267 protein-coding genes and 2 pseudogenes (1 of these 269 cut by a window edge) are annotated in these 343,994 nt (G+C 71.5%); 135 read left to right on the top strand and 134 right to left on the bottom strand.

Annotated elements, in window-relative coordinates; genetic code table 11:
• The 3 genes in view from ACTMTJ_RS14505 to ACTMTJ_RS14515 are tightly spaced (at most 31 nt apart) and all read left to right on the top strand, a layout consistent with a single transcriptional unit that may run on beyond the window.
• On the top strand, positions 1-851 hold the final stretch of the coding sequence (locus ACTMTJ_RS14505) for an MMPL family transporter (RefSeq protein ID WP_441216905.1). The gene continues 1,351 nt to the left of window position 1, outside the view; only the last 851 of its 2,202 coding nucleotides appear in the window; the start codon falls outside the window, past its left edge; its stop codon occupies positions 849-851.
• A gap of 31 nt (positions 852-882) precedes the next feature.
• Positions 883-2,079 (top strand): sensor histidine kinase, encoded by a 1,197-nt coding sequence (locus ACTMTJ_RS14510; RefSeq protein ID WP_441216906.1) that lies wholly within the window; start codon positions 883-885, stop codon positions 2,077-2,079.
• Complete coding sequence (locus ACTMTJ_RS14515) at positions 2,076-2,762, top strand: response regulator (RefSeq protein ID WP_441216907.1); 687 nt, start codon at positions 2,076-2,078, stop codon at positions 2,760-2,762. The genes ACTMTJ_RS14510 and ACTMTJ_RS14515 overlap by 4 nt, the downstream gene beginning before the upstream one ends.
• Before the next feature lie 481 nt (positions 2,763-3,243).
• Here the strand turns inward: ACTMTJ_RS14515 and ACTMTJ_RS14520 are convergent, their stop codons facing one another.
• The 3 genes from ACTMTJ_RS14520 to ACTMTJ_RS14530 form a co-directional block, all read right to left on the bottom strand.
• On the bottom strand, positions 3,244-4,113 hold the full coding sequence (locus ACTMTJ_RS14520) for a carbohydrate ABC transporter permease (RefSeq protein ID WP_441216908.1): 870 nt from the start codon (positions 4,111-4,113) through the stop codon (positions 3,244-3,246).
• Positions 4,110-5,000 (bottom strand): carbohydrate ABC transporter permease, encoded by an 891-nt coding sequence (locus ACTMTJ_RS14525; protein WP_441217162.1) that lies wholly within the window; start codon positions 4,998-5,000, stop codon positions 4,110-4,112. Before ACTMTJ_RS14525 ends, ACTMTJ_RS14520 begins: the two co-directional genes overlap by 4 nt.
• 133 nt (positions 5,001-5,133) lie before the next feature.
• Positions 5,134-6,405: an ABC transporter substrate-binding protein gene (locus ACTMTJ_RS14530; RefSeq protein ID WP_441216909.1), complete on the bottom strand. Its 1,272-nt coding sequence runs from the start codon at positions 6,403-6,405 to the stop codon at positions 5,134-5,136.
• Between the two features lie 344 nt (positions 6,406-6,749).
• Here ACTMTJ_RS14530 and ACTMTJ_RS14535 point away from each other — a divergent pair, with 344 nt between their 5' ends.
• On the top strand, positions 6,750-7,463 hold the full coding sequence (locus ACTMTJ_RS14535) for a FadR/GntR family transcriptional regulator (RefSeq protein ID WP_441216910.1): 714 nt from the start codon (positions 6,750-6,752) through the stop codon (positions 7,461-7,463).
• On the opposite strand, the gene ACTMTJ_RS14540 is transcribed toward ACTMTJ_RS14535, so the two are convergent.
• From ACTMTJ_RS14540 to ACTMTJ_RS14550, 3 genes are all read right to left on the bottom strand, one after another.
• A complete protein-coding gene (locus ACTMTJ_RS14540) occupies positions 7,460-8,458 on the bottom strand; it encodes a LacI family DNA-binding transcriptional regulator (RefSeq protein WP_441217163.1) in 999 nt (332 codons plus the stop codon). The genes ACTMTJ_RS14535 and ACTMTJ_RS14540 overlap by 4 nt on opposite strands.
• A 102-nt stretch (positions 8,459-8,560) precedes the next feature.
• Entirely contained in the window at positions 8,561-11,380 is a 2,820-nt protein-coding gene (locus ACTMTJ_RS14545; RefSeq protein ID WP_441216911.1) for a glycosyl hydrolase family 95 catalytic domain-containing protein, read from the bottom strand.
• 25 nt (positions 11,381-11,405) lie between these two features.
• The gene (locus ACTMTJ_RS14550; RefSeq protein ID WP_441216912.1) at positions 11,406-13,208 is read right to left on the bottom strand and encodes a family 43 glycosylhydrolase; all 1,803 of its coding nucleotides are present in this window, start codon (positions 13,206-13,208) and stop codon (positions 11,406-11,408) included.
• A 323-nt stretch (positions 13,209-13,531) separates the two neighbouring features.
• Between ACTMTJ_RS14550 and ACTMTJ_RS14555 the strand changes: the two genes are divergently transcribed.
• Together ACTMTJ_RS14555 and ACTMTJ_RS14560 are read left to right on the top strand one after the other, a co-directional pair.
• Positions 13,532-16,414 (top strand): glycosyl hydrolase family 95 catalytic domain-containing protein, encoded by a 2,883-nt coding sequence (locus tag ACTMTJ_RS14555; protein WP_441216913.1) that lies wholly within the window; start codon positions 13,532-13,534, stop codon positions 16,412-16,414.
• 48 nt (positions 16,415-16,462) lie between these two features.
• On the top strand, positions 16,463-19,159 hold the full coding sequence (locus tag ACTMTJ_RS14560) for an RICIN domain-containing protein (protein WP_441216914.1): 2,697 nt from the start codon (positions 16,463-16,465) through the stop codon (positions 19,157-19,159).
• Between the two features lie 52 nt (positions 19,160-19,211).
• Here ACTMTJ_RS14560 and ACTMTJ_RS14565 read toward each other — a convergent pair whose 3' ends face one another.
• Genes ACTMTJ_RS14565 through ACTMTJ_RS14580 form a run of 4 tightly spaced genes read right to left on the bottom strand, consistent with a single transcriptional unit; the run spans position 19,212 to position 24,199 of the window.
• On the bottom strand, positions 19,212-20,255 hold the full coding sequence (locus ACTMTJ_RS14565) for an ABC transporter permease (RefSeq protein WP_441216915.1): 1,044 nt from the start codon (positions 20,253-20,255) through the stop codon (positions 19,212-19,214).
• Positions 20,248-21,780 (bottom strand): sugar ABC transporter ATP-binding protein, encoded by a 1,533-nt coding sequence (locus ACTMTJ_RS14570; protein WP_441216916.1) that lies wholly within the window; start codon positions 21,778-21,780, stop codon positions 20,248-20,250. Before ACTMTJ_RS14570 ends, ACTMTJ_RS14565 begins: the two co-directional genes overlap by 8 nt.
• Positions 21,781-21,803: 23 nt before the next feature.
• A complete protein-coding gene (locus ACTMTJ_RS14575; protein ID WP_441216917.1) occupies positions 21,804-22,871 on the bottom strand; it encodes a sugar ABC transporter substrate-binding protein in 1,068 nt (355 codons plus the stop codon).
• A gap of 8 nt (positions 22,872-22,879) precedes the next feature.
• Entirely contained in the window at positions 22,880-24,199 is a 1,320-nt protein-coding gene (locus ACTMTJ_RS14580) for an enolase C-terminal domain-like protein (RefSeq protein WP_441216918.1), read from the bottom strand.
• Positions 24,200-24,403: 204 nt separating this feature from the next.
• Here ACTMTJ_RS14580 and ACTMTJ_RS14585 point away from each other — a divergent pair, with 204 nt between their 5' ends.
• On the top strand, positions 24,404-25,099 hold the full coding sequence (locus tag ACTMTJ_RS14585; protein WP_441216919.1) for a FadR/GntR family transcriptional regulator: 696 nt from the start codon (positions 24,404-24,406) through the stop codon (positions 25,097-25,099).
• Between the two features lies 1 nt (position 25,100).
• On the opposite strand, the gene ACTMTJ_RS14590 is transcribed toward ACTMTJ_RS14585, so the two are convergent.
• The 12 genes from ACTMTJ_RS14590 to ACTMTJ_RS14645 all read right to left on the bottom strand — a co-directional run bounded on the left by ACTMTJ_RS14590 (position 25,101) and on the right by ACTMTJ_RS14645 (position 41,557).
• The gene (locus tag ACTMTJ_RS14590) at positions 25,101-26,543 is read right to left on the bottom strand and encodes an RICIN domain-containing protein (RefSeq protein WP_441216920.1); all 1,443 of its coding nucleotides are present in this window, start codon (positions 26,541-26,543) and stop codon (positions 25,101-25,103) included.
• 88 nt (positions 26,544-26,631) lie between these two features.
• Entirely contained in the window at positions 26,632-28,137 is a 1,506-nt protein-coding gene (locus tag ACTMTJ_RS14595) for a non-reducing end alpha-L-arabinofuranosidase family hydrolase (protein ID WP_441216921.1), read from the bottom strand.
• A gap of 129 nt (positions 28,138-28,266) precedes the next feature.
• Positions 28,267-29,703, bottom strand: coding sequence for an endo-1,4-beta-xylanase (locus ACTMTJ_RS14600; RefSeq protein WP_441216922.1), 1,437 nt, complete (start codon positions 29,701-29,703; stop codon positions 28,267-28,269).
• 284 nt (positions 29,704-29,987) lie between these two features.
• A complete protein-coding gene (locus ACTMTJ_RS14605) occupies positions 29,988-31,511 on the bottom strand; it encodes a sigma-70 family RNA polymerase sigma factor (RefSeq protein ID WP_441216923.1) in 1,524 nt (507 codons plus the stop codon).
• A 67-nt stretch (positions 31,512-31,578) separates the two neighbouring features.
• The gene (locus ACTMTJ_RS14610; protein ID WP_441216924.1) at positions 31,579-32,454 is read right to left on the bottom strand and encodes an amidohydrolase family protein; all 876 of its coding nucleotides are present in this window, start codon (positions 32,452-32,454) and stop codon (positions 31,579-31,581) included.
• Positions 32,454-33,215: a 2-dehydro-3-deoxy-D-gluconate 5-dehydrogenase KduD gene (gene kduD, locus ACTMTJ_RS14615; RefSeq protein ID WP_441216925.1), complete on the bottom strand. Its 762-nt coding sequence runs from the start codon at positions 33,213-33,215 to the stop codon at positions 32,454-32,456. Before kduD ends, ACTMTJ_RS14610 begins: the two co-directional genes overlap by 1 nt.
• The gene (locus ACTMTJ_RS14620) at positions 33,212-34,240 is read right to left on the bottom strand and encodes a zinc-dependent alcohol dehydrogenase (RefSeq protein ID WP_441216926.1); all 1,029 of its coding nucleotides are present in this window, start codon (positions 34,238-34,240) and stop codon (positions 33,212-33,214) included. Before ACTMTJ_RS14620 ends, kduD begins: the two co-directional genes overlap by 4 nt.
• Positions 34,241-34,317: 77 nt before the next feature.
• Positions 34,318-37,185 carry an NEW3 domain-containing protein gene (locus ACTMTJ_RS14625; protein WP_441216927.1) on the bottom strand — a complete coding sequence of 956 codons (2,868 nt, stop codon included), beginning with the start codon at positions 37,183-37,185 and terminating at the stop codon, positions 34,318-34,320.
• A 111-nt stretch (positions 37,186-37,296) separates the two neighbouring features.
• A complete protein-coding gene (locus ACTMTJ_RS14630; RefSeq protein WP_441216928.1) occupies positions 37,297-38,484 on the bottom strand; it encodes a mandelate racemase/muconate lactonizing enzyme family protein in 1,188 nt (395 codons plus the stop codon).
• Position 38,485: 1 nt separating this feature from the next.
• On the bottom strand, positions 38,486-39,313 hold the full coding sequence (locus ACTMTJ_RS14635) for a carbohydrate ABC transporter permease (protein WP_441216929.1): 828 nt from the start codon (positions 39,311-39,313) through the stop codon (positions 38,486-38,488).
• Positions 39,313-40,284, bottom strand: coding sequence for a carbohydrate ABC transporter permease (locus tag ACTMTJ_RS14640; RefSeq protein WP_441216930.1), 972 nt, complete (start codon positions 40,282-40,284; stop codon positions 39,313-39,315). The genes ACTMTJ_RS14635 and ACTMTJ_RS14640 overlap by 1 nt, the downstream gene beginning before the upstream one ends.
• A 4-nt stretch (positions 40,285-40,288) precedes the next feature.
• Positions 40,289-41,557 carry an ABC transporter substrate-binding protein gene (locus ACTMTJ_RS14645; RefSeq protein WP_441216931.1) on the bottom strand — a complete coding sequence of 423 codons (1,269 nt, stop codon included), beginning with the start codon at positions 41,555-41,557 and terminating at the stop codon, positions 40,289-40,291.
• Between the two features lie 142 nt (positions 41,558-41,699).
• On the opposite strand from ACTMTJ_RS14645, the gene ACTMTJ_RS14650 reads away from it, so the two are divergent.
• Positions 41,700-42,470: a FadR/GntR family transcriptional regulator gene (locus tag ACTMTJ_RS14650; RefSeq protein ID WP_441216932.1), complete on the top strand. Its 771-nt coding sequence runs from the start codon at positions 41,700-41,702 to the stop codon at positions 42,468-42,470.
• 66 nt (positions 42,471-42,536) lie between these two features.
• On the opposite strand, the gene ACTMTJ_RS14655 is transcribed toward ACTMTJ_RS14650, so the two are convergent.
• From ACTMTJ_RS14655 to ACTMTJ_RS14685, 7 genes are all read right to left on the bottom strand, one after another.
• Positions 42,537-44,270, bottom strand: a complete 1,734-nt coding sequence (locus ACTMTJ_RS14655; RefSeq protein WP_441217164.1) for a glycoside hydrolase family 6 protein — start codon at positions 44,268-44,270, stop codon at positions 42,537-42,539.
• 228 nt (positions 44,271-44,498) lie between these two features.
• Positions 44,499-46,880 carry an RICIN domain-containing protein gene (locus ACTMTJ_RS14660; protein WP_441216933.1) on the bottom strand — a complete coding sequence of 794 codons (2,382 nt, stop codon included), beginning with the start codon at positions 46,878-46,880 and terminating at the stop codon, positions 44,499-44,501.
• 435 nt (positions 46,881-47,315) lie between these two features.
• Positions 47,316-48,167 carry a sugar phosphate isomerase/epimerase family protein gene (locus ACTMTJ_RS14665; RefSeq protein WP_441216934.1) on the bottom strand — a complete coding sequence of 284 codons (852 nt, stop codon included), beginning with the start codon at positions 48,165-48,167 and terminating at the stop codon, positions 47,316-47,318.
• A gap of 5 nt (positions 48,168-48,172) precedes the next feature.
• Positions 48,173-49,357 (bottom strand): substrate-binding domain-containing protein, encoded by a 1,185-nt coding sequence (locus ACTMTJ_RS14670; RefSeq protein WP_441216935.1) that lies wholly within the window; start codon positions 49,355-49,357, stop codon positions 48,173-48,175.
• Between the two features lie 11 nt (positions 49,358-49,368).
• Complete coding sequence (locus tag ACTMTJ_RS14675) at positions 49,369-50,337, bottom strand: ABC transporter permease (RefSeq protein ID WP_441216936.1); 969 nt, start codon at positions 50,335-50,337, stop codon at positions 49,369-49,371.
• A gap of 2 nt (positions 50,338-50,339) precedes the next feature.
• Positions 50,340-51,314, bottom strand: a complete 975-nt coding sequence (locus tag ACTMTJ_RS14680; protein WP_441216937.1) for an ABC transporter permease — start codon at positions 51,312-51,314, stop codon at positions 50,340-50,342.
• A complete protein-coding gene (locus ACTMTJ_RS14685; RefSeq protein ID WP_441216938.1) occupies positions 51,311-52,810 on the bottom strand; it encodes a sugar ABC transporter ATP-binding protein in 1,500 nt (499 codons plus the stop codon). The genes ACTMTJ_RS14680 and ACTMTJ_RS14685 overlap by 4 nt, the downstream gene beginning before the upstream one ends.
• A 405-nt stretch (positions 52,811-53,215) precedes the next feature.
• On the opposite strand from ACTMTJ_RS14685, the gene ACTMTJ_RS14690 reads away from it, so the two are divergent.
• The 4 genes from ACTMTJ_RS14690 to ACTMTJ_RS14705 all read left to right on the top strand — a co-directional run bounded on the left by ACTMTJ_RS14690 (position 53,216) and on the right by ACTMTJ_RS14705 (position 61,214).
• Positions 53,216-56,773, top strand: coding sequence for a ThuA domain-containing protein (locus tag ACTMTJ_RS14690; RefSeq protein ID WP_441216939.1), 3,558 nt, complete (start codon positions 53,216-53,218; stop codon positions 56,771-56,773).
• Positions 56,774-56,848: 75 nt separating this feature from the next.
• Positions 56,849-58,369, top strand: a complete 1,521-nt coding sequence (locus ACTMTJ_RS14695) for an arabinofuranosidase catalytic domain-containing protein (protein WP_441216940.1) — start codon at positions 56,849-56,851, stop codon at positions 58,367-58,369.
• Between the two features lie 29 nt (positions 58,370-58,398).
• Complete coding sequence (locus tag ACTMTJ_RS14700) at positions 58,399-59,757, top strand: ricin-type beta-trefoil lectin domain protein (RefSeq protein ID WP_441216941.1); 1,359 nt, start codon at positions 58,399-58,401, stop codon at positions 59,755-59,757.
• 230 nt (positions 59,758-59,987) lie between these two features.
• Positions 59,988-61,214: a cellulose binding domain-containing protein gene (locus tag ACTMTJ_RS14705; RefSeq protein ID WP_441216942.1), complete on the top strand. Its 1,227-nt coding sequence runs from the start codon at positions 59,988-59,990 to the stop codon at positions 61,212-61,214.
• A gap of 75 nt (positions 61,215-61,289) precedes the next feature.
• On the opposite strand, the gene ACTMTJ_RS14710 is transcribed toward ACTMTJ_RS14705, so the two are convergent.
• The 4 genes from ACTMTJ_RS14710 to ACTMTJ_RS14725 all read right to left on the bottom strand — a co-directional run bounded on the left by ACTMTJ_RS14710 (position 61,290) and on the right by ACTMTJ_RS14725 (position 66,873).
• Entirely contained in the window at positions 61,290-62,975 is a 1,686-nt protein-coding gene (locus ACTMTJ_RS14710) for a ThuA domain-containing protein (RefSeq protein ID WP_441216943.1), read from the bottom strand.
• 288 nt (positions 62,976-63,263) lie between these two features.
• Complete coding sequence (locus ACTMTJ_RS14715; RefSeq protein ID WP_441216944.1) at positions 63,264-64,286, bottom strand: ABC transporter ATP-binding protein; 1,023 nt, start codon at positions 64,284-64,286, stop codon at positions 63,264-63,266.
• A complete protein-coding gene (locus ACTMTJ_RS14720; protein ID WP_441216945.1) occupies positions 64,286-65,800 on the bottom strand; it encodes an ABC transporter permease in 1,515 nt (504 codons plus the stop codon). The genes ACTMTJ_RS14715 and ACTMTJ_RS14720 overlap by 1 nt, the downstream gene beginning before the upstream one ends.
• Positions 65,801-65,835: 35 nt before the next feature.
• Positions 65,836-66,873: an iron ABC transporter substrate-binding protein gene (locus ACTMTJ_RS14725; protein ID WP_441216946.1), complete on the bottom strand. Its 1,038-nt coding sequence runs from the start codon at positions 66,871-66,873 to the stop codon at positions 65,836-65,838.
• Positions 66,874-66,983: 110 nt separating this feature from the next.
• Here ACTMTJ_RS14725 and ACTMTJ_RS14730 point away from each other — a divergent pair, with 110 nt between their 5' ends.
• The 5 genes from ACTMTJ_RS14730 (at position 66,984) to ACTMTJ_RS14750 (ending at position 72,531) form a co-directional block, all read left to right on the top strand.
• On the top strand, positions 66,984-69,443 hold the full coding sequence (locus tag ACTMTJ_RS14730) for an AMP-binding protein (RefSeq protein WP_441216947.1): 2,460 nt from the start codon (positions 66,984-66,986) through the stop codon (positions 69,441-69,443).
• A 51-nt stretch (positions 69,444-69,494) separates the two neighbouring features.
• Complete coding sequence (locus tag ACTMTJ_RS14735; RefSeq protein ID WP_441216948.1) at positions 69,495-69,866, top strand: RNA polymerase sigma factor; 372 nt, start codon at positions 69,495-69,497, stop codon at positions 69,864-69,866.
• Between the two features lie 4 nt (positions 69,867-69,870).
• Positions 69,871-71,100 (top strand): lactate racemase domain-containing protein, encoded by a 1,230-nt coding sequence (locus ACTMTJ_RS14740; protein ID WP_441216949.1) that lies wholly within the window; start codon positions 69,871-69,873, stop codon positions 71,098-71,100.
• Between the two features lie 65 nt (positions 71,101-71,165).
• Positions 71,166-71,876 carry an arsenate reductase/protein-tyrosine-phosphatase family protein gene (locus tag ACTMTJ_RS14745; RefSeq protein WP_441216950.1) on the top strand — a complete coding sequence of 237 codons (711 nt, stop codon included), beginning with the start codon at positions 71,166-71,168 and terminating at the stop codon, positions 71,874-71,876.
• On the top strand, positions 71,869-72,531 hold the full coding sequence (locus tag ACTMTJ_RS14750) for an arsenate reductase ArsC (RefSeq protein WP_441216951.1): 663 nt from the start codon (positions 71,869-71,871) through the stop codon (positions 72,529-72,531). The genes ACTMTJ_RS14745 and ACTMTJ_RS14750 overlap by 8 nt, the downstream gene beginning before the upstream one ends.
• Positions 72,532-72,549: 18 nt before the next feature.
• On the opposite strand, the gene ACTMTJ_RS14755 is transcribed toward ACTMTJ_RS14750, so the two are convergent.
• Genes ACTMTJ_RS14755 through ACTMTJ_RS14765 form a run of 3 tightly spaced genes read right to left on the bottom strand, consistent with a single transcriptional unit; the run spans position 72,550 to position 74,720 of the window.
• Positions 72,550-73,881, bottom strand: a complete 1,332-nt coding sequence (locus ACTMTJ_RS14755; RefSeq protein WP_441216952.1) for an NAD(P)-binding domain-containing protein — start codon at positions 73,879-73,881, stop codon at positions 72,550-72,552.
• A 15-nt stretch (positions 73,882-73,896) separates the two neighbouring features.
• Positions 73,897-74,394, bottom strand: coding sequence for an N-acetyltransferase family protein (locus tag ACTMTJ_RS14760; protein WP_441216953.1), 498 nt, complete (start codon positions 74,392-74,394; stop codon positions 73,897-73,899).
• Positions 74,394-74,720, bottom strand: coding sequence for an ArsR/SmtB family transcription factor (locus tag ACTMTJ_RS14765; RefSeq protein WP_441216954.1), 327 nt, complete (start codon positions 74,718-74,720; stop codon positions 74,394-74,396). The genes ACTMTJ_RS14760 and ACTMTJ_RS14765 overlap by 1 nt, the downstream gene beginning before the upstream one ends.
• A 510-nt stretch (positions 74,721-75,230) precedes the next feature.
• Here ACTMTJ_RS14765 and ACTMTJ_RS14770 point away from each other — a divergent pair.
• The gene (locus ACTMTJ_RS14770) at positions 75,231-76,160 is read left to right on the top strand and encodes a DUF6910 family protein (RefSeq protein WP_441216955.1); all 930 of its coding nucleotides are present in this window, start codon (positions 75,231-75,233) and stop codon (positions 76,158-76,160) included.
• Between the two features lie 14 nt (positions 76,161-76,174).
• Here the strand turns inward: ACTMTJ_RS14770 and ACTMTJ_RS14775 are convergent, their stop codons facing one another.
• The 8 genes from ACTMTJ_RS14775 to ACTMTJ_RS14810 all read right to left on the bottom strand — a co-directional run bounded on the left by ACTMTJ_RS14775 (position 76,175) and on the right by ACTMTJ_RS14810 (position 83,742).
• Complete coding sequence (locus ACTMTJ_RS14775; RefSeq protein WP_441216956.1) at positions 76,175-77,008, bottom strand: class I SAM-dependent methyltransferase; 834 nt, start codon at positions 77,006-77,008, stop codon at positions 76,175-76,177.
• Positions 77,005-77,694: an alpha/beta fold hydrolase gene (locus tag ACTMTJ_RS14780; protein ID WP_441216957.1), complete on the bottom strand. Its 690-nt coding sequence runs from the start codon at positions 77,692-77,694 to the stop codon at positions 77,005-77,007. Before ACTMTJ_RS14780 ends, ACTMTJ_RS14775 begins: the two co-directional genes overlap by 4 nt.
• A gap of 116 nt (positions 77,695-77,810) precedes the next feature.
• Positions 77,811-78,503, bottom strand: a complete 693-nt coding sequence (gene urtE, locus ACTMTJ_RS14785) for an urea ABC transporter ATP-binding subunit UrtE (RefSeq protein ID WP_441216958.1) — start codon at positions 78,501-78,503, stop codon at positions 77,811-77,813.
• Positions 78,503-79,228 carry an urea ABC transporter ATP-binding protein UrtD gene (gene urtD, locus ACTMTJ_RS14790; RefSeq protein WP_441216959.1) on the bottom strand — a complete coding sequence of 242 codons (726 nt, stop codon included), beginning with the start codon at positions 79,226-79,228 and terminating at the stop codon, positions 78,503-78,505. Before urtD ends, urtE begins: the two co-directional genes overlap by 1 nt.
• Positions 79,225-80,316, bottom strand: coding sequence for an urea ABC transporter permease subunit UrtC (urtC, locus tag ACTMTJ_RS14795; protein ID WP_441216960.1), 1,092 nt, complete (start codon positions 80,314-80,316; stop codon positions 79,225-79,227). Before urtC ends, urtD begins: the two co-directional genes overlap by 4 nt.
• Positions 80,313-81,200, bottom strand: coding sequence for an urea ABC transporter permease subunit UrtB (urtB, locus tag ACTMTJ_RS14800; RefSeq protein ID WP_441216961.1), 888 nt, complete (start codon positions 81,198-81,200; stop codon positions 80,313-80,315). Before urtB ends, urtC begins: the two co-directional genes overlap by 4 nt.
• Before the next feature lies 1 nt (position 81,201).
• On the bottom strand, positions 81,202-82,443 hold the full coding sequence (urtA, locus tag ACTMTJ_RS14805; protein WP_441216962.1) for an urea ABC transporter substrate-binding protein: 1,242 nt from the start codon (positions 82,441-82,443) through the stop codon (positions 81,202-81,204).
• A gap of 231 nt (positions 82,444-82,674) precedes the next feature.
• Positions 82,675-83,742, bottom strand: a complete 1,068-nt coding sequence (locus ACTMTJ_RS14810) for a substrate-binding domain-containing protein (protein WP_441216963.1) — start codon at positions 83,740-83,742, stop codon at positions 82,675-82,677.
• A 75-nt stretch (positions 83,743-83,817) separates the two neighbouring features.
• Between ACTMTJ_RS14810 and ACTMTJ_RS14815 the strand changes: the two genes are divergently transcribed.
• The 6 genes from ACTMTJ_RS14815 (at position 83,818) to ACTMTJ_RS14840 (ending at position 89,595) form a co-directional block, all read left to right on the top strand.
• Positions 83,818-84,270, top strand: coding sequence for a MarR family winged helix-turn-helix transcriptional regulator (locus tag ACTMTJ_RS14815; RefSeq protein WP_441216964.1), 453 nt, complete (start codon positions 83,818-83,820; stop codon positions 84,268-84,270).
• A 164-nt stretch (positions 84,271-84,434) separates the two neighbouring features.
• A complete protein-coding gene (locus tag ACTMTJ_RS14820; RefSeq protein WP_441216965.1) occupies positions 84,435-85,451 on the top strand; it encodes a DUF2330 domain-containing protein in 1,017 nt (338 codons plus the stop codon).
• 260 nt (positions 85,452-85,711) lie between these two features.
• Positions 85,712-86,275: a LacI family DNA-binding transcriptional regulator gene (locus ACTMTJ_RS14825; RefSeq protein ID WP_441216966.1), complete on the top strand. Its 564-nt coding sequence runs from the start codon at positions 85,712-85,714 to the stop codon at positions 86,273-86,275.
• Positions 86,197-86,904 carry a cellulose binding domain-containing protein gene (locus ACTMTJ_RS14830; RefSeq protein WP_441217165.1) on the top strand — a complete coding sequence of 236 codons (708 nt, stop codon included), beginning with the start codon at positions 86,197-86,199 and terminating at the stop codon, positions 86,902-86,904. Before ACTMTJ_RS14825 ends, ACTMTJ_RS14830 begins: the two co-directional genes overlap by 79 nt.
• Positions 86,905-86,981: 77 nt before the next feature.
• Complete coding sequence (locus ACTMTJ_RS14835) at positions 86,982-89,030, top strand: alpha-galactosidase (protein WP_441216967.1); 2,049 nt, start codon at positions 86,982-86,984, stop codon at positions 89,028-89,030.
• A gap of 67 nt (positions 89,031-89,097) precedes the next feature.
• A complete protein-coding gene (locus ACTMTJ_RS14840; protein ID WP_441216968.1) occupies positions 89,098-89,595 on the top strand; it encodes a beta-galactosidase trimerization domain-containing protein in 498 nt (165 codons plus the stop codon).
• Positions 89,596-89,606: 11 nt separating this feature from the next.
• Here the strand turns inward: ACTMTJ_RS14840 and ACTMTJ_RS14845 are convergent, their stop codons facing one another.
• The 4 genes from ACTMTJ_RS14845 to ACTMTJ_RS14860 form a co-directional block, all read right to left on the bottom strand.
• On the bottom strand, positions 89,607-90,494 hold the full coding sequence (locus ACTMTJ_RS14845; protein WP_441216969.1) for an SRPBCC family protein: 888 nt from the start codon (positions 90,492-90,494) through the stop codon (positions 89,607-89,609).
• Positions 90,481-91,044 carry a helix-turn-helix domain-containing protein gene (locus tag ACTMTJ_RS14850; protein ID WP_441216970.1) on the bottom strand — a complete coding sequence of 188 codons (564 nt, stop codon included), beginning with the start codon at positions 91,042-91,044 and terminating at the stop codon, positions 90,481-90,483. The genes ACTMTJ_RS14845 and ACTMTJ_RS14850 overlap by 14 nt, the downstream gene beginning before the upstream one ends.
• Positions 91,045-91,155: 111 nt before the next feature.
• Complete coding sequence (locus ACTMTJ_RS14855; RefSeq protein ID WP_441216971.1) at positions 91,156-92,577, bottom strand: cellulase family glycosylhydrolase; 1,422 nt, start codon at positions 92,575-92,577, stop codon at positions 91,156-91,158.
• 12 nt (positions 92,578-92,589) lie between these two features.
• Positions 92,590-95,031, bottom strand: coding sequence for a PQQ-dependent sugar dehydrogenase (locus ACTMTJ_RS14860; RefSeq protein ID WP_441216972.1), 2,442 nt, complete (start codon positions 95,029-95,031; stop codon positions 92,590-92,592).
• Between the two features lie 406 nt (positions 95,032-95,437).
• On the opposite strand from ACTMTJ_RS14860, the gene ACTMTJ_RS14865 reads away from it, so the two are divergent.
• The 4 genes from ACTMTJ_RS14865 (at position 95,438) to ACTMTJ_RS14880 (ending at position 100,015) form a co-directional block, all read left to right on the top strand.
• Positions 95,438-96,763 (top strand): sugar ABC transporter substrate-binding protein, encoded by a 1,326-nt coding sequence (locus ACTMTJ_RS14865; protein ID WP_441216973.1) that lies wholly within the window; start codon positions 95,438-95,440, stop codon positions 96,761-96,763.
• A gap of 82 nt (positions 96,764-96,845) precedes the next feature.
• On the top strand, positions 96,846-97,790 hold the full coding sequence (locus ACTMTJ_RS14870) for a carbohydrate ABC transporter permease (RefSeq protein ID WP_441216974.1): 945 nt from the start codon (positions 96,846-96,848) through the stop codon (positions 97,788-97,790).
• Positions 97,787-98,656 (top strand): carbohydrate ABC transporter permease, encoded by an 870-nt coding sequence (locus tag ACTMTJ_RS14875; protein WP_441216975.1) that lies wholly within the window; start codon positions 97,787-97,789, stop codon positions 98,654-98,656. Before ACTMTJ_RS14870 ends, ACTMTJ_RS14875 begins: the two co-directional genes overlap by 4 nt.
• 147 nt (positions 98,657-98,803) lie before the next feature.
• On the top strand, positions 98,804-100,015 hold the full coding sequence (locus ACTMTJ_RS14880) for an MFS transporter (RefSeq protein ID WP_441216976.1): 1,212 nt from the start codon (positions 98,804-98,806) through the stop codon (positions 100,013-100,015).
• A 334-nt stretch (positions 100,016-100,349) separates the two neighbouring features.
• On the opposite strand, the gene ACTMTJ_RS14885 is transcribed toward ACTMTJ_RS14880, so the two are convergent.
• Both ACTMTJ_RS14885 and ACTMTJ_RS14890 read right to left on the bottom strand, forming a co-directional pair.
• Complete coding sequence (locus ACTMTJ_RS14885; RefSeq protein ID WP_441216977.1) at positions 100,350-101,312, bottom strand: glutamate ABC transporter substrate-binding protein; 963 nt, start codon at positions 101,310-101,312, stop codon at positions 100,350-100,352.
• 44 nt (positions 101,313-101,356) lie between these two features.
• Positions 101,357-101,590: a hypothetical protein gene (locus tag ACTMTJ_RS14890; RefSeq protein ID WP_441216978.1), complete on the bottom strand. Its 234-nt coding sequence runs from the start codon at positions 101,588-101,590 to the stop codon at positions 101,357-101,359.
• Between the two features lie 212 nt (positions 101,591-101,802).
• Between ACTMTJ_RS14890 and ACTMTJ_RS14895 the strand changes: the two genes are divergently transcribed.
• The 4 genes from ACTMTJ_RS14895 to ACTMTJ_RS14910 all read left to right on the top strand — a co-directional run bounded on the left by ACTMTJ_RS14895 (position 101,803) and on the right by ACTMTJ_RS14910 (position 109,525).
• Positions 101,803-102,873, top strand: coding sequence for a cellulose binding domain-containing protein (locus tag ACTMTJ_RS14895; protein WP_441216979.1), 1,071 nt, complete (start codon positions 101,803-101,805; stop codon positions 102,871-102,873).
• A gap of 109 nt (positions 102,874-102,982) precedes the next feature.
• Positions 102,983-107,110 (top strand): type II secretion system protein GspG, encoded by a 4,128-nt coding sequence (locus ACTMTJ_RS14900; RefSeq protein WP_441216980.1) that lies wholly within the window; start codon positions 102,983-102,985, stop codon positions 107,108-107,110.
• A gap of 27 nt (positions 107,111-107,137) precedes the next feature.
• Positions 107,138-109,135: a glycoside hydrolase domain-containing protein gene (locus tag ACTMTJ_RS14905; protein ID WP_441216981.1), complete on the top strand. Its 1,998-nt coding sequence runs from the start codon at positions 107,138-107,140 to the stop codon at positions 109,133-109,135.
• 9 nt (positions 109,136-109,144) lie between these two features.
• Positions 109,145-109,525: a VOC family protein gene (locus ACTMTJ_RS14910; RefSeq protein WP_441216982.1), complete on the top strand. Its 381-nt coding sequence runs from the start codon at positions 109,145-109,147 to the stop codon at positions 109,523-109,525.
• A 16-nt stretch (positions 109,526-109,541) separates the two neighbouring features.
• Here ACTMTJ_RS14910 and ACTMTJ_RS14915 read toward each other — a convergent pair whose 3' ends face one another.
• From ACTMTJ_RS14915 to ACTMTJ_RS14940, 6 genes are all read right to left on the bottom strand, one after another.
• A complete protein-coding gene (locus tag ACTMTJ_RS14915) occupies positions 109,542-110,741 on the bottom strand; it encodes a glycoside hydrolase family 1 protein (RefSeq protein WP_441216983.1) in 1,200 nt (399 codons plus the stop codon).
• Positions 110,738-113,878: a family 78 glycoside hydrolase catalytic domain gene (locus tag ACTMTJ_RS14920; protein ID WP_441216984.1), complete on the bottom strand. Its 3,141-nt coding sequence runs from the start codon at positions 113,876-113,878 to the stop codon at positions 110,738-110,740. Before ACTMTJ_RS14920 ends, ACTMTJ_RS14915 begins: the two co-directional genes overlap by 4 nt.
• A 109-nt stretch (positions 113,879-113,987) precedes the next feature.
• Positions 113,988-115,244, bottom strand: coding sequence for an ABC transporter substrate-binding protein (locus tag ACTMTJ_RS14925; RefSeq protein WP_441216985.1), 1,257 nt, complete (start codon positions 115,242-115,244; stop codon positions 113,988-113,990).
• 18 nt (positions 115,245-115,262) lie between these two features.
• Positions 115,263-117,914 (bottom strand): family 78 glycoside hydrolase catalytic domain, encoded by a 2,652-nt coding sequence (locus ACTMTJ_RS14930; RefSeq protein WP_441216986.1) that lies wholly within the window; start codon positions 117,912-117,914, stop codon positions 115,263-115,265.
• The gene (locus tag ACTMTJ_RS14935) at positions 117,911-118,732 is read right to left on the bottom strand and encodes a carbohydrate ABC transporter permease (protein ID WP_441216987.1); all 822 of its coding nucleotides are present in this window, start codon (positions 118,730-118,732) and stop codon (positions 117,911-117,913) included. Before ACTMTJ_RS14935 ends, ACTMTJ_RS14930 begins: the two co-directional genes overlap by 4 nt.
• Entirely contained in the window at positions 118,729-119,643 is a 915-nt protein-coding gene (locus tag ACTMTJ_RS14940; protein ID WP_441216988.1) for a carbohydrate ABC transporter permease, read from the bottom strand. Before ACTMTJ_RS14940 ends, ACTMTJ_RS14935 begins: the two co-directional genes overlap by 4 nt.
• A 231-nt stretch (positions 119,644-119,874) precedes the next feature.
• On the opposite strand from ACTMTJ_RS14940, the gene ACTMTJ_RS14945 reads away from it, so the two are divergent.
• Positions 119,875-120,915, top strand: a complete 1,041-nt coding sequence (locus tag ACTMTJ_RS14945) for a LacI family DNA-binding transcriptional regulator (protein WP_441216989.1) — start codon at positions 119,875-119,877, stop codon at positions 120,913-120,915.
• A gap of 67 nt (positions 120,916-120,982) precedes the next feature.
• Here the strand turns inward: ACTMTJ_RS14945 and ACTMTJ_RS14950 are convergent, their stop codons facing one another.
• Positions 120,983-122,164: a serine hydrolase domain-containing protein gene (locus ACTMTJ_RS14950; protein ID WP_441216990.1), complete on the bottom strand. Its 1,182-nt coding sequence runs from the start codon at positions 122,162-122,164 to the stop codon at positions 120,983-120,985.
• Positions 122,165-122,462: 298 nt separating this feature from the next.
• On the opposite strand from ACTMTJ_RS14950, the pseudogene ACTMTJ_RS14955 reads away from it, so the two are divergent.
• Positions 122,463-125,549: pseudogene (locus ACTMTJ_RS14955) on the top strand (RICIN domain-containing protein).
• 4 nt (positions 125,550-125,553) lie between these two features.
• Here the strand turns inward: ACTMTJ_RS14955 and ACTMTJ_RS14960 are convergent.
• Positions 125,554-125,943 carry a RidA family protein gene (locus ACTMTJ_RS14960; protein ID WP_441216991.1) on the bottom strand — a complete coding sequence of 130 codons (390 nt, stop codon included), beginning with the start codon at positions 125,941-125,943 and terminating at the stop codon, positions 125,554-125,556.
• A gap of 65 nt (positions 125,944-126,008) precedes the next feature.
• On the opposite strand from ACTMTJ_RS14960, the gene ACTMTJ_RS14965 reads away from it, so the two are divergent.
• Together ACTMTJ_RS14965 and ACTMTJ_RS14970 are read left to right on the top strand one after the other, a co-directional pair.
• Positions 126,009-126,605 (top strand): CGNR zinc finger domain-containing protein, encoded by a 597-nt coding sequence (locus ACTMTJ_RS14965; protein ID WP_441216992.1) that lies wholly within the window; start codon positions 126,009-126,011, stop codon positions 126,603-126,605.
• A 37-nt stretch (positions 126,606-126,642) separates the two neighbouring features.
• A complete protein-coding gene (locus tag ACTMTJ_RS14970; protein WP_441216993.1) occupies positions 126,643-127,041 on the top strand; it encodes a hypothetical protein in 399 nt (132 codons plus the stop codon).
• 81 nt (positions 127,042-127,122) lie between these two features.
• Here ACTMTJ_RS14970 and ACTMTJ_RS14975 read toward each other — a convergent pair whose 3' ends face one another.
• Complete coding sequence (locus tag ACTMTJ_RS14975; RefSeq protein ID WP_441216994.1) at positions 127,123-127,896, bottom strand: methyltransferase domain-containing protein; 774 nt, start codon at positions 127,894-127,896, stop codon at positions 127,123-127,125.
• A 211-nt stretch (positions 127,897-128,107) separates the two neighbouring features.
• Here ACTMTJ_RS14975 and rox point away from each other — a divergent pair, with 211 nt between their 5' ends.
• Entirely contained in the window at positions 128,108-129,535 is a 1,428-nt protein-coding gene (gene rox, locus ACTMTJ_RS14980; protein ID WP_441216995.1) for a rifampin monooxygenase, read from the top strand.
• Between the two features lie 9 nt (positions 129,536-129,544).
• Here rox and ACTMTJ_RS14985 read toward each other — a convergent pair whose 3' ends face one another.
• Positions 129,545-130,546 carry an RICIN domain-containing protein gene (locus ACTMTJ_RS14985; protein ID WP_441216996.1) on the bottom strand — a complete coding sequence of 334 codons (1,002 nt, stop codon included), beginning with the start codon at positions 130,544-130,546 and terminating at the stop codon, positions 129,545-129,547.
• A gap of 74 nt (positions 130,547-130,620) precedes the next feature.
• On the bottom strand, positions 130,621-131,304 hold the full coding sequence (locus ACTMTJ_RS14990) for an SDR family NAD(P)-dependent oxidoreductase (protein ID WP_441216997.1): 684 nt from the start codon (positions 131,302-131,304) through the stop codon (positions 130,621-130,623).
• Positions 131,305-131,368: 64 nt separating this feature from the next.
• On the opposite strand from ACTMTJ_RS14990, the gene ACTMTJ_RS14995 reads away from it, so the two are divergent.
• The 3 genes from ACTMTJ_RS14995 to ACTMTJ_RS15005 are packed head-to-tail and all read left to right on the top strand — an operon-like array spanning position 131,369 to position 134,038.
• Positions 131,369-132,133, top strand: coding sequence for an IclR family transcriptional regulator (locus tag ACTMTJ_RS14995; RefSeq protein WP_441216998.1), 765 nt, complete (start codon positions 131,369-131,371; stop codon positions 132,131-132,133).
• 43 nt (positions 132,134-132,176) lie between these two features.
• Entirely contained in the window at positions 132,177-133,028 is an 852-nt protein-coding gene (locus tag ACTMTJ_RS15000; RefSeq protein ID WP_441216999.1) for a fumarylacetoacetate hydrolase family protein, read from the top strand.
• A 2-nt stretch (positions 133,029-133,030) separates the two neighbouring features.
• Positions 133,031-134,038, top strand: coding sequence for a zinc-dependent alcohol dehydrogenase (locus ACTMTJ_RS15005; protein WP_441217000.1), 1,008 nt, complete (start codon positions 133,031-133,033; stop codon positions 134,036-134,038).
• 4 nt (positions 134,039-134,042) lie between these two features.
• On the opposite strand, the gene ACTMTJ_RS15010 is transcribed toward ACTMTJ_RS15005, so the two are convergent.
• Positions 134,043-135,257, bottom strand: a complete 1,215-nt coding sequence (locus ACTMTJ_RS15010) for a cobalamin-independent methionine synthase II family protein (protein ID WP_441217001.1) — start codon at positions 135,255-135,257, stop codon at positions 134,043-134,045.
• Between the two features lie 1,286 nt (positions 135,258-136,543).
• Complete coding sequence (locus tag ACTMTJ_RS15015; protein ID WP_441217002.1) at positions 136,544-137,476, bottom strand: NADP-dependent oxidoreductase; 933 nt, start codon at positions 137,474-137,476, stop codon at positions 136,544-136,546.
• Between the two features lie 88 nt (positions 137,477-137,564).
• Here ACTMTJ_RS15015 and ACTMTJ_RS15020 point away from each other — a divergent pair, with 88 nt between their 5' ends.
• Positions 137,565-138,233: a TetR/AcrR family transcriptional regulator gene (locus tag ACTMTJ_RS15020; protein ID WP_441217003.1), complete on the top strand. Its 669-nt coding sequence runs from the start codon at positions 137,565-137,567 to the stop codon at positions 138,231-138,233.
• A 9-nt stretch (positions 138,234-138,242) separates the two neighbouring features.
• Here the strand turns inward: ACTMTJ_RS15020 and ACTMTJ_RS15025 are convergent, their stop codons facing one another.
• From ACTMTJ_RS15025 to ACTMTJ_RS15035, 3 genes are all read right to left on the bottom strand, one after another.
• Positions 138,243-139,181 (bottom strand): NADP-dependent oxidoreductase, encoded by a 939-nt coding sequence (locus ACTMTJ_RS15025; protein ID WP_441217004.1) that lies wholly within the window; start codon positions 139,179-139,181, stop codon positions 138,243-138,245.
• 566 nt (positions 139,182-139,747) lie between these two features.
• Positions 139,748-140,446, bottom strand: coding sequence for an N-acyl homoserine lactonase family protein (locus ACTMTJ_RS15030; RefSeq protein WP_441217005.1), 699 nt, complete (start codon positions 140,444-140,446; stop codon positions 139,748-139,750).
• Entirely contained in the window at positions 140,446-141,111 is a 666-nt protein-coding gene (locus tag ACTMTJ_RS15035) for an alpha/beta hydrolase (RefSeq protein WP_441217006.1), read from the bottom strand. Before ACTMTJ_RS15035 ends, ACTMTJ_RS15030 begins: the two co-directional genes overlap by 1 nt.
• 80 nt (positions 141,112-141,191) lie before the next feature.
• Between ACTMTJ_RS15035 and ACTMTJ_RS15040 the strand changes: the two genes are divergently transcribed.
• Positions 141,192-142,151 carry a threonine ammonia-lyase gene (locus tag ACTMTJ_RS15040; RefSeq protein WP_441217007.1) on the top strand — a complete coding sequence of 320 codons (960 nt, stop codon included), beginning with the start codon at positions 141,192-141,194 and terminating at the stop codon, positions 142,149-142,151.
• Positions 142,152-142,154: 3 nt separating this feature from the next.
• Here the strand turns inward: ACTMTJ_RS15040 and ACTMTJ_RS15045 are convergent, their stop codons facing one another.
• Positions 142,155-142,655, bottom strand: a complete 501-nt coding sequence (locus ACTMTJ_RS15045) for a DUF456 domain-containing protein (RefSeq protein ID WP_441217008.1) — start codon at positions 142,653-142,655, stop codon at positions 142,155-142,157.
• A gap of 266 nt (positions 142,656-142,921) precedes the next feature.
• Here ACTMTJ_RS15045 and ACTMTJ_RS15050 point away from each other — a divergent pair.
• Positions 142,922-143,323: pseudogene (locus tag ACTMTJ_RS15050) on the top strand (helix-turn-helix transcriptional regulator); the annotation flags it as partial.
• 28 nt (positions 143,324-143,351) lie between these two features.
• Here the strand turns inward: ACTMTJ_RS15050 and ACTMTJ_RS15055 are convergent.
• Positions 143,352-143,816: an NUDIX hydrolase gene (locus tag ACTMTJ_RS15055; protein ID WP_441217009.1), complete on the bottom strand. Its 465-nt coding sequence runs from the start codon at positions 143,814-143,816 to the stop codon at positions 143,352-143,354.
• Positions 143,817-144,017: 201 nt separating this feature from the next.
• Here ACTMTJ_RS15055 and ACTMTJ_RS15060 point away from each other — a divergent pair, with 201 nt between their 5' ends.
• From ACTMTJ_RS15060 to ACTMTJ_RS15115, 12 genes are all read left to right on the top strand, one after another.
• Entirely contained in the window at positions 144,018-144,779 is a 762-nt protein-coding gene (locus tag ACTMTJ_RS15060; RefSeq protein ID WP_441217010.1) for an alpha/beta hydrolase, read from the top strand.
• Positions 144,780-144,835: 56 nt separating this feature from the next.
• The gene (locus ACTMTJ_RS15065; protein ID WP_441217011.1) at positions 144,836-145,162 is read left to right on the top strand and encodes a PadR family transcriptional regulator; all 327 of its coding nucleotides are present in this window, start codon (positions 144,836-144,838) and stop codon (positions 145,160-145,162) included.
• Between the two features lie 72 nt (positions 145,163-145,234).
• Positions 145,235-145,546, top strand: coding sequence for a DUF1048 domain-containing protein (locus ACTMTJ_RS15070; RefSeq protein WP_441217166.1), 312 nt, complete (start codon positions 145,235-145,237; stop codon positions 145,544-145,546).
• Positions 145,547-145,573: 27 nt separating this feature from the next.
• Entirely contained in the window at positions 145,574-146,500 is a 927-nt protein-coding gene (locus tag ACTMTJ_RS15075) for an NADP-dependent oxidoreductase (protein WP_441217012.1), read from the top strand.
• A gap of 36 nt (positions 146,501-146,536) precedes the next feature.
• Complete coding sequence (locus ACTMTJ_RS15080) at positions 146,537-147,823, top strand: hypothetical protein (protein WP_441217013.1); 1,287 nt, start codon at positions 146,537-146,539, stop codon at positions 147,821-147,823.
• Positions 147,824-147,835: 12 nt separating this feature from the next.
• Entirely contained in the window at positions 147,836-148,129 is a 294-nt protein-coding gene (locus tag ACTMTJ_RS15085) for an SCO0607 family lipoprotein (RefSeq protein WP_441217014.1), read from the top strand.
• A 9-nt stretch (positions 148,130-148,138) separates the two neighbouring features.
• Positions 148,139-148,612 (top strand): hypothetical protein, encoded by a 474-nt coding sequence (locus ACTMTJ_RS15090; protein ID WP_441217015.1) that lies wholly within the window; start codon positions 148,139-148,141, stop codon positions 148,610-148,612.
• Between the two features lie 108 nt (positions 148,613-148,720).
• The gene (locus ACTMTJ_RS15095) at positions 148,721-150,415 is read left to right on the top strand and encodes a cellulose-binding domain-containing protein (protein WP_441217016.1); all 1,695 of its coding nucleotides are present in this window, start codon (positions 148,721-148,723) and stop codon (positions 150,413-150,415) included.
• Positions 150,416-150,515: 100 nt separating this feature from the next.
• Positions 150,516-151,574, top strand: a complete 1,059-nt coding sequence (locus ACTMTJ_RS15100; RefSeq protein WP_441217017.1) for an amidohydrolase family protein — start codon at positions 150,516-150,518, stop codon at positions 151,572-151,574.
• A gap of 111 nt (positions 151,575-151,685) precedes the next feature.
• A complete protein-coding gene (locus ACTMTJ_RS15105) occupies positions 151,686-152,708 on the top strand; it encodes a LuxR C-terminal-related transcriptional regulator (protein ID WP_441217018.1) in 1,023 nt (340 codons plus the stop codon).
• Positions 152,708-153,280 (top strand): hypothetical protein, encoded by a 573-nt coding sequence (locus ACTMTJ_RS15110; RefSeq protein WP_441217019.1) that lies wholly within the window; start codon positions 152,708-152,710, stop codon positions 153,278-153,280. The genes ACTMTJ_RS15105 and ACTMTJ_RS15110 overlap by 1 nt, the downstream gene beginning before the upstream one ends.
• A gap of 198 nt (positions 153,281-153,478) precedes the next feature.
• The gene (locus tag ACTMTJ_RS15115) at positions 153,479-154,402 is read left to right on the top strand and encodes an alpha/beta fold hydrolase (protein WP_441217020.1); all 924 of its coding nucleotides are present in this window, start codon (positions 153,479-153,481) and stop codon (positions 154,400-154,402) included.
• Here the strand turns inward: ACTMTJ_RS15115 and ACTMTJ_RS15120 are convergent, their stop codons facing one another.
• Together ACTMTJ_RS15120 and ACTMTJ_RS15125 are read right to left on the bottom strand one after the other, a co-directional pair.
• Positions 154,403-154,903: a hypothetical protein gene (locus tag ACTMTJ_RS15120; RefSeq protein ID WP_441217021.1), complete on the bottom strand. Its 501-nt coding sequence runs from the start codon at positions 154,901-154,903 to the stop codon at positions 154,403-154,405.
• A 60-nt stretch (positions 154,904-154,963) separates the two neighbouring features.
• On the bottom strand, positions 154,964-156,010 hold the full coding sequence (locus ACTMTJ_RS15125) for a DUF5937 family protein (protein ID WP_441217022.1): 1,047 nt from the start codon (positions 156,008-156,010) through the stop codon (positions 154,964-154,966).
• A gap of 142 nt (positions 156,011-156,152) precedes the next feature.
• Here ACTMTJ_RS15125 and ACTMTJ_RS15130 point away from each other — a divergent pair, with 142 nt between their 5' ends.
• The 5 genes from ACTMTJ_RS15130 to ACTMTJ_RS15150 all read left to right on the top strand — a co-directional run bounded on the left by ACTMTJ_RS15130 (position 156,153) and on the right by ACTMTJ_RS15150 (position 159,313).
• Entirely contained in the window at positions 156,153-156,575 is a 423-nt protein-coding gene (locus tag ACTMTJ_RS15130; protein ID WP_441217023.1) for an ATP-binding protein, read from the top strand.
• Between the two features lie 175 nt (positions 156,576-156,750).
• Positions 156,751-157,914, top strand: a complete 1,164-nt coding sequence (locus ACTMTJ_RS15135) for a Gfo/Idh/MocA family protein (protein ID WP_441217024.1) — start codon at positions 156,751-156,753, stop codon at positions 157,912-157,914.
• Between the two features lie 11 nt (positions 157,915-157,925).
• The gene (locus tag ACTMTJ_RS15140) at positions 157,926-158,501 is read left to right on the top strand and encodes a GNAT family N-acetyltransferase (RefSeq protein ID WP_441217025.1); all 576 of its coding nucleotides are present in this window, start codon (positions 157,926-157,928) and stop codon (positions 158,499-158,501) included.
• A 218-nt stretch (positions 158,502-158,719) separates the two neighbouring features.
• Positions 158,720-158,950: an LppU/SCO3897 family protein gene (locus ACTMTJ_RS15145; RefSeq protein WP_441217026.1), complete on the top strand. Its 231-nt coding sequence runs from the start codon at positions 158,720-158,722 to the stop codon at positions 158,948-158,950.
• Positions 158,951-158,959: 9 nt separating this feature from the next.
• On the top strand, positions 158,960-159,313 hold the full coding sequence (locus ACTMTJ_RS15150; RefSeq protein ID WP_441217027.1) for a helix-turn-helix domain-containing protein: 354 nt from the start codon (positions 158,960-158,962) through the stop codon (positions 159,311-159,313).
• Positions 159,314-159,336: 23 nt separating this feature from the next.
• On the opposite strand, the gene ACTMTJ_RS15155 is transcribed toward ACTMTJ_RS15150, so the two are convergent.
• The 3 genes from ACTMTJ_RS15155 to ACTMTJ_RS15165 all read right to left on the bottom strand — a co-directional run bounded on the left by ACTMTJ_RS15155 (position 159,337) and on the right by ACTMTJ_RS15165 (position 163,749).
• The gene (locus ACTMTJ_RS15155; RefSeq protein WP_441217028.1) at positions 159,337-159,567 is read right to left on the bottom strand and encodes a hypothetical protein; all 231 of its coding nucleotides are present in this window, start codon (positions 159,565-159,567) and stop codon (positions 159,337-159,339) included.
• A gap of 502 nt (positions 159,568-160,069) precedes the next feature.
• Complete coding sequence (locus ACTMTJ_RS15160) at positions 160,070-160,390, bottom strand: hypothetical protein (RefSeq protein ID WP_441217029.1); 321 nt, start codon at positions 160,388-160,390, stop codon at positions 160,070-160,072.
• A 92-nt stretch (positions 160,391-160,482) separates the two neighbouring features.
• Positions 160,483-163,749 carry a DNRLRE domain-containing protein gene (locus tag ACTMTJ_RS15165; RefSeq protein ID WP_441217030.1) on the bottom strand — a complete coding sequence of 1,089 codons (3,267 nt, stop codon included), beginning with the start codon at positions 163,747-163,749 and terminating at the stop codon, positions 160,483-160,485.
• Between the two features lie 496 nt (positions 163,750-164,245).
• Here ACTMTJ_RS15165 and ACTMTJ_RS15170 point away from each other — a divergent pair, with 496 nt between their 5' ends.
• The 4 genes from ACTMTJ_RS15170 to ACTMTJ_RS15185 all read left to right on the top strand — a co-directional run bounded on the left by ACTMTJ_RS15170 (position 164,246) and on the right by ACTMTJ_RS15185 (position 167,466).
• The gene (locus ACTMTJ_RS15170) at positions 164,246-165,445 is read left to right on the top strand and encodes a cytochrome P450 (protein WP_441217031.1); all 1,200 of its coding nucleotides are present in this window, start codon (positions 164,246-164,248) and stop codon (positions 165,443-165,445) included.
• 10 nt (positions 165,446-165,455) lie between these two features.
• A complete protein-coding gene (locus ACTMTJ_RS15175; protein WP_441217032.1) occupies positions 165,456-165,656 on the top strand; it encodes a ferredoxin in 201 nt (66 codons plus the stop codon).
• Between the two features lie 80 nt (positions 165,657-165,736).
• Positions 165,737-166,882, top strand: a complete 1,146-nt coding sequence (locus tag ACTMTJ_RS15180) for a serine hydrolase domain-containing protein (RefSeq protein WP_441217033.1) — start codon at positions 165,737-165,739, stop codon at positions 166,880-166,882.
• 11 nt (positions 166,883-166,893) lie between these two features.
• Positions 166,894-167,466 (top strand): hypothetical protein, encoded by a 573-nt coding sequence (locus ACTMTJ_RS15185; RefSeq protein ID WP_441217034.1) that lies wholly within the window; start codon positions 166,894-166,896, stop codon positions 167,464-167,466.
• A gap of 443 nt (positions 167,467-167,909) precedes the next feature.
• Here the strand turns inward: ACTMTJ_RS15185 and ACTMTJ_RS15190 are convergent, their stop codons facing one another.
• A complete protein-coding gene (locus ACTMTJ_RS15190; protein WP_441217035.1) occupies positions 167,910-171,383 on the bottom strand; it encodes a PQQ-dependent sugar dehydrogenase in 3,474 nt (1,157 codons plus the stop codon).
• Positions 171,384-171,674: 291 nt separating this feature from the next.
• On the opposite strand from ACTMTJ_RS15190, the gene ACTMTJ_RS15195 reads away from it, so the two are divergent.
• Entirely contained in the window at positions 171,675-173,789 is a 2,115-nt protein-coding gene (locus ACTMTJ_RS15195; protein WP_441217036.1) for an MMPL family transporter, read from the top strand.
• On the opposite strand, the gene ACTMTJ_RS15200 is transcribed toward ACTMTJ_RS15195, so the two are convergent.
• Together ACTMTJ_RS15200 and ACTMTJ_RS15205 are read right to left on the bottom strand one after the other, a co-directional pair.
• Positions 173,747-174,592, bottom strand: a complete 846-nt coding sequence (locus ACTMTJ_RS15200) for a hypothetical protein (protein WP_441217037.1) — start codon at positions 174,590-174,592, stop codon at positions 173,747-173,749. The genes ACTMTJ_RS15195 and ACTMTJ_RS15200 overlap by 43 nt on opposite strands.
• Positions 174,580-175,011, bottom strand: a complete 432-nt coding sequence (locus ACTMTJ_RS15205) for a hypothetical protein (RefSeq protein ID WP_441217038.1) — start codon at positions 175,009-175,011, stop codon at positions 174,580-174,582. Before ACTMTJ_RS15205 ends, ACTMTJ_RS15200 begins: the two co-directional genes overlap by 13 nt.
• 163 nt (positions 175,012-175,174) lie before the next feature.
• Here ACTMTJ_RS15205 and ACTMTJ_RS15210 point away from each other — a divergent pair, with 163 nt between their 5' ends.
• Together ACTMTJ_RS15210 and ACTMTJ_RS15215 are read left to right on the top strand one after the other, a co-directional pair.
• Positions 175,175-178,174 carry a tetratricopeptide repeat protein gene (locus tag ACTMTJ_RS15210; RefSeq protein ID WP_441217039.1) on the top strand — a complete coding sequence of 1,000 codons (3,000 nt, stop codon included), beginning with the start codon at positions 175,175-175,177 and terminating at the stop codon, positions 178,172-178,174.
• A gap of 86 nt (positions 178,175-178,260) precedes the next feature.
• On the top strand, positions 178,261-179,163 hold the full coding sequence (locus tag ACTMTJ_RS15215; RefSeq protein WP_441217040.1) for a dienelactone hydrolase family protein: 903 nt from the start codon (positions 178,261-178,263) through the stop codon (positions 179,161-179,163).
• Between the two features lie 983 nt (positions 179,164-180,146).
• Here ACTMTJ_RS15215 and ACTMTJ_RS15220 read toward each other — a convergent pair.
• Genes ACTMTJ_RS15220 through ACTMTJ_RS15230 form a run of 3 tightly spaced genes read right to left on the bottom strand, consistent with a single transcriptional unit; the run spans position 180,147 to position 183,234 of the window.
• The gene (locus ACTMTJ_RS15220) at positions 180,147-180,971 is read right to left on the bottom strand and encodes a carbohydrate ABC transporter permease (RefSeq protein WP_441217041.1); all 825 of its coding nucleotides are present in this window, start codon (positions 180,969-180,971) and stop codon (positions 180,147-180,149) included.
• The gene (locus ACTMTJ_RS15225; protein ID WP_441217042.1) at positions 180,968-181,876 is read right to left on the bottom strand and encodes a carbohydrate ABC transporter permease; all 909 of its coding nucleotides are present in this window, start codon (positions 181,874-181,876) and stop codon (positions 180,968-180,970) included. The genes ACTMTJ_RS15220 and ACTMTJ_RS15225 overlap by 4 nt, the downstream gene beginning before the upstream one ends.
• Positions 181,873-183,234: an ABC transporter substrate-binding protein gene (locus ACTMTJ_RS15230; RefSeq protein ID WP_441217043.1), complete on the bottom strand. Its 1,362-nt coding sequence runs from the start codon at positions 183,232-183,234 to the stop codon at positions 181,873-181,875. The genes ACTMTJ_RS15225 and ACTMTJ_RS15230 overlap by 4 nt, the downstream gene beginning before the upstream one ends.
• Before the next feature lie 189 nt (positions 183,235-183,423).
• On the opposite strand from ACTMTJ_RS15230, the gene ACTMTJ_RS15235 reads away from it, so the two are divergent.
• A complete protein-coding gene (locus ACTMTJ_RS15235) occupies positions 183,424-184,449 on the top strand; it encodes a LacI family DNA-binding transcriptional regulator (protein WP_441217044.1) in 1,026 nt (341 codons plus the stop codon).
• A gap of 325 nt (positions 184,450-184,774) precedes the next feature.
• A complete protein-coding gene (locus tag ACTMTJ_RS15240) occupies positions 184,775-185,731 on the top strand; it encodes a glycosyl hydrolase family 32 (protein ID WP_441217045.1) in 957 nt (318 codons plus the stop codon).
• Between the two features lie 4 nt (positions 185,732-185,735).
• On the opposite strand, the gene ACTMTJ_RS15245 is transcribed toward ACTMTJ_RS15240, so the two are convergent.
• From ACTMTJ_RS15245 to ACTMTJ_RS15285, 9 genes are all read right to left on the bottom strand, one after another.
• Entirely contained in the window at positions 185,736-187,055 is a 1,320-nt protein-coding gene (locus ACTMTJ_RS15245) for a hypothetical protein (protein ID WP_441217046.1), read from the bottom strand.
• Between the two features lie 112 nt (positions 187,056-187,167).
• A complete protein-coding gene (locus ACTMTJ_RS15250) occupies positions 187,168-188,901 on the bottom strand; it encodes an ABC transporter ATP-binding protein (protein ID WP_441217047.1) in 1,734 nt (577 codons plus the stop codon).
• Positions 188,898-190,637, bottom strand: a complete 1,740-nt coding sequence (locus ACTMTJ_RS15255; RefSeq protein WP_441217048.1) for an ABC transporter ATP-binding protein — start codon at positions 190,635-190,637, stop codon at positions 188,898-188,900. The genes ACTMTJ_RS15250 and ACTMTJ_RS15255 overlap by 4 nt, the downstream gene beginning before the upstream one ends.
• Positions 190,634-191,419, bottom strand: coding sequence for a class I SAM-dependent methyltransferase (locus ACTMTJ_RS15260; RefSeq protein ID WP_441217049.1), 786 nt, complete (start codon positions 191,417-191,419; stop codon positions 190,634-190,636). The genes ACTMTJ_RS15255 and ACTMTJ_RS15260 overlap by 4 nt, the downstream gene beginning before the upstream one ends.
• Positions 191,416-193,794 carry an ATP-binding cassette domain-containing protein gene (locus tag ACTMTJ_RS15265; protein ID WP_441217050.1) on the bottom strand — a complete coding sequence of 793 codons (2,379 nt, stop codon included), beginning with the start codon at positions 193,792-193,794 and terminating at the stop codon, positions 191,416-191,418. The genes ACTMTJ_RS15260 and ACTMTJ_RS15265 overlap by 4 nt, the downstream gene beginning before the upstream one ends.
• Entirely contained in the window at positions 193,791-194,747 is a 957-nt protein-coding gene (locus tag ACTMTJ_RS15270) for an ABC transporter permease (protein WP_441217051.1), read from the bottom strand. The genes ACTMTJ_RS15265 and ACTMTJ_RS15270 overlap by 4 nt, the downstream gene beginning before the upstream one ends.
• 3 nt (positions 194,748-194,750) lie before the next feature.
• Positions 194,751-196,313, bottom strand: a complete 1,563-nt coding sequence (locus ACTMTJ_RS15275) for an ABC transporter substrate-binding protein (protein WP_441217052.1) — start codon at positions 196,311-196,313, stop codon at positions 194,751-194,753.
• Positions 196,314-196,450: 137 nt separating this feature from the next.
• Complete coding sequence (locus ACTMTJ_RS15280) at positions 196,451-196,687, bottom strand: hypothetical protein (protein WP_441217053.1); 237 nt, start codon at positions 196,685-196,687, stop codon at positions 196,451-196,453.
• On the bottom strand, positions 196,662-197,900 hold the full coding sequence (locus ACTMTJ_RS15285) for a glycosyltransferase (protein WP_441217054.1): 1,239 nt from the start codon (positions 197,898-197,900) through the stop codon (positions 196,662-196,664). Before ACTMTJ_RS15285 ends, ACTMTJ_RS15280 begins: the two co-directional genes overlap by 26 nt.
• An 84-nt stretch (positions 197,901-197,984) precedes the next feature.
• On the opposite strand from ACTMTJ_RS15285, the gene ACTMTJ_RS15290 reads away from it, so the two are divergent.
• Positions 197,985-198,629, top strand: coding sequence for a DUF998 domain-containing protein (locus ACTMTJ_RS15290; protein ID WP_441217055.1), 645 nt, complete (start codon positions 197,985-197,987; stop codon positions 198,627-198,629).
• Positions 198,626-199,351, top strand: coding sequence for a lysophospholipid acyltransferase family protein (locus ACTMTJ_RS15295; protein ID WP_441217056.1), 726 nt, complete (start codon positions 198,626-198,628; stop codon positions 199,349-199,351). Before ACTMTJ_RS15290 ends, ACTMTJ_RS15295 begins: the two co-directional genes overlap by 4 nt.
• 8 nt (positions 199,352-199,359) lie before the next feature.
• Here the strand turns inward: ACTMTJ_RS15295 and ACTMTJ_RS15300 are convergent, their stop codons facing one another.
• A complete protein-coding gene (locus ACTMTJ_RS15300; protein ID WP_441217057.1) occupies positions 199,360-201,156 on the bottom strand; it encodes a glycosyltransferase in 1,797 nt (598 codons plus the stop codon).
• 143 nt (positions 201,157-201,299) lie between these two features.
• Here ACTMTJ_RS15300 and ACTMTJ_RS15305 point away from each other — a divergent pair, with 143 nt between their 5' ends.
• Positions 201,300-202,136: a hypothetical protein gene (locus ACTMTJ_RS15305; RefSeq protein ID WP_441217058.1), complete on the top strand. Its 837-nt coding sequence runs from the start codon at positions 201,300-201,302 to the stop codon at positions 202,134-202,136.
• Between the two features lies 1 nt (position 202,137).
• Here ACTMTJ_RS15305 and ACTMTJ_RS15310 read toward each other — a convergent pair whose 3' ends face one another.
• Positions 202,138-202,473: a DUF3817 domain-containing protein gene (locus ACTMTJ_RS15310; RefSeq protein ID WP_441217059.1), complete on the bottom strand. Its 336-nt coding sequence runs from the start codon at positions 202,471-202,473 to the stop codon at positions 202,138-202,140.
• A gap of 35 nt (positions 202,474-202,508) precedes the next feature.
• On the opposite strand from ACTMTJ_RS15310, the gene ACTMTJ_RS15315 reads away from it, so the two are divergent.
• The 3 genes from ACTMTJ_RS15315 (at position 202,509) to ACTMTJ_RS15325 (ending at position 205,690) form a co-directional block, all read left to right on the top strand.
• The gene (locus tag ACTMTJ_RS15315; protein WP_441217060.1) at positions 202,509-203,366 is read left to right on the top strand and encodes a DUF6597 domain-containing transcriptional factor; all 858 of its coding nucleotides are present in this window, start codon (positions 202,509-202,511) and stop codon (positions 203,364-203,366) included.
• A 10-nt stretch (positions 203,367-203,376) separates the two neighbouring features.
• Entirely contained in the window at positions 203,377-204,675 is a 1,299-nt protein-coding gene (locus ACTMTJ_RS15320) for an FAD-binding oxidoreductase (RefSeq protein ID WP_441217061.1), read from the top strand.
• A 106-nt stretch (positions 204,676-204,781) separates the two neighbouring features.
• On the top strand, positions 204,782-205,690 hold the full coding sequence (locus ACTMTJ_RS15325) for an NAD-dependent epimerase/dehydratase family protein (RefSeq protein WP_441217062.1): 909 nt from the start codon (positions 204,782-204,784) through the stop codon (positions 205,688-205,690).
• A gap of 20 nt (positions 205,691-205,710) precedes the next feature.
• On the opposite strand, the gene crcB (ACTMTJ_RS15330) is transcribed toward ACTMTJ_RS15325, so the two are convergent.
• Both crcB (ACTMTJ_RS15330) and crcB (ACTMTJ_RS15335) read right to left on the bottom strand, forming a co-directional pair.
• The gene (crcB, locus tag ACTMTJ_RS15330; RefSeq protein WP_441217063.1) at positions 205,711-206,088 is read right to left on the bottom strand and encodes a fluoride efflux transporter CrcB; all 378 of its coding nucleotides are present in this window, start codon (positions 206,086-206,088) and stop codon (positions 205,711-205,713) included.
• Positions 206,085-206,522, bottom strand: a complete 438-nt coding sequence (crcB, locus tag ACTMTJ_RS15335; protein ID WP_441217167.1) for a fluoride efflux transporter CrcB — start codon at positions 206,520-206,522, stop codon at positions 206,085-206,087. The genes crcB (ACTMTJ_RS15330) and crcB (ACTMTJ_RS15335) overlap by 4 nt, the downstream gene beginning before the upstream one ends.
• Positions 206,523-206,667: 145 nt before the next feature.
• On the opposite strand from crcB (ACTMTJ_RS15335), the gene ACTMTJ_RS15340 reads away from it, so the two are divergent.
• Together ACTMTJ_RS15340 and ACTMTJ_RS15345 are read left to right on the top strand one after the other, a co-directional pair.
• Positions 206,668-207,051, top strand: a complete 384-nt coding sequence (locus ACTMTJ_RS15340) for a DUF2255 family protein (RefSeq protein WP_441217064.1) — start codon at positions 206,668-206,670, stop codon at positions 207,049-207,051.
• Positions 207,052-207,145: 94 nt separating this feature from the next.
• Positions 207,146-208,228 carry an NAD-dependent epimerase/dehydratase family protein gene (locus ACTMTJ_RS15345; RefSeq protein WP_441217065.1) on the top strand — a complete coding sequence of 361 codons (1,083 nt, stop codon included), beginning with the start codon at positions 207,146-207,148 and terminating at the stop codon, positions 208,226-208,228.
• Here the strand turns inward: ACTMTJ_RS15345 and ACTMTJ_RS15350 are convergent.
• Positions 208,200-209,498, bottom strand: a complete 1,299-nt coding sequence (locus ACTMTJ_RS15350) for a hypothetical protein (protein WP_441217066.1) — start codon at positions 209,496-209,498, stop codon at positions 208,200-208,202. The genes ACTMTJ_RS15345 and ACTMTJ_RS15350 overlap by 29 nt on opposite strands.
• A gap of 145 nt (positions 209,499-209,643) precedes the next feature.
• Between ACTMTJ_RS15350 and ACTMTJ_RS15355 the strand changes: the two genes are divergently transcribed.
• From ACTMTJ_RS15355 to ACTMTJ_RS15380, 6 genes are read left to right on the top strand one after another with little or no spacing between them, the layout of a single operon-like run.
• On the top strand, positions 209,644-210,297 hold the full coding sequence (locus tag ACTMTJ_RS15355; RefSeq protein WP_441217067.1) for a glycosyltransferase family 2 protein: 654 nt from the start codon (positions 209,644-209,646) through the stop codon (positions 210,295-210,297).
• On the top strand, positions 210,294-211,562 hold the full coding sequence (locus tag ACTMTJ_RS15360; RefSeq protein ID WP_441217068.1) for a DUF2064 domain-containing protein: 1,269 nt from the start codon (positions 210,294-210,296) through the stop codon (positions 211,560-211,562). Before ACTMTJ_RS15355 ends, ACTMTJ_RS15360 begins: the two co-directional genes overlap by 4 nt.
• Positions 211,559-212,647: a molybdopterin-dependent oxidoreductase gene (locus tag ACTMTJ_RS15365; protein WP_441217069.1), complete on the top strand. Its 1,089-nt coding sequence runs from the start codon at positions 211,559-211,561 to the stop codon at positions 212,645-212,647. Before ACTMTJ_RS15360 ends, ACTMTJ_RS15365 begins: the two co-directional genes overlap by 4 nt.
• The gene (locus ACTMTJ_RS15370) at positions 212,644-213,051 is read left to right on the top strand and encodes a hypothetical protein (RefSeq protein ID WP_441217070.1); all 408 of its coding nucleotides are present in this window, start codon (positions 212,644-212,646) and stop codon (positions 213,049-213,051) included. Before ACTMTJ_RS15365 ends, ACTMTJ_RS15370 begins: the two co-directional genes overlap by 4 nt.
• A 46-nt stretch (positions 213,052-213,097) precedes the next feature.
• Positions 213,098-214,114, top strand: a complete 1,017-nt coding sequence (locus ACTMTJ_RS15375; RefSeq protein WP_441217071.1) for a sensor histidine kinase — start codon at positions 213,098-213,100, stop codon at positions 214,112-214,114.
• Between the two features lie 59 nt (positions 214,115-214,173).
• Complete coding sequence (locus ACTMTJ_RS15380) at positions 214,174-215,118, top strand: acyltransferase domain-containing protein (protein ID WP_441217072.1); 945 nt, start codon at positions 214,174-214,176, stop codon at positions 215,116-215,118.
• Positions 215,119-215,591: 473 nt separating this feature from the next.
• Here ACTMTJ_RS15380 and ACTMTJ_RS15385 read toward each other — a convergent pair whose 3' ends face one another.
• Positions 215,592-215,966, bottom strand: coding sequence for a hypothetical protein (locus ACTMTJ_RS15385; protein ID WP_441217073.1), 375 nt, complete (start codon positions 215,964-215,966; stop codon positions 215,592-215,594).
• Positions 215,967-216,142: 176 nt separating this feature from the next.
• Here ACTMTJ_RS15385 and ACTMTJ_RS15390 point away from each other — a divergent pair, with 176 nt between their 5' ends.
• Positions 216,143-216,811, top strand: coding sequence for a response regulator (locus ACTMTJ_RS15390; RefSeq protein WP_441217074.1), 669 nt, complete (start codon positions 216,143-216,145; stop codon positions 216,809-216,811).
• Positions 216,808-218,607 carry a sensor histidine kinase gene (locus tag ACTMTJ_RS15395; protein WP_441217075.1) on the top strand — a complete coding sequence of 600 codons (1,800 nt, stop codon included), beginning with the start codon at positions 216,808-216,810 and terminating at the stop codon, positions 218,605-218,607. Before ACTMTJ_RS15390 ends, ACTMTJ_RS15395 begins: the two co-directional genes overlap by 4 nt.
• Before the next feature lie 8 nt (positions 218,608-218,615).
• On the opposite strand, the gene solA is transcribed toward ACTMTJ_RS15395, so the two are convergent.
• From solA to ACTMTJ_RS15425, 6 genes are all read right to left on the bottom strand, one after another.
• Positions 218,616-219,698 carry an N-methyl-L-tryptophan oxidase gene (gene solA / locus ACTMTJ_RS15400; protein WP_441217076.1) on the bottom strand — a complete coding sequence of 361 codons (1,083 nt, stop codon included), beginning with the start codon at positions 219,696-219,698 and terminating at the stop codon, positions 218,616-218,618.
• Between the two features lie 45 nt (positions 219,699-219,743).
• Positions 219,744-224,000: an nSTAND1 domain-containing NTPase gene (locus tag ACTMTJ_RS15405; RefSeq protein WP_441217077.1), complete on the bottom strand. Its 4,257-nt coding sequence runs from the start codon at positions 223,998-224,000 to the stop codon at positions 219,744-219,746.
• A gap of 64 nt (positions 224,001-224,064) precedes the next feature.
• Positions 224,065-225,513 (bottom strand): amidohydrolase family protein, encoded by a 1,449-nt coding sequence (locus ACTMTJ_RS15410; RefSeq protein WP_441217078.1) that lies wholly within the window; start codon positions 225,511-225,513, stop codon positions 224,065-224,067.
• Between the two features lie 21 nt (positions 225,514-225,534).
• Positions 225,535-226,248, bottom strand: a complete 714-nt coding sequence (locus tag ACTMTJ_RS15415; protein WP_441217079.1) for a class I SAM-dependent methyltransferase — start codon at positions 226,246-226,248, stop codon at positions 225,535-225,537.
• Between the two features lie 21 nt (positions 226,249-226,269).
• Positions 226,270-228,597, bottom strand: a complete 2,328-nt coding sequence (locus ACTMTJ_RS15420) for an alpha/beta hydrolase family protein (RefSeq protein ID WP_441217080.1) — start codon at positions 228,595-228,597, stop codon at positions 226,270-226,272.
• 552 nt (positions 228,598-229,149) lie between these two features.
• Positions 229,150-230,172 (bottom strand): LacI family DNA-binding transcriptional regulator, encoded by a 1,023-nt coding sequence (locus ACTMTJ_RS15425; RefSeq protein ID WP_441217081.1) that lies wholly within the window; start codon positions 230,170-230,172, stop codon positions 229,150-229,152.
• 107 nt (positions 230,173-230,279) lie between these two features.
• Here ACTMTJ_RS15425 and ACTMTJ_RS15430 point away from each other — a divergent pair, with 107 nt between their 5' ends.
• The 5 genes from ACTMTJ_RS15430 to ACTMTJ_RS15450 are packed head-to-tail and all read left to right on the top strand — an operon-like array spanning position 230,280 to position 237,447.
• Entirely contained in the window at positions 230,280-232,265 is a 1,986-nt protein-coding gene (locus ACTMTJ_RS15430) for a beta-galactosidase (RefSeq protein ID WP_441217082.1), read from the top strand.
• Complete coding sequence (locus tag ACTMTJ_RS15435; protein WP_441217083.1) at positions 232,262-233,149, top strand: carbohydrate ABC transporter permease; 888 nt, start codon at positions 232,262-232,264, stop codon at positions 233,147-233,149. Before ACTMTJ_RS15430 ends, ACTMTJ_RS15435 begins: the two co-directional genes overlap by 4 nt.
• Entirely contained in the window at positions 233,146-233,991 is an 846-nt protein-coding gene (locus ACTMTJ_RS15440; RefSeq protein ID WP_441217084.1) for a carbohydrate ABC transporter permease, read from the top strand. The genes ACTMTJ_RS15435 and ACTMTJ_RS15440 overlap by 4 nt, the downstream gene beginning before the upstream one ends.
• A gap of 23 nt (positions 233,992-234,014) precedes the next feature.
• Complete coding sequence (locus tag ACTMTJ_RS15445; protein ID WP_441217085.1) at positions 234,015-235,343, top strand: ABC transporter substrate-binding protein; 1,329 nt, start codon at positions 234,015-234,017, stop codon at positions 235,341-235,343.
• A 4-nt stretch (positions 235,344-235,347) separates the two neighbouring features.
• Entirely contained in the window at positions 235,348-237,447 is a 2,100-nt protein-coding gene (locus ACTMTJ_RS15450) for an alpha-galactosidase (protein ID WP_441217086.1), read from the top strand.
• A 283-nt stretch (positions 237,448-237,730) separates the two neighbouring features.
• On the opposite strand, the gene ACTMTJ_RS15455 is transcribed toward ACTMTJ_RS15450, so the two are convergent.
• The gene (locus tag ACTMTJ_RS15455; protein WP_441217087.1) at positions 237,731-241,399 is read right to left on the bottom strand and encodes a S8 family serine peptidase; all 3,669 of its coding nucleotides are present in this window, start codon (positions 241,397-241,399) and stop codon (positions 237,731-237,733) included.
• 168 nt (positions 241,400-241,567) lie between these two features.
• Positions 241,568-242,503 (bottom strand): MerR family transcriptional regulator, encoded by a 936-nt coding sequence (locus ACTMTJ_RS15460; protein WP_441217088.1) that lies wholly within the window; start codon positions 242,501-242,503, stop codon positions 241,568-241,570.
• A 311-nt stretch (positions 242,504-242,814) separates the two neighbouring features.
• On the opposite strand from ACTMTJ_RS15460, the gene ACTMTJ_RS15465 reads away from it, so the two are divergent.
• The gene (locus ACTMTJ_RS15465) at positions 242,815-243,606 is read left to right on the top strand and encodes a sulfite exporter TauE/SafE family protein (RefSeq protein ID WP_441217089.1); all 792 of its coding nucleotides are present in this window, start codon (positions 242,815-242,817) and stop codon (positions 243,604-243,606) included.
• A 48-nt stretch (positions 243,607-243,654) separates the two neighbouring features.
• Positions 243,655-244,497 carry a patatin-like phospholipase family protein gene (locus tag ACTMTJ_RS15470; RefSeq protein WP_441217090.1) on the top strand — a complete coding sequence of 281 codons (843 nt, stop codon included), beginning with the start codon at positions 243,655-243,657 and terminating at the stop codon, positions 244,495-244,497.
• 27 nt (positions 244,498-244,524) lie between these two features.
• Here the strand turns inward: ACTMTJ_RS15470 and ACTMTJ_RS15475 are convergent, their stop codons facing one another.
• Both ACTMTJ_RS15475 and ACTMTJ_RS15480 read right to left on the bottom strand, forming a co-directional pair.
• A complete protein-coding gene (locus tag ACTMTJ_RS15475) occupies positions 244,525-245,208 on the bottom strand; it encodes a class I SAM-dependent methyltransferase (RefSeq protein ID WP_441217091.1) in 684 nt (227 codons plus the stop codon).
• Between the two features lie 81 nt (positions 245,209-245,289).
• Positions 245,290-246,108 (bottom strand): MBL fold metallo-hydrolase, encoded by an 819-nt coding sequence (locus ACTMTJ_RS15480; protein ID WP_441217092.1) that lies wholly within the window; start codon positions 246,106-246,108, stop codon positions 245,290-245,292.
• Between the two features lie 240 nt (positions 246,109-246,348).
• On the opposite strand from ACTMTJ_RS15480, the gene ACTMTJ_RS15485 reads away from it, so the two are divergent.
• Together ACTMTJ_RS15485 and ACTMTJ_RS15490 are read left to right on the top strand one after the other, a co-directional pair.
• Positions 246,349-246,786, top strand: a complete 438-nt coding sequence (locus ACTMTJ_RS15485; protein ID WP_441217093.1) for a VOC family protein — start codon at positions 246,349-246,351, stop codon at positions 246,784-246,786.
• Positions 246,787-246,961: 175 nt separating this feature from the next.
• A complete protein-coding gene (locus ACTMTJ_RS15490) occupies positions 246,962-247,582 on the top strand; it encodes a redoxin domain-containing protein (protein ID WP_441217094.1) in 621 nt (206 codons plus the stop codon).
• Here ACTMTJ_RS15490 and ACTMTJ_RS15495 read toward each other — a convergent pair.
• Positions 247,542-250,316, bottom strand: coding sequence for an ATP-binding protein (locus ACTMTJ_RS15495; RefSeq protein ID WP_441217095.1), 2,775 nt, complete (start codon positions 250,314-250,316; stop codon positions 247,542-247,544). The two genes, ACTMTJ_RS15490 and ACTMTJ_RS15495, sit on opposite strands and share 41 nt — an antisense overlap.
• A 314-nt stretch (positions 250,317-250,630) precedes the next feature.
• Between ACTMTJ_RS15495 and ACTMTJ_RS15500 the strand changes: the two genes are divergently transcribed.
• Positions 250,631-251,614: an alpha/beta fold hydrolase gene (locus tag ACTMTJ_RS15500; protein WP_441217096.1), complete on the top strand. Its 984-nt coding sequence runs from the start codon at positions 250,631-250,633 to the stop codon at positions 251,612-251,614.
• Between the two features lie 217 nt (positions 251,615-251,831).
• Here the strand turns inward: ACTMTJ_RS15500 and ACTMTJ_RS15505 are convergent, their stop codons facing one another.
• Positions 251,832-252,521: a hypothetical protein gene (locus ACTMTJ_RS15505; protein WP_441217097.1), complete on the bottom strand. Its 690-nt coding sequence runs from the start codon at positions 252,519-252,521 to the stop codon at positions 251,832-251,834.
• 264 nt (positions 252,522-252,785) lie between these two features.
• Between ACTMTJ_RS15505 and ACTMTJ_RS15510 the strand changes: the two genes are divergently transcribed.
• Both ACTMTJ_RS15510 and ACTMTJ_RS15515 read left to right on the top strand, forming a co-directional pair.
• A complete protein-coding gene (locus ACTMTJ_RS15510) occupies positions 252,786-253,085 on the top strand; it encodes a hypothetical protein (protein ID WP_441217098.1) in 300 nt (99 codons plus the stop codon).
• 380 nt (positions 253,086-253,465) lie between these two features.
• A complete protein-coding gene (locus ACTMTJ_RS15515) occupies positions 253,466-254,557 on the top strand; it encodes an SDR family NAD(P)-dependent oxidoreductase (protein WP_441217099.1) in 1,092 nt (363 codons plus the stop codon).
• Positions 254,558-255,342: 785 nt separating this feature from the next.
• Here the strand turns inward: ACTMTJ_RS15515 and ACTMTJ_RS15520 are convergent.
• Both ACTMTJ_RS15520 and ACTMTJ_RS15525 read right to left on the bottom strand, forming a co-directional pair.
• Entirely contained in the window at positions 255,343-256,161 is an 819-nt protein-coding gene (locus ACTMTJ_RS15520) for a hypothetical protein (protein ID WP_441217100.1), read from the bottom strand.
• The gene (locus ACTMTJ_RS15525) at positions 256,158-256,961 is read right to left on the bottom strand and encodes a hypothetical protein (protein WP_441217101.1); all 804 of its coding nucleotides are present in this window, start codon (positions 256,959-256,961) and stop codon (positions 256,158-256,160) included. The genes ACTMTJ_RS15520 and ACTMTJ_RS15525 overlap by 4 nt, the downstream gene beginning before the upstream one ends.
• A gap of 225 nt (positions 256,962-257,186) precedes the next feature.
• Here ACTMTJ_RS15525 and ACTMTJ_RS15530 point away from each other — a divergent pair, with 225 nt between their 5' ends.
• Entirely contained in the window at positions 257,187-258,227 is a 1,041-nt protein-coding gene (locus ACTMTJ_RS15530) for a methyltransferase (protein ID WP_441217102.1), read from the top strand.
• 623 nt (positions 258,228-258,850) lie between these two features.
• On the opposite strand, the gene ACTMTJ_RS15535 is transcribed toward ACTMTJ_RS15530, so the two are convergent.
• The 4 genes from ACTMTJ_RS15535 to ACTMTJ_RS15550 all read right to left on the bottom strand — a co-directional run bounded on the left by ACTMTJ_RS15535 (position 258,851) and on the right by ACTMTJ_RS15550 (position 268,545).
• The gene (locus ACTMTJ_RS15535; RefSeq protein WP_441217103.1) at positions 258,851-263,638 is read right to left on the bottom strand and encodes a diguanylate cyclase; all 4,788 of its coding nucleotides are present in this window, start codon (positions 263,636-263,638) and stop codon (positions 258,851-258,853) included.
• A 300-nt stretch (positions 263,639-263,938) separates the two neighbouring features.
• Positions 263,939-265,447, bottom strand: a complete 1,509-nt coding sequence (locus tag ACTMTJ_RS15540; protein WP_441217104.1) for a family 43 glycosylhydrolase — start codon at positions 265,445-265,447, stop codon at positions 263,939-263,941.
• Positions 265,448-265,484: 37 nt separating this feature from the next.
• Positions 265,485-267,014: a family 43 glycosylhydrolase gene (locus ACTMTJ_RS15545; protein ID WP_441217105.1), complete on the bottom strand. Its 1,530-nt coding sequence runs from the start codon at positions 267,012-267,014 to the stop codon at positions 265,485-265,487.
• 187 nt (positions 267,015-267,201) lie between these two features.
• Positions 267,202-268,545, bottom strand: coding sequence for a hypothetical protein (locus tag ACTMTJ_RS15550; protein ID WP_441217106.1), 1,344 nt, complete (start codon positions 268,543-268,545; stop codon positions 267,202-267,204).
• A 102-nt stretch (positions 268,546-268,647) separates the two neighbouring features.
• On the opposite strand from ACTMTJ_RS15550, the gene ACTMTJ_RS15555 reads away from it, so the two are divergent.
• Both ACTMTJ_RS15555 and ACTMTJ_RS15560 read left to right on the top strand, forming a co-directional pair.
• Positions 268,648-270,249, top strand: coding sequence for an FAD-binding oxidoreductase (locus ACTMTJ_RS15555; protein ID WP_441217107.1), 1,602 nt, complete (start codon positions 268,648-268,650; stop codon positions 270,247-270,249).
• Positions 270,250-270,312: 63 nt separating this feature from the next.
• Positions 270,313-270,918, top strand: a complete 606-nt coding sequence (locus tag ACTMTJ_RS15560; RefSeq protein WP_441217108.1) for a response regulator transcription factor — start codon at positions 270,313-270,315, stop codon at positions 270,916-270,918.
• Between the two features lie 395 nt (positions 270,919-271,313).
• Here the strand turns inward: ACTMTJ_RS15560 and ACTMTJ_RS15565 are convergent, their stop codons facing one another.
• Complete coding sequence (locus ACTMTJ_RS15565) at positions 271,314-272,789, bottom strand: MFS transporter (RefSeq protein WP_441217109.1); 1,476 nt, start codon at positions 272,787-272,789, stop codon at positions 271,314-271,316.
• A 122-nt stretch (positions 272,790-272,911) separates the two neighbouring features.
• On the opposite strand from ACTMTJ_RS15565, the gene ACTMTJ_RS15570 reads away from it, so the two are divergent.
• Entirely contained in the window at positions 272,912-273,547 is a 636-nt protein-coding gene (locus tag ACTMTJ_RS15570) for a TetR/AcrR family transcriptional regulator (RefSeq protein ID WP_441217110.1), read from the top strand.
• A 101-nt stretch (positions 273,548-273,648) separates the two neighbouring features.
• On the opposite strand, the gene ACTMTJ_RS15575 is transcribed toward ACTMTJ_RS15570, so the two are convergent.
• On the bottom strand, positions 273,649-275,949 hold the full coding sequence (locus ACTMTJ_RS15575; RefSeq protein ID WP_441217111.1) for a sensor histidine kinase: 2,301 nt from the start codon (positions 275,947-275,949) through the stop codon (positions 273,649-273,651).
• A gap of 169 nt (positions 275,950-276,118) precedes the next feature.
• Here ACTMTJ_RS15575 and ACTMTJ_RS15580 point away from each other — a divergent pair, with 169 nt between their 5' ends.
• The 4 genes from ACTMTJ_RS15580 to ACTMTJ_RS15595 all read left to right on the top strand — a co-directional run bounded on the left by ACTMTJ_RS15580 (position 276,119) and on the right by ACTMTJ_RS15595 (position 282,549).
• The gene (locus ACTMTJ_RS15580) at positions 276,119-277,285 is read left to right on the top strand and encodes an epoxide hydrolase family protein (protein WP_441217112.1); all 1,167 of its coding nucleotides are present in this window, start codon (positions 276,119-276,121) and stop codon (positions 277,283-277,285) included.
• Positions 277,286-277,297: 12 nt separating this feature from the next.
• Positions 277,298-277,888 carry a TIGR03086 family metal-binding protein gene (locus ACTMTJ_RS15585; RefSeq protein ID WP_441217113.1) on the top strand — a complete coding sequence of 197 codons (591 nt, stop codon included), beginning with the start codon at positions 277,298-277,300 and terminating at the stop codon, positions 277,886-277,888.
• Positions 277,889-278,326: 438 nt separating this feature from the next.
• On the top strand, positions 278,327-281,398 hold the full coding sequence (locus ACTMTJ_RS15590; protein WP_441217114.1) for a BTAD domain-containing putative transcriptional regulator: 3,072 nt from the start codon (positions 278,327-278,329) through the stop codon (positions 281,396-281,398).
• Between the two features lie 590 nt (positions 281,399-281,988).
• A complete protein-coding gene (locus ACTMTJ_RS15595; protein WP_441217115.1) occupies positions 281,989-282,549 on the top strand; it encodes a GNAT family N-acetyltransferase in 561 nt (186 codons plus the stop codon).
• A 10-nt stretch (positions 282,550-282,559) separates the two neighbouring features.
• Here the strand turns inward: ACTMTJ_RS15595 and ACTMTJ_RS15600 are convergent, their stop codons facing one another.
• Positions 282,560-282,703 carry a hypothetical protein gene (locus ACTMTJ_RS15600; RefSeq protein ID WP_441217116.1) on the bottom strand — a complete coding sequence of 48 codons (144 nt, stop codon included), beginning with the start codon at positions 282,701-282,703 and terminating at the stop codon, positions 282,560-282,562.
• Positions 282,704-282,866: 163 nt separating this feature from the next.
• On the opposite strand from ACTMTJ_RS15600, the gene ACTMTJ_RS15605 reads away from it, so the two are divergent.
• From ACTMTJ_RS15605 to ACTMTJ_RS15625, 5 genes are all read left to right on the top strand, one after another.
• Complete coding sequence (locus ACTMTJ_RS15605; RefSeq protein WP_441217168.1) at positions 282,867-283,091, top strand: RNA polymerase sigma factor; 225 nt, start codon at positions 282,867-282,869, stop codon at positions 283,089-283,091.
• Positions 283,022-283,168 carry a hypothetical protein gene (locus ACTMTJ_RS15610; RefSeq protein WP_441217169.1) on the top strand — a complete coding sequence of 49 codons (147 nt, stop codon included), beginning with the start codon at positions 283,022-283,024 and terminating at the stop codon, positions 283,166-283,168. The genes ACTMTJ_RS15605 and ACTMTJ_RS15610 overlap by 70 nt, the downstream gene beginning before the upstream one ends.
• Positions 283,169-283,298: 130 nt before the next feature.
• Positions 283,299-283,520, top strand: a complete 222-nt coding sequence (locus tag ACTMTJ_RS15615; RefSeq protein WP_441217117.1) for a hypothetical protein — start codon at positions 283,299-283,301, stop codon at positions 283,518-283,520.
• Positions 283,521-283,629: 109 nt separating this feature from the next.
• Complete coding sequence (locus ACTMTJ_RS15620) at positions 283,630-285,654, top strand: S8 family serine peptidase (RefSeq protein WP_441217118.1); 2,025 nt, start codon at positions 283,630-283,632, stop codon at positions 285,652-285,654.
• The gene (locus tag ACTMTJ_RS15625; protein WP_441217119.1) at positions 285,627-286,115 is read left to right on the top strand and encodes a hypothetical protein; all 489 of its coding nucleotides are present in this window, start codon (positions 285,627-285,629) and stop codon (positions 286,113-286,115) included. The genes ACTMTJ_RS15620 and ACTMTJ_RS15625 overlap by 28 nt, the downstream gene beginning before the upstream one ends.
• Positions 286,116-286,131: 16 nt before the next feature.
• Here ACTMTJ_RS15625 and ACTMTJ_RS15630 read toward each other — a convergent pair whose 3' ends face one another.
• Positions 286,132-286,725 (bottom strand): type VI secretion system tube protein Hcp, encoded by a 594-nt coding sequence (locus ACTMTJ_RS15630; RefSeq protein WP_441217120.1) that lies wholly within the window; start codon positions 286,723-286,725, stop codon positions 286,132-286,134.
• 242 nt (positions 286,726-286,967) lie between these two features.
• Between ACTMTJ_RS15630 and ACTMTJ_RS15635 the strand changes: the two genes are divergently transcribed.
• From ACTMTJ_RS15635 to ACTMTJ_RS15650, 4 genes are all read left to right on the top strand, one after another.
• Positions 286,968-287,900 carry a hypothetical protein gene (locus ACTMTJ_RS15635; protein ID WP_441217121.1) on the top strand — a complete coding sequence of 311 codons (933 nt, stop codon included), beginning with the start codon at positions 286,968-286,970 and terminating at the stop codon, positions 287,898-287,900.
• 156 nt (positions 287,901-288,056) lie between these two features.
• Positions 288,057-289,295, top strand: coding sequence for an MFS transporter (locus ACTMTJ_RS15640; protein WP_441217122.1), 1,239 nt, complete (start codon positions 288,057-288,059; stop codon positions 289,293-289,295).
• The gene (locus ACTMTJ_RS15645; RefSeq protein ID WP_441217123.1) at positions 289,292-291,388 is read left to right on the top strand and encodes a molybdopterin oxidoreductase family protein; all 2,097 of its coding nucleotides are present in this window, start codon (positions 289,292-289,294) and stop codon (positions 291,386-291,388) included. Before ACTMTJ_RS15640 ends, ACTMTJ_RS15645 begins: the two co-directional genes overlap by 4 nt.
• Positions 291,385-292,806: an FAD-dependent oxidoreductase gene (locus tag ACTMTJ_RS15650; RefSeq protein ID WP_441217124.1), complete on the top strand. Its 1,422-nt coding sequence runs from the start codon at positions 291,385-291,387 to the stop codon at positions 292,804-292,806. Before ACTMTJ_RS15645 ends, ACTMTJ_RS15650 begins: the two co-directional genes overlap by 4 nt.
• 67 nt (positions 292,807-292,873) lie before the next feature.
• Here ACTMTJ_RS15650 and ACTMTJ_RS15655 read toward each other — a convergent pair whose 3' ends face one another.
• Positions 292,874-293,356 (bottom strand): quercetin 2,3-dioxygenase, encoded by a 483-nt coding sequence (locus tag ACTMTJ_RS15655; RefSeq protein WP_441217125.1) that lies wholly within the window; start codon positions 293,354-293,356, stop codon positions 292,874-292,876.
• A gap of 173 nt (positions 293,357-293,529) precedes the next feature.
• Here ACTMTJ_RS15655 and ACTMTJ_RS15660 point away from each other — a divergent pair, with 173 nt between their 5' ends.
• The 5 genes from ACTMTJ_RS15660 (at position 293,530) to ACTMTJ_RS15680 (ending at position 300,594) form a co-directional block, all read left to right on the top strand.
• Entirely contained in the window at positions 293,530-295,158 is a 1,629-nt protein-coding gene (locus ACTMTJ_RS15660) for an FAD-binding oxidoreductase (RefSeq protein WP_441217126.1), read from the top strand.
• Between the two features lie 29 nt (positions 295,159-295,187).
• Positions 295,188-295,928, top strand: coding sequence for an SDR family NAD(P)-dependent oxidoreductase (locus ACTMTJ_RS15665; RefSeq protein ID WP_441217127.1), 741 nt, complete (start codon positions 295,188-295,190; stop codon positions 295,926-295,928).
• A gap of 36 nt (positions 295,929-295,964) precedes the next feature.
• Entirely contained in the window at positions 295,965-296,282 is a 318-nt protein-coding gene (locus tag ACTMTJ_RS15670) for a DMT family transporter (protein ID WP_441217128.1), read from the top strand.
• Between the two features lie 67 nt (positions 296,283-296,349).
• Positions 296,350-297,405, top strand: coding sequence for a nitronate monooxygenase (locus tag ACTMTJ_RS15675; protein WP_441217129.1), 1,056 nt, complete (start codon positions 296,350-296,352; stop codon positions 297,403-297,405).
• A 159-nt stretch (positions 297,406-297,564) separates the two neighbouring features.
• Complete coding sequence (locus ACTMTJ_RS15680; protein ID WP_441217170.1) at positions 297,565-300,594, top strand: ATP-binding protein; 3,030 nt, start codon at positions 297,565-297,567, stop codon at positions 300,592-300,594.
• Here the strand turns inward: ACTMTJ_RS15680 and ACTMTJ_RS15685 are convergent.
• The 6 genes from ACTMTJ_RS15685 to ACTMTJ_RS15710 are packed head-to-tail and all read right to left on the bottom strand — an operon-like array spanning position 300,569 to position 306,709.
• Positions 300,569-301,468 carry an NAD-dependent epimerase/dehydratase family protein gene (locus ACTMTJ_RS15685; protein ID WP_441217130.1) on the bottom strand — a complete coding sequence of 300 codons (900 nt, stop codon included), beginning with the start codon at positions 301,466-301,468 and terminating at the stop codon, positions 300,569-300,571. The genes ACTMTJ_RS15680 and ACTMTJ_RS15685 overlap by 26 nt on opposite strands.
• Before the next feature lie 22 nt (positions 301,469-301,490).
• Positions 301,491-302,354: an SDR family oxidoreductase gene (locus ACTMTJ_RS15690; RefSeq protein WP_441217131.1), complete on the bottom strand. Its 864-nt coding sequence runs from the start codon at positions 302,352-302,354 to the stop codon at positions 301,491-301,493.
• Complete coding sequence (locus ACTMTJ_RS15695) at positions 302,351-303,493, bottom strand: NAD(P)/FAD-dependent oxidoreductase (RefSeq protein ID WP_441217132.1); 1,143 nt, start codon at positions 303,491-303,493, stop codon at positions 302,351-302,353. Before ACTMTJ_RS15695 ends, ACTMTJ_RS15690 begins: the two co-directional genes overlap by 4 nt.
• Positions 303,493-304,599 carry a 3-dehydroquinate synthase II family protein gene (locus tag ACTMTJ_RS15700; protein WP_441217133.1) on the bottom strand — a complete coding sequence of 369 codons (1,107 nt, stop codon included), beginning with the start codon at positions 304,597-304,599 and terminating at the stop codon, positions 303,493-303,495. Before ACTMTJ_RS15700 ends, ACTMTJ_RS15695 begins: the two co-directional genes overlap by 1 nt.
• A 26-nt stretch (positions 304,600-304,625) precedes the next feature.
• A complete protein-coding gene (locus tag ACTMTJ_RS15705) occupies positions 304,626-305,447 on the bottom strand; it encodes a 2-amino-3,7-dideoxy-D-threo-hept-6-ulosonate synthase (protein ID WP_441217134.1) in 822 nt (273 codons plus the stop codon).
• A 17-nt stretch (positions 305,448-305,464) separates the two neighbouring features.
• A complete protein-coding gene (locus ACTMTJ_RS15710) occupies positions 305,465-306,709 on the bottom strand; it encodes an aspartate kinase (RefSeq protein ID WP_441217135.1) in 1,245 nt (414 codons plus the stop codon).
• 223 nt (positions 306,710-306,932) lie between these two features.
• Between ACTMTJ_RS15710 and ACTMTJ_RS15715 the strand changes: the two genes are divergently transcribed.
• From ACTMTJ_RS15715 to ACTMTJ_RS15745, 7 genes are all read left to right on the top strand, one after another.
• Complete coding sequence (locus tag ACTMTJ_RS15715) at positions 306,933-307,298, top strand: VOC family protein (protein WP_441217136.1); 366 nt, start codon at positions 306,933-306,935, stop codon at positions 307,296-307,298.
• A gap of 4 nt (positions 307,299-307,302) precedes the next feature.
• Complete coding sequence (locus ACTMTJ_RS15720; RefSeq protein ID WP_441217137.1) at positions 307,303-308,991, top strand: AMP-binding protein; 1,689 nt, start codon at positions 307,303-307,305, stop codon at positions 308,989-308,991.
• Positions 308,988-310,034, top strand: coding sequence for a methyltransferase (locus ACTMTJ_RS15725; RefSeq protein ID WP_441217138.1), 1,047 nt, complete (start codon positions 308,988-308,990; stop codon positions 310,032-310,034). The genes ACTMTJ_RS15720 and ACTMTJ_RS15725 overlap by 4 nt, the downstream gene beginning before the upstream one ends.
• The gene (gene metK / locus ACTMTJ_RS15730) at positions 310,031-311,230 is read left to right on the top strand and encodes a methionine adenosyltransferase (RefSeq protein ID WP_441217139.1); all 1,200 of its coding nucleotides are present in this window, start codon (positions 310,031-310,033) and stop codon (positions 311,228-311,230) included. Before ACTMTJ_RS15725 ends, metK begins: the two co-directional genes overlap by 4 nt.
• 458 nt (positions 311,231-311,688) lie before the next feature.
• Positions 311,689-311,958 carry a PspC domain-containing protein gene (locus tag ACTMTJ_RS15735; RefSeq protein ID WP_441217140.1) on the top strand — a complete coding sequence of 90 codons (270 nt, stop codon included), beginning with the start codon at positions 311,689-311,691 and terminating at the stop codon, positions 311,956-311,958.
• Positions 311,959-312,020: 62 nt separating this feature from the next.
• The gene (locus ACTMTJ_RS15740; protein WP_441217141.1) at positions 312,021-312,764 is read left to right on the top strand and encodes an SDR family NAD(P)-dependent oxidoreductase; all 744 of its coding nucleotides are present in this window, start codon (positions 312,021-312,023) and stop codon (positions 312,762-312,764) included.
• A gap of 171 nt (positions 312,765-312,935) precedes the next feature.
• Positions 312,936-313,622 (top strand): GNAT family N-acetyltransferase, encoded by a 687-nt coding sequence (locus ACTMTJ_RS15745; RefSeq protein ID WP_441217142.1) that lies wholly within the window; start codon positions 312,936-312,938, stop codon positions 313,620-313,622.
• Positions 313,623-313,624: 2 nt separating this feature from the next.
• On the opposite strand, the gene ACTMTJ_RS15750 is transcribed toward ACTMTJ_RS15745, so the two are convergent.
• Positions 313,625-314,929 carry a M20/M25/M40 family metallo-hydrolase gene (locus ACTMTJ_RS15750; protein WP_441217171.1) on the bottom strand — a complete coding sequence of 435 codons (1,305 nt, stop codon included), beginning with the start codon at positions 314,927-314,929 and terminating at the stop codon, positions 313,625-313,627.
• 537 nt (positions 314,930-315,466) lie between these two features.
• Between ACTMTJ_RS15750 and ACTMTJ_RS15755 the strand changes: the two genes are divergently transcribed.
• Positions 315,467-316,795, top strand: coding sequence for a condensation domain-containing protein (locus ACTMTJ_RS15755; protein WP_441217143.1), 1,329 nt, complete (start codon positions 315,467-315,469; stop codon positions 316,793-316,795).
• Here ACTMTJ_RS15755 and ACTMTJ_RS15760 read toward each other — a convergent pair.
• Together ACTMTJ_RS15760 and ACTMTJ_RS15765 are read right to left on the bottom strand one after the other, a co-directional pair.
• Positions 316,785-323,771 carry a SpvB/TcaC N-terminal domain-containing protein gene (locus ACTMTJ_RS15760; protein ID WP_441217144.1) on the bottom strand — a complete coding sequence of 2,329 codons (6,987 nt, stop codon included), beginning with the start codon at positions 323,769-323,771 and terminating at the stop codon, positions 316,785-316,787. The genes ACTMTJ_RS15755 and ACTMTJ_RS15760 overlap by 11 nt on opposite strands.
• Positions 323,753-329,062 carry a hypothetical protein gene (locus tag ACTMTJ_RS15765; RefSeq protein ID WP_441217145.1) on the bottom strand — a complete coding sequence of 1,770 codons (5,310 nt, stop codon included), beginning with the start codon at positions 329,060-329,062 and terminating at the stop codon, positions 323,753-323,755. The genes ACTMTJ_RS15760 and ACTMTJ_RS15765 overlap by 19 nt, the downstream gene beginning before the upstream one ends.
• Before the next feature lie 270 nt (positions 329,063-329,332).
• On the opposite strand from ACTMTJ_RS15765, the gene ACTMTJ_RS15770 reads away from it, so the two are divergent.
• Entirely contained in the window at positions 329,333-329,620 is a 288-nt protein-coding gene (locus ACTMTJ_RS15770; RefSeq protein WP_441217146.1) for a DUF4193 domain-containing protein, read from the top strand.
• A gap of 30 nt (positions 329,621-329,650) precedes the next feature.
• The gene (locus ACTMTJ_RS15775; protein WP_441217147.1) at positions 329,651-330,001 is read left to right on the top strand and encodes a hypothetical protein; all 351 of its coding nucleotides are present in this window, start codon (positions 329,651-329,653) and stop codon (positions 329,999-330,001) included.
• Positions 330,002-330,021: 20 nt separating this feature from the next.
• On the opposite strand, the gene ACTMTJ_RS15780 is transcribed toward ACTMTJ_RS15775, so the two are convergent.
• Entirely contained in the window at positions 330,022-332,583 is a 2,562-nt protein-coding gene (locus tag ACTMTJ_RS15780) for an ATP-binding protein (protein WP_441217148.1), read from the bottom strand.
• Positions 332,584-332,682: 99 nt separating this feature from the next.
• Between ACTMTJ_RS15780 and ACTMTJ_RS15785 the strand changes: the two genes are divergently transcribed.
• Both ACTMTJ_RS15785 and ACTMTJ_RS15790 read left to right on the top strand, forming a co-directional pair.
• Positions 332,683-333,162: a hypothetical protein gene (locus ACTMTJ_RS15785; protein ID WP_441217149.1), complete on the top strand. Its 480-nt coding sequence runs from the start codon at positions 332,683-332,685 to the stop codon at positions 333,160-333,162.
• 66 nt (positions 333,163-333,228) lie between these two features.
• Positions 333,229-333,846, top strand: a complete 618-nt coding sequence (locus ACTMTJ_RS15790) for a Type 1 glutamine amidotransferase-like domain-containing protein (RefSeq protein ID WP_441217150.1) — start codon at positions 333,229-333,231, stop codon at positions 333,844-333,846.
• 2 nt (positions 333,847-333,848) lie between these two features.
• On the opposite strand, the gene ACTMTJ_RS15795 is transcribed toward ACTMTJ_RS15790, so the two are convergent.
• On the bottom strand, positions 333,849-334,208 hold the full coding sequence (locus ACTMTJ_RS15795; RefSeq protein WP_441217151.1) for a YciI family protein: 360 nt from the start codon (positions 334,206-334,208) through the stop codon (positions 333,849-333,851).
• A gap of 112 nt (positions 334,209-334,320) precedes the next feature.
• Between ACTMTJ_RS15795 and ACTMTJ_RS15800 the strand changes: the two genes are divergently transcribed.
• Positions 334,321-335,130 carry a hypothetical protein gene (locus ACTMTJ_RS15800; RefSeq protein ID WP_441217152.1) on the top strand — a complete coding sequence of 270 codons (810 nt, stop codon included), beginning with the start codon at positions 334,321-334,323 and terminating at the stop codon, positions 335,128-335,130.
• 47 nt (positions 335,131-335,177) lie between these two features.
• Here the strand turns inward: ACTMTJ_RS15800 and ACTMTJ_RS15805 are convergent, their stop codons facing one another.
• The 6 genes from ACTMTJ_RS15805 to ACTMTJ_RS15830 all read right to left on the bottom strand — a co-directional run bounded on the left by ACTMTJ_RS15805 (position 335,178) and on the right by ACTMTJ_RS15830 (position 340,605).
• Complete coding sequence (locus tag ACTMTJ_RS15805; protein WP_441217153.1) at positions 335,178-336,956, bottom strand: lysophospholipid acyltransferase; 1,779 nt, start codon at positions 336,954-336,956, stop codon at positions 335,178-335,180.
• 328 nt (positions 336,957-337,284) lie between these two features.
• A complete protein-coding gene (locus ACTMTJ_RS15810; protein WP_441217154.1) occupies positions 337,285-337,512 on the bottom strand; it encodes a 4Fe-4S dicluster domain-containing protein in 228 nt (75 codons plus the stop codon).
• Positions 337,505-338,230, bottom strand: a complete 726-nt coding sequence (locus ACTMTJ_RS15815) for a GntR family transcriptional regulator (protein WP_441217155.1) — start codon at positions 338,228-338,230, stop codon at positions 337,505-337,507. The genes ACTMTJ_RS15810 and ACTMTJ_RS15815 overlap by 8 nt, the downstream gene beginning before the upstream one ends.
• Positions 338,227-338,997, bottom strand: a complete 771-nt coding sequence (locus ACTMTJ_RS15820; RefSeq protein WP_441217156.1) for a thiamine pyrophosphate-dependent enzyme — start codon at positions 338,995-338,997, stop codon at positions 338,227-338,229. The genes ACTMTJ_RS15815 and ACTMTJ_RS15820 overlap by 4 nt, the downstream gene beginning before the upstream one ends.
• Positions 338,994-340,058 carry a hypothetical protein gene (locus tag ACTMTJ_RS15825; RefSeq protein WP_441217157.1) on the bottom strand — a complete coding sequence of 355 codons (1,065 nt, stop codon included), beginning with the start codon at positions 340,056-340,058 and terminating at the stop codon, positions 338,994-338,996. The genes ACTMTJ_RS15820 and ACTMTJ_RS15825 overlap by 4 nt, the downstream gene beginning before the upstream one ends.
• On the bottom strand, positions 340,048-340,605 hold the full coding sequence (locus ACTMTJ_RS15830; RefSeq protein WP_441217158.1) for a 2-oxoacid:acceptor oxidoreductase family protein: 558 nt from the start codon (positions 340,603-340,605) through the stop codon (positions 340,048-340,050). The genes ACTMTJ_RS15825 and ACTMTJ_RS15830 overlap by 11 nt, the downstream gene beginning before the upstream one ends.
• A gap of 72 nt (positions 340,606-340,677) precedes the next feature.
• On the opposite strand from ACTMTJ_RS15830, the gene ACTMTJ_RS15835 reads away from it, so the two are divergent.
• Genes ACTMTJ_RS15835 through ACTMTJ_RS15845 form a run of 3 tightly spaced genes read left to right on the top strand, consistent with a single transcriptional unit; the run spans position 340,678 to position 343,704 of the window.
• The gene (locus ACTMTJ_RS15835; RefSeq protein WP_441217159.1) at positions 340,678-341,763 is read left to right on the top strand and encodes a zinc-dependent alcohol dehydrogenase; all 1,086 of its coding nucleotides are present in this window, start codon (positions 340,678-340,680) and stop codon (positions 341,761-341,763) included.
• Entirely contained in the window at positions 341,751-343,217 is a 1,467-nt protein-coding gene (locus ACTMTJ_RS15840) for a class I adenylate-forming enzyme family protein (protein ID WP_441217160.1), read from the top strand. Before ACTMTJ_RS15835 ends, ACTMTJ_RS15840 begins: the two co-directional genes overlap by 13 nt.
• 55 nt (positions 343,218-343,272) lie before the next feature.
• Positions 343,273-343,704: a cellulose binding domain-containing protein gene (locus ACTMTJ_RS15845; protein ID WP_441217161.1), complete on the top strand. Its 432-nt coding sequence runs from the start codon at positions 343,273-343,275 to the stop codon at positions 343,702-343,704.
• The last annotated feature ends 290 nt before the right edge of the window (positions 343,705-343,994 follow it).

The raw sequence follows: 343,994 nt of genomic DNA on the forward strand, positions 1-343,994 counted from the left end.
TGTCGGTCTCCCCACCGATCTTCAACGACGCCAAGGACACCGCGCTCTTCCAGGTCGTCCCCTCCACCAGCCCCACCGACGAGGCGACCAAGGACCTGGTCCGCGACCTGCGCGACGCGCGAGCCGAGCTCACCGGCGGTACGGGTGCGACGTTCAAGGTCACCGGGACGACGGCGGTCAACATCGACCTGGCCGGCAAGCTCCAGGACGCGCTGCTGCCCTACCTGGCCACGGTGGTCGGGCTCGCCGTGTTGCTGTTGCTGCTGGTGTTCCGCTCGATCCTGATCCCGGTCAAGGCGGCTCTCGGTTTCCTGCTGTCGGCGGTGGCCGCGCTGGGGGCGATGGTGCTGGTGTTCCAGGAGGGGTTCGCCGCCGGCCTGCTGGGGGTCGAGCAGACCGGTCCGATCATGAGCGCGGTGCCGATCTTCATGATCGGGATCGTGTTCGGGCTGGCCATGGACTACCAGGTGTTCCTCGTGTCGCGGATGCGCGAGGACTACGTCCAGGGCGAAAAGCCGCGCGGGGCGATCGAAGCCGGTTTCCGGCACAGCGCGCGTGTCGTCGTCGCGGCCGCTCTGATCATGATGGCCGTCTTCGCCGGGTTCATCGCCGAGCACGACGCCTTCATCAAGATGATCGGCTTCAGCCTCGCCGCCGCGGTGTTCCTGGACGCGTTCGTGGTCCGGATGGCCATCGTCCCGGCGGTCATGGCGCTCCTCGACCGCCGCGCCTGGTGGCTGCCGGGTTGGCTTGACAGGATCCTGCCGAGGGTCGACGTCGAGGGCGCGAGCCTGAGCCGCGATCCGCTGGGCGCGCCGGACCGCGAGCTGGTCCGTTCGGGAAACAATTGACGCCAGCACAGCGGCGCACAGGAGGAGCACCATGGCCAGCCTGGAGGAGTACGTCGAGCGGTACCCGCGGCTGACCGACGTGGTCATCGTGGTCGCCCTGCTCGGTGGCGCGGTGATCGGGGCAAACCTCTTCGGGCCGGGCGAGAGCCGTCCGCAGGGTGTCTGGATCGCCGAGGTGGCGACGGGGATCGCCTGCCTGGCGCTCTTCAAGGCACGCGAGCGCCCGCGGATCACGGTCGTGGTGGCCACCGTCTGCGCCGTCGTCACGGGCGGACTCGGTTTTGTCCTCTCCCCGCTCCTGCTCGCCCCGCTGATGGTCGCGCTGTACTGGCTGGCCGCCGCGACCGACTCCCGGACGACCTGGGCCTACGGCGGCGTCGCGACCACGCTCGTGGTCGCCGCCGCCGTAGGCGTCACCCTCGACAAGATGGTGGCGCTGCGCGCGATCGGGCCCGCGCTGTGGCTGTTGCTGCCGCTGGCGATGGGCAGCCGGAGCCGGCTGCGACACGCCTGGCTCGAGGCCGTACAGGCCCGCGCCGAGCACGCCGAGCGGACCCGCGAGGAGGAGGCGCGGCTGCGGGTCACCGAGGAGCGGATGCGCATCGCGCGCGACCTGCACGACGTCGTGGCACACCACATGGCCGTGGCCAACGCCCAGGCCGGCACGGCCGCCCACCTGCTGGAGTCCAATCCGCAGCTCACCAAGAAGATCCTTACCGACCTCAAAGCCACCACCTCCTCGGTCATGCTCGAGCTGCGCGACACCGTCGGCGTCCTGCGCAAGACCGGCGCCGGCGCGGACACCCTCGAACCCGCGCCGGGGCTCGCCCAACTCCCCACCCTGCTGGAGTCGTGCCGATCCGCGGGCCTGGCGGTCGACGTCGCCGTCGAGGGAGAGCCCCGGGATCTGCCGCCCGGGGTGGATCTGACCGCCTACCGCATCATCCAGGAGGCGCTGACCAACGCCACCAAGTACTCCGCGTCGGCGACCGCCTCGGTGTGCCTTCGGTACAGCGGCACCAAGCTCACCATCACGGTGACCAACGACCGGCGCGCCGACGACCAACCAAGGCGCGGCTCCCCCGGCTACGGCATCATCGGGATGCGCGAACGCGCCCACGCGGTCGGCGGCGACCTGCGGGTCAGCGACAGCGGCGACGCCGCCTTCGAGGTCGTCACCGCCCTGCCGCTGCATCCGCACGCGCCCGCACCCCAGGCCGCGCCGTGACGATCCGCGTCCTGCTCGCCGACGACCAGGCGCTGCTGCGCGGGACGTTCCAGCTGCTGATCGACTCGTGCGACGACCTCGAAGTCGTCGCCGAGGCCGCCGACGGCGCCCAGGCCGTCGACCTCGCCCGCAGACACCACCCCGACGTCATCGTGATGGACGTGCGGATGCCCGGCACGGACGGACTGACCGCCACCGAGACCATCTGCGCCGACCCCGCTCTGGCCGGCACCCGGGTACTCATCCTCACCACCTTCGAAAACGACGAGCACGTCGCCCGCGCCCTCCGCGCCGGCGCCAGCGGCTTCCTCGGCAAGTACGTCACCACCGACGCCCTACTCGAAGCCATCCGCGTCGTCGCCGCCGGTGAAAGCCTGCTCTCCCCCGGCGCCACCAAGGCCCTCATCGCCCAGTTCCTCGCCACCCCACCACCCGGCACCGCCGCCCTGCCGCCCACCACGCCGGGGATCCGCGAACTGACCAACCGCGAGCTGGAGGCCATGAAGCTTGCGGCCGACGGCAAGTCGAACGACGAGATCGCCCGGGAGCTCCACCTCAGCGTGCTCACCGTGCGCACCCACATCCAGCGAGCCATGTCGAAGGTCGGCGCCCGCGACCGCGCCCAACTCGTCGTCCTGGCCTACAAGAACGGCCTCGTCACACCGGACCCAGGCACGATCTAAAGCTTGATCTGCCCACGTCCGCGCCAGTTGCGGACCGCATGCTCCCGCGGGCACCGCTCCGGCCGGCGGCGAGCTGGCGCTCGCCGAAACCCCCGGCCTCCGCTGCCGGGCCCGCGCGGCAAGCCCGACGCACCCGCGTCCTGCGGCACTGCTTGGCCCGGCCGCGCAGCGCATACGACGGCATACGGCACGGCTCCCACCGCAACCACCCACCGACAAAGCAAACAAGCCGGGGACGGCCCCGCCGGAGCCCGAGGCCCGCGCCGGAGGCGCCGAACCAACCGCAACCACGCACGCGGCCGCCACCTGGGCGCACGAACGGGGCAGCTCGACAGCAACTGGTGCGCGACCAACAGCGGACGGGTGAGGCCGCGGGAGCAGCGGTCTGGACCACGACGGACATCGCGGTAGCTCGAATCTTCTTTCGGCCCAAGGTTTTGAGGCCACGGAGGCAGCGCCCCCTGACTCCGGGAGCTCGCCGTCAGCCCTTGAACGCGCCTTCCATGATCCCCTGCACCAGGCGGCGGCCGACGAAGACGAACAGCACCAGCAGCGGCAGCGTGGCCAGGAACGAGCCGGACATGGCCAGGCCCAGGTCGATGTCCCGGCTGCTCTGAAGCGCCTTGATGGCGATCTGGACGGTGTATCTGTCCGGTGACTTCAGCACGATGAACGGCCACAGGAAGTCGTTCCAGGCGGTGACGAACCCGAACAGTCCCAGGACGAACGCCGCCGGGCGGACCAGTGGGAAGGCGATACGCCAGAAGATCTGCCAGGTGGTCGCGCCGTCCACGCGGGCGGCGTGCATCAGCTCGTCGTCGATGGTGCTGGCGATGTGCTGACGCATCCAGAAGATGCCGAACGCGCTCGCCAGCCCGGGGACGATCACCGCCTGCAGGGTGTCCACCCAGTTGAGCTGCGACATGATCAGGTACTGCGGGACGATGGAGAGCTGGGCCGGCACGGTCATGGTCAGCACGACGATGAGGAACAGCGTGTTGCGGCCGGGGAAGTGCAGCTTGGCGAAGGCGAAGCCGGCCAGCGCGCACAGCACCGCCTGGCCCACACCGATCGCGGTGGAGATGAAGAGGCTGTTGAGGAGCGCTTGCACGAACGGCACGATGTCGAAGACCAGGCGCGCCAGGTGCAGGAAGTTGCCGCCGGGCACGATGTGCGGTGGAAGGCTGTGCGCGGTGGCCGAGTCCGTCGTGGCCACCACGAACATCCAGTAGAGCGGAAACACGCTGAGGAACACCATGGCGCAGAGCGCCGCGTACACGGCGACGGGGAGCCGGTTGATCTTGCGCCGACCGCGCTTTGCCCGCCCGGTGGTGGAGGATGCGGTGTTCATGGACGCTCCGAGCGAATGCGGGTGACCAGCAGATAGTTGATCGCGGCGATGATCACGACCACGACGAAGAGCGCGACGCCGATGGCAGCGCCGTAACCGAAGTGGAACCGGGTGAAAGCCTGCTCGTAGAGGAACAGGGTGAGGGTCTGGCACTGCCGTGCCGCTCCACAGGTCTCTTGATTTACCGGGCTGAGCAGCAGCGGCTCGGTGAAGATCTGCAGCCCGCCGATCGTCGACGTGACGACGGTGAACACGATGATCGGCCGCAGCGCGGGGATGGTGATGTGGCGAAACTGCTTCCAGCTGTTGGCGCCGTCCACGGCGGCGGCCTCGTACAGATCGCGGGGCACCGACTGAAGCGAGGCGAGATACAGCAAGGTGTTGTATCCGGTCCACCGCCAGGCAACCATCGTGGCGACCATGATGTGGCTGCCCCACACCGACGCGGTGAAGTCGATGTGCTCGAAACCGAGCAACCCGAGGAACCAGTTGAGCATGCCGTAGTCGCGGTCGAAGAGCTGGGCGAAGATGATGGTCGTCGCCGCCACGGAGGTGACGTAGGGAACCAGCACCGACATCCGAAACAAGGTGGCCGCCCGCAGCCGTACGTGGTTGAGCACGTGCGCCATGCCGAGCGCGAGCAGCAACTGCGGCACCGTCGACAGCACCCAGATGCTGAACGTGTTGCGCAGCGCGCCCCAGAACCGCGGATCGTCGAGGAGCTGGGAGAAGTTGGCCAGCCCCACATAGCGATGCTCGCCGATGGGATCCCAGTCGAACAGGGAGACGTAGAACGTGAACAGCAGCGGGAACAGCCCGAAGATGAAGAAGAGCAGGAAGAACGGCGCGATGTACGCGTACGGCGCCACTCGCTCGCGCACGCCCATCTGGATGTGGCGGTAGCGGGTCGGCCGGGCAGTGCCCTTCGGGGCCGTGGCTGGGCTGAGCGTGGTGGTCAAGCGGTCACCTTCCGGACGTGGCGGCCGGCTGGGCGCCGGCCGCCGTCACGTCGTCGTCCATTCAGCCGCGGATGGCGTTCTTGACGTTGGCCAGCGCGGTGCTCCACGCCTTGTCCGGGGCGAGCTTGCCCTGCTCGACGCTGGTGACGGCGTTGAGCAGCTCGGTGCCGATGGCGGCGTCATCCACACCGATGTAGAACGGCTTGATATTCAAGACGGAGTCGGTGTAGATCTTGCCGATCGGTGCGTTGGAGAAGAACGGCTCGGTCCTCCCGACGAGCTGCGGGTCCGAGTAGACCGACGGCGTCGTCGGCAATGCCCCCTGCACCAGGAAGTGCTCGAGCTGGCCGGCCGGCGACTGCATTTCGGCGATGTAGTTCCAGGCTGCCTGCGGGTTCTTCGCCCGCTTGGGGATGGCGAGATAGCTGCCGCCCCAGTTTCCCGAGCCGCCGGGAATAGCGGCGATATCCCACTTACCGGATGTTTTCGGGGCATTGGTACGGATCGCGTTGAGCATCCACGACGGCGCGGACATGGCCGCGAAGTCACCCTTGGTCATGCCCGCGGTCCAGCCTTCCGTCCACGACTGTTGCTTGGCGGAGATGCCCGCCGCGTGGATCTTCAGGGTCTGGTCGAACGCGGCCTTGACCTGTGGGTTCTTGTCGTAGGACAGATTGCGGTTGGCGTCGTAGTAGCGCTCCGAACCCTGGTTGACCGCCTGGAAGAAGACGCTCGTCGGGATGTTGTCGATGAACGGCTTGCCGGTCGCCTTGACGTACTGCTTGCCGACCTCCGTGAACGCGTCCCAGGTCGGCCACAGCTTGGACACCTGCTCCCGATCCGTGGGCAGACCTGCGGCCTTGAACAGGTCGGTTCGGTACGCGATCGCCATGCCGCCGACATCCGTCGGTATCCCGATGATCTTGCCGTCCTCGGTGACCGACTGTTTGATCACCCAGTCGAGATAGTCCCCCTTCACCTTGTCGGCGCCGAGCGTGGCCAGGTCCACGAAGTTTTCCGGGGACTCCATGAACTTCGGCAGGTTGTCACCCTGGATCAGCACGAGGTCGGGCACCTTGCCACCGGCCAGCCCCGCGGTGAGTGCCTGTGCCGTCTCGGTCGTGCTACCCACCTCGGTGAGCTTGACGTCCACGTCTGGGTGCTTCTTCTTGTACCTATCGACCTGGATCTTCTGGTTGATCTGGGTGAACGACCAGAACTCGAACGCCTTCGAGTCGGACGATCCGGAGTCGCTGTTGGATCCTGGCGTACAGCCGACGACCAGGAGCACGGCTGTGGCGAAGGTAGCTGCGGTGGTGACGACGCGCTTCACGCGGCCCTCCAGACAATGGTCGTGAGCTGCGGCGGCCGGAAGTGACCGCTCAGGAAGAGCCATGCCCCCGTCGGCGGCTCTGTTTCCGGAAGACTTCCGGTATTCATATTCTCGTATGACGTATGACCATACTCAGCACCATGAATCCCGTCAATGATCGCCGCGGCCCCAGGGATCGACGGATCGATAGACCCTTTCGGCTCGGACCCGAAACTTTCGGCGGCTGCGGCTCGACTCGAACTGCCCGTCCCGGAGGCGCTTCGCCGCCGACCCGCCGCCGACCCGCCGCCGGCCGGCCGCCAGGTAGGCTGACCGTCGCCAGACCAAGGCAGAAGTGGACGTCGATGTCTCGCACGGACGAAGTCATCAACAGCATCAAGCGGATGATTCTCGAAGGGGTGTTTCGCCCCGGAGACCGGCTGCCGGTCGAGAAGGACCTCGCCGAGTCGCTCGGCGTCTCGCGCGGCTCCCTCCGGGAAGGGATCTCCGCCCTGTCGATCCTCGGCGTCGTCGACACGCGGCAGGGCGACGGCACGTACATCACCAACCTGGATGTGACGAAGCTGCTCGCCCCGATGGGCTTCGTCGTCGACCTCGAAGGGCGCGGCAACGCCCGCCACCTCCACGCGGTCCGCCGCCTGCTCGAGTGCGAAGCGGCCAGGTTGGCCGCCACAAGGATCACCGACGCGGCCTTGGCCGAGGCCCGGGCATTGCTCGACGAGGCGGTCCGGATCGCCGGCGAGGTGCCACACGACCACGAGCGCGTCATCGAGATAGACATCAAGTTCCACCGCATCATCGCCGCCCACACCGGCAATCCGGTACTGGTCGGCCTCGTCGAGGCGTTCGCCGGCCGCACGGTGCGCGCACGGCTGTGGCGGAGCCTGCACGAGGAGGGTGCCGACCAGCGCACCCACGAGGAACATCTGGCGATCTGGAAGGCGCTGGCCGCGCGCGACCCGGAACGGGCCCGGATCCGGATGGCCAACCACCTGATCGGCGTGGAGGAAGCCCTGTCCGGGCTGTCCGACGACGAAGCGGCGCCGCCCAAAGACTAGGTGCCGGTGCGTCGAAGGCCGGCGGTGCTCGCCCGCACCACCAGGTCGGGTGGCAGCCGCGCGTGTTCCACGGGCAGCTCCCCGCTCCGGTCGATCCAGTCGAGCAGGACCGCGAGGCTGCGCCGGCCGAGCTCGGCGAAGTCCTGGTGGACCGTCGTCAGGGGAGGCAGGAAGTAGCCCGAGTCCGGAGTGTCGTCGAAGCCGACGACGCTGACGTCTCTCGGCACCCGCCGGCCGGCCTCCTGTAATGCGCGGAGTACGCCGAGCGCGATCTGGTCGCTGCCGCAGAAGATGGCGGTTACGGACGGATCGTGGGCGAGCGCCAGGCCTCGCTCGTACCCGGACCTGGCGCTCCACTCGCCGGGCCAGATGGCGGGTATCGGCGCCTCGGCCGTGAGGAGCGTGCTGCGCCATCCCGAGATGCGCTCGCGGGCCTCGGGCCAGTCGGACGGGCCCGCGACATGATGGACGGTGGTGTGACCGAGATCGAGCAGGTGCTGGGTGGCGAGGCGGGCGCCGGCCACGTTGTCGATGCGCACCGTGGGCGTGGTGCCGCTGATGCCGCCGCCCACGCCGACCGTGGGTAGACCTGGTGGCACGAGCAGGAGGGCGTCCGTCAGCGCGGGCTTCGGCGCGATCGCGATGATCCCCTCGACCACGTGCTGGCAGAGGCGGTCGACGGCCTCCAATATGGACCGCCGGTCGATGGCGTGTACGTTCGCGACGGTGACCAGGTAGCCCGCCGCGCGGGCGGCCTCCTCGATCCCGTACAGCATCGAGGACGGGCCGAAGAGGGTGGTCTCGACTCCCAGCACACCCAGGATCCCGGAGCGGCGCGTGACAAGCGCGCGGGCGGCGAGGTTGCGCCGATAGTTGAGTTGTCGCATGGCCGCCAGCACCCGCTGCCGGGTCCCCTCCCCCACGCCGGGACGCTTGTTCAACACCCGGGACACCGTCTGGTTGGAAACGCCGGCAGCCAGCGCCACGTCCCGCATGATCGATCGCGGCCGCCCACCTTTGTCCGGCTCGGATCGCGGCACCGGATCGGCGTACCACCGTTCGTGCTCATCGTCCATCAAGGACCGACCGCACCTCCTTCATGTGGTCGTACAGGTGACGTTGGTCGGAGGGTTGTTCGCCCCGCTCGTGGAGGCGACGAACCCGAACGTGGTGGAGCCACCGGCGGGGAGCGCGCCGTTGTAGGCCACATTGGACACGGTCACGTTCGCGCCGCTCTGCGTGTGCGTACCGCTCCAGATCTGGTTGATGACCTGTCCACTGGGGAACGTCCAGGAGACGGTCCAGCCCTGGATGGGCACCGAGCCGGCGGTCACGGTCACCTCGCCCTGGAAGCCGCCCTGCCAGGAGCCCTTCACGGCGTACACCGCCCGTGCGCCGGAGGGCGGGGGCGAGCTGGGCGGGCTCGTGGTCGGGGATATCGAGGCAGTCGGGCTCACCGACGCGGTGGCGCTCAAGGTCGGTGACGGTGTCACGCCCGGCCGCGCCGCCCGGTAGGTGTGTCCCGCCCGGACGGCGAGCTGGACGACGTCGGTCTCGGGTCGCGTGGTGGCCGGTGTGGTGCCGTCGGTGGCGTCGACGAGGGTGAAGCTGCCGGTGAACAGCCGCGCACGCAGTTTGACGGTGCCGTCGCGGTCGGCCCGGACGACGAGCTCGTCGGCCTGGCCACTGGTCCACGCCATGCCGACGGTGTATCCGCCGCGCCCGCGGAGGCCGCTGACGCTGCCGGTGGGCCAGGCGGAGGGCAGGGCGGGCAGCAGGTGCAGCTCGTTGTTGTGGCTGTGCAGGAGCATCTCGGCGATGCCGGAGGTGGCGCCGAAGTTGCCGTCGATCTGGAAAGGCGGGTGCAGGTCGAACATGTTCGGCGCCAGCCGATCGGTGCGCACCAGGTCACGCAGGAGCTTGTGCGCACGGGCGGCGTCCTCCAGCCGGGCCCAGTAGTTGATTTTCCAGGCCAGCGACCAGCCGGTGCCGTCGTCGCCACGCAGCTCCAGGGTCTGCCGGGCGGCGGTGTGCAGCTGCGGCGTCCCTCGCCTGGTGATCTGGTTACTGGGATGCAACCCGTACAGGTGCGAGACGTGCCGGTGGGTGCGTTCGGTCTCCACCCAGTCGGCCAGCCACTCCTGGATATTGCCCCGCGACCCGACCCGGGTCGGTGGCAACCGATCCCGGGCGGTCAACACCTGAGTGCGGAAAGTCGCGTCCACGCCAAGGATCTCCGCCGCTCGGGCACAGCCGTTGAACAGGTCACGCAGGATCTGGTTGTCCATCGTCGGCCCGGCACACACGCTGGCGTTGCTGTGGTGCGGCAGCTCCGGCGAGTTCGACGGGTTGGTGACCAGGTAGCCGAGCGTGGGGTGGGCGACGAGCGTGTCGAGGAAGAACTGCGCCGCGCCTTTCATCGCCGGGTAGTTCGCGCGCAGGAACTCGACGTCGCCGGTGAACAGGTAGTGGTCCCAGATCATCGTGGCCAGCCAGGCACCGCCGGTCTGCCACATCCCCCACACCGCACCGTCGACGACCGAGGCGCCGCGCCAGGCGTCGGTGTTGTGGTGGGTGACCCAACCACCGGCCCCGTACTGGGCTTGCGCGACCCGGGCACCGGTCACCGTCAAGTCTTTGATCATGTCGAAGACCGGCAGGTAGCACTCGGCCAGGTTGGTGCTGTCGGCCGGCCAGTAGTTCATCGGCAGGTTCGCGTTGATCGTGTACTTCGAGTCCCACGACGGCGCCATCTGGTCGTTCCAGATGCCCTGGAGATTGGCTGGTTGGCTGCCCGGCCGGGACGAGCAGATCAGCAGGTAGCGGCCGTACTGGAACAGCAACGCCGAAAACTGCGGATCGTTGCTGCTGGCGTGCTGGGCGATCCGCACATCCGTGGTCTGGTCCGCCGCGGCGGTCCGCCCCAGGTCGATCGACACCCGGCCGAACAGGGCCTGGTAGTCCGCCACATGCCGGCTACGCAACTGGTCGAAGGCGACCGTGCGGGCCGCGTTCAACCGACCGCGGGCGATGCCCTGGTAGTCACCGTTGACGGTGCGGTAGTTGACATAACTGGAACCGATCGACACCAGCACGGTGACGCTCGTGGCGCCGTTCACCCGCAGGGTGCCACCGGAGCTGGTGACCGTGCCGCCGGTCGCGACGGCATTGGCCAGGGCCAGGAAACGGACCTGCCCGGTGATGCCCTCCATGCTTCCGGAGACCCCGTCCAGGCCGATCGTCGCACCATCAGGGCTCGATACGGTGGTCCGCTGTGGACTGTCGAACGTCGCGGTGAACGTGATCGCGTTGGCCCGATCCGCGGTCAACCGGACCACGATCACCTGATCCGGCGCACTGGCGAACACCTCCCGCTGAAACCGCACCCCGTTCAACACATACGTGGTGATAGCTGTGGCGGTGGTCAGGTCGAGGGTCCGGTTGTACTGCGACGCGCCGCTGGCGCTGCCGAAGGCCAGCCGCAGGTTTCCGACCGGCTGGTAGGCCAACTGCCCCACCGGGCTGCCCAGCATCGTCTGGTTGATCAGATCCTGCGCCTGCGTCCACTGATCGGCGAACACCCGCCGCCGAATCTCCGCCAGATTGGCCGCGCCACGGGTGTTGGCCGAGTCGTACGGGCCACCGGCCCACACGGTGTCCTCGTTGAGCTGAAGGCGTTCGGTGTCGACGTTGCCGAACACCATGGCGCCTAGCCGGCCGTTACCGATCGGCAACGCCCGCAACCAATCCGTTCCCGCCGACTCGTCGTACCAGAGCGCCAGGTCGTTGGCGGCCAACACCTGCGGCGGCGCCACCGAGTCGGCCTTCGCCACCGCCGACCAACCCGCCGGCAACAGCGCGGCACCGGCACCGGCCGCCCCGACCCCGAGAAGCTTCCTTCGAGTCACTTCAGACATGGTGATTTCTCCCGCGGCGCGATCGTCAAGGGCTGGTGCAGGTGAGTGAGGGCATCGATGACGTACCGCCGGCGGTGAAGCCGAACGACGTCGAGGCTCCCTCGCCGAGCGAGCCGTTCCAGGCGACATTTCGAACGGTCGCGGTGGAGCCACTGGTGGTGAGAGTTCCGTTCCAGACCTGGCTGATCGTCTGTCCACTGGCGAGAGTCCAGCGCACCGTCCAGCCGTCGATGGCGGAGGATCCGGCGGTCACCGTGACGTCGCCCTGGAACCCGCCGGACCACGAGCTGGTGGTGCGGTAGGTCGCGGCGCACGCACCGCTCGGCGGCGGGCTGGAGGGAGGCGGCGTCGTCGGGGGCGGGGTGGTCGGGTCGCCCGTGTTGAACTGCCACCAGTTGAGGTTGAACAGGTCGCCACCGCCGCCGGTGAAGCGCAGGTAGAGATCGTGGGTGCCGGTGGCGCCGCCGACCGGGCAGGTGACTGTGGTCCAGGTCTGCCAGCCGCCCGTCCCCGACACGCCGCAGGTGCCCACGACCGGACCGCTTGTGCCGTCCAGGCGCAGCTCGATGCGGCCGCCGCTGGTGGCGGAGGCGACCCGGGCGTTGAACGACGTGGCGCCGCTGCCGAACGCCACGCCCTTGACCTTGATGTAGTCGCCGTTGCTGATGTGGGCGACGTTCATCCCGCCTTCGCTGGCCGGTTCGGTCTCCACACCGGCTTCCCAGGCGATCGTCTCGGCTTCCTGCCGCACGTACGGGTTCAACGTGCCGATCTGCGGCGGACCGGCGGTGGTCATGTTGATGGTGGGGATGGTGCCGTTGGCGTTGTAGGTGAACTTCTCGACGGCCACCGAGCGGGTGTATCCGCCACCGCCGGGCAGGGCGCCGTTGTGGTAGAAGAAGTACGAGCCGCCGTTGAAGTCCACGATCCCGGGGTGGTTGGTAAAGCTGCTGCCCTGGCGCGGCATGATCGTCCCGCGGTAGGTCCACGGACCGGTCGGGCCGGGGGCGGTGGAGTAGGCGATGAACTCACCGCAGCACTCGGCCGCGAAAATCATGTAGTAGAGGCCGCCGCGCTTGTAGACCCACGGCCCCTCCTCGTACAGCGTCGGCCGGCTGGGGTTGCCCGACCTGGCACCGAAGCCGGCCGTGGTCAACGGGATCTGCGTCGGCGCGCCGGAGTACGAGATCATGTCGCTGTTCAGCCGCACGTACCACAGCCGCGGATTGCCCCAGTACAAGTAGGCCTGGCCGTCGTCGTCGATGAACACGTTCGGATCGATCTCGCCGTTGCCCACCAACGGTCGACCGATCGCGTCCCGAAACGGCCCGGTCGGGCTGTCCGAAACGCCGACCCCGATCGCCATGGAGCCGTTGGACCGCTGCTTCACCGGCACGTACCAGTAGAACTTGCCGTTGCGCTGGATCGTGTGTCCCGCCCACGCGTCCGCCGACGCCCACGCGAACGTGGAAAGGCTCATCGGCGAGCCGTGGTCGGTCCAGTTCACCATGTCGGCCGACGACCACACCCGCCACTCCCGCATGGTGAAGTACGTCGACCCGTCCTCGTCGTGACCGGTGTACAGGTAGACGCGGCCGTTGTGCACCAAGGGCGCCGGGTCGGCCGTGTAGATGGTCTGCACGATCGGGTTGTCCGCCCGGGCGGGCAACGCCACGGCGGACAGCACCCCGACACACAGCAAACCGACGGCCGCCGCCAGGGCGCGCTTGAATGTCGCGGCGTGGAGGAACGAAAGTGTCTTTCTCACGGCGCTCCCTCGGGAGTGTGGCCGGCACGCGGTCGGCGTATCCGGCCCGATGTGACGCATACGCAGGTATGGGATCGACGCCACGCGGCACGCTCTCGCCCGACGACCCTGCCCACGATCGCCCGGTGCGCACGGCGCCGGCTCAGCCACCATGCCTTCCATCGAGGGCTGTCAGTGCGGACAGTAGGCCAATGATCTGATGAATGTCAACGTTTCCGTGGCAGTGCGGCCTGGATGGCGAACAGGCCCAACATTGATCTGATGATTGCCTCGCGTTCACCCGGATCAAGACCTACAATGTGAGCGCTAACATCGACGACCACCTACGAGCACGCCTTTCGTCAAACGTCACGACCTCGGCAAGGAGCTCGATGGATCTACCGATGGGCCGTAGGCGATTCGTCACGGCCGCGGCGCTGACCGCCGGCGCCGCCGCCCTGCCCTCGGCGATGGCGGCCCGACCGGCCGCCGCCGCGGTCCCTCCTCAGGTCACGCTCCCCGACCGGGGCATCTACGACACCGCCCCCGCGACGGACTGGACTCACGGTTTCCTGAGCGGCAACGGCGAATACGGCGCGGTGCTCTACGGTGCGCCGGCGCTAGAGAAGGTGATCTTCAGCCACCATCGCTTCGTCCTGCCCAACGGCACCCGAAACGTGTCCCCGCCGGTCATCTCGGGCCGGCTCGCCGGTGTCCGCGACAAGGCGCTGGCCGGTGACTACAACGGCGCGAGGAGCGACTTCACCTCCGGCTGGAGCTTGCGCTGGACCCAGACCTTCCACCCCGGTTACGAAGTGCAAATCAGCACCCCGGGCGTGACCACCGTCAACGACTACGTCCGGATCACCGACTTCCGTACCGGCGAGGTCATCACCGCCTGGACCGACGCCAGCGGCACCTGGACCCGGCGCGCCTTCGTCTCCCGGGCCGACAAGGTGATCGTCCACGAACTCACCCCCGCGCCGGGCCGGACGATCGCCGCCACGCTGAGCGTCAACCCGGCGCTCAGCGGCGTCCCCGGCTCGGTCCGTTTCGCCGCCCTCGCCGCGGTCGACAACGGTTCGGGCTACCTGAACCTGCGCGGCACGTACCCGTCCGGACAGGGTGCGTTTGGCTACGAGGGTGTCACCCGGGTCGTGCCGACCGGAGGCACGGCCACCGCGAACGGAACGACAATCGTCGTCGCCGGCGCGGCCAAGCTCGTGCTGCTGACCAAGCTCGACCGGTACGAGTCCTCCACCGCCTGGGACGCCAAACCACTGCACGCCACGCTGGCCGCGCTGAGTGCCGACTACTCCTGGCTGCGTGGCCGGCACGTCACGGTGCATTCCGCCATGTACGACCGTTCCCGCCTCGACCTGAACGTCTCCGCCGCCGACCGGCAGCTGCCGACCGGCGAACTGATCGCCCGGCAGAACGCCAACCGCAACGTCATCGACGTCGCCCTGTTGGAGCGGCTGTACGACTCCGGCCGCTATCTGTTCATCAGCTCCAGCGGGGTCCTGCCGCCGCGGCTGACGGGAATCTGGACCGGGTCGTGGAACGCCGCCTGGGCCGACGACTTCACCACCGACGCCAACGTCAACCTCCAGGTCGCCGGCGGCAACATCCTCGACCTCACGGACGCCATGCGGGGCTACTTCGACCTGATCCTGGGCCAGCTCGCCCATTGGCGCACCAACGCGCGAAACCTGTACGGCGCCCGCGGTTTCCTCGCCCCGTCCCGCACCGACGGCGAGTACGGCCACATGCTGCACTTCGACGGAGGCTTTCCGGGCCACTGCTGGACCGGTGGCGCCGACTGGCTGGTCTACCCGCTGCTGGAGTACTACCAGGTCACCGGCGACCAGGCCTTCCTCAGGGACAAGCTCGGCCCCGCCCTGATGGAGCTGGCGTTGTTCTACGAGGACTTCCTTACCCGCACCGACTCGAGCGGCGACGTGGTGTTCGTGCCGTCGTTCTCGATGGAGAACTCACCGGCCAGCACCGGCGTCCATCTGGCCGTCAACGCCACCGGCGACATCCAGGCCGGCAAGCACGCCCTGCAGGCCGCCATCGACGCCGCCAACGCCCTCGGCCTCGAACAGGGCAGCGGCCAAGGCGTCCAACGCTGGACCGCGCTTCTGGGCAAGCTGCCGCCCTACACCGTCAACGGTGACGGTGCCCTCGCCGAATGGTCCTGGCCCGGGCTGACCGACCGCTACAACCACCGCCACGTCCACCATTTGTACGGGGTCTGGCCGTTGCACGAGATCAATCCGGAGGACGAGCCCGCTCTCGTCGCCGCCTCGCTGCGGGCGCTGGCGCTGCGCGGCGACGAGAACGTCTCCGCACACGGCAGCCTGCACCGGGCCCTGGCGGCCGCCCGGCTGAAGGACGGCAACCTCGTCTACGGCAACCTTCGCAAGATCCTCGGCAACGACATGGTCTTCAGGTCACTGATGACCTCACACAACCCCAACCTCGACATCTACAACGCCGACGCGGCCAACGCGCTGCCGGGCGTGCTCGGCGAAGCACTCGTCAACACCAGACCCGGCATCATCGAGCTGCTGCCCGCCCTGCCCGACCAACTCGCCAAGGGCGGCATCACCGGCGTACTCGGCCGCAACCGGGTCCGCGTCGACAACCTCACCTGGGACCTGACCGCCCGCACCGCGAGCGTGGCGCTCACCTCGGCGATCACCCAGAACATCACGCTCATCAGCCGCCGCGGGATGACCTCCATCTCCACCACCGCGACGGTCGCCTCCTCCCCGCTGGGCGCGCACGCCCGCGTGGTTTCGCTGACCGCTGGGCAACAGGCGCAGATCACCGTGGAGCTGCCCGACCGGCAACTGCCCGCCGGCTATCACCGCCTGGTAAACCGGCGCAGCGGAAAGGTACTCGACGTCTCCGGCGCCTCCACCGCCAACGGCGCCAAGATAATCCAGTGGTCGTGGACCGGCGCCACCAACCAGCAATGGCGCTTGGAGCCCAACGCCGACCAGTCGTTCAGGCTGGTCAGCCGCGGCAGCGGCAAGGTGCTCGAAAGCCCCGGCGGCTCGACCGCACAGGGCACCCAGCTCGACCAGTGGTCCGACACCGCCGGCACCCACCAGTGGTGGCGGCTTGTCGCTACCGGCGACGGCTACCACCGCCTGGTCAACGTCCGCAGTGGACACGTCGCCGACGTGTCCGGCGGATCGCTCGACGACGGCGCTCAAGTGATCCAGTGGGCCGCCGCCGGCGGCACCAACCAGCAGTGGCAACTCGTCGCTGTCTAACCCCTCGCAAACATCCACCCGGCCGCGCAGAAGTGAAAGGAACCGTACGTGAACGCAGCCGTTTCCACCGCTGCACGGTCGCTGGTGGCGGTCGCGGTGCTCGCCGCCGTCGCCTTGACGGCCACGGCGACCCACCAAACGCCCGCCTCGGCCGCGGTCCAGGCGACCTACTACGTCGCTCCGGACGGCAACGACACCAACGCGGGCACGATGGCGTCGCCGTTCAAGACCCTGCAACGCGCGCGAGACGCCGTCCGCACGATCAACGCGAACATGACCGGCGACATCCAGGTGTATCTTCGCGGCGGGACGTATCCGGTCAGCAGCACGATCGAGCTCGGGCCAAGTGACTCCGGCACCAACGGCTACCGGGTGGTGTACGCCGCCCACGCCAACGAGACGCCGGTCCTCGACGGCGGCGTCCCGGTGACCGGATGGACCCAGCACAGCGGCAACATCTGGAAGGCACCGCTCGACCGCGCCAACAAGCTGCGCACGCTCTACGTCAACGGCAAGCGGGCGTTTATGGCCTCGAAGACGATCAACTCGGCGGGCTGCCACGGGACGTACAACGTCACGGCCGGCCAAGCCGCGTGGGCCTGGGAGTCCGGATCGCAGTGCGAAGGCGCCAGATACAGCCTCTCCGACTTTCCCGCCATCCCCCGCAACCAGGACGACATCGAGATCGAAACGGGTACCACCTGGACCACGGCCATCGTGGGAGTCCGCCAGGTGACGACCACAGCCGACGGCGCCAGCCGGGTAGCGCTGTTCCAGCAACCGGGCGCGGCCATCGCCCAGGGCGCCTTCAACGGCAACGCCCAGGTCGGCGGCAGCCACAAGGTCATGAACGCCTACGAGTTCCTGGACACGCCGGGCGAGTTCTACTTCGACAAGACCAGCCGGACGCTGTACTACTACAAGGCCAGCGCGGAAAACATGGCGACCGCGGCGGTCGTCGCGCCGAACAACGTGTCGACCGTGCTAAAGATCGCCGGCACCTCGACGAGCGGCCACGCCCGCAACATCACGGTGTCGGGCCTGACGGTGCAGCACTCCGACTGGAACCTGTTCAACGTAGCCGGCTCCGCGTTCAAGCAGGCGCAGCAGGGCAACCTCGGCGCTCTCGCGTACGCGAAGGGCAACTTCCACGTCTACTACTACCGGAACGTCGACGTCACCCCCGGCATCATCCAGGTCGAAAACGCCGACGGGCTGGTCTTCCAGCGCAACCGGATCCAGCACACCGGCGCCGACGGCATAAACATGGTCAACGACGTGCAGGGCACCCAGCTGATCGGAAACTTCACCAACGACATCGCCGGATCGGCGATCACCGTGGGTCATCCGCAGCACGTCTACATCGGAGACCACACGGCCACCAACCGCGAGAAGTACCCGGCTCAGGTCGAAGGGCTGCCGAAGAACATCGAGATCAAGAACAACTACCTCTACGACAGCGCCGTGCTGTTCAACGGGCACAGCCCCATCTCGGCGTACTTCGCCGACACACTCACGATCCAGCGCAACCGGATCGAGAAGACGCCGTGGTCGGGCATCACGCTCGGCTGGGGCTGGTGGAACTTCGACGGGTCGTCCGGCTCGATCGCGCCCAACAGGCCGACCACGACGGCGAGAAACAACACCATCAGCCACAACCACATCATCGACACGGTGCAACGCCTCAGCGACACCGCCCCGATCTACACGCTGGGCAGCCAGCCCGGGACCACGGTGCACAGCAACTATCTCCAAGGCGTCCCGGCCGGCCACAAGTACGGACTTCACCCGGACGAGGGCTCGGCGTACATGACCTTCCGCGACAACGTGCTGAGCGTGGACAAGAACGTCACCTGGCTCATCAACTCCGACGACTTCGGGCGCAAGCACGACCTGAGCATCACGCAGATCTACGGGCCCATCAACAAGGTCTCCAACAAGAACCTGCCGAACAGCACCATCCACGACATCCTCGTCTCCTCCGACTACGTCTGGCCGGCGGCGGCATACGCCATCGCGGTGAGCTCGGGGCTGGAGGACGCGTTCCGCGACGTCATCCCGCCGAGCAACCTTTCCGTGCCGGACTACGTGCTGCCGGCCAGCACGTTTGTCAGCGGCGCCAGCGCGTCGATTCCGGTCCGTAGCACCGGCGACGCGAGCAGGACGATCTGGTTGGCTCCCGCCGGCACCACCACCTTCGCCGCCGGCCCGACGATGACGAGGGCGAGCGGCACGGCCACGTCCATCGCCGTACCGACGACGCAGGGCGAGTACCGGCTCTACGTCCTCGACGCCCAGGGCAACCGATCCGCCGAGTCCAAGTCGATCGTCAGGCAGCAGAGCGGCGGCAGCCAGCAGGGCGGCCAACTCGTGGGCGGCCAGTCCGGCCGCTGCGTCGACGTGCCCAACTCCGCCACCGCCAACGGCACTCAGATGCAGCTGTGGGACTGCGCCGCGGGCACGAACCAGCGGTGGACACACACCGCCACCAAGCAGCTGACCGTGTACGGCAACAAGTGCCTGGACGCGTCCGGCTCCGGGACGGCCAACGGCACCGCCGTCATCATCTGGGACTGCCACGGCGGGCTCAACCAGCAGTGGAACCTCAACGCCAACGGCACCGTCACGAACGTCCAATCCGGACTGTGCATGGACGCCAACGGCGCCGCTTCCGCCAACGGTACGAGGATCATCCTTTGGTCCTGCAACGGCGGCGCGAACCAGCAGTGGAGCCTTCGCAACTGACCGACCACACAGGCCGGGGACGGCGGTCACCGCCGTCCCCGGCACGGGGCGCCTATTCCTGGGCTTTGCCGCCGGTGATGCGGGAGACGACCAGGGCGATGAGGATGATGGCTCCGTTGAGCGCGCCGATCCACTGTGCCGGTACGCCGGCCAGGGTCAGCACGTTTTGGATCATGAAGAGCAGCAGGATGCCGGTGAAGGCGCCGAACATGGTGCCCCTGCCGCCGTTGAGGCTGACGCCCCCGATGACGGCGGCGGCGAAGACGGTGAAGATGGCGCCGTTGCCTTGGGAGGCGGCGACGGAGGCGAGCCGGCCGGAGAGCATCAGACCGCCGAGCGCGGCGAGGACGCTGGCGCCGGTCAAGGCGATCCACAGCACGCGGTCGGTGCGGATGCCGGCCGCCTTCGCCGCGTCGACGTTGCCGCCGATCGCGTACAGGGAGCGGCCGAAGCCGGTGTAGCCGAGCAGCACGATGCCGCCGGCGAACAGGACGACGCAGATCCAGATCGACGCGGGGACACCGAGCCATACCGCGGTGCCCAGGTACATCATCGACTCGGGCAGGTTGAAGAACGTCTGGCCGCCGGAGATCCCGGTCAGCAGTCCACGTAGGACGATGAGCATGCCGAGCGTCACGATGAACCCGTGGAGTCCGAACCGGACGATCAGCGCGGCGTTGGCGACGCCGACGAGGGCGCCCACGGCCAGCGTGATCGGGATGGCCCAGGCGCCCGGCAGCAGGCCGGTGCCGTGCCCGGCGCCGACCGCGACGGTCATCCAGGCCGCGACTCCTGGGGCGAGGCCGAACGTGGATTCCAGTGACAGGTCCATCTTGCCGGCGACCAGGACGACGGTCTGCGCCAGCACGAGCAGCGCGATCTCCGACATGGTCTGGGCGATGTTGATGAGGTTGTCGGGCTGGAGGAAGACCGGGTTGACGATCTGACCGACGACGGCGATGAGTGCGATCGCCGGCACCAGGGCCAGGTCCCGGAGTCGCGCGATGGCGAGCTTTCCGACCGGCCGGCGAGGTGGCGGTCCGGCGGCCACCGCGGAGCCGTCGGCGGCGCTCGCCGCGGTCATGGTCTTAGGCATCGACGGTCAGTCCTTCCATCGCGGCCACGAGGTCGTGGTCGCGCCAGCCGCTTGGCATTTCGGCGACGATCCGGCCCTGGAACATCACCAGGACGCGATCGCAGATACGTAGGTCGTCGAGCTCGTCGGAGGCGACGATCGCGCCGGTGCCGGCGGTCGCCACCTCGTCGATCTTGTCGAGGAGGAACTCCTTGGACCGCACGTCCACGCCCGCGGTGGGCGTGATGAGCACGAGCACCTTGGGGTCGTTGGCGAGGGCGCGAGCCATGACGACCTTCTGCTGGTTGCCGCCGGAGAGTCCGGAGACCGGCAGGTCCGGCCCCGGGGTCTTGATGGCCAGGGCGTCGATCAGCGTGCCGGCGATGGCGTCGCGGCGGCGGGTGCTGAGGAATCCGGCCGTCCCGAGCCGTTCCGGGATGGTCATGGTGGTGTTGTCCGCGACCGACATGCCCGCTACCAGGCCTTGATGATGGCGGTCCTGGGGCACGAAGCCGACACCACAGGCGAGCGCGGCGCCGACATGGCCGGCACGTGGCGTGCGGCCGTCGACGATGATCGCGCCGGCGTCCGGGGCACGGAGCCCGACGATGGCCTCGGCCACCTCGGTCTTGCCGCTGCCGCCGGCGCCCGCCAACCCGACGATCTCTCCGGCACCCACCTGGAACGTGATGTCCTCGAACAGGCCGTCCAGCCGCAGTCCGGCCACGTCCAGGACCACGCCCGCCTCGCCCGCCGGCGCGGTGCGCGAGCGGGGAACGTCGAGCGCGGTGGCCTCGCCGGTCATCGCGGCGACCAGCTCGCCGCGCGGGAGGTCGGCGACCGGCGCGGTGACCACGTGCCGGGCGTCGCGGAAGACCGTCACCATGTCGCAGATCTCGTAGACCTCCTGTAGGTGGTGGCTGATGAACAGGAAGGTGACGCCCTGCGTTTGCAGGTCGCGGATGTGGCCGAAGAGCCGGGCGATCGCGGCGGCGTCGAGCTGCGCGGTCGGTTCGTCGAGGATGATGAACCTGGCGCCGAACGACAGCGCCCGAGCGATCTCCACGAACTGGCGCTGCTCGACGCTCAGGTCCTTTGCCTTGGCGTCGACGTCCACATCGACCGACCAGACGGCCAGCAGATCCCGCGCGCGCTGGCGCAGCGAGCGCCAGCTGATCAGCCCGCTACGGCCCCGGTCGTACCGGTTGAGCATCAGGTTTTCGGCCACGGTCAGCTGCGGGATGATGGTGGACTTCTGGTAGACGCAGGCCACGTGTCGCCGCCACGCGTCCCGGTCGGACAGCCGGGGTGCCGCCGCGCCGGCGAAGAGGACCTGCCCGGTGTCGGGCGCCTGGAGTCCGGTCAGGATCGACACGAGAGTGGACTTGCCGGCGCCGTTGCGGCCGACGAGGGCGTGTGTCTCCCCCGGCAGCACACGGATGTGCGCCTGGTCGAGTGCCACGGTCGAGCCGTACCGCTTGGTGATGTCGATGGCCTCCACGGCGGGCGGATCCGCACGGACCCGCCCGCCGTCGCTGTCGTTCATCTCGGTGTCTTCTCCCTCGCCGATCAGCCGATGTTGTTGCCCCACAGGGACTTGTCATCCGGCTTGAGGCTCGTCACGCCGCCGTAGCTGCCGCCGTCCGCGGTGACCAGCGGGGCGGAGAGCTGGTCCTCGAGCACCCCGTCGCGCACCTGGATGATCGTGCTGTCGTGGTCGGTGGGGCCGGGCTGGAAGGTCTTGCCCTCGATGGCCGCCTTGACGTAGAAGAGGGCGTACTTGGCGTAGAGGTCGGCGGGCTGGGAGACGGTGGCGTCGATGTTGCCGGCGGCGATGTCCTGGAGCTCCTTGGGGATGCCGTCGTTGGAGACCACGAAGACGTGCTTCGGGTCGTCCGGCGCGGTGAGCAGACCGCGCTGCTTGAGCAGTTGGAGCGTGCCGGCCAGGGCGAAGCTCGACTGCATGTAGACGCCCTTGATGTCCGGGTGCTCGGTGAGGCGGATCTGGAGCTTCTGCGAGGCGAGCGCGCCGTCCCAGTTGGTCGCCTCCCCGAAGACCGTGATGCCGGGGTAGTTCTTCTTCATGCAGTCGTTGAACGCCTCGGTGCGGTCGCGGCCGTTGATCGAGGCCAGGTCGCCCTGGAGCATCACGACCTTGCCGGCTCCCTTGAGCTTGGTGCCGAGGAACTGGCAGGCCTTCTCGCCGTAGGCGCGGTTGTCGGCGCGCACCACCATGAAGACCTCACCGGAGTCGGGCCGGGTGTCGATGGTCACGACCGGGATCTTCTTGGCGGCGAGCGACTGCAACGCCGGGGCGATCGCGGCGGTGTCCTGCGGTGCCATCGCGATGCCCTTGACGCCCTGGCTGATGAACGACTGCACGTTGGAGGTCAGCTTCGCCACGTCGTTCTGCGAGTTGGTGGTCTTCAGGTCGAGCCCGAGCTCGCCGGCGAACTGGGGCGTGTACTTGATGTACGAGTTCCAGAAGTCGGTGTCCGACCGCGGGTAGTCGACGCCGACGACCACCGGTTTGGTGCCACCGTCCCCGCTCGTCGAATCGTCGCCGCCGCATGCGCTGAGCAACGCGGCGGCGGACGTCAGGACTGCTGCTGTCGCGGCGATGCCTCTCAGGTTCATTGATACTCCTATGTGGAAGGTGCCCGGACATGACTCCACTGCGGACCGTCGGGAAACGTGTACGCGGCGACCGACTCCGGGTGCATCCGCGCTCCGATGCCGGGAGCCTCGGGCGCCACGTAGTGCCCCTCCCGGATGACGACCGGATCGGCGAAGTGCTGGTGCAGGTGGTCGACGTACTCGATGACCCGGCCTTCGGTGCTGCCGCTGACCGCCACGTAGTCGAACATCGCCAGGTGCTGCACCATCTCGCACAGGCCGACACCCCCGGCGTGCGGGCAGACCGGCACGCCGAACTTGGCGGCCAGGAGGAGGATCGCGATGTTCTCGTTCACACCGGCGACACGCGTGGCGTCCAGTTGCAGGACGTCGATCGCGCCGGCTTGGAGCAGTTGCTTGAACATGACCTGGTTGTGGCAGTGCTCGCCGGTGGCCACCTTGATCGGCATCACGGCTCGGCGGATGGCGGCGTGGCCGAGGATGTCGTCGGGTGAGGTCGGCTCCTCGATCCAGTACGGGTCGTACGGTGCCAGTGACCTCAGCCAGGCGATCGCCTGCTCGACGCCCCACGCCTGGTTGGCGTCGATCGCGATCCGGGTGCCGGCACCCACCGCCTCCCGGGCCAGGGCCACCCGCCGGATGTCGACGTCGTTGTCGGCGCCGACCTTGAGCTTTATCAAGCCGAACCCGTCGGCCACCGCCTCCCTGGCCAACCGGACCAGCTTCTCGTCGGTGTAGCCCAGCCAGCCGGGCGTGGTCGTGTACGCCGGGTAGCCGCGCGCGAGCAGCTCCTTCTGCCGCTGCTCCCGCCCGGGTGCCGCCCGGCGAAGGATGTCCAGCGCCTCCTCCGGGGTGAGCGCGTCGCGCAGGTACCGGAAGTCGACGAGGCCGACGAGTTGGGCTGGCGGCATCTCGGCCAGCAACCGCCACAACGGCTTGCCCTCCCGCCGGGCGTACAGGTCCCAGGCCGCGTTCACGATCGCGCCGGCGGCCATGTGGATGGCGCCTTTGTGTGGACCGAGCCAGCGCAGCTGGCTGTCACCGGTCAGCCGCTCGGAGAACCCGCGCAGGTCGCCCAGGACGTCGGCGACCGGCAGCCCCACCACCAGCGGCGCCAGCGCACGGATCGCGGCGACCTGGACGTCGTTGCCGCGCCCGACCGTGAACGCGAGCCCGAACCCCTCCTCGCCGCCGCTCGTCCGGATCGCCACGTACGCGGCGGAGTAGTCCGGCTCCGGGTTCATCGCATCCGACCCGTCCAACTCGCGGGAGGTCGGGAACCGGACGTCGATCGCGTCCACCGCGACGATTAATCCACCGTGCGCCATGGGATGTCTTTATAGCCGCCGGCAAGGCGTACGTCTAGAGACAGGCGATCTAGCTGGGATTTCGTATCAGCAAGCTCATCAATGGGTGATCGCTACGATACGTAAGGTGCCGAGACATGGGATCACCTGCTAGCGTTTGGACCGCGTACCTCACCCCGTCCAGCTGGCTGCTAACGTGCGGGGCCCAGTCCGAAGGACCCACGAATGTCGCTGACCGACAAGGCGATGACACGCCTCCGGGAGATGATCCAGTCCGGTGAGCTCCCGCCGGGCTCGAAGCTGCCCCCGGAGCAGCAGCTCGCCTCGGAGCTGGGCGTCGGACGAAACATCATGCGCGAGGCCGTGCGCGCGTTGGTGGCCGCCAGGGTGCTGGAGGTCCGGCGGGGCAACGGCACCTTCGTCACCAGCCTCGAGCCACGCGTCCTCCTCGAAGGCATCAGCGGCGCGGTCGAGCTGCTGCGCGGCGAGACGATGCTCGAGCTCACCGAGGTGCGCCGCCTGTTCGAGAGCGCCGCCACCGGCCTGGCCGCCACCCGCATCTCACCCCGGCAGCTCGCCGAGGTAAAGGGCCACCTGGAGGCGATGCGCGCCGCGGCCGACGACGTCGAGCTGCTCAACCAGCACGACGCCGCCTTCCACCGCGCGGTGGTCGCCGCCACCGGCAACGAGACCCTGTCGACGGTCCTGGAAGGGATCTCCAGCCGGACCTTGCGGGCACGGGTGTGGCGCGGCCTTGTCGACGCGGACGCCGCCGACCGCACCCTTCGCGAACACGAGGCGATCTACATGGCGCTGGCGGCGGGCGACGCCATCCAGGCGCAGGCGGCCGCCCTGATGCACATCACCACCACCGAGAACTGGCTGCGCGCCCACCATCGCGAAAATCCGGACGGACCCTGAGCTATGCCACCGCGGCGTTCGACACCTGCCATTTCTGGTTGTCACCGCCCCAGCAGGTCCAGAGCTGGACCTTGAAGGTGCTGGTGTTCACGTCCAGGCAAAGGCCTGATTGGACACTCCGGACGGTGCCGTCGGCGCCGATCGTCCATCGCTGGTTGTCGCCGCCGTTGCAGGCGTACGTGCCGACCACCGTGCCGTTCGCGGTCCCCCGGTTGTAGGCGTCCAGGCACTTCTGGCCGCCGAGCGCGGTGAGCTGTCCTCCGGTCGTCGGCGTCCACCGCTGCGCGGCCGTGCTACCGCAGGTGGACACCTGGACCTGGGTGTTGGTGGTGGTGGCACCGGGGATGTCCAGGCAGCGCGCGGTGCCGACGTTGCGCAGCAGTTTGGCCGGGGCCGGATCGCCACCGCCGTCGCCCAGGCCCCAGCCGTACTTGAGCCGTTCGAGACCGCTGGCGTTGGGGGTGCTGAGCGTGAGGTTGGCACCGGTGCCGTGCAGCTTCTGCATGGCGTACCAGTCGTCGGCCTGGCCGGCGGTCACCTTGCCGCCGAGACCCGGCCAGTAGATCGAGCCCATCCGAAGCTCGCGCAGGATCGTGGTGGTCGCGCGGAAGTAGCGCACGAAGTTGTCGCCGCTGGCGGCGTCGTTGTAGTCGAGTCCGGTGTCCATCGGTGCGCCGAACTCGTCGATCACGGTGCGGTCGGCGCAGGAGCCGATCGCGTCCCGCAGGAAGGCCACCCACTGGTCGTAGTTCTTGGCACCGCTGAAGAACGTGTAGTGGTGCAGCGACAGGAAGGTCCCGTCGAGGCGGCGGTCGGCGCACATCGACTTGATGTCGGTGTTCAGGCCGGCGCCGCTGACGAAGATCCGGTTTCGTGGGATCGACGGGCGCGCGCTGATCCAGTTGCTGACCACGTTCGCCCAGTCGCTGGCGCTGTGCCCGCCCGGCTCGTTCATCGGCTCGAAGTAGACAAGGTTGTTGGTGCCGTACCTTGCGACCACGGTGTTCCACATCGTGTCGAACGCGGTCGGGTTGACGATGCGGCCGCCGCTGGCGGCCACCCCGTCGTCCCAATAGGACAGCACGACCTTGAAACCCTTGTCCGTGGCCGCGTCGATCGCACCGGTGTACGCGTTCCACCAGTTCGTACCGACGGTGTACGTGTTGATCGGCAACCGGACGGTGTTGGCGTCGAGGTTGTTCTGAAAGCCGGTGTAGATCGCGTTGGCCTTGGCCACGACCGTCGCGTAGCTGTCGGAGCTACTCAGTCCGTACAGCACCAGTGGACCGCCGTGGAAGTTGTCACCCAGTCGGGCCCAGTTGACACCTCGAAACTGGGAGGTGTCGGCCGGAGCCGGCGACGCACCGCCGAGCACCGCGACGGGCACCGCGGCAACAACAGCCAAGGCGCGGGCGAGGTGGCGCCGGAGGTGGGGGCGGGGCATAGCCGTTCCTTTCCATGGGGCATCACGGTGGAGCCGGACCAGAGCGAGGCGGGCTCGGCGCAAGGCCGAGCCCGCCGTCGGTAAGTGTTTAGCGTTGCAGGGTCAAAAGACCGGGTCGGTAGGGCAGCAGGCCGTATTCGGTGCCGTCGGAGCTGGGCGAACGACCCTGGTAGAGCAGTTGCAGGTTGCACGGGTCGACGGTCATCGTCTGGTCGGCGTTGCTACGGATCAGCTCGCCGTGACTGATGTCGTTGGTCCACGTCGCGCCGCTGTTGGCCTTACCCGCGAACGGGTTGCTCTCACTGGCCGCCTGCGGCGTCCACGTCCCACCCAGACTTGTCGAGGTGAACGAACGGAAGTAACGGCCCTGCGCACCGATCGCCTCGACGATCATCAGATACAGGTTCTGCCCCTGGATCTTGTAAACCTGGACCGCCTCGAACAGGTTGTTGGTACTGTCCGTCATGATCACCGTAGCCTGGTTGCCGAAACTGCCCGGGAAGTTCCCGATCGGCATGCTGGCCCGGTAGATCCGGCCGTTGTCGCCGGCGAAGAACAGGTACATGTTGCTGCTGTCACCGATCAGCGCCTGGTCGATCGGCCCGGTGTTGGAGTTGGAGATGCTCGCCGTGGACAGCACCTGCTGCGACGACCAGCCATTCGGATTGGTCGGATCGCTGGACGTGCGGTAGGAGAACGCGGTCCCACCCCACTGGTAGGCCAGCACCCAGATGTTTCTGGGGGCGAAGTAGAACAGCGACGGCGCGACGGTGCCCGACGACATCGTGTTCTGGCTCGCCGAGGCCATCTGCGACCAGTCGGAGAAGAGACTGAAGTTCATCGAACCCCACGACGTACCGAAATCGTGCGTGGTCGCGTAGACAAGATGCCGCCCGTTGTACGGAGCATAGGTGAAGTCCTTCAACGACACCCACCCCGACTTCGGGTTCGCCAACGGACCCGTCGACGACCAGCTGTACCTCGACGGAAGTGAGCACGTGCCGGTCGGTGGCGGCGACGTCGGCGGGGTGGTCGGCGTCCCGCCGATGCGGACGAGTTGCCACTGCTGGTTGCTGCCACCCACGTCGGTGTACTGCACCACGTTGCCGCCGTCGTTGGTCGCGGCACCCTGCACCTCGACCGCCTTGTTGCTGTTCCGGTTGATCAACCGGACGTAGCCGCCGTCCGAGTCGGCCAGCCGAAACTGCTGGTTCGCCCCGTTGTGGTCGGACCATTGCACGATCGCGGCACCGTCCGCGGTGGAGACGTTGGAGACGTCCAGCACCTTGCCCGAGTGTCGCGACCTGATCCGGTAGTAGCCGCCACCACTGTCCACGAACTGCCACTGCTGGTTGGCTTGGTCATGACGCGACCACTGAATGATCCGCGCACCGTCGGTGGTAGCGGCGCCGTTGACGTCCACGGCCTTACCGCTGTTTCGGTTTACCAGCACGTACCAGGCCGTGGTGTCCACTGTGGCCGCAGACGCCGACGTGGCGACGACCGTGACCAGCGCACCACCCACGACCACCGCGGCGGCCGCGGCGGCCAACACACGACGCCACCTCACGGTGCGCGCCGACACATCCGACATGGCTTCACTCCTTTTCGATCAAACCCAGACCGTTGCGATAGCCGCTGGGCCGGCGCGGAGTTTGCCCTCTCCGCGCCGGCCCTCCGCGTCCCCCGGTGAGCAGGTGGAATTACCGACACTCGTTCGTCTTCAGGCTCTCGCCCAGCGTTGGTTGGCGCCGCCGTGGCAGCTCCACACGATCACCGCTGAGCCATTGGCGGTCGCTGCGCCGTTGACGTCCAGGCACAAGCCGCTCTGGGCGTTGCTGATCGTGCCGTTGCCGTTGAGGACCCACTGCTGGTTCGTGGCGCCGCTACAGTCCCAGATCTGCACCCGGGTGCCGTTGCCGGCGTTGGCGGGGACGTCCAGGCACTTGCCCATCACTTGCAGCGCCCGCCCGTTCTGGGTGAACTGCTGGTTCGCGTTGCTGTGGCAGTCCCAGATGATCATCTGTCCGCCGTTGGCCGAGCTGGCGCCGTTGACGTCCAGGCACCGGCCGGATCCTTCGTTGCGCAGCCGGTTTCCGGTCGGGTTCGGGGTCGTCGGGTTCGGGTTGGTCCCGCCGTTGAGCGTGTCGAGGACGGCGTTGTACGCGGCCTTCTTGTTGCCCGCGCAGTCGAACAGCAGGGCGTTGTCGGAGCCGCGCCAGGAGTCGCAGTCCCGCACACCCCACACCGTGATGCCGGTACACCGGGAGACCGCCAGGCAGGCCCGGGTGACGGTGGCGTAGATGTTCGCCTGGTTGCCGCCCTGGGTCACGTCGAGCTCGGTGATCTGCACGTCGACGCCGAGGTCGGCGAAGCGCTGGAGGTTGGCCTGGTAGTCACCGGGGATCGAGGTGCCCAGGTGCGACTGGAAGCCGACGCAGTCGATCGGCACGCCGCGGGCCTTGAAGTCGCGGACCATGTTGTAGATCCCGGTCGACTTCGCGTTGACGCCGTCGGTGTTGTAGTCGTTGTAGCAGAGCTTCGCGCCCGGGTCGGCGGCGCGGGCGGCACGGAACGCCGCCTCGATCCAGTCGTTGCCGGTGCGCTGGAGGTTGGAGTCTCGCCGGCCGCCGCTGCCGCCGTCGGCGAACGCCTCGTTGACCACGTCCCACGAGTGGATCTGCCCCCGGAAGTGGGTGGCCACCTGGGTGACGTGGTTGATGGCGGCGTTGCGCAGGTCGCCGCCGGACAGGTTCTGAGCCCATCCGGGCTGCTGCGCGTGCCACAGCAGGGTGTGGCCGCGCACGCTCATCCCGTTGGCCCGGGCGTGGCTGACGATGCGGTCGCCGGCGCCGTAGTTGAACCCTCCACGCTGCGGCTCGGTCGCGTCCCACTTCATCTCGTTCTCCGCGACGAGACTGTTGAACTCGCGGTTGAGCACGGACATGTAGGTGCCGTCGTTGAACTTGTACGTCCCGACGGCGGCGCCGTAGTAGCGGCCTTTCTCGGCCGCCGAGGCACCGAGCGTGGTGCCCGCGTTGGCGGTCCCGGTGGACACGAACGCCAATCCGGTGGCCAGCAACGAGGCCAGCGCCAGTGGCAGTATCACTTTGGTCCGCCGTCGCCGTCGCGGACGGCCCGCGTGGAGGAGCTCGCTCATCGTCAGTACCTTTCAAAGTCGGTCGCTTCGCGGCGTTAGCGCTAACATCGCTATTCCCTTTGGACTTCGCCCGGGTCGAGCGGAAGTGGATGAACACGCAACGCATCGATGCGTGTGAGATTGCCAGATTGTTTCAAAGCGTTCAAGAGGGAAACGTCGATGCGCGACCGGACTTTCGACAGTCCCCACCGATAACACATTTTCGATACCGATTAGAACCGGCGAGCGCATAAAAGCGCCGCGCGTTTCTGTTATCGGCACCGGTGCCGGACGGTCGCGGGCGGCTACCCCGCCGACGGCGGCCGGGGCCGGAAGGACGCGTCGGCGCGAAACGCCGCGCTGCCGTCGGAGGGATCCACCCACAGCTCGGTGCCGCGGTGGCGCAGAAAAGCACCGGGGTAGTTGGACGACTCCAGCGACACCGAACCGGGGACGGAGCCCGCGCGCACACAAAACGTCGCGTCGCCGCGAAACAGCTCGGTGCCGTCGTCCGCGCTCAGCCGCAGCCGCCAGGACGAATGGCGCAGGTAACGGCCGTCCGGGACGCGAAGCGAGACGCAGCCGGGATCCGCCAGACCGTGTACCACCTCGAACGTCGCGCGTTGCCGGGAGGCGGCCGCGTCGGCCCGCTCCAGGACCCCGAGGTCGTTGCCGGTCGTGACGAAAAGCCCTACCGCGTTGACCGACTCCAGCGTGGCGCGGCCCGACGTGAACGGCGGCGTGCCCGAAGGGCTTGCCACGGTCGGGTTCGCGCGCGTCGAGGACGGAGCGACCCGCTCGGAAGTCGACGGCGCCGGCGCCACCGCGGGGGCCGACCCCACCGGCCGCGGAGCGGAAGCCGATGTCGGCGCCCCGAACGCCTGCCGGCCCGGTGGCGCGGGTGCCGACCAGGTGGCCGTCGTCACGGCGGCGCCGGCGACCAGCGTGCCGGCCATCACCGCCGTCGCGACGGGGTGCGCCCCCGCCGCCTGGGCGAGCTGGCCGAGAAACCCCGCTTTGACACCGGCGGTGACCGCGCTCTTGAGGAGCACCGCGGCCGACAGCGCCACGGGGACGGAAAGCAGCGCCAGGCCCGCGACGAGCCGCTCCAGGGGCACCAGTTCGCCGGCGGCGCGGGTGCAGACCGGACATGACCGGGTATGCCGCGTGATGCGTTTGCGCCACAGTGGACCCGGCACGCCGTTCCAGTCCTCCACGACAGCGGTCAGCTGCGCGCACCGCGGGTGGGCTTCCAGCGCCGCGACAAGTGACCGGCTCAGCTCGAGCTGCTGGCGCATCCGCTGGACACGCACACCGGCGTGCGCCGCGCTCGTCCCCGACGCCGCCGCGAGCTCGGCCCTGGTGAGCTGGCCGGCGGTTTCCAGCCACCACAGCGACAGCAGGGCCCGGTCGTCGGGGTCGAGCCATCGGCTGGCGCGGACCGCCTGCCTGCGGTGGCTCGACAGCTCCACGTGCGTCAGTGCCAGGCTCTCCGCGTCGGCGTCCGGCAGGTCGATCACCTCGTCCAGGGGGGCCGTCCGCCGCGCGTCGGCCTGCCGCCGGTGGAGGTGGGTGCTGATCTGGCGGGTCGCGATCGTCGCCAGCCAGGGCCGGAAGCTCTCCGGGGTACGCAGCGTGCGCAGCTCCCGCAGGGCGCGCAGCATGGTCTCCTGCACGACGTCGTCGACGTCCGCGAGCCCGCCCAGCGCCCGGCGCACGATGGTGTACACCAGCGGCAGGTAGGCGGTGACGAGCTCGTCGAGTGCCCGCCGGTCCCCCGCCTGCGCGGCGACGACCAGGCTCGTCTCGTCGACCCGGCTGGCCGGCATCACACGCTCCGCGCCGCCGGCGACGTCTCGACGAGGCCCGCCGGCCCGCGCCGCGGCGCCCTGGCGTTCACGAGGACTCCAGCCGGTAGACCCGCCGCGCGGTCCGCCGCCAGATCGCGTCGTGTTGCCGCTCGTCGCACTCGACGAGCAGCTCGGACAGGGTGTCGATCCACCGCTGGTACGTGGTGGCGAGCAGGCACACCGGCCAGTCCGAACCGAACATCAGCCGATCGGGCCCGAACACGTCCAACGCGTGCGCCACCGCGGGTTTCAGGTCCGCCGGTGTCCAGGACGCCCAGCCGGCCTCGGTGGCCAGGCCGGAGAGTTTGGCCGACACGTTCGGCTGCCGCGCCAGCGTCCACATGTCGCGGGCCCACTCGAACATGTCGCCGCCGGCCACTGCCGGTTTGCCGAGATGGTCCAGGACGAACCGCACGTGCGGCAGCGCGGCCGCCAGGCGGATCGCGGCGGGGATCTGGTGCTGGCGGATGACCAGGTCGAACACGAGGCCCGCCGCGCCGACGGCGCCGATTCCCCGGCGGATGTCCGCGCGGTCGAGGAAGGCCGGATCGGGCTCGCCCTGGACGAGGTGGCGGATGCCGACCAGCCGGTCGCCGCCGGTACCCGCCCGCAACCGGTCGATGCGGTCTGCGACGTCCGCTGCGGTGAGGTCCACCCAGCCGACGACGCCCCGGATCAGGTCGCTGCCCGCGGCGACGCTCAGCAGGTCCACCGTCTCCGCTTCGGAGCTGATCGACTGCACGACGACGGTCTGCGAGACGCCCGCGGCCGCGGCGAGCGGGGCCAGGTCGGACGGTTCGAAGTCGGCGTCGATCGCGGCCATCGTGTACGGGTCGATCCAGTGCTGCGGGTGGCGGGCACGGTTCCACAGGTGGTGGTGGGCGTCCACGAGGCCGGCGGGTGCGTACGGGTGACCGTTCATCAGCGTCCCAGCCAGCCGCCGTCGACGGGCAGGACGGCGCCGTTGACGTAGTCCGACGCCGGGGAGGCCAGGAACACGGTGGCTCCGGCGATGTCGTCGGGCCGTCCCCAGCGACCGGCCGGGACGCGGTCGAGGATCGCCTGGTTGCGCCGCGGGTCGGCGCGCAACGCCTGGGTGTTGTCGGTGTCGATGTAGCCCGGCGCGATGGCGTTGACGTTGACACCGTGCGCCGCCCACTCGTTCGCGAGGGCCTTGGTGAGCCCGGCGACGCCGGACTTGGAGGCGGTGTAGCCCGGAACGTTGATGCCGCCCTGGAAGCTCAGTAGCGACGCCGTGAAGATGATCTTGCCGTGCCCTCGGCTGACCATGCCGCGGCCGATCTCCCGGCTGAGCACGAACTGGCTGCTCAGGTTGACCTCCATGACCTGGTCCCACATCTCGTCGGAGTGGTCGGCCGCCGGCTGGCGGGCGATCGTGCCGCCGTTGTTCACGAGGATGTCGATCGGTCCGCGGGTGTTGAGGTTCGCGGCGAGCCGGTGCACGGCCGTCCGGTCGGCCAGGTCGGCGCGCAGGGCGGTGAACCGCCGTCCGGCCGCCAGCACCCGCTGCTCGACCGCGCTGCCGCTGGGTTCGAGGTGGGCCGATACGCCGATGATGTCGGCGCCGGCGTCCGCCAGCGCCGCGGCCATCGCCAGTCCGATCCCGCGGCGGGCACCGGTCACGACGGCGGTGCGTCCGGTCAGGTCGAAGAGCGCGCTCATCGCGCGGTTCCCCGCCAGTCCAGGAGGACCTTCATGACCCCGCCGCCGCGTTCGAGAACGGCGAAGGCGGCCTCGACGGCGTGGACGGGCATGGTCCCCGAGATGAGCTGCGTGGTCGGGATCGCCCCGGCGGCGACCAGCCGGATCGCTTCGGCCACGTCGTCGCGCTGGTAGAGGCGAGCGCCGAACAGTTCCAGCTCGCGCCAGAAGAACCGGTGCAGGTTGACCGGACGGGGCTGGGTGTGGATCCCGACCAGGACGAGCCGGCCCCGGGTGGTCAGGACGTCGACCGCCGTCTCCACGCCGGCGGCGGAGCCGGACACCTCGAACGCGACGTCGGCGCCCGCGCCGCCGGTGCGTTCGTTCACCAGCGCGACCGCGTCGACCATCTGGGGGTCGACGGCTTCGAGGCCGACCTGTCGGGCCACCGAACGCCGGAACGGGTTGGGCTCGACGAGCACCACCTTCGCGCCGGCGTGTTGGGCCACCAGGGCGATGAGCACACCCACCGGTCCGCCACCGACCACGACGGCGTAGTCGTCCGCGCCGAGACCCGAGCGCCGCACGTCGTGCACCGCGACCGCGACCGGCTCGACGAGTGCCGCGTCGTGTAGCGGCAGAGCGTCGGGAAGCGCCAGTACCAGATCCGCCGGGACGTTCCAGATGGACTGCATGGCGCCGGGCGAGTCGATGCCGAGGAAGTTCATGGCGTGGCAGACGTGGGAGTTGCCGCGCTGGCACGCGGCACACCGGCCGCAGGACCGGGTCGGCATGACGGTGACGGGCTCGCCGACGGACCAGCCGGTCACGTCCTGGCCGATGGCGGCGACGCGTCCGGACATCTCGTGGCCGATGATCGCGGACGGGCCGACCCGGGCGTCCATGTCGCCGTGGTAGATGTGCAGGTCGGTGCCGCAGATTCCGGTGTAGGCCACCTCGATCGCCAGCTGGCCGGGCTCCGGCGGTTCGGCGGCCCGGTCCTCGACCTCGAACTTTCGGGCGCCGCGGTAGACGACCGCCTCCATCGCGCCTCCCTCCTATGTAGACAAAATTGGTCGCGGAGGGCACCGGGTGCCGCGATGCCCTCCGCAGTCCGTTGTGTTCAGGGGGTGACGGTGAAGTCGCTGAAGCTGAACTGGCCGGTCACTCCGGCGGCGTGCGAGGTGGCGATCAGGCCGGCGTCCTGGGTCGCGGCGACGCCGGCCAGGTTGACGGTGGGACCGACCTTGGTCCACGTGCTGCCGTCGCTGGAGTAGTAGCCGCTGACCTCGTCGCCGGCGCGGACCAGCCGCACCCACACGGGCGCCCGCACGCCGCCGGCGCCGCTGAACGAGTCGAGGTAGCCGTTGCCGTCGGCGTCCCACTGGAAGGCCACCCCGTTGCCCGGCGTGGCGACGACGACCGCGTACCCGGGCGACGTCCCGGCGCCGGTGAGGTCGTTGCGGATGGCCACGCCGGCTTTGGCCCACGGGTTGGTGCCGTCCATCGCGGTGACCCGGGCCGTCACCGTCGACGAGGCGCCGACCGCGCCGTCGCGGTAGATGGCGCCGTACTCGTCGAACGCACCGCCGCCGTCCTGCCAGATGTCCGTCCCGGCGGTCAGGATCGCGTAGGCGCCGCCGGCCTCACCGAACTGGCTCGGCACCGACCCGTAGCCGGGCAGTGAGGTGAGCGGGTTGATGGCCGCCACGTTCACCGTCCTGGTCAGCTCGTACCCGGTCTGGCCGGCCCGCAGGTCCACCGTGGCGGTGACGGCCGCGCGGGCCACCGGGACGGTGACCGACGCCGGTGCGGTGACCTGCCACGAGACGGTCTGCGAGGCACCCGGGGCGAGGCGTGGCCGCGGGGCGGGTCCGGTGCGGACGGCCCGCCAGCCCTCCGGCACCGCGATGGCGGCGGTCAGCTCGGCCACCGCTTTGTCGCTGATGTTCTCCAGCGTGGCGGTGACGGTGGTGGTGCCACCCGCGCCGAGACTGGCCGGCTCCGCCGACAGCACCGCGCCGACCGGCGGGCGCTCGGGGTCGGCCGGGCCCCGATATCTCCCGGTCGGGCCGGCGTTGTAGATGATCCGGCTGGCCTCGATGGCCGGGTTCGCGGCGCTCATGGTGACGTTGCCGCGGGTGACGTTGCCGCGGCTGCCGTTGACGATGCCGGTGATGGCCGGGTTGGTGGTGTAGTTGTCGACAAGGGTGAGGTCGCCGGTGCGGTTGCCGTTCTGGTTGTTCGCGTGCGCCCACTGTCCGGCGGTGTCGACGAACACGTTGCGGCTGGCGGTCAGGTATCGGGAGCCCTCGTCGAAGTAGAGGCCGAGCTGGCCGCTGTTTTCGCAGAAGTTTTCCTCGATGGTGCTGCGCGGCATCGCCGAGAGGGTGTAGATGCAGCCGGCGTCGAACATGGTCTGCACGACGTTGCGCACGTAGTTCCCGACGATCCGCACGTCGCTCAGCGTCGTCGGCGTCTGGTAGATCGGCTGGAAGTCGTACAGCCCGCGGTTGACGTACTCGGGGCTGCCGCCCGGGTCGTTGGCACCCCATCCGTAGCCGAGCCCGATGCCGGTGTACGGCGCGTCGCTGATGTAGTTGTGCGCGATGGTGAGCCGGGTGACGTAGGTGGCGAAGATCGGGTCCTGGTCGAGGTACTCCAGCAGCGACGCGTAGAGCCGGTTGTCGCTGACGAGGATGTCGCTGTTGACCATGCGGGGATCCGAGGGGTGGTGCGCGTCGGGGCGTACGCCGCCGATCACGACGCCGCCGCCGGCGCTCGCGGTGAACGTGTTGCCGACGACCGAGACGTCGCGGGCGCCCAGCCCGACGCCGGTGGCGTGGGCGTTGGCGTCGTTGCCGATCCCGAGCCCGATCGAGCCGAGGTTGACGAACGCGTTGTCGTGGAAGCTGATGCCGTGTGCGGCGGACACCTGCACGGCGGCGGGCGCCTGCGCCCAGCCGTTGCGCGATCCTTCGAACCCGCGGCAGCCGACCGCGCAGGAGGTGAACGCGTCGGCGGGCCGGTCGGGCTGGACACCGGTGATGAACACGCCGGTCTGCTGGTTGGCGTACCCGTTGGGCGAGCTGGGGTGCAGCCAGGTAGTGCCGGTGAACGTCAGCCCTTCGAACCGGAGGTTGCGCGCCGGCGCGTCGTAGGTGCCGCCCACCTGGACAAGTGACTCCAGCCGCGGCAGCTCGACCCGCGCCTGCCGGATGTCCTGCCCCGGCAGCGGCTTGTAGTACAGCGTCCCGGCCGTCGGGTCCAGGTACCACTCGCCGGGCTCGTCGAGGAAGCGCCTGGCGTTCAGCAGGAAGTAGGTCGGTGTCCGGAACGGGGACTGGAGCGCGTCGTACCCGTAGGTGTTGTTGTCCCACGCGGGCTGCTGCATGACCACGGTCGTGCCGGAGATGCTCTGCACCGGCGCGAACCGGTTGGTGAAGGACTGCATCGCCTGGAAGTCGATGCGCCGCTGGTCCGGCAGCGTGGCCAGGTACGCCAGGTCGGGGTTGTTCAGCGTGAAGCCGGTGGCGTTGAGCGTGATGTCGGTGCGCGCGAGCGGGATCCGGGCGCGCTGCGCCAGGGCGCCGTCCACGTAGAGCTGGCGGGTGTCGAAGCCGGCGCCGACGTGTGCTTTGTAGACGCCCGTCGCGGCGTCGTCGAGCTCCCACCCGGTGACCGGCTGTGCTCCACTGAGGACACTCGTGCCGCGCGCGCCCCGCCAGGTCACGATGCGGCCGCCGCGTCCGGAGTCGGCGGCGTCGAAGCGCAGCGGCTCGGTCAGCCGGTAGGTGCCGCTCTGTAGATGGACGGTGACGTCGCGGTTGCCTTTGGCCGCCTCGAGGCGCGCCCGCCGTTGCGCCTCGCCCAGGGTGGCGAGGGGGCGGGCGAAGGTGCCCGGGCCGCTGTCCCTGGCGTTCGCGGTGCCGGGCGGCGCGACCACGATGACGTGTTCGGGGGGAGCCGCCTGCGCGGCGGGGCTAGACACAATGGACACTCCTACCGCGGCCAAGGCCACGACTGCTCTTCGGGCCGACGAGGGGCGCACAGCGACTTCCTTTCCTGCCGGGCCGCGGCGCGGCGCGGGGTGCGGGCTGGTCTAGTGGACGTCCACCGGATGCGGCTGGTGCGCGGCGCCGGCGCGGCTGGTGACGGCGAGCAGCCGCCGGCCGGCCTGCTCGGGCCGTACGTGCGGTCCGGCGGGTGCGGGTGCGGTCCGCTGGTACACCGAGGCGATCGTGTCCTCGTCGACGCGGATGCCCAGGCCCGCCGAGTCGCCGAGGATGTAGGCGCCGTCCTCCACCTGGAGGTCGATCGTCACGCCGATCGGCGACCGCAGGTCCTGGAGTTCGCTGGCGATGTGGTTGGGCACCGAGGTCGCGGCGTGCAGCAGGGCGACGGGCGTGTTGCCGATCGGGCTGACCGGCAGGTCATGGGCGTGCGCCAGCGCGGATACCCGCAGGAAGTGGGTGACGCCCCAGACCGCGGCCGTCTGGACGATGTCGAGGCCGCCGGCGGCGATCAGCGGCCGAAACTGCTCCAGCCCGGTCAGGTTCTCGCCGCTGGCGACCGAGGTACGCACGCCGCGGCTGACAGCGGCCAGCCCGTCCGCGTCCCAGCGTCGGACCGGCTCCTCGATCCAGGCCAGGTCCAGGGTGCGTTCGAGTTCGCAGACGTGGCGGACCGCCTGCTTGCGGGTCCAGGACTCGTTCGCGTCCAGCATCAGCCCCGGCCGCATGCCGCGCGCGGCCTCGGTCAGCACCTGCCGCACCAGCGTCAGGCGATGCCGGTCCCGCTCGATGTCCAGGCCACCTTTGAGCTTCGCGGCGCGGAGCCCGTGTTCCGCGTACACCTCGTAGGTGGCGACGAGCTCCTCGTCGGTCAGGCCGATGTCGAGGCCGGAGGCGTAGGCGTTGACCCGGCGGTCCCGGCCGCCCAGCAGCCGCCACAGCGGCTCGCCAGCGGCCTGCGCCTTGATGTCCCACAGCGCCGTGTCGAAGGCGCCGATCGTGCCGAACACCACGCCGGCGTGGCCGGCCTTGAAGGTCTGCCGCAGCATCCGGTCGTAGAGCGCCGTCACCGCGCGCGGGTCCTGACCCTCCAGGGCCTGGAAGATGGCTTCGGCCTCCACGTGCGACCCCAGGCCGACTCCGGTGATCCCCTCGTCGGTCTCGACCAGGATGATCGGCACGGTCATGACGCCGTCGGCGTAGACGCCGTTGGCGTCGCCGACCGGCCGGCCCCAATGCTGTGCCGTCGTCAGGGTCCGGTATCCGGTGATCCGCATGTCAGCCCTTCGTCGCACCGGCGGTCACGCCGTCGGCAATCTGGCGCTGGAGGAACAGGTAGGTCACCAACACCGGCACCGCGGCGATCAGGACGCCGGCCGCGAAGGTGGGGATGTCGTCGGAGTACTGGCCGCGCAGCGAGGTGACGCCCACCATGAGCGTGCGGTTTTCGGCCGACGGCATCATCAGCAGCGAGATGAGCACGTCGTTCCAGCAGAACAACGTGTTGAGGATGCCCACCGACAGCAGTGCCGGCACGCCCATCGGCAGCATGATCCGCCGGTAGACGCCGTACACGGTGTTTCCGTCGATCCGGGCCGCGTCGATGATTTCGGCTGGCACCGCCCGGTAGTAGCTCGTCATCAGAAAGACGGTGAACGGCAGCCACTGCGCGACGTAGGCGAGGATCAGTCCCGGATAGGTGTCGATGAGACCGATGTCTGCCATGATCCTGGCCAGCGGCACCATGATGACCTGGAAAGGGATGAACAGCGCCGCGAGGCAGACCAGGAACAGCGCGGACGAGCCGCGAAACCGCAACTGGCTCAGCGCGAACCCGGCCATCGACCCGAGCAGCAGTAGCAGCACCACGGCGCAGGTCACCACGATGAGCGAGTTGAGGAAGTACCGCGCCATGCCGGCGCTGTTCCACGCGGTCGTGATGTTCTGCCAGTGCAGTGTGCTGGTCAGGGAAAAGCGGTCGAGGATGTACTCGCGGCGGGTCTTCATCGCGACGTTGGCGGTGAACAGCAGCGGGTAGATCGTGGCCAGGGCGAGGAGCGCCATCGGCACCGCGACGAACCATCGGCCCAGCCGGATGCGCGACATCAGTTTTCCCTTCCCGCGCGGCGCAGCACGCTGATCTGGAGCAGGCCGACGACCAGCATGATCACGAACAAAGCCGTGGACGCGGCCGAGGCGAGGGCCGGGCGGTTCATCTGTCCCTGCTGGAACCAGATGTAGAACTCGGGCAAGTAGGTCGAGCCTTCCGGGCCACCACCGGTCATGATGTAGAGCAACCCGAACATGGAGGTCAGCATCCCGATCATGGTGGTGACGAAGACGAACTGGATGGTGCGGGACAGCCCAGGGATGATGACGTGCCAGATGGTCTGCGGCAGCGATGCGCCGTCGACCCGCGCGGCGTCCAGGAGCGCGGCGTCCAGGGTCGCGAACCCGGCCAGGAAGACGACCAGTGCCATGCCGAACGTGGCCCAGATGTGCACGCCGGCGACGGCGAAGATGGCCACGTTCGGATTGCCCAGCCAGTCCACCGGGCCGACGCCGATGCCGCCGAGCACGGCGTTGAGCGGGCCGTCGAAGGCCAGCAGCAGGTTGAAGATCGCGCCGACGATCACCGGTGAGAGCACGGCCGGGAAGAAGTAGACGCTGCGGTAGACCCGGTGTCCCGGCACGCGCAGGTAGATGAAGGTGGCGAGCAGTCCCGGTATCGCGACGGCGACCGGGAGCAGCAGCACCAGCAGCCCCACGTTGCGCAGCGCGGTGCGAAACAGCGGGTCGCCGAGCAGGTCGGTGTAGTTGTCGAGCCCGACCGTGGTGCCGTTGCGCTCACCGTCGCCGGTGAAGGAGAAGTTGACACCGAGCAGCAGGGGCCACAGCCGCAGCACGACGATGATCAGGACAGCCGGTGCGACAAGCACGTACGGGGCGAGGCGTTCGGCGCGCCGCCCGTCCCGGGCCCGCCGGCGGCTGGGCGCCGCCGGCTGCTCGACCTTCGTCGCCGCGGCCCGCCCCGCTTCGGCGGCAGGGCGGACCGACGACGAACTACCCAGTGGCACGAGATCAGCCCGTCTTGTCCGACGCGGCGAGCTGAGTCACCGCCTTGTCGACCGTGACCGATCCACTGATCAACTGCTGGGACAGCCGCCCCATCAGCTCGATCGTCTTGGAAGACAGGGCCACGTGGAGAGCCGGCTTACCGGCCTTGGTCTCCGACACGATCGTGGCGACGGCGGGGCCGGCGCTGGACACGTCGATCGTGGTGTCCGCGGCGATGGCGCCCGCGTCGGCGTAGAACGCCTTGAGCGCGTCGGTCGAGGTCAACGACCGCACCAGGTCGGCGGCGACCTTCGGGTCCTTGGTCCATTTCGCGACCGCGTAGCCGATGCCGCCGTCGTAGGGAACGCTCGGCGTGGTGCCGGCGGTCACGACCGGCGACTTCATGACACCGACGTTGTCCGCCTCCAGGAACTCGGCGAAGTCCTTCCAGTGCCCGATGTCCGACATCAACCCGATGACGTGCGAAGCCTTGGCGGATTGGAATACCGCGAACGCGTCGTTGAACATCGCCGTCGAGTTGGCGCCCTCGTTGTTGAGGCCCTTGTCGTTGACCTCTTTCCAGAGCGAGAAGACCCGCTTGACGTTGGGCGAGTTCCAGTTTCGCTTGCCGGCGATCCAGTCGTCGTACTCCTGCGCGGTGAGGATCCCCGAGCCGAGGCCGGACAGGAAGAACTGGATGCCGATGCCTTCCTTGTTGCCCTGCGCGAAGCACTTGGCCTTGGTCGCCTTCGTGATGGCCGCGCAGTTGCTCACGAACTCGTCCCAGGTGGTGGCCGGCCGCTCGGGGTCGAGCCCGGCCTGCTTGTAGAGCGCCTTGTTGTAGTAGATGGGGTGCCCCTGAAGCGTCACCGGGGCGGCGTACGTCTTGCTGTCCTTGGCGAATGCGTCCCAGCCGGCCAGCCGCTGCCTGTCCGCGCCGACGTACTCGTCCAGCGGCAGGAGCGAGTCCGCCCGGTCGCGGATCTGCCCGCCGCCGTTGAACAGCATGACGTCGGGCCCCTTGCCGGCCTGGATGGCCCCACCCAGCAGGGTGTAGTACTGCTCGAACGGCTGCGCGACGAACTCGACCGTCACGCCGGAGTGCTTCTTGGCGAAGTCGGCCTTCGCCTTTTCGATATATGAGGCCGCGGTCGCGTCACCGGACTTCCAGTCCCAGACGACGAGCTTGCCGGTCGATCCACCGGACGGCGAATTGGATTCCGAGGCGCTGCCGCAGCCGGCCAAGGCCAGCCCGGCAACCAGGACCGCCGACCACAGTGCTCGCTGCTTCATTGCTGCTCACTCTCCATAGGTGGCCGGGGGCCGGCCGTTGGCGGAGGATTACACGGGAACGTAACTCGTATGACGTATGACGTCAATACAGTGCCGTATAGTGAATCGGTGCTCGCGGTAGCCGCGGGCCACGGAGGGTGATATGACGGCAGCAGCGCGCTCGGCCGCGGACGTCTCCGCGCCGCCCGGCTGGACCCGGCGACCGGCCAACCTCGCCACCGCGGTCACCGCGGAGCTGGTGGAGCGGATCGTCCGCGGTGTCCACCCATCGGGCTCGCCGCTTCCGCCCGAGCCCGTGCTCTGCGCGACCTTCTCGGTCAGCCGCACCGTAGTCCGCGAGGCGGTGAAGATTCTTCAAGAGAAGGGTCTGGTCCAGGTCCGCCAGGGCACCGGCACCATGGTCACCCCACCCGCGATGTGGAACATGCTCGACGAGCTCGTCCTGGGCGCCACCATCGCGGAAGACGACAGCCTGGCCATCCTCGACGACCTCGTCGTCACCCGCCGCGTGCTGGAGTCCGACATGGCCAACGTCGCCGCCCGCGTGGCCGACGACGAGGCCATCGAGCGGCTGCGCGCGCTGGTCGACCGGATGGACGAGCTCGTCGACGATCCGGACTCCTACCATGACCACGACCGGACGTTCCACGACACCGTCATGCAGGCCTCCGGAAACCGCCTCGCCCGCGCCGTCGTCCGCGCGCTGGAAAGCCAGGTGCTCAACACCGCCCGCTACATGGGTCGCACCGAGCGCGCGCTGTGCGTCGCCTCCAACCGCGGCCACCGGCGCATCTACGAGCTGATCGCCGCCCACGACCCCGAGGGCGCCGCGGAGGCGATGTTCACCCACATCACCGAAGCGTGGGTGGTACGCCGCAGCGGGCCGGACGAGCCGACCCGACTGCGGCGATAGCCCAGATACGGATTGGGGCGGCGGGGCCTGTGCCGCGCGTGGCAGGCCCCGCCGCCGGCTCATCACCTACAGGGGTGGGTAGGCGTTCTGCATCAACTGGGTCACCTGCGCCGGGAAGAAGGCGCCGGAGATCGGAGCGCCGGCCAGCGCACCCGACATGTTGTGGCCGTTGAGGTCGTTGCCCTCATAGGTCGGGTCGCACATGCGGTCGAAGCCCTTGCCCTCGTTGTTCGGGATCTCGGTGCTCGAACCGTCCGACTCACCCGGAGGCTTGACCCACACGTAGGCGTCGATGCCAGCCGGGCCGGGGTTGGCCCGCGGACGCTCGCCGAGGCCGGCGCCGCTCTGGTTGCACCAGTTGCCCTTGTGGATACGGCGGTCGATCCGCGAGCCGTTGATCTGCTCGTCGAGCGTGCCCGTGGTACGCGGGCCGGTCGGGCGGGCCGAGCCGCCCCAGCCGTTGCGCGAGGTGTCGATGATCATGCCGATACCCGAGGGCATGCCCTGGGTGATCAGCTCCTGGCGGAACGCCTGGACGTAGCTCGTCTCGTCGTTGTACCGGTTCCAGTCGATCCACTTCGACGGGCGGGTCTGGTCGTTCACCGTGATGTACGGCTCCACCAGCGCCGAGTAGTTGGACGTGTTGCTGATGAAGCCGGCGACGTTGTTGACGCTGCCCGACCGCCGCACGGTGTCGACGATCAGCTGGGCGGTGGGCCGGAAGTTGTCGTCCCAGCCGACCCAGCCGTGGTGGGCTACGTCGATGTAGTTGTACACGTTCGGGATCGCGCTGAACTTCTGGAGCGCGTACGCGATGCCGTTGACGTAGTTGCCGTTGGTCTTCATCGTGTCGCACATCGGCTTCGCCGACGGACGGCCCGACACATTCGTGATCAGGTTCGGCAGCGAGTCGATCTCGACGATGTTGATGATCCGCAGGCTGCGGAACCGCGCGTCGTTCTGGTACGCGGCGATCGGGTCGATGTACGCCGTCTTGTACCGGTCGATCTCGGTCGGGCCGAGCTCACCGTTGGACGCCAGCGCCGAGCAGTCCCGGCCGGGCAGGTTGTAGATCACGAACTGGATGTACGAGGCGCCCTGGCGGACCGCTTCGAGCAGGTGGTCCTCGACGCCCATGGGGCCGTTGGACTGGCTGTTCGGGCTGCCTTCGATGGCCGCGATGCGGTCGATCCACACCGCGGTCGGGTTGCTGGAGATCCGGCTACCGCCCGAGACACCCTCGACCTTGGCCTTCCACTCCGGGTTGACGTAGCCGCGACCGCCCGCGTACGGGTTGTCCGCCCGCTCTCCGGGCGGACCCGTGGTCGGGTTGGACGTGGGCGGCGTGGTGGGCGGTGTCGTCGGCGGCGTGGTGGGCGGAGTGGTGGGTGGCGTCGTCGGCGGGGTGGTGACCGGGACACCGGTGCACGCCACGCCGTTGACCGAGAACGACGTGGGCGCGCCGTTCGTGCCGCTCCAGTTGGCGATGAAGCCCGGGTTGACCGTGCCGCCGTTGGGCACGCTGCCGTTCCATCCCTCGTTGGCCACCGTCACGGCGGTGCCGCTCTGCGTGAACCGGCCGTTCCAACCCTGCGTCACTCGCTGGCCGTTGGCGAACGAGAACTGGAGCGTCCACGACGTCCACGCATCGCCCACGTTGCGGACGGCGATGCTGCCCTGGAAAGCGTTGTTCCACTGACTGGCGACCGTATACGTCACACTGCAACCGGCGGCGGCGCTGGCTGGCAAGGCCTGCACCACCGATAGGCCGCCCAATCCGAGCGCCGCGACGGCGGCCATCGCCAGGCGCTGTTTCCGGGTACGACTCGACACGAGTCTCACTGCTGTTTCTCCTAGTTCGTCGCGGCGCGCACGCCTGACGGGCAGCTCGCCGGCCCGGATGGCGAGCATGATGGTGTCGTCTCCCCGGCCCGAAGGCCAGGGCCGGTGCCTCGCCAGATGGGCCGGCTCGCACCAGCCCATCTGCCCTTGGCGAGGCACACTCGCGTCGGCTCCCGTTGTGCTATGTCATCGGAGGGTCCATTGCTGGTTCGTCCCGCCGTGGCAGGCCCAAAGGTGGATCCTGGTGCCGTTCGCGGTGCCCGTACCGCTGGCGTCCAGGCACAGTCCTGAGTGGACGCCGGTGATGGTGCCGTTGGCGTTGACGTTCCACTGCTGGTTGGTCTGGCCGTTGCAGTCCCAGATAATGGCGGCGGTGCCGTTGCTGGTGCCCTGCCCGTTGGCGTCCAGGCACTTCGTACCGCCAAAGGCGGTCAGCTGCTTGCCGGACGTGTAGGTCCAGGTCTGGCCGGCCGCGCCGGTGCAGTCCCACAGCTGGGTCTGCGCGCCGTTGGTCGCCGCGCCGCCCGTCACGTCGACACACCGGCCGGACGGCGTCCCGACGATCCGCGATCCCGTCGGGGTGGGGGTGCTGCCGCCCGGTCCGGCGGCGGCCATCACGGCCTGGGCACCCGACGGCCAGTTGCCGTTGGTCACCGTGACGTTGCCGGAGACGACGTTGCCGCGATCGCCGTTGGTCACGTTGGTACTGCCGTTGGTCGACCAGTTGTTGGTGACGGTCCAGTTCCCCATGTTCTCGCCACCCCAGTAGTTGGCGGTGGCCCAGGTGCCGGTGTTGGAGAAGACGTTGTTTCGCACGGTGTAGTAGCGCGAGCCCTCGTCGAAGTAGACCCCGAAGTAGCCGTTGGTCCGCAGGCAGTAGTTGTCGCTGATCAACGCGCTCGGGTTCCAGGAGAGCGTGTAGATGCATCCACCGTCGTTCATCTGTTGCATGACGTCGTGCACGTAGTTGCCGATGAGCCGGTTGTTGGACGCCGTGGTCGGCGTCGTGTACCGCGGCTGGTAGTTGTACAGCCCGCGGTTGGCGTAGTTGTTGTTGCCGCCCGCGTCGTTGGCGCCCCAGCCGTAGCCCAGCGAGATGCCGGAGTACGGCATGTTGTAGACCTCGTTGTGCGAGACGGTGGCGTTGGTGACATAGGTGTTCAGGACCGAGACGATGCCCCGGTAGTCCGCACCGAGGTCGTGGATGCGGTTGTTGCTGACGGTGATGTCCCGGTTGACCATGCGCTGGTCGCTGGGATGGTGCGCGTCCGCGCGCACGCCGCCGACCACGATGCCGCCGCCGGAGCTGCGCGCGATCTCCGACCGGGTGACCGTGATGTTGCTGGCCCCGAGGCCGACGCCGCTGGCGTGGGCGTTGGCGTCGTTGCCGATGCCGATGGCCGTCTGGCCCAGGTTGACGAACTGGGAGTCGCTGAACGTGACGTTGTTGGCGGCGGAGATCTGCACCGCGGCCGGCATCTGGAACCAGTTCGGACGGGCCGCCTCGAACTGCGTGCAGCCGTTGTGGCAGGAGGTGAAGCCCGGCCAGCTCCAGTTTCCGGCGATGTACGCGCCGGTCTGCTGGTCGATGTAGCCCTGGTTGCTGCTGGGCCCCAGCCAGCTCGTGCCGGTGAACGTGACCCCGGTGAACGTGATGTGGTGCGCGGGCGCGTCGTAGGTGCCCCCGATGTTCACCAAGGACTGCAACGCCGGCAGCTCCACGCTCGCGGTGCTCATGTTCTGGCCCGCGCGCGGGATGTAGGACAGCACGCCGGTCCCGGGGTTGAGGTACCACTCGCCGGCCGAGTCGAGGAACTCGTACGCGTTCGCCAGGTACAGCGGACCGGCCCGGTGCGGGCTGGTGAAGGTGTCGTAGCCGAAGTTGTTGTTGTTCCAGGCCGGTTGCTGCATCGTGATGAGGTTGCCGCTGATGCTCTGCACCGGCGAGTACCGGTCGGTGAAGGAGTTGACGCTCTCCATCTCGACCCTGTTCTGGTTGGCCAGGTTGTTCAGGTAGCTCAGGGCGCCGTTGGTAAACCTCATCCCGGTGCTGGAGGCGGTGAAGTCCGCCCGATTCACCTGCGTACGCGCCCGGGTGGCGACGGCCCCGTCGACGTAGAGCTGCCGGGTGTCGATCCCGGTGCCGACGTTGGCCCGCCAGATGTTTCGGCCCGCGTCCGCCAGCGTCCACCCGGTGACCGCGCGGGCGCCGCTGATCACCGGCCGCGCGGAGGGCGCCGCCTGCCAGACGACCGTGCGGCCGTTGGTGCCGGAGTCCTCCGCGGTCAACCGCAACGGTGCCGACAGCCGGTACACCCCGTCGGCCAGCTGCACCACGATGTCGTCGGACATGGCGTCGTTCAGCGCCCGGACGGCGGCCTGCGCGCCCGCCAGGGAGCAGGGCTGGGCGCTGGAACAGGCGGTGCCGCTGCCGGACGGGGACGCGTAAAGGGTGGTGGGAGCCGCCACGGCGGGCGCGGGCGCGGCGACGACGCCGACCACGGCGGCCAACCCCGCCACGGCGACGCCGGCCAGTAGCTGCTTCCGCAGCGCCGAAGGTGCGAACACGGGTGCTCCTATGCGTGGGGGTTGCGCCAATGCTCACCAGGACCGGTCCGGTGGGGGTGCCGGCCGGTCCTCGATACGGCAGGGCTCTATACGGATGACGCCCGGCCGGAGCGACGGTCCACCGGCGTCTGGAGAATCGGTTTAGCATTGGGTGATGCGGCACCGATCACCGGACGGGTCGGCGAAACCATCCGACGATCGGTGCCGGGCGCGGCGTGGGGATCACCTCCGGAGAGACAGCGGCGGTATGACGTATGACGTCAGACAGCCGTCACGTTAAGCGCCCGTTACGTTCATGTCAAGTGACTCCCGTCGATCCGCGTAGGCCCCGTCCGTCCGCCGTTGGTTGCGCCTCCTTCGGCGCCAGGCAGGAGGCCACGAGGCGGTCGCCGCGTCCGGGCGGCGGATGGGCTTTTGCGTGCCGATGTGGCCGATTCATCGGATGACCGTTCGCAGGTATGCCAAGCCCTCCTGGGCGAGCAGGTCCTGCGACGGTGCGAGCGGGCGCCAGATCGACGCGGCGGTCGCGATGGTCTCGTTCTGTGCGGTGAACGACTCGATGCAGACGGCGCCCCCGTAGCCGGTCACCGCCAGCGCGGCGAAGAAGCGGGGCCAGTCGAAGTGGTCCGCGCCGGGCGCGCCGCGGTGGGTGCCACTGACCTGGACGTGTTTGACGCGGGGGCCGGCCGTGACGAGGGCGGCGTAGGGGTCGGCCTCCTCGATGTTCATGTGGTACGTGTCGATCATAATGCCGACGTTCGGGGGCAGTCCGTCGACGAGGTCGAGGGTCTGCTCCACGGTGTTGACGACGCTTGTCTCGTAGCGGTTGAGCGCCTCGACGCCGATGCTCACACCGCGCTCGCCCGCGTGGTCGGCCACCGGTGCGAGCGCGCGGCGAAAGTCCGTGTAGCAGGCCGTGCGGGCCGCCGCCGTCATGCGCCAGGTCCGGCCGACCGCGGCGTAGACCGGGCCGCCGACACACGGTGCTCCGACGGCGGCCGCCTTGTCCACACAGGTCTTCAGGTACGCCACTGTGGACTCCACAGTGGCCGGTGCGGTGTTCACGAGGTCCCGTCCGGGTGGCGTGACCGCGCAGACGGCGGCCGCGGCGAGGCCGTGCGAGTCGAGCAGGTCGCGGATGCGGGCGGGATCCCAGTCGCCGGGCTGCTCCAGCGGCAGCTCGACCGCGTCGAAGCCGAACGCGGCGATCCGCGGGATCAGGCCGGCGAGGGCCTCGTCGTCGACCGGCGAGGCCCACACCCACGGGTTGACACCGATGGCGCGCACGCCACCTACTTCCAGCGCTGCGGATAGCCGGGCAGGTCGGTGCAGCCGCACATCGCGTAGTGCAGCGGCGGCATGTCCGGGTCGATGTACTCGCCTAGGTTGTCCTGGGTGATCGTCGGCTGCGGTAGCTTCCACGGGTTGGACACCGGCTCGCCGCCGAGGATCTTCAGCGCGGCGATGATCGGGGTGCGCCACTGGTAGGTGGGGTAGGTGGGTGCGATCGCGGTGAGCTTCTTGTCCTGCCACAGCTTGAGGAAGTCGAGCTGGTCCTCGCCGTTGATCGGTGGCACGGCCGCGCCCGCGTCCTGGAACGCCTCGACGGCGGCGACGGCGACCGCGCCGGCGTCCATCCAGACACCGTCGATCGTGCCGTACCGCTGGATGTAGTCGCCGACGATCTTCTTGGTCTTGGCCGGGTCGCCGTCGGTGAACTCGACGCCGACGACGTCGACGCCCGCCTTGTCGAACGCGACCTTCGCCGCGGACCAGCGCGTCTCCAGTACGTCGACGCCGGGCAGGATGCGCAGGGCGAGCAGCTTGCCGCCGGGCTTCATCTTCTGGCTGACGAACTCCGCGGCGACGTGGCCGAAGCCGTAGCCGCCGATCGGGTTGATGAACGTGACCGGGCAGGTGGTGTCGACGCCGCGGTCGAACACGATGACCGGCAGACCCTTCTGGCACGCCGCCTCGACGGCCGGGGTGAGCGTGGCGGTCGTGTTCGGCGAGACGATCAGCGCGTGGCAGCCCTTGCCGAGCAGGTCGTTGATGTCCGCGATCTGCTTCTGGTCCTTGCCTTCGGCGTCGACGTGCACGAACTCCTTGATCTGGCCCCGGTGCGTGTCCACCTCGGCCTGCATGGTCTTGAAGCCGACCTGCCGCCACGGGTTGTTCAGACCCGCGTTGGAGAAGCAGAGCTTGTACGGCCCCGGCTTCTTGAACTTCGCGGTCTCCACCATCTTCGGGTTGAGCACCTGCTCCCACGGCTTGCCGGACGGCCCGGTGGCGGTGGCGCCGAGCAGTGCGAGCTCGTTGTCGTAGTCGGCCTGCACGAAGAACTTCGACTGCTCCCCCGTGCCCGACCCGGCGGCCGCCGAGGCGGTGCTGGACGCGGTCGGTGCCGGTTCGTCGGTGGCGCAGCCGGCGAGCGCCAGCAGGGTGGCGACCGCCAGTACCGCTATGGAACGCCTCACTTGTGTCCCCTTTACCTGGAGGAGGAACGCACGGACGAGACCGCCACGGCGAGCAGGATGATCGCGCCCTGGACGGTCGACTTGAGGGCGCCGGAAACGCCGTAGAAGTTCATGAGCGCGAAGAGTGTCTCGAGGGTCAGCGCGCCGAGCATCGCGCCGGCGACAGAGCCCCGACCGCCGCCGAGCGCGACGCCGCCGAGGACCACCGCGGTGATCGCACCGAACTCGAGGCCGGCACCGGCCTGGAACGAGACGCCGCTGAATCCGCCGAGCAGGATCGCGGCGACCGCCGCCGAAAGTCCACTGAGGACGAACGCGAGGGTCTTGGCGCGCCAGACCCGCACGCCGCTCAGCTCGGCGGTCCGCGGGTTGCCGCCGACGGCGACCAGCGTCCGGCCGAAGTCGGCGCGGGTCAGCAGCGCGGCGAGCCCGGCCACCGCCAGCAGGACGAGCAGCGCATACGGTATGCGCCCCAACCCGGGCACGTCTTCGAACGCCCGCCGGCCGAACCGCCGGAACTCCTCGGAGAGCCCGCCCTTCGGTGCGCCGTCCGACCACAGGTACACGGCGCCGACGAGGATCAGGAACATGCCGAGGGTGGTGATGAAGGACGGCACCCGGAGGCGGGTGGTGACCAGGCCGTTGACGAGGCCGACGGCGGCGCCGAACGCGAGCAGCAGCAGGACGACCGGCCAGGTGCGGGCGGGGTCGTTGTCGATGAGCCGGGCGGCCACGACGACCTGCGCGGTGACGAGCGAGCCGACGGAGAGGTCGTACTCGCCGGAGACGATCACGAAGTACTGCCCCGCGGCGAGCACGATGATCGGCGCGGAGCGGCCGAGGAACGACATGAGCGACGGCGGGGCGAGAAAGTCGGGCTGCCGGACGGCGATCAGGACCAGCAGCACCGCGAGGATCACGACGATCGGCAGGACGCCGCCGGCGCGGAGGCGCGGTGGGCGAAGCTCGGCGATCCGCATGGCTAGGACGCCGCCTTCCGCAGGGCCCGGCGGGCGTAGATGGCCACGGCCGCGATGATGATCACGCCACGGATCACCTGTTTGAAGAACGCGTCCACCTCGAGCTGGTTGAAGATGGCGTCGATGCTGGCCAGCAGCAGCACGCCGCCGACCGTGCCGGCGACGCCGCCGCGCCCGCCGGCCAGGGCCGTGCCGCCGAGGACCACCGCGGCGATCGACTCCAGGTCGTACAGGCCCTCGGTGCCGACCCGCGGCGCACCCGAGCCGAGCCGGCTGGCGAGGTAGATCCCGGCGAGGCCGGCGCAGAGCGAGCACAGCACGTGCGCGGTGACGAGCACCCGGTCGTTGCGCACACCGGAGAGCCGGGCGACCGCGGGGTCACCGCCGACGGCGATCAGGTGGTGGCCGAAGCGGGTGCGCGCGAGCGCGAACCAGGCCGCGGCGGCGACGGCGAGCAGCAGCAGAAACGCCACGGGCACCGGCCCGACGCGCTGGTACCCGAGGCTCTGCACGAGGGCGGGCGCGGTCTTGCCGGCCGGGCCGTCGTAGCCGTTGTCGAGGTATCCCTTCAGCAGCAGCCCGACGCCGACGGTGGCGATGAACGCGTTGATCCGCGCCTTGGTGACGAGCACGCCGTTGAGGAGCCCGATCCCGGCGCTGACCACGAGCGTCAGGCCGACCGCCGGCAGCAGCGCTCCGTCGCCGCCGTTCATGGTCTGCGCCGCCACGAGGGTGCTGAGGCTGACCACGTAGGCCACGGAAAGGTCCAGCGATCCGCCGATGATGACCAGCGTCTGGCCGACGGCGACGAGACCGAGAGCGGTGGCCACGTGCAACAGGCTCACCGTTGTCGGCTGGGTGAACAGCTGGCCGCCGTCGATGGCGACGACAAGCCAGCCGATCGCCAGCGTGAGGGCCAGGGCCACGAAGACGCCCGGCGCGGTCCGCCTGGCCGGCAGGCGCAGCGCGGTGCTCATCGGGCCGGCTCCCGCTCCGTGCCGAGGGCGAGGGCGAGGACGTCCTCTTCGGTGGCGCCGGCGGGTAGTTCGCCGGCGATCCGGCCCTCGCGCATGACGACGACGCGGTCGCTCATCCCGAGCAGTTCCGGCAGCTCGGACGAGATCATGAGTACGGCCGCGCCGTCCCGGGCGAGGCGGCGGACGAGGTCGTGGATGGCCGACTTCGCGCCCACGTCGATGCCTCGGGTCGGCTCGTCGAACAGCAGGACCTTGGGGCCGAGGGCGAGCCAGCGGGCCAGCATGACCTTCTGCTGGTTGCCGCCGGACAGGAAGCGGATCTCCTGGTCCTCGCCGGCGGCGCGCACGTCGACGGCGGCGAGCAGGTCGCGGACCCGGGCGGCGCGGGCGCCGCGGCTGGGCCGGGCGGGGAGGACGGCGCGACTGGCCAGGAGCGCGTTGTCGAGCACCGACTGGCCGGCGACGATGCCCTCGCCCTTGCGGTCCTCGGTGATGTAGGCGATGCCGGCGCGCATCGCGGCGCGGGGCGAGCGCAGCCGTACCGGCGCGCCGTCGAGCGTGACCTCGCCGGTGGTGAACGGCGCGGCGCCGAACAGGGCGCGGGCCAGCGCCGACCGCCCGGAGCCCTGGAGTCCGCCGACGCCGACCACCTCGCCGGGACGCAACGACAGGTCGACGCCGCGCAGCTTCCGGTTGCCTCCACCGCGGACGGTGAGCCGGACCGGTCCGAGCTCGTCCGGCCGCCCCCGGTCGGGGTAGTAGCTGGACAGCTCCCGGCCGACCATGTGCCGCACCAGCTCGTCGGGCCCGGTGGCCGCGCTGTCCAATGTGGTCACTTTCCGGCCGTCCTTGAGCACGGTGATCCGGCTGGCCAGGTCGAAGACCTCCTTGAGGCGGTGCGAGACGTACAGCACGCCGATCCCCTGCCGTTGCAGCCGCCGCACGAGCGCGTACAGCTGCTCGACCTCGTGGTCGGCGAGGGCCGCGGTGGGCTCGTCCATGATGAGCAGCCGCGCGTCGAGCGCCAGCGCCTTGACGATCTCGACGACCTGCTGCCGCGCCACACCGAGCTGCCCCACCCGGGCTCCGGGTGGCAACGCGCTCTCCCCGATGGAGGCCAGCAGCGCCGCGGTCTTGCCGAGCATCGCCTTGCGGTCGACGAGCCCGCGGCGTAGCGGTTCGTGGCCCAGATACACGTTTTCCGCGACGCTGCGCTCGGGTAGCAGGTTGAACTCCTGGTGGACGATGCCGATGCCGGCCCGCTGGGCGTCACGCGGCCCGTGAAACGCCCGCCGGGCGCCGGCGAACTCGACCGTCCCCTCGTCGGGTGTGTACACCCCGGACACGATCTTCATGAGCGTGGACTTGCCGGCGCCGTTCTCACCGACGACGGCGTGCACCTCCCCCGGCGCGACGTCGAGGTCGACTCCGTCGAGCACCCGCACGCCGAGGAACGACTTGCCGATGCCCCGGAGAGCGAGGAGAGCGTCGGACATCACACAGGCCCCTACGATGCGTAGTCGGGAGAGATAAGTCGAATCGTTTGCGCACGGCGCGGAACGAGAGCGTAGATGCTTCGGGGAGCGCTGACAATCCCGGTGATCTCGCGCGGATCAATGCGAAAACTCGCACCGCGAAATGTGTTATGGAATCGATCCCACCAGGGTCGTATTGACTTACTGCGATGTCCGCCGGCATGCTGGCCCCGCAGACCACGGGACGCGGCGGCATTTGATGTAACGCTGCGTTACGTCCCGTAGGGACCTGACTGCCCGTCGCGGCGGACGGCATGACGATCTGATCGGCACACGCACGCTTTCGGCACGCCTGGCGCGCCGGAGGTGTGACGCCGCGTGCCCGTGGTCGCAGCCTCGTTGCCCCCCGCCGAAATAGGAGACGGCATGCGTCGCAGCACATTGATCATCGGGGCGATCGCGGGACTGTTGCTGTCACTCGCGATCGTCGTCCAGCCAGCGTCAGCGGCACCAGCGTTTCGCGCTCTGCTGTTTACCAAAACCACCGGCTACCGCCACGACTCGATCCCCGCCGGCGTCACGATGTTCCAGGAACAGGCCGCCGCCAACAACTTCGAGGTCGTGCATTCCGAGGACGCGAACGTATTCACTCCGGCCAACCTGGCCACGTTCGACGTGCTCATCATGTTCCAGACCTCCGGCATGGTGTGGACCACCGCGGCCCAACGCCAGGCGGTAGAGGGATACCTGGCCAGCGGCAAAGGCATCGTCGCCGTCCACAACGCCACGGACATGGGCATCGAGAACGAGTACCCGTGGTGGGACCAGACCATCAACGCCGGCGCGCACATGCCGGAACACTCCCCCGGCGTGCTGCCCGGCACCGCCATCGTCGCCGACAAGAAGCACCCGTCGACGGCCAGCCTGCCGGACCGCTGGAACCGCAGCGAGGAGTGGTACAACTTCGACCGCAACCCGCGCGGCAACGTGCACGTCCTGGTAACGGCCGACGAGCGCACCTACAACCCCGGCTCCCGCGCGATGGGCCCGGACCACCCGATCTCCTGGTGCCGCAACACCGGTGGCGGCCGGGTGTGGGCCACCGCGATGGGCCACGCGATCGCGTCCTACAGCGAGACCAACTTCCGCAACCACGTGCTCGGCGGCGTCAAGTGGGCCGCCGGCAACGAGCCCGGCGACTGCGGCGGCACCGTATGGAGCAACTTCGAGAAGCGCACGCTCGACGACAACACCGCCGACCCGATGGCCCTCGCGGTCGCACCGGACGGGCGGGTCATCTACGTCCAGCGCGGCGGCCAGGTGAAGATCTTCCGGCCGGCCACGAGCTCGACCGTCACCGCCGGCACCCTCAGCGTCTACACCGGCGGTGAGGACGGCCTGACCGGCATCGCGCTCGATCCCAACTTCGCCAGCAACGGCTACGTGTACCTGTACCACTCGCCGGCCAGCAGCACGACAGACGTCAACCGGGTCTCCCGCTTCACGCTCACCGGCGACACCCTCAACACGTCGAGCGGCGTCACCATCATCGACATCCCCGCGTACCGGGACCGCACGTTCCCGGAACCGGGACACACCGGTGGGTACATCGAGTTCGGGCCGGACGGAAACCTCTACATCGGCACCGGTGACGACACGCCGCCCAACCTGGACGCCAACTGGCAGGGCTACGCCCCGCTGGACTGGCGGTCGGGCAAGGCCAACCTCGACGCCGCCCGCACCGCCGGCAACACCAACGACCTGCGGGGCAAGCTGCTGCGGATCCGGCCCTCGGCCGGCGGCGGGTACACCATCCCGGCCGGCAACCTCTATCCACAAGGGACGGCGCAGACCAAGCCGGAGGTCTACGCGATGGGCTTCCGCAACCCGTTCCGGTTCTCGATCGACCCGGCCAACGGGTGGGTCTACCTCGCCGACTACGGCCCGGACCGGGGCGGTCCGACAACCAACCGCGGCCCTGAGGGGCTCGTCGAGCTCAACGTCATCAAGACGGCGGGCAACTACGGCTGGCCGTTCTGCCATGGCGACAACCAGCCGTACGCGCCGTTCAACCCGGACACGGGCGCGGTGGGCGCGAAGTTCAACTGCAACTCACCGGTCAACAACTCGCCCAACAACACCGGCCTGACGAGTCTCAAGCCGATCGTCGCCCCGAACATGTGGTACGGCTACGGCACCTCGCCGACCTTCCCCGAGCTCGGCGCCAACGGCGCGGGCCCGATGGGCGGACCGGTCTACCGGTACAACGCGGCCAACCCGTCGGCTACGAAGTTCCCGCCGTACTACGACGGCGTCCACTTCTTCTACGAGTGGACCCGCAACTACATCAAGGAAGTGCACTTCGACTCGGCGACGGCCGTCACGCGCACCAACCCGTTCCTGCCCGCGGGCAACTTCATCAAGCCGATGGACATGGAGTTCGGCCCGGACGGCTCGCTGTACCTGCTCGAATGGGGCTCCAACTTCGGCGGCGGCAACAACGACTCCGGCCTCTACCGCATCGACTACATCCACGGTGGACGGTCGCCGATCGCCAAGGCCACCGGCACACCGATCAGTGGCAACGCGCCATTGACCGTGCAGTTCAGCAGCGCCGGCACCACCGACCCGGACGCGGGCAGCACGCTCAGCTACCAGTGGACGTTCGGCGACGGCGGCACGTCGACGGCGGCCAACCCGTCGCACACCTACACCGCCAACGGCAACTACACCGCCCAGCTGAAGGTCACCGACAACACCGCCCGGACGGCGTTCGCCAACGTGCAGATCACCGTCGGAAACTCCGCGCCGGTGGTCACCATCACCGTCCCGTCCAGTGGCGGCATGCTCAACTTCGGCGACCGCGTCTCGTACACCGTCAGCGTCACCGACCCGGACGGCGGGACGATCGACTGCACCAAGGTCTTCGTCAACCCCGCCCTCGGCCACGACGACCACCAGCACGAGACGACCGACTACCCGGGCTGCTCGGGCACCATCTCCACCGAGCTGCTCGGCGGGCACCCGGACGGCGCCAACCTGTACTACGTCCTCAACGCCCGCTACACCGACGCCGGCGGCGCCGGTGGCGCGGCCCCGCTGACGGGGTACGCCAACGCGGTGCTTCAGCCGAAGCACAAGCAGGCCGAGTTCTACACCAACCAGTCCGGGGTACGGGTCGTCGACCAGGCCGGCGCGGAGAGCGGCAAGCGGGTCGGTGACATCTCCAACAACGACTGGGTGGCGTTCAGCCCGATGAGCCTGTCGGGCATCACCAGCGTGAGCTACCGGCTGTCGTCGCCGAGCGGCGGCGGCGGATCGATCGAGCTGCGCGCCGACTCACCGACCGGCACGCTGCTGGCCACCACACCGGTGTCCAGCACCGGCGGCTGGGACAACTACCAGTCCACGCCGGCCGTCAACACCGCCGCCCTGTCCGGAACCCACACGCTGTACATGGTGTTCAAGGGCTCTTCCGCCAGCCTGTTCGACCTCGACTCGTTCACCTTCGGCGGAGCCGGCGTGGGCGTCGGCGTGCCCAACCCCGGCGGCATAGCCGGCCGGACCTGGACCGTCGCGGCCCAGCACAGCAACAAGCTCATGGACGTCAACGGAGTGTCCACCGCGGACGGTGCTCAGGTCGTCCAGTGGGCGGCCACCGGCGGCAACAACCAGAAGTGGCAGGCCGTCGACGCCGGCGGCGGCGCCGTCTACCTCAAGCCGCTGCACAGCAACAAGTGCCTCGACGTGACCGGCGGCTCCACGGCACAGGGCGCGTTCCTCCAGCAGTTCACCTGTAACAACAGCAACCAGCAGAAGTTCCTCGTCACGGCGACGGCCACGTCCGGTGTCTACACCGTCAAGAGCGTCCCCAGTGGACTGTGCATCGACGTCAACGGGGCGGCCACCACCGACGGCGCGCGCCTGCTCCAGTGGAGCTGCCACGGCGCCAGCAACCAGCAGTGGCGGTTCACCGCCGCGTAGCCCATCAGCTGGGATGTTCCGGCGCGCCGGGCGCGTGCCGGAGCATCCCTCCCCCACCACATCCGAGGAACCGCCATGGTCGTTCCGAAATCTCGGCGCCGCGCGTACAGGCGACTGTTCGTCGCGGGCGCCGCATCCGTCCTCGCCCTCGTCGCCGGCACCGCGGTGGCGGCGACCATCCAGCCGGGGCAGAGCGCCCCGATCACGGGCGTCCAGTCAGGACGGTGCCTGGCCGTCCCCAACTCCAGCACCAACAACGGCACGCAGACCCAGCTGTGGGACTGCGCCGGGACCGCCAACCAGACCTGGACGTACACGTCGTCGAAGCAGCTGACGGTGTACGGCAACAAGTGCCTGGACGCCAACGGCAGGGGCACCGCCAACGGCACCGCGGTCATCATCTGGGACTGCAACGGGCAGAACAACCAGCAGTGGAACGTCAACTCCAACGGCACTATCACCGGCGTGCAGTCCGGCCGCTGCCTGGACGCCAACGCACAGGGCACGACGAACGGCACGAACGTCATCCTCTGGGACTGCCACGGCCAGACCAACCAGCAGTGGAACTCGCCGGCGCCGACTCCGCCGACGACCCCACCGACCACCCCACCGACGAGCCCGCCACCGACCGGTGCCGGCCCGTGCGACATCTACGCCTCCGGTGGCACGCCCTGCGTCGCCGCACACAGCACGACGCGCGCGCTGTACGGCTCGTACAACGGCAACCTCTACCAGGTGCGGCGTTCGTCCGACAACACGACCCGCGACGTCGCCGTCCTGAACGCGGGCGGCGCGGCGAACGCGTCGACCCAGGACTCGTTCTGCGCCGGCACCACGTGCGTCATCACCGTCGTCTACGACCAGTCCGGCCGCGGCAACGACCTGTGGTACCAGGGATCGAGCGTCGTCCCCGGCTCGACACAGAGCCGCCCGGCGATCGCCACGTCCGAGTCGCTGACCGTCGGTGGCAGCAAGGCCTACTCGCTCTACATCAACCCCGGCAACAGCTACTGGCGCGACGGCCACCTGACCGGCGTGCCGACCGGCAGCGCCCCCGAGGGCATGTACATGGTGACCAGCGGCACCCACGTCAACAACGGCTGCTGCTTCGACTACGGCAACAGCGAGACGACCCGGTCCGCGGACGCCGCCGGCGCGATGGACGCCATCAACTTCAGCACCCAATGCTGGTTCGGCGGATGCTCCGGCACCGGCCCCTGGGTGCAGGCCGACCTCGAGTGGGGCCTCTACCCCGGCGGCAGCCAGACCTGGAACCCGAACCAGCGGGCGTTCACCAGCAAGTTCGTCACCGCGACGCTCAAGAACAACGGGACGACCCGCTTTGCCATCAAGGGCAGCAACGCCCAGTCGGGCAACCTCTTCACGCTCTGGGACGGCGCGCTGCCGCCCGGCTACAGCCCGATGAAGAAGCAGGGCGCCATCATCCTGGGCAGCGGCGGCGACTGCTGCAAGCCCGGCGGCGGCGCCAACCTCAGCGCCGGCACCTTCTACGAAGGCGCCATGGTCGCCGGCTACCCGTCCGACGCGACCGAGAACGCGGTACAGGCCAACATCGTCGCGGCCGGGTACCGCTGACCGCACCCCCGAGAGAACGGAGTACCTCCATGCCCCACGGCATCAATCGGCACCGATGGCGCGCACTGCTCGCCGTCGCCGGCACGGTCGTGCTGGCCGGTGCCGGCCTCGTCGGCATCCGGCTCGCGTCGGCGGCCGCGGACGTCGTCCCCCTCGCCGCGACGGCCGGATGTGGCAAGGCCCCGGGTCTGAACAGTGGCACGCACACGATCCAGAGCGGCGGCCAGAACCGCAGCTTCATCCTGCGGGTCCCGGCCAACTACAACAACAACAACCCGTACCGGTTGATCTTCGCGTTCCACTGGCGCGGTGGCACCATGAACGACGTCTCCTCGGGCGGGAGCAGCGGAAGCACCTGGTCCTACTACGGGATGCAGGAGCAGTCGAACAACAGCGCGATCCTCGTCGCGCCACAGGGCAACGGCAACGGCTGGGCCAACCCCGGTGGTCAGGACATCACGTTCGTCGACGACATGATCAGGCGAATCGACGACGCCCTCTGTGTCGACACGACACAGCGCTTCGCCCTCGGCTTCAGCTACGGCGGCGGCATGAGCTACGCGATCGCGTGCGCCCGGGCCAACGTCTTCCGGGCGGTCGCGGCCTACTCCGGCGCGCAGCTGAGCGGATGCAGCGGCGGCACCCAGCCGATCGCCTACTTCGGCCTGCATGGCATCTCGGACAACGTCCTGAACATCTCTCAGGGACGTTCGCTGCGGGACACGTTCGTGCGCAACAACGGCTGCGCGGCCCAGAGCCCGCGCGAACCGTCGCAGGGCAGCGGGCAGCACGTCACCACGCTGTACTCGTGCCGGGCCGGGTACCCGGTGCAGTGGGCCGCGTACGACAGCGGGCACGGACCGGCTCCGGTGGACGGCTGCTCCGGCTGCGAGGACGGCGCCCGTACCTGGACCAAGGGCGAGGTGTGGCGGTTCTTCGCGCAGTTCCAGGGGACGACCCCGACCACCAGCCCGACCGTGAGCCCCACGTCGTCGACGACGCCGAACCCGACCGGGTCCCGGCTCCGGGGTGAGGCCTCCGGCCGTTGCCTCGACATCAGCGGGGCGAACTCGGCCAACGGCACGCAGGCGCAGATCTGGGACTGCCACAACAACGCCAACCAGCAGTTCAGCCAGAACGGGCAGGAACTCAGGGTGATGGGCAAGTGCCTGGACGTGCCGTCCAACGCCGCGGCCGGCACCCGGGTGCAGATCTGGGACTGCCACGGCGGCGCCAACCAGCAGTGGACCCACAACGCCAACGGGACGATCAGCAGCGGCCAGACCGGCCTGTGCCTGGACGTCAACGGCGCCGGCACCGCGAACGGCGCAGCCGTGATCGTGTGGAACTGCCACAGCGGCGCCAACCAGCGCTGGGCCCGCGCCTAGCGAAAGTAGCCGGCTGAAGGCGGTCCCGCGGTGGCGGGGCCGCCTTCAGTCATCAGAACTTTGGTCACATTTTTGACGGCCGCCACCGATCTGACTAATGTGTTCAGCGACAGGTATCAATGGGCGGGCTGGGCGACGCCGACAATCGCAGAGGAGGAGAGTTGGCCAGAAAGCAGTGGCAGAGACGTCATCGCGCCGCGCTGGCGTTCTCATGCGTCGCAGCCGCGGGTGTGTTGACGTTGGCGGCGACCGCGATGCCGACGGGCGCCGCCCCGGTGCCCGGTGCCGATCCAGGCGTCGGCGTCCTTGCCGCCAGCGCCGGATGCGGCAAGAGTCCGACGCTGACCAGCGGCACCCACACGATCCAGAGCGGCGGCCAGAACCGCAGCTTCATCCTGAGGCTGCCCAGCGGCTACGACAGCAACCGTCAGTACCGTTTGATCTTCGGCTTCCACTGGCTGGGCGGCAACGCCAACAACGTCGCCAGCGGCGACTACTACGGCCTCGGCAGCCTGTCGGCCAACAGCGCGATCTTCGTGGCGCCCGAGGGCCTCAACAACGGCTGGGCCAACTCCGGCGGCGCGGACGTCACCTTCACCGACAATATGATCACCAGGATCACGAACGACCTCTGCGTAGACACGAGCCAGCTCTTCTCGCTGGGCTTCAGCTACGGCGGCGGCATGAGCTACGCGCTGGCCTGCGCCCGGGCGAATGTCTTCCGCGCGGTCGCGATCTACGCCGGCGGGGTGATCAGCGGATGCAGCGGTGGCACCCAGCCCATCGCGTACATGCAGGCGCACGGGCTGAGCGACAACGTGCTGAGCATCTCCGGCGGGCGGTCGATGCGGGACAGGTTCGTCGGTAACAACGGCTGCACGCCGGCGAACCCACCGGAGCCGACGCAGGGCAGTGGCCGGCACACCAGCTTCACCTACTCGGGCTGCCGGGCGGGGTATCCGGTCGTCTGGCACGCGTTCGACGGCGGCCACATCTTCGATCCGCGGGACGCCGGCTCCTCGACCTCCTGGCTGCCCGGAGAGACCTGGCGCTTCTTCTCCCAGTTCTCCAGCACCACCACCACTCCGCCCACGACGTCCTCGCCGCCGGTCACCACCTCGCCGCCGCCGGTGACCACCTCGCCGCCGCCGGCCGGTTCCGGCTGCACCGCCACCTACGCGGTCACCGGGCAGTGGGGCGGCGGCTTCCAGGCCGAGGTACGGGTGACCGCCGGCTCCTCCGCCATCCGCGGCTGGACGGTGACCTGGACCTACGCCAATGGACAGCGGGTAACCCAATCCTGGAACGCGACGGTGACGACGAGCGGGTCGACCGTGACCGCCCGCAACGTCGACTACAACGGCACGCTCGCCGCCGGAGCCACAGCCACGTTCGGCTTCCTCGGCTCCTGGACCGGCAGCAACCCGGTGCCGGCCGCGACCTGTACGGCCACGTAGCACCTGGGCGGGCGAAGGCGGCCGTGGACAACCACGGCCGCCTTCGCTTGTCACCGCCTCGGACGCGTTGCGGCGTTACGGCAGGGTCCAGCGCTGGTTGGTGCCGCCGTGGCAGGTCCAGATGATCAGCTGGGTCCCATCGGCGGAGCTGCCGCCGTTGGCGTCGAGGCACCTGCCCGACTGCGGGTTGACCAGCGAGCCGTTGGCTCCGGGGGTCCAGTTCTGCCCGCCGCTGCCATTGCAGGTCGACAGCTGCACCAGGCCGCCGTTCGCGGTGCCGCCGCCGGCGACGCCCATGCACTTGTCGAACGCGCGCAGCGTGTTGCCGTTGACCGTCCATCGCTGGTTGGTGCCGCCGTGGCAGCTCCACAGCTGGATCTTCGTGCCGTCGGCGGAGCCGGACCCGCTGACGTCGACACACTTGCCGGAGGCGCCGGTGATCGGGCCGACCCGGGGCGTGGTGCCGCCCAACTCCTTGATCCGGATGTTGCGGAACGACACGTCGTCGCCGGTGCCGTGGTTCTGGATGCCGATGTAGCCGGAGGTCAGCGACCGCACCGGATCCGCGTTCGTGAAGTCGTTTATCTTGGCACCGTTCAGGAAGACTTGCAGCCGCTCACCTTCGACCAGCAGCTCGTAGGTGTTCCACTCGCCGGGCGGGTTCAGCGCGGCGTCGCGGGCCGCGATGTCCGCCGACTTGACCCCGTATATCGCGCCGGTCGTCTTGTCCGCGGTGTCGGTGGCGTCGATCTGCACCTCGTACCCGTTGCTCATGGCCGAGTTCGGGTCGCTGCTGGCCGGAAACCCGACGAGCACGCCGGAGTTGTCGTCGCCCGGCACCATCCAGTCGAGCTTCAGCGAGTACGCGCGAAACTCCTTGGTGTTGTACCAGAGCATGCCCAGCCCGCCGGTGGAGGTCAGCGTGCCGTTGCTGTTGTTGAACCCGCCGGGCCCGGCCTGGGACCAGCCCGTGGTGGCGCCGTTGTAGAGGGTGGTGTAGCCGGTTTCCGGGCGGCAGTCCGCCTTCGTCCGGTTGGCCGCGTACCTGATCCCGCCGAGCACCAGCGACCGGAACCCCGCCTCGGTGTAGCTGCTCTGCGTGTGGCCGCTGCCGGTGTAGAACGAGCGTCCGCCCTGGAGGGTCTTGCACCAGGTGTGCGGGTGGTCGGCTCCCATCCCGCCGCCGGAGTACGTCGACTCGTCCAGTGTGGACAGCACCCGGGCCGACGACCGCGGGTTGGTCCGGAAGTTGTACCACTCGTCGGTGCGCACCCACGCCGGGTTGAGCCCGGCGGTCGCCGCGTGCGCCCGGTTTTCCACCCGGATGGTGGCCTGCTGGATAGCCGGGTGCGAGGAGAAGTACGCGCCGACCAGTTCGCCGTAGAAGGGCCAGTCGTACTCGGTGTCCGAGGCCGAATGCACGCCCACGTACCCGCCGCCGGCCCGGATGTAGTTTTCGAACGCGGTTTGCTGGGTGGCGTTCAGCACGTCACCGGTGGTGTTGAGGAAGACGACGGCCTCGAACTGGGCGAGGTTGGTGGCGTTGAACTGGTTCGAGTCCTCGGTCGCGGTCACCGTGAAGCTGTTGGCCGCGCCCAGGTCCCGAAACATCTGGATGCCGGCCGGGATCGAGTCGTGCCGGAAGCCGGCGGTCTTGGAGAACACCAGCACGTCGTACGGCGCGTCCGCGGCACTGGCCGGCGTCACGTTGGTAACCAGGAGGAGGGCGGCCGCGGTCGCCGCCATCGCGAGTGTTCTCATAGGACGGTCATACCTTTCGTCGTCGGCTTTGGGGAGAGGCGCGCGGCGACGTCGGGATCGGGGCGCGGGGTACGACGTGCCATCGAACGCCCCCGCGCCCCGTCCCCTACTGGGCGAGGGCTGGCACGGCCGGTCGCTGGCACAGGGTGGGACCCAGCGTGGCCGTCAGTGGTGGGCAGCCCTCACGCAGAGCATTCATAAGACGTCATACGTTATACGAAAAGATAGGGCCCAGTCAATATAGCCATCGCGCCGTCCTTCCCCGCGGAGGGCGGGCGTAGGCGTGGGTCAGGCGGTGGGGAACGCGCGTGCGGCGCCGCGCACGGAGACGGTGACCGAGTCGCCGACCGCGAGGGGCGGGGTGGAGTCGAGGATGCGGGCGGTCACCTGGGTGCCGTCGGCGAGCCGGAGCAGCACGAGCGCGTCGTGGCCGTGGAAGTCGTGCCGCACGACCGTGGCGGTGGCGCCGTCGCCGTTCGCGGACACGTGCATCTGCTCGGGGCGGAGCAGCACCGTGACCGCTCCCCCGCCGGTGGTGCCGCGCAGCGGGAGGCGGCCCAGCGGGGTCAGCGCCACCCGTCCGTCCACTGTGGCCGGCAGCAGCACCGCCTCGCCGACGAAACCGGCCACCCACTCGGTGGCGGGCTCGCGGTACACAGTGGACGGCGCGCCACTCTGCACGATGCGGCCGTCGCGCATCACCGCCACCTGGTCGGCCATCGAGAGCGCCTCACCCTGGTCGTGGGTGACGAGTACGGCGGTGGCGCCGTCCGCCCGCAACGCCTCGCGCACGTCGCGGCGCAGCTCGCCGCGCAGGCCGGCGTCGAGTGCGCTGAACGGCTCGTCGAGCAGTACCAGCGGCGGCCGCGGGGCCAGCGCGCGGGCCACCGCGACCCGCTGCTGCTGGCCGCCGGAGAGCTGGTGGGGCATGCGGTCGCCGTATCCGGGAAGCCCGACCAGGGCGAGGACCTCCTCGACCCGCCCGGAACGGCGGGCGGCGCGGTCGAGGCCGTAGCCCACGTTGCCGGCGACCGACAGGTGCGGGAAGAGCGCGCCCTCCTGCGGCACCACCGCGACGCGGCGGCGGTGCGGCGGCACGTGGGTGCCGGGCCCGGCGACGGTCCGCCCGGCGAGGCTGACCGTGCCACTGTGGACCCGCTCGAAACCCGCGACGCACCGCAGCAGTGTCGTCTTGCCGCACCCGGACGGGCCGAGCACGGCCGCGAGCGTGCCGGCCTCGACCTCCAGGTCGGCGCCGTCCAGGGCGGTGACGGGGCCGTACGCCTTGCGCAGGCCGGTGACCGACAGCATCACAGCCCTCCCCGCACGGTGAGGAACCAGGTGGGCACCGCGGCGAGGCCGACCAGAAGCGCGGCGTACGGGGCGGCGGCGGCGTACGAGGCGGTGCTTGTGTGTGTCCACAGCTCGGTGGCGAGCGTGTCCATGCCGGTCGGCCGGAGCAGCAGCGTGGCCGGCAGCTCCTTCATGCAGGTGAGGAAGACCAGCGCGGCGCCCGCGGCGATGCCGGGCAGGGTCAGCGGCAGCGTGACCGTACGGAACACGGCGACCGGTCCCCGGCCCAGCGCGCGGCCGGCCTCCTCCAGCGCCGGCGGCGACTGCGCGGCGGCACCCGCCACCGCGCCGACGGCGAGCGGGAGAAAGAGCGTCGCGTAGGCGAGGGCGAGCAGCCACACGCTCTGGTAGAGCGGGTACGCCACGTTGATGCCGAAGAACACGAGGGACAGTCCGATGACGACACCCGGCAGGGCGTGCGCCACGTAGGTGAGGCGGTCGAGCGCCGTGGCCAGCGCGCCCGGCGCCCGCGCGGTGAGCAGGCCGACCGGCAGGGCGAGCAACATGGTGAGCGCCGCACCGGCGACGGAGACCGCGAGGGAGCTGCCCGCGGCCGCGGCGACCTCGCCGAGCGAGCCGGGGCGGGAGACGCCCTCGGCAAGCCATCGCACGAGGCTCGCGAACGGCACCCCGAGCGCGAGCACGGCGACCGCGGTGAGCGCGGCGGCGGCCGGCCAGCGCGCGGCACGCAGACGCAGCCGGGTGGGTGGGCGGCCGGCACCGCCGACCCGCGCGTAGCGCGCGCCGCGGGCGCGGGTGAGCAGCTCGCCGCCGATCAGCAGCACGGTGAGCACCACCAGCACGGTGGAGAGCACGAGCGCCCCGGTGCGGTCGAAGCCCAGGTTGAAGGCGGTGAAGATGGCTCGGGTGAACGTGTCCACGCGCAGGATCGAGATCGCACCGAAGTCGGAGAGCACGTACAGGGCGACGAGCAGCGCGCCGGCCGCGACCGCCGGCCGTACCTGCCGCAGCGTCACGTCGGTGAACGTGCGCCAGGCGCCCCGCCCCAGCGAGCGGGAGACCTCCTCCTGCGCCGGGTCCGCGCCGGCGAGGGCGGCGGCGACGGGGAGGAAGACGTACGGCGAGGAGCAGAGCGTCAGCACGAGCGCGGCCGCCCAGAAGCCGGCGAACGAGTCCACAGTGGATATCCAAGCGAACCCCGCCACGTAGGTCGGCACGGCCAGCGGCAGCGCGGCGAGCACGCCGAAGGCCCGCCGCCCGGGCAGGTCGGTGCGGGTCACCAGGAACGCGCCCGCCACTCCCAGCGCGGTGCACGCGGCGGTCACCACCGCGGCGAGGGCGATGCTGCGCCCGGCGAGCACCGCCACGCGTCGCGTGAACAACTCGCCCACGATCCGCGACCAGCCAGCCTCCCCGGTCCGTACCCCCAGATAGATGAGGGGGATGAGGGCGACCGCCACCGCGGCGGCCGACGCCACCGCGAGCGCCGGGCGGGGCGCGACCCGCCGCACCGCCCAGCGGGCGGGCGCGGCGACCGGTCGCGTGCTCAGGCCAGCCCCGCTTCCTTGATCATCGCCACCGTCGCGTCGAGCGTGTCGAGGTCGTTGAGGTCGATCTTCGGCGCGGCGAGGCTGTCGAGCGCGGGGAGGCCGGCCGCGGTGGGTACGCCGGAGACCAGCGGGTACTCGAACGTCTCCTCGGCGAAGTACGTCTGCCCCTCGGTGCTGAGCAGGAAGTCGACGAGCGCCTTCGCGTCCGGGTCGGTGGCGGCCTTCGACAGCAGGCCGACGCCCGCGACGTTGACGAGCGCGCCGGTGTCGCCGTTCGGGAAGAAGTGCAGCTTCGCGGTCATCTGGTCGGCCGTGATGCCCTTCTCCTTGGCCTGTTCGAAGACGTAGTAGTGGTTGACGAGGCCGGAGGCGAGCTTGCCGTCGTTGACCTCCTGGACGATCTGGATGTTGCTCTCCCGGATCTGGGCGTCGTTGGCCTTCAGCCCGGTGAGGAACTCCTTCGCCTTGGCGTCGCCGTGCTGCACGCGCAGCGCCGTCACGAACGCCTGGAACGAGCCGTTGGTCGGCGCGACGCCGACCTTGCCCCGCCACTGCGGGCCGGTGAGGTCGAAGACCGACGCCGGCAGGTCGTCCTTCGGCACGGCGGCGGGGTTGTACGCGAACACCCGCGACCGCCCGGTCACGCCGACCCACTCGCCGGCGCGCGACTGGTAGATCGCCGGCACCTTGCCTAGCACGTCGGCGGGGAGCTTGGCGAACAGGCCGCGCTTGGCGACCTGGCCGAGCGCACCCGCGTCCTGGGCGAAGAAGACGTCGGCGGGGCTCTTGTCGCCCTCTTCCTCGATCTGCGCGGCCATCTGGGCGGTGCTGCCGTACCGCACCTTGACCGTGATCCCGGACTGCTGCTCGAACTTTTCGAGCGCGGGCTTCACGAGCGACTCGCTCCGGCCACTGTAGACGGTGATGGTCTTGTCGCCGGGGTCACCGCTGTCGAACTCGTCGCCGCCGCAGGCGGCCGCCGCCACGAGGACGGCACTCACGGGCAGCAGGGTCCAGATTCTACGCAGATACACAGGTAAGGCATACCTTACTGAGGGTAGCCTTGGCAATCATTCTCCCAGCTCAGTATGAGGGAACTCCCAGCTAGGTCCGATCTTAGGGCAGCCTTGCTTAAGCTCTCGACGTGACGTCCGCGCTCCATGCTGTCCCTTTTGTGCAGAACTTAGCGTCGTTCGGCGACCGGCCGGCCTTGATCACGACTGACGGGTCGGTGTCGTACGCCGATCTCGCCGCGCGGGCGGAAGAGGTGGCGCGGCGACTCGGGCCGGCGCGGCGGCTCGTCCAGGTCGAAGGGGGCAACTCGGTCGACGCGCTGGTGGCGTATCTGGGTGCCCTGGCCGGCGATCACCCGGTCCTGCTCGTGCCGCCCGGTCCGTCGGGCGCCGCCGTGGCCGCCGCCTACGACCCGGACGTCGTGATCGGCCCGTCGGGCCCGCGCGAGGTGCGGCCGGGGTCCGCGCACGACCTCCACCCCGACCTGGCGCTGCTGCTGAGTACCTCCGGCTCGACCGGCTCCCCCAAGCTCGTCCGCCTCTCCCACGACAACCTGCGCGCGAACGCCGCCTCGATCGCCGAGTACCTCGACATCCGCGCCGAGGACCGGGCCGCGACGACGCTGCCCATGCACTACTGCTACGGGCTGTCGGTCGTCAACAGCCACCTGCTGCGCGGCGCCGGCCTGATCCTCACCGACCTGTCGGTGGCCGACGCCGCGTTCTGGGACCACTTCCGGTCCGCGAGGGGGACGGCGTTCGCGGGCGTGCCGTACACGTTCGACCTGCTCGACCGCACCGGCTTCGCCAGCATGCGGCTGCCGTCGCTGCGCTACGTGACGCAGGCCGGCGGCCGGCTCGCACCCGACCGCGTCGCGCGGTACGCCGCGCAGGGACGCCGGGACGGCTGGAAGTTCTTCGTCATGTACGGGCAGACGGAGGCGACCGCGCGGATGGCGTACCTGCCGCCGGAGCTCGCCGAGTCACGGCCGTCGGCGATCGGGGTGCCGATCCCGGGCGGGTCGTTCCGCCTCGACGCTTCCGGCGAGCTCGTCTACTCGGGGCCGAACGTCATGCTCGGCTACGCCGAGGGCCCGGCCGACCTCGCGCTCGGCCGGACGGTCGACGAGCTGCACACCGGCGACCTCGCCCGGCGGGGCACCGACGGGCTGTACGAGATCGTGGGGCGGCGCAGCCGGTTCGCGAAGATCCTTGGCCTGAGGATCGACCCGCAGGGCGTGGAGGCGCTGCTGGAGCGGGAGGGCGTGCGCTCCTTCTGCGCGGCCGGCGACGACCTGCTGATCGTGGCCGCGCAGGCCCCGGCGGACCCGGCGTCGGTGCGGCGGCTCGTCGCGCGGGCATGCCGGCTGCCGGCGGGCGCCGTCGGCGTGCACGTGCTGGACGAGCTGCCCCGCCTGCCCTCCGGAAAGCCGGACTACGAGACGGTCCGGTCGCTGGCCGCGGCTGCTCCGGAGGCACCGACCGACGACCTGTGCCGCCTCTTCGAGAAGGTCCTCGACACCACCGGTGTCACGCCGGACCACAGCTTCGTGACGCTCGGCGGCGACTCCCTGTCCTATGTGGACATGTCGTTGCGGCTGGAGAAGGCGATCGGCCACCTGCCGCCCCAGTGGCACACCCTGCCCATCCGCGAGCTGCGCCCCGCGGTGGACGGTGGCGGCCGCCGCTCGCTCGAGACGAGCGTCGCCCTGCGCGCCATCGCGATCGTGCTGATCGTGGGCACCCACGCGACGCTCTTCAACGTCTCCGGCGGCGCCCACCTGCTGCTCGGCGTGGCCGGTTTCAACTTCGCCCGCTTCCACCTCACCGACGCCCGCCGCACCGAACGCCTCCGCCACATCACCACCGCCGCCACCCGCGTCGCCGTGCCCAGCATCGCCTGGATCGGCGCGGCGATCGTGCTGCTCGGCGCCTACGAGTGGCCCAGCCTCCTGCTGGTCAACAGCGTCGCCGGCCGGCGCGAGGGCGGCACGGGCTGGCACTTCTGGTTCATCGAGGCGCTCGTCTACATCCTGCTCGCCGCGGCCGCGCTGCTGGCCGTGCCCGCGGTCGACCGGCTCGAACGCCGGCGGCCGTTCGCGTTGCCGCTGGCCGTCATGGCGCTCGGCCTGGTCACCCGCTACGACCTGCTCGACCTGCATCCCGAACACCACCTGCCGTCGGCGGTGCGGGTCTTCTGGCTGTTCGCCATCGGCTGGGCCACCGCCAAGGCCACGACAAAATGGCAACGCCTCGCCGTGACGGCGGCGATCGTGGGCACGGTGCCCGGCTACTTCGGCGACCCGTCCCGCGAAGCGGTGGTGGTCGCCGGCCTCGTGCTGCTGGTGTGGGTGCCGAGCCTGCCCAGCACCGGCGCGGTCAACCGGGTGACCGCGGTACTGGCCGGCGCGTCGCTGTACATCTACCTCACGCACTGGCAGGTGTATCCGCGGCTGGACCACCACAACGCCCTGCTCGCGGTGGTCGCCTCCCTGGCGGTGGGCATCGGGTACGCGGCGCTCGCCGGCCGTGTCCCCGGTTGGTACCGCAGGTGGCGCGCCCGGCCCGGGGGACGGGAAATTGGCGTGTAACCGTGGACGCTCCTGGCCGGTCAGCCTGATGACGGCGTGGAAGGGAGCTCCATGGATGGCACGGCGGCCGTGCACGACGCTTACCAGGCGTACTACCGGCGGCTGGTCGGCGCGGTCTACACCCTGACCCGGGACCTGGCCGAGGCCCAGGACGTGGTGCACGAGGCGTTCGCCCGGGCGCTGGCCCACCCGGCTCGCTTCGTCGAGGTGCGCGACCCGCAGGCGTGGCTGCTGACCGTCGCCATGAACATGGCCCGCAACCGGTACCGGCGCCACCGGTCGCCATCGGCCGCGACGCCTTCCTGCTCAGAAACGACCACGCGATCTGGCTGTCCTCCGACGGCCGCACCTGGCAGGCCACCACTCCCCCGTGGCAGCGGTAGGAGCGCACTTGCCACCGAGACGGGGTTGTGCCCAAGGTAGGGCGGTGAGTGATGTTCTCGGTGGCGCCGGGCGGATCCTCGACGACGACGCGGTCCGGGCCTACGTCGCCGGGCGGCTGGCCGCGGCCGACCTCGACGGGCGCAGCGTCTGCGTCATCGTCCCGGACGGCACCCGCAGCTGCCCGCTGCCGCTGCTGCTCGGCGCGCTCCACCGCGCGCTGGAGGGGCGGGCCAGCCGGGTGACCGTCCTCGTCGCGCTGGGCACCCACGCCCCGATGGACGAGGCTCACCTGCTGGCACACCTCGGCGGCCCGTACCCCGGCTGGACCGTCCGCAACCACGAGTGGTGGGATCCCGACGCCCTTGTGTCGCTCGGCTACATCGACGCCGACCGGGTCGCGGAGCTGGCCGAGGGCCGCATGAAACGCCCGGTCGAGGTGGTGCTCAACAGGGCCGTCGTCGAGCATGACGTGTGCCTGGTGGTCGGGCCGGTGTTTCCGCACGAGGTGGTCGGGTTCTCCGGCGGCAACAAGTACCTCTTTCCCGGCGTGGCGGGGCAGGAGATCATCGACTTCTCGCACTGGCTCGGCGCCCTGATCACCAGCGCGGCCATCATCGGCACCCGCGGCACCACGCCGGTACGCGCGCTCATCGACGAGGCCGCCGCCCTGGTCCCGAGCCACCGGCTGGCGCTGTGCCTGGTCGTGCGGTCCGGCACCGGCGCACTGCACGCCGCCTCCTTCGGCACACCGGAAGAGGCATGGGCGGCGTGCGCCGACGTTTCCGCCAAGACACACGTGTCCTACCTGGACACTCCGGTGACCCGGGTGCTGTCCGTCGTCCCGGCCAAGTACGACGACATGTGGACCGGCGCCAAAGGCTTCTACAAGGTGGAGCCGATCGTGGCCGACGGCGGCGAGGTCGTGCTCTACGCCCCGCACATCACCCGGCTGTCGGCCACGCACCCGGAGATCGAGGAGATCGGGTACCACTGCCGCGACTACTTCCTCGGCCAGTGGGACCGGTTCTCCCACCACCACTGGGGCGTGCTGGCCCACTCCACCCACCTGCGCGGCGCCGGCACGTGGACACCCCAGGACGGCGAGCGCGGCCGGGTCACGGTCACACTCGCCACCGGCATCCCGGAAGACGTGGTACGCCGCGCGAACCTCAACTACCGGGACGCCGGCACGGTCGACCTCGACGACTTCGCCGCCGACCCCGGCACGCTCGTCGTCCCCCAAGCCGGCGAGGTCCTCTACCGCCTCCGGTGATCTGCGAATGGGGCCTGGCCTGCCACGGTTGACAGTCGACACTTAGCTCAGCAATCATTGACTCAATGAGTACTGAGCTGGATCGGCTGACGGCGCGGGCGCGGGTGCACGCCGCGCTCGGTGACCCGTCGCGGTTGGCGATCGTCGACACCCTGACCCTGGGTGACGCGTCACCTGGTGAGGTCGGCGCGGCGCTGGGCCTGCCGACCAACCTGGTCGCCCACCACCTCAAGGTGCTCACCGACGCCGGCCTGGTGATCCGCGGCCGCTCGGAGGGCGACCGGCGCCGCACCTACCTGCGGCTCGTGCCCGAGACCCTCGCCGCGATCGCCACCCCCGCCTTGCCGGCACCGGAGCGGGTGGTGTTCGTCTGCACCCACAATTCGGCCCGCTCCCAGCTCGCGGCGGCGCTCTGGGGGCGGCGCAGCCGGATCCCGACCGCCTCCGCCGGCACCGAGCCGGCCCGCCGGGTGCACCCCCGCGCGGTCCGCGTGGCCAAGGCACACGGCCTGCGCATCGACCCCCGCGCGACGGCACACGTGTCCGACGTGGTGCGCGCCGACGACCTGGTGATCGCCGTGTGCGACAACGCCCACGAGCACCTGACCGGCGACGCGGGGCGCCGGCTGCACTGGTCGGTCCCCGACCCGGCGCCGGCCGACACCGACGAGGCGTTCGAGGCCGCGTTCACGCAGATCGCCGCCCGGATCGACCGCCTCGCCCCAGTCCTGGACCACACCACGCCACACACCGAGGATGGCCGCCACCATGACTGACCTGACCAGCCACCACCGCGACGACCTGTCCGTCGACCAGCAGCTCGCGCTGCGCACCGCCGCCGGCCGGCTCGGTGAGGAGTTCACCGGCGTGTTCGGCACCGAGACGATCGAGCGGTTTCTGCACACCAGCTACGACCAGTTCGCCACCCGCAGCACCGTGCCAAACTTCCTGCCGCTGCTGGCCGAGCGGTTCGCCCGCCAGCGGCTGACCGCACTAGCCCGCGTGGAAGGGCTGCGCACCGACGCCCGCCCGGTCGTGCTGTTCCTGTGCGTACACAACGCCGGCCGTTCCCAGATGGCATTGGGCTTCTTCCAGCACCTGGCCGGCGACCAGGCGATCGCCTGGTCCGGCGGCTCGGAGCCCGGCTTCGAGGTCAACCCGGCCGCGATCGCCGCCATGGCCGAGCGCGGCATCGACATCTCCGCCGAGTACCCCAAGCCCTGGACCGACGAGGTCGTGCAAGCGGCCGACGTCGTCGTCACCATGGGCTGCGGCGACGCCTGTCCGATCTTCCCCGGCAAGCGGTACGAGGACTGGACCTTCGCCGACCCCGCCGGCCTCACCGTCGAGGACGTCCGGCCGATCCGCGACGCGGTCGAGCAACGCGTCCGCCACCTGCTCGACGAGCTCGGCGTCTCCGTCACCGCATAGCGCCGGCACCCGGTCAGGTCAACAGGCGCACCCACCGCCCGCCCGGCTGTCGCTTGTGGACAGATCGACGGCGGGCAGCAGGGGCAGCAGCCCGCGACCCGCTGAGGCCCCGGCTTCGATCCGGTCGCTGTCGCACACGCCGGTCTCCGGCAGGTCCAGCCGGACGTCCCGGGCCGCGGACCAGTCGCCGGCGAGGGCGGCCACGACCGAGCGGGCCTGCAAGTAGCCGGTGGCCATCAGGAACGTCGGCGCCCGGCCGTAGCTCTTGACCCCGACGGCGTAGAACCCGGGCTCGGGGTGGGCGAGCTCGTCGACGCCGTGCGGTGGGACCGTGCCGCACGAGTGCAGGTTTGGGTCGATCAACGGGGCCAGCGCCCGGGTGGAGCCGAGGATCGGGTCGAGGTCCAGGCGCAGCTCGCCGGTGAGGCCGTGGTCGGGACGGAATCCGGTGGCCGAGACCACCCGATGGACCGTGATCGTGCGCGTGCCGTCGGACACGGCCACCTGGTCGCCGTGTGGTGTGAGGGTGTGTACGCCGAAGCCGGTGACCAGCTCGATCCTGCCCGACTCCACGTGCGCCCGCAGCCGGCTGCCGATCGCGCCCCGGGCCGGGAGGGCGTCGGCGGCCTCCCCGCCGTAGGTGCGGGCCGGGCTGGCCGACCGGATCGCCCACAGCACCGCGGTCCCCGGCGCCTGGACCGCGAGGTCGGCCAACGCCAGGAGAGTGTTGGCGGCCGAGTGACCGGCACCGACCACGAGCGTGCGGCGGCCGGCGAACCGGCCCCGGTCGGCGCCGAGCACATCGGGCAACGCCGTCTCGACGAATCGGGCGGTCGCGGTTTCGCCGTGTGCGGGTATGCCGGAGGCGCCGAGCACGTTCGGCGTGTGCCACGTGCCGGAGGCGTCGATCACCGCTCGGGCCAGCAACTCCCGGCCGCCGGCGAGCCGCACCAGAAACGGCGCGCTTTCGCGGCCGGCGGTGCGGAGCCGGTCGACCCCGCGGCGGGTCACCGCCACGACGCGGGCGCGGTAGCGGATGTGTGGCTTGAGTGCCGGGAGGTCGGCCAGCGGCTGGAGGTAGTCGGCGACAAGTTGCGCGCCGGTGGGCAGCGCCTCCTGGTCCGGCTCCACCCAGCCGGCGCCCGCCAGCAGGCGGCGGGCGGCGGCGTCGACGTTGTGCCGCCACGGGGAGAACAGCCGCACGTGCCCCCACGCCCGCACCGCGGCGGCCGGGCCGTCCCCGGCCTCCACCACCGTGAAGGGCAGATCGCGTTCGTGCAGGTGGGCGGCGGCGGCCAGACCGACCGGGCCGGCACCGACGACCACGACCGGCGGCGCGTCAATGTCCATAGTGGAACTCCTGTCTCAGGCGATGTGCGGGCTGCGGCGCTCGACGAACACGACATCGCGCCACCAGCCGCCGTGCATGGCGTGCCGGCCGATCCGCTCGCGCACGCCGAGCACGCGGAAGCCGGCGTTCGTGTGCAGAGCGAGGCTGGCCGTGTTTTCCGGGAAGATCCCGGACTGGATGGTCCAGATCCCGGCCGCCTCGGTGGAGGCGATCAACGCATCCAGCAGCGCCCGGCCCGCACCCCGGCGTCGAGCGGCCGGGTCGACGTACACCGAGTGCTCGACCACCCCCGCGTACACCGGCCGGCTCGACACCCGCGACACGGAGACCCAGCCGAGCACCGCGTCGTGGTCGTCGACCGCGACGTACCGGTGGTCGGGCAGCTTGCTCGCGTCGAAGGCCGCCCACGACGGCGCCGCCGACTCGAAGGAGGCGTGGCCGCCGTCGATGCCGGCCTGGTAGATCCGCAGCACCGCGTCCGCGTCGGCGAAGTGCATGGGCCGGATCCTCATCAGCACACCTCCGGCGGGGCGGGGGCGGGCTGACCCATGACCACGTCGGCGGCGGACGGGAAGCACTGGACGCAGTTGCGGTTGATCCGGTAGTGCCGGGCGGTGCCGACCGGCTCCACGAGCACGAACCGCACGTCGGCGAGGATCTTCAGGTGCTGCGACACGGTCGACTGCGCCAACCCCACCGCGGCGACGATCTCGCCGACCGGCATCGGCCGGTCCTGACGGGCCAGGTAGGCCACGATCTGCACCCGGCTCGGGTCGGCCAAGGCCCGGAACCACGACGCGTACGTCTCCGCGACCCCGCGGTCCAACAACTCACTCATCCACTCGAACCTTCATCGTCAATCGCCGATCAACGATGAAGTGTAGCGACCGGCCAACCCGCTCCGCATCCGGACTCCTTGTTTAGACGTCCCTCTAAGCAGGGTTGCACCCCGCCTCGATGATCGCCTCAGCGCCCGGCGGAGAGATGCGCCGCGGCACCTGGGTCTACTACCGCCCCCCGCCGCGGCCTGATGAGCCAGCTCGGCGCACTGCTCGCCACGCCCCGAGCCGGCCACCGTCTAGAGACCTTTCGAAGTCGGGGTCGCCGCCCGCCCTGGCGTTACGTCAAGAGCAGATTTGCCCACGTCCGCGTCAGCGGCAGACCGTATGCGCGGGGTCCCCGGGGAAACGTGGAGCGCAGCGGAGCGTTTTCTTGGGGTGCTTTCCCGCGGGCACCGCTCCCGGCCGGCGGCTCGCCGATCGACCGCGACCAACCGCGGCCTTCCACCCGGGAGTCGGTGACGCTGGGGACGCGGTCGTGGTTTAGTCGGCCGACGAGGGGCGCCGGGGTGGGGGACGAATTGCGGATCGAGGTCGAGCGCGAAGCCGTGTTGCGGTTCGGGGGTGGTGCGCCGGTGCGGGCGGCGTCGGCGATCGCTCCGTTCGGCGGTGGCTGGCTTGTCGCGCAGGACGATGCGACCCACGCGGCGTGGCTGCGGCCGGATGGCACGGCGCCGGTGCGGGTGCTGGACGCGGTGGGCGGCCATGACGTGTTCAGTGCCGCCGCGGGGACGAAGCACCTCAAGCCGGACTTCGAGGCCGCGTGCGAAGTGCGGGTGGGCGACGGCCTCGGTGTGCTGCTGCTGGGTTCCGGCTCGACCCGGGCGCGGATGCGGTCGTCGCTGGTGGGGCTTGCCGCACACGGCACGGACTTCGCCGTGGCGGACCTGACCGGGCTCTACCTCGCCGTGGCGGACGCGCTCGGTACGCCGGACGGCCAGCTCAACCTCGAGGGTGCCTGCCGGCTCGGTGACCGGCTGCGCTGGTTTCAACGCGGCAACCCCGCGGCCGGGGTGCCGTCGGCGAGCGTCGACGTGGACCTGCACGGGTTGCTGGCGGCGGCGACCGGCCGGCTGCCGCCCGAGGCGGTCTCCGTCGACGGGGTTCGCCGCTACGAGCTCGGCGCGGACGGCGGGTTCGCGCTTTCGGTGACCGACGCGGTGGCGCTGCCGGACGGCCGCGTCCTGCTCAGCGCCGCGGCCGAGGAGACGACCAACCCGGTCGACGACGGACCGGTGGTGGCCGCGGCCCTGGCTCTGCTCGACGGCGACCGCGTCGAGGCCGTGACGACGCTGCCCCGGCGCGGCGGCGCGGTCCAGAAGATCGAAGGACTCGCCCTGGACGGCATCGACCACGACGGTGTCCGGCTGATCGCGGTCGCCGACGCCGACGACCCGGACACCCCGTCGACGATCCTGCGGCTGCGCGTGCTCTGGTAACCCGGCGAGTCGCCTCAGCCGCGCCGGGCGGTGACGATCCAGGCTCGGGAGCCGATGTACACACCGCTTCCCGTGTCGTGCGCGGCCAGGGCGGAGTGGAGCCGCCGGTGAGCGCGTTCGACGGTCGCCGCGTCGGCGTGCGCGAGGGCCTCCTGAGGGTGGCGCATGCTGGTGACGAAGTCGTAGGCGGCGGCGGTGTCCGGGCCGTAGTAGACCGGCTCGCGTACATCCGTGAAGTCGATACCGGTGAAGCCCCCGGCCGCCAGGATTTCCGTCGTGGTGGCCGGGTCGGCGAACGCGAACGGGTCGGCGGACACACGTGCCGTCGCGTCGGCGCCGACCGCGTCGCGGATCAGGGTGTACCACTCGTTGCGTTCGGGGCTATGCCAGACCATCAGCACCAGACGCGCGCCGGGGCGCAACGCCCGCCCGATGTTGGTGAACGCCGCCGCCGGGTCGGTGAAGAACATCGCGCCGAACCGGCTGACGCACAGGTCGTAGTGGCCCGGCGGAAACCGGTGGACCTGCGCGTCGGCCGCCAGATACGAGACGTTGTGGAGCCCGGCCCGCTCGGTGAGGTGTCGGGCCCGTTCGAGCACCGGTGCCGAGACGTCGACGCCCAGCACGCTCCCGGCCACGGCGACCCGGCCGGCGTCCCTTGTGGACTCACCGCTGCCGCAGCCGATGTCGAGCACCCGGTCGCGCTCGCCGACACCGGTGGCGGCGCGGAAGCGGTCGTTCAGGTGGCGCAGCTCGTCGGCCATCCGGTCGGCGTGCCTGACGTCTCGCTCGGCCTCGGTCCGCGCGGGCCGCGTCCAGGCCTCGGCCGCCACGGGGGAGCTGTTCACCGCTTGGCCCCCGCGTAGCCCTCCAGGATGTCGGCCACCTCTTTGGGGCGGCTGAGCGCGACGCAGTGGCTGCCGGGGATCTCGTCGGGGACGATGCCCAGGCGGTCGGCTACCAGCCGGCGAAAGAAGTCGGGTGGGAAGAAGCGGTCCTCGCCGCAGAGCACGAACCTGGTGGGCACGTCGGGCCACGCGTCCAACGGCCACGGAGCGGCGGTCGCGGTGCTCGACGGATGCGCGCGCTCCCTGCGCATCGCCTCCTCGGCCAGCTCCCGGGGTACATCGTGGTAGAAGCTCACGAGCGGATCGGGGTTGCCGGTCAAGCCGCCGTCGCGCGCGGCCTGCTCCGCCACCGCGTCGCCGTAGCCGGTGTTGGCCCACCACTCGTCCGGCGACTCACCCGGCGCCGGGACCATGCCGGCCAGCAGGACCAGCACGTCGACCGGCAGCCGATCGGCGACCAGCGGTGCCGTGAAACCACCGAACGAGTGGCCCACGACGACCAGGTCCCGCTTCGCGCCGACGGCCTCGACCACGGCGTCGGCGTAGTCCGCCAGGGTCTTCGACTCGTCGTCGCCGGGAAGGTCGGGAGCCACCACGTCGTGCCCGCGGGCTCGCAGCTCGGCTTCGACAAGGTGCCAGTACCATCCGACGTCTCCGCCGCCATGGATCAACACGAACGTGCTCATCGCGTACCCCCCGCTTCGTCCATGCCAGCCACGCTAGCCGCCGAGACGCCATCACGAAAAGCGATGGTTTGCGATCGATACGATCGTGAGCGCTAATGGTTGGTCCGGGCGAAGAGCTACACCGCCAACGCCTGGCGTACGTCGCTTTCGGCGTCCTGGCCGCCGGAGCCCGACGAGGTGACGCGCCCCGACTCCAGGACGTAGTAGCGTGCCGCCGCCCGCAGCGCGAAACCCACGTGCTGCTCCACCAGCAGCACCGACAGCCCGCCGCGGCGGGTGAGCGACAGGATGGTCTCCTGGATCTCGGCGACCACCGACGGCTGGATGCCCTCGGTCGGCTCGTCGAGCAGCAGCAGCCGCGGCGACGTGATCAGCGCCCGCGCGATCGCCAGCTGCTGCCGCTGGCCGCCGGAGAGCAGGCCCGCCCGCCGGCCCATCAGGCCGCGCAGCGCCGGGAAGAGCTCCAGCGCGTCGGCCATCGCCACCTTGCCGTTGGGCCGGGAGTCCGCGATGAGCTGGAGATTTTCCGCCGTGGTGAGGTGCGGGAAGCACTGCTGGCCCTGCGGCACGTACGCCATCCCGCGGGCCACCCGATCGTGCGGCGCCAGCCGGGTCACGTCCTCGCCGGCGAGCAGCACCCGCCCGCTACGCGGCTTGAGGAGCCCGATCGCCGCGCGCAGCAGCGTGCTCTTGCCGGCCCCGTTGTGCCCCATCACCGCGGCCACGCCGTCCTCCGGCACGGACAGCGACACCCCGTGCAGCACGAGGCTGCGGCCGTAGCCGACCTCGATGCCGTCGACCTCCAACATCAGGACACCCCCAGGTACACCTGCTGTACCGCCGGATCGGCCTGCACCTGGGCGACCGTGCCCTCGCTGAGCACCTTGCCGGCGTGCAGCACCGTCACGGTGTTGGCGAAGCTGCGCATGAAGTCCATGTCGTGCTCGATCACCACCACCGTGCGGTCGGCGGCCACCACCCGCAGCAGCTCGCCGGTGGCGTCGCGCTCGTCGTGGCTCATGCCGGCGACCGGCTCGTCGAGCAGCAGCAGCTTGACGTCCTGGACGAGCAGCATGCCGATCTCCAGCCACTGCTTCTGCCCGTGGGCCAGCGCGCCCGCGGGCTTGTCGCGGAGGCCGGCCAGCCCGATCGTCTCCAGCGCCTCCTCGACCGCCGGCGGGACGCCGCGCCGCCGGCGGGCGAGCGTCCACAAAGAACGGCCCGCTCCCGCCGCGATGTCCAGGTTTTGCAGCACGGTCAGCTCCTCGAAGACCGTCGCGGTCTGGAACGTGCGCCCCACGCCCATCCGCGCGATCCGGTGCACCTGCCGCCCCAGCAGCTCCTCGTCGCCGAAGCGGACCGAGCCGGTCGCGCGCACGAGGCCGGTCACCGCGTCGACGAGCGTGGTCTTGCCGGCGCCGTTGGGCCCGATGAGGAACCGGATGTCGCCCGGCGCCACCTCGAAGTCCACACCGTCCACCGCCGCGAACCCGTCGAACACCACGCGCAGGTCGCGAACGAGCAGGCCGCTCATGCCGTCACCTCCTGCGGGGCCACCGCGGGTGCGGGCGACACGGGTGCCGGATCGGGAGGTGGACGTCGTCGGCGGACCAGGCGCACGACCGAGGACAGGCCGCCCGGCAGGAACGCCACGACCAGCACGAACAACAATCCCTGGAGGTACGTCCACGCGGCCGGGAACTCCTCGGACAGCGTCGTCTTCGCCCAGGCCACCGCGACCGCGCCGAGCACCGGCCCGAGCAGCGAGGCCCGGCCGCCGACCGCGACGCCGATCACGAACTCGATCGACGGCACGATCCCGATCAGTGCCGGGTTGATGATGCCCACTGCCGGCACGAACAGCGCGCCCGCGAGCCCGGCCATGCCGGCGGCGGTCACGTACGCGACGAGCTTGACGTTCGCCGGGTCGTACCCGAGGAAGCGCACCCGCTCCTCGCTGTCGCGCACGGCCACGAGCAGCTCGCCGTAGCGGGACAGCATCAGCTGCCGCGCGATCGCCAGCAGCAGGAGCAGCACGCCGGCGACGACGAAGTACACCATCCGCTGGTTGACCGGGTCGTCCAGGTCGTACCCGAAGAAGCCCTGGAAGTCGGTGAGACCGTTGGTGCCGCCGGTGGTGCCCTGCTGTCCGATGAGGAGGATCGCCATCGCGGCGGCGAGCGCCTGGCTGAGGATCGCGAAGTACGCGCCCCGCACCCGCCGCCGGAAGACCAGCGACCCGAGCAGGAACGCGACGAGCATCGGCAGCAGCACGGTCGCCGGCAGCGCGAACCACGGGCTGGCGAACGGCCGCCACCACCACGGCAACGCGTCGAGCTGGCCGTACAGCTGCATGAAGTCGGGCATCTCGCCGGGGCCCGCGTCCGACAGCTTCATGTGCATGGCCATCGCGTAGCCGCCGAGCCCGAAGAACACGCCCTGGCCGAGCGTGAGCAGCCCGCCGCGCCCCCAGGCCAGCCCGATGCCGACCGCGACCATGGCCAGGCACAGGTACTTGGCCAGCAGGCTGAGCCGGAAGTCGGACAATGCGATGGGCGCTACGGCGAAGAGCACCACCGCGCCGGCGGCGAACCCGGCACCCACGCGCCAAGAAGATCTCATGCCAGGCTCCGCGTGCGCAGCGTGAACAGCCCTTGCGGGCGCCACTGGAGGAAGGCCACTATCGCCACGAAGACGAGCACCTTCGCGACGCTGACCGTGGTGGAGTACTCGACCAGGGACTGGAGCGTGCCCAGCGCGAACGCGACGATCACGCTGCCCTTGAGGTGTCCGATGCCGCCGGCCACCACGACGAGGAAGGCGTCGATGATGACGTTGGTGCCCATCGTCGGGCCGATCGGGCCGAGCAGGGTGAGCGCGACGCCGGCCACCCCGGCCAGCCCGGAGCCGATGAAGAACGTGAGCCGGTCGACCCGCCCGGTCGGGATGCCCGAGACGGCGGCGAGGTCGCGGTTTTGCACCACGGCCCGGATCCGCCGCCCCAGCGAGGTAAACCGCAACACCAGCGTCAGCGCCACCACCGCGAGCGCGGCGAGCGTGAGGATGAACAGGCGGTTGTTGCTCAGTACCAAGTCGTCTGTGATCTTGACGTTGCCGGTGAGGAGGTCCGGCGCGCGCGTCTGCACGTTGGGCGCCCCGAAGATGTCCCGGGCGAGCTGCTGGAGGATCAGCGAGACGCCCCAGGTGACCAGGAGCGTGTCCAGCGGCCGCGCGTAGAGGCGCCGGATGAGCAGAAACTCCAGCAGCACGCCCATCAGCCCGGCCACCGCGAACGCCAACGGCAGCGCCACGAGCAGCGACCAGCCGGCACCCGTGATCACCTTCTGGAGGACGTACACCGTGTAGGCGCCGGCCATGATGAACTCGCCGTGCGCCATGTTGATGACGCCCATCTGGCCGAAGGTGAGCGACAGGCCGAGCGCGATGAGCAGCAGCACCGCGCCGATGCTCACGCCGGTGAAGAGCTGGCTGACGAGGACAGTCATGTCAGCTCAGGCCCGTGGCCCACGGGTAGCCCTTGAGGTACGGGTCGGGCTTGACGGGTTCGCCGGAGTTCCACACCTCGGTGATCAGGCCGTCGGAACCGACCTTGCCGATGCGCGCGGTCTTGTAGATGTGTTGCGTCGCGCCGTCGATCGTGACCAGCCCTTCGGGCGCCTCGAAGGTGACGCCGTCGGACGCGGCCTTGACCTTGTCGACCTCGAACCCGCCGGCCTTCTCGACCATCGCCTTCCACAAGTAGACCGACACGTACGCGGCCTCCATCGGGTCGCTGGTCGGCTTGTCCTGCCCGTACTTCGCCTTGTAGGCCTTCACGAACTTGTCGTTGGCCGCGCCGGGCGTGGTCTGGTAGTAGTTCCAGGCGGTGAGCTGGCCGTCGAGGTACTGCGTGCCGATGCTCTTGACCTCTTCCTCGGCGATCGACACGGACACCACCGGCATCGAGGCGGCGGTGAGCCCGGCCGACTTGTACTCCTTGAAGAAGGCCACATTGCTGTCGCCGTTCAACGTATTGAAGACCGCCGACGCCTTCGACGCCTTGACCTTGTTGACGATCGTGCCGAACTCGGTCGAGCCGAGCGGTGCGTAGTCTTCACCGAGCACGGTCATCCCGTTCGCCTGCGCATAGGCCTTTATGATCTTGTTCGCGGTACGCGGGAAGACGTAGTCGCTGCCGACCAGGTAGACCGACGTCTTGCCCTGCGACTTGAGGTAGTCGAGGCCGGGCACGATCTGCTGGTTGGTGGTGGCGCCGGTGTAGAAGATGTACGGCGACTGCTCCAGCCCTTCGTACTGCACCGGGTAGAAAAGCAGCGACTTGTTCTCCTCGAAGACCGGCTTGACCGCCTTGCGGCTGGCCGAGGTCCAGCAGCCGAAGACGGCGGCGACCTTGTCCTCCCGGATGAGCTTCTCGGCCTTCTCGGCGAACGTGGGCCAGTCCGAGGCACCGTCCTCGCTGATCGGCTCGATCTTCTTGCCGAGCACGCCGCCGGCGGCGTTGATCTCCTCCACCGCGAGCTTGATGGAGTCGCGCACGGTGACCTCGCTGATCGCCATCGTGCCGGACAGCGAGTTGAGCAGGCCGACCTTGACGGTGTCGCCGGACGTGTCGGCGACCGCGCCGCTCGTCGTCTCGTTCTCACCGGTCTTGCTGCCACAAGCGCTCAACGCGACCACCGCGGCGAGCGGCAAAAGGGCTGCTTTCCAGCGCCCACGAATATCGAACATCGGAACCTCCACACCAGGGGATTCGGCGCCACGACACCGGGGCCCGGAATGGCAGTCAGCGTCTGCGAGGTTCATTGCGGTGACATTTCCCGGCCCTTAAGAAGATGTTTCCGAAAAAGCACTTTCCCTGCACGACAAAAAGCCCGCGCTAAGGCCTCTCAGGCCTTGGCACGGGCAATTACAAATCGCGGTTACTTCCCACAGGAAGTATCACGACGGGCGTCCACAGTGTCAAGAGGTGAGCTCGGCGACCACCGTGAAGTCGAGCGCGTCCGCCTCCGCCAGGTAGATCCGCTGCCGCAGGTGGCGGTCGCGCATCCACAGCCGGCCGCGCGGGCCTTCGTACGACACCGACTCGGCGCTCGCCCCGATCGCCCGCACGTCGAGCGTGCCGGCCCGCCCGATGAGCGCGGCCAGCAGCCGCACCCCCTCGTAGCAGGACTCCCCCAGGCTGCCCAGCGGTGGCGCCTCCACACCGAAGCGCCGGGCGTACCGCCCGTGGAAGTCGAGGTTTTCCCGCGTCACCAGCCCGGCGAAGAACCCAGCCGTGCTGTAGAGGCCGGCGGTCGCCCGCGCCCCGCTGGCCAGCAGCATGTTTTCGTCCATGAGCGTGGACAGGCGCAGGCAGCGGGCGTCCAAATTGGACCGGGCGAACGCGCGGTTGAACCGGACCGCGTCGCTGCCCACCAGCAGCATCACCACCGCGTCCGCGCCGGTCTGCTCGACGCGGCGCAGCACGTCGCGGTAGTCGTGGGTGCCCAGCGGCAGGTACGTCTCGCCGACCACCCGCCCGCCGCAGCCGACCGCGTAACGCCGGGCCTGGCGGGCGGTGCGGCGCGGCCAGACGTAGTCGTTGCCCACCACGTACCACCGGCGGACCGAGCGCTCCCGCGCGAGCAGCCGCATCGCCGGAAAGAGCTGGTCGGCGGGCGTCTCGCTGGTCATGAAGACGCCCTCGGTGCGCTCGCCGCCCTCGTACAGCGCGGTGTACACGTACGGCACCAGGTGGGCGATCCGCGGCGCGAGCGCCTGCCGCACCGACGAGATGTGCCAGCCGGTGACCCCGTCGACCGCTCCCATGTGGACGAGCGCCTCGACCTCGGCCGCCACCCGCTCGGGCGGCGCACCGCCGTCGACCGGCCACAGCCGCAGCTCGCGGCCGAGTACCCCGCCCGCCTCGTTGACCTCCTCGGCGGCCAGCCGGGCGCACATCTCGCAGGTCGGCCCGAAGATGCCGGCCGGCCCGCACATCGGGTAGACCAGCGCGACGTTGACCGCCGCGCGGTCGACAATCGACATGCCCGCATGATTCCCGGCACCCGCCCGCGAAGCCAGAGCCTGCCGGGAGCTGCGGCCGATCTGTAGCATGAGCCGATGCCGGTGCCCCCCGCGCACACCCGGGCGCTCGCGCCCGAGGAGCTCGCCCTGCTGGTGACCCGCGCCGAGCGGCTCCTGGCCAAGCGGCTGCGCGACGTCCTCGACCGGCTCGGTCGCACCCCCGACGAGTGGCGCGTGCTCGCCATCCTGGCCGACGGCGCCGGCCACCCGATGACCGAGATCTCCGAGCGCGCGTTCCTGCCGCCGGGCTCGCTCACCAAGCTCGTCGACCACCTCGTCGACGAAAACCTCGTGTACCGCCGCATCGACCCGATCGACCGCCGGCGCATCCGCGCCTATCTCGCCCCGCGTGGCCGCACCACCCACGACCGCATCTCGCGCGCCATCCGTGCCGCCTGGGACGAGCTCCCCATCGGGTACGAGGACAGCGAGCGCCTCGCCGACCTGCTGCGACTGCTCGCCGGAGCGTTAGACCGGCCGACCCAATGAACACGGGCGGCTGCTCGGCCGGCGAGGCCGCGCCGGGCCGAGCCGCACAGGGTATGCGCCGGGTCGACGGGCCGCCGCGGACTGTCGGCAGCACGACGGCCGGGCCGGCCGGTGGAACCCGGGCCCAGGCCGGCCGCGTCCGACGGTCCATGACATTTGGCCGTATGACGGTTCGCATCGCCGCGGTGGTGGCTCTCGCCCTCACGATGGTGGGGCTCAATCCCGCGATATCCGGCGCCTGTGCCTGCGGGGCCTTCGTCGCCAACGACACGTTGCGGGCGCAGCGGGAAACCGCACTGGTCGAGTTGGCCGGCCGCACCGAGTCGATCACGCTCTCGGTACAGGCGCGGTCCACGGCGACCCAGGCGGCGTTCCTGATGCCGGTCCCCGCCCGCGCCCGCTTCGAGGTGGCCGACGGAGAACTGTTCACCGAGCTCGACCGGATCAGCCGCCCGGCGGTCAAGGTCCGGCGCGTGACGGCGGACGGGGACGGCGCCGGTGGGGCGCCGCAGTCCGGTGGTGGCGCGACCGTGGTCGACCACGTCGAGATCGGGCCTTACGAGGTCGCCCAACTCTCCGGCACCGACGCCACCGCCGTCACGCGATGGCTTGCCGGCAACGACTTCACCTTGCCCACCGCCCTCGGTGCCGCGCTCGTGCCGTACCTGGCGGAGGGCTGGCTCGTCGTCGCGGTGCGCCTGGCCCCCACGTCCGGCAGCCTCTCCGCCGGCCTCCCGCCGATGCGCCTGGCATTCGAGACCGACACGCCGGTCTACCCGATGCGGCTGTCGGCCACCGCTGAGCACAGGCAGCCGCTGCGCCTGTACGTGCTGGCCGACCACCGGATGGACATCAGTAATCCAGCACCCGCGGGCAGCACACCCGACCTGACGTTCGCTGGCCAGGTGAAGCCGGACCCGCACTACCCCACACTGTCCGCGGCGTTGACCGGCCCACGATTCCTGACCCGCTACGACGGCGACTTCTCGCCGGCGCAGATCACTGAGGACATCCGCATCACCCGCTCCGCGACCGACGAACCCCACCGCGCGGTCGTGACCGTCACGGAGTACGTCCGCTCGCCGTGGCCGATGCTCGCGATACCGCTGGTCGCACTGATCTCGGCGCTCGCCGTCGCCACCGTCGTGATCCTGCGCCGCTGGCGCAGGATCAGGGCCTGAGGCGGCCAGCGCTGCGGCCACGCGCTCGACCTCTACGCGGACCTTGGCACGCCGGAGGCCGATCAGGTGCGCGCGGCCCTTGCCGCGCTGGAGGACGACGCGTCCCGGGCCCCCTAGGCGGCTGACCGCCCGAACCACGCCAGTCGGGCCGGAGGTCGGGGAACTCGGCGGGCGCTGTGCTCGCGCGGGTCGGATAAGGTGCGCGAAAGACGGCTGGAGGGACAGCGGTGGCGGACGGGGCGCCCGTGGGTCGCAGGAGCATGCGGGAGGTCGCGCGGGCGGCGGGTGTTTCGGTCTCCACCGTCGCCAACGTGCTGAGCCGGCCCTCGATCGTCGCGCCGGAGACCCGCCGGCGGGTGGAGGAGGCGATCGACGGCGTCGGCTACGTGCCGCACGGGCCGGCCCGCCAGCTGCGCGGCCTGCCCAGCCCGATCGTCGGCAGCATCACCCTCGACCTCGCCAACCCGTTCTACGCCGAGGTCAACAGGGGCGCCGAAGACAAGCTCGCCGAAGCGGGCTGCCTGCTGCTCACGTGCAGCACCGACCTTCGCGCGGCGAAGGAGAAGCAGCTGCTCGACCTGCTGCAAACGCAGGCGGTGCGCGGCATCATCATCTCGCCGCTCGAGCCCGACCCGCGGGAGCTGCTGCGGGTGGTCGAGCGCGGCACGCCGGTCGTGTCATGCGGGACAACGCGCAGACGATCCTCAACGCCGACAGCCAGCGCAACACCGTGCTGTCCATCCACATGTACGCGGTGTTCAACACCGCGGCGTCCATCGTGGACTACCTCAACCGGTTCCAGGCCAACGGCTGGCCGCTGGTGATCGGCGAGTTCGGCTGGCGGTTCAACTCCGGTGAGGTCGACCACGACACGATCCTGTCCGAGGCGCAGGCCCGCGGGCTCGGCTACCTCGCCTGGTCGTGGAGCGGCAACACCGACCCGATCCTGGACATGGCGACGAACTTCAACCCGGCCCAGCTGACCACGTGGGGTGAGCGCATCTTCAACGGCGCCAACGGCATCAAGGCGACCTCCCGCGAGGCCACCATCTTCGGCGGCGGCAACCCGACCACCACTCCCCCGGTCACGACACCGCCGGTGACCACGCCGCCCGTCACCACGCCGCCGGTCACGACGCCGCCGCCCGGCTCCGGGGCCTGCGCGGCGACGTACGCGATCGTCGGCCAGTGGCCCGGCGGGTTCCAGGGCGACGTGCGCGTGACGGCCGGCGGCTCGGCCATCAGAGGCTGGACGGTGACCTGGACGTTCGCCAACGGCCAGAGCGTCAACCAGGCCTGGAACGCGACCGTCACCGCCAGCGGCTCGCAGGTGACGGCCCGCAACGTGAGCTACAACGGCGCACTCGGCGCCGGGGCCAGCGCCACCTTCGGGTTCATCGGCAGCTGGACCGGCAGCAACGGCGCGCCCGCGCTGTCCTGCACCGCCAGTTGACCGAGGACCGACACGTCGGGCCGGGTGCGCACGCACCCGGCCCGCTTTCCGATCACCGATGAAGCAGACTTGGCGGAATGACTGTGGAGTTTGACCCCGACAGCCGGACGTTCCTGCTGAGCACGCCGCGCACCAGCTACGCGGTACGGGTCGTGGACGGATCCGTACGGCAGGTGCACTGGGGCGCGCCGCTCGGCATCGGCGCGGCGGCCTCGATACCGCTGCGGCCCGACGGCGGTGACGGCGAGGTGCTCGGCGAGGAGTTTCCGGGTGAGGGCGGGCTGCGCTTCGGGCCGCCCGCGCTGGTGGTCGACTTCGGCGACGGGGCGCGTTCGGTGTCCTGGCGGTACGAGTCGCACTCGTCCGACGGCCCGGGCCTCACGATCACGCTCGTCGACGACCACTATCCGGTCGCGCTCGAGCTCCACTACCGCGTGCACGGCGACTGCGACGTCGTCGAGCGGTGGGCGGTGCTACTCAACCGCGGCGACGCGCCGGTGACCGTCGAGGCGCTCCAGTCGGGCGCGTGGACGTTGCCGAGGCGGGCCGGCTACCGGTTGAGCCGCGTCGCCGGCGAGTGGGGCGCGGAGTTTCAGCTGTCGCGCGTGCCGCTGCCGCACGGCGAATCCACCGTGACCTCCCGGCGCGGCACCCACCGGCACCAGACCAACCCGTGGCTGATGGTCGACCCGGGTGACGCGACCGAGGAGCACGGCGAGGTGTGGACGGTCGCGCTCGCGTACAGCGGCGGGTTCACGTTGACCGCGTCGCGCGGCTACGGCGACCACGTCTCGGTCCTCGCCGGACCCGACCACGACACCGCTCCGCCGCGGACCCTGGGGCCGGGCGAGCGGCTGGACACCCCGATGACGCTCGGCCTGTACACCGGCGGCGGGTTCGGCGGCGCCAGCCACCAGTGGCACGCCTACGCCCGGCGGCATGTGCTGCCCGCGCCGACCGAGGAGCGGCCGGTGCTCTACAACTCGTGGGAGGGCACCTGGTTCGACGTCGACGAGGCCGGCCAGATCGAGACCGCGCGGATCGCGGCCGACCTCGGTGTCGAGCTGTACGTGATGGACGACGGCTGGTTCGGCGCGCGCCTGTCCGACCGCGCCGGGTTGGGCGACTGGTCGCCCAACCCGGACCGGTTCCCGTCCGGCCTCGGCCCGCTCGTCAAGGAGGTGCACCGGCTGGGGATGCGCTTCGGGCTGTGGGTCGAGCCGGAGATGGTCAACCCCGACTCCGACCTCTACCGCGCGCACCCGGACTGGGTCGTGCACCAGCCGCACCGGCGGCGCACCGAGGTGCGCCACCAGCTGACCCTCGACTTCGGACGGTCCGATGTGGCCGAATGGGCGTACGAGTGGCTGTCCCGGCTGCTGACCGACAACGCGATCGACTTCCTGAAGTGGGACATGAACCGGCCGTTCACCGAGCCGGGTCCGCCGTCGACCGCCGCGCACACCCGTAACGTGTACGACGTCGTCGACCGGCTGCGGGCCCGCTTTCCGCACCTGCGCATCGAGAGCTGCGCCAGCGGCGGCGGCCGGGTCGACTTCGGCATCCTGCGCCGCACCGACCAGGTGTGGACGTCGGACAACACCGACCCGGTCGACCGCATCGCCATCCAGTCCGGCTACAGCCAGGTGTACCCGGCCGCGGCGATGGGCGCGTGGGCGAGCGAGAGTCCCAACCCGATCAACGGCCGCGCCACGCCGCTTCGGTTCCGGTTTCACGTGGCCATGGCCGGCGCGCTCGGCGTGAGCGGAAACCTGCGCGAGTGGTCGCCGGCCGAACGCGACGAGGCCCGCGCGCTCATCGCGGAGTACAAGCGGGTCCGTCACGTGATCGCGCACGGCGAGCTGTACCGCCTGACGCCGCCCGACGCGCAGACCGTCGTGGTGCAGTACGTCCTGGGCGGCGAGAGCGTGGTGCTGGCCTGGCGGGTTCGGGGCCGGATCGGCCGGCCCGAGTTGCCGGTGCGGCTGCGCGGCCTCGACCCGGACGCGACGTACGAGGCCGGCGAGCGCCCCTACCCCGGCGGCCTGCTGCTGGCCCACGGCCTCGACCTCGACCTGCCCCGCGGCGACCACGCGAGCACGCTCGTCCACCTGCGCCGGCGCTAAGGCCGGGCGTGGCGTGGCGCGAGTTTCAGGCCAGCCAGGTTACCGGCTTCATCGGCTGGCAAACCCTGTGCGCGCGGTGCCCGGCGGCCCTTTGCGCCTGCCGGAGGGCGCGACCGCCACCCGCTGGGCGGACGCCCTCACCGTCGTCGACGCCGACGTGCTCGTCCAGTACGACCACCCGCACTTCGGTCGCTGGCCGGCGGTCACCACCCGCCGCCGCGGCGAGGGCCGGGTCACGTACGTCGGCACGGTGCCCGGCCACGCCCTGGCCCAGGCGTTGGCGAGGTGGCTGGCAGCCGCACCGGTCAGCGGATGGCGTGACACGGCGCGCTCGGTCACCGCCACGACCGCGACATCCCCGGACGGCCAGCGCGTCCACTTCGTACACAACTGGAGCTGGGGGCCGGCCGCGCGACGGCTCCGGCGCACCTGTCCGACGTCCTCGACGGCACCGACGTCCCCGCCGTCCCCGCCGGCACGGCACTCGACCTCGACCCCTGGGACGTACGCGTCCTCGTCCAACCGCCGGAAAGATGAGCGGTCGTTCGAACAGCTCCGCCGCTAGCCGTGACGAGCTCACGTGTCGACGCTGAACATCTCCGGGGGCAGACCGGCCAGCTCGATCTGGCGCCAGATCGAGCGCCACCGCGGGAGCTCGTGGTAGCGCCGCAGCGCGGCGAGGCCGGCCAGCCAGCCGGTCCAGCCCGCGTACGGCGGGTTGGTGGGGTCGAACCCGCTCTCCACCACGGTGAGTCGGGTCTTGCCGTCCGAGCCTTCCAGCTCCCAGCTGTCGGTCATGCCGTCGGCGAACCGCAGCGTCGCCTTGCGGTCCGGCTCGAACTCGACGAACCTGGCTCCGCCCGGATCCAGGTCGAACCCACCCATCGCGAAGCGGCCGCCCACGTATGGCTCGATGTCCACATTGGCGCCGAACCAGCGGCGGAACTGCTCGGGCTGGACCATCGACTCGAACACCGCGTCCGGCGGCGCGTCGATCACCACGGAAGCACGCAAGTCGCTCGACGTGAAGTCGCACTTGGGCGTCAGCGCACGGCCGGCCAGATAGTCGGCCAGGTTGGCGATCGCCAGTGACCAGAACGTCTGGAGCGCGCCACGGGCACCGGCCTTGTCGGCCAGCACCTCCGCGAAGGTCGGCAGGTCGCTCTGGCTCAGCGTCACCAGCGTGCCGCCCTCGTCCGCGGCCAGCTCGAACTCGACTGTGGACTCAACACCCTCGACGGTCCAGGCGAACCGGAGGGTGCGCTCGTCGACGTGCAGCACGCGCTGGTGCGGCTCAGCCCCGTCGGGCGTGTAGCGGCCCCAGAACTGGTACATGCCGGGCAGGTCGACCTCGGCGTGCTCGGCCAGCCACACACGCAGCGCGGCCGGGTCGGTCAGCGCCTCGTACACGACCTTCGGCGGGGCCGGAACGACCGCGCGCAGGCGCAGATCAGGCTCGGTCATCGGGATCTCCCTTCGGATAGCAGGCGACGGCCAGGCGAAACGCGTCGCCCTCGGCACCGCCGTAGCGGGTGAACAGGTCCTGGAGCGTCCGCTGGAGCTCGTCGAGAAACGCCTTGCGCTGCTCCGGGCGCACCCGGATGTCTCCGGAAACGCCGATCGACGGCAGGTCCGGCCGAGTGAGGTCGAGCGCGGCGACCTCCGCCTGGACGTCCTCCATCAGGTCGACCAGGTAGCCCAGACTGAGCCGGTCGCGCGACTGGCGCAGCCCGATCCGGCCCACCAGGCCCGGGGACAGCCAGTAGGACCGGCCGGCCGCCTGATAGATCCCCTCGTGGATCCCGCGCACCCGACGCTCGGCCACCTGCCGCACGAGGCTGGCCTCCAGCAGGCGTTTTACGTGGTAGTAGACCCGCTGCGGCGTCTGGTCGAGCTCGACCGCCACCTCGGTGCACGACCGGGGCTCGGCGAGCTGCCGCAGCACCTCGATCCGCTGCGGCTTGAGCAGGGCCTCAGCCTGCTGGATCTGGTCGAGGTAGACGACATCTCTCATGGCGAAAACCATCCTTTACGTAAAAGAATTTTTTGTCAATAGGCTCCCGCCGGGATACGGGAGCGGGCCGCGCTCGTCGCGCGGCCCGCTCTTTCGTGCGGTGAAAGGTCTCTAGCTGGTCGGGAAGTTGTCCGGGGTGCGGACGCGGTCGCGTACCCAGGCGCCGGCGGGCTTGAGCCGGCTGGTGCCGGTAAACGTGCCGTTGGGGCAGGTGCCCGCGGTGAAGACGGCGCCGGACCGTCCGTCGTCGGAGAAGTTCCAGTTGACCCAGCTGATCTTCTTCTGGGCCATCAGGTCGAGGTACGCCTGCGACTGGGTGAAGTTGTTGCCGCCGTCGCCGGACGCGGTCTGCGTGCCGAACTCGGTGACGAACATGGGGATCCGGTCGGCGGCGCGGGACAGCGTGTTCAGGTAGGAGCTGCCGTGCGAGGCCGCGTAGAAGTGGAACGTGTACATGATGTTGGTGGCGTTGACCGGGTTGTTGACGACCTCGGTCTCGCTGGCGCCGTCCGACACGCCCAGCGACGACCACGCCCTCGTGCCGAGCAGGACGACCGCGTCGGGGTCCTGCGCCCGGATCACCGGGATGATCTGGTGGTGGTAGTTGCGGATGGTCGACCACGAGACGCCGTTGGGCTCGTTCGCGACCTCGTAGATGACGTTGGTCTTGCTGTTGTGCCGGCTGGCGATCTCGGTGAAGAACGTCTTCGCCCGCGCGAGGTTGAAGTGGGGGTCACCGGGGTCCAGCATGTGCCAGTCCACAATGGCGTACATGCCGCGTGCGGTCGCCATCTCGATGAGGTTGTGCACGCGGTCGGTGAAGAGCCGCGGGTTGGTCTCGTACCCGTCCTCCTGGATGTACATGGAGATGCGCAGCACGTCCGCCTTCCAGTCGTTGGCGAGCGCGTCCAGCGAGGCGCCGTTCAGGCACTGGTAGTACCACTGGAGCCCGTGCGAAGACATGCCGCGCAGCTGGATCGGCCGGTTGTACTGGTTGCACAGGTTGACGCCGCACACGTGCAGCTGGCCGTTGACCGCCACCGGGGTGCCGCCGCTGGGCGGGGTGCCGGCGTCCACGTCGACGTAGTCGATGTTCGCCGGGCCGTTCGCCGTCGTCGCCGCGACGCGGATCGTGTTGGTGCCCGCGGTCAGGTTGGCCGTCAACGTCTTGGTGGCCCACGCCGTCCAGGCGCCGGTGCCGTTGAACGCGCTGGCCGACTGCACCACCGACCCGTTCACGCTGATGTCCGCCGGCCGGTTGGCCGTCGTGCCGTTCGCGTACCGGATGCCGATCGTCGCGGTGCCGGCGCTCGCCGCGTCCACAGTGAACTGGGCGAACGCTCCGACCGCGTTGGTCGCGTTGCAGAACCCGCTGCCGGAAAACCCGGCGTGGTTGGCGTCGATCGTGCCGCCGCACTGTGCCGGAGCGCTTTCCGCCTCGTAGCGCGTCGGCGCGGCGTACGCCGCGGACTGTACAGCTACGGCCAGCAGCAGGGCTGCACCCAGCAGGGCCGCACCTCTCTTCCCGTTCACGGACCACTCTCCTTATTGGATGTTGGAACGGCGGATGGCGTCGGGGCTGCCGTCGCCGTTGTTGTCCTCGTTGGTGGTGCCAAACCAGATCGCGTTCGCGCCGGGCACCTTCTCGACCGCGCGTAGGCGGCCGTAGGTGCTCACGAAGTAGGCCGAGGTGGTCCCGGCGCTGGTGCCGTTGAGCTCGACACGCCACAGCCGCTGGCCGCGCAGCGCCGCCATGTACACGGTGTCGTTGACGATCGCGATGCCGCTCGGCGAGGCCTGCGCGACGCCCCACGTCTTCTTGGGGTTCTCCATCCCGGCGGTGCCGCAGCTGCCCTCGCAGTCGGGCCAGCCGTAGTTGCGGCCGGACAGGATCAGGTTGAGCTCGTCGGCGCTGCTGTTGCCGAGCTCCGACGACCACAGCCGCCCGGCGGAGTCCCAGGCGAGACCCTGCGGGTTGCGGTGGCCGTACGAGTAGACGCGGGTGCCGAACGGGTTGCCCGGCGCCGCCGCACCGGTCTTGGTGATCCGCAGGATCTTGCCGTTGAGCGAGTTGCGGTCCTGGGCGAGGCTGGGCTGCTGCGCCTCGCCGGTGGTGACGTAGAGGAACCCGTCCGGTCCGAACTTGATCCGGCCGCCGTTGTGATAGCGGTTGCTGCGGATCGTGCCGCCCAGGTCGAGCACCGCGCGGCTGGACAGGGTACTGCCGTTGAACGCCATCCGCACGACGCGGTTGGCCGTGGTGCCGCCGTCGTTGGCGGTGTGCATGAAGAAGACGTCCTGGTCGGTGGTGCCGTTCCAGGTCGGCGACAGAGCCACGCCCATGAGGCCGCCCTCGCCGTCGGTGGTGACGCTGTTGGGCACGGTGCCGACCTGGGTCCTGGTGCCGGTCGGCGTGAGCTTGAAGACGCGGAACGTGTCCCGCTCGGTCACCAGGGCGGCGGAGCCGTCGGGATACCAGGAGATGTCCCACGGAATGTCCCAGTTGGACGGTCCGACAGTCGTGGGTGACTGCGGGGTGCCGCGGCTGCACGCGCCGGTCGTGAACGTCACCGCGTTGCTCGGGTTGGAGCGGTTGCCGGCCGCGTCTCTGGCCCGGACCCGCAGGGTGTACGCCGTGTCGCAGGTGAGGCCGGTGACCGTGGTGCTGGTCGCCGTGCCGCTCACCGTGTGGATGACGGTGCCGCTGGCGTCGACCACCTCGTACCCCGTGACGGCACGGTTGTCGGTGGCGGCTCCCCAGGTCAGGTTCACGGAGGTCTGGGTGACCGTGGCGGAGGTGAGGTTGGTCGGCGCGGTCGGCGGTGTCGGGTCGTCGATCGCCAGGGTCTTGCACAGCACCTCGGGGCTGGTGTCCGAGACGTTGCCGGCGGCGTCGCGGGCGAAGACCGAGATCTGGTACTGGAAGTTGGGCTGGAGCCCGGTCAGGTGGAACGGCGGCGCGGGCGGCGACGGGGCGGTGGCGATCTGCGTGCCCAGGTTGAAGATGTCGTAGGCGACGACGCCGGTGTCGTCGCTCGACGCCGGCCAGGCCAGGTCCATTTCGGACTCACCTATCCCGCTGCACGTCGGCTGGCCGGGAGCCGTCGGCCGCTGCGTGTCGACCGGGGCGGCCACCCGCAGGCGGTCCAGGTTGGGCCCGCCGCCGGCGGTGGTCGACGCGAGGGCGATCGTGTTGCCGCCGCTGGCGAGGTTGACGTTGACGGTCTGGGTGCCCCAGGTCGTCCAGGCGCCCGTGCCTTCGAACTGGATGGTCGCCGCGGTGCTGCCGTTGACGGTCAGGGTCATCGGGCGCACCGCCGCCGTGCCGTTGGCGTAGCGCACCTCGACGCCGTACGAGCCGGCCGTGCCCGGATTGCCGACCGTGCACGTGATGCCGCTGCCGGACACGTTGTCGCCGTTGACGAAGCCGGTGCCGGTGAAGCCGGCGTGGTTGGACTCGACGACGCCCTGGTTGATCGTGCAGCTCTCCGCCTGGTACTCGGTGAACTGCTGGGGCGGGGCGACTTCGAAGTCGACGTAGTCGAGGTTTGGCGGTCCGTTGGCCGTCGTGCCCTGGATCCGGATGGTGTTGCCGCCCGAGCTGACCTGGGCCGTCACGGTCTTGGTGGCCCAGGTGCTCCACGCCCCGGTCGACGGAAACGACGACGCGCCCTGCACCACCGTGCCGTTGACGAGGACGTCGGCGCCGCGGTCCGCCGTCGTGCCGTTCGCGTACCGGATCTGGATGGTCGCCGTGCCCGCGTTGGGCGCGCTCACGGTGAACTGCGCGAACCCGCCGACCGCGTTGGCGGCGTTGCAGAAGCCGCTGCCCGAGAAGCCGGCGTGGTTGGAGTCGATGGTGCCGTCACACTGTGCCGGCGCGCTTTCCGCCTCGTACCGGCTCGGTGCCGCCTGCGCGGCGCTCACCGGCGCGACGACGATCAGCGCCACCGAGGCGACGAGTGCGGCGGCCTTGCGTCGTTTCATGATTCTCCTATAGTTAGGAAAGCTGACTAACAGATCGAGGTTAACAAATCCCATTAAAAGATGGAAGATTATGATTCTGCCTCCGTGACCCGCACCGACATCGATGCGGGCCACGGAGCCGGGCGACGCCCTGGGCGGCCATGGTCACGTCCAGGCGGTCGAGATCAGGCGGATGGCGTCCACGCTCGCTACCGTTGCCCGGTGCGACAGAGATCGGATTAGTAAGGAAGCTGGTCCGTTACGGGAGCCTACATATAGGTCCTCATCTACGGAAGGCTCGGCAATAGATGGGATCTCTAATCAGTTGCCGCCTGGTTGACGTCAGGGATCGTAATCGATACGTTCACGTGGACTGCCGCCGGCAGGGCGACAGCCTTCCACATATGTGTACGGGGTAGGAGGGCACATGCCACGTCGCTTCCCGATCGCCGTCGTCGCCGCGCTCGCGGTCGCCCTCGCCGGCTGCTCGTCCACCGGAGAGTCGTCCGCACAGGACCCGGACGCGCCGATCGAGATCTGGATCCGCCAGGCGCCCGGCTCCGACTCGGAGAAGACCGCGCAGCGCCTCGCCGAGGCGTTCACCGCGTCCACCAAGATCCCGTCGAAGGTGGTGGCCATCTTCGACGACTTCGAGACCAAGCTCCAGCAGCAGGCGGCCCAGCGCCAGCTCCCCGACATCGTCATCAACGACACCGCCCAGCTGGGCAACATGCAGCAGCAGGGCTGGCTGCGCGAGGTCGACCGGGGCACCATCGGCGGCGGCGACAAGCTCGCCGACCGGGCGTGGAAGGCCGCACAGGCCGCCGACGGCAAGTACTATGCGATGCCGTTCTCGGCCCAGTCGTTCGCGCTGCTGGTCCGGGCCGACTGGCGGGCGAAGCTGAAGCTTCCGGCGCCGAAGACCTGGGCCGAGCTGGCCGACCTCGGCACCGCCTTCACCGAGCGCGACCCCGACGGCAACGGCAAGAAGGACACGTACGGCTTCGTCGTGCCCGGCACCACCCAGCGCGGCTACATGTCCTGGTACTTCTCCTCGTACCTGTGGGCCAACGGTGGCGACTTCGTCGAAGCGGCCGGCGAGGGCAAGTGGCGACCGGCCATCAACAACGCCAAGTCGGTGGAGGCCGCGACCTGGCTCAAGGAGCAGTTCTGCACCCGCAAGACGGTCAACCCCGGCGCGGTCAACCTCAACACCACCAGCTCGCACGAGGTCTTCGAGAAGGGCCAGGCCGGCATCTACCTGGTCGGCCCGTACGTGCTGGCCCGGTTCGTGAAGAGCATGGGCACCGAGAAGATCGAGGCGATCGAGGTGCCCAAGGGTCCGTCCGGCGGGCCGGGCACGCTCGCCGAGGGTGAGAACGTGTACCTGATGGCCGGCTCGGACAACGAGGCGGGACAGGTCAAGTTCGCCGAGTTCGCCGCCTCCGTCGAGGGCCAGACGATCGGCATGAACGCCGACAACCCCGGCGCCATCGTCCGCCTGCCGGCGAACACCACAGTGGACATGGCCACCGTCCGCAAGGACGAGCGCTGGGGCGTCTTCCAGAAGGCGTACGACACCGCCGGCGTCTACACGCCGAACGTGCCCAACTGGGCGCCGTTCCGCCAGGTCGCGGCCGACGGGCTCAACGCCGTGATGGCCGACTGCGCCTCCGACGTCAGGCAGTCGATGGACCGTCTCGCCGGGCAGCTCGGTGCGGAGTTGTCCAAACAGGACGTCCAGGCCGCCTGATCCGGCCGGTCGGGGGTCCGCGCGCGGCGTGGTGGGCGCCGTTCGCGGGTCCCTGACCGAGCGTTTGGAAGGAGGACACCGGATGGCGGTGACCACACCTACCGAGGTCGACAAGGGCGGACCGCCCGCGCCGCATCCGCCCACGGCCCGCCGGCGGCGCCGCCGCCACGGCAGCGCCGCCGTGCCGTGGCTGTTTCTCGCACCCGCCCTGATCCTCTTCCTGTACTTCAAGTTCATCCCCATGGCACAGGGCGTGCGGATGAGCTTCTTCGAGGTGCGCACCTACCTCGGCGACCGGTGGGTGGGCGGCGACAACTACACCACCATCGTCTCGGACGACGCGTTCACCAGCGCCATCTGGCACACGGTCCTGCTGGCGGCCGGCACCACCGCCGGTTCCCTCCTCTTAGGACTGCTGCTCGCGCTGCTCGTCGAGGGCACGGCCCGGCATCTGTGGCTGGTCCGCACCGCCGCGTTTCTGCCGGTGGTCACCACCATGGCGGTCATCGCCGAGGTGTGGCGCATCATGTACCACCCGGCGGCCGACGGACCGCTCAACAGCCTCATCGGCTGGATCGGCGTCGGCCCCCAGCCGTACCTCGCCGACGAGGACACGTCCCTGGCCTCCATCATGGCCGTCGGCATCTGGCGCGGCGCGCCGTACGACATGATGATCTTCCTGGCCGGCCTGGCGGGCGTGGACCGCACGCTGTACGAGTCGGCCGCGGTCGACGGCGCCTCGACGTGGCGGCGCTTCCGCCACGTGACCGTGCCGGCGCTGCGGCCGGTGTTCGCGATCCTCTTCACGCTCGCCGCGATCCGCGGGCTGCGCGTCTTCACCGAGGTCTTCCTGCTCACCAACGGCGCGCCCAACGGCTCGACCGAGGTGCTGATGACCCTCATCTACAAGCTCGGCCTCCAGCGCGGCGAGCTCGGCGTCGCCGCCGCCGGGTCGGTCGTGCTCTTCCTGGCCACGGCCGCGCTTACCGTCGCCGTCCGCCTCATGCGACGCAGAGGAGAGACATGAGCCAGCGGTACGACAGCGTGCTGGGCCTGGACGCCCGCCGCGGTCCACTCGCGACGGTCGGCAAGGTGGTGCTGTTCGGCGCCATGGTGATGGTGTTCGCCGGCCCGCTGGTGGCCCTGCTCATCGGGGCGTTCAGCCGGGTGGTCGACCCGACCAAGTTCTCGCTCGTGCCCGAGGGCGGGTTCACAGTGGACAACTTCGTACGCGCCGAGCAGCGCGGCGTGTACCGGTACCTGTTCAACTCGCTCGTGGTCGTGGGCCTCGGCCTGCTGCTCCAGATAGCCGTGAGCGTCTTCGCCGCCTACGCCCTGGCCCGCAAGCGGATGCGCGGCGCGGCCGTGGTGATGCTGCTGATCCTGGCGACGATGATGCTGCCGGAGGAGGTCATCGCGATCCCGCTCTCGGTCGTGCTGGCCGACCTGCCGCCCTTCCACCTCAACCTCATCGGCTCGTACGCCGGCATGATCCTGCCGGTCGCCGCGTGGGGCTTCTCCATCCTCGTGATGACCGAGTTCATGAAGGAGGTGCCGGTGGAGCTCGAGGAGGCGGCGCGCATCGATGGTGCGGGCGAGCTGCGCACGTTCTTCTCGGTGGTCCTGCCGCTGTGCCGCCCGGCGCTCGGCGTCATCGGCGTCTTCGGCTTCACGATGATCTGGGACCAGTACCTGCTCCCCCTGATCGTCGCGACCGAGCCGTCGCAGTACACGCTGCCCATCGCGTTGCGGACGCTGCGTTCCGACGAGGAGGTGGGCATCGGCGTGCTGCTCGCCGCCGCCATGCTCGCGCTGCTGCCGTCGGTGCTGGCGTTCCTGGCGTTCCAGCGGCAGTTCGTCCGCGGCCTGACGAGCGGCGCCATCAAGGGCTGACGAGCGGCGTTACCGGGACGCCCGGTCCGCGGTCAGCCCGGCTCGGCATCGCGGCGAGCAAGGTGTCGAGCGCCTGCTGCGCCGACCCAAGCCTCCCGTAACCGGGTCGAGGTGACCAGGTCGAGGCTGATCGGCCAAGATCGTCGGATGGACATCCAACAGGACGGGGAGGCGCGGCGGATGCCGGCCGGGTTGGTCGCGCTCGCGCTGGGCAGCTTCGGGATCGGGCTGACCGAGTTCGTCATCGCGGGCCTGCTGCCACAGGTGAGCGGCGACCTGGGCGTCTCGGAGGCCGCGGCCGGGTGGCTCATCTCGGGATACGCCCTCAGCGTCGCGGTCGGAGCGATCCTGCTGACCGCCGCCACCACCCGCTTGCACCGCAAGGCCGTCCTCGTCGGGTTGGTGGCGTTGTTCGTGCTCGGCAACCTGCTCTCCGCCGTCGCGCCCAACTACGTCGTGGCGCTGTTCGGCCGGATCGTCGCCGCGTTGTGCCACGGCTCGTTCTTCGGCATCGGCTCGCTCGTCGCCCGCCGCATGGTGCCGCCGGAGCGGGCCTCACGCGCGGTCGCCGTGATGTTCGCCGGGCTGACGGTCGCCAACGTGCTGGGCGTGCCGTTCGGCGCCCTGGTCGGCGAACGCTGGGGTTGGCGCGCCACCTTCTGGGCGATCACCGGGATCGGCGTGCTGGCCGTGGCCGCCATCGCGGTGTGGGTGCCGGCCTGGGCGGGCGCGGTCAACGAGGCGCACCGGCCGGCCGGGCTTCGCCGCCAGCTGCGCGCCTTCCGCTCCGGGCAGGTCTGGCTCACCCTCGCCGCGACCGCGCTCGGCTACGGCGGCATGTTCGGCGCGTTCAGCTACATCGCGTACACCTTCACCGAGGTCACCGGCTTCTCCAGCGCCGACGTCGCCTGGCTGCTCGTCGTGTACGGCACCGGCCTGGTGATCGGCAACGTCGCCGGTGGGAGGGCGGCCGACCGTGACCGCGATCGCACGCTGATCGTGTCGCTGGCCGGACTTGCCGCCACGCTCGCGGCGTTCGGGCTGCTGGCCGGCAGCCGGGTCGCGTCGGTGGTCCTGATATTCCTGATGGGCGTCTTCGGCTTCGCGAGCGTCCCCGGCATGATCACCCGCGTCACGGACGCCGCCGGCGGCGCCCCGCTCGCCGCCAGCGCCAACGTATCGGCCTCCAACGTCGGCAACGCCCTGGGCGCCTGGCTCGGCGGCCTCGCCATCACCGCCGGCCTCGGCTACACCGCACCGCTGTACGTAGGCGCCGCGGTCGTCGCGCTCGGCCTCGCCGTCATGGTGGTCACCGCGGCCTCCGCGGCCGCCAAACCCATGGCGAACACAAAGGTGTGAGCTAGATAGCTTCGGAGTCGGGTGGCGTCAACCCCTATTTAGACAGAGATTTGAGCTACCGCGGCGTCCGTCGTGGTCCAGACCGCTGCTCCCGCGGCCTCACCCATCCGCCGCTGGTCACGCTCACCCCTGCGCGCCACCGGCGGGGCGTGGACGGCCGGGGAACTCGGCTCGCCCTGGCGAGCCGCCGGCCGGGAGCGGTGCCCGCGGGAGCATACGGTCCGCGGCTGACGCGGACATGGGCAAAATATGCCTGAAGCAACGCCACGGCGAGCGGCGATCCTGGCCCCGAAAGGTCTCTAGCGCGACGGCCGGCGTGGTGCGGTGGCGCCGGTCAGTCGCGGTAGCGGGGCGCCGGCGGTGGCGGGGCGGGTCCGAGGCCGGACAGCCAGCGCCGGTGCATGGCCTGCCAGGTGCCGTCCTGGCGGATCCGCTCCAGCACCCGGTTGACCGCCCGGACCAGGTCGGTGGCGGCCGGTGCGGTGGCGACGCCGTACGGCTGGACGGCCAGAGACGGGCCCACCACGACCGTGGTGGGGTCCTGGGCGGCGAGGCCGGCGAGCAGGACGTCCGATGTGGACACCGCGGCGATCTGGTACTGCTGGAGCAGCACCAGGCAGTCGATGACCTCGGTCGTCGCGACGGGGACGACTCCGGGGTACCCGGCGATGTTGCGTATGGAGGTGCTGCCGGCCGCGGCGCAGACCTTCCGCCCGACGAGGTCGTCCATCGTGGCGATGCCGGCGCCGCGCGGCACGAGCAGGCGCTGGGCCGCGCTGAAGTACTCGGTGGAGAACGCCACCTGCCGCCAGTCACGGCAGGTCATGGTCATCGTGCGGGCGACGAGGTCGACGGAGCCGTCGGCGAGGCTGGGGACCCGGTCGGCGGCACCCAGCGCCACGAACCGGACCTTGTCGCGGCTGCCGAGCAGGTCGAGGGCGATCTCGCGGACCAGGTCGATCTCGAAGCCGGCCAGCTCCCCGGTGGTCGGGTCACGGAAGCCCATCTGGTACGCGTTCTGGCTGACACCCGCGACAAGGCGGCCACGGGCCCGGATCTTCGCGACCGTGGAGCCGCCGCCGGCGGCGGGGCGCAGGCTGGCCCGAGGGTCGCATCGCTCCGCCGGCTCCTCGGAGGGCGGCGGCGAGGCCGGATCCTGAACCCCGGCCGGCCGGGGAGCCTGCGCCGCCGCCGCTGACGGCTCGACGGCGGCCGGCCGCCCGGCCGCACACCCGCCGGCCCCGACCAGGGCCAGCACGGCGGTCACCGCTGCCGCTCTACCCGACAACCACGTCATCAGGCGGAACGGTAACGACAGCCGTCAACAACGGCCCGACGTGGTCAGCCAGGCTTCGGCCGGCGGCGGCGCCGTCCCATCGTCAGCAAATCCCGAACGTCCGGAGCGATGCGGGGAATCGCCCTCCCCAGGTAGGCCGCGACGAACGCGTCCGCTATGGCGGCCTTCCACTCGCCCGTGCAGAGCAGAACGACGGCCCACACGGCGGCGGCCACCGCGCCGGCGGCGATCGGGTAACCGAGGATCCGGTCGAGGAGATCGGGGGGTTCAGCTTTCACCGCTCTGCCCTCCGAGTCCCGCGCGACCACTCCAACCAGTGTCCCCGTGTGGCGGCCGCCGGAGTGTCAGGGAGCTGACGCGGAGGCATGAATCCGTGACCGCGAGCCCGCCAGCCGGCGCACAGCCGCCCCCGCCGGGCAAAAACATTGACAGTCGACTATCTCGACGTGGACGCTTACCGTATCGGTCCCGGTGTGGAAGGTGCGTTGTCATGGGTGTATCGAGGCGGTCGACCCTGGCCGTGTGCGGCATCGTCGCGGCGGCCGGCCTGCTCGTCGCGGCCGCGATGACGTCGGCCGGCGCGGCGGCGTCCCTGCCCGGCGAAGGCGGATGCCGGGCCACCGCGCGCGTCGACGCCCAATGGGGCACCGGGGCGACCGGCGGGCAGATCGTCAGCCTCACCGTCACCAACACCTCGGCGACGACCGCGACGAGATGGAACGTGGCGTGGACCCTCGGCGCGGGCCAGCGGGTCCTGTCGGCGTGGAACGCCACCCTCACCACGACCGGCACCACCGTGACGGCGGTCAACGCCGGGCACAACGGGGTCCTCGCCCCCGCGGCGTCGACCACCTTCGGGGCGCAGCTGTCCGGCGTCGCACCGGCTCCCGCCCCGAGCTGCGGCAACGACACGGTGACGCCGCCCACCACCACGCCACCCAGCGGGGTCGACGTCGCGGTCACGCAGGCCGACAACCAGCGCACCGTGACCTTGCTCGTCGGGCAGACGCTCGGCGTGGCCCTGGGAGCCGACTTCCTCCCGCCAACGGTCAGCGGCCCCGCCCTCACCCGGCTCTCCACGAGCGGCGGCTATCCCACCGGGCAACCGCTCGCCGCGTCCTACCGCGCCGTGGCGGCTGGCTCTGTCGACATCACGACACAAACCGACTACGCCTGCCTGCACACCTCGCCGCCGTGCGCGCTCCCCACCACACTGTGGACACTGCACGTCAATGTCGTCGACGTGCCATCCACCGGTCAGACCGTCACCGTCTCCACAGTCGACAATCAGAGCACCGTGCGGCTGCGCGTCGGCGACACGCTCGTGGTGAGCCTGCCCAGCGCCTACCTGCCACCGACCCTGAGCGCCAGCGGGGTCGTCGCACGGCGCGACGTCGCCGGTGGCTATCCCACCGGCCAGCCGCTCCTGGCCCGCTACGTCGCGATGGCACCGGGACAGACCGACGTGTCCACCTTCACGGACGACCCGTGCAACCACCTGCCGACACCCTGCCCGTCACCGTCGGTGCGCTGGACCGTCCACATCGCTGTCACCGCCTGAGCACACCGACGGCCCCTTCCGGGTCACCCGTATCAGTGAGGGTGCGGTCGTATCCGCCTCGGTAGGCTGGCACCGTGCCGGTTTCGGCCTCGCCGCGGGGGAGCATCCGATGAGTGTCGGTGGCGCGCGTGCGTCCGTGCGGGCGCAGCTAGGCCTGGCGGGTGTGTCGGATCTGGCCGACGTGAGCACCGCGGTGCCAAATGACCATTGGCACCCTGGGCTGACCAATTCCTTGAAGGCGTTGGCCGATGCCCAGTGGGCCGACGGCCAGCATGCGGCGGCGGTGCGCACGCTCCAGGACCGTGTGCGGGTCTTCGAGCGGCTGGAGAAGGTCGACGCCGCCAGCCATTCCGCACATCTGGCGGCCGCGTTGGTGGATCTGTGCGCGTATCGGCGGGTGGAGGACATCCCGCTGCCGGAGCGGGCCGGTGAGCGGGCGGTCTCGATCTTTCAGCGCCTGGCCGGCATCAGCGACTACGACGCGCTCGGCCGGCAGCCGCCCAACGAGATGTGGGCCAAGCTCGCCGGGGCTCTGCTGATGCTCGCGCACGCACAGTGGATGTCCGCCCATCGTGGGCCCGCGGTGCGCACTCTGCTCGACCGGGTGAAAATCTACGATCGCCTCGCCGCGGTCGACTCCGATCAGCGGGCCGCGCTGGCGACCGCGCTGACCGACGTGTGTGCCTTCCGGCGGCCGGAGGACCATCCGATCCCGCAGCAGGCCGGTGAACGGGCTGTGGCGATCTTCCAGGAGCTCGCCGGCATCCGCGACTATCCCACCGTCGACGTGCTGGCGCCCAACCAGCACTGGCACAGCCCGGGGCTCGGTGGCTCGCTCTACCTGCTGGCGCACGCGTACGACCTGGCCGGTGACCGGTTCCGGTCGGCATTGTCCATGGCCAAGCGTGCCGTGGTCTACCGGCGCCTGGCACACCAGGACCCGACGGGCTTCCAGGAGGTCTCGGCGGCGGCCGACGACGACGCGGCCAACCGCATGCACGGTGCGATCGCCACCAGGGCCTTCGCCGGGCATGTCCTGCGCGGCACGCTGGCGGATCCGCCCGGCACGCCGGTGACCGGCACCGTCCACGACGCCGCGACCGGCGCCGGCGGCGTGTTCGTCGCGGGCTACCTGAGCAACGGCAGGTTCTTCGGCGCCGACATCACCGGTCCGGCGCTCGACGGGTTCGCGGTGACCACCCCCGCGCTGATGTCACCGCCGGTCGCCGGGGTGGTCACCGCCCTGGTGACCGGCGTCGGCGGCACGAGCCACGACGGCTTCCCGGTAACCGGCACGCTGAGCCCCTCCGGCGCGCCCGTCACCGGCACCGTCCACATCACCGGTGGGCTTTCGGCCGACGGCGTCCCAGTCACCGGCACAGTCAGCGGCACCACCGCCGACGGGTCGACCGTCACCGCGACCGCCACCGGCTCGCTCGGCACGGACGGCCACGTCAGCGCCACCGTGACGGGCACGACCTCCACCGGCGCCCCGCTCGTCGGCACCTTCGACGGCACCGCGACGGCGCCGTCCGTCTCCCCATCGGTCACACCGGCGTCGCCGGCCTCGACCGCGACCACCTCACCACCCGGAGGTTCCCCGATGCCGGAGCTGCCCAACTCGACGCGCACCTTCCTGAAGGCGACCTACGACCGAGTGGGTCTGGCCACCGGGACAGCGGCGGCCGGGCTCCGGAGCGAACCGACCGCGTTCGAAAAGCTGGCCTTCGCCCGCGATGTGGCGGCCACTCCGGCGGAGGCGCGAGCGCTGGCCGACGAGGCCGGCGACGGTCGGCCCGACCTGCGGCAGGCCGCCCAGGCCCTCGCGGCGGCGGCCACCGCACCGGCGCGCGCACCGCAGGCCGCGCAGCTGCTCGCGACGGTGGGTGCCGACGACCTGATCGACGCGGCACGGCGGATCGACGCGCTGCGCGAGCGACAGTCGGCGTCGTCCGGCCTCGAAATGATGATCAGTCGCTTCGTCGAACGTCGCCGGGTCGAGCCGGTCGCCTGGTTGCATCTGGAGCGCGTCGAGATGACGCCGGTCGGCGTCGAACGCGGTGAGCTCGTAGCCACCGTGCCGATGGCGCCCGGCGAGAAGGTGTTCGTCAGCCACAAGGAATGGGCGACGCACAGCTCCGAGCTCGAAGACATCGTCACCGACGAGCTGGAGACCTACAGCGAGCAGGGCGTGGCCGAAAAGAGCGACGCCGCGATGAGCAACGAGTCGGAGACCAAGCGGGAGACCGCCACCAACTTCGGTGTCAGCGCCACCGGCGGCTACGGTCCGGTCACGCTCACCACGTCGCTGGACGTGAAGGCCGCCGACTCCGAACGTGGCGCGCGTACCGCGAGCGTCAAGCAGTCGCTGGAGCAGACGCGCAAGGCCTCGGCCCGGGTGCGCAAGGAACACAAGGTTTCCATGCGCATCGAGACCCACACCGGCACCGAAGACACCGCCGCCAAGGAGATCCGCAACGAGACCGGCCGGCCGATCCGGATCGACTACTACCGGATGATGCGCAAGTGGCGGGTCGACCTTATCCGGTACGGCATCCGGATGACGTACGACCTCGTGGTGCCCGACCCGGGTGCGAGCCTGCGCCGCGTCTACGCCCAGATCCTGGAGCTGAGGTCCAAGCTCGGGCCCTTCGTCTTCGACGTGCCCTACGGCGACGTCACGCCGGCCAACTACCGCAGGCTCGCCGACCGGTTCGGCGCACAGGTGGACGACCCGCCCGGCGAGCGGGCGCCGCTGCACCTCACGATCAGCAACGCCCCCGGCCTCGGCATCGGGCACCACAACGTGTCGATGCCGATCGACGTGCCCGACGGCTACCAGATCGCCGAGGTCGAGTTCACCGCCCGGGTGACGAGCCCGCCCGGTGTGCACTTCGGGCTACGGATCCTCGGCACCACCTACGAAAAGCCGGAGCCACAGGGCGACCAGACCTATCCGCCGACGGTGCTGCGTACGCCGGCCGGCGGTCCCTACCTCGAGACGGCCACCGGGCGGGTCAACGTGGTGTTGCTGCTGCACGACGCCGAAACCGTCGCCGCCGAGCTCGTCGTGAAGATCAAACCGGCGACGGCCGGGCTGGCGTCCTGGCAGAAGGCCACCTGGAACTCCCTCTTCAACGCCGCACAGTCGCAGCACTACGCGCTACAGCAGGACATCGCCGGCCGGATAGCCGAGCTCGAAGCGTCCGTCGACCGCGACGACACGTTGAGCCTGCGCCGCGCCGAGCGTGAGGAGATCATGAAACGGACCCTTCAGTGGCTGTTCGGGCCGACCTTCGACGTCAGCCCCGACTGGGTCGTACAGGCGATGAACGACGCCAGCCGCGACGACACCCAGCTGCTGCTCGAACGTGCCGCCTGGCAAGGCGTCCGTGAGTTCGGCGAGTTCGTCAAGTTTCTGCACCACGCCGTCGAGTGGGAAAACATCCTCTACTTCCTGTACCCGTACTTCTGGGGCTCCCGCACCGACACGGACCCCGCGGCGACCACGCCGGCCGATTCCAGCCAGATGAAACAGTTCGCCTGGCACCCCGACTCCACCCGCCGCGAGTTCATGCGCGCGGGCGCGGCCCGGGTGGTGCTGCCGATCCGCACCGGATACGAAGCCGAGTTCGCGCGCTTCATGGAGCTGGGCATCCTGGAGGGCGGCGCCGGTGGTGGCGCTGACGTCATCCCGCAGCCCGGCGCGGAGCCGTTGACCACTCCCTACCTGTCGATCGCCACCGAGATGCAAAACTTCGCCCGGACCAACTACGCGGGCATCCCGGCGGCCAACCCCGACGTGAAGGCTCGCACCAGGCCACTGGTGAGCGTGCAGCAGCAGAAGGCGTGGGACGACATCCAGCGCCTCACGGGTGAGGTCGAGAGGTACGCCGCGCAGCGCAAAGCCCAGGACGTGCCGGGTTGGGTCGGCGCGCCGGTGGAGTACAGGTACTATCCGACCACCGCCCAAGGCTTTCAGGTCCTGCCGGCCCCGGCGACCGGTCCGCTGCCGTTGACCGACCCGTGGGGTAACAAGTACCGCTACGAGTCGCCGGGCAAGACCGCGCCCTTCGTCATCTACAGCCTCGGCGCGCGAAACCAGCCGGGCGGCGACGGCGAAGACGCCGATGTCAGCACGGACGCCGAAGGCAACCTGATCGCCACCTGGCACGAGTACACACCCACGAGCGGCGTCGACATCCAGGTCGACACGCCACTGACCGGCACCGCCTGACCGGCGTCTGTCCACGCAGGAGGATCGGTGCCACCTCGCGCCCGCCGACCCGCCGGCCCGCGCCGCGACACGGTGCCGGCCGCGTTCGTCGGCGTCGACCGGATCTCCCTGCCGATCGTCGGCACGGGCCGGCGCCGGACCTTCTCCGTGGCGTGGATGGAGTGGCTCTACGATCATTCCAACATCCGATGGACGGCCGCCTACCTGTTCGGAGACCGCGATCGGGGCTGGATCAGCAACGCCCGTGACGTACAGCGAATCGGCTACGGGATCCTGCCGATCTGGATGCCCGCCAGCAAGGGCCACGTCCACGATGGACACGCGCGCGTCGGTGCCAACGACGCCGCGACCGAGGCGAACGCCCGCGCCGACGCGCTGGAAGCCAAGCAGGCGGCGGTCGCCGCCGGCATGCCGGCCGGTGCGGTCATATACATCGACTCCGAAGACCAGAACAACCCCCGGGGCGCGGCACTTTCCGCCCCCGCGATCCGCTACTTCACCACCTGGCTCGATGCCATGAGCGCACCCGGCCCGGGCCCGCTACCCGTATTTCGGGCCGGCCTGTACTCCCGGGACCAGCCCGTCGCGGAGGTCCTCGCGGAGCGCCCCTTCGTCTTCAGCTGGCCGATCGACCGCCAGCTCCAGGTGTCTCATGTGGCACCGTTCACCCAGACGGCCAGCGCGATAAGCGTCCAGCATCCCTCCGTCGCGGCGGTCGCCATCGCGCCCGGAGGGCTCGCCTGGCCGGTGGCCCGGCAAAACTACTACTACCGCAACAACACTCCGCGCCGGCGCAGCGAGCCGAATGCGGAGATCCCCGCGCCCGCGAGCCCGGCTCCCGCCGGCGCCCCAGGTGGCGCGCAACGCGAATGGGACTTCTCCTCGTCCCTCGTACGGGACCCGTCGTTTCCCGCCGGCGAACCACGCCTGGCGGCAGCCGTCGTCAACAACCGCCCGCTGCTCGTCACGCTGACGCCGGTCGAACCCCAGCCGGGCAGGACACCGCGGCAGCGGACCGGAGCGGTGCGGATCCACTGGCCGGCGAGGACCGCCCGACCCATCGACGTCCCGGTCGACGCCGCCACGCCCGTCGACCCCGAACGGACGGTCGTCGCCGCGAGCGGCATCGCCGGCACGGTCCACTTCGCGATGGTCGGCATACGCGGCGGCGGCGGGCCACCGCGCACCGTCCTCACCGGACAGATCGCCGCCGCGGGTGTCGTCGCACCCGCGCCGCTGCCCGGCACCGTTCCCGAGCCCCGGCGGCTCGACGGGATGGCCATCGCCACAGCCGGAAACACCGCCAACCTCGTCTACATCGACCGCGACAACCGGATCGTCTACGCCCACCACGACACTCGCCGGTGGCTTGTCGAGACGCCGCGGCTGCCCAGCGCGCATCCGCTGAGCCGGCTCGCCGTCACCACCGACGGCACCACCGTCACGTGGGTCTACATCGGACCGGGCAACGCACTCACCGTCTGCGACCGGCAGGCGGCCCCGGTCCTCGCGGCCACCGTCACCGCGACGGTAGCGCTCCCGCCGGGGACGGGACCGGCGAACAGCCTCGCCGCGGTGACCGCCGGCGTCGGCCGCTCCCTCGTACTCGTGACCGGACCCGACCGCCGGCTCTGGGCGGCCACAAAGCTCCGCGGGCAGTGGAGCCCACTCCAGCCGCTGCAGGGCGACAACCAGCCAAGCACCGTCGACGCGCACGCTCCGCTGGCCGCCGTCGCGACGGGTGCCGGCACACCCGTCGTGGTGGCGCTGGGCACGGACGGCCTCGTCCACAGGTACGACCTGTCGCCGGCCGCGGGCTCCGCCACCGAATGGACGGCCACCCGGGCAGACGCTCTCGGCGGCACGACCGGCCCCGCCGTCAACCCGTTCGGCGATCTCCAGGTGATCCAACCGGCGGGTCAGCCGGCGCTCCTGGCCGCCGACATCCTCACCGCACAAGGATCCCGTGGGCAGCTCGTCGCTCTCGACAGCGGCGTCTTTCTCCTCGGCGAACCCACCCGGTAGGTTGCCGGGATGCATCGCAGCCGACTTTCGACCATCCTGATCGACGCGCCGACCGGCGAGGCCGCCGCGGCCGCTGACTTCTGGTCGCGGGCGCTGGGCGTGCCCGCGCGGCCGGTGCCGGACGAGGAGCAGTTCACCTCCCTACCCGGCGCCCTGCCCGGCCTCAGCCTGGCGGTACAGGCCGTCGACGACAAGGCCCGCTACCACGTAGACATCGAAAGCGACGACGTCGAGGCCGAGGCCGCGCGGCTCGTCGCGCTGGGCGCCGTCGAGGTCGACCGGTGGCTGGAGTGCCGGATCCTGCGGGCTCCTGGCGGACATCTGCTGTGTGTAATACCGCGACACAGCGACCCCGAGACCTTCGAACGCCACGCGCACACCTGGCCGTAGCCGTACCCCGACAAGGTCATAGCAAAGGGATTCGGCCGGTCTTGGCGATCGCGGCGAAGGCGTGCGCGCTGGGTTTCGGGACACGGGTGAAGTCTTCGCCAACGGCGATGAGGCCGAACGTGGGCCGGTAGCCTTCGCTCCACTCGAAGTTGTCGAACGCGGACCAGTGCAGGTAGCCGCGCACGTCGACACCCTCGGCCCGGGCCTGGGCCAGCGCGGCGACATGGGTGTGCAGATAGTCGACCCGCTCGGTGTCGTCCGCGGTGGCGATGCCGTTCTCGGTGACGTAGAGCGGCAAGCCGGTCTCGGCGGCCCGGTGCAACACCTTCCGCAGCCCGTCGGGGTAGGTCGCCCATCCCATCTGGGTGAGGCGGTGGCCGGGCGGTGGTTCGGCGAAGAACGTGGGTGACGCGGGGTCGACCCACTGCTTGCGGTAGTACTGGACGCCGAGCCAGTCGCCGCGGTCGGGTCCGGTGAGGCCGTCGAGGTAGAGGTCGACGATCTCGTGCCGCATGAGGCGGTGGAAGGCGTGGCAGGCGTCGTCGTCGCGGATGGGGGCGAGCAGCGGCAGGTTGACCGCGAGGCCGGCGCGCGAGCGTGGTGCGGCGTGGTGGACGGCGCGGACGGCGGCGTGGTGCGCGTTCAACAGGACCCGGCCGGCGCGTTTCCAGAGGGTGGGGTTGGTGATGCCGGGCGGATGGTAGCCCTCGAGGTAGCCGTGCAGGGCGACCATCTGCGGTTCGTTGACGGTGCAGACATAGGGCATCAGGTCGCCGAGCTCGGCCGCCACCCGGTGGCAGTAGTCGGCGAACACGTCGACCGCGTCCGGTGCGAGCCAGCCGCCGGCGGCGGCGAACCAGCGCGGCAGCGTGAAGTGGTGCAGCGTGACGAAGGCGGTCATGCCGGTGTCGGCGAGCGCGGTCAGCACCCGCCGGTAGTGGTCGATCGCGGCGCGGCTGAACTCGCCGGGCGCGGGCTGGATCCGCGCCCACTCCACGGAGAGCCGGTGGGCGTTGTGGCCGAGCGAGGCCAGGAGGGCGAAGTCCTCGGCGTACCGGTGATAGTGGTCGATCGCGTCGCCGGAGGACTCGCGGGCGGCGGTGCGCGGGTCGTGTTCGAAGTCCCACCAGTCGCTGTTGACGTTGCCGCCTTCGACTTGATGGGCCGACGTGGCCGCCCCCCAGAGGAAGGCGGCCGGAAAGTCGGTCTGACTCATCGTGTGACGGTGAAGGTGTACGAACCGGAGGCGACGCGGTAGACCGCGTAGCCGCCGTCGACGCGGACGAAGTCGGCCCGGTCCGGCTTGCCGGTGACCCGGCCGCCCTGGAGGGGTACCCAGACCTCGGCGCTGGTGTTGGTGGGCACGGTGACCGAGAGCCGCAGCCAGTCGTCGCCCTTGCGCCACTCGGCGCGTGCCTCGCCTGCCGGGGTGCGGTAGCTGCCCTTGGCGAAGGTGAGGTCACCGACGATCTTCGGCTGGAAGACCAGCTTCCGATACGCGAGCGAGTCGGAGCGGATGCCCGCAATTCCACTGTGGAACCACTCCTCGATCTGGGCGAGGATCATGTGGTTCTTGGAGTCGCCGCGGGTCCAGCGCTCCCCGATGGTGGTCATGCCGCCGGGGTTGGCGACGGTGGACTGCATGAAGTAGCCGTAGCTGGGTTGCTCGTCCTCCTGGAGCAGGTCCCACAGCACGTCGTCGCGGCCGGCCGCGGCCAGGGCCCGGACGGTCGGTGCCATGCCGATGGTGCCGCCGCTGAAGTGCGGGCCGTCACCGTTGGGGTGGAAGGCGTAGACGAGCTCGACGAGCGCGTCGAGTACGGCGCCGCGCTCGCTGTCGGGCACGAGGCCGGCGTCGAGGGCGAGCGCCTGCGCCGCCTGGGTGGCGCCGGCGTTGCCCGCGGCGGTGTAGCGCCGCAACTCCGTGTTGTAGAAGTGGGCGTTGAACGCCTCCTTGATGTCGGCCGCCAGGGCGTCGTAGCGATCGGCGTCCGCTGCGTGACCGGTCAGCCGCGCCATCATGGCGAGCTTGGCGATCATGACGTAGTAACCCCACGTACCGGTGATCCGGCCGGAGGTCTGTTCGGCGGAGACCCAGTCGGCCAGTGCCGCGTCGACGATGTGCGCGTCGGGGCCGGTGAGCACCTTCTGCCGCTGGATGTAGTCGGCGAAGTCGACCATCTGGTCGTAGTAGCGGGCCATCGTCTGGGTGTCGCCGTACAGCTCGTACAGCATCGCGGGTACGAGGATGATGGCGTTGCCCCAGTTGATCTCGTCGCCGAAGCGGCCGGTGTAGCCCCAGTCGTAGACCGGCGTCTTCAGCGCCACGTTGCCGAACATCGGGGTGTCCGCTTTGGACTGTCCCTCGACGAGGTGGTGCATGCTGGTCCGCATGTAGGCGGCCAGCTGGTGGTTGCGGTGGATGGCGCCCATCGGCATGGTGTAGTCCGCCGGGTAGGACAGCTTCTCCCGGCCGGGGCAGTCGGTGAAGACGGACATGACGTTGGCGGCGAACGAGTAGCGGACCATCTTGTTGACACGGTTGACCCGGGCGTTGGAGGTGGTCACCTCGCCGGCGACCGGCGTGGTGGCCTGTAGCCGCAGACCCTTGATCGTGTCCGCGGTGGGCACGTACCCCTCCGGCAGGCCGGTGACCTGCACCCACTGCATGCCGAAGTAGTTGAAGTCGGGGTGCCAGGTCTCGCCGCCGGGCAGGCCGGCGGTGGTGTACGTGTTGAACAGGTCGACGCCGCGGCTGCCGCCGCCACCGCGCAGCGACGCCTGGTCGACGGTGCCGTCCGCGGCCAGGGACTCCGCCGGTGACATGCGGATGGTGGTGCCGGCCGGTATCCCGGGCTTGAGGCGCAGCTCGGGCCAGCCGACGATGTTCTGCCCGAAGTCGAAGACCCACGTGCCCGGGACCAGGTTGGTCACCGACACCGGTGTGAAGGTCTCCACGACCTCGACGGGCTCGGCGGCGCGGGCGACGAGCTTCGTGGCCAGGTTGGGCGGCGGTGCGATGCCGGCGTCGATCCAGCCGGTCGGTGTGCCGTCGCGACGTGTCGCGGTGGCGGTCAGGTTCGAGCCGGGCCGGTCCCAGCCGGGCTGTTCGCGGCGGGCGTCGTGGTCGGCGCCGGAGTACCAGGCGTCGGTCACCAGCGGGCCGAGGGCGGTGCGCCAGCGGCGGTCGGAGACGATGACCTCGCTGCCGCCGTTGCTGTAGGAGATTTCCAGCCGGGCGATCAGGCGCGGGGTGACGGCGGCACCGGCGCTGGGGTCGCTGGCGGCGATGTTGTTGCCGGAGCCGGTCACCAGCGCTCCGGCGGTGTGCGGCTTGGCCAGTCCGGGGGTGAAGGTGATGTCCGTGGTGCCGATCGCGGTGATGACCCGCGACTCGAGGCTGTCGCCGCCGTTGCCGGTGTCGACGTTGACGGTGCCGCCGACGTGGTAGCCGGTGACGCCGCTGAGGGTGACGGTGGTGGCGCCGGCCTCGACGTCGGCGGTGAGCGTGCCGCTGCCCTTGAGCTGGCTCTGCCACCACGAGTAGGGCGCGGTGCGGCCGACGGCGGGGTTGGTGACGCTGCGCCGTACGTAGGCGGGGCCGTTGCCGAGCGCCACGCCGAGGGTGTTGCCGCCGCCGCGCAGCCGCTCGGTGACGTCGTAGGTGCGGTACTCGCTGGAGAGCTGGTAGTTGGAGTTGCCGGGGGCGAGAACCTCGTCGGTCAGGGTCCGCCCGTTCAACGTCGGCTTGTGCAAGCCCACGCCGGACAGGTACAGGCGAGCCTCGGCCACCTTGCGGTGACGGTTCACAGTGAACTGGCGGGCGAAGATCGGCATGGCCTGGTTCTCGACACGGCCCGGATACTCGATCCACCGGGCCGATCCCCAGTCGGACTGGTCGAGCAGGCCCATCTCCCAGCCGGACGGCGCGCTCCAGTCGGAGACCCGGCGGTCGGCGTCCCACACGCGCACCTGCCACAGCGCCTGCTGCCGGGAGGCGAGGGGCTTGCCGGCGTACGCGACGCCGGTCTGCCGGTCCGAGCTGACCTTGCCCGAGTCCCAGATCAGCCGGCCGCGCCTGAGGTCCGACTCGCTGCGCGCGGCCTGGATCTGGTAGGCGGTCTGCCGGTCACCCGGGCACGCCGCGTGGGAGTGCCGGCGGTAGCACGCGTGTGACGTGGCCCGGCGCGTCTCGGTGATCTGCCAGCCGAACGTCGGTGTGGTGTTGTCGATGCCCAACGGCTCGTCGAAGCGGCCGTCGACCTGGAGGTTGACGACCTGGACGTTGGGTTGCCCGCTGCCGTGGCCGGAAGCGGGCGCGGAGGTCAGCGCCTGCGACGCGAGCAGGGTCACGCACGCCCCTACTCCCGCCAGCACACGCCGGCGTTGCCTGGTTTCTGACACCTGTGCCCTCCTTCGGGTGCCCCGCCGGTGGTGCGGTCACCGGCGGGGTGGTTTGGGGTTACTCGCCGGCCTTGTAGTCGGCGTCCATGGCGCCGAGGACCTTCGCCGGCGTGGACTGGTTGCTGAAGACCTCCTGGAGGCCGGACAGCATGGTCTGCTGCACCTTCGCGTTGGGCCACAGCTGGTCCATGAACGGCACCGTGCGGTTGCCCTGGATGAACGTGGTGAGGTCGGTGAACGCCGGGTCCACGGTGGAGCCGGAGTCGGGCAGCGACGGAAGGCTGCCCTGCTTGCCGTTGAACACCTTCATGCCCTCGGGCGACATGACGAAGTTGACGAACTTCAGCGCCAGATCCTTGTTCTTCGCCTTCGCGTTCACCCCGTAGCCGGCGCCCGCCGCGGCCGGCATGAAGAACGAGGCCGGGTCGTCGGTGGCCGGCAGCGGCTTGAGGATGTAGCTGCTGGCCGCGTTCTTGCCCTTCAGCAGCGCGACCACCCAGTTGCCCTGGATGATGCCGAGCGTCTTGCCGGTCGCGGCGAGCTCCTGGCTGGCCTCGTAGCTGGTGCCCAGCGGGTTCTTCTGGAAGCAGCCGTTGCTGTTCATCTCCTGGTACTTGGCCATCGCCGTGGTCCACGGGGAGTTGGCGAACGTGGCCTGGCCGGCCTGCATCTTCTTGTCGAAGTCACGGTCGCCGCTGTAGACGGTCGTGGCGACGAGCGCGTACAGCACGAGCTGGGTTACCCAGTTGTCCTGGATGCCGAGCGCGAACGCCGGAGTGCCCTTGCCCGCCGCCGCCTTGCAGAACGCCAGCAGCTCGGTCCAGGTGCCCGGCGGCTGCAACCCCGCCTTGGTCATGGCCTCCTGGTTGTAGATGGCACCGATGCCGTTGAGGCCGAACAGCGCGTTGTACGTCTTGCCCTCGTACTGCGCGACGCTCTTGACCGCTTCGGGCAGCTTGGACGCCCACGCCTGGTCGGACAGGTCGAGCAGGTAGCCGGGCTTGGCCAGCACGTAGGTGGCGCCGGGGTTGCCGTTGCCCGGCCACACCGTCATCACGTCAGGTGCCGTACCGGAGGAGAGCTGGGTGCGGATCTGCTGCTGGTACTGGTCGGCGCCACTGGTGGTGAAGTTGACCTTGACGCCCGGGTTGGCCGCCTCGAACGCCTTGACGACGTCCTCGATGGAGCCCTGGTCGACCGAGGCGAGGGTCAGGGTCTTGTTGTCGCCGCCGCCGGAGCCGGAGTTGGTCCCGCCGCTACACGCGGCCAGCAACGTCGCGGCGACCGCCAGGCTCAAGAATCCTTTTATCTCCATGGCATCTCCAAAATCGACTCAAGACAGTGCGCTGAAGGTGTAGCGGCCGGACGCCAGCCGCAGGGCGACCCCTGTGGCGGACGGCTCGGCCCCATGAGCTCCCGGCCCGCCGTCCTCCCGAACGCTGTCCGGGTCGCAGGTGGGGATCTCCAGTAGTGCGGTGCATCCAGGCGGCACCGTGGCCGTCACGGTGATCCGGCCGTCCTCGATGGACCAGCCGCAGGCGACCCGCCCCCGCACCGTCTCCTGCTCCGCCCGCGCCCAGGACAGGCGCCCGCCGGGCAATGGACGCAGCAGCAGTTCGCGATAGCCGACCGACCGCGGTGTCTGGTCGATGCCGGCGACGCGGCCGTAGAGCCAGTCGCCGACGCTGCCGAGGCTGTAGTGGTTGAACGAGTTCATCGCCGGGGACTGGAAGCCGGCGTGGTCGGTCCAGCCGTCCCACCGCTCCCAGATGGTGGTGGCGCCGTGCCGGATCGAGTAACCCCACGACGGGTACTCGTCCTGGTGCAGCAGCGCGTAGGCGAGGTCGGCACGGCCGTGGTCGGCCAGCACCGGGCACAGCAGGGCCACGCCGACGAACCCGGTGGTGAGCCGGTAGTCCCGCTTTTCTATGTCCGCGGCGAGGTGGCCGACCGCCGCCGGCACCAGCCGCTCCGGCAGCAGGTCGAACGCCAACGCCAGCAGGTAGCCGGTCTGCGTGTCGCCCTCGACCCGGCCGTCCTCGTCCACATAGGAGTCGACGAACGCGGCCCGGACGCCGCTGTGCAGGGTCCATAGGTCGTTGGCCTCGTCGTACCGGCCGAGCACCTCCGCCGCCTGCGCGACGAGCTGGGTGCTGCGGGCGAAGTACGCGGTGGCGAGCACGTCCCGCGGTGTGCTGGCGTCGAGCTGGAGCCAGTCGCCGTACGAGTTGCCGGTGCGGTGCCGCCACCGCAGGTCCGGGTTGTGCCGGTGGATGTGCAGGATCCAGGCGAGCATCGCGTCGAAGCTGTCCTCCAGGACCCGGCGGTCGCCGTACGTGCGCCACAGGTGCCAGGGGATGATCACGCCGGCGTCGCCCCAGGCCGGCGCGGCCTCCCGGTTGACCGAGATGACCGGGGCGACGTCCCGGAACGCGCCGTCCCCGTCCTGCCCGTCGAGGACGTCGCGCATCCAGCGGGCGAAGAACGTGGAAACGTCGGCGTTGCGGCTGGCGGTCGGTGCGAAGATCTGCGCGTCGGCGAGCCAGCCCAGCCGCTCGTCCCGTTGCGGGCAGTCGGTCGGCACCGCGACGAAGTTGCCCCGCTGTCCCCAGGTGATGTTGGCGTGCAGCTTGTTGACGGTCGGGTCGGAGCACTCGAAGCGGCCGGTGAACGGGGTGTCGTTGTGCAGCACCCGCGCGGTCACGTCCGATGTGGACAGCTCGCCGGGATAGCCGTCGATCTCGACGTAGCGGAAGCCGTGGAAGGTGAACCGCGGCTCGAACACCTCGACCGCCTCCCCCGCCGCGACGTAGACGTCGGTGGCCGCGGCGCGGCGCAGGTTGGCCACGTACAGCTCGCCGCCGTCCAGGATCTCGGCGTGCCGCAGCACGATCGGCTCGCCCCGCGCGGCGCCCCGGACGGCCAAGGACACCCGCCCGACCAGGTTCTGTCCGAAGTCGACGACGAATCGAGCCGGGCCGCGCCGCTCCACGGAGACCGCGGGAAGGTCGCGGGTGACCCGGATCGGTTCGTCCGGCTCGGCCACCAGCGGCCCGGGCTCGGTGTCGAGCACCGCCACCGGGACGAACCCGTCGACCGACCCGGCGTCGTCCCAGCCGGGCACGTGCCGGCGGGCGTCGACGTGCTCTCCCATCAGCAGGTCTGCGGCGCGGGTCGCGCCCGGCTGCTCGGTCCAGTGGCGGTCGGTGGCGACGACCTGGTGGGAGCCGTCGGCGAAGTCGACCACGAGCTGGGCCAGGAACGCCGGCTGCTCGCCGTAGTGGCGGGCCGGGCGGTGGGCGTCGAAGCCGACGAACCCGCACCACCAGCCGTCCGCCACCGTGGCCGCGAGCACGTTGTCACCTTCGCGCACCTGGTCGGTGACGTCGTACGTCTGGTACTGAAGCCGGTGGTGGTACTCGGTCCACCCGGGGGCGAGCTCCAGGTCGCCGACCCGCACGCCGTTGAGCCGCGGCTCGTAGACACCCCGGGCCGTCGCGTAGAGCCGGGCCCGCACCGGCCGCCGCGCCAGGTGGAACTCGCGGCGCAGGCACAGCGGCGGCGCGACGAGCGACGACTCGGTCGTCACGTCCTCGCCCGGCGGCTCGGCGTGCGGCACCGACAGCGGGTCGCGGCCCACCCAGACGCCGGCCCACTCGTCGGCGTGCAGCAGGCCGGTCTCGAACCACGTCTGTGCCTGGCCGGCCGGCGCACCGGTCTCGTCCCACACCTCGACCCGCCAGTGGTACCGGGTCGCCGACCGGAGCACCGGACCGTCCCACGGGACGCCGGTCGTGTCGGCGGAGGTCACCCGGCCGCTGTCCCAGACAAGGCGGCCGTCCGGGTGCTCGGCGGCCGTGATCCGGTACGCCGTCTGCGCCGCACCGCGCCGCGCCGACTCCAGCTTCCAGGACAGCCTGGGGTGCCGCTCCCCCAGACCGAGCGGCTCGTGCCGCCCTTCGGTCCGCAACCCGTACGGTGTCATCCCTTCAGCCCTCCGGCGAAGCCGTTGATGATGCTGCGCTGTAGCGCGAAGTAGACGGCCAGGATCGGCACGATGCTGATCACCAGCGCGGCGAAGATGAGGTTCCAGTCGGAGACGAACTGGCCGACGAACCCGGCCAGGGCGACCGGCATGGTCTGCTGGTCGCTGCCGGACAGGTACAGCAGCGGGGTGAAGAAGTCGTTCCACACCGAGATCGCGTTGAGCACCAGGGCGGTGACCGTGATCGGCTTGAGCATCGGGAAGACCACGTACCGGAAGACCTCCAGCGGCCGGCACCCGTCGATGGCCGCGGCGTCCTCGAAGTCGCGGGGCAGCGCCCGCATGAATCCGATGTAGAGGAAGGTGGTGAACGGCACCTGGAGCCCGGAGTAGAACAGGATCAGCGCCCACACGCTGCCCAGCAGCCCGAGGTCGCGCATCGTCTGGTAGAGCGGCAACGCGGCCAGCTGGAACGGCAGGATCAGCCCGAGCATGATCAGCAGGAACATGCCACGCGACCATTTCGCGGTCGCCCGGGCGAGCGGGTAGGCGGCCAGCGACGACACGGCCAGCACGATCAGCACGCTCACCGCGGTCACCACCACGCTGTTGAACAGCGCGCCGCCGAGCCCGCCCTCCTGCCACGCCTGGCGGAAGTTCTCCAGGGTCGGGTTGGTGGTCGGGCGGATCGGCGAGGAGGTGTCCGAGGTCGGCCGGATCGCGAGGTTGACGAGCACGTACACCGGGAAGGCGACGACCAGGCCGACCGCGACCATCACCATTTCCAGGCCGAACGTGCGAGCGCGGTAGCGGTTCACGAGGCCGCCCTCTCGTTGCGGGCCAGCACGAAGTACTGGCTTGTCGAAGCGACCGCGACGATGATCGTCAGCACCACGGCGAGGGCGATGCTGTAGCCGAACTCTCCGAGCGTGAACGCGTCCTTGTAGATCAGCGTGGAGATCGTGTCGGTGGCGTGCCCGGGCCCGCCGCCGGTCAGCGCGTACACCTGGTCGAAGAGCTTGATCCCGCCGATGATCGACAACATCAGGTTGATCGTGAACGCCGGCGCGAGCAGTGGCCGGATCACCGACCAGAACCGCCGCACCGGGCCGGTGCCGTCGATCGCGGCCGCCTCGTAGATCTCCTTGGGCACCGACTGGAGGCCGGCCAGGAAGATCACCATCGAGTAGCCGCCGAACTGCCACACGATCACGCCGACGATCGACCAGAGCGCGAGCTGCGGGTCACCGAGCCAGTCCTGCTGCCAGGAGTCCAGGCCGACCGCGCCGAGCAGGCTGTTGACCGCGCCGTCCGGGCCGAGCAGGTTGCGCCACAGGTACGCGGTCACGATCGGGGTGACCACCGCCGGCGCGAACAGCAGCACCCGCAGCACGTTTCGCGACTTGATCATCGTGTTGACGCCGAGCGCGAGCAGGAGCCCGAACCCGTTCTGGATGATCGTGATGGCCACCGCGATGACCAGGGTGTGCCAGATCGCCTGCCGGGCGTCCGGGTCGTCGAGCATGTCGCTGAAGTTGCCGAGCCCGACCCAGGAGAAGTCCGGGCTCAGCCCGTCCCAGTCGGTGAAGGCGTAGTACACGCCCCGCGCGCTCGGGATCAACACCACGAAGGCGAACAGCAGCATCGCCGGCGCCGCGAACCACCACGGCGGCGTCGTACCGGAGCGCACTTGGCGGCCCGGTTTGCGCCTGTTCGGGATAGTTGTCATCCGTACGGTCTACTTCCTTGGAACGTTTCATCCGGGCCGGCGCACCGAGGGTTCCAGTCGCAACGACCACGAAGCGAGTGCCTCAAAGACGATGGGTAACGTTTTCCAAAATGTTTCGCCTGACCCTAGGAGGTCATCGGTTGGACGTCAAGAGGTCGCCCTGACCACCAGGGAGGAAACCGATTACACTGCCCAGACAACGTTCCCTGCGCGACTGTGGGAGGAGGCCTGATGAAGAGGCCCTTGGCGCCGTCCCGGCGGGTCACCATCATCGACGTGGCGCAGCACGCGCAGGTCTCCACGACCGCGGTCTCCAAGGTGCTGCGCAACGCGTACGGGGTCAGCCCGGCCATGCAGGCCAAGGTGCGCCAGGCCATCGCCGAGCTCGGCTACCGGCCCAACGCGGCGGCCCGCGGCATGCGCGGCCAGACCTACACCATCGGCGTGATGCTGCCCAACATCATCAACCCGTTCTTCTCGCAGATCCTCGACGGCCTTACCGAGCACCTGGCCAGCACCGACTACCAGGTGCTGCTCGGGCCGGGCTGCAACGGCGAGGAGGCCGAAGCGAAGGTCACCCACGCCATGATCGACCGCAGCATGGACGGGCTGATCCTCATCGCACCGGTCTCGTCACGCGCCCACCTCGACTACGTCGCCGGCACCGTGCCGACCGTGATCGTCGGCCGGCATGGCCGCTCCCGCGCCTACGACACCGTGGCCGACGACGACTTCACCGGCGCCGCGCTCGTCGTCGACCACCTCGCCGACCTCGGCCACCGGCGGATCGGGCACATCGACCACGGCGAGACCGACCCCGACCGCATCGCCGAGATGCCCAACGCCATCCGCGCCGCCGGCTACCGGCACGCGATGCAGGCGCGCGGCCTGGCCGACCACATCGACATCGCCTCCACCACCTACACCCAGGAAGGCGGCTACCTTGGTGCCCAGCAGCTGCTGGCCCGTCCGGTGCGGCCGACGGCGATCTTCGCCGGGGCCGACATCGTCGCGATGGGTGCCCTCGACGCGATCGACGAGGCGGGGCTGCGCGTGCCGGAGGACATCTCGGTCGCCGGATACGACAACACGACCTTCGCGGCCTTCCGCCCCATCTCGCTGACCAGCGTCGACCAGGCCGGCTACCAGATCGGCGCCAACGCCGCCCGCCTGCTGCTCGACCGGATCGTCGACCGGACTCGGCCGGCCGCGCAGGTCAAGCTCTCCCCCACCCTCGTCCCCCGCCGCACGACCGCACCACCCGCCGCCTGACCAGCCCGAGCCCCGCCGCACGATCGGCCCGCCGCCGGCGCACGGTACCGGCCGGCGGCGGGCCCCTTCAGCGCGCGGTCACCTCGCACAGCGCGTTCTGGATCAGGGCGGTGGCGGCCATGGCCTGCCGCAGCGCGGGGCTGTCGTCGGGTGGTGGAGCGCCGAAGGCGAGCGCGGTGGACATCGAAGCGGCGATGCTGTGCCGGCCGTCGCCCGTGACGCCGTTGTCGGTGACGAACCCCTCCTGGCTGCCGTTGTGCGTCCAATAGGTGCCGCCACAGGGCAGCGGGATCTCGAAGATGCCCAACCCGTACCGGGCTCCGGGCCAGAGGGACGCGAGCTGCTCGTCGACCGGGCGGGTCTGTTTCATGAGGGCCAGCTCCGCCGGCTTGAGCAGCCGGCCGCCCAGCAGGGCTCGGAAGAACGTGTTGAGGTCGGCGGTGGTGGACAGCAGGCCGCCGGAGGCGTCCGCGTCCACGAGCAGGGTGACGTCCACCAGCGGGCCTCCCGGCTCGTACTGCTGGTAGCCGTTGGCGTGCGGCCGCGGCAGGTCGGGGCGGGTCCCCGGCCAGAACGTGTGCCGCAGCCCCAGCGGACCGATGACGCGCTTGCGGACCTGCCGGTGCCAGGGTTGACCGGTGACCTTCTCGATCACCATGCCGAGGAGCACGTACCCGGTGTTGGAGTACCCCCACGCGGTGCCCGGTGCGAAGTCGGGCCGGTGCGCCATCGCGGCCGCGACGATTTGCTCTGGCGTGTGGACGTCGAACCGGTGCTGGTAATAGTCCTCGGCCGACTCGAAGTATGGATAGTCGTCGTGGATGCCGCTGGTGTGCTGGAGCAGGTGCCGGATCGTCATCCGGCTGCCGTCGTTGCCGTTGCCGCGCACGAGGCCGGGCAGCCACCGCTCGACGCTGTCGTCGAGGGAGAGCCTGCGCTCGCCCACGAGCTGGAGGACCACGGTGGCCACGAACGTCTTCGTGGCGCTGCCGATCCGGAAGTAGCCGTCGGGTGACACGGGGCGGCCGGTGCCGGTGTCCGCGACACCGCCGGTCACCACGGCCGTCCGGCCGGGAGTGACCAGCCGGGCCTGGACCCCGGTCACGCCGAGCGCGGTGATGGCCCGCACATCGCGATCCAGCCGCTCCCGTACCGGGTCGGTCACCGGCCCCGCCGCGGCCGTGCTCGCGCCGGTCGTCGTCGCGAGGACGGCGGCGACCGCGAGGGCTGGCAAGAAGGTCTTCTTCATGCCTCGACGCTAGGTTCGCGGCCGGGGTCCACGCCCTAGCACTGTCCATACTCTTCGGGGTATGGCTATCTATACCCGCGGGTCATCCGCGTAGGTAGGCGATCACGGCCAGCACCCGGCGATGCTCGGGTCTGAACGAATCTGAACTCTTCGGTTCGGGTCCTGGCGCTCCGGCGGCGGTCTGCGGTATCGCTATCAATGGATGCCTTTGCGGCGTGCCCAAGGCCGCCTCCGTGACCAGACGTCGACTGGAGTTTTGATGACCGACCGCCGATCCGTCCGGCGTAGTGCGGGCACTATGCTGGCGTTCCTCGTCGTGGCGGTGGCGAGTGTGGCCGCCGCGCCGGCCAGGCAGGTGCCGGTGAGCCTGGCCGCGGACTCGGGCACGGTCTTCGTCACGATCGGCAACCGGGCCACCGGCAAGCTCGTCGACGGCATGGGCCGCACCAACGACGGTGCCAACGTCGGCCAGCAGGACGGCCCGGCCACCGCCAGCCAGCAGTGGCTGCTGGTGCCGGCCGGTGACTTCATCCGGCTCAAGAACAGGGCGACCGGCCTCTACATGGACGGCATGGGCCGCGCGACGAGCGGGGCGATCTGCGGGCAGTGGCGCGAGTCCAGCAGCGTCAACCAGCAGTGGAGCAGGGAAGCCGCCGGCGACCACGTGAAGCTGAGAAACCGCGCCTCCGGGCTCTACCTGGACGGCGGTGACGGCACCGACCTGCGGCAGAGCACCGGCGTCGACGGCCCCGAGCAGCAATGGTTGATCACCGAGCTCGGCACCACGATCGTCGTGGACGGCGACGACATCCGCGCCGGCAACGTCAACGGCCTCACGTTCAAGGGTTTCGGGCTCCTGAGCGCCAACAGCACCAGCGAGCTGCTGATGGACTACAAGGCGCAGAGCCCGAAGAAGTACGCGGAGCTGCTGCGCGTCCTGTTCGGCGGCGAACGGCCCGTCATCACCAACGTGAAGCTCGAAATGGGCAACGACCGCAACAACTCCACCGGGCCGGATCCGGCGACCATGCGACTGGAGACCGAGGCGCCGAACGTCAAGCGCAGCCAAGGCTTTCAGCTCGCGGCCGACGCCAAGAAGGTCAACCCACGGCTCAAGGTGAGCTTCCTGCGCTGGAACGCGCCCGCGTGGGCCGACACCAACGACAAGATCTACTCCTGGTAAAAGGCGACGATCCTGGCGGCGTACCGCACCTACGGCTTCATGATCGACTACGTCAACCCGGGGTTCAACGAGCGTGCCGCGGACTTCGCGTGGACCAAGCGATACGCCGACCTGGTCCGGACCGACGGTGAAGGGTTCGCCAGCGCCACCGAGCGCGCGCTGTACAACCGCATCGGTGTGGTGATCTCCGACGAGGTGTCGGTCGGAGGGTTCGGCGACGACATGGTGAGCGACGTCAGCCTGCGCGACGCGGTGGCCGTCGCCGCGTACCACTACAACCCGGACGACGACGGCGCCGGCAGCTTCAAGCGCCTGGCGCAGGAGTTCGACAAGGAGGTGTGGAACAGCGAGGCGCAGGCGACCTTCAGCAACTCGGCCTTCCGCCCCAACAACAACATGCGCCAACCCACGGTCGCCGGCACCGGCATCGGCGGCACCGGCAGCGCGCTGGAGATGGGAAACACCGTCATCAAGGGCTTCGTCAACTCGCGCCGCACCAACTTCGTGTACCAACCGGCGGTCGGCGCCTTCTACGAAGGTGGGCAGTACGCCTTCAAAGAGCTGCTCAGCGCGCGTGACCCGTGGTCCGGCTGGCTGCACTACGACGTGGCCATCGACGTGCTGCGGCACTTCAGCTGGTTCGCCAAGACCGGCTGGGAGGACGCGGGCAACACGGCGGGGATCTGGCGGGCCGTGCCGGAGGCGAGCTTCACCGGGGCCACCGGCACCAACCCGATCGTGGGGCGCAACGGCTCGCCCAGCTACCTGACGCTCGCCGCTCCCGACAAGCGGCACTTCTCCACGGTCTTCATGAACGACAGCGAGTACGCGCAGGCGTACCGGCTCCAGGCCGTCGACATGGCGTACACCCGCGCGCCCGCCGTGGAGGTGTGGGAGACCCGCGCGGCAGAGCCCGGCCAGGCCTTCAACGCCAACTACATGAAGTATCTCGGCAAGCTCTCCCCCGACGCGGACGGCGCCTACTCGGTGGCCGTGAAGCCCAACTCGGTCGTCACCGTGACCACTTTGGACAACCGCCGGAACCCCGAGTTTCGGGTCCCGCTGCCGGTCGAGGGCGAGCGCACCGTGCTCGACACGAAGGGGCCCCTGCTTTACGCCGATGACTTCGACTACACCGGTAAGCGCGTCCCGGTGATCGGCCGCGGCGGCCGCATCGTCGGCACCGAAGACTTCATCGCCTCGCGCGGCGGCTCCAAGAGCGCGATCCCGCTGTACGCCAGCGATCGCAACGGCGCGTTCGAGGCCTACCTGCCGGACGGCTCCCGCGACTACGTGCTGCGCCAGCAGCTCGACCAGTCCATCATGGGGCTCGGCGCCGCGTGGAACGGTGGCGACGCCCTGACGAGGATCGGCGACAGCCGCTGGCTCGACTACACGGCGAGCGTCGACGTGTCCTTCGAAAACAGCGGCACCGAAGGCAACTACGCCCTCATCGGCGTACGCGAACAGCACGGCGACGTCGGCGCGCCGTACAAGCTGAGGTTCACCTTCGACGGTGGCTGGCAGCTGCTCGTCAACAACAGCGCCGTGGCGAGCGGCAACGTGGTGTCCGGCGAGGGCGGCGTGACGATCCCCGGCTTCGACACCGCCCACGACGCGTGGCACAACATCGCGATGAAAGCCGCCGGCGACACGGTCACCGCGCTGCTGGACGGCGTGCCGCTCGCCTCCTACACCGACCCGGCGCCGAAGGCCTCCGGCCGGATCAACCTCGGCAGCGGCTACTACCACACGAGGTTCGACAACCTCCGGGTGGAGCCCGTCGCCGGCTTCCCCGCGTACTACGCGGAGTTCCTCGACAACCTGGAGATGAACGACCTGGCCGCCAGGCCCGCCACCAAGCTCGTCTACGGCGGCACGTGGGCCCACGAAAACGGCAAGGGCATGTACAACGTGCAGCGAAGCCTGTCCACCAGCCAGGGCGCGGGTTCGACACTGACCTACACGTTCACCGGCACGGGTCTGGACATCGTGGGGCCCAACAACGGCTCGGCCGTGCTGGAGGTCGCCGTCGACGGCACCGTCGTCGACGCCGCGGCCGGCACGATCGCCTCGCCGGAGTTCTACCAGACCTACACGCTGCGAGACCTCCGCCCCGGCAGGCACACCGTGCGGATCACGGTGCGCGACGGCACCCTCGTGGTGGATGCCGTCGGCATCGTGCCCGGCGGCCGGCGATGAGGAGTCACACGACGGCGACCGCGTCGATCTCGACGAGGACACCGGGGCCCAGCGCGGAGACGAACTGCACGGTGATGGCCGGCGGCGCGTCGGCCGGATCCCACGCCTCCTGGAAGGCGGCCAGACCCTCCTCGAAACCCTGACCCTCCACCGCGGCGATCCGCCAGTGCACGACGTTCGCCAGGGTGCCGCCCTCGCTCTCCAGGATGGTGGCGAGGTTGCGGAAGACCTGCCTGGACTGCTCCAGCAGCGTCGGACCGACGACCTTGCCGTCGGCGTCCACGCCGTTCTGCCCGCCGATGTAGATGGTCTTTGTCGGCTGCTCGACCACGACCGCCTGGCTGAAGGCCGGGCTGCGGTGGAGTCCTTCGGGGTTGATGTGCCTGACGCTCATGTCCTGCCCCTTCAGTGAGTAACCGGTTATAGCGGTGTCGCTACAACACCAGTTATACTGGTTTCATGCTGGCGAACGCAAGTGGGCGTGTGCTTCACGACCCCAAGGGCGGGTCGTTCCATTTCGACGCGGGCGCCGCCTGCCTCGACTTCGCGCACAGCGGCGGCGAAGGGCCGTACGCGAAGTTCGAGTCCCTCCACGAGCCCGCCGACCTGGCCGAGTGGCTGGCCCAGCCGCCGCTCGGCATCGTCGTGACGGTCCCCGTGACGGCCCGCGAGCTGACCGAGGCCAAGTCGCTGCGCCAGGCCATCTGGGAGGCGGCGCACGCCCAGGCGGACGGCCGCCCGCTCCCCGCCGCGGCGATCGCGACCATCAACAAGGCCGCCGCCGCCCCGCCGCTGGTCCCGACGCTGGCGGCCGGCGGCACGACCGCGGGTTGGGCGCCGCCGGTGCGGACGTCGCAGGTGATGTCCACGTTCGCGCGAGAGATGATCGAGCTGCTGTCCGGGCCGCTCTCCGGCCGCATCCGCGAGTGCGCCAGCGACACCTGCCCGCTGGTGTTCGTCGACTCGTCCCGCCCCGGCACGCGGCGCTGGTGCGCGATGGAGCGCTGCGGCAACAGGCACAAGCTCCGCGCCCTGCGCGCCCGCCAGGCACCGTGAAACGGATTTGAAGCCGGCGGGTGATGCACTGGTCCGCATGAACCTGAAGCGGGGGATGGCACACCTGGTCGGCTCCGCGGCGCTGGCCGCCGGGGCGCTGCTGCTCGCGCCGGCCACGGCCGCGCCGGCGGCGACCTACCCGGGCAGCTGCTACGTCTGGGACAACGAGGCCAACATGCCCGGCGCCTGCGACGACCAGTACACCACCTTCAGCCAGTCCGATGTGGACATCTGGGACGACCCGTTCCAGCCGACTACGGTGCTCGGCACCGGCGGCGACGGCCAGGTCTTCGCCACCATGGGCTTCGTCTCCGACGGTGTGGCCTGGTCGTGCGACAGCGGGGTGACCACCCGCTTCTGGTACTACGGCGACCACAAGGGACACGGCGTCGTCGGGTGGGTGCCCGACTGCTATCTCAACGGCCGACCGACCTGATTTCCCGGGTCCGCCGTGGGCACGGCCGTCGCTCCCGCCGGAGACCGGTCGGCCGTGGCCGGCCTCCCTGCCACCTCCGCGTCACACACCCGCGACGACGGTGAACAACGTGAGCGTCGCCAGGAACGGGCCGCTGACCGTACGGTGCGCCCAGTCCTCCGCGGCCCGCTGGCCCAGCACGCCCGCCTGGACCGCGCGGATCACGTTGCGCCGCAGGCCCAGCACCTGATCGGCGGTCCCGAAGTCACGAAACACCACCACGCTCGCGTCCACATCGAACACGGCGAGGCCGGCGGCGGCGGCGAGCCGCGGGAGCTGCCGGCCTACCACGGCGTTGCGCACCCGGCCGGCCATGAACCGGGAGACCGCGCGGCTCGTCTCCACATCGGAGTCATCGACCGCCAGCGTGTCCCAATCCAGCTCGGCCATCCCCGCCAACCCGCCGGGCCGCAACACACGCCGCAGCTCCGCGACCGCCCGAGCCGGATCCTCCACATGCTGGAGCACCCGGTCGGTGCGTACCCGGTCGGCGCAGGCGTCCGCGCACGGCAACGCGTGCACGTCGCCGCGACGTACCTCGACGTTGCGGTGGCCGGACGCCCGGCGGCGTGCGTGCTCGACCATCGCCGGATCGCGGTCGACCCCGACGACCGAGCCGGCCTCGCCGACCGCGCCCGACAGGCGGACGAGATCGGTGCCCGGACCGCAGCCGACGTCGAGCACGACCTGACCAGGCCGCACGTCGAGCGCCTCGAGAAACCGCCGCTTGTAGCCGCGCCCGGCCGCGGTGGCCGCCGCGGCGTCGAGGTACTCCACGTGGTCCGGCGCGGCCGGCACGGCGGTGAAATCCATCATCCCCGGATCCAACCACGCGCCCGCGGAGGCTCTGTGCGGGAAATGTGGTGAGGTCGTGTCCGTCCACAGCGGACTCCGTCCACAGCGGACAAAGAAAAAGGGCAAGGAGTCAAACTCTCCCTGCCACTCTTAACGTATACCGCACCGGGGGCCTTGTGGCAAGACCCGGGTCGTGGTGCAGAATCGCCGAACCGAAAGCCATGGGGGTTTCATGATTGACGTGATCATCGCCGGCGGCGGACCGACCGGCGTGATGCTCGCCGCCGAGCTGCGACTGCACGGCCTGCACGTGCTCGTGCTGGAGAAGGACACCGAGCCGACCAAGATCGGACGCTCGCTCGGCCTGCACGCGCGCAGCATCGAGGTGCTCGACCAGCGGGGCCTGCTGGAGCGCTTCCTGGCACTCGCCCAGCGGTATCCGATCCACGCGGCCTTCGCCGGCATCGTCAAGCCGCCGCCGGACGGGCTGGACACCGCGCACCCGTACCTGCTCGGCATCCCGCAGCCCGTCACCGACCGCCTGCTGACCGAGCACGCCATCGAGGTCGGCACGGAGATCCGGCGCGGTCACGAGCTCGTCGGGCTGAGCCAGGACGGCGACGGCGTGACCGTGGAGCTCGCCGACGGCACGCGGCTGCGCTCGCGCTACCTGGTCGGCTGCGACGGCGGTCGCAGCACCGTCCGCAAGCGGCTCGGCGTCGACTTCCCCGGCGAGCCCGCCAGGATCGAGTGGCTGCTGGGCGAGGTGGAGGTGACCACGCCGCTGGAGGAGCTGACGGCGGTGGTGGCCAAGGTCCGCGAGACAGATCTGGGGTTCGGCGTCGGGCCGGCCGGTAACGGGCTGTTCCGCGCCGTCGTCCGCGCCGAACGGGTGGCCGAGGACGGCGCCGCCCCGCCCACCCTCGATGAGCTGAGGCAGCGGATGCGAGCGGTCGCCGGCACCGACTTCGGCGTGCACTCGCCACGCTGGCTGTCCCGCTTCGGCGACGCCACCCGGCTGGCCGAGCGCTACCGCGTCGACCGGGTGCTGCTGGCCGGCGACGCGGCGCACATCCACCCGCCGCTCGGCGGGCAGGGCCTCAACCTCGGCATCCAGGACGCGTTCAACCTAGGCTGGAAACTGGCCGCCGCGGTCCGCGGCTGGGCGCCGGACGGGCTGCTGGACACCTACCAGGCAGAGCGGCACCCGGTGGCCGCCGACGTGCTCGACAACACCCGCGCGCAGGCCGAGCTGATGTCCCTGGAGCCGGGCCCCCAGGCCGCGCGCCGGCTTGTGTCGCAGCTGATGGACTTCCAGGACGTGACCCGCTACCTGGTCGAGAAGGTCTCCGCGATCGGCATCCGCTACGACTTCGGCGAGGGCCACGAGCTGCTCGGCCGCCGGCTGCGCGACGTGCGGTTGACGCGCGGCCGCCTCTACGAGCTGACCCGCGGCGGCCGCGGCCTGCTGCTGGACCAGACCGGCCGCCTGTCCATGGCGGGCTGGGCCGACCGGGTCGACCACGTGGTCGACACCAGCGAAGAGCTGGACGTGCCCGCGGTGCTGCTGCGCCCCGACGGTCACGTCGCCTGGGCCGGCGACGACCAGCGGGACCTGCTCACCCACCTACCCACCTGGTTCGGCAGCCCGGCCGGCTGAGCCGACGCTTCAGAGGCCCATGTCCTGGCGGAGGGCGGCGACCATCTTGACGTTACGGACGTACTCGTCGGCGGACGTGGCCTCGCTGGCCTGGTTGAGCCCGTGTGGCCAGAAGTGGGCGCCGTCCGCGTAGAGCACCGCCGAGGAGTTGCCGTCGAGCGTACGCAGCTGGTTGATCGCGTTGGTGCCGGTCCACCGTCCACCGGAGACGCGGGAGGCCCAGCCGCCGTAGGTGCCGACGCCGAGGGTGTGCGCGATCTCGTGCATGGCGGTGGCTTGCACCATTGTGGACTTCGCCCCGAAGCGGATGGTGCCGTTGTAGTTGCCGTCGGCCGTCGGCACGCTCGGCTCGTAGTAGATGGACAGCGACTTGCGGACGCTGAGGTAGCAGTTGTAGACCGTCAGGGCCAGGTTCATGGCCTCGGTGATCCGGTTGTACGAGTCGGTCTGGTCGGCGGTCGGCGACGAAGCCCGGTGGAGCGTGTAGGTGATGCCGCCGGAGCCGGGGCAGCCGGCGCCGCCGGCCGTGCTGTTCCACCGCTGGTTGGCACCGCCGTTGCAGGTCCACAGGATGATCGCCGTGCCGTTGCCGGTGCCGCCGCCGTTGGCGTCGAGGCAGAGCCCGGACAGGGCGCTGGTGATGGTGCCGTTGCTGTTGACGCTCCACTGCTGGTTGGTGCCGCCGGTGCAGTCCCAGATGACCACCTGGGTGCCGGCCGTGGTGCCGTTGTTGTACGCGTCGAGGCACTTGGTGCCCGCGTACGCGGCCAGCTGCCGGCCGGAGTTGTAGTTCCACTGCTGGTTGCTTCCGCCGTTGCAGTCGTAGAGCTTCACCTGCGTGCCGTTCGTCTTGCTCGCGCTGGGCACGTCGACACAGCGGCCGGACGGGACGCCGCGGACCGCGCCGACGGCCGCCGAGGCCGGGTCGGCGACGGCGACCGCGAGCAGGAAGCCGGCGAGCGCGGTGGCGGCCGCGGTGACCACGGCGACGGCAGGGCGGAGGTTTGGCATCCGTTGCTCCTCAGGGAGGTTAGCGTGAACCTACCCATCCATACATTTGGATGCAAGGGTCGCTGAGGCGCGGGTCAGTACGTGGCCCGGCCGCCGCTGATGTCGTACACGGCGCCGGTGGAGAAGCTGACCCGGTCCGAGGCGAGCCAGGCGATGAGCTCGGCGACCTCCTCGGGCCGGCCGAGCCGCTTCATCGGGATGAGGCCGGTGATGTGCGCCAGTGCGTCGGGCGCGGTGGCGGCGTTCATCGGCGTCTCGATCACCGCGGGCGCGATGGCGTTGGCGAGCACGCCACTGGTGGCGAGCTCCTTGCCCAGCGACTTGGTCAGGGCGATGACGGCGGCCTTGGACGCCGAGTAGGGCGACATGTTGGGGTTGCCGTCCTTGCCGGCCATGCTGGCGATGTTGACGACGCGGCCCCAGCCGCGCTCCCGCATGCCGGGCACGAACGCCTGGCAGGTGTTGAACGTTCCACGGACGTTGACCGCGAACGTCCGCTCCCAGCCGTCCAGCGGTATCTCCCACAGCGGCGCGTTCGGCCCGACGATGCCGGCGGAGTTGACGAGGATGTCGACCGGCCCGACCCGATCGGCGGCCGCGCGGACGGCATCGGCGTCGGTGACGTCGACCCGCAGGTCGGCTCCCTCGGCGATGTCGAGCGTGCGGACCGTGACGCCGTCCTGCGCCAGGCGGGCGGCGGCCGCCGCACCCAGACCGCTCATGCCACCGGTCACCACGGCGGTACGGGAAGCGCTCATCGGGGCCTCTTTCCAAATACCGGAATGGCTTTTGTTTTGGTGGAAATCAGCCTAGCATCGGGGCGTGACCGAGCCGCCGGACAGCAAGCTCGTCGGCGCCGACCGGGTCCTCGCCGTGCTCACCGAGCTCGCCCGGCACCCCGGCGGCGTCGGGCTGGATGACATGGCGCGGGCGATGGCCAGCCCGAAGCCGACCGTGCACCGCGCGCTCGCCGCGCTGCGCCGGGCCGGGTTCGCGGCACAGGACGGCTATGGGCGCTACGTGCTCGGCGACGAGTTCCTGCGGCTGGCGTTCGCCCACCACGAGGCGCGCCCCGACCACGTGCGGGTGTCGCCGATCCTCACCGCGCTGTGCGAGCGATACGGCGAGACGGTCCACTACGCCACGCTCGACCGCCGCCACGTGGTCTATCGCTCCAAGTTGGACCCGCCGGTCGGCGCTATCCGCCTCAGCTCGGTCATCGGCGGCCGCAACCCGGCCCACTGCACCGCCGTGGGCAAGATGCTGCTCGCCGCGGCGCTGCGGACCGAGCAGGAGGTGCGCGACTGGGCCGGCGAGCGGCCGCTGGAGGCGCCCACCGAGCGGTCCATCGCCTCGGTCGAGGCCCTGCACGCCGAGCTGGTCCGCACCCGCGAGCGCGGTTACGCCGTCGACGACCAGGAAAGCGAGCCGGGTGTCAACTGTGTCGCCGTGCTGGCCTACCTCACCTCGCCCACGGTGCCCAGCGGCGCGGTCAGCGTCAGCGCCCTGGCATACCGGACGCCGTTGCCAAAGCTCGTCGAGGACGTGGCCGCCATCCGCGCGGTCGTCGCCGGACAGATTCCCTGAGGTACGCCCTCACTGAGATACGGAGAGAAGCATCATGCGCCTCATGCGTGTCGGCGCCGCCGGCGCCGAAAAGCCGGCCGTGCGGGTCGACGATTCCTCCTATGTGGACGTCTCCGACCTCGCCGCCGACTTCGACGAGCGGTTCTTCGGCTCCGGCGGCATCGCCCGGCTGGCCGGCCCGGTCGCCGAGCGGATCGCCGCCGGCCAGGTGCGCCAGTTGGGCGACGAGCGGATCGGCGCGCCGATCGCCCGCCCGCACCAGATCCTCTGCATCGGTCTCAACTACAGCGACCACGCCGCCGAGACCGGCCAGGCCGTGCCTGCGGAGCCGATCCTGTTCACCAAGAGCCCCAACACGCTCGTCGGGCCGTACGACGACGTCCGCATCCCGCGCGGCGCCACGAAGACCGACTGGGAGGTCGAGCTCGGCATCGTGATCGGCACCCGCACCTCCTATCTGGACGATGTGGCGGACGCCGCGGCGGCCATCGCCGGCTACGTGCTCGTCAACGACGTGAGCGAGCGGGCGTTCCAGATGGAGCGCGGCGGGCAGTGGAGCAAGGGCAAGTCGGCCGAGACCTTCAACCCGGCCGGTCCGTGGCTGGTCACCCCCGACGAGATCCCCGACGTGCGCGAGCTGTCCATGTGGCTCGACGTCAACGGGGTGCGGCGGCAGACCGGCTCGACCAAGACCATGATCTTCGACCCGTACACGATCGTGCACCACCTGAGCCAGTTCATGGTCCTGGAGCCCGGCGACCTCGTCAACACCGGCACCCCGCCAGGCGTCGGGATGGGCCACAAGCCGCCCATCTGGCTACACCCGGGTGACGTCATCGAGCTGGGCATCGACCACCTCGGCGTCGCGCGGCAGCGCGTCGTGGCCCCCCGATAGCCGTGCGCGCGCTGGTCCTGACCGGGCCACACCGGGCGGAGGTGCGGGAGGTCCCGGACCCGGTCGCCGCCGCCGACCAGGTGGTCGTCGACGTGGAACGGGTCGGCATCTGCGGCACCGACGTCGAGCTGTTCACCGGCGAGATGAGCTACCTGCACAACGGCGCGTCCTCGTACCCGTTGCGGCCCGGCCACGAGTGGTGCGGCACCGTCACCGCGGTCGGCCCGGGTGTGGAGCCCGGCTGGCTCGGCCGCCGCGTCACCGGCGACACGATGATCGGATGCGGGCGCTGCGACCGCTGCCGCCGCGGCCGCCACCACGTCTGCGCCGACCGTCACGAGCTGGGCATCCGCGACGGCCTGCCGGGCGCCCTCGCCGAGCGGCTCGCGGTGCCGGCCAGGTCCCTGCACGCCCTTCCGGACACAGTGGACGCCGCCTTGGGCGCGCTCGTCGAGCCGGGCGGCAACGCGCTGCGCAGCGTGCGCGCCGCCGACCTCGCGGCCGGCGAGCGGTTGCTGGTGCTCGGCACCGGCACGATCGGCCTGCTCACCGCGATGTTCGCGCGCGCCCGCGGTGTCGAGACGCACCTGATGGGCCGCGACGACGTCCAGCTGGAGCTGGCCCGCGGCCTCGGGCTCGACAACGCCTGGACCCGCGACAGCCTGCCGCGGCTGTCCTGGGACGGGATCGTCGACGCGTCCACCGCCCCGGCGCTGCCCGCGCTCGCCGTGGAGCTGGTCGAGCCGGGCCGCCGAGTCGTCTACATCGGACTCTCCAGCACACCGAGCACAGTGGACAGCCGCGACCTCGTCTTCAAGGACGTCACCGCCGTCGGCATCCTCGGCGCCTCCGCCGGCCTGGCCGGTGCCATCGACGCGTACGCGAGCGGCGCCGTCGACCCGCGGCCCCTGGTCGCCGCCACGGTGGGCCTCGCCGGCGCCGCCGAGGTCCTGGCCGGGCGCCGCCCCGGCGGGCCCGGCCCGAAGGTCCACGTCGACCCCCGCCGGTAACGGGTCAGGTCCAGAGCCGGCGTGAGGCGATCTGGGCGCCGCGCACCAGCGACTCCAGCTTGGCCCACGCGATCTGCGGGTGTACCCGGCCGCCCAGGCCGCAGTCGGTGGAGGCGATGACGTTTTCCCGGCCGACGGCCTCCGCGAACCGGCCGATCCGATCGGCGACCAGCTCGGGGTGCTCGACGAGGTTTGTCGCGTGGCTCACCACCCCCGGCATGACGACCTTGCCATCCGGCAGCTTGACGTCGTGCCACACCCGCCACTCGTGCTCGTGGCGTACGTTGCCGGCCTCGAAGAGATATCCGCCCGCGTTGACCCGCAGCATCACCTCGACGATGTCGCGCATCGGGATGTCGGTCGTGTGCGGCCCGTGCCAGCTCCCCCAGCACAGGTGAAAGCGGATCCGCTCAGCCGGCAGCCCCCGGATCGCGTGGTTGAGCGCCTCGACGCGGACCATCGTGAACCGCTGGTAGTCCTCGACGCTGGGTTCCGGGTTGACCTGGTCCCAGTTTTCCGCGATGCACGGGTCGTCGAGCTGGAGGATCAGGCCGGCGTCGACGATGGCCTGGTACTCCTCCCGCATCACGTCGGCGGCGGCCCACAGAAACTCCTCGTCGGTGCCGTAGTACTCGTTGTCGAAGCGGGCGCAGCTGCCCGGCGCCACCGCGTTGAGGAAGCCCTCCGTGGCGCCGGTCGCCGCCATCGCCGCCTTGACGTTCGCGATGTCGCGCGCCACCGCCTCCTGGCCGGTGTACGTCAGCGGCCGCCGGCACACCGGAAACGCCTCGATCCGCGGGCCGAGCGTGATCCCGGACGTCGGATCCTGGTACGCCTCGGCGAAGCGGACCCAGTCGCGGCGGTCACCCCAGCTCGTCAGCACCACCCGGCCCGGCTCGGACAGCCGCGGCGGCGCGGCGAACGGGTCGACGGGCGCCAACTCCACCCCACCGAGCCGCTCGAACACGTAGGTCCACCAGGCCCCGTAGTTGACCGAGGAGGTCATCGCGTGCCCGCACTCGCCGTCGTTCGGCACGTCGATCCCCAGGTCGACCTGGCGGCGCACCACGTCGCCGACCGCGTCCCGCAACCGCGCTGGGAACGCCTCGGCGTCCGCCGCCTCCCCGGTCAGCCGGACCCGGTTGGCCTCGATCAGCTCGGCCGGGCGCGGCAGGCTGCCGGCGTGGGTGGTCAGGATCCGGCTAGCGCTTCGCTCCATCGATCCGCCTCCATCCGTTTCCGCCGAGGCTACCGCCTACCCCGCTCGGGCCAAGCCTCTAGAGACCTTTCGGTCCAAGGTCGCCGCCCGTCGTGGCACTACGTCGAGGCATATTTGCCCACGCCCGCGTCACCTGCGGACCGCATGCGCGGGCACCGCTCCCGGCCAGCCGCTCGCAGCACTCGCCGAACCCCCCGCCCGTCCCCTGCCAGATCCACGGGCCAAGCCCTCCTCGCGACAGGTTTCCCTTGATCGAGCTAACGAGGGGGGGTGACGCTGGCGATCGTGGTACACAACTGCCCCTGGAGGGGCAGTAAACGTCCACGATCCGTTCACCGGCCGCCAAGATCGCCGCCGATCAAGGCATTGTGGACAGAAGCCGAAACCCGGCCGCGCACCGCCAGACAAACCCCGTAGGAGTCTTCGCGGCCCCACCTCCGCCATCCTGACGCAGCGTCACGAGCCAAAGGGGGAGATTCGAGATTTAGGAGACCTAGGGTTGCTCGACTTTCGGAGTCGCTTCTCTGCTCGTTTCGGGTTTGTTTGTGGTTGCGGTTAGTTCGGCGCCTCCGGCGGGGCCTCGGGCTCCGGCCGGGCCGCCTCCGGCTTGGTTCGGTCTGTCGGTGGGTGGTTGCGGCGGGAGCCGTGCGGGTGGACGGCGGCATACGGCACGGCTCGGGCGCTGGCTGCGGCTTGGGGATGGCTGGCCGTGGTGGAGGGCATGATCGCCGGCCCACCTTCCCAATGTTTGGGGATGTGGCTCAGCATGTGGGGCGGCGTCATGATCGTTCGCCCGAAATGGGCGTGACACGCCGAAGAGCACGCCCTTATCGGGCTAACGATCATGCGATGCACCCGCCGCGGTCCCGCGTCTCCCGCGTGACGGCACCATCGGGTCAGGATCTGAAGGTGTGGTGATCGTTAGCCCGGAACCTGTGTGACACGCGGGCGAGAACGCTGGTTTCGGGCTAACGATCACCACGCGCGGTGGACGCCGGAGCTTGCGGAGCATTGTTGGCCGGGCCTCAAGCCCGGCCAAACCGCGAGCGCCCTAATTCTCCTAGATCTCGAATCTCGTGCCGCGCACACCTCCGGCGGTTACCCGGCGGCGAAGCCCCTGTTGTTTCCCAGATCGCCGGTCCCGTGAACAAACACCGCCTGGCGCGAGCGCGATTAGTGGAAGCATCCTTCCGGTTAGCTGTCGTGGGCCGCCCGTGCGGCCCACGACGGACGCGTCACTGTCTCGCCGGCACCGACGATGGCGATCGTAGGCATGGGAACGTCCTTCAGTCGACGGTGACGGCGAACTTGCCGACCGCGCCGGCGCCGAAGTCGGCGAGGGCCTGCGGCACCTCGCCCAGTGCGTACGTGCGGGTCACCGGCACCCGCAGCCGGCCGGAAGCGGCGTCCGCGGCCAGGCGGTCCAACGTGGACCGGTCGGGGCTGGCCATGACGGCTGTCGCCGTGGCGTCGGCGCGGCCGAGCGTGTCCGGGCCGAAGCCGAGCGTCGAGGCGATCCGGCCTCCCGGCGCCAGCAGGTCGGCCAGCCGCGCGCCGTCGCCCGCGAGATGCAGGGCGGCGGACACCCCGCCGGGCGCGATGGCGCGCACCTGACCGGGCAGGTCGCCGGTGTAGTCCACGACGTGGGCCGCGCCCAGCTCCCGCACCAGGGCGGCTTCCGCACCGGGCTTGGCGGTCGCGATGACCCGGACGCCGCGCGCGGCGGCGAGCTGGATCGCGAACGCGCCAACTCCCCCGCTGGCGCCGCCGACCAGCAGCGTCTCCCCGTCGGCGGGAGCGACCGCGTCGACCGCGTTGAGCGCCGCCGTGCCGGCCAGGCCCAGGGCGCCGGCGGCCGCGTGGGACAGCGTGGCGGGGATGTGCGCCAGCCCGTAGCCCTCGCCCACGACGACGTACTCACCCAGGCCGCCGTCGCCCAGGAACGGTTTCATCACCACGCCGAAGACCTCGTCGCCGGCCGCGAACGAGGTCACCTGGTCGCCGACGGCCTCCACCGTGCCGGCGAAGTCCTTGCCGAGCACGACCGGAAACCGGTGCTCCATCATGCCTTTGAGCATCCCGGCGGCGGTCGCCGCGTCGAACCCGTTGAGCGAGGAGGCTCGCACCCGCACCAGCACCTCCCCCGCGTCCGGCTTGGGCTGGGGCAGGTCGGTCACCGTGGCGCCGGCTCCGAAGTCCTTGATGACGATGGCACGCATGCTGGTACTCCTTCTCGATAGCGAGTCGTACCCAACGTAGCGCGCTAACTGGAGGATCTATTCCAGATACCGTCGCTAGGATGTGACCATGACCGCGAAACCTGGCGCCGGGCGACGCCGGCCCGGCCTGCGCGCCGACGCCGAGCGCAACAGGCAGCTCCTGCTGTCGGCCGCCCGCGAGGTCTTCGCCGAACGCGGCCTGAACGTGCCCATCGAAGACATCGCCCGGCACGCCGGTGTCGGTGTCGCCACCCTCTACCGCCGCTTCCCCACCCGCGCCGACCTCGTCGCCGGTGCCTTCGAGGCCAAGATGGCCGGGTACGCGGATGCCGCCGACCACGCCCTCGCGGAGCCGGACCCGTGGCTCGGGTTCTGCGGCTTCATCGAGCGGATCTGCGCAATGCAGGCCGACGACCGCGGCTTCGCCAACGTCCTGACCATGACGTTTCCCACCGTGAAGCCGTTCGAGGCCGAGCGCGACCGGGCGTACCACGCGCTGGTCGAGCTGATCGGCCGGGCGAAGGCGGCCGGCCGGCTACGCGACGACTTCAGCCCCGAAGACGTGGTGATGCTGCTCATGGCCAACGCGGGCGTCGTCGCCGCGACCGGCGACGCCGCGCCGGAAGCCTGGCGGCGCTTCGCCGCCTACATGATCCAGGCGTTCAGCGCGGCCAACGCCGCACCGCTGCCGCCCCCGCCGACACCCACCGCGATGTACCGGGCGCTGATGCGCCTGCGCCACGCGCCAGTCCCCTGAGCCGGGGCCTCAGGGGACGAGTGCGACCTTTCCGCCCGGGTGTCCGGTGCGCACGAGTTCGAGGGCGGCGCGCGCCTCGTCGAGCGGGAAGGTCCGGGCGATCGGCACGACGAGCCGGCCGTCGGCGGCCATGGCGAGGACTCGGGCCCGGGCGGCGTCGCGAAACGCCGCGCTGGCCGGCAGGGCGCCGGCGATCGCGGTGATGCCGGCGGCCCGGTTACGGTCGGTGCCGACGATCGTCACGGCGCGGCTCACGTCGACGAGCAGCTCACGCGTGGCGTCCAGCGCCTCGTCGGTGCCCACCGTGTCGATGGCCGCGGCGACACCGTGCGGCGCGATCGCCCGCATCCGCTCGACGAGCCCCGGCCCGTACCCGACCGGCTCGGCGCCGAAGCCGCGCAGCAGCGCGAAGTTGTGCTCGCTCGCGGTGCCGACGACCCTCGCACCGACAAGCCGCGCCTGCTGCACCACGCTGACGCCCACCGCGCCGGACGCGCCGTGCACCAGCACGGTCTCGCCCGCCGCCACCTTCGTGACGTGCAGCGCCTCGGCGGCGGTGGTGCCGGCCAGCAGCAGGTTGGCGGCGGCCGGAAAGTCGAGCGCGTCGGGCTTGGCGAAGACGTCCCGCGCCGGCACGGTCACCTGCGACGCGTAGCCGCCACTGATCCGGAACGCCACCACCGCGTCGCCCACCAGACCACCACCGGACGCGATCGTCGTGTCCGGCCCGATCGCGCTGATCACACCGGCGACCTCGTAGCCGACGCCGAGCGGCAACGACCGGTCCGACCCCCGCGCGGCGGCCAGGTGCTTGTAGTCGGCCGGGTTGACCCCGGCGGCCCGCACGTCGATCGTCACCTCACCCGCGGCGGGCGACCGGACCTCGGTCTCGACCAACGTGAGCACTTCCGGCCCACCGAACTCGGGCGCGATCCACCGCACTGCCATCCTGTATTCCTACCCCGCTAGGCCGGCCAACGGACGCGGTTGCCGGAGGGACTTCGGAGTGGGGGTCACCGCGTCTTCGACAATTTCCAAGCGGATTTTCCCCGGTCCGCGTCACCTGCGGACCGCTGCTCCCGCCGGAGACCGCTCCGGTCGGCGGCGAGCTGGCGCTCGCCGAAAGCCCCGACCTCCGCTGCCAGGCCCGCGAGACAAGCCCCACGGCAACCCGATCCGGGAAAGCAACAGGGGTTTCGTCGCCGCGGGCAACCGTCGCGACGGTGTGCGCGGCGCGAGATTCGAGATCTAGGAGAGTTAGGGCGCTATTTCAACCCTCAGTCTCCTAGATCTCGAAGTCCCGGTCCCTGGGCTGGTGACGCTGCGTCAGGATGGCGGAGGTAGGTCCCGCGAAGACCCTCTCGGGGCTTGCACCGCGGAGCTGGCAGCGCGGGTCGGGGATCTCGGCGAGCGCCAGCTCGCCGCCGACCCGCGCGGTCTCCGGCGGGAGCAGCGGTCCGCAGCTGACACGGACCCGGGCAATCCAGCTCCAGGCACCACACCACGACGGGTCTCTAGGCAGCCGGTTCCCAGACGGCGTTGTCGTGGGCGAAGACGACCCGTGCCGGGTCGAGGCGCTGGAGCCGGTCGATCCAGGCGGGGGCCGCCGGCAGGGGCGCGTCGTGGTGGTCTCGGGTGGCGCGCCGGGCCAGTGCGTCCGCGCCGTACCCGGCGGCGGTGTCGTGGCTCTGCCCGGCCACGACCACGGTGCCGTCCCGGCGGCGCACGACCAGTGATTGGTGGCCGGCCGTATGGCCGGGCGTCGGCACCACGAGCACGCCGGGCAGGATCTCCACCTCACCGTCGAGCACCTCGTAGCGGAGGCCCGGCGGATCGATCAGCTCGGGCAGCGTGTAGTCCGGCGTGTGCCGGGCGGCGTCTAGCTCGGCGCGCTGGGTGAAGACCGGACGGCCAGCCAGAGCGGGGTTGCCGCCGCAGTGGTCGAAGTGCAGGTGGCAGTTGACCACGAACCGGATGTCGTCGACGCCGGTGCCCGCGGCGGCGAGCGCGGACGCCAGGGCGACGCGGCGCGGGCGGTAGTGCGCGTCGACCTCCGGGTGGCTACCCATCCCGGTGTCGACGAGCAGCAGCCCGTCCGGATGCGCGACGAGGTAGCCCAGGCAGGGCTCCACCCTCGGCTCGCCGGTGCCGGTCTCGGTGGCCGGCCGCACGAAGTAGCCGAAGTCCACCCGCCGCACCGCGAGGTCTGCCATCACCTCAGCCCTTCGAGGCCGTCGAGGAACGCGGCGGTGACCGCGTGGATGTCCGGCCGGTCGAGTGGGAGCGCGTGGCCGCCGTGGGTGACCAGGGCGTGGACCGGATGCCCGGCCCGCAGCAGAGCCGACGCCAGCGCGACGGTCTGGCTGGCCGGCACGGCGGCGTCCTGGGCACCGTGGACGAGCAGCACGGGCACCCGGCCGTTGACGTGGGTCGACGGGGTGGCGTCCAATGTCGACGGATCGGCGGCCGCCGGCTCGTGGCCGAGCAGGTCGCGCCACGGGTTGTCGCCGTGGCGGGTGGTGCGCAGCAGCTGGAGCCAGTCGTCGGCGAGCGGGTCGAGCGGTGGCCAGAAGGCCAGCACCCCGTCGACGTCGCCCGGCTCGGCGACCCCGCGCAACCCGAGCTGCAAGGCCAGGTGGCCGCCGGCCGAGTCGCCGGCCACGAGGAACGGCACGCCCGCGGCCCGCGCCTGGGTGAGTGGCTCGCGCGCCGCCGCCCGTACGTCGGCGAGCTGCGCGGGCCAGGTCGCCTCGTGGCTGAGCCGGTAGCGGCCCGGCACCACCGTCAGGCCGTGCCCGGCCAGCGCCGTGCCGTCTTCGTCGGACCATCCGCGCCAGCCGCCGCCCGGCAGCCACAGCGCCACACCTCGTTTCGCCACCGGCCCAGCATGACCCGTGCGGCCGGCCGCCGCCCGCATACTCTGCTGACGGCGTAACGGGAAGCGTGCATGATCTCGTCATGGGTGACACGCGCTTGGACCTGGTTCGGATCCGTGCCGCTCGGCAGGTGATCGACCCGCTCTTCCTCGACACACCGCTCTACACGTGCGGGCCGCTCGGGCGCACGCTGGGTTGCACGGTCAGCGTGAAGCTGGAGACGGCCAACCCGGTCCGCAGTTTCAAGGCCCGGGGCACCGAGCTGGTGACGAGCCTGCTGGCCGAGCGCGGCGCGACCGGGGTCGTGTGCGCCAGTGCCGGAAACCTCGGACAGGCGCTCGCCTGGTCGGCCGGCCGTCGCGGGATCCGCGCCACCGTCGTGGCCTCCCGCCGGGCACCCACCGCGAAGCTCGACGGAATCCGCGCGCTCTGCGCCGAGCTGGAGCTCGTCGACGGCGACATCGAGGACGCGCGCGAACGGGCCGCGGCGATCGCGCGCCAGCGCGAGATCCGGCTCGTGGAAGACAGCCTGGACATCGAAACGTGCGAGGGCGCCGCGACGATCGGCCTCGAGCTGGCCGCCGGCCCGCCGTTCGACGCGGTGCTGATCGCCCTGGGCGGCGGCGCGATGGCCACCGGCGTCGGTCACGTCCTCAAGGCTCTGCGGCCCGGGGCCGAGGTCGTCTGCGTGCAGCCCGCGGGCGCGCCGGCGATGACCCGCTCCTGGCACGCGCGCCAGGTCGTCACCACCGAGTCGATCGACACGATCGCGGACGGCGTGGCCGGGCGCCACCCCATCCCCGAGGTCCTCGACGACCTGCTCGCGGTGGCGGACGACGCCGTCCTGGTCGAGGAACGGTCGATCCTCGCGGGCATGCGACACCTGCTCGACCTGGCCGGGCTTGTCGTCGAGCCCTCGGCCGCGCTCGGCGTCGCCGCCGTCCTGGAAGACCCCGCGCGGTTCGCCGGCCGCCACGTGGTCACCGTCATCTGCGGCAGCAACGTCGACCCGCTTCCCTACCGCGGCTGGATCCGCCCGTAGCGCTCAGGCCACCAGCAGCCCGACGCCCCACGTCGCGGCGATCGCGAGCGCGGCGGCCAACTCGATCAGCATCGAGAGGCCGGCGGCCTTGAGCGCGTGCACAGTGGACGGCCAGGCCTGCCGGTGGTCGCCCAGCCGCGCCCGCTCGGCCAGCCAGACGCCCAGGATGAAACCCAGGACCAGACCCACGATGGGTATCACGAAGAAGCCGACCAGGCCGAGCGCCCCGCCCACCAGCAGCGTGCTGTTGGGCACGCCGGAGCGTTTGAGGTTGCGGCCCGGCCACAGGTACTTGACGACGGTGCCGGCCACCGCGAACACGGTGACGACGGCCAGGACCAGCCATTTTACCCAGCCGCCGTCGCCGAAGACCGCCCACGCCAGCACGCCGAGCCAGCACAGCAGCAGCCCGGGCAGGATCGGCACCACAACGCCCACGATGCCGGCGGCGATGGCCAGCCCGCACAGCACCGTCACCGTCGTGTTGTCGACCGTGAGCTCCACGCCATCCATCCTGCGCCATGAAGGCCGGCCGCGCTATCGACGACCGCCCTTACTGAGCGGCGGCTCACTGATGGGCCGCGTCGAGCCCGAAGCTGCGGACGGCCGTCACCGTCTGAAGTAGATAGTCGGCGACGAGGTACCCGATGGTGGCGCGGCGCGTGCCCATAACGCGGGCAAGGACGCGGTTTTGGGCTGACGATCACCGCACGCGGTAGCCACTGGGGCTATGCCAGCGGTCCGAAGAACGTCCGCAGGTCCGCCGCCAACTGGGTGGGGTCAACGACCGGCGGCGCTGGTACCTGGTGGCCTGGGACGTGGCCCGGGACGACTGGCGCACCTTCCGCGCCGACCGGATCGCGCTGCGGACGCCCAACGGGCCGCGCTTCACGCCCCGCGCGCTGCCGCCCGACCGGGAGATCGCGGCGCGGCTGGCCCGCGGGATCGGCGAGGCGACGTGGCGATACCGGGCCCGCGTCATCGTGCACGCGCCCGCGGCACACGTACGCGACCGGCTGCCGATCCCGGTCGACGTCGAGCCGCTCGGCGACGACCGTTGCGCCTTCGAGCCCGGCTCGGACCACCCTCGGATGCTCGCGCTCTACCTGGGCATGCTGGACGCGGACTTCGAGGTCGTGGACTCGCCGGAGCTGGTGGACGCGCTACGCGAGCTCGCGGAGCGCTACCAGCGGGCGGGCATCAGCGAAACCAGGCCTGCTTCTCCACAAGCGCCAGCTCCAGGCAGCGCGCCTGCCGCGCGTCCAGCTCCGGACCCTCCCCCGGAGGAAACCAGGCCACCTCGACCGACTCGTCGTCGTTGACCCGGGCCTCTCCCCCGACGGCACGGCACCGGAACGCCATGTCGAGCCACCACACCTGGTCGCCGTTGGGCAACACCGCGAGGTCCAACGCCTCCACGCCGAGCAGCCGCTCGACCGCCACCTCGACCGCGGTCTCCTCCAGCACCTCCCGGACCGCGCCGTCGGCCGGCTGTTCGCCCGGATCGAGGCAGCCGGTCACCAGCGCCCACCGGTGGTCGTCCGCCCGCCGCACGTGCAGTACCCGCCCGGCCTCGTCGAAAACCACGGCCGTCACGGCCGGCAGCGTCAGGGGTGCGTGGCCGACGCGAGCGCGCAGCTCGACGATGAAGTCCGGAATCGCCATGCCACCGACCCTAGAGGCCGGAATTGTGTGGGCGCGGCGGCGGCCGCGCGGTAGCCTCCGAAAGGCCGTGACATCGGCATCGTGCGAGGAGGTGAGACCCATGAGCGTTGTATCGAGGTGGGTGCTCCTCGCTTCGTCACGGTCGGGCGATTGACGTAGGGGTCGCCGGGAGCGCCTGAGGCACTCCGAAAGGCGACACCCATGCATTCTCTGCACTTCACCGGCGAGACATTCTCGAACGGTCTCCGCGAACGCGACTTCACGGTGGGCGGCGTGCCCGGCGTGCTCTGGTCGCCGGCATCCGGGGCCGGTCGCGCGCCCCTGGTCCTGATGGGTCACGGTGGCGGCACGCACAAGAAGGCGCCGGCGATGCTGGGCCGCGCGCACCTGCTCGTGACCGGCGCCGGCCTCAACGTCGCCGTCATCGACGCTCCCGGACACGGCGACCGGCCGCGCACGGCGTACGACGAGCGGCAGATCGACGCCATGCAGCGGGCCATGGCGGCGGGTGAGCCGGTCGGCCCGATCGTCGTGCGGTACAACGGCGAGCTGGCGCGCCGCGCCGTGCCGGAGTGGCGGGCGACCCTGGACGCACTCCAGCGGCTGCCGGAGATCGGCGCCGGCGGACCGGTCGGCTACTACGGCATCAACATGGGCACCGCGATCGGGGTGCCGTTGACCGCGGCCGACACCCGGATCAGCGCCGCGGTCTTCGGTCAGTTCTGGCCCGAGTCCCTGGTCGAGCTGGCGAGGCGGATCACCGTGCCGATCGAGTTCGTGCTCCAGTGGGACGACGAGCACATCCCGCGCCAGGCCGGCCTCGAGCTGTTCGACGCCTTCGCCTCGACGCGGAAGACGTTGCACGCCAACGCGGGCAGGCACAAGGAGGTGCCGAGGTTCGAGGCCGACAGCGCGGTTCGGTTCTTCGCTCGGACCCTCAGCTCGGCAGGACCCACTACTTAGTGATACCGTGTACTGGTACTTAGTAATACGCAGTACCAGGACCGAAGAGGCCCGCTATGGACGACCTGACGGAGATGCTGAAGGGCACGCTCGAGGGCTGCGTGCTCCAGATCATCGGCAGCGAGGAGACCTACGGATACGCGATCACGCGTCGGCTCGACGAGCTCGGCTTCGCCGACGTCGTCGAGGGGACCGTGTACACCATCCTGCTGCGCCTGGAGAAGAACGGACTCGTCCAGGTGACGAAACGGCCGTCCGGGGTGGGCCCGCCGCGCAAGTTCTACGCGCTCAACGACGCGGGGCGCGAAGAGCTCGCGAGGTTCTGGGCGAAATGGGCGTACCTCTCCACACGAATCGACAAGCTCAAGGAGGGCGGGAGATGAGCTTCTGGGCGACCATCACGAACGTCGCGAGGAAATTGGCCCAGCTAGGAGGCTGACGTAGGCATCCAGGACATCGTCGAGGGCAAGAAGCAGTGGCGGGCGCACATGGCGCGGGTCAAGGCGCTGCCGCCGGACTACCAGATCGTCTACAAGGAGATGCAGAGGTACCTGTTCAAGGTCGGACCGGTCGACCTGCCGGACGGGCCGTTGCTGCCGGGGATCGTCGACTTCTTCGAGGAGGGCGTCGCGGCCGGCAGGGGCGTCCTGGAGCTCACTGGCACCGACGTCGCCGCCTTCTGCGACGGCCTGATCACGGACTCGCCCACCTACGCGGACATCTACCAGCAGTCCATCAGCGGAAAGCCCGGCACGCCCGAGAGGTGACCACACGGGAGCCTCTATAGTGGACCGATGCTGGGGGTCATCGCGGCCGCGCTCGGCGGGCCTGAGGTGCTACAAGTGACCGAGCTGCCCGAGCCTGAGGCGCAGCCTGGGCAAGTCGTCGTCCGGGTCCGCGCGGTGTGCGTTCACCCCGCCGACGTCGCCGCCACGACCGGACAGATCCCGCGCGGGCCGGTGATGCCACCGTTCCTGCCCGGGTGGGACATCGCCGGCGAGGTGGCCTCGGTCGGTGCGGACACGACAAACTTCCGGGTGGGTGACCGCGTCGTCGGGATGATCCCGTGGTATCTGACGCGGGGTGCGCCCGGTGGCTACGCCGAGTTCGTGGCCGCCGACGCCGACTGGCTGGTGCCGCTGCCGGACGAGCTCGACTTCGCGGCCGCCGCCACGGTCCCGCTCAACGCGCAGACCGCACACCAAGGGCTGGAGCTGCTGTCGTTGAGCCTGCCGCCGGCCGGCAGCAGCATCCTGGTCACCGGCGCCAGCGGCGGTGTCGGCGGCTTCGCCGCCCAGCTCGCCCTCCAGGGCGGCTACCGCGTCCTGGCGCAGGCCAGCGACGGCGACGAGGAGTGGGTGCGCGGTCTCGGCGCACAGGAGGTGATTCCCCGCTCCACCGACCTGGCCACGCTGAGGCCGGTGACCGCGCTGTTCGACGCGGTCCCCCTCGGCGAGGAGGCGGCCGCCGCGGTCGAAAACCGGGGCGTGGTGGTCACCACCCGCCCCACGCCGGCCATCAACCCGGCCCGCGGCGTGCGCCAGGACCTCCAGCTCATCAAGCTCGACCGCAAGCTGCTGGCCGAGCTTGTCGAGCAGGTGGCGACGGGCCGGCTCCGCACCCGCGTGGCGGCCACCATGCCGCTCGCCGAGGCGGCCGACGCACACCGGCGGGTGCTGGCCGGCGGCCTGCGCGGAAAGGTCGTGCTGACGCCGGGCTGAGCCGAGCCGGCAGCGGGCTGTGGCAGGATTGCGCGCGTGTCGCAGCCCCTCGACCGGTTCCGCACCCGCCGCGAGCAACTGCTGGCCGGGGTCTACACCCGGCTGCGCGACCTGGGCATCGAAGCCGTCTTCGGCGTACTGGTGCCGTACTACGACTTCTACGGCGCGATACCCGACGGCCTGACCGGCCTTTCCGTCCGCGACGCGGCCGCCACCGGGCGGATGCAGGTCACGGTCCTGGCCGCACGCCGCGACGGCGACACCTGGGTGCGCGACACCGACCTGGAGTACGACCTCGACAGCGACTTCGTCTTCGAGGTCAGCACCCTCGAGGGGCGCGGCGACGGCCCCGGCGACCCGCCCGCCATCTGGGCGCCGCGGCGACTGGTCCGCGCCGAGGAGGCGGTGGTCGACGCGATCCGGCTGTGGCACGGCTACCGGGACACGCTGCGCGCCAGCCCACCCGCCGCCGACCCGGCCCGCCGCCGCACCGAGCTCACCCGCCAGGTCGACGCCCGGCGCACGGCCGCCGCGGCCGCCCGGGTCCGCCTCGCGGCCGACCCGACGGCCGTCCCACCCCAGCAGCGCGAGGCCCTGGCCCGCCACCTGGGCGAGCTCGACCACGCCCAGCTCTGCTTCCACTTCCCCCGCGACAGGTTCGGCCGCTACGCCAAGGCCGCCGTCGTCGCACTCACTGGCTACGAGGCCGGCCTGAGCAAGCGCGGGCCGTGGCTCGCCGTGCGGGCCGACGGCGACGAGCTGGCCGTCAGCGTCGAGGCGCTGATCGGGGCAAACCAGGACCACCGATGGGACCAGCTGCCCTGGCTGTGGAGTACGACCCACCGCGACGCCACCCCCGAGCGGCGATGGCAGGTGCCCGACGCCGACACGGCCCGCCCCATCGCCGACCTGCTCGACCAGCACGCGCTCGCGGACGCACTCATCCGCTGCGGCGTCGAGGTCGACACCGACCTGGCCGCGCTGCTCGACGGCTACCCGATCAGTTACGAATACGCCCGCTACACCGACACCTGGGTCAAGACGCTGTACGAGCAGCTGCGAAACTGCGCACCGTGGCGGCTGGCCACCGCCTATCAGGTCTGGCGGCAGGAGCGGCAGGCCGCCCGCCGCCCGGTGACCGAGCCGATCGCCTTGTTCGGCCTGAAAGGGCTGAACCAGTCGACCAAACCCATGGTCGCCCTCTACGCGCCCGACGGCAGCCCCCGCCTCACGATGGCCTGGAGCGGCAGCAACGCCCGCCTCCCCCGCGCCCTCTGGGAGTGCCCCGCCGACCTGAGCGCCGCGCTCCTCACCAGCGCCTGACCGGAGGGCAGCATGGACCTCAGCATCATCCGGCGATGCCGCGTCGCCCTCGCGGCCGCCAGCCTGCCCGCCGCCTTGCTGGTCGGCGGATGCACGTTCCAGGACGCCATCTGCGGCTCCGGCGACTATCCGGTCCAACAAGTCGGCAGCACCGGCCGCCAGTGCGTCCCCGAGGACGAAGAGCCGCCAGCCGGCTGGACCCGCTATCCGGAGGGCAAGGAGCCGAGGCACGTGGACGACGAATGGGACGTCTACTGGCGGACCCACACCATCGACCAGAGCGGCAACATCATCCAATCCCAATGAAAGGGCTCGATGAGTACGACGTGGCGGCACCTGCCCGCTCCCGCCCAGGCGATCGCCGTCGCCGCCTCGGACGCTGTCGCCGCCGCGCGGGAGCGTGACCGGGACGCGCTCGCGGCAGCCGCCGGGCCGCTCGCCGCCGCCGAGGGTTCCGGACTCGTGCTGGGTGCGGTGGTCCGGCTGCTTCTGGAGGAGGCGCACCCGGACGGGCTGGGCGGTGACGACATCCGCCGGGTGCTCGAGGAGTGTGTGCGCGGCGCCGCCGCGTGGGAGCCGGCCGTCGATCCGCATGTGGTGCTCGTCCTGCTGGCCGGCGCGTTGGGCGTCCACGGCCAGGACGACGAGGCGCCCCGCCCGGCGGCCGATTCGGTGGCGCGGCATTCGGCGCTGCTGGTGGCCCACCTGCTGCACGCGACTCCGCGTCCGCTCGTGGGATACCTCACGGCGGCGTTCGCCGAGATCGAGCGCACCGAGCTGCACGACTGACCCACCGGGTAACGGGCAACCTTATTCATTCATTAAGGTAAATTGCCCCCGGTCGGTCCCGTCCATATGATCGGTCGCCGCGACGATCTACGGACAGGAGACAGCGACATGCGCCAACGACGACTCCGTGCTGTGGTGCTGGCGGCGGCCAGCGCCGCCGCGGTGGCTGCCGGTACGACGGCGGCCGTGGTGGCGCACGCCGCCTCGACCGGCTGCTCGGTCAGCTACGGCATCGGGTCGCAGTGGAGCACCGGGTTCACCGCGAACGTCGCTGTCACCAACCTCGGCGATCCGGTCAGCGGCTGGACGCTGCGCTGGTCCTATCCGGCCGGACAGACGGTGACCCAGGCGTGGAGCGCGTCGGTCTCGCAGAGTGGCGACGCGGTGACCGCGACAAACGCGGCGTGGAACGCCCGCATCGCCACGGGCGCCACGGTTTCGTTCGGGCTCAACGGCGCGTGGAGTGCCGCCGGCAACCCGGTTCCGGCGAGCTTCTCGCTGAACGGGGTGACCTGCACCGGCCAGGTCACCGCCACGTCGGAGCCCAGCGCGACACCGAGCGCCACCGCGTCGCCGAGCCCGACCGCCTCCCCCTCGCCGTCCGGTACCCCGAGTGCGACGCCGACCACGACGGCGCCGCCGGCGGCGGACTGCGCGAGGCCGGCCGGCGCCGCGCCCGTGGTGACCGTCACCCAGGTCGACGTCGGCGTGCCCGTCACCGGCTACGGGCGGGAAGGCGACACCGAGCCGCTGCCCATGGCGATCGCGGCGACGCCGTCCGGTGGGTCCTGGCTGGCGTGGCTGGGCACCGACAGCCGGGTGTACCTGGGCAAGCTCGACTGCGACGACCGCCTCGTCGGGACGCCCACCAGCTTCGCGGGCATCGACCTACAGGACGTGCAGGCGGACAGCAATGGTGGCGTGCTGCTGCTCACCCGGCGGGGCGAGTGCGGCGACGGACCGCTGTGCGGCGGCTCGTCCAGCCCGTGCAACACGATGCACATGGTCCGCTTCGACAACTCCGGCCAGCTCGTGTGGGAGCGGCAGGTCACCAACCTGAGCGAAACCCGCTCCGGCTACGACAACGGCGCCCGCTTCGTGTGGTGGTACCAGCACCACGGCCGGCTCGCGTCCGACGGCGCCAACTACGCGGCCTACTTCGGCGTCGCCATCACCGTCCAAAATGGAAGCTGCGTCGACGTCCACCAGGGCGACCGCATGCAGGTGGTCGGCGCCAACGGATCGCTGGTCTCCGGGCATCGGGACAGCTTCGAGGTGGGGTGCAGCCACAGCTGGGGCACCCGGATCGTGTGGGATCCGCGCACAAGCAGGTTCGCGATGGTGTGCGCCACCGACAACGCGTGCCGCATCGCGCAGCCGAATCCATATCGGACGGTGGCCGCCGGCACCTGCGACGGCACCCTCTTCGGTGGTGACCTGGTGCTGGCGAGCACGTCGGGCTACTGGACCGCGTGGAGCCAGGGCGGGCAGGCGCGCCTGGAACACTTCACCACCGGCGCGTCCGACACCACCGTGAACACCGCCGCGAGAACGAGCCATCCGCACCTGGTGAGCTACGGGACGGGCCGGATGCTGCTGGCCTGGGAGTCGGGTTCCGCGATGGCCGCGCAGGTGTACGACGCCGGCAGCGGCACGACCGTGGGCGCGCAGTTCACCGTTGGCGTGCGCGACCACAACTTCCAGGCCTTCAAGGCGTACGCCGACGGGAGCGCCGCCTACCCGGCCGCCGGCGGCAACAGCACGTCGATCCGGATCGCGCGCGTGCTGCCGATGAGCGGCTGATCCAAGGGTCTTCCCGGGGGTTGCATCCCCGATGTACCGGGCGGGGCGGCCCGGTCCACCATGGATCGGCAACGCGTCCGCGACCTCTGGGAGGACCACAATGGACATACGACTGACGAGGCGGCACGCGCTTCGCGCGACAGGCGTCACGGCCGTGGCCGCCGCGGGCCTGGGCAGCGCGCCGGCCTCCGCCGCGGGCGGCACCGCGCGGTCGGCGGGCGGGCGGATCGACACGCACCACCACGCGGTGCCCGAGGTCATCCGGCAGTGGGCCATCTCGCGCGGGCTGCTACCGGCCGAGGGCGGGCCGTCCTGGGCGTACTGGACCGAGGACGACGCGCTCCGCCTCATGGCCGACAACCAGATCGCGGCCGCCGTGGTTTCCGCGCCGGTGCCCTCGATCGCCTTCGCCGACCGGGCTCTGGCCGAGGAGGGCGTGCGGGTGTGCAACGAGGCGTACGCCGCCCTCGTCGCCAGGTACCCGGGCCGCTTCGGCTTCTTCGCCAACGTGGCGCCGCTGCATCTCGACCTCGCGCTCGAGCAGGTCAGGCACGCGTTCGACGACCTCGGTGCGGACGGCGTGCTCGTCATGGCCAGCGCCGGCGGCAAGTACGTCGGCGACCCCGCCTTCGACCCCCTCTTCGCCGAGCTGCACCGCCGCCGCGCGGTCGTGTTCATCCACCCCGACGGGCTGCCGGACACCGAGCTCGAACTTCCCGGCGTCTCCAACTCCCTGGCCGACTTCCTGCTCGACACCACCCGGGCGGCGCTCAACCTGATCGCTTCGGGCACGCTGGAGCGCTATCCCGACCTGAAGATCATCCTGTCGCACGCCGGCGGTTTCCTGCCGTACCTCGCCGGACGTGCCGAGTCGCAGGGGCGGCAGGGCGAGTTCGTCGACCCGGCCGTCTTCCGGCGGGCGCTGCGCGCGTTCTACTACGACACCGCCATGCCGGCCTCGCCGTATGCCATGCCCACCCTGCTCAAGGCGGTGGGACCGAGCCAGATCCTCTACGGCACCGACTTCGCGGCCCGGCCGGCGACGGAGGTCGGCGTGATCACCCGCGACCTCGACGGCGACACCGCCCTCGACAGGCACACCCGGCGCGCCGTCAACCGCGCCAACGCCCTGCGCCTGTTCCCCCGGCTCGGCGGCTGACCCCAGCCGGGTCCGATTGCGCATCTGAGCAACGGGCTGTCGCGGCGGTCTGGTGCCGGCGAGCCGCGAGTGGTCTAGTCAGGCGCCATGGGGGAACGAGGGTTGATTGCCGTGGACACGGGGGCCACGTCGACAGCGGTGCCGTCGCTGGGCAGGTGGGGCCTGTCAGCACACGCCGACCTCGTCTACCGGACGCTCACCGTGTGTCACTCGGCCACGTGCCGGGAGCTGGCTCGCCACCTGGATGTCCAGGTGAGACGGATCGCCGAGGCGCTGGACGAGCTGGCCGCGGTGGGCGCGGTACGCCGGTACTCCCAGGGTCGCGACTGGCGGTGGACCGCGGTCGCGGTCGACCGGGTGCTGTCGCTGCTGCACCGGCGCCGGGCGCCGATCGTGCTGGAAGATCGGCACCGCCGCCACCTCGCCACGGTGGCCGGCCTGTCCCTCGACCGGATCCCCGCCGACGCGATCCGGCGGATGCCGACCCGCGCGTCCGCCCGCGCGCGGATCGCCGAGCTGGCGACGCTGGAGCGGCACGAACACCTGGCGATCAACACCGAAGACCCGATCACCGCCGATGCGGCCGCGGCGGCCGCCCCGCTCGACCGGGCGCTGCTGGCCCGGGGCGTCAGGATGCGGACCATCGGCCGACCGCCCCAGGACGGCGGCCGGCGCGCGGTCCCGCCGGCCGGCAGCGAACACCGCGAGGCGGACGACCTGCCGCTCAAGCTCATGGTGTTCGACCGGCAGGCGGCGCTGTTTCCCGCGGACCCCACCGATTTCAACGCCGGCGCCGTCGAGCTCAGCGATCCGGACGCCGTCGCACACCTGACCCAGCTCTTCTATCGGATCTGGAGTATGGCCGACGACCCGCGCCGACAGGAGACGCCGCACGTCATGCTGACCATTCGAGAGCAGGCAATCGTGGCGCTGCTGAGCGCGGGAGTGAGCGAGGAGGAGGCCGCCTCCCGGCTGGGCCTGAGCCGCCGCACCGTGGTCTACGCCCTCCGCGCCCTGATGGACCGCCTCGGCGTCGAAAACCGGTTCCAACTCGCGCTGGTCCTCGGAGCCGCCCACGCTGTGCCCATCCCCACGAGCGAATCGACCGCTCCCGCTACGCCGGAGGAGCCCTGATGCCCGCACGCGGCCTTCGTGCCACGCTGCTCACCGCGGCACTCACCACCGCCGCGACACTCGCCGCCGCCGCGCCAGCCCACGCGGCCGATCCGATCGCGTGGAACATGGCTCCCTGCGCCACAGCGATCCTGTCCGAGGCGCAGTGGGACCAGGGCGCCCGGATGTTCGTCGTCAACGGCGTCGCCACCCAGTGCGCGCCGGTGGCCAGCTCCGGCGGCGTCCGCATCGCCACCTACAAGCCCACCGCGGCCAGCGCGAGCGCTCCCGGCTACAACGTCCGCCTCTTCCCCGACGCCACCCCGGGCGCCACCCGCCCCTTCGGCGTCGCCGCGGTCCCACCCACGGTCGGCGAGTACGGCGTCTGCGTCCTGGCCGGCGCCCAGGAGCGCGTGGTCTGCGCGCTGGTCACGGTGTCGTCCTACCAGGGCCGTCTTGTGGCGCCCATGTCACCCCTTCCTGTCGACGCGCCGCTCGTCGACAAACCGGTCGTCACCACGCCGTACACCGGCGCGCTCGCCCCACCCGCCAAAGACGGCGGCCCCGGCGGCACCTGCGGCACCTGCTTCTAGGGGGCGCCCGTCCCGTATACCCGCCCAGACAGTGACAGGGCTGCCCTCTTGAGGACAGGGGCGGGAGGGGTGAGCGCGACCAGCGGTGGACGGGTGAGGCCGCGGGAGCAGCGGTCCGGACCACGACGGACGCCGCGGTAGCTCAAATCTCTGTCTAATAAGGGCTGACGCGGATGTGGGCGAATAGGCTCGGCGAACGTGACGACGTGGGGAGGAGCCGGACTGGTGCGGCACGGCGACGGTGAGTATGTGTCCACGCCGCTCGGCCCGCTGTACGTCGAGGTGGAGGGCAGCGGTCCGCCCGTCGTGTTGGTGTCCGGTGGGCCGGGGGTGAGCCACGTCCATTACCACCCGTGGTTTTCGCGGCTGGCGGGCGAGCACACGGTGGTGTATTACGACCATCCCGGCGTCGGCCGGTCCGGTCGCCAGGCGGGCCGCGGGGTGTACACGGTCGCGGCGTACGCGGCGGCGATCGAGTCCGTCCGCGTGCACCTGGGCGCCGACACCGTCGCGTTGGTGGGCCTGTCGTTCGGCGGGCTGCCGGCCATCGAGTACACCCGCACGCATCCGGGGCGGGTGCGGCGCCTGGTGATGAGCAACGCCGTCCACAGTGCACAGGCGTGGCAGCGCGGCAACATCGACAGCGTCAACCACGAGATCTCCACCCGCTATCCCGAGGTGTGGGGCCAGATCCTGGCGCTGCGCGAGCGCGGGGTGCTGTCGCTCGCGGACGAGTACCAGGAGCTGATCGGTGGCGTGCTGCCCGAGCTGGAGTGGGCCGATCGCCTTTCCCATCCGGCGCTGACCAAGCCGGCGGAGCCGGTCGACCGCTACAACCCCGGCGCGTACGCGGCGTTCCTCGGGCCCGATCCAGAGTGGACCGTCGGCGGCAGCCTGGCAGGCTACGACCCGGGCGCGGGTCTGGCCGGGCTCGACGTCCCGGTCCTGATCGTCTCGGGGCGGCACGACCGGGTGACGCCGGTGGCCGTCGCGCACATGCTTCGCGAGCAGCTCCCGGCCGGCACGACCCGTTGGAAGGTCTTCGAAAACGGCGCCCATCGGCCCTGGGCGGAGGAGCCGGACCCCTACTTCGCCGAGCTCGCCGCGTTTCTGGCTCCGTGACTACGGCGTCGGCAGGGCCGCGCCCAGGTGATACGCCGCGTGCCGGTAGGGCTGCCGGCCTGGGACGGTCATCGCCCGCTGCACCACCGCGCCCGGACCCGCCCGCCAGGACTGCTCGTCGTAGCGCGAAAGCTCGTCGAGCATCGACCGGTGGATCGTGTCGAACCGGCTCAGCAGCAGTGCCACCGGCAGCGTCCGGCCGGCCGCCACCCCGCCGGTGTTGAGCAGGCGGCCGACCTCCGGCTCGTCCCACGCGGCGTCGAGACTCCAATGTCGACGGCCGCGCGCCATCTCGGTCAGTACCGCGAGGTTGATCTCGTCCCACATCAGCACGTGCGCCACCAGGTCGCGTAACGACTCGCAGGAGTCGCCGAGTGGACGGCCGTCCACCTTGTACAGAGCGGTCAGCTCGTCGTCGGTGCGCTCCTCGACCCGCGCGGCCAGCAGCCCACGGTCGGCGGCGACGAGCCGGCGCGCCTCGTCGATCGGAAGGACGGTCATGCCGGCCACCGTAGATCGGGCCGGCGCCGAAACTGCCAAGCCTGCCGAACCTCGGCAGTCTTAGCGGCGCAGCGCTTCCAGCAGGTCCGCGCCGAGGGCCTGGATGGCTGAGTCGTTCAGCGAGTACCGGACGAAGTGGCCCACCCGCTCAGCTCGCACGAGGTCGGCGGCGCGCAGGACGGACAGGTGCTTGGTGACGGCCGACTCGGTGAATCGCCACAGCCGCGCGATCTCGCGTGCGGATCGGGGCTCCACCGCGATGGCGCGGCACACCTCCAGCCGCGCGGGGTGGGCCAGGGCGCCGAGGCGGCGCACCGTCAACCGCCGGTCGGCGGCACGCGGCGGCACCGGGACGGGATAGTGCACGACGACCGGCCGGTCGGGCTCGTCCGCGACGTACAGGTGCTGGCCGCCGAACCGGGTGGGCACCAGCACGAGCCCGCGCCCGGCGACCGGCACCGTCTTGTTCTGAAACTTGTCGACTACCAGGCGGCCGGACCCGTCGCCGGTGCTGACGGCCGGTGACAGGTCGCGCAGACTGGCCGGCCACCCACCGCGGCGGGTGCGGGCGCGTACCTCGGCGCGCAGTGTCGGTGCCGACCGGCGCCACTCGTCCCGGAAACACAGGTGCCAGAAGCGTTCCAGCACGGCGGCGAGTGTGTCTCGCGCCCTCTCCGGGTCGTCGAGGACGAGCTGGACCGCGCGGGTCGCGGCCGGCCCGCGGGCGCGGGACAGTGCGACGACCTCGGCCCGCTGGTCGGCGATGCGACCGGACCGGCCCCGCACCCGCAGCAGCGGGCGGAGGGTCAGCTCCGCGAACCGGGCCGGGGCGAGGGCGCGGAGCCAGGCCGGCCAGCCCTCCCCCGGCGCGAAGGTCGGATCGACGAGCCACACCGGCCGGATCGCGCTGACCGTGAACGACCACGCCTCCAGCGCGGCGGTGAGGTCGGCCGGCAGCGCGCTGCGCGTGGCGGCCGCCCAGTCGGCCCGGTCGGTATGGTGGCCCTCCGCCACGAGCACGTGCCACGCCGACGCCAGCTCCACCAGAGGTGAGACCGCGAAGCTCACCTCGGTGGAGTCCTCCGGTACGAGCAGCGAGATCGGCATACCTGCGAAGCTAGCGGCACACCCGGAAGCAGGCTGTGCCCCACCGCCTGATCCCCACGAAAGCACCCAATCCGGACAACCAGGTGAACACATCGATCAACAGGGGTATTGGGGGTTGAGAGTTTCCGGGAGGGAGATGCCGATGACCGCTGACGGCGAGGAACAGCGCACCGTGATGGACGAGGTCGTCACGCGCGCGAGCCTGACCCAGTTGAGACACCATGTGCTACGCCTGGCCGATCGCGCCGGCCTGGAGGTCGAACGCGGCGAGGCATTCGCGGTCGCCGTCAACGAGGCGGTCAGCAACGCCATCCGGCACGCGGGTGGCAGCGGCGAGGTCACGGTCGTCCAGGACGACGAGCGCCGGTTGATCGCCGAGGTCAGCGACGCCGGGCCGGGAATCCCGTGCTCGGTCACCCTCAGCCTGCCACCGCCGCAGGCGATCGGCGGTCGTGGCATGTGGCTCGCGGACAAGCTGGCCGATCACGTCGAGGTCCACAGTGGTCCTGGCGGGACCACGGTCCGTCTCGAAATGGCCCTCGACCAGCCGCCGCTATCGGGGTAGCTCGAATAGGACATGTCGGGACACCAGCATCTCCGTCATGAGCGGTGGCTGGTCCATGAACCGATTCGGTCATCTTCCCAGCCTTGATGTGGCAGCGCGAATGCCCCGGGCCGCGGAGGTACCGTGTCCTTCCGCCGCTACATGCGGCGCCGCGAAACTGAGTCACGGGGGTCGCATGGTGGAGACGTTGGGCGTCGCGGTCGTCGGGTTCGGCTGGATGGGACGGGTGCACACCCAGGCGTACACGCGCCTGCCGCACCACTACCCCGAGCTGCCGCTGACCGTGGCGCTCGTCGCGGTCGCCGACGAGGTGCCCGGCCGGGCCGCCGAGGCCGTGTCCCGCTACGGCTTCGACACCGCCACCCGCGACTGGCGGGAGGTCGCCGCCGACCCACGGGTCCACGCCGTCAGCATCACCGCGCCCAACTTCCTGCACCGCCAGATCGGCGTCGCGATGGCGGAGGCGGGCAAGCACATCTGGATCGAAAAGCCGGTCGGGCTGACCGCCGAGGACGCCCGCGCGGTCGCCGGCGCCGCCGCGGCGGCCGGGGTACAGGGCACGGTCGGCTTCAACTACCGCAACGCACCCGCCGTCGAGGTGGCCCGCGACCTCATCGCCGCCGGCGAGATCGGCGACGTCACCCACGCGCGGGTGCAGTTGCTCAACGACTACGCCGCCCATCCCGAGGGCGCGCTCACCTGGCGGTACCGGCGGGAGCTCGGCGGCAACGGCGTCCTGGGCGACTTGGCCTCGCACGGCGTCGACCTGCTCCGCTTCCTCGTCGGCGAGATCGACGCGCTCACCGCCGACACCGCCGTCTTCGTGCCCGAACGCGCCCGCCCCACCGGCGCCACCGCCGGCCACGCGCGCGCCACGGGCGGCGAGAAGGGCCCGGTGGAAAACGAGGACTACGTGTCCTGCCTGCTGCGCTTCGCCTGCGGCGCGCGGGGCGTGCTGGAGGCCAGCCGCACGTCGGTCGGCGAGCAAAACAGCTACACCTTCGAGGTACACGGCACGACCGGCGCCGTCGCCTGGGACTTCCGCCGGATGGGTGAGCTGCGGGTCAGCACCGGCACCGCCTACCAGGACCAGCCATTTAGCACTGTCTACGCTGGACCGTTGCACGGCGAGTACGCGGCGTTCCAGCCCGGCCCCGGCATCAGCATGGGCTACGACGACCTCAAAGTCATCGAAGCCGCCCGCTTCGTCCGCTCCATCGCCCGCGGCACCCCGCTCGGCACCGTCCTCGACGACGCCGTACGCAGCGCCGAGGCCCTCGACGCCATGGTCCGCTCCGCCGCCGCCGGCACCTGGGAACGCCCAGCTCAGCGTGGATAGAGTGCGAGACTGTGCGGACACCCGAGATCACCGTCGCCACCCCCGCGGACCGCGAGGCGGTCGTCGGCAGCATGGTCGCCGCGTTCGGCGACGACCCGGTCCTGCGATACCTCTTCCCCGAGGAGGCGACCTACTCGCGGTACGCCGCCGCCTTCTTCGGGCACCTCTTCGACAAGCGCGTGCGAAAGCAGACGATCTGGACCATCGAGGGCGGCGCGTCGACCGCGATCTGGGAGCCTCCCCGCGCGCCCGACGACTCCCCCGGCGGCGACCTGTCCGCTCAGCTGCCCGCCGGCCCGCTCGCCCGCGTCCTCGCCTACGACAAGGCCGTGCACGCCGCGCTGCCCGACGCGCCGTTCTGGTACCTCGGCGTCCTGGCCACCCACCCAGCCAGCGCCGGCCGCGGCTGGGGCCGCGCGGTCATGCGCGCCGGGCTGAGCCGGGCCGCCACGGACGGCCTCCCGGCGGTCCTGGAGACCAGCAACCCGGCCAACGTCGAGATGTACCGCCGCGCCGGATGGCAGGTGGTGCGCACGATGACCGAGCCGCTGCCGATCTGGGTCATGCGGGTGCCCGGGGGCGCCTGAACCGGGGGTGTCGCACACCGGACCCGGTGACATCTCCTCCCAGCCGCCCCCCACGTTTCCACCGCTGCGAGGAATCCGTGTCGCTGTTTCGCCGCGTCTACGCCATAAAGCCGCTCCGCCCGGTGCTGTTCGTCCTCCTCATGGGAGTCGTCTTCGGCGGGGCCTAAGGCGGCCACTACCTTCTCGGCTCCCCCGACGTGGCCAAGGTCGGCCAGTGCATGAACGACGGCAACCCCGTCTCCATGCGCACGACGGACTGCGACAAGGACAAGGCCCAGTGGGTGATCGTCGGCCGCGTCGAGGGCGAGGACCTCGAACCCGAAAAAGCCTGCGCCGCGTACCCGGAGACCGCGACGTGGCTCGAAAAACGCGGCCGCGGCGAAGACTACGTACTCTGCCTCGCCGAAAACCGCCGCGACCGGGCGGCAGTCGCACTCGCCGCCCAGTAATCTCTGAGAATGAGCGCGGAGTTCGCCGTAATCTTGCGGGGGCTGATGGACAATCGCCGGCTGTCCCCGAGAGCCATGAGCCGGGCATCGGCACGGGCCGAAGCGACAATCAATCAACTACTCACCGGAGCGGTCCCACCGACCGCGGACATCCTCGAAGACATCGCGCCGGTGTTGCAGCTGGACCTTGCCGATTTACTGGTCATCGCCGGCCTATCGACGGTCCCCACACCTGGGCGGCCCAAGCCTTACAAAGCGACCATGGAGATCGGGTCGCTGGTGGCGGCCGCGAGCGCCCTGACGCCCGAGCAGGTTGGCGGTCTGGTGGAGACCGCGCGCAGCCTGAAGCAGGATCGAGGGTGACGACGTGCGGAGCTTCCGCCCGATCAACGAGCGGGATGACGAACTATTCGATCCTGAGGGTCGTATGAGGTCAGCCCGTATTTCGCTGCCAGTTCTACCAACATCGGTGCGACTTCTCTATGGCGGGACCATGCGATGTTGGCGATGACGCATTCTTCGTTTCGATACAACGGCGATGTCCAAGGTGATTCTTCGGCGTTCTCCTCGGTAAGGTCACCGAAAATGCCGACTACTTCGTCGTAGAACTCGCCCACCGCCGGATTGCGATCACACACACACCTAACTCACCATCGGTAAGCCGATCGTATATCTGCGCCGCCTCCTCCGCGGTAGATGACTTGCTTTCGAACCAGAAAGTCAGGTCGAAACTCACTGCTCCCCCTGCGCTCGGACGGCCGGAACCACTGTCGGTTGGTCGATCATACTATCATCGCCCCAAGCCCCTATCGGTCGACCCAAACGTCGAAGACTCCGACCAGCGTTCTACCATCTTTTGTCGTGACCGAATTCCCCGGCTCGTTCAACCAGTCGTCGAATGCCTTTTGGGCAGGGCTTCGTTTGGCGGTGCCGCCCTTCGTCTCGATCCCGTACCATTGGCCGTTGATTTCGACGGTGCCGTCGTACTTACGGACTGGAAAGCCAGGTGCCGTGACTGGAGTCTCGGCACGTATGACGGTCGCCCCGTCAAGTTCAAGTTGATCCCAGGCAGTGACCTCATCATTGGCCCCATCGCGGCAACCACCCGGACGAGCCCGGCTACACGGATCCAGCCCGCGCGACCGGTGCGACGGAAAGGTCACGCGCCGAGGTGGCCGCGGTGGCCAGGTCGGCCGTTGCCTTGCCCGGCGCCGGCCAGGCCACCGTCGGCGGCGCCTTGACCTCACGGCCGGCAGCTGTCCATGTTGGACGCTGCTTGGCCTTGACCGGGGTCACCGCTACCCCGGTGACATCCTTCGGCTTCGGCGGCTGCCACGACGGCGGTGCGGCCACCGCGACCGCGTTGAGCGCGACCGTAGCGGCCACGACGGCGGCGACGACTCCCGCCGCGCGTCGCGCGAACCGGCCCGCCACGGTCATCGCCGTTCCCGCGAACGGACGTGACCTTCGCACAGCGCCCACGGCGCCTCCCCATCTCGCGAACCGCACCGACCTGCTACCGGGTGGAACCGCTACTGCGAAGCGAACTGCTGGATCTCGTTGTCGTCCCACATCTGCTGGGCGGCGTACACGTGGTCGACGTCGCCGATCCACAGGTCGCCCGCGCCGGCCAGGTGCATCGCCCGGCCGATCGTGAACGGGCCGGTAGCCGCCCAGGTGCCGTTGACGGCCGCTTCGGCGTAGGCGCCGGAGACCGCCGGGATGCCGTTCACGTACAGCTTGATCTTGAGGTTGATCGGGTCGTAGACGCCGACGAGGCTCACCCAGTCGCCGGGTACGACGTAGTCGGTGGTGCACGCGGCGTCCGAACTCGCACCGGACGAGTCCGTCTGCTTGAGGCTGAAACACCACGCCGGATCCGCGACGCTGTCGCCGTCGAGGTCGCGGTCGTCGCGGAACCCGAGCCGGAACCGGGACGTGTCAGTCCCGTCCTGCCCCACCGCGGTGCGCCAGCTCGTCGGGTCCGTCAGCCGCACCCACGCCGCCACCGTGTACCCGCCGGTGTGTGTGGTGTTCACGACCGGTGACGCGGTCTGTAGCGCGCCCGTACCGGCCAGCGTGACCGCGGAGTCCCCGACGTACCCGGTATCGGCCCATGTCACGCCCGTCCCGGAGACGGTCGCGGGGCGGGTGTTCGGCACGGACGCGGCGGTGGTGCCGGTGCCCTCGTCCAGCGCCCAGTGCCAGACATCGGTGTTCGGCGTGACCAGGAACTGGTAGACCCTCGGGTCGGACGTGAACCCGGCGGTGTTACGGGACTGCACGGACAGCACGTTCAGCCCGTCTTTCGGCGGGGTGACCGAGGCGACCGTCGTGCTGCCGGTCACCTCCCGCAGCGACAGATCGTCCCAGTACACCGCCTTGTTCGAGCCAGGCGGCCAGCCGTTGTAGATGCGCACGAACACCTCGGTCGCGTTCGACGGGAGCGACACCGCGACCGAAACGAAGTTCCAGGCCTCGGTCGCGGTCGCCTTCGGCGACGGCAGCTCGAACTGGGCACCGCCCGAGCGGTAGAACAACACGATCCGCTGCCCGCGACTCGTCCCCAAGGTGCCTGGAGGGTTGAGCCCGGTCGTCGCCGGCACCCAGATCCACCCGCTCATCAGGTACCGCTTGCCCGGCTGCATGCCCAGCCGCAGGCCGCCGTTGTCGCCGCCGACCGTCGCGTAGGTGTCGCCCTGGGGGCCGTAGACGTTGGCCGACGTCGTCGCGACGCTCACCTTGAGAGCACCGATGCCACCGTGCCCGAGATTCGGGCTGCGCCAGATGGTCGCGTTTGCGCCTGCCGTGAATCCCGTCTCGTCCGTGGACACCTGCTGCTGGTTCGCCGTCAACTTCTGGGTCTGCGGGGTACCCGCGGGCACGGTCACCGCGTTGGCGCCGTTGAGGCTGTAGACGTACTCCTCCACGTCGGCCGCGCCGTTCGGGCCGAACGTGAACGATCCCGCCTGTCCGGGGCCTCCGTTCCAGGTGCCGGTCTGCTTCTCCGCGTATGGGGTGCCCGACACCGACGGCAGGGACGGGTCCTGGGTGTTGACGGTGAAGGTGAACCAGCCGGAGAAGTCACCGCACGTGTTGCTGTCGCAGCCACGCGCCTTGAAGTGGTACGTGCCGTCCGGCAGCGCGGGCGTCACCCGCCAGGGCCGGGAGGTGCCCGATGCCACGCCGGTCACCGCCGTGCCGGACGCCGCCTTCCGCGTCGTCTTCGCGTTGTCCCACACTTCGTACTCAGCCCGCAGCGTCCCACCGTCCGGATCGGACATGACCGCCGCCACCTGCGGTGCGCCCGACCGCACGACCGCGGGCGACGCGCATGCCGAGTAGCAGGAGTCGACGGCCAAGCCGGTCGGTATCCGCGGCTCGCGGTTGTAGACGAGCTGGACGTACGGCGAGTGGGTGCCCTCGGAGGAGTCGAACTTCTTCCACCCGTTGTGGTTCGTCTCGCTCGTCGCCCGGATACCCACCGTCGCGGTGCTGCCGCTGTTGTTGAACACGTACTGGAAGACATCCTTCACCGACGAGGACACCCACCCGTCGCCGCAGCCGGAGTTGTAGCCCTTGGTACCCGTCGACGTGCCGGCGCGGGCGGCCCACGAGGGTTGGCTGCCCCATCGCGTGCTGCTGCTCACCGAGGTGGTACGCCACGTCTCCCACTGCATCGCGGTGCACGACCACGAGTGGAAGTTCCAGAGGAACAGCTCCGCCGACAGCACCGTCGCGCCGGCGTAGCCGCTCATGCCGCCGAACGCCAGGAACGAGCGGGCCGTGCAACCGGACCCGCAGCCCTCGTCCGCGTCGTCGCTGAATCCCAGCCGCAGCTGGGTATCGCCGGACTTGTCGGTGTTGACGATGGTGTCCTGCACGTACGCGTCGAAGGCGGGCTCGAGGTTGACCGACGGGTCGATCGTGACCGGGTAAACCACCTGCGGGTCGGCCAGGAATGCCGGATCGGGTGTCACCACCAGTTCCGTGTTCTCCCCGGCGCCGGTGGTGGACAGCCCCACCTCCGCCCGGCGCACCGGCTCCCCCGACGGTGAGCGCCGCGCGTCCCACATCTCCGCCGGTGGCACCTGAACCACCGCACCCGAGGTAGTCCGCAGCTCCAGACCACCGGCGGGGCGCCGCGCCACCGCCAGGTCGCCCGTGTCCCACGGCATCGCGACCGAGGCCACGTGGGCTGCCGCCTGGCGGTCCCGCACGATGAGGAAGTACTCGAAACCCGTCGGTCGTGCCTCGACGACGAGGTCGACGCCCGGCTTGACGTCGGCGTAGGTCGCTTTGCGGCCGTCCAGGACCGGCTCGGGCAACGCTCCCGACCAGCCGAGCGTCGTGCGCTTGCTTCCTTCGCCCAAGCCCACCAGGGCGCCCTCGCCGGCCGCACGGGCGCCCGACAGCCAGAGCCGGCGCGGATGTGCCTTCGGCGCCACGCTCCCGTCCGGCCGCCGTGCCAACGTCAGGTCGACGTCGACCCAGGAGCCGGCGTCGTCGCGCGTCCGGACCGGCGCCATATGCCTGGTCGTCTCGAACGTGCCGTCGGGACGGGCCACGGTCCGCGACGTCTCCGACGTCAAGCTGGTCACGACCACCGGGCGGCGTTTGCGGTATGCCAACAAAGCCGCCGACTCCTCGTCGAACGCCGTCAACGGCTCGGCTGCTGGCGCGGGCGCCGGCGCGGCACCCGCCGATGCCGGCGGCAGCACCGGCGCCAGTGCGGCCACCAAAGCGATCGCCAGGCCGACCGCGAGGCGGCGGCCAGTCGACTGTCCCCTTCGGACCATCGAAGCCCAAGACACGAACGGCCAAGCCCGCACGGCAACCCCCGTGGTCCGATAGATAAGCGGACTTCAACGTAAGGGCGAAGCCACGGGCCGTAAAGACTTCGGCGGATTTCCAATCTCGAACGCAGTATGCAAAAGCTACCCGATCGATCCAAGATCCTCGCATCACCCAGCGGGCGCCAACCGATCCCTATTCGCCCAGCGAGCGCCATACGCTACACACCGGCTCGAAGCGGCCACGCGCTCCGGAGTCAAGCCCCGGACAGTGCGGTCCGTTCGGATCGGGGATGGCGTCGGACGGTCAACCTGGACTGTCCACATGCGATGGCGAAGCCAAGGTACCGTCGCCTCCGCGTAACTGACCACTCGGGTGTCAGCGGACGGCCGGAGCGGCTGTACTCTCCCGCACGATGAGCGTCGCCGGCAGCTCGACCCGAGGCGTCGCTTCGCGACGGCCTTTGTCCTATGGTGTAGGGAGGCATCGAAGGAGGGCGAAGTGACCTCGTCACAGCCGGGCGCGATGACACTGCCGATGGAGCGCGACCACCCCTTCGATCCGCCCGCGGAGCTGCGGCGCCTGCGCGCGGGTCGACCGATCAACAGGCTGGCTTTTCCGGACGGTCACCTGGGCTGGTTGGTGACCGGTCACGCCGCGGCCCGGCAGGTGTTGAGTGATCCGCGGTTCAGCGCCCGCCAGGACCTGCGCCACTTCCCGGTCAAGCTGCCGTTCATCACCGAGCAGCGGGGGCCGGCGCGGCCCGGCTGGTTCGTGCGGATGGATCCGCCTGACCACACCCGGCTCCGGCGGCTGCTGACCGGCCAGTTCACGGTCCGCCGGATGCAGCAGCTCACGCCGAGGATCGAGGCGATCGCGCGGGATCACCTCGACGGCATGGAGCGGCAAGGCCCGCCGGCCGACCTCGTCCAGGCCTACGCGCTGCCCATCCCTTCGCTGGTCATCTGCGAGCTGCTCGGCGTGCCGTATGGCGAACGCGAGCAGTTCCAGCGTCACACCTCGACGATGATGCGCCTGGGTGCGACCAAAGAGGAGTTCATGGGCGCCCTCGGGGAGCTGAGCCAGTACCTGTACAAGCTGGTGCTGGCCAAGCGCGCCGCGCCGACCGACGACCTGCTGGGCGGCCTGGCGGCGGGCGGCGAGCTGACCGACGAGGAGCTGGCCGGCGTCGCGATGCTGCTGCTGATCGCGGGTCACGAGACCACCGCCAACATGCTCGCCCTGGGCGTCTACGCCCTGCTGCACCACCCGGACCAGCTCGCCGCGCTGCGCGCCGATCCCGAGCTCATGCAGGGCGCCGTCGAGGAGCTGATGCGCTACCTGTCCATCATCCACACAGGACTGACGAGGACCGCGCTCGAAGACGTGACCGTCGAGGGCGAGCGGGTCGCCGAGGGCGAGACCGTGGTCGTCTCGGTGGCCGAGGCAAACCGCGACGGCGGGCAATACAGCGCACCGGACACATTGGACGTCACCCGCTCGGCGACCGGACACATCGGGTTCGGCCACGGCGTGCACCAGTGCCTCGGCCAGCAGCTGGCCCGGATCGAGATGCGGATCGCCTACTCGGCTCTTTTCGCGCGCTTTCCCGGGCTGCGCCTGGCCGCGCCACCCGACCAGGTGCCGATGCGCAGCGACATGGCCGTATATGGCGTGCACCGGCTCCCGGTGTCCTGGTAGGAGCGACGCGGTGCGGGTCACGGTCGACCGGGAGCGCTGCGCCGCCGCCGGCATGTGCGCCCTCACCGCACCCGACGTCTTCGACCAGGACGAAGAGGACGGGCGGGTGCTGCTGCTCGACGCCGATCCACCCGCGGCGCGGCACGCCAAGGTCCGCGAAGCGGTCACCTTGTGCCCGGCACAGGCGATCGGCCTGCCCGACCGGTCCTGAGCGGGGTATGGCTAGCGGTACCTTTCGTTCGGGGGTTCGCGGTATCGGATCGGCCACCGCACCCTGCCTAGCATGCCGTCATGCGGACTTTCCTGACCCGAATCGCGTTCGCGGGCACCGCGTTGGTGGCCCTGACGGCCGCGGCCGGCGCCTCGTCGCCACCCGGTGAGCTCCAGCGGCACGCCGATGCCGTCCATGCGCTCGGCATCACGGGTGTGCAGGCCCGCCTCGTCACCGCCGACGGCCGCCACCACGTGGCCACCAGCGGCGTCGCCGACCTGCGCACCGGGCGGCCGGTGCCGCCGGACGGCCACTTCCGCATCGCCAGCACCGGCAAGGCGCTCTCGGCCACCGTGGCCCTGCAACTCGTCGGCGAGGGCCGGCTGCGCCTGGAAGACACCGTGGAGCGCTGGCTGCCCGGCGTCGTGCGCGGCAAGGGCAACGACGGCCGGCGGATCACGGTACGCCACCTGCTTCAACACACCAGCGGCATCCACGACGACATTCCCGACTACGCCACCGAGGCCGACTTCCAGCGCCACCGGTACGACATCTACACGCCCGAACGGCTTGTGGCGCGGGCGATGGCACACCGGCCGGACTTCAAGCCGGGCAAGGGCTGGGGCTACTCCACCACCGGCTACATCCTCGTCGACATGATCATCGAACGGGTCACCGGCCGCCACTGGTACGACGAGGTCGACCGCCGCATCGTCCGGCCGCTCGGCCTCGCCCAGACCTCCTGGCCGGGATACTCGCCCGCGATGCCGCGGCCGCACGCCCGGGCGTACCAGCCGTTCGAGACCGGCGCGCTCGTCGACGCCACCGAGCAGGTCATCCCCGACGGAGGCTCCGCCATCATCTCCACGACGCGCGACATCAACACGTTCTTCCGGGCCCTGCTCGGCGGCCGGCTGCTGCGCCCGGCACAGCTCGCCGAGATGACGAGTACCCGGGAGATTAGCCCGGAGATGGCGGAGGTCCTCCCCGGCGCCCGCTACGGCCTGGGCCTCTTCGAGCGCCCGCTGCCGTGCGGCGGCACGTACTGGAGCCACCCCGGCGGCTGGTCCGGGTACATCACCGACAACGGCGTCACCGCCGACGGCCGGCGCAGCGTGGTGCTGTCAGTCTCGAGCGTGCTCGGCCCGGATGGCTACCTCCAGCAGCAACGAGCCGCCGACACGCTGGTCGAGTCCGCCCTGTGCGGCCCGCGCACCGAGCGCTAGCATCGATGGCCGTGCAGACGACACATACGCCGCCGGTCGACGGGATCCCCACTGTGGATGGTCGACCGGCGCCTGGCCGCCGCCGGCGGCGGGTCGTCCTGGCCGCCGGCGGCGCCGTCGTCGTCCTGGCCGCCGCGGTCTTTGTCGGCTATCTGACTGGCGGTTTGAACGACGACGGTCGGTTCAGCGCGGAGCCGCCGGCCTGCGAAACGATCGCCCCGAGCGTCGCGCTGCTCGGCGTCGCTTACACCACGCGGCAGAGCGAGTCCAACAGCTGCGACCTGCTGCTGCCGCAGGACCATCCCGACTACATCGCCGCACCAAAGATCACCGTCTCGTACGGTGTGGCCGCCCCGCGCCGCAAGGACGCGCCGGAGACCGCGAGCGAGATGTTGCGGCCGATGAGCCGGGAGGCGCGGCCGTTGCCCGGCGTGGGTGACGAGGCCTACCTGCGCGGCCGCGACGTGTTCCTTCGGGTCAGCAACCTCGTCGTCGCGATCGTGGTGTTTCCGCGGCAGGCCAGCACCCAGGAGCAGGTGCTGGCCTTCGCCACCGACATTGCCAACCGCCTAGGAGAAGGATGATTTAGCCAGAGATTTGAGCTACCGCGATGTGCGTCGTGGTCCAGACCGCCGCTCCCGCGGCCTCACCCGTCCGCCGCTGGTCGCGCTCACCCCGTTGGGCCGCCGCGACGGTCGCTGTTCGTCCACAATGTCTGCTCCCGGACCGGCGCTCTGGGAAAGCAACAGGGGTCTCGTCGCCGCGGGTAACCGCCGCGGCGGTGTGAGCGCGCGAGATTCCAGATCTCGGAGAGTTAGGGCGCTATTTCAACCCTAAGCCTCCTAGATCTCGAAGTCCCGATCCCTGGGCTGGTGACGCTGCGTCAGGATGGGCGGAGGTAGGCCCCGCGAAGAACCCCCTTCGGGGCTTGTCTCGCGGAGCTGGCAGTGGACGGCCGGGGGTTTTGGCGAGCGCTGCGAGCAGCCGGCCGCGGCGGTCTCCTGCGGGAGCAGCGGTCCGGACGGCGTCAGTTCGCGTAGATGGAGATTTTGAAGTTGCTCTTCGTCGACGGGCCGAACGTGCTGGGCCAGGTGCCGAACGTCTGGGAGTTGTTGCTCCAGGCGCCTGACCCGGCCGCGGCCGTGTCGTAGCTGACGTTGTTGTCGCCGTTGGTGTTGTACATCAACCAGTAAGCCGTGTTCGCCGCCAACGTCGCCGTGATCGGCCGGGAGTTCCACGAGTTGGCGGTCAGCGAACCGGACGTGGTCGACGCGACGAGCGCACCCGGCGAACCGTTGACGTCGGTGTAGACGGCCAGCTGGTACTGGTTGTTCGGCGCCGGCCGCACCGTCTTCATGTAGACGGACATCGACGTTACGGTGTGCGGTGCCGCCCCGGTGACGAAGCGCGAGCCGTTCATGAAGTTCATGTCGCCCGAGTCGAGCAGGGCGCCGATCTGCTGGTATCCGAAGATGGTGGGCGGTGGCTGGCTGCTCGTGGTGAAGGAGAACTGGTGGTCGGCGGCGAGCGGGTTTCCGACGGCGTCCACGACGCCTGAGCTTCCGCCCTTGACGGTGACGGTGTATGTCGCTCCGAGGGCCAGCGCGGCCGCGGGAGTGACCACCGCCGAGGCTGTGGCCGCGTCGTAGGTGACCGTGCGGTTGACGAGGCTGCCCCCGGCGGTGCGCAGCTCGATGTTCGTGGTGTTGATGCGGGCCGGGTCCATCGCCTCGCTGAACGTCACGCGGGCCGGCGCGGTCGTCGACACGTTGGTGGCGCCCGGTGTGGGGACGGTGGACGCGACCGTGGGCGGGTCGGTGTCGCTGCCGCCCGTGGCGTAGATGGAGATTTTGAAGTTGCTCTTCGTCGACGCGCCGAAGGTGCTCGGCCAGGTGCCGAACGTCTGGGAGTTGTTGCTCCAGGCGCCTGACCCGGCCGCGGCCGTGTCGTAGCTGACGTTGTTGTCGCCGTTGGTGTTGTACATCAACCAGTAAGCCGTGTTCGCCGCCAACGTCGCCGTGATCGGCCGGGAGTTCCACGAGTTCGCGGTCAGCGAACCGGACGTGGTCGACGCGACGAGCGCACCCGGCGAACCGTTGACGTCGGTGTAGATCGCCAGCTGGTACTGGTTGCTCGGCGCCGGCCGCACCGTCTTCATGTAGACGGACATCGACGTTACGGCGTGCGATGCCGCCCCGGTGACGAAGCGCGAGCCGTTCATGAAGTTCATGTCGCCCGAGTCGAGCAGCGTGCCGACCTGGTCATGGCCGAGGACCGGCGCCGTCACGGCGTCGTACGTCGCGGTGTACGTGGTGGGTGCCGCCGGCGCGGTGATCAGATGTGTCTGCGCGCCGCCGTCCGACCAGCTGTCGAAGGTGTACGACGCGGCGCCGCCGGTCTGCGGCGTCGGCGCGCTCACCGTCGTGGTCGAGCCCTGGATGGCGGTCACGGTGAACGGTGCGGTCCGGGTCACCGAGCCGACGCTGAGCGTACGGCCGCTCGGGTTGCTGGCGAAGGTCAGCGCGACGGTCTTGGGATCGAGGCGCCGTACGACGGTGTGGGTGAGGCCGTCGCTGTCGGCGGCCGTCAGGACGAGCTCCAGATAGGCCGGGTATTCGTGGTCCGGAGCGATGAACGACCCGCTCGCCACCCCCGCCCAGTCCTGTATGACGTGGGTGTGGCAGTTGTCGGCCGTGTAGCAGTGTTGGAGCCGGAGCTGCCAGGTCAGCGCCGAAGCCGGCAGGGCACCCTGCTGCGGGTCGGTGGCGTGGCCGGTGAAGCTGACCTGCTCCCCCGCGCTCCAGGTCAGCGACGCGGCTGGCGTGTCGATGACGGCGGTCGGTCCGTTGTTGCCCGGACTGATCGTCACCGTCTCGCTGTCGGCGACCCCCAGCGTGTCGGTCACCGTCAGCTTGGCGGTGTACGTGCCGGCCGTGGGGTACGTGAACGTCGCGGTCGCCGCCGTCGAGTCGACGGTGCCGTCGTTCGTGAAGTCCCACTGGTAGGTGAGTCGCCCCGCGTCGGCGAGGTCGGGATCGGTCGACGCCGTGCCGTCGAAAGCTACGGTCAGCGGCGGCGTACCGGTCGTGGGTTGCGCGTTGACGACCGCGGTCGGCGGCTGGTTGCCGGGGAAGTACCGGATCCGCCGCACGGTGCCGCCGCCGAGGTCGGCGTAGTAGAGCTCGTCGCCCGGCCCGACCGCGAGGTCCACCGGGTTCGCCGCGCCGGAGGCGAAGGTTTCGATGTTTGCCGCACTGGGCAGGCCGCCCGCCGTGGCCGGCTTCATCGCCCAGATGCAGTTGCGGGCGTAGTCGGCGAAGAACAGCGCACCCTGGTACTGGGCGGGGTACGGGCCGCCGCTGGTCGGGTAGAACGCCGCACCGGACACGGCGGAGCCGCCCGACGGGCAGGCCTCACCGGCGACGACCTTGGCGCTGTGTGAGTAGGCGAAGTGCGGCGCGGTCTGGCCCGCGCCGTAGAGACTCTCGCACAGGTTGAGGTTGGCGCTGTCGTAGCTGCCCATCCGACCGCCGCCCTCGTAGCACGGCCAGCCGAAGTTGGTGACCGCCGCGGTCGGGTTGGTCACCCGGTTGACTTCCTCCCAGTTGTTCCACCCCACGTCGCCGGTCCACACCTCGTTGGTGCCGGGCCGGATGGTGAAACGGAACGGGTTGCGCAGACCCTGCGCGACGATCCGCCGGGCGTTGAGGTCGGCCGAGCCGATCAGCGGGTTGCCGCCGGCCGCCGCCCCGGTCGCCGGATCCAGCCGCAGCACCGTGCCGTCGAGGCCGGTCGGGTCGCCGGTGGTGCGGACGTCTTGTGAGCGCAGCGCGCCGCCCTCGGCGCCGGGCGGGGTCATCGTGCCGCCCGGCGGGTCGGCGCACGGGTTGGCCGGGTTGCCGAGCTGGCCGTAGTCGACGGAGACGAAGCTCGCGCCGTCGCCGCTGGTGGCGTAGAGCATGCCGTCGGCACCGAAGTGCAGATCGCCGACGGAGTGGCTGGGGTACTGCTGGCACCAGTCGTGGATCAGGACCTGCTCGGTGCCGGTCATCACGTTGCCGGCGGCCTGAAGCTTCGACAGCCGCCCGGTGACCACGCACCGTCCGCCGTTGTCGCCACCGACCGAGTTGCAGTTGTCGTTCCAGAACGGCGCGGTCTGCCCGGGCGGCGCGTCGTACGTGTAGAGCACGTACACCGACGGGTTGGTCGGAAAGCCGGGGGCCAGGGCGAGCCCGAGGAGGCCACGGTCGGCGAGGTTGTGCACGACCGGGGCGAGGTTGGCGAAGAGCGTGGGCGTGGGGTCGGCCAGGTTGTCGAAAACCTTGATGGCGCCGCCCTTCTCGGCGACGAAGACCCGGCCGTCGGGCGCGAACTCTATGTTGGTGGGCTGGCTGAGTCCACTGAAGACAATCTGCTCCTGGAAGCCGGTGGGCACCGCGGCCGCGCCGGCCGGTGCCACGCTCAACGGCAGCACGACGCTGCCGACCAAGGCGGCGGCCATCGCTCCCCGCAGAAGACGCGTTTTCAGTGCCATCTCGGCCCTTTCCACACATGACAGAGAGACGCACGTCGCACACGGCGCCGGCGTCATCGCAGAGCGAAGTCAGGGCCAGAGCGTATGGCCGGACGCGACGTACCAACATCGCCGTACCGACTGGCATCCGCCGAGCGCGGTCGGCCCCGCGACCGCCACCAGGACAGCCGGAAGGGGCCGAACGGCCGGGTGGCGTGAGCTGGGCGGAGATGCTTGTGTTCGCCTTTTGGAGTACACCGCGCTTTGGAGGTCGCCCGCGTGTTCGCAGCCCTTGGCCGAGCCACCGCCCGCTGGCGCTGGCCGGTGCTCGGCACCTGGCTCGTGCTCGCCGTCGCCGGCCTCGCGCTCGGCGGGCAGGTCTTCGACCGGCTCGACAGCGTCGACGAGCTACGCCATGACGCCGAGTCCGTACGAGCTGAGCGGCGGGTCAGCGAGCTGCTCCCCGAGGGCCCGATCGTGGTCGCGGTCGTCGGCGGCCGGGACCTCTACGAGCAGCCGCTCGTCGACAGCGTGGCCAAGGCGGCCGCCGAGATCCGGGCGATGGAGGGGGTCAAGGAGGTCGCCGACCTCTACAGCGGCGGCGGTCGGATCGGCGCCGACAACCGCAGTTCGCTGGTCCGCGTCGAGCTCGACGAAGGACTGACCGAGCAGCGCCGGGTCCAGGTGGAGGAGGACGTCTCGGCGGCACTTCACCGGATCGACGCTCCGGAGGTGCTCGTCGGCGGGGAGACCATCGCCGAGCGCGCGTTCGCCGACCAGGCGATCCGCGACGCCGCGGTCGGCGAGACCGTCGCGATCGCCGTGCTCCTCGTCGTGCTCATGGTGATTCTGGGCGGTTTCGTCGCGGGCGCCATCCCGCTCGCCGCGGCGATCGGCGCGGTCTCCGTGGCGCTGCTCGGCCTGCTCGGGCTGACCGCGCTCACCGAGGTCAGCGAGTTCACCGCGAACGTGGTCACGCTGCTCGGGATCGGCCTCGCCGTGGACTACGCGCTGCTCATGGTCGCCCGGTTTCGGGAGGAGCGCGACGCGGACCCGGAGGCGGCGCCGGCGGACCTCGTCGCCCGGACGACCGCGACCGCGGGCCGCACTGTGCTGGTCGCCGGTCTCGCGGTCGCCGCGCCGATGCTCACCTTGTCCGTGTTCGCCGGGCCACTGCTGGCGGCGATGGCGCTCGGCGGTGCGGTCGTCGTGCTGCTGGCCACGGCGGCCGGCCTCACGTTGGTGCCCGCGCTGATCGCCGTCGGGCACGCCCGCATCCGCCCCGCGACCCGGCCGCGCCGATCCGCGCTCCTGCCCAGACTCGCGGCGTACGCCCAGAGCCGCCCGGGTCCGGTCGCGCTCGCGGTGGCCGCCGGGCTGCTGGTGCTCGCCCTGCCGTTCGTCTTCGCGGCGAACCTGGAGAACTCCGACGCCCGTGCGCTGCCCGCCTCGGCCGAAGCCCGCCGTCTACATGAGACGGTGCTGCGCGACTTCGACGCCGGACGCGCGGCACCGGTGGTCGTGGTCGTCGAGGCCGACCCGGCGTCCGCCGCGGTCCGCGACCTGATGAACCAACTCAACGCCCTGCCCGGCGTCGTGCGCATGCAGCCGCGGCCGGACGTCACCGGGCCGGCCGCCGTGATAGACGTGACCGCGGCGGGCGGGACCGCCGGGCCGGCCTCACGCGATGTGGTGCGGCGGATCCGGGCCCTGGAGTCACCGTTTCCGGTGCTCGTCGGCGGCCCCGCGGCGGAGCTCGTCGACTACCAGGGCTCGCTGGCGCGGCGGCTGCCGCTTGTCGTGCTGACGTTGCTGCTGTCCAGCGCGGTGCTGTTGTTCGCGCTCACCGGCTCGCTCGTGGCGCCGGTGAAGGCGTTGCTGATGAACGCCCTGACGTTGCTCGCGACGCTGGGAGTGCTGGTGGTGGTGTTCCAGTGGGGGTGGGGCGCGCCGCTGCTCGGCTTCGAGTCCTGGGGCGCGATCGACCTCACCACACCGGTGCTCCTGTTCGTCTTCGTCTTCGGGCTGTCGATGGACTACGAGGTCTTCCTGCTCGCCCGGATCAAAGAGGAGTGGGACCGCACCGCCGACCCGGCGGCGAACGACCGGGCCGTCCTCGCCGGAATCACCAAGTCCGGCCCGGTCGTCACCGCCGCCGCGCTGTGCATCTCGGTGGTGTTCCTCGGGTTCCTCCTGGGTGACCTGGTCGCCTTGAAGGAAATCGGCTTCGGGATGGCGGTGGCGCTGCTGCTGGACGTGACGGTCGTACGCGGCCTGCTCATGCCGGCCTTGATGAGCCTGCTCGGCGGATGGAACTGGTGGACACCGGGACCGCTGCGCGGGCTGACCGCTCAGCCGAGGTCGTCCAGCACGGCGGCGGCTGCCGCGTCCTGACCGCGCAGCAGGCCCTGCCACTCGCTCAGCGCGGTCGGTTCGGGTCCGAGCTCGCGTCGCTGGGCGTCGGCCAGGCTGGCGTACGCGTCGGCGAGGTAGCCGGGGTCCTCTTTGCACTCCAGGTCGGCCCGGATGCGCGGGTCGGTGGGCGGATCGGCGTCGGCCGGCAGGTCCCGCTGCACCTCCAGCGGGTTGGCCCAGGTGAAACCGTGCTCGTGCACGCACGCGCGCCACCGGTCGGTCGCGGCCCGGAAGCGTGCGTCGTCCGGCAGGCTCCGCAGCGCGCGTTCCTGGATCTGGAAGAGCTGGATCTGCGCCCGCATCCACCGCGCGCGCCGGTCCCCGAGCAGCCGGCGCTTGGCCTCGGCGATGCATCCGTCGCCGGGTCCGGAGACGCGCATGCCGCCAGCCTCCACGACCAGCCGCTTCGCGGGGTCGCCGTGGAGCGCGCGCCCGTACCCCGGATCCTCCGGGCCTGGCTCGCCCGCGGGCGTCGCCGGCGCCGCCACGGCCGCCGGGAGCGCTTCGTAGCCGAACGGGGTGGGCACCACGGCCGTCTGCTCGGCGGTCGGCGGCGCGGCCCGGTACTCGTACCCCCGTCTTGCCATGCAGCCGGCGGTGACGCGGTGCTCGGCCAGCGCGATCCGGTGCGTCGCGGGGGTGGCTTCGTAGATGACGTTGATCGGCGGTGGCCGGTGCTGCCGGCCGGCCGGTGGCGTGCTCGGCACGGCGACGGCGGCGACCGCCACCACCAGCGCGAGCACGCCGACCGCCCGGAACGACGACCGCCTTAGGAGAAGCATGCCGCCTGCGCCCCGACGACCATGAGCAGCGAACCGGACTCGTCGGCCTGCCCGACGTAGTCTCCGCGCACGCCGTTGTTGGTGAGCTCCCACGACTCGACGCGGCCGCCCGGGTTGACGCAGAAGTTGTAGTTGGAGTAGTTGTAGCCCTTGTAGTAGACGCTGCGGTAGTTGCCGCTGGTGGAGTTGCTGGCGGACTGGATGTTGTTGTCCACCGTCACGCCGCTGGGGAAGTAGTTGTCCCGGAAGTCCGGGTCGCTGTTGAAGAACGGGTACGCGTCGCTGCCGATCCCCAGGATGAATCCACAGTGGTGGCGGTATGGGCAGGATGGATCCGCGGCGGCCGGCGCCGCCGGCCACAGGGCCGCCGCCAGCACGGCCGCGGCGGTGGCGACGAGAAATCGGCGCGTCTTACCCATGTCGGTCTCCTCCGGTGGATCGCGTGAGGCGCCGCGCCGGCCGGCCCCCGTACTCCGGCCGGTGCGCACGCTTGTCGACTCATCGACACCAGCAGCGTGCGGTGGAGGGCTAGGCCGGATACTCAACATATTCTTAACGGCCGATCGACGGAGGGGCCAGTCGGTGGAGATCCGGTTGCTGGGGCCGGTGGAGGTGTACACCGAGGCACGGCTCCTCCCACCCGGCCCACCTCAGCAGCGGCGGCTGCTCGCGGCGTTGGCGGCGGACGCCGGGCGGCTGGTCACCGTGCCGGCGCTGATCGACCGGGTGTGGGACGAGGCGCCGCGCGGCGCCCGCCACACCCTCCACGTGCTGATCACCCGGCTGCGCGCGGTCCTGCGCGACGGCGACGAGACCTTGGCGCCGATCGTGCACCGCTCCGGCGGGTACGTGCTGGACGTCGACCCGCTGCGGGTGGACGTCCACCGGTTTCTCGCCCTGGTCGCCTCGGCCCGCGGCACCGACTGTCCCAGCCAGGACCGGGTCGAGATGCTCCGGCGGGCCCGCGCGCTGTGGCGCGGCGACCCGCTGGCGGACGTGCCCGGCCAGTGGGCGGCGCGCACCCGCGACGCGTGGCGGCAGCAGCACCTGGACGCGGTGCTCGCGTGGGCGCGGGCCGAGCTGTCGCTCGGCAACCCCGGCGCCGTCATCGGCCCGTTGACCGAGCTGGCCGGCGACCATCCGCTCGTCGAGCCGCTGGCCGCGGCGCTGATGCGGGCGCTGGCCGGCGCCGGGCGCGCCGCCGACGCACTTCAGCACTACACCACGATCCGCGAACGCCTGCGGGAGCAGCTCGGCGTCGACCCGGGCCAGGAGCTGCAAGCCACGCACCGGTCGATCCTTCGCGGCGAACCGCACCAGCCGCCGCCCCCGATCCCGGCGCCGCCCCGGGCGGTGCCGACCCAACTTCCCGCGGACGTGCCGGCGTTCACCGGGCGCGGTGACGAGGTGGCCCAGGTCGACGCGCTCCTGGCCGGCGACCTCGAGCCCACCGCGGTGGTGATCACGGCGGTGTCCGGCACACCGGGCGTGGGCAAGACCGCCCTCGCGGTCCGCTGCGCCCACCGGTCGGCCGGCCGCTTTCCGGACGGCCAGCTCTACCTGAACCTGCGCGGCTACGACCCCGACCAGCCGGTGAGCCCTGAAGATGCGCTGGCCAGGTTCCTGGGCGCCCTGGGCGTCGCCGGCGCCGACATCCCGCTGGAGGTAGACGAGCGGGCCGCCATCTACCGCACGCGGATCGCCGGCCGGCGGATGCTGATCGTGCTCGACAACGCCGCCACCGTGGAGCAGGTGCGTCCGCTTTTGCCCGGTACGCCCACGTGCGCGGTGCTGGTGACCAGCCGCGACTCCCTCGCCGGGCTCGTCGCCGTACACGGCGCCCACCGCATCAGCCTCGACCCGCTCCCCACCGGCGACGCCATCGCGCTGCTACGCCGGCTCATCGGCACGCGGGTGGACACCGAAGCCGGAGCCGCGGCCACCCTGATCGAGCAGTGCGCCCGGCTGCCGCTCGCCCTGCGGGTGGCCGCCGAGATGGCCGTCTCCCGTCCCACCGCCGCGCTGTCCGAGCTGGTGGCCGAGCTCGCCGACCGGCAGCAGCGGCTCCACCTGCTCAACGCGGGCGGTGACCCGCGCGCCGCGGTGACCGCGGTGTTCTCCTGGTCGGTCCGGCACCTGCCGCCGGACGCCGCCGCCGCGTTCGCCCTGCTCGGGCTGCATCCCGGCGGCGACTTCGACGCGTACGCGGGGGCCGCGCTGGCCGGCACCGACCTCGACCACGCGCGCCGCGTCCAGGGCGTGCTCGCCCGCGCCCACCTGGTACACCCGACCGGACCCGGCCGGTGCGGCATGCACGACCTGCTGCGCGCCTACGCCACCGGCCTCGCCGACGATCCCCGGGCGGCGCTGGGCCGGCTGTTCGACTACTACCTCGCCACCGCCGCGGCGGCGATGCGCCCGCTGTACCCGGCCGAGGCGCACTACCGGCCGCGCATCCCGGCGGCGGCGACACCCGTCCCGTCCCTCGCCGACCCGGACACCGCCCGCACCTGGCTGGACACCGAGCTGCCCAACCTCGTCGCGGTCGCCGCACACGCCGCCGCCCACGGCTGGACCACCCACGCGACCCGGCTGGCCGCGACCCTGTTCAGCTACCTCGACAGCGGCCACCATACCGAGGCGCTGGCCATCCACGCACACGCCCGCCAGGCCGCGCGGAGCGCCGGCGACGCCGCCGGTGAGGCCCACGCGCTGCTCGGCGTCGGCACCGCACACCGGCGGTTGGGCCACTACGGTCCGGCGATCGCGCACTACGAGCAGGCGCTGGCCGCGTTTCGGCTGGCCGGCGACCGGCACGGCCAGGCCCGCGCGCTGAACGGCATCGGCATCGTCGAGCGGCGCCTCGGCCAGTACGTGCCGGCCGCCGACCACCACGAGCAGGCCCTCGCCCTGTTTCGGCAGACCGGGGACGAGCACGGCCAGGCCAACGCGCTGAACAACCTCGGCCTCCTGCGGCGGCGGCTCGGCGACTACGGGCTGGCGGCCGACCACCACCGGCAGGCCCTGACCTTGTACCGGCAGACCGGCGACCAGGACGGCGAGGCGCACACGCTCAACAACCTCGGCCTCGTCGAGCAGCAGCTGGGCGAGCACCGGCCGGCCGCCGCGCACCACCAGCAGGCCCTGGCCCAGTTTCGGGCGCTGGGCCACCGGGACGGCGAAGCGAGCGCGCTGGACAACCTCGGCATCGTCCACACCCGCCTCGGCCAGCCCGAGGAGGCGATCGGATACTTCCAGCGGGCCCTCGCCATCGTCCGCGACATCGGCGAGCGGGGCGGTGAGGCGTGGGTGCTCAACGGGCTCGGCGAGGCGAGCCACACCGCCGGCCGCGCCGCCGACGCCCTCACCCATCACACCGCCGCGCTGAGCCTCGCCACCCAGCTCAGCGCCGGTGACCAGCTGGCCCGCGCCCACGCCGGCCTCGGCCGCGCGCACCACACCCTCGGCGCGCACGGCACCGCCCGCGCGCACTACGAGCAGGCCCTGGCCACCTACACCCGCCTGGGCATGCCCGACGCCGAGGTCATGCGCGAGGTCATCCGCGCGACCTGGCCGGATTGAGTTCGATACTCGTCTATGCTCATCCTTTGGCAGACCGCGGCAGCCGGTCGCCGACCGGTGCCGCTCTCGACGTCCTGGGAGGGGTCATGACCGAGATTCAGCGATACCTCGCCGAAGAAGTCGCCGAGGACCTGGCCGACGGCATCATCTCGCGCCGCGAGGCGTTACGCCGCCTGGGTTTGCTCGGAGTGACGGGGGCGGCCGCGACCGGGCTCCTGGCCACGTTCGCGGCGGGCGAGGCGGCGGCCGCCACCCCGGCCGGTCACGACAGCCGGCGCGGCGGCGCGTCGGAAACGACCTGGGCGCCCGTCGCCCGCGAATCGATCACCTTCGCCGGACCCCGCGGCCCGCTGATGGCCGCCTGGGCACCCGCCACCCGCCCGCGCGGCGGCGTGCTCGTCATCCACGAAAACCGCGGCCTGACCGAACACATCCGCACGGTCGCCGGCCGGCTCGCCGCCAGCGGCTACTCCGCGCTGGCGCTGGACCTGCTCTCCGAGGAGGGCGGCACGGGTGCGTTCCCCGGCGAGGCCGAGGTGGCGGCGGCGCTGGCACAGATCCCACCGGAACGCTTCGTCGCCGACATGAAGGCCAGCGTGACCGAGCTCGACCGCCGGGTCCGCAGCCGGAGGCTCGCCGCGATCGGGTTCTGCTTCGGCGGCGCCATGGTGTGGCGCCTGCTCGCCTCCAGCGAGCCGCGCCTCGCCGCCGCGGCCCCCTTCTACGGACCATTTCCCGAGGGCGGCGACCTCACCGGCTCCCGCGCCGCGGTCCTGGGCGTCTACGGCGGCCTCGACGCACGCGTCAACGCCACGTTGCCCACCGCCAAGGCGGCACTCGAAGCGGCCGGCCGCAAGTACGAGCTGCTCACGTTCACCGAGGCCGACCACGCCTTCTTCAACGACACCGGCGCCCGCTTCAACCCACACGCCGCGACCGAGGCCTGGCGCCGCACCCTGAACTGGTTCGACGCCGCCCACCACGGCTAGCCCCCAACCCCCAAACCCCAATAGATTCCGAGCTACCGCGACGCCCGTCGTGGTCCCTGCCGTTGCTCCCGCGGCCTCACCCGTCCGCCGCTGGTCACGGTCTCCTCGACCCACGGCGAAAGCACCGCGCCGGGCCACTCCCCCGGCAACCGTCACATCGTCCGAAAGCGAGGAACGCCGCCGCCGAGGCAACCGCAAGGTCTTCTCGTGCCCGCGAGGCCTTGAGCGGCGACAAGGCCGGGCGAGATCCTTGTGATCGTGGTCGTTTAGACCCCCTGGAGGGGGTCCAGATGACCACGATCCACAAGGCGACCCCGGCCCACCATCTGCGACAGCGTCAGCATGCTCACCGGGCTTGAGGCCCGGCCAACAATGCCCCGCAAGCCCCGGCGTCCACCGCGCGGTGATCGTTAGCCCGATAAGGGCGTGCTCTTCGGCGTGTCACGCCCATTTCGGGCGAACGATCATGACGCTGCCCACATGCTGAGCCACCTCCCCAAACATTGGGAAGGTGGGCCGGTGATCCGCCGATCATGACCACCATGGCCAGCCACCCCCCAAGCCGCAGCCAGCGCGCGAAACCCGAGCCGTGCCGTATGCCGTCGTCCACCCGCCAGGGAAGCAGACCAGCGCCGGGGCCGCCACGCCCAGCGCAGGGTGACGATCAGAGAAAAGGGGCCGGAGTCCGAGGCCCGCCGGAGGCGCCCTAACCGCAACCACAAACAAACCCGAAACGAGCGGAGAAGCGACTCCGAAAGTCGAGCCGCCCTTTCGATCTCCCGCCGGCTGTTTGGCAACAGGCATTGTGGACAAACACCGTCGCACCGCGTGGCGCGAGCCGCGCATCCGCCGGAGGCAAAGGGTGACCGCGACCAACGGCGGACGGGTGAGGCCGCGGGAGCAGCGGTCTGGACCACCGCGGACATCGCGGTAGCTCGCGTCTTTGTATTCAGGCGTTCGGCGTCAGGGCGGGTGAGTCGGGCTCAGCCCTTGAGTGAGCCCTGGAGCAGGGCCTTGATGAACTGGCGCTGGAAGATGAGGAACACGATGAGCGTCGGCGTCAGGATGAGCAGCGAGCCGGCGCAGAGCAGGACCTGGTCGGTGCCCCACTGTCCTTGGAAGGCGCCAAGCGCGCCGGCCATGGTGCGTTTGGTGGGGTCGTCGACGAGCACGATGGCGAGCAGGAACTGGTTCCAGGTCCACAGAAACAGCAGGATCGTCAGCGAGGCGATCGCGGGTCGGGCGAGGGGCACCTGTACGCGCCAGAAGAGTTGCCAGGTGGTGCTGCCGTCGACGCGGGCGGCGTCGGCGAGCTCTTGCGGCACGTTGACGAAGTGGGCGCGCATCCAGAAGACGGCGAAGGGCATGTAGAGGCCGATCAGCGGTAGGATGATCGCCCACCGGGTGTTGAGCAGGCCGAAGTCGCGCACCTGGTAGTAGAGCGGCGTGATCACCGCCTCGAACGGGAGGGTGAGGCCGAGCAGCAGCAGGCCGAAGGCGAACCGGCCGCCGGGCACGCGCAGGTGGCCGAGGCCGAAGCCGGCCATCGTCGCGATGAGCACGGAGACGGGTACCACGCCGGCGACGATGAGCAGGCTGGAGCGGAGCAGCGCGGACATGTTGGCGACGGTGAACGCGTCGGCGAAGTTGCTCCACTGTGGATCTGATGGCCAGGTCAGGCCGGTGGGCACCGTGCCGCGCGGCTGTAGCGCGGCCGACAGCATGCTGACGAACGGCAGCAGGGTGACCAGCACGAGCGCGACGAGAAACAGTCGCCCGGTGAGCTGTTCGCGCCGGCTGAGGTTCATCCCTTGTCCTCTCTGGTGAGCCGCTGGATCGGCAGGACGCACACGAGCACCAGCGCCATCAGCACCACCGCGAGCGCCGAGGCGAGGCCGACCTGGCGCTGGGCGAAGGCCAGGCGGTAGATCTCCAGGCCGGGCACGGTGGTCTGTAGACCGGGGCCGCCGCCGGTGGAGATGTAGACGATGTCGAAGCTGGCCAGCGCGGCGATGACGGTGACGGTGAGGCAGACGCCGATCTCCTGGCGGAGGCTGGGCAGGGTGACGGCGAGAAACTCGCGGATCGGGCCGGCGCCGTCGATGCGGGCCGCCTCGTACAGCGCGGGGTCGATCTTGCTCATGCCGGTGACGAGCAGGATCGTGCACAGTCCTAACAGGACCCAGGCGCCGATGACGCCGACGGACGGCAGGGCGGTGTCGAACTCGCCGAGCCAGGCCCGGGTCAGCCCGCCGAGGCCGACCCCGCGGAGCACCTGGTTGACCAGCCCGGTGGTGGACAGCAGCCAGCTCCACGCGATGCCGGCCGCGACCAGCGGGATGACCTGGGGCAGGAAGAGGATGGTGCGCACCGCCGTGCCGAACGGGCCGCTGGTGATCCGCCGGACCAGTGTGGCGACCAGCAGGCCGAGGCCGACCGGGATGAGGCTGAAGAAGATGATCAGGATGAACGCGTTCCCGATGATCTTCAGGAGGTCGCGGTCGGTGAAGACCGTGGTGTAGTTGGACAGGCCGGCCCAGCGGGCCACGCCGATGCCGTTCCAGTGGTAGAGCGAGTACTGGAACGTCAGCACGAGCGGGCGCAGCACGAAGACGGCGTACACGAGCAGGGCGGGCAGCACGTAGAGCCAGCCGCTCCACCGGGCCGTGCGGGCCCACCGGCGTCGGTGGGCCCGCACAGCGGGTGCGGTCACTGGGACAGTTCCTTCTCGTACTCGGTCTGTACTGCCTTCACGTACCCCTCGGGGGTCTGCTGCCCGGCGACGAGCTTCTGCATCTCCGGTGTGATGGCGGAGGCGAAGATGGCGCCGGTGGCGTTGGCGGTGAAGTCGACCGCGCCGTTTTCCGCGCCGAGCTGCTGCGACGCCTTGAGCGTCTCGGCCAGCACGGTGCCGTCGGCGGCCGGCGGCACGGTCAGGTCGGACGGGCCGCCGGGGCTGGAGCCGCCGACCTTCACCGTGATCTCGCGGGCCTTGTCGTTGGTGTGCACCCAGTTGAGGAAGAACGCGGCCGCGTCCGGGTGCTTGGCCTTGGCGCCGACGCCGAACGTGTTGGGCGCGGACATCGCCACGTGCTTGGCGCCGGCGGCCTCGCCGGGGAAGAGGAAGAAGCCGACGTTGCCCGGCATGCTCTTGTCCAGGTTGGCCGACTCCCAGTCGCCGTTGAACATGAACAGGCCGCCGCCCTTCTGGAACTGGCCCATCATCGCGGTGTAGTCGATCGCGTTGGCGTCCTTGGGGAAGTAGCCGGCCTGTGCCCACTTCTGGATCGTCTGGGTGGCCTTGAGCGCGGCCGGTGTGTCGAACGTGGCGCCCGGCTTCTGGAAGATCCAGTCCGCGATCTGGGCGGGGTCGCCGAACTGGTTCTGGAGCGCCTGGTGCGGGAAGTTGATGCCGGCGGTGTTCTTGTTGAACTGCATGATGGGTTGCACGTTGGCGGCCTTCGCCTTGGCCAGCAACGCTTCGAAGTCCGCGACGGTCGCCGGCGGCTGGGTCATGCCCACCTTCCGCGCCAGCTGCTTGTTGTAGAAGACGCCGGTGACGCTGTAGCCCAGACCCATCGCGTACAGCGAGCCGCTGCCGCGCGGCCGGCCGCCCTCGGCGACGCGCAGCTGCACCAGCTGGGAGGCGGGAAACTTGTCCCACCCGTACGCGGTGAAGTAGGGGTCGAGGTTTTTCAGCAGGCCGTCCTTGACCAGGTCGACCATCGTGGGCAGCCGGATGATGTCCGGCGCGTTGTCCGAGGCGAGCACTCGCGGCGCGTTTTCCACGATGACCGTGAACTGGTCCTCGCGCACGTTGAACGTCACCTGCGGGTGCTGCTTGGTGAACTCGTCGGCCAGTGCCTTGGCGAGCGGGAAGCCGGTCTCGGCGTACATCTCCAAGGTGATCGGCGCGCTGCCGAGGTCGGTGCTGACCGCGGCGCTGGCCTGGTCCGACGGGGACTCCTCGGCACCGGGCGCACTGCACGCGGCCGCCATCGCGACCGCCATCAAGGGTGCGGCCAGCACGAGGCCGCGACGGGGGAACGTTCTCGTGGGGTATCCAGGCATCTGTGGCTCCTCGCGGCGCCGCCCCCGACAAGGGGCGGATGCCTTGCTAAACTGATTTAGCACGAGCATGCGCGCGTTGGTCGGCGGTGTCAAGGACCCAAAGGTCGGGTGCGCCGCACGGGCGGGCACGCGCGTGCCGCATGATGATGGTCGAGGCGGCCTCGCGCCGACCGCCGATACGGAGGACCGATGGGGCACAATCGAGCGACCCTGGCCGACGTGGCCCGCCGCGCCGGCCTGTCCAAGACGGCCGCGTCGATGGTCCTCAACGGGCGCGAGGGCACCCGCCTGTCCGCCGACGCACACCAGCGCGTGTTCGCCGCCGCCGAAGAGCTCGGCTACCGGCCCAACGTCGCCGCCCGCAGCCTGCGCACCCGCAAGACCGCCACCATCGCCTTCGTCTCCGACATCGTGGCCACCACCCGCTTCGCCGGCGACCTCATCCGGGGCGCGCTCGACGCCGCCCGCGAGCGCGACCACGTGCTGCTCATCGCCGAGACGCAGGGCGACGCCGCGTTCGAGCAGTACGCCATCGACGCCATGCTCGACCGCCAGGTCGACGGCGTCGTCTACGCCGCGATGGCCACCCGCCGGCTCACCGTGCCGCCCGCGCTGCTCGCCGGACCGGTCGTGCTGCTCAACGCGACCACCCCGGACGGCCTGCCCTGCGTGCTGCCCGACGACGAGCGGGCCGGCCGCACCGTCACCACCGCACTGCTCGACAAGGGTCACCTCGACCGGATCGCGGTCATCGGCCGCAACCGCCTCAAGGAGACCGATCCGGAGGTCTCCCTCGCCGCCGGGGCGCGGCTGCGCGGCATCCGGAGCGCCCTGGCGGAGGCCGGCGCCAAGGTGCGTCACGAAGCGTTCTGCCACGACTGGCTGCCCGAGCACGGGTTCAAGGCCATGCGGTCCCTGCTGCGCAAGGCCGACCGGCCCACGGCGGTCATCTGCATGAACGACCGGCTCGCCTTCGGCGTCTACCAGGCGCTCGCCGAGGCCGGTCTCGGCGTGCCCGACGACGTCTCGGTCGTCTCGTTCGACGACGACCCGATCGCGGCGTGGCTGCGCCCCGGGCTGACCACCGTCGCGCTCCCGCACGGCCAGATGGGCCGCCGCGCGGTCGAGCTGCTCCTCGACGGCGAGACCGCCGCCGCGCCCACGCTGGTGCCGATGGCGCTGCGGCGACGCAAGTCCGTAGCCCCGCCGGCCTGACGCCGTCACCGGGACACGTACGCCGCCGCCGGCGCGGCCGGCACTCTCGGGCGGGCGCGGACGCCGCCGCCAGCACTCTCGGGCTGGCGCGAACGCCGCCGCCAGCACTCTCGGGCTGGCGCGAACGCCGCCGCCAGCACTCTCGGGCTGGCGCGAACGCCGCCGCCAGCACTCTCGGGCTGGCGCGAACGCCGCCGCCAGCACTCTCGGGCTGGCGCGAACGCCGCCGCCAGCACTCTCGGGCTGGCGCGAACGCCGCCGCCAGCACTCTCGGGCGGGCACGGACGCCGTCGCGCTAAACCGATTTAACTGGTACCTTTCGCGCATGCTTCGACTGCCGGACCACTGGGTGTGGGACAGCTGGTACGCCCGCGACGACGACGGCGTCTGGCATGCCTTCTTCCTGCGCGCCTCGCGGGCGCTGCTCGACCCGGAGCGGCGGCACCACCGCGCCACGATCGGCCACGCCGTCTCCACCGACCTGCGCGACTGGCGCCTGCTGCCGGATGCGCTCGTCGCCGCCGACACCCCGGCCTGGGACGACCTGGCACTGTGGACCGGCAGCACCGTGCGTGGCCCGGACGGCCGGTGGTACATGTTCTACACCGGGGTCAGCCGCGCCGAGCGGGGCCTGGTGCAGCGCGTCGGCCTGGCCATCTCCGACGACCTGACCACCTGGCACCGGCACGGCACCGGCCCCGTCGTCGAGGCCGACCCGACCTGGTACGAGCTGCTCGACCCGGCCGCCTGGTACGAGCAGGCCTGGCGCGACCCGTGGGTCTTCCCCGACCCGGACGGCGGCGGCTGGCACATGCTCCTCACCGCCCGGCTCGGCACCGGACCGGCCGCCAGCCGCGGTGTCGTCGGCCACGCCACCTCCCCCGACCTTCTGCATTGGACAGTCCGGCCACCACTGTCCGATCCGGCCGGCTTCGGGCACCTCGAGGTGCTCCAGGCGGCGGTCGTCGACGGCCAGCCGCTGCTGCTGTTCTGCACCAACGCCCACGCCGGCGGCCACCGTATCTGGGTGGTGCCCGGCCGCTCCGTCACCGGCCCGTGGGACCTCGGCGCGGCGCGACCGTTTCCGCACCCGCACCTCTACGCGCCCCGTCTCGTGCCGGACGGTGACGCCTGGGTGGTGATCGGCTTCCTCGACCGGGTCGACGGCGCCTTCGTCGGCGAGCTGTGCGACCCGATCCCCGTCCGCTACCACCCGGCGGCGGGCCTGGTCGCCCGCACGCCGGATGGCGCACTGTCCACGCCCGACGGTCGGGCCCGGTGAGCGGTCAGGTCGCCGGCTTGCGCTGGGCCAGCAGCCACCGCGGGATCGATTCGTCCTCGTAGGTCGGCCCGAAAGCCGCGTGGTAGTCGGGCAGCGCGAACGCCGCGTCCTCGTACTCGGTGTAGTGCAGCAGAGCGTCGATCTGCTCGGGCGTCTTGCCCCGCGCGGCGTACGCGGCCCGCAACAGCGTCCGGGTGTTCCGCGCCAGGGAAATGTTCAGCAGGTGGTCGTGCACGCCGTGGGTGACCCACAGCGGGATCTCGGCCGCCGCGATCGCCGCGGCCTGGTCGGCGTTGACCGCGAAGCCGCCGGTCACCAGTCCGGCCGCGAAGAGGTCCGGCCGCTTGGCGTACGCGTTCCAGAGCAACTGTGAGCCGTACGAGACCGTGGTCGCGTAGATCCGCCGCTGGTCGACCGCGTAGTCCTTGACGAACTGGTCCAGCATCTTGACCAGCAGGTCCGCCTCGGCGGCGCCGCCGACCCGCTGGTGCTGGGGTGCGAGCACGATGACGTCCTCGGTGCCGCCGGTCCACCTCGGCTGGAGCCAGGCCGTGGCGGGGATGTCGGCGGCCACCTGGACCAGCAGGTTGTCGCCGTCCCAGCCCATGCCGTGTCCGGGCAGCACGACCATCAGCGGGTACTTCCTGGCCGGGTCGTAGCGCTTGGGCAGGTGGTAGTGGTACGGCAGGACCATCCCGCCGCTGAGGTAGGAGCCGTACCTGAACTCGTCGACGAGCTGGTCGACCGGCTCGGCGGTCATCTCGCGGGAGGTGTTCGGGGTCGCCCTGGCCAGCACCGGGCCCCGTCCGGCGCCGAACCGCGGCTGGCCGTAGACCGCCTTGCGCTGCACCACCCGGGTCGGCGGGTCCGGGTTGACCTTGACCGTGCAGAAGAAGGTCGGGCACTTGGAGACGATGACGGTCCAGCCCGCGTTCTGGTCCGGGTCGAGCTCGACGATGACGTACCGGCCGGGCACCGACCGGTGGTCCGCGCGGGTCGCGGGCGCGTTGTTGACGTAGGTGCGCGTGACCCTGCGGTCGGTCAGCTTGGGCAGGTCGCCGATCGGGTTGAAGCGGAAGTTGTAGAGCGTGTCCTGTACCGAGAACGTGGAGTTGTCCAGCTCCCTCGGGTTGACCGCGTCGCCGTACTCGACCGCGACCGCGGAAACCTTCTGACCGTACGTGTACACCGTCGTGATCGGTGTGATGCTCCGGATCCCGCCGTCCGCGCCGCCGCCACCCCCGCCGTGACCGCCGTACGCGAGACCCGACGCCGCCAGTGCCAGGGTCGAGGCGACCGCCACGGCCCGTCTGCCTATCCGCATCCAGGTGTTCCTTCCCCGGCCACGCGCCGCCGCGCGGTACGCGACGGTCGCTAAATGGATTTAGCAAGCAGCATGTGCCGCGCGTTCGGGAGTGTCAAGGGCTGGCTCGGCGCTATACGGGATCGGCGGCGAGTTGAGTGCGCACCAGCCGGGCGAAGCGCCCGCCCCGGGCGAGCAGGTCGTCCGGCCGTCCCTCCTCGACGATCCGGCCCTGTTCGAGCATGACCACCCGGTCGGCGGTGCGGATGGTGGTCAGGCGGTGCGCGATGACCAGCGTGGTGCGGCCGCCGCGGGTGGCGGCGATCGCGGCCGAGAGGTGCCGCTCGCTCTCGGTGTCCAAGTTGGACACGGCCTCGTCGAGCACGAGCACCGGCGTGTCCGCGAGCAGGGCGCGGGCGATCGCGAGGCGCTGGCGCTGTCCACCGGAGAGCAGGTTGCCGAGTTCGCCGGCGATGGTCTCGTATCCGGCGGGCAGGTCGGTGACGAAGTCGTGTGCCTGCGCCGTCCGCGCGGCCGCCTCCACCTCCGCCTGGGTGGCGCCGGGCCGGCCGAGGCGCAGGTTGTCGGCGATGGAGATGTTGAACAGGTGCACGTCCTGCGGCACGTACGCGACCAGGCGGCGCAGGTCGGTGTCGGCGATGGTTCGCAGGTCGTGGCCGCCGATGGTGATGGCGCCGTCGCCGACGTCCCACAGCCGCAGCAGCAGGTGCGCGGAGGTGGACTTGCCGGCGCCGGAGTGGCCGACCAGGGCGACGGTCTCCCCCGGCTCGACGGCGAAGTCGAGGTCTCGCACCGCCGGCGGCAGGTCGGGGCCGTAGCGGAAGGTGACCCGGCGGTACTCGACGCGCGGCGACACGTCGCGCACGTCGGCCGGCTGCTCCGGGTCGGGCACCGCGCGGGCGACGGCGAGCAGGTCGAGCACCCGCACCGCGGCGGCCGAGACGATGCCGACCTCGCGGGCGACGTCGACCACGGCGGTCACCGGGGCCAGGGAGAACGCGGCCAGCACCACCGCGGCCGGCAGCAGGTCGGCGGGAAGGTCGCCGGCGGCGACGAGCGAGCCGCCGGCGACGAGTGCGGCGAGGACGCCGAGCGTGACGATCGCGTCGGTGGCGGCCAGCTCGACGCCGGCCCGCCGGGCGTGCGCGGTACGGGCGCCGTCGAGCGCGCGGGCCCGGTCCCGCAGGCGCCGCGCCTGTGCCCGCCCGGCGCCGAAGGTGAGCACCTCGCGCAGGCCCTGGAGAGCGTCGACGGCCTCGGCGTTGAGCGCGCCGGCGGCGGCCCGTACCGCGGTGCCGTCCGCTTCGGCACGGCGGCGCAGCCAGATCGGGATGCTGGCGAGCGCGACAAGCACGGGCAGCAGGGCGAGGGCGAGGGTCGGATCGAGAAAGGCGAGTGCGACGAGCGCGCCGGCCGGTACCACGGCGGCGGAGACCAGCGGGCTGAGCGTGTGCGCGAAGAACGTCTCGAGCAGCTCCACGTCGCTGATCGCGGTCGAGCCGAGCTCGCCGGACCGGCGGGACAGCAGGTCGCCGGGAGACATGCGGGCGAACGAGTCGTAGACGCGACCGCGCACGTCGACGAGTACCCGGAATGCGACGACGTGGGCGAGCTGGGTCTCCGCCCACGGTGCCACGACGAGCGGGACGACGAGGGCGAGCAGCAGCAGGAAGCCGCCGCGCAGGTCGCCGGGGGCGGTGCCGGTCAGCGCCCGGCCGACAAGGAGCGCGCCGAGCACCGCGCTGGCGATCGTGAAGACGTGGTTGGCGACGCCGGACAGGATCGCGACCGCGATGATGCGCCGGTGGCCGCGCAGCAGGCGCAGCAGCGGGAACAGGCGGGTCATGACGGGGTCTCCTCCGGTGTCGTGCCCGCCGCCACGAGACGGGCGAAGGCGCCGGGCCGGGCGAGCAGCTCGTCGTGGCGGCCGCTCTCGGTGATCGCGCCCCGGTCGAGCACCACGATGCGGTCGGCGGCCCGGACGGTGGAGAGCCGGTGCGCGATGGTGAGCGTCGTGCGTCCGGTGGCGGCGCGGCGCAGCGCTTCGGCGATGGCGCGCTCGTTCGCACTGTCCACACTGGAGGTCGCCTCGTCCAGGACGAGTACCGGCGCGTCGGCGAGCAGGGCGCGGGCGATGGAGAGCCGCTGGCGTTCGCCGCCGGAGAGCTTCATGCCGCGTTCGCCGACGACGGTGTCCAGCCCGTCGGGCAGCGCGTCGACGAAGCCCGCGGCGTTGGCCGCCGCGAGCGCGTCCCGCAGCTGCGCGGCGGTGGCGTGCGGTCGGGCGATCGTGAGGTTGTCGCGGACCGAGCGGTGGAACAGGTAGGTGTCCTGTGAGACGACGGCGACCTGGCGGCGCAGCTCCTCCAGGTCCCAGTCGGCGACCGGTGTCCCGCCGAGCAGGACCGTGCCGTGCTGCGGGTCGAACCAGCGCAGCAGGAGCCCGATCAGGGTGGTCTTGCCGGCGCCGGATCGGCCGACGACGGCGACGTGTTCGCCGGCGCCGACGCGCAGGGTGAGGTCGCGGACGGCGGGTCCGGCCCGGCCCGGGTAGGTGAAGGTGACCGCCTCGAAGTCCAGCGCCAGCGACCGCGTCGCCGGCACCCACGGCCGGGCCGGCGACGTGACCGGCGGGTCGGCGTCGAGGATCTCGAAGATGCCGGTGGCCGCGGACAGGGCCGGGTACCCGGCGTGGAAGGCGTTCTGGAGGTCGCGGAGCGGGCGGAAGCACTCCCGGGTCAGCAGCAGGATCATCAGCAGTGACAGGGCCGGTATGGCGCCCTCGGCGTGCCGGACCGCGCCGAGGCCGGCGGCGAACGCGGTGCCGAAGCCGACCGCCAGGCCGACCACGCCGACGTAGAGGACGGTGATCGCGCACAGGCGGATGGAGACGCGGCAGAAGTCCTTGGCCTTCTCGGTCAGCTCCCAGCCGCGGCGGCGCGCGGCGCCGAAGACCTTGAGCGTGGCCATGCCCTGGATCGCGTCGAGGTTTTCCGCGTAGAGGGCGTGGTAGGCGGCCATCCACGGGTCCGTCCGGCGGGCCAGTATCCGCTGCGACAGCTGCGGCACGAGCGGGACGGCGAGCGCGCAGGCGGGCACGACCGCGCCGACGACCGGGTCCAGCGCGAGCAGAAAGCCGGCGATCGCCGCGGCGCCGACGAGGGCGGCGACCGCCTGCGGCAGGAAGCGGCCGACGTACGCGTCGAGCGCCTCGACCCCGTCGACCAATGTGGACTGCACCGCGCCGGTGCGGCGGCGGCGCACGTCGGCCGGGCCGAGCCGCAGCAGCTGGGCGTACAGGTCGGCGCGGACCGCCTCCTTGACCGCGGCGGCGGCGCCCGCGGCGGCCACCTCGCGCCGCCACTGCGCGGCGGCGCGGACCGCCTGCACCGCCACAAGACCGGTCAGGGCGGGCACCGAGCCGCCGAGGCCGGCACCCTCGACGACGTCGTCGACCACCACCGCGAGCAGCAGCCCCTGCGCCGCGTAGGTGGCGGTGACGGCGACGGAGAGGGCGACCAGCTCGGCCATCCGCCACCGCGCCCGCAGGGACCAGCGCAGCAGGCGCGCGTTGGCGCTCATCGGACGGCGAGCAGGACCCGGTCGTCCAGGTCCTGCCAGATCGTGCCGATCTCCCGGAAGCCGGCCTCGGTGAGCGCGGTCACGTGGGTGCCGAGCGAGGTGAGCCGGTCGCCGTCGCGCGGCCCGTAGCGCTCGTCGGCCCGCTCCCGCCGCCGCTGCCGCTCCCGAGCCTCGCCGGCGAGCGCGTCACCGGCGAGGGACCACCAGCGTTCCCAGTCCGGCACGCCGGCCACCGTGAACGCCTCGTGCGTGGCCCGCTTGGTGGCCTCGTCGGCCAGCCGCTGATGGAGCGCCTGGCCGGGGTCGTACGGCATGTTGTCGCCGTTGAGCAGCACGCCGCCGGGGCGCAGCAGCTGACCGACCCGCTGGTACAGCGCGAACAGCGCGCCCGGTTCGAGCCAGTGCAAGGCGGTGGTGGAGACGACGGCGTCCACTCGCCCCACGCCCACGAGGGAGGTCCACGACGGATCGCGCAGGTCCGCGTCCACCCAGCGGAGCCGGTCGTCGTACCCGGTCAGGGCGTTGCGGCCGAGCCGCAGCAGCAGCGGGTCGGCGTCCACCGCGACGGCGGTCGCCTCGGGGTACGCGTCGAGGACGCGCTGGGACAGCGAGCCCGGCCCGCACCCGAGGTCGAGGACGGTGAACCGGTCGCCGACGGCGGCGCCGAGCGCGCGGACCATCGCCGCGAAGCGCTCCTCCCGCCGGGGAAGGTACCCGGCCTGCTGGGCGTCCCAGGTGGACAGCAGGTCGGTCCAGCTCGGTGTGGTGTCCACAGTGGTCATGGCGAAACCCCTTCGATCGTTGGCAGATGGCGGAAGAAGTCACGGGCGGCGAGCAGGTCGCGGGTCACCGGATGGCGGCCGGTGCCGGCCGGCAGCTCGTCGACGAACCGGCCGGCGTGCATGACGAGCATCCGGTCGGCGACCTGCTCGACCACTCCCAGGTCGTGCGAGATGAGCAGCATGCTGAGCCGGTCGCCGCGCAGGTCGCGGAGCAGGTCGACGAAGCCGGCGCGGTGGATCGAGTCGAGCGCGCTGACCGGCTCGTCGAGGATGAGCAGGTCGGGTTCGCCGGCCAGCGCGCGGGCGAGCACGGCACGCTGCCGCTCGCCACCGGACAGCTGCCACGGCCGCCGCGCGCCGTGCGCGCCGGTCAGTCCGACCCGGGCCAGCAGCGCCGCGCGGCGGGCGGGCACGGTGTCCGCCGGTACCCGATGGAGGTGGAGTGCCTCGTCGAGCGCGTCGGCGATCCGCTGGCGGCGGTCGAGCGCCGCGGTCGGGTCCTGGAAGACGAGGTGCACGCGCTGACCGTCCACAGTGACCGTCCCGGACAGGCGGTTTTCCAGGCCGGCCAGCGCGCGGGCCAATGTGGACTTGCCGCAGCCGGAGTTGCCGACGAGCGCGACGACCTCACCGCGGCGCAGCGTCAGGTCGACGCCGGCGACCGCGGTGACCGGTGGGCGGCGGCCGCCGCCGGGGTAGGTGACGCGCAGGTCGCGGGCGGTCAGCAGCACCGGTCCGGCCGGCGGCGGCGCGACGACCGGCTCAGGCAGGTCGGCGGCGGCGACGAGGCTCCGGGTGACCGGGTGGGCGGGCCGGCTGAGCACGGTGGCCACCGGTCCCGACTCGACGACGCGGCCGGCGTCGAAGACGGCGATCGTGTCGGCCAGCCGCGCGGCCATCCCCAGGTCGTGGGTGATGACCACGAGCGTGGTGCCGAGCCGCCGCTGGATCCGGCCCAGGAGCTCGACCACGCCGACCGCGGCGGTGGCGTCCAGCGCGCTGGTCGGCTCGTCGGCGATCAGCACCTGGGGATTGCCGGCCAGCGCGAGCGCGAGCAGCACTCGCTGCCGCATCCCGCCGGACAGCTCGCCCGGCCGCTGCCGCGCGACCCGGTCCGGTTCCTCGATCCCGACCAGTGCGAGCAGCTCGCGTGGGCTCCGGTCACCACTGTGGAGGGTCACCGCGGACGCGAGCTGGGCGCCGACGCGGCGCAGTGGGTTGAGCGCGCCGCCGAGATCCTGTGGCACGTACGCGACGGTGCGGCCGCGGACCGTCCGCAGGCCGGCCTCGTCGAGCCCGACGAGCTCGCGTCCGGCGATCCGGGCGGAGCCGCCGACGCGGGCGGTCATGTGTGGCGGGAAGAGGCCGAGCGCGCCGAGCACGGTCATCGTCTTGCCGCTGCCGCTCGGGCCGACGACCGCAAGGGTTCCACCGGCCGGTGCGGACAGGGTGGCGCCGTCGACGACGCGGGCGCCGTTCACGTCGACGGTCAGGCCGGTGATCCGCAGGCCGCCGCCGGTGTCGGGCGCCGCGGCCGGTGGCGGCTCGCCGGTGGTCCGGCTTCCCGCCGTGGTACGGGCGGTGCCGTGCGTGAACCATCCGCCGAGCCGGTCGGCGAGCAGGTTGCCGGCGACCGCGACGGCGGCGACGGCGGCGGCCGGGGCGAGAAACAGCCAGGGCGCCGTGGACAGGTACGGGCGCGACTCGACAAGCATCGTGCCCCACTCCGGGGTGGGCGGCGGGGCGCCGAGGCCGAGGAAGCTGAGCGTCGCCACGGCGACGATCACCTCGGCCGCCGTGATGCCGAGCAGCACGAGGACCGGGCCGCCCAGCGACGGCAGGATGTGGCGCAGCAGGATGCGGGCCGGCCCGGCACCGAGCAGCCGCAGCGCCTGGTTGCTCGGCTCGTCCCGGCGCAGCCGGGTCTCGGTGCGGACCACACGGGCGTACGGGGGCCACAGCGTCAGCCCGAGGGCGAGCGCGACGTGCCACGGGCCGCCGCCGAGCAGGCCGGCCAGCACCAGCCCGAGCAGCAGCGTCGGCACGCTCGTCACGACGTCGACCAGCCGGAGCAGGAGCCGGTCGAGCGGGCCGCCCCGCCAGCCCGCGACGACGCCGACGCCGCCGCCGAGGAGCAGGCACAGCAGCAGGACGACACCCACCGCGATCACCGGACCGCGGGCGCCGGCGACGACCCGGGCGAGCTCGTCCCGGCCGAGGTGGTCGGTGCCGAGCCAGGCGGCCGGGCCGGGGCCGAGCAGGGCCCGCCCCAGGTCGGTCTGCCGTTCCCGGCCACCGGTCAGCACCGGACCTGCGACGCCGGCCAGCGCGAACGCGCCCACCACGGCGGCGGGCAGCACGAGGCGGCGCCTCACGGCGTGCTCCGCGCGCGGGGGTCGACCAGCGCGGCCAGGGCGAGGCTCGCGCCGCGGGCCACGATCACCACCACGCACATCAGCAGGACGCTGGCCTGGAGCGGCTGCCAGTCCCGGTACCGCAGCGCCGAGACAAGATACGAGCCGAGGCCGGGCCAGCCGAACACCTCTTCCACGATCAGCGTGCTCGTGGCCAGCGCGGCCAGGATGTTGCCCGCCACGACAAGACTGGTGACCGCCGCGTTCGGCAGCGCCGTGCGCAGCAGGCAGGCGGTGCGGGATAAGCCCTGGGCGCGGGCCATGACGACGTACGGCTCGGCCATCACCTCCCGCAGCCGGGTCGACAGCACCCGTCCCAGCGCGGCGCCGCCCGGCAGCCCCAGCACCAGCGCCGGCAGCACGAGTGCCCGCGGTCCGCCGGCCATGCCCTGGGTGGGAAACCAGCCCAGCCGTACCGAGAACTGCTCGACCAGCGCGAACGCCAACGCGAACGCGGGCACCGACACCAGCAGCAGCGACAGGCCGCGGGAGGCTGCGGGCAGGACGCGTCCGGTGGCGGCGTTCTCGACCAGGCCGATCGCGAGGCCGACGAGCAGCGCGACGAGGCTCCCGGAGGCGGCGAGCGTGAGCGTCGGCGCGAGCCGCTCGGCGACCTCGCCGGCCACCGGGTGGCCGGTCCGGATCGACACGCCGAGGTCGCCGGTGACCGCGCGGCCGAGCATGTCCACGTACCGCTCGTGTGGCGGCAGGTCCAGGCCGAGGCGTTGCCGCTCCGTGGCGATCCGCTCCTGGGTGACCGGGCCGCCCTGCTCGCGGACCACCGAGGTGGCCGCGTCGCCACGGGTCAGGCAGAGTAGGCCGAAGCTGACCAGCGAGATCACCAGCACCAGCGCGGCCATCTCGGCCACCCGGCCGGCCACCATCGCGACCGGCCCGCCCCACCGCGACCGCATCGGCTACCGGGCCACGCCGACTTTGGTCAGCGGCAGGTCGTACTCGGTGACGCCGAGCGTGAATCCCTTGACCGCCGGGCCGACCGCCCAGACCCGGGGCAGCTCGACCACCGGCGCGACGGCCCAGTCGTCGTCGAGCCGGCGCCACACCTTGTCGTACGCCGCCGCCCGCACCGCGTCGGTCGTGCCGGCGAGGGCGGTGTCGATGAGCCCGTCGAGCCCCGGCGCGGTGTACAGGAACGTCGGCTCGGTGCTGCGGAAGTTGGCGTTGAGCATCGCGAACGGGTCGTACGGCGGGCCGTACGTGAGGTAGAAGCGCAGGTCGTAGTCGCGCTTGGCGGCGGTGTCGGAGTATCCGGCCGCGTCGAGCTGGTCGATCTTCACCTGGATGCCGACCTTGGCCAGGTCGGCCTGCACGGCTTCGCTGAGCGTGCGCGCCTGCGGCAGCATCCCCGGGTCCAGGATCAGTCGCAGGGACAATGTGGACTGTCCGGCCTGGGCCAGCAGGTCTCTGGCCTTCTGCTGGTCGAGGGACACCTCGCGGGGCTGTTGCGGCGCGTACGGGATCGAGGGCGGAAACACCTGGGTGGCCGGCTTGGCCAGGTCGTGGAAGAGCACCTTCGCGTACGCGTCCCGGTCCAGGGCCCGGTTGACCGCCTCGCGCACGCGCGGATCGGCGAGGGCGCGGTTGCCGGTCGTGGTGTTGAACGCCAGCAACAGGTTCGTCGAGGACGGCTCGGTCAGCAGCGAGATCCCTGACTGGCGGCGCAGGTCGAGGCTCTCCTCGGGGGCGAGCGGCGCCAGGTAGTCGCCGCCGATCACGTCCACCTCGCCCGCCTTCAACGCCGCGAGCCGGGCCTGCGAGTTCGGCATCACCGCGAAGACGACCCGGTCGAGGTTGGGTCGGCCGCCCCAGTACGTGTCGTTACGGACCAGCACAATCTCGGTCTGCGAGGACGACTCCAGCTTGTACGGTCCGGTGCCGATCGGCTTCACGAAGTTGCCGGCGGCGTCGAACGACGCCGGGCTGCGAAACCGCACCGGCCGCATCAGCGTCAGCTCCTGGAGCGCCGGGTAGTACGGGTCGGTCAGGCGGAGCACCAGCGTCCGCTCGTCCGGCGCCTCGATCACCTTCGTCTGCCGGGAGACGCCGAGGAACGGGGTGTCGCCGATCCACCGTTCCATGTCGGTCTTGGCCACCGGCGCGGTGAACGCCGTCCCGTCGGAGAACGTCACGCCGGCGCGCAGGTGGAACGTCAGCGTGCGCCCGTCGGGGCTGACCTCCCAGCGCTCGGCAAGCGCGGGCTGGATCTCGCCTTTGGGGCCGTACCGCACGAGCGGCTCGTAGATCTGGTCGAGCACGTTGAACGAGTGCGTCTTGTACTGGAGACCGTTCAGGTCCGCCTCCGGCTGTCCCAACGCCACCCGGAGGGTGCCGCCGGCCGGCACGGCCGTGTCGCCGCCCCCGGTATCGCCGGTGCCGGTGCCGCCGCTTCCGCACGCCGCGAGCCCCACGACCAGCGCGGCACAGGCCACCGCCGCTCGCCAGCGCCGTCGCCCCCTCATGCCCGCCCTCCTCACATCTTGTTGAAAATGAAAATCGTCTGCTGCTAGCGGCAGGCTAGCGGTCGATCATGAAGAGAGCAAGAGCAGCTAGTTGCAGATATATAGCAGTTGCCAAAGATTTGCAACTAGACGGCAGGTTAGCTTTTGTCGATCACGGTGGACAACAGCTGGGTGAGCCAGATCACCGACGCGAACGCGCGACTGGGCTTTGTGCCGGCGCGGGTGTGGTGGGATCGCCCGCCCGGCTCCCACCGGGCAGGGCGGCCGGCGGCGTGCCAGCCGCGGGTGCGGCGCACCCCGGCCTTCGCGGCCAGGTCGGGGAGGTAGTCGCCGTCTGGTTCCCGGGAACTACCGGCGGCGCGGACCGCCCTCACCGGGGTCTCGCGCGGAGCCGGCGGCGAAGGAGTAGGCGGCCAACAGACGGTCGAGGTAACGCCCCGCCGGATACGCCGCGGCGGCGTCCCGGCCCGCCTCGGCCAGCCGCTCGCGCAGCTCCGGCTCGGCCAGCACCCGGCCAAGTGCGGCGGCGAACGGAGCCGCCCGCGCCGGTGTGCTCAGCCGGCCGGCCGCGCCGCCGCTCGTGCCGGAGCCCGGGCGGGTGGCCAGCGCCGGGTCCGCGATGACGACCGGGAGCCCAACCTGTTCCGCCTCCAGCAGCACCAGGCCTTGGGTGTCCGTAGTGGACGGAAACGCGAGCACGTCGGCCGTCCGGTAGTACCCGGCCATCCGCGCGTGCGGGACCGGAGGCACGATCCGCAGCGCGCGGGCGACCCCGGCCCGGCGGGCCAGGCGCAGCAGCGCGCGGCGCCGCTGCCGGACGCCGAGCATCACCAGGTGGGCGTCGGGGATCCGTCGCACCAGCTCGGCGAACGAGGCCAGCAGGAGCGACGGGTTCTTCTCCGGCGTGGCCCGCCCGACGGCGAGTACGACCGGCGCGGCCGGCGGGATGTCCAGCGCGCGGCGCGTCTCCTCCCGGCTCCGCGGATCGTCCGCGAGTGCCAGTGAGGTCGGCACCGTCCAAACAGGCGGGACGCGGGCGAACTCGGCGAAGCCCGCCGCGGTCTTGTCGGACGGCGCGAGGATGAGCGCGACGTGGTCCATGAACGCGTCACCCAGCCGGAGCAGCTGGCCTCGGCGCCCGGCGCCGGGCCGCACCAGGCGCAGGTAGTCGCGGACCGACCAGCCGAGCCGAAGTTGCAGTGCGGCGACCGCGGCACCGACCTGTATCTCGGGGAAGAAGGCGGAGTACGCGAGCAGGTCGGTGTGCCAGGTCATGACCACCGGGATCGCGTGCGCGCGGGCGTACCTCATGCCCCCGATGCCGATCGGCCCGGTCGTGTGGACGTGGACGACGTCCGGGACCGGCCGTGGCGTGGCGAAGCGCGGCACACCGACGCGGATCTCGCGGAACGGCACCGGCACCGAACGCACTCCGTACGGCTCGTCGCGGCCGCCCAGCAACGGCACCGCCTGGTAGAGCCGCACCTCGTGGCCGGCGGCGCGCAGCAGCGAGACGGTGGCCGCGACGGCTGTGGCCACGCCGTCGGTGCGGCCGCGGTGGCTGTCACAGAAGTGCGCGATCCTCATGGCACTCGATGCCCTTCCCCCGACAAGGGACCATTGTGCATCCCCGCGCCAGCGGCATAATCGCTCTAGAAACGGGGGACCGAAATGGATGTTCGCGGTCGCGGTGCCCGGCAGGGGCGCCTGGTGGCCGCCGTCGCCGCACCGTTGCTGCTGATGGCGGGCACGCTCCTGGCCGAGGCGCTCCAGCCTCCTGGCTTCGACCCTCTCGATGCCACGCTGAGCGACATGGCCAGCCTCGACGCCGCCCACCGCGAGGTGATGACCGGCGTGATCATCGGCATGGGCGCGTGGTTCGCCGTGACGGGATGGTGGCTGGCCGTAGTCGGAAAGGCTGGGCGGATCATGCTCGGTGCCGGCGGGGCCGCGTGCCTCGGCATCATCGCGTATCCGGTGTCCGAAGACGCCGTCCCGCTCCAGCATTTCGTCTTCGCCACGCTGGCGTTCTCGGCGCTGTCGCTCTGGCCGGTGGCGGGGATGCGACGGTCCGTGGACGCGCCGTGGCCGGTGCGGCCCGCGGCCGCGATCACGGTCAGCGCTGTCCTGTGTGTACTGTCCGCCTGGTTCACCGTCACCGTGACGCGCGAGGCGGGGATGGGGCTGCCCGAGCACATCCTCGCCGTCATCCAGGTGACCTGGCCATCCGTCGTCGCCTTCGCGTCCCGCGATCGCCCCCGCGCGGCGGCCGCACCGAGCCCGGGCCGCCGCGAGTACGCGGAGCAGGCACGATGATCGTCGCCGTCTCCGCGCTCTTCTGGGCGATCGTGGTGCTGACCTGCCCGCTGTTCTTCCTCGGCGCGGTGGTGGTCTGGGCGTTGACGCTGCCGTTCGACCGGCGCCGCGTCCTGCTGCACCTGTACTCGTCCGCGTGGGCGGTGTTCTACGTGCACGTCAATCCACTATGGAGGCTGCGCACGTCGGGGCGCGAGCTGTTGCCCTGGCACGGCGGAGCCGTCCTGGTCGCCAACCACACCTCGCTCGTCGACGTCCTGGCCCTGTTCTCCCTCTTCCGCCCCTACAAGTGGGTCGCCAAGGCGAGCCTGTTCCGGGTGCCGCTGATGGGCTGGAACATGCGGCTCAACGGATACGTACCACTGGTTCGCGGCAGCGGCAGCTCGGTCCGCGCGATGATGGATCGCTGCGGCCGCCTGCTGCGGATCGGCGCACCGGTGTTCTTCTTCCCGGAAGGCAGCCGCTCGGCCGACGGCCGGCTCGGCGAGTTCAAGATGGGCGCCTTCACGCTGGCGGTCGACCACCGGGTGCCGGTCTATCCGGTCGCGGTGTGGGGCACCCGGGACGCCCTGCCCAAGCACGGCCTGACGTTTCGGCAGCGCGCGGACATCCGGGTCCAGGTCCTGCCACCGCTGCTCCCGGCCGACCACCCCACCGCCGAGGACCTCCGCGACGCCACCCATCGGGCACTCGCCGAAGCGCTCGCGGGCCGCCGCCAGTAGAGAGGCGCTCAGGAGGCGGCGCGGGTGATCTGGTCGTGCATGCGGCGGCGGGCGAGCTCCATGCGGATGCGTTGGTCGCTGCGGGGGTCGGTGGTCACCGGCGCGATGGGCTCGCCGACGACGATGACCATCGTGGGTTTGCGGCGCAGCAGCCGGCCCACGCCGGTCGGCGGGGTGAAGCGGATGGACAGCGGCACGACGGGCACCCGGGCCTGGGCGGCGAGGTGGAAGGCGCCGCGCTTGAAGTCGCGCAGGCTCGTGTCGTAGGGCTTCAGGTCGCCCTCGGGGAAGAAGTGCACGATCCTGCCCTTGGCCAGGAAGAGCTCCATCTCGGAGAAGAAGAGCGGCAGCCCGGCCGGCGTGAGCGGCACCGCGACGCCGCCCAGCAGCCGCACCAGGCCGCCGTACCAGCGGTTCTGGAGGTTGATCGGCGCCGAGGTGAAGACGACCCTGCGCGGAAACACGGCGAGCCCGACGAGCGCGCTGTCGAGCATATGCACGTGGTTGCAGACGGTGAGCGCGCCGCCGGTACGCGGGAGCCGGTCGCGGCCTTCGGTGCGGACGCCGAGGACCGCCCGCGTCCAGACGAATAGAAGCGGGATCGCCACCGCGTAGTAGAAGGCGGTCGACAGCAGCCGGTAGAGCCAGCCGGCGTATCCGGCCGGCCTGTCCGGCGCGCGGCCCGCCCTGGCGTAGACCCGCTCGATCCCCTTGACGCTGCGGTCGACCGCGTAGAGCGTGCCGTAGCGGGCATAGGTTTCCGACAGGGCGTCGAGCTCAGCCGGATGGTCGATCCAGTCGTCGATGCGTTCGGCGAGGGACGCCGGGTCGCCGGCGCGAAACAGGTTGCGCGGTTCGAGGGCGAACTGGCCGGTCGCGCTGCGCCGGCTGTCGGAGATGACCGGCACCAGCCCGCAGGAGAACGCCTCCATACAGGACAGTCCCTCGATCTCGACGTCGGAGGCGTGCACGTACAGGTCGCAGTCGCGGATGAGGGCGACGAGCTCTTCCTGCGAGTAGTAGCCGAACCGCGCCGGGTTGGGCAGCTTCGCGGCCATCCGGCGCAGGCGCTTCTCCTGCGGGCCGCGCCCGGCGAAGTGCAGCTCGATGCGTGCGGCGTGGCGCGACCGTCGCATCGCCCGGATCAGGACGTCCTGCCGCTTCTCCGGGGAGAAACGGCCGACCATGAGTATCCGGAACGGTTCGTCGGCTTTCCGCGCGCGGGCGGGGCCCGGCCGGAAGCTGCCGTCCACGCCGTTGGAGATCACGTGCAGGCGGGCCCGGTAGCCGTGGCGGCGCAACTGCGCGGCGATGAAGGTGGATGGACAGTGGATGTCCGCGAAGCGGCCGTAAAAGGCGAGGCGCAGCAGGAGGTACACCAGGTGCGCGGCAGGTGGAAACCAGCCCAGGCCGATGTTGTAGGTGATGTTTTCCGGCTGGACGTGAAACGCGGCGATGGCCGGCACGCCGAGCCGGCGCGCGATCCGCTCCGCGGCCCGGCCCAGCGGCCAGGGTTGGTAGATGTGGACCACGTCGGCACCCTCGATCGCGGCGACCAGCACCTCGTGCACGGGCTTGGCGAAGAGGGTGTGCTGGCGATGGGCGAAGCGGCTCGCGATCGGCACCACGAGCTCCGGCACGTAGAACATCTCGGGCCCGCCGGGCGCCTCGGCACCCGGCTCCCCGCAGGCGACCACGCGGACCGTATGCCCCCGCGAGATGAGGGCCGTGGCGAAGCGCATCGCCGACATTGTCGTGCCGTTGTTGTTCACGTTGAACGTGTCGGTGACCAGCGTGATGATCATCGCTGCGTTTCTTGCCGAAGGTCCACACGCGGCAGCGGCATCCCGGCTCCTCACATGTTCGAACGGGGCCTACGTAGTGTGCCTCCCACACCCGCCGCCGGTGCCCCGGGAACCACCGGCGCGTCCCGACCGTCAGAGGCCAGGTGAGACGGACACAGCACGGCCCGGCGGCCATCCTCGTGATCGTCGCGCTGGCAGTCACCGCGTGCCAGGAGCCGGGCGCCCGCGCCACCCAGGTCGACGAGCGGGTGTCGGGCGTCGGCATCCTGTTCAAAGACGCGGACGGCACGGTGCGACTGTGTGCCTCCGCCGTCGTCCCGGCCCCGGCCGGCCCGCCCCTGGTGGGCAACTGCTACCCACCCGACGTCCCGGTGGCCGGGGCACCGGATTCGGCGTTCACCGTCAAGGGTGACGGCCGGGCCAGCAGCGACTCCGTCCGCGTGGAGGGCGTGTACCGCGACGGCACGGTGTCGGTCGACAAGGTCCAGCCGGGTGAAGGCCCGATTGGTACGGAGCCCGCGGCCCTGGATGTGCCCTGTGACGCGCCTCCGGGCGGATGGCGGACAACCTCGGTGTACACCGACGGCGCCGACCTCGATCGGGCGCGGGTCCGGCTCGCGCAGGTGGTGGACGCCGATCCCGAGACCTACGCCGGCCGCCGGATGGGATACCCCGACGATCGCCGGACCGGCGCCTCGGTGTTGGTCGTCGGCACCGTCCGCGATGTCGAGCGGGCACGCCGGGCGGTCTCCGCGGTCTACCAGGACAACCTCTGCGTCTACAGTGCCCGATTCAGCGCCGCGGATCTGGATCGGACGGTGGCCGAACTGGAGGCCGGCGGGGTGACGGCGGAGGCCGACGTCACGGCGAACCGGGTGCGGGTGCGGCCGGTGATCCTCGACGCGCCGACCAACCACCTCTTCGACCAGGTCGGCCGGGAAGCCCTCGTCATCGACGATCCGCTGCTCGCCATCCGGTAGCTCATGACCGGAGTGCGGGCGCGCCGGCCGGCGCGCCGACGTCGAGTTTTCCGCGCCGGCCCGCCCACCGCTTGAACGCCAGGGTGGCGAACGGCGGTATCCCGCACGCCAGCGCCGCGGCGGTGACCCACAGGCTCCACCGCTGGGCCCATGCGGTCGCCAGGGCCAGCACGCAGTACGCCAGGAACAGCGCGCCGTGGATCGGCCCGAAGACCCGCACGCCGATCTCGTTGTCGGGTGGGCCGTACTTGACCACCATCCCGCAGAGCAGGCCCGCCCAGGAGAACGCCTCCGCGATCGCCACCGCCACGAACAGCCGGGTCACCTTGTCACGCACCCGGCCAGCGTAATAGTGGTGCGATTATGGCGGTGATGGAGTCTTACGTCGAGCGTCCGCCGGTGCCCGGATTGGCGAGGGTGGTGCGGACGGTCTGGATCCAGCGCACCGGCGCGGAGGCGTACGTGCAGCGGCACCTGCCGACCGGCGGGGTGGAGATCCACTTTCCGATCGGCGGCCCGCCGCAGCTGGTCGGTCCGCTGACCGGTCCGGAGATAGAGGTCATCCCGGCACATACCACCATCGTCGGCGTGCGGTTTCAGCCAGGGACCGCGCCGCCCCTTCCGGCCGTGCTCGACGACCTGGTCGACCAGCGCCTGGGCCTGGCGGACCTGTGGGGCGGCTCGGTCGACCGCCTCGTGGAGGCGATGGCCGGGGCCGGGACGCCCGAGCGGGCGCTCGTGGCCTTGCAGACCCACCTCCTGCTGGAGTTTCGACGTGCCGCCTCCGTCGATCCGCTGGTGGGCGAGGCGGTGCGCGCGCTGATGCCCTGGCACTCCGTCGACATCGACAGCCTGGCCACCCACCTGGCGCTCTCCGCGAGCCAGCTGCGCCGCCGCTGCCTGCACGCGGTGGGGGTGGGTCCCAAGGTTCTCCAGCGGACGCTGCGGTTCCAGGGCTTCCTCGCGCTGGCCCAGGCGGGCGCCGCCGCCTCCGGTCGGCGTGGCGCGGACGGCGTGGCCGGGCTGGCGGTCGACGTGGGGTACGCCGACCAGGCGCACCTCAGCCGGGAGTGTCTGCGCCTGACCGGCCTGACGCCGCGCCAGCTCCTCGGCGGCGACCTCGAGCGGTGCGCCTGCGGCCACGACCACTCCGCGTCGTACAAGCCGTTTCTCGCCGCCCGCGGCCGGCATGCTCGATTCGTTCAAGACGGGCCGCCACGCCGCTCGTAGGTTCGCGTATGTGCCTGATCTCGCGCTCGACGGCGAAGCGTTCGCGCCCGACTCGCCGGGCTACGACGCGGTCCGCCGCCCGGCCGGCGCCGCGTACCGGGACACACGCCCTCGGCTCGTGGTGCGGTGCCGCTCGGTCGCGGACGTCACCCGCACCGTCCTCCACGCGGCGGCCACCGGGGACCGCCTCGCCGTCCGCGGCGGCGGGCACTGCTTCGCGGGCCGCTCGTCGACGGACGGGATCGTGCTCGACATGTCTGGCCTCGACGGCATCTCGGTGGCCGGCGACGGGGTCGCCACGATCGGGGCCGGCGCCCGCCTGGCGGCGGTGTACGCGGCCCTGCACGCCCACGGCCGGACCCTGCCGGCCGGGTGCGGTCCGACCGTCGGCATCACCGGTCTCACGCTCGGCGGCGGCATCGGCCTGCTCGGCCGCCAGCACGGGCTGACCTGCGACCGCCTCGTCGGCGCGCGGGTCGTGCTCGCCGACGGCAGCGTCGTGGACTGCGACCACGACCGCGAACCGGACCTGTTCTGGGCGCTGCGCGGCGCGGGCGGCGGCCAGTTCGCCGTGGTCACGTCGCTGCGGTTCGACACCGTCGCCGAGCCGACGACCACCCGCGTCGAGGCGCGCTGGTCGGACGTCGCCGTCGAGGACCTGGTCGCCGCCTGGCAAACCTGGGCACCGGACGCGCCGGACGGGCTCACCGTCAACCTCGCCCTCGACTCCGAGCCCGGGGTACCCGTCCGGGCCACCCTCTTCGGTGCGTCCACCCTCGGCGAGAAGCCGACCGCGGCGCTGCTGCGCGAGCTCACCGGCCGCGCGTTCGCGCTGCGCGCCGGCCTCCCCTTCCACCAGCTGAAGAGCGGTTTCGCTGGCCCCCGGGACGCGCCCGCCACGCGCACGCGGTCGGAGTTCTTCGCACGCGCGCTGCCCGAGGACACGATCGCGTCGCTGCTGGCCCGGCTCGGCGAGCCACGGGCCGGGGGCCGGCGGCAGCTCGCTTTCACCGCGATGGGCGGGGCGTACAACAGGGTCGCCGAGGACGCCACCGCGTTCGCCCACCGCGGCGAGCGCTTCCTGCTCGAACACATCGCCGCACCGGCCGACCAGTGGGTCGACGGCTCCTGGGCGACCGCCCACGCCCACGGGTCGGGCCGGGTCTACCCCAACTTTCCGGACCTCGCGCTCGACGACTGGGCCGCGGCGTACCACGCGGGCAACCGCCACCGGTTGGCCGCGGTCAAGGACGCCTACGACCCGGACCGGTTCTTCGACTTCCCGCAAGCCATCCAAGGAGGGACATGAGCAAGGTAATCAGCGCCCACTCCGTCTCGGTCGACGGTTACATCAGTGGTCGCACGCCCGCGGGCCAGAGGAGTTCGGGCGCGGTCTCGGCGAACGAGGTGGTCCGATGATCCTCGTCACCGGCGGGCTCGGCATGATCGGCGCCCACACCGCCCGCGCGCTCGTCGACCTCGGACAGGAGGTCGTCGTCACCTCGCACCGCAGGGCCGAGATCCCGTCGTTTCTCGCCGGCAAGGTCGCCGTGGAACGCCTCGACGTCACCGACCGGGACGCGTTTCTCGCCCTCGGCGGTCGCTACGACGTCAGCGACATCGTCCACCTCGCCGGCAGCATCCCCGGCGAGGACCCGGTCGCCTTCTTCCGCACCGACATGACCGGCCTGCTCAACGCGCTGGACGCCGCTCGCGCCTGGGGCGTGCGCCGGTTCGCGGTCGCCAGCAGCCTCGGCGTGTACCTCGGCGCGAGCGAGACCCCCTGGCACGAGGAGCTGGCGCTGCCCACCGCGGACCTGCCGCACCTGATCGTCGCCTTCAAGAAGGCCGTCGAGCCGATCACCACGCACGCCCTTCAGGGCAGCGGTGTCCAGCCGGTCGTGCTGCGGATCGGCAGCACGTGGGGGCCGCTCATGGACCCGGAGTCGCCGTTCAACGCCATCCCGCCGTACATCAGCGCGGTACTCCGCGGCGAGCGGCCGGGTCCGCTGCATGCCGGCGACGGCGGCGACTCCTGCTACGCACCCGACGCCGGGCGCGCGATCGCCCTGCTGATGACCACGGAGACCCTGCGCCACGACACGTACAACGTCTCCAGCGGCCGGGGGTTCACCCACCGCGAGCTCGTGGACGGCCTCCAGGCGATCACTCCGGGCCTGGAGCTCGACCTGCTGCCCGGCGGACAGCCGGGACCTCACCTCGACATCACCCGGCTCACCAAGGACACCGGGTTCGCGCCGGCCTTCGACGTCGCCGCCGCGGTCGCCGACTACGTGGCCTGGCGATCCGGCAATCCCCGCTGACGAGCCCGCGAGCCCCGGGTTCAGGCCCAGATCGCCTCGGCGACCGCGACGCCGCAGAAGGCCGCGCCGAGCCCGGCCGCCACGCTGCCGGTCACGTACGCCGCGGCGTAGAAGTAGGCGCGGTCCTCGACCAGCCGGATCGTCTCGTACCCGAAGGTGGAGTAGGTGGTGAGCGCCCCGCAGAACCCGACGCCCGCCAGCGCCATCACCTCGTCGGACACGCCGCCCGCGGCCACGCCGGCGGCCAGCAGGCCGAGCAGGAACGAGCCGGCCACGTTGACCGACCAGGTGCCCCACGGAAACCGCGAGTCGTGGCGGGCCTGCACGAACCGGTCGGTCAGGTAGCGCAGCGGCGCCCCGACCATGGCCCCGGCCACGACCAGCAGCAGGGCGCTCACGCCGGTGTCCCGCCGCGGGCCCGGACGACCGTCCACCGGGTGACGCCGAGCCCCACCCACGTCGCCGCCAGCGCCGCGAGCAGGGTGCCGGCCAGGTACAGCAGCCCGGTACCGGCCGCGCCCGTGTCGACGAGGCGCTGGATGTCGACCGCGTAGGTGGAGAACGTGGTGAACCCGCCCAGCACCCCGACGCCCAGAAACGGCCGCACCAGCGGGCGGCCGGTCCACACGTCGACGACCAGGACCATGAGCACGCCGATCAGCAGGCAACCGGAGACGTTCACCCAGAAGATCGCCCACGGGAAGCCATCCGGAGCGGCGGGAAACGCCCGGTCGAGCCCATACCGGGCGGACGCCCCGAGCGCGCCGCCGGCGGAGATCACCGACAGCACGGCCCACGGCGCCCGCCGCAACTCCGCACGCTGCCGGGGCATCCGCAGGTCGACGTCCGAGTCCGCGGGGAGGGCCTCCGCCCCCGATTCAGTCACTACGCACTCCTACCAGCACACTTCGCGTGCGGGCGAGCCGGGTACCGGCAGAACCTCCCATCTGCGCGGAGGCGGACGTAACGTCGGAGCCGTGGAGACCGCATGGACCGAAGACGAGCTGCGCCGGGTCGGCGGCGCCGAGGAGCTACAGGTCACCTCTCGCCGCGCCGACGGCAGCCTGCGCCCGTACGTGACGATCTGGGTGGTGCGGGCCGGTGACGAGCTGTACATCCGCTCCGCCTACGGCTCGGACAACCCCTGGTACCGCCGGGCCAAGGCCAGCGGCAGCGGCCGGATCCGCGCCGGCGGCGTGGAACGCGACGTCACCTTCGCCGACGCCGACCCCGCGGTCCATGCCGGTGTCGATGCCGCCTACCACAGCAAGTACGACAGGCACGGGCCCGCGATCGTCGGCACCGTCGTCGGAGACAAGGCCGCCGCGGTGACCTTCCGCCTGCTGCCGCGCGCCGCCTGAGCGGAAGCGGCCGACCGCGGCGGAGTTGTTGTGGGGTGCTTACGAGTCGGCGCACAGCGGTCCGGCGGGGCGCCGCGGGCCGTACGGTGCGGGTGTGCGGATTCTGGTCACCGGCGGTGCCGGCTTCGTCGGCTCCCACGTCGCCGATCTCCTCGCCGCGGACGGGCACGAGGTCGTCCTGCTCGACGCGTTGCTTCCGCAGACGCATGGCGGCGGCCCGCCGCCCTGGTCCGCCGGGCACGACCTGGTCGACGGCGACGTCCGTGACGGTGCGCTGCTGCGACGGCTGCTGCGCGGTGTGGACGCGGTGTGCCACCAGGCGGCGATGGTCGGGCACGGCCTCGACCCGTCCGACGCGCCGGCGTACGCGAGCCACAACGACTACGGCACCGCGGTGCTGCTCGCCGCGATGCACGGGGCGGGTGTGCGCCGGCTGGTCCTGGCGAGCTCGATGGTCGTCTACGGCGAGGGCCGCTACACCTGCCGGACCCACGGCGCCGTCCGCCCCGGCCCGCGCCGGGAGGCGGACCTCGCCGCCGGCCGGTTCGATCCACTGTGTACGGAGTGCGGTGCCGCGCTGGAGCCGGGCCTGGTGCCCGAAGACGCGCCGCTGGAGCCGCGCAGCACCTACGCCGCCACCAAGCTGGCGCAGGAGCACCTCGCCGCCGCCTGGGCACGGCAGGTAGGCGGCGCGGTGTGGGCGCTGCGCTACCACAACGTGTACGGCCCTCGGATGCCCCGTGACACGCCGTACGCCGGCGTGGCGTCCATCTTCCGTTCGGCGCTGGCCCGGGGCGAGGCGCCGCGGGTGCTGGAGGACGGGCGGCAGCGCCGCGACTTCGTGCACGTGACGGACGTGGCGCGGGCCAACGCCCTCGCACTCGCCGCCGCGCCGCCACCGGGCGGGTTCGCCGCGGTCAACATCTGTTCCGGCGAGCCGCACACCGTCGGCGACCTGGCCGAGACGCTGGCCGCCGCGATGGGTGGGCCGGCGCCGGTGGTGGCCGGTGGCGCGCGGGCCGCGGACGTGCGCCACGTGGTCGCCGCGCCGCACCGGGCGGCCGAGCTGCTCGGCTACCGGGCGGCGGTCGGCTTCGCCGAGGGGGTCGCCGCGTTTGCCACCGACCCGCTGCGCGAGCCGGCCGCGGTCACCACCACGTCCACAGTAGATGGTTGACGGCCAGCGCCGTGCCCGCCTGGGCGATCAGCCAGGCTCGGTGGTGCGGTGCGGGCAGCCGGGCCGCGGCCACCACCAGCCACACGGTAAACGGTAGCCAGATCCGCTCCACCTCGGCCTTGCTCAGCCCGGACAGGTCGGCCAGCAGCACCGCGACCGCCGCGGCGAGGGGCAGCACGACCGACGCGGCCCGGTCGCGGCGCACCGCGCGGACCGTCCTCTGGAGCGCGGGCAGGAGCACCGGTCCGGCGGCGAGCACAAGGGCAGCGAGGTTGGCCCACACCCAGTAGCCGTAGGGGCGGTCGGCGGCCCAGCCCTGGTAGTAGCGCTCGACCACCAGCTCGTACCCCTCCGGCCACCAGAAACCGGCGGCGGTGAAGGTGAGCGCGACGGCGGTGGCACCGGTCGTGCCGGCCGCCAGCACGGCGAGGCGGCGCCGGCGGCGCAGCGCGATCACGGCGAGCGCGAGCAGGCCGGCGAGCACGAACCCGTACGACAGGTAGAGCGCGAAGCCCAGCACCGCACCGCCGGCGAGGCCGAGCCACCAGCGGGGTGCGGCGAGCAGCGCGAGCCCGGCGGCCACCACGGCGGCGAAGATGCCGTCCGCGGACACACCCACCCACACCGCGCCGGGAAGCAGCACCAGGTACGGCACCACGGCCCGCGCGGCGGCCTCGTCGCCCAGCCACCGCAGCGCCACCGGCACCGACACGGTGACCGTGGCACCGGCCAGCACGCAGGCGAGGGCCGCCGCGCCACCGCCGCCGAGACCGATCCGGTCCAGCCAGACGAAGACGAGCAGGGCACCGGGCGGATGCCCGGCGGTGTGCGTCGACCACACACCGGCGTCGGTGGCCACGATCTTGTCGGCGAAGCCGGCCAGCGTCGCTGGGATGTCGGTCACCCGCGGCACCTCGTTGAGGTACTCCGCCTCCGGGGTGAGCCGGGTCGCCAGGCCGTCGCGCCAACCGTCCACAAAGGCGAGTGCGAGGATCCAGGCCACCGTCGCCGCATAGGCCGCCGCGAGCAGCCGTACCCAGGGAAGCCGGCGGGCCCAGGACGGACCGCGCCACACCACGAGCGCGGCGACCACGACGGCGGCCGGGGTGCCCCAGCCGGCGTGCGGCCGCCACTGGCCGAAGATCGGGGCGGCATCGGCCCACAGCCGCACACCCCGCGTGTGGAGAACCGCGCCCACCGCGAACGCGGCGGCCACGAGGGCCGCCTCGACGCCGAGCGCGAACAGGTCCGCCCGTTTACCGCCGTTCATATGGCCGGTGACGGTACGGCAGTGTCGCGGCCGCCGCGACCGGAACGAGCGAGCCGTCAGAGGTTCGTAACAACCTGTGCCACGGTAAGGGTTTCGTAAGCGGCAGCGCCGTTCCCGGCGGCCGGCGCGCGCCTACGGTGCCGGTATGGATCCGGATGTGGACGTGGTGCTGCCGTGCCTGGACGAGGCCGCGGCACTGCCCGGCGTGCTCGCCGCGCTGCCCGCGCGATACCGGGCGATCGTCGTCGACAACGGCTCGCGGGACGGGTCGCCGGAGGTGGCCGCGGCACACGGCGCCACCGTGGTTAGCGAGCGGAGAAAGGGGTACGGCGCGGCCGTGCACCGCGGCCTGGAGGCGGCGACCGCGGAGGTGGTGTGCTTCCTGGACGCCGACGGCTCGCTGGACCCCGCCGCGCTGCCCGCCCTCGCCGCGCCCGTGCTGGCGGGCACGGCCGACCTCGCCGCCGGTCGCCGGATCCCCGTCCGCGGCGCCTGGCCGTGGCACGCCCGCGCGGGCAACGCCCTGCTCGCCGCGCGGCTGCGCCGCCGGGGCGTGGCCGTCCACGACATCGCCCCGATGCGGGTCGCGCGCCGCGAGGCGCTGCTCGACCTGGGGGTTGGCGACCGCGCTTTCGGGTACCCGCTGGAACTGCTGCTGCGCGCCGGCGCGGCCGGCTGGCGGATCGTCGAGCTGCCCGTGGCATACCGGCCGCGGACGGCAGGTACCCGGTCCAAGGTCTCCGGCTCGGTGCGCGGCACCCTGCGCGCCGCCCGCGACATGGCGGCGGTGCTGCGGTGACGGTCCTGCTCGTAGTGGCGAAGGCTCCGGTGGCGGGCCTTGCCAAGACCCGGCTCTGCCCGCCGGCCACGCCGGTACAGGCAGCCCGGATCGCGGCCGGCGCGCTGCTCGACACGCTCGCCGCCGTCCGCGCCACGCCGGAGGTCGCGCCGGTCCTGGCGTACACCGGCGACCTCGACGCCGCCGAACGCGCGGACGAGCTCCGGGCCGCGCTGGCCGGCTGGACCGTCCTGCGCCAGCGCGGCGACGGGTTCGGCGAACGCCTCGCCGCCGCGCACCGGGACGCCGGTGCCCGCTGGCCGCGCCGGCCGGTGCTCCAGATCGGCATGGACACCCCGCAGGTGACGCCGGGCCTGCTGGCCGCCTCGGCACACCGGCTGTCCACCGTGGACGCCGTGGACGCCGTGCTCGGGGCGGCCGCGGACGGCGGCTGGTGGGCGCTCGGGGTGCGCGATCCGCGCCACGCCGCGGTCCTGTGCCAGGTGCCGATGTCCACACCCGAAACCGGCCGTCTCACCCGGTCCGCCCTGACCGCGATCGGCCTTCACGTGGAGGTGCTGCCAGTCTTGTCCGATGTGGACACATGGGAAGACGCGCTGTCCGTGGCCGAAACCGTGCCAGACGGGCGGTTCGCCGCCGCGGTCTGGGACAGCGCCCACCACCATTCCGGCGCGGAGCCGGTCTGGCTCGTCACCGCCGACGGATGGCGGCACCGCCTGCCGGTCTCACGGTGGCGAGACGGCCCGGAGCCGGCCGTCCGCGAGCTGCTGGAACGCTGCACCGGGCCCACGCTCGACGTCGGCTGCGGTCCGGGCCGGCTCACCGCCGCGCTCGCCGCGCGGGGCGTGACGACGCTCGGCATCGACACCTCCGCCGGCGCGGTCGCACAGGCTCGCCGGCGGGGCGGCAGCGCGCTTCGACGCGACGTGTTCGCGCCGGTGCCGGGCGAGGGCAGGTGGGCGCACGTGCTGCTCGTCGACGGCAACATCGGCATCGGCGGCGACCCGGTGCGGCTCCTGCGCCGCTGCGCCGCCCTGCTCCGGCCGGGCGGCACCGTGCTGGCCGAGCTCGACGCCGGCGACACCGGGCTGTGGCGGGGATACGCGCACCTGTCCTATGGGGAGCGTGCTCACCGCACCGCCCCGTTTCGCTGGGCCCGCCTCGGCCTGACGGCTCTGCACCGGCTCGCGGACACCGCCGAGCTCACCGTACGGGCGGTACTGCACCGTGACGGGCGCTGGTTCGCCGAACTGGAGCGGCGGTGAAGCTCCCGATCCCGCGCCCCGAGGACTTCCGCGCACCGGCGCACGCTCCGGCGGTGACGGCGCGGATCGGACTGTGGCTGGGTGTCGCGTTCGGACTGTGCTTCCTGACCGGGCTGCTCAGCCACGCCGCCCAGCACCCGCCCGGCTGGTTCACCTGGCCCACCCGGCCGGTGAGCCTCTACCGGATCACCCAGGGCGTGCACGTCCTTTCCGGCATCGCCGCGATCCCGTTGCTGCTGGCGAAGCTGTGGAGCGTCTACCCGCGCCTGTTCATCCGCCCCTGGCACCGCGGCCTCGCCGAGCGGGTATCGGTGCTCGTGCTGCTCTGCGCCGCGTTCTTCGAGCTCGCCACCGGGCTGTTCAACGTCGCCCAGTCGTACCCGTGGCGGTTCTTCTTCATCGAGACCCACTACGCGGTCGGCTGGATCGCGGCCGGCGCGCTGGCCGTGCACATCGCGGTAAAGCTGCCGGTCGCCCGGGAAGGGCTCGGCGTCCGCCCGGACGCCGACCGGAGGGCCTTCCTGCGCACCGCGTGGGCGGCGTCCACAGTGGCCGTACTCGCCACCGCCGGCATCACCGTGCCGTGGCTGCGCCGGGTCTCCGCGCTCGCCTGGCGTTCGGCGGGTGGGCCGCAGGGGCTGCCGGTCAACCGCACCGCCGCGGCCGCCGGCATCCAGGTGCCCGCCGACTGGCGGCTCGAGGTCGTGTGGGAGGGCGCGCGGCACGCGTTCACGCTCGACCAGCTCGCCGCCCTCCCGCAGCGGACCGAGACGCTGCCGATCGCCTGCGTCGAGGGGTGGAGCGCCACCGCGCGCTGGACCGGCGTGCGGATCCGCGACCTGCTCGCCACCGCCGGCGCGCCGACCGGCCGGGCGGTACGGGTCACCTCGCTGGAGCGGGCCGGCCTGTACGCCGCGAGCACGCTGCCCGCCCCGCACGCCGCCGACCCGCTGACCCTGCTCGCCCTCCGCGTCGACGGGCAGGTGCTGGACGCCGACCACGGTTTCCCGTGCCGGATCATCGCGCCCAGCCGGCCCGGCGTGCTCCAGACCAAGTGGGTGACCCGCCTGGAGGTCCTTCCGTGAGGGCCACGCGGTTCCTGCTCGCCGCGGCCGGCTTCGCGCTCGCCGCCTACGGCGCGTGGCTGCTGCGCCCGCAGCTGCCCTACGCCTGGACCTGGCTTGTCGCCGGCCCGGTCCTGCACGACGCGGTGGTGGCGCCGCTGGTGGGCCTCACCGGCCTGGCGCTCGCCCGCCTGCTGCCCGGCCGGACCTGGCGGCGCTGGGTCGCGGCCGGTCTCGCGGTCACCGGGACGCTGCTGCTGATCGCGACACCCCTCGTCTGGCGGCCGCACCGCGCACCGCCCAACCCGGGCCTCCAGGACCGCGACTACGTCCGCGGCCTAGCCATCTGGCTGGCGGTCCTCTGGGCCTGCGTCCTACTCGGCGCCGCCGCCAGCCGCCTGCGCGCCCGGCGCGCTCGGCCGTAAGGCTTTCGAAACACTTTGCCGCGCACAGCGGACTAGCCTGAACACGATGCGCGACCTGCTACTGATCTTCGCTGCCGCGCTGGCCGGCGCGCTCGCGATCGGTGCCCTCGGCGCGGCGGCCCTCCGGCTGCTGCACCGCCGCACGATCATGACGCACATCTGGGTGCTGATAGCGGTGACCGTCGGCAGCGTGACAGCCGGCGTCGTGGTCATCGCCGAGGCCATGTTCCTGTCCCCGCACGACCTCCAGGTGGTGCTGACCACGGTGGCCGCCGGCGCCGCGGTCAGCGTCGCGGTCGGCTGGCTGTTCGGCCGCCGGCTCGCGGCCGCGGCGGTGTGGGCAGCCCAGGCCCGCGAACGGGAGCGGCGCCTGGAGAAGGGCCGCCGCGACCTTGTCGCGTGGGTATCGCACGACCTCCGCACGCCCCTGGCCGGTCTGCGGGCGATGGCGGAAGCCCTCGAAGACGGCGTGGTGTCCGACCCGGCCACGGTCGCCGAGTACCACCGGCGCATCCGCGTGGAGAGCGACCGCATGGCCCGGCTGGTCGACGACCTGTTCGAGCTGTCCCGCATCAACGCCGGCGCGCTCCGGCTGTCACCGTCCACGGTGCCGCTCGGCGACGTGGTCTCCGACGCTGTCGCGGCGACCGCGCCGATCGCCGACACACGCGGCATCCGGCTGGTGGCGATGGAGTCCGGCTGGCCCGTGGTGCGGGCGAGCGAGCCGGAGCTCGCCCGCGTGCTGGCCAACCTTCTCCTCAACGCCGTGCGATACACGCCGCAGGACGGCACGATCTGGGTCAGCGGCGGCAACGACCGCGACGGCGCCTGGCTCGCCGTCGACGACAGCTGCGGCGGCATCCCGGAGGCCGACCTGCCCCGCGTCTTCGACGTCGCGTTCCGGGGCGAGCCGGCCCGCACCCCGCGCGGCGCCGACGGCGCGGTCGGCGGGCTCGGGCTGGCCATCGTCCGCGGACTTGTCGAAGCACACGGCGGCCGCGTCGACGCACGCAACATCCCCAACGGCTGCCGCTTCGTGGTCCACCTCCCCACCGCCCTCTGACCCCCGAGCCATCGCCGGCACAGGGAGTGGAGGCGACACCGGAACGTAGGATCGTCCGCGTGGATCTGGACGACACCGCCGCCCGGCTCGGGGTACCCGTCGAAGACGTCGACCGCGTGCACCGCCTCGCCGGCGACCGGCCGTCGGCTCCGCTACCCGCCAAGGCCGACGCGCAAGCGCTCCTCGACCGGCTCGCGGTGCGGCCGGACGACGCCGCCGAGATCATGGCGGGCTGGCCGGACCCAGACTCTCCACTATGGACACCCGAGCTGCGCTGGCTGCTCGACCGCTCGATCGCCCTGGTCCGCGCCGACCTCGGGGGCCACGAGTGGCTGCCGCCCGGTCCGGAGCTGCCACGCGAGCGGGGCCTAGCCTGGCGGCACCTCTACGTGTACGCGTACCTTGCCCTGGTCGGCGTCGTCACCGGCTACCACCGCGACCACGGCGTCACCGAGGCCGTATCCTGGGCGTCCCTCGCCGACCTGGGCCGCAACCTCGCGATCGACCGGCGGATGCGGCGCGAGGGCTGGCCGGTCATGCAGAGCTGGCTGACGCTGCACGCCCGCGGCGCCATCTACGAGCTGGGCCGCCTGCAATACCACCGCGGCGGCACCGCCATCGACCTGCACATCCCCGAGTCGGGCCCGATGACCCCGGAGTCCGTCACGGCGTCGCTCGACGAGGCCCGCGCGTTCTTCCCGCGTCACTTTCCCGACGAGCACTACACGGAGTTCGCCTGCGGCTCGTGGCTGCTCGACCCGCAGCTGCTGGAGTACCTGCCCGAGGACTCCAACATCGTCAAGTTCCAGCGCAGGTTCGCGCTGGATCCCTACGAAAAGCAGGAATGGATCGACGCCGACGTCGAGGTGATGCGGTTCGTGTTCCGCACGCTGACCACCCCGCTCGACCAGCTCCCGCGCCGCACCGTGCTCCAGCGCGCGATCGTCGACCACCTGAAGGCCGGCCGCCACTGGCAGGTCCGCCGCGGCCGCTTCCCGATCTAAGCCCTTCGGAGTCAGGGTGTCTGCCCGTGGTGAGTTTCTGGAGACATATTTGCCCACGCCCGCGTCAGCTGTAGACCGTATGCTCCCGCGGGCACCGCTCCCGGCCGGCGGCTCGCAGCGCTCGCCGAACTCCCCGGCCGTCCACTGCCAGCTCCGCGAGACAAGCCCCGAAGGGGTCTACGCGGGCCCCACCCGCACCATCCTGACGCAACGTAACCAGCCAAACGGGCCAGACTTCGAGAACAGACATTGTGGGCAAACGTCGACCACCGGCGCGACCAACGGCGGACGGGTGAGGCCGCGGGAGCAACGGTCTGGACCACGACGGACATCGCGGTAGCTCAAATCTCTGTCCAAATAAGGGATTCAGTGGTCAAAGCCGCCCGACTCTGGAAGGTCTTTAGACCAAAGCTAAGGATTCGGGTCACCGGAGCGACCCGAATCCTTCACGATGACGCCGCGCCACGAGTTGGTCAGTCGGTCACGGCTACCGGCTGGCGGGACGGGGTGAGCATCATCGCGACGCTGGCGATCGTGACCACGACCACGACACCGACGAGGACCTGGATGGCCGCCGGCACGTCGACGAAGAACGCCGGCAGCGCGGTGACCATGGAGATGATCCGGGCACCCGCGGCGACGCGGACGGCGGTGCGTCTGGCGGTGCGCCAGGCGATCACGACGGCGATCACGGTGATCAGGCCGAGCACGCCGTCGAGCACCAGGATGGCGAAGGGCGGGCCCGCCTCGGCGTCGTCGGGCGTCGGCTGGAACGGCGCGGTCATGTCGCCCAGGCCGAGCAGGAAGGCGATGACGAGTCCGGTCTTGTTGAGCTTGGAGAGCTTCACGACTATCACTCCCGGGTCGGAAGGGCACCTGTTCTTCGGTGCCGTTGGGCCAAAGCTTGCGGGCCGGCCCGTTCCCGCCGGATCGGTCGACGTGCCTGCCGCACCGGGAAGATTCCCGACCGTACCCGGGAATGTATTCCTGGGTCGATGATCAGCGCAGCCCTCATGATGGATCCATGACACCGCCCGATGGACCGATCACCGTCGTCCTGGTCGACGACCATTTCGTGGTTCGGGAGGGGCTGCGGGCGCTCATCGAGTCGTTCGAGGGGTTCGCGGTCGTGGGCGAGGCGACCGATGGCGAGCAGGCGGTCCGCGAGGTCCAGCTCCACCGCCCCGACGTGGTGGTGATGGACGTGATGATGCCGCGGGTGGACGGCGTCGAGGCGACCCGCCGGATCGTCCGCGCGTGTCCCGGCACCGCCGTGCTGGTGCTGTCGATGGCGGAGGACGACGAGGTGGTGTTCAGCGCGATGCAGGCCGGCGCCCGTGGATACCTGCTCAAGGGCGCCGCGCAGGAGGAGATCGACCGGGCCCTCAAGGCGGTGGTGGCCGGTGAGGCGATCTTCGGCCCGGGCATCGCCACGCGGGTCCTCGGCCTGTTCGCGCGCGGCGCCACCGGGCACGCGCCGCCGTTTCCCGAGCTGACGCCGCGTGAGCGGGACGTGCTCGAGCTCGTGGCGCAGGGTCGGCGCAACGCGGCCATCGCCAAGGCGCTCGGCATGGCACCCAAGACGGTCGCCAACCACCTGTCGTCGATCTTCGTGAAGCTCCAGGTCACCGACCGCTCGGCGGCGATCGTGCGGGCCCGCGACAGCGGGCTGGGCCAGGGCCGACCGTCATGATCATCTGGCTCTCGCTCGGCATCGGCGCGGCCTTGCTCGCCGTTGCCGTGCTGATTCTCCTCGCACTGCGGCGGCGGGCATGGCCGGACGGCACCGTACCCGCGCGGCTGCTGGGGCTGCTGCTCGCCGCCGCCGCGACCGGTCTGCTGGCGGTGGCGCTGCGCCTGGTCACGGGACCCGGCGGGGTGCCTGACCGGTTGGCCGTGTTGAGCGTCGTCGTGCTGCTCCCGACCGCGCTCGTGCTGTACCCGGACGACAAGCCGCCGGCCGGCCTCGGCTGGACTCCGGTGGCCGTCGTGGCGCTGTGCGGCGGGATGGGGCTCGTCTATCCCGGCCTGTTCGCCAAGAGCGGCCTCGGCGAGTTGGTGGCGTACCTGTTGGTGCTCGCCGCGCAGTGGTGGCGCTTCGAACACACCGACGTCGCCGGCCGCCGCGCGCTCCAGTGGTTGGCGCTCGGCGCCCTGCCCGGCCCGCTGCTGGCGGCCATGGCGAGCTTCGCCATCTCGGACGTGCTGGCGGCCGTGCTCGACCTCGCCGTGTGGACCGTCTTTCTGGCGTGCTTCTGCGTGGGCCTGGCCGCGCCGGGCGTCCGGGACGTGCGCGCCATAACGCTTTCCGTGGGCGTCCACGCGGCCGGCGGGCTCCTCGTGCTCGCGGTCTTCGCGTCGGTGATCTCGCTGATCGACACGGTGGCCGGGGATCGGGTCGTCCTCTCGCCGGGTGCGCTCGGCCTGGTCGCCGCCGCGTGCGCCATGGGCTACCCACCGGTCTCCCGGCTGCTCAGGCAGGTCGTCGAGCTGCTGCTGTTCGGTGCGCGCAGCGATCCGATCGAGGCCGCGTCCACTGTGGGCGAACGGCTCGGCGACGACCCCGTACCGGCGCTGCGGTCGCTGCGGGAGTCGTTGGCGCTGCCGTACGCGGCGCTGGTCGACCCGGCGGGTCAGGCGGTGGCCGTCAGCGGTCGCCCGCCCGAGTCGGCGGTCCGGCGCGCCCTGACCGTCGCCGATGGCACGCTCGGATACCTCGACGTGGGGCTGCGACCAGGCCAGCAGGCGCTGCTGCGCACCGACGAGCAGGTCGTGGCGGTGCTCGCGCCGGCGCTGGCGCAGCTGATGCAGGCCCGCAGGTTTCGCGCGGACCTCCAGGCGTCCCGGGCCTCGATCGTCGCGGCGGTCGAGGAGGAGCGGCGCCGGCTGCGGCGCGACCTGCACGACGGGCTGGGGCCGCGCCTGACCGGCGTCGCGTACGCCGCCGACGCCGCGCGGAACCTCCTGCACCGAAACCCGGCGCGCGCCGCGGAGTTGCTCGTCAGCGTGCGGGCCGAGGCGGGAGAGGCGATCACCGACGTGCGGCGGCTCGTCGAAGGCCTCCGCCCGCCCAGCCTGGACCAGGTCGGGTTGGAGCAGACCGTGCGCCAGCACGCCCGCCACCTGCTCCGCCCGGACGGCGGCCCGATAGAGGTCGACGTGCGGGTGCCCGCCCCGCTGCCGGGACTGGGCGCCGCCGTGGAGGTGACGGCGTACCGCATCGTCGTGGAGGCGCTGACCAACGCCGCCCGCCACTCCGGCGGCCACCACGCCACCGTCACGCTCTGCCTCGAAGACGGCGCGGACGACAAGGTACTGGCGATCGAGGTACGCGACGACGGCCGGTCCGGCGAGCAATGGGTGCCCGGGTTCGGGCTCACGTCGATGCGCGAGCGCGCGGAGATGCTCGGCGGCACGCTACAGGCGCACGTCGACGGCACCGGCGGTGTGGTCTCCGCCCGGCTTCCGCTCGAAGCCGGGCGCGGCTGACGCGTCGATCAGGTGCGCGACGCGAGCGCGAAGCGGGGCGGCGCGGGCGCCGCTCCGATGACGAGGTCCGCGACGATCCGACCGATCACGGGCGCGAACTTGAAGCCGTGCCCCGAGAACCCGGTCGCGACGGTGACCGGTCCGACCCGGTCGATGACGAAGTCGTGGCTGGCCGTGTTGTCGTAGAGGCAGCTGATCGGCTCGGCGGTGTCCGGGTCGAGCCCGGGCAGCCAGCGCCGGACGTAGTCGCGCAGCAGGCGGCTGCCTTCCTCGGTCGCGGTGAAGTCGCGGCGGTCCGGGTCGACGACCGGGCCGCTGCCGTGAAATCCCACCTTGACGCCCTCGCCGGGGCTGAGCAGCCCGTACGCGGCGTGCTCGGGCTCGGCACGCCAGTGGATGAAGCTGGGCCAGCCGGCGCCCGGGTCGAGCGCGTGGAAGTGTGCCGGCTGCTCCTGCGTGACGGTCAGCGCCGGCAGGTCCAGGACGCCGCGCAGGATGCCGGGGGCCCACCCGCCGGCCGCGACGACGACGTGCCGGGCGGAGAGGACACCCTCGGCGGTCCACACCTCGACGGCGTCGTCGCCGCGGACCGCGACGCCAGTGACCCGGCGGCCGTGCTCGATCCGGGCACCCGCCTCGGACGCGAGGCGTTGCAGAACCTGGATCGCCGCGTCGGCCAGCAGGCGGCCACCGTCCGGCTGGTGCAGGACGGGCGACTCGAACTCCATGCCCGGCCATCGCCGCTTCGCCGCGGCGGCGTCGAGGACCGTGAACGGCACGCCGTGCGCCGCCAGGACCTCGGCGATGCCCAGCGCGTCCGGACCGTGGTCGATCGCTCCGGTGGTGGTCAGCAGCGGGACGCCGGACTCCTCCTCCAGGTCGCGCCAGAGCCGCAGGGCGCGCCGGGCGAGGGTGACGTAGTCGGGCTCGGGGTAAGCGAGCCGGAAGATCCGGGTGGCGCCGTGCGAGCCGCCGCGGTCGTGGCCGGCCTCGAAGCGCTCGAGAAGATGCACCTCGCGGCCGGCCGCGGCGAGGGCCCAGGCGGCGGCCGAGCCCATCGCGCCACCGCCGACCACGATTACGTCCTGCACGTTTTCAAACGCTACAGACAGCCGACGATGGCGGCTCGGCGCGGTTCAATCCTTGCCGCAGATCGTGCCCTTCGAGGTGCCCGCGGGGAGGGTGGCGCGTTCGTCGGCGGTCAGGTCCCTACCCACGATCGCGCACAGGTGTGCGGCCCACTGCTCGGGGGCGAGCGGATAGACGGCGCGGCCGACGTTGCCGGTCACCTGAAGAGCGTTGCCGTCGTCGGCGAGGTCGACATCGCCGGCATCGGCCAGGTGCAGCACCGCGGCCCGCCGGTCCCAGCTCCAGAGCGTGAAACCGTCCGAGGACTTGATGCCGATCAACGTGCCGGTGAGGTGGCCGGCGCGGACGATGCCGACGAGCTCGGGGATCGTGCCGGGTGGTGAGACGGTCAGCGCGGGCCCGTCGAGTCGGCGGCGCGCCACGTCCCACATCTGGAGCGAGCCGTCGGTGAGGATCATCAGCCGTTGCCCGTCCGGGGTGTACCTCATGTCGCGGACCTCGGCGGCCTCGGGCATCGGCAGCTCGGCGATCCGCGTGCCCTCGGTGGCCGACCACATCTCGACCCGGCGCTGGTCGACCTGCACGGCCACCTCGGGCCGTCCGGGCCAGGACGCGCAGGCCACGCCGTGGCCGGTGGCCAGCAGCTCGGTCCTGGTACGCCACGGCTGTACCGCGTCGCCGACCTGGGTGCCCCGGCGGATGTCGAAGCGGCTGAGCATCCCGCCGTACCAGACAGTGATGGTGTCCGTGGTTGCCGCTTCGGGTTCACAGATCGCGATCGACGTCCACAGCGTGCCGGGCGAGGGTCGGGGAACCCCCGGCGCCGCGGGTATCGGGATCCGCGCGGTGAGTCGCATCGTGGCGGTGTCCCACACCAGCAGGTGCCGCCACGGTGCGTCGACCATCAGGATCGTCCGCCCGCTGTCGACGAACCCGTACAGCCGCTCCGTTTGGGCGAACAGGTCGGACGGGTTTTCGGGCACCCGCGGGAGGTCCGGCGGTCGGTCGGCTCGGCCGAGCTCCTGCCCCGTGGTGGCGTCCCACAACCGCAGCCACGGTCCCTCGGGGGTGAGTGTGGCGATGCGCCGCCGGTCCGCGTCGAGCACCAGGTCACGTCCGGGAGTGGCGAGCGCGTCGTCCAGCGACGAGAAGGCGGACGGTTCGACGTCCGCCACGGCGACGGTCGGGCCGAGCGCGGTGGCCAGCCACCACCCCCGCGAGGTGGTGCCCAACAGCATCTCCGGACGCATCCCCGCCTCGCCGGCGGGCAACCGGACGTGTGCGGTGGCGCCGGTCTCCAGGTCGGTCATTTCGGCGGACCGGCCGGGTAGCTCGTCGTCCGACCGGCGAAATGTGTCGTGGACGACGGCTCGGGCGCTGTGGTCGACGAGGATCTCACCGCCGAGGAGGTTGCCGGGAGCGGCGATGCCGTCGTCACAGCCTCCGCGGGTCGTGACCGGCGGACGTCGTGCCCCGGTGACCAGGTCCCAGATATGCAGCGTCTGGTCCACGCACGCCACGGCGGTGCGCGCGTCGCCGCTGACTCCGGCCGCTGTCGCGCCGGCGGTGAGCGTGCGCCGGCGACCGGTCGCCAGGTCCCACACGTCCAAAGTGGTGTTTCCGGCGCGTCTTGTCGCGACCACGAGCTGTCGACCTGGCCCGAACCAGGCGTTGGCCCGGTCGGGCAGGCCGGCCGGAGTGCGTTCGGCGGTGGCCCGGGTCACGTCGAAGATCCGTAGCCCTTCGCCGGGGAAGCCCGCGATCAGCCGGTGGCCTTGGCCGTCGAAGCGCAGCAGATCAGGGGTGGTCGCACCGTCGTGCAGCGTGACGACCTTGCGGCTCGGGCCGATGACCGCGATCCGGCCGCCGTCGAAGGCCGCCGCGACCGTCGCGCCGTCCGGGCTGACGGCGAGCGTCCCGATCCGCGCGTCGATGCCCTCCTCGAACTCCGTCCTGGTCTCCACCCGCTCCAGCCGCTGGTCCACCCGCCCCCAGAGCAGCACTCCGTCCCGGCCGGCGGCCGCTATCACCGACCCGTCCGAGGACGCCGCGAACGCGGTGAGGTCTCCGGCGCCGATGTCGAGCAGGCGGCTCGTGGCGCGGTAGCGGTCGTACTGGTCGAACAGGCGCACCAGCGCTTGTGGGTGCGGGCTGGTCCGGTACGCCGCGATCGCGGTCAGGACGGCGGTGTCCGGCCGGCTCCGGTCCTGCTGCCCGGCGAGGTGGCCGAGCAGCTGCGCGGCGTTCTCCCGTACCTGAGCGTCCAGCTCGTCCGACCGCCTGTCCAGCACCACCGCGAACGTGCTGGTCAACACCAGCAACGCCACGATGAGCGCGGCGGCGCCTCGCCATGCCACGGCCACCCGCCGGTGCCGGCGGCGGCTGGCCAGGATGAAGTCGCGCTCGTCGGCGCTGATGTCGCTCGGATGCGCGCGCAGCCAGCGCACGCCGTCGGCAAGCCGCTGGCGGCGCAGCGGCTCCGCGCGGTCCATGCTCGCGCGCAGGTCTTCCTGCCAGGAGCGGAAGTCGCGTTCCTCGGCCAGCCAGGCACGCATCCGGTCCCAGTGGACGGCCAGCACCTCGTGGGCGAGGTCGTAGCTGCGGCCGCCCCCGGGGTCGTGCCCGGCGACCAGCAGGCGGCCGGCGGCCAACACCTCGGCCACCGGCAGCAGCTCCGCGTCGAGCTCGGCGGCGCGTGCGGTGCGCCGGGTGCCGCCGTGCGGGTCAGGCCGGACGAGCTGGACGAACAGCCGCCGGGCGGCGGTGCGCTGGGCGGCGCCGAGCTGCTCGGTCCAGACCTGCTCGGCGTAGCTGGTCAGGGCGCCGGTCACGCCGCCGAGCTCTTCGTAGGCGGCGTGGGTCAGCCTCCCGGCGTCCTGCGTCTCCCACAGCTGGGTCAGGGTGAACTCGACCAGGGTCAGCGCGGCGGGAGCGTCGTCGACGTCGGCCACGATCCGTTCCACGAGACCGGGTTCGAAGACGACACCGGTGTCGCGTAGCGGCGCCTCGATCGCGGTGCGCAGGTCGTCCGGGCGCATGGGGCCGACCAGGTACACGGTCTCCCGGGCCGCTTCGTCGAGCGCCAGATGATCCGCGGCGATGTCGAGCAGGTGCGGGCGCAAGGTGACCGTCACGTGCACGGCAACCGCCCCTTGCGAGATCGCGACCAGCACCTCCGCCAGCTCGCGCGCGGCCCGCCGGTCGGCGACCACGAGCTCTTCGAACTGATCCACCACCACCAGCAGGCGCCCGGCTCCGGTGCGCGCCAGCACGTCGCCGAGCAGCTCGGCAAGCCGGCCATCCCCGATCGCCGCGGAGAGGGTGGCGCGCGCTTCCAACGCCCGCGCGCCGCTCGCGTCCGGCTCGAGCAACGGCAGCAGGGCGTCGGCGAGCATGGTGGCCACGGGCAGCCCGGCCACCGGCCGGAACGTGGCCACGGCGAACCCGCGCGGGCGTACGCGCGGCAGCAGGCCCGCGTACACCAGAGACGACTTGCCGGACCCCGACGCCCCGACGACGGCGATGAACCTCGACCCGGTCACCCGCTGCGCCAGGCGGTCGGCGAGCGCGTCCCGCCCGAAGAACAACTCCGCGTCCGCCTCCCGAAACGGGGCCAGGCCCCGGTACGGGCACGGTGGCCGGCTCGCGGCGACCACCTCGGGCCACGCCTGGAAAATCTGCTCGCTCGGAATCAGGTACGCGGTACGCAACGCCGGATTTGTCTCCGCCGCGACCGCCATGCCGACGATGCCGCCGAGCTGCTCGTCCCAGACCGGGGCGCCGGAGAAGCCGGGCGCGATCCGGAAGCCGACCGCGCCGTCCGCCTCGACCTGGATCCATCCGCTGCCCAGCCGGCCGAGCAACCGGCCCGAAAACCACACCCCACCGTCGCGCCGGGCCGGAAACCCGAACACCCGACACCGGTGATGCCACACGTCGCCGGCCGGCAACAGCCCCAACGGGCGGATGCCCGCCGGCCGCTCCACCAGCCGCAGGCCCGCGATATCGCCCGAGTGGTCCGGCCGGGGCGGCGCCCAGATCTCCACCCGAGCCGTGACGACGTGCTCGGCGGCCACGAGCGGAAAGACCATCCGCACCGGATCACCCGGCGTGTCCCCCGAGTCGTCCGGCAGGCCCAGCGACCGAGCCACGACATGCGCACACGTCAGAACCTGATCCTGGCCGACCAGAAAACCGGCGCCGACCGCACGGCCTTGTCCATCGAGTATCGCCGCCACGCACGCGTCGAGAGCGCTGGCATCAGGCACGTCGACCCCAGATTGGAAATGATTCCTTTGGCCCACAGTCTAGAGATGGAACGTCACAGCCTGCCATCGATGTCGGTCGCGTGCCCGGGACGCCCGTCAGTCAGGCGACGCGGCCGCGGACCGGCCGGCCCGGCATGGCGTCGAGCACCAGCTCGTGGTCGCGGACCACGAACTCCCCGTTGACCAGTACGTGCGCGATCCCCGCGGACGGCAGGATCTCCGTGTACGTGGCCCGGTCGGCGACCGTGGCGGGGTCGAAGAGCACGAGGTCGGCGTCGGCGCCCGGCCGGATCCGGCCCTTGTCGCGCATGGCCGGTGCGAAAGGTTCGAGCATCTGGGCGGGCAGCAGCGAGCAGCGCCGCACCGCCTCCATCATGGACAGCGCGCCAAGCTCGCGGACCAGCCAGCGAAACGTGCGGGCGTACCCGCCGGCGCTGCGCGGGTGTACCCGGGCGGTCGGCGGCACCGGCCACGTGTCGCCGGCGAGCCGCACGCCACCGTCCACAATGGGCATCGTGTCGGTGGCGACGACCGTGTCGGTCAGCAGCAGCGAGCGCAGCAGCAGGTCGCGTTCGACCGGATCCGTCTCGTCGCGGAAGTCGATGATGACAAGCCCGCCGGGGTCGTCGGAGCGCAGCTGGCGCAGCCGGGCCGCGTCGGCGACCCGCTCCCCCGTCGCCAGGTAGGTCACCACGGTGGTCGGGCGGCCCTGATCGGCCAGTGCCTCCGGCGACAGGAAGGGCGCGCCGATGTTGGTCGACGCCGCGCCGTACGGGTACGCCTCGGTGGTGACCAGCGCGCCGCGGGCCCGAGCCTCGGTAATGGCCGCGCAGATCTCCTCGGTGTCGTTCTCGGAGGAGCTGTTGAGGTGGCAGATGTGCAGCCGCGCCCCGGTCTGCTCCGCCGCCGCGAGCACCTCGGCGACCCCGGCCATCCCCGCGTACCGCATGTGGGTCCAGCACGGCACGCCGAGCGACGCGGCCAGGGAGGCGAGCGCCAGGTACTCGGACCGGTCGGTGTCCGGTGCGTACCCGAGCAGGACCCCGAAGCCGAGCGCCCCGTCGGCGACCTCCCGCCCGAGCAGGTCGAGCAGCCGGTCCACGTCGCCGGGCGCGGCCGGCCGCCGCCAGTGCGGCCGGTGCACGTTGGCCAGCCCCACGTCCAGCGCGTCGCCGTCCACCGGCACCCCGTCGAACAGGTGCATCCGGCTGACCTGCCAACCGGCCGAGTACCCGAAGTTGATGGGCCGACCCTCGTCGGCGGCACGCTGGTAGCGCACGGCCACCGGCAGCCCGCCGGCCTCCAGCTCCAGCGCGGTCGTCACGCCGTCGAGGGCCTGGAGCCGCATGCCGACCTGGTCCTGCGCGTGGCTGTGCAGGTCGACGAAGCCGGGCGCCAGGACGAGCCCGGTGGCGTCCAGGACGGTGGTCGCCGGCGGCGGCGTCTCGGTCACGCTCGCGACGGCGCCACCACGGACGCCGACCGCGCGCACCGCGTCGAGACCGGACTCGGGATCGACGACCCGGGCACCGGCGATCACAAGATCCACAGGCCCCACCTTAGCGACCCGTCATGCCGGCTTGCGGGCGAGGACGAGCCCGCCGCGCGGGTCGCCGTCCCGCTGCCGGCCGAGCTCGGTCAGCGCGGCGGTGGTCACGGTGAAGCCGGCCGCCGTCAGGTCGTCGCGGAGCGCGGGCAGCGGGGTGGTGCGGTAGTACATGACGAACGGGGGCCGCCACACGGCGTTGCGGACCCGCATGGCCAGGTCGAACCCGAGCGTGAACCAGTAGGCGACCGCCGTGAGGGGCGGCGGCGCGCCGATCGGGAAGGCGAACAGCCCGCCGGGACGCAGGGCGCGGTACACCCCCTCGAAGACCGCGGGGCGTTCGGCGGGTAGGAAGTGCCCGAGCGCGCCGAAGGTGACCGCGAGGTCGAAGCGTCCGGCGAAAGGCATGGCGCGGGCGTCGGCCCGTACCCAGGTGGCGTCCGGGTGTGCGTCGCGTGCCTGTGCGAGCATGCCGGCGCTGAAGTCGACCCCGGTGATCCGCCCCTGGCACACGGCGCGGAGCACATGCATGCCCGCGCCGGTGCCGCAACACACGTCCAGCCCGTCGCGGAACGGCCCGAGCTCCGACAAGGCCTGGGCGGTCGCGTCGAGGATGCTCCGCGGTGTGCGGAAGGGCGTGTGGTCGAACTTCGGGGCCAGCAGGTCGTAGCCGCGCTCGACCGAGGACAGCGCCTGGACGCACAGCTCGCGCAGCGACGGGCCTTGAGGCGAGAACATCGGCCGAGGGTACCCGCCCCGCTACCCGTCGTCGTCCTGCACGGTCAACAGGCCGTACGCGTCGCCGACCGAGGCTCCGCTGACCGCCTTGGCGGCGACGACGTAGGTGCGGCCGTCGCCAGGCTGGGTGTCGCCGGTCACCTGGATCGGGATCGGGATCGTGGTGCTGCCGGGAGGGACGGTCACGACGGTAGCGGTGACGCCGCCGGTCGCCGGGTCCACGACGAAGACCCGTACCCGGCCGTTGCCGCTGCCGGAGATCTGGGCGGGCACGTGGTGGGTGACTGTGCCGGAGTCGCCTTCCGGCACGGTCAGCTCCCCCAGGTCCGCCCGCGGCAGCCCGACCGGCTGCGGTGCCGGCAGGCCGGGGCGCCAGCCCCAGGCGTCGAGCAGCCAGACCTGTGCCCAGGACTCACCGGCCCGCGGCACGATCTCCAGCCGCGTGACCCGGCCGAGGTCGAGCCCGGCCGTGACGGCGTTGGTCAGCGGCATCCGCACCTCCTGCCCCCACGTGTGCGAGAGCATCGGGTCGAGAGTGGACGTGCCCAGGACAGCCCGCCGGCCGGCGGAGTCGGCGATGGCGACGTCGAATCGCGTGCCCGGCGAGCCGATCGGCACCACCACCCGCAGCGCCACCGCCTGGGCGTTCGTGAGCGAAACCGCCGCCGGCGGCTGGATCGTGACCGGCGTGCCCAGCGCCGTCCACCGGACCCGCACCGCGTACCGGCCGGCCTCCGGGCGGATCGGCTCGAACGGGTCGAAGTGCGGGTTGGTGCTGTCGCAGGAGGTCGGCGTGGTGGTCGCGGTGACCTGCTGGCACAGCACACCACCGGTGCCACTGACCACAGTGGACGAGTCCGGGACCACCAGCGGCGCCCGGTTGCCGCCCACCGCGTGGCTCAGCACGACCGCCGGGTCGACCGACGGTGCCCGTACCCCGGAACCGTCCAGCAACGGACGGACCTGGTCGTCGCCGGCCACGAACGCGGCCGCCGCGGCGGCGGTATAGGTGGCGCCCACCTTCTGCTGCTGTTCGGGGGTGAGCCGCTGTGGCGAGGCCGACCTGCATATCGGGTCGTGCGGGCTGGCGAAGTCGTCGAACGACGGTGCCGCGGACAGGCCCGGAGTCCACTCGGTGTTGTAGTAGTTGTGGTTGGCGCCGACGACGTACGCCGCGCCGTGCAGGGCGAGACCACGGCCGACCCCGCGGGTCGCGTCCACGTACTGCTGGCCTTGCAGGTCGGAGACGTCGCCGTCGCAGCTGGACAGGATGGTCATCGACGGCACGTCCGGCGCCGGGTTCTGCGGCAGGAGCGTGGGTGCGATCAGCGCCAACCCACGGATCTGCCAGCGCACCGCGCCGGTGTACCCGTCGCGGCCCGCGGGTGGTGGCGTGAGGCTGTCGACCGCCGCCCTGCCCACCCCTTCCCCGCCACGCGAGTGGCCGACCAGCAGCACCCGCGTCATGTCGGTCACCGGCGCCGACCGCACGACGGCGGGCGCGCCCGGCCGCCCGCTGCCGGCCCAGTCCGCCCAGCGCGCAAGATGGATCCGGACCAGCGACGACCGCGCCTGCGCACCGCCGTCCGCCGGCGGCACGAGGCCACCGTCCTGGGCGTTGACGCCGTTCGCCGCGATCGACACGGTCACGTAGCCCTGCGATGCCAGCAACTGCTGTGCCCGCTGGTATCCGAGGTGGCTGGGCACCGGCGTCCAGCCGGCCGGGCACGGCCACGCCAGGGTCGGCTGCGCGGTGCCCTGGTAGCACGTGGCGTGCCGGCCGTGCAGGAACAACACCAGCGGGCGCTGGCCCGACGTGGCCTGCGGCGCCACCACGAACCCGCGCATCTCCACGGGCGCCGCGAAGCCGGGGAGGGACACGTCGGGCAGCGTGTACTCGCCGGAAATCGTCGAGAACGGGCCGGGCACACCCGGATCGACGGCGTTGGGCGGCAGCTGGGCCAGCTTCGCCACGCCCTGGCGGCGGTCGACCGCGCCGGCGGGAACGTCAAGTCGCCGACCACCCGCCAACACCCGCGGGTCGGTCAGCCTCCGCAGGGCCACACCGTCGACCGCGAGCCGGAACGTCCGCTGGTCGGCCGCGGCGACCGGCCAACCCAACAGCCGGTCACCGGCGTGGAACTCGACCATCGCGCCGCCGACCGGCACCGGCGCCGGCGCGTGCCAGACAAGCTCGAACCCCGATCCGCCGCGGCGCACCTCCCAACCATCCGGCAACGCCGCGGCCGCCGACGCGCCCTGACCCGGCTCCGCCCACGCGGCTCCACCACCGCCCAACGCCAACGCGAGCGACACCGCCGCCGCGACCACGCCTCGACCGACGCGCACCGACACCCTCCCCCGTGTATCCGTGAGGATCGATGCTAAGGGCCGGCGGCTTCACTTGGGCTTCACGCCCCAACCCGACCGGGACGGGGGCGGAGGCGGCGTCCGGGTGTGCGGCCACAAACCTAGATTCGAAAGACAGATCTGAGCTACCGCGACGTCCGCCGTGGTCCAGACCGCTGCTCCCGCGGCCTCACCCGTCCGCCGCTGGTCGCGCAACGCGAACAGATCTTGGTACGCACGCGCCCCCACAGGGGCCAATCCGTACCAAGGTCTGGTGGAGTGACATGGGTAAATCTGTCTGCGGAAACTCACCGAGAGCGAGACCCCTGATCCCAAAGGATCTCTAGGACCGGCATTTCGGTGCTGGTCAGAGCGTGTGGCGACTGTTCGTCGCGATCGCCGGAGGCGGTCCGGGGTGCCGGTGATGCGGGCTCGGGTCCGGTGTCCAAAGTGCTGCGATCGGCGACGAGGGTGGGCGAGATCCTGGTGATCGCCCGCCGACAAGGATCAGACGGCTCCCGGGCCAATCGGCGCGCCCGGGTGACCGCGGGTCTACGCGCTGCCCCGCCAGACGATGGGGGTGGGCATCAGGGTGCCGCCGGTAGGGGGTGTCTCGCCCATGAGCTGTCGCAGCACCAGGTCGGCGGCGTGCGCGCCGATCTCCTTCGCCGGCTGGTGCACAGTGGACAGTGCGGGGTCGGTGCGCTGGGCCCAGGGGCTGTCGTCGAAGCCGACGATGCCCACGTCGCCGGGGACGGTGCGGCCGGCCTCGCGCAGCACCTGGATGGCGCCGGCGGCGACCGAGTCGGACGCGGCGAAGACGCCGTCGATGCGAGGCTCGCGGCACAGCAGCTCGCGCATGCCGTCCATGCCCGCCGTGTAGTTGTAGAAGTCGACCTCGGCGACCAGCCGGGGGTCGAACCGGGGCCCGAGCGCCTGGCGGAAACCGGCGAGCCGGTCGGCGCCGGAGTCGCGGTCGAGCGCGGCGGCGATCATGCCGATCCGCTCGCGGCCGGTGGCGGCCAGCCGCTCGGTGATCGCCCGCGCGGAGCCGAGGTTGTCGACGCCGACGAACGGGATGCCCTGCCGCAGGTCGGGTGGGTGGCCGACGAACGCGGCCGGCAGCGCGAGGTCGGCGACCAGGCGGGTGATCGGGTCGTTGGCGCGGGCCGAGACGATGACCGCGCCGTCGACGAAGCCGCCGCTGAGGTACTTGGTGATCCGCTCGATGTCGCGGGCGGAGTCGATGACGAGGTTGACCATCTGGTAGTCGGCGTCGGACAGCACGGCGTTGACGCCGAGCATGATGGCGCCGATGTTGGGGTCTTCGAGCAGCAGGCTGTGTGGCTCGAGGACGAGGAAGCCGATCGCCTGGGAGCGCTGGGTGACGAGGTTTCGCGCGGCGGTGTTGGGCGCGTAGCCGACCTGGGCGATGGCGGCCTCGATCGCCGCCCGGGCCTCCGCCGAGACGTATCCACCATTGAGGACTCGGCTGACGGTGCCCCGTGAGACGCCCGCGACGGCCGCGACGTCGTGCACGGTCGCCCGCTTCGACGCCCCCTGCCGCCGCTGCACGCAGTCACTCTAGCGCCAGGGCTTGACCGGGGCGAGTCGCTGTGCCTAGTGTGTGCACGTTCACACATGTGCACGTGCACACACGGCCTGACCTCGGAGGGGAGCCGATGATTACTGCCGGCATCGGCCTCGGTTGTGACTACAACCCGGAGCAGTGGTCACCGGACGTCTGGCGGGAGGACGTCCGGCTGATGCGGCAGGCCGGCATCGACATCGTCGCCATCAACATCTTCGGCTGGGCGTACCTGGAGCCCCGGCCGGACGAGTACGACTTCACCGGGCTCGACGCGATCGTGCGACTGCTGCACGAGCACGACATCAAGATCAACCTTGGCACCGGGACCGCGTCACCGCCGCCGTGGCTGGCGACCCGGCATCCGGAGATCCTGCCGGTCGCGGCGGACGGCACCACGCTTTACCCCGGCGGCCGCCAGGCCTGGTGTCCCAGTTCGCCGGTCTTCCGGCGGCGGGCGCTGGCGCTCGTGGAGCGGGTCGCCCGGCGCTACGGCGAGCACCCGGCGCTGGCCCTCTGGCACGTCTCCAACGAACTGGGCTGCCACAACGCGCACTGCTACGACGAGGACACCGCCGAGGCGTTCCGGCGCTGGCTGCGCAAGCGCTACGGGAGCGTCGACGCCCTCAACGACGGGTGGGGGACGTCGTTCTGGAGCCAGCGGTACGGGGACTGGTCCGAGGTGCGGCCGCCCGGCCAGGCGCTGTCCGCCCGAAACCCGGGTCAGGTGCTCGACTTCCACCGGTTCAGCTCGGACGAGCTGCTCGACTACTACCGCGACGAGGTCGAGGTGCTGCGCCGGCACTCCGCCGTGCCGATCACCACGAACTTCATGGTCACGGCCCACATCCGCAACCTCGACTACTGGACCTGGGCGCCCGAGATGGACGTCGTGGCCAACGACCACTACCTCGACCACCGGCTCGGCGACCCCACGGCGGAGCTCGCGTTCGCCGCCGACCTCACCCGCGGCCTGGCCGGCGGCCAGCCGTGGATGCTCATGGAGTCGGCGGTCGGCGCGGTCACCTGGCAGCCGCACAACCTGACCAAGGCACCGGGTGAGGCGATCCGCAACTCCCTGACGCACGTCGCGCGGGGCGCCGACGCCGTGTGCTTCTTCCAGTGGCGCGCGTCGACGCAGGGCGCGGAGAAGTTCCACTCGGCGCTGATCCCGCACGCGGGCACGGACACCGAGGCGTGGCGCGAGGTGCTGCGACTGTCGGCGACGCTCGACCGGCTGGACGAGGTCGCCGGGACCACTGTGGACACCGACGTGGCCCTGCTCTTCAGCTGGCAGGCCTGGTGGGCGTGCGACGGGGAAAGCCGCCCGTCGCAGGACCTGCGCTACCTGGACCAGGTGCACCGGGCGTACAACGCGGTGCGCGAGCTGGGCGCGACCACCGACGTGGTGGCCCCTTCCGCGGCGCTGGACCGGTATCGCCTGGTGGTCGTCCCGTGCCTCCACCTTGTCTCGGACCAGGAGGCGGCGGCGATCCAGGCCTATGTGGCGGCCGGCGGGCACGTGCTCGTCACGTTCTACAGCGGCATCGTCGACCAGGACGACCGCATCCGCCTCGGCGGATACCCGGGGGCCTTCTGCGAGATGCTGGGCGTCTCGGTCGAGGAGTTCGTGCCGCTGCTGCCCGGCCACGAGGTGTCGCTGGACACCGGCGGCCGGGCCCGGCTGTGGACCGAGCGCCTGCGGACCACGACCGCGCGACCCGTCGCCCGGTACGTCGGCGGCCCGCTGCCTGGCGTCGCGGCCGTCACCCGAAACGCGTACGGCGCGGGCACCGCGTGGTACGTCGCGACCGAACTGCGGCCCGACGCCCTGCGCGACGTGGTCCGCGAGGCGGTCCGGACGGCCGGCGTACGGCCGCTCGGCCCGGAAGGCGACGGCTCGGTGGAGGTGGTGCGCCGCTCGGCGCCAGGCCGCAGCTACCTGTTCGTCGTCAACCACGGCACCCGCGACGCCGAGTACGCGGCCACCGGCCTCGAGCTGGTGACCGGCGACGCCGTGAACGGCCTGATGCGGATCCCCGCCGGTGAGGTCCGGGTGATTCGCGAGGAGTCCAGATGACCGTCATATCCGGGCGCCGCCGCGTCCCGCACAAGGGCGCGATCGCCTTCTTCGTCCTGCCTTTCGGAGTGTTGTTCGCACTGTTCTTCGTCGTGCCCGTCGGCTACGCCGTGGTCCAGTCACTGTACAAAGTGGAACGGGTGGGCACGTTCGGCCCGGCGCGGGAGGTGTTCGGCGGGCTGACCCAGTACAGCCAGGTCTTCTCGGCCGGACCGTTCTGGTCCTCGGTCGGCCGGGTGCTGCTGTTCGGTGTCGTGCAGGTGCCGGTGATGCTGGGGATCGCCCTGCTGCTCGCGCTGCTGCTGGACTCCGGGCTGGTCAAGGCCGGGCGCTTCTTCCGGCTGGCCTTCTTCCTGCCGTACGCGGTGCCGGGCGTGGTCGCGGCGATCATGTGGGGCTTCCTCTACTCGCCGAACCTGTCCCCGTTCACCGCGATCACCTCGCGCCTCGACCTGCTCTCGGCCAACTTCGTGCTATGGGCGATCGCGAACGTCGTGACCTGGGTCTACGTCGGTTACAACATGATCATCATCTACTCGTACCTGCTGGCGATCCCGACCGAGATCTACGAGGCGGCCCGCCTCGACGGCGCCGGACCGATCCGGGTCGCCTGGTCGATCAAGATCCCCCTCGTGGCGCCGGCGCTAGTGCTGACGACGGTGTTCTCCATCATCGGCACGTTCCAGCTGCTGGCCGAGCCGCAGGTGTTCCGCAGCTTCAGCTCGGCCGTATCGAGCACGTACACGCCCAACATGACGGTGTACTCCACCTCCTCGATCCCGAACTTCAACCTGGCGGCGGCCTTCTCGGTGGTGCTCGCGCTGGCGACCTTCGCCCTGTCGTTCGGATTCCTCAAGATCACTCAGCGGAAGGGGTGGCGGTGAGACCTCGCGAAAGCCTCCTCAGCCGGTCCGCGGCCATGATGGTCATGGGCGTGTGCGCGCTCTACATCCTGCTGCCGGTTTGGTGGCTGGTCGTCGCCTCCACCAAGAACCGCGACCAGTTCACCGGCACGAACCCCTTGTGGTTCGCCGACTTCTCGTTCGTCCACAATGTCCGCGAGCTGCTGACCTACCGGGACGGCGTGTTTCTGCGCTGGGTCGGCAACAGCATCGCCTACACCGGTGGCGCGGCCCTCTTCGGCACGCTGCTCGCCGCCATGTGCGGCTACGCGCTGTCGAAGTACCGGTTCCCCGGCCGGGAGGCGCTTTTCAACGTGGTGCTCGGGGGCGTGCTCGTGCCCGCCACGGCGCTGGCCCTGCCGCTGTTCCTCATCTTCAGCTACGTCGGCGCCACCAACACGTTCTGGTCCGTGTTCCTGCCCAGCCTGGTCAACCCGTTCGGGGTGTACCTCGCACAGATCTACGCCCGGGCCAGCGTGCCGGACGAGCTGCTGGAGGCGGCGCGCATCGACGGGGCCGGCGAGGTACGCACGTTCTTCACCGTGGCGACCCGGCTGATGTTTCCGGGCCTCGTGACGATCTTCCTGTTTCACTTCGTCGCCGTCTGGAACAGCTTCCTGCTCCCGCTGATCATGCTCGGCGACGAGCGGCTGTTTCCGGTGACGCTCGGCCTCTACACCTGGAACACGCAGGTCAACCAACTGCCGGAGCTGCGCGGGCTCGTGCTCGTCGGCTCGCTGCTGTCGATCGCTCCGCTGGTCGCCGCATTCCTTCTGCTCCAGCGCTTCTGGCGCAACGGACTCGGCACGGGGGCCGTGAAATAGCCGCCCTACGAAAGGAACCCACGATGAAGGCTATTTTGAAACCGGCCAGCGTCCTGCTGGCATCCGCACTCGTTCTCGCGGCATGTGGCTCGGACGACTCGTCTTCCACCGGCGCCGCCGCCCCGAACGCCTGCGCGCCGTCCAGCGGCACCGTCAACCTGACCTTCACGTCCTGGATCCCCGGGATCGAAGAGGTGGCCAAGGTGTGGAACGACAAGAACCCCAACATCCAGGTCAAGGTGCAGACCGGGCCGAACGGCAACGGCGGCACCTACCAGAACTTCTTCAACCAGCTCAAGGCCGGCAACGCCCCCGACCTCGGCCAGATCGAGTACGACACGCTGCCGAGCTTCCGCGTCCAAGATGGACTGACCAACCTCGCCTCCTGTGACATCGTCACCGGCGCCAAGGACAAGTTCGTCGACTGGACGTGGGGCCAGGTCACCTTCGGCGAGCAGGACTCGGTCTACGCGGTCCCGCAGGACGCCGGCCCGATGGCCATGTTCTACCGCGCCGACCTGTTCGAGGCGAACGGCATCGCCGTGCCGACCACCTGGGCCGAGTACGCCGCGGCGGCGGAGAAGGTCAAGGCCGCCGGCGGCTACATCACCAACTTCTCGCAGAGCGACGTCAACCAGTTCGCTGGACTGGCCTGGCAGGCCGGCGGCCGCTGGTTCGGCAACGACGGCGCACAGTGGACCGTCGACTTCGCGGACGCGAAGACCACCGAGGTCGCCACCTACTGGCAGGACCTGCTGAGCCGCAAGCTCGTCTCGACCGTCCCGCCGTGGACCACCGAGTGGGACAACGCCTACAACACCGGCAAGGCCTGGACCTGGGTGTCCGCGGTGTGGGGCGCGAACTCCATCGCCACCGGCGCACCGGCCACCAAGGGCAAGTGGGCGGTGGCACCGATGCCGCAGTGGAACGCCGGCGACAAGGCCGCCGGAAACTGGGGCGGCTCCTCCACGGCCGTCTTCAAGACCTCCAAGCACCCGTACGAGGCGGCGCAGTTCGCGCTCTGGCTGAACACCTCGGACGAGGCGCTGACCCTGCTCAACCAGAAGGCCAACCTCTACCCGGCGACCAAGGCCGGCGCCACGCTGCCCGCCCTGAGCAGCGGCGTCGACTTCTACGGCGGTCAGAAGATCTACGAGGTCTTCGCCGAGGCCTCCACCCAGGTGTCCCCCGACTTCGTCTGGGGTCCGATCATGACCAAGACCTACGCCGACGCGGCCGACGGTTTCAAGGCCGCGGCGTCCGGACAGAGCACCCTCACCGACGCGCTGAAGGCCGCGCAGACCTCCACCATCGAAGCCATGAAGTCACAAGCCATCCCGGTCAAGGGCTAGCCGATTGCTCGTCTACCTGCGCGCCGCGGGTGCCAGCCTGGTGCTGGACGCCCGCGGCGCCACCACGCCCGCCGTCATCCACTGGGGCGCCGACCTCGGTGACCTGGACGAGACCGCGCTGGCGGCATTCGCCGACGCGTCCATCCCCGCCGTCCCGTCGAGCGCCATCGACACGCCGTTCCGGCTGACGCTGCTGCCCACGCCCGCGGAGGGCTGGAGCGGCCGCCCGGCGATCTCCGGATGCTCGCTCGCCGGCGCGGACCCGGTGATCGACCTGCGCCTGGAGCGGGTGCACCAGGCCGCCGCCGGCGCCGCGGTCGTCGAACTGTCCACTCCGGACGGCCGCCTGCACCTCACCACCGACATAGGACTGTCACCCGAGGGCGTGCTGGCGATCCGGCACGAGCTGCACAACCGCGGGCCGGACACGTTCCAGCTCGCGTCCCTCGACGTGCTGCTCCCGGTACCGCGGGAGGCTCGGGAGATCCTCGACTTCAGCGGGGTGTGGGCGCAGGAACGCCGGCCACAGCGGACCAGCCTCGGCGACGGGGTGTGGAGCCGGGAGACCCGCCACGGCCGCCCCGGCCACGACGACGCGTACCTGATGGTCGCCGGCGAGCCCGGCTTCGGGTTCCGGTCCGGACGGGTCTGGGCCGTACACCTCGCCTGGAGCGGCGACAAGCGCGTCTGGGCCGAGCGCCACTCCGCGGGCCAGGCGGCCATCGCCTGCGGTGAGCTGCTCGCGCCCGGTGAGGTAAGGCTCGCGCCCGGGGAACGGTACGCCACCCCGTGGGCCGTCGCCGCCTGGTCCGACGCCGGCCTCGACTGCCTGTCGGCCCGCCTGCACGCGTGGATCCGGGCCCGCTCGGGACCGCGCGGGCCGCGTCCGGTCGTGCTCAACACATGGGAGGCGGTCTACTTCGACCACGACCCCGACCGCCTCGACCGCCTCGTCGACCTCGCGGCCGAGGCCGGCGTCGAGCGCTTCGTACTGGACGACGGCTGGTTCGCCGGACGCCGCGACGAGCGCCGGGCGCTCGGCGACTGGCACGTCGACAAGGAACGGTGGCCCGCCGCGCTGCACCCGCTGATCGAACGCGTGCACAGCCGGGGCATGGACTTCGGGCTGTGGGTGGAGCCGGAGATGGTCAGCCCGGACTCCGAGCTCGCCCGCGCGCACCCGGAGTGGGTGCTCGGCCCGGCACACGCGCCGACCTGGCGGTTCCAGCGGGTCCTCGACCTCGCCAACCCGGCCGCCTACGACTACGTTCTGGAGCGGCTCACCGCGCTGCTGACTGAGTACCCGATCAGCTATCTCAAGTGGGACCACAACCGCGACCTGCTGCGGGAGGGCGCCGCGCACCGGCAGACCACGGCCGCGTACCGCCTGCTCGCGGCCGTGCGGGCGGCGTTTCCCACCCTGGAGATCGAGGGCTGCGCCGCCGGCGGCGCCCGCATCGACCTCGGCATGCTCGACCTCGTCGACCGCGTGTGGACATCGGACAACAACGACCCGCTGGAACGCCAACGCATCCAGCGCTGGACCAGCCTGCTCGTGCCCCCGGAGTACCTCGGCGGGCACCTGGGCGCCGCGACCGCACACGTCACCGGCCGCACCTCGGACCTCAGCTTCCGGCTCGCCACCGCACTGTTCGGCAACGCCGGCATCGAGTGGGACCTCACCGCCGCCACACCCGACGAACGCGCGGCCGTCGCCGGCTGGGTCGCCCGGTACAAGGCGCTGCGGCCGCTGCTGCACACCGGCACGGTCGTCCGCACCGGCGGCGACGACCCGGACCGCTTCGTGCACGGCGTGGTCAGCGCCGACCGCGGCACCGCCCTCTACGCGTACGTCGCCCTACGCCCGGCCGAGTCGGCACCACCCGCACCGATCCGGCTGCACGGACTCGACCCGGATCGGCTGTACACCGTGCGCCCGCTGCCGCTGGGCCCGCCGGTCCGCACCACGCACCAGGTGGCGCCCGCCTGGATCCGCGCCGGCGCGGTCCGCCTGCCCGGCCGTGTGCTGGCCGAGGCCGGCCTACCCGCGCCGCTGCTGGCCCCCGCCCAAGCGACGCTTTACGAGGTAGAAGCGGTCGGGTGAGGGCCCTTCGAAGGCGGGTTCGCCGCCTCTACCTCACACCGCCGCGACGGTTACTCGCAGCGACGAAACCTCTGTCGCTTTCCCGGACCGTCGATCCGGGAATAGACATCGTGGACAGACGTCGACCGCCGCCTGACCCAGCTCCATTACCCGCCCCGTTTCCTCCCGCCGGTTGCGCACAGGAACGACCGCGACCAACGGCGGACGGTTGAGGCCGCGGGAGCAGCGGTCCGGACCGCAACGGACATCGCGGTAGCTCGAAAAAGTCCTGGAATTTGGTCGCCTAGCTCACCTTCCAGGCGCGGGTGATCGTCTGGTCGATGCGGTTGCCGGCGGTATCGGTCGCGGTGACCCGCACGGTGGCGAACCGCGCCCCCGCCGGCGCCGCCGGGATCGTCGCCGTAACCTGGCGTCCGCCGGTCGTCGGCGCGGTGCGCCAGTGTGCTCCGTCGTCATAGGACACCCGCACGACCACCACGATCTTCCCGGCCCGCTGGTAGCCCGGCTGGTAGCCGAGGTTCAGCCTCAGCGGGTACGGGCGGCCGGCGGGCACCGTGTTGTCCAGGGCGGCGTCGATGTCGTAGCCGACCTGGAGCAGTGGCAGCACGCTGACCTTGTCGCCCTTGGGCTGGCTGGAGTCGAACGTCCAGGTGGTCGACGTGGCGGTCGACGTGGTCCACCACTCGCGGCCCTCGGTGAAGCGGTCGCGCGCGACGTCCAGCGTCAGCTTGTACCGGCCGTCGCCGGACGGCACGGTGAACCAGTAGTAGGGCCGGGTGGTCTCGCCGAGCACCTTGCCGCCCCGGGTGAGGGTGAGCTTGCCGGCGTCCGAGCGGTAGTCCAGCCAGCCGTACTGACTGACCGCTCCGTCGGCGTACTGGGGCATGGCGACGCGGATGACGTCGTGCCAGCGGTTGGCCGGCGCCCCGTAGGCGTAGTCCGCCGTGGTGTCGGGCATCGCGGGGCGGACGATCGGGCCGAACCATGTCTCGCGGCTCCGCTCGCCGGCCCGGTAGACGCGGCCCAGGTCGTTCATCGTGCCGAGGCTGCCGCCGAGGCCGAACGTGGTCTCCTGGGTCACCTGGTGCCGCCAGGCCACGCTGTCCCGGGTGCTGACGTAGTCGGTGCGCACGCCCGGCCGGCTGATGGCGCGGCTGAGGCCGAGCCCGACGTCGATGCCGTCGACGAATCCGAGGCGGCTGTCGCGGGCGCGCAGCTGCGGCAGGTGCCCGCGATACTCGGTGTCCACAGTGGCCAGTTGCAGCTCGGCGGCGGCGTAGTGCAGGTCGGCCGGCACCCGGTCGCGCTCGGTGAGCAGCAGGTCGTAGCGGTAGGGGCTTTCCGCCAGGCCGGTCAGGTCGAGTGTGACGGCACCGGATGCCAGCCGCTCGCGCAGCCGGATCCCGTCCTGGCGGGCCAGCTTGTACGCCGGCACCGCGCTGCCCCCGCCGTACGCCGGGAAGTCGTCCCGGTCGGCGGTGAGGAGGACCACGGCGGCGCCGGCCTCGCCCGCCGCCGACAGCTGCTCCCCCACGGCGTCGACGCCGGTCCAGCGGATCAGCACCGCCGCGCCGCGGGAGCCGGACAGGTCGTCCGGCGTGCCGTCGCCGCCGTCCACGAGGGGCAGTGTGCGGCGGCCGTCCAGCGCCGGCGCGCCTTCCACCGGTCGCGGTTCGGTCAGCGGGAAGCCGCCGGCGCCGGTCACCGCGGCGGTCAGCGGCGGCGCGGCGAGGTCCCAGCGGGTCACCAGCTGGAACGTGCCGGTCTTCGGCGCGGTGGACGGCAGCGCGTACACGTTGCGGGACGCCGCCGCCCCGAACGTGCTGCCGTCCACATCGGACCGCGGGCCTGCGCCGCGTTGCCAGACAAGGCCGAACCCGTTCAGCGTGGCGGGCCGCGGGGTGTCCACGGTCAGCTTGGCGGCCTTGCGGCCGTCGTAGGTGAGCCTCCGGTCGCCGCTGAGCACAAGCTCGGGCTCGCTGACGGCGGTCACCTCGTCGGTGTTGCCCTCCTCGTCCACCCCGTAGATGCGGCCGTTGAGTGCGTACCGGCCGGCGGGCACCTCACCGGAGACGGTGTCCCCGTCGCCGGTGAAGTGCAGGTAGCCGACCTCGCCGGTGTCCAGGTTCCACAGCCGCACGTTGCTCAGGAGGCCCGGTGCCCCGCCGTCGTGGGCGATGCCGCGCACGGTCAGCGTGTGCGTGGGCGGCACGAGGTTGGCGCCCAGCGGGGTGCGCAGCTCCTCGCCGCCGCCGCGCGCGGTGAGCACACCGTTGTACATGCCGTCCGGCGCCGCCGACCGGTCGATGTGGACCGTCGCGGTGGCGGAACCGTGCGCGGGTACGGTCAGCCGCGCCGGCGTGATCCGCACCGCCTGTGTCTTGCCGAAGGCCAGGTTCAGCGTGACCGCCCTGGCGCCGTCGTTGTGGTAGGTGACCGTGGCGCGCGGCGCGGGTTCGCCGGCCGGCACCTTGCCCAGCTCGATCGCCGCCGGCTCGACCCGCACGTCCCGGTCGATCGCGGCGGCGACGTCCACCCGGCCGGCACCTTGCTCCCACACCTCGGCGCCCTTGACCGGCTCGGCGCTCGCCACCAGCGCGGCCTTGAGCTGCGGCGCCTTCCAGTCCGGGTGCCGCTGGGCGAGCAGCGCGGCCGCGCCGGCCACGTGCGGCGCCGCCATCGAGGTGCCGGACATCGACGTGTACGCCTTGTCGATCGGTTCGCCGAGCGTGGTGCCGGCCGCGCGGGCGGCGACGATGGCCACGCCCGGCGCGGTGACCTCCGGCTTGACAGCACCGTCGCCGAGGCGAGGGCCGCGCCCGGAGAAGGTGGCCAGCGCGTCCGATTTGGACACCGCGCCGACGGTCAGCGCGGAGCTGGCCGTGCCGGGCGTGGTGACCGTCTGCGCGCTGGGTCCGCTGTTGCCGGCGGCGACCACGAACAGCGCCCCGGAGCTGGCGCTCAGCGCGTCGACCGCCTCGCTGGCCGCGTCCGGTCCCTCGAACGCCTCGGCGCCCATGCTCAGGTTGACGATCCGGGCGCCTTGACCGACCGCCCACTCCATGCCGGCGATCACCCAGGACAGGTCGCCGGAGCCGGACGAGTTGAGCACCTTGCCGACCAGCAGGTCGGCCTTGGGCGCCACGCCGGTGCCGGGCAGGCCGGCGCCACCCTTGCCCCTGCCGGCGATCGTCGCCGCGAGGTGCGTGCCGTGGCCGGTCCGGTCCACGGTGTCCGCCTCGTCGGTGAAGTTCGCCTCGGCCACGACCCGGTTCTTCAGCGCGGGGTGGGTAGCGTCGTAGCCGCTGTCGAGCACGGCCACCTTGACACCCTTGCCGTCGTAACCGGCCCGCCAGGCCGCCGGCGCGCCGATCCGCGGCACGCTGTCGGCGAGCGTGGCGCGCAGCTTGCGGTCCAGCCACACCCGGCGTACGCCGGACGCGAGCGTGGCCGGACCGTCCACGAGGGAGGACCACAGCGCGGCCGCCCGCGCCTTGTCCTCGGTGACCGCGACCGCGCCGATGCTGCGCAGGTCGCGGCGCTTCGTCGCGCCGGCGGTGGCGGCCAGCGGTGCGGCCCGGTCGCCGGACACCAGCAGCGGGATCGTGTCGCGGGCGGCATCGTGGTAGCCGCCCGCCACCAGGTCGGTGAGGTTGAACAGCGCGCTGTCCACCCGGCCCGACCGCACCAGCGGCACGGCCTCGGTGGGTATCGCGTAGACGTCGCCGCCACGCTCGGACAGCTCGAAGGCGGCGCCACTGTCCACAGTGACCGCCTGCCGGCCGTCGGCCAGTGTGGACAGCCGCACCACGTCGCCGGTGACGAGCGTGATCCGGTCGACCTGCCGGACGGCGGCGGAGCCAGCGGATGGCGCGACTGCGCCAGCGTGAGGTGCCGCCTCCGCCCGTCCGGCGCCGGCCGCGACCATCATCAGAGCAGCCGCTGCCGCCACCACGGTACGTAAGGATCCGACCACGACGCCCCCTTGACCCGCCGGTACGACGAGGGGCAGCGTCACACATCGTGGTCAGACGATAAAAGGATCTAGCCGCCGCGCAGGTGCGCCATGTCTCAACTGCGTCAACCGGCTTCGCCCGGGGCCGACGCGCGCCACGGTGCGCTATCGCGGCAGCCGAGCGCGCAAAGCCTCGGTGAACCAGTCAAGCGCCGGCGCCAGGCTCTCGCCCACCGACCAACCATTGATCACGGACAGCAGCTGACCGTACCGCTCCCTGCGCGAGTCGTTCGCGGCCACCACCCGAACCAGCAGATCGCGGCGGAGCGCGACACTGTCGCGGCGGCCGGCGGCGTCCGCGTACCGCGCGGTGACCGCCGAGACGACCGGCTCGGCGCGCGGCGACGTCGGGTCGATGCCGGCGGCCATGGCCGGGCCCGCCTCGTCACGGACGAGGGCGATGGCCTCACGGCGCACGACCGTACCGCCGGCGTCGACCCGCTCGGCGGCGTGCTGCTGCGCCATCCGGCGGATGGTGGCCCGGAAATCAGCGTCCTGCGACAGCTCCGCCAACTCCACCCACGCCTCGACCTGCTCGGCCTCGGCGTCGTCGGGCAGCACGGGAGTCATCGACACCCGGATCCCGGCGAACGCCGGATCGTCCAGGCCGCCGAAGACGCTGTCGAGGAACTCGTCGACCAGGCGCCGGCGTTCGTCATGGGAAAGTCTCGCCAACTTGTGCATCAGCTCCACGTCCTCCGGGGTCGATCCGCGCTTGGCGACCGCGGTCAGCACCGCACGCCGTAGGCGCAGGGTGCGAATCCGCACCGCCAGCACCTCGGCGTGCGCCGCGGCGACCTCGGCGAGCGACATCTGCCGGTCCACGACCTTCCTGATGGTCGGAAGGTCCAGTCCCAGCTCGCGCAGCGTCCGCACCAGGTCCAGCCGCGCGACGGCCTCGGTGCCGTAGCGGCGGTAGCCGGCCGGGCTGCGGTCGGTGGGCGGCACGATCCCGCTGTCCGAGTAGAACCGGATGGCCTTCACCGTCAATCCGGTCAGCCGCGCCAGGTCGCCGATCGAGTACCGCGTGTCGCCGTCCATGCCGCCCACCTTCACGTCTCCCCCTACAGGAGACTCAAGCTAGCCGTCCGCGGACCCGGCAGCGGAGGTCGGGGATCTCGGCGAGCGCAAGCTCGCCGCCGACCGGAGCGGTGCCCGCGGGAAAGCACCCCAAGAAAACGCTCCGCTGCGCTCCACGTTTCCCCGGGGACCCCGCGCATACCGTCCGCAGGTGACGCGGACGTGGGCAAAATGTGTCATGGATCTCCGCCATGATCGCTACGCCCGCGTGGTCTCTATGCTTGCTGCCGTGCGGAGCGAAACGTGCCGAAAGTAGCTGAAGTTCCGGCGCCATGACGGTGCTGGAGGCGGCCGCCATCCTCACCGCGGGGTTCTGGGCCGGGATGATCAACGTGGTGGTCGGCTCGGGCACGCTGGTGACGTTTCCGACACTGCTGCTGCTCGGCCACTCGCCGCTGGTCGCGAACGTCTCCAACAACATCGGCCTGGTCGGCGGCGGCATCACCGGCACCTTCGGCTACCGGCACCAGCTCACCGGGCGCGGCCGTAACCTGCGCCAGCTGCTGCCCGCCGCGGTGCTGGGCGGCATCACCGGCGCGGTCCTGCTGCTGGTGCTCCCGGCGGGCGCGTTCCGGATGATCGTGCCGGTGCTCATCGCGCTCGGCGTGGCCATGGTCCTGCTGGGTCCGGCGCTGCAACGGCGTGCCGCCCGCGGCCGGGACCCGGACTCCGCGCACGGGCGCCTGGCGACGCTGACCCGGCCCCGGCTTGTCGCGGTGCTGCTCGGCGTCTACCTGCTGGGCATCTACGGCGGCTACTTCGGCGCCGCACAGGGCATCCTCCTCGTCGGCCTGATGAGCGCGCTGACCACCGAGGGCATGCAGTCGATCACCGGCCTGAAGAACCTGCTCACCACCGCCGTCAACGCGGTCGCCGCCGTCACCTTCCTGCTGGTCTCGCCCGAGTTGGTGAACTGGGTCGTGGTGGCGCTGATCGCGGCCGGTGCCACGCTCGGCGGCGTCGTCGGCGCCCGGGTCGGGCGCCGCCTGCCGCCAACGCTGATCCGCATCCTGATCGCCGTGATCGGAACCGCGGCGATCGTCCGGCTACTCATCTTCACCTGAGCGGCCTGATACTCGGTTGGGGGCGCGGCCCCGCGAAGGTGAGGTGGCATGGCGACCAAGGCGTTGGTGCTCGGCGGTGGAGGCGTCACCGGTGTCGCGTGGGAGCTCGGCGTGCTGGCCGGTCTCGCCGAGGCCGGGATCGACCTGCTGGCCGCCGACCTGTTCGTCGGGACGTCCGCCGGGTCGGTCGTCGCCGCGCAGGTCACCTCGGGGGTCCCGTTGGCGGAGCTGTACGAGAGGCAGCTCGCCCCGGCGACCACCGAGGTCACCGCGAAGATTCGCATGAGCACGCTGGCCGCCATCGTGCTGGCGATGCTGCGCACCCGGGACGAGCAGGCGTTCCGGCGCCACGTCGGCCGGATGGCGCTGGCCGCACGGACGATGCCCGAGGTGGAGCGACGGGCTGTCATCGCCAGCCGCCTGCCGGTCCACTCCTGGCCGGAGACCCGGCTGCTGGTGCCGGCGGCCGACGCCGAGACGGGCGAGTTTGTGGTCTTCGACCGCGACGCGGGCGTCAGCCTCGTCGACGCCGTCGGCGCGAGCTGTGCCGTGCCCGGCGTGTGGCCACCGGTCACCATCCGCGGCCGGCGCTACATCGACGGCGGCGTACGCTCGGCGGCCAACGCGGACCTGGCGGCCGGCGCGGACCGGATCGTCGTCATCGCACCGGTAAACAACGGCGGCGGTCCGATCGCTCGCCTCGCCGCCCAGGTGGCCGCCCTGCGCCGGACGGCCGCGGTCACGGTGATCAGGCCAGACCGCGCGGCCGGTCAGGCGATCGGCCGCAACGTGCTGGACCCGGCCCGCCGGGCACCGGCCGCCCGCGCCGGACGCGTCCAAGGCGCCGCGCTCGCCGCGACGGTCGCCCACGTCTGGCACGACGCGGGTTGAAACGCTCTGCCCGCGCCGGCACCACGATCAGCTTTTCTGCCCCGCCGGTGTCCGACGGCGGGCGAACAGCGTGGAGTCGTGCACGTCGATCGTCACGCCGTCGCGGATCACCGTCCGCGGCCGCTGCTCGACCACGAGCACCTCGAAGTCGTCCGGCAGGGCGGGCAGCAGCTCCTTGGCGGCGAACATCGCCCGGTGCTTGCTCGTGGACCCGTGGGCGAAGACCTCGGACGGGGCGTGGCCGACGACGAGAAGGTGGCCGCCGGGTGCGACGGCCTCGGCCAGCCGGCGGGTGACCTCCACCATCCCACCCTCCGGCGGGTGCAGGTAGTGGCTGGTGACAAGGTCGAAGGACCGGCCACCCGCGGCGAAGGTCCGCGCGTCGACCTGCCACCAGTCGACGCGGCCGGCGACCCCGGCCTGCTCGGCGTGCCGGGCGGCGCGCGCCAAGCCGTTGGCGGAGAAGTCGGCGCCGGTGACCGTCCAGCCCTGGCGGGCCAGCCAGATCACGTCGCCGCCCTCACCGCAGCCGACGTCGAGCGCGGTGCCCGGCGCCAGCCCGCTCGCCGCGGCGACCAGCTGTGGGTTGGGGTTGCCGCTCCAGACCTTCTCCGGGCCTGAGTACCGCTCGTCCCAGCTCGGCGGCTCGAACATGCCGGCCGACTGTTCGTCGGTGTGCTGGTGCGCGTGTCCGGACTCGTTGACCTTCATGCGCACCAGCGTCCCGACGGCCGCCGATTTTGACAAACAACCTTGCCACTTTGGCAAACCCGCGTGGCCGCACCGCGAGAGCTAGCCGCCGCGTTGGTTTCGTTCGGCGATGCGCCGGGCCTGCCCCTCGTGAATGTCGCTCACCCACTCCCAGCCGGGCTTGGCCGACACGACCCGCGGGTCGCTGACCGGCTGGTTGTCACGCAGGGCCCGCACGTACGCCCGATCCTGGTCGATCCGTGCGCGTAGCTCGTCAGCTCCGCCGACCGACCCGTGGCCGGGGACGACGACACCGACACCGCCTGCCACGTCGTCGAGCAGGCTCAACGCCGCGAGGTAGTCCTCGATCGGGTCGGCGGCACTCAAGTCGAGCATCGGAACGAAGACATCGGAAAGCATGTCGCCGGCGACGAGAACGCCGCGTTCCTCGATCAACAGCGCCGCATGGCCCGGAGCATGCGCCTGATGCTCGATGACCCGGGCCTCCGGGCCATCCCAAGGAACCCGTGTGGTTTCGGCGGGCAGACCGGTAATGCGGCCGTACAGGTCCAGCGGTGTTTCGTCGGCGGTTTCCGGCGGTAATCCCTCGGCGACGCGGGCCTTCCAGTCCGCGTTCGACAGCACATCCCGCATGTCAGCCGCGCAGCGGGCCGTGCCGTAACGGGGCACTTCGCCGAACTCGGCGTGCCAAAGCAGATGATCCCAGTCGGCATGCGTCGAGAAGCCCGCCAGCACAGGCTGACCCAGCTCGGACAGGTCAGCCGCGAGGCATGCCATTTCGTCGCGTGTTTGTCCGGGCTCGATGAGCAACACACCGGCCCGGCCTTGCACGACAATGGTGTTGTTCTGGAGCAGCTCACTCTGGTGGACCAGCACACCCTCCGCGACTCGCCTCAGCACGGGCTCGCCTCCTTCGCATCCCGGGCTGACGATCCCGCCTCTAGCCCGGCCCGTGCCACAGCCTCCCATGTGGAGGCGGGGCGGTGGGAAACGCCCGCCCGGCCGGCGTGGCTCATGAGGGCGGACCTCCTGGCGGCTTCGCCTTCGGCCCCGAACCGGGTTGGCGGCCGTCCCGGCCCGGCAACCCGCGTCGACGGCGTCTCCACGCGACCAGGCGGCGGCTCTGGCAGGATCCACACCATGACCGAAATTCCCGCCCGACTGTCCATCGTCACGCTGGGCGCGCGGGACATGGGCGTTCTCCGCCCGTTCTACCGGGGGCTCGGCTGGCCGGAGCTGCCAAGCGGCGACGACACGTGGACCGGGTTCATGCTCGGCGGTGTCCTGCTGGCGCTCTTCCCCATGGGCGACCTGACCGCGGAGGCCGCGCCCGGCAGTACGGACCCGACCGGATGGTCGGGGGTCACCCTCGCCTGCACCGTCGACACCCGCGACGGGGTCGACCAGACCTTCACCGCGGCGGTCGCCGCCGGCGCCACCCCGATCGCCGCCGGCACCGACCGGCCGTGGGGCGGGCGCTCCGCGTTCGTCGCCGACCCGGAGGGCAACCGCTGGGAGATCACCTGGGGGCCCGAGGCGACCTTCGACGAGCGCGGCGCCCTCCTTTCCTGGGGCTGAGTGCGGGGTGCCCGACCGGCGCCGGTCGGGCACCCCTTGTCACCGACCGACGGCGAGCCACGAACCCGGGAGTCTCCCTGGCTCGACGTGCCTCTGTTGGCGACCAGAGTGGGAGTGCCTGACGTGGGCACCTTGCGGGTCTGGCCGGCCACGCCACATAAAGAGGCGGTAACCTATGCGTTGTGACATAACCCCTGGCGGAGTCTTCCCCGACTACGCGCTGCCCGACCACACCGGCAGCGTGCACACGCTCGGCGAGCTTCAGGGTAGGGATCCGTTGGTCCTCATGCTCTCCCGTGGTCATTTCTGCCCGGCGGAGCATCAGCACCACCGCGATCTGGCGGCGTTTCAGTGCAAGGTCGCGGTGGCACACACCCGGATGGTCACCATCTCGACCGACGACCACCACACGCTCAACGAGTTCCGCACGTCGGTCGGCGCCTACTGGACCTTCCTGTCCGACCCCGAGCGGATCGTTCAGAAGGATCTCGCCATCCAGGAGTACACCGACCCCGTGCACGACCCGATGATCCCGCACACGCTCGTGCTCAAGCCGCGGCTGGTTATCCACAGCGTCTACAACGGCTACTGGTTCTGGGGCCGCCCGACGGTCGACGACCTGTGGCTCGACCTGCGCGCGGCGACGCGTGAGATCCGTCCGGACTGGGATCTGAGCGCGCCTGAGCTCCGAGAGGCGTGGGCCGCCGGCGACTGGACGCTGTTCTATGGATACGACCGGCGCTCCCTCGGCGCCGCTACGGAAGGACGATCCCGCGAAGCTGCCGACGGGAGCTGATCGCGAGTCTGGTGAACACCTTGCGAAGATGCCATTCCACGGTTCTGGCGCTGATGAACAGCTGGGCACCGATCTCCGGATTCGACAGGCCGTCACGGGCCAGCCGGGCGATCTGCGCCTCCTGCGGCGTGAGGTCATCGCGGGTCTGGGCCGTGCGTTTGCGCACCGTCGCACCGGTGGCCCGCAGCTCGCGGCGGGCGCGCTCGGTAAACCCCGCCATGCCCATCGCGGTGAACATGTCGTGCGCGGCGGTCAGCTCCCGGCGGGCGTCCACTCGGCGGTTCGCCCGTCGCAGCCACTCACCGTAGAGCAGGTGGGTGCGGGCGAGCTCGGCGCGGACCCGGGCCCGGCCCAGATGCTCGACGGCCGCGCGGTACCGGCCCTCCGCACCGTCACCGCCGCTGCCGTTGTCGCTGCCGCTTAGCAGGGCTCGCGCCCGGGCCTCCATCCCCAGCGCCCAGTCCGTTCCGCTCGCTTGTGCCTTCGCGGCCAGCCGATGCACGGCTTCGGCCGCCAGATCGGTCCGCCCGGCTCGCGTGGCCGACTCGATCAGTTCGGTCAGGCCCCAGTTGTGGGCGACCATCTCGTCCGGATCTGCGCAGGCCCGACGCGCCGCGGCCAGGGCCGCCTGGTAGTCACCAGCTCCGTTGCACAGGACCGCGTGCGCGTACTCGCAGATCGCGACCCCGACCCCCTCGCCGCGGGAAGTGGCCTTGCGCAAGGTGACTTCGATCAGCTCCCTGGCCTCGGCGGTCCTGCCCTGCCACGCGGCGAGGATCAACGCGCCGTAGGGCGCCTCCGCGACCCCGGTTGCCTCTGTCACCATCTGGGCCTCTTCGACCAGGGCGGCGGCGGTCGACAACTCGCCGCAGAAGACGAGCACGGGCGTGCGCGAGCCGAGCGCGAGCGGTAGCTCGGTCAACGCGCCCGTCGTGCGGGCGATCTGAAGGTGGCGGTGCGACAGGATGTACGCGCTCTCGTCGTCCCACATTTCCAGGGCGAGAACGCAGCCCTGCCACAACCAGCGCAGCTGTTCTCTGGCCGGGATCTCGTCGGCGCGGAGCTGTCGCAGCGCGTCCCGGCAGCGGGGAACCGCGGGCGCGTAGTCCTCGGCGAGCGCGCTGAACGCGTCCAGCAGCAGGTCGCCGAGCGTGGGTTTGTCGTCGGGTGGGCGCGGCGCGGCCCGAGCCGCCCGGGCCACGTCGGCGATGCCGACGCCGTCGTGGAGCCGGGCGGCGAACTGTGCCGCGGAGAACGCGTCCAAGTACGTCTGCCGGGCCAGTCCGATGTCCAGCGGCTCGAGGCGCCGGGCAGCCGCCAGCAACAGTCCGGTGGCCGTGTTACCGCGGCTCGACGCGAACGCCAGCTGGGCCCGTACCATGTCGATCCGGGCGCGCTGCCACTCGTCCACCGGCCCCTCACGGGCGATGGCGAGCAGGCCACCGGCGACGTCGAAGCCGCCCGACCGCAGGTTGGCAAACGCCGCGTCGAGCGCCCGCCGGACCCGCCGGGCAGGCACGGGTGTCAGCTCGGTCGCCCGGGTCAGGAAGGCGGCAGCGGCAGCGAGCCCACCACGGGAAAGTGCCCGACCCGCTGAGCGCTCCAGCTCCTGCGCGACTTCCTCGTCGGGACCCGGCATGGCGCGGGCGCGGTGCCATGCCCGCCGGTCCGGGTCCGCCTCGGCGTCGGTCGCCCCCGCCAGCGCGCGATGTACCCGGTGCCGGTCCTCGGTGGGGGCCGCACGGTAGGCGGCCGATCGGACAAGGGGATGGGTGAACTCCACCCGTGCCCGTACCTGGAGCAGCCCGGCGTCCACCGCGGGAGCGGACGCGGCCATGCCGATGCCGAGCGCCCCGGCGGCGCCGTGCAGCAGCGCGGGGTCGCCGAGCGGTTCCGCGGCCGCGGCGAGGATGAGCAGCTGGGTATCGGCGGGCAGCAGGCGCAGCCGCCGGATGTAGCTCTGCTCGATCTTGCCGGCCACCGGCACGCTGGTGGGCAGCCCGAACCCTCCGGCGAGGTCGGCTGCCCCCCATGTGCGCGGCAGCTCCAGAATCGCGAGCGGGTTGCCGTGGCTCTCCATGATGATCTGGTCGCAGACAGCGCCGTCGAGCGGACCGAGCAGGCTGCCCAACAGCAGCGTCCGTGCGTCGCTGTCGCCGAGCCCACCGATCTGCAACGAGGGCAGGCCGGCAAGGACGTCGTCTCCCGCACCGGTACGCGCCGCGCACACGACCGCGACCCGTTCGGCGAGCAGGCGTCGAGCGACGAACGCAAGAATCTGCGCGGATGCCTGATCCAGCCACTGCGCGTCGTCGACGACACAGATCAGCGGCTGCCGCTCGGCCGCTTCCGCCACGAGCGTCAACGTGGCAAGTCCCACCATGAGCCGGTCCGGAGCGGGACCAACGCTCAGCCCGAACACCGTCGCCAACGCCTCACGCTGCACCACCGGCAGCCGATCGAGATGATCCAGCATCGGGGCGCACAACTGGTGGAGGCCGCCGAAGGCAAGCTCCATCTCCGACTCCACCCCGGCTGCCGACACGACCCGCCAGCCGGCGACCTGATCGGACAGGTAGCCCAACAACGCGCTCTTGCCGACGCCCGCATCGCCGCGCAACACCAGCACCCGGCTCACACCGGCACCCACGTCAGCCATCAGCCGGTCGAGCGTCTCCCGCTCGCCGGGTCGTCCGAGCAACCTCGCGGCGGGCCCGTCAGCCTCTGCTGCCAACGCTGACCTCCCGCATGGCCGAATGCATGACCGGCTGGCGGTGCACGCGGTGAAGCGACGTCGAGTCAAGCGGGCCCGGCGCGGTGAAGCTGTGTCTGGTCGTTCGTGATCCCCTGCCGGCAGCGTAGAGGCTGATCGATGCCGACGTAACCGGCCGAAGCGCCAATCGTGATCTGCGTCGGCGGCGCCCGCGCCCAGTAACCGGACAAGCCAGGGACTTTCCCTGGCTCGAACCGGGGATCCGCAGCGCAACGATGGTCGCAACCGGTATCGATCATGTGCCGGGTCCTCCAATGCGTGTGAAGGAGATCCTCATGACGCCATCCGCCGCACCACTACCCACTCCGGACGGCCCCGGCTCCGTCTCCGGCGCGCCGAACCTTCCAGCGGGGTTCACCGATACGTTCACGAGCCGGTACATCGACTCCGGCGACGTGCGCCTGCACGCGGTTATCGGCGGCGACGGGCCGCCGCTGCTGCTGGTGCACGGCTGGCCGCAGACCTGGTACGCGTGGCGGCTGCTGATGCCGGCCCTGGCCCGCGACTTCCAGGTCATCGCCGTCGACCAGCGCGGCATTGGCCTGTCCGACAAGCCCGAGGGTGGCTACGACGCCGGGACTCTCGCCGGCGACCTGATCGGGTTGATGGACGCGCTGGGTCACCAACGGTTCGCCGTGGTCGGCCACGACACCGGATTCGTGATCGGTTACGCGTTGGCCGCGGATCATCCGGACCGGGTGGCGTGCGCGGCGCTCGCCGAGATCCCCGGACCGCCGGGGGCGACGCCGTCACCGCCGCTGTTCGTCCCGGGACAGGTCAACGACCGGCTCTGGCACATCCCGTTCAACCGGGTGGACAAGGTGCCCGAGCAGCTCGTGACGGGGCGGGAGGACATCTTCTTCGGCTACGAGTTCGCCATCCAGGGCGGCACGCTGCCCGACGACCTGATCGCCTACTACGTCCGCCTGCTGTCCAACCCGCGGGCCCTGCACGGCAGCTTCGGCTTCTACCGGGCGTTCCAGGCCACCGTGGAGCAGAACGAGCGGCGCAAGGACCGGCATCTGAGCATGCCCGTCCTGGCGATCGGTGGACAGGCCAGCCACGGCACACACGTCGCGGAGGCGATGCAGACGATCGCGGACGACGTGCGCGGCGTGGTCATCCCCGGCGCCGGTCACTGGGTCGCCGAGCAAGCCCCCGAGCAGATGCTGGCGGCGTTGACCGCGTTCCTGGCCCCGTACCGGGACGCTCCGGCCGCGGCGCGTCTGCCCCGTCCTGAAGCCGCTCCAGTCCGCTAGATCAGGCACCGGAAAGGGGGACGCTCACGATGTCCATGCCCAACGAACCGAGCAACGACGACACACGCGACGCGGTCGACGCCCGGACGTCCAGACGGGGCGTGATCCGCGCGGCCGGCGCAGGTGCGCTGGCACTAGGCCTGGGCGGCGCCGCACTGACCGCCACCCCGGCAGCAGCCGCGAACCCGTCCGTCCCGCGCGTGCCGACCCCCAGCGGCTACGGTTCCGTCTCGCAAGCGCCGCACCTGCCGGCAGGGTTCCACAGGACGTTCACCAGCCGGTACGTCAAGACCGGTGTACTGCGCCAGCACGTGGTCATCGGCGGCACCGGGCCGCCGCTGCTGCTGGTCCACGGCTGGCCGCAAACCTGGTACGCCTGGCGGCTGTTGATGCCGGCCCTGGCCCGCCATTTCCAGGTCATCGCCACCTCACCCGACATGTTCGGTGACGTGGCGGCAACAACCGGCTCTGGCACATCCCCTTCAACCGCATCGACAAGCTCAACGAACAACTCGTCAGGGGACGGGAACACATCTACTTTGGCTGGCAGTTCACCACCAAGGCCGCCAAGCGGCTGCCCGACTACGCCGTCCGCCACTACGTCCACACCCTCGCCCGCGACCCGCAAGCCCTGCACGGCAGCTTCCAGTGGTACCGCGCGCTGGACACCACCATCGCGCAGAACCAGCGGCGTCACGACCAGCCGCGGCTGACCCTGCCCGTCCTGGCCATCGGCGGCGCCACAAGCGCCGGAGAAACGATCGCGAACATGATGAAACTCGTCGCCGACAACGTGCAAAGCCTGGTCATCCCTGGCGCCGGTCACTGGGTCCCTGAGGAAGTACCCAAGCAGATGCTGGCCGCGCTGACCACCTTCCTGGCCCCCTATCGGCGACAGATCGGCCACGGCGCACACGCGTCGGCCTGACACCGCAGGTGGACGGCTGGCAACCGTCGAACACGCGCACCTGCCATCGCTCGACGGCCGAGTGGCTCAGCCACGAGCCACCCGGCCGTCGAGTGTCGAAGGTGGCCGCTGAAGCCGTGGCGCGTCAGCTACAGCAGGACGGCGCAACTCGCTGGAGCCGAGCCTGGACCAGCACATCGTGCTCTGGCCGGCGCACCGGCCCGGCAGGTACGCGGCCCGTCCGGCGGCACCGACGTCCTCGCGGTGGCGATCCGACGCGGCTGGCTCGGCGGCATCGACAACGTCACCACCTCCAGTGACGTCGTGGCCTGGCACGTCCGTGGCGGCCAGGTCAACACAGCCCCGGACGAGGTCGTCGATACGGTCAACGGGCACGGCGACCTCGGACTCCAGGGTGCCATCGACCGCCGCCGTGGCGGCGTGATCGCGGTGCCGGGCCTGGGCGGCGCCAGCGGTGTCACGGTGCTGAGCGACCGCGGCCTCGCCGCCGGCTTCGCCAACGACGGTGCCCAGGTCCACGCGGTCACCTGGCGCGGCTGCTGACCTTTACCGCTCCTCACGTGTGCGTGCCGCTGGTGGTTACCTCCGGCGGCACGCACCCACGCATGCCGGAACGGCCGGAACGCGGATCTGCGCATTACGTAAGGTGTGTAGCCGGCTGCGTAGGCGTAGGGTCACCGTTGTCGCCCAGTCCCCGGTGGCGTATGAAGCCGTTTCGGTGGTCGCGTCGGGCAGCGGCTAACGGTCCTTCGATCGGTGGGTCAGGTGCCAGCGGTGCGAGACCGCACGGCCGCTTGCGGCCCCTGGCCGCGTGGGACGTCGGAGCCGATCTCTCGGCGCGCCGTTGGGCGGGGTTGCCATCGGCCGGGTGGTGTGCCGCACCGGCGCGGGAGGGTCGGGTCGCTGAGGGTGGAGGTGTCGGGATGCGCGTGCTTGTCACGGGTGGTACCGGCTTTGTCGGATCACACACGGTGGGAGCGCTTGTCGCCGCTGGGCATGAGGTGCGGCTGTTGGTCCGTTCGCCGGACCGGATCGCGCCGGCCTTGCGGCCGCTGGGTGTGACCGAGCACATCGACCATGTGGTCGGTGACGTCACCGACCCCGACTCGGTCGGTCGGGCGGTGGCCGGGTGCGACGCGGTGCTGCATGCGGCGGCGGTGTACGACCTCGACGCCCGCGCTCACAGGGCCATCGGCCGGACCAACGTGGCCGGTGCCGAAACTGTGCTGCGAGCAGCGGTGGAGGCTGGTTGCGACCCGGTGGTTCACGTCTCCAGTTTCGTGGCGCTGCTGAGACGGCGGGCGACCGTCACCCCGGACTCGGCGCTGTCGCAGGTGCGTGGTGGGTACATCGGTTCGAAGGTGGCCGCTGAAGCCGTGGCGCGTCAGCTACAGCAGGACGGCGCACCGGTGGTGATTGTGCAACCTGGCGCCGTGCTCGGCCCGGACGACCCGCACCTGGGTGATGGGTCGCGTCGGCTGCGGGACATCCTGCGCGGCCGCTATCCGATGTGGCCCAACGGCGGTCTGCACACTGTGGACGTGCGGGATGTGGCCCGCGTCCACGCCGCTGTGCTGAGCCCGGGTGCCGGACCGCGGCGGTATCTGGTGCCGGGCCAGTTCGTGGACGGCCGCACGATGTTCGCGACGCTGCGCGCGCTGACCGGACGTCGACTGTCTCACCTCGTCATGCCCGCCGCGACGATCCTCCCCGTCACAAGGGCCGCCACCGTGGTCCAACGCATGGTTCCGTTCCACCTCCCCCTTGAGTACGAGGGCGCCTTGCTCACCAGCTACGGCATGCGCTGCGACGACTCGCGCACCCGCGAGGAGCTCGGCATCCACCCGCGTGCGCTGCGGCAGACGTACTGGGACACGGTGCGGTGGCTCAACCAGGCTGGACATCTGACCAACCGGCAGGCGGGCGCTGTCGCCGATCGGACCCAACCCACGACCACGCTGCCCGATGGCAGCGCCCAAACGCACGGCACACCGCCGACAACGGATCTGGTCTGACCGAGCCGCACACCGCCGGTGATGGCGCAGCACAGGACAACGCGGAAGTCGGTGACCGTGCCAGGCTGAAGGTCCGCATCGTCGGGTAGACCATCGGCCGGCCGCGTCTGTTCCCGGCTGTGAAGAACTTGCCGGCGTGCTGGGCGCGGAACGTGTGGACGGTCATGGTGAAGAGTCCCGGGCGGAACCCGCCCGGGACCCCTTCCTTCCCCTACCCCCTCGGAAAGCTTCGATCCCGCTGCCGGCGGACGGTCAGCGGGCTCCCAGCCACCAAAAGATCGGCACGTGACATCACCGGTCACAGCCCGACCGCGCTGTCGGACTCTGGCCCGCCCCATGCCATGACCGAGTCACCTTGCTGCGGTCGGCGACATATGTCCCTAGTGGACGTCATCGCGGTGGTGAGCCGTCATCGTCGCACCGCGGACGCGGCAAGACGACAATCGGCCGGCCGTCGGCCGAGTGGTGGTCCCGGGAACCAAGACCCCTCAGGGCGGCGGACAATCCGTGGCTATCAGCGGGATTTCGCCACCGGGGACCGGGGTGACATGGTGAGAGTACACCCCCGCCACCCCGTTGCGGCGTTCGTGCCGCCACTGATTTCCTGGTCCGTACAGGCGCCCCAGGTAGCGGATCCTCACCGGATCCAGATCTGCCACATCGGTGATCAACTTTCCTCCGACCTGCATGAAAAATGGATGCCCTGACTGCGTTTCCGCTGGTCAGGGCATCCGTTCTGTCGGGACGGCCGGATTTGCACCGACGACCCCTTGTTACCCACTCTGTTACGGCAGGGCGCTCCTGAGGCGCGGCAGCGCCTCGATCGCGATCGCCCGGCTCGTGTTTCGGGTGGCGCTGTTGGCGACCGCGTCACGGTTCAGCGGCGGGCCCTGGAGCCGGCCCAGGTAGTACAGCTCGTAGTCGGTCGCCTGGTCGCCGTTGTACGCGACGCACGTGTAGTGCACCTCGACGGTGACCACGCGGCCGTAGGTGTCGTACTCGACGTACCGCTGCTCGCTGCACGACGGCGCCAGCTTGGCGACCACCACCTCGTAGCTGCGCACCTGGTCGCGCAGGAGCAGGTCGACGCCGTTGTGCAGGTTGGCCTTGACGCGGGCGGCGATCGCGATCGCGTAGATCTCGCCGATCACGTGGCCGAGGTTGTCGACCGAGTTCTTGCTCGTGACCGCGTCCAGGTAGGCGGTGGCCAGGGCGGCGCACCGGGTGGCCTCCTGCGCCCACAGTTGGCGTACCGAGGTGGACATGTTGTTGATGTCCGAGAACTCGATGGCATGAGCCCTGGCGCAGGCCTTCACCTCGGCGCTGGCGATCGCGTCGATGTGGTTGAGGATGTTCGCCTCGGACGCCTCGATGGCGGCCATGATCTGCTGGACGGCGGCGTCGAGGTTGCCACCTCCACCGCCCCCGCCGTAGAGGGCACCGGCCACCGCGACGATGGCGCCGATCCAGTCGAAGGCCATGGCGCTCGCGTTGGCCGCCGGAGCCTGTCTTGGGGCGGCCGACGCCGGCTGGGCGGCGCCCACCACGCCGATCGTGGCGGCCAGCATCGCGGCCGTCGCGCGAATCAACAATCTCTTCTTCACGTCCCTTGCTCCTCCTCCAGTTCCCTCAGCTCCTGCTCCACAATGGGCAGATATTCCTTGGCCACGATCCAGGCCGAGTCCTGGCCGGCCTCGATCTTCGTCGCCGCGGTGTCGACCGGTCCTATGTAGTAGTTGCCGTACAGGTACTGCTCGTCCTTCAGCACCACGTCCACGCCGTTGGCCGCCACACATCTGTAGGTCCGCTGGTAGCCGCCAGGCATCGATTGCGTGTTGATCCAGCGACAGTCCGGCTCGAGCTTCGTTACCATGTCCCGGAGGACGGCGACGTATTCCCGCGTCAGGTTCAGGAAGTAGTTGTCCAGCCCGGCGTACTCGGCACCCACCCGGGCGAGTTGGTAGAGCTGGTGCAGGGCCTGGGCGATCTGCTCGGCGGCCGGCCTGTCTACAATGGCCATCCGCTCTTTGCCCAGCGTGGCCGCCCGACCGACGTCGCGCGCCCACAGTTCGAGCCCGAGCTCGTCGTCCACGATCTCTTCGAAGTCGGTGAACTCGTTGCTGGCGCTCAAGGCCGCGGCCTTCACCTCGGCCGCCTGTACCGCGTCGATGTAGACGAGCACTTCGTTTCGGGACTCGGTGACCGCGCCGATGGCCACGGCGATCAACGTCTCGACATCGCCGCTCGACCCGTGTCCGGCGATGAGCCGGCCAAGCGCGCCGACCACGCTGAGCAGATTGCCGGCCACACCGTCGGCCGCCTGTGCCGGCCGCGCGGTGCTCGGCAGGATCACCGCGAAAGCCAGCATCGACGCGGCTAAGCCGCGCAACAGTCTGGTTCTCAACTCGACTCTCCTTTGTAGACTAGTGCCGGGACGCGCCGCGCGCTGCTATGGATGTCGATGTTCTGGCCGCCACGGCGGCCGGTCAAGCAATGCGGTGAGGCTGCGTGATCCCGCGGCACGCCCCGCGCGCAATCCCGCAGCTTGGCCGGCGTACCTCAACCTGGCCGGCCGCCGGTACGATGTGCTGGCGATCGCACGGATCAGCGGCTCACGAGTGGGGGATCGATGGCGGAGCAGCCGGCGCAGCGCATGTTCACTCCGGAGCACGATTCGGAGGTCGAGGCGGCCGGTCCGCCGACCCCGGTGCGCGTCATCGAGCTGCTCGCCGGCTACATGGTCTCCAAGACGCTGTTCGCGGCGGTCGAGTTCGACCTGTTCGCCGCCGTCGGGCCGGAGGGCGTGACCACAGTAGAGCTCGCCGAGCGCTGCGCGATCCCGGAGCGCAGCGCCCGGGCCATCGCCGACCTGATGGTCGACGCGGGCCTGCTGGTCCGCGACGGCGACCGGTTCCGCAACGCCGCGGACGCGGAGGCGTTCCTGGCCGGCCGCGGCCCGTTCGACCTGCGCCCGCTCGCCCGTTACTGGGACACCGTCAGCTATCCAACGTGGACGGACGCCGCGACGGCCTTCCGCACCAGGCAAGGTGTGCGGGCCGCGCTCACCGAGGCGCAGACCGAGGCCTACGAGGCGGCCGTCGCGCTCGTCACCGCCGAGACGGCCGCCGACCTGGCCGGTGCGTACGACTTCGGCGGCCACCGCCGGCTGCTCGACGCGGGCGGCGGGTTCGGCACGTTCGTCAAGCCGATCCTGGCGCGTTACCCGCACCTCGAAGCCACCCTCGTCGACCTGCCCGAGGTGGCCGCCGCGGTGACCGACCAGACGGCGGCGGGCCCGCTCGCCACCCGCCTGACCGCCGTCGGCGCCGACCTGTTCACCGACCAGCTTCCCGGCGGCCACGACGCCATCCTGGTGGCCAACGTGGTGCACCTGTTCCCACCCGAGCGCATCGTCGAGCTCTTGCGACGGCTGCGCGAGGCGGTCACCCCGGACGGCCGGCTGCTGCTGGTCGACTGGTGGCGCACCGACGTGGCACCGCACCCGTCGGCCCGCTTCGGCGCCGGCGAGTTCCTGATGATCAGCGGCGGCGACCTCTACCAGGTGGACGAGGTCGCCCGCTGGCTCAGCGAGTCCGGCTGGCGGTTTGTCAGCCTAGAGCCCCTGCCGCCGCCGTCCGGCCTCATCCTCGCCGAGCCGCGCCCCGTCTAGCGTGCTGGCCAGAGCGTGTGTCGCCGATTCGGCACGGTCGCGCGACAGGCGGGCTGGGTGGCCTGTGGTGCGTTAGGTGTCCAGAGTGGTGCCGCAAGGCCTTGATCGGCGACGAGGGTGGGGGAAGTCTGGTGATCGTGGTCGTTCAGACCCCCTGGAGGGGGTCCAGATGACCACGATCTACAACACGGCCCGCCGATCAAGGGGGCAAGGCTACGCAAGCCTGCTGCCCACCACGCTTCGGTGATCGTTAGCCCAAAACCCGCGTTCTCGCCCGCGTGTCACACGGGTTTCGGGCTAACGATCACGACGTCTTCCAAATCCTGAGCCGATTGTCCCGTCATGTGGGAGATTCGGGTCAGCCAGCGGGCGAAGCCCGAGCCGTGCCGTATGCCGTCGTCCACCCGCACGGGGAGCAGACCAACAACGCGAAACAAGGCCAAGCGGCCCCGGCCGGAGCCCCAGACCCCGCCGGAGGCGCCGCACTAACCGCGACCAACGGCGGACGGGTGAGGCCGCGGGAGCAACGGCATGGACCACGGCGGACGTCGCGGTAGCTCGAATCTGCTTTCGAATCAAGGTTCGAGGCCACGGCGACCCCACTCAAAGCCCCAGCTGACCTGCTAGCCGGCGGCTTTGACCTGGTTGCGGCCGGCGCGCTTCGCGCGGTAGAGCTCGACGTCGGCGCGCTCGACCAGCTCGTCGGCGGTGGTGCCGGCTGACGGGTTGGCGGCGGCGACGCCGATGCTCGCCGTGACGACGCGGGCGGCGACCATGTGGTGTGGCAGGGCGAGGGCGAGGACTGCGGCGCGGAGCCGCTCGGCCGTCTCGTACGCGGCGCCGATGCCGGTGCCGGGCATGATGACGGCGAACTCCTCGCCGCCGTAGCGGGCGACCAGATGGCCCGCCGGGCTGTGCCGCCGGAGCAGGGTGGCGACCCGGTGCAGGCACTCGTCGCCGGCCGGGTGTCCATAGTGGTCGTTGTAGAGCTTGAAGTGGTCGACGTCGATCATGGCCAGCGCCAGCGGGCTCTCCGCCCAGATGGCCCTGTCCCATTCGGTGTTGAGCACTTCTTCGAAGCGGCGCCTGTTGGCCAGGCCGGTGAGCGGGTCGGTGGCGCTCAGCTGTTCGAGGCGTTCGTTGGCGACGGCCAGCTGCCGGGTGCGCTCGGCCACCTTGCGTTCCAGCGACGCGTACACCAGGGCGTTGTCAAGGGAGACGGTGAGCTGCCCGGCGATGAGCATGACGCCGTCGAGGCGTTCGGCGGAGAACGCGCCGCGGATCAGCCGGTTTTCCAGCAGCAGCAACGCCTGCGGCGTGGCGCGGTTGAGGATCGGGACGGCCAGGAGCGAGCAACATCCGTGGTCGCTGAAGTACGGGTCGCGGGCGAACCGGTCGTCGGTCAGCGCGTCGCCGACGACGAGCGGCTCGCGGGTCCGTTCGACGTAGCGGACGGCGGACAGCGGCACCAGGCGCCGCTGGCCGGCCTCGTCGAGGGAGATCGCGGCGCCCTCGGCGCCGGCCGCCGGCATCCACCAGGTGTGGTGGTGTGCGTCCCAGAGCAGCAGCTGGACGCCGGTGGCGCCGGTCATCGTGGAGAGCACCTCGACAACGCGTTGACGCAGCCCGTCGACGGTGGTCTCGGAGCTCAGGGCCTGTGAGGCGGCGAGGATGCCGAGCAGGTCGATCGCGCCGGTCATGATGCTGGCGCGGTGGGCCGGGGCGTCGCCCGCGGACGCGGCCGCCGGCAGCGGACGGAGTCCGTCGCCAACCGCGTGCCGGATCTGCTCGACCTTCGCGGCCGCGTCCCAATCCCGGTAGGCGCGGCACGCCTCGGCGAGCAGCGCCGTGCCGGTGTGCTCGAGGCCGTGGGCGAGGTAGAAGCGGGCGGCGCGCTCGGCGATGAGTGCCCGGTGCCACGGGCGTCGCGCGCCGGCGTCCCGCTGGGCCGCGTCGTAGGCCGACACGGCGGCGCGGAAGTCGTCCACCGCCCAGGCGCGCTCGGCCTCGACGAGCCGGAGTAGATGCTGGAAGTTGGCCGGCGCGTCCGCCGCCCGCGCCGCCCACCAGCCGGCGACGGCGTCCAGCTCCGCCAGGGACGACGCGTGTGCTTCCGAGCCGGCGTCCGCCGCGCGGACCCGGCCTGCGACGGCCAGGGCCCGGGTCAGGTACGCCGGCACGGACAGGTACAGGTTTTCGATGAACGGGAGCAGCTCCATCGCCGCCGCCGAGTGCCGGTCGAGCTCGGCCGGATCATCGAGCAGGAGGGCGGCGAGCGCGCGGGTGATGTGGACGTTGCTGGCCAGGGTGGGATTGCCGGCGAGGTGGCCGGCCACACCGACCGGCTCGTCGACCGGCGTGCCGCGCAGCGTGGACACGAGCCACGCGTACGGCTGGGTGAGCGCGGCGCTGTGGTCGTTTCCGGTGCGCCGGGCGATGGCCAGCGCCGCCTCCACCTCGGGGACGTAGGCGTCCAGCGACGGCGCGCAGTCGAACAGCGCGTAGACCAGGACGTTGGCGGTCCAGCAGGCGTTTTGCATGTCGCCGCTTTGCAGCAGCCCCTCCCACGCGCGGCGGGCCTGCGCGACGCTCTCCTCCAGCGGGGCGAACCAGTGCCCGGCGGCGAACGCGTACAGGAAGCGCGCCTGGGCGGTGTCCGGCTCGTACCGGCGGGCCTCGCTCACCGCGAGGACGCGGCGCATCATCCGGTATCCGGTGCGGTAGTCCTGCCGCCGCCGGGTGGTCGCGAAGGGCAGGTGGGCGACCGGACCCACCAGCGTGCGGCCGGGGCCGTGGTCGACCCACATCCGCACGGCCCGCAGCACCAGCCACACCATCGTGGCCGGGTCGCTCTGGAACGCCGCCGGAATCATCCTGTTGATCAGTGCGGCCGCGGCCAGCAGCGCCGGGTCGGCGATCTCCGGCCGGGCCAGGTCGTCGGCTTCGGTGGTCTGGTCCAGCCAGCGGTACAGCGTGTCGAGCCCCTGCTCGACCTCGGCCTCGAGCAGGTCGGGCTCGGGCATGCCCACGCCGAGTCGCCGCAGCACGTCGAGGCCGAGCTCGACCGCCTCCGCCGGGCGGGACCGGTTGGCCAGGCTGGACACGTGGACCAGGATGGCTTCCAAGCGCCGCAACGGATCGGTGGCCAGCCCGTCGATGACGCGGTAGATGTCGTCGGCCTCGTCGAGCCGGCCGAGGCCGTACAGCGCGGCGAGCCGGCCGGTGTGCAGCGCGATGAGGCAGGCGGTGTCGCCGGGGTCGGCCAACCGCACCGCGGCCGAGAGCAGCCTCTCCACGACCGGGTGGTTGCTCACCAACCGGGCCTCGTCGGCCGCGCGGCGCAGCAGCTCCACGACCCGGCGGCGCTCGGCGGGATCCTCCACCTCGTCGATGACGTGCAGGTACTGCTGTGCGGCGACGGCGGCGAGCTCCGGCTGAGGTGCCAGCCGCCTGGCCAGGCGCATCCGCACCGCGCGCTGCCGCGGCGCCGGCAGGTATGCCAGAGCGCCTTCCCAGACCCGGTCGTGCCGGAACCGGACGACGTCCGGCGCGGCGCCCTCCGTCACCAGCAGTCCGTCTTCCACCGCCGGGGAGAGCCGCTCCCCCACCGTCGACGCGGGCAGGTCGGTCGCCGCTCGCAGCATGCTGAGCTCGACGCGGCCGCCCAGGCAGGCCATGACCTCCAGCAGGCCACGGGTGGCTGACGGGAGGGCGGCGACCCGCGCGGTCAGCAGGTCGGGCAGGTCTACCGGCCCGTCGCCACGGCGCAGCGCGGCGGCGTCCCACTCCCAGCCCTTGTCGGCGGGGCGCAGCACGCCGTCACGCCGCAACGCGTTGAGCAGCTCCACCGTCTCGTATGGATTGCCGTTGGTCCGCGGCAGCAGCGCCTCGATGAGCTCGGCGACGTCGCCGGCGTCCATGCGGAGCATGTCGGCCACCAGCACCGCCAGGCTCGGGGCCGGCAGATCACCGAGATGGATCCGCTGCGGCCCGGCCGTCAGGCCCTGCCATCCGGAGATCATGGCGCCCAGCGGGTGGGTGGCGTCGACCTCGCGGTGCGCGCCGACGAGCAGCAAACCCTCGACCGTCTCCTGCCCGCTCAACAGCGTGTCGACGAGGCCGAGCGGGGTGCGCCCGGCCCACTGGAGGTCGTCGACGAACAGGACCACCGGCCGCTTCGGCGACGCCACGGCGCGCAGGATCTCCAGCGAGTTGCGCTGTGCCCGGACCTCGGCGGTGAGCGGGTCGCCCAGGTCCGGCGGCACCCGCAGCAGGGTGGCCAGCTCCGGCGTCACCGCGGTGGCGAGGCCGGCGCTGTGCCCCAGGGCGCGCAGGATGCGGGTGCGCACCTCCGCCAGCTCTTCCTCCGGCAGCGCCAGCAGCAGCCGGCCCAGTGCCCGGAACGCCTGGTGCATCCCGTCGAACTCGAGGTCGCGACGGAACTGGTCGAACTTGCCCGCCACGAACCAGCCGCCGCTGGCCAGCACGAGGGGCCGCAGCTCTTCGACCAACGAGGTCTTGCCGACGCCGGGCGATCCGGAGACGAGCACCCCGGAACTCCGGCCGGCCACGGCGCCCGCGAAGGCCGCGCCCAACGCGGCGATCTCGGCGTCTCGCCCGACGATCCGGGTGGGCGGCCGCAGCCGCAGCGGGAAGTCACGCTCTCCGATGCGCAGCGGTCCGGTCGCGCCGTCGCGTAACCGGGCCAGATCGTGGACGAGCCCTTCGGCGGTCTGATAGCGGTTGTCCGGTTCCTTTTCCAGCAGATGCATGATGATCTCGGATAGCGCTTCCGGCACGCCCGGATTGAGCTCCGCCGGCGGCGCCGGCACCCGAGCGAGATGATCGTGAACGAGCTGGAGGGGATCGCCGGCACCGAACGGCGGCCGGCCGGTCGCCATTTCGTACAGCGTGGCGCCCAACGCGTAAAGATCGGCACGCTGGTCGACGGCACGGCCGGTGCGGCCGGTCAGCTCGGGGGCGAGATATGGCAGCGTGCCGACGATCTCGGTCGGGGCCAGATCGGGGCGGGTTTGCACAAACGTCGTCGCCAATGCGAAATCGATCAGGCACGGGACCCGTGTCGAACCGCTCAGCACGATGTTGGTCGGACTGATATCCGTGTGCATCACGCCCCGGTGATGCATCCCGGCCACCGCCCGCGCCAGGCCCAAGGCCAGCGTGAGCAGGTCGCCGGCGCTCCAGGGCGCCGCGGTGCTGGCCAGCGAGACGCCCCGGACGTCCGCCAGGAGGATGGCTCCCGGCCGCACCGGCGCGGTGGCCAGCTGAGCGACACCGGAGACGCCGGAGAGCCGACTCAAGATCGCCGCCTCATGTCGCAGCCGCCGCTCGGCGTCGGGACCCAACGGCTCCTTGCTGATCACGCTGCCGCCGCTGAGGAACAGCCGCATTACCCGGCTGCGGGCGCTCTCGTGTAACAGCGCCGTCCGATCACGGGACTCTCGTAAGTCTCCTGCCACCGCCTCGCCGATGCCCCCATCCGCCCGAATCGGCATGGCTGTCCCGCTCCGGCCATTTCGCGGGACGCCAAAACCACCGAAGCGAAGTCTAGACGCCTGTTAACGTTCACGGGCTCGGCATAGACATATGATCGAGGCGCAATTCGCCGAATCGCTATCGCGGCGCCGCCATGTGGTGACCGCGCGGTTCGGCCCGGGCCGGGCGCACCCGAGCCGCACCGCGTGTGCCGGTCAGTAGACGTAAGGCCAGTTGGCGGCGTCCCAGCCGATCAGGTTGATGCCGAGAAACGATGCGCCGTTGTCGGCGTAGTAGTGGTAGAACAGCACGTCCCCGCCGTTGTCGCCGAGGACGGCCTGGTGGCCCGGGCCGTGGATGGAGCCGTGGCCGGCGAGCACCTGCGTGCCGCCTCCCGCGGTCATGGCCACCCCGTTGCGGTCGGTGTACGGACCGGTGACGGACGTGGACCGGCCGACCATGATCCGGTACGTGCTGGAAGCACCCTGGCAGCAGCGGTCGAACGACACGAACATGTAGTAGTAGCCGCCGTGCCGGTAGATGAACGGTGCCTCGATCGCCCCGCCGGCGGTGGTCCGCTGGGCGATGGCCCGCACCGCGGTGTCTGATGTGGATCTACGCCCGGTGCCGGGGTCGAGCCGGATCATCTTGATGCCGGTCCAGAACGAGCCGAAGCTGAGCCACCACTGGCCGGCGTCGTCGACGACGAGGTTGGGGTCGATCGCGTTGTAGTTGACCGAGGTGCTGCTCTCGATGATCAGCCCTTGGTTGGTCCACGATCCGGCGGCGCCGCTGGGGCTGGTGGCCAGGAAGATGGCCGAGCGCTGCGAACCGAACGTGGACGCCGAGTAGTAGAGGTAGTACTGGCCGTTGCGATAGGAGATGTCGGGCGCCCACAAGCTGCGGCCGCCGTTGGTGTACGGCGTCGTCCACGATGCCCCGTTGGGCCAGACGACACCCGCGTTCTGCCACGCCGTGCGGTCGGTGGAGGTCTTGATCGGCAGGTTGTCTCCGGTGGTGACGACGATGTAGGTCCCGTTCGGCGCCTTGACCACGGCCGGGTCGTGGGCGCCGGTGGAGCCGGTGACCCGCCCGGGGTTCGGGTAGGACGCCGGCGGCGTGCCGGGCGGGCTCGTGGGCGGCGCGGACGTGGGCGTGCCGGTGCCGACGTTGACGAGCTGCCACTGCTGGTTGGTGCCGCCGGTGTCGGTGTACTGGGAGATCCGCGAACCGTCCGCTGTGGACCACTCCCACACGTCCAACGCCTTGCCGCTGTTGCGGTTGACGAGCTTGACGTACCCGGAGTCGGTGTCCACCGCCGACCACTGCTGGTTGGTGCCGTTCAGGTCGCTCCACTGCACGATGTTCGCCCCGTTTGCGGTGGAGAGCTCGAACACCTCCAGCACCTTGCCGCTGTGGCGGGCCTTGAGCCGGTAGTAGCCGCCGCCGGAGGAGACGAACTGGAACTGTAGGTTGGTCGCCGCCGTGCGGGTGGTCTGCACGAGCGCGGCACCGTCCGCTGTGGACGACTGGGCGATGCTCAGCGCCTTGCCGCTGTGCCGGGAGACGACCTGATACCAGGCGTTGGGATCGATGGTGACCGCGTAGGCGGTGGAGAAGGTGATCGCCGCCGCGGATACGGCCAGGGCGGTCGCGGTGACGACCACCGCGAGGAGCCGCCACGGCCGCGGCCGGGCCGGCGTCGTCGGGGTGATGGTGCCCATGAAGAGGTGCCCCTTCCTGTCGTGGGGGTGCCGGGGGTCAGCGCTCACCGGAGGGCGCGGCCAGCGTGACGCCGAGGCGGACCGGCGTGCCGAAGTTCGGCGTGCCGTCGGCGTTCCAGGTGAACTTCTGTGCGCGGGTGGAGCGGTTCATGTCGCAGCCGCCGCCGGCCGAGTCGTTGGCGTGGTAGACGATCCAGTCCTCGGTGCCGTCCGGCGACTTGAAGAACCCGTTGTGTCCGGGGGCGAAGACGCCGTTGGCGTCGTTGCGCTGGAAGACGGGGTTGGGCGACTTGGTCCAGTGGGCCGGGTTGAGCGGGTCGGAGCCGGTGAAGGTGAGCAGGCCGAGCTTGTAGTCCGGGCCCCAGCACGCGCTGGCGGAGTACACGATGAACGTCCGCCCGTTGCGGTACAGCGGCTCGGGCCCCTCGGCGACCGCGCCGGTCTGCCGCTCCCAGCTCAGCGTCGGCGACGTCAGGCGCACCCGCGACCCGCTGAGCGTGTACGGGTTGCTCATCGGCGTGATGAACAGGCTCTGCCCGAAGCTGCCGCCCGCGTTGTACGTGCCCATCAGGTACAGCCGGCCGCCCACCTGGAGGACGCTGGCGTCCAACTGCCAGTCGCCGCCCAGGTCCGCCTTGAAGGTGTACGGGCCCATCGGGTCGGTGCCGGAGCTCTCCAGGACGTGCAGCCGCTGCGTGGGGTTGTAGTCGGCGACGTTCTGACCGGCGACGTAGTACAGGTACCAGCGACCGTTGAGCAGGTGGAACTCCGGCGCCCACATGTTGCAGCAGCCGTTGGCCCGGCCGGCGAGGTTGAAGACCACCTGGTCGGGGGCGCTGGCCAGACCGGCGAGCGTGGTCGACCGCCGCATGGTGATGGTCGAGTTCCACGTCGTGGTCGCCAGGTAGTAGCTGCCGTTGTGATAGGTCAGCCACGGGTCCGGTCCGTTGCGCTTGACCGGGTTGGTGAACGTCCGGACCGGACCGCCCGTCGTGGGGGTGGCGGTGGGCGTGCCGGTACCGACGTTGACGAGCTGCCACTGCTGGTTGATGCCGCCGATGTCGGTGTACTGGGAGATCCGCGAACCGTCCGCTGTGGACCACTCCCAGACGTCCAGCGCCTTGCCGCTGTTGCGGTTGACGAGCTTGACGTACCCGGAGTCGGTGTCCACCGCCGACCACTGCTGGTTCGCGCCGTTCAGGTCCGGCCACTGCACGACGGTGGCACCGTCCGCTGTGGACCATTCCCAGACGTCCAGCACCTTGCCGCTGTGCCGGGCCTTGAGCCGGTAGTAGCCGCCGCCGGACGCGACGAACTGGAACTGCTGGCTGGCTTGCCCGGCGCGAGCGGTCTGCACCAGGCCGGCCTGGTCCGCTGTCGAGCCGCCGGCGATGCCCAGGGCCAGGCCGCTGTGCCGTGACACGACCTGGTACCAGGCGTTCGGGTCGATCGTGACCGCTTGCGCCGTCGTCGACGTCACGACCACGGCCGAAACCGCGGCGACCAGACCCGCCACGGCGATCACCGCCGTGCGCCAAGGTCGCCGTCGGGCGTCGGAAACACCCATCACAAGATCCTTTCCCGGGATACGATTGTTAGCGTTAACAATCCGGCTCAAGACGGCACGCAGTGATTTCGGCGTCGAACGGCTGCCCAGACCCTTCGACGTGCCGCGCCGTACAAACTCGCGCCGCCACTCTTGCAGCGCTGCAAACAGCATGCATCGACGTTCGTGAACATGCAAGTCGGGGATTTCAGGCGGCTTTGCGCCGGGGGTACCACACGCCGACGCTGCCGTCGTCGCGCCGGCAGGTGACCGCGCCAGGACCGGCACGGCAGGCGAAGGCGCCGTCGACGACGCCGAGCACCCGTGTGGTGCGGGCCGCCGGGTCGAGCTCGGCGATCCACGAACGGCCCGTGCCGGGGTCCGTCCGCACTCCCAGCATCCGGCCGTCGTGGCCGACCTTCCGCGGTGTCTGCCACCGCCCGAGGTCGCCGATCGGCCGGCCGGTCGCCGGGTCGACGACCGCGATCCGCGGTGGCGTGTGCCGTGAGCCGAACGCGAGCAGCGTGGACCCGGTGTAGGCCAGGTGGTCCCACCGGTCGTCGGCCCACCGGACCCGCCCACTGTCCCGTTCGAGCATCCGTACGCCGGATTCGCCGTTTCTGCCGCTGACGCACAGCTGCTCGCCGCAGCCCTGCACGGCCTCACCGGACAGGTCGATGTCCGCCCGCCAGCGCCGGTCCAGGCGGCCCAGCCCGTACGCGGTGGCCACCGGCCGCGCGCCGTCCCAGCCGGCCACCAGCAGCAGCCCGCCGGCGACCTGCACCCCGGGCTCGCTGACCGCTCCGTTGGCGTTCTCCTCCGGTGGCAGCAGGGCGCGGCTCACGACGGCGCCGGTGCGCAGGTCGCGTACCTCCACCCGCCCGCCGGCCGACCACCGGACGAGATGGTCGCGATCGGGCAGCACCCACCCGCTGGAGGGCACGGACACCGACCACCGCGACGCCCCGGTGGCCAGCGAGACGGCCTGGTAGATGTCCACCTGCTGGCCGGGCGCCCGATACGACAGCAGCAGCTGACCGGGCCCGGCCTCGCGCCACCAGCCGGTGCGCCGCCACAGCTCCCGGCCGTCAGCCGCGCTCATCGCGATCGTCTGCGGCTCCCAGCCGTCCGCCAGCACCAGCAGCGTGCCGTCGACGACGTCGACGGTGTTGACCGCACCGGCCGTCATGACGGACCTCCGCCACACCGGCTCGGCGCGTGCCGCGGCGTGCCGGACGATGGTCCGCTCCCCCGGGCCGGCCTGGGCGCCGTTCGCGCGCACCAGGTACAGACCGTCGGTGGTGTCCGCGACGACGGGCTGGTCGGACCGGGCCGGCACACCGGGAAACGTCCGCTCGACGAGAGCGGCCCGCACCGGCGACGCGGCCACGGCCGTCGCCAGCACCACCGCGGCGGCGCTCAACACCGCGGCCGCCCGGCGCCTGCGCGGCGTGCCGGCCGGCGACCGACCCGGCGCCTCCGACCCGTCTCGCAGCACACCGAGGTCGATCACCGCGACAGCACCGGCCGAGCGGCTGTGCCCGACCGACATCCGTCAATCATCCGGTACATCACGCCAGGTGGCCAGGACGGCATGCTTGTTGGCGACGTCTCGCGCCGGATTGGTTGGGGCCCGCGTCGTCACGATCGGCCGATGAATACTGGGCGGGTGACCCGTTCGTGGTGGGGTTGGGGCACGGTCGAAGACGCGGCCACGGCCGCCGAGGCCGGCGCGCTCGTCGAGCGGGTGGCGGCGCTGCTGCCCGGCCACGACCTCACCGACCATCCGCCGCCGGATCCGGGCCGGCTGCCGATTCCGGCGCCGCGGGTGCGCCCTCCGGCGGCCCTGGCCGGGCTGTGTTCGGCCGGCGTGGTCGATCGGGCCGGTCACGCGCACGGCAAGGCGTTCCGGGATGTGGTGCGCAACCTGCACGGCCGCCTGGACCACGTCCCCGACCTGGTCGCGCGCCCGCGTACCGAGCGGGACGTGATCGACCTGCTGGACTGGTGCGGGGGCGACGGCGTCGCGGTGATCCCCTACGGCGGCGGCAGCTCGGTCGCCGGCGGCGTCGAGCCACGCTTCGACGCGCCCGCCGTTTCCCTCGACCTGGGCCGGCTGGACCAGGTGCTCCAGGTCGACCGGGTCAGCCGGGCCGCGCGGATCCAGGCCGGCGTGTACGGGCCAGCCCTGGAGGACCAGCTCCGCCCGCACGGTCTCACGTTGCGGCACTTCCCGCAGTCGTTCGCCTTCTCCACCCTCGGCGGCTGGCTGGCCACCCGGGCCGGCGGCCACTACGCCACGCTCTACACGCACATCGACGACCTGACCGAATCCCTCCGCGTCGTCACCCCCGTCGGCGTCAGCGAGTCCCGGCGGCTGCCCGCCTCGGGCGCCGGACCCTCGCCCGACCGGCTGTTCCTCGGCTCCGAGGGCATCCTCGGCGTCATCACCGAAGCCTGGATGCGGCTTCAGGACCGGCCCCGCTGGCAGATCACCGCCTCGGTCGCGTTCGACGACCACACCGCGGCGGTCACCGCGACCCGGCACATCGCCCAGGCCGGCCTGTACCCGTCCAACTGCCGCCTCCTCGACACCGCCGAGGCCTTCCTGAACGCCGGCACCGCCGTGACCGGTGGGCTGCTGGTGCTGGCGTTCGAGTCCGCCGACCACCCGATCGACGCCTGGCTCGACCGGGCGCTGGAGATCGCCCGCGACCACGGCGGCGAGCCACTGTCCACCCGCCGCCGGGACGAGAGCGCCGGCGACGCCGCGGCGAGCTGGCGTTCGTCGTTCCTGCGCATGCCGTACCAGCGGGACGTCCTGGCCCGCCGCGGCATGGTCGTGGAGACGTTCGAGACCGCCTGCACGTGGGACGCCTTCGAGTCCTTCCACGCGGCCGTCACCCATGCCGCGCGGCAGGCCGTCCAGGAAGTCTGCGGCGGCGGCCTGGTCACCTGCCGCTTCACCCACGTCTATCCGGACGGCCCGGCGCCCTACTACGGGGTCTACGCACCCGGCCGCTGGGGAGACACCGTCGCACAGTGGGACGACATCAAAGCCGCCGTCTCCGAGGCCATCACGGCCAACGGCGGCACCATCACCCACCACCACGCCGTCGGGCGCGACCACCGCCGTTGGTACGACCGGCAGCGTCCCGACGTCTTCGCCACCGCGCTCGCCGCCGCCAAAGCCGCCCTTGACCCCGCCGGGATCCTCAACCCCGGCGTGCTCGTCCCGCCCCGCCTGAGGCCGTAAGCGCGACGTCAGCGACGCGTAAGGGCGCGCGTGTACGCTCCGATGTCCGGAAGGGGGACGGGCATGATCCGGGTGCTGCTCGCCGAAGACGTGCGCATGCTGCGGGAGGCGTTGGTCGGCGTGCTGAGCCTCGCCGACGACATCGACGTCGTGGGTGCCGTCGAGACCGGCGACGCGATCGTGCCGACCGCCCTACAGGCGCGCCCCGACGTGGCGGTGCTCGACATCGAGCTGCCCGGCCTCGACGGGATCAGCGCCGCCGCCCAGCTGCACCAGTGGCTGCCCGAGTGCAAGACGCTGATCCTGACCGGCGTCGGCCGGCCGGGCGCGCTGCGCCGCGCGCTGTCGGCCAAGGTCGCCGGCTTCATGGGCAAGGACGCCGCCCCGGACGACCTCGTCGAGGCGGTCCGGACCGTCGCCGCGGGCGGCAAGGTCCTCGATCCACAGCTGGCGTTCGCGGCGCTGGACGTCACCGGCAACCCGCTCACCGAACGCGAGTGCGAGGTGCTGCGGCTGACCGCGTCCGGCGCCGACCCGACCGACGTCGCGGCCCGGCTCAACCTGTCGTACGGCACGGTCCGCAACTACCTCGCCGCGGCCGTCACCAAGCTGGGTGCCCGCAACCGCGTCGACGCGATCCGGATGGCCAGCGAGGCCGGCTGGCTGTGAGCTGGAGACCCTGTCGGAGTCGGGCCTCTGAATTCCTGTTAGGACGGAGATTTGGGCTACCGCGATGTCCGTCGTGGTCCAGACCGCTGCTCCCGCGGCCTCACCCTTCGCGGCTGGTCGCGGCTACCCCTTCGGGGGTCCGGGTTTTGTCCACAGTGTCTGCTGCCGGATCGGCGGCGAGGGCAACAGCCGGGCGGGGGCTTGACCCGCGGGGCTGGCAGCGCGGGCCGGGGATTTCAGCTCGCCCGCGAGCCGCCGGCCCGCGCGGTCTCCGGCGGGAGCGGCGGTCCGCCGCTGACGCGGAGCCGGGACAGTGTTCTGAGGATCTCCACACCAAGGCGCCCCTCATGTCGTAAGAACGACCTGAGGGACGCCTTGGTCAGGCGGTGCGGTGGTCAGGCCGCGAGCGCCAGCTCGGGCTGACGGGTGTCCTCGGCCGGTGCGGCGTGCGCGCGGGCCTTGCGGGGCAGCAGGAACGCGAGCCCGAGCGCGGCCACCGACAGCACGATGGTCAGCAGGGTGACCGCGATGGCCGCGTCGACGGCGGTGTCCGCGTCGAGCATCCCGTGGGCCGTCGGGCGGGCGATGCCGAAGAACACGGTGCCGAGCACCGCCACGCCGACCGAGGCGCCGAGCTGCTGGATCGACTCGAGCATGCCCGAGGCGGAGCCGACCTCGCGGTCCTCGATGTCGCCCATGATGATGTCGAACAGCGGCACGAAGATCATGCCCATGCCGAGCCCGAAGACGAGCAGCGGCGCGGTCAGGGTCCAGGTGCCGATCTCGGCGCCGTACCGCTCGAAGACCACGTACACCCCGGCGGCGCCCACGGTCATGATGGCGAGCCCCACGTGCAGGATGCGGCGGCCGAGCTTGGCCGCGGAGCCCGCGCTGAAGCCGGAGCCGAGGAACGCGCCGACCGCCCAGGCGGCCATCGTGAAGCTGGCGCGGGTGGGGCTGTAGCCGAGCCCGAGCTGGAGGAACAGACCGACGGCCAGCGAGAAGCCGACGATAGCGCCGAAGAAGACGACCACGAAGGCGACGCCGGAGGTGTACGAACGCTTGGCGAACACGCTCAGCTCGACCAGCGGGGTGGCGCCGGAGCGGCGGCGGCGGATCTGGTAGACGACGAAGCCACCGACCAGCGGGACGGACGCGGCCAGCAGCACCATCGTCCAGGTCGGCCAGCCCAGCTCGCGGCCCTGCACCAGCGGGAAGACCACGGCGAACATCGCGACCGCGGCGAGCACCACGCCGGGCAGGTCGAGGGTGCGCGGGCGGCCGGCGACCTGGCCGGGCGCCGCGGCCGGCAGGGCGTACCGGCCGGCCAGCAGGGCGAACGCGCCCAGCGGCAGGTTGATCGCGAAGATCATGCGCCATCCGGTGCCGAACACGTCCGCGTCGACCAGCACACCCGCGACTACCGGGCCGAGGATCGTGGCCAGGCCGATCATCGGGCCGAACACGCCGAACGCCTTGCCCATCTGCTCCGGTGGGAACAGGTCACGGATCAGCCCGAAGCCCTGCGGGATCATCACCGCGCCGAACAGCCCCTGTATCACCCGCGCGACGATCAGCGTCTCGATCGTCGGGGTGGCCGCGCACACGACCGACGCCGCGACGAAGCCGACGATGCCGATCATCAGCATCCGCTTGCGGCCGAACATGTCACCCAGCCGGCCGCCGGTCAGCAGCCCGATCGCGAGGGCGAGGGTGTAGCCGGCGGCGATCCACTGGAGTGCCGTGTAGGACCCGCCCAGCTCGGCGTGGATGGCGGGGGCCGCGACGTTGACGATCGTCGAGTCCAGCAGGTTCATCAACGTGGCTGCCAGGATGGCGAACAGCCCCACCCACGCGCTCTTGGCTTTCATGACTAACTCCCCTACCTGCGGATGTTTGCGGAACGGATCGTTCTGTTCTCAGATTAGCAGAGCGGAACGATCCGTTCCAGAGATGCGGAACAGAATTTTTCGTTCCGCTGTACGCTAGGGGCATGTCGACACCACTGAGCGGCCGCAAGGCCCAGGCCGCACGCAACGACGAGGTCATCCTGACGGCCGCGCGGGCGGTCTTCCTCGACGACCCGGGCGCGCCGATCGCCGCCGTCGCCGAGCGGGCGCACGTCGGGATCAGCGCCCTCTACCGGCGGTACCCGAGCAAGGAGGAGCTGCTGCGCAAGCTCTGCTCCGACGGCCTCGCCGCCTACATCGCCGCCACGCAGGCCGCGGTCGACGAGCTCGACGCGGGCGGCGACGCGTGGCAGGTGTTCGCCGGCTTCATGCGCCGGGTCATCGACGCCGGATCCACGTCGCTGACCATCCGGCTGGCCGGCACGTTCACCCCCGACGAGCAGCTGTACCGCGACGCGCAGCACGCCGACGACCTCAACCGCCAGCTGATCAAGCGCATACGCGAGGCCGGCGCCATCCGCGACGACATCGAGGTCGCCGACATCGGCCTCATCCTGGAACAGATCGCCTCGGTACGCCTCGGCGACGACGCACGCACCGGCGAGCTACGCCACCGCTACCTCGCCCTGATCCTCCAAGGCCTGAGCCACCCCGACCCCCGCACCCTGCCCGGCCCGCCACCCCGCCCCGAGGAACTGGCCGCCCGCTGGACCGCCTAGTGACCTCCGGCGCCGCCCTCGCCCCAAGAGGGCTCCCGTATACCCGCCCAGACAGTGACAGGGCTGCCCTCTTGAGCGCCGGGGTGAGCGGGACACCGGCCCTAGACGGTGACCGGGACCGTGGATGTGGACAGGTCGGCGGCGGGTTGGACGGTGCCGACCTCGGCGACGAGGACGAAGCGGTCGTCCTGGCGGTGGACGGTCAGGCGGCCGCCGGCCTCGCGCGTCCGTGCGCGCAGGTTGGCCAAGCCGTTGCCGGGCGCGGCGTCCGCCGTGACCGACGAGACGCCGTCGTTGGTGACGGTCAGCCGGACGCCGCCGGGTATCGGGCGGGTCTCGATCTCGCAGGTCGTGGCGCGAGAGTGGCGCAGGACGTTGGTGACGGCCTCGCGCAGGACGACCGCGAGCGGCGACTCGGCGGACGGCGCGGGCGCGGCGTGCAGCTCGACCGCGACGGTGACCCCGGCGGCGGAGAGCGTCGAGCGGGCGCTCGCCACCTCCTCGGCGAACGACAGTCCGGCCGGCTCGGCGGTGATCGACCGCAGCGAGTGCAGCGCCTCCTCGGCGACCTCGCCGGCCTCGGCCAGCTGCATGCGCACGGCGCTCGGGTCGGTGCCGGCCAGCCGCCCGGCGAGCTCGGCCTTGAGCGCGATCGCGGAGAGTTGGAAGCCGAGCAGGTCGTGGGTGTCGCGGGCGATCCGGAGCCGTTCGCGCAGGACGGCGAGCCGGGTCAGCTCCTGGCGGGCGGCGACAAGCTGCTCGGCCGCGAGCGGGAGGCGGCACAGCGCGGCGACGGCGACCATGGCGAGAAGCCCCCAGAGCACCGTGTAGTACGTCCAGAGCGCGACCTGGGGTGGGTTGGCGAGGAGGTCGACGCCGTACTGGTGGAGCTGGAACAGCGCGGAGCCCACGACAAGCGTGCCGGCGGCCGCCCACGACCACGGCCGGCTTACGTGGAAGAGCACGACGCCGGCCACCGCACCCGCGTACTGCGGGGACGGGACCGTGGTGCCCCCGATGGCCGTGGCCGCGCCGAGCAGCACGATCTGGAGGGTGAGTGTCCAGCGCCACGCTGGCGGCGCGCTGCTGGAGCGTGGCCGGACGTGGTGCAACTGGAGCAGGCTCAGCGGCACGATCAGGGCGACGATGCACGCCAGCCGGGACGTGGAGATCGGCTCCAGCAGGCCCCACGCGTCGTGTGCGCGCGCGATGGTGGTGACGAGGAGGTCGACCTCGAGCACGGCCATGATCCCCCAGGCCAGCCATGGCGCGGCGGCGACCGGTCGCGGGCTCCGCGTGCCCCGCGAACGGTGCGGCTGGGTTGGTATCCGCACGTCGACCCCGCCGGGATCGAGCCCGACCCGGAGCCGGCCGCCGAGCCGCTCGACCTCCTCGGCGATGCCGTCCGTGGCCAGCGTGCCGGGTGTCCCGCCGGTGAAGCTCACGCGCATCGACGCCGAGCCGTCCAGCTCGATCCGGCAGGTACGCGGCGGAGTCCCGGCCAGGGCGTTGACCACCGCACGTCGCAGGATCGCGCCCAGCGCGGCGTCGACCGGCGCGGGCAGCCGGTCCGGCACGGAGCCGACCGTCACGTCGACGCCGGCGGCGGCGAGCACGGTGCGGGCGGCGGCCACCTCGCCGGCGAGTGAGCGGTCGCGGTAGTCGTCCGCGACGGTCCGCACCTGGGCCAGCGCCTGCCGGGCCTCGGCCGCCACCGCACCGGCGTCCTCGCGAGTCGGGCTGGCCTCGCCGTCGAGGCGCCGGGAGGTCGCGATGACCGAAGCCAGCCGCGCGCCGACCTCGTCCTGGAGGCGGCGGGCGATGCGCAGCCGCTCGCGCGCGACCTCGAGCGGGGCGCTGGCGGCCCGCGCCGCGTGCAGGTCCCGGACCAGTTCGCTGAGGCGGGAGATGCCGAACAGCAGCAACCCGTTGGCGATGGCCACGATGACCGCGTACGCCACCCGCGCGGGGACGACGCCGTCGGCGTCCGTCAGGCCCGGGTCGATCGCGATCCGGACGGCGAGGTCGCCCGACACGGCCAGCGCGGCCAGCGCCCACGACAGCCAGCCGGTGAACGTGAGCAGCACCGTGGCCACGACGAGCGCCGCCGGTGGGTTCCAGCGCCCGCCGAACACGAGGTACGGCCCGTAGGCAAGCAACACCTGCACGGCCAGCAGCAGGAGGGCGTGGGAACGGGACGGGCGGCGGAACGCGAACGCGATCTGCACGGCGCCGAGCGCCACGATGACGGCGGAGCCCAGCAACCGCTCGGCGGCGTCGAAGCCGGACTCGAAGCCGCCCCACGACATGAAGTGTTCGATGCGGTACGCGCAGTAGATGGCGACACACAGCACGACCGGGATCGTGGCGAGCCGGATCGGCTTGTCACCGGCCGGGTACACGGGCTGGATCCCTCCTCGACCGGTGTGCAATCTGCATGCGGGGGTGTGCGGCATGCGCCGGATGGCTCCTGCGAAGCACAGCCGAGATCGTGCGGCAGACACTACCTGGCCCAACCCCGCTCTGTGAACGTTTATGCAGGTCAAGCACGTTCACTGAGAGGCGAGCACCATGCATGATTCCGAGATCACCCCGTTTCGCATCGAGATACCGCAGGCGGACCTCGACGACCTGGCCGACCGGCTGGCCCGTACCAGATGGACGGAGGAGCTGCCCGAGAAGGAGGTCGTCGCCGGCGGCGCCGGCGCGCCCGTCCCGCCCGGCTGGGAGTACGGCGTCCCGGTCTCCTACGTCCGCGACCTGGTCGACCGCTGGCGCACGTCCTTCGACTGGCGCGCGAAGGAGGCGGAGCTGAACGAGTTTCCGCAGTTCACCACCGAGATCGACGGGCAGCGTATCCACTTCGTGCACGTCCGCTCCGCGCAGCCGGACGCCACCCCGCTCATCCTGACGCACGGGTGGCCCAACAGCTTCGTCGAGTACCTCGGGCTGGTGGGGCCGCTCACCGACCCGGCCGCGCACGGCCGCCCCGGCGCGCCGGCCTTCCACGTGGTGATCCCGTCGCTGCCCGGCTACACGTTCTCCGGGCCCACGCACGAGCACGGCTGGAACGCCCACCGGATCGCCGCGGCCTGGGCGGAGCTGATGCGCCGGCTGGGGTACGACCGGTACGGCGCGCACGGCAACGACTGCGGTTCGATCGTCTCCCCGCTGCTGGGCGAGCTGGACCGGGACCACGTCGCCGGGGTGCACGTGACGCAGATCTTCTCGTTCCCGATCGGGGCGGACGGCGAATTCGACGGGCTCACCGGCGAGGACTTCGGCGCGCTCCAGTTCGGCCAGGCGTTCGCCGAGCACGCCATCCACGACCGCTCGCAGCAGGCCCAGCCGCAGACGCTGGCGCACGCCCTGGCGGACTCGCCGGCCGGCCTGGTCGCCTGGGCCGGGCAGCTGTTCGGCACCGCGCTCAGCCCCGAGGACATCCTGACCAACGCGTCGCTGTACTGGTTCACCAACACCGCCGCGTCGGCCGCCCGGTTCTACTACGAGAACGCCCGCGCCGCGCAGACCGGCGAGCCGGCCGGGCCGACGACCGTGCCGATCGGCCTGGCCGCGTTCGCCTTCGACTTCCGGGCCGTCCGGCGGTTCGCGGAGCGGGACCACCACAACATCGTCGCCTGGAACACTTACGACCGTGGTGGGCACTGGGCCACCCACGACGCACCCGACCTGCTCGTCGAGGACATCCGCCAGTTCTTCGCCGCGCTGGCCCGTTGAAAGGACGTTGACGTGACATTTACGGTGCTCACCACCGCGCTCGACAGCTTGCGCCAGGTCACCGCCAGGGCCGCCGCCACCGGGCGGCTCGACGACCCGACCCCGTGCACGGACTGGACGGTGGCGCAGGTGCTGTTCCACGCCGCCGGCGACCAGCACGCCTGGGCGTCCATCGTCGGATCCGGCTCGCTGCCGTCCTACAACCCGTTCGACCCGCCGCGCCACCTCGACGGCGGCGTCGAGGAGGCGGTCGCGAAGGCGGTCGAGGCGGCCACCGCCGCCTGGGCCGGTGTCGACCCGACCAGCGAATCGGTGAACACGCCGCTGCCGCCCGTGCCGACGCTGGCGCCGGCTCTCGCGGCCGCCGCCTGCGCCCTCGACGCCGCCGTCCACGCCTGGGACGTCGCCGTCTCGACCGGCCAGCCGTCGCCGCTGACCGCCGCCCTGGCCGAGCAGCTGATGCCGGCCGCTCAGGCGACCGTCGAACCGCTGCGCGGGTTCGCCTACGCCAGTGCCCTTCCCGCCGAGGCCGGTGACGACCCGGCCGCCGCCCTGCTGCGCTACCTGGGTCGCGATCCACAGTGGACACCGGTGGGCAGCTGACCGGCAACCGGTCAAGGCAAGCGGGCGTCCCGGGCCACCGCCACATCGTGGCCCGGGACGCTTGTGCCGGCGTGGCTTCAGGTCGCGACCACCGTCTCGTCCCGGTCGGCGCCGGCGGCGGACGGCCAGGTACGGAAGCTCGACGTGCGGTAGGTGAAAGCGTTCATGCCGCACCTCGTCCTTCCGTCGGGTTCTCGAATCGCAGCGATGTTGCCACCCGGCGCTGACATAACGCTTGCGCGCCGCTGACGCGCGGGGCGGGGAGCATGCCTTGCGCCGGTATGCGAAAGTTACCCAGGCTCGATTTAGTCGGTTGGGCGTGTAGCGACGCTCGTTCACGGGGGAACTTCACTGGGGGAAGTCGAGTTCGGCGTTCTGGGCCCGTTGCGGGCCGTGGTCGACGGTGCGGCATTGGCGCTACCGGCGGAGAAGCATCGCGTGCTGCTCGCGGCACTGTTGCTGCGCGGCAACCAGGTGGTGCCGGTGTCCGAGCTGCTCGACCATCTCTGGGCGGACGCACCGCCGCCGGGTGCCCGTGCGGCGGTGCACACCTATGTCCACCGGCTGCGCCGCGCGTTCGGGCGGCCTGACGTGATCGTCACCAGCGGCGACGGTTACACCATCAACGTGCCTCCGGCGGCGCTGGACATGCACCAGTTCCGGGTGTTGCTCGACCGCGCCGACAAGGCGGCGCTCGAGGCCGACGCCACGGTCGAGGCCGCGTCCCTGCGCGCCGCGCTCTCACTCTGGCGCGGGCGGGCGCTGGCCGACGTGTCGTCGCAGTCCCTGCACGCGTACGCGCTGGCGCTGGACGAGGAGCGGCTGCGGGTCACCGAGCGGTGCGTCGAGGTGGAGCTGGCTCGCGGCCGGCACGCGGACCTGATCCCGGAGCTGCGCGGGCTGACCGCGGAACACCCGCTGCGGGAGCGGTACTGGCAGCAGCTGATGCTCGCGCTGTACCGCAGCGGGCGGCGGGCCGACGCGCTGGAGGCGTTTCGGACCATCGACCGCAAGCTGCGGCACGAGCTGGGCATCGAGCCGGGCGACGGGCTGCGCGAGCTGCACCAGGCCGTACTGGCCGGCGAGGTGAGCCCGGTGCCGGACCTCGCCCAGCCCGCGGTGCCGTCGCCGGTGGCGCCGCCCGCGTCGTGGACCACGCTCTCCACCCTCCCGCTCGACCTGCGTATGCACGTCGGGCGTGCGGATGTGATCGCGCGTGCGGAGCGCGAGCTGACGCCCGCCGACGGCGGCAGCGCGGTGCCGATGATGGCGATCTGGGGCCCGCCGGGCGTCGGCAAGACCGCGCTGGCCGTGCGGATCGCGCACCAGCTGCGCGACGCCTTCCCGGACGGCCAGTGGTACGTGCGGCTCGCCGGTGCGGGCGGCGGTGGCCGCGACCCGATGGACGTGCTCGCCGAGCTGCTGCACATGTCCGGGCTGGAGCCGTCGCACCTGCCCGCCCAACCGGACGCGCGCGCGGCCCTGTTGCGGGCCAGGCTGGCGGACCGCCGGGTGCTGCTGCTGTTGGACGACGCCGCCGACGCGGCGCAGATCCGGCCGCTGCTGCCTGGCATCGCCGGACCCGTACTGCTCGTGACCAGCCGCGCCGACCTGCGCGGTCTCGCCGCCCTGCACGACGTCCGGGCGGTCACGCTCGACGTGCTGTCGCCGGACGAGGCGCGGACGCTGCTGGCGGAGCTGATCCCCGACGTGGCGGCCGAGTCGCCCGAGCTGATGAGCGAGCTCGCCCGGCTCTGCGGCTACCTGCCACTGGCACTGCGACTGGCCGCCGCGAACCTGATCCGGCGCCCGCACGCCGACGTGGCGCGGTACATCAGCCAGCTCAAGGCCGGCGACCGGCTGCGCTACCTGGCCGTCGCCGGCGATCCGGAAGCCGCCGTCCGGGCCACGTTCGCCCTTTCGTACACGGCGCTGACGGCACCGGCGGCGCGGCTGTTCCGGATGCTCGGCCTGGTGCCGGGGGCCGACATCACCAGCGCGGCCGCCGCGGCGCTGCTCGGTGTGCCACCGGCCGACGCCGAAGACCTGATGGACCAGCTGACCGCGCGGAGCCTGCTGGGCCAGTACCGCGCCGGCCGCTACCAGCCGCACGACCTGTTGCGGATGTACGCCGCCGAGCTGGCCGCCGCCGAAGAGCCGGAGTCCGAACGGCGCTGCGCGCTGCGGCGCCTGTTCGACCACTGCGTGCGGGCCGTGGACGCGGCCGGCGCCGTCCTCTACCCCGACCTGGCCCGCCTGGGCCGGCCCGCGCCCGAGCCGACCGCACCGGTGGCGTTCGACTCCGCGACCACCGCACTGTCCTATTTGGACGCCGAGCGGCTCAACCTGGCCGCGGGCATCACCGCCGCCGCGGAAATCCTGCCGGAGTACGCGTGGCATCTGGCCGACGCGCTGCGCGGCTACTTCCACTCGCACAGCACGACAGACCAGTGGCGGGCCGCGGTCGCCACCGGACTCGCCGCGGCGGTCCGCGCCGGCGACCTGCCGGGCCAGGCCGTGATGCACCTCAGCCTCGGCACCCTGTCCTGGCAGCTTGCCCGGTACGAGGAGGCGCTGCACGAGATGGAGCAGGCCCGCGCCATCAGCAATGCCGCCGGACTGTCCACTGTGGAGGCCGCCGCGCTGAGCAACGCCGGCGTAGTGCACCTGGAGCTCGGTCACCTGCCCGAAGGCTCCGCGATGTTCCGCGCGGTCCTCGACCTCACCCGCGGCGGCGGCCACGAGTTCATGACGGCGAACGCCCTGGTGAACCTCGGCGGCGCCTACCTGGAGATGGGCGACTACGCGGCTGCCGAGGACGCCAGCCTGCGGGCGTGCGCGCTGTGCGACCGCATCAACTCACCGCACTCGGGCGCGGTGGCCCGCGCCAACCTCGGCCAGGTGTACCGGGCGCAGGGCCGGCTGGAGGAGGCCACGGCCCGGCTCGGCGAGGCGCTCGCCTGCTTCGAAGACCTGCGCTCGTCCGCCGACAAGGCCGAGGCGATGGCAAACCTCGCCTCGGTGCACCGCGACGCCGGCCGTCTCGACGAGGCGCTGGCGATGGCCACCGCCGCCGTGATCCTGTCGCGTGACCTCGACGTGCCACGCGTCGTGGCCGAGACGCACATCGCGCTGGGCAGCGTCCACCTGGTACGCCGGGAGTACGCGGCCGCCCCCGCGCACTTCCAGACCGCGCTGGCCCTGACGGGCGACGGCGGCCAGCGGCGCAGCGCGACCAAGGCCCGCATCGGACTGGCCCACACGAGCCGATGCCTGGGCGACCCCGAGGCCGGAGCGGCCTGGGCCCGCGAGGCCATCGCCGACGCGACGGCGCACGGGCTCCGCACGCAGCACGGCGCCGCGCTGACCGCCCTCGCGTTCGCCGAACTCGCCCGCGGAGACCTCGAGGCGGCCGCACGGCACGCGCGGGCCGCCCTCGAAATCCACCAGGCCACCGGATACGTCCTGGCCGCGGCGCACGCCCAGCGGATCCTCGACCAGATCCCCTGAAGCCGGCCGCCTACAGACTTTCGGAGCCGGGGTGGCCTCGACCCCCTATTTAGACAGAGGTTTGAGCTACCGCGATGTCCGTCGTGGTCCAGACCGCTGCTCCCGCGGCCTCACCCATCCGCCGCCGGTCGCGCCGGCGGGGTCGACGTTTGTCCACAATGTCTGTTCCCGGATCGGGATCCGGGAAAGCAACAGGGGTTACGTCGCCGCGAGTAACCGTCGCGACGGTGTGCGCGGCGCGGGAATCGAGATCTAGGAGGCTGGTTACGCTGCGTCTGGATAGCGGAGGTAGGGTCCGCGAAGACCGCCTTCGGGGCTTGTCTCGCGGACCTGGCAGTGGACGGCCGGGGGTTTCGGCGAGCGCTGCGAGCCGCCGGCCGGGAACGGTGCCCGCGGGAGCATACGGTCCGCAGCTGACGCGGACATGGGCAAAAATATGCTTCGAAGAAACGCCACGACGGGGCGCGTAGCCGTACCCCGGCCCGGGACCCGCAGGAGTCGTTTCATGGCCGCTCCGACGTGTCGTCCGCGCTCCTGGTTCCGCGAAAGTCGGATGTGTAGCCGCCGTACGGAGGTTAACGTCCAGCTTCATGAGGATCACCACCTTACGCACCGAACGCCTCGAGCTTCGTCCGGTACGCGACGACGACATCGACCGGATCCTGGAGTACCGCAACCTGCCCGAGGTCAACCGGTGGCTGCTGCACACCGAGGTCGACCCGGTGTCCCTCCGGGCGGTGTGGCGGAAGGCGGCCGAGGATCCCGACGACCACAGCGTCGCGGTGACCCTCGACGGCGTGGTGATCGGCACCGTCTCGCTGGAGCTCCTCGACGGCATGGGCCAGCCCGGCATGCCGGCGCGGACGGAGGCGCTGCTGGGCTACATCTTCGACCCGGCGTACGGCGGCCACGGCTACGCGACCGAGGCTGTCACCGCGATGGTGGCGCACGCGTTCGACCGGCTGGGCGTTCGACGGATCACCGCCGGCTGCTTCGCGGACAACCTCCCCTCGGTGCGGATCCTGGAGAAGGTCGGCATGCGTCGTGAGCAGCACGGCGTCGGCGACTCCTGGCACGCCGAGCTGGGCTGGGTGGACGGCTACACCTACGGCCTGCTCGCCGACGAGTGGCGCCGCGGGACGGCACCATAGGGTCGGAAGATCAGTCGTAACCGGGCGCGCGCGAGGCCAGGTACAGCACCACCACGATGGCCAGAATCAGCGATACGAGCGCCAACGCGACGAGCAGCAGGTCGGTGCCGCAGGTGCGCCCGCGGCGAACGGGGCCGGGCTCCAGGTTCCTCATCGCCACCTCCGTGCGTTTACGCACGGCGGCCTCGCGACGCTGCGTACCTTTCCGGCGGTGAGGTAGGCGGATCGGAGCGCTGAGACGTCTATGGGACGTGGGAGGGCGGCAGGAGGACTTCGCGGAGTTCTACGCGACGTACCGGGACGGGTGCCTGCGAGCGGTGCTGGCCACGGTCGGTGACCGGACGCTTGCGGAGGATCTCGTCGCGGAGGCGTTCGCCCGCGCGTGGGGCGTCGTGGAGCAAGGTCAGCCGCCACCCGCCCCGCAAGCGTGGGTGGTCCGCACCGCGTACAACACGCACGTGTCGTGGTGGCGCTGCGGATCTTCCTCGACCTCGACACCCAGGCCACGGCCCGCGTGCTGGACATCGCGGCGGGCACCGTGACGGCGCACTTGTCGCGTGCCGTCGCCTCGCTACGCGAGCAGCTGGCCACCATCGACGCTCGGGACGGTGGAAAATGACCGACAACCAGGTGCTGGACGCCCTGAGAGAGTCTTTCGCCGGCGTGCGGATGACCCGTCCATTGGAGACGGTCCTGGCACGCGGGCGCGGCCACCGCCGCTGGCGGTGGCCGCGGCGGGATGCGCGCTGATGCTGGCGGCGGGGCTGGTGCTCGCCGCGGCCGGCGGTCCGCGGGACGTGCGGCCGCCCGACCGCGCCGACACCACCCGACCCCAGCTGGCCGCGGCGGGCGCACCGGCAATCGTGCGGATCGGCACCTGCACCTGGCCGTCCCCGAGCCGCGACTACCGCGGCGAGGGGTTCAGCGCGGGCGTGATGGCGCCGGGCGGCACGGTCACCTGCGCACCCTGACCCGAAGCGTGCCCGCACAGCCGCGTGATCGGTTTCGCGGCTCGGTTGACCTCGTGCTGTATACAAGAATGGTCCATAGTGGATACGTCTCGACACGGGGGAGACACAAGTGTCCAAGCTTCAGAGAGTTGGCGGCATCGCCTTGGCCGTCCTAGTGGCGGCGGCAGGTGTTTCGAGTGGTGGTGCGGCCTTCGCCGCCGCTCCCACCACCGACATCGTCGGCGCCGGCGCGGTCGGCGCCGTCAAGGACCGCTACATCGTCGTTCTCAAGGACAAGAAGGCCACCGCCGCGGGCGTGGCCACCGAGGCCAAGGCCCTGACCAGGGCGTACGGCGGCGCGGTGAGCCACACCTACACCGCGACGGTGCGGGGCTACGCCGCGCGGATGACCGAGGCGCAGGCGCGGAAGGTGGCGGCCGATCCGGACGTCGACTACGTCGAGCAGGACAGCAAAGTGTCCAAACACGACACTCAGCCCAACCCGCCGTCGTGGGGGCTCGACCGGGTCGACCAGCAGTGGCTGCCGTTCGACAGGTCCTTCACCTACCCGACCGCGGCGGCGAACGTGCACGCGTACGTCCTCGACACCGGCATCTACATCGCCCACCAGCAGTTCGGTGGCCGCGCCGGCTACGGATACGACGCCGTCGAGATCGACGAGCGCCTCCGGGACGGCGACGACATCCCGGAGGACTGCGACGGCCACGGCACGCACGTGGCCGGCACCATCGGCGGCCGTGACTACGGTGTCGCCAAGGGCGTGCGGCTGGTCGCCGTGCAGGTCATCGACTGCCAAGGTGGCGGATACACCTCCGAGATCATCGCCGGCGTGGACTGGGTGACCGCCAACGCCGTCAGGCCCGCGGTGGCCAACATGAGCCTCGGCATCAAAGAGCCGGCGAGCGAAATGGCCGCCCTGGACGCCGCGGTGCGCGCGTCGATCGCGTCCGGCATCAGCTACGCCGTGTCCGCCGGCAACGGCGACCTGACCGGTCGCCCCCTCGAGGCCTGTACCCAGTCGCCGGCCCGGGTGCCCGAGGCGATCACCGTCGGCGCCACGGACGAGGCCGACTTCCGCATCACGTCGACCAACTACGGCTCCTGCGTGGACATCTTCGCGCCCGGCCACCAGATCGCGTCGTCCGTCCCCGGCAGCGACACCGCCGTCGACCGGTACACCGGCACCTCGATGGCGAGCCCGCACGCCGCGGGCGCGGCCGCCCTGCTGCTCTCCGCCAACCCGGCGTGGACTCCGGAGCAGGTGCGCAACAGGATGGTCGGCGCGGCGACCCGGGGCGCCGTGCGCAACGCGCGGTCGACCGACCGGCTGCTCCGCATCGGTTCCGGCCTTCCGCCGACCACCGGCCTGCGCGCGCTGGCCAACAACAAGGTCGTCACCACGCCGAGCGGGGGCGCGTCGCCGTTGATCGCCAGCGCCGGCGTCGTCAACACCTGGGAGCAGTTCGACCTGGTCGACGCCGGCACCGGGTACATCGCGTTTCGGGCCAGGTCCAACGGCAACTACGTCTCCGCGGAGAGCGCCGGCACCAAGCCACTGATCGCCAGCCGCCCCGCGATCGGTGACGGGGAAAGGTTCGAGCTCGTCGACAACGCGGACGGCACGATCAGCTTCAAGGCGAAGGCGAACGGCAATTACGTCTCGGCGGAAAGCGCCGGCACCAAGCCACTGATCGCCAGCCGCCCCGCGATCGGCACCTGGGAGAAGTTCGCCTGGGCGTCGCCGGTGTCGGTGATCAGCTTGCGGGCCGCCGCGAACGGCAAGATCGTCTCGGCCGAGAGCGCCGGCGCCAAGCCACTGGTCGCCAGCCGCACGGCGGTCGGCACCTGGGAGAAGTTCGACATGATCGACCTCGGCAACGACACGATCGCGCTGCGGGCGCACGCCAACGGCAGGTACGTCACGGCTGAGGGCGCCGGCGCCCAGCCGCTGATCGCCAGCCGCACCGCGATCGCCTCCTGGCAGACCTTCTACCTCGACCACCAGGGCGTCGGCATCGCGCTCCGATCCGCCGCCAACGACCGCTTCGTCTCCGCCGACAACGCCGGCGCCTCCCCGCTCATCGCCAAACGCGTGGAAACCGCCGAATGGGAGTGGTTCTCCTACCAGTACTGACGACAAAAAGTCCACTCGCGGCCGCCGCGAGCCTGGTCGGTGCCGCGCTCACGGTGGAGGCGGTGGCCCGATGGGCGCGGACGCCACCGCCCCACCGCGCCACCTTCCGCCGGGCTGTGGTGGGGGCCGCGGTCGCCCTCGGCTGTTTCTGGGGCTGCGCCGTCTACGCCCAGCAGACCGGCGCACGGCTGGCGGCGTCGTGGGCGGCGGACCCGCGGCAGCGGCCGGCGGCGGTCATCCACAGCACCGAGGATCTGCGGCTGTCGGGCGCCTGCGTCGTCGTGACCCAGGCGCCCGGCAAGGACGGCGACTACCGCTACCGGTACTCCGGCTTTCGGCTTCTCATCTACAGCAACCAGCGCTGGTTTCTGATACCGGAATGCTGGCGGTCGAACGGACCCGCCGCGGCGGTCGTCCTGGTGGACGACAGCAGGCTGCGGGTCGAGCTCGCACCACCGTAACCCCGGCGTCGACCGGTCACGCCACGGTGAACTGGCTCTGGCTGACCACCGTGCCGTTACGCAGGAACTTCCAGGTGATCTGCCGGAACGCGAAGAAGAACTGGACCGCGCCGCCGGCGTCGACCGCCACGTGCGTGAGGACCGCGTCGGCGAGGTCGACCCCCAGGTACGCCGTGGCCGCACACCGCTTGGCGTCGGTACACAGCGTCAGCGCCACCGTGCGCATGTGACGGCCGGTGGTGACATTGCGGAACAACGCCGGGTATCCCGCGTCCAGCACCCCGGTGACCTGGAGGTCGGCCACCTGCGGCTTGCCGGCGCCGCCACCACCCGCGGTGACCGGCGACTTGACCACGTCGGAGAACTTGACCACGTCGATGCCGCCGGCGATCGCGGTGCCCTCCCCGGTGACGCCATCCACGACGATCCCGCCCTGCACCGCTCCCGGGGCAGGCACCGCCAACGCGGCCACGATCGGCGCGGCCGCGGGTGCCGGCAGGGCCGCGCTCGAAGCGTTCGCCACCTGCACGCCGCCAACGGCTACCCCGGCTGCCACGACGACGACGACAGCGGAAACCAGCACGCCGCGGCCGCCCGTCCATCCCCTCATGCCCATCTGCGCATCCCCCTCCAGACACCGGCCACCCACCGCGGGCGGCCACATCCCATACGACGATCCGGCGCTCGGAGGGTCACTGTCAGCCGGTCATCCCCGACTGTCGCCTTCCGGACCCATCCGGAGCATCGCCGGAACACGGCTGGTCGGCGCATAGACCGGACCGCGTCCGCGATGACAGCGGTCGCGGGGCGGCGGGAAGCACCTCGGGACCGTACCGCTGGCAGAATGGGCGCGTGGACGCGCCGGCGGTTTCCTATGACGACCTGGACCGGCTGGCGGATGCCGGGCGCTGGCAGGAGCTGCTCCATTTCGCCGCCAAGGTGGACGGGGCACCGCTGGGGCAGCGGCGGGAAGTGGCCCACGTCGTGGCGTTGGAAGCACCGGCCCGCGTCGCGGTCGCCGCCGCCGAGCTGTTTCCCGATGAGGACACGGCGTTTCCGGGACCTCTGTGGGAGGTGGTCGCCCACCGTCCGTGGCGAGACCTCGAACCGCATTTCACCAACGCGCGCACCCGCTACCTGGTCGCCCACACTCGTGTACTGCACGGCGAGGATCTGCGTGGCGTCACGGATCTGGAGTCGCCGCGGCCCGGTCCCCCGCTGAAGCTGGAGCCGTGGGAGTCTGCCCGCTGGGACGGCGAGTGGGACATACCCACATATGACCGCAGGGGTGGCTCGGGCTGCGTCATCTGGGCTTTTCCTCGTGAGCGGCCCGATCCTGTCGCGCTGCCGCCGAGCGAGGTCGCACCGGCACACCACGACGCGGTGCCGGTGCTCGACGCACTGTCCGAGGCGGTCGAGGCGAGTGCGTATCGCGGCACCGCGTGGGAGGCGGCGTCGGTCGTCGCCGCGTCCGGGGACGCCTGCCAGGCCTGGCAGGTCCCGTTCGCGGACGCGTATCCCCACCTGGTGCATCTGGCCAGCGGCGAACGACCCTACGAGTACTGGACCGGGCAGGCCATCGGGCGGATCGCGCTGTGGACGGCGTTGGCCGCCATGGCCGGCACCACCACCGGCGCCGACCCGAAGCCGGTCACGGCCCTCGTCGAGCGGCTGCGGTGCGTCGGTTGGCGGGAGGCCGACGAACCCGGCTGGTACCTGCATCTGGCCCTGGAAGATCCCGACCAGGAAATCGCCTGGGTCGTCACCGGCCACGACTCCGACTAGGCCGGCGGGCTCTCCGTCCACAGACGACGGTTACTGATCGTGAATCCCGAAACTACGTGATGTGTGCGTCTTCCGCTGCTGCGAGTGTCCCTCTCGTCGGGCTGCGGAGGGAAAGCGATGCGTCCTGCGGTGGGAGCGCCACGAGTACGACCGGCGGTGCGATCGGACCGGTGGCTGCGCGACTGGGCGCCGGACGACCCGGTCTTCTGGGAAAGGACCGGCCGGCGCATCGCACGGCGCAACCTCGCCCTCACCATCCTCACCGAGCACATCGGCTTTTCCGTGTGGGGTTTGTGGCCGGTGCTCGTGGTGTTCATGACCCCGGGACACGGCTTCACACTCACCGGCGCGGACAAGTTTCTGCTGGTGACCGTCGCGACCCTGGTCGGCGGCGCGGCGCGGCTGGGGTACCCGGTGGGGCTGGCGCGCTACGGCGGCCGGCTCTGGGCGGCGGCGAGCACCGCGGCGTTGCTGGTGCCCTGCGCGCTGACCGCGGTGTTCCTGCACCGGCCGCAGACGCCGCTGTGGGTCTTCCTGCTGCTCGCCGCCCTGACCGGCCTCGGCGGCGGGAGTTTCGCCTCGTCGATGGCCAACGTCAACCTCTTCTACCCGGAGACGTCGAAGGGCGCCGCGCTCGGTCTCACCGCGGCCGGCGGCAACCTCGGGATCCCCGCGATCCAGCTGCTCGCCCTGTTCGTGCTGATGGGCGAGCGGGGGCATCCGGCGACGGTGGCGCTGGTCTACCTGCCGCTGATCGTGGTGGCCGCCGCGGGCGCGCTGCTGTTCATGGACAGCGTGCCGATGAACCGGCCACCCACCGGTGCCCCGGTGCTGCTGAACCCGGCCACGTGGACAATCTCGCTGCTGTACGTCGGCACGTTCGGCTCGTTCATCGGCTACAGCTTCGCGTTCGGGCTTGTCTTGCAGGCCGAGTTCGGCATGGATCCGCTGCGGGCGGCGTCGGTCACGTTCGTCGGTCCGCTGCTGGGCTCGCTGGCCCGGCCGCTCGGCGGGCGCGTGGCCGACCGGTGGGGCGGGGCACGGGTGACCCGCTGGGTCTTCCTGGTGATGGCGTCGGCGACCGTGCTGGTGATCGCGGCCAGCGCCGCCGGCTACCTGGTCGCCTTCCTCACCGGGTTTCTGCTGCTGGTCGTGGTCAGCGGGTTCGGCAACGGCTCCACGTACAAGATGATCCCGGAGGTTTTCGGCGCGCACCGGCACACCGCGGCGGTGATCGGCTTCGCCGGCGCGGTCGGGGCGCTCGGCGGGGTGGCGGTCAACCTCGCGTTCCGGTTTTCCTACCAGGACGCCGCGGGCACCGGCGCGCCCACTTTCGTCGGCTTTCTCGCGCTCTACGTGTCCTGCCTGTTCGTGCTCGGGCGGAGGCGGGTGTGACCACCGTGGACTCGCACTGCCCGTACTGCGCGCTCCAGTGCGGCATCACGCTGGAGGGCGCCGGCGGGTCGCCGGCGGTGCGCGTGGCGCCCAGGGACTTTCCGACCAACCGCGGGCGGCTGTGCGGCAAGGGATGGTCCGCGGCATCGGTGCTGGCCGCTCCCGACCGGTTGACCACGCCGTTGCTGCGCCGGGACGGGCGGCTGCGGCCAGCCGGCTGGGACGAGGCGCTCGACCTTGTCGCCGCGCGGATCACCGCCATCCGGCGGGCGGCCGGACCGGACGCGGTCGCGGTCTTCGGCGGCGGCGGGCTGACCAACGAGAAGGCGTACCAGTTGGGCAAGTTCGCGCGGGTCGCGCTGGGCACCTCGCAGATCGACTACAACGGGCGGTTCTGCATGTCGTCGGCCGCGGCGGCCGGGCAGCGCGCGTTCGGCGTCGATCGCGGGCTGCCGTTTCCGGTGACCGATCTGGACGGTGCCGACGTGGTCCTGCTGGCCGGCGCCAACCCGGCGGACACCATGCCGCCGCTGCTCGCCCACCTGGAGGGCGCCCAGCTCATCGTGGTGGACCCGCGCCGCTCGGCGACCGCGCGGTGGGCGGTCAGCCGGGGTGGGTTGCACCTGCGCCCGGAGCCCGGCACCGACCTGGCGGTGGCGCTCGGCCTGCTGCACGTCGCGCTCGCCGAAGGATGCTGCGACAAGGAGTACATCGCGGCCCGCACCACCGGCGTGGAACGGGTGCGCCGCCTTGTCGCGGCGTGGTGGCCGGAGCGGGTCGAGCGGGTCAGCGGGGTCGGCGCCCCCGAGCTGCGCCGGGCGGTGGCGCTGCTGGCCGGTGCCCGCCGCGCGGGCCGCGGGGTGTACGTCCTCACCGGACGCGGGGTGGAGCAGCACGCCGACGGCACGGCGACGGTCGGCGCCTTCATCGACCTGGCGCTCGCACTCGGACTTCCGGGTACGCCGGGCAGCGGGTACGGCACGCTCACCGGGCAGGGCAACGGGCAGGGCGGCCGCGAGCACGGGCAGAAGGCCGACCAGCTGCCCGGGTACCGGCGCATCGACGACCCGGCGGCCCGCGCGCACGTCGCGGCGGTGTGGGGTGTGCCGGCCGACTCCCTGCCCGGCCCCGGCCGGTCGGCGTACGAGCTGCTGGACGCCGCGGGCACTCCCGGCGGCCCGCGGGCGCTGCTCGTGTTCGGCTCCAACCCGGTGGTCTCCGCACCGCACGCCGGGCACGTGGCCGACCGGCTGGCCGCGCTCGACCTGCTGGTGGTCGCCGACTTCGTGCCCTCGGAGACGGCCGCCCTCGCACACGCGGTGCTGCCTGTGACGCAGTGGGCGGAGGAGGACGGCACGATGACCAACCTCGACGGCCGGGTATTGCGCCGCCGCCGGGCGGTTGCCCCGCCGCCCGGCGTGCGATCCGACCTCGACGTGCTGCACGGACTCGCGATCCGGCTGGGGCAGCCCGCCGGGCGGTTTCCCACCTCGCCCCGCCGGGTCTACGACGAGCTGCGCGCCGCGTCGGCCGGCGGCCCGGCCGACTACCGGGGCATCACCTGGGAGCGGTTGGAGGCGGGTGCGGCGCTGCACTGGCCGTGCCCGAGCCCTGACCATCCGGGGACACCGCGGCTGTTCACCGAACGGTTCGCCCATCCGGACGGACGGGCCAGGTTCACCGCCACCGGGTACGTCGGGGCGGCCGAGCAGCCGGACGGCGCGTTCCCGGTGCGGGTCCTGACCGGGCGGCTGCTCGCGCACTACCAGTCCGGGGCGCAGACCCGGCGGGTACCGGCTCTGCTGGAGGCCGAGCCGGTGGCCTCGGTGGCGATGCACCCGGACACGGCGGCCCGCGCGGGGCTCGCCGACGGCACCCGGGCGCGGCTCGTGGGGCGCCGCGGCACCGCGTCGGTCACCGTCCGAATCGACGCCGATCTGCCGCCCGGTACGGTCTTCGTGCCGTTCCACTTTCCGGGTGAGCAGCGGGCCAACCTGTTCACCGATCCCACACTCGACCCGGTCTCCCGGATGCCGAGCTTCAAGGTGTCCGCGGTCCGCCTGGAGCCCGACCCGCGCGGGGAGGCCCGATGAGGTCCGGGCGCGGCGCGCGTGTCGTGGTCGTCGGCTACGGCATGGCCGGCCACCACCTCGTCGAAGAGCTGCGGCGGCGCGGCGTGGACGCTCCGGTGACCGTGCTGGCGGCCGAGCGGCGGCCGGCATACAACCGGGTGATGCTCTCGGCCGTGCTCGCCGGCACCGCCACCGCCGACACCGTCGAGCTGCCCCGCGTCGACGCGGACCTGCGGCTGGGCATGCCGGCGGTCCGGCTCGACGCCGCCGCCCGCCGGGTGTGGCTCGCCGACGGCACCAGCCTCGGGTACGACCACCTGGTCCTGGCCACCGGATCCCGGCCCCTGCTGCCGCCGGTGCCCGGCCTGTCCACTGTGGATGGCGCACCCGCCGAGGGCATTCTCACGTTCCGCACCGTCGACGACTGTGACGGCATCGCGCGGCTGTCCGACCATGGGCCGGTCGCGGTGCTCGGCGGCGGCCTGCTGGGCGTCGAGGCGGCCCGCGGGCTGGCCGGGCGCGGCGCGACCGTGGTGCTGGTGCATCCGGCCGGTCACCTCATGGAACGGCAGCTCGACCCGGGCGCCGGCGCCGTGCTGGCGGACGCGGTACGCGCGTACGGCGTGCAGGTCCGGGTCGGCGTCGGTGCCGCGTCGTGGACGCCGGGGCCGGTCAGCGGCGGCACCCTCAAGCTCACCGACGGCACGTCCCTGGAGTGCGCGGGTGTGGTGGTGACCGCCGGCGTGGCGCCCGAGGTCGACCTGGCCCGCACCGGTGGCCTGCTGGTGCGGCGGGGCGTCGTGGTGGACGACCGCCTGGCGACCTCGGCACCGGGTGTTTCCGCCATCGGCGAGTGCGCCGAGCACCGCGGCCGCTGCTACGGGCTTGTGGAGCCCTGCTGGGAGCAGGCGCGGGTGCTGGCCGACCTGATCTCCGGCGCCGCACCGCAGGCCCGGTACACGGGTACCCCGCAGGTCGTCCGGCTCAAGGCCCGCGGCATCGACGTGGCCGTGGTGGGTGAGGTGCCCGACGCCGCGGGTGTCGAGACCGTCTGCGTGTCCGACGCCGGGCGCGGCCGGTACGGCGTGCTCGCCATCCGCGCGGAACGCCTGGTCGGCGCCCTGCTGGTGGGGCTTCCCGATGCCGCCGGGCCGGTGACGCGGCTGCTCGACTCCGGCGCGCCGGTGCCGGCCGACCGGCTCGGTCTGCTGCTGCGCGGCGACACCGACCAGGTGACGGAGCCGGTCGGCGCGCTGCCGGACGCGGCGCTGATCTGCCGGTGCCTGGGCGTGACGAAAGGGGCGCTTGTGACGGCACGGCGCCTGGGGGTGGAGGGTCTTGACGGGGTGCGGGCGGCCACGCGCGCCTCGACCGGCTGCGGCGGCTGCGCCCGGACCCTCACCGAGCTGTGGAGCTGGCTGGACGCCGAGGCCGCGTGAGCCCTGGGGGTGCCCAGGGCGCACGCGGCCTCGGCGAACCGCTCCACCTCTTCCATGCCGTACTGGCTCAAACCTCTTCCATGCCGTACTCGGCGAACTTCCGCATGATGTCGTCGGTGTACTCGATTCCCGGCGGCTGCGGCTCGCCCGGCACCACCGGGTGGCCGATGTCGAGGAAGAACTGCTCGAACCCGCCGGGCAGAAAGAACCCGAGCATCTTCACGGTCGACTCGCTGACGTTCTTGAAGGCGTGCGGCGCGCCCCGCGGGATGTAGATGAACGATCCGGGCTGGGCGATGAACGTGTCGCCGTTCGCCTGGAGCTCCAGCTCACCCTCCAGCAGGTAGAACGCCTCGTCCTCGTTGCGGTGGATGTGCAGCGGCGGGCCACTGCCCGGCTCCACCAGGGCCTCGAGCAGGCCGAGGGGACCGCCGGTCGACTCCTTGCTCGCCTTGACCGTGTACCGGTCGCCGAGGAAGGTCCACACGCTCGGGCCCTCACCGGCCGGCACGTACTGCGCTTGCTTACCACTTTGCAGGTGCAGGCTCACTATGTCCCTCCGTTCGTACGTCGCCGAGGCAACGATGGACCGCCGCGCGCGGTCGGCACATCACGTCTTCACGCGTTGTCGGGGGCCATAAAGCATCCCGTACTTACGTGATGTAGCGCGCCGCCCGAGCCGACATGCTGAGGCGACTCAACCCGATCGAGAAAGGCTGGTAGATGACCACGTTGTCGCGTCGACGACTGCTGCGCCGCACGGCCGTGCTCAGTGGTGCGGTGCTGGGCGGTTCGGCCCTGGCGACCGGCGCCGAGGCGTCCGGCGCACCGGCACCCGCCGGCGCCGCCGAGGTCGCTCCGACGACCGTGCGGCGCGGGGACGCGCGCTACGCGGGCCTGACCCGTGGTCAGAACAACCGGTTCGTCAGCTCCCCCGACGAGATCTGCCTCCCCCGCACTACCGGGCAGGTGGTCCGGGCGGTGCAGGACGCGGTGCGGGCCGGCCGGCGGATCTCGGTGCGCAGCGGCGGGCACTGCTACGAGGGGTTCGTCGACCACCGCGAGGTCAAGACGATCGTCGACATGTCCGAGATGAAGGGCATCCGCTACGACCCCACCCGCAACGCGGTCGAGGTCGAGGTCGGTGCCAGCCTCGGCCAGCTCTACTACACGCTGTTCAAGCGGTGGGGCGTCGTCCTGCCCGGCGGCGCCTGCTACTCGGTCGGTGTCGGAGGGCACGTGCCCGGCGGTGGATACGGCCAGATCAGCCGCAAGCACGGCTTGATCATCGACCACATGTACGCGGTCGAAGTCGTGGTCGTCGACCAGCAGGGACGCGCGCAGGCCGTCGTGGCCACCCGCGACCCGTCCGACCCCAACCGGGACCTCTGGTGGGCGCACACCGGCGGTGGCGGTGGCAGCTTCGGCATCGCCGTGCGCTACTGGTTCCGCTCCCCCGGCGCCACCGGCACCGATCCCGCCCGGCTGCTCCCGGCGGCGCCGTCCGAGCTGTGGATCAGCTCGGTCTCGTGGGACTGGGACGGGATGACCGCCGACCGCTTCGCCCAACTGATCCGCAACTACGGCACCTGGCACGAGGCCAACAGCGCCCCCGACTCGCCGTACGCGGACCTGACCGCCCGCCTGGAGCCGACCACCCGCGCCGCCGGCCCGTTCAGCATGACCATGCAGATGGACGCGACCGCCCCCGACTCCGAGCGGCGGCTGCGCGCGTTCGTCGCCGCGGTCAACGACGGGGTCGGTGTCGAGCCCACCGTGACGCAGCACCGCCGGATGCCGTACCTGCACGCCACCGGGTGGCCGGCGGTCTGGATGCACGCGCCGACCGACCGGTACAAGTACATGTCCAGCTACCACCGGCGCGGGTTCACCGAGGCGCAGATCGCGGCGCTGTACCAGGGCCTCACCGAGACCGACTACGACCACCCGGTCTTCGTGGTGACGATCGCCGGCTACGGCGGCAGGGTCAACGCGGTCGACCCGTCGGCGACCGCGGACTCGCACCGCGACTCGGTCATGAAGCTGCTCTGGGGCACCGCCTGGGCCAACCCGGAGGACGACGAAAAGCACCTCGCCTTCCACCGGGGCGTCTACCACGCCGTCTACGCCGACTCGGGCGGCGTTCCGGTGCCCAACAACGTCACCGACGGGTGCTTCATCAACTACGCCGACGCCGACCTGAGCGACCGGCGCTGGAACTCGACCGGGGTGGCCTGGCACGACCTGTACTTCAAGCACAACTACCCGCGTTTGCAGCAGGTCAAGGCCGCGTGGGATCCGCTGAACGTGTTCTCGCACGCCCAGTCGATCCGGCTTCCCGGTCAGCAGTAGCGAAAACACCACGAGGAAAGGGCAAGAACGTGTCCACGCTTGAGGGCAAGGTGGCGCTGGTCACCGGCGGCAGCCGCGGCATCGGCGCCGCGATCGCAACCCGACTGGCCAAGGAGGGCGCCGATGTGGCTCTCACCTACGCCACCACGGGGGAACGGGCGAAATCCGTAGCGGACGCGATCAAGGCGGAGGGTCGGCGCGGGCTGCCGATCCAGGCCGACAGCGCGGACCCGCAGGCGGTGGTGGCGGCGGTCGAGCGCACGGTCGCCGAGTTCGGCCGGTTCGACATCCTGGTCAACAACGCCGGCAACTTCCCTTACGGCCCGATCGACAAGGTGACCCTGGAGGAGATCGACACCTCCTTCGCGATCCACGTCAAGTCCGCGTTCGTGGCCGCGCAGGCCGCCCTGCCGCACATGCGCGAGGGTGGGCGGATCATCAGCATCGGGTCCTGCTGGGCCGAGCGCGTACCGGTGACGGACGTGACGCTGTACTCGCTGTGCAAGACCGCGCTGATCGGGTTCACCCGCGGCCTGGCGCGTGACCTCGGCCCGCGCGGCATCACCGTCAACCTGGTCCACCCGGGCCCGACGGACACCGAGATGAACCCGGCCAGCGACCCGGCGGCCGAGTCCGAGCGCCTGCTCACCGCGTTGGGGCGGTACGGCACGCCGGACGAGATCGCCGCCACCGTCGCCCACCTCGCCGGGGAGGGCGGCAACTGGATCACCGGCGCCCAGTTCTCGGTCGACGGTGGCTACGCCGCATGACGCATCGCACCGAATGATCAGGGAAATGGCATAGCCATGGCGTGGTTGATTCTGATAGTCGCCGGTCTGCTGGAGATCATCTGGGCGATCGCCTTGAAGAACTCCGACGGGTTTCGCAAGATTTGGCCCTCCGTGGTCGGCATTTCCTTTTCCGCGTTGAGCTTCGTGTTGCTCACCGCCGCATTGAAGTCGCTGCCGGTGGGCACGGCGTACGCGGTATGGGTCGGCATCGGCGCGGTCGGCGTGGCCGTCACCGGGATCGTGCTGCTAGGCGAGGAAGTCTCGCTTTCGCGGCTGGGATTCCTCGCCATGATCGTGATCGGCGTTATCGGTCTACGTCTCGTAGAGAACTGAGTCAGCAACGTCCCGTGCCCGCCGGGTTGACCGGCGGGCGTGGGCTTTTTCGGCGCGAGGTGAGCTGGTGGACGTACGTGACCTCGCGGCGCCGGTGATCGCCGCACCGATGGCCTGCGGGCCGTCCCTTCCCGGGCTCGTGGCCGCCGTCGGCCGGGCGGGCGGGCTCGGTTTCCTCGCCGCCGGCTACAAGACGCCGGAGGCGGTCCGCACCGAGATCCACGAAGTCAAGGCGCTGTCCGACGCGCCCTTCGGGGTCAACATCTTCTGGCCGGTCCGCGGCGCGGCGCTCGACGTCGACATCGCCGAGTACACCGACCAGCTGAGTACCGAAGCGGCCCGGCAGCGCGTGGGGCTCGGCCTGCCCTTCGGCGATGACGACCACCTGGCCGAGAAGGTGGAGCTGGTGCGCCAGGAGGGGGTGCCGGTGGTGTCCTTCGTGTTCGGCCTGCCCTCCGGCGAGGTCGTCGACGCCCTGCACGAGGCCGGGGTGACCGTGCTGGTCACCGTCACGACGCCGAGCGAGGCCCTGGCCGCGGAGGCGGTCGGCGCGGACGCCGTGATCGCCCAGGGCGTGGAGGCGGGCGGGCACCGCGGTGGTTTCACCGACGTGTGCGGCATCGGCGAGTACGGCCTGCTGGCGCTGCTGCGCCTCATCACGCGCACCTGCCGCCTGCCGGTGATCGGCGCCGGTGGTGTCGCGGACGGCGCGGCACTCGCCGCCGTGCTCGCCGCGGGGGCGGTCGCCGCGCAGATCGGCACGGCGTTCCTGTCCTGCCCCGAGGCGGGCACCGACCGCCTGCACCGGGCGGTGCTGGGCACTTCCCGGCAGACGATGTTCACCCGCGCGTTCACCGGGCGGCGGGGACGCAGCATCGTCAACGGCTTCATGAACCGTCACCCGCTCGTGTCGACGCCGGCGGCGTACCCCCAGGTGGATCATCTGACGCTGCCCCTGCGGGCGGCCGCGCTGGCGGCCGGCGACGCCGAGGGCGTCGCGCTCTGGGCCGGTCAGACGCACTCGCTGACCGAGCCGTACCCCGCGGAGCATCTGGTGCGGCGCCTGTGCGTCGAGGCACGCGCGGCGCTCGCCGCCGCCGGCGCGATAGCGTCCGGGATCTAGCGGACTGTCCCCAATGGGGTGGCGCATACGCCGCCGGCGGACGGATGGCTAATCATCGATGTAGCGGTATGGCTACGGACCGGATACGCTTCTTTTGATCGCTTTCCGGAGGCCTCGCCATTTGCGGTAGTGCGCATTACCTTCTTCGCCGCAACCTTGATGGCGGTGGCCACGCAATCTCACACGAGAACCGGTCCACCCGAGCCCTACCTCGCATCGGAAGGTCAACCCGTGTCTGTGCCGAAGTCGATCTGGCAATATGCCGCGCTTCCGCTATCCGAGCAGGCGACAAACGATGATCGCTGGTCCGCGATTGCACCGGAGATACGGCGCAGACCGCGCGAAAACACCAACAGGTGGCGGGTAGGATGGCCGGCGTGGACGCGTCCCCAGCATAAGTCCAGCCCACTCGTGGGCCGGGAGTCGCTGTTGTTCGAGCTGCACCGGGCGCTGCGCGAGACGGCTCGGGGCGCCGGTGGCTGCGTCGTGCTGGAGGGTGCCGCCGGGATCGGTAAGAGTCGCCTACTCGAGGCCGCCGCTGAGGCGGCCGGCGCGGCCGGCGTGACGGTGGCCGCGGCCCGGGCGATCGAGCTGCACTTCGCCGCGCCGCTGACCACCATGCGCAGTCTGCTCCAGTCCGTCGCGCCCAGCGGTCTGGATATCTCCGGTATCGACGAGGCTGACCAAAACCCGCAATGGTGGATCGACCGGATCGGCGAGCGGATCGAACACTACGTGCGCTCGCGGAGCCTGCTTGTGGTGCTGGACGACGCGCACTGGGCGGACGAGCTGACCGCGCTCGCGCTGCGCATACTGGTGCCCGAGCTCTCCTCCTCCCCCGTGCTGTGGCTGCTGTCCCGCCGGCCGGCACCGACCCGCGGATACGCGCAGGAGGCCATCGACTGGCTGATCAGTGAGGGTGCGACGCGGCACGAGCTGCGACCGCTGGAAGACGACGCGGTCTTCGAGCTGTGCACCACGCTGCTCGGCGCCACACCCGACGCGAGCGTGCTGGCCACCGCGCACCGCAGTGGCGGCAACCCTTTTCTGCTCGAACAGCTGCTCACCACGCTGTGCAGCGCCGGGCAGGTGAGGGTCACGGGCGGCACCGCGACGCTGGTCGGCGACGAGCTCACCGACGACTTCCTGACCGCCGTCGACCAGCGCCTGCGCGACCTGTCCGAGCCGGCCCGCCGGCTGCTGGACGCCGGTGCCGTGCTGGGCCGGCCGTTCTCCGTGCACGAGGTGGCCGGGCTGCTGGAGCAGTCGGCGATCGAGCTGCTGCCGACCGTGCAGGAGGCGGTGTCCGCGGCGATCCTCGTCGACGACGGCGCGGAGCTGGCGTTCCGCCACGACCTGATCCGCGAGGCGCGCTACAACCGGCTGCCCGGCCCGGTCCGCCGGGCGCTGCACCGCGAGGCCGCCTCGGTCGTGCAGCAGGAGGGGCGCTCGCCGGTCGAGGTGGTCGAGCACCTGGTGCGGGCCGGCGGCCACAACGACGCGCTGGCGGTGAGCGTGCTGCGTCAGGCGATGACCCAGATCGCGCCGACCGCGCCCAATACCGCCGCCGACCTGATACTGCGGACGCTCGACCTGATCAGCGAGCACGACCCGGCGCGGCCGCGGTTGATCGCCGACGCGGTCCGCCTGCTGGCGCTGGCCGGCCGCGTCGTGGAGGCGACCAGGCTGGGCGAGGGCGCCCTGCACGCCGGGCTGGAGCCCGACGACGAGCTGGAGCTGTTGCTCGGGCTGGCCGAGGCGGCCAACGTCATGGGGCACAGCGCCGAGGTGGTGCAGTACACGTCGCGTGCCATCGCACGGGTGGCCGAGACCGACCCGATCCGGGCCGAGCTGCTCGCCATCCAGGCGTTCGCGCTGCTCGACGACATGAACGACGCCGCCGCCGACGAGGCCGGGGCGGCGGCGGCCGCGTTGGGCGCGTCCACCGGCGAGTACGCCGCCCTGGTCTGCGGCATCTCCGCGCGCAGCGTGGGCGCGCGGATGCGCGGCGACCTGGAGGCCGCGGTCAGCCTCGGCTCGGACGCGGTGCGGATCACCGACCGGGTCGGTGGGGAAAGCCGCCGGCGGCATCCGCGGCTCTGGCTGGCCGCCGCGCTGACCGCGGTCGACCAGTTCGAGGAGGCGGACGCGGCGCTGGTAGCCGACCAGCGCGAGGCCGACCGCCTCGGCACCACCTGGGCCCAGCCGCGCTGGTATCACCACCGGACCACGCTGCGCATCGCGGCCGGGCGGCTGGACGACGCGGTCACCGAAGCGGAGACCGGAATCCGGGTGACCGAGCAGCTCTGCGCCCCGGCCAAAAGCCTGCCGCTGCTCACCATCCTGGCGCAGCTCGCCATCCAGCGCGACGACATCGCCGCCGCCACGGAGTACCTGCGGCGGGCGCGGCAGATCGTCGCGGACGGGCACACGGCCGGCGCCGACGACGTGGCCTGGACGGACGCACAGCTGCGCGAAGCCGTCGGTGAGCCGCCGGCCGAAGCCCTGCGGTCGATCGCGCCGCTGGCTTCCGACGCCCGCCTGCGCACCGCGCTGCTCACCCGCGACCCGACCGCCGGTCCGCGCGTGGCCCGCATGGCCATCGCGGGTGGTGACCTGGAGCTGGCCGAGGCGATGTCCACAACCGCGCGGCAGATCGCCGACCGCAACAGCGGCGTGCCGTCGCTGGCCGGCACCGCCGCACACACCGAGGGCCTGTTGCACCGGGACATCGACTCCCTCCGCGCCGCCGTCGACGCCTTTCGCACCGGACCCCGGCCGCTGGCCACCGCCGCGGGGCTGGAAGACCTCGCGATGCTGGAGGGCGGGGCGGGACACCGTTCGACCGCGGTCGAGCTGATGAAGCAGGCGCTGCGGCTCTACGCGGACTGCGGCGCCAAGCGGGACGCCGCCCGGGCGCAGCGAGGGATGCGCGCGCTGGGCGTGCGGTTCCGGATGCGGCCGGGCTCGGTCGGGCGCAACTCCGGGTGGGAAAGCCTGACCGAGTCGGAGCTCCGGGTGGTCCGGCTCGTGGCCGAGGGGTTGACCAACCGCGAGGTGGCCGAGCACCTCTTCCTGTCACCGCACACTGTGGACAGTCATCTGCGGCACAGCTTCGCCAAGCTCGGTGTCAAGAGCCGGGTCGAGCTGGCCCGACGGGTGCTCATCCGCGACGGCCGGGCAAGCTGATCGGGGCCTGGTCGGTCGGCCAGATGCCGTGCTCCGGGCGCCAGCCCAGCAGTTGCCTGGCGCTCTCGGCGAGGACCCGTTGCGAGGGCAGGTCGGGTGCCTCGTCGGGGGCACGGCGCGGGGGCGGCGCGCCGCAGAGCAGGGCGAGGCGGTCGAGGTAGTCGGCGACCCGGATCGGCTCGTCGGAGATGTTGAGCACCGCTCCCGGCAGGCCGGCCTCGGTGGCCGCGACGACCGCGGCCGCGAAGTCGCGCACGTTGACCAGCGAGACGAACCGCCGGCCGTCACCGGTCACCGGCAGCCGGCCGGCGCGCAGGTCGGCCCGCTGCTGGTCCTGGACCGTACCGGGTCCGACGAAGCGCGCGCCGCGCAGGAGCGTCCAGCGGGTCCGCGCCGGCGGAATCTGGCGGACGGTCGCTTCGAGCGCGCGGATCGGTGCCACCACGGCCGCGCGCTCCAGGGCCGGATCGAACGGCGCCGACTCGTCGAGCCAGCCGTCGCCGCCGTCCTGGTACGCCATGGTGATGCTCATCTGCACCAGGCGGGGCACACCGGCCCGGCGGACGGCGTCGACGAGGGTCCGGGTGCCCTGCACGCGCACCAGCGTGTTCGCCTTCCAGGCGTCGGGCTGGCTCGGGTCGTGCGGTATCGCGGTGGCGACGTTGACGGCGGCGTCGTAGTCGGGCAGCAGCCGGTCCAGCACGGTGGCCGCCCGCGGCTCCAACAGGCTCACCGTCACGTGTCCGGCCGCCGGCGGCAGCGAGTCCGCCCGCCGGCCCGGGGAGAGCACGAGCACCTCGTGTCCCCGGGCCAGCAGCAGCGGCACCAGGTGGCGGCCGAGCACGCCGGTCCCGCCGACGACGAGCGTCTTCATCGACGTCCTCCACAGTAGACGTTCACGGGCGGCGCAGTCGATCGGCCAGTTCCTCGGCCACCACGTCGAAGGTGCGCGGCGGGCGTCCGGTCAGATCCCGCACGGCGGTGGTGACCACCTCCGCCTGCCCGGCTCGGTACGTGCCGTAGAGCTCCAACCGGGCGCGGACCGCCCACTCCGGCTGGCCCGCCGCCAGCATCGCCCGTTCCGCCTCCTCCGGCCGCACGTCGAGGTGCCGGATGGTCCGGCCGGCCACCTTGGAGAGGTGCTCGGCCATCTCGGCGTAGCTCAACGCGTGCGGGCCGGTCAGGTCGAAACGCGCCGCCTGGTCCTTCGGCGGCCAGATGAGCAGCCGCGCCGCGACCGCCGCGATGTCCCGGGCGTCGATCATGCTGACCCGGGCGTCGCCGGTGGGCATGACGATCGCGTCCCGCTCGGCGACGGTGCCCAGCCACTGCGCGGCGTTCTGGGCGAAGGCGTTGGGCCGCAGCACCACGTGCCGCAGCCCGGAATCGGCCAGCGCCCGGTCGCCACGCCCGTGCTGGCGCTGCACCAGCGCGTCGGCCGACTCGTCCGCGCCCAGCGAGGAGAGCTTGACGACATGCGTGACGCCGGCCCGCGCGGCCGCCTCCACCAGCGACACCTGCCACTCGTCCTGCTGCGGGCTGAACGGGGTGAGCAGGAACAGCCGCCGTACCCCGGCCAGCGCCGTCGGCATGGTCTGCGGCCGGCTGAGGTCGATCGGCACGGGGTCGCCGAGGCCGGCGACCGCGCCGAGCCGGACGGACCGGCCGCGGACCAGGAGCCGGGGCCGGAGGCCGGCGGCGGCGAGTTCCTTTACCAGCGCCTGGCCCACGGTCCCGGTCGCCCCGGTGAGCGCGATCATCGCGGCGACCCGCTGGTCGCCAGCGCCCGCTCACCCGCCCGCTCCAGTTCCACCGGCAGCCGGTTGTGCTGTGCCGCGTCGGCCAGCAGCTCACCCAGCACCGGCGCCAGCTTGAAGAGGTTGTGACCGGTCGAGGCCGTGACGCCGTCGGTGTGCCAGCCGCCGAAGGAGTCGCTGCCGGCGGGCAGCTTGCTCATCACGCAGACCCGCACCCCGACCGGTGTCGGCTCCAGGCCGGGCAATGCCCGCCGCACGTAGGCGCTGACCCGCCGGACGTGCTCGTCCATCGTGCGTCCGGCGGGCAGCGCTCCCTCGTCGGTGAGGGCTATGTCGACGCCGTCGCCGATGAGGCCGACGACGTACTGGCCGGTGCGGCCGATCGGCGAGCCGTACACCATCTCGCCGTTGGCGCCGGAGCGGTCGACCCAACACGGCAGCGGGCCGCCGATGGCCTCCGGGCGCACCTGGTAGTGCGGCCGGGCGTGCAGGGCGCAGTGCAGCGGTATCCGCAGGCCGACGCCGGAGGCCAGCTTGGGTGTGGCGGTGCCGGCGCAGATCACCACGTGCCGCGCGCGGTAGATGGCCTCGTGCGTCTGTATCTCGATGCCGCGCCCGTCACCGGGATCGGTCACGCAGTGCACGTCGGCCATCACCACCCGGCCGCGCGTCCACTCCGTCAGCGCCGCGATGGTGCGCCGCGCCCGGATGGCGCCCGCGCCGGGGTCCACCAGCAGCGGACCGTCGACCGGGCCGAGCGCGGCGAAGACCTCGCGGTGCCGGTCGGCGGAGACGAAGTGGTGCGGTACGCCCCGCCGGGCCAGCGCCGCCACGTCGGCCGGGCCCATGCCGGCGTAGACCGCGCCCTCGTCGCCGATCAGCCGGCGCCCGTACCGCTCCTCCCAGGAGCGGTACCGCTGCCGCGCGGCGACGGCGAGCGCGACCGTGTCCTCGTGGTCGTGCCGGTGGCGGAAGGTGCGGGTGAGACCGCCGGACTGGCCGCTGCCCGGCGGCCGGCCGTCGAAGCAGAGCACGTCGGCGCCGCGGCGCGTCAGGGCGTCGGTCGTGGCGAGCCCGAGCACGCCGGCCCCGATCACCGCCACGTCCAGCGGACGGCGAAGGTCCCCATTGGACGAACTCATCACTTCTCCAGGCAGAACTCGGTGATGGGGTGGCCGACGTGGCGGTCCTCGGCCGGCAGGTAGCCGAGCAGGCGGTCGCCGGGCTTGAGCTCGGTGCTGTTGAGCACGGTCCCGCCCGGCCCGAGCACCCGCACGTGCCAGTCGTCCTGGAGGATCAGGTTGACCACCGTCCCGTTCGGCGCGACCGCGTCGACGGAGAGCAACGGCCTCGACTCGATCTTCACGCGGCCCACCGTGACCTCGCGGGTCTCGCCCTTGACGTCGACGGCGAGCACCTTGCCGCCCGAGGTCAGCTCGCTGAGGTAGTTGGTGCGGCCGTTGGCGGAGAGGGTGTACGAGTGGATCGCACCGGCGTTGACCCGGAAAGGGCGGGTCGGCATGTACGGCAATGGGTGCGTCTCGCTCACGCACAGCACCATGCCCTTGGAGTGCGAGCCGACGAGCATCCCCTCGTCCGGGCGGAAGTGCGTGCAGGTGTCGACGCAGGCCCGCTCGCCCATGCCGACGTGCGTGGTCCGCACCACTTCGAGCTCCACGAGGTCGAGGTGCGGTGCCTTGGTCTCGGCGATCTGAGCCAGCTTGGTGGCCTGGCCGACGCCGGTGGGTGCGAGCAGCACGCCGTCCGAGCCGTGCTCCAGCACGCCGAACACGATCTCCGCCTCGGTGACGTCGGCGACCTGGGTGATCATGCTGCCGGTTGCCTTGGCGGCCGAGGCGATCACGATCTCCAGCGGGATCTTCGTGGGGTCGCGGAACTTCAGCAGGCAGAACGGGTCGGTGCGGGCGGCCGCGCAGGCGTCGTCGAGGGTGGCCGCGTCCACGATCTCGACGTAGCGGCCAAACCGGACGTCCGGGTGGCGCAGGCTCAGCTCGGCCGGCTCGCCGTGCTCCGCCGGGTCGACGATGACGATGTCCACCGTGGACAGGTCTTCGGGCAGCGCGCGGTGCTGTGGGAAGAGCACTTTGCGGACGGTCGGCGGCAGCGGTTCGAGGTCGGCCACGTCGTCGGCGAGTACGGCGTCGAGACGGTGGTGGATCGCCTCGGCTACGATCGCGGCCTTGGCCTCACCGGCGTCGCGGATGTCAATCCAGCAGAGTTTGTCCACAGTGGTCCTCCTGGGGGTGTCGTCGGTCAAGTCCGGTTTCCGGTCAGGTGCAGCTCCGGCTGGAGCGTGCGGGGAGATCCGGCGTGTACAAGGTCCGCCACTGCCCGGGCCCGGGCGCCCGGATCCGGTGCTTGAAAGACGTTGCGCCCCATCGCCAGCCCGGCGGCGCCGGCACGCATTACCTCGTCTACATAGGACAAAACGCTCTCGGTGTCGTCGCGCTTCGGCCCGCCGGCCACCACGACCGGGATCGGGCAGGATCGGATCACGAAGGCCATCTCCGCGACCGACCGCGTGTACGGCACCTTGACGATGTGGGCGCCGAGATCGGCGGCGAGCGAGGCGGCGTGGGCCACCAGCTCCGGATCGCGCGGGTCGGCGATGCGCGGGCCGCGCGGGTACATCATCGCCAGCAGCGGGACGCCCCACCGGTCGCAGCTGTCGGCGGTCCGGGCGAGGTCGGCGATCTGCCGCGCCTCCTCCCGCGACCCGAGGTTGACGTGCACGCTCACCGCGTCGGCACCCAGGCGCAGCGCGCAGTCGATGTCGGCCACGAGAAACTTGCCGTCCGGGTCGGGGGCGTGCTTCGTACTGGCGCTGAGGTGGACGATCAGCGCGATGTCGCGGAAGATGCCCGGGTCGATCTCGCGCACGCTGCCCCGGTGCAGCACGACGGTGTCCACCCCGTTGCCGGCGAGCTGGCGCACCAGCGCCGGCAGCCCGCCCGCCGGGGCGATGGGTCCGTCCGACACCGAGTGGTCGAGCGGGACGACGAGCAGGCGGTCGTCGCCGTGGCGAAAGAGCCGGTGCAGGCGGATCTGCGCACCGACCGCGAAGCTGACGGGCATGAGGGAGCCCCTTCCGATCACGCGGTGGTAAGGGACGAGGCGGGCTGCTCCCGGCCGTCCAGGTCGAAGTCCTTGTGCAACGCCATCGCGCCCTCGACGACCCGGTCCAGCGGCACGAGGGCCGACACCCGCATCTGCGTCGAGGAGAGCAGGCTGGTCGGGATGCCGCGGTCGGCCAGCACCGCGAGCAGGCGGGCGGTGTACTCGGGACGGTTGAACAAACCCATACCGACCAGGGAGAGCTTGCCGACGTCCTCCGCGACGTCGATGGCGTATCCGTGCGGCAGCCCGGCCTCACGGAGCGCCCGGTCAGCCACCGGCAGGTCGCTGCGGCGCACGGCGAAGCGCAGCTCCGCGGAACAGGACAGCATGTCGACCGGCACCGCCGTACGAGCGAGCGGGGTGAGCACGCATTCCGGGGTGACGCCCGGCGAGGAGCCGGCCGAGACCGTCACCTGGGCGACGTCGAGGTCGTGGGTCACCGCCACGACGAAACCTTCGTTCTCCATCATGTCCACCTTGGGGTCGGTGCGCCGCGCGGCGATGGTGGTGCCGGGCGCGGGCGACATCGAGTTGCGAACGAGGACGTCGAGCCGGCGGGTCGCGGCCAGCTCCACCGCCCGTGCGTGCATGACATGCGCGCCGGAGAAGGCCATCTCGGCCATCACGGCGGCGTCTACCTTGGACAGGACGCGGGCCGACGGCACGATCCGCGGATCGGCGCTGTAGATGCCGTCGACGTCCGTGTAGATCTCGCAGTTCTCGGCGCCGAGCGCCGCCGCGAGCGCGACGGCGGTGGTGTCCGACCCGCCACGGCCGAGGGTGAGGATGTCGCCGTCCGGGCTGACGCCCTGGTACCCGGCGACCACCACGACCGCGCCGGCGGCCAGGTGGGTCACGATCCGGGTGGGGCACACCTCGGTGATGAGCCCGGCGCCGTGCCGCCCGGAGGCGGTGATGCCGGCCTGCGCGCCGGTCAGGGAGACGGCCGCCAGCCCGCGGTCGAGCAGCGCCATCGCCATCAGCGCCGCGGCGGCGTTCTCCCCGGTCACCAGCAGCTGGTCCATCTCCCGCAGCGAGCGGGTCGCGCTGACGTTGGCGGCCTGCTGGATGAGCGCGTCCGTCGTGTCGCCCTGGGCGGAGACGACCACCACGGTCGGCCGCCCGGCGCGGTGGCTCGCCTCGGCGCGGGCCGCCGCGTGGCGCAGCTGAGCGGCGGTCGCCAGCGAGCTCCCGCCGAACTTCTGCACGGCAACATTCATGGTTCCACCCTCATTGGGATGACCGGTGTGAATCTCTAGGGATTGTTTTCGCGACACAGCACCGGGCGCTATCACGTGAATCCATGAGCTTGAGAAGCGTGACAAATCGGAGCCGGCGGCCACGTGAGACATCGCGCGGATACGCGATGTTCCGATGCGAAGGAGCGTGCAGCATCGCTCTGGAGGCGAAATCCCATTGCTATCAGTTGATGGAGCGAATGCGATGACCAACGCCGTCGGACCGAACTTCCTGACCCTTCAGGTACGCGATCTGGAGCGCTCCCGGCGCTTCTACGCGGACCTGCTCGGATTCAAGCAGGAGCCCGTCTCGAAGAACCCCAACGCGATCGTGTTCGAGACCACCCCGATCAAGCTGGCGCTGCGCCGCACGACCATCGACCTGGACTCGGTGAGCCAGCTCGGGTGGGGCGTCGTCATCTGGGTCCACGCGGAAGACCCGGACCGCCTGGCCAAGGACCTGGCCGAGCAGGACATCACGATCACCAAGCCGCCGTGCGACGGCTACTGCGGGCGCGAGTTCCAGTTCCGCGACCCGGACGGCTACGAGCTGACCATCTACGAGGGCTGAGGCCATGTCACCGGGCAGCGTCCTGAACGGAACCCTCACCCGGGCGGCCGCCGCAGTGCCGCTGACCGCCCGGATGCGGCTTCTCGGCGACCGGGAGCTGGGCGTGGGCAACTTCCTGGAACGCGTCCACCGGCTCAGCCGCAACACCGACCAGCCTTTCCTGTTCGCTCAGCGCCCGGGCCCGGACGGGCCGACCATCGAGCCGCTGAGCCTCGACCGGCTGGTCCAGATCCGCGACACCTATGCCGCGTGGTACCACGAAGCCGGCGTGCGCAAGGGCGACCCGGTCGCCGTGTACGTCGACGAGGGCGTGGACTCGTTCCTGCACTTCCTCGCGCTCACCTCGCTCGGGGCGGTCGCCGCGCTCGTCAACGGCCGGATGCCGATCGAGGTCGCGGCCGACTACATCCGCCGGGTCGGCGCGGTCGGGGTGATCGCCAGCCGGGACCGCCTCGCCCGGCTGGAAGCCGCCGCCCCGCTCGACGGGTTCCGGGTGGACCAGGCCAGCATGCCGGTCGACGCCGTCGGCCGGGACCGGCTGCCGGCGGTCTACCCGTACCCGCACGGCGACGACGACCCGGTGATGCTCTGCCACACGTCCGGCACGACCGGTGCGCCGAAGGCGGCGACCTTCGGCCACCGGCAGTTCTTCCTGGGCAAGCGGAAGCGCCTGTGGTCCTTTCCGCCGGCGCGGCGCAACCGGCTGCTCTCCGCCCTGCCGCATTCGCACTCCGCCGGCATCAGCTACCTGATGACCGCCACCCTGCTCGGCATGCCCATGCTGGTCATGGCGGACAGCAGCGGGCCGGCCGTGCACGCGGCGATGGACGAGTTCCGGCCCACGATGGTGGTGGCGTTCCCGCAGACGTACGCCGAACTGGCCGAGATGGACCTCGACCCGGCCGCCACCGGTGAGGTGCACACCTGGATCAACACCGGCGACTCGGCGCACGAGGCACACATCCGGGCGCTGATCCGGCACGGCCGGCGCGGCAACCGGCCGGGCTCGTCCTTCGTCGACGGACTCGGCTCCTCGGAGATGGGCATGGCCTTGTTCAAGAAGGTCAGCCAACCCGAGAGTGTCGACTATGGACGCTGCGTGGGCAGCCCCATCGGCGTGGTGCGAAAGGCGGCCGTGCTCGACGACGACGGGCGGCTGCTCGGCCCCGAGCAGGTGGGCCGGCTCGGCGTCCGGACACCCACCCGCACCCCCGGGTACTGGAACAACTCGGATCTGACCACCAAGTCCTCGCTCTCCGGCTACTGGCTGACCGGAGACGTGGTCTACCAGGACCGCAAGGGACGCTTCTACCACCTCGACCGGGTACCTGACGTGATCCACACCGCGGACGGACCGGTCTACAGCCTCCCCATGGAAGAGGCCATCCTCGTCGGCTGCCCGGTCATCGCGGACTGCGCGGTCGTCGCCGTGGCGGCGCCGGAGCCGGATCTGGGAGACGTGCCCTTCGCGACGGTGCGCCTCAAGCCCGGTGCGGCCGAGCCGCCGGACCTGCTCCGCGCGTTGAACACCGCCCTCGCGCGGCGCGACCTGCCCCAGATGCGCTACGCCATGATCGCTCGCGAGCCCGAGGACTTCCCCACCGGCCCCACGGGCAAGGTCCTCAAACGGCAGCTGCGAGAGCGCTTCGGCACCGTCCTGCGCCAACCGACGACCTCAACGGAGCTGACATGACACACGGCGATCTGCTCGGCCTACCGCACCACCCGGACAAGCCCGCGCCGGTGCGGATGTACGAGCTGCTGTACAGCTCGCTCGCCAGCCAGCTGTTGATCGCGGTGGCCGAGATCGGGGTCGCCGACGCGTTCGGCGACGAGGAGGAGTGCCACGTCGACGAGCTCGCCAAGCGCACCGGCAGCGACCCGCACGCCCTGTACCGCGCGCTCCGCGCGTTGGCCACGATCGGCGTCTTCACCGAGGTCCAGCCGCGCACGTTCGCGCTCACCCCGCTCGCCGCGACGCTGCGCGGCGACACCAAGGGCTCGATGCGGGACCTGGCCCGCTACGTCGGCCTGCCCGCCCGGCAAGGCGCCTTCAACTCGCTCGTCTACAGCCTGCGCACCGGCCGGCCCGCCTTCGACCACGTGCACGGCACCGACTGGTGGACCTACTTCGCCGCCCACCCCGAGCTTTCCGCGCTGTTCAACAAGGCCATGGGCTCCATGAACCTGATGGTCAACTCGGCCACACTGGAGGCGCACGACCTGTCCGGTGTACGCCGCCTGGTCGACGTCGGCGCGGGCAAGGGTCACCTCGTGGCGACGCTGCTGCACCGGTACCCGGAAATGACCGGCGTGGTCTTCGACCTGCCGCACGTGGTGGCGGAGGCGGCCGAGGTCCTGCTCGCCGAGGGCGTGGCCGACCGGGCCGAGTGCGTCGGCGGCGACTTCCTCGCCTCGGTGCCGCCCGGCGGCGACACCTACGTGCTGTCCTGGACCATCCACGACTGGAACGACGAGGACGCCACCACGATCCTGCGCAACATCCGCCGCGCCATGGGCGACGGCGGCCAGCTCATCGTCATCGACGAGGTGCTGCCGGAGGGCGACTCGGCGCACTTCGGCAAGTTCGAGGACATCGTCATGCTCGCCCTCCTCAAGGGTCAGGTGCGCACCGAGGCCGAGTTCGCCGCGCTGTTCGAGAACGCCGGGCTGCGGCTCAAGGAGGTCAGGGCCACCCAGGCCGCGACGAGCGTCATCGTGGCGGTACCGGCGTGACGAGGCACCTGTTCACGTCGGAGTCGGTGACCGAGGGCCACCCGGACAAGATCGCCGACCAGATCAGTGACGCCGTCCTCGACGCGATCCTGGCCCAGGACCCGCGCAGCCGGGTCGCCGTGGAAACCCTGATCACCACCGGCCAGGTACACGTGGCCGGCGAGCTGAGCACGGCGGCGAACGTGGACATCCCGGAGATCGTCCGAAAGACCATTTTGGACATCGGGTTCGACTCCTCGGCCAAGGGCTTCGACGGCGCCACATGTGGCATCTCGGTTTCCATCGGACGGCAGTCGCCGGACATCGCCAGCGGGGTGGACAACGCCCACGAGGCGCGGGTGGACGGTTCACTGGACGACTTCGACCACCAGGGCGCCGGCGACCAGGGGCTGATGTTCGGGTACGCCTGCGACGAGACGCCCGAGCTGATGCCGCTGCCGATCGCGCTGGCACACCGCCTCGCGTACCGGCTCGCCGACGTACGCCGCACCGGGCTCGTGCCGTACCTGCGGCCGGACGGCAAGACCCAGGTCACGGTCGAGTACGACGACGACCGCCCGGTGCGGCTGGACACCGTCGTCGTATCCACCCAGCACGCGCCGAGCATCGACCTGGAGTCGATGCTGGTCGAGGACATCCGCCAGCACGTCGTCGACCCGGTGCTCGCGACCGCTCCCCTGCCCACCGACGGGTACCGCCTGCTGGTCAACCCGACCGGCCGGTTCGAGATCGGCGGGCCGATGGGCGACACCGGGCTCACCGGCCGCAAGATAATCGTCGACACCTACGGCGGCAGCGCCCGGCACGGCGGCGGCGCGTTCTCCGGCAAGGATCCGTCCAAAGTAGACCGCTCGGCCGCGTACGCCCTGCGCTGGGTGGCCAAGCACGTGGTCGCGGCCGGCCTGGCCCGGCGCTGCGAGGTCCAGGCGGCCTACGCGATCGGCAAGGCGCGCCCGGTGAGCCTGATGGTGCAGGCCTTCGGCACCAACACCGTGCCACCGGACCACCTCGCCGCCGCGGTCGCCGACGTGTTCGACCTACGACCGGCGGCGATCGTCGCCGACCTCGACCTGCTCCGCCCGATATACCGCCGGACCGCGGCCTACGGGCACTTCGGCCGCCAACTGGCCGACTTCCCGTGGGAGAACGTCGACCGGGTGGAGAAACTCCGGCAGGCCGTATCCGCGCGAACGTGATCGTGAAGGATTCGGGCCGCCGGAGCGACCCGAATCCTTCACGCAAGTCGAGTCCCGGCCGTCCGCTGCCGGGTCCGTGAGACAAGCCCCACCCCGCGCCGCCCCCGCCCCAAAGGGCAGCCCTCTCGAGCGCGGACAGCGGACGGCCGGGGATCTCGGCTCGGTCTACGAGCCGCCGGCCGGGAGCGGTGCCCGCGGGAAAGCACCCCAAGAAAACGCTCCGCCGCGCTCCACGTTTCCCCGGGAACCCCGCGCATACGGTCCGCCGCTGACGCGGACCTGGGCAAGTATGCCTGGAAGCAACGCCACGACGAATGGCGACCTGACCCCGAAAGGTCTCCTAGGTGGCCTGCTGCCGGCGGGATCCGGGGTCTACCAGGGTCGGTCACCGATGCCGCTCGGGTGCGTTCGGCTGGACGCTGTAGGTGTCCAAGCTACCGCTATTGAAGGAAGGTCTTGTGGACACCGTTCATGACACGTTCAGCCGCCAAGGGCTCGTCCGGCCGCGAGAGGGCCGGATCCTCGGTGGTGTCTGTGCCGGGCTGGGACGGCGGTTCGGCTTCGAGCCGTGGACCGCTCGCCTGCTGTTCGTGCTGATCCTGTTCGTCATCCCGGGCAGCCAGATCCTGGTGTACCCGATCCTGTGGATCCTGATGCCGCCGCAGGTCGACCCGGTCGTTCCGGTCGGCACACCGTCGTCGACCGTCCCGGCCGCACCCGCTGTCTGAGGGCGAACGCGAGGTCCGATTGTCGCCAGACGGGCGGCGCGGGGCGCGCAAGCCTTGTGGGCATGAGCAGAGTTCTGGACGGCAAGGTCGCACTGGTGACCGGCGGCAGCCGGGGCATCGGCGCCGCGGTGGCGGTGCGGCTGGCCGAAGACGGCGCCGATGTGGCGCTCACCTATCAGTCCAACGCCGACCGGGCGGCCGCCGTGGTCGAGCGGATCGAAGCCGCCGGGCGTCGCGGCGTGGCTGTGCCGGCGGACAACGCCGACGCCGGCACGCTGGCCGCGGCGGTGGAGCGGGTAGCCGCGGAGTTCGGCCGGCTCGACGTCCTGGTGAACAACGCGGGCGTGTTCCAGGTCGCCCCGTTGCCGGACCTCGGGCTGGCGGACTTCGACCACACGATCGCGGTGAACGTGCGCGGGCCGTTCGTCGCGGCGCAGGCGGCGGCCGCGCACATGGGCGACGGCGGGCGGATCGTCACGATCGGCAGCAACGTGGCCGAGCGGGCGGTGTTTCCCGGCTTCGCGCTGTACTCGATGAGCAAGACCGCCCTGGTGGGCCTGACCAAGGGACTGGCCCGCGACCTCGGCGCGCGGGGCATCACCGCGAACCTCGTCAACCCGGGTCCGACCGACACCGACGCGAACCCGGCCGACGGCCCGAACGCCGACACGATCCGGAGCTTCACGGCCCTGGGCCGCTACGCCGAGCCGGCGGAGATCGCGGCCGCGGTCGCGTTCCTGGCCGGTGACGGCGGGCGGTACATGACCGGCGCGGTGATCAATGTGGACGGTGGCTTCACCGTCTGAGGCGGCCGAGCCACTCCTCGCCATGATGCGGGACGCGGCCGAGCGCCCCTCGGTACTCGTCGCTGGAGGCGCTGCACGGGTCCGTGCGCTGGATGGTCGAGCGCGGCCTGGCCGACGTCGGCGGCCAGGAATTCTGACGACGCCCACCAACCCCGAACGTAGGGTTGCGGCATGACGCACGTGCTCGACAATCCGGCGTGGGCAGCGCTCAACGGCCCGCAGGCGCACCTCGGCGAGGTGCGCGGGCAGGCCGCCCGCTACCACCCCGACGTCGCCGGGTTCGCCACCCTTCGCCCCGAGCCGGGCCCGCACGCCTGGGCGGAGCTCGCCCAGCTCGCCGGGCCGGGTGCCGAGGTGGCGCTGCCCGGGGTCACGGTCGATCCGCCGCCGGGCTGGGAGGTGATCTTCACCATGGCCGGCGTCCAGCTGGTCGATGTCGCGCTGCGCGCCGAGCCCGACGCCGAGGCGGTGACGCTCGGGCCGGCCGACGTGCCGGAGATGCTCGACCTGGTCGCCCGCACCGACCCCGGGCCGTTCCGCAAGCGCACGATCGAGCTCGGCACCTACCTCGGCATCCGCCGCGACGGGCGGCTCGTCGCCATGGCCGGCGAGCGGGTGCGCCCGCCGGGCTGGACCGAGATCAGCGCGGTCTGCACCGACCCGGCGTACCGCGGGCACGGGCTGGCCACCCGCCTCGTGCGCGCGATCGCCGCCGGCATCCGGGCCCGCGGCGAGACGCCGTTTCTGCACGCCGCGGCCAGCAACACCGGCGCCATCCGGCTCTACGAGCGCATCGGTTTCGCGCTGCGCCAGACGACGACCTTCCGCGCGGTCCGGATCCCGCCCTCGGCGTCTTGATGTCAGCAGATCCGCAGAAACCTGTCCAGCACCCGGACACCGAACTCGAGGCCGTCGACCGGCACCCGTTCGTCGACGCCGTGGAACAGGGCGGTGAAGTCGAGGCCGGCGGGCAGCCGCAGCGGCATGAACCCGAAGTGCCGGATGCCCATGCGGCTGAACGACTTGGCGTCGGTGCCGGCGGACAGCATGTAGGGCAGCACGTGCGCGCCGGGGTCCTCCGTGGCGATGGCCGCCGCCATCGCGTCGACAAGGTGGCCGTCGAAGGTCGTGGCGACCGGTGGCAGGCTGTCCCACTCCCGTTCGACGGCCGGGCCGAGGACCGATGCCAGCTCCGCCTCGAACGCCGCCTCCCGCCCTGGCAGCATCCGACCGTCCACAGTGGCGCGTGCGACCGAGGGCACGACGTTGGCCTTGTAGCCGGCCTCGAACACGGTCACGTTGGCGGTGTCGCGGAGGGCGGCGCCGATCATGCGGGACAGGTTGCCGAGTCGGGCCACCGCGGCATCCGGGTCGTCCGGATCGAAGGGCACGCCCGTGATCTCGGCGACGCCGGCGAGGAAGTCGCGTACCGGATCGGTGAGCACCACCGGAAACCGGTGCCGCTGGAGCCGGGCGACGGCCGCGGCGAGCGTGGCGATCGGGTTGTCGTCGTGGACCATCGAACCGTGGCCCGCGGTGCCGGTCACCTTGATGCGCAGCCACATGGCGCCCTTCTCCGCGGTCTGCACCAGGTAGGCGCGGGCCCGGTCGGCGACGGTGAACGAGAACCCGCCCACCTCCCCGATCGACTCGGTGGCCCCCTCGAACAGGTCGGGCCGGTTGTCGACGAGCCAGCGCGCCCCGGCGAACCCACCGGCCTCCTCGTCCGCGACGAACGCGAAGATAAGGTCGCGCGGCGGCACCACACCATCCCGCTTGAACCGCCGGGCGCACGCCAGCGCCATCGCGACCGCGCCCTTCATGTCGAGCGCCCCACGCCCCCAGACGAACCCGTCGCGTACCTCACCGGAGAACGGATGCACCGCCCACTCGGCGGCGTCGGCCGGCACCACGTCGAGGTGACCGTGCACGAGCAGGGCGCCGCGCCCCGGGTCGGCACCCTCCAGCCGGACCACCACGTTGCCCTTGCCGGGCGCGCCGGACTCCACATAGGTCGGTGTGTACCCGACCTCGGCGAGCTTTGCCGCCACGTACTCCGCCGCCACCCGCTCCCGACCGGCCGCGACCGTGTCGGCGTCGTTGGTGGTGTCGAGCCGGATCAGCTCACTCGTCAGCTCCACGACCTCGTCCGCCACCCACCCAATCTAGAGCCCTTCCGGAGTCGAGGTGGCTTCGACCACCGAATCCCTTATTTGGACAGAGATTCTGAGCTACCGCGACGTCCGTCGTGGTCCAGACCGCTGCTCCCGCGGCCTCACCCGTCCGCCGTTGGTCGCGCTCACCCTGCGCGCAACCGGCCGGGAGGAAAAGGGGGGCGGGGTGACGGGCTCGCGCCAGGCGGTGGTCGACGTTTGTCCACAATGTCCCCTTCTCGGATCGGCGATCCGGGAAAGCAACGGGGTTGTCGTCGCCGCGTGTAACCGCCACGAGGGTGTAAGCGGCACGAGGTTCGAGATCTAGGAGAGTTTGGGCGCTATTTCAACCCTAAGTCTCCTAGATCTCGAAGCCGCCGGTCGGGAGCGGTGCCCGCGGGAGCAAACGGTCTACCGCTGGCGCGGACATGGGAAATATGTCTACGGGCCGAAACCCCGGGCCCGCCAGGCTGGTGGCGCTGCGTGGCGTCACAGGGGGGTCCATCGATTCTCTGGCGATGTTCGAACGGGCGCCACGAGGCTTGTGTCATGCGGCGGATGATGGTGCGCTTCGACGGCGAGGGGGCTGGTGAGGCCGACCTGAGCTGGGGGCAGCTCGAGATCCTGGCCGCCATGGAGCGGCAGGGCACGTGGATGCCGCTGCCCGACCGGCAGCCCCTACCGGCCGGCACCACCGTGGAGGACGTCGCCGACTGGCTGCGCTTCCTGATGAGCCGGCACCAGGCCCTGCGCACCAGGCTGCGGTTTCCCGCGGACGGAGCCCCCCGCCAGGTGGTGCACGGCTCCGGAGAGATCGCCATCGACGTCGTCGAGGCGGGAGCGGAAGACCCGATCGTCGTCGCCCAGCGGATGGTCGACCTGTACGTGAACTTCGACTTCGACTTCGCCCGCGACTGGCCGGTGTTCGTCGCCGTGATCCTCAAGGACGGAGTGCCGGTACACCGCGTCGCGAATATCTGTCACGTCGTCTGTGACGCGTCCGGCGCGCTGGCGATGGTGGCCGATCTTCAGCGGCGGGAGGCCGCCGGCGGTGCCCCGCCGGAGCCGATCACCGCGTTGCAGCCACTGGATCAGGCGCGCTGGCAGCGGTCGACCGCCGGCCAGCGGCACAACGAGGCGGTCCTACGGCACTGGGCCGAGATCCTGCGCCACATGCCGGCCCGGCGCTTTCCCCCGCCCGTCGACCGCGGTGAACCCCGGCACGTGCTGCTCCTCCTCGACTCCCCCGCCATCCACCTGGCCATCCAGTCCATCCGCAACCGCACCGGCGCGAGCAGCGCACAGGTGAACCTCACCCTGTTTCTCGTCGCGCTGGCCCGGGTGACCGGCGTCAACCCGTCCGTGGCCCGGGTCGCGGTCAACAACCGCTTCCGGCGCGGGCTGGCCGACTCGGTCAGCGTCACCACCCAGTACCCCCTCTGCATGGTCGACGTCGCCGGCACCACCTTCGACGAGGCGCTGCGACGGGTGGGCCGCCGGATCATCGTCGCCTTCAAGAACGGCTACTACGACCCCACCCAGATGGCGGCGCTCGTCGACCGCGTCGGGCGCGAGCGGGGCGAGGAGCTCGACATCCACTGCTACTACAACGACCGCCGGCTCACCGCGGAGGACAAGCCCGTCGAGACCCCGCCGACACCCGACGAGGTACGCGCGGCCCTGCCCGCCACGGTGATCGACCACGAGCCGCTGACCTACCGGGGCAGCGAACGGCTCTTCGCCGCCGTCGAGGAGAAACCCGGGTCGTTCCGCCTCTCCCTCGAAGCCGACACGCGGCACCTGTCCCGCGACGCGATGGTCGCCCTCGCCCGCACGTTCGAGGAAACCGCGGTCACGGCGGCCCTGCTCAGTACGTGATGGGCTGCCGCACGTACCTCGAGGCCGTGGCCATCTGGTCCGGTGATCCGACGTACCGGGCCTGGATGCCGAGGTCGACGGCGCGCCTGAAGGCGTCCCGGTCGGCGGTGATCCAGATACGGTTCTGGAGGTGGGCGGCGGCCATCTGCATCGCGTCGGTATCGCTGAGCGAGCGGCCGGCTCGTGTGACGCCCGCTCGGAGGCGCTGCGCGAACGCGCCAATCCGTTCGAGGCTCAGCGTGGCGTCGAAGGCGATGTTGTACTTCCTGAGCACCTCCTTCACCTGGTGCTTGGACGCGGCGCCGAGCGCTTCCTTGTAGGTCGCGCGGCTGATTGTCAACGGTCGCCCGTTTGCAAGGGCCACAAACGTCTTCGCCGCCTGGTGGTTGGCGTCGGCGCTCTTGCCGAGTGCCGACAGCACCGAGTTGTCCAGCTCCAGTGCCTGCGGGGCGGGGACCGCACGGCGGACCGCGGGCGCGACCGGCGGCGGTGGCACGGTCGGCCGGGGCGTGGTGCGCACCGGCGCGGACGGCGGTGGCGGTGGCGGCACGTGCCCGCCGCCGGTCGGCCGTACCGTCTTGAGGGCCTGTGCCGAGCCGGCTGCCCCGGTCGCGGCGGACAGGGTCATCGAGCCGTACCGGCCGACCGTGTCGGCGGTCTCCGGGTCGACGCCGGCCGCCTGTAGCCCGCCCGAGATGGCCTGCTGTTTCAGGGTCGGCCGGTCGAATATGGCGGAGCTGAGGTCGTCGAGCCCGTTGATGCAGACGACCGCGCCGATCCCGGTCTCGGCCAGCGGGCAGCCGATGGCGACCTCGGCCGCGCTCAGCGCCACCGCGCCGGTCTTGACGATCAGCTCGGTGTCCAGCTCGCAGTCGTCGGCGAAGACGTTCCAGCACCACTCGCGCCCGTCCCGGTCGATCCGGTTGAGCGGGTCGCCGCCGCAGTACGCGTACGACTGCGCGCCGTCCATGCCGGCCACCGGGTCGCAGCTCATCCAGCGGCCCAGCCAGGGCGCCAGGTACCGGCGCGGGAAGTGGTCCAGCCCGCTCTCCGCCTCGCGCTGCCGCCCGGCGAACCGGTACCGCTTGCGGGCGTAGCCGCCGAAGCTCGTCTCGCCGTACGGCGTGTGCTCCTCGCGGCTGACGAAGGCGCCGGTGCCGTCCACGACCACGGCGCTGCTGCCGCGGTGGTCGGGCAGGTGGATCTCGACGGCCGGGCCGCCGTCGTCCGGGCCGGCCGGCCCCACCCGGACGAGCGCGATGCGCCGGGTGTCGTCCATGACGTGCAGCAGGTTGTTCGCACCGGCGGTGGGCCCGGTCCAGCGGTGGTGCTCGAAGAGGTCGTCGACGTAGTGGGTGACGCCGACCGCGCCGCCCTGCCGGCGGACCAGCTTCTTCACCCGCCGGCCGGTCGCGTCGTACAGGTACTGGGCGTGCACCGACGGCTCGGCGCCGCCGGCGCGCACCGCGAAGGCCCGCAGCTGGTCGGCGTGGTTCCACTCGAAGTGCCGGCTGCCGGTCTCGCCGGTGACGTTGCCGTTGGCGTCGGTGGTGTAGTCGTACCCGGTGCCGGCGACGGTCATCCGCCGCAGCCGGTTGGTGCCGGCGACGACGTCGTACTGGCGGGTGAAGCCGCCCGTGCCGGTGTGCCGCAGCACCTGGAGGTTGCCCACCGCGTCGTACTGGTAGGCCTCGGTGTACGCCTGGGTACGGGTGGGGTCGGTGCCGCGCGGTTCGCCGGTCCACGGGTCCGGGCCGGCCGGCGCCTCGTACTCGCGGCCGGTGGCGGAGACCAGCCGGTTGGCCGGGTCGTAAGTGAACCGGCGGTCGAGCGCGTCGCCGGCCCCGACCATCGCGCGCAGCGTCTTGTCGGTGATGTTCAGCGCCGCCGGGTTGCCCGGGATGCCGCTGCCCGGCGTGCGGTCCCGGATGGCCAGGATGTTGCCGAACAGGTCGTGGTCGTACCCGTAGTCCTGGAGCACCTCCCCCGCCGGCCGGAAGGTGAGCTCGTCGACGAGTGTGTACCGCTCGCTGCGCTGCCGGACCGCCCGCACGGTGAGCGGGTCGTACGCGTGCCGGGTCATGACCCCGTTGCCGTAGGCGACCAGGGTCCGCTGGCCCTTGGCGTCGTACGCGATCCGTCGCACGTGGACGGTGCCGTCCAGGCGTACGCTCTCCAGCGCGCCGGCCCGGTTGTACGTCGGCACCAGCTCCCGGCGGCGTCCCTCCACATCGGACGGCAGGAGGTGGCGGGTGACCCGGTCGAGCGCGTCGAAGCCGGTGGTCGTGGTGTAGCCGAGGTCCTCCAGCAGCTCGGCGTCCCGGGCCGCCTGGCTCTGCCCGGGTGCGGGCGTCCAGTCGACCTGGAACGCCACGCCGTCGGCGAACGCGTCGAGCAGCGGCCCGTCGGCGATGACCCGGCGGGTCGAGGAGGTGACGTTGCCCTTGAAGTCGACCGCCGCGGTGGTGACGAGGCCGGCCTCGTCGAAGTGGCGGACCGGCCGGCCGAGCAGGTTGGCGGCGCGGGCCGCGTCCCGCTCCGGGCCGGGCTGCTCCGGCGTGCCGGCGTCGCCGTACTCGACCCGCTGCCGCAGGGTCACCGGCGCCGCGGCGCCGTCCCGCGCCCAGACCCGGGTCGGGCGGCCGAGGGTGTCGAACCCGCCGAGCGTGAGCGCGCCCTTGGCGTCCCGAACCTCCACCGGGTTTCCGGCCGCGTCGTGGACGGTGTCCCGCCGGCCGGCGTCGATGGTCTCCACCCGCCACCGCCGCTTTGCCAGGTCGTACCGGTAGCGGTACGCGTCGCGGCCGAGGGCGTCGACGACGCCGACGAGGTTGCCCTGGATGTCGTACCGCTGCCGGGTGACGAACATCGCCTCTTCCCGGTCGTTGCGGACGACGGTGGTCACGGTCCGGCCGAGCGCGTCGCGTTCCACGCTGGCCGGGGTGTCCCAGTGGTCGCGGTACGCCTGAGCCGCCTTGCCGTGGGTACGTCCGGCGTTGTCGTTCGCCCCGTAGGTGTAGGTCTCCCACGGCGTCGGCCGGAAGCTGTCCGGGTCGGTGAGGTCGGTCGGTACGCCGTAGACCATCCGCTGCTCGCTGCCGTCCGGGTCGACGGTGCGCACCACCTGGCCGCGCGGGTCGAAGAAGGTGGTGGTGTGCAGGCCGCGCTGGGCGTCCGCCGGCTCGGCGTAGTCGTAGCCGGTGTCGAAGTACGGCTCGTACTTCACGACCACCCGGCCCTTGTTGTCGTGCCGCTGCCAGCCGCTGACGAGCACGTTGTCCGGGTCGGACGGGCCGCGCCGGCGGCCGACGGCATCGGTGGTCTTGGCGGACTGGTCGGGCGCGAGCACGCCGCCGCCGAAGGCCGGGTCGCCGAAGAGCACGTCCTCGGCCTGGGACCGGGTCTGGGTGACCCGCCCGAACCCGTCGGCGTACTCCACGGTGACGAGCGTGGCGTCGGACGCGGCGGCGTCGGTGTCGTGGTGCTGCCGCCGGGTGATGCGCACGGACGTCGGCTGGCCGCGCTCGACGAAGGCGAGCAGGTCGTGGTCGATCCGGGTGCTCGCGGCGGTCTGGTCGCCCTCGCCCGCCTTGCCCCGCCGCCACCGCGCGGTGACGAGCCCTGACGGCGAGTACCCGGCGGAGGACGGGTTGCCGTTGGCGTCGGTGACCGTGCGCGGCTGGAGGAGGCGGTAGTCGTACTCGGCGGTGGTGGTCAGGCCGGCCGGGTCGGTCGCCCGCACGGGCAGCAGGTCGTGCGCGTCGTACTCGATGGTGCCGCGCGCGCCCAGCGGGTCGAGCGAGGCGAGCGGCAGCCCGCGCGGCACCCGGCCCGGGTCGTGCACGTCGTACCGGCGCCGGGCGGTGACGACGTAGTAGCCGCCGTCCCGGTGGACGTAGCCGGCCAGCGGTGGGAGCCCGGCGCGGAAGTCGGCCGGGTACTCGCCCGGCCAGGCCGCGCCGCCGGTCGGGTCGAGGTAGGCGGGGCGGTCGGCGGGGTTGGCGAAGTGCGCGTCGGTGAAGGCGAGCGACTCCTCGCGGACGGCGAGGCCGTGCGCGCCGAGCACCCCCGCCGGCAGGCCGGTGAACGCGTCCCCGTCGTAGCAGGTGCGGGTGTGCCCGATGACCCGGAGCGTCACGCCGACGCGGTCGGCGACCGCCTGCCGCAGACCGGCGACGGACATGGCGCCGTCGTTGACCACCTCGTAGGTGCGCACGTCGGCCACCCGGTCGACGATGTACCGCTCGGCGTCGTCCCGCCGGGCGTACCCGGTCGTGGTGTAGGTGGCCAGATAGGGCGTGCCGGGCGTGCGCGGCACGGCGATCGCGAGCTGCTCGGTGGCGAAGCCGTACGCGTCGTAGCCGCCCGGGAAGGAGAACTGGGTCATCGGCTCGTCGCCGCGCTCCCACTGGGTGGTGCGCTGGGCGAGCGTGAACGGGAACCAGATCCGCGGCGCCTCCTGGCGCACGCCGGACACGGTCTCCGTCACCGTGTAGGGCAGCTGCTGGCGCTCCGTTCCGTCCAGACCGTACAGCTCGGTGCGCAGGACCTGGCCGCGCAGCGCGCGGATGGCGTCCCGGCGGTCGGCGCGCGGCAGGTGGCGCAGAAACGCGTCCTGCTCCGGTGGCCGGGCCAGCAGTCCCGGGTCGCCGGCCCAGTACTCGTGCCGCAGGTCCAGCTCGGTCCAGTCGCCGGCCTCGGCGGCCGCGACCGGGCCGGGGTGGAACCAGCTCTTCGTCAGCGTCGGCGGTGAGTAGTGCTCGGCGGGTACGCCCGCCGCGGCGTCGAACGACTCGGTGTCGAGCTGCTCGACCATCGCGAACCCGTGGAACTCGCGCTCCACGCCGTCCCAGTAGCCGTGGTGGTACCGGTACTCGGTGCTCTGCCGGCCGCCGGAGATCGCGTCGTGTACGACGACGCCGGCGACCACCTGCACCGGAAACGGCAGCGTGGTGCGCCACCGGGTGGCCGGGGACGCGTCGTCGCGCAGGAAGTCCTCGGTGGACGGTCGATAGTGGACCCGGGTGGTGGCGCCGACGTTGTTGTCGACGAGTTCGAGCAGGTACGGCTTGGCGCCTCCGGTGAGGTCGAGGAAGCGCAGCCGCGCCGGGTCGCCGCCGGCGTGCGACCGTCCGAAGAGGAGGCCGGCCATCCCGGTGCCGTACAGGTCGGTGAGCTGGACGGTGTCCGTGTCGGTCAGGGCCGGCGTGCCGGCGATGGTGAGCGGCTGCTCGGCCCAGGCGTCGCCGCTCCGGTTGCCCCAGATCTGGATCCGCCCGTTGTCCACGTACACGAGGTCGGCGGCGCCGTCCCCGTCGATATCGCCGAGCAGCACCCGGCGCGGGTCGAACCGGTCGGGCAGCCGCGGCGAGTGGCGCATCCGCACCGGCCGGCCCCACCGGCCGTGCCCGAGGTTCGGCCAGTACGTGATGTCGCCGGCGCGCAGCAGCACGATGTCCGGCAGCCGGTCGCCGGTCATGTCGGCCAGCCGGACCCGCGGGTCGCCGAGGTCGGCCGGCGGGCCGCTACCGTTGCTGACCGCGGTGCGCTGCCACGCCCGGCGCGGGTCGGCGTCGTTGAACCAGCACTCCAGGCGCCCGCCGGTGCCGGAGCGGAGCACGTCGGTCAGCCCGTCGCCGTCGAGGTCGACGAGCTTGACCCGGGCGTCGGCGAGGTCCACGCTCGGCATCCGCCGGTAGGGCTGGAACGAACGACGGCTCCAGCCGCCGGCGAACGACATCGGGAAGTAGCCGGCCGTCGGCCCGGACCGGACGAACAGGTCCGGGCGGCCGTCGCCGTCCGCGTCCATGAACCGGACGCCGCGGTCGGCGAGCGTGAACGGGGGCGCCTCGTTCAGGTTTCGGGGCACGTCGAACCGGCCGGCGCCGACGTTGCGCCAGTACCGTGCGGTGGCGCCGAGCTCCACGAGGTCTGGCAGGCCGGCGCCGCGCAGGTCGACCAGCGCCAGCGTGGGGTCGCTCAGCGCGACGGTCGGCAGCGCGCGGCCGCGCACCGGCTCGAACCGCCGGCCCCGCGGGTCGAAGCCGGAGTACCCGAACGTCAGCGGCGGCGTGGGCTCGGCGGTCGCCCCGTCCACGCCGATCGCCTCGATCCGGGTCAGCAGCGAGACGCCGTTGAACGCGGCCGGCTGGTACCCGAACCGGTACATCCGGGACGGGCGGTCCACCCCGTCGGCGGCCCGGGTGCGCACCCGGATGGCCGCGCAGCGCAAAGAGGTACGGATCTCGAAGCCGGCCCGGTGGTCGGAGAACGCGTCCGGCCGCGTCTCGTAGTCGAAGTCGACCACCACCAGGAACTCCGGGTCGGCCCGGTCGCCGTAGTCGGCGTAGGAGATCCGGGCGAGCATCGGCTGGCGCCACCGGTGGCCGCCGCCCTCGCCTTCGTCGGTGAGGTACTCGTACCGGACGAGGTTGCCCAGCGGGTCGCGGGTCTCGGTGATCCGCCAGGCGAAGACTCGGCCCGGGTCGTCCGGGTCGGCGACGGTCGCGCCGTACCGGTTACGCGTGCCGTCCTTGGCGTGTACCTCCCAGAAGTCGCCGGTGCCGTCCCGGACGTGGTCGACCCGGGCGAACAGCCCTTCGGTCCGGGGCCGGTAGCGGGTCCGCCCCGGCTCGACCTCGGCGACCGGCACCAGGTCCTCGGCGCCGGAGAGGACGAACACGTCGTCGCCGGTGTACCGGGGCGTCCCGCGCGTGGTCTTGCGGGTCACGCCCGGGGTGTCCAGCCGCCAGCCGAGGCCGAACGGTCCGTTGCCGTTGCCGGTGCTGTAGCCGAGTGTCAGCTTCGGCTCCAGGCCGAGCCGCCCGGCGGGCAGCGGGATCGGCACGGTGTAGTTGCCGGTGCCGGTGAACAGGTCCGGGCTGAACTTCTCGCCCAGGCCCTGGATCGCGCCGCCGCCGCTGGGCAGCGCGATCACCGAGCCGCCGGCGGACTGCGTCAGGTCTGTGCCGGCCACGCCGGTCCCCTCCCCGTCCAGCTCACCACGAGCGTGATGTCATCGAGCCGGCCACCGGTGAAGAGGCCGGCGGCGTCCGCGCCGAAGGCCAGCCGCCACTCCCCGGCCGGGCTGGTGCCGTACAGCGAGGTCCAGCCGGCCGCGTTGCCGCGCCGGGTGCTGGCGATCCCGTCGGTGGTGGTCGCGTCGCCGCCCGCGGTGCCGCGGCGCAGGGACACCACGGTGGCCGGCACCGGTTCACCGCTGGCGAGCCGCACCGCGACCGCGGCGGTGACCAGGTCCTCGATGTCGAGCGGGAAGTCGACCGCGCGCAGGTCGAGCGTGACCGACCGGCTGGCCGGGTCGGGCGGGTTGTTGAGGTCGTACCACTGGTCCGGGAAGTCGTTGGCCAGGCTGAACACCCGGTCCGAGCCCCGCTCCCGGTTGGCGTTGAGCCGGGTCACGACCTGGCCGCGGTAGCCCTCGTCATGCAGGGCGGTGTAGTCGATCGTGATCAGCACGTCGGCGATCGTGGAGTAGTCGAACGGGTTGGCGGCGCGCGGCAGCTGGAGCTCCCAGGTGGTGTCCACGCCGCTGGACTCGAACGGCAGCAGCATCTCCGACTGGGCGTCCAGCTCGAAGACGCCGCTCGCGCCCATGGCCGAGGTCAGCGCGACCGTGCCGGGCTCGTGGCGTACCACGATGTCCTTGAACGTGTCCGACTGGCGGGTGATGACCCGGGAGATGCCGTTGGAGGAGAGCGTCGCCCGGATGCCCCGGTCCGGCGGGACGAGCGCCACGATGCTGGTCCGCACCTGGCGGATCATCCGCAGGTAGTGCCCAGGGAAGTCGGCGTCGAACAGCGCCATCGGCGTGGCGAAGGCCAGCGCGCCGGTGCGGCGGAACTCCAGGAACTCCACCGGCATGAGCTGGGCCAGGGAGAACGTCTGGGTGAGGTTGAGCCGCCGGCGCTCGGAGCTGAACGCGTACTCGTCCAAGCGGGTGAGGTCCTGGCTGAGCTGCTCCGCGCCGGTCAGGCCGCGCCGGTTGACCTGCGGTCCGCCGGCGGTCAGGTCGGCGGGCGTCTGCCAGTAGTCGTTGCGGATCAGGGTCTGCGTCGCTTCGGCCCGCTCGAACGCCAGCTGCGCCTGCGCCAGCCGGGCGGTCGCGGTGGCCTGCTGGAGGAAGTACCGGTAGACGCCGCCGAGGGTGTTGCTCATCCACAGGTACAGGTCGGCGTTGGTGAACTGGTCGTTGAGGAACTTCAGCGTCGCCACCGCCTGGTCGTGCTGGAGGGTGGCGATGGCCTCCTCCTGGAGGGTGATCGCGACGTGGTCGTTGGCGACGACGACCTGCGCCGCGGCGACGAGCGAGTCCTGCTCGGACGAGATCTTGGCCAGCCGCCACTCGTCCCGGCGCTGCTCGATACCCGCCTTGAGCTGGTTGGCGTCCATCTGCGCCTGGAGGTTGTTCTGGTTGGCCACGATGACGCCTTTGGCGGCCACCGCGCCGCTGATCGCCATCGCCAGCACCTGCTTGGCGCCGCCGCTGAAGAGCGCGTCCATGAAGCTGGACGCCGCCGACGCGGCCTGCATGACACCGACCGCGGTGTCCACCACGTTGATCTGGTTACGGATGGACTTCATCTCCTGGAACTGGTCGAGCAGGTCCCGCTCGTACTTGTTCGGCGGCATGTTGATCTGCCGCTCGTACGTCCGGGTCATCACGCCGGCCTTGGTGCGCTGCGCCTCGGCGGCCTTGACCGAGTCGCGGGCCTCCTGCACCCGGCTCGCGGCCAGGTTGATCTGGGCGCTGGTCAGGTCGATGCCCTTGAGCGCGTCGAAGAGCCGCAGGTTGCGCTCGTCGTACTTCTCCAGCGCGGCGAGGTAGCCGGCTTCCATCTGCCCGGCCAGGGCGGTCAGCTGCCGGGCCCGTTCCATCAGGACCTTGAACCGGTACGGGGTCGGCTGGCTCACCGTCATCGCACCCACGAAGCCCTGGGTGCGGGACAGGCCGGCGATGTTGCGGCCCTGCCGGAGCTTGGCCAACTGCACGTCGACCCGGGTCCGCAGCGCGGCGAGCTCCGGGATGGGCAGGGTCGGCTCGCCCTGGTTGGTCGGCTGCTGCGGGCGCAGCGCGGCGGCGCCGAGCAGCCGCCGGGCCGCCAGGTAGAGGCTCCGCGCGTGCGCGATCGACTCGTCCGTCTCCCGGGTGAACTCGACGTCCGCGAACTCGATGTGGCACCGGATGAGCGACAGCAGCGTGTACCGGGTGTACGGGGTCGGCCGGTTCTCCACGAGCGCGAACGGGTCCAGCATGGACGTCCACTGTGGAGGGAAGGTCAGGTTGGGCCGGAACGGCGTCTCGGTGTTGATCCGGTCGTAGATGGAGACCGGGGCGCCGACGTCGTACGGGTACACGATCCAGTACCAGTCCAGGGCGGCCCGGTGGTCGCCGGCGGACTGGAGGCGCTGCGCGAGCAGCAGCGGCACGACCCAGAAGATCTCCCGCCGCTCCGGCTCGGCCTTGGTCCGGGACAGGTCCCGCATCTGGGTCTGCTTGGTGGTCGACCGGGTCGGGTTGAGGTACGTGAAGCTCATCGAGACCGAGGAGACGTAGGCGGCCGCCGCGGCCGCCGCGTCGTCGGCGGTGAACGGGCCGGAGCCGCGGATGCTCTCGAAGAAGGTGCGCAGCTGCTGGCGGCCGCCCGGTACGAGCACGGCCGGGTCGAGGTGGCGCTCGGCGAACAGGAACGCCATCGTGGCCGCCTGCCAGCTGCCGATCTCGCCCATCCAGACCCAGGCGGCGGTGAACGTGGCCGGGTTGGTGAGCGTCCAGCCGAACGCGGGGTGGCCGGCCAGCAGCTCGCCGGAACGCTTCGCCGACAGCAGCGACTGCACGCTCTCGATGGCCTGCCGGATCCGGGTCGTGCGCAGCGCGCCGCTGGCGAGCATGTCGACCAGGTATCGCGCGGTCATCTCCTCACCCACGTCGCCGGTGGTCGCCGGCGCGAGGTCGGCCAGCAGCGCGTCCCGCAGGATCGGCAGGGCGGCCTGCTCGGCGGCGGCGACCGCGCGGGCGTTGGCCACGGCCAGGTCGTCGCGCTGGGCGATCCGGGTGCGGAGCACGGACTGCCAGTCCTCGCGCGCGTCCCCGTGCTCGCGGTACGGGCTGACCCGCGGCCCGGCACCGGTCATGACGAAGTAGTCCGGGGAGAGCACGATCCCGGTCTCCTGCGCCCGCCAGGCGGTGAACTGCTGCCGCCGGCGCGCGCCGGTCAGCACGGCGATCCCGTCGTTCCACTCGGCGGCGGTGAGAGTGCCGGCGGCGGCGAGCCGGGCCAGGCCGCGCAGGACCCGGAACCCGACCAGGGTCAGCCCGGCCGCGGCGAGCCGGCCGGAGATGTCGACGCCCTTGCCCTCGTCGGTCTCCCAGGCGGCGAGGTCCGCGCCGGGGATCGTCTGGGTCACCATCGCGGCGAGCGCCTGCGCGGCGTTCGGGTTGCCGGTGCGGATGGCGTCGAGTGCCTGCTCGTGGGCCGTGAGCGTGGTGGCCCGCTGGGTCAGCAGGGTCCGGATCGGGTCGCCGGCCGGGCCCGCGACCACGTCGTCCGCGCCGACCACGTCCGGGTCGGCCAGCGCGCCGAACGCCCGGTCGCCGCCCGGCGCGCGGTCCTCGTCGGCCCAGGACAGCGACAGCGCGGCCCGCTGCCAGGCCAGCAGCAGCGGCGTGGTCGGTGCCCGCAGCGGGTCCGGGTTGGCGGTGGACGCCAGGCCGAAGAGGGTCTCCAGCGCCGTCTCGGTCAGTGCCGCGCCATCGAGTACCAGCTGGTCCAGCTCGTCCGGGCGGGTCGCGGAGAGCCGGATGCCGAGCCGGGCGGCCAGCGCCTCGCGTACGGCGGGCGCGGCGCCCCGGGCCAGCCGCAGCTCGGCGTGGGAGGTGCCGACGGCGGCCAGCAGCGAGGTGTACGCGGCGGTCCGGTAGTCGAGCTCCCCGGCCGCGCCGGGTGCGGTGGACGTGCCGGTCGCGGCGATGTGCGCGCGGAGCAGCTCGATCGGCACGCGCAGCTGGTTGACCTCCTGGGTGCCCCGGTCGGCGGCGGCGGACAGCGGCTGGCTGAGCCGGTCGAGCGGCTGGCGCAGCACGCCGACGAGCGTCGCGGTGGTGAGCGGCGCCTCGGGCGTGCCGGGCACCCGGATCTGCTCCTGCGCGAAGGAGAGCAGCGCTTCGAGGTACTCCCGCTCGCTCAGCCGCTCCTCGAGGGTGGCCGGTACGTACGAGCTGATCACGACGACCGGCACCGCGACCGGGTTGCCGACGGTGTTGCCGGCGGCGTCGGTCGCCCACACGTAGATCGTGTGCGCGCCGAACCCGGACAGCGGCACGTCGGCCCGCCAGGTGCGGAAGTCGTTGCCGGTCAGGGCCTGCGCCGGCGTCCGGGTACCACCCGGGCTCAGCGCCCAGGCCACCCCGGCGCTGCCGCCGGTCATGCCGCTCTGGTTGTCGCCGGCGGTGCCGGTCATCTGGACCACGACGTTCCCGTTCGCGTCGCCGATGACGTTGGCCGACGGTTGCGGGAAAGCCACCTGCAACTGCGGCTTGCCGACGTCGCGGCCGGTCACCGTGCGGGTCTTGGTCGAGGCGAGGTTGTCGCGGTCGGAGACGGTCACGGCGACGGTCCGGGCGCCGAGCGGCATCGGGCCGAGCGTGACCACTTTGGAGTACGAGGTGGTGCTGATCTGCTCGGTGGAGAACCGCTGCCCGTCCCGGTCGATGGCGACGGTGACCGGGAAGTAGGCGCCGGACGCGACGCTCACCTGGAGGGTGACCTGGCCGCCGCCGTCGTTGAGGTCGACCGTGGCCCCCGCCGCCGGGCCCGTGATCGTGAACCCGGGCGGGTCGGCCGCCGCGACCTGCACGTTGACCGTTCCACCCTGGATCACCTGACCGCCGGTGGTGACCGCGTCCGCCCGGATCGTGTGCGCGCCGTGGGACGGGAACGTCAGCGAGAAGTCGCCGCCGCTGCGGCCCTCCCGGATCCGCTCGACGCCGTCCATGAAGACCCGCGTCTGGTTGTACGTGACGATCGGGGTGCCCTTCCACCCGCCGTTGATCGGATCCCAGGCGTAGGTCGCGCCCCGAAACGCGTTGACCCGCACGGTGGCCGCGATGCCGGCCACGACCCGGCTGCTCACCACGGAGATGGAAACCCGGGGCGGGTCGTCGGGCGGGCCCGGGTCGCCGGGTGGCGGCGGGATGATGAAAACCTCGGCACCGCCGTCGGCGGTGGCTCGGTCGCGGCTGATCGTCACGACTGCTCCGTCCGTTGAAGGCCAAGTGGTCAGGCCCACTCTCACCGGCGCCTGAGCGGCTGGACAGGCAAGAGTCGGATCTCCGAACGGATGTATCAGCGGCCGCCTCACGTTCATCGCGCCGCCTCGCGCCGCCGGGTGGTCACCGCTGAAATGACCTGCTCGGCTCGCGGGCGCGGCTACCCTTGACCGGTCCGGACGCAACCCGTCGGCGAGGCGGAATAGACCCGGCGGGGCGGTTGTTGCCCTACCGCCCAGAGGAGATGAGTAATGGCAAAGACTGATTACGACGCGCCACGGACCCCCGTCGTCGAGGAAGACAGCCTGGAAGAGCTCAAGGCTCGCCGCGCCACGCCGCGTGCCGACGCGGTGGACGTCGACGAGGCCGACCTGGCGGAGGGCTTCGAGCTGCCCGGCGCCGACCAGATCGACGAAGAGCTGTCGGTCACGGTGATCCCGATGCAGGCCGACGAGTTCCGCTGCTCGCGCTGCTACCTGGTACGCCACCGCAACCAGCGCGCGGTGGCCGACATCGACGTCTGCCGCGACTGCGCCTGACCCCACCGGGGCGGTCCGGTGGAGCTGTCGATGTTCGTCGCGCCCGGCGAGTACGCGGACATACGCGAGCTCGCCGAGCAGACCATGTCACTCCAGGACCGGATGGAGGAGCTCGCCGCCAGCGGTGTCGAGTCGGTGCGCCACGCCGCCGTGCCGCCCGAAGCGGCGCCGATCGACGCCTTCGCGATGGGCTCTCTCCAGGTGACCCTGGCTCCGGCGGCGCTACCCGCCGTCATCGCGCTGGTCCAGGCGTGGCTGACCGACCGGCCGGTGCCCTCCGTTCGGATAGCGGTCGACGGCGACATCCTGAAGGTGCACGCGGTGCCGACCAGGCGCCAACGCCTGCTCGTGGACGCGTTCCTGCACCGCCACAGCAGCTGAGGTAGGTCGACCCGGTAACGCTACGGGTCCTCCGCGGCGAGGGTGTCGAGCTGGGCCTGGACGTCGGCGGTCTGCGGCATGCCGAGCTGGCCGTAGAGCGCGAGCGCGGCACCGTAGTGATGCCGGGCCTGATCGGCGTCGCCGAGTTCCCGCCACGCGCGGCCGAGGCCGGCGTGCGCCCTGGCCTGCTGGTCGGCCGCGCCGATCTCCGTGGCGATCTCCAGGGCGGAGCCGTGGTGGGTCACCGCGTCGCCGGGGGCGGCGGCCTCGCCGAGGCCGTTGAGCGCGTACGTCTCGCCGTCTCGGGCACCGGCCTGGCGGAAGACCTCCAGTGCCCGCCGGTGGTGGTCGATGGCCCGAGCCGGCCGGCCGAGGCGGTTTTCCAGGATGCCCAGGCTGGTCAGGGTCCAGGCTTCGCCGTCCCGGTCACCGCTGTCCCGGTAGATGCCGCGGGCCTGTTCGATGTGCTCGCGGGCGGCGTCGTACCGTTCGAGCCACACCTCCACGTCGCCGAGGTTGCCGAGCATGGCCGCCTCGCCCAGGCGGTCGCCGGTCCGCCGGCACAGGTCAGTGGCCCGCGCGTACCGTGCGGCGGCGTCGCGGTGGTCGCCGAGCCGCGCTTCGGCGAAGCCGAGGTTGCCCAGGGCGCGCGCCTCGCCGGTGAGATCGCCGGCCCGCCGGTAGCCGGCCAGCGCGGCTTCATGGCGGTGGGCCGCCTGCCGGTAGCGACCCGAGCGGGCCTCGATGACGCCCAGGTTGGTCAGCGTGCGGGCCTGTCCGGTGTCGTCGTCGGCCCGCTGGTACAGCTTCAGGGCCTGTTCCAGCTGGTCGGTGGCCGGCGCGAACCGCCCGGTCTGTATGTACGCGGCGCCGAGGTTGGTCAGGGCGTTCGCCTGGCCGGCCAGGTCGCCCAGCTCGCGCGCGGCGTCGCGGGCCCGGCTGTGTACGACGACGGCTTCGGCGTTGTACCCGCCGTTGAGATAGCGAAACAGCGTGGCCGACAACCGCGTCGCGTGGCGCGGCCAGCCGTGGGCCGCGGTGTGCACGGCGACGGCCACGAGCGTGTCCCGTTCGGCGTCCAGCCAGGCCCGCGCGGCGCCGGCGTCGGGCAGGGGCGGCATCGGGGTGGCCGGCGCGGCGATCCTGGGGCGGCGGTGCGCTTCGGCCGGGTGCAGGATGTCCATGGCGGCGGCGGCCGCACCCAGGCAGTGGTCGAACAGCCGGGTCAGCGCGGCGCGGCGTACCGGCGGCGGGTCTTCGTCTCCGGCCTGGTTCAGCGCGTACGCCCGGAGCACGTCGTGCAGCGCGTACCGTCCCGCCGCGGCCGGCTGCACGAGGTGGTCCCGGTGCAGCTCGTCCAGCCACGCGCGCGCGGTGGGCAGGTCGACGCCCGCGAGCGCCGCCGCGGCGTACCCGTCGAGGTCCTGTCCGGGGTGTAGCGAGATCAGCCGCAGCATCCGGCGGTGGCCGCCGGACAGCCGGTGGTAGGACATGTCGAGCGCGAGTTCGACGCCGGCGTCCAGGCGGCGGTCCTGGTGGCGTTCGGCGAGCCGGTCGGCGTGGTCGGTGAGCGTCCACGCGGGTTTGCCGCGGATGTGCGCGGCGACCAGGCCGAGCGCGAGCGGCAGGTGGCCGCAGAGCTGGGCGATCCGGGCCGTGGCCCGCGGATCGGCGCCCACCGGGATGCCGGCGACGGCGCCGGCGAGGTATGCGGTGGCCTCGTCCGGCGTGAAGACGTCGAGCCGCAGCCGCGCCGCGGACGGCAGCGGCGACAGGCGGCGCCGGCTGGTGATCAGCGTGACGCAGCCGGCGGCCTGGGCGAGCAGCGGACGGACCTGGTCGGCGGTCGCGGCGTCGTCGAGGACGACCAGCGTCCGCGTTCCGGCCACCCGCCGCCGGTACGCCGCCGCGCGCCCCGGCAGGTCGTGCGGTATCCGCCGCGCGGTCGTACCGAGCAGGCGCAGGAAGCCGTCCAGGACGGCGGCCGGGTCGACCGGCGGCTGCGCCGGATCCGGATGGAACCCGCGCAGGTTGACGAAGAGGACCGCGTCGAACGGCCGCTCGTCGGCGAGCAGGCGTGCGGCGTGTACGGCCAGGCGTGTCTTGCCGACCCCGGCCATCCCCTCGATCACGCCGACCGCCCCGGCGGACGCGCGGCGGCGCAGTGCGGCGCGCAGCCGATCGAGCTCGCCGGCCCGCCCGGTGAAGCCCGCGGAGTCGTGCGGGAGCTGGTCGTGGACGCGCACCTGGGACGCCGCGGTGGTCTCGCCGCCGATGATCCGCAGCGCCTGCCGCCACTGGCTTACGTAACCGGCGTCGGGGTGCAGCGCCTCGACGATGGCGACGACAAGATCATGGTTGAGCCGGCGGCGGCCGGGCCGGAAACAGTCCACCACCGTGGTCTTGCGGGCCAGCTCGGCGGCGGGCCGGCCCGCCTCGGACCAGGCCGCGTTGATCCGGTCCTTGATCGTCTCGTAGGACGGCCCACCGGCCCAGACTTTCAGCAGCCGCAGCCGCTCCACGACGCCGTCGAGGGTGGCGGCCTGCCCGGGATCGGGCGGTTGCTGGAAGAGGGCCGGCATGATCGTCAGGCTATCGACCGTTCGGATTCGGTCGGGTTGCCCCACCCGGGCCGCCGCCTCCTGTTCAGTCGAGCTCACCCGACGACGAAGGAGATGACTGTGCTCAGACGACGGATGGCGCGAGCAGGTGTCGCGATCGGCATGCTCGCGGTCTCGATACTCGGGTTGAGCTCCCCCGCGAGCGCCGCCCCCACCAGCTTCGTCGCCAAGGCGGTACACGCCAGCGGAGCGGGCAGGCTGGCCGTGCAGGCCACCGGTGGGCTGAGCTGGTACAGCCGGTCCGTTACCGCCACCTCGGTGCGGTTCTTCGCCAACGCCGGCGAGTGCGGATACGTCTCGGTGACCGGCTGGCAGGGATCGACGAGCATCGACTACGCCGTCTACCCGTCCGGGTCGGGCTACTACTGCGGCGGCACGACCGGCAAGTGGTTCAACATCGGCAACGTCCCGCTCGACGGCAGCCGCGTGTCCGGCGGGATCACCGAGGTGCTCGTCATCGTCTTCGACGTGACCCACGCGGGCCAGGGGTACGCCGAGTGCTACCGGTCCGGTTCCACCTGCGCCAGCTACCAGTGGTAGGTGGCCTGGCCAGCGATCGGCGGTTGGCCGGTCGCTGGCCACGGCTCACCCCGGCATACTGCTCCGATGCGCCTGTACCTGTCGTCGTTTCGTACCGGAGCGCACGCTGACCGCCTTGTCGCCCTGGCCGGCGGCGGGCGGCGCACCGCCTTGGTCCCGAACGCTCTCGACGGGCTTCCCTTCGAGGTGCGTGAAACCGGCCTGCGACGCGACCTCGACGACCTCCACGCCGCCGGCCTCGACGTCACGCTGGCCGATCTGCGCGAGCCCGCCGCGGTGTCCAGCCTGGCCGGCTTCGACATCGTGTGGGTACGTGGCGGCAACGTCTTCGTCCTGCGCCGGGTGCTCGCCGACACAGGCGCCGACACCGTCCTGCGCGACCTGCTCCGTCGCGACGCGGTGGTCTACGGCGGCTACAGCGCCGGCGCCTGTGTCCTGGCCCCCGATCTGGACGGTCTGCGACTCGTCGACGACCCCGCGGCCGTCGCCGAACCGATCATGACCGGGCTTGGCCTGCTCGACCGCCCGTTCGTGCCACATGTGCGTTCGCCCGGCCATCCGGAGACCGCGGCCTGTGACGCCGTGTCGGCCTCGTACGCCGGCGCGAAGCGGCCGCACTGGGCGCTGCGTGACGGTGAGGTGCTCGTCGTCACCGGGGACCAGACCCGGCTGCTGCCCGCGTAGCGCTACTCGGTGCTCATCACCGGACGGACCTCCAGCGCGCTCATCCCGGCGGCCAGCGGCCAGGTCGCCGCGATCTGGACCGCCTCGTCGATGTCGTCGCACTCCAACACGACGACCGAGCCGATGACCTCCTTGAGCTCCAGGTACGGCCCGTCGGTGACCATCGGCTCGCCGTCCGCGCCGGCCCGCACCGTCTTGGCCGTGTCCCGGGACTGAAGCTCGACACCGCCGTCGACGATCTTGCCGGTCGGCTGCCACCGCTCGAACCACGCGGTGATCTGCTTCATCAGATCCTGCTCGTCGGCCGGGGCCAGCGCGCTCCACTCGCGGTCGTCGCCGAATATCAGCATCGCGTACTTCATGGTCTGCTCCTCATGGCTGGAAAGGTTGCCTCCCCCCGGTGACGAACGGCCGGCAGGCGTTCTCGACAGCTTGCGCCAAAAATCCTCGCCCGGTGCGGCTAACCTGCGTGGGGTGGCATCGGTCGACGATGTGGCGCTCCACGCCGGAAACGCGTGGCCCGCGCCCGACCAGGTCCGCCTCTACACCAGGGTGCTGGCGTACGTGCTGGCGGACGATCGCGGGGTCACCATCCGCCGGCTCGCCGCGCGGCTCGGTCTGAGCACCCGGCTGGTCCGCGCCGTCGTCTACGACTGGCAGCGCGCCGGCCTCGTGACCTGCCGCCCCGGGAGGGGTTGGCGCGCCCACCGGTACAGCGGCAGCGAAGACATGTGGTCGGCGGTGCTGGCGCGCGGCGAGGAGGTTCTCGGGCGGGGTCAGGGCCTGTTGGACGCACTGGCCGCGGACCTGGACAGCCAGCCGCCGGCGGCCGGACGCGCGGCCGAAGCGGTGCGGTTCGTCGCGTTCCTGCGCGGCGAGCTGCCCGCGCTGGTTGAGCGCTGGCAGGAGCATCGCCGCGGTCGGGAGGCCGAGGCCCGCCGTCCGGTCGAGCCGGAGCCCCAGTCGGAGCCGGAGCCGGAGCCCGAGTCGGTGCCCGAGGTCCGCGCGTGGCAGCTCGCCGCCGCGCACGCGCTCGTCGACCTGCTCGCCCGCCCGGGGATGCCGGCCCTGACCTGGCACATCGACATGACCGAGCAGGGCCTGTTCGGGCTGATCCACCGGGACGACGAGAAGGCTCTGGCCACCCTTGAAACGTGGGCCCGGTTCTTCGGCACCGCCGTGCGCAAGGACCGGTTCGCCGGCTACACGCTGGTCGAGGCGAAGGCGAGCCACATGGGCGTGCCGGTGAAGCTGTCCGGCCACACCGACCGGGGTTTCCGCTGACCGCCTTTCCGTCGCGGGCGGCCCGAGCACCGGTGGAGAGCGGCGACCTACGCCAGGTCGGCGATCACGCCCACCCTGCGGACGGTCTCGCGCAGCTCGTCGCGGAAGGCCGCGCGGCGCGCCGGCAGATCTGGCGCGGCCGGATCGAGGAGGTCGCGGTGCCGGGCCAGCTTGAGGGCCGGCTTGAAGAGCTCCAACGACACCGACTCCTCGCTGGCCAGTCGCCCCTGAAGCGCCCACTGCCGGCCGACGCGCAGGCACTCGTCCAGGAACCGGGGCTCGTCGACCTCCTCCCCCTCCCAGGCGGCGAGCCGGTCGGCGACGAGGTGGTAGGCGTCGAGGAACGGCCGCAGCACCAGCGGGGCGACGAGCGGCCGGCCCTGCTCTAGCCAACTGCGCGCCTCGGCCGGGGTGAACTCGTGCAGCCCGTCGCCGCCGCCCGGCTCGATGATCGACAGCTCCAGCGCCATCTGCTCGGCGAAGTCGCGGCGGCGGGCGAAGAAGAAGTCGAACTTCAGCAGGTCTCGCAGCCGCAGCGCCTCCGCGGTCGCCGCGCCCAGGCCGTCCGCGCCGCCTTCGGTCGCGGCGACCAGCGCGAGCTCCCCGATCGCCCGGTCGACCAGCATGTGGATCGCCGTGTTGCGGTAGAACGCGGCCACCAGGTGCTGGCCGGCCCCGATCGCCCACACCGTGTCGGTGCCGCCGTCGTAGCTGGCCAGCACGCCGGAGGCGACAAGCTCCTGCAACGTGCGGCGGATCGTCGCCCGGTCGGTGAGGTTTGCCGCGCCGGCCACCGGCCAGCGCCGGGACTCGATGTAGCCGGCCATCGGCGCCACGGTCTCCAGCACCCCGTCGAGGGTCAGCGCCCGGTCTGCGGCCAGCATCGCCAGGCAGACGACCGCCGTGACGGTGACCGGAGTCGCCTGGTTGATGCGGTGCGAGGTGTCCAGGGCGATCCGCTCGACGACGTGCCGCCCCTGCTGGTCCGCACCGCGCAGCTCGGCCATCCGCTCGCGGAGCGGGAGCGGCTCGCCGAAGTCCAGGTAGGCCCGACCGAGCCGGTTGGCCTGTAGCCGGGCGAAGTTGACCAGCCAGCGGACGTCCTCGGGCCGCTTTCTGGCCCCGCGCGCCTCGGCGGTCATCGACCCGACCTCGTGCAGCTGTTCGTACACGATGGACACCGGAACGATCAGCGCCTCGGCTCCCGGCGTGGCCTCGATCGCGTCGACCACGTAGCGCACGATGCCGTACGTCGGCGGCCGCAGCTTGCCGGTGCGGGTCCGGCCGCCCTCGATGGACCAGCTGAGATTCTTCCGGTTACGGATCAGCTGGCCGATGTAGGCGCGCAACGCGAGCTTGTAAACCGGCTGGTCCTGCGTCGACCGGCGGATGTAGACGATGCCGGAGCGGCGGGCCAGATGGTTGACCGGAAAGAAGTTGAGGTTGGCCCCACCCAGGGTGAACGCCGGACTGAGCCCGTGCCGGTCCAGCGCCACCGGCACCGCCGCACCGTCCAAATAAGACCGGTGGGAGAAGAGGAACAACAGCGAGTACTTACGATCCAGCTGATGCAGCCGGCGCGCGGCCTCCTCGTCCACCAGCAGCTCGTGCGCGCGAAACATCCACGTCGTAAACCGGGACCAGGCGCCCATCGCCCGCGCGCTGTGCACCGCCCCCATCTCCCGCAGGTAGCCGGCGGCCTCGGCGGTCACCTCGCCCGGGTCGCGGCCGAGCGAACGGGCCAGCTCGGCCAGCCGCCCGGAGAACCCGTCGTCGGCCAGCAACTGGACAACCTCAGGAGTGTCCGAGGTCAACCCACGTCTCATCAGCCACCTCGCAAGTGCACGTGATCACAGCGCGCCGTGGGCCAGTCTGGAAGGCAGGCCCGGCCCCGTCAAACCCCCTAGCCTGCCCTCAAGAGGGCAGCCCTGTCACCGTCTGGGCGGGTATACGGGACCCCTGCTGGGAATTCACGCCCAAGAGGGCTGCCTCTTGGGGCGGGGCGATGGGTGGGCTTGCCGCGCGGAGTTGGCAGCGGAGGCCGGGGGGTTCGGCGAGCCCTGGCGAGCCGCCGGCCGCAGCGGTGCCCGCGGGAGCATACGGTCTACCGCTGACGCGGACGGGGGCACATCTGCGTGAAATCGGCTCCGTCGCTCAGCCGGTCAGGCGGTAGACGGCGAAGACGAAGTCGGGGCAGACCATCTGGCAGGCCGTGCAGCCGGTGCAGCCGGGGTTGAGCTCCGGATAGCGGTACCCCATGTCGTTGACCGCGGTCGACATCTCTAGCACGTTCGGCGGGCAGGCGGCGACGCACAGCTCGCAGCCTTTGCACTTCTCGGTGTCGATGACGAGTGTGCCGCGGCTGGTCCGTTGCTCAGGCATGCGGGTGACCTCCGGGATCGGAGAGGACGCCCAACACGACGTCGGCGTCCGCGGACGGGCCGGTGTCCGGGCCGGCGAAGACGCCGCGGCGGTGCAGCGCGGCGATCGCGTTGGCGGCCGTCATCCGCACGTGGTCGAGGGCCGCGTGCGCCGCCGCGACCGGGTCGCCGGCGCGCAGGGTGTCGTACTCGCGGCTCAGCGCGGCTCGCTCGGCGTCCATGGCGTCCACTATGGAGAATCGGGCGGCGGCCGGCACCAGGCCGCTGAAGCTGCGCAGCAGCGCCCGCAGGTGCGGGCCGGAGGCGGTCAGGTTGACCACCTTGCGAAACTGGCGGGCGAGCTGTTCGAACTCATCGACCTGCGCGCAGTCGCGCAGCGCCTCGGTCAGCTTGCCTAGCTCCTCGATGACGCCGGTGTCGCCGGCGGTCGCCGCGCGGCTGCTGGTGAGTGCGCTGAGCATGCCGTACAGCTCGAACGCCTCGCGGACCGTGCCGGCGTCGAACTCGGCCACGAACGCGCCGCGGTAGTGCGGCATGTGGATCAGCCCGTCGCGTTCGAGGTGCATCAGGCCTTCGCGGACCGGCACCCGGCTGACGCCGAGGTCGGCGGCGACGCGGTCGAGGTCGATGCGGTCGCCGCCGCGCAGGGTGCCGTCGAAGAGCAGGCCGAGGATGTGCGCGGCGACGGCCTCGCCGGTCTTCACCCGGACGAGTGTCATGGCGAGATCAGCTCCCCGAGTGGATAGACCTTCTCCATCGACTCGCCAAGGTAGTCGGGGCCTTCCCCGGCCGGCACGAACCACCCGGTCGGGCACATCGTCAGGATCTCCACCAGCCCGAAGCCGGCGCCGGACAGCTGCGCCTCGAACGCCCGGCGCAGCATCCGCTTGGTCTGCGCGACACCGCCGGCGGTGCCGACGCCGCCGCGGGCCACGTAGGCCGCGCCGCGCAGCCCGGCGACTAGGTCGGCCACCGGGATCGGGTATCCGTGCTCCTCCGCGGCCCGCCCGGAAAGGCTCGTCTTCGTGCGCTGCCCGAGCACGGTGGTGGCGGTGAGCTGCCCGCCGGTGTCGCCGAAGACGCCGTTGTTCAGCAGTACACAGGTGATCTTCTCGCCGCGGGCGGCGGCGTGCAGCACCTCCTGGAGGCCTTCGTTGGCCATGTCGCCGTCGCCCTGCATCGTGAAGACCGCCACGTCGGGGCGCACCCGCTTGATGCCGGTCGCGCACGACGGCGCGCGGCCGTGCAGGCACTGGAGCACGTCGACGTCCATGATGCGCACGAAGCTGCCGTAGCAGCCGTGCCCGACCACGCCGATCGTCCGCCGCACGATCTCCAGCTCCTGGAGCACCTCCAGCAGCAGGCGCAGGGCGACCGGCTCGCCGCAGCCGGGGCAGAGCGAGTGCTCGCCGAGCAGCAGGTTGGGCTTGAAGTCGGCGGCCAGCTTGGCCGGTCCTTCCGGCGGCCGGCTCGTGTCGATGCTCATGCGAGCGCCTCCAGGATGCGTGTGCGGATCACCGGCGCGTCCATCAGCTCGCCGTACGCCAGCCCGGACTCGGAGATGCTCACCCCGCCGACGAACCGGACGGCGTCCCGGTCGGCGGCGTGAATACGTATGTCATCGAGCATCTGGCCGGCGTTGAGCTCGAACACCAGCACCCGACGCACGCCGCGGGTCGCCTCGGCGAGCGCCGCACCCGGGAACGGCCACAGCGTCACCGGCCGGAACCAGCCGATCCGGTGCCCCTCGACCCGCAGCTCGTCGACCACGTGCTCGACGAACTTCGCCGCCGACCCGAACGACACCACGACCGTGTCGGCACCCTCGACGTACGCCTGCTCGTGGCGGGCCTCGACGGCCGCGATCGCGTCGAACTTCTCGGCGATCGACCGCCAGTGCCGGTCCGGGCCGGGGCCGGGGTCGGTGGCCTTGCCCATCGCCCAGGTCCACACCTGCCGGGAGCGTCCGGTGCCGCCGCCGGTGCCGTCGAGGGCCCAGTCCTTGGGCGGCAGCGGCCCGAAGTCGCGTGCCTCGATCGAGACGCCCACCCGGGTCTGCGCCAGCAGCGGGTCGCCGTAGAGCACGACCGGGGCACGGTGCTTGTCGGCGAGGTGGAACAGCAGCTGGGTGTGCTCGACCGCCTCCGGCACGTCCTTGGGCGCGAGCGTGATCGTGCGGTAGTCGCCCCAGCCGCCGCCGCGCGTGGCCTGGAAGTAGTCCTGCTGGTTGCGGGCCATGTTGAAGACCACGAACGGGGTCTGGTTGAGGGCGGCCTCGGCGATCGCCTCCTGCATCAGCGCGATCCCCTGCCCGCACGAGCCGGTCGCCGCCCGCGCCCCGGCGGCGGCCGCGCCGAGGGTCATGTTGACGCCTTCGATCTCGCTCTCCGCGTTGAGGCAGACGCCGCCGGCCGCCGGCAGCTCGCGGGACATGCTCTCCAGCAGCCCGGTGAACGGCGACATCGGGTATCCGGCGAAGAACGCGCAGCCGGCCGCGATGGCCGAGCGGGCGATCGCGGTGCTGCCCTCCAAAAGCTCAAGAGCCATGGGCCACCGCCGTGGTCAGGCTCGCGCCGGCCGCGAGGGCCCGCGCGTTGGCCGGTGCGTGTTGCCGCCGGTACGGCGGGAGCAGCTCTTCCATCGCGGCCACCAGAGATTCCTGGGGTACCAGGCCGGTGACCGCGACGTAGGCGCCGAGCAGGACGAAGCCGACCGCCTGGGGCGCGCCGGCCGCCTTGGCCAGTGCGGCCGCGTCGACCGGGTGGATGGCGAGGTCGGCGCGGAGCGCGGCGGGGTCGACGAGCGGCACGTTGGCGACGACGGGGCCGCCGGGCCGCACCCGCTCCAGCACGCCCTCGCTGAACCTGTGGTGCGCGACGATCGCCGACCAGGCCGACGGCAGCACCGGCAGCGCGCGCAGCGGCGCGTCGCCGATCACCACGCTGGCCTTGGACGGCCCGCCGCGCATCTCACCGCCGTAGTCGGCACTGAGCATCGCGTGCCGCCCCTGCCGGGTCGCGGCGAGCGCGAGCGTCTTGGCGAGCAGCTGGATGCCCTGGCCGCCGACGCCCGTGACGATGACTTCCCGCTCCACCGGCCCCCTCCTTGACTCCGTTTAGATATTAGATACAAAATCCAACTAGAGATCAAGAGAGCTGAGGTGGGGATGCGCGCTGCTGTGCTGCACGGCTTCGGTGACCTGCGGATGGAAGACGTGCCCGACCCCGCGCCCGGCCCCGGCGAGGTGGTCGTCGACGTGACCTGCGTCCAGCCGAGCGTCACCGAGTGCATGATGATCGCCGGCGAGCCGGTCGCCCAGCACGGCCACCTCGCCGCCGCGCTCGCCCGCGGGCCGGTCCGGTTCGGCGGGCACGAGTTCTGCGGTGTCGTCACGGCCGCCGGCCGGGTGCCCGCCGGCAGCCGGGTCACCGTGGTGGAAACCGTCGTGTGTGGACGGTGCGCCGCCTGCCGCCGCCACCGGCCGGACGCGTGCGCCTCCCCCGGGTTCGTCGGTTTCACCCGGCCCGGCGCGTTCGCCGAGCGGGTGGTGGTGCCGGCGGCGAACGTGGTGCCGGTGCCGGACGGGGTGAGCGACTCCGCCGCCGCAGCCATCCAGCCGCTCGCCGGTGCCATCCACGCGCACGCGCTCGCCGCCGTGCGGCCGGGCGAGAGCGTCCTCGTCGTCGGTGCCGGCGTGATGGGGCTGCTGGCGGTGCAGGTGGCCCGGCACGGCAACGCTGGGCAGATCCTGGTCGCCGGGCGGAGCCGGGCCAAGCTGGACCTCGCCGTCAGGTTCGGCGCCGACCTCGTCCTCGGCGCCGGCGACGGCGTGGCGGAGCGGGTGGCCGACGCCACCGAGGGCGTCGGCGTCGACGTCGTCATCGAGACCGCCGGTGGCGCGCCGTCGGTCGGCCTGTCCGGCGCCGGCACGCTCGACCTCGCTGTCCGATGTGTACGCCGCGGCGGGCGGATCGTGCTGGTGTCGGTGCTGCCGGAGGGGGCGCCGGCGCCGCTGGCCCGGCTGCGCGAGCGAAGCGTCTCCCTGCTGCACCCGGGCTCCGGCGCCGGCGCTTTCACCCACGCGCTACGGCTCGTCGCCCGCGGCGACGTCGACGTGGAGTCGCTGGTCACGCACCGCCTCGACGGCGTCGACGAGATACCGGAGGCCATCCGGATCACCGCCGACAAGCCGGCGCACGGAGCCATCAACCCCGCTCAGGTCTCCATCGGCGGGCCGGCATGGCACTGCTGATCGGCGACATCGTCCGGCGTGCCGCCCGGATGGCCCCGCGCGCGGTGGCCGCGAGCCTCGGCGGCGCCCGGGTCAGCTTCGCCGAGCTCGACGAGGCCGCCAACCGCACCGCCAACGCCCTCGCCGGCCTCGGGGTGCGCCGCGGCGACCGGGTGCTCTGGTGGTCCGCGCCGGCCCTGCGTACCCTCGACGGGTTTCTCGCGTGTGCCCGGCTCGGCGCGGTGTTCGCGCCGGTCAACCCGGCACTGTCCGATGTGGAGTTCGCGGCGGTGCTGGACTACCTGGATCCCCGCCTCGTGGTCTGCGACGCGCGGCGGCCCGGCCTCGGCGCGCCGCACGCGATCGCCGCCACGCTCTCCGGCGCGCCCGGGTCGCCGGCGGTGGCGGTGGCGGTGTCCGAGACCGACCCGCACATCCTGTACCTGACCAGCGGCAGCACCGGCCGTCCCAAGGGCGCGCTGGTCAGCCACCGGGCGAGCTGGCTGCGCTCGGCACCCGGTGGCGGCACGTTCAGCACCGGGCTGCGCGGTGACGGCGGCGTGCTGTGCAGCTTCCCGCTGTACCACTACGGCGGCTGGCACTACGTCATGGAGGCGTGGCAGCACGGCACCGCCGTACACCTGGTGCCCCGCGCCGACGCGGTGAGCATCGTCGACGCGGTCCGGCGGCACCGGCCGGCCGCCATCTACTGCATCCCCGCGGTGTGGGAGCGGCTGCTGGACGCCGAGCACCGGCGCGCCGACCTGTCCAGCCTCCGGCACGCCGACACCGGCACCTCGCCCGTGGCGGCCGAGCTCGTGGCCCGGATCAAGGAGCGGCTGCCCGGCACCACCACGACGATCCTCTACGGCTCCACCGAGGCGGGCCGGATGGCCGCGCTGCACGACTGGGAGCTGTCACGCCGGCCGGGCAGCGTCGGGCGGGCAGCCTTTCCCGGCACGCTCTGGCTCGACGACGGCGAGGTCGTGGTCGGCGGTGACACGCTCATGGCCGGCTATCACGGCCTGCCGGCGGAGACCGCGGCGGCGATGCGCGACGGCGGATACCGCTCCGGCGACCTCGGCCGCCTGGACGACGAGGGTTACCTCTACCTGACCGGCCGGGCCCGCGAGGTGATCCGCACCGGCGGCGAGTCGGTGTCACCATCCGAAGTGGAGTACGCCCTGCGCGACCTGCCCGGTGTGCGGGACGTCGCCGTGGTGGGACTGCCCGACGCCCGCTGGGGCGAGGTGGTCTGCGCCGCCCTGGTGCCGGCCGGCGACGGCGCGGTCCCCGACGTGGCGGCGGTGCGGGCGCACGTGGCCGGGCGGCTCGCGCCGTTCAAGCAGCCACGCCGGGTCGCCGTGGTGGAGGCCATCCCGCGCACTCCCGCGACGGGCCAGATCCAACGCTCCCAGGTGCGAGAGACCATCATCAAATACATGCCGATGAATCAACCGATGCAGCTTCGATGAACGCCCGCGGGCACCCTGACGGTGCCGCCATCCGGCGGCCGCGAAGGGAGATCCCATGCACGCCAGAACCTACCGCCGGGCGCTCGCGATGCTCTTGCCGGCACTGTTCACACTCACGGCCACGACGGTCGCCGCGACGCCCGCCCAGGCGGCACCGCCCTGTTCCGTGACCTACGTCGGCGGTGGCTGGAACGCGACGCCCGAGTTCCCGGCCGGCTTCCAGGGCACGTTCACCGTCACCAACAACGCCACCAGGAAGATGTTCGGCTGGCGGATCGAGACGCATTTCCAGACCGGGGCGGAGGTCACCGGGCACTGGAACTCCGAGCTGCTCCTGGACGCCGACCCCGTCTACGTCTTCGGCAACGCGTCCTACAACGGAGAACTCGTGCGGGGGCAGTCGATCCAGTTTGGCGTCACCGGCAGGAAGAGCGCCGACAACATCTCCAACTCGCCGTACTCCGCGGTCTGCGCCCCGCTGTACTGATCCGGGAACGCACATCACATCTCGCCCCACACCACAGCAATAGACGATTCTTGATATGTACAGCCGTAGATGTAATACTTCGCTGGAAGCGCTCCCAAACAGGCTTTCAATGCCGAAGAACGGAGGATGTACGTGCGTTCACACAAGCCCGATCAATCCGGCCGCGGATCTCGGCTCATCCGAGCGCTTGTCCTGCTGGTCGCCGTGACAGTCGGCATGCTGCCGTGGACCGGTGCGGCCCAGGCGCACGGCACGATCATCAACCCGATGACGCGCGCCTACCAGTGCTG

It is taken from the genome of Phytohabitans sp. LJ34, from assembly GCF_052068095.1.
In the GTDB taxonomy this organism is placed as follows: domain Bacteria; phylum Actinomycetota; class Actinomycetes; order Mycobacteriales; family Micromonosporaceae; genus Phytohabitans.

What these genes read in the sequence shown, in the direction of transcription:
- ACTMTJ_RS14510 (WP_441216906.1), top strand. Translation starts at nt 883, where the DNA reads ATGGCCAGCCTGGAGGAGTACGTCGAGCGGTACCCGCGGCTGACCGAC.
- ACTMTJ_RS14520 (WP_441216908.1), bottom strand. Translation starts at nt 4,113, where the DNA reads ATGAACACCGCATCCTCCACCACCGGGCGGGCAAAGCGCGGTCGGCGC.
- ACTMTJ_RS14525 (WP_441217162.1), bottom strand. Translation starts at nt 5,000, where the DNA reads ATGGGCGTGCGCGAGCGAGTGGCGCCGTACGCGTACATCGCGCCGTTC.
- ACTMTJ_RS14535 (WP_441216910.1), top strand. Translation starts at nt 6,750, where the DNA reads ATGTCTCGCACGGACGAAGTCATCAACAGCATCAAGCGGATGATTCTC.
- ACTMTJ_RS14540 (WP_441217163.1), bottom strand. Translation starts at nt 8,458, where the DNA reads ATGCGGGACGTGGCGCTGGCTGCCGGCGTTTCCAACCAGACGGTGTCC.
- ACTMTJ_RS14545 (WP_441216911.1), bottom strand. Translation starts at nt 11,380, where the DNA reads ATGTCTGAAGTGACTCGAAGGAAGCTTCTCGGGGTCGGGGCGGCCGGT.
- ACTMTJ_RS14550 (WP_441216912.1), bottom strand. Translation starts at nt 13,208, where the DNA reads ATGCGTCACATCGGGCCGGATACGCCGACCGCGTGCCGGCCACACTCC.
- ACTMTJ_RS14555 (WP_441216913.1), top strand. Translation starts at nt 13,532, where the DNA reads ATGGGCCGTAGGCGATTCGTCACGGCCGCGGCGCTGACCGCCGGCGCC.
- ACTMTJ_RS14565 (WP_441216915.1), bottom strand. Translation starts at nt 20,255, where the DNA reads ATGCCTAAGACCATGACCGCGGCGAGCGCCGCCGACGGCTCCGCGGTG.
- ACTMTJ_RS14570 (WP_441216916.1), bottom strand. Translation starts at nt 21,780, where the DNA reads ATGAACGACAGCGACGGCGGGCGGGTCCGTGCGGATCCGCCCGCCGTG.
- ACTMTJ_RS14575 (WP_441216917.1), bottom strand. Translation starts at nt 22,871, where the DNA reads ATGAACCTGAGAGGCATCGCCGCGACAGCAGCAGTCCTGACGTCCGCC.
- ACTMTJ_RS14580 (WP_441216918.1), bottom strand. Translation starts at nt 24,199, where the DNA reads ATGGCGCACGGTGGATTAATCGTCGCGGTGGACGCGATCGACGTCCGG.
- ACTMTJ_RS14585 (WP_441216919.1), top strand. Translation starts at nt 24,404, where the DNA reads ATGTCGCTGACCGACAAGGCGATGACACGCCTCCGGGAGATGATCCAG.
- ACTMTJ_RS14590 (WP_441216920.1), bottom strand. Translation starts at nt 26,543, where the DNA reads ATGCCCCGCCCCCACCTCCGGCGCCACCTCGCCCGCGCCTTGGCTGTT.
- ACTMTJ_RS14595 (WP_441216921.1), bottom strand. Translation starts at nt 28,137, where the DNA reads ATGTCGGATGTGTCGGCGCGCACCGTGAGGTGGCGTCGTGTGTTGGCC.
- ACTMTJ_RS14600 (WP_441216922.1), bottom strand. Translation starts at nt 29,703, where the DNA reads ATGAGCGAGCTCCTCCACGCGGGCCGTCCGCGACGGCGACGGCGGACC.
- ACTMTJ_RS14605 (WP_441216923.1), bottom strand. Translation starts at nt 31,511, where the DNA reads ATGCCGGCCAGCCGGGTCGACGAGACGAGCCTGGTCGTCGCCGCGCAG.
- ACTMTJ_RS14610 (WP_441216924.1), bottom strand. Translation starts at nt 32,454, where the DNA reads ATGAACGGTCACCCGTACGCACCCGCCGGCCTCGTGGACGCCCACCAC.
- kduD (WP_441216925.1), bottom strand. Translation starts at nt 33,215, where the DNA reads ATGAGCGCGCTCTTCGACCTGACCGGACGCACCGCCGTCGTGACCGGT.
- ACTMTJ_RS14620 (WP_441216926.1), bottom strand. Translation starts at nt 34,240, where the DNA reads ATGGAGGCGGTCGTCTACCGCGGCGCCCGAAAGTTCGAGGTCGAGGAC.
- ACTMTJ_RS14630 (WP_441216928.1), bottom strand. Translation starts at nt 38,484, where the DNA reads ATGCGGATCACCGGATACCGGACCCTGACGACGGCACAGCATTGGGGC.
- ACTMTJ_RS14635 (WP_441216929.1), bottom strand. Translation starts at nt 39,313, where the DNA reads ATGTCGCGCATCCGGCTGGGCCGATGGTTCGTCGCGGTGCCGATGGCG.
- ACTMTJ_RS14645 (WP_441216931.1), bottom strand. Translation starts at nt 41,557, where the DNA reads ATGAAGCAGCGAGCACTGTGGTCGGCGGTCCTGGTTGCCGGGCTGGCC.
- ACTMTJ_RS14650 (WP_441216932.1), top strand. Translation starts at nt 41,700, where the DNA reads ATGACGGCAGCAGCGCGCTCGGCCGCGGACGTCTCCGCGCCGCCCGGC.
- ACTMTJ_RS14655 (WP_441217164.1), bottom strand. Translation starts at nt 44,270, where the DNA reads ATGGCCGCCGTCGCGGCGCTCGGATTGGGCGGCCTATCGGTGGTGCAG.
- ACTMTJ_RS14675 (WP_441216936.1), bottom strand. Translation starts at nt 50,337, where the DNA reads ATGCGGATCGCCGAGCTTCGCCCACCGCGCCTCCGCGCCGGCGGCGTC.
- ACTMTJ_RS14680 (WP_441216937.1), bottom strand. Translation starts at nt 51,314, where the DNA reads ATGAGCACCGCGCTGCGCCTGCCGGCCAGGCGGACCGCGCCGGGCGTC.
- ACTMTJ_RS14685 (WP_441216938.1), bottom strand. Translation starts at nt 52,810, where the DNA reads ATGTCCGACGCTCTCCTCGCTCTCCGGGGCATCGGCAAGTCGTTCCTC.
- ACTMTJ_RS14690 (WP_441216939.1), top strand. Translation starts at nt 53,216, where the DNA reads ATGCGTCGCAGCACATTGATCATCGGGGCGATCGCGGGACTGTTGCTG.
- ACTMTJ_RS14695 (WP_441216940.1), top strand. Translation starts at nt 56,849, where the DNA reads ATGGTCGTTCCGAAATCTCGGCGCCGCGCGTACAGGCGACTGTTCGTC.
- ACTMTJ_RS14700 (WP_441216941.1), top strand. Translation starts at nt 58,399, where the DNA reads ATGCCCCACGGCATCAATCGGCACCGATGGCGCGCACTGCTCGCCGTC.
- ACTMTJ_RS14710 (WP_441216943.1), bottom strand. Translation starts at nt 62,975, where the DNA reads ATGAGAACACTCGCGATGGCGGCGACCGCGGCCGCCCTCCTCCTGGTT.
- ACTMTJ_RS14715 (WP_441216944.1), bottom strand. Translation starts at nt 64,286, where the DNA reads ATGCTGTCGGTCACCGGCCTGCGCAAGGCGTACGGCCCCGTCACCGCC.
- ACTMTJ_RS14735 (WP_441216948.1), top strand. Translation starts at nt 69,495, where the DNA reads ATGGATGGCACGGCGGCCGTGCACGACGCTTACCAGGCGTACTACCGG.
- ACTMTJ_RS14745 (WP_441216950.1), top strand. Translation starts at nt 71,166, where the DNA reads ATGAGTACTGAGCTGGATCGGCTGACGGCGCGGGCGCGGGTGCACGCC.
- ACTMTJ_RS14750 (WP_441216951.1), top strand. Translation starts at nt 71,869, where the DNA reads ATGACTGACCTGACCAGCCACCACCGCGACGACCTGTCCGTCGACCAG.
- ACTMTJ_RS14755 (WP_441216952.1), bottom strand. Translation starts at nt 73,881, where the DNA reads ATGGACATTGACGCGCCGCCGGTCGTGGTCGTCGGTGCCGGCCCGGTC.
- ACTMTJ_RS14760 (WP_441216953.1), bottom strand. Translation starts at nt 74,394, where the DNA reads ATGAGGATCCGGCCCATGCACTTCGCCGACGCGGACGCGGTGCTGCGG.
- ACTMTJ_RS14765 (WP_441216954.1), bottom strand. Translation starts at nt 74,720, where the DNA reads ATGAGTGAGTTGTTGGACCGCGGGGTCGCGGAGACGTACGCGTCGTGG.
- ACTMTJ_RS14780 (WP_441216957.1), bottom strand. Translation starts at nt 77,694, where the DNA reads ATGAGCACGTTCGTGTTGATCCATGGCGGCGGAGACGTCGGATGGTAC.
- urtE (WP_441216958.1), bottom strand. Translation starts at nt 78,503, where the DNA reads ATGTTGGAGGTCGACGGCATCGAGGTCGGCTACGGCCGCAGCCTCGTG.
- urtD (WP_441216959.1), bottom strand. Translation starts at nt 79,228, where the DNA reads ATGAGCGGCCTGCTCGTTCGCGACCTGCGCGTGGTGTTCGACGGGTTC.
- urtC (WP_441216960.1), bottom strand. Translation starts at nt 80,316, where the DNA reads ATGAGATCTTCTTGGCGCGTGGGTGCCGGGTTCGCCGCCGGCGCGGTG.
- urtB (WP_441216961.1), bottom strand. Translation starts at nt 81,200, where the DNA reads ATGACTGTCCTCGTCAGCCAGCTCTTCACCGGCGTGAGCATCGGCGCG.
- urtA (WP_441216962.1), bottom strand. Translation starts at nt 82,443, where the DNA reads ATGTTCGATATTCGTGGGCGCTGGAAAGCAGCCCTTTTGCCGCTCGCC.
- ACTMTJ_RS14810 (WP_441216963.1), bottom strand. Translation starts at nt 83,742, where the DNA reads ATGTCGATTGTCGACCGCGCGGCGGTCAACGTCGCGCTGGTCTACCCG.
- ACTMTJ_RS14815 (WP_441216964.1), top strand. Translation starts at nt 83,818, where the DNA reads ATGCCGGTGCCCCCCGCGCACACCCGGGCGCTCGCGCCCGAGGAGCTC.
- ACTMTJ_RS14820 (WP_441216965.1), top strand. Translation starts at nt 84,435, where the DNA reads ATGACGGTTCGCATCGCCGCGGTGGTGGCTCTCGCCCTCACGATGGTG.
- ACTMTJ_RS14825 (WP_441216966.1), top strand. Translation starts at nt 85,712, where the DNA reads ATGCGGGAGGTCGCGCGGGCGGCGGGTGTTTCGGTCTCCACCGTCGCC.
- ACTMTJ_RS14830 (WP_441217165.1), top strand. Translation starts at nt 86,197, where the DNA reads ATGTACGCGGTGTTCAACACCGCGGCGTCCATCGTGGACTACCTCAAC.
- ACTMTJ_RS14835 (WP_441216967.1), top strand. Translation starts at nt 86,982, where the DNA reads ATGACTGTGGAGTTTGACCCCGACAGCCGGACGTTCCTGCTGAGCACG.
- ACTMTJ_RS14845 (WP_441216969.1), bottom strand. Translation starts at nt 90,494, where the DNA reads ATGACCGAGCCTGATCTGCGCCTGCGCGCGGTCGTTCCGGCCCCGCCG.
- ACTMTJ_RS14850 (WP_441216970.1), bottom strand. Translation starts at nt 91,044, where the DNA reads ATGAGAGATGTCGTCTACCTCGACCAGATCCAGCAGGCTGAGGCCCTG.
- ACTMTJ_RS14860 (WP_441216972.1), bottom strand. Translation starts at nt 95,031, where the DNA reads ATGAAACGACGCAAGGCCGCCGCACTCGTCGCCTCGGTGGCGCTGATC.
- ACTMTJ_RS14865 (WP_441216973.1), top strand. Translation starts at nt 95,438, where the DNA reads ATGCCACGTCGCTTCCCGATCGCCGTCGTCGCCGCGCTCGCGGTCGCC.
- ACTMTJ_RS14870 (WP_441216974.1), top strand. Translation starts at nt 96,846, where the DNA reads ATGGCGGTGACCACACCTACCGAGGTCGACAAGGGCGGACCGCCCGCG.
- ACTMTJ_RS14875 (WP_441216975.1), top strand. Translation starts at nt 97,787, where the DNA reads ATGAGCCAGCGGTACGACAGCGTGCTGGGCCTGGACGCCCGCCGCGGT.
- ACTMTJ_RS14880 (WP_441216976.1), top strand. Translation starts at nt 98,804, where the DNA reads ATGGACATCCAACAGGACGGGGAGGCGCGGCGGATGCCGGCCGGGTTG.
- ACTMTJ_RS14885 (WP_441216977.1), bottom strand. Translation starts at nt 101,312, where the DNA reads ATGACGTGGTTGTCGGGTAGAGCGGCAGCGGTGACCGCCGTGCTGGCC.
- ACTMTJ_RS14895 (WP_441216979.1), top strand. Translation starts at nt 101,803, where the DNA reads ATGGGTGTATCGAGGCGGTCGACCCTGGCCGTGTGCGGCATCGTCGCG.
- ACTMTJ_RS14900 (WP_441216980.1), top strand. Translation starts at nt 102,983, where the DNA reads ATGAGTGTCGGTGGCGCGCGTGCGTCCGTGCGGGCGCAGCTAGGCCTG.
- ACTMTJ_RS14910 (WP_441216982.1), top strand. Translation starts at nt 109,145, where the DNA reads ATGCATCGCAGCCGACTTTCGACCATCCTGATCGACGCGCCGACCGGC.
- ACTMTJ_RS14915 (WP_441216983.1), bottom strand. Translation starts at nt 110,741, where the DNA reads ATGAGTCAGACCGACTTTCCGGCCGCCTTCCTCTGGGGGGCGGCCACG.
- ACTMTJ_RS14925 (WP_441216985.1), bottom strand. Translation starts at nt 115,244, where the DNA reads ATGGAGATAAAAGGATTCTTGAGCCTGGCGGTCGCCGCGACGTTGCTG.
- ACTMTJ_RS14930 (WP_441216986.1), bottom strand. Translation starts at nt 117,914, where the DNA reads ATGACACCGTACGGGTTGCGGACCGAAGGGCGGCACGAGCCGCTCGGT.
- ACTMTJ_RS14940 (WP_441216988.1), bottom strand. Translation starts at nt 119,643, where the DNA reads ATGACAACTATCCCGAACAGGCGCAAACCGGGCCGCCAAGTGCGCTCC.
- ACTMTJ_RS14945 (WP_441216989.1), top strand. Translation starts at nt 119,875, where the DNA reads ATGAAGAGGCCCTTGGCGCCGTCCCGGCGGGTCACCATCATCGACGTG.
- ACTMTJ_RS14950 (WP_441216990.1), bottom strand. Translation starts at nt 122,164, where the DNA reads ATGAAGAAGACCTTCTTGCCAGCCCTCGCGGTCGCCGCCGTCCTCGCG.
- ACTMTJ_RS14960 (WP_441216991.1), bottom strand. Translation starts at nt 125,943, where the DNA reads ATGAGCGTCAGGCACATCAACCCCGAAGGACTCCACCGCAGCCCGGCC.
- ACTMTJ_RS14965 (WP_441216992.1), top strand. Translation starts at nt 126,009, where the DNA reads ATGCTGGCGAACGCAAGTGGGCGTGTGCTTCACGACCCCAAGGGCGGG.
- ACTMTJ_RS14970 (WP_441216993.1), top strand. Translation starts at nt 126,643, where the DNA reads ATGAACCTGAAGCGGGGGATGGCACACCTGGTCGGCTCCGCGGCGCTG.
- ACTMTJ_RS14975 (WP_441216994.1), bottom strand. Translation starts at nt 127,896, where the DNA reads ATGATGGATTTCACCGCCGTGCCGGCCGCGCCGGACCACGTGGAGTAC.
- rox (WP_441216995.1), top strand. Translation starts at nt 128,108, where the DNA reads ATGATTGACGTGATCATCGCCGGCGGCGGACCGACCGGCGTGATGCTC.
- ACTMTJ_RS14985 (WP_441216996.1), bottom strand. Translation starts at nt 130,546, where the DNA reads ATGCCAAACCTCCGCCCTGCCGTCGCCGTGGTCACCGCGGCCGCCACC.
- ACTMTJ_RS14990 (WP_441216997.1), bottom strand. Translation starts at nt 131,304, where the DNA reads ATGAGCGCTTCCCGTACCGCCGTGGTGACCGGTGGCATGAGCGGTCTG.
- ACTMTJ_RS15000 (WP_441216999.1), top strand. Translation starts at nt 132,177, where the DNA reads ATGCGTGTCGGCGCCGCCGGCGCCGAAAAGCCGGCCGTGCGGGTCGAC.
- ACTMTJ_RS15010 (WP_441217001.1), bottom strand. Translation starts at nt 135,257, where the DNA reads ATGGAGCGAAGCGCTAGCCGGATCCTGACCACCCACGCCGGCAGCCTG.
- ACTMTJ_RS15015 (WP_441217002.1), bottom strand. Translation starts at nt 137,476, where the DNA reads ATGCGTGCCATCGTCATCAAGGACTTCGGAGCCGGCGCCACGGTGACC.
- ACTMTJ_RS15020 (WP_441217003.1), top strand. Translation starts at nt 137,565, where the DNA reads ATGACCGCGAAACCTGGCGCCGGGCGACGCCGGCCCGGCCTGCGCGCC.
- ACTMTJ_RS15025 (WP_441217004.1), bottom strand. Translation starts at nt 139,181, where the DNA reads ATGGCAGTGCGGTGGATCGCGCCCGAGTTCGGTGGGCCGGAAGTGCTC.
- ACTMTJ_RS15030 (WP_441217005.1), bottom strand. Translation starts at nt 140,446, where the DNA reads ATGGCAGACCTCGCGGTGCGGCGGGTGGACTTCGGCTACTTCGTGCGG.
- ACTMTJ_RS15040 (WP_441217007.1), top strand. Translation starts at nt 141,192, where the DNA reads ATGGGTGACACGCGCTTGGACCTGGTTCGGATCCGTGCCGCTCGGCAG.
- ACTMTJ_RS15055 (WP_441217009.1), bottom strand. Translation starts at nt 143,816, where the DNA reads ATGGCGATTCCGGACTTCATCGTCGAGCTGCGCGCTCGCGTCGGCCAC.
- ACTMTJ_RS15060 (WP_441217010.1), top strand. Translation starts at nt 144,018, where the DNA reads ATGCATTCTCTGCACTTCACCGGCGAGACATTCTCGAACGGTCTCCGC.
- ACTMTJ_RS15065 (WP_441217011.1), top strand. Translation starts at nt 144,836, where the DNA reads ATGGACGACCTGACGGAGATGCTGAAGGGCACGCTCGAGGGCTGCGTG.
- ACTMTJ_RS15075 (WP_441217012.1), top strand. Translation starts at nt 145,574, where the DNA reads ATGCTGGGGGTCATCGCGGCCGCGCTCGGCGGGCCTGAGGTGCTACAA.
- ACTMTJ_RS15085 (WP_441217014.1), top strand. Translation starts at nt 147,836, where the DNA reads ATGGACCTCAGCATCATCCGGCGATGCCGCGTCGCCCTCGCGGCCGCC.
- ACTMTJ_RS15090 (WP_441217015.1), top strand. Translation starts at nt 148,139, where the DNA reads ATGAGTACGACGTGGCGGCACCTGCCCGCTCCCGCCCAGGCGATCGCC.
- ACTMTJ_RS15095 (WP_441217016.1), top strand. Translation starts at nt 148,721, where the DNA reads ATGCGCCAACGACGACTCCGTGCTGTGGTGCTGGCGGCGGCCAGCGCC.
- ACTMTJ_RS15100 (WP_441217017.1), top strand. Translation starts at nt 150,516, where the DNA reads ATGGACATACGACTGACGAGGCGGCACGCGCTTCGCGCGACAGGCGTC.
- ACTMTJ_RS15110 (WP_441217019.1), top strand. Translation starts at nt 152,708, where the DNA reads ATGCCCGCACGCGGCCTTCGTGCCACGCTGCTCACCGCGGCACTCACC.
- ACTMTJ_RS15120 (WP_441217021.1), bottom strand. Translation starts at nt 154,903, where the DNA reads ATGACCGTCCTTCCGATCGACGAGGCGCGCCGGCTCGTCGCCGCCGAC.
- ACTMTJ_RS15125 (WP_441217022.1), bottom strand. Translation starts at nt 156,010, where the DNA reads ATGCCGATCTCGCTGCTCGTACCGGAGGACTCCACCGAGGTGAGCTTC.
- ACTMTJ_RS15130 (WP_441217023.1), top strand. Translation starts at nt 156,153, where the DNA reads ATGACCGCTGACGGCGAGGAACAGCGCACCGTGATGGACGAGGTCGTC.
- ACTMTJ_RS15135 (WP_441217024.1), top strand. Translation starts at nt 156,751, where the DNA reads ATGGTGGAGACGTTGGGCGTCGCGGTCGTCGGGTTCGGCTGGATGGGA.
- ACTMTJ_RS15145 (WP_441217026.1), top strand. Translation starts at nt 158,720, where the DNA reads ATGAACGACGGCAACCCCGTCTCCATGCGCACGACGGACTGCGACAAG.
- ACTMTJ_RS15150 (WP_441217027.1), top strand. Translation starts at nt 158,960, where the DNA reads ATGAGCGCGGAGTTCGCCGTAATCTTGCGGGGGCTGATGGACAATCGC.
- ACTMTJ_RS15160 (WP_441217029.1), bottom strand. Translation starts at nt 160,390, where the DNA reads ATGACCGTGGCGGGCCGGTTCGCGCGACGCGCGGCGGGAGTCGTCGCC.
- ACTMTJ_RS15165 (WP_441217030.1), bottom strand. Translation starts at nt 163,749, where the DNA reads ATGGTCCGAAGGGGACAGTCGACTGGCCGCCGCCTCGCGGTCGGCCTG.
- ACTMTJ_RS15180 (WP_441217033.1), top strand. Translation starts at nt 165,737, where the DNA reads ATGCGGACTTTCCTGACCCGAATCGCGTTCGCGGGCACCGCGTTGGTG.
- ACTMTJ_RS15190 (WP_441217035.1), bottom strand. Translation starts at nt 171,383, where the DNA reads ATGGCCGCCGCCTTGGTCGGCAGCGTCGTGCTGCCGTTGAGCGTGGCA.
- ACTMTJ_RS15200 (WP_441217037.1), bottom strand. Translation starts at nt 174,592, where the DNA reads ATGCTTCTCCTAAGGCGGTCGTCGTTCCGGGCGGTCGGCGTGCTCGCG.
- ACTMTJ_RS15205 (WP_441217038.1), bottom strand. Translation starts at nt 175,011, where the DNA reads ATGGGTAAGACGCGCCGATTTCTCGTCGCCACCGCCGCGGCCGTGCTG.
- ACTMTJ_RS15215 (WP_441217040.1), top strand. Translation starts at nt 178,261, where the DNA reads ATGACCGAGATTCAGCGATACCTCGCCGAAGAAGTCGCCGAGGACCTG.
- ACTMTJ_RS15220 (WP_441217041.1), bottom strand. Translation starts at nt 180,971, where the DNA reads ATGAACCTCAGCCGGCGCGAACAGCTCACCGGGCGACTGTTTCTCGTC.
- ACTMTJ_RS15230 (WP_441217043.1), bottom strand. Translation starts at nt 183,234, where the DNA reads ATGCCTGGATACCCCACGAGAACGTTCCCCCGTCGCGGCCTCGTGCTG.
- ACTMTJ_RS15235 (WP_441217044.1), top strand. Translation starts at nt 183,424, where the DNA reads ATGGGGCACAATCGAGCGACCCTGGCCGACGTGGCCCGCCGCGCCGGC.
- ACTMTJ_RS15240 (WP_441217045.1), top strand. Translation starts at nt 184,775, where the DNA reads ATGCTTCGACTGCCGGACCACTGGGTGTGGGACAGCTGGTACGCCCGC.
- ACTMTJ_RS15245 (WP_441217046.1), bottom strand. Translation starts at nt 187,055, where the DNA reads ATGCGGATAGGCAGACGGGCCGTGGCGGTCGCCTCGACCCTGGCACTG.
- ACTMTJ_RS15250 (WP_441217047.1), bottom strand. Translation starts at nt 188,901, where the DNA reads ATGACCCGCCTGTTCCCGCTGCTGCGCCTGCTGCGCGGCCACCGGCGC.
- ACTMTJ_RS15255 (WP_441217048.1), bottom strand. Translation starts at nt 190,637, where the DNA reads ATGAGCGCCAACGCGCGCCTGCTGCGCTGGTCCCTGCGGGCGCGGTGG.
- ACTMTJ_RS15260 (WP_441217049.1), bottom strand. Translation starts at nt 191,419, where the DNA reads ATGACCACTGTGGACACCACACCGAGCTGGACCGACCTGCTGTCCACC.
- ACTMTJ_RS15270 (WP_441217051.1), bottom strand. Translation starts at nt 194,747, where the DNA reads ATGCGGTCGCGGTGGGGCGGGCCGGTCGCGATGGTGGCCGGCCGGGTG.
- ACTMTJ_RS15275 (WP_441217052.1), bottom strand. Translation starts at nt 196,313, where the DNA reads ATGAGGGGGCGACGGCGCTGGCGAGCGGCGGTGGCCTGTGCCGCGCTG.
- ACTMTJ_RS15285 (WP_441217054.1), bottom strand. Translation starts at nt 197,900, where the DNA reads ATGAGGATCGCGCACTTCTGTGACAGCCACCGCGGCCGCACCGACGGC.
- ACTMTJ_RS15290 (WP_441217055.1), top strand. Translation starts at nt 197,985, where the DNA reads ATGGATGTTCGCGGTCGCGGTGCCCGGCAGGGGCGCCTGGTGGCCGCC.
- ACTMTJ_RS15295 (WP_441217056.1), top strand. Translation starts at nt 198,626, where the DNA reads ATGATCGTCGCCGTCTCCGCGCTCTTCTGGGCGATCGTGGTGCTGACC.
- ACTMTJ_RS15300 (WP_441217057.1), bottom strand. Translation starts at nt 201,156, where the DNA reads ATGATCATCACGCTGGTCACCGACACGTTCAACGTGAACAACAACGGC.
- ACTMTJ_RS15315 (WP_441217060.1), top strand. Translation starts at nt 202,509, where the DNA reads ATGGAGTCTTACGTCGAGCGTCCGCCGGTGCCCGGATTGGCGAGGGTG.
- ACTMTJ_RS15325 (WP_441217062.1), top strand. Translation starts at nt 204,782, where the DNA reads ATGATCCTCGTCACCGGCGGGCTCGGCATGATCGGCGCCCACACCGCC.
- crcB (WP_441217167.1), bottom strand. Translation starts at nt 206,522, where the DNA reads ATGCCCCGGCAGCGTGCGGAGTTGCGGCGGGCGCCGTGGGCCGTGCTG.
- ACTMTJ_RS15350 (WP_441217066.1), bottom strand. Translation starts at nt 209,498, where the DNA reads ATGAACGGCGGTAAACGGGCGGACCTGTTCGCGCTCGGCGTCGAGGCG.
- ACTMTJ_RS15355 (WP_441217067.1), top strand. Translation starts at nt 209,644, where the DNA reads ATGGATCCGGATGTGGACGTGGTGCTGCCGTGCCTGGACGAGGCCGCG.
- ACTMTJ_RS15375 (WP_441217071.1), top strand. Translation starts at nt 213,098, where the DNA reads ATGCGCGACCTGCTACTGATCTTCGCTGCCGCGCTGGCCGGCGCGCTC.
- ACTMTJ_RS15390 (WP_441217074.1), top strand. Translation starts at nt 216,143, where the DNA reads ATGACACCGCCCGATGGACCGATCACCGTCGTCCTGGTCGACGACCAT.
- ACTMTJ_RS15395 (WP_441217075.1), top strand. Translation starts at nt 216,808, where the DNA reads ATGATCATCTGGCTCTCGCTCGGCATCGGCGCGGCCTTGCTCGCCGTT.
- ACTMTJ_RS15415 (WP_441217079.1), bottom strand. Translation starts at nt 226,248, where the DNA reads ATGTTCTCGCCTCAAGGCCCGTCGCTGCGCGAGCTGTGCGTCCAGGCG.
- ACTMTJ_RS15430 (WP_441217082.1), top strand. Translation starts at nt 230,280, where the DNA reads ATGATTACTGCCGGCATCGGCCTCGGTTGTGACTACAACCCGGAGCAG.
- ACTMTJ_RS15435 (WP_441217083.1), top strand. Translation starts at nt 232,262, where the DNA reads ATGACCGTCATATCCGGGCGCCGCCGCGTCCCGCACAAGGGCGCGATC.
- ACTMTJ_RS15445 (WP_441217085.1), top strand. Translation starts at nt 234,015, where the DNA reads ATGAAGGCTATTTTGAAACCGGCCAGCGTCCTGCTGGCATCCGCACTC.
- ACTMTJ_RS15460 (WP_441217088.1), bottom strand. Translation starts at nt 242,503, where the DNA reads ATGGACGGCGACACGCGGTACTCGATCGGCGACCTGGCGCGGCTGACC.
- ACTMTJ_RS15465 (WP_441217089.1), top strand. Translation starts at nt 242,815, where the DNA reads ATGACGGTGCTGGAGGCGGCCGCCATCCTCACCGCGGGGTTCTGGGCC.
- ACTMTJ_RS15470 (WP_441217090.1), top strand. Translation starts at nt 243,655, where the DNA reads ATGGCGACCAAGGCGTTGGTGCTCGGCGGTGGAGGCGTCACCGGTGTC.
- ACTMTJ_RS15475 (WP_441217091.1), bottom strand. Translation starts at nt 245,208, where the DNA reads ATGAAGGTCAACGAGTCCGGACACGCGCACCAGCACACCGACGAACAG.
- ACTMTJ_RS15485 (WP_441217093.1), top strand. Translation starts at nt 246,349, where the DNA reads ATGACCGAAATTCCCGCCCGACTGTCCATCGTCACGCTGGGCGCGCGG.
- ACTMTJ_RS15490 (WP_441217094.1), top strand. Translation starts at nt 246,962, where the DNA reads ATGCGTTGTGACATAACCCCTGGCGGAGTCTTCCCCGACTACGCGCTG.
- ACTMTJ_RS15500 (WP_441217096.1), top strand. Translation starts at nt 250,631, where the DNA reads ATGACGCCATCCGCCGCACCACTACCCACTCCGGACGGCCCCGGCTCC.
- ACTMTJ_RS15515 (WP_441217099.1), top strand. Translation starts at nt 253,466, where the DNA reads ATGCGCGTGCTTGTCACGGGTGGTACCGGCTTTGTCGGATCACACACG.
- ACTMTJ_RS15530 (WP_441217102.1), top strand. Translation starts at nt 257,187, where the DNA reads ATGGCGGAGCAGCCGGCGCAGCGCATGTTCACTCCGGAGCACGATTCG.
- ACTMTJ_RS15535 (WP_441217103.1), bottom strand. Translation starts at nt 263,638, where the DNA reads ATGCGGCTGTTCCTCAGCGGCGGCAGCGTGATCAGCAAGGAGCCGTTG.
- ACTMTJ_RS15540 (WP_441217104.1), bottom strand. Translation starts at nt 265,447, where the DNA reads ATGGGCACCATCACCCCGACGACGCCGGCCCGGCCGCGGCCGTGGCGG.
- ACTMTJ_RS15545 (WP_441217105.1), bottom strand. Translation starts at nt 267,014, where the DNA reads ATGGGTGTTTCCGACGCCCGACGGCGACCTTGGCGCACGGCGGTGATC.
- ACTMTJ_RS15550 (WP_441217106.1), bottom strand. Translation starts at nt 268,545, where the DNA reads ATGTCGGTCGGGCACAGCCGCTCGGCCGGTGCTGTCGCGGTGATCGAC.
- ACTMTJ_RS15555 (WP_441217107.1), top strand. Translation starts at nt 268,648, where the DNA reads ATGAATACTGGGCGGGTGACCCGTTCGTGGTGGGGTTGGGGCACGGTC.
- ACTMTJ_RS15560 (WP_441217108.1), top strand. Translation starts at nt 270,313, where the DNA reads ATGATCCGGGTGCTGCTCGCCGAAGACGTGCGCATGCTGCGGGAGGCG.
- ACTMTJ_RS15565 (WP_441217109.1), bottom strand. Translation starts at nt 272,789, where the DNA reads ATGAAAGCCAAGAGCGCGTGGGTGGGGCTGTTCGCCATCCTGGCAGCC.
- ACTMTJ_RS15570 (WP_441217110.1), top strand. Translation starts at nt 272,912, where the DNA reads ATGTCGACACCACTGAGCGGCCGCAAGGCCCAGGCCGCACGCAACGAC.
- ACTMTJ_RS15580 (WP_441217112.1), top strand. Translation starts at nt 276,119, where the DNA reads ATGCATGATTCCGAGATCACCCCGTTTCGCATCGAGATACCGCAGGCG.
- ACTMTJ_RS15595 (WP_441217115.1), top strand. Translation starts at nt 281,989, where the DNA reads ATGAGGATCACCACCTTACGCACCGAACGCCTCGAGCTTCGTCCGGTA.
- ACTMTJ_RS15600 (WP_441217116.1), bottom strand. Translation starts at nt 282,703, where the DNA reads ATGAGGAACCTGGAGCCCGGCCCCGTTCGCCGCGGGCGCACCTGCGGC.
- ACTMTJ_RS15615 (WP_441217117.1), top strand. Translation starts at nt 283,299, where the DNA reads ATGCTGGCGGCGGGGCTGGTGCTCGCCGCGGCCGGCGGTCCGCGGGAC.
- ACTMTJ_RS15625 (WP_441217119.1), top strand. Translation starts at nt 285,627, where the DNA reads ATGGGAGTGGTTCTCCTACCAGTACTGACGACAAAAAGTCCACTCGCG.
- ACTMTJ_RS15630 (WP_441217120.1), bottom strand. Translation starts at nt 286,725, where the DNA reads ATGAGGGGATGGACGGGCGGCCGCGGCGTGCTGGTTTCCGCTGTCGTC.
- ACTMTJ_RS15650 (WP_441217124.1), top strand. Translation starts at nt 291,385, where the DNA reads ATGAGGTCCGGGCGCGGCGCGCGTGTCGTGGTCGTCGGCTACGGCATG.
- ACTMTJ_RS15660 (WP_441217126.1), top strand. Translation starts at nt 293,530, where the DNA reads ATGACCACGTTGTCGCGTCGACGACTGCTGCGCCGCACGGCCGTGCTC.
- ACTMTJ_RS15670 (WP_441217128.1), top strand. Translation starts at nt 295,965, where the DNA reads ATGGCGTGGTTGATTCTGATAGTCGCCGGTCTGCTGGAGATCATCTGG.
- ACTMTJ_RS15680 (WP_441217170.1), top strand. Translation starts at nt 297,565, where the DNA reads ATGGCGGTGGCCACGCAATCTCACACGAGAACCGGTCCACCCGAGCCC.
- ACTMTJ_RS15685 (WP_441217130.1), bottom strand. Translation starts at nt 301,468, where the DNA reads ATGAAGACGCTCGTCGTCGGCGGGACCGGCGTGCTCGGCCGCCACCTG.
- ACTMTJ_RS15690 (WP_441217131.1), bottom strand. Translation starts at nt 302,354, where the DNA reads ATGATCGCGCTCACCGGGGCGACCGGGACCGTGGGCCAGGCGCTGGTA.
- ACTMTJ_RS15695 (WP_441217132.1), bottom strand. Translation starts at nt 303,493, where the DNA reads ATGAGTTCGTCCAATGGGGACCTTCGCCGTCCGCTGGACGTGGCGGTG.
- ACTMTJ_RS15705 (WP_441217134.1), bottom strand. Translation starts at nt 305,447, where the DNA reads ATGCCCGTCAGCTTCGCGGTCGGTGCGCAGATCCGCCTGCACCGGCTC.
- ACTMTJ_RS15710 (WP_441217135.1), bottom strand. Translation starts at nt 306,709, where the DNA reads ATGAATGTTGCCGTGCAGAAGTTCGGCGGGAGCTCGCTGGCGACCGCC.
- ACTMTJ_RS15715 (WP_441217136.1), top strand. Translation starts at nt 306,933, where the DNA reads ATGACCAACGCCGTCGGACCGAACTTCCTGACCCTTCAGGTACGCGAT.
- ACTMTJ_RS15720 (WP_441217137.1), top strand. Translation starts at nt 307,303, where the DNA reads ATGTCACCGGGCAGCGTCCTGAACGGAACCCTCACCCGGGCGGCCGCC.
- ACTMTJ_RS15725 (WP_441217138.1), top strand. Translation starts at nt 308,988, where the DNA reads ATGACACACGGCGATCTGCTCGGCCTACCGCACCACCCGGACAAGCCC.
- ACTMTJ_RS15740 (WP_441217141.1), top strand. Translation starts at nt 312,021, where the DNA reads ATGAGCAGAGTTCTGGACGGCAAGGTCGCACTGGTGACCGGCGGCAGC.
- ACTMTJ_RS15745 (WP_441217142.1), top strand. Translation starts at nt 312,936, where the DNA reads ATGACGCACGTGCTCGACAATCCGGCGTGGGCAGCGCTCAACGGCCCG.
- ACTMTJ_RS15755 (WP_441217143.1), top strand. Translation starts at nt 315,467, where the DNA reads ATGCGGCGGATGATGGTGCGCTTCGACGGCGAGGGGGCTGGTGAGGCC.
- ACTMTJ_RS15770 (WP_441217146.1), top strand. Translation starts at nt 329,333, where the DNA reads ATGGCAAAGACTGATTACGACGCGCCACGGACCCCCGTCGTCGAGGAA.
- ACTMTJ_RS15775 (WP_441217147.1), top strand. Translation starts at nt 329,651, where the DNA reads ATGTTCGTCGCGCCCGGCGAGTACGCGGACATACGCGAGCTCGCCGAG.
- ACTMTJ_RS15780 (WP_441217148.1), bottom strand. Translation starts at nt 332,583, where the DNA reads ATGCCGGCCCTCTTCCAGCAACCGCCCGATCCCGGGCAGGCCGCCACC.
- ACTMTJ_RS15790 (WP_441217150.1), top strand. Translation starts at nt 333,229, where the DNA reads ATGCGCCTGTACCTGTCGTCGTTTCGTACCGGAGCGCACGCTGACCGC.
- ACTMTJ_RS15795 (WP_441217151.1), bottom strand. Translation starts at nt 334,208, where the DNA reads ATGAAGTACGCGATGCTGATATTCGGCGACGACCGCGAGTGGAGCGCG.
- ACTMTJ_RS15805 (WP_441217153.1), bottom strand. Translation starts at nt 336,956, where the DNA reads ATGAGACGTGGGTTGACCTCGGACACTCCTGAGGTTGTCCAGTTGCTG.
- ACTMTJ_RS15810 (WP_441217154.1), bottom strand. Translation starts at nt 337,512, where the DNA reads ATGCCTGAGCAACGGACCAGCCGCGGCACACTCGTCATCGACACCGAG.
- ACTMTJ_RS15815 (WP_441217155.1), bottom strand. Translation starts at nt 338,230, where the DNA reads ATGACACTCGTCCGGGTGAAGACCGGCGAGGCCGTCGCCGCGCACATC.
- ACTMTJ_RS15820 (WP_441217156.1), bottom strand. Translation starts at nt 338,997, where the DNA reads ATGAGCATCGACACGAGCCGGCCGCCGGAAGGACCGGCCAAGCTGGCC.
- ACTMTJ_RS15825 (WP_441217157.1), bottom strand. Translation starts at nt 340,058, where the DNA reads ATGGCTCTTGAGCTTTTGGAGGGCAGCACCGCGATCGCCCGCTCGGCC.
- ACTMTJ_RS15835 (WP_441217159.1), top strand. Translation starts at nt 340,678, where the DNA reads ATGCGCGCTGCTGTGCTGCACGGCTTCGGTGACCTGCGGATGGAAGAC.
- ACTMTJ_RS15840 (WP_441217160.1), top strand. Translation starts at nt 341,751, where the DNA reads ATGGCACTGCTGATCGGCGACATCGTCCGGCGTGCCGCCCGGATGGCC.
- ACTMTJ_RS15845 (WP_441217161.1), top strand. Translation starts at nt 343,273, where the DNA reads ATGCACGCCAGAACCTACCGCCGGGCGCTCGCGATGCTCTTGCCGGCA.